The sequence below is a fragment of the Pedobacter deserti genome (genome assembly GCF_024436415.1).
Taxonomy (GTDB): Bacteria; Bacteroidota; Bacteroidia; order Sphingobacteriales; family Sphingobacteriaceae; genus Pedobacter; species Pedobacter faecalis.
In genome coordinates this window covers 1496036-1957408 of the sequence record NZ_JAFMZQ010000001.1, presented here as the reverse complement: position 1 = coordinate 1957408, position 461373 = coordinate 1496036, and the positions used below count along the sequence as shown (strand labels likewise).

Below are 461373 nucleotides of genomic sequence, written 5' to 3'. Positions count from 1 at the left end.
AAACATCTTCAGTTTATCCATAAAAGCACTTGCCGCTGCGGCACCACCGCTCACCACAAGGGTTACAATGCCACCGCCGAGCTTCATTTGCTTTTTCGCGATCTCGTATTGCGGATGCGATTTAAGGAAAGGGTACATCACCCGGTCAATTTTCGGATGCTCCTCCAGGAACTCAGCCACTTTCAAGGCGTTTTCGCAATGCCTGTCCATACGTACAGCCAATGTCTCCAAACTTTTAGAGAGTACCCAGGCGTTAAAAGGCGACATCGACGGTCCGCTATGCCGTGCAAAACCTTCAATCTCCTTAATCAAAGCCTTAGAACCAAGGATAATACCTCCAAGTGTACGGCCTTGTCCGTCAATAAACTTTGTTGCAGAATGTATGGAAATATCTGCCCCAAGCCTGATAGGCTGCTGCAGATAAGGGGTAGCGAAACAGTTATCCACTACCAGTAAAGCATTGTGCTTTTTAGCAAAGCCAGCCAGCCATTCGAGGTCAATAATATCTATGCCCGGATTGGATGGAGTTTCCACGAAAATAATCCGCGTATTGGGCTTTATGCCGCTTTCCCATTGTTCAGGCTTATCAAGATCGGCATAGGTATAGGTAACACCCCATTTCGAAAACACATTATTCAGCAGTTGATGCGTAGAACCAAACACCGAGCGACTGGAAAGCACATGATCGCCCGATTTCAGGAAGGCCGCAAAGGTTGTAAAGATCGCCGCCATACCACTTGCAGTAGCCCAGCCGGTCTCCGACCCTTCCAACGCTGCCATTTTTCCGATCAGTTCGTCGGTATTTGGATTGGCATAACGACTGTATACATTGCCCTCCTTCTCGTTTGCAAACAAAGCCCGCATATCTTCAGCATCGTCAAACTTATAGCTTGAGGTAAGATAGAGCGGAACAGAATGTTCTTTATACTGGCTTCTTTCGGCCTGTAAACGAATGGCAAGGGTTTCAAAGTTTTCTTCCTGCATGGGTATTACTGATGTATAGTGTATGTATATTTTAATTGTGCCGAGCGTTCCAGTATGTTGGCCACCGAGCAATATTTCTCAAAAGTCATGCTTAAGGCCCGCTCTACTTTCTGTGTGCTGAGCGACCCGTATAAGTCGAAGTGTATGTTGATCGTTTCAAATATAGAAGGGATTTCCTCTCGGCGCTCTGCGCGGATCGCAATCTTGATATCGTTAAGTTCCTCTTTCTGTTTCGCAAGGATGTTGACCATATCTATGCCGCTGCAGCCGCCCAGACCGATCAGCAGCATCTCCATGGGCCTGAAACCCTTGCCTTCGCCACCTATCTCCGCCTTGGCATCCAGTTCTACCGAAAAGCCGCCCGAATTTTGTGCTTCGAAATTAAACTTACCGCTTTTTCTTATCAGATTGATCTCCATATATGTCTTTTTAAACGTCGTAAAATACTTTGTAGCGGCTTTCCAGTTCCGACAGGGTTACCCGCTCATTGAACACCCCGAATACAGAAGAACCGCTTCCGCTCATGGATGCAAATGTAGCGCCCGCAGCGTAAAGTTTTGTCTTAATTTGTTCAATTTCAGGGTATCGTTCAAAAACACTGGCCTCAAAATCATTTTTGATATGCCCAGCCCAACTGCTCAGCGGCAGCTCAATAAGTTCCCGCAGCGCATGTGCTGGTTCCTGAGGGCGAACACCTGCATATGCCGTTGCCGTAGAAACATGTATTTCAGGCTGGATCAAAACGAGGTAACCTCCGGAAAGATCCAGTTCAACAGCACTGAACTCATCGCCTTTGCCAGTAGCGTACACAGGCTTATTTTCAATAAAAAAAGCACAATCTGCACCTAGCGGACGAACATATTCTACCAATTGCGCTGTAGTTAGACCAAGCTTGAATTTATCATTGATGAGCTTCATTAAAAAGGCGGCATCGGAAGATCCCCCGCCCAGTCCGGCACCAACCGGAATGTTTTTTAGCAAGGTAATGCGTTGAGGCGGAATCTCGAAATCAGTCTTAAAGCGCTCATAGGCTTTCAGACAGATATTTTCGCTTTGGCTGCCTGGTATTGCGATGCCGTGCGATTCGAAAGTAGTCTCAGGAGCATCGGTTATTTCTACCACATCATAGATCTTCACCGGATAGAATACCGTCTGAAGCTCGTGATAACCATCCGGTCGTTTACCGGTGACATTGAGCCCCAGATTAATCTTAGCATTGGCAAAAGCGAGCATAGGGCAAACATACCAAAAATTAAAACTACGGTACAAATGCGCGGTCAAAATAACTGAAGACCCGGTCAAAATAACTGAATTATTGAGAAGCGCATAGGCTAACTTTGGATTTGAAAACAACCCACGATGAGATATATAAGTACCCTCGGCCTTTTATTTGCCCTTCTCGCCCTGCCCTTTGGTATGCGTGCTCAAGTTAAAAACAAACTCCTCAAAGGTTCAGACCTGAAGTTGTGGGACAGTAAGCCGGCGGGCGACTGGATGACGGAGGCCTACCCCATGGGCAACGGCCGCATCGGGGGAATGGTGTTCGGCGGTATAACATCCGACCGTATCCAGTTCAATGAGATCAGTCTTTGGACCGGCGATGAGCAGGAAACTGGTGCCTACCAAGCATTCGGGGATATCCTGATCAATCTGAACACACAGCGGCAGGGCGAAGCACAAGGCTACCGCAGGGAACTGGATATACGCAATGCTGTGCAAACGGTTTCTTATACGCTTGGCGATACACACTTTAAACGGGAATACTTTTGCAGCTTTCCGGACAGCGTAATGGCCATATCGTTTACGGCCAGCAAGAAGCAGGCGTATAGCGGCACTATCACCTTAAAAGATGCACATGAAGCAACCACAATTGTAAGCGGCGGGCAACTCATCATTAAGGGAAAGCTGGAAAATGGCATGGCATACAGCGCACGGCTCCTGCTGAAAGCCGAAGGCGGATCGGTATCTGCGGACAAGGGCGCCAAAGGCAACGCTGAATTGCGTTTCGACAAGGTAAATAGCTTTACCATCCTGATGTCGGCGGCTACCGACTACAGCAATAAGCGCAGCAAGAACTGGAAGGGCGAGTTGCCGGAGGTAAAGCTCGACCGGATCTTTCGGAAAATTTCAGGAAAATCCTTCAGGCAGATAAAAGATCGTCATATCCGCGACTACCAGTCTCTGTTCTGCCGTTTTCGCCTCGACCTGGGTTCGAGTTCAGCGGACATCGTTGCCAAGCCTACCGTGCAGCGACTCAGCGACTACAAGAACAACCCTGATCCGCAACTGGAAGCGCTTATTGCGCAGTACGGCCGTTACCTGCTCATCAGTTCGTCGAGAAAAGGCGGATTGCCTGCAAACTTGCAGGGACTATGGAACCACAGCAACAACCCGCCCTGGCGCTCCGACTACCACTCCAACATCAATATACAGATGAATTACTGGCCGGCAGAGCCGACTAACCTTTCGGAATGCCATGTCCCCTATCTCGATTACATCAACAGCATGCGTGAGGTAAAGAAAGCAAATACCCAGCGACAATATCCTGGCGTTAGGGGCTGGACGGTAAAAACAGAGAACAACATTTTTGGCGGAGAAAGCTTTTCGTGGAATACGCCTGGAAGCGCCTGGTATGCACAGGCGATATGGGAACACTATGCCTTTACACGAGATACCGGTTACCTGAAAAACTTTGCCTACCCGATCATTAAAGAGATTGTGGAATTCTGGGACGACCACCTTAAACGTCGCGACAACGGGACACTGGTTGCCCCCATGGGCTGGTCGCCCGAACACGGCCCAACAGAAGATGGGGTCTCGCACGACCAGCAGATTGTTTGGGATTTGTTTACCAATTACATCGAGGCAGCTGATGTGCTTAGAGCCGATAAGCCCTATCGCGATCGTATTGCCGATATGCGAGAGCGACTGCTTAAGCCCAAAATCGGCAAATGGGGCCAGCTGCAGGAATGGGAAACCGACCGCGACGACCCGAACGATAAGCACCGACATGTATCGCACCTGTTTGGTCTGCACCCGGGCCGCCAGTTCAGCATTGCTCAGACGCCGGACCTGGCGAAAGCCGCCAAGGTGAGCCTACTGGCCAGAGGCGATGCTTCTACGGGCTGGTCGATGGCCTGGAAAATGAACTTCTGGGCACGCCTGCAAGACGGTGAGCATGCGCACCTGATCCTGAAGAACTTTATTACGCCTGTGGGCGGCGGCGGGGTCGACTACAACGAAGGCGGCGGTATATACGCCAACCTCTTCTGCGCGCATCCACCCTTTCAGATTGATGGCAACTTTGGCTATACCGCAGGCGTAGCCGAAATGCTTGTACAAAGTCAGACGGGCAGCATCGAAATACTTCCTGCCCTGCCCTCAGCCTGGAAGAACGGGCGGGTACAGGGGCTTCGCACACGGGGAAACTTCGAGATTACAGATATGGCGTGGAGAGACGGGCAAATTACCAGCCTTAAGATTAAGGCCGGTTCCGCAGGAGAATGCAGAATATCGGGTGGTGGACTAAACCTCAGCTTCCAGGCAAAGGCTGGAAAAACCTATACTTTTCGTCCTGAAAACAATCGCTGATTTTCTTTGTTGCTTGTAAAAAACACAAACACATGGAGGAATTTAGCATTGAGGTTGCGGATGGCGACCGCGAATTATTTTACGATGTAGTGGCCTTAGGCAGCAGTATGTACGACGTTTATCTGAACGGCACCAAGGTTGGCACCGTTCAGTTAGACGATAAAAATCATGATCATTGCGAATCAGTGAATTGCCAGATCGACCTGCCGCTGCTCCACAAAATACGCAATGGCATACAGCTCTATGAAACAATCAACGATTAAGCTTTTCCGGTCTTATAAAACTTAAACCCGAAAAGGAAGATGATCAGATAGCATATGATCGGCGTATAGTAGGCGTTGGCCACACCATAATGATCGGCCACGAAGCCCATAAGTAAAGGATAAAATGCACCGCCGACAACGCCCATAGAGAGGAACGATGAAGCGCGTTGGGTGTGGTGGCCCAGGTTTTTAAGTCCCAGACTAAATATGGTAGGGAACATAATACTGAAGAAGAAGTTGATCAGGATCAGAGCAATAAATGACACCATACCAAGGCTCTGCGCTACGATAATACACATCAATATATTACCGAGGGCAAAAGTGGCAAGAAGCCTGTTTGGTGCAACAAATCGCATCAGTGTGGTACCCACCACCCGGCCTAACAGCATAGCCCCCATGAACAGTCCGCCCATGAGATAAGAGGACTTAGAATGACTAAAGCCTACAATCTCCTCAGCGTAATTGATAAAAAAGGCCCAGGTGGCTGCCTGTGCGGCCACATTAAAAAACTGCGCTATGGCGGCCCACACAAAATGCCTGTGCTGAAATAGCTTTTTACCAGGCGCTATATCAACGTTTACCGCCGCAGGATCTACAGCCTCGGCAGCATGCGGATCGGTAAGTGGCGGCACCTTCACAAACGAGAAAGCAATGGCTACAAGCAGAATCACCGTACCGATTACCGCATAAAGTGTTTTTACAGAGGTCAGGTCAGAACTACCCTCCACATGGCTGGCCAGCAAAAAGTAGCCACCTATGGTTGGTCCGAGCATCGTTCCCACCGCATTAAAGGTCTGCGCAAAGTTAATCCGCAGGTCGCTCGTACGCTGGTCGCCCAAGGCCGCTACAAAGGGGTGCGCCACGGTTTCCAGGGTCGACAACCCGCAGCCTACGATAAATAAAGCGATCCCGAAAAACGGGAAAGAAAACAAATTGGCCGCCGGAATAAAAAGCAAAGCGCCCGCTGCAAAAAGCGAGAGGCCGAGCAACACGCCCTTCTTATAGCCAAAACGCTTCATGAATAGTCCGGCCGGAATACCCATCACACCATAGGCGCCGAAAACGGCAAACTGCACAAAGCCCGACTGCATACGCGAGAGACTCATCGTATTCTGGAAGTGCTTATTCAATACATCTGCCATAGAGATGGCAATACCCCAAAACAAAAAGAGTGAGGTTACAAAAACAATAATTACAAGGAATCTCTTTTCCGTGAATAGTGGTTTGTCGGTCATATCTGGTTAAATTGTAGGCTGAATATACATAACTTCTCGCTGTATATCTGTAACAATTTAATTTGAAAAATTGTACCGGAGCCCAAAGGCCTGCTGGTTATCAACAACACCCTCCACGAAATGAAATGAAAGGGCGAACATGCCCTCTATACCTTTATAGATTTTTGGCCGCCAGATCAAATCAGTGCGGTTATACTGTTTAGCCGTATAAAACTGGTCGCCATACCTGATATTATGACCCTCCCCGGTGTAAAAAGAGTTGATGATGCCGAACGACTTATACTCGGCCTGTGCCTCGAGCAACAGCCCTTTGGGCGTTTGCCAGCCGCCTATAGTTCGCACGCGCTCAAACGACATCAGCCCCCCAACGTTAAGTACAAGCGAGTCCAGGAAAGTTTTGCGCGACAAATCCACCCCCGCCTTTACGAGCAATGCGCCATTGTCTTCAATATGATCGCCAGGAATTTCCACGGCGGGACCTGCATCATGCAGCATCATCGCATAATGCGATATAAAGAAGACCCCGGTTTTGTATTGGCCCGACAAGCCAAAGATGAAATTCTCCCGGTCGGTAGCCGTTTGCCTGCTTGTCCAGTCTATCCAAAGCACTTGCCGCCACTTGCTGTTCTCGTACTTCAGGAGCATACCCTCCACATTTGGCCGATAGTAATTAAAGGTGTCTTTAAGCACCGCTCTGGGATAGTCAGACACCAACCCATGCCGGGGAAACATTCCCATATAAAAATTCCAGTCGCTCTTTTTAAATTCATAATAGGCTACCGGGTCTATTTTATCGGTAAACCTGGAAGAACCGAATTCGTGCAGGGCATTGAATCCGGCACGCAGACGGTGTACGCTGTCCAGCAAAACCCCAATCTCCGGCGAGAAACGAAGACCGAATATAGTTTGTGGGTAACGGCCGGATTTAGCATATTCCCGGTTGTCTGCAAACGTGTGCAGGTTTAAATCATATTCCAGCTTCTGGGCACTGGCAGCGTGCACCATAACTGTAAAAAAGAAAGCCAAAAGGCATCGTAGGCGGATGTACATAAATGTATCGTCAATAAGGCCGTAAAAATAGAAATAAAATGAACTAATGAGGTCCTGCGCTGTTATTATACTACCAATGCAACCCCTAAATTGATCAGACATGAACACCCAGCAAAAAACAAAGAAGGCTGAACAGAAGGAACAGAAAAACCCTAAAGGCCCTGAACCGGAAAATAACACCTCAGCTAAAGACGCTAAAAAAGTAACAACAAAAAAGGAGTCCAAATGATCGGGCTCCTTTTTTCTGATAATTCATTCAAGATTTCTTCTTCGGCACTTTGGCACCCTCCTTGCGTGCTTCCGATAAGCCGATAGCTACTGCCTGTTTTTTGGACGTGACCTTCTTACCACTGCCCGATTTCAGTTTGCCTTCTTTCATTTCATGCATCGTTTCTTCTACTTTTTCTGATGCTTTTTTAGAATACTTTGCCATAACCTGGTGTTTTAATGGCTTAACACGCAGGCAGACAGCTTTGTTTGGGATTACTTGGTACCGAACACCTTATCCCACAAATTGGAGGTTACACCGTACTTGGTGTTTGGATCGCTATAGTGATGCAGCATATGCTGCTGCTTCAGCTTCTTCCAGGCTCCGCTTTTGAACTGGGCATGGTGCAGCATATAATGCGTCATATCGTAAAAAAGATAACCTACTATAAAACCTGCAAAAAAACCATCCAGCATATCGTCGGGCAGCATCCATTTAAAGAGAAAGTAAAACAGCGTGGCTAGCGGAATACTTGCCGAAGGCGGCATCACGAGGCGCTTAGCATCGTTAGGGTAATCATGATGAACCCCGTGAAAGATAAAATGAATGCGTTTGCCCCACTCCGAGGCCGGATAAAAATGAAAGACGAACCTGTGCATAACATATTCCGTCAGCGTCCATACCAAAAGCCCGAGAATCAGATGAAACGCAAAAGCAGCAAAACCGCTCTCCGCAACCGAAAGCCAGGAAAAATAGAGGATCACCGGCACAAAAACGATGAGCGGCACGTAGAAAGGAACCTTCGAAAGACCTTCTAAGAGCGGACTCTTGAACATCCTGATAGACTCCCTCGAGTTGGAAATAAAATTCTTCTTCATTACTTATAATTTAAGCACCTGAAACGGGGAACTAAAATACGTGTTTTCTCAAACCTTTACACCGCCTGTAAAGCATTTCTTATCTTACATCAAGATTTTTAACATTCGGCCGACTTAATTTTGTATTAACAGTTTAGAAAACAACTATTAATCACAATGGCCATGGCACAATCAATCTTACATCTGGCATCAACAAGGGACAAATCTGACTTCGGATGGCTTAAAAGCGCCCACACCTTTAGCTTTGGTAAGCACTACAATCCTGAACGTATTAACTTTGGCGCCTTGCGCGTTCTTAATGACGATACCGTTAGCGGTGGCATGGGCTTTGGCGAACACCCGCACGACAATATGGAAATCATTTCCATCCCGCTGAGCGGCGCTCTCAAGCATGAAGACAGCATGGGCAATATAGCCATTATAGAGGAAGGCGAGATCCAGGTCATGAGCGCCGGGACAGGGATTTATCACAAGGAGTTCAATAAAAACCACCAGGAGACGGTTCAATTTCTGCAGATATGGCTGTTTCCAAATCAGCGGAACGTAACGCCAAGATATCAGCAGCTAAAATATAGTGAGCGTTTAACACCTAATACATTTACCCAGGTATTATCACCCGATGCAAATGATGAGGGGGTCTGGATACATCAGAACGCCTGGTTTAACATCGGAAAGTTCGATGCTGAAACGACGGTTAGTTACCCGCTAAAAAACAAAGACAATGGCTTATATGTATTTGTCATCAACGGGTCGACTATAGTTGAGGGCCAGGAACTTCATGCCAGAGACGGCTACGGTGTTTGGGAAACGGAAAACATCTCGATCACCGCAAGCGCAGGAGCTGAAATTCTTTTGATGGAAGTACCTATGAACTTTTAATGCTATATTTATAATGACTTAATTGTTTTTATAAGGTTATGCAAAAACAAATCCTTGTAGTATCTACCGAGCATGAAATACTCGAAACCATTATCAGACTGATCAACAGCAATCCGAACATGCATGGTACGGGCATTAATACGGTCGACCAGGCCCTTACCATGTTCCGTTCGGCAGCGTACGACCTGGTGCTGATCGGTGCCGGGCTCAGCAAAGAAGAAGAGCAGGAACTGGTTACCACCATTGAGCGCTCGCGCAATCGCGTTCCGGTTGTGTTTCACTATGGCGGCGGCAGCGGGCTGTTGTTTACGGAGATTTACGGGGCTTTGGGAAAGGTTTAGTATATTAGCTAAACAATCAATTTTCGCAATCATGATCAGGTTTATATTAACGCTCCTCCTGCTATCGTCAGCCATTTTTACGGGTATGGCACAGCAAACCTTTACCATTTCCGGATTTGTAAAAAACAGCAAAGGCGAACCGATAGAAGCTGCCACGGTTTTTATCGATGGCTCGCAAAGCATCACACGGTCGACTAAAGACGGCGGCTTTGCATTCAAAAACCTGTTGCCCGGCACTTATCAGGTGGTGGTTAATATGATGGGTTACCAGCCTGTGAAGCAAAACACCAACATTCAGGCGATTTCGCCTGTACTGGACATACGCATGGCCGATAAGGCAATAATCCTTAAAGAGGTCGTCATCGGAAATAACGCTGCCCGGGAAAAGTTTATGAAGATATTCATCAAGAACTTCATCGGAGAGTCGGGCAATGCCAAACAGTGTAAACTGGTTAATCCGCAGATCATCGATTTCAGCACGAATAAAAAAATTATTGAGGGCGTAACGGATGACTTTCTGATTATCGACAACCAGAGCTTAGGCTATCGAATCAAATATCTGTTGCGGAACTTCCGTTTTAACCAGGCTACGGGTACTACAAGCTACGACGGTCAGTGTATTTTTGAAGAACTGGAGGGCAGCGAAGCACAAAAGGCAGTCTGGCAGGAAAACAGGAAGCTAGCTTACGAGGGTTCGCTCATGCACTATTTCCGGGCTTTTTATAATAATCAACTCCGAGAAGAGGGCTTTCTCACCTACTCTATTAAGAACGGGGTTAATCCGATGCAGATTGACCCACGACCGGTTTCGCTTGACCAAATTGCTTACCGGGCTGACAGCACTTTCGTAACCATTGAACTGCCGAGTAGGATGTATACTGTTTTCGACCGTAAAAAAGCCGCATCCGCAGATCGGAACATGGATAAGGAAAGCCTTGAGCAATACATGGAAAAGACCGGGTCGATTATGAAACCCTATTTAAAACAGGCGAAGATCGATGCAAAAGGCAGCTATGTAGATTATCGGAGTTTTTTGATCAGCGGTTTTTGGGGACGCAAGCGTATTGGCGATCAGTTACCGTATGAGTATCAACCGCGGTAAAAACAAAAAATCCTCAAAGTGGTTCTTACACACACCTTGAGGACTAAATTATAAAATATCGCTAAACCAATCTGAGGAGCTACTTGAATAGAATCACCTCGCCGAACTGGATCGCACCGCTACCGAAGTTCTCGTTGATGTTTAAGCGATAGTATTTGTAAGATCCAGGGTTGCTAACCGCAAAGTAGAACTTCTTCCAGTCCAGACCGGCGTCCGTATTTGGAAATCCTCTTTCGAGCAACTGGTCTGTCCAGTGTTTTTCCATGGAACGCGAATCAAGGATTGTCCAGTTCTCGCCGTCGTTAGATCCTTCCATAGTCCAGATTTTCGGATCCCTATCTGGCGAATCGTTTCCGTTACCGATGCTATAGAATTTCAAGGTCTGAGCGCTCGAGAACTCCATGGTTACGTTCCAGACTTTGTCCGCCGCCCAACCGATCAGAAATTTGTTGTCATCTTTTCTGTCGAACAACTTCGTTGCGTTCTCGTTGGCGTTACCGGTATTGTCTTCTGTAACGGTATACCCTACCATCGCATCCATAAAATTGGTCACGATACCTTCAGTACTGGCATCTTTGGTAATGATTGCAACAGAACCCTTTTTGGTGGTCAGCTGGATTCTAGCCGGAACAATTACCCCGGTAGGCACCTTATATAGTGGCTCCAAATCGTCAGAAATAAACGTTTTAGTTGCTGGCGTCGAATTATCTGTGAACCTCCACTCAATAGATTCAATATCTAAATCCGTTTGCGCCTTGAAAGCCAGCTCATTCGGTGTACCGGTTTTCGTAGCACTGATGCCTAAGATCTCATTCGGGTCAATGGTGATCTCTCTCAAATACTGCGAAGTTTTTCCAGATTCGGAAGTAGCTGTGAGCGTAACCTGAAATGTACCGGTTGTCATGTAAACGTGTTCGGGGTCGTTACTGTAGGCAACACTGTCATCTCCAAAACGCCAGGTCACTTCCTTAAAGTCTGACGAGTTGTTGGTAAACTTCCAGGTAAAGGGGTCATCTCCTGGTTCTACTGCGAAGTCAACGACGGGCCGGGTCCCTTCGTCTTCGACGACTTCGACTGGTGTCTCTTTCGAACAGGCAATAACTGCTGTTGCAAGAAAGATGAACATCAATGGTTTAATTAATTTTTTCATGCGTTGTTTTTTAATGTTATAGCAAAAATAGCGCTAAAAAACTACGGATGTGCCAGTGTAATCAAAATGTGATAGAACGAAAAAGGGCGCCATTTGGGCGCCCTTCTTTGAAGTCATCAAGTTTAAGACAATTCAGACATATTACTTGAAAAGGATAATATTCCCGAACTGCAATAATCCGTCGCCAAAGTTGGAGGTGATCGTGAACCGATAGTATTTATAAGAACCCGGGTTATCTACGCCAAAATACATTTTAATCCACCTTGTTCCAGCATTGGTGTTCGGGAAACCCCGATCTACCAGTTGCTGGTGAAAATGCTTATCCATAGTCTTGGAATCAACCAGAGTCCATGTGGCCTTATCGTTTGAACCTTCCATAGTCCAGCTCTTAGGAGACCTGCCTGGTGAGTCATTTCCGTTCGATAAACTATAGTAGATCATCTTTTCCGGACCTGCGAATTCCATGATCACATTCCAGGTCTTTCCTGAAGACCATCCGAGTACAAACTTATCGTCAGTCGTTTTGTCGAACAGGCGATCTGATTTTTCGTTGTTAAATCCACCTTCTTCAGATACATTGTAGGCAACCAGACTCGTCATAAAATTGGTAACAATACCTTCAGTACCTGCATCTTTGGTAACAACGGCTACTGAACCCTTGTTTGTTGTCAACCGTACTTCAACCGGTGATATCGCACCCGCTGGCAGATCGAATTGCGGCGTAAGGGATTCACTCGTGCTGACTCTCGGGCTTGGTCTCGATTTATCAGTAAGCGTCCACTTCAAAGCCTTAACCTGCACGCTAGGATCGGTTTCAGCAGCAAAGGCCAGTTTGTTTGGGGTGGCTGTCTTCTGTGCGGTAACTCCAACAATTTTATTCGGATCAATAGTAATTTCCTTTAATACCTGGGCTGTTTTGCCCGACTCAGATGTGGCGGTTAAGGTAACCTGAAACTTTCCGGTTGTCATGTACACGTGCTCCGGAGCATTATCGTAGGCAACGCTGTCGTCCCCAAATCGCCAGGTTACCTCTTTAAAGTTCGAGGTTTTGTTGGTAAACTTCCAGGTAAACGGATCATCACCTGCAGTGATATCAAAGTCTACAACAGGCATAGTGCCTTCCGGTTCGAAAGTTAAACCCGGGTCGTCAGTTTTTGAACATGATGCAATGGCAGCGGCAAAGAACAAAAACAAAAGGGGCTTCAATAACTTATTCATATCAAATATCATTAAAAGTTAATACCTAATTATCTGAGACGTTTGAAAACAATACCTCTCCAGTCATGGTTACCAGCAGTCCAGGTCACCTTCATAATGTGTCTGCCTGCAGGTAAAGTCACTTCTGAATAGTGCGGTTGCTGGTTGTTATGACCTCCTGTATTTGTAGCAGCCTTATTTTCAGCTACCACAGTGCTGCCAAATTCAACCTTATAACGACCATCGGCATTATTAGCACCAGCGATCATGTTCATCTCATAAACACCAGCTTCTTCGACAATCACCGAATAAGTTAGCCATTCGCCTGCATTTGTCCAGCCGATAACTGATCGAGGATTGTAGTCAGCCGATACATCTACTCCGTCAGGATAACGGAAATTCGCGTCTCCGTCTTTACTATTGTTATCGTTATAAGAGATTCCCTGACCACCATAATCGTACTCCGCAGCAACAATCATTGGCGAGGTAGCACCTATAGCACCTAACACACGGAACGGTCCCGAATCATTGTATGGACGGAAAGTGTCTGGGTTAAATACGACAACTAATGAACTCTTGTTCTCATTGAGCACGTAACGGCTAGGGTTAGTTAGCTTTAAACCAACAGCCCACATTTTGCCGCCCTGAGCTACAGACGTAAGTTTGTTTCTGCGCGCACTAATTTCTAGAGTAGCAACATTTGAATTGGTTACAAAACGGATGTTGGTAGCTACGATGCTCCATTCGGCATCCGGAATGAGTTCATGCTGAGGGGTTATTTGGGCAACCACCTCAGGAGCCTCAGCAACATCAACCGTAAACGGAGAGCCAGCTTCACCTGTTAATACCAACGGTATCGAAACAGTGATATCCTGAGAACCTCTTGAAAAGGTCGACACAGTTGTAACATTGCTCTGTGTATTAAAACCAACCAAATGGACATCATCTGCTGTAAGTACCTCTCCTGTCTTAATGGTAAGCACAGTAGAGTTTTGTCCTGCTTTAATCGCATTACCTTTTGCTGCGTCTGTAACCTTTACAGCCAATGCTACATTTTTTCCATGATTTCGCTCCAGGAAAGACCTACCGATAACCAGATCAAAAGATGCACTGGTTACCCCGATTGGTACATTTAACACCGGTGGCAAAGAAAAATCACCCTCCCCAAGTGCAATGGTACCTGCCGGAAGCGTATTGTTATCAATCAGCGTTTGAATAGTATCAACATTTGAACTCAGGTTTACGACAAATGCCCTCGAAGTTGGCGCGTCAAAATTAATGGTAACCGGTAAGGTTAATGCATCAGAAGAAAGTGTTGCGTTGCTTCCTGTACCAACAACTACCTCTTTTGGCATCGAAACGCTAACGGACTTGAACTGCCCCTCTGCAAACACATCGTCCAACTTTTCTCGCTCACAAGAAGATGCCAGGAACGCAGCGGCCAAAAGGCCGATCTGCGTATATGTTAAAATTCTTTTCATTACTTTTCTAAATTAAAATTAGTTAGAGATCCAAACCCTGCCATCGATACCCCACTCTTCCTGACGGGCAATATTGAACCAACTAAGAATTTGAGCTGGAATATCCGCGTTTTTAGGTACCAGAGTATTCAGCGTTGTGTTGTTTGGTGTACACAACAACTCCGAGAACGTACTCCACGAGTAAGTACCTTGGAGTGTAAAATTATTCCCAAATATTTGATCCTTTAACACATTACCAGATCCCTCATCAAGTCTCCAGTAGCCAACTAAATCGTCATAATTCGGTGCGTTCTCATCCATTTCAGGCTCACAAGCAAGCTGTTTAATCACGGTTTCCGACAGCGCCACGCCCCATATTTTGTATTCTGCCAATTCTACGTCAATAATTCCGTATTGTCCATCAGTCTCGCCACTGGTCCAGCCTAAACGGAGCGGCGCATTGTTATCAAAGTTAACTTTTGTATTAGCAGGAAGCTTGAACTCACCGGCAACAGGATTTGCAGTACTTGCACCGGTAAGCTTATTGGTCATCCCGTTGACACCGTCTGTATATAGGCGCACATATGTTGCTTTGTCAGCTTTCCTCTCTACAACAAAAGTGAGATCATGCCATGCATTTCCACTAAAGTCTGCCCCGGCAACCTCTACACCATTCAACATATCGCCATCACCACCTGCAGCATAGAAACGCCATCCATTATAGAATAAACAAATATCCCAACCTGGGCGGCCGGAGGCTCCTCCCCATCCGGTATTATCACGCTTACCTAAGATAGAAGGCCACGCATAATAGTAATCACCACGACCTGTGTTCTTGGTTTTGTGCTTTTTAATCTTTACAGATACCGTAAAACTTCCCTGTTCGCCGAAGTTAAAATACTGAGCAGATTTAACTGGATCTAAGAGGGCCTGAGTCTTGTCCGGCTCGCCTTTAAAACGAACAGATTTAGCGTCGAAGATGTTACCCAGGAACGGCTTAGCTACGATTGTTTGGTTATAGCTTGCACTATGGAAAATCGTGAACGTATTTGCATTGGTGTTACTGAACAAGGTTTTGTCGTCCTGCGCAGGGGGTAATGCATAAGTACCGCCACGACTTGAAGTAATAATAACCAGCCAATTTTCTTTCGGGTAATTAGCGCGGCTCTTCAAGGTATTCAGGATCTCGCCAACTTGTGCGTCGAACTGCTCAATAGCTGTCTTGTAAGTAGCGAACTCGTTATCGAAACCAGAGGCTAGCCCCGCTTTCTGAATGTTAGAAAACTGTCCTACTACAACAGAAGCCGCCTCGCCCTTAAGGTAATCGATGATACCGGCTTTAACCTGATCATCATTACTGTACAACTGAGACACATCTGCATCTGCCATCAGGTTGTTCTTGAAAGCCGCTGTTGAAGCAAACGAAGCGACTTTAATATTCGCGTCGACTTCCTTTAAACGCTTGAAGATTACCGGATAATCGCTCAGCTTATTGTTTGCGAAATCCTCTGTTGTAATGTTATGCTTTTCTTTCATTACACCAGTCATCATATCTGCCCAGTTTGTAGAGTTCAACGCATTAACGTCTGCCAGCGAGTTCCATGTATAAATGGAGGTAGGCAATAATGACTTAATGTTAGGAACATTAGCGTCCCGTACCGACAGACCCCTGGCGCCGTCGGCAATGATATAAAGCACTTTAGGTGTTTTATAGGTAATGTCGGTGTTGTTATCGGGCGAACCAGGAATTACCTTGTCAAAATCCTTGTTACAGGATGAGGTGATCACTGCCAGGAACATGGCGGCCGCACCTAAACAGGCTTTCATCTTCAATGTTTTCATAATCTTTAGTTTATTATTCATCAGGTTTTCTGTTATATCTCTCATCACTAATCCAAAGTTACCCTTACTATTCTATTCGTTGGCACATTATCGAATGTGAAGAAACCTCCAACAATAAGCAGTGCACGTTTGCCTTCAGCAGATGTTGTCTCTAATACATCAGATACTCCTCCAAGGACGTTTCCAATATTGTTATATCCAGCTGCAAGACTACCTGTCTGATCCAAAATCATGAACCCATTTCTTATGGTACCGCCGTAAGACTTGAAAGATCCGCCGATTACGATTAGTCCATCACTCAAAATCTTTGCATATTCTGGCAGACCTCCGGTTATATTTTTAACCTGGAAAGATTGATCTAATGTGCCGTTATAATTAAGCATCGCCATAAAAGGTGCAGCAGCGCCGTTATAGTTTCTAAATGCCCCAACAATTAAATATTTGTTTAGTGTGGCGTTGTAACTAACAGACAGGATATCCTGATCTGCACCTGCTCCGCCCGGATTAAATGTTTGATCGATTGAACCGTCTGCGTTCAGACGTACGATACTGCCCACATTTGTATTATCGAACGTAGTAAACCTGCCAAATACCAGAATCTTTCCATCGTCGTGCATAATAGTACGGATAGGACCGTTAGCGCCTGGCAAGCCTTTACCTAGCTCACCCTTGTAACCCACTGCATTCGGATCAAATCTCCAGGTTTTGTCAAGTGTACCGTCAGTTGGATTTAACCGTGCAAGCTGGCGCATTTCAATACTATCCAAAATGGTACTGTCTTTATAGTCCCGCGTAGGCTGATCGTATCGTCTGGATACATAGTAACGGAAATTACCGGATATGATAACTTTTCCGTCCCTGGCGTAAGCATTATCAATACCGCCGTCTGTTCCTCCATTGAATGTGGGGACAAAACGCTCACGCTTTTCGTAAGTAATTACCTTCATGGTGTCAATTACACCGTTGTTAGCAATACGGGTGATGTTGCTGATCCCGCCACGTTGAGCAAATCCGCCGAAACCTCCTACAGGGAAAAATTGACTGCCAATAATGGCCATGTCATTCAACTGCCCGGTTGCGCCATTTCCAATCTGGAAAGTACGATCAAAAACTCCGTCTTTGGTCGTTCGTGCAATCTTGTTGATGCGTCGAACGTTACCTTTGTTGTCGAAATTGTCGAAATTGCCAAGGAAGATGAGGTTACCGTTAGCTACTTCCTTAATCTTGGTCACATAACCATTGGCACCGTTGATCGCTCTAAATGTAGGATCCTTAGTCACTTTACCAAGCACGCTGAAATCGGGTCCGAACACCAATTGCCCATCGACTACAAAAGAGGTAACCCCGGTGCTAGCAGTTGCTGGCACTTCAACCTCAATTTTACTGTCGGTAACATTTTTTATAGTCGCTTCCTCACCGTTGAAAAGAAATTTAAGTCTCTTTTCATCCCAGTACTTGACCAGTCCTTTTGCATTAATGGTAACCACAGTCCCTGCATTACCAGATGCTGGCGACGCGACCGACTGTGGGTCGACTATGATACCCAATGCAGGAACACCGCCTGCGTATGGATCTTCGAAAATTTCCTGCGACTTCTTACAACCTGTGAGCACAGCACCCGCAAGAAGCAAAGTCAATAGTGGTGTATATGTATATTTCATGATTCTTAATTTATCCGTTACAAATTCCTATTAACGATTTAGCAAAACATCGGTATTAAACTCGTAATTGAATCCAAAATTGTCTGATCCCACTGGGTCAACAAACAACTCACCAATTTGAATTGCACCTGCGAAAACTGCCAGTACATGTACCACGCCATTAGTCGGCTGCACATCAGACGTGGCTACAGCTGCGCTGTAATAAAGCTCCGGATTCGAAGGGTCTGGTAAAAATGAAAAACTAATCTGTCTCGCTCCGGCATAAGCAATATTGTTAGCCGAATTGAATACTACACCTATATTAGCAAGATCGCGCTCATAGGTGTAAAAATAACCTCCCGGATATAACTGCCTTAAGTTCGGATCTAACTGAGGATAGTCTCTCAACCTCATCTTTCCTTTGAACACATAACGCATCAGATATCTACGCCATATTTCCGCAGGCACATCTTCGAAATTTGCAATGGTATCAGTACCAGCCCTGAATAACTCCTGGTTCAACTTATTTACATAAGGATCACCGTTAAATTGCGAGGTACGGTTCACCTGGCCAATGGTCCTGCGAAAAACTTCGTCTGTCGGAGCGAAAAATGTTATTTCCTCGTTCGCAAACATATCTTCAAGACCAGCTATACGGATCACACGAACCAATGTATCGAATTTAGCCGGATTCGACTCCAGATACTGCAGAATATTACCGTTGAACTTAGGATCTGCCTTACCCCCATCCAAATAATAATCGTCCTGTTTACACGCGCCGATTAGCAAGATCAGCAATGCTGAACAAAGCGCTAGGGTTTTAAAATATTTATTGGTCATAATGTTTGTGCTAATTGTATCAGTTATTTCTTAAGTTTTGCCAGTACTGATTCAGAGTCATATACGGGTTATTATTCCTTGCAGATTTCTCAATAGGCCATGTCCAGGCACCCCTGTTGAACTTATCCGTTGTCAAGATGTTATCCGCATATTCACGGTTCATAATCCGACGGGTACGAACGAGGTCAAAATAACGGTGACCCTCACCCATAAGTTCCTTAGCACGCTCCCAAAAAATAGCGTCTTTCAATCCACGAGTATCGCCGGGCGCACCTGGGAAAGCTGGAACAGACGCTCGCTTACGCACTATCTGCAATTGAGCTATAGCATCATTGTCGTTCCCAAGGTTTGCATTAGCCTCGGCTGCCAGAAGAACTGCATCTGCATAACGCATAATCAGATAGCTGTTATCGGCCGCAAGCGCATCATCAGGACCCTGTCCGGTGTTAAGCGTGTTTCCTGCAAATTTTAGCAACTGGAAGGTGGTATTGTTCTGATCAAATGGTGCGACAAACCAAGTGTTAAGACGCAGGTCTGGCGATGTCTGATCTGGATACAACTTACGCATATATTCCTCTGTGAAGATATTATAGTTGAAACGGCTCACATACTCTGGTCTTCTGTACGGGAAGTGGGTAAAGCTATAACCAAAATCACGCGGATTGGCAGCAAAACCACCCCCAATATTATAGTTAATCGTATTAAACAACTCGAAAAGACTCTCCTCAGACCTTCCCTTTGTTACTGTACTCCACTCAGAAATATCTAATAATCTGAAATCCCCGTTTGTGATCAATTCTTGACCTAAAGCAGCCGTCTCACTCCAGTACGCGGGCCGGTTATTCAGGTCGAATCCAGCATTCCACATGTTCAAATGCATCATCAAACCAATGGCAGCGCCTTGTGTTGCGCGCACACCTCTAAGCGAAGGATCTGTAAATTTGCGTGGAAGATCTTTGTAATTCGCCTTCATATCGGCGATACATTTGTTTACCACGCTAACCATATTCTCCCTTGGAAGTGGGTCTTTCTGGAACGGTTTTGTATAATAAACCACGTCACCGTACAAACGGACAAGGGTCAGGTAACAAAAATTCCGGATAAACTTGGCTTCAGCAATATAACGCCTTGTCTGAGCATCATTCAAGGCAGGAATTCCTTCTTCAAGTTTTCCAACAAGGATATTCGCCGACTGAATAACCTGATAGTAAGGATTCCAGTTCATGATGGAACGAAAATTATATCGCGCCCAGTCCAAGCTACCATTACGGTTGTATGAATAAGGCCGGTCTGGATCTAATAAATCCTCTATCCCGGTATAGTCATTATAACTGCTTCCGGGGATGGTTTGAGGGGTCGTGTTTCCACTAGGGTTTGGTGCAATTCGCGTATGACCGCCTACACGGCCGGCCCAGCGGTCTATCTCACTTGCCTGGTTGGCAGGAATTACCTCTCCCGAACGGGCCTCACCGGTAATTGCTGCAGTAGCGGTCTGTGAATATTTGCTGTACAGCGAACCGTACATCTGATTGATGTTTGCTTCGACATCATCTACCGTTTGATAGAAATTATTCCCGGTAAGCTTATCAATAGGTGTAATGTCAAGGAACTTCTTACATCCGTATTGGCTGGCAGCTACCAGCAGCGATAAATAAATAACTAATTTTTTCATATCCTTTTATTCCCCTCTGTTAAAATTCTGCTGTTACACCAAATGTATAGATACGCGGTACAGGATAACCATTGGAAGCATCCCGGCCAATCGCGGTTACGTTTTCTGCGTTAGGTCCAGAATAGCCTGAAAAGGTTACCAGGTTTTGTGCGTTTACGTAAGGTCTGAAACTGTTCAGTCCAAAACGCTTTGCAAGCTTCTTATCAAAAGAATAAGAAAGGGTAACCTCATTGATCTTGAAGTATGAACCCTCTTCTTCCCACAACGTCTGATCGAAACGGAATGGATTCGTGAACGAATTATGCGCATAATCGTAAGCGTTCGCATATTTTGCAACCTGACCTGGCGTAGTCCACACATTAAGCTTGTCTAGCGGAACTACCGCATCATCGCCGAAAGGATTATTCATTAATCTTAATCGACGCGCTAATGCATTGTTAAGGATTGAACGCTGCGCCGTGTAAGAGGCATATACGTTTAATGAGAAATTCTTATAACCAATGGTATTTGACAAACCACCTGTCAGCGTTGGTTGAGTACTTCCTGATACCTGGTAATCGCGCTCATCCAAGACATAGTCGCTGTTGGCGTCGAAAAATTTCGCATCACCAGCCTGGAATGATGCCCGATGGTTTAAGGGATTGTCGTTACGATACCTTACTCCTGTTACCGGATCAATTGGCACGTCTGACGTATTCGCGTACACACCCTGATTTATAATCAAGTAGTTAGCAAGCGCATTTCTACCAACGCGTTTTGCCAAATGCTGCTGATTCTCGCCAGTATCCCAGTCAATGAACTGGCCGCCGTACTGAGACGGAAGCTGTGTCAGAATATCTGTGTTCCACGCACCATTAACCATTACCGTCCAGTTAACCTTGCTGTCTTTAGAAAGCGGTCTGCTGGTTAAGGATATTTCATAACCATAGTTAGCCAAGGCTGCGTCGTTACTCACAAAGCGTTCGAAAGCCAGGGTATTTGGCAGTCTAACATCAAATTTCTCATTGTCTACCTGTTTGTAATAAGTGTCAAAAATCAAATCCAGCTTACCATTCCACAAACCAAGGTCTAAACCAGCATTATACTGTGTTACCACCTTTGGCTTTAACAATGGGTTCGGAACGTTTTCGAATACAATACCAATACTTGGGCTGTTATTGTACAATCCTCTTGGCTCATAACGTCCGTAAATCTCTTGCAGACTACCAATCGGGAAGATGTTACGCCCTGCTGTTAAGCGGATATCTCCAAAAGTAAGCCAGTCTTTAGCAAAACCAAAGAAGCTCTCCTTGTTGAAGTTCCATTTGAAACCAATGGATGGGTTAATCGTATATGGGTCTTCATTACCCGCATCAGACGAACCATCGACGCGGTATGTCAAATCGACAACGTATTTCTTTTTGAAGTCATAACCAATCGCTGCAGCGAGCGAAACAGTCTTTTGATCCAGGAAACTTCCTTTTAACACACCGCCACCTCTGGATTCGAAACCGTCATAACCAAGCGGACCTTCAAACTGGTCATTCGGTAATCTGTCAAGACGTGTTTGAGTTGACTGTCCGTTTCTTATGAACATCTCGGTGAAAAGGTTAACGCTGAAGCTATGGCTGTCGTTGATAGCTCTTTGATATACAGCACTGTTCCTGTTATACAATACCGAGGTATAAGCATTATATGCATTTAACCGCGCAAACTGCTGATTCGCAATTGCAGGAGTAAAACGATCATCGTGATCCTGATTGTAGTCGTAACTACCGAAGGTCGTCAAGGTTAAACCTTCGATCAACTGATATGTCGCTTCCATATTCGCTTTAACGTATTTCGGTCCTGCATCGTTACGTACTCGAAGCGATGCCAACTGCTGGCTGCTTGCGGTAAAGAATGACGGGCCCGGCAGCAATGAAGATGTTTGTCCGTTGTCGGCAACACCAGTTTGAAGCAGACCAACACCATCGGCCTTTTGAATGTTTGTTAAAGCCCCCATCAAGGCACCAAAGAACCTTAAGCGCGTAGAAGGCTTGTATTCCATGTTCAAGTTCATGCTGTAACGGTCAAAGCCAGTATTCTTAATAACACCTGACTGAGAAAAATAACCTACGTTGGTTTTGTAATTGAATTGCTCAGTACCACCGTCGATCGCGACGTTATGTGTCATATTATATGTATCCTGATAATAGATCCCCTGCCAGTTGGTTGAGTTGTTATAATAAGCATTCAAACTGTCAGACAAATAAGGCGTACGGTTTATTCTCCAATAATCTTCAATCAAGGCATAGTCAAGAATCTGTTGAGTCTTAATATTACGCTCGGCAATCCCACCGTAGGTTTCCCTTAATTTTGGAGTTTTACTTAAAAATGCCCTTCCTGTGTAACGGACACGCGGCGTCTCAGATTTCCCCCGAACAGTTTGAATAAGGATAACACCATACGCACCCCTTGATCCGTAAAGCGCAGTGGCTGTCGCATCTTTCAATACCTCGATACTGGCAATATCCTCCTGGGGAATCATTGACATCGGGCTTACTCCGGATCCTTGTTGCTGGAAACCAAACTCAGAAGCACGATCCGCATCCATAGGTACGCCGTCAATTACATATAGAGGCGAAGTTGGCTGAAGAAATTTCTCATCACCGGAACCTGTTGTTGCAATTGTGGAAAGTCCTCTGATGGATACCGACCCACGCAAACCAGGAGCTCCTGTGTTATTCTGGATGTTCAAACCTGCAACTTTGCCTTGAAGCAACTGCTCAATGTTGGCTACCGGAACATCCTGGATTTCCTTACCACTGATGTTATAAGAAGCCCCTGTTGTTGTTTCACGGGTACGCTTTTGATAACCGCGGATTACAACCTCGTCCATCTGGTTCTTGTTCTCGCTCAATAGGATGGTCAAACGTGCGTTAGCCGCTGTAACGGTGACGGTTTTGCTTTCGTATCCTGTATAACTGAACATCAGTTTTGAGCCCTCATCTACAACAAACGAGAAAGCTCCGTTGGCATTAGTTGCCCCAAGCCCCTTAGGTGGAGTACCAATGTAAATGTTTGCGCTCGGTAATGTTTCCCGGGTGGCTGCGTCATACACAGTACCGGTCACGGTCACCTTTCTGGTTTGCGCCATCAAATCTTTGCATACGAATATGCAGCTGAAAAAAATTGATAGCAAAATAATATGTCTTTTCATTGTATTAATTTTTATCATTAAGATTCTAGTCGTTTGTAAACTTAGGGTTCACGTTCTCAAACTCAAATGTGATCCGCCAGTCACCTTTTTCGTAGATGCTGAAGTTCTCGGCGATCGTTCCGATTACCACTACGTTGCCAAAACCTATTCTTGAGAAGCTAAATTCCACATGAGCCCGGTCGCCAGATCCGTTAACACCACCCTGGGTAAACCGGGTAGGAATTCTGGCCAAAGGAATAGGGTAGGCAACATCATACTTAACATATTCTGGTGTCATCTGCATGTTAAAGCCATGAACAACCTGATCCCACTTGGTCATATTAAATCTTGCCGGATTAATCGGGTTTCCGTCCTTATCCAGAAAACGGAACGTTAATGAACTGCCGTCGCCAATTTTCTCGATTCTTGTAGTAACCCGATCCCTTACAGTCTCCATGTTCGCACGGTCAGTCTCTCTAACGATTCCACTTAACGAAGGATACATCAACACATAAGTGCTTCCACCAGGCGTAGTGGTGTTACGTCCGCCGGTGTACGGATTGATGTCGCTCACATCATCAGTCTCATAAGGCCGTTCCCTCCAGGGCCAGAATTTCAGGTCACGAATAACCTTACTCCCCCCAGAATTACTCACACGCACGTCAAAAAAGCGCTGCTTCTGAATAAAATCATACTGTGCCGAATCACGTGGCGTAATGATATCCCTTGTAGCTGCATTCCATACGATCAAATCACCATTTGTCCTAAGCTCAACAACCGGGCGGTTTTCTATCTTCCGCTTCGCCTCAATTTCAGCAAGGCTCTTTTCCTGCCCTGTATATTCCTGAGTCCACACAAGAACATCGCGCTTGGTAAGCATGTCCTCTGCAGGACGACCATCGCCAAACCGTGGGTTCAACAGCTCAAACTTCATCGGGAAAGTTGAGTTATCCTCTTCAAAAGAGCGGTTAAAGACAGTCGTACGACCGAGAATCGGCTCGAAAGTCCTGGTCGTATAATCAGCATTCTGACTAAAGTAATCCTTCTCATCGGGTATATCGAAGATCTTGCGACAACCGCTGAAAGCAACTACCGATAACATCAGAACCGCAGCTTTATGTTTTAATTGCATTTGCATAGTTATGTTTAGTTTATTCAAAGCCATTTAATTATAATTTCTCTCTGTAGTTAAATGTCCATTCAGAAAGCTGAAGCATGCTGCCAGCTGAAAAAGTCTGCAGGAAAGTTATCCGGTAATGCTTATATGGCACTGTATTCTCAAAATCGTATATCTTGCGCTGATAGTTTGTGGTGAACTCCTGATCCTGACGCGTATCGAGAATAACCCAGTTAATGTTGGTGTTATCCTTCAGATCATTCAGATTCGGTTGGTCATTTGTTCCCTCCACAACCCAAGCTTTCGGATCGCGATCCTGGTAAGTCTTGGAGTCGTTTGCAGAGGTAATGGTATACGAGTTAGCTATCAACGGATTTCCATCAACTACTTTCAGCGGATCAACCGGACTCCAGAGGAAGTACACTTTATTGTTTGCCTGGCTGAAAGATGCAACCATTTTGGTCAAATAATTACCATCGTACGACCAGATGAACTTCTCCCCCGGGTTTACAGAACCGTCAAAGCTACCATTGTCCTGCCAATCGATGAAGAGATTTGTCTTGCCACCTCTTGGATCAAGGAACAGGTTCGTTGGTGGAGGTATCAGCGTCAATCTTGTCACGAATTCATCAAATCCAAAAACGTGGTCAGGTTCAAGCAAATGAACGATACCATTGGTTGTTTTGATGTTAACTGAGGTTGTAGTCGTTTTTGCCCAATGAGGAACAAAAACACTCCTTTTTGTATTCGAGAATTCTATAACTTCAGAACCACCACCTTGCCATCCTTGGGCATCTGCAAATACACGCTTCCCGTGCATTGGATAATCAACTTTATTTGAAGTCAATGGCAGACCATCCCCCAAAGAAAAATTTGCCGCCGTGAACAAGCCTGGTATAATATACATGTTGATCATGCTGTCCAAATGCTCTTTGTCAGATCTTGCCTTCGGCCTCTCTCTTGGCAACATATCGTCTGTTGCTCCCGCAGCTATTGTTCCCAGGAACATTGCGGGCTTACTTTGCGCTTTACGTACATCGTTAAGGTTGCGGATTGCGATACGAAAACTCTCGTTTGAAGGCGCAAAAAGCGTGACCTCACCACTTTTCAACGTTTCCGCTAAACCCATTCTATCTATTACATATAACAAGGAATCGTACACGCCTGGCTTGCTCTTCAGGTAATCGTAAGTATTCATGTTTACTTCCATGCTGATATCCACGGCCCTGCTATAGGTGTCTTCCTTTTTACACCCAAATTGGATCAATAGGGCACCAAACAATAATGCCACTACATACCTTGATTTAAAATTTGATCTCTTCATGCCTATTAATGTTTAGTTTATTTCCAATAAGAATTTTGGGTCAGCAATGGATTCTGGGCCAGAAGCTTTCTGGAAACTGGCCAGTAAATACCACCACGGTTAATAAGATCCAACCACATAGGGTCCTTCCGCTTGATCTTATGATATCTTACCAGGTCATAGAAATGGTGGCCCTCACCCATAAATTCCTTCTGACGCTCCTTGAAAATTGCTTCAAACACCGATCCATGCAGAGGCTCACTATAACGAATGAACTGGTCAGCGTTATTATTCACCAAACCCATCTGATCCACGTTGTACCTGCGCTGCCTAACCGCATTAAGATCTTCGATCGCTCTTGTAGTTTCGCCAAGTACTGCAAATGCTTCAGCCCGCAATAACGTAACTTCCTCCAAACGTGTTAAGAGAATAGCACTCGAGAAAAGTCTAAAGTTTGCGTCGTTCGGCGAGTTTGATCCGTTTTGTACCACTTTTATTTTGCTGAAAACGGGATATCTGCCCTGGAAATTAACGAAATATTTGTCTGAACGTGTAATACCTGTCGTATCTATATTGAACCGGGCGTCGTTTGTTTCCTTGAAGATCGAAAGAATTGAATCTTTTGGAACAAAGATGTCGGGGATACTTTTGTTAACTACCGGCTCTGCCAGGGTTAAAGACTCAATGTTCCCAGCAAAACTAGCGTCCTGATGACCCCAGATAAAACCAAAGGCTAAAAGCTGGTTGATCTTTTTATCATAAAATATACCTTGAGGTCTGGTTAACTCATCTGTGGTGATATAGCTCAAACTAGCTTTGTTCATGTCGTTAATGACAAGCGTAGCAAATGTTGAAACATCAGCGTACTTGCCCTGCCATGCAGCAACTTCCGCCAGTATAGCCCAGGCTGATGCCTTTCTCACCAATGCCCCATCCCACCTTCCGGCACCTACACCGTAGTAAAGCCCTGGCTGCTGAATATCTTCAGCACTGTAGCGATAAGGAAGTACGGCTGCTGCTGCAGTCATTTCGTCCTGTACGAAATCAAGAATGGCCTTTTGATCGGTACGTGGCTGATTCTCGAAAGTCCCCTCTCTTGAACTTACAATGAAAGGAACATCTCCCCAAATTCTTACCATGTAGAAATAAGCAAAAGCACGCAGAAAACGGACCTGTGCTACGTCCACATTCATGTTATTTTCAGTGTATCTCGGGTCTTGCGCCCTGACTTCTGGAATCCGCTCCAAAAAGATATTGGCAGCATTTACAATGGCGTAAAACCTTCTCCAATTCGAAAGCTCCTCAACCACAGGATATTGCGCATTCAGGTCGTTCCTGATTATCGCTTTTAAATCCTGACGGATAGGTGCATCGAAATTGCCCATACGGACATCGCCATAGATCCAATGACCGTTATTATCGGCCAATGCTGCCCTGGTCAATCCGTATACCCCCATAATTCCGGCCCTGGCGTCTTCGATAGACCTCCAATAGTTGGTTTCATTCACGACACGCGTTGAATCAACGTCGAGTGTCTTATTACAACCTCCAGCAAGAAGTCCGAAAGAAACTAAGCTCAGTAAAATTATTCTCTTCATTTTCTCAATTTTAATTGATCGTTATTATTATATAGCTCAGTCCGATTAGAAATCCAATTTAACTCCAAGTAAATAAGTTCTTGGAAGCTGAATTCCGTAACCTGAATCATATCCAGTATAGTTCACAAGTTCAGGGTCCTGACCAGTATATTTGGTTAGTGTAAATACGTTATTCACACTACCATAAACATAGAATCTTGCTACGTTTGCAGATTTTCTCTTCATCACTTCAGTTAGATCGTAACCGAGCGACAAAGTGCGCAACTTCACAAACGAACCATTTTCAAGGAACAGATCCTGGTTAGCCTGGAACGGTGCTACAGAACTCCAAGGGTTGTACAATGGATACTTCGAGTATTCTCCTCTCTTTTCCCAGAAAGTGACTTCGCGAACAGAATTAATATTGTTCTGACCCTCACGGTTTACGAAATCAAAGCGGTTTGCCATATCCTGATTGATCAGGTCACGACCGAAGTTGTAGTAGAAATTTAAATCGAGCGACCACTTCTTGTATCCAAAGGTGTTGTTAAAACCACCTGCAAACAACGGAAGCGCATTTCCCTGGATTGTACGATCCTGGTTATCGATCAGATTATCGCCATTAACATCTCTCCAGTTCGGATCGCCGGCCTTCATATCTATACCGTTATAACGTCTCCTTACCCCCCCCACAGAAGGAACCTCTGCGTCTGTATTATAGATACCATCATTAGTTAACAACCAGTAGCTGCCAACACTCTCGCCAACACGAAGCATACGATCACCAATAACGATCTCATCTAAGCCTCCAGGAAGAGCCGTTAATTCGTTTCTGTTATAATTAACGTTTAGTGAGGTAGACCATGAAACGGTTTTACTTGCAGGCAAAACGGTAGCGCCGACCGATACATCAACGCCGCTATTGCGAATGTTCATGCCATTTTTAATTAAGGAAGTGTATCCGTATTCAGCAGCCGTAGGCAAGCCGAGGAGCATATTTTTGTCTTCTTTAACATATACATCAACCGAAGCCCTTACGCGATCGTTAGCAAAACCAGCGTCCACGCCCAGGCTAAACTGATCCTGATAAGCCCAGTCAACATCATAACCTACGTTTCCAGTGCTATAAGGCCTGGTCAGCGTAGCGAAACCATTGTAACCTGGGGTAATAACGTTTCCAGTATAACCAATGTATGCAGTGTATTGCGGACCTTGAGCGTAATTATCGAAATGCTCATAACGTGCTAAGCGACCGGCACTTGCCCGCAGGTTTAGGCTAGAGACAGCACTCTCCTGCTCGAAAAATTCCTTCTTCATATCCCATCCGGCAGATACTACGGACGACAGGAACCACCTGCTGGTAGGCTGCTGATTCGAGCTCCCGTCATTTCTTAACATGGCTGAAAGGGTGTATTTTTCCTTAAATTCGTAAGTCGCACGTGCGTTGAAAGAAATCAAATTATTTTTCGTTCTATCCAAAAACTTGTAAGTCAACTCTTTAGGAAACACCGTAGGAAGCAAGAAGATCGCATCGTTGTCACGTCTGTCTGCTTCCAGCAAGTTAATTTTTATATAGTCGTTAGCACCTCTGTAGGCGTAAGCATACTGATATTTATACGAATCGAACTGGAACGAGGCTCCCAACTGGAAGTTAAACTTATTGTTCTCATCCAAATCCCAATCGTACGACGCAACATTGTCAATCATCGCACGCTGGCTATATCCATAATAGTTAGATGCATAGTTAGAGTTCTGTAACAAGGTTCTTGCAAAGAAAATATCGCGGTACCCCTCGTTATAGTCCGCACCTAAAGTGGTGGTGATCTTCAACTTATCGAAGTCGAAAGCAAACTGGAAGTAACCTTGAACAGAGTTTGTCTTATTGTTGTCAAACCCTTTTTCAAATTCAGCCAGATATGCATTATACCTGTCTTTATTTGGTGCAATTGGAGAGCTCAAATCTGGCAGATAGTTAACCTGCGCAAACCTGTCTCTTAAATTTCTGTTGCGGTCGCGGTTTAATACGGATGCGTTCACCATTGCAGACATGGTCAGCCATTCTATAGGCTGCATATTAACCAGAAACCTTGTGTTATAACGCTCAATCCCTGTATCATCTGCAACACCTTGATTCTGAAGAGCTCCAAACGAGAAACGGAAATTCGCACGATTCGTACCACCTGAAATCGCAGCGTTTGCTCCGTAAGCAAGACCGCTATTATAATATTGCTCGTCCCAGTTCGCCGGACCGTAATAAGCATTATTTAATGAATCACTCAAGTACAACGGATATACGTCATTATCCGAATAGCTTCCATTACCGGTATATCTGTCGTAAAACTGTCTCCTGAACTGATTTTCGAAATTACCGTTAACTGTAGTTACAGCATTCGGAGTAGCCATACCAACATAAGAATCAAAAGTGATCTTTCTTTTCGTTGTAGCTGGCTTAGAGGTTAACAAGATAACGCCGTTAACCGCCTTCGGACCATAGATTGCGGTTGCCGAGATGTCTTTCAACACCTGAACCGACTCAATATTGTCCATATTAATGATCGAAAGCGGGTCGGTGCCCGGACCAATCCGCTCAAATTTGTATTGCTGTATATCTAACGCATAGGGATGCTCGGCAGTAAGCGGAATTCCGTCCAGGATTACCAGGGGCTGCGACTGGAATACCTCACGCTGAGAAAGAAGTGGCTGAGAAGTTCCGCGGATGAACATGGTTTGTGGTGCACCAGGTTCGCCGGTAGATTCCTGAACATAAAGACCTGCAGCCTCTCCTTTTAAATACTGCTGCAAAGTAACAGCAGGAAAAATAGCGAGCTTCTTTGGATCAAGGTTACCACTCTTAGACTCCAGTCTCTTTAAAAGAGATTTCTTAATGGGCGTAACGCCTACGGTACCGGTGTCCGTGCCACTGGTATCTTTTCCAGAAGCATCTGTCTGTTCTTGAAAGCTCCCCCTGAAAGAGAAGTTATTCGAAACACAGGCAGACCTAGCCGTATTGCCGAATGAGCATGTCGTTGTACACAACACACCCAAAAAAGTCATAGTTGCAATAATGCGCATAACAGGTAATTAAGTATTAACTGATTGAAAACTGATATTTATTTGTTTGTATTAGATTCTATTTGAAATCACCAGATAACAGAAAAATCCGCACCGGAAGCAGCAGACCAACTTATATCGAATAATTTGAAATATTTTAAAACGTTTTAGCTACGGTACAACCAGACCGACAGCCAATACCTCTTCCCTATATCATAAGGCAACGTCCTAAAAAAAAGTGAGTAGGAGTTAAACATGCACTCCCAAGTTTTTGAGTAAAAGTTTGGTTCATAGTTTGGCTTTTTAATTAGGTAATCTATTTGGTTTCTCCCGATAATCCTTTATGGTGCTAAATCGATTATCAGTAACAATATTACGAAAGAAAAACCATAATCCAAATTTTTGCAAAAAAATTATAAAAAATAAATATTAACAAAATCCGTCCAGATCAATCGATAATTTTGCATTGTTGCCTACCCGTCAAATATACCTTATATATATGCACTAAATACGACAACGGCACTAGATTAATGAAAGGAAATTTGTTATTTTGAATCATGAAACGAAACAGTAATAATGTTTTATCCATAGACGTTGGCGGAACGAGCGTCAAAGCCGGGGTGTTGAGCTCAAACGGAGAGTTGCTGTCAGCGTTCAATAAATTGCCCACACCAAAGAAGTCCACGCCAGAGGCCGTACTAAAAACGATTGCAGAGCTCGTCTCCGGACTTGAGCATCCCTTCGAGAAAGTGTCAATCGGCTTTCCGGGCTACGTCAAATCGGGGATGGTCTTTACTGCACCCAACCTGGCTAAGAACAAGTGGCAGGAAATCGACCTTGCCCAACAGGTAAGTGATCTTCTGGACAAACCAGTGCGGTTGGTAAACGATGCCGACCAGGCGGCTCTGGGTATTGTATCCGGAAAGGGGTTTGAAATTGTCGTTACGCTGGGCACAGGCTTTGGAACAGCGCTGGTATATGACGGCGACCTGCTCCCCCATTTGGAGCTCGCACACTTTCCGGTATCTAAGACCAAAGACTATGACGACTATATCGGCACCAAAGCACTCGAGAAAATCGGCAAGAAAGACTGGAACGACCGGCTCGAATTGATCATCAAAACATACAAGACCGTGTTTAACTACGATACCTTATATATAGGCGGCGGAAACGCAAAACACATTACGCTAGATCTGGATGATAATATCCGGATTGTAAACAACAGGGACGGCATCAAAGGGGGTGCAAAACTCTGGCAGGCCGACGAACGATACCTTATATATACTACATACCCTAAGAAGAGCGAAAACTAATATCATCCGCTACATACTGAACATGAACAACAAATATACTTTAGGAATGATCGGCCTTGGAACCATGGGCCGAAACCTTCTGCTCAACATGGCCGACAATGGTTTTCAGGTAACCGGCTACGACAAAGACGCCAGAATGCTGGCAAAGCTTGAAGAAGACGGAAAAGCACATAACCTTAAAGCCTACAGCTCATTGGAAGATTTTGTACAAAGCCTCGAACTCCCACGCAGGATTATGCTGCTGGTACCTGCAGGTAAAATAGTCGACAGTGTAATCGAAGAGCTGACGCCTCTGCTCGAAAAAGGCGATATGATCATAGACAGTGGCAACTCGCATTTTACAGATACCAGCCGTCGCGATCAGCAGCTTGCTGCACAGGGCATCCACTTCTTTGGCATGGGTATTTCCGGCGGCGAAGAAGGTGCGCGTTTCGGACCCAGCATGATGCCGGGTGGCGACAAAGAAGCTTACAACGCCGTAAAGCCTATTCTTGAAGCAGTTTCCGCTAAAGTAAATGGCGATCCTTGCGTAACATATATCGGGCCTGGTGCTTCGGGGCATTTCGTGAAGATGGTGCACAACGGGATCGAGTATGCCATGATGCAGATTCTGGCAGAAACTTACGACCTGCTAAGAAAGACGCTGAAGTACGATAACGACCAGATCTATGCTGTTTTCAAAAAATGGAACGAAGGCAGACTGCAATCCTTCCTGCTGGAAGTAACGCGCGACATCTTCAAGTTTAAGGATAAAAAAACCGGTGCGTTCCTTGTCGACATGATTCGCGATGTGGCCAAATCAAAAGGCACAGGAAAATGGACCTCTCAGGTATCTATGGACCTTCAGTTGCCCATACCAACCATAAACGAGTCTGTGAGCGCGCGCGATCTTTCGAAATACAAGTCGCTCCGCTCCGCGCTGAACGAAGTATTTCCTGAAGAATACACAGCAGTTGCTGATCCGAAGGCTTTTGAAGACCAACTCGAGCACGCGCTGTACTTTGCAATGGTAACCTCGTATGCTCAGGGGCTTCACCTTTTGGAGGCGGCGTCTGACGAGTTTAAGTACGAACTCAACCTCAAAGAAATATCACAGATCTGGCGAGGGGGATGTATCATTCGCGCTGGTTTACTGGAAGACATCTACCAGGCTTATAAAAAACAGCCTGAACTAACCCATCTTTATACCGACAGCAGCGTACAGCAGCAGCTCAAAGACATCCTCCCGGCCACGCGCAATGTGGTGATCACCGCGATGTCTATGGGTATAGCAGTGCCATGCTTCGCTTCGGCGCTGACTTATTTCGATTCGATGCGGACGGATAAGTCGCCGCTCAACCTGACTCAGGCGCAGCGCGACTTCTTCGGTGCACATACCTTTGAGCGTATCGACGAAGAGGGTATTTTCCATGCCGACTGGAACGAAGAGAACCTTTAAAATTGCAACACCAATATATAATACACGAATGAAAACCAGCCTCAACGTTAATCCAACCATTGTAGTCATCTTTGGTGGTACTGGCGACTTGAATATGCGCAAACTTGCGCCTGCACTGTATAATTTGTATGCCGACGGCTACATGCCTCAAAAATTTGCGATTATCGGCACCGCACGTCGCCCGCTCAACGACGATAAATTCAGAGATACCTTGATGGAGGGTGTCAACAGCTTCTCCAGATCTGGCAAGGTTAAGGCAGCCAAATGGGAGAAATTTGCGGGCAATGTGTATTATACACCGGTCGACGTAGAAGCGCCGGATACATTTGGCGACCTGAAATCGAGGATCGAACAGTTGCGCGAAGATTTCGGTGCACAGACCAAAGTCATTTATTACCTTGCGGTAGCACCAAACCTGTTTCCGCTCATCGCCAAGTGTCTGGACAAATACAAACTGGTGGGCGACGAAGAAAACTGCCGCATCGTTATCGAAAAACCTTTCGGCCGTGATCTCGAAACAGCCAGGGAACTGAACAATATCCTTACCAGCATCTTCACCGAGAAGCAGATCTACCGTATCGATCACTACCTGGGTAAGGAGACCGTACAAAACATCATGGCTTTCCGTTTCGCCAACTCCTTCCTGGAGCCACTATGGAACCGCACCTATATTGACCATATACAAATATCAGTCACAGAGCAACTTGGCGTGGGCGACCGGGGCGGATACTACGAAAGTGCCGGTGCCCTGCGCGACATGATCCAGAATCACCTGCTTCAATTGCTTTGCCTTATAGGTATGGAAACACCGGTCAACTTTGACGCCGACGAGATAAGGAATAAGAAAGTAGACGTACTTAAAGCCATGCGGCCTTTCGGTCCGGACGACATCCGCTTCAGCACCGTACGCGGACAGTACACCAAAGGTTGGGTAGAAGGCAAGGAAGTACCTGGTTACCGCCACGAACATGGTGTAGACCCGGATTCCAACACAGAAACCTTTGCAGCCATCAAGTTCTTTGTGGACAACTGGCGCTGGCAGGGCATTCCATTCTATGTACGTACCGGTAAGCGTCTGTTCCAGACTTCCTCGCTGATCACCATTCAGTTTAAAGATGTTCCGCATCACATATTTCCGGCTGCAGTTACAGAACACTGGCAACAAAACCGATTGATTATCAGTATACAACCAGAAATGAGCATTCGTTTGCAGGTTCAGGCCAAACGTCCGGGACTCGACATGGTGCTGAACCCGGTGGATATGGTGTTCGACTATAAAGGCACCTACACTTCGGAAGCGCCTGAGGCATACGAGACGCTGTTGCTCGACGTGATGACGGGCGATCAGACCCAGTTTATGCGGGCAGATCAGGTAGAAGCCGCATGGGAACTCCTCATGCCGGTCATCAACGCCTGGGAAAACAAAAAATCACTCAGCTTCCCGAATTACACGGCCGACTCCTGGGGCCCGGAAGACGCCGAGGCGCTGATTGCCCGCGATGGTTTCCATTGGTTTACCCTGCCGCTCAACAAAGACTAACGCGTATACCAAACATGAAGACATGAACATCCTCATATACAACACACCCTCAGAACTCTTTGAAGATCTGATCGATTACATTGCAGAAATCGCCAGCGACGCCATTGCAGAAAACGGGCGGTTCAATTTTGTGCTTACGGGCGGAAACTCTCCGAAAGCACTTTACGAACTGCTGGCTACCGAACATAAAGACCGGATTGACTGGACAAAAGTGTATTTCTTTTTCGGCGACGAACGGAATGTGATGCCCGATCATGAAAGTTACAACGGCCTCATGGCCAAAAGGGCGCTACTCGATCCGCTGCAAATACCTGAAGACCACATCTTTTACGTAAATACAAAACTGGCGCCTGAAAAGGCCGCGATAGAATATACCAAAGCAATAACCAACCACTTCGCGGGCGAAGACTTGGCGTTCGACCTGGTCTTGCTTGGCATGGGCGATGATGCACATACAGCCTCTCTCTTTCCGGAGACAACGATCCTCAAAAACCGGCAGGCAGAAGTCGATTCAGTATTCGTCGACAAACTTTCCACCTACCGTATCAGTTTTACGGCACCGCTCATCAACAAAGCAAAAAACATTGCATTCTTGGTCTTCGGCGAAGGGAAAGCCGAAGCCGTGAAAAAGGTTATAGAAGGCAAAAAGAACACCGAGCACTGTCCTGCTCAGCTTATCGACCCCATAGACGGCAGCACGACCTGGTTTCTGGACAGCGCCGCAGCAGGTCTGCTGGAAAATTAAACGCCCGGCCAATAAAATAACATTCGTATAGCAGAGCTCAGGTTCTGCTATACTTTTATGCGCTCAATTACCGCTGCCTTTGTGTTTGCATCTACCCCTTTCAGTTCCACGTATTTAACATCCGGAAGCCAGAAAGATCCACCCTGTATTCTCAGGAAAATACGCTCCAGGATAATTTTCTTTTTATTGACATTGATGTATACATGAAACTTGTTGTCCTCCGCCGAACGCTGAAGATATAAGGGCTGCTCCTTCCGCGATACAAACTTCAGCTCGTAATAATCCTTACCCAGCTCCCTTGTCTGAACGCCGTAGGCAAACTTGCGCTGTATATAATTCAGCTCAGCCTTCTTGCCGTCCTCACTATACCGGAGCCAGTACACATGCACCGGTTCTTTCCGGTTTACATTACCCGCGGCATCCACATTAAGTTCGCAGATGATGGTATTAATATTCGGATCCCTTTGCAGATAAAAAAGCTGATTGCTGATTCCCTTTGGAACCGGAAATTTGAGCGGAGAAGGATTGCTGTTGTCGGCCGTTTGCGCCAGCGCAGTTCCAACCGTGACATGGATGGCCATCAAAATGAGCCATATAAATTTACTATTCATAAAGATTCTGAACCGCAAAGATACACAGGAAAAATTTAAGCACAATGCAGGGGTATACAACGGACAGCTCAGGGCATTTGCGTTTGCAAATTAGACTGCTTTTAGACTGGTGTCAGACTGCTATTAGACTGGTATTAGTCTGCTTAAACCAGTGTAAAAGCTGTTTTATAGCTGTTTGACATCAGACTTTGAACAGTGTTTGAACTTGTACCAGAACGTGTTCTGTAAACTGAATAAACCAGAACAACTGTTTAACAAACAATGAACAGAACTTGAACGCAATGAACAACTCATTGGAATAAGTACTTCATAATTTTGCGGAAACAAACAACCAATTTTTCCTCCATCACGACCATCTGATATGCGCTACACATACGCTCATAACCGACTGTGGATTTTGCTGTGCTGTAAGATCGCGATAATGTCCCTCGCAACATACAATGCACTGGGCCAAATTCGGTTCCAACGTGTGTATGCGAATATACAAACGCATGGTGGCGGCGAAGGGGTATTTGTGTCGGACGGCGAAATATCGGATGCTGGTATGGCGGCGGATGCAAACCTGCAAACTGCGTCAAAACTAACCTGTTCGGGGATACTTGGTGGTTCGCAAAGTAAATGGCAACAGTTGCAATTCAGCAGGGCAGTCTTACGGAGCACTCCCGTACATATAAAATTTGCCACAACGATACCCGTAGGGCTGCTAAGCAGCACAACCATAACGCTTAGAGCGTACCAAGGCGTCACACCTGTTGGTCCAGACATAGTTCTTCAGTCGGGGATTTTAGGTCTTGCCGCGGGGAGGAACATGGTAGACTACGTTATGCCTGCACCCAGCGGTGGCGGCACCTATAACTCCGTCAGATTAACATTGCAGGTGGGTGGACTCGTGGCAACCAGTACTGTCGAGATTTACGATGCGTATTTTATGGATTCTCCACCGGCGCTGATCCAATGCGATGAGGTGACCGACTACCTCTACGGCGTTGCGGGAGCTGCTCTGCTTAGTGGTATTAACGAGGTATCCTCGCCGGAAAGAGCTATTGATGGCGATTTATCTACTGCGGCAACTCTCCGGGCGAACGTTTCCGTCCTGTCTTCAGTATACCAAACCGCCTTGTTCAACTCTTCTTCCAGAGCGGGCGATTCGGTGAGGATAACTTTTCACAATGGCGCGGGTGGACTGCTGGATGCGACATTGATATCAAGCAATTTCAATGTAACGACCTATTTAGGCAACACCCCGGCAAGCACAATGGCAGATCAGTCGTCTTTCCTGAAGCTCAGCCTGCTGCCGGGGTCAAGTGCTATACAGCAACTCACGTTTCCTGTAAACAGCAGTTTTGATCGGATCAGGGTATCGCTGGGCGACGGACTTGCAAATGCGCTGAGCAGTTTAAGCCTTTATGAAATAGAGCGCATTGCACCTGTTCCTGTGGTTACGTCGGCTGGCATATCAGGGCAGCACATATATCGTTGTTCCGGAGAAGCCATTGTCTTAAACGTGGCGAATCCGGAGGCTGGGGCAAGTTACCAGTGGTACAATTCGGCCACAGGCGGCAGCCCGATTAGCGCAGGTATAACGGCTTCGGGGACCTCCTACTCTCCGGTAGGTCTGCCCCCCGGCAACCATACATTTTACGTGTCTTTGGTAAGGCCTGGTTGTACCGATGAGGCCTCCGACCGCGCCAAGGTGAGCGTAACGGTAAATCCTCTTCCAAAAGCGTCTATATCGGGCGATACCGCCATCTGCGAGTCGACACTAACACCACCGTCCGTAACTTTCACTGGCGCTGGAGGTACTGCACCTTACACCTTCTCCTACCGGATTAACGGAGGCGCACCTCAAAGCATCACGACCGTGCATGGGAACGCTGTTACGCTTCATCTAGGACATGTTGTTCCGGGAGTATTGCAGTATGAACTTCTTAGCGTAAAAGACAGCAGCAGCACGCAATGCGCACAAGCGCAAGCCGGAACGGCCACAATTGTGGTCACGCCAAAACCACTCATACCAAGCTTCTCCATACGGGCAAACAACTAGTTTTTAGTCATAATCCATTACAAACACAATTAATAACAAAACCAAGCAACATGAAACAAAAATTTACTTTCAAACACATCTCGTTCTTAGCAATGCTTTTCTTCTTTTACAGCCCAGTAATGTCGGCAACCTATTACACCTGTATTGGAACAGCACTCGCGCTTAATGCCACAAACAATGCACCAGGCACTTCATTGTTGTGGGATGTGCGACAAGGAGCTTCCTCGATATCCGGCTATCCAAGTGCGACGGCTCCGACCTCGTTTAGTGCGGCAGGCACATATGAAGTGGTGCTAAACTCCGTTACCGATGCAAATTCAGGTGCATGTGCGTCTGACCCGGTTACTAATACCATTATCGTGTTGCCCCCGCTGGGTATCACCTTAGATGCACCCAGTGTGGCGGCTTATTGCGAGGCGAACGGATCAGTTAACAGCAGTGATGTAGCATCTAACATAACCAACACCGAAACCGATGCATTGAACGACAATTATCTGGCGCTAAACTACACTTACACGGTGACCAGAAATGGTGCGGCAGTCGACGTAACAACTGTTGGAACAGTAGGTAGTAACGGCGCATTCACTTTGAATACGACGGTGCCCGGAACATACGTCATTACAGCATCAGTGAGATATGTACAGGGTTCAAACACTGCCAACAGTTTGCTGGGCGATGGCTGCCCGGTTACATCAACCAATACACAACAAGTTATCGTAACCCCTAAACCAGCCGCTCCAACAATCACTATTGCAGCAAACTGATCAAAAACGCCACGAAAGTTCATCCATCTGGCATGTTAACACAAAAAACAGGTTTCGTAACCAGCCTGCTGTTGCTAAGCGCAACGGCAGGCTTTACGCAATCTGAACTTCCTGGTCCCGTTAAAATTAAAGCCGGCTCTTCCATCAGGTTAAGAGCCTCATCGAATGAAGCCGTAACGTTTCAGTGGCTTAGAAATGATAGCTATATCCCACAGGCCAACCGGGCCGACCTGAAGGTTAAGGAACCCGGAAGCTATACCGTCATATCCTTCAATGCTCAAGGGTGTGCCTCAGATATCTCAGAGCCGGTTCTTGTCGTCACAGATAATGACATTGCCGTGTCGGCCGACGTGATGATAGAAAAAACTTCTGAGCGGCGCGCCATAAGCATTAACGAGCCCTTTGAGTACCTAATAAAAGTTGCGAACATGGGGATAGGTGACGCTTCGGAGATACGTGTACTGGATACACTACCCGAAGAGCTAACCTTTGATGAGCTCGTCACACCATTGATGGGTCGGGCCCATTATAATGCGGGCACACGAACAGTATTGTGGCAGATCGATCGGCTTAATAACAGTGCGCATGCCGAATTGCGCGTAAGGGTTAAAGCTTTGAGGCCAGGAATAATAAAAAACACAGCTTCAGTGTCAGCCGTGGAGCCGGATCCTGATTCAGCGAATAACAGCTCGTCCGATAGTAAACCAATCATCGGGATCATCATACCAAACGTCTTTACGCCAAATGGCGACGGTAAGAACGACAGGTTTGAAATCCCCGGGATAGAAAATTACGAAAACGAAGTAACGATCGTAAACCGCTGGGGTGGAACGGTATATCAGAGCAAGTCTTACCGCAACGAATGGCAGGGCGACGGACTCAATGAGGGTACATATTTCTACGTCATCAAAGTACGGTCGCAGGGAGCAGAATGGGAAGTTTTTAAGGGCTATGTCACGTTGTTAAGAGAAAAGAAATGAAAAAGTTTTTAACTGCCGCGCTCATGATGCTGACGATGAGTACCTGTGCTCAACAGGACAGTCAGTACACCCAATATATATTCAACGGAATCCACATAAACCCGGCATACTCGGGTTATAAAGAGGAACTGTATGTGCAATCATTTTACCGTGCACAATGGGCCGGTGTAAAAGGTGCCCCAAAGAGTTTATCTGTGGCCGGAGACATGCCCTTGAATGACAATAATGTCGGGCTGGGACTGATCATCTCGTCTGACCAGGTGGGCGCGCAGAGTAACCTTTCGGGCTATGCAAACTATGCCTACAAAATCAGACTGGGTTACGACGGAGAGCGTCATCTGAGCTTTGGCATTGCTGCAGGATTTATGCAGTTGGGACTTAACACCGGAAAGCTCAATGCTATTGACAACAGCGACGATGCGATTAGCACGACCACCGAGACAAGGATACTGCCGGACGCCAGGTTTGGTGTGTATTATACTGCTGAACGCTATTTTGCGGGCTTCTCAGTCGCAAACATGCTGGCGCGTTACGCTGCCAGGAACAACAGTAGCAATCTGCTGGTGCCGGTTCCGCAACCGCACCTGTACTTTACCACCGGCGCACTGTTTCCATTAAACAACGGCATGACCTTTAAGCCGACCCTTCTCCTCAAAGACGACCTGAAAGGGCCTGCATCGTTAGACATTAATAGCTTTTTGCTTCTGGGCGATAAGGTCTGGCTCGGCGCCTTCTACCGCACCGCTATTTCATATTCCAGAAAACATCTTCCGGATAACCTTACAAAACGGACCGCCCTGGGCGGGCTCTTCGAACTGTTTGTTTCTCCCGCTTTTAGGGTAGGCTACTCGTACGATTATGCACTAAATGCGCTTCAGAACAATAATTTTGGAAGCCATGAAATTTCAGTGGGTTTGTACTTAAATACTGGTCACGCCAAACGACCGGGAGCGCTTAGGTGCTACAAATTCTGATTCCTGTTTATAACGGTACGCCATTTGTTTGCTTTCTGCCGCAGCATGCAGACGAATAACGACGTTATTATTGTGGGCGGCGGACTTGCCGGACTTACCTGTGCTATTCATTTAAGCAACATGGGCTTTTCTGTATTGCTTGTTGAAAAGAACACTTATCCTCATCACAAGGTTTGCGGAGAGTACGTATCGAACGAAGTCCTGCCCTATTTGCAGAGCTTGGGGGCCGACCCGCTATCCCTTGGTCCACAACAGCTTTCAAAACTGATGGTGACCACCTTAAGCGGCCGCTCTGTGAGCTGCGATTTACCACTGGGTGGCTTTGGGATAAGCCGGTACAAGCTGGATGATTTTCTTTACCAAAAGGCCAAGTTGGCCGGCGCAAGCATACTGACCGACACTGTTAGCACAGTTAGGTTTGAGAATGATGGCTTTGTGGTGTCGACCAAAGAACACGGTGAATTCGGGGGTCGACTAGCCATTGGGGCTTACGGAAAACGGGCAGCGCTCGATCAGCAATTGTCGCGCCCCTTCATCCGGCGCCCTTCGCCCTGGTTGGCTGTTAAGGCGCACTATTCGGGCAAATGCGATTCGGAAACGGTAGCGCTGCATCATTTTAGGGGTGGCTATTGCGGGGTTTCCAAAGTGGAAGACGGGCGGTTGAATATCTGTTACCTGGCCGACTATAATTCTTTCAAAAAATTCAAAAATATAGCCGCCTTTAACAGTGGCGTGCTGCACCAGAACCGGCATCTGAAGGATATATTTCAGCACGCAGAGCCCTTATTTGATCAGCCGTTGAGCATAAGCCAGATCAGTTTTGATCGGAAGGAACCTGTTTGGCAGCATATGCTGATGGTGGGCGACACAGCCGGACTTATCCATCCGCTTTGCGGTAATGGCATGGCGATGGCCATACACGGCGCCAAGATCTGTTCGGAGTTATGCACCTCGTTTTTTCGTGGGGAGCTGAGCAGACAGGAACTGGAGACTGCCTATGATACCGGGTGGAAGAGGCAGTTTGGCCGCCGGCTGCGCAACGGACACTTGCTATCGCGGCTGGCGCGCAAGGAGAAACTTTTCGATATGGCGATGAGCGCAGCGGTTAGCTTCCCTCCGCTGCTTCCCTACATTGTTAAACAAACGCACGGAAAACCTTTTTAACCTATGCTGGTAAACACAAAACACCGCAGTGATGCTGCCGAGATAATGGATGATTTTGCCATGGAAGGCGAGATACTGCGCGACGCGCTCGACAAGCTGGCCAGCATTAACCGCCTGCTGGGCGGCAATGCGGTAACCATAAGCGGATTGCGCTGGCTGCTAGACCGGTCTAACGTAAAGCAAGGAAAAGCTATACGTATACTTGATGTGGGTTGCGGCAACGGGGATATGCTCAGGGTGCTGGCTGATTATGGGCTTAAAAAGGGTCTGAACATGCATCTAACCGGGGTAGATGCCAATGCTTTTACGGTCGCCCATGCCGAGGCGCTTTCTTTAGGGTATCCCAGCATCAAGTACCGCTGTGCAGATATTTTCGAAGAAATTAAACAACAGCGGGAGTACGATGTTATCTTGTGTACCCTTACCCTGCATCACTTTAAGGACCCGGAGCTGCTGGAACTAATGGGGGGATTGAAAAAACAGGCTACCATGGGCGTGGTGGTAAACGATCTGCACCGAAGTAAACTGGCCTACTATCTTTTTATGCTGGTCTGCATCGTGTTCGGGTTAAACGCCATGTCGCGCGACGATGGCCTGATTTCGATACTGAGAGGCTTTAAAAAGAAGGATTTGCTATACTATACCAACAAACTCAATGTCAGGAATTATCTGCTCCGCTGGAAATGGGCTTTCCGCTACCAATGGGTCATCTCAACCGATAAGGAATAACTATGCATGTAAAGATCAGAACCGTTGCTAAAGCGCTGCCCGCTTTTTCGCGAAACACCGCAGATATTCTGCCTTTGCTCGACGGCTGGCTAGATGGACAGGACGAGCGCTTTATCCGGAAAGTAAAGAAGATTTTTGAGAACGCCGGGGTCGATAAACGCTATTCCATCATGTCGCCCGAAGAAGTATTTACCCGCAGCTCATTTGAAGAACGCAACGATATCTACACCAGGGAAGGCATCAAGCTGGCATCTTCCTGCCTGGAAAAGGCTTTGTCGCAGGCCGGCTGGCAGGCCAAAGACCTCGACTATATCATTACCGTAAGCTGCACAGGGATCATGATTCCCTCGCTGGATGCTTACCTGATCAACAGATTGGGTTTGAAACAGGATGTGATGCGCTTGCCGGTGACCGAAATGGGTTGTGCAGCGGGGGTCTCGGGGATGATCTATGCCCACAATTTTCTAAAGGCAAACCCGGGTAAACGGGCCGCTGTGGTGGCCTACGAATCGCCCACGGCGACCTTCCAGTTGGACGACTATTCTATGGCCAACATTGTGAGTGCGGCCATTTTTGGCGACGGGGCGGCTTGTGTACTCTTGTCTTCGCACCCCGATGACGAGGGGCCGCAGATACTGGCCGATGAGATGTATCATTTTTATGATGCCGAACATATGATGGGCTTTAAACTCACCAACAGCGGTCTGCAGATGGTACTTGACGTGGCCGTACCAGATACCATAGCCGAGCATTTTGACAGAATCATCCATCCTTTCCTGGAAAAAAACGGTCTGGCCATAAAAGATGTGGACCAGCTCGTCTTCCATCCCGGCGGGAAGAAGATCGTTCAGCTCGTTGAGGGCTTGTTTGGCGGGCTGGGCAAGAACATAGACCATACCAAAGAAGTATTGCGGCAGTACGGAAATATGTCGAGCGCCACGGTATTTTATGTTTTAGAAAAGTTTATGCAGGAACAGGTGCAGGCGGGAAGCTACGGACTGATGCTGAGTTTTGGCCCTGGTTTTTCCGCGCAGCGGATTTTACTGAAGTGGTAATTTATTGTATTATTGAAGCATGAATAAAGACACTATTTTAGCGCAGCTACCCTACTCCAGGCCGTTTCTGTTTGTAGACGAGATTCTGGAGATTGATGAGAACAAGGTGAGCGGCACGTATACGTTCGACCCTTCGCTCGATTTCTATAAGGGGCATTTTAAAGATAATCCGGTTACCCCAGGCGTTATCCTTACCGAAACGATGGCGCAGATTGGTCTCGTTTGCCTCGGTATATATCTTTCGGCAGGCAGTGGCGCAACCGAAGATGAGGACGAGACTATGGCCGGACATGTGATGCTGACCAGCACAGCGATCGACTTCCTTAAGCCTGTTTTTCCGGGCGAGAAGGTGACGGTGCATGCGGAAAAGGTGTACTTCCGTTTTAAAAAGCTGAACTGCAGCGTACAAATGCTCAACGCCTCGGGCGAGGTGGTTTGCAAGGGTACGATAGCCGGAATGGTAACCAAACGCATGAATGGCTAAACGGGTAGTGATAACGGGAATGGGCGTGGTGGCGCCAAACGCTGTGGGCTTGCAGGCCTTCAGTACGGCGCTCATGCAGGGCATTTCCGGTATACATCATGATCCTGAACTGGAGCGACTGGGCTTTTCCTGCCAGATTGCCGGCAAGCCGGAGGTTCCGGACCAAATGAAAGCAAAGTACTTCACGGAGCTGGAACTGAAGCAATTGAACAGCACAGGAATCTTATATGGCACCATCGCCGGAATGGATGCCTGGCAGGATGCTGGGCTTAAAATACTTGGCGCGGAGGAGCCGGACTGGGACAGCGGCGTAATCTTTGGCGCCGGAAACTCCGGGGTGGAGAAGTTCCGCGAGGCGATCTATAAGATTGATGAGGGGCAGTTACGTCGACTCGGCAGCACGGTGGTGTCGCAGACCATGGCTAGCGGCGTGAGCGCCACCCTCGGTGGCAAACTCGGACTTGGTAACCAGGTGAGCAGCAACTCTGCTGCATGCACCACAGGAAGCGAAAGCATTTTAAGCGCTTATGAGCGCATTAAATCTGGCGGGGCGATAAGAATGCTGTGCGGAAGCACAAGTGATGGGGGACCGTATATATGGGCCGGATTTGACGCAATGAAAGTCTGCACCTATAAGCACAACGACGAACCGCGGCGTGGGTCCCGGCCTATGAGCGCAACGGCAAGCGGCTTTGTACCCGCCTGCGGCGCGGGCGCTTTGGTGCTCGAATCGCTAGACGCGGCCCTTGAAAGAGGCGCAAGGATATACGCAGAGGTGCTGGGTGGACATATCAATTCTGGCGGACAACGCGGTGGCGGAAGCATGACGGCGCCTAATTCTGCAGCCGTGCAGCGATGCATCCGCATGGCGCTGGAACAGTCGGGTGTTGAAGCTGAAGAGATAGACCTCATCAACGGGCACCTCACAGCCACCACTAAAGACCCGGTAGAGCTCGCGAACTGGTCGGCCGCCCTGAACCTGAAAGCCGCCGATTTCCCTTTCATAAATTCCCTGAAATCGCACACCGGGCATTGCTTAAGTGCCGCAGGAAGTATTGAAAGCATCGCTACGGTTTTGCAGCTCAATCAAGACTTTGTATTTGCCAACCTGAACTGCGAAGACCTGCACCCCGATATTGCGGCGTTGATAGCACCAGATCGTATTCCGCAGCGCATGCTCAAACGCGAGCTTCAGATAGCAGCTAAAGCCAGCTTCGGCTTTGGTGATGTAAATGCCTGTATCCTGTTTAAAAAGTATTGAAACCTAACCGAATAAGATGGACAATCAAAGTATTATTTCTCGACTGAAACCGATTTTGGATACCTACGTGGAGGACAAGGCGCTGCTGCAGGACATCAACGAAGACACCGATTTCATCCGGGACCTGAAGATCAATTCGGCGAACCTGGTGGATATTGTTCTGGATGTGGAGGAAGCCTTTGGCATTGTGATCGACAATGCGGCAATGGAGCGGATGCTGACCATCGGCGCGGCAATTACGATCATCAAAGAACAGCTGAACCAATGATCGGAAACGATATTGTAGACCTCCGGAAGGCCGAAAAGGAAAGCAACTGGCGCAGACCAGGCTACCTGGAAAAGCTCTTCACGCCCGAAGAACAAGCTATGATCCAGTCGGCCGCCCTGCCCGACCAGATGGTATGGCTGCTCTGGAGCATGAAGGAATCGGCTTACAAGATCATGTCGAGACGCCGGAACCTGCGAAGTTTTGCTCCGCGGAAGTTGGTCTGCCGCCACCTGACCCTAACAGAGCAAAGCGCCGCGGGACAAGTCACATACGAGCAAAATCAATATTATACAAGCAGTATTGTCAATCCAGGCTACGTCTATACCATAGCCTGTGAACACAAAGATGATCTCGCAAAAGTCCACAGCATTATATCACCCCCGCACAGCAATTATGCTTACTCGCTGAGCGGATCGGTGAGCCACCATGGCAGATACCTGGCCCTGGCCGATCTAAGCCTGTAAGCGGCCCAGGTTTTCTTCAATCAGGAGATTGATCATACCATCGGCCAATCCCACACGGGGCACATAGATCTGTTTTACAGAAGTCCATTTCATCAGCGTCAGATAGATCTCCGCGGCGGGAATAATCACGTCTGCACGGTCGGGATTGAGCCCTAAAACGCCGATGCGTTCTTTCAGGGAATGACTGTTTAAAAAGTTATACACGCCGTTGAGTTTGATGAACGACAGTGGTGCGCCCTCTTTCTCGCCCGACATGCGGAAAAGCTTGTTGATATTGCCCCCGGTACCAATCCCCGCGAGGTTTTTAAGGTTGCGTGTATGCTCGCGCACCCAGTCTTTCATGACATCCCAGGTTTCACGCTTGTCCTGATTGTCCAGAATACGGATGGTACCGATATCAAACGAACGGGCTGCGACCAGTTCCTTGTTCACAAACACCGAAAGTTCTGTGCTTCCGCCGCCTACGTCGATGTACAGGTAGTTTTTGCTGGCATCGAGGTTTTCTTCGATGTGATTGGCATAAATGATATTCGCTTCACGCTGCCCGCCAATGATCTCCAGTTCCAGGCCTGCATGCTCCCGTACCCTCTTCACTACCTCCTCGCCGTTCAACGATTCGCGCATCGCTGAAGTGGCACAGGCCAGGTAGTGGCTCACCTGGTACACGTCCATCAGGTGCTTAAAAGCAGTCATGGTCTTCACCAGGTCTTCCGCTTTGCGGTCAGAGATCCGCTTGTCGAGAAAGGCATCATCGCCGAGTCTAAGCGGCACACGGATCAGGGTGTTTTTCTTGTAGCGGTAGCCTGTCTCCCCAGGCGTTATATCGGCAATCAGCAGGCGCACGGCATTAGAGCCGATGTCTACGGCAGCATATCTTAGCATCAGTGGTGTTTATTTTTCAGGTAATTATAGGTCTGAACCTGGGCTCTCACTTTACGATTGAGACGGTTCTTATGGTATTTATTATTGTTGAGACGGTTAATGTCGCGCGCCTTCACATTGTCCTGCAACTGGAACTCGATGATATCACGGATTTCCTGCTGCACCTCCTCATCGAGCACCGGGAAGCCCACTTCCACGCGGTGTTCAAAGTTCCTGCTCATCAGATCGGCTGAAGAAAGAAACATTTCTTCCTTCCCGTTATTCCCGAAAATGAATACCCGGGCATGCTCCAGGAACTTATCGATAATGCTGATGACGGTGATGTTTTCGCTGTAGCCCGCCACGCCCGGGACCAGCGTGCATATGCCCCGTACAATCAAGCGGATCTTAACGCCTGCATTGCTGGCGTCGTATAGTTTCTGGACAATACCTTCGTCGGCCAGACTGTTCACTTTCAGGATCATATAAGCCGGCTTGCCCAGCTTCGCCACCTTGATCTCCCGGTCTATAAGTCCATATATTTTGCTGCGCGACTCGAGCGGGGAAACGATAAGGTGCTTAAAACCCTTGGTTACCCTGCCCTCATTCAGGGCGGCAAAGAGCTTGATCAGATCGGCGGTAATTTCCCTTCGGCAGGTAAAGAGACTATGGTCGCAATACAGCTTCGCGGTCTTTTCGTTAAAGTTGCCCGTAGCGAGATTAGCGTAATAGACCGGCCTTCCTTTCTCCATGCGCTTAACCAGACAGATCTTGGAATGCACCTTATAGTCGGTAAGTCCGTAATGTACGTTAACACCCTCCTCTTGTAAGCGGCCGCTCCAGAAAATATTGGCCTGCTCGTCAAACCGTGCTTTCAGCTCTACAAGACAGTTCACTTTCTTCCCATTCTTAGCCGCGTTGATGAGCGCATTGATTACTTTCGAATTCTCGGCCAGGCGGTAAAGGGTAATGTTGATCTCCGTGACCTTAGGGTCAATGGCCGCCTCCCTCAGGAACAGGATGATATAGTCGTACGACTGATAAGGCAGGTGAATGACGTAGTCGCGCGCTTTCAGCTTATTGATGATACTTTCGGTACGCCGCAGCCCGCTCACTTTAAGCGCCGGCGTGGGTGGGTAATTCAGTTCTGCAGAGCCCACATTTGGAAAGGCGATAAAATCGCCAAAACGATGGTATCGGTTACCGGGGATCAAACTCTCGGCTTCTATTTTTAGTTTGGCTACCAATACATTTAGCATATCAAAAGGCATGTCGGTATCGTAGAGCAAACGCATGGGCTTGCCTTTCTTGCGTTTGTCGAGGCTCGACTTTAGTTCCTCAATGAATTTGTCGCTTATGCTTTTGTCGATATCAAGCTCCGCATCGCGGGTGAGTTGTATGGAATAGGCTTCGATAATGTCGTAATTGAAGACATAAAAGATGTCGTCCAGACAATACTTGATGATGTCTTCGACCAGGATAATAAACTTGAGTCCGTTTGTTTCGGGCAGCACGAGGAACCGGGGAAGATCGGGCGGAAATTCAATAAGTGCATAGCGAGGCGCCTTTTTGGATGACTGCCTGGACAGGCGCACAAAGAAATACAGAAACCTGTCTTTCAGCTCGGGAAAAGGTTTATCTTGATCGAGCATGATAGGCACCAAAGTAGACAGGATGCGGTCTCTGAAATGGTTGCGCACAAACTCCCCACGTGCCACGTTAAGCTGCGTTTCATTGACAATGAAGATCCTGTTCTGCGCCAGTTCGTTGATCAGCGTAGCTTGGAAAAGCTGCTCAAAATGCCGCTCCTGCTTTACCACAATGTTCTTGATCTCGTTGAGCACCTTTTTCGGATTGAATCCGAGCAAGGCTTTAGACTTATCGTTGAGATTGGCCAGGCGGCTCATGGTGGCTACGCGAACCCGGTAAAATTCTTCCAGGTTTGACGAGAAAATAGACAGGAACTTGATCCGCTCAATGAGCGGCACAGTCTCATCTGCGGCTTCCTGCAATACCCGCTCGTTGAAATACAGCCAACTGATTTCCCTGTTTAAAAACGGTGCCTTTTTTTTCGTCATAAATGCTTGCGGACAGCGCGCGCGGCGCTAAGGCCAAAGCTGCAAATTATTATGTTAATTAATTGTTAATTCTTAGGCAGGCGATAGAGCCTTACTTTTTTGTGCGGGGCGCGCGCGTTGCGGGCTTCCTGGCCGGCGCTTTAGGTTTAGGCTTAAGTGCTTCGGCGGCTTTTTCAGCTGTAGCTATAGGTTCAACCTTAACACTCTGTACCACGGGTTGGGGCGCCACCTTCGCTTCCTTATCCTGCTTGGCCTTTTTGGAAAGCTTTTTGGCGATAAACTTCCCTGCGATCTCTAATTCCTTCGTAAACTGCGCTGCGTCATGCCCCATACTTGTGACCACTTCGCTGAACCTGCCGATCACACTTTTCTCCAATTGCTTACGCTCCGCTTTTTTTGCATCTTTTTTTGCATCTTTTTTTTGCACCTTTGGCTTGCTTGTTTTCATACTCAAGAATATTATTGATTTTGATCTAAAATATAAATTTTTCACCAGTAAGCCAGAATTATGCCTAGTTTCGATATTGTCAGCAAAGTAGACGCACAAACTTTTGATAACGCCATAAACAATGCCAAAAAAGAGATCCTGAACCGTTATGACTTCAGCACGTCTAAAAGCACGATAGACCACGATAAAAAAACAAACGTGATTACGGTGGTGACCGAAGATGATATGCGCCTCAAAGCCATACAGGATGCTATTATTTCCAAAATGATTAAGCAGAACCTGGATTCCGCAAGCCTGGATTTCGGCAAGGAGCAGTATGCCTCCGGGAATATGATCCGCAAGGAGATCAAGGTGAAGGAAGGCATTGATAAGGAAACGGCCAAGAAGATCGTAGCGCGCATTAAGGACAGCAAACTGAAGGTACAGGCCTCCATTATGGAAGACCAGGTACGTGTGCAGGGAAAGAACATTGACGACCTGCAGGCCGTAATTGCGTTATGCAGAAAGGAAGATTTCGGTCAGCCGCTTCAGTACATCAATATGAGAAGCTAAGCTATACGGTTTTTACGTCACCCTCGCTGTAATCTTCAATATCGGTGATATAACCGTTGATGATCAGAAAGTCGAACAGCGGCCTGGCATCGGCGGTAACCGGCATATTGGCTGTGGTGATCACTTCTTTGGTCTTATTGTCGAGGAAAGGATATGCGAAAAGCTTTACATTTTTGTTGAACATATCGCTCACGTAGCTGAGCAGCTGACTGGTGTAATTCTCGCCAAAATTGGTAGAGTTGAATACAAACTTCAGGTTGTTGATGTTGGTGGAAATACCCACGCTTTTCGGGCGGCAGCGGTCGAGGTACTTCGCCAGCTTATTGTGACGCGTAAAGTTAGACACGATCACCTTATTGCCGGTACTGCACATCTCCTCCGCCCTTTGGGCCACTGCTTCAAGGTCCATTTCATCTGTTACAGCATCATTAGCTGAGAGTACGTTAGACATCAGTACTTCGATGAGCACGCTGAGGTTTTCCTCCTGCACGTTTTCGGTGCGTACAAACTGGTCGACCGCCTTATTAAGCATGCTGAAATTGGGCTTTGATTTCTGTGCATACTTCGTCCTCAAAATCATGATGTCTTTCTTGTAAAGGAGATCTTTCGGCAGGCGGGGGCGACCGGTAGCATCAAATATCGCCGCATCTGAAAAATCTTTAACGATCAGGTACAGGTTGAGCAGGATATTGTTGATGTTCCTGAACGAAGGACCACTTACGGAAATCAGGTCGATCTCAACAGAACCAACCGTGAGGTTGTCGGCCAGCGACTCGATCATGGTTTTGGGATCATGGTTGTACTTGAAAGCAGCATACACGAGATTAACACCAATGATACCCAGCACGTTTTGCTGAAGCGCAGCATCAGTATCCAGCAGTCTGACATGGAAAATGATCTCATTAGGATCGCCCTGCGGCTCAAGCTGAAACTTCAATCCTATCCACCCGTGGGGGTCGTTGGATTTATTGTAATTTAATGTGGTTACTGTATTGGCGAAGGCAAAGAAGGTGCGATCGTCGTACTTGGCTGTGTTCAGACGCTCGTTCAGCAGTCCATACTCATGATTAAGCATTTTCTGCAGGCGTGACTGGCTGACGTAGCGACCTGACTCTTCTACCCCGTAGATAGCGTCACTGAAGGTCATGTCGTAGGCCGACATGGTCTTAGCCACCGTGCCTGATGCAGCCCCGGCTGTAAAAAAATTACGGGCTACTTCCTGTCCGGCCCCTATCTCTGCAAAAGTTCCGTATATCTTCGGATTCAGGTTAATGTTCAGCGCCTTGCGTCTGGTGTCAAGAATTTCTCTTTCCATCCTGCAAAATTAAAGAAAGTAGCTGGTTTAGACGAGAAAATAACTACCTTGAGCATAGATTTGTCTTATCAAGATACGGTCTTAATAATGCTTATAGCCGACAACCTCAGCATCGTATTCCGCAATACCGAAGATGACACCCACCTCATCGCGGTAAACGGGATTGACTTTAAGGTCGGACGCGGCCAGACGCTAGGTATCGTTGGCGAGTCTGGCTCCGGGAAGTCGGTTACTGCTTTCTCTATCCTGCAACTGCTTGACCCTGGTAAAACGATCATAGGCGGCAGCCTGCAGTTCGATAACCAGTCGCTTCTGGATATGCCTGCGGATAGCATACGCAACATCAGGGGCAACAGGATCGCCATGATCTTCCAGGAGCCAATGACGGCGCTGAACCCGGTGTTTACCTGCGGACACCAGGTGCAGGAAGTCATAACCCTTCATCAGAAACTGGGCATACAGGCAGCGAAAGAGAAAACCCTGGCCTTGTTTGCCGAGGTACAACTCCCCCAGCCTGAGCGGATATTCAGCAGCTACCCGCACCAGTTGTCGGGCGGGCAAAAACAGCGGGTGATGATTGCCATGGCGCTGAGCTGCAACCCGGAACTTCTGATTGCCGATGAGCCGACCACAGCGCTCGACGTGACCGTGCAAAAGGCTATTCTGGAACTGCTTGCGCAACTGAAAAAGCAGCGAAATATGGCCATGATTTTCATCTCGCACGACCTGGCGGTGGTAAGTGAAGTGGCCGATGAAGTGGCGGTGATGTACCGGGGCAGCATCGTTGAGCAGCGGGCGGCGAGGGAATTGTTTGCCGATCCGCAGCATCCTTATACGAAACACCTTATTGCGAACCGGCCTTCCGCAAAGATCGACATAAAGGCAGAAACTGCCGCGAGGCGCCATGACTTATATCGGCAGACTCCTCTCCTCGAGATTAAAGCGCTGAATACCTGGCATGCCAGCGGACAGGGTTGGTCGGGCCCCGCAGCCTGCGTTAAGGCGGTAAATGACCTGAGCCTCGACATCTACCCGGGCGAAACGCTGGGGCTTGTGGGCGAGTCCGGATCGGGCAAGACCACACTGGGAAGAAGTATCCTCAGGCTGATAGAGCCTAAATCTGGCAGTATCCTGTTTGGGGGTGAAGACATCAGGCGGTTTCGCGGCAGGCAAATGCGGCAAATGCGCCGCGATATGCAGATCATCTTCCAGGATCCCTACTCCTCCCTCAACCCGAACCTAACCGTGGGCCGGGCACTCACCGAACCCCTTGAGGTTCACGGCCTGATAGGAAACCGCAAAGCGCGCAGAGCATATATCTTGTCCCTGCTGGAACGCGTAGGACTTCATGCCACACACTTCGACCGTTATCCGCACGAGTTCTCCGGCGGACAGCGCCAGCGTATCGTGATTGCCCGTGCGCTCGCCGTGCAGCCAAAGTTTATCATCTGCGATGAATCGGTTTCAGCCCTCGATGTATCGGTGCAGGCCCAGGTGTTAGACCTGCTGAAGGAGCTGCAGGCGGAAATGGGCCTGACCTATCTGTTCATCTCTCATGATCTTGCGGTAATAAGGCAGATCTCCGACCGCATTGTGGTGATGAAAGCTGGGAGAATTGAGGAGATCGGCTTTCCGGAGCAGATCTTCACAGACCCCAAGACCGAGTACACAAGAGGCCTTATTCAGGCTATTCCGGGCAAAGATGCGTTCTAAAAACCAACAAAGTATCGGTTGAAATTGTTACCTTCGAAAACATTCATTGTTTTTAAACTTTGAAAAATTCACATGTAAACTATGGCAAAGAGAAAATCGTCCCAGCTGGAACTGGTATTAACACAGTTAATCAGTGACGTGCTGGAGAAAAACAATAAGGAGCCACTTAATTATAAGCAAGTATCGGCCAAACTGAACATCACAGATCCGGCTGCAAGGGAAACCATACTTGAGGTACTTAGGGAACAGACCAAAAAGGGTGTATTTCTTGAACCTCAAAAGGGCAAATTCAAATTGAAAGACCTCAAAACCTTCGTGACCGGCACTATAGATATGACTACTGATGGCTCTGCTTTCGTGATTCCCGATGATGAGTTTGAAAAGGATATTTTTGTCTCAGCCCGTAAGCTTCATACGGCCTTGCATGGCGACAAGGTAAAGGTGTATATCTACGCCAAAAAGAGCGGGCGCAAGAATGAAGGGGAAGTTGTCGAGATTCTTGAGCGCTCACGACTCGACTTTATCGGCGTGATCCGGATATCGGAGCGGTTTGCTTTTGTAAACGCTGACGACAGGAAGATGCTCCACGATATTTTTGTGCCCCTGGCCGACCTGAACGGTGCCAGGAACGGGCAAAAAGTGCAAGTGACCATTACAGAGTGGCCTGAGAGCGCTAAAAACCCTATTGGGCGGGTAACTACCATTCTGGGTGACCAGGGTGAGAACAATACAGAAATGAACGCCATCCTCGCGCAGTATGGTTTTCCGCTGGAATTCCCACCAGAGGTGGAAAAGGAAGCCAACGCCATACCTGAAGAGGTGTCGCCTGCCGATCTGGAAGGCCGAAAGGACTTCCGGGATACGGTAACCTTCACGATCGACCCTGCCGATGCTAAGGATTTTGATGATGCTATTTCCTTTAAAAAACTGGACAATGGGCATTATGAGATTGGTGTACACATCGCTGACGTTTCGTACTACGTGAAGCCCAAGAGTGCGCTCGACAAAGAGGCGTATGCCCGGGCAACGTCGGTTTACCTGGTAGACCGAGTGATCCCGATGCTTCCTGAGCGGCTAAGTAACGGCGTTTGTTCGCTGCGCCCCAACGAGGATAAGCTATGCTTTGCAGCGGTATTCGAACTCGATGATCAGGCGAACATCATCAACGAATGGTTTGGTCGCACAGCCATCCACTCCAACCGGCGCTTTAGTTACGAAGAGGCACAGGAGATCATCGAAAATAAGTCGGGCGAGTTTTCTGAGGAGCTGCTTAAACTGAATGAGCTTGCCTATGTGCTGCGCGACCGCAAATTTAAGAACGGCGCAATCAGTTTTGAAAGTACAGAGGTAAAGTTTAAGCTCGACGACACGGGCAAGCCTATTGGCGTGTATGTAAAGGAACGTAAGGATGCGCATAAGCTGATCGAAGATTTTATGCTGCTGGCCAACAAACGTGTGGCCGAATTTATAGCTAAAAAGGGCAAGGGGAAAAAGAAATATACCTTCGTATACCGCTCGCACGATGCACCTAACCTTGAAAACCTGGGCAATTTTGCAGCCTTTGCATCCCGCTTCGGTTACAAGATCAATATGAAATCGGATAAGGAGATCGCCAAGTCGCTGAACTTCATGATGGAGGATGTGGAAGGCAAGAAGGAGCAGAATGTGCTGACCCATCTGGCTATACGTTCGATGGCCAAAGCGATCTACACCACCAAGAAGAGCAGTCATTACGGATTGGCCTTCGATTATTACACGCATTTTACATCCCCTATAAGGCGTTATCCGGACGTCATGGTACATCGACTACTGGCCGACTATTTAAACGACGGGAAATCGGCTAATATGGAAGAGTACGAAACTGCAGCTTCGCATTCCTCTGCTATGGAGAAAAGAGCAGCCGATGCTGAACGTGCGTCGATCAAATACAAGCAGGCGGAATATCTGGAGGAAAACATCGGGAATATCTACGCAGGCATTATTTCGGGCGTTACGGAATGGGGCATGTACGTGGAAATTGTGGAGAACAAGTGTGAAGGGATGGTGCGGCTGCGTGATATTGCAGACGACTTCTACGTACTGGATGAGAAGAATTATTGCATCGTTGGCCAGCGTAAAAAGAAAAAATATCAGCTGGGCGATGAGGTGAAAGTTAAAGTTAAAAAGGTAGATTTGGCGAAACGACAAATAGACTTTTCATTAATACAAGATTAGATCCTTGAGACAAGATAGTTTACACTCCCCTGCGGAGTTACTTATACACATTGAACAAGCAATAAAAGAAACAAAATATCCTTCACAGCCCGCCTCGCTGTACGAACCGATAAGCTATATCATGGAGCTTGGCGGCAAACGTTTGAGGCCCATTATGCTCCTCATGGCCTCAGAGTTGTTTAACGGAACGGTAAAGGCTGCCCTGCCAGCCGCGATGGCCATTGAGACATTCCATAATTTTACCCTGATCCACGACGACATCATGGACAATGCTCCGCTGAGAAGAGGCAAGCAAACTGTGCACAAAAAATGGGGCACCAATACAGCCATCCTGAGCGGCGACGTGATGATGGTAGAAGCAAATAAGCATATCACGGAGGTGCACGCAGACGTGCTTAAAGCCGCGCTGGACACCTTTAACGCAACCGCACAGGGTGTATGCGAAGGTCAGCAACTGGATATGGAATTTGAAAGCCGCGATGATGTGAGTATCGCCGAATACTTGAATATGATCAGACTTAAAACGGCTGTACTTGTTGGCGGAGCGATGAAATTAGGGGCCATCGTAGCGCATGCCTGTAAGGAGGAGGCCGATCTTATTTATCAGTTTGGCGAATCCCTGGGCATTGCTTTTCAGCTCCAGGACGATATCCTGGATGTGTACGGCGATCCCGAGAAATTCGGCAAGCAGGTTGGCGGGGATATTTTGTCGGACAAGAAGACGTATATGCGTTTAAAACTGCAGGAACTCGCCTCAGCAGACGACCTGAACCAACTAGACGGCTTAAAGCATGACGGTGATAAAGTAAACAAGGTTACCGCCTTGTATAACACCTACAACATCAGGGAAGAAGCTACGGCTATCATGAAAAAGTATCTGGATGATGCCTTTGCCGCGCTGGAAAAGATTAGTGTAGACAATTCCAATAAGGAACCGCTAACAATGCTGGCTAACCAGCTCATGTTCCGGGAAAGCTAAGATCGATATTTCGAAACGAAAAGCAGAGCGCAAAAAAAAGGGATCCGTTAAAACGAATCCCTCTTTCTTTGGATCTTTATACTTATTCTGCTGGTGCAGCTTCAGTTTCTGTAGACTCGGCAGCTGTTTCAGCTTTAGGAGCCTTTTTTGCAGGCGCTTTTTTCGCTGGTGCAGCTTCAGCAACCGGAGCGGCAGCCTTCGCTGATTGCTTAGCCGGAGCATTCTTTTCAACGACCTCTTTAACTACTGCAGTTGGCAATACAGAAACGTATGATTTGTTGTCTTTTTTCTTTTTGAAAACTACTGTTCCGTCAACCAGGGCAAACAAAGTATGGTCTTTACCAATACCTACGCCTTTATCTGGATGATGCTTTGTACCGCGCTGACGCACTAAGATGTTTCCAGCGATAGCTTCCTGACCACCAAAAACCTTGATACCTAAACGCTTGCTATGCGATTCACGTCCGTTCTTCGAACTACCGGCTCCTTTTTTATGTGCCATGTTGATTTATGTTTTATAATTACCTGCTAAAGCCGATAATCTTGTGTTAACAATTCTTATAAACTGATACCAGAGATCTGGATTTTGGTGAAATACTGACGGTGTCCGTTTTTCTTTTTGTAACCTTTTCTGCGTTTCTTTTTGAAAACGATTACTTTATCACCTTTTAAATGAGACACGATCTTAGCTGAAACAGTCGCACCTTTCAAAGCAGGAGCTCCTACAGAGATTTTACCACCATCTTCAACCAACAATACATTGTCAAATTCAATACTAGCGCCCTCATCTCCTTGTAAGCGGTGTACAAAAAGGTGCTGGTCTTTTGCAACTTTGAATTGCTGCCCTGCTATATTTACTATTGCGTACATTGTTAAATAATTTGTATTTTAAATTGTTTCTTTTTAACGAGGTGCAAATATAGATTTAATTTTCTAAAAGCACAACACGAACTTATTTATTATATCGTATCTCTGCATCGCTGATGCTTTGCCTAACCAACTTGATCATTTGTCCGGCCACATCACGCAGTTTAGGGATCTCGTTATAGTCGGCCATAAACGTCACCTGTTTGCTTTTTCTTTTGTAGTTAAACCTGATTTCGTGACGCAGTACACGCGGCGACTTCAGATCGGCACCGGTATTGGCGATCACCTCAGGAAAATTCCACAAACCCAGTTCATTTGCCTTATTGTGCAGATAGATAATATCATTCTGCCGCAACTTCACGTTGGTTCTAACCACAGAATCCCTTACGTTCACGTAGATATATTCCCCGGTAGCAGAATTATAGGAATTTTCCAGCTTATCCCCTACTCCCCATTTGTATTCGATTGATTCAAACTCGGCCGACTTGAATGGCGCGTTCCGCAGCATCGGCGTGTAATAGATCACACAATAGATCAGAAAAGGAACGACTATTGTGAACAGTATAAAAATCTTCTTTGCTCTTGAACTCATATGCTAAACCTCGTTATTCACCTCTGCATCCGGATTGTATTCCCCTTCCCACTTCGCGATGACCACCGTAGCCAGACAGTTGCCGATTACGTTTAAAGACGTACGCCCCATATCCATCAGTTCGTCGATTCCCAGAATTGCTGCAATAATGAAAGTAGGCAATCCGAACTGGTCGGCCGTAGCAATCAGGATAATCAGCGAAGCCCTTGGAATAGCGGCAACACCCTTGCTCGTAATCATCAGCGTAAATACAATCAGCAGTTGCTCGCCGAACGACAAATGCATTCCGGCAGCCTGGGCTACAAATATCGATGCCAGCGAGAGATACAGCGTGGTGCCATCGAGGTTGAAACTATATCCGGTGGGTATTACAAAAGAGACGATTTTACGCGGTACGCCAAACTTCTCCATAGCATTCATGGCCTTTGGCAATGCCGCATCAGAACTTGTGGTGGCAAAGGCTATGGAAACAGGTTCCTTTATAGCATTAATAAATTTGATCACGGGAATTCTGAGGTAAAGCGCGATTGGCAGAAGTACCAGCAGAAGGAAGGCCAGGAGTGCCACGTAGAGTGTAGCGACAAGCATGAACAGGTGCATCAGAATATCGACGCCCATATGCCCTACAGTATAGGCCATGGCCGCGCCCACGCCTATCGGCGCAAAGTACATGATTACATTGGTAAACTTGAACATGGTCTCCGAAAGGCTCTCACAGAAGTCCACCATCGGCTTGCGTTTTTTTTCATCCACCATGGCCAGTCCTATACCGAAGATGACCGAGAAGATCACGATCTGCAGGATCTGTGCATCATAGATGGACTTAGCGATATTCTCCGGAAATATATTCCGGAAAAATGCGAGCGTTTTATATAGCCAGTGCACATTCGACGGAAGGCTTTGAAGCATACTCTCATCGCCGGCATCTTTTACCGGTTTGGGCAGCTCATTGTGCGGCATGTTTTCGACTTGCACCCCTACCCCCGCCTGGGAGATGTTGATGGCCGCAAGTCCGATGAACAGCGCGATGGTCGTGGCGCAATAGAAATAAAGCATAGACTTCCAGGCCATGCGGCCAACCTGTTTAAGATCAGAATGCCCCGCTATGCCATATACCAGTGTCGCAAAAAGAATTGGGCCCACGATGGTCTTTACAAGCTTAATAAAGCCCTTGCTCAATGGCTGAAGCGCGATGGCTACACTGGGATAGTCTATGCCCACAAAAACGCCAAGCACCATACACACCAGGATCCAGGTGGTCAGGTTCTTCTTCAGAAAGGCAAAGAACAGCAGTTCCAGTCCGAGTATCCACCTGGTCGCCATCATCACATTTTCGGGCACGTACACGACATTAAATTCCTTAAGTACACCAAGGATAACTGCTATGGTAACAAAAAGGAAGGTAATTAGTCCGGCGCGACCTCGTTTCATAAATGAGCCATTTTTTAGCACGAACAAAAGTAATTAATTGCGGTAAGGGAACAAACATTTATTAATTTTGCTCACCAGCAGGTTTGTAACAATTAAAATATCCGCGCATCAAACAACTGCAGAGTAGCATTAATGGAGAGCAAAGACCACTTATTTAAACAGATTTTTGACACAAACTCAAAAAAGATCTTCCATTTGTGCTATGGCTACACGGGCGATAAAGATGCGGCCAATGATCTTCTACAGGAAACCTTCCTAAAAGTGTGGCAAAACCTCGAGAAGTTCAGAAACAAATCGCAGATCTCCACCTGGATATACCGGATAGCGGTTAACACCTGCCTAACCTACCTGAGGTCGGAGAAAAGGCAGGCGAAGGACGAACTGACAGATAACATCATAGAAACGCGCGCTGAGGAGCATTCAGAAAAAAACGAACAGATCGCCTTGCTGTATCAGTCGATAGCCAAACTGGAAGAGAACGACCGATTTATTATTACCATGGTGCTCGACGAGCTGCCATATGCCGAGATCGCTGAGATTTCCGGGATCAGTGAAGGCAACCTGCGTGTTAAGATTCACCGGATAAAACAAAAGCTAACAGAATTATACAATCAGCATGCAAGAATTTGATCACATACAGTCGCTTTGGCAATCACATTCTGTTGAAACAAACATTTCGTCTGATGAGATGCTTGCGCAGGCAAAAAAGGAAGTTTCGGCAATAAAGACCCGTTCGCTGCTTAATATAATCGGCATGCTTGTCTCCTTTGCTGCATTCCTGTCACTCTTCCTGTTTTTCAGCTTCGATTCCTGGACAACCCAGGCCGGACTGGCCATTATCGCCATGCTTACCGGTGTATACACCTTCATCTTGTATCTTGATTACCGCATCATATCCCGGACTGATTTTACGGCAGACCCGGCGAGCTTCCTGGCTTCCCTTAAAGCATACCAGCTCAACAAATTTACCCTGTACAATAAACTTTACTGGGTTTACCTGGTCGGACTCTGCCTCGGATTCGGACTGTACGCCTACGATATGCTAAACCACTTCAGCATCCTTTGGCAAGCCCTGATCATCGGCTTTATCGTACTCTGGGTTTCACTCAGCGCCACCATCCTGCGCAAGGCTTATCTTAACAGGGAGAAAGAACGACTGGATCAGCTTATGGACCTAATAAAAAAGTCACCCGGTGAAACCGAATGACTTTAATTATTAACTAACCCAAATCTAAATTTATCCAAACTTACTTTGAGTTTCCTGCTTCAAATATATATTAATTAAACGCAATTTACATAGGTGAAAATCACCATTAAAAGATCGCTATATGCGATTAATCTGAGTGACAGTCCATTTGCCACTCTTGGCTTTTTCGATGGTTAGATAGTTCTGCTGAACAAATTCAGGATATTTGAAATCGACCCGGACCATCATCATGCAGCCATTATCGGAGATCACCTCGTGTGAGGCTTCACAGTTGAGCTTCATACCCCCGGTTTTCTTATAAAAAGAAATCAGCGCATTTCTGGTGTGCTTGATGGTCTGGTCCTTTCTGTTCACGCTCATCACAGCATCATCGTGAAGGACACGTTTGAACAGATCGGCATCACCATTGGTATAGGCCGATACGAAGGCCTCTATTACGGTGCTGCAGCTTTCGTTTACGTTTTTTACAGGTTTTTCGGGGCCGGCAACCGCGGCAGTATACACGATGCCCAGCATCATAGTATACATCAAAATTCTTCTTTTCATATAGAGGGTTATTTAATTTGCACGATACTGTCCCGGTGTAATGTTGAAAGATGAACGGAACAGCCTGATAAATGAGCTGGGACATTCAAAGCCTACCACATCAACGATCTGCCCAACAGTGTAGTCGCTATGCTTCAAATAATACTTGGCATGCTGAAGCCGCAGGCTTCGCAGATACTGATAGGGCGAAGTATGGTATGCGCGTTTAAAGTTTCGGAGCAAATGGTTCACGGACAGGCAGGACGCTATGGCAATATCCTTCAGGCCGATGTTACGGTGGTAGTTCCTGGCCATGAAATCCCTTGCCAGATCCAGCCGCCGCTGAATCTCGGAGTCAAAATATGTCTTTTCCATACGCTTTCATTTTTGTACTATGCAAATTTACAGCGTGTTGAATATTTTATGCTCCCCCCTGAAGGGGTATATTTGCATCACCCTAAAGCGGTATATTTGCACAACGATGAAGAGAATACTGGTCCTTTTTACTGTGCTGCTGCTGTGCACCGAACTGTTTGCACAACGGTATAACTTCCAGCAATTCGATATCGAAGACGGACTTACGCAGTCGCAGATTACCTCAATCATTCAGGACAAGCAGCGCCGGCTCTGGGTTTCGACCTTCGGCGGCATCAGCTCTTTCGACGGCAGACACTTTGCAAACTACGGCCGGACCAATGGCCTGAACAGTAACTTTACCCTTTCGTTGACTGCCGGTGCGGACGGCAACATTTATATCGGAACTGCCCGTGGGATAAACCGCTTAAGCGGTAATCGCATTTACGACTTCAAAACGATCAGGGGCTGGACAAGCAGACTGGCGGCCGACCGCACAGGCAACGTTTACGCCATCAGGAACAAGCAGGTCTATGTGCTCAGGGGCGACAAAGACAGCCTGATCAATATTTCCGGATCGCCTTCGGAATCGGTCACAAGGATCCGCGCCGACCATAACGGCACGCTCTGGGCCAGCATATACCAGGAGGGCATTTTCAAGTTCGAGGCCGGAAAATGGCAATCTGTGCTGGGCAGGGAGCTGGTAAAGGACCTGATCGTGACCGATCTGCTGCCCGACCGCTTCGTGACCGGTAAGTTATGGATCCTGACGGGCGACAGGCTTTATATCTCCGAACCCCTGGTGCCACTGAAGGCACATCCGAATACCAGCATACGCGGCATGTCTATGGCTCAGGACGATAAGGGCGCCATCTGGATTGGTGCGCCGAACGGGGCATACTACATCTCCGGTGGGCGCAGCATACATTTCAACTCGTCGAACGGCTTCACCAGCAATATGGTGAACGACGTTTTTAAAGACGCTGAAAACAACATTTGGTTTGGCACCGATGGCTCAGGTCTGTTCAAGTATACCGACAATGGCTATGTGACTTTCGATGAAACCCAGGGCTTGAGCAACCGTATCATTATGTCGCTTTGCAACGGACCAGAAGCGGGTACGGTTTGGCTAGGCACGCCGACGGGCATCTTTGAATACAAAAGAGGGCGGCAGATTAAACCCATCCTGATGCCCGGTCCGGCCGAATCGCAGCGCATCAACTTCTTGTTTACCGACAGCAAGGGCAACATCTGGATAGGCACGCCGGGAGGAGGCCTGTGGGTTCGTAACAAATCTGGTCTGCGGCGGGTCGACAAACAAGGCCCGGGCCTTGCATATAATGCTATCATGGAAGATTCTTCCGGTACCATCTGGCTGTCTACCAACTACGGATGCCTTAAGCTTGACGCTAAAACAGGTAAAATCAAGCGCATTATTGAGCAGTTTGGCGGCAGCTTACTCGAACTGGGTAAGGACTCCGTTATCGCCGGAACACAGGACGGAGCATTTTTAGTAACGGACGGACAAAAAGTTAAGCCGCTAAAGTTGGGCCTGCTGCAAAGCGCCTCTGTGTTGTGCATGCTGCGCGACGGCGACCATGTGATCTTTGGAACGGCTGACTATGGACTCATCATCTGGAACACGAAAACAAATGCCTTGAAGATGATCAACACCAAGAGCGGCTTTCTTTCGGACCATATTTACAGCATCCTGAAAGACCGCAGAAACGTGATTTGGGTAGGTACAGGCAAGGGCATAGCGCGCTTGAACGGAGCTTTCGAAGTACTCAGAGACCATCCCGGTTCCGGGCCTATGGTAGAATGCAACCAGAATGCCATCCTGCAAACGGCTGATCACATCTGGATCGGGACGACAAAAGGCGCGGTGGTGTACCGCATTGATCCGGTAAGTACATCTCAGGTACCGCCCCATGTGTCGGTCGACTCCGTGGTGGTGATCCCGAATTACGAGCAGGGCGGCCCCGCTGGCGTCCAAAAGGCTGCCTACAAAGCCAATCATAGAAGAAGTGGCTTTCGTCTGCCCTTCAACCACAACCACATCAACATCAGCTATACGGGCATCTATCTTCGGAATCCGGACGCCCTGAGCTACCAGTATAGACTTGTCGGCTCAGACGCCAAATTCAGTCAGCCAACCAACAACAGCACCATTACCTTCAGCGCCCTGCCGCCCGGCGAATATACCTTTGAGGTAAAAGCCATCACGAAAGACGGGGAACTGGCGTCAAATACGGCAAGCTTCAGCTTTGTGATAGAAACACCCTATTACCAGACGGGCTCGTTTAAAGCACTGATCATACTGCTTATCCTGGGGCTGATCGTGGGGGCAGTTTATGTAATCATACAGTTGAACGAACGTCGTAGAAAATTGCGGCTTAAGATTAAACTGGAAGAGCAGTTTAAGGTGAGGAAACAGACCGCGGAAGACTTTCATGACGACCTTGGTAACAAACTGACGCGTATCAACGTCCTATCAGAAGTTTTATGCAGTATGATAGCGCCAGAAGACACCGAAAAAAGAACCGTAATTGCCAAAATCCGTAAAAATGTAGATGAATTGTACCTTGGTACACGGGATATATTATGGTCGCTCAACCCCAAAAACGACGACCTTAGTCAGCTCCTTAACCGTATCAGCGAATTTGGTCAGGAAATGTTCAACGATACACCGGTAAATTTCAGCTCAGCGATAAACCTTGATAAGCGCGATGAAAAGTTGTCGCTCCCTGTAAGCCGCAACCTGATGATGATCCTGAAAGAATCTATCAACAATATTCTTAAGCATGCTAAGGCCTCCGAAGTGGTCTTTACCGCGGTGGTAGAACAGGACACGCTGAAGATCATGCTGGAAAACGACGGACCAGGCTTTAATCTGGAACTCGCCAAAGAAGGTCACGGCATCAACAACATGTATGTACGCGCCAAACGTATCGAAGCCAGACTGCACATTAGCTCGGGTAGCGAAGGGACCAAAACCTGCCTCAGCATCCCTTTCACTAAGTTAAGCCGTTTGAAAAATGTATAAAGACAGCACAGCCAGGATTGTAATTATTGAAGATGATGAGACCATCCGCGAAGGATATACTTATCTCATCAATCACAATTCGCCCTACACGGTTGTCAACGCCTATCCCTCATTCGACAGCGCTAAGGCCAAGATCGTAAAAGATGCGCCCGATGTAATTATTCTCGACATACAATTGCCCGGGACCAGCGGGATAGAAGCCCTGCCTGCACTTAAGAAACTTCTGCCGCATACCTTCGTGATTATGCTGACGGTATACGATACAGAAAAAAGCATTTTGGATGCCCTGGCAAATGGCGCTTCAGGCTATTTCACGAAAAATACTCCGTCGGCCAAAATCATAGAGGCCATTAAAGATGTGCTTCAGGGCGGCGGTCCTATGAGTCCGGATGTATCAAAAACCGTGATCCTATCGCTGCAAAAGAACCAGAATTCACCACTTACCAAACGGGAAACCCAGATTATTGATCTGATAGCCCGGGGTAAAGACCGCTCGCAGATTTCTGCTGAGCTCTTTATTGATATAGAGACAGTGAAAACCCACATCAAAAACATTTACCTTAAGCTGGATGTCAATTCCAGAGCAGACGCCATCACCGTTGCCCGGAAAAACAAACTGATCTGAGCTGCGGCACTTACTGCTCTACCTCAGCGGTAGAAAAAGTGTTGCCCCGCAACCTGTACTGCATGGTTTTGGTACCGGCAGCTTTGCCCGTGGTATCGTCTGGATTTTTTACAGAGAATGTCCTGAACAAATCGCCAGCCTTTATCATAAAGCGATCATTTCCGGCATGCTGCTTTTTTAGACTGCTGCTTAAGCCCGGAAACCTGATCTTATTAAAACTTCCATTGCTGTATTCATAGACGTTGAGGTCGGCCACATTATGATCGCCGCGTACCTGAACGTAAATCTCCGGATCGCCGTCGGTATCCAGATCAAGGTTCCAGGCATCAGTGATTACTGTTTCGCGCTCATCAGAAAAAGAGCGGTAGCGGTTTTTGAGGGTGTCCGACATCAGTATGAGAAAACCACCCACACTGTCGGCCCCCTTACCCCAGCTCACCACCTCGAAATTTAATCCCGGTCTGATCTCGATGTCCTTATAAAAAGGAAATACCGACTTCGGTTCAGGTGCCTTTTCCTCGGCAACCTTGCTGTCCTGAACCTGTTCCGTATTGCTGTCGCCGCAAGATGCCAGCGTCAGTAAGCCGGCAAATAAGCATATATGTATAGTTAAAAACTTCATAAAGTGAACTATATAAGCACTTTCACTTCATCTTCTTTAGCCGCCAGATAACGCTCTGCATCAAGTGCAGCCATACAACCCGATCCGGCAGCAGTAACCGCCTGACGATAGTAGTGATCCTGAACATCACCACAGGCAAATACGCCTTCGACATTGGTTTTGGTAGTTCCCGGTACCGTTTTCAGATATCCGGTCTCATCCATATCCAGCCAGCCTTTAAAGATGTCTGTATTGGGTTGGTGACCAATCGCCACGAAGAATCCTTCTACAGGAATATCCGACTCAATACCGGTCTGATTGTTGTGTACACGGACAGCAGTTACATTTTTACCGTTACCCAAAATCTCTTTGGTTTCGGTATTGTACAGCACTTCAATATTAGGTGTGTTCATTACGCGGTGAATCATAGCCTTCGAAGCCCTGAATTCATCGCGACGCACCAGCATATACACCTTGCGGCAAAGCTTAGCCAGGTAAGTCGCCTCTTCAGCAGCCGTATCTCCGGCGCCTACTATCGCCACATCCTGCCCCTTAAAGAAAAATCCGTCGCACACCGCACAGGCCGAAACACCAAAGCCGTTGTACTGCTGCTCGCTTGGCAAACCAAGCCATTTAGCCGTAGCACCAGTCGAAATGATCACAGTGTCTGCGGTGATCGTTTTGATCTCATCGATGACCACTTTATGCGGCAGCGACGAGAAGTCGACCGAACTCACATAACCAAAGCGGATGTCTGTACCAAAACGCTCGGCCTGCTTGCGAAAATCGTCCATCATTTCCGGACCTGTAATGCCCTCGGGATACCCTGGAAAATTCTCTACTTCAGTGGTAGAAGTAAGCTGACCTCCAGGCTGCATACCTGTATACATAACCGGCTTTAGATCAGCGCGCGCAGCATAAATTGCTGCAGTATAACCTGCCGGACCTGAACCTATGATCAAACACTGAACGTGCTCTGTTTCTTGCTGTGACATCATTTTAGATTTCTATTATGATACAAAATTACACTTAATCCGCGTATCGAACAAACGCCACCCTGTAACAATTACGCAAAGGTGATAAATGTATATGGCGAGAAGTCAGGTCTGGATAACCCCTACGTTAAACGGCTTTTTTATGGGCGATTGATTTGCTGCCTCTATACCCATGGAAATGACCTTGCGGGTCTCCAGCGGATCAATAACGCCGTCGACCCACAACCTCGCCGCAGCATAGTATGGCGTGGTCTGCCCGTCGTACCGATCGGTGATTTCTTTAAGCAGTTCAGCCTCCTTTTCAGGCGTAATGGTCTCCCCCTTAGCCTTCAATGAAGCCTCCTGTATCTGTAGTAATACCTTTGCAGCCTGTGCTCCGCCCATTACCGCAATTTTCGCTGTAGGCCAGGCATAAATAAGTCGCGGATCGTAAGCCTTCCCGCACATCGCATAATTGCCCGCACCGTATGAGTTGCCTACCACTATGGTAAACTTAGGCACCACGGAGTTTGATACCGCGTTAACCATTTTAGCACCGTCTTTAATAATACCCCCATGCTCAGAGCGGCTACCCACCATAAAACCCGTCACATCCTGCAGAAACACCAGCGGAATCTTCTTTTGGTTGCAGTTCATAATAAAGCGCGTAGCCTTATCCGCACTGTCGGAATAGATCACCCCGCCAAACTGCATCTCACCCTTTTTTGACTTCACCACCTTACGCTGATTGGCCACAATACCCACTGCCCAACCGTCTATACGGCCTAGTCCGCATATAATGCTTTGTCCGTATAACTTCTTATACTCCTCAAAGTCAGAACCATCTACCAGACGATGTATAATATCGAGCATATCATAAGGCTTTTCCCGGTTTTCCGGAAGAACACCATAAATTTCCTCCTGCTCTAGCTTAGGTAAAGCCGGTTTGATACGGTCAAAACCCGCCGACTCCGGTGCGCCCATTTTACTGATGATATTCCGGATACTGTCCAGACAGGCTTGGTCATTAGGATGCTTATAATCGGTCACCCCCGAAATCTCGCAATGCGTGGTGGCGCCGCCGAGCGTCTCATTGTCGACCTCCTCGCCTATAGCCGATTTGACCAGATAAGAACCGGCTAAGAAGACGGAGCCAGTACCGTCAACGATCATCGCCTCATCGCTCATGATGGGCAGATAAGCGCCCCCGGCCACGCAGGAACCCATGATGGCCGCGATCTGCACGATACCCTCTGAAGACATGATCGCATTGTTCCTGAACATCCGGCCGAAATGCTCCTTATCCGGGAATATCTCGTCCTGCATAGGCAGGTACACGCCGGCACTGTCGACCAGATAAATGACCGGCAACCTGTTTTCCATAGCAATTTCCTGCGCACGCAGGTTCTTCTTGGCTGTCATAGGGAACCATGCGCCAGCCTTTACCGTGGCATCATTGGCCACGATCATGCATTGCCGACCGGCAACATAACCGATGCCGCAGATCACCCCCGCAGAAGCACAGCCGCCCTGCTCGGCATACATACCCTCGGCCGCAAATGCACCGACCTCCAGAAAGTTGCTGTCTTTATCGATCAGGTAGGCTATACGCTCCCGCGCCAGCAGCTTCCCCTTCTCCTTCTGCTTCGCCGCACTTTTTTCGCCGCCACCTTTATATATCTTCTTCAGGCGGGTCTTCATGTCGTAGACCAGCTGCTTGTTTACGTCCTCGTTTTTATTGAATGCTATATCCATGGGCGACCAAGTTAAACCTATTTTTCAGCATAACAAAAGTCCGAAACGGGCTTTGGTTCATCAAGATAATACCGACTTCTCTTCTATTTCGCCACCCTGACCCCGCTGCGTTTCGAAATAAAGAAATTTGGATGAAGTGATGAAAACATACTTTCTTTATAGTTGGCACCTATCTTTAAAAAGAATTTGTTTTCTAAGATTACATAATCGCCGTCCACAGCGTGGATTTTGGATTCGTTGACAAGATAGGATTTGTGAATGCGCAAAAAAGATGTGTTAGACAGCTTCTGCTCCAATTCCTTCATAGTTAAATAAGTAATATACTTACTTTTCTCTAAATGAATAGTCACATAGTTCTGGCAGGCCTCAACATAAAAAATATCATCATGACTTAGCCGAATCATTTTTCCTTTTGCTTCGCTTTGAATATAAAAGTGCTGGGATGCGCCATTCAATGAAAGCTGGGATTTACCTAATTTTACATTATTCAAAGCGCGTTCCAGCTGATTTAAATCCACTGGATTAATCAGAAAGCCGACTGCCTTATAGTGAAATGCCAACATTGCGTCTGCCGCGTTTCTTGATGTAATAATTAAGGACGTGTGATTGGTTATTAATTCTGGCAGATTGCTTTGATGGGCCGTGCACAGTTCGAGGTTTACGACCACCACATCAGGAAATCTTTCTTTTTTTAGTATTTCCTCAAGAGCAATATTCGGGTTTTCTTGATTGCCTAAAAGAATGAAATCGGTCTGATGAAGATGTAAGTAGTTGCATATGCTATTCACTGTAGCGCGCTCTTCAATAAGGTACAGTGAAAACGGTTCCGTTTTGCTCAAGGGATTGATCATGCTGGAATTTGGTTGAGACGTTCGTAATAGTTGTAAGTTAAGCTTTTATATGAACTATTCCAAAAAAAGGTAATTTGTTACAATATGTTGCCGACCTAGCCTTATCTACTTAAAAAGCTATTTCGTCATGACAATGCTGATGTTCGTGTAATAACAACAGCGAGCGTAAAAGCCGTTTCGTAAAATTGAGTAATCAATTATTTAAACCTAAAAAGTATGAAAAATTTAAACATCAACTCTGGTAATGTCAGGAAGCTAGGCTTTCACAGAATTGTTAACAAAAAATGGCTTTACAGCCTTTGCGCTGTAGCAGTACTGCTTACCTCTTCCCTAACTAGCATCGCTCAGACAGATGCATCTACTGCTGTCGATTTCGGAACGTTTTCGCTAAGTGGCAGAGACCGGGATGGTATGTCCGTGTACACGACTGACTATGCGTGTATTAACAATTATGGAATGGATGGGAATGACTATTGGATAAAGATCACTGTGACAGATCCATGTTACATTTTAGTACACCACGGCAGTACTTCTGGCTACGGAATATATGATTCTGTTATCCATCTACTAGATTCAAACGGGTACTTGATGACCTCGGGTGATGATGATAGGGTCCCACTGTCTGATTTTAGGGCCGTCATAATAAATTACTACGTGTACCCGGGCGATTATTACGTTGTAGTTGATGGAACTTCCAGCAAAGGCCATGACAAAGACGGCGGAATGGGTTTAGGAGTGCGTGTAAGTGCAGATCCAATTTAAAGTTTCAGAAGTGCCAGTCCCCATTTGCGGACTGGCATTGTTAATCTTTGTTGATTTAAAACCTCACCACTCCGGTCGCCGCCGCCCCTCTTTCTTTTGTGCCTGAATCTTTTTGTTTTCAAGCCTTTTCCTGATCACTGCCTTCGGCGTTTTCGTGGGTTTGCGAAGCTTGTCCACATGCAAACTCTTGCGCAGCAAGTCAATCAGTTTTAAGACCGTGCGCTCCTTATTCATCAGCTGACTGCGATCTTCCTGCGAGACGACATGTAAATAACCTTCGGCATCAATCCTGCCTGCCAGTCGCTCGCGCAACAACGATTTCTCTTCATCAGTTAGAAAAGGTGCGCTATCAGGATGAAACAGCAGCTCAACCTTACTCGAAACCTTGTTAACGTTTTGTCCACCTTTACCGCCACTGCGCGAAGTGCGGAAAACGGCCACTTTAAGAATATCTTCTTTTGCCGGTATCATGGTGCTAATGTACACTTATTCCCTGATCCAGCCAGTATCCTGCTCCTTGTCCCTAACCAGCAGATGCCCTTTGAACGTACCGATCACGCTGACTGCTTCACCTGCACTGGCCAAACGCTTTACTGCCGCAGCAGTATCCGGACGGTCGTATAAGGGCTGGGCCTCGCTGCGCAGGGTAAGGCGCCGGACAGGCGTTTCTACACTGCCGGTATGCCGGCTTTCTATATATCCAATGGTTTCATCGGGCAACTGCACCCTATACCAGCTACCGCTTGCACCGGTAATATGCAAAACGGTGTTTACCGGTAAAGCAGCTAGCTCCGTGGAGGCTCTGTCGGCCGCAATATACAAAGCTGCATTCCTCAGTGTCCGCCGAGTAGCGTTAAGGGGACTCAAAGATGCAGTAATCTCAGGCGGCGTTTTTACAACAGGATTAATGAAAGGGAAGGGGTCAACCGCCCCGTCGCCGGTATAAATTCCGAAATGCAAATGCGGTGCGGTGGTCCTGGCGTTGCCGGTATTGCCGATCAGTCCGAGGGTATCGCCGGTCTTTACCGATTGCCCTTCCCTCGCAATCTGCTCATCCAGATGGGCATAGTACACGCTGTAATCTTTACCTGCCGGACGCAGCCACACTACCCTGCCACCCAGATTATTTTCGTTAACACGTACCACCGTACCCTCTGCCACAGCCAGCGCAGGCGTACGCCGGGGCGCGAAAATATCCACCCCTTCATGCTTGCGGGTATTGGCATCCCTTCCATCGCCAAAAAAACTTTGTATACGGTGCGCCCGCGAAGAAGCGGTAGGGTAATCGAGCGAAGGACCGGCGGTGATCTGAAGCGTATACGAGCCACTGCGAAGCAGCTCAGGCTGAAGACGGAGCATATAGGTGGTGGCGCGACTGGCCTCCAGACTTATCGGGCTGCCCAGCGTATCGGCAGAGGCCACAAGCTTTGCCTCGCGGTCGTCGCGCAACTCCCATAGGTCCATATAGATCATAAAGCCCTCGGCGGGTGTTTTTGTGAGGCTCAACGTAAGTTTTTGCCCACGTGCCGCCTCAAAAGTGTAAGCAACAGCGGGCACCTTTTCTGCCGCAAAGTATCCGCTCTCCTTGTACGGAACACTGACGGGAAGCGCACGTGCACGACTCTGCTCTGCTGCCGAAATCCACTGCGCGCCCATGGCCGTGCCGTCGAGCCCCGAACTGACCAGCTTACGCTGATATGCCTCGTGCGGCGAAGCAGCTTTGAACAGATTGATCGGACCTGTTCGGCAGGCCTGTAAACCCAAGAGCAACACCGCTGCACACCAAAACGAGCGCACTTCACCTATACCGAAACCATTAACCTTATAAAACATAAATGCCAGGATTGTTCAAGAAAAACAATCCTGGCATGGTAGTGTTTGGTTTTTGTATCTTGAGCACCTTCAGGTGCAGCGATTTACAGTTCTCTGATCCAGATGTTGCGGAAGCTCAGCGGCTCACTCGGATCGCCGTGCGACTGCAGCTTGATGGGTGAAGCGCCGTGTGCACGTCTGTATGCAGCCTCACCAATGTATTGGGTCGGGCCTTTCAATGTGTAGTTATCCTGAACCAGTACCCCGTTAAAAAGCACAGTTACTCTTGCCGGCTCCTTCAAAGACTTGTCATCATTGAAAACAGGTGCATGCCAGATCACATCATATGAGTTCCACTCTCCCGGCTTAGCCGTAGGATTTGCCAATGGCACCGCCTGCTTGTAAACGCTGGCAGCTTGTCCGTTCGTATAAGTATCGTTCTGATAAGAATCAAGGATCTGCAATTCATAACCACCATCGCCTTTGCCAAGCGAAGCAAGGAAAAGTCCGCTGTTGCCCCTACCCTGACCTTTTCCGGTAATGTTGGCCGGAACCTGCCACTCCAGGTGAAGCTGGTAATTGGTAAAAGACTGCTTGGTTTCAATATTGCCACCAGCCTTCTTATCTACCGTAAACACGCCCTTTCCAAGCGTCCATTTGGCCGGCTGGTCGCGGTTTTCGGTCATTACCCATTTACTCAGGTCTTTTCCGTCAAAAAGCACAATCGCATCTGAAGGCGGCGGGGTAAACACGCCTTTTGCCTGCACCACTTTAGGTACCGGGGTATACACTTCTGTATCTTCAGGCTTAGCCTGGTTCTGTGCATTCGCCATCGTTATTCCTCCTATAACCAGGGAAACTGTGTAAAGTATTCTAGCTGATCTCATGCTATAATTGATTATATTTTTCATTTGTGGCTCTAATATAAAGGCTTTTATCTGGCATTCACATCGGTGACCCAAATATTTTTATTTTCCTGAGGCTCATCGGTAGCCACAATAACAAGCTTGCCGCCCGCTATGATCTCATCGTGACTGAGCCAGTTGCGCCCCAGCACCTTGCCGTTCAGCCGCACCTCGCGGATATACATATTGCGCTCCGAAAAGTTTTCTACCTCTATGTCGAGCGATTTGCCCTTAGGCCAGCTGAACTTCACCGAGCGGAACAAAGGCACATTGAGGTAGTAAACCGGATGCCCCACACAGGCAGGTGAAATACCCGTAGCGGTAAGCACAAACCAGGCCGACATAGCCCCAGCATCATCGTCCATCGTGCGCACATAAGCCTGCGGCTTGTTCTGATAAATACGGTCTACAAACGGATCTATGCCCCTGCTGTTGTCGTTAAAATAATACTGCACCACCGTGTCTACCGCATAATTGCGCATCAGTTTCTGCGATTTCCAGGCCTGCGGCGTAGCGTTGTACATCAGTGGCACCTGCAGGTCGGGTTCGTTGGCATGATTGTACAAATCGTTTTTAAAGAAGTAGTCCAACTGCTCGATATAGGTCTGTTCACCCCCAATCAGATCGATCAGTCCCTTTACATCAAAAGGCACAAACCAACGGTATTGCCAGATGGTGCCCTGGTACAGTTTGCGCGCCTGCATGCGGTCTACATCCGAACGTGTAATGTCTTTAAAGTCTTTATTCCAGTAATTTTTATACTCCATCGCTTTAGCGAGGTACTTGGCCGAAAGCTCTTTATTGCCTTGCAGTCTAAGGATTTCCGACAGCGCCCAGGCATCGTAAGAAGCCTCGAGTGCTTTGTCGGGCTGACCATAATCGAGTCCGTCAACTTCTTTAATTAGGGAATCGGTGATTTGTTTGGTGTTGATCTTATGTCCTTTACGCAACGCATCCAGGATCACAACCACCGCATGCTCTGTACGCACTGTAGGCGACGGTTCGTTCTTCGTGGCGTAGTCTTTTTTTCCGTATCTGTACAGGTTTGCGATAGACACTGCCACATCCTGAAACCTTTCGGGGTAAGCGAGCGACAGCAACGGCAGTTGTGTACGGTAGTTGTCCCATATGGCCCAGCCGTTGTACATCATGTTTGTCGCCTTTTGTGTCGACCCGTCTATAGCTTTATATGTACCATCGGCCTCCGAGATCTGGTAGGGCGACTGTATCGTACGGTACAGCAGCGAGTAGAACAATTTTTCCCTTTCGGCATCGCCCTTTACCTCGATCCGGCTCAGGTGTTTTTCCCAGCCCGCGTCACTCTGCTTTTTCAGCACATCAAAATCGACCGTACTCTGCGCGCGCTGTGCATAAGCCACACCAGTAGATGAGAAGCTGACCCTGATGCCAATCTCTTCATCCTCCGCACCAGCGAGAACCAGGAGTTTACGCTCACTCAGACTTTCAAATCTAACGGCTTTGGTAAATATCACTTCGTAGTAAACCCGGTACGCTCCAGCACCACAGGTAGTTTTGGAGTTGATAAATCCGGTGATTTTATTTCCCTCGATTTTGTGTTCCTCTGCCAGAAAGCCTCCGTTGAAGGCGTAACCAAGATCGATATAAAAACCTTTCTCGCCCTTTGGCATGGTATAGCGGTGCATGCCCTGATTGGCCAAGACAGTCATCTCTGCCTCGATGCCGTTGCTGAAACCCACACTGTAATAACCCGGGGAGCCACTTTCTTTCACTTTGATCAGTCGCTCGTCTTCCTGATATTTGCCCAGAAAAGGCTTAATAAACAGGTTGCCCCCGCTGCCCATACAGCCGACCCCCTCGAAGCGGTTGTGCGTAAAGCCCAAAAACTGTTTAGCATTGTGCTCATAGCCGGTGTGCGTATGCGGATAGGTTTGCGGACCGATGCTCAACATACTGAAAGGATAGCTTGCCGCAGGCGAAAGCTGTCCGTGGTCGCCCGAGCTGCCCAGGAATACATTGGCCGCCGAGGTGTATTTGCCGGTATGCTTCGCCGGCTCGGGCTGTTGCGAAAAAGCATTCAGCGTACAGATGCCCAGTATAAAAAGTAAAGAATATTTCATATGTTGTACGAAAAGGGCGCAATTTAGCAATTAATCGTTGATACCTCATTCCCTGTAACATTAAGGAATCTTAAATGAAAGAGCGTTGAAAAGCTCTGGCTCCATTACCCTTGGAATAGGTTTCGTAGAGGTTTGGAATAGGTTTGGTATACCCCAGGGGGTATATCAAACCCCTGTCAAACCTTTCGCAAGGGCTGGTCGACGAGCAACTTTGCCGCTTATTACAGCAGCCGATTGCCGTACTTATATGCTACATGAACCAAAGGAGGGTCATTCTGGCTAGCGGTAATAGACTAATTTTGTAGATTAATGTTCCTTAAGAGGATTTTTTCTGATATATTGGCATCTGGAAAAGCCAGTCCGGTTTTTTCAGCTTTGACACATCAAAAAACAACACATTAAATGAAAAAAATTGCACTTGCACTTTGTATGGCGGGTTTAAGTTTTTCACTTTCTGCCCAGCAGGCAGAGAAAAAAACTGCGGGAAACCCGGTATTTCCAGGATGGTATGCTGACCCTGAGGCGGCTATCTTTGGAAAACAATATTGGATCTACCCCACCTACTCGGCCCGCTACGAGGAACAGATCTTTATGGATGCTTACAGCTCTAAGGATCTGGTAAATTGGACTAAACACCCGAGAATTCTGGAAAAGGAAAACATAAAATGGGCCAACAAAGCCATGTGGGCGCCATCGATCACTAAAAAAGGCAGCAAATATTACCTCTTTTTTGGGGCAAACGACATTCAGAACAATAAGGAGCTGGGTGGTATCGGCGTAGCGGTGTCTAACAAACCAAATGGTCCGTTTAAGGACCATATCGGCAAACCGCTGATCGATGCTTTTCATAATGGCGCGCAGCCTATAGACCAGTATGTTTTTAAAGATAAGGATGGTCAGTATTACCTGTATTACGGCGGTTGGAGACACTGCAACGTAGTGAAGTTGAGCAAAGACTTTAAGAGCATTGTGCCGTTCCCTGACGGAACAATGTATAAAGAGATTACGCCAAAAGGCTATGTAGAAGGTCCGTTTATGTTTATCCGCGACGGAAAATACTACTTCATGTGGTCGGAAGGCGGCTGGACAGGACCTGATTATTCTGTGGCTTATGCGATTGCCGATTCGCCGTTCGGGCCTTTTAACCGCGTGGATAAAATCTTAAAGCAAGACCCTGCTATTGCCACAGGTGCTGGTCACCACTCGGTGATACAACATCCTAAGACTAAAGATTATTATATCGTTTATCACCGCAGACCGCTTGGCGAAACCAATGGTAATCATCGTGTTACTTGTATAGATAAAATGGAATTTGACGAAAACGGACTGATTAAACCGGTGAAGATCACCTTTGAGGGGGTTACGGCTAATCCGCTTTAACAATGCAACACGAAGGCGCCCATAACTTAGACGATGCGACACTTCTGCTTCAGCTAAGTGAGGGGGACAAGCATGCCTTCGACATATTGTACAACAGGTACTGGAAACAGGTTTTCAATGCGGCATACAAGCGCCTGAATGATATAGAGAAAGCGCAGGACATTGCTCAGGATGTATTTGTGCAGCTATGGATCAGAGCTTCGGCTTCGCCTATTGAAAACCTGTCTTCGTATCTGCATGTGGCTGCGCGAAACGGAGTGTTTAAACATTTCGAAAAGCAGTCGAGGTTGAAAATCGTGCCGGAAGAAGCAGGCGAAACGGCCGACCCGGTCTACAGCGACGGACTGATTATGCACAAGCAATTCCTTGAGGAGTTCCGTCTTTTGGTAGAGCGCCTGCCCGCACAGCAGCGCACCATTTTTAAAATGCGGTTCGAAGATGACCTTTCGAGCCTGCAAATCGCAGAACAATTACAGATATCTCCTAAAACAGTAAGAAACCAGCTAGGAAAAGCACTCGCAACGCTTCGTTCTTCTCTGTTTCTGGTCTTTTTCGTGCATTTTTTACGCTGATTTTTACTGGCAACCCAACAATTGAAAAAATATTTGCGATTGGCGTGGGCTATTCTCAAAAAAACGACTCTTTATAAGATATAGGGCATAATGAAAGATATTAACAAGCAGCATTTTCAGGACATGCTGGAAAGATACCGGCAAAACACCGCTAACAAAGCGGAAGTTGAGTTCCTCGAGCGCTATTATGAAGCGTTTGAGGAGGGGGCCGACCTGATTAACGACCACAACGAGTCGTCTTATGCCTTTGTACGCAACGAGATTAAGTCGACCGCCGACAAGCGCATCGCTGCCCTGCAATCTAAAGGACGTGTAAAACGTTTGTGGCTGGGCGGTGTTGCCGCAGCCGTTGCGGTGGCTATCGCGGTGTCTGTTTCCGCTTATTTTTTCGCGGATAAAAGCTCGGAAGATCTGATTGCGCAGGTGGACGAACTTGCCCTGCCTGGTGGCAATAAGGCTACTTTAACCTTGGCCAACGGCGCGCAGGTAGTGCTTACAGAGGCCGCCAATGGGGAGATTGCCCGGCAGGCTGGCATCAGCATTACGAAAACGGCCGACGGCAAGATCATTTATACCGTAGCGAAGGCTGGTGCGGATGCTGAAATGGATGAGGCAACTGCTCAACTTAAGAATACCATTACCACCCCCAACGGTGGTGAATATACGGTTGTGTTGCCCGACGGAACGATGGTGAAGCTCAACGCGGCAAGTTCCCTGGTCTTTCCGACGGCATTTCAGGGCGATGAAAGAATGGTTGAACTCAGTGGTGAAGCCTACTTTGAGGTTGCTAAAAACAGACAGATGCCTTTTCGTATCAAGTCGGGTATGCAGACGGTAGAGGTGCTGGGTACGCACTTCAACATCAGTGCGTACGATAACGAGGAAACTATGAAAACCACACTGGCTGAGGGTTCTGTAAAGGTTTCTTCAGGCAGTTATGAGAGCATCATTGTACCGGGACAGCAAACATTAGTGAACAGACAGGTAGCGGGACCGGTTAAGAAACAGGCTGTAAACCTGGATAAGGAACTGGCATGGACCAACAATCAGTTTGTTTTTGAAGATGATGATATCCGCTCGGTGATGCGTAAGATTTCGCGCTGGTACAATATTGATATACGCTATGAAGGCGATCTTTCTGACAACACATTTTCGGGCGGTATATTCCGCAGTATGAGGTTGTCGGAAGTACTCAAAATCCTTAAGCTTCAAGGCTTTGATTTTGATGTGCGCGGCCGGGAAATCACCATCCGGTATAAAGCAGAGGATAATAATGACAATAATTAATCATACCCACCTAAACCAACTAACGGATTATTTACCAACTAAACCAGGAGAATGAAAAGACAGCTACTAAACACCTAGAACCACAATTCAGACTAAAAAAGCCGAAGGTATCTCACCACCCTCGGCCCTAAAAGAGGTCGGCAGCCGGAAGTAGAAGGCCGGGCTGCTATTTATTAACCTAATTCTTATTCAAAAGTATGAAATTAACTTTTCTTTACAACCCTGTATCCCGGATACAGCGGGTAAAGTATAAAATCTTAATAGCGATGAAGTTAACTGCTATTTTGTTACTACTCGGCACCATGCACCTGTCGGCCGCCGTATACTCGCAGAACGTAACCCTTTCAAGGCGCAACGCCACGTTGGAGAGTTTGTTTAACGATGTAAAAAAGCAAACAGGTTATCTTTTCTTTTATAACGGTAAAATTAATACCAAGAACCGCCTGCTTAATGTGGAGCTAAAGAATGTTCCGCTTGAGGAGGCTTTACAGGCTTTCCTTGACAAACAGGACCTGACCTATAAGATCGTGGACCGCACCATCGTGATCATGAACGAGGCGCAGACAATGAACCAATCGCTCATGGACCAGATCAATGCCCGTAGACTGGAGATTACAGGTAAGGTACTTGATGGTGATACGCAAGAGGGTATGCCGGGGGTGAATATTAACCTGAAAGGATCAAAAACGGTGTTAGGCCAAACGAATGCTAAAGGCGAGTTTAAGATTAATGCACAACCTGGCGATATCATTGTTTTTACTTACGTAGGTTTTAAACCTTTTGAGGTAAAAATTGCGGACAACAAGCCGTTGACGATAACAATGGAGCCCCAGGTAAATACCATGCAAAATGTGGTGGTAACAGGCTATCAGACGATTAAAAAGGACAGCTATACCGGTAATGCCGTAGTAGTTTCGGGTACCGACCTGAAAAGAAGCAATCCGCAAAATGTATTGAAGGCTTTGCAGACTTTTGACCCCTCTTTCAGACTGCTCGACAATAACCTGGCGGGTTCTGACCCGAACGCTATGCCAAGGATCAATGTGCGTGGTGCTACTGCGCTTCCTGCAATTCCCGGCAACAAAGAAGACCTGGTAAATCGTGAGAACCTGGCTGCGCAGTTTAACCTGCCTGCTTTCATTTTAGATGGTTTTGAGGTGTCGCTTCAAAAGGTGGTCGACCTGGATATTAACCGCATTGAGTCGGTTACCCTCCTCAAAGACGCGGCTGCTACTGCGGTTTATGGTTCGCGTGCAGCGAACGGTGTTATGGTAATTACCACAAAAGCACCAGTGGCGGGAAAATTGCAGCTTGCGTATAACGCTGAACTACAATTTACAGCGCCTGACCTTACGGGATATGATATTCTCAATGCTCAAGAGAAAATCGCTTACGAGCAAATGGCTGGCTTATATGGCGGTCGCGGCGATTTAGGGGACGAATCAAGTGAGGAGCGTGATGCACAGCTATTTACTCGGTTAAGAAACGTAGCCAGCGGAGTTAATACCTATTGGCTATCGCAACCATTGCGCAACGCTTACGGACAGAAACATACGCTTAACGCCCAAGGTGGCGATCAGAGTTTCCGCTACGGGATTGACCTGAGGTATCAAACCATGCCTGGTGTTATGAAAGGTGCTACGAGGGACCGTTATAGCGGGGGTATGAACTTTACATATAACCCTTCCTCCAGGCTCGTTTTTCGCAATGACCTTTCCGTAAACCAGACAAAAGGTGTTAATTCAAATTATGGTGACTTCGCGACCTATGCGCTGATGAATCCCTACTTTCCGAAAACGGACGAGCTGGGCCGGACTATACAGGAACTTGCGAACTGGAGAATTAATACCTTCCGGAACCAAGATAATCAGTATGTTAACCGTTATGTATTTAACCCATTGCATGAAGCAAGTTTGAGCAATTTCAGCAAGGACAATTACTTTGAACTGATCGATGCTTTCTCTGCTGATTATCGTTTGTCTGAAAGCTTCCGCATTAAGGCGCTAATCAGTTTAAACAACACGATTTCCAAATTCGATCAATTCATCTCGCCAAACAGCCGTGAGTTTTATGATTATACAACCGACAGGTTAAACAGCCGCGGTACTTATGATTACCAGAATACGAATTACCTAGGCTTGGATGGTAACATGACCATCAGTTACAACAAACAGGTGAAAGACCATTTCTTTAACCTGGTACTTGGGGCAAACGTACTATCATCAAGGTCTGACTTTAAAGGCTTCTCCGCTCAGGGATTTTCTAACGACCGCTTTACGAACGTCGGTTTTGCCCGTATTTACCGAGAAAATCAAAACCCTGATGGAAACGTGATCATTAGCAGAACGGCCGGTGCCTTCTTTTCAGGAAACTATTCGTTTAAAAACAAATATCTGATGGATGCCTCGTTCAGGATGGACGGATCATCTGCGTTTGGGGCCGACAAGCGTTTTGCGCCTTTCTATGCGATCGGTTTAGGCTGGAACATCCACAATGAAGACTTCCTTAAAGGTTCATCTATCATCAGCCAGATGCGTCTAAAAACCAGCACCGGGGTGATCGGATCTATTGGCTTCCCGGCTTATCAATCACGCTCTATTTACACTTACTACAGCAACAACTGGTATTCCACCGGTATTGGCGCTTCTATGCTGGGTTATGGAAACAGCAACCTGGCCTGGCAAAAGACCAAAACATACGATGTGGGTATGGACATCGGACTGTTGAGCGATCGCTTTGTAGTGTCGCCAAGATACTATTACAAGCTTACTGAAGGCCTGATCACAGACATCAACCTGGCGCCATCGACTGGCTTCACCACTTACAAGGAAAACCTTGGTGATATGAACAACAAGGGCTATGAGGTTTACCTGAAAGCGAATGTATATACTGGTCCGAGTTTCAACGTTAACGTAACCGGTAACATTGCGCACAACACCAATACGCTTGTTAAACTATCGAACTCACTGAAGGCTTTTAACAGTCAGATTGATGATATACAGAATGATCCGGACAACCAGTTATATGCTATGCCTCTTCTTCGCTATGCAGAGGGACAGTCGCTAAATACGATATACGCTGTTAAGTCGATGGGCATAGATCCGGAAAATGGCAGGGAGATTTATGTGAAGCGTGACGGTTCGCTAACTTACGACTATGATATTCGTGATATGCAGCCTTCGGGCGACAGTACGCCGGATGCAGAAGGTAACCTTAGCGGTATGTTTGGTTACAAAGGTTTCTTGCTGAGCCTGAACTTCTGGTACCGTTTTGGCGGACAAATGTACAACCAGACTTTGGTTGACCGCATTGAAAATGCAGACCCTCGTTTTAACGTAGACCGCAGGGCTATGGAGCTGAGGTGGACTAAACCTGGCGACCAGGCATTGTATAAAAATATCCAGGACCTGTCGCTTACACGCACAAGTTCGCGGTTTATTCAGAAAGAGAACCTGATCGACCTTCAGTCCGTTTATATGTCTTACGACTTTAAACGTGACTTTATTCGCAAAGCCGGCTTCCAGTCGCTGCGTACGGCCATTACCATGAATGATATCTTCCGGGCTTCATCTATTCAGATTGAGCGCGGTATTAATTCGCCATTTGCGAGAAGTGTCACCTTTTCTATGCAGGCAACATTTTAATTTAAGAAAGACATGAAAAACCTATTATACTCAATAATCGTCCTGCTTGCATTTTCATCCTGCAAGAAGTTTCTTGATGTACAGCCTGAATCGGATGTATCTAAGGAGGACTTGTTTACTACAGAAGATGGCTTTAAAGAAGCACTGAATGGGGTATATAATCTTGCCTCAGAGATGTCATTATATGGAGGAAACCTTACGTTCAGTAACCACGACATCATGGCACAGAACTATGATTTTACTGATATTAATTATCGTAAGGTAGCTTCCTTCCAGTTTAACGACCCTTTTTTGATCGGTAAGAACGATCAGATCTGGGCTTCCATGTATAAGGCTATTGGTAACTGCAATGCTATTCTGGAAGTGGTGGACAGCAAAAGAGATATTCTGTTTAACGGCAACTATGAGATCGTTAAAGGAGAAGCATTGACGTTGCGTGCATATCTGCATTTCGACCTCCTGCGTATGTTTGCCCCCTCTTACGCCAGTCAGCCCAACGCACAGGCGATTCCTTATGTAACCGTCGTTTCTATTAAAAGCACGCCTTTTTCTACAGTAACTCAGGTGCTCGACAAGATTATTGCAGACCTTACAGAAGCGAAGGAATTGCTAAGAACTGCTGATCCTATCCGTTCGGCGGCTTATGTCGTAGGCTATCCGAATAAGACCTATCCTCAAACTTTCCCGGAAGCCAAAAAGTCGACCGAGCAGCAGAGCGGTTCACTGTTTTTACAGAACAGAAGACACCGAATGAATTATTTTACCGTTTGCGGTGAGCTGGCGCGGGTGCATCTTTATAAAGGAAACCACGCAGAAGCTTTAAGCAATGCACAGGAGGTGATCGATTCGAAAAAATTCCCCTGGACGCTGCAGTCGGACTTTTTTAGCGCAGACGTAGAGCAGAGAGACAGGATTTTTTATCCTGAGCTGATCTCGGCCTGGTATATCAATTACAACGACCAGATGGATCATGTAAACGACCTTTTCTCGAATAACGACGCTTTATATACGCCTAGCATTACACAAAAGAACATCATCTTTGAAGAAGGTGGTTCTGGTACTGTAGGTGCCTATGACTGGCGCTTGAGGCAGTGGTTTGTGGATGTGTCAGATAACAACTCTGCCGACAAAGCATTCCTTCAAAAATATCGCTGGAATGGCTTCCCTCAAAACAATATGCATCCGTTGGTGGCCCCTGCAATGCGTCTGTCAGAGATGTATTACATCGCTGCCGAAGCGAGCTTCGACGCCGATCCTGTTAAAGCAACGGCTTATATTGATACCGTTCGTGCCCACAGGGGTATTGGTAGCTTCCTTCCAAAAACGATTGCCAAGTCGGATTTTATAAGCGAAATCGTGAAAGACGCCAGAAAGGAATTTTACGGGGAGAGTCAGATTTTTTATATGCACAAACGTCTTAAAAGAGATATCATTAACCCGAACGGGATGATCTACCCGGCTACCGATAGAATATTTGTATTTCCTATACCGGTTGACGAGCTGGCTTACCGAAACTAAACTGAAACCAACATGAAAAAATATATCCATCTTATTCTTTTGCTGAGCACTGTGCTGTTTGCCTGCAAAAAAAACGATATCTATGACTATCAAAGTGAAACAGACAATATCTACCTGAACTTTCTTGATGGCGATAACAACCTGGATACCAGCTCCATCACCTATTCTTTCGCTGAAAGCTCGGGCCTGGCAAGTGATACCATTTGGGTACCTGTAGCCGTCTCCGGTAAACGTGTATCCAGGGAAAGAAAGTTTACGCTGGTCGTCGTAGATACCATGACTACAGCTCAGGCTACCTTGCATTACGAACCGCTAAAACCCTTCTATACAATACCGGCGGATTCAGGTAAAGTTTTGGTTCCTGTAATCATAAAAAATATCGATCCGGAACTTGCGAATAAGTCGGTAACCCTGGGAATACGCGTGGTTGGGAGCAGTGACTTTAACGAGTCTTTGCCCGCTCCTATCCGTTCCAAAAAAATCCTCTACTCCAATCGCCTTGAGCAACCGTCGTGGTGGGTATTATGGCAAGGTAATCTAGGGCCATACAGCCGTACCTCGCACAGGCTGTTCCTGATATCGGGCGGACAGGATTTGGTAGATACAAGGGAACCTGAAGCCTATATGGAAATTCCGAGGACGCTTTATTACCTGGATAACGTACGCAACTTTACCCGCGATCCATTTGCATGGGTAGGCCGTTTCCCAGAGAAGGGATATGTGCTGACGAAAAGAACAGATGGCACGGAAGATTATGATTTTTACAATGTAGATGCGCCATTGATCAAGCTTCATCTGAAGTTCTTCCCGCAGGTAAATGGCTACTTCTTCATCAATGAGAACGGGAATCAAATCATATTCAATTAATGAGAACGATCATGAAAATAAAATTCACATATATACTGGCTTGCCTCGCCATTCTTTATACATCCTGTAAAAAGGATTTGGGCAACTACACCTACAACCCACCTTCATCCCCGGTCGTAGAAAACATTGAGGGCGAAAATATCTCTGCCCTGATTGGTGATTCATTGATCATTAAGCCCGAGGTAAGTCTTGACGGGGCGGACCCTATGAAAGACCTCAATTTTGAATGGCGGATTATGCTTTTGGAAGAACTTCGGGAGCTTAGCTACACCGGATATCCGTTCAAAATGCTGTTCAACCTCGGAACGGGTCCCCGCGCGGCTACACTAGTCGTTACAGATAAAAGAAACGGGTTGATTTACAAATACAAGTTCACGATCACTGGCATCACACAATTCTCTGCCGGTACCATTGTTTTGAGCAGCGAGGGTGGTACGGCTAAACTATCGTTTGTAAAGCCTGACAACACCGTACTGGCTAATATTTATGAGAATCTGCAGGAGCGGTCACTTCCGAAAAACCCAGTTCAGTTGTATTATTCGAAGCCTCTTCCATACCAGTTATTGAGCAAAGAAGAGTATTGGGTTTTATGTAATGATCCGGCAAACGGCAGTGTTATTGTAAACCCTAGTACCTTTCTTTGGAAAGATAACTTTAAGTCGCAGTTCTTCCTCCCGCCGTCTACCATAGTGCCCGGGCGACTGGAAACGTTTCAGGGAACGATTTCCCAGGGCGTTCTGAACGGCAAGTTATATATAGGCGTACAGTCGACCGCCCCTTTTGCTCCAGACTACGGTAAGTTCTCCAACGAGCAGAAAGGCGACTACAATCTGTCTCCATTTTTTACCCATACGGGGGCGTTCTACTTCGGATATGATACGCAAGCAAAAGCTTTCGTGTATTTCGACGGGGGTGGTAACTATAATGGGACCAACTACGAGCCTGGGACCGCTGCTACACCTCCCTTCAACCCGAAAAACACGGGTCTATCGAACCTGGTTTACTTAAAAGCAAGCATATCCGGCACGACCTACGCCTTCTTCAGGGAAGCCGATGGCAATACCTACGAGCTGACGTTTGATAATCAACTGACGGCTGGTACCAAACGTATTATCGCCCAGCAAAAGCGCGTCTTTAAAGGCTCGGCGCAGGTACAGGCAGATTCTAAGTGGATACGGAGCAGCATCAATATCTTTTATTTCTCATCTAACGATAAGATCTACCGCTACAATCCGATCAACGAAGACCTGAGGGTACTGGAGGCAGATTTTGGCGGCAAAAAAGTTTCGATGCTTAAGATAAGTGGCGACGATAATACGCTGACTGTTGGTGTGGAAGGCGCTATGCATACGCTCGACGTGTCTGTAGGTAAGAACGGCAACATTACCAAATCGATCAACGGAATTCCCGGCGCACCGGTTGACTTCTTAACCAGAACTAATTAAAATCAATGAAACTGAAAGTTTTAATACTTGCAGCCCTGGCCCCTGTTGCGGCGGCTGCACAAGCGCCCAATTTTACCATCACCGGTAAAATTGGGAACTTAAACAAACCGGCTAAGATCTATCTGGACTATGGTTCGGACGGGGAAGGTAAGCAGGATTCCTGCGAGCTGGTGAACGGTACGTTTAAGTTTACCGGTTATATTGCAAACATCGCCTCCGGGCGTATGACCCTTTCGCGCGAGGGTATCCGCGATAAGGAGGTTTATGGCAGTGGTGGCTTGGGTGATGTGATCTATCCAAGCTTTGGGAAAGAAAAGATTCATATCACTTCGGCTGATTCACTGTACAATGCCAAATGGACTGGCTCGAAAGTGTACGAGGAGTCGCTGGCTTTTATCAAAGCTGTTGGCCCGCCGGTGATGACCATCCACCACAATGCTAACGTGGCACTGAGCCGCGCTACGCCTGAGCAGAAAAAGGATACTTTGTTTTTTAAGGCGCTGGATAAGAAGGTGAATGAAATGCAGGCTTCAAGGCGGACAAAGATCGTCGAGTTTGCACGTAAGAACCCGAACTCTTATTTCGCTATGCACAGTCTCTCGGAAGCCAGTTATAGCACCAAACCTGAGGTGATCCTTGAGGTTTTTAATAAGATGAGCGAGAAGCTCAGGCTGTCGTACGATGGTCAGACCCTCTACAAATTAATGACTGCCGATAAGGTGACTGCTTTGGGTGCTACCGCACCTAACTTTACCCAGAAGGACGTAGATGGCAAGCCGGTGTCTTTGTCGGACTACAGGGGTAAATACGTGCTTGTGGAATTCTGGGCAAGCTGGTGTTCTCCATGTCGCGCAGAAAGCCCTAACCTGATTAAGCAGTACGCCGCCTACAAGGACAAGGGGTTTGAGATACTGGGTGTTTCGGTAGACAGCGACAAAGCAAAGTGGGTAGAAGCGATCAAAAAGGATGGGCTGACCTGGACTCAGGTGTCTGACCTGAAAGGTTGGGAAAGTGAAGCGAGAAAAGTTTACGGTATTTCTGGTGTACCGGCCAACTTTCTGGTAGATCCTCAGGGCAAGATTGTTGGTGCTCACCTGGTAGGCGAAAAACTGAACAAGAAACTGGAAGAGTTGTTTACCAATTAATTTAAGTATTACGGTAACGTTTCTCAATAAAACAAAACCTCCGGCTATCTACCGGAGGTTTTTTTATGCTTTGAATTTAGAAAGCTAATTCCAGATGCCGTTGGCCGCAGTAAGGATGGTAGGCATACCGTCGGTTACGATAATGGTATGCTCGTGCTGGGCTACAAAGCCGCCCTTATTGCCCAGAAGGGTCCAGCCGTCCGACTGCTGCTCGGCAATAGTAGATGCGGTAGAGATGAAGGTTTCTACGGCTACGACGCTGTTCTTTCTGAAACGTCCGGTAACGTAGCGGTCATAATAATTGAGGATATCGTGCGGCTCTTCATGCAGACTACGGCCCACCCCATGTCCGGCCAGATTCTTAATAACCGTATAACCCCGCTTGCGGGCCTCGGTTTCAATCAGCTTGCCTATATCAGCAATTTTAACACCACCCTTGATCTGGGAGATGGCTTTCTGAAGTATTGTTTTAGAGGCATCCACCAGGGGCAAGTAATTGTTGATGTCCTCGCCCAATACGAATGATCCGCCATTGTCCGACCAGAATCCGTTGAGTTCGGCGGAGACATCTATGTTGATGAGATCGCCCTCCCGGAGTATTTTATCGGCTACGGGAATGCCATGAGCTACCACGTTATTTACACTGATGCAGGTCCAGCCCGGGAAATCGTAGGTTAGTCGCGGTGCCGACTTAGCGCCAAGCTTGTTGAGTATTTCGCCGCCAAAGTCGTCCAATTCCTTAGTACTCATGCCGGGCGCTGCGTGTTCACGCATCAGTTTCAGCGTATGCGCAACGGCTTCGCTGATCTCCTGCATACCCTTCAGTTCCTCTTCTGTTGATATAGACATATGATATTTTTTGCAAAGATACGATTTGCGTATTGAAGCAAATTTGTGATTCCCGTCACATTTTTATGGAATGCATGTCATTTAGCCCCTTAGGCTTTCTCCGCATTTTTGATGCAGATATTACCAGGGCATGGACAACAGTATACCGACCTCTGTTGAGGCAACAAAAACGGCAGCACAATGTTTTCATTGCGGCGAAACGCTGAGCGCAAAAACTTACCGGCTGGCCGACAAAACCTTTTGCTGTGAAGGATGCAGGATGGTGTACGAAATATTATCAGCCAACAACCTGGGCAACTATTATGCATATAACGACCGGCCCGGCTCAACGCGGATTAAACCCGTGGCGAACTTTGACTATCTGGACGTAGAGCAGGTGATTTCGGAACTGGTCGACTACCGCGATGAGCGGATCAGCATTATTACGCTTTACATTCCGGCTATACACTGCAGTTCCTGCATCTGGTTGCTCGAACACCTGTACCAGCTTGACGGAGGCATTGTAAAGTCGAGAATAGATTTCCTCAAGAAGACGGTCAGTATCACCTTCCGGAACGAAAACACTTCCTTGAAAAAGGTGGTAGAAATGCTGGCGACTATTGGCTATGAACCGCTGATCAGTCTGCAGGACATGGTAAAGGAAAAGCAGGCCGACCGCTCTGAACGGCGGTTGGTGACTAAAATAGCTGTGGCCGGGTTTTGCTTTGGTAACGTGATGCTGCTGAGTTTCCCGGATTACTTTGGGATGGCTGCGTTTGAGCGGGAGTATGCGAACTTCTTTGGCTGGCTTAACCTGGGCTTTTCATTGCCCGTGGTGCTTTTCAGCGGGCGCGACTACTTCAGTTCGGCATGGACCAACCTCAGGGCCAAACGGCTTAACCTTGATTTCCCGCTTGCGCTGGGCATCGCGGTAATGTTTATCCGTTCCATCTATGAGATTGTACTGCAAACCGGGGCCGGCTTTGTGGATACGCTATGTGGACTGGTCTTCTTCCTCCTGGTAGGAAGATGGATGCAGCAACGGACTTTTCATCATATCTCCTTTGAAAGGGACTACCGCTCCTATTTTCCGGTTGCCGTTACGACCTTAAACGAAGGTGTAGAATTATCGAAACCTTTGGCAGCGTTAAAGACAGGCGACCGCATTATGGTGCGAAGCATGGAGATCATTCCTGCTGATGCGATGCTGCTGAAAGGCGACGCGCAGGTGGATTTCAGTTTTGTAACAGGTGAATCAGAACCGGTAAGTAAAGTGCTCGGTGAAGTGATTTACGCAGGCGGAAGGCAGTTATCGGGCTCAATCGAACTGGAGGTGATCAAGCCGGTATCTCAAAGCTACCTAACCCAGCTCTGGAATAACGATGCTTTTGTGAAGACACGTGAGGGCATCCGGACATTCAGCGATACGGCAAGCAAATATTTTAGTGTGGTACTGCTCCTTGTTGCCTTTGGCTCTGCAGGCTTCTGGATATATTTTGGGGAGCCGGACAAGGCGCTTGCTGCATTTACGGCAGTGCTTATTATTGCCTGCCCTTGTGCGCTAGCGCTGAGTTCGCCTTTCACACTGGCAGCAGCGATCAGCATATTCGACAAGAACGGATTCTACCTCAAAAACACGGCTGTGGTAGAGGAACTGGCACGGATAGACACATTTGTATTCGACAAGACCGGTACAATTACCAGTCCCGATGCGGCTTCGCTGTCGTTCAGCGGACAGCTAAGCCCCTTGCAGCAGCAGATGGTGTGCGACCTGGCCCGTAACTCCGGCCACCCCCTAAGCAGGGAACTTACACGCCATTTAAATAAAGAAGCATTATATAATGCGGATCATTATACGGAAAAAATCGGCAGAGGTATCAGTGGAACGATCAATGGAAATCATGTAAAATTGGGAAGTTCTGCATTCCTTGGTCTTCCACTGAAAAACTCTCCGGCCGGCAGCAGCATCCATGTGATGATTAATGATGAATATCTGGGCCAGTTTACCATCAGACAGCAGTGGCGCCCTGGATTCAAAAGTCTGGTGCAGAACCTGGGCCGCTGGGCAGATCTACATTTGTTGTCGGGCGACAAAAGCCATGAAAAGAGCAGTCTGGTACCTTTTTTTGAAAGTGCGTCTAAACTACACTTCGATCAGAGTCCGCAAGACAAACTGGATTACATCGCTGCCTTGCAGGACAAAGGAAAAAAGGTGCTGATGTTTGGCGATGGACTAAACGATTCGGGTGCGCTGAAACAGAGTGATCTGGGCATAGCGGTAACCGACAACATCAACAACTTTAGTCCGGGTTGCGACGCAGTGCTCGACGGGGCTTCTTTTGAAAAAATACCTGCCTTTGTACAGCAGGCGAAAGACGCGGTCAAGGTGATCCATATGTCCTTCGCCATTTCGTTGGCCTATAATGTCGCAGGACTTTCGTTCGCAGTGCAAGGTACGCTCTCTCCGCTGATTGCGGCTATCCTGATGCCTGTGAGCACGGTAACGATTATCATATTTACTACGCTGTCTGTAAGAGCCTTTGCACGCAAAAACGCTTTGTTATGAGTATTCTCTACTTCCTTATCGGCTGCAGCATACTGCTGGCGCTGATTTTTCTGATCGCTTTTTTCTGGGCCAGCAAAACTGGTCAGCACGACGATACGTACACCCCTGCCCTGCGCATGCTGTTTGACGACGAACCGGCCGATAAGCCGGCTCCGGAAAAAGGTGATGAAGATCACGTTTAACACAAATAAGAGTCACGCAGCAGGCACACCAGCCATCCTAATTTTACCATCACAAACCATTCAGAATTTTAACATGACTGAAAAATTTTACTACGACAACAAGATCGTGAGAGACTTTGCCATCGCCACCATAGTGTGGGGAATTATCGGCATGACTGTGGGGTTGCTTATAGCATTGCAGCTCGTTAAGCCCGAACTCAATATGGGATCGCAGTACACTACCTTCGGACGGATAAGGCCGCTGCATACAAACGCGGTGATCTTCGCCTTTGTGGGGAACGCCATTTTTATGGGGGTATATTATTCGCTTCAGCGCTTGCTTAAAGCGCGGATGTTTAGTGATGTGCTCAGCAAGATTCACTTTTGGGGATGGCAGCTTATTATTGTATCTGCTGTAATTACCCTTCCGCTCGGTCTGAGTTCTTCGCACGAATATGCGGAACTGGAATGGCCTATAGATATCGCCATTACGCTGATCTGGGTGGCTTTTGGTATAAACATGTTCGGGACGATCATCAAACGCCGGGAGCAGCATATGTATGTGGCCATATGGTTTTACATCGCTACCTTCGTTACGGTTGCTGTTCTTCATATTGTCAATTCGTTCCAGTTGCCCATCTCAGCGTTCAAAAGCTATTACCTTTTTTCAGGGGTACAGGATGCGCTGGTGCAATGGTGGTACGGGCACAACGCAGTAGCTTTTTTCCTGACTACACCATACCTGGGTATGATGTATTATTTCTTGCCTAAAATGGCCAACAGGCCTGTGTACTCCTACAAACTGAGTATCCTGCACTTCTGGTCGCTCATTTTCATTTACATCTGGGCTGGTCCGCACCACCTGCTGTATACTTCGCTCCCATCCTGGGCGCAATCGCTCGGCGTGGCCTTTTCTATCATGCTTATTGCACCAAGCTGGGGTGGTATGATCAATGGTTTGCTTACGCTTCGCGGCGCATGGGATAAGGTAAGGGAAGATGCCACGCTGAAGTTTATGGTGGTGGGATTAACAGCATACGGCATGGCTACGTTTGAAGGCCCTATGCTTTCGTTGAAGCAGATCAACGCCATTGCCCACTTTACCGACTGGATTGTGGCCCACGTACACGTAGGCGCACTTGGATGGAACGGTTTCCTGACCTTCGGTATCCTGTACTGGCTGATACCAAGAATTTACAGAACGCAGCTGTACTCTAAGAAGCTGGCTTCTTTCCACTTCTGGATAGGTACGCTGGGAATTATATTTTACGCAGTGCCGCTGTACTTTGCGGGCTTTACCCAAGGCCTGATGTGGAAAGAATTTACCGAGGAAGGTATGCTGAGATATCCGAACTTCCTGGAGACTGTACTGCAGATCATCCCAATGTATATCCTCAGGGCTGTGGGCGGTGTCCTTTACCTGACCGGTGTTATTGTGATGACCTACAACCTGATCAAAACGGTGAAGGCTGGTAAACTGGTGGAAAATGAAGCTGCTGAAGCGCTTCCGCTTCCGGAGAAATACGAGCCGGTGGGCAGCGACCGCAAACCACATCGCTTGTTGGAACGTAAGCCTATGGTATTCCTGGTGCTGTCGCTGGTCGTGATCCTGATTGGCGGTATGATAGAGATGGTTCCGACGTTTACGATCAATTCCAATGTGGCCACCATCAGCAGTGTAAAACCATATTCACCGCTGGAACTCCAGGGTCGCGACCTGTATATCAAAGAAGGTTGTGTGAACTGCCATACGCAAATGATCCGCCCGTTCCGCTCGGAGACGGAACGTTACGGAGAATACAGCAAGGCCGGGGAGTTTGTCTATGATCACCCTTTCCTTTGGGGATCTAAACGCACAGGGCCCGATCTGGCCAGGGAAGGCGGCAAGTATTCGAATGCTTGGCACTATAATCACCTTGTAGACCCTCAAACCATGTCGCCAGGCAGCATTATGCCGCCATACGAATGGCTGGCAGAACAGCAACTGGACACCACGAACACCAGGTCCAAGATCAGTGCAATGAGAACCTTAGGCGTGCCGTACGAGGGGGGATACGAATCGAAGGCGAATGCTGAACTGGACAAGCAGGCGCAGAATATTGCGGCGGATCTGAAAGCGAATAAGATCGATGTAAAAAGCGACCGTGAGATCATTGCGATCATGGCATACCTGCAGCGGTTGGGAACTGATATTAAAGCCAAATAACTCAAATACAAGCACATGTTTAAGCAGTTTTTATCACAGGCAGACGGTCACCAGGCATACCTGATCACCTCATTGGCCATATTCTTTGTCTTCTTTGTCCTGGTAGCTATCCTGCTGCTGGTGATGAAGAAAGACACGATCAAATACATGAGTGAATTACCTATTAATGAAGGAGAAGAGTTATGATGACAGATATTTTTATCAGCATACTGCTGGTTACAGCGCTGATTCTGCTTATCGTGGCCATACTCCTGCTGAAGGTGGTCCGCGTGTATGTACAGGAGTCGCTTAACCCCTCGCCTTATATTTCTGCGGAAGAGCGGGAAAAACTTGACCTGCAAACCGCAGCGGAGCCCAAGCCTGAGGCTATTAAAGAGAAGCTGTCGATATGGTCAAAGATCATGGGCTTAAAGCCTTTGTCTGCCGAGAAAGACCTGGTGATGGAGCATAAGTTTGACGGCATTGAGGAATTGGACAACCCAACACCTGCATGGTTTATGGTGTTGTTTTACGGAACAATCTGCTTCGCAATTGTGTACATGCTCAGCTATCATGTATTTGAGTGGGGACCCTTGCAGGAGGAGGAGTATGTGATCGAGCTTAAGAAAGCCGAAGAGGAAAAGGCGGCATTGCTGCTGAAACCCGGCAATGCTGCGAATAAAATTAATGAAAATAATGTAGAGCAGTTGACAGACCCTGCGGCAATCCAAGCTGGTGCAGCAATATTTAAAACCGCTTGTGCCTCCTGCCATGGCGAGCATGCAGAAGGCCTGGTGGGGCCTAACCTGACCGACGAATACTGGCTGCACGGCGGAAGCATAAAGGACATCTTCAAGACCATTAAGTATGGCGTGCCCGACAAGGGGATGATTGCCTGGGAGAAGACCATGCGGCCAAAGCAGATCGCCGAAATAGCCAGCTATATTCTGTCCCTGCAGGGAACTAATCCGGCTGGTGCCAAAGCGCCGCAAGGCGAAAAGATGTAATGATGCAGCAAAAACGGATATATCCGAAGATCATAAAAGGGGCACTCTACAGATACCGCTCTGCACTGAGCTATCTGTTCCTGCTCCTTTTATTTGCCGCGCCTTTTATTACGCTGAACGGCGAACAGCTGGTCCTGCTCAATGTACTGGAGCGCAAGTTTGTCTTCTTCGGCATTATCTTCTGGCCGCAGGACTTCTATCTGTTTGTATTGGCCCTGCTCAGTTTTATTGTATTTATCGTCCTCTTTACCACTGTGTTTGGCCGCGTATTCTGCGGCTGGATTTGTCCGCAGACCATCTTCCTGGAAATGGTATACCGCAAGATCGAAAACTGGATAGGGGGCGACCATATAAAGCAACAGAAGCTGGACAATGCGCCCATGAGCACGAAGAAGTTCCTGAAGAAGGCCGCCAAGCATGGGATCTTCTTTGGGATCGCTTTTCTGATCTCAAACATCTTCCTCGCGTACATTATCGGCTCCGCACAGTTGCTGCGCATTATCACAGAGCCTGTGCACATGCATATCAGCGGTTTTATTGCCATATGGATCTTTGCCTTCGTCTTTTACCTGGTCTTTTCGAGAGTAAGGGAACTGGTATGCACGGTGGTGTGCCCGTATGGGCGACTTCAAAGTGTGCTGCTCGACGATCAGAGTATTGTAGTAGCCTATGACTACCAGCGCGGTGAGCCGCGCGGAAAATTGCGCCGGCATGAGGAAAAACCTTTGGGCGACTGCATTGACTGTAAACTTTGTGTGCAGGTTTGTCCGACGGGGATTGATATCCGCAATGGTACTCAACTGGAGTGTGTAAACTGTACGGCCTGTATAGATGCCTGCAATATGGTGATGGACAAGATAGATCGTCCGCGCCAGCTCATAGGCTTCAAATCGGAGGCTCAGATAAGGGACCGGACGGGATTCAGGCTGAGCAGGAAAATCTATGTATACGGCGTGCTTCTGGTTGGGCTTATTGGCTTGCTTACCACCCTGCTCGTTGGTCGGTCTGACGTGGAAACGACGATACTCCGCGCCAGTGGCACCTTGTATCAGCTAAGGGAACCGGATTCGGTAAGTAACCTCTACACGGCAGAGATGGTTAATAAGACGAGTCGCCCTGTTGGTTTTAGTATTGTGGCTCTGAAGCCATATATGCGTATACAGTATGTGCAGAAGCCTGATACCATAGGCTATGGCGGCAGTACTAAAGCGACCTTTTTTGTGGTGATGCCGACGAGCGAAGTAAAAAAATACAAAACGCAGATTGGATTTGAACTGAGGAGCGATACAACGGTGCTGGATCGCTTTAAGACAACGTTTATTGCACCGGTTAACGATTAATGCCTATGAACTGGGGAAGTAAAATAATCATCGGGATGGCACTCTTTATGTCTTTCATTATCCTGCTTGGAATAATGATGGTGAGAAGCACACCAGATCCGCTGGTAGACGAGGACTACTACGAAAAGGGCCTGAATTACGATCAGGAACTAAGGGTAAAACAGCATCGTCTGGACAGTATTCGCGCGCAGGGAGGAACCGCTAATGAGCAGTGACAGGCTTGCTTTTTTCATTGGCCTTCTCGGCTCGCTGCACTGCATATGTATGTGCGGCCCGCTGGCCTTTGCAGTACCGGTTGGCCGTCCTGGCTGGATCTACCTGGTTCTGAATAAGCTCATCTACCAGTTTGGACGAATCATCTCCTATTGCGTGCTCGGTGTACTGGCTGGCTTGCTTGGACAACAGCTATGGGCATCCGGCCTTCAACAGGGACTGAGTATTTTGACCGGTCTGCTGATTATTCTCGCTGCTTTATCACGCTTGTGGAAGCGCCGTGTATCGGCTGGCCCGGCGGGGAGGCTGACCAGGTCTTTTCAAAAAGCATTTAACTATGCATTCAGGCATAAAGCAAACCACTTGATCATCGGTATCATCAATGGTTTTTTGCCCTGTGGCTTTGTTTACCTCGCCCTGGCCGGGGCGATTAATACTCCGGACGTTAAGACGGCAGTATTGTATATGTTCTGGTTCGGGGTGGGTACTGTACCGCTCATGCTGGGGGCGACTGTCGCTGCTGGCTTTACAGGTCAAGCCCTACGCCATAAAATAACAAAAACCATCCCCTATATGATGCTGGTGCTCGGGGTATGGTTTGTGTTGAGGGGATTGGAGCTTAATATTCCTTATGTAAGTCCGCCCCCCGCCGCAGAAACTGCGGTTTGTAAATAATCCTTAATCGGCCATGCTAAACAACTGCGTTTGCGGCTGCTTTTCCCAGAGGCGGGCATCGAAAGCCATACAGATATTTCTCAGGAAACGCTTTCCGATCGGGGTAACACCGAGATGATTGGGCCGAAGATGTACCAGTCCGTCTGCCGCCAACTCATGCATTCGGAGTATTCCAGCCTCAAAGTCAGCATTCATGAGCTCTGCCAGGCTCCAACTGGTTTGTCCCTGACACATGATATTTAAGATGTGCCGGCGAATGAGCAGATCGGAGGCCGAAAGCAGGTGACCCTTGCTGAGCGGAAGTTTGTCCGCTGTGATCAGGGCCAGATATTCTTCTACGCTTTTTACGTTCTGCGCAAATGCAGACCAGCAATCGCTGATGGAAGAAACGCCAAGTCCGATCATCACCTTCCCATTTAATTCGGTATATCCCATAAAGTTGCGGTGCAGCTTACCGGTAAGACCTGCCTGATAAAGTGTGTCTGACTCGAGTGTAAAATGATCCATGCCGATCTCAACGTAACCTGCATGGCTTAGCTGAAGCCGACCGCTTTCATAAAGGGCTTTTTTTAGTTCGGCCGATGGCAGGTGCGCTTCTGTGTAGCGGCGTTGACCGGGCTTAACCCAGGGCACGTGGGCGTAACTGTAAAACGCGATACGGTCGGGCCTAAGCCTGATCACCTGATCAATGGTAGACTGAAGCCCGTCGAGGGTCTGAAGCGGCAAGCCGTAGATCAGATCGTAATTGACCGAATCAAAGCCGATCTCCCGGGCCAGGCGGGTGACTTTTTCTACATCTTCGTACGACTGTATGCGATTGATAATAAGCTGTACTTTAGGATCGAAATCCTGTATACCTAGGCTTAAGCGCCGGAAACCTAATGCATATAAGGTTCGCAGATGTTCCTCGGTAGTATTGTTTGGATGCCCTTCAATGCTGAATGCTGCATCACCAGACGTTTCCGCATCTTTAAGGATGCCCTCGATCAGCAGGCGAAGATTCTCGGCGCTAAAGAAAGTAGGCGTGCCACCGCCCAGGTGGATATCTTTGATCACCGGCTTTACATCGAGCTGAGCGAGGTAGAGTTGCCACTCCTTCAATACCGCAGCAATATAAGGTAACTCTACACCATGGTTCTTTGTAATGCGTGTATTGCAGCCGCAATAGGTGCAAAGGCTCTCACAGAACGGTAGATGGAGATAGAGGCTTATTTCGCCATCGGCATCACTTACGGCCTCACTAAGCCGGCCAATCCAGGCAGAATCACTGAACTCGGTTTCATCCCAGTAAGGTACAGTTGGGTAACTTGTGTACCTTGGCGCTGCAACACGGTATTTTTCCGTAAGTGTATCAATGTTCATGGCTGCTGTGTTTTGTGGCCACGGCGTTGTGCATCTGGTCGCAGGAGCGGGAGCAAATACAGGCATCGCCTAAGCATCTTTTCCCCTGCCACTTGTCGAGGTTATTGATCGTCTCCGTTGCCAGGGCCATAGACAGCTCGCTTTCGGCCAGACCGCTGATAGCCATCAGCGGTACGCTGGCGATCTTAATATTCCGAAGGGCTGCTGCAGCCTGATCGATATGATGGCTGTTGGCCGACCGCGTAGCGATATATTTAACACCCAGATCGGCAAGCTGGTTGATAACCCCCGCCGAGACATCATCGTCGGTGTATACCACAACAGCGTCCTTGCCCTCTGCGTAAAAAACCGTGTCTGCAGACAGGGAATTGGATATCAGGGTGATTTCATGTTTTTTTCGGTTGGCGATCGCAAGGGGTTCCTTTTCCGCCGATTTTATGCTGTAAGCTACAACTCTCATGCCTTCTAAGTTTTAAACTCAAAAGTAGGCGTGGAGGTGTGCCTAAATAATGAGGGCGGTCATTAGCAGAAAGTGATCTTGATCAGTTTTTCATCCCAGCCAGTTTCTGGCGGTTCAGGATAACAATTGATCCGGCTTTGCGCTCTATAAGTCCCTCCTCCTTGAAATCACTAAGTATACGACTTACTGTTTCGGTAGCCATACCTGCCATTGCAGCGAGGTTATCTCGTGAGATACTTATTGCAGGCGGCTCCTGCGCACCGGGTTTAACGAGACGAAGAAGGGCTTCCGACATCCTTTTACGGACGGAATGGTAGGCCAGCTGCAAAAGCTGCTCTTCCTTATTGAGCACATTGCTAGCCAGCAACCTGATAAACTGGCTGGCAACATCAGGGAATTTTACAAACAATTCTTCGAGATGCGCCCTTGGCAGCAGGCAGATGGAGGTATCTTCGGTTGCCTCCGCGGTATCCCGGTAGGTGTCGCTGGCCAGCAAGGCCGCTACGCCGAAGTATTCGTCGGGCCCATACATGCCTGTAAGCAGTTCACGGCCATCTTCGGCAATCTTGACCGTCTTTACGTTCCCGGAAACAACAAGGTAAATGCCGTTTGCCGTATCGTCTTCATAGTAGATGACCTGCTTCTTCTTAATATGCCTTATTTTGCGTCCTGAAATCAGTTTGTTCAGTTCTTCGTTGCCTTTATTGCTGTTGAGCAGGGCATTGAGCTTGTCGAGCGACTGGCTGTACATCTTCTTCTGATTGTCTGACTTGTTGAGCCTTGCTTCTATGGCGTTGAAAAGCTCCACTTCATCGAATGGCTTGGTCAGATAGTCGTCGGCCCCCATCTCCATGCCCTTACGCATATCGATGCGCTCGGTTTTTGCGGTAAGGAAGATAAAAGGGATTACGGAGGTTGCCGGGTTTTTGCCGAGCAGGTGCAGTACGCCGTAACCGTCGAGTTCCGGCATCATAATATCGCATAAGATCAGGTCGGGCAAGTGCTTTATAGCCATATCTACGCCAATGCGACCGTTTTCTGCGGTAATCGTTTCGTAATTGGCTAGTCCGAGAATTTCTGCGGTTCCCTCGCGGATATCCTCATTGTCTTCTATGATTAAAATGACTTTTTGTTTCATCCTGTTACCTGTTAAATAAAAGCATAAATTTAGCGCCTTTGTTTAGCTCGCTTTCAAATTGCAGCTCCCCGTTCATCAGGTGAGCGTAGCGGCGCACGATGTTCAACCCGAGCCCGGTACCGGGAATATTACCGGTGTTGTTTGCCCGGAAAAAGGGCTGAAACAGATTTTTTTGGTCGGCCTCGGGGATGCCAATGCCGTTATCGCGTATCATGACCATGCATTGCGTTGGTGTGATCTCGGTATTAAATTCGATGAAGGTGTGCTCTCCCGAATACTTTATAGCGTTAGAAATCAGGTTGATCATACAGTTCCTGAGCAGGTTCTGATCCAGGTTTACCATACTCTCGAGCCCTGTATGCTGATAAATAATATTCTGGTTTGCCTTGGCGATCATTTGCATTTCCTCGGTTACTTCCTCAGAGAGCTTCACGATGTCGAAAGGTGTAAACGCCGGCTCTACCTTTCCGGCTTCAAGCCGCTCAAGCGAAAGGAAGTCGTTCAGGATGGTGGTAAGATTGCCCACCGCATTTTTTATTTTGTTTACGTGCTTGGTAATATGTTCGTTCTGAAAGGGCTGTGCGTATTTCTCTATAAGTACAGAAGAAAGCTGTACGGAGCTTAATGGTGTGCGGAACTCGTGCGAAGCCATAGACACAAACCGGCTCTTCATTTGGTTGAGTTCCTTCTCCTTTTCGAGCGAGAGACTCACTTCTTCCTTGGCCTCGCTTAGTGCGTGTACCATTTTTTTGAGTGATTTGGTGCGCTCGTCGACAAGCTGCTCAAGTTCGGCAGCGTATTCCTTAAGTTTCAGCTCAGCCTCTTTTTCTTTAGAGAGATCATGTATAAAACCAGTATAAATGACCCGGTCGTCATACTGGACTTCGCTGACCGCCAACCTGAAAGGAAATGTACTTCCGTCTTTTCTAAGCCCCAGGACTTCCCTTCCCTTTCCTATAATGCGCTTTTCGCCTGTGCGCTGATAACGATCAATGTAGCCATCGTGGCTGCTCTTATCCGGCTCAGGCATTAAAATAGAAATATTTCTGCCCTGTACTTCTTCCAGGCTATAACCAAAAAGCCTTTGGGCAGCGGGGTTCAAACTCTCTATCATTCCACGGTTGTCGATTGTAATAATGCCATCGATAGCCGTTTCTATTATCGCTTTTAAAAGTTTAGCACTTTCCATAGTCTCAGTAGCCATATTACAAAAATATGCGGAGTCTATCCGCTCCGGATGATTGCTGTCACGCCCAAAGGTGACGACCGTCATGTTTCAGGTGAGCTAATATAGGCTACTTTGCCGAAAAAAACGTTATGCAGCATACTTTCCATATACCTGTGCTTGGTTTAGGTTATTCGATCGACACCCCCTTAAAGGTGGCGCGATTCGGCATTTCATCGGTCGTTTCTATAGTGGATGACGAACTGACGGAACGTATGCGAAAGCACTACTGCGGCCTGCACGGCCTGGAATACAAAGCCATAGGAAAAAAGGAGCATGACAGCAGAGCGAGGCGCATCACTGCCTACCTGAATTTGCTCAACAAACTGGTGGACGACCAGGTGCAGGCCATGCGGGAGGAGGACTTTCAGGACGGAACTGATCTGGGGCGATATTTTGAAATGCTTCCTGAAGGGTCGGAGCTTAAGAAGATGTTTAGTTCCATGCTTGAGATGGAAGCGTCGGATGAAAAACGCTTTATACAGAACGAACTAAAAGCCGCTGTTGCGGCCGGCCGGATTGATGTCAATATTATGTCGAAAGTGGATAAGGCCAATTATCTCGACGGGGTTTACCTTGGCGATGATCAGACGGACGCTCTTGCCGCCATTAGAGGCTTTGCGGAAAGTGACCTGCGCAGTTCGGTGGTGATTTCTGCTGGATTGAATCCGAGGCTATTCAGTTATATGGAGCAGTTGGAGGCCTTTTACCCTGCCGGCAACGAGGCTCCGCGAAAAGAGATTATATTGAAAGTGAGCGATTACCGTTCTGCCCTGATACAGGCTAAGATACTTGCCAAAAAAGGACTTTGGGTGTCAGAATTTCGGATTGAATCGGGCTTGAACTGTGGCGGTCATGCCTTCGCGACGGATGGACTATTGCTCGGACCGATCCTTCAGGAGTTTAAAGATAACCGTGCTGCACTTTACGCTGAGCTGTTTGATTTATATGCTTCGTGTCTGAGGGTGAAAGGTATTGAGGTGTCTCGCAATCCTGCCCAACGTGTATGTGTTCAGGGCGGCATAGGCACTGCGGAAGAACACACCTTTCTTCTGAAAGAATATGGGCTGGACGCAACGGGCTGGGGTAGTCCCTTCTTGCTGGTGCCGGAAGCCACAAGTGTAGATATGCAGACGCTGGCCGACCTTGGAGAGGCTACGGATGCTGATTTTTACCTGAGCAATTCCTCTCCGCTGGGCGTACTCTTCAACAATTTTAAGAAGAGCAGTGCGGAGGCTCAGCGGCAGCAGCGAATAGACAAGGGAAGACCGGGAAGCCCGTGCACGAAGAAATATCTTTGTACGAATACAGAATTTACGGAGGAGCCGATCTGTACGGCCTCCAGGGAATACCAGCACCTGAAGATTAAGCAACTGAACGGGCTGGGGCTGGCAAAAGAAGAACTTCAAAGAAAAATAGACCAGGTTACGGAAAAAGTGTGCCTCTGCGTGGGCTTATGTACATCCGCCTATCAGAAACACGAAATCCTAAAAGCCAGAGAGGATAAAGCTGTGAGCATCTGCCCTGGGCCCAATCTCGCCTACTTTTCAGGCACGTACAGTTTGAGAGAAATGGTAGGGCACATATATGGCCGCTGTAACCTGCTGGTTGGCGTGTTCAGGCCAAACCTTTTTATCAAGGAACTCAACCTGTATATCGATTATCTGAAAAAAGAGTTTGAACTGCTCGCTCAGGAAAGCCTTGGGCAGCCCGCCTTCGCTAAAAGAAGCAAACAGCTTGATAAGTTTTACGCTCAGCTTAATGAAGGTGCAGCTTACTACCGGTCGCTGCTGAGCAGGTCGGAAGCCACATTACAAATGTGGAATGCTGATCAGGTCCGAAGACTTGATCAGGCCATTTCACATTTGCGTAGTATGGTTACTTTTGAGGCGCTTCCAGCAGTTTAAAGAACTGGTCGAGCTGAGGCAGAATGACGATACGGGTTCTGCGGTTGGCCGCACGGCCCGAATCAGTTTCATTGCCTGATACGGGAACATACTCGCCCCTACCAGCAGCAGTCATCTTAACCGGTGGTATACCGTATTCGTTTTGCAGTATCCTGACTACGGACGTAGCGCGTTTAACGCTCAGGTCCCAGTTATCAAGTAGCACACCCTGGCGGTAAGGTACGTTGTCGGTATGTCCTTCTACCATAAATTCAATATCAGGCTGGTTCATCAGCACCTTGGCAACTTTACCCAGCACGGCTTTAGCCTGCTGGTTTACCTCGTACTTTCCGGTTACGAATAGCAGCTTATCTGAGATGTCGATGTACACAACGCCCTTATCGACTTTAATATTGATATCCTGGTCGTTCAGATTACCAATAGCCCCTTTCAGGTTCATCACCAGGTTCATGGTAAGGGAGTCCTTTCGGGCTATGGCCGACTGAAGGTTCTGAATGTAGGCGTCTTTAGAACTGAGACTTTCCAGTGATTTCTTAATACTCTCTGCCTGAGATCCTGAGATCACGGAAAGGTCTTTCAACTGATTCACCATCTGGTCGTTAGAACTCTTTTGCTGTGCGAGCTGGGACTGCAGGTTACGGCTGATGCCCTTGTATTTTGCTGTGGAATCTCTGCTGCTGGCCAGTTCTGCCTGGGCCTGGCGGTATGTACTGTCGAGACGTGAATACCGGGTGTTGGCTTCCTGAAGCTTCTTAGACGTTCCGCACGAAGCTAATACTGTTCCCAATGCTGCGCATGATATGATCATTATACGTTTCATCTTCATCTTTTTTTAAGTGAACAATCATTTGTCTGTGTCTTATAACACATACGGTATTAATCAATAGACATGCCAAATATCGCTGAGTTTAATTCTGTTACCCTTCGCTACATATTGTAGAGAAATTCCACAGCAATTATATGCGCACAAATAACTAACACACTGATTTTCAAGGCCGTGCCAAAAACCAGCATTTACGGCATCATTATGTATCCTATGCTATCCAGAAAACGATACGAGTACTTTAAACTTAAAAACAACTATTATGAAAAAGATCATTTTATCAGCAGCATTTTTAGCAGTAGCAGGATTAGCATCAGTAAAAGCGAACGACATCAAGAACCCCGTAATCGTTGCTGTACAAGATAGCACAACAAAAACTCCGGTTGAATTGAAAGACCTTCCGGAAGCGGTGCAGAAAACACTTCAATCGGATCCGGTTAAAGAATGGACACCAACTGAAGCGTTTCTGATTACCAACGCAGATAAGACCACTTACTATCTGATCAATGTTAAGAAAGAGGAAGAAACCGGATCTCTTAAGATTGACAAAGACGGAAAAGTGATCCAGTAAGCACAATTTGCTTAGTATCCCTATCATATAGCTAATACCCACAAAGGCCGGAGGATTCCGGTCTTTGTACTTTTTTGGGTATATATGCGTTATGATAAAGCGCTATGAAAATTTTTAACCTGATTTTGCTGGGCCTTATGTCGCTGGTGGTTAAGCCGGCAGCCGCTCAATCTTTCGTATATCCGACGTTACCGGTAAAAGGAAAAACAATCACCAACTTGATCCCGGCTCAATGGAAGGTGGTGGACTCGGTGCGGGGCGATCTGAATGCCGACGGTGCCGACGATCTTGCCCTGGTGTTGGAGTTTTATGCCGCCGTGAAGGAAAACAGAGCGTATGGCGACAGCAATATGGAACTGATTACCGAGCTACAGCGCCCCCGGATTTTGGCTATATATTTTCAAAAAGGCAGGAACTTCCTGCTCGCCGGACAGAACAATGATTTCCTGTTGCGTGCTCAGGAGGGCGGCAGCCTGGGCGACCCGCTTAGGAAGCTATATATCGCAAATAATACGCTGGCTCTTAATTTTGAGGGCGGCGGCAATTGGCGATGGACACTTCAATATGTTTTTGGGTACCGCGACAAGGATTGGGCTTTGGTAAGCGCCCGAAATTATGCGTATCATAGTTCGTCGGGCGAAATGCAGGACAAGCACTATGATTTCTTAACGGGTACAAAAACGTTGAGCACGGGTAATGTAGACAGCAGCGTTACTCCTACCCTTAAAAAAGAAATTCCGCTTCAGCCGATGGCTTTGCGGAATCTCCAAAGTTTTAAAAAGCCCTGGACCTGGCAAATCGGTCCGGATGAATTTCTATAACCTGCTTGAATAGTTTGGTGCTTCTTTAGTAATAGAGATATCGTGCGGATGACTCTCGCGCATACCGGCAGCGGTAATACGAACAAACTTCGCTTTTTGAAGATCGGCCACAGTAGCGGCGCCGCAATAGTGCATACCTGCACGCAGGCCACCTACATATTGATAAATAACTTCAGCAAGCGTTCCTTTATAAGGCACCCGTCCTACTATACCTTCAGGAACCAATTTTGTTACGACATCTGTCTCGTCCTGAAAATACCTATCCTTTGATCCCTGTTGCATAGCTTCCACAGAACCCATGCCCCGGTAAGATTTAAACTTACGCCCTTCATATATAATGGTCTCGCCTGGTGATTCCTCTACTCCCGCAAAAAGCGAACCCGCCATAATGGAGCTGGCTCCGGCTGCTATAGCTTTTACGATATCGCCGGTTTGTTTGATACCACCGTCGGCTATAACCGGAATACCTGTTCCTTCAAGTGCTTTCGCGCATTCGAAAACCGCATAAAGCTGTGGTACACCAACACCGGCGATGATACGGGTAGTACAAATAGAACCTGGTCCGATTCCCACTTTTACGGCGTCTGCTCCTGCATAAGCCAGTTCCCGGGCAGCGTCGGCCGTAGCAATGTTACCTGCGATCACCTGCAAATCAGGCCATCTCTCTTTAATTGCTTTAACCATATCGATCACCCCTTTGGAGTGTCCGTGTGCGGTGTCGACCGTCACGACGTCTACACCCGCCTTTACAAGGGCAGCAACGCGTTCAATGTTATCACCAGCAACACCAACAGCCGCACCAACCCGTAAGCGTCCGTGATCGTCTTTACAGGCCTTAGGAAAATTCTTATATTTTTGAATGTCTTTAAAGGTGATCAATCCGGCAAGTCTTCCTTCGGCATCCACTACCGGAAGTTTCTCGATCTTGTAGTCCTGCAGAATTTCCTCGGCCTGCAGCAAGGTTGTTCCTTCAGAAGCAGTGATCAGGTTTTCGCTGGTCATTACTTCTGAAATTTTACGCTGCATGTCTTTCTGGAAACGGAGATCCCTGTTGGTAATGATACCCACGAGCTTACGATCTGAATCGATTACAGGGATACCACCTATTTTAAACTCTTTCATGATCTGGAAGGCGTCGGCAACAAGCGCATTTGCATTCAGCGTTACCGGATCCTGGATCATGCCGCTTTCTGAGCGCTTCACTTTACGCACTTCTTCGGCCTGGCGCTCAATGCTCATGTTTTTATGAAGCATCCCTATACCTCCCGCCTGAGCGATCGCGATCGCCAATCCGGCCTCGGTAACCGTGTCCATCGCTGCAGAAACGATCGGTACATTTAACCGTATCTTTTTGGTAAGAAAAGTCCCGGTGTCTACATCTCTGGGTAACACTTCGGAATAGGCAGGAACTAACAATACGTCATCGTATGTTAAACCTTCGGCGATAAATTTATTGGGATCGAGTTGCATAGCAAATAATTTAAGAGTTACTATTTGCCGGGCAAAGATACTGTTTTTTTCAGCACTGCACAATAATTGCGAGGATATAGAACGGTGTTAGCGAAAGTTTACATTTTACAGATTAAATACCCGCTTTCGGTTGCCCGCACACTGGCAAAAACTAATTACGGCTTGCACTGTTAATACGGTATGCCTTTATCATTTAAACCACTATTTATCGTATTGACTTGCCTGATTGCGACCCTGTCGACACCCGCAGCCGCACAACTTTTACCGGAAACACCAGTTGAAAATAACGAAGCCGCCGCTCCCGAAATCCCTGAAGACTCTTTGGGTCGCGGAACACCCCGCGGCATGGTTTCAGGCTTTCTTAAAGCCATGTCTGACCAAAATTACATGCGGGCAAGTCAGTACCTGCAGTTGACCCGCCGACAGCAACGCGAGGCAGAACGGGAACGCATTGTACTGGCCTTCCAGCGCTTGCTGGATCAGGGTGGTAATATCATGCCCTCGTCCTGGATCAGCAATAAAGTTTCCGGTCGGCTAGATGATGACCTCGCGGCGGGCACTGATCTGGTAGGTACCATCACCGTAGAAGGTGAAGTGATTAACCTCATTGCGGCAAGCACGGAAAAAGCCGGGCAGCCAACGTTATGGCAATTTTCTTCGGAGACAGTAAATGAGATTGCGGCGATCAAGACAAATGAGGCGCTGCTCGTGAACAAAGCTCTTCCCGCCCCACTTAAAGAGCGGTTACTGGCGGGTGTTCCTATAGGACACTGGCTGGCCATGCTGCTGCTGGCCCTGTTATCGTATGGTATTGCATGGTGCATCACTTTTATTTTAAGATTCCTCATTTTGAAGATCTGGAACCGGAAACGTTACGAGCATATCTGCGATATCATTAGCGTGGTTGATGTTCCGTTCCGCTTGTACCTTGCGGTAGCGTTTTTTGTGGCCATTTCTCAGCAGGTCGGCATCTCTATCATTGTGCGCCAGAAATTTAGCGGCGTTACGCTGATCGTGGGGATCATAGCTATAATGATCTTCCTCTCCCGGCTGACAGACTTTATCGGCGAGTTCAGCAAGAATCGAATGAGCAAACGTGGCCGGGTGTCCGCTTTGTCGGTCATCCTTTTTCTTCGCAGGACTATTAAGGTAGCAATCATCATTATTGGAATCATCGCTGTACTGAGCGCCCTTGGCGTGGACGTTACGACCGGACTTGCGGCTTTGGGTATTGGTGGTATTGCGTTGGCCCTGGGTGCTCAAAAGACCGTCGAAAACTTTGTTGGAAGTGTAACGCTTATAGCCGATCAACCTATTCGGGTGGGCGATTTTGTGACCGTGGGCGCCACTTCTGGTACGGTTGAATCGATTGGTATGCGCTCTACCAAACTCCGCACAGGTGAACGCAGCGTGGTGACCATTCCAAACGGAGAATTTTCTTCAACCCGAATTGATAATTTTGCGCATCGGGACCGCTTCCTGTTTAATCCGGTACTTCGGTTAAGATATGAAACGACACCTGACCAGATACGTTACCTGCTGGTAGAGTTACGTGCGATTCTGTACAGCCATCCAATGGTCAACCCCGACCCGGCGCGCATTCGTTTCGCCGGATTTGGGGAAAGTTCATTGAACCTGGAGGTGTGGTCGTACATTGATGCGCCTGACTTTGATATTTTCCTTGAGGTAAAGGAAGATCTGCTTTTGCGCTTTATGGACAAAATCAAAGAAAGTGGCACAGGCCTGGCTTTCCCGTCGCAAACCGTTTATGTGGCTCAGGACGCAGGTATTTCTGAGGAACAGACAAAACTCGCCGCAGAAAAGGTTGGCGACTGGATAACTCGTAATGAAATGCAGCTGCCAAAGTTTGATCAGCAAAAAATAGATTCACTCAAAAACACTATTCCATACCCTCCTGAAGGTTCTGTGCTAAGCCAAAAGAAGCCTTAGCCTCTGTTTGCTATTCGGACATTGCTCAGACGTTGTTCAGACATTGCTCAGCTGTCGTCCACAAAAAGCTGGACAATGCGTGATGGAAGTCTGGGGACGACTTTGTTCGCATTTGCCGGGTATAGCCAGCCAAACCAGCGACTGTATATGGGTTTAAAGGTATTTTAGATCGAACTGACTGAATACGGCTTCATCAGACGCTGCGCCATTGAAATGCAAACCTGCGCGTGGACTTCTGTCCCATGGCGGAAGGAAGCTGACTGATACGGCATTGCTTGTTGGAAGCGCCTGCCACTCACCCGAGCCCTGTTTCCAATAAGCTTTGCAATCAAGCTGATCGCTAACCGTCAGTTTCAAACTAACAGGCACAGCTGCATTCTGCCTGATGTGCGCTGAAGGCTGACCAGCCATGGCTTTGCTTATGACCTTACGCTTGTTGTCTTTTACCATCCAGAACTGGATTTCGGTTCCGGCAATACTCACACCTATTGATGCGTTGGCATCGCCGTAAACGGCCAGACCTTTCTGCGAAGCATTTTGATTTGTAACGGTAGTACTGATCTCATATCCGAGTTGTGCCGGACGTACGGTGTAAACGATGCCGCTTGGGTTATCTGACTTTATTATACCGGATAAATGAAGCTGCTTTTTGTGCTGTTTAACCACAGGTGTGGAATTGCGGAAGTCCCACTGCCAATGCTTTGCCGGGCTGCTGCCAGCAAAACGATCAGAAATATGGAGTTCAGCATTTGGACGATCGGCTGACAACGTCTTGAACACTGGCCATTGGTTTTGTCCTTGCCACTGGAGTTCGGCCAGCATGCCCTGGCGACCCGTGTATACGTTGGTATGTTTATTATATGCATGATAAAGATAATAGTACTTACCATCCGTCGAATTCACGAACGTACCGTGACCAGAACATTTCCAGTCCGCATTTTCCTGCAAAGCAGGGTTTGCAGGATCATTCTCATAAGGCCCCATGAACGATTTTGAGCGCGCAATCCTAACATTGTAATCGCACTTTGCCCCGCAGCAGTTTCCTACTGAATAAAAGAGATAGTAATAATCGTCCTTTTTAAGGATACTCTGTCCCTCCAGGCCGATACCATTGTTGTCTTTCATCATCGTGAAGGTTTCGCCTTCAAGTTTCAGGCCGTCGTCCGATAACTTGCTGCCCAGGATCTCAATCGGCCGGCCGTCTAGACCGTAAGCCTTATATGTCATATATAACTGACCGTTATCATTGAAGATAAAGGCATCAATGGCTTCTTTTCCATGCGCCACGATGATTCCATGATCTTTAAATCCCCTGTCAGGGAATTTGGAAGTTGCCACACCTATACAGGAGACGTTGTCTGACTTTCGGCGGGCTGTATAGTAAACGTAATAGGTGCCCTTGTGGTAGTAGTACTCGGGCGCCCAAAATGATGAGGAAGTCCACTCGGGCTTTACATCAAATACAAAGCCCGTTTGCTTCCAGTCCTTCAGGTTTTTTGAAGTGTATATTGGAAAATGCGGTGCCCATTCGGACGAGGTGCCTATGGCATAGTATTGACTGCCTTTACGGATCACCGAGGGGTCGGCGAAATCGCCCGGTATTACGGCCTGTATACTATTTTGTGCGCCGGCATGCAAAACAGAAACGGCGAAAAGAACGATCAGAAAAATATGTTTTGTAATGGTTTTCATCGGAGTACTTGGCAGCAGGTGTTGTTAAGTTGTTAATAATTTGGTTTTAGGTTTGCAATATATAAAAATAAATTCGCTGGCTGATGCAACTTTTCGCGTCTGCAGTCGTCTAATGCATATGATTAAAAGATTATTTTTCTTCGCGGTGATTGTGTCTGCCCTGAATCAGGGTGTGCGTGCTTCTGAAAAAGACCAGCCTGTTCTCGTATCGCCTGCTTCTGGCGTTCAGACCAACCTTAAAAGCTTTAAAGGGATTGTCGCAACCGGGCCGATAACGGTGATTGTCACGATGGGTGACACGGAAAGCATCCGCTTTGAAGGCGATGCGGATGCGATTTCTTCGCTAAGCGGAGAAGTTCAGGGAAGTTTGCTTGTGGTAAGGCCAGACATCAGCATAAAAAGCTGGGCAAAAAAATACGAGGGCAAAAAGATCATTGCTCATGTGACGGCAAAAACCCTAACCAGCCTAACAGTGAGCGGAAATGGGAGTCTGACTGTGAAGGGCGCTGTGCACGCTGCTGAACTCGCGACTTCGTTAAGCGGGTCGGGCACCATAGAAGCCGAAGTTGATGCAGATAAGGTTACAGCTACGCTGAGCGGGTCAGGAACTATACGTCTGACTGGAAATGCATCAGATTTAAACGCACGCATTAGCGGATCTGGCTCGGTGTATGCGCATGTGAGCGACACGATCAAGGCGCTGATCAGTGGCTCGGGCATGGTTTATTATGCAGGAAACCCCAACATCGAGCAAAAAGTGTTTGGCAAAGGCAGCGTAGAAAAGATGTAATCAGTCGCGCAGACCATATTTGGCCGGCAGCTTCAGGCATTCTTCCTTGGAGATGATACCATCTGACGAAGTTGCGTGAAAAAGACTTGAAGCGGCTGCGCATACCCCTAATTTAAGGCAGTGCTCCATAGGCGAGCCTTCATGCACACCCATCAGTACACCCGCTGCAAAAGCGTCGCCCGCCCCTACTGCCCCAGCGATTTGTGAGGCGGGCAGGTTAACGGATGGCTGGAAAAGCTTTTCTCCCGAAGCGCTTACCGCAGTTACACCCTCTGGGAAATGAAGCAATACCCACTGCTTTACGCCCATGCCGATGATCTTTTCGGCAGCCTGAAAACATTGTGCTTTTATGGCCTGACCAGATTCATCAGTGGTTTGTATCCCCGTGATCTTACATGCTTCAAACTCATTGACGAAGAGATAATCGATATGTGGTAGTGCGGATGGCACCACACTTCTAAACCTGTCCGACCGCTCGCTCACGATATCGGCTGAGGTGACGAATCCTTTGCTGCGCGCCGCTTCGAAAACCTTTGAAGCACGGGTGACGCCGTTTTCCTCAATTTTATCGAGCTGATCGAGCAGAAGAAGGTATCCAAGATGGAAGATACGCGCGTTTGAAACTTCAAAGTTAAAGTGCTCAATATCAAGCTGTGCGTTGGCCCCGCGCTGATGGAAAAACGTTCTTTTTCCAGTACCGGCGACCGTCATTACGTCTGTGTAGGAGGTATGAGCCCCGGGCATTGTCCGGAGCTGGCGCGTATCGATCTGCAATCGCCGGCAATGCTCGACGATCTGTTCACCACGCGGGTCGGCGCCCACGAGTCCGAGCGCCGAAAGGGGAAAACTTGAACCTAGTTTAACAAGCGCCATTAAAACGTTGTACGCCGAACCGCCGTTGCTGTTATGTTCGGAAGATATATTGACCAGCTTTTCCTCTTCCGGATAGACATCGATAAGCTTAACCTTATCAATGATCCAGTTGCCGGCTACGAGAATGCCTTGCCTGATCATTTGTCGCTAAGTAATTTTAAGATCGCAGGTTCGTCTTCATCGATCTCCGAAAAACGCCCGATCCTGCTATCGGTGAAAAAATTGTCGTTAATATCATCATTTGCCGTAGAAACTTCCCCGATGATGCATTCATCTGATTCAGGGTAGAACTCATGCCATATGCCAGGCAAAATAGTGACCCGTTCGCCTGATCTCAGTGACAGCTTATCACCCGACTGAAGATCTCGCATTTGGCCGTTCACCTTAACCTGCATTACACCGGACCCACTGTCTTGTCGCGGATCATTACGCCAGAGCTGTACGATAAGAACTCCCGTGCGGCAGATAATGTCTTCCTTCTTCTTTAGGTGCGTATGGGCCGGGGTTACCTGATTCTTCTGTGCATACATCAACTTTTCACAGTATTCCTCCTCTTCGGCCAGGTTTACCAAAGCCAGTCCGCATTTCAGAAAATCGGCTAAACCAAAGTCGGTTACGTCCCATCTCGGTTGCGGCGGCAGCGCCCATCCGTGATGCTTAAAAAAAGCGGTAGCGTGCTTTATGGTGTTATTAATTTCTGATCTTTTCATACTTGTTGCATTTGCTGGTCATATGTCACGTGTTCTACCGTATTCTTCTTATGCGAACGAAGAGCGGCGAGAAACACCTGGTGACTGGCCACCGCCTCATCGGGCGTCACACATCCGAACCTGCCTTCCAGACGTCCCTCTCTTTCGGCTACATAGGCAGCGAGCATCTGCATAAAGCAATCCGAAAAACCCGGCTCGAATATCGCGCCGGTTACTGTTGGAAAGGGAATTCCCTTAAATCCAAGATCGGTTTGCTGCCATTGCTGGCCGCTTTTGTCGGCCCTAAAGGTCCATAAAGTCTTGGTATTTTTGGTGCTATACTTTACACCGCCTGCCGTACCAAGCACTTCGATATACCAGGTATTGGTCTCGCCAGGAGCAATACGTTTGGTTTCGAGGCTCATTGGCACCAGATTCCCGTCTATTTCTACGCTGGCAGAGAGTGTGGCATTGTTCCAGGTATCGCACGCTGCAACACCCCCCGCCCCATCAGGTCGCTCTGTAATGATACCCTGCAACTGCGCGTAGATGGTGACTGGTTTCCAGCCCAGACGCAAAGGCACATGTAAGACATGCATACCAAGATCGCCCATCACACCTATCTCGCCGCAATATTGCACCTGGCGTTTCCAGTTGATCGGTTTCGTTGGATCCAGATCACTGGAATGCAGAAAGCCAGCTTTGATTTCAATGATCTTTCCGAGGCGACCGGAGGTCACTTCTTCTATGACACGCTGTGGACCGGGCAAAAAGGGCATTTCAGAAGAGCAGCGCACAAACCGTCCGTATGATTCTGCTGCTTTCCTTATCTCGACTGCAGCTTCAAGATCTATTCCGAACGGTTTCTCGGCAAGAAGATCTTTGCCCGCCGCCAGCACATCGATGTATACCTGCCTGTGAAGGTGATGCGGAAGCGCCACATATACAACGTCGACACCTGGATGTTCGAGCAATTCCCGATAGTCTGTAGTAAGAAGTTCGACACCCGGAACAGCCTTATACCAGGCAAGCACCTGCTCATTCAAATCGCAGACGGCGGTAAGCGCAACCCGAACAGGAAAGTTATTGAGTGTGAACCAGCGTCCGAAAGCACCGGCGGCTTCTTTCCCCATAAGTCCGCCGCCAATAATAGCTATGTTAACTTGCTTCATGAAGGAACGATCAATTTTGAATTGTAATCAGACTGTATGCATCCTGTGGAAGTGCGCCATCATGTACGATGGCCATTAGCGCCTGGGTCATGCCCGCAGGGTTTGCATGCTGGATCACATTTCTTCCGTAAACAATACCCCTGACGCCCTGCTGCATAAGCTGGTAAGTTCGCTCCAGGATGTCCCGGTCGGCCGCCTTGCCGCCACCCCTCACGAGCACAGGAATTCTTCCGGCGGTCTCGACAACCCTAAAATACTCGTTTACGTCGTCGGTCGGATCGGCCTTAATGATATCGGCACCAAGTTCGACCCCTTGCCGCACCAGCGGCACGATTTTATTTGGGTCACCGTCGACCATATACCCGCCTGCTTCGCTGTTGGGCCGGAAAACAAGGGGCTCGATCATCAGGGGCATACCGTATTGTTCACAAAGAGGTTTAATCCTCAAAATGTTTGTAACGCACTGATCGGTAACCTCGGGCTGACCGGGTATTGCGAAAAGATTGACTACCACACAGGCTGCATCGAGCCGGAGAGCTTGCTCCACAGGCTGGTCGATCATGCGACTGAACAAGGCTCGTGGCAATTCCCTGCCATATACATTGGCCACGTCGGTACGCAATACCAAGGACGGCTTTTGCCTGCCTGCGATAGACTGAAGGTAGTGTGCCTGTCCGACAGTTAACTGGATGGCGTCGGGCCCTGCATCGACCAGGGTATTCACGGCTGAACTGATGTTTTCAATGCCCTGTAAAAATGCTGCCTCATTGAAAAATCCATGGTCGATGGCAACATCGAAGCAGTTGCCTGACTTACTATTGAATAATCTGTTTAATCGGTATTGTATCATTTTAATTTTAGATGATCGGAGACCTGAACTTGCAGCCATAAAGACCCCAATGCCCCGAAACGTTCATACGGTTAAAGCATAAGCAATATACAAAAAGAAAACAACTTGTATATACAAGATTCCATTTTTTAGAGAGATCCGTATTATTAAAGGATAATTGTAACTTTATGGGCAACCAGTATATCCCGTTTCATGGACAGAAAAGATTTAACGCCTTTATACCAAAAGATAATAGAAGAACTCAAGCAAGCTATAGAAAAAGGTGACTATAAAAAGGGTGACCTGATACCCTCAGAAAATGATCTCAGCAAGCACTATTCGACGACACGCCCCACCATCCGCCAAGCCTTAGCGGCGCTCACGGCGTCCGGTCACATTACGCGCAGGCACGGAAAAGGCAGTATTGTGTCTGAACCCAAAAACGGGCTCGGTATTTTATCGCTCCGGGGTGTAACAGCTAGTGTGGGCAACCGCTCACTTACTACGAATATTCTTCAGAAGCCTGTAAAACTCCCATGGCCTGCCGACTTCTTTTATGAACTGGATATTCAGGAAATCTCAACGGGCTGTATTTACTTTACACGGTTGCGTTTCCTTGATCAGAAACCGGTTCTTTACGAGGAGACTTACATCACAGATCATCATTTACCGAGGTTTACAAGCCGCAACCTGGAGAATCAATCATTATTTAAAACGCTGGAAGAATTCTATTTTATTAAGGTAAAGGAAGGTGATCAGAAAATATGGGCCATAAACGGCGATAAGCAAATCAGTCAGCTGCTACAGGTTAAAACCAGTCACCCTCTGGTACATATGAAAAGACGGCTGCAGACAAACGTGAACAGCTTAAATATATATTCTTCGCTATACTGCAATACGGAAACGTATTTTTTGCAGGATTACTTTTAACCTGTTCGCGATTGCACCCCTTATTTGTCGCCCCTCACCATTGGGCTGCAAAGTAGCGGCGTGTATATTTGCTGAATATAACAATTATTGTAGGATGGAATCTAAAGACAAAATTCAGGTTACTGTGCAAGCCACGGTGGCCGCGGCACTTGGTAGGGTATGGGATATGTGGACCAGTCCGACCCATATTATGCAATGGAATAACGCATCGGACGATTGGCATACGCCTTTCGCGGAAGCCGACTTACGTAAGGGCGGCAAATTCCGGTCGACCATGGCTGCAAAAGACGGCAGTATGAGTTTCGATTTTGAAGGCACTTATACAGATCTGGAAGAACACCGCCTCATAGGATATGAAATGCCTGATGGAAGAAAAGTTAGTGTAAGTTTTACTGAAAGCCCGGCCGGCGTCCAAATTGTGGAAACTTTTGACGCTGAAAACGAGCATCCGGTTGATATGCAACGCGCTGGATGGCAGGCGATTTTAGACAATTTCAAAAAGTACGCGGAAAATCATTAGGTGTAATGTAGTGTCTTGTCCCGAACTTTTTGGCCGGTAAAATAGTTTATAAGCTGTAAACTAGATTTAACGACGATGGAGAATGCAATTGTTACGGCCTGTACGGAACTACTAATTGACAAGGGACTTACCATTGCATTTGCGGAAAGTGCCACGGCTGGCAGGCTTACATCGGAATTCGCGCTTGCGGGAAATGCCGGCAAATTTTTAAAAGGCGGGCTTGCGTGTTACGACGCCTGCATCAAAGAAGAATTACTGAAGGTTCCGGATGAACTGGTACAGAAATTTACACCGGAGTCTGCCGAGGTAACGGAAGCCATAGCAAAAGGACTTGCTTCGCTAATTGAAGCCGACATTCATGTAGGCATCACCGGGTTAACGACATCGGGCGGCAGCGAAACCCTGGAAAAGCCGGTGGGCACGATGTTCATCCATGCGATGTTGAGATCGGAACATTTATTTCAGGAGCGCATTGTATTTACCGGCGATCCGGAGCAAATCGTCGTTTCTACGGTGATACGCACGGCAGAACTGCTGTATCAACATCTCAGTTCACGTTTTGCCTGATCTGTTGGCCAATCTCCTGTACAATATTACCTTCCAAAAGTATATTGGCATGCCCTGAGGTTTCGTCGAACTCATATATCGGGTATCCGGCTGCGTCTATATCATCGGCGGAGTAAGCCTTCCAGCTTTCTCCGTCGCTGCTCATATAAACCTCGCCAACAAGTGCACCATGATAGACAATTTTATAACTCCCCTCTTCCTGCGGATGGATGTTGAGGTCGATTTTCTTCCCGTCCAGTTCGACGATGATGTTAAATGGATCCATTATTTCTTTGCTTTTTTTTGTGTCAACTCGGTTTCATTAGTAAGATCGAGCCTCAGGGGGGTTATGGACACGAAACTATTTTCAACCGCCCAGCGGTCTGTTCCCTCTTCGGCAGCTTCGAGCGGTGTAACGGTAATCCAATAGTGTTTCCTGCCCATTGGATCCTGGCCAGGTTCAACGCGGCCGTCATATAACCTTACCGACTGCCTGGTCCATTTTAAGCCCTGCGGCTTTGGCGGATAATTGACGTTGTACAGCCCTAAAGCAGTATCTTTCAACAACAGGTCGAGCGACTGTTCGACGAAAGGCGCCAAAAGTTCAAAGTCAGGCTCTGTATTTTCTACAGGCGTACTTAGTGCAATAGCTTTGACACCTAAAAGTACCGCCTGCTTAGCCGCGGCGAGTGTACCTGAATGCCACATGGAATTTCCAAGATTTGGCCCCATATTGATTCCGGAGAGCACGACATCGGTGTCCGGAAATATGTGCAGGCCAAGGGCAGCACAATCTGCCGGAGTACCGTTGACCCGATACGCCTGGATTCCAGGAAAATTAACAGGCGATTTTTTGATTGTAAGTGGCCTGGAATGGGTTATAGCATGTCCCATGGATGACTGTTCTACATCGGGCGCTACAACGCGCACTTCTCCAAAGCCGAGCGCCACTTTTGCGAGCGCAGAAATACCCGGACTATATATACCGTCGTCGTTGGTGATAAGGATCTTCATAAGCTGTTTGTATACTTCAGTGCTATTTTAAATAACTTGTTTATGTTTAAAACCTTGATGACCTGATATTGTTCAGTGAATATGAAAAAAACAGCCAGGCTCGTCCATCTTATCCATAACCCTAATGCAGGAGAGGGTGAATATTCAAAAGATCACATTATATCGCTCATTGAGGAACATGGCTATAAGTGCGCCTACTCCACGTCAAAAGAACTAATGCTTGAGCGTATCGATCCGGCTACAGATTTCATTGCCATAGCCGGCGGTGATGGAACAATCAGGAGAACAATCATGAATCTGCTCGACCAAAAACTGAAATATAAACGCCCAATAGCCCTACTGCCTTTTGGGACGGCAAATAATATCGCAACCTCGCTCGGCATACCTCAGAACAATGTGAGCAATATATCTTCGTGGACGAATGGACATTTGAAGAAGTACGATGTGGGCCAGATTACGGGCAACGCAAAAACGGCCTATTTTATTGAAGCCTTTGGTTTCGGGATTTTTACCAGGTTGATGAACGATCTAAAGGAAACAGATACCAGCGGGATCAAAACTCCCGAGCAGGAATTTGCCTTCGCGCTCAAAGAGGCTTTAAGGATCGCTCAAACATATGAACCTGTCTCGTACAATTTGAATATGGACGGGCAGCAACTTACAGGAAGGGCACTGTGGATCGAGGTTATGAATATCTCCAGTTTGGGGCCACGGCTAACGCTGAGCCTAGATGCCGATCCTGGTGACGGATACTTTGACGTTGTTGTTGTCAATGAGGAGGAACGCCCTCAGCTTGAGAAATATATATCAGACAAATGCGCATCGAAAAACCCCGTTTTTCCTTTCAAATCTATACGGGCTAAGAAACTACAGGTAGAATGGGCAGGCAAAGATGTGCATATCGACGACGAGATATTTGAAGCTTCAGGTCCTGCAAAGTTTGATGTCTTTCTTCTTGACAGTCTGATAGAGATCGTAACTGCGCACTGACGAGTCGGCGAAATATCGGATTCTTGTGTGAGAATTAGCGCTTAATTCCTATTTTAGAGTTCTAACCACGCACAAATGATGAGAAAATTTTACTTTTTTATTTTTATTTTATTTAGTGGCGTTCTGACTAAAGCTCAGAAAACACGAGTATCCCTGGAGACGGAACTGGGCAAACTAGCCGCTATCGCCGACCTGCCTAAGTATGTGAGCAACACAACTGTTCATCAGTTCTCGTCGTACGACCGGACCGGCAACAATGATGACGGCTTTAGCGGAAAGTATTCATTCATCCGAAAAGAGAAAGACAGTTCGCTGGTCATTTTTGAGGCTAAGGGAAAAGGGGTAATTAATCGCATCTGGACTCCAACCCCAACAGATGATATCCTTGATTTTTATTTCGATGGGTCGACTAAGCCCTCTTATTCCATTAAGTTCTCTGATCTTTTTTCCGGAAAGGTTTTTCCCTTTGTAGCGCCGCTTACCGGAAATGAACTCGGGGGATTCTTTTGTTATCTGCCTATATCCTACAGAAATGGTTGTAAGATTGTCTTCCGTGGCAAGCAGCTTCAGTTCTATCAGATTCAATACAGGATTTATCCAAACAATGCCAACGTAGAAACCTTCAGTGCTCAGGCGGCCTTAAACGCCAAACCTGCTTTGGAGGCTTTGAAAAAATCGTGGGAAAATCCGAGGCCGATCGGAACAACACCCATACATGTTTCTACAGTCTTAATGCCAGGAAAATCGGTTACGCTGGCGGATCTGAATCATTCAGGTCGCATCACTGGTATGCGTATCGGCAACGCTGAAGCGTTCAGAGGTTTGAATAAGCTGGTCTCAATAAAAATGACCTGGGATGATGAGGCCCCGGCGGTGTATATGCCTCTTGCAGACTTCTTCGGCTACGCCTATGGCCGTGAGTCAATGCAAAGCCTCTTGCTCGGAACAGCCGCAAACGTCAATTATTGCTATTTCCCTATGCCGTTTGAAAATAAGGCAAAAATAGAGTTGATTTATCATGAGGACGGTGAGGCCAAACCAATACAGGTTGAAGCAGATATCTTCCTGAACAATGAGAAATACGACCCCAAGACCGAAGGTAAATTTTACAGTTTTTGGCATGCGGATAAGGTTACTGAACCTGGAAAACCTCACCTGTTTCTTGAAGGAAAAGGTAGAGGGCATTATGTTGGAACGCTACTGCAGGCGCAAGGTCTGGAGCCTGGTATGACCTTATTTTTTGAGGGCGATGACGTGATGACGGTTGATGGTGAACTCAGGATGCATGGTACCGGATCTGAGGACTATTTTAATGGTGGCTGGTATGCATTGCTCGACAGATGGGACACTAAGATGAGCCTTCCGCTACACGGTGCTCTCGATTATTCGCTGACGTTTGCAAGAACCGGCGGCTACAGACTGTTTATTGGTGATAAGGTTCCGTTCAATAAGCAAATACTGCATACAATAGAGCATGGCCCTGAAAACAACAATAAGCGGGGTGATTACACTTCTGTTGCTTTGTACTATGCCGACAAGATGATTACACAAAAGCAGGGGGAACCTGTTGGGGACCTTGTTAAGGTCTACATTCCTGATACGATGACGGTGTATCCTCAACTTACGAAATACAGTGTGTTAGGCGCTGTAAAGATAGATGGGGATGTATTGCACTCGACAACTGGCGGACAGGTAAAATTGGATTTGAGTGAGTTGCCAAAAGGGCATTACAAGTTGTACATGGATATAGTTAAATCGCCCGATGGCGCAACTGTTTCTGTTTGGCAAAGACAGAAACTGGCTGCTGAGGCTTTCTCGTTCTACTCAGATAAAAGAGAAGATCTGAAAAATGTCTACGTGTGTGACATTGATTTGGATGACTTTAAAAATGCGATCACACTGCACTTTAAACGTGATGATCGAAGATCAATAGTGAATTTAAACAGGCTGATATTGGTAAAAGAAAAGAAGTAGTCGGCGACTACTTCTTTCCCGCAATTACCTTCGTAAATTGTTGTGTATCAAGATATGTGTTCGCAAGCTGCCGAAGTTCGGCAGCTTCTATTGTTTTTATAGTGTTGATATAACGTTCGTAATAGTCGTAACCCAAGCCGGCGAAATAGATGTTTTTAAATTTATCTGCATGAGAAAAGGCATTTTCGAGGCTTCCTAACATTGATCCAAGCATGTAGTTACGCACAAGGTCGAGCTCTTGTACGGGTATAACGTCCTGCTGCAAAATCAATATCTCTTTCTCAATTTCATCCATGGCCGATGTGCATACCTCTGTACCTACCTCTGTAGCCAGAAAAAAGTATCCAGCATCTTTCATTGAGGCTACAGCAGACCCTATTCCGTAGGTGTAGCCTTTATCTTCGCGGATATTGGCCATGAGCCGCGACCCAAAATACCCACCCAGTACGCAATTGAGCACTTGCAGTCCCGGAAAATCCGGATGTTGACGGTTGATGGCTATCGTACCCATCCGGATGGCCGATTGCAAGGCATCGGGCCGATCGATAAGGACTTCTCGGCCTTGAGGCATATCAAAAGTGAACTTGTTAACAGTTGCCGGACCTTGATTAACCCAGGGCTTTCCAAAGATATTGTTCAACACGGCCAGTTCGCTGCCGGTAAACCTGCCCGCCGCTATCACAGTACAATTCCAGGGAGTATATGCGGCATGGAAATACTCAAGCAGTTGCGATCTGGTTAGCCGGTCGTAATCCTCTGGTTCGATACCTGCACCATATGCAGTTTGGCCGAACAATTCATTTGCGAATGCCTTCCGGGCAAGAAAGTCGTTCTTCTGAAGATTGACCTGTAATGATTGTTTTTGGTTTTGTGTGTATATGCTGAGCTCATGGTCGGAGAAATCACTTTCGTTTAAGATGGAAAAGATCACAGGTAACACATTTTGCAGGTGTTTGTTGAGCGTATACAGTTTTACACTGGAATGATCAGCTCCATATTCAGTTTGAAGGAAAGCGCCATAGTAGTCTACATGATCAGCGATTTCTTTAGCGCTAAGCTCGCGGGTACCATTATTGATCAACTGGCTGACCGCGGCAGCCTGAAGTGGCCTTGATGGATTCCAGTTTACATTGTTAAAGATGAACTCAATTCGCACCAGTTCCTGCTGACCAGCATTGATTATGAATACAGGGATGCCATTGTCAAGCTCATGCCTTACAGGTTCAAAAAATGTAATGTCGTCGACCATTTTCGACTCGGGTGCCAGCGTCCTGTTAAGCATGATCAGTAGTTAAGTAATATAGAATAGAACATTTTTCCTCTGTGAAGGTCGCATTTGCAGCTTCCTGTATGCGCTTGGACGTAACACCGAGATATCTTTCAATCTCCGTATTGAGGAGATCCGCATCGCCGAGCAGTTCGTAGTAAGCCAAATTCATGGCCTTGTCGAGCAAACTCATTTCCGCAAACATCATTATAGATTCTGATTTATTTTTTACTTTGGTGAGCTCTTGTTCGGATACCTCATGATGCCGGAGTTTTTTAAGTTCTGTCCATATAGCTTGTTCTGCTGTCCGGATCGGAACTCCCTTAACCAACTTCCCTTCTACGATAAACAGTCCCTCATCTATACTGCTGGTAATATATGCGTGTATATCGCTAAACAACTGTTGATCTTTGAGCAAACTGTTATATAACCTGGACGACTGACCCTGCGAAAGGATGTCGGACATCAGATCATAGGTCTGATACTCGGGGTGGCTGCGCGGGGGCATCTTAAAGGCCATATAAATAGCGTCAAGAGGCACTTCTGCATACGTCGTTTCCCGTCGAACCTCGGTCTGCGGCGCTTCCGAAGGCAGATTTCGCTCATAGCGCGTACCTGAGGGAATTGGCGCAAACCATTTCTCGGCCAAAGCTAATACCTCGTTGGTATTGACATTGCCCCCAACAACCATGATGGCATTGGCTGGGCTGTAATGCTTATTGAAAAAGGCCTTTACATCTTCCATTTTGGCGGTCTCTATCTGTTCAAGATCCTGACCAATTGTTGCCCAGCGGTATGGATGTGTTTTGTATGCTAATGGCCGGAGTTTAAGCCATACATCGCCGTAGGGCTGATTCAGATAACGTTGCTTAAATTCTTCGCATACCACATTTCTTTGTGTTTCGAGACTTTTCTCCGAAAAGGCCAGGCTAAGCATGCGATCGCTTTCCAGCCAGAAGGCTGTTTCGAGATTCGCGGCAGGAAGGGTAATGTAATAGTTGGTAATGTCGTTGCTTGTAAATGCGTTATTTTCTCCCCCAACACGTTGCAAAGGCTCATCATAAACCGGGATATTGACGGAGCCGCCGAACATAAGGTGTTCGAACAGATGCGCGAAACCCGTTTTACCTTCCTCCTCATCCCTGGCGCCGACATCGTACAAAATATTTAAAACAGCCATTGGGGTTGTGTTATCTTCGTGTACAAGAACGCGAAGCCCATTGGATAAAGTGAACCGGTTAAAATCTACCATAGAATAAGTTAATAGGTCCAAACATAGATAAAATAGTTCTCTTATGGTATATTTGTAATATGGAAACTGCCAATTTGCTGCAAAGGGCTCTCGATTTTGACTTCCTGACGATAGAGGAAGGTATGTACCTTTATCATCATGCGGCGACCGCTGAGCTTGCTTTCGTGGCCAATGAGCTCAGAAAGAAACAGGTACCGGATGGCAAAGTGACCTGGCAAATTGACCGGAATGTGAATACGACCAATGTCTGTATCGCAAACTGTAAATTTTGCAACTTCTTCCGAAGGCCTGGCCACGAGGAGAGTTATATCACGGATATTGACACGTATAAGGTTAAAATTGAAGAGACGTTCAGACTAGGCGGTGATCAGTTGCTTTTGCAGGGCGGTCACCACCCGGATCTTGGCCTTGACTTTTACGCTAACCTGTTCAGACAACTTAAGGAGCTTTATCCGGACCTGAAACTTCATGCATTAGGCCCGCCAGAGATTGCACACGTTGCCAAACTGGAGGGGAAGTCGCATACCGAGGTACTTCGCACGTTAAAAGAGGCAGGCTTGGATTCTCTGCCTGGTGCCGGAGCGGAGATTCTGAACGACAGGGTAAGGCGACTTATCTCTAAAGGCAAATGCGGCGGACAGGAATGGCTGGATGTCATGCGTGCAGCCCATCAGCTTGACATTACCACCTCAGCCACGATGATGTTTGGTCATGTGGAAACGATTGAGGAACGTTTTGAGCATCTGGTATGGATCAGGCAGGTGCAGCATGAAAAGCCAGCGGATGCAAACGGGTTCCTTGCGTTTATACCATGGCCATTTCAGGATGACGGAACCTTGCTGAAAAGACTAAGAGGGATCAGCAACAATGTGTCGGGGGATGAATATATCAGGATGCTGGCTTTAAGCAGGATTATGCTGCCTAACATAAAAAATATACAGGCTTCCTGGCTCACCGTTGGAAAAACAGTTGCCCAACTTTGCCTGCATGCAGGGGCTAACGACTTTGGGTCTATCATGATTGAAGAGAATGTGGTATCGGCTGCCGGTGCGCCCCATCGCTTTACAGCAAGCGGTATACAGACTGCAATCCGGGAAGCAGGATTTGAGCCGCAGCTACGGGGACAAAAATACAACTACCGGGATTTGCCGGAGCATCTGGAGGAGCAGGTTATCACTTATTAACAAATATTGATTTGAATGCCATTATCGTAGATGACGAGGAATTTGCAAGATCATCACTGTTTTTTTTGCTACAAGACAATTGTCCGCAAATACACATTTCGGGTATTGCCAAATCGGTAGCAGAGGCACGGATTTTACTTGCGCAAAACCAGGTAGATTTGATTTTCCTGGACATTGCGATGCCCGGAGAGAATGGCTTTGAACTGATTTCCACTGCCAACGAGCACAATGCTCATGTAATTTTTACGACTGCATACGATCAGTATGCCCTCAAAGCGATTAAGGCCAATGCCCTGGAGTACTTACTTAAGCCAATCGATATTGATGAGCTGAAGGAGGCGGTTGAAAAAGCGATGAGATATATTCCCGCGAATAAAACAGATTCCGACCGGGGCAAGCGACTTGGAAACCTCGCTGAAAACCTTGCTGACAGGAGCGGGATCACAAAAATCACCTTGCCGAATGGCCAGGGCTACAGCCTAATTGACGTCGATGACATCGTTTATATCGAAGCCGACAGTAATTACTCTGTTTTTCATTTAAGGAACGGGGATCAGATTACGGTTTCCAAGGTACTGAAGGAATACGAGGAAATTTTGCCAGACGACAGATTTCTGCGGATACACAAATCCACCATTATTAACCTCAACGACTTGAAGGAATTTAACTTCAAGCATGGTTACCAGGCAATTATGAAGTCTGGGGAGAAAATCACCGTATCGAGGCGGCGGGCAGCGGAGCTATCAGAGCGTTTAAGATCATATACTGACCTTCATGGCGAAAAGTAGCCGGCATGCATTAAAGGTCATCCCATTGTTTTGGCTGCTCGCGTTTTTCGCGGTCCCTGAGGCGACACATGCACAGACCGCCTACCTGCAGCATTTCACTACGAAGGAAGGACTGCCTAGCAATAATTGCTTTTTTACCCTTCAAGACCGCAACGGATACATTTGGGTGGCATCAGATGCAGGAGTAAGCCGCTTTGACGGACAGGTATTCGAGAATTTCTCGGTAGATGATGGACTACCAGATAACCAGATCTTACAATTGAGCGAGGACAATAAGGGGCGAATATGGTTTCTTGCATTGAACGGCCAACTGAGCTATTTTTTTAACGGAAGAATATTCAATGAAACTAGTGATCCACAACTTAAACTACTGAGGCTAAATGCAGTTATTGTGTCTTTCTTTCAGGATTCGAGAGGCCGGATATGGCTTGGCACGAATAAAAACATGTTGGTGATGTGGGATGGAAAACTTATAAGGAAGTTTATCTCTGCTAATCCCAAACGCCAATTCATAAATACTTTTGTCCACGAGGACGACCAGAACAGAATCTGGGCCTACAGCAACAACTGTGCTAGGCTACTTACAAGAGAGGGTTTTAAGGTTATACCGGGAAAATCGCGCCCGGTTTCTTATAAAGCTGCATTAAACATGCGCGATAAGAGCCTGGCTTACATCAATGATGATAGGCTGATTGTTGAGGGATCTCAAAATAGCCGAATTGTTATGCACCTGCAGAAAAAGTGGAAGGAGGCAGATCCGGGATATTTTCATTTCGATGGCAGCAATGTGTGGTTCAGTACCAATTCCGGCATTTTCCACCTGGATGACAAAGGAAATACGGTAAAATACCTGGATAAGATCTCCGTAAGTCAGGTAATTGAAGATGCGAGGCAAAATATGTGGTTTACCACCAACAACGGTGTTTACATGCTACCCCGTGTAGATGAGCGCCTGTTCATATTTAACGAGTCACACGGACTAGCTGGGGACGTGGTAAAAAGCCTCGAAAAAGACGATCGCGGGAACCTGTGGCTAGGCTTTGACAAACCTGCTATTGATGTAGTTAACGTTAAAAATTTCAAAGTGCAGCATCTGCCTGTTACGAATCCTTCCCGGTTCAAGCAGATTAAACAAATTAGCGTGGATTCAGCCAATCGATCCGTTTACTTTGCATCCGAATACGGACTTGGCAGGGTAGCCGATATGCATGGCATGCGTAAAATATCGTTGCTTCGGGAGACCAACGACGCTCTGTTCGTGCTTAAAAGTTTTTCTCTTGGCAGCAACCGTGAGCTCGCCATGGCACTTTCCTCAGGAACGGTAGTATTGAATGACAGGATCAACCATTTCGAATTCGATACGGGTTCTTTCAGCGAAAGCAAGGGGTTTTATAAAAACAGGGCATATTGCGTTTTCTATGACGCCTCGGGAGATTTATGGTTATCAAACATCAATGGGCTGTCGCACTTCTCTGGGGGACGGCTGCATGAATATTTCGAAAAAAGTCCGCTGCTAACAAGAAGGATCAATGACATCAAGGAGTTGCCAGACAGCACTCTGGTCCTGGCAACCGACGGTTACGGAATAATCTATCTCAAGAATAAGAAGGTAATTAAGGTCGTTACTCAGCGTGACGGATTAATGAATAATATCTGTAAGAAGCTGTTTGTACACGATAGAAGTGTTTGGGTTGTCACGAATTCCGGTATTAATAAAATCAAGCTTGACGGGCAGCGAGCAAGCGTGGAGACATTTGAACATACAAGTTCCTTACTAACTGACGGTGTGAACGGAATGTATATTGATGACAAGTACGCTTATTTCGCAACGGTCTGGGGGCTGGTCTATTTTTCTGCAAACAAGAGTGTCCCGGTTAATGAAGCACCAAAGGTATTCATCACATCGATAGTAAACGGTAAAGTAAAGCTGCAACTGAATAAGGCCCGCCATACAATCAGGCCAGTAAATAACACACTTACTTTTAACTACAGCGCTGTTGATTTCCAAAACAAAAATGTCACATACAGATACCGTTTACGCTCTAATGCTAGCTGGACAGAAACAAAAAACAGACGTTTGGAATTTTCATCTCTGGAACCTGGAGAATACACTTTTGAGTTAAGCGCCCGCTCGAACAATAGCGGATGGAGCAGTCCGGCGAGGATCAACTTCGTAATGGAAAAGTACTTTTGGCAGACTTGGTGGTTTTTCATGTGTATTACAGGAATTGTAGCATTAGCATTTTATAAGATTGCTCAGGTGGTTACAAAACAGCAGAAAAACAAGGTTCAGGAGCAGCTGCTCTTGAAAAACAAGATTCTGATGTTAGAACAGCGTGCGTTGCAGGCTATGATGAATCCGCATTTCGTTTTCAATGTAATGAATTCAATTCAGCACTACATTAACACAAAGGATCCGGCTTCGGCTAATAAAATTTTGACCGGGTTTGCACGTCTTATACGCAAGAATCTTGAGATATGTACGAAAAGTTTTATAACGCTTGACGAAGAACTTGAATACCTGAACTTATATCTCAGCCTGGAGAAAAAGCGATTTGGTGATAAGCTAAACTATCACATACATGTAGATGAGCGTATTGATAAGGAAGAAACGACAATTCCTTCCATGATACTTCAACCTTACGTTGAGAATGCCATTTGGCATGGCATCATGCCAAAAGAAAGCGGTGGCAATATTGATATAGATATCGCCCCTGATAAAGGACGGCTGATGATCAAGATTATCGATGATGGCATAGGAATAGAAAACTCTATAAGGGATAAAAAGCATGCTCAACATCAGAGCAAAGGGATGGAGCTTACAAAGGAGCGTATCAATTTGCTGAATGAGGTTGAAGCAAATCCGATACAGATCGATATTAAACAAGCGGGAAGCACAGGCACTTTTGTGTCTATTTCAATCCCCTTATCTAGTTAATTACCGTTTACTCAATTTTAACTACCATTAACTAAGTCACTATTCACACTTGTTATTTTTTGCATTAACATTGTCATAGATATTATAACAAACAGAGTTTGTAAATGCGTTCTTATAGAATTGATCAAAGATATTTTACCTAACCTAAATATATCTCAATTCAGGTTTCATTTGTGTGTTAAAAATGGTAAAGTCTAAAGCTTTACCATTTTTTTTTGCATATTCCAACTTCGGCATCTACCGCTATTTTGCAATAAATGTTACAGCCCATGGATTTTTGTTTTATTTTTGAAGTATTAAAAGATCCGAAAAAGACCGTTCTTTATTAATCAGGATTTTTGTAATTTTAAAAGAATAAACACAGGGAATAGTATTTTGTAATGAAAACTCCGAAGAAACCAATCAAGAAAAATCCATCAACCGATTCAGATGCAGAGATGGAAAATTCACATGAAGAACTCAGTCTTGGCCGGGCCTACGATGATGATGATGACGAAGATTTCGATATGCCTTTAGATGACCTTGACAGCTACGACAGCTTTGGCTCGGATGATGATGATGATGACTATTAATATTTATATCTAGATACCTGTAAAGCATCCCTCAAGGGATGCTTTTTATTTTACACCAATTGATGATGGAGCTCATACAAGTTACAGACCGGCACACAAAACAACAATTCCTTGACGTAGCCAGATGGATATATAGAAACGACGAAAACTGGATATGTCCGCTAGACAGGGATATAGAAGCAGTCTTTGACGAACAAAAGAATCCTTTTTTCGGCCATGGCAAATGTGAACGCTGGATACTGGCTGATAGTTCGGGCAAAATAATCGGCAGGATAGCCGCATTTATAAATGAAAAGAAAGCCTACCAGTACGATGTGCCGACGGGCGGTATGGGCTTTTTTGAATGTGTTGACGACAGGAAAGCTGCTTTTAAGCTTTTCGATCAAGCCAGGGACTGGCTACATAACCATGGCATGCAGGCCATGATCGGCCCTATCAATTTTGGGGAAAATGATTCTTTTTGGGGACTCCTGGTAGAAGGATTTACTCCCCCATCCTACGGAATGAATTACCACCTTCCCTACTATCACCAGTTTTTTATTGACTACGGTTTTGAAACCGAATATGAACAGATTACAAATCATCTTGCTGTAAGAACACCTTTTCCTGAGCGCTTCACGAAAATTGCGAATTGGGTAGCTGCCAAACCAGGATACAGATTTGAACATTTCTCCAAAAAGAATCCCTTAAAATATGTAAACGACCTGATGGAGATTTACAATGATGCTTGGCGCGACTTTGAGAACTTCGTGCCTATTAAGCGGGAGACATTGGAGGAATCTTTCGAAAAGATGAAGCTGATTATGGATGAAAAGCTAATCTGGTTTGCTTATGTAAACAATGAGCCCGCTTCATTTATCGTCATCATCCCCGATGCCAACCAAATGATACGTGGATTAAATGGAAAAATGGGTCTTGGGGGAATGTTGAAATTTATATACCGAAAAATAAGAGGTGTGAAGAGAATGAGAGCTGTTGTGATGGGCACAAAGCAAGCTTTCCAAAAGCACGGGCTTGAATCTGCACTCTTTATCAAGCTGAAGGAATACGTACTGCCAAAAAACCAGTACGATGAACTGGAATTATCGTGGGTGGGAGACTTTAATGACAAGATGCTCGCGATACATGAAGCGACAGGTGCCGTACTGGGAAAACGACACCTTACGCTGCGTAAACGTTTTCGCTAAGGACTATTTTTCCCGAATCTCTTCGTAAAGGTCAATAATTTTCTTTTGTAGCCTTATAATCTCTTCTTCCCGTTGCGTTAGTTTTGCCTTGAGCGTACCGATCTCCGCGGCATGTTCCGCGTGCGGATTTTCGTCTTCCTTTGAGATAATTTCCACGGTCGAGACCTCAAATAATTCAGCAATCTGAGCCAGTCTGGAAACGTTGATGTCCGTTATTCCGGTTTCTATCTTAGAAAAGGCGGGAATTGATATTTTCAATTGCCGGGCTACATCTCCCTGACTCCAACCCTTTCTTTGACGCAAGCGCCTAATGTTCTTACCAATAAAATTCATTGCTGTTATGTTTGTCAGTGTACTGCGAGCTAGGGATTCACGGTCAAGTCACGTGCCAACTCTTCCAGATTTATGCCCGAAAAATTCCCCGAACTCATCAAAAGGAGATTCGCTTGATAAAAATTTATACCAAGTAGGTAACTCATAAGGGCCTCTGCACGATCAAAAAATATAATCCTGTCACTATTAAAAGCCGTTTGCACATCTGTCTCGGTAAATGGCTCCATGTTTTTGTGCTTAAAGATTTCTCTATCAATAAATACAACTTGAATGTCGGCGCCAATCATACTATCAGCATATTGCTTGAGGAATGCTTTATTCAAACTACTATAGGTATGCAGTTCGATACAGGCAACCAATCTCCTTTCAGTAAATTGTGCTTTTACAGCTTCAATTGTTGCTTTAAGTTTCGAAGGCGAATGGGCAAAATCTTTGAAGACGGCGGTTCCCTCCTCATTACGCAACGGCTCAAGCCTCTTGGCCGCGCCGGTGAATGACTGGATTGCCGAATTGAAATCAGCTGCGTCAATTCCGAGCTGCTCACACACAATTCTGGCTGCATTCAGGTTCATGAGATTGTGGTTGCCGAAAATCTTCAATGGCGTACGTCCGGGCATTAAGTAGGTGATACCCCCGGTGATCTTGTGAGGAGGAACCTCGTATGGGATCTTTTTTATATGATACTGTGAATTTTCAGCGATACGCTTCAAATCGGTATCCGACTCACAGTAAATCAGTGTACCATCCGGCTCTATGGTCTCTATAAATATTTCAAACTGGCGAACATAATCCGCATACGTAGGGAACACATTAATGTGGTCCCATGCTATACCGCTAATAACAGCTATATTAGCCTTGTAGAGATGGAACTTAGGGCGCCTGTCTATCGGCGATGCCAGATATTCATCTCCTTCTATAATGACTATCGGCGCTGACTCAGTGAGCCCAACCATAGTATCAAATCCGGTAAGTTGGGCACCAACGAGGTAGTCAAATTCTCGCTTATAATAGTTTAGCACATGTAATATCATGGAAGTAATCGTAGTTTTACCATGACTACCTCCTACGACTACCCGCAGCTTATCCTTTGTCTGCTCATAGATATACGCTGGATAGGAATAGATATTTAAACCAAGTTCGCGCGCACGGACCAGCTCGGGATTGTCTTCCAGAGCATGCATACCAAGAATTATCGCATCGATATCGTTCGTGATAAGCGTCGGATCCCAGCCCAGCCTGTCCGGAAAAATTCCATGCCTTTCAAGGCGACTTGCTGAAGGTTCAAATATCATGTCATCAGAGCCTGTGACCTGATATCCCTTTTTATGAAGTGCTATCGCAAGGTTGTGCATGGCACTACCACCTATTGCAATGAAGTGTATCCGCATATTCTAGAGTTTACTGATGCTAAATTACGCCTTTTTAAAATGAGCAGCCACCCATTCCCCGTTCTTTTTATGATCTACGTAGGCTATGCCGGAAGCAGTACAAGCTTCTCTGATCATCTGCAGGTCCGGCAATTCATAAAAGCCACTGAAGAATATACTGCCTCCTGGTTTAAGAGCCCTTTCATAAGATGATATCTGATCGAGGAGAATATTGCGATTAATATTTGCCAGAATCACATCAAAAAACCGGTCGGGAATCTGCTCCTTACTTCCGCAGATCGCCTCAACGCCTCCTATATTATTCAAACCCGCATTTTCTATAGTGCTCAAATAGCAAATCTCATCGTTGTCAATAGCAACAAGAGAGCCCGCCCCTAACTTGGCAGACAAAATCGCCAAGATCCCTGTGCCACACCCCATATCAAGCACCGACTTGTCGCGCAGGTCTTGTGTGAGCAGGTATTCCATCATCATGGTCGTGGTCTGGTGATGGCCGGTTCCAAAAGCCATCTTGGGATCGATGACTATTTCATATTGATACTCCGGATGAGGCTCATGAAAAGTTGCACGCACATAACACTGGCCGGCTATGGTCAATGGCTCAAAATTCTTCTCCCAGGTTTCGTTCCAGTTTTCAGCCTCTACCTCCTGGACGGAATATGCATACTCGATGCCTTCATCTAATGTTTCCAGCACCTCTCTGAGTTGATCTTCCCGAAAATCCGATTTATTAATAAATCCAGAGAACCCTTCAGGAGTATCTTCAAAAGTATTAAACCCGGTGTCGGCGAGTTCCGCTATTAACAAGTCCTTCTGGTACTCTTCAATCCCACGGAAAGTGAAGTCGACTTGTATATATTGCATCAGCTGTTGAATGTTTTAACGATATCCACGAAGTCTCTGGATTTTAGTGAAGCACCACCAATTAAACCACCATCAATGTCGGGCTGTGCAAAAAGATCTGCAGCATTTTTCGGATTGCAACTGCCACCGTAAAGAATGGTCGTATTTTCTGCCACTGCTGCATCGTATTTTGCCGCGATTTGTTGCCTGATGAAGGCGTGAACTTCCTGCGCCTGTTCAGATGTAGCGGTAAGCCCTGTGCCTATTGCCCAAACCGGCTCATAAGCAATAACGAGTTTGGAAAATTGCCCAGTTGAAACATTAAAAATTCCCTCTTCAAGCTGAGTTTTCAGGACGTCAAAATAACTGCCGTTATTTCTCTCATCAAGCGTTTCCCCGATGCAGAAAATAGGCGTGAGACCGTTCTCAAGTGCTACTACAGTTTTTGCAGCCAGAAGCTGATTATCTTCCGAGAAGTACTGACGTCTTTCTGAGTGACCGACAATAACATATTCGGCGCCCACCGAACTGATCATTTTGGCAGATATTTCACCGGTATAAGCGCCACTCTCATTCTGATGGCAATTTTGGGCACCTATAGCAACAATGGAATTTCCGAGCTGAACAAGACTGTTCAGATGAATAAATGGTGCACAAATTACGGCCTGCTGATCTCCCTTTTTTTCATCTCTGACCATATTGACAATTTCGGAAAATAAAGATACACCTTCTTCATACCCAAGGTTCATTTTCCAGTTTCCAGCTACAATTTTCTTTCTCATAATTGATTGATTATATATTTCCTACCCAGATATTAGAACCTGCGGTATACATTTGTGTTCTCAAAAATCTCAGACAGAATATCCTTATCCATCTGACCAAAATCCATATTCCTGCGTGCATAAACCTTTTCAGCGGTCTCAAACATCTTGTTTAATGCATATACTTCAAAGCCATGCGCTCCGCCCCAAGCAAAATCTGCTACAAAATTTCTGGGGAATCCTGCACCAAATACGTTAGCACCAACACCAACCACAGTTCCTGTGTTAAACATGGTATTGATACCACACTTAGCATGATCTGCCATAATCAGACCGCAGAACTGCAGCCCCGTCTTTCGGAAGGATTGGCGTTCGTAGTCCCATAATCTTACCTCTGCATAATTGTTTTTCAAGTTTGAGTTATTGGTATCGGCGCCAATATTACACCATTCACCCATCACCGCATTACCCAAATACCCATCGTGTCCTTTTGAAGAATGCCCCCAGATAACAGCGTTATTTATTTCCCCGCCTACACGGCTGCCCGGACCAATAGTAGTTTGGCCGTAAATTTTGGCGCCCATCTTCACCTGGGAATTATCACACAAGGCAAAGGAACCTTTGATATTACTCCCTTCCCACACCTGAGCATTGTACCCAAGATAAACCGGGCCGCTTCTCGTATTGAATGTCGCACATTCTGCTTCAGCTCCCTCTTCTGCAAAAAAATCTTCGCCAATAATGGTGTTAGTAGCGCTAAGAGCAAAAGAAGTGCGTCCTGCAGTTAAAAGCGAGAAATCTTTTCTTAATTCTGTATCGTTATACTTGAAAATGTCCTCAGGAAACACGATCCTGATAAAGTCGCCTGCATAACTAATCCTTTTAAATCTACTTTCAAGATCAGCAATAGTCAACTCCCCGTCTGAACAATAAGCAAGGATGATATCGCCTTTAACAAGCATTTCCCCCGCTTCGAGTGCATGCACCGAGTCGACCAGCCGCACATCCGGGCAAACGGATCCATTGATAAACAACTTACCCTGGATTTTCTTAGGAAACTTCACTGAGAGATAGTTTTGGGAGATAAAACCAAACTCACGTGCTTTCAGATGCTTTTGCCACTTTTCAGCGATAGTCAGAATTCCGACTCTTAGGTCTGCCACCGGTCTGGTGAAGGTTAGCGGACGCAGGGATTGCCATGCGTTATCATCAAAAAGATTGATCGTCATAAGACGCAAAAATAAAAAAAGTCCCGTAGCAACAGCCACGGGACTTCAAAAACTTTAATAGAAATGTATTATTTCTTAGCGTAACGGGTCTTGAATTTGTCGATACGACCAGCTGTATCAACAAGCTTCATTTTACCAGTATAAAATGGGTGTGAAGTGTGAGAAATCTCCAATTTGTAAAGTGGATATTCATTTCCGTCTTCCCATTGAATCGTTTCTTTAGTATCTACACAAGACTTAGTTAAAAAAGCATAGTCGTTAGACATATCTTTGAATACAACAAATCTATAGTTTGATGGATGCAGATCTTTTTTCATATTATTGTTATGTACTTGTTAGTCGCTTATTTTAAGGTTGCAAATATCCTTTTTTTATTTTGAATTTACAAATACAAATACAAATAAGGCGAAACGCTATATGTCTGCCCTGATGTCCTGACATAGCTCTATTAACACACCGTTTGTATCTTTAGGATGCACGAAGCAGATCAGTTTCCCGTCGGCTCCTTTTTTTGGCTTGTTGTTAAGCAACACAAATCCTTCCTTATTAAGACGTTCCATTTCCAGCATTATATCGTCTACATCGAAAGCTATATGATGAATACCTTCACCACGCTTATCTAAAAATTTCTTGATTGCGCTATCCGCACTCGTGGCAGATAACAATTCTATCTTGTTTGCACCGACTTTAAAAAATGCGGTGTTAACTCCTTCACTATCTACGGTTTCCCGTTTATAGCATGACACACCCAGCAGCTTTTCATATACCATGCACGACGCTTCCATATCTTTTACAGCAATCCCTATGTGTTCAATCCTTTTCATAGCATTAGGTACGTTATTTAAATGTAAAAATGCAGTTTTCAGTTATACTCTCATAGCTATTATTTATAATTATTGGCATTCTTTTTTCGTACATTTGTATATCATTAAGCATATATAACACATGGAACTTCCTATTTACCTGGATAATAATGCTACGACACCTCTCGATCCGAGAGTTTTAGAAGCAATGTTACCCTACTTCACAAATAAATTTGGCAATGCGGCAAGCCGCAATCACGCTTTCGGCTGGGTTGCAGAAGAGGCAGTAGACTATGCCCGTGAGCAGGTTGCTAAACTGATTGGCTGTACAGAGAAAGAAATCATATTTACATCCGGCGCTACCGAAGCAGACAACCTTGGCATAAAGGGAGTGTTTGAAATGTACCAGGATAAGGGTAACCATATTATTACGGCGACCACAGAACATAAAGCGGTTCTAGATACCTGTAAACACCTCGAAAAAGTAGGTGCGCGGGTCACTTATCTTAAAGTTAAGGAAGATGGCCTTATTGATCTTCAGGAACTTGAGGCTGCAATGACCGAACAAACCATCCTGGTTACGATTATGTATGGAAATAACGAGATTGGCGTTATTCAACCAATTAAGGAAATCGCAGCTATCGCACACAGCCATGGCGCCCTTTTCATGACCGACGCTACACAGGCTGTTGGTAAAATTCCTGTAAACGTAAATGAAGATGGCATTGACCTTATGGCATTTTCGGCCCATAAAATGTACGGACCTAAAGGTGTGGGCGCATTATATGTACGCCGCAAAAACCCGAGGGTTAAGGTAACAGCACAAATGGATGGCGGCGGCCATGAACGTGGAATGCGCTCAGGGACATTAAATGTACCCGGCATTGTGGGATTAGGCAAAGCTTGTGAGCTGTGCCGGCTGGAAATGGATCAGGAAGCACAGCGTCTGTCAGCATTGCGCGACAAACTTGAGCGTTCCCTTACGGAGCTTGAAGAAAGCTATGTAAACGGAAATGTGCAGCATCGTTTGCCACATGTGTCTAACATATCGTTTAAATATGTCGAAGGAGAAGGTTTAATGATGGCGATGAAAGATCTGGCTGTTTCTTCGGGCTCAGCATGTACTTCAGCTTCCTTAGAACCGTCTTATGTATTAAAAAGCCTGGGCCTTTCAGACGATCTGGCACATTCTTCGATAAGATTCGGACTGGGGCGGTTTACTACAGAGGAGGAAATTGATTACGCAATAGAAAACACCAAAAACGCCGTTAACCATCTGAGAAACCTTTCACCGCTATGGGAAATGTTTAAGGAAGGAATTGATTTAAGTAAAATCGAGTGGGCAGAACACTAAAAAACTAATATTATGGCATACTCAGAAAAAGTAATGGAACATTATACCAACCCAAGAAACGTTGGTACTTTAAATAAAGACAGTAAATCTGTAGGGACCGGCCTGGTTGGGGCTCCTGAGTGCGGAGACGTTATGCGTTTACAAATTGAAGTGAACGAGAACAACGTTATTACTGACGCGAAGTTCAAGACATTTGGTTGCGGATCAGCGATTGCTTCTTCCTCGCTAGCCACAGAGTGGTTAAAGGGGAAAACGGTAGACGAAGCATTGGCTATCGACAATATGGATATTGTGGAAGAACTGGCTTTACCTCCTGTGAAGATTCACTGTTCGGTACTGGCAGAAGATGCGATCAAATCCGCCATTAACGACTATCGTGTAAAAAATGGCTTGGAGCCAATCGAACTTGCTAAATCTCACCATTAATCAATAAGTGGTTAGTCCAGCAAGGGTATAATTTTTAGATTTATGATTACGATCACCGATAAAGCGAAAAGTAAGATTGACCATCTGATGCAAGATTCAGCGCTGGATAACAGCTACTTTTTACGGGTCTCTGTTAAAGGCGGAGGCTGCTCGGGTTTGTCTTATAACCTGGATTTTGACAACGAAGAAAAAACGGGTGACCAGTTTTTTGAAGACAAGGGTATCAAGATTGCTTTAGATATGAAATCCTTCCTATATCTGGCGGGTACGGAACTTGATTTTTCGGACGGGCTGAATGGCAAAGGGTTTAATTTTAACAATCCGAATGCCAGCCGTTCTTGTGGCTGCGGAGAGAGTTTCTCTGTATAGCTTGAAAAAATGCGAAAGAAAAGGGTGCTGGAAGGCACCCTTTTTTTATGGCAAACAAATTGACCCGAATTGCATTTATTATTGTAAACTTTTATCATTGTGCCTCGCTAACTAACCAAAAACACTATGCTATCGTTTGACGAGCTTTCCACTATACCTAGTCTGCTTCGTAATGTTGTAAAAAATATTCACAACCCTTCAGCCACTTTTCTCCTCGAAAAAGAGGATGGCAAGTGGAATGAGATTACCTATGAGCAGACGCTTTCCAGAGCCGACGCGATATCGGCATACTTCCTCGAAAGTGGGATAAAAAAGGGAGATCGAATGGGTCTTATGATTGAAAACTCGCCGGAATATGTTTATTACGATCAAGGTATTCAGCAAATTGGAGCTATCAATGTATCGATCTATCCTACACTAGCAGCACAGGAAGTAGAATATATCATAAACGATTCGGGCATCAGGGCGATACTGATTGGCAATGCCTTTCTGTTCCGAAAGATCCTAAAGATAGCAGGAGGATGTAAACGCCTTCAATATATCATACCGGCTTTTGATGAGTATGACAAAGTAGCGGTTCCGGACGACTTATCTGCGGAGGTCACTCCGCTTAAGCACATACTTCAAACGAAGGAAGCGTTGCTGCCTTCCGAGAAAGCTGCGATTGAAAAGCTTCGGGAGACTATTCAGCCCGCCGATATCTCATCACTTATCTATACCTCTGGCACTACGGGTACACCAAAAGGTGTAATGCTTTCCCACTATAACTTTGTGGAGAACGTAAAGGTATGTCTGGAGCAGATCCCTGTCATAGATGAAACCGAGACGTTCCTTTCTTTCCTCCCTCTGTCGCACGTGTTTGAACGGACAGCAACTTATCACGTCTGCTGTGCTCAGGGATGCAAGATCGCCTTTGCAGAAAGCCTTGAGCTGCTTGCCCGTAATATGGCGGAGGTGAAGCCTACAGTGATGAATTGCGTCCCAAGACTACTGGAAAAGATCCATGACAAGGCCATTAAGAGCGGAACTGCCGGGGGCGGGTTTAAGGCCAAAATCTTTACCTGGGCACTGGAAACAGGGCAACAATACCGACAGTCCAGAGCAAATGGCAAGAGCACCGGCCCTATCTTGTCAGCAAAGAAAGCCTTAGCCGAGCGGTTGGTTTTCAGTAAAATAAAGGAAAAAACAGGAGGAAGATTAAAATTTATGATCTCCGGAGGCGCTGCACTTCCAAGAAACGTTGGAGAATTTTTCGGAAATCTGGGCATCAAGATCCTTGAGGGCTTTGGACTTACGGAGACATCACCCGTGATGGCCGTTACGGAATATCACCGCCAAGTATATGGCACCGTAGGACGCGTCATACCAGGTATAGAGGTAGGCATACAGGACGTTGAGTCAAAAAAGATAGTCAGCATTCAAACACATCATAATTTCAACGAAGGTTACGAGTGCGCGGAAGGGGAAATTATTGTTCGTGGACATTGTGTAATGCAAGGTTATTTTAATAAGCCCGCAGAAACGGCGCAGGCTATCGATAAGGACAATTGGTTTCATACAGGAGACATAGGCCGCTTTTATAAAGGCAACTTGCAAATCACCGATCGTCTAAAAAATATGATCGTGAACGCTTACGGGAAAAACGTATACCCCACTCCAGTGGAAAACATCTATTTAAAGAGTCTGAAAATAGACCAGTTATTTCTTATTGGCGACAAACGTGAGTATCTCACTGCGATAATAATTCCAAACAAGGAAAATCTGCAAGAGCAGTTCGGGCTGAGTGAGTCATTCTTTCAGCAGCCCGAGCAGTTTATCGAAGACCAGGAAATCATCAGCTGGATTGCTAAAGATATCAAAGCACTTTCTGCCGAGCTTGCAAAATTTGAACAGATCAAACGCTTCAAAATTAAACGTACGCCGTTCAGTATAGACGAGGGCGAAATCACCCCTACTCTGAAAGCCAAACGAAAAGTAATTGAAACACGCTATTCGGCGGTCATCAACCAGATGTATGCGGAAACCAGCGATCTGACCTGATCTTTGTTATCATGCATCGAAAATTCTGGCAAATGCGTATTTTCGCATAATTTTTATTATATACAAGTAGCTATAAGGCCTCGCCTTATATAAAAAATATGAGTACAGGATTGTCAGAACTTGAGCTTCTACGCAGAAGTTCATTGAGCCAGCTCCGTGAGCTAGGCATTAACCCCTACCCCGCCGAAGCATTTGAGATAAATGCGAACGCCGCAGATATACTTGCCAATTACGAACGGGACAAAACGGCCTATAAGAACATTACACTTGCTGGCAGGATCATGTCGCGCCGGATCATGGGAAATGCATCGTTCGTAGAACTTCAGGACTCCACTGGCCGGGTGCAACTTTATTTGCGACGCGACGACCTGTGCCCCGAAGAGGATAAGACTTTATACAATACCGTCTTTAAGAAACTCATGGATATCGGGGATTTTATCGGTATACAGGGCTTTGTGTTCACTACCCAAACTGGTGAGATATCGGTACATGTAACTTCTATGAAACTGTTGTCAAAGTCTCTGAAACCTTTGCCTGTCGTGAAAAGGGATGAGGAAGGACATGTTTACGACGGCTTTACAGATCCTGAGCTGCGGTACAGACAGCGGTATGTTGACCTTACTGTTAACCCCCATTTTAAACAAATCTTCATTAATCGCTCCAAGGTGATTAATACTATGCGTAATTTCTTCGACAGCCAGGGCTGGATGGAGGTTGAGACGCCGATTTTACAGCCCATACACGGGGGTGCAGCAGCCCGGCCTTTTGCTACACACCATAATACGCTGGACATGCCTCTATATCTGCGTATCGCTAATGAGCTGTATCTGAAACGCCTGATTGTGGCCGGATTTGACGGTGTATACGAATTCGGCAAAATGTTCCGTAACGAGGGCATGGACCGTACCCATAACCCGGAATTCACGGCTATGGAGATATATGTAGCCTATAAGGACTATATATGGATGATGGATATGGTAGAGACCTGCCTTGAAAAGGTGGCACTTGCTATACATGGCACGCCGGTAGTAAAAGTTGGTCAGCACGAGATCAACTTTGAAGGCCCCTACGAGAAGCTTACCATGTACGAATCCATCGAGAAATACGCTGGAATTGACGTCTCCGAGATGACGGAAGACGAACTGAAGGCTGTGTGCGGGAAACTTGGTGTTGAGATTGATGCAACGATGGGACGAGGCAAACTGATTGATGAGCTGTTTAGTGAAAAAGTGGAAGCAAACCTTATTCAGCCTACTTATATCACCGACTATCCGATTGAGATGACCCCATTGGCAAAGAAGCACAGAAGCAAGGAAGGCTTGGTAGAACGATTTGAACTTTTCGTAAACGGTAAGGAAATCGCTAATGCCTATTCGGAACTTAATGACGCCATTGATCAAAAGGAGCGCCTGGTGGAACAACTGAAACTCGCAGAACGGGGCGACGACGAGGCCATGGCCATGGACGAAGATTTTGTTCGTGCGCTTGAATATGGCATGCCACCAACATCAGGTCTTGGTATCGGTATAGACAGGTTAGTGATGTTAATGACCAATCAGTCGACCATTCAGGAAGTCTTGTTCTTCCCGCAGATGAGGCCGGAAAAGAAAGCCAAAGTAACTTCCGACCAGGATTTTGTTGAGGCCGGGATTCCGGCAGAATGGGTTGAGGCTATCCGCAAGATGGGTTTCAATACTATCGAAGACCTCAGGTCCGCAAACCCCAACAAAGTGTTTAATGATCTTGGAGGAATGCGAAAAAAACTAAAACTTGACCTCGTCATGCCAACTAAGGACGAAGTAACAGCCTGGTTCAGTTAACAAAAGTTTAACAATTACATAAAAGCCTGCTAGCAAAATTGTTAGCAGGCTTTTTTAGTTTTACTGCGAATAAACTATAACGACTATGTCCACACTTGAAATCAACGAAAGCGAATACTGCATAAAACTTAGCAAAGAAGAGTTTGATCTTACGCTAATACGCCAGCTGATCAAAAGAATTCAATCCGAAAGACTATTTTTCCAGAAGAAACAGGAACTTTACGATGAAGACATCGTAAGCCGGGTATCCGATTTTGACGGACCAGAAAATTACGACAGACTAAGCGAGAAATAACTCCATCAGCTTATCTGTACCTGATCTGCTGCTGTCTGTCCAACATACCCAGCTGATCTTTCATCTGCTTGATCTGATCTGCCAGGAGTTTATTTTTATCAGCTTTCTTGGCTTCACTCAGATACATCTGCGCCTCACGTTTATTGCGCTTTGCCATGGCAATCCCAGCCAGACTCAGCTTTGCCAATGCCACATTATGATCCATATGCAGTCCGAGCGAGAGGGACTTCTTGAAATACTTTTCCGACTGCATAGGTGCCTTTCTGGATTCGATAAGCCCAATCAGGAGATTATAATAACCATGCTGCACCCGTATCAGTTCTTTCTCGTAATTTTTAATGCGGCGAAGAAAACCTTCGGCTTTATCCAGATTATCCTTTCTAAGGAACCATTGTGCCAAAAGCATCTTTTCATTGAAGAAATATGTCACAAAAATGAGAATACTCAATAATATTCCTAGTATACCCCAACCCCAGAAACTAAGAACCATTAACGTCACAGAAGTCCCTAAGACTACAAACCCTAAAATCAGTCGAACTATGTTTGGCATATACTTAGTATTTTTTTGCAAATATCGCGTTTATATTACTAAAAGCAGATTTAATTTGTAATTTAAACATGCCGGAAAAACGCCGTATCTGCAATGAAATATGTCTTTACTTTATGCCTATTATTTACCTTTATGAGCCTGGGAGCACAAACCATTAACAAAACAGCCTACAATGAACCGCTCGGCAGACATATCCTTATCGACTTATGCACCAGAGACAGCGTCGCCAATTTTCCGGACATGAGAGAGCGATATGACGCAGAATACTCCGCTTACCTACCAGACTCGCTAGTTCTATCTGGATTACAGTCGCGGTTAAATGATACACATATTACCCTTGTTATGGGTACGTGGTGTGGAGACAGCAAGTCGCAGGTTCCCCGTTTCTTTAAGATTTTGGATCTGCTGGGATTTGATGAAAAACGTCTCACGATTATATGTGTAGACGGGTCTAAAAAAGCCAGCTCAGGTCTGCTAAACAACCTCGATATCAAACGTGTCCCTACATTCATTATCTACGACGATACAAAAAAGGAGCTCGGCAGAATTGTAGAAACACCACATGTCACCCTGGAAAAAGACTTGCTAAATTTGGTCTTAGAGAAATAACATGGCAGTAAACCTAGAAAGCAGCTGGCTGAATGTCCTCGAAGAGGAGTTCAGCAAGCCATATATGGCTGATCTTAAAACCTTCCTTGCGGAGGAAAAAGCGAGCGGAAAAACCATATATCCCAAAGGGAAAGATATTTTTAATGCGCTTAACCACACCCCCTTCCATGCGGTAAAGGTGGTTTTAATCGGACAGGACCCTTATCACGGACCGGGACAGGCTCATGGACTTTCATTCTCGGTTCAGAAAGGAGTAGCAACACCGCCGTCATTACGAAATATCTATAAAGAACTAAGCGAGGATATAGAGGGCTTCCAAATCCCCGCCCATGGAGAACTTACGAAGTGGGCGGATGAAGGCGTTCTTCTGCTAAATGCTACGCTGACCGTTAGAGCCCATGAACCGGGATCGCATCAGGGTAAGGGCTGGGAAATATTTACAGACACCGTCATTTCAAAACTTTCTGCCGGGCGCGAAGGCATCGTGTTTATGCTATGGGGCCGCTTTGCACAAAACAAAGCCGCGCTCATAGACCCAAGCAGACACAGCATTCTTACCGCTGCGCATCCCTCACCATTCTCGGCCCACAGCGGCTTTCTAGGATGCAGGCACTTTTCAAAAGCAAACAGCATTTTATCCGACAATGGAAAATCCCCTGTCGACTGGCAAATCACCTGAGCTTAATACGCCAAAGGAACAATAGGTTCCTTTTTCGTGGTAGACATGATCATCATGGTCTGGAAAGTCTTAACAACGGATATCTTACTGATCTTATCCATAATCAGTCGCTCATACGCTTTGATATCGTTTACGTAAACCTTTAGCAGGAAGTCAGCCTGTCCGGTGACATGATGACATTCCGTAATTTCTTTGATCTGATTCACCTCATCAAGAAAAATCTGGATCGTGTTGTTCTTATGAAAATCCAGCTGAATCTGGATGAACGTTTTGATACCCAGACCCAGCTTTTCCTCGTCTACCAAAGCATGATAGCTTTTGATATAGCCGGACTGCTCTAGTTTACGGACACGTTCCAAAGTTGGTGCGGGAGATAAGCCAATTTCCTGGGACAACAGCAAATTGGTAATTCGCCCATTTTCCTGAAGTAACTTAAGAATCTTAAAATCAGTCTTATCAAGTTCCACTGCCATAATTTTATTGTGATAGCTCAAAGATAGAACAACGTGATATTGAGACCAAATTTAATTCTAAAATGATTGTCATAATTTCCATGATATTTCATAGGATAATTTTTAGATTTGTCTAACAAAATAAGATAGCAACGCCTAATTACAATTTACTTGTGTCAGCACAAAACAATGAATCATTAAGTGAGGTGCACCAGAGTGTGGAGACGGGAAGACGCACCGGCTGGCGGCGGATTTTATCCTTTCTTGGCCCCGCTTACCTCGTCAGCGTAGGGTATATGGATCCGGGCAACTGGGCTACCGACATCGCAGGCGGCAGCAAGTTCGGCTACAGCCTGATTTGGGTGCTTTTAATGTCGAACCTGATTGCGCTTCTATTACAGTCACTCAGCGCCCGCCTGGGTATTGTGCGTGGTCTGGACCTCGCACAGGCCTCGCGGAAAGGCTATCCCCGCTGGATCAATACACCTTTATTCATTTTAGCCCAAACAGCCATCATCGCCTGCGATCTCGCCGAAATCATTGGCATGGCCATCGGCTTGAACCTTTTATTTGGCCTGCCGCTTATCTGGGGGATATCGATTACGATATTTGACACTGTCCTCCTCCTTTTCCTGATGAATAAAGGCATGAGAAAAATGGAAGCCTTTATCGTTTCCATGGTATTCATTGTAGGCATCTCGTTCCTGGCTGAGATGTTCATTGTAAGACCCGCGCTGGGTGATATCGCTAGAGGCTTTGAGCCCTCTATGCTGTCGGGCGACGCGCTATATATCGCCATAGGTATTATCGGAGCTACCGTTATGCCCCATAATCTTTATCTCCACTCTTCGCTGGTGCAGACAAGGAAATTTGAACGGGATACGAAAGGTATCAAAGAAGCACTCAAATTCAATTTCATTGATACTGCCGTAGCGCTCAACCTCGCCTTCTTTGTGAACGCAGCAATACTTATCCTTGCCGCCACCGCCTTTTTCAAAAATGGCATGCACGAAGTTGCCGAGATCCAGGATGCTCATAAACTACTGCAGAATATATTTGGAGACACTGCCCCGGCGTTGTTTGCAATTGCACTGATTGCCGCCGGGCAAAGTTCTACGGTAACCGGTACCCTTGCCGGACAAATTGTTATGGAGGGCCACCTGAAACTTCGCATTCAGCCTTGGATGCGCAGGCTCATCACCAGAATACTTGCCATTGCACCTGCATTTTTTACGATCCTATATTTCGGGGAAGACGCACTTGGAGGCCTGCTTATCCTGAGCCAGGTAGTCCTCAGTTTACAGTTAGGCTTTGCCGTTATACCGCTCATTCACTTTACGTCTGATAAGACCGCGATGAAAGGTTTCGCCATTAAGCCATGGGTTAAGGCACTCGCATGGATCAGTTCGGCCGTCATCGTAGCGCTGAACGTTAAACTGGTTGCCGAAGAAATCATCTCCTGGGCGGGCGAAGGCGAATGGTATGTTTATTGGATCGTCTTACCGGTTACTATAGCCATCGGTTTGCTCTTGCTTTTTATTTTTATCTATCCGCTGATAAATAAACGCAGTGTACCGTCAGGAACTGCCCCGCATGGCGACGCCATTGCTATAAAAGAAATTGAAAAAATCAACTATAAGCGCATTGGCGTAACTGTCGACTTTTCAAAATACGACAGGAACACGATAAGACATGCTTTAATGCAAGGCGGAAAAGATGCTCATTACCACTTCATCCACGTAGTGGAAACCGCAGCGGCGCGTTATCACGGCGACTCGGCGCTCGACAATGAGACACAAAGTGATGCAGAGAATCTTGAGAAATACAGGCTTGACGTGATGAAGCTCGGTTACCAGGCTAGCATTCACATCGGTTACGGGGCCGCAGTAAAGGAGATTGTTGACATCAGTAAGGCCAATAAACTGGAACTGCTCGTCATGGGGGCCCACGGTCACCGGGGAATAAAAGACATTATCCTTGGAACCACGCTTAACGCCGTACGTCATAAAGTCACCATTCCTGTACTCATTGTAAGATAAAATCAGGATATTTGATTGATCTTATGAAAACGAACGACATTCAGATAAAGAACAAGCGAGCATATTTTGATTACCACATTGTAGAGAATTACCAGGCTGGTATTGCCCTATTAGGGACAGAGATAAAGGCGATCAGACAAGGCAAAGCGAATATGTCTGACGCATTTTGTATGTTCATCGGCAACACCCTTTATGTCCGTAACCTGCACATCTCTGAATATAGCCACAGCTCCTTTCATCATCACGATATCAAGCGCGACCGCGTATTATTGCTGCATAAAAAAGAACTCAAAAAGTTGAAGCAAAAAAGCGAGGAAAAAGGATATACCATTGTACCGCTGCGCATATACACCAACGACAGGGGTTTTGCGAAAATTGAAATAGCGCTGGCGCAGGGTAAAAAAGAATATGACAAGCGCGACACCATTAAAGAACGTGAATCTAAACGCGAACTTGACCGTGCAATGAAGTTCTGATTACCAGGCCTGATCGCCAACGAGAGGCACAAACCGGAAGGTATCCAGTTCAATCCGGTCATATTCCGTCTCGCTCACCCGTATTACGGTCACCATCTTCTGCGCATGTTCATCGCCTACCGGTATCACCAGGATACCGCCCACCTTAAGTTGCTTCAGCATGATTTCCGGAACAAAGGGAGCGCCTGCAGTTACAATGATCTTATTATACGGAGCGTGTTCAGGAATACCCTTAGAACCATCGCCAAAGAAAAAGTTCGCTTTATATCCCATACCAGGCAGCACGCGTATGGTATGCTTAAAAATGTTTTCCTGCCGCTCAATCGTATAAACCTCAGCACCAAGTTCCATCAAGATACAGGTCTGATACCCTGAACCGGTTCCGATCTCAAGTACCTTATCGCCTTTTTTTATATGAAGAAGTTCGCTCTGATAAGCCACCGTATACGGCTGCGAAATGGTTTGCCCGTCACCTATCGGAAACGCAATATCCTTGTAAGCCTGGTTCCAGAAAGTCTCGTCAAAAAAGAAATGCCTGGGCACTTTTCCTATCGCTGCGAGTACTTTCTTATCGGTAATTCCTCTTGCCTCAAGGTGCGACACCAACTTTTTCCGGGCACCTCTTTCTCTGTAATTATCGACAAATTTATAAGCCATTGCACTCCAAAAATACCGATTTTTATCGACACCCCGAGGCCAATCTACCCCATACCTTAATACGGATCTACATCTGTCTGGAAGAGAATACCTTTAAATTTGCCGTCGACCTGAAATTCTGTTAAAACCTCTGTAAGCAGTGTCTTGGTTCTCGAGATAGAGGTTTGCTTATCGATCTTGATGATGACCTGTTTGATATAATAGTTCCTGACACGAGCCACAAGTGGCTGTTCCGGACCAAGCACCATATTACCCAGGCGCGCCCGTAGCATCACGGCAAAATGCTGCGAGGCGGCATTGAGCACATCCGCGTCTTTATGTCTCATGGTCACGAAAATCAACCTGCAAAATGGCGGATAGTTAAACTGAAACCGCTCAGCCATCTCATCCTCGTACATCTCCTCGTAGCGGTTTTCTCTCACCTGGTTCAGCACGCGATGCTTATCGTTATACGCCTGAATGATCACCTTACCCTGCTTATCCCTGCGGCCCGCTCGTCCGGCAACCTGGGCAAGCAACTGGTAACTTCGCTCAAAAGCCCTGAAATCAGGATAGTTCAGCAAGGTGTCGGCGTTGATTACGCCAATCAGCGTTACGCCGTCAAAGTCGAGCCCCTTTGCCACCATTTGTGTCCCGATCAGGATATCCGTTTTCTTTTCCTGAAAAGAAGAGATGATCTTTTGTAAACCATTCTTGGTACGCGCGGCGTCCACATCAAGCCTTGCAATGCGAGCCTCAGGAAAGATCAGACTCAGCTCCTCCTCAATACGCTCCGTCCCAAAACCTTTTTGCTCAATATGCACAGAGCCGCAGGCGGGACAAATATTTACGCTGCTCTGGTAATAGCCGCAATAGTGACAGTGCAGTTTACCACTCGTTTTATGAAAGGTGAGGGAGACATCACAGTTTACACACTTAGGCGCATATCCGCAGGTCGCACAAATCAGGATGGTGGCATAACCGCGCCTGTTTTGAAACAGGATCACTTGCTCCTTGCGTTCCAGTGCTTCGGCCATCTCGTCTACCAGTTTACTGGTAAAATAGGACACCATCTTTTTGCGCTTGGTTTCTTCAGAGATACTGATCACCTCCTGCAACGGTAGCTGTACCCCGCCAAAACGGCTCTTCAGTTTTACCAGCCCATACTTGCCCTCCAAAGCGTTGTAATAGCTTTCGATGGATGGCGTAGCCGAACCCAAAAGCACTTTGGCCTGGTGCAGGTGACCGAGGTAAATGGCTACATCCCTGGCCTGGTACCGAGGCGAAGGATCATGTTGCTTATAAGACGACTCATGTTCCTCGTCCACAATAATCAACTTCAGGTCCGTAAATGGAAGAAATACCGCAGAGCGCGCTCCGAGCACCACACGATACTGGCCATTCAGCACCTTATTCCATATCTCTACACGCTCGTTATTATTAAATTTAGAGTGGTAAACCCCTATCGCGTCGCCAAAGTAACGCTGGATTCGCTCTACAATCTGTGTTGTCAGCGCTATCTCGGGTAACAGGATCAAGGCCTGACCACCGCGCTCGATAGCATTTTCGATCAGCTTGATGTACACCTGAGTTTTTCCCGACGAAGTGATCCCGTGAAGCAACACCACTTCCTTCGTCAACATGGAGACTTCGACCGCCTCCAGGGCCTGCTTTTGCGCTTCGCTCAGCTCGAAATTCAACACAAAGTCGTCGCCCCCCTCCCTTAGCCTGCTTACAGCCCGCTTTTCAACAACGAAAATCTCCTTTTGCACCATAGTTTTCAGTGCAGCCTCCCCGCAGCCACTCTCCTCCAGCAACTGGTGCTTAGGTATCCCATCCTGGCTTCTGCTAAGTTTGATATAGGCCAGCAATGCATTTAATTGTTTAGGTGCCCGCTCCAGAATGGTAAAGAGTTCTTTCAGATGCGCCTCGTCTTTATAAAAAGGATTCAAAGTAACGAACGATCTGTAAAGCGGCTTATATTTTTCTAAAACCTCCTCAGCAATGTAAATGAGGTCTTTAGACAGCAGCGAATTGATGATGGGATAAACTTTTCTCTGACCAAGCAATGCAGAGATATCGTCGACCGTAAGCCGCGTCCGCCCCCGCAGGGCCTGCAAAAGTACCTGCTCCTTCTCGTTAAGCAGTTCATTCCCCCATTCAGCATCCTCTTTCAGTACGATAACGGTCTCGCTGGCAAGCTTCAGGCCTGTCGGCAAAGCGGCCGCCATCACGTCTCCCTCATTGCAGAGGTAATAGCCGGCTATCCAGTCCCACAGACGTAATTGTTCGGGAGTAATGATTGGATGCTGATCTACCACATCAATAATATACTTCGCTTCGTATACGTCCGGCGCCCTATGCCCTATGCGCTTAACCAATGCAGTATATATCCGGTTTTTGCCAAACTGCACCACCACCCGCTTACCCACCGCCACTTGATCATTTAAATCAAAGGGCACACGGTAGGTATAATTAATAGACAGTGAAAGCGGCAGTATAACCTCTATGAAAAGTGTTTCTTGCTCTTCAAAATCACTGTTAATGAGATCAAGCATCGGCCGACGTTTTCAACGCAGATAGAAAAAGCATCAACCAGCCGGCAATCAGCAGTACACCCCCGATCGGTGTAACGGGACCCAAATATGATGCGAACGCGAACCCGGTAGCACTGCGTGTGGCAAGCAGGTACAGCGATCCTGAAAAAAGTACGATACCAGATACAAAGCAACGGTAAGACCACCTCACAAGGGTACTCCGGTTGCCAGATTTCGAAAGAAACAATAATACCAGTGTGTGATAAAACTGATACTCAACAGCCTTTGCCCAGGTAGCTAATTCCGCTTCGCTGATCAAGCTTTTGAGTCCGTGAGCCCCAAAAGCACCAAGAACTACGCTCAATGCGCCTAATAAGGATGCGGCAACCAGGATTTGCTTATTCATTATAAAAGCTTTTGTCGAACAAAATTACTCAGTTTTAGCTAAGTTTGCGTATACAGCAAATGAAAAAGATTCTAATCCTGATATTACTGTTACTAACGGCCATTGTCGCAATGGCTTACTTCTATTTTTCCGCGTTAAATGCCGACAAGAAGAATAGTGACGGCAGCCTTTACGCCATATCGCAGCATGCCGCCTTGGTGTTATGTTTCCAGAACGATAAAAGCATTACCGACATCCTGGGCGACCAGCCCATCCTGCAGCAAGTGCTGGGGTCAGACAAATACAACGAGCTCAAGTCGATCGGAAACATGCTCATACAGTCGCAGGCAGCAGTTCAGGCTGTCGACAAACAGAATATCTATATCGGTCTGATTCCTGAGAAAAAAAACCTGACCTTCCTATATGTTACGCAGATAAACAGCGAAAGCAACCTGACTCAGGTAATAAGCGAACTAGGTGGCAAAATCAACGTTACCCTGGAAAAAGATCGGTACAAACTAAATCTGTCGGACACACTCACCTGTTACCTAACCCTGCGCGAAAACCTTCTGTTCCTTTCTCCCTCTTCCGCAGTACTGAACCAGGCGCTGAGTAGAACTCTGGAAAAAGACAACCCATTTGGGGCTTATATCAGGTCGACAAGCCGGATCTCAAAAAACAGCCTAGCCGAAGTGCATATCAATTTTAACCAGTTACCCGCTGTGCTTAAGTCGACCATGCCTGGAAACCTAAGCGGAGAACTTGCCGTACTCAACCATATGGACGCCTACACCTCGCTTATTTATAACTATAGCGCAGAGAAATTGTTGTTGAATGGCAGTACTCAGGTTAACGGACGCGATAGCTACTATGCCTTATACCGGCATGTACCACAAAAGGTGACGATCACAAACATACTACCGGAAAATACGGCCAATTACATTGTGTACACCATACTGCAATATGGCAGGTGGCGAGAGGAGCTAAACAAGTGGCTAACTGGCACGAGCAAAGGAAAAACTGCGCTCGACCTCACTGCGCAAATCAGCGAGAAATACCATCTCGACCTGGAACAGACCTTTCCGAGATATTTCACCAACCAACTGATCACCTTCCAGCTAAGTACTTCAGAGAAACTTGGCGCCATAGCATTGAGCAATGGGGAAAAACTGGGCCAGCTTTTACTCGATCTGAGTGCAGAACACAGCGACGATATCCGCATCTTCAAAGAGTCTGATCTGCTTTTTTCTTTTTTTGGCGAGCCCTTCAGAAATTTCAGGCGACCATACTATACGATAGTTGACAATTACCTGATTTTCGCGAACTACGCCAGTACGGTCCAGGTTTTCCTGAACAACTACAGGAACAACCGTTTGCTCATCAACCGCCCCAACTACCTGGCCGCGATAAATCAGTTGCCCAACAGCTCGTCTATCATGTTTTATTCCGATCTTGATAACTCTTCAAGGATTATACTGAGAAATATCTATCTTCCTTATTTTAAGCACTTGCGTCAGGAAAGCATGAAAGATTTCAACGCCTTTATATGGCAGATGAGCGGCGAAAACGGGAAATACCAAACGAACGTACTGATGACAAAAAAAGCTCCGGCAGACAGTCTTAGTCAAAATTCCTTAGCTTTAACACCATAGTATGTTTCGTATGACCAAGGTGTTCGTCCAAACCTCGCTTCTTCTTCTTTTATCCTGCTCTTTGCGCGCGCAGCAATATGGTCTGTTTGGCACCGGAACATTATTCGACGGCTTCGAGAACCCTGCACAAAAGACCTTTAAGCTTGATTCTTCCCGCAAGTTTGCATCCAATTTTTTCCTGCCTTATTTCGGTTTAAAGTTTCAGAACCGTGGTAACGAAACCTTCTTCAGGGAGCTGATCAACACCGGTCTGTATGATACCTCCAATATACCTCTTGGTACCGGAGAGATGAACACCGGCGTCCAGAGCAGCAATATCTATCTGGCCACCCTAAAAATATTTCATTCCTATAAATACCACAAAGAAATCGGCTTGTCCTGGCAAGTAAAAACCGACGGGCAACTAGACTACACAAACGAAACACTTGCTGTTCTTGAAAATTACAGGCGACTAAAAAACAGCGGAATTAAAAATTTCGATGATGCCTTTAACAACAAAGGCTGGTTGCAGTCGTACCACCAGTTTAGTCTCAGCTACCGCGAAAACTACACCAAACGATTGGCCTTTGGCATTAAACTAAGTCTTTTAAGCGGCATCTCGCATAATAAGCTGAACATTCAGGAATCGGGCTTTGCGACTTTGGGCGACAGCGATACCATTGCGGTCAGGCTGCGGGGAATCTATCAGGGAAGTTTCCTGTACTGGGACGAAGTAAGCAAAAAAACACTTGTACCAACCTTTAAGAGCCCTGGCGCGTCGATTAGTCTGGGAACAACCTATACCGCCAAAAACGGCGTTTTCATCATGGGCAACATCAAAGATCTCGGCCTGATCCGATGGTCGCGAAGCTCGGTTACCGCCAACTTCGATAAACTGCTGCTCATAGACACCGCAACGAACACTGCACGCGATATTGAAAACAAGATTACTGATGTTGTCATTGATGTGCACAAACGAAAACGACATTACACCCCTACCAACGCCCGGGCCGATTTTATGATTTCGAAGCCATTCTGGCTTGGCTATGGGCGATTTAGCTATACGCCCGGAATCATTGCATCTAAGAACCTTTTCTATAAAGGTGGTGATGCTGCCTGGGTCAACAAGTTCCAATACAACGACTTTGCCCTTTCACTGATACCGGCATACAACTTTAATAATTTTACGTCGCTTGGTATTCAAGGCCTTTATAAAACGGCAAACTTTGAAGCCTTTGTGGGATCCGATAACCTGTTTAAAACAAGTTCTGATATCCCGGGCGCCATCAAGGCTACGCTCAACGAAAACAGGGGTCCGTTAAACGCCTCCGTCTATATGGGATTGAGCATCAAGTTCGGTCGCACGGTAGAACACCCGCAAAACAGCAGCACCATGCCCGGTATAGAAAACATCAGAAGACGTTAGTCTATCTCTTTTTCGGCGCGGTTACCACGAAGTCCTTCAGATAGAAGGGTTCAAAATAAGCTACATCTTCAAATGCTCCAGCTAAAAAAGCCTCATTGGCTAGTCCGCTTATTCCGGCGGCCGAATTATAGTTACACAAATGAAAGGCAGCGTTCTGATGCTGGATGACGTCTGCACACTTGACGGCACCATCGCCTATAAAAGCAATGTTTTGTGTCTCCAATAGCACCCGGTAACTTTCCTCATCTATAATCCGCGCAAGCACCGGCTCTGCCTCCTGCAGGGAAGAATCAAACAAGGCCGTAAAAACCTCCATCCTGCGTGCGTCGATCATCGGGCAGATCAGTCCCTGGTAGTCTGGTTGTTCTGCCAAAAAACCAGCCGCCATCATTTTTAGGGTATCTATGCCAATAAGCGGCTTATCCAGCGCAAAGCACAGACCTTTGGCGGTAGACACGCCAATGCGTAAACCAGTGTAAGAACCTGGGCCCTTACTCACTGCCACTGCATCAAGATCGGCGAATGCCAGGCCTGCTGCGTCCATCGCTTCCTGTATGAATATTGTTAGACTGGAGGCGTGGATGTTATTTGCGGCCAGTTCCTTCAACGCAACTGTTTGTCCGTTTACGGATACCGCCGCCGAGCAAACCTGAGTAGCTGTTTCAATTTGTAGTATAGTAGGCATCAGATCGAAATTATAGTATAAAGTTTACCACTCATGGAACGGGATCGTGCCCGTGCTTTCCCCAGGGGTGACATCTGCCAATGCGTTTCAAAGTTAACCATCCGCCCTTAAAAGGCCCGTATTTTTTAATTGCCTCTATGCCATATTGTGAGCAGGTAGGTGTGAAGCGGCAGCTTGCACCTAAAAGTGGCGATAACAGCCATTGATAAAGCTTTATCAGCACCAGAAACAGCCAGCCTACAACGCTATTGATCAACTTTATCATGTAAACGTTTAAAAACCCCGATCATCTTTTTCTCGAACATCTCAAAGTCATATATGGCTTTGCCGATGTACTGAACCGATAGCAATAGTAATTTAGGCTGATCCTGAAGCTGTGGATAGAGCAGCTCAGCTTTATTGAGGCGATAGGCCTCGCGGCTTCGCCTTTTGATCAGGTTGCGGTCGACCGCCCGCTTATATCTTTTCTTGGAGACATTAATTAGAACCTGGCAAGGATATTTGCTTTCCTGATCTGCCAGCAGGTAAGAAACCCGAAAGGGATATAACAAAAAAGAAGAACCGCTTTTGAACAGTAAGTCAATTAACTTCTTACTGCACAACCGTTCTTCTTTTCTAAATGTGTTCATTTTGATCGCTTATTTGCAGACTATCCTGATCTGCTTACATCCTTTAAAGGATTGCCGCAATCAAAATTATGCTTTGTGACGACGCTCGTCAGAAACTGTCAATCTTTTTCTTCCTTTTGCACGACGAGAAGCCAATACCCTTCTCCCGTTTGCAGTAGCCATTCTTTCGCGGAAGCCATGTTTGTTTCTTCTCTTTCTTTGCGAAGGTTGGAATGTTCTTTTCATAACTGTATTATATGTTAGACTATTTTTTAAATAAGAGGTGCAAATATAGTTTGATTATTTTCCAATTGCAAATGGAATTGGATTTTTCTACATACCAAGTGCGGCCTTAAGTTTTATATAGCCGGTTTTACTCACGGGCAGCCAAATATCCGACTTTAAAAGGACAATATAGCTGTCTTTTTCCTTGAGCTCAATGCGGGTCACCTGACTCAAATTGATCATATACGAACGGTGGATCCGGATAAACATGCCAGGATCGAGCGTGCGCTCAAAAAAACTCATGGTCTTGTTCTTTTGAAATACGCCCTCCCCCGTACTCAGCTTCACGTAATCATCGTCGGCCTCCAGGTAATGGATATCCGAAACCGCAATAATTTTAATAACGCCGTTCTTTTTCACCACCACCCTGTTGTGCTGGGCCGGACTGAGCGCCGCAGCGTCAAGAAGCTGCTGAGCTGAGAGCGGATCCATACCCCCTAGCCTGCCTGGTATTTTCTGCATAGCCTGGTCAAACCTGGCCCTCTCAATAGGTTTCAACAGGTAGTCCACGGCATTCACCTCAAAAGCTTTAATGGCATACTCATCAAAAGCCGTCGTGAAAATCACGGCAGGCGGCTGCTCTACCAGTTCCAGCATTTCGAAACCATTTATTTTAGGCATCTGTATATCCAGGAAGATGAAATCAGGTTTGTGTTGCGCAATGGCCTTGATCCCTTCAAAGCCATCGCTGCATTCCGCCACCACCTCTATATCCGGGAAATCACTCAGATAATGTTTTACAATATCCCTGGCCAGCGATTCGTCGTCAATTAATAATGTCCTGATCATTTCTTTGAGGTATTTTAAGCGTTGTAATAAAAAGGTTGTCGGCAGTAGCCCGCGTACCAAGCAGATTCTCATCGGCAAAGAGCAAATAAAGCCTCCTCTTGATAGCCGAGAGTCCAAATCCGGTTCCTCCGGTAGCTTTCATTTCCGGGTCGAACGGATTGCTGGTCTCAATAATGAGTACATCATTTTCCATGTACACCCGCATAACTATGGTAATGGCCGCTGAGGTATTGTATAGTCCAAACTTGATCGCATTCTCTACGATCGGCTGCAGCAAAGTTCCAGGCAGTTTAAAGTCAAGCGTCTCTTCTGCCACAGAAATATCGAGGTTGAGACGGTGACTGAACCTGACCTTCTCAATATCCAGGTACAACTGGATATATTCCATTTCTTCCCGTACGGCAACCCAAACCTCGTCGTCGCGTTTCAATGTCCCGCGTAAAAAAGCTGCTAGACGTGTGATCATCGAGCCCGCCTCTTTAGGATTAACAATCGTAAGCGCATAAACTGAATTGAGACTGTTGAACAGGAAATGTGGCTGCAGCTGATGGCGAAGTTTGTTAAGTTCGGCCTCGCGGTACAGGTTCTGTGCGGCAAGCAGGCGCTCCTGGGTGGCCGACTGATCCTCGAGTCTGTACCACAAGATACTGGCCAGCGCACACCATGCCAGGAAAACAAATATGACGATAAACCTCACAGTGAGTGATAGTTTGAGGAAACTTACATAAGTTAAATCGGCGCCGAACAAAGCATGCAGCGCAACTTTGCTGATCACCGTGATGATTAGCGCCAGCACCACCGTGAGCCCCAGCACAAAAAGAATGGTTTCGTCTTTAGGCTGGTAATAGCCAAGCAAACTACTTAAACAGATACAGGCCGCCGCAAGCAAACCGCTCGTAATCATACTATCGGCTACTGATATCGCGATACTGAAATTGAGCGAATAATAAAAAAGCAGCGCAAATACAGACACCCATACCAGCAATATGGTTGTGGCTACTTTTTGTATTCCCCTAACCGATAGCGGACGTCTCGTCATTGCAATAAGAAAGCCTTTCGCTGATCCATTTCATTCAGAAAAGACTCCACATCGGCCGGTTCATGGACAATAGAAGCAACCTCAGCTCCGTCAGCCGGCTCGTCGATTTCATGTATACCGGCTACACCAATAAACCTCCACTCCATCAGCTGGCCCTGGCAGTTTAGAAATGGCTTGTGAAAACTGTGACCCTGTACAGAAGCCTTACTAAAAGCCTCTCCCGCGTCTTCAGCAATCATCAGCCTCAGCTGTTCGTCGAACTGCGTTTTATAGTTGCCCTCCGAGCAAACGATTTCATAGATGTACTTAACTAAAAACCATTTCATCGATTCTAAATTAAAAGTTCCTGATATCAATCCCGCCAAACAGCGCCACACCTTTAAGCACGAGTGTTTTACGAGGCTCCGTAATAATCACGCTTGCGCCCCGCTTGTCATCTATACCGCCGAAAATTGTCGTGACTTCCGATTTGATCTCCCATCCCGCAGGCACGATCAGCTTCATGCCTCCAAAAATAGCCACCACGTCGAGCTCCACGGTACCCGCAAAGTCTGCCTGCGTCAAATTTACGTCGGCCCCGCCAAAAACCGCCGTAACGTCTCCCCCTTTAAAGTTTTTCGAATAAACATTCTGATGGCTGCCTCCGAATACGCTGACCGAATCCAGCACATCCGGATCGCCTTTTTCAGACTGTACCGTTTGCTCGTCCACAGGACCCGGGCGTCCCCACCTTCTTCCCCATTTGGGATGGTGCTGACTTTTGGGCTTAACGATCAAAAACACGCCCAGACTGATAAAAATGGCCGCAAAGTAATATTTAGACAAATCGTACGCCGTAACCTCTTCAATAGTAAATACCGCACCTATCAACACCAGTATAAACCAAGCAAAACCCTGGAACCTGCGCTTGTAGCCAACCAGCAGTCCGACAAGTATCAGCAGGCTATGCCAGCTCACCACCCAGTGAGGGATATCAACACCCAGATTCTGAAGGAGAAACACCAGCCCGATACCGAGTATGATCAGTCCGGTCCATATGCGGCTGCTGCTGCTGTTTAAACTTTTATGACATCTTTCCATTTCTAATTATTTAATGCATCAAAATTAGGCAAGCGCGCAGCAGGCGGAAATAACTAATCAGCGCAGCAAGTATAAACATCGGTAAACCACCGCATATGTCCGGTGAAACAAATCTCCCGCCTGTATGGCCACATGCTATTGCTTTGCTTTGAGCAGATCGCGGATCTCTGCCAGTAACACTTCCTCTTTAGAGGGCGCAGGCGGCGCCACCGTGGGAGCAACCTCTTCTTTACGTTTCAGGGCATTGATGCCTTTGATCATTAAGAATACAGCAAGGGCAAGCAACAGGAAATTGATACCTACGGTAATAAAATTGCCATATGCGAAAACTACTACATCCTGAGCGTTTCGAGCGTCTGCAAGCGGCATTCCATCAGCCACGCTACCTTTGAGCACTACATACATATTGCTGAAGTCTACCGATCCGATCACGAGCGAGATAACCGGCATAATGATGTCCTTGACTAGGCTATCGATGATCTTACCAAACGCACCACCGATAATCACCCCCACTGCCAGGTCCATAACATTCCCTTTTATCGCAAACTCTTTAAATTCCTTAACAAAGCCCATAATGATATAAATTATTATCTTCGAAATTAAGAATTCCCGTGAACTAATAATAATCATTAATCAATATTCGCGTCGCTATAAGCCCCGGTAACAGACACAAAAAATACCCCATACTGTCGTAATTAAGGTATCGTTAGTAATCGCTCCAAAGATATTCCAATATCTTTAGCATTACGCCTTCTTCCCGTAGTTATCCCGACCTTATGCCGAACCGTAGGGAAGCCATTCTGTATTATTATTAAAATGGTGTTTGTACTGATAAAATATGTATTTTTGAGCGGGTATACAAGACCGTTTATTCGATTCTATGTTAAAACAACACTTACAACAAAAGTTACTTCAGAAGCTGTCTCCGCAGCAGATACAATTTATTAAACTGCTTCAGGTACCTACCGTTGCATTAGATACACGTATAAAAGAGGAACTTGAAGAGAATCCGGCCCTTGAAGACCCAAGCCTGATGATCGCTGAAGAGCCGAAAGGTGAGTATGACGATCTGAACGACAGTCCTGAAGAATATGAGGGCAGTGACGACTCAGCCGATGAGTTTAACGTAGACGACTATCTGCAGGACGATGACGTAAACGACTATAGTACTTCTTATAATAATAGTGATGATGACGAAGAGAAGAAGGAAACGCCTATCGCTATTGAAAGTACTTTTTTCGAAAGCCTGCAGGAGCAGTTGGACCTTGTGCCTCTGTCCGATCAGGACTTTATCATAGGCAAGCAGATTATCGGCAGTCTGGATGATGACGGCTACCTGCGTCGACCGGTCACTTCGATGATCGACGATCTTGCCTTTTCCCAGAATGTAATGGTGGAAGAGGAAGATGTGCTGGAAATGCTGAAAGTGATTCAAAGTTTCGATCCCCCGGGCATAGCGGCAAGGGATTTACAGGAGTGCCTCACATTGCAGCTCAAGCGTAAGGATATCAATAACCCGATCATTCAGAAAGCCATCGTGATCGTTGAAAACTATCTGGACGAATTTACCCGCAAGCACTACGATAAACTGGAGAAAGCCCTGGGCTTAAACAGTGAGGACCTGAAAGAAATTATTGCAGAGATACTGAGATTAAACCCAAAACCCGGAGATTCTAACCAGGTTACGACCAAGCAATTGCAGATCATACCTGATTTTCATATCACCAACAACGACGGTTCGCTGATCCTGACCCTTAACTCTAAGAACGCACCCGAACTGCGTGTAAGCCGTTCATATATTGACATGTTCGACCATTACGATAAGGCTGCCCAAAAGGATAAGAAGATGAAGGAGGCGGTACAGTTTGTAAAGCAAAAGCTCGACTCGGCGAAGTGGTTTATCGACGCAATTAAACAAAGGCAGCAAACCTTGCTCAAAACGATGAATGCCATTATGCAATACCAGTATGAGTATTTGCTGACGGGAGATGAACGCAAGATGCGGCCAATGATCCTTAAGGATATCGCAGACAAGATCGACATGGATATTTCTACGGTGTCGCGCGTGGCCAACTCTAAGTATGTGCAGACCGAGTTTGGTACTTTCTTATTGAAATCGTTCTTCTCCGAAGCTATTCAGACCGAGAGTGGCGAGGAGGTTTCAAACAAGGAGGTAAAGAAGATCCTGGAAGATTGTATCAGCAATGAGGATAAACGTAAGCCTTTGGCCGACGAAAAACTGACGGAAATTCTCAAAGAACGCGGTTATAATATTGCACGAAGGACCGTAGCCAAGTACCGCGAACAAATGAACATACCGGTGGCACGCCTGCGTAAGGAACTGTAGATTATCCAACCTAGCACAAAGGAATTACCACATTCTGGTCGTACTCAATACCTCATATACATTGTTGAGTTGTAAGCCCAAGACAATTTCGTGGCTCCCGTTGCTCACCGAATTCAGGGCTGACGTTGTAAAATCGTACGAGTAAGTGAGATTGATCAGTTTATTGAAGTTGACACCCAACAGGGCGGCAAAGGCGTCGTCTTTGCGATAACTCCCTCCCAGCCAGAAACGATCCTTAAATGCCAGCTTCAGGTTCAGGTCGTACGACGCTGGCGCCGGCTTTACCTTTTTTAGCATCATGGAAGGTGTAGCGGCTACATCCTCTAGTAAAAAGAACCTGTACCCTGCAGTGAAAAAATAATGGGCTACTTCTTTGCCGGGCACATAACCCGGGGCGTTCTGAAGATTGGGATTGTTGGTAAAGGTCATCTCCTGAGAGAGCAGTTGCTGGACTGACGCGCCGGCGAAGAACCGGGCGCCGTAGAGCCATACGCCCAAACCCAGATCTGGTTTAATCTGGCTGATGATGGCATTACGCACGGCCGGGTCCTGTGGATTGTCTTCACCAAAGTTGAGCGCAGCAACGTCTAGTCCGATGCGGGATATGCCCGCGGAGACGCCGACCGACAGATTCAGCTGGCCTGCCATCTGCATATGATAAGCGTAGGTAAGCGCTGCATCTAAGCGCGACAAAGGTCCGATATCGTCGAGCACAGCCATAACACCCATGCCATGGTGACTCGGCGAGGCGGTATAGTTCTGCATGTAGTTCCGGCTCATCGGATCGTCGCCATGATCGGGCAGCGAGAGCGGATTACGCCAAAGATAGTCATCACCAAATTTCCAGTGGGCCGACAAGAACGAAGTCTGAGGTGCATCGTTTATACCTGCCCATTGCTTGCGATGACCCACCTTCACGTCGGTATAATTTTCTATGCCACTGAGCGCAGGGTTAAGTAAAAAATTATTGAAAATGTACTGGGTATATTGAGGTCGTTGCTGAGCTATACCGTTATAGCAAAACAAGATGACAACGAGGGACGGAAGTATGTATCGTTTCACTATCGTATAATGGTTAGAGGGCCAGTTACCGGTCTGCGCCCGTTGTTAGGATTGATAATATAGTAGTAAGTCCCCGCAGGCAAGGCCTGTTTATTGGAATTCCCGTCGAAAGGGGCCTTGTAACCAGCGCTGTAGAATATACGTGTACCGTAACGGTTAAATACTTCAACAGTGACACGTGGGTAAGTTTCAATATACTTAAGTATCCAGGTATCGTTTACTCCATCGCCATTCGGACTAAAGCTGTTTGCCGGTTCTATGCGTGCCAGGACGTTGACCGTAACAGTTTCGGTGATAACACAGCCCCTGGCAGAAGTGATGGTTAAGGTGTATGTGCGATCGTCTGTACCGGTGACAACCGGGTTAAGTATGTCGTCACGACTAAGGCCCTGAGCAGGCGACCACTTGTAGGTCAGATCAGTACCGCTTGCGGTTGCCTCCATCTGCTTTTCGCCTCCTTCATAAACATTTATCGTTTTAGTGATGGTCAGTAAAGGAGTTGGGCTGACCAGGATTGTCTGCTGCTTGGTTTCGGTACAGCCATTGCTGATGTAGGTATACCGGATGGTATGCGTACCCGGACCAGCCGCCTGAGGATCAAACCTGCCATCGGCCGTTACGCCAGTGCCGGAATAACGGCCCCTGCCGGGCAACCCGCGTGTTTCCCGGGCCTGTGTCAGCACTACAATACCCGCTTCCTGGCAAACGCCCGGTATGGGATCAAATACGATCACCGGAGACGGGTTTATGGTCACCGTGATGGTCTTTTCAAAAACATCGGAAAGACAGCCATCCTGTAAGCCTGCCGACAGCTTTACGGTATAGTTATACGTACCGATCTGCGTATATCTGTGTACGGGGTTTTGCTCGGTGGATACGCCGCCGTCGCCAAAATCCCATATCCACTTGTTTACCGGCTGATCGGGCAGCAGCGAATTGCTGAGGTCGGTAAAAGCGATGCCCTGATTTTCGCAAGCTATCTGGGATGCACTGAAATCGGCCAGCGGGATCGGGTTTACGCCAAAGGAATAGTTATAGATTTGCTGTGTAGCCAGGCAATTGCCTTGATTGGGCCGTTCGGCCTTTACGACCACCTGATGCACTATGCCTGTGTCTGCAAAGGCGCTATCGATAGCATAGATATATTCATAGAGAATGATTCCGCTACCGCTGTTGACCACTGCATTAGGCGTGGTTTGTCCCTGCACCTCTGGTTCTGCATCGAGCTGCCAGCTGATCTCACTTACCAGATAAGGTAAAACGATCTTGAGGTTAGACTTCTGCCCTACGCAGGCGTCCTTGGCATCGAGTCCGGTAATGGTATTGTTTACCAACAGGTAATTATTCGCCGCCAGGTTGGTACCCGCCGAGTAAGCGTATGACTCGAACCGGCCGAATCCATAAGCTATCGCATTAAACCCATCGGAGGCCGATAGAGTTGAGCTCATCTCGGTAATGTTGAGCTGGATGTATGAGTATTCCGGATTGCTGGACATAACCGTCCAAGTCGCGGTGGGCTGGTTTCCGTTGATGCGAAAACTGGCCGTAGCGCTTGTCTTCATGCAAACGTTAATGTACTTCTCCAGAATACTCTGATCGTTTGAGGAGAACAAGGTGATCTCGCGTATATTAAACTCAATGGGATTGAGCAGTACCATTTCAGGATCGCCGGTTGCTTCGCCAAAAAGACCTGAACATTCCTGGGTAAGTGAATACTGCGCTACGCTGATATTTTTGTCGGCCGATACAAGCATAGCTTCGGTGTGTTCGGTGCTGGCATCATAAAACTGGCCGCTGTTGAGTGTAAATGACGTATTGTTGATCGTTACGGTGGTGTTGTCTTCGCCTGCCAGGACCCTGAAATAATATTCTCGGTCTTTAAAAGGAATAATGCTGTAGTTCTTTCCCCAACTGATGGTAGGATACAATTGCTGATAAAGTGGATCGAGCGAAGAAAAGCACCCTATATATAAGGCTGTGCTCCCTGAAAAAGCGGCAAAGCGTTTACTGCAGGAATTGGTCGACCCCGGGTCTATATCAACTTTAACCCCGGTAAGGTCTTCCTGCCCCGGCGGAAGGTACTCATAGACATCGCCAGCTGTTGGCAGGGTTACCGACTGCACCGAGCCATCTTTTAAATGTATGCGCAGGTGCGTATCGTCTTCGGTCGCGATAAGCGTGAGAAAATTTTTGTTGGTGAGCCCGTCTCCATTAGCCTGCGCATAGTTCATGGAATAATAGGTTTGTCCGAGTGCTTCCACCGGAAGGATCAACGAAGCGGCCGACCGTGCCCCTGCATAAATATGTGCATAGGCGGCAACTTTGGGCTGACCGGGGCTTACGGAGATGCGTATAGCTCTGTTGTTCAATACCTGGTTGCTCTCGGCGGAGTCGATATAAGCCTCATTTCTTGGAACGTGAAACGGAACAGCTGTGTTGGCCGGAATATTCTGAGTACTAGAAAAGCTTCCACAGGTAACGGTGGCTTCTGAATCAGACTTTGAGGTAAGGTATACAGTAATATTTGCCAGGCTGAAGCTTCCGCCAAGCCGCGAGGGATCATGCGTAGGGAACACCGCCCAGAATTCTGTGCCTTCGTTGGAGATATTCTGAGCCCGTACCGCCTGTATGAACAAGGAATTAATCAGTATTAAAAAGACTATATTCCATTGTTTCATACCCTTGGTTTTACATACCTATGAAAGCAGGTTTTGACGGAGCAGGAACTCTAACTGCTTATTGGCCAGCAATAGTTGTTCCGTAAGTTCTCGGTTCTCTTTGCGGAGCGCATATATTTCATATGCCTTTTCAATATTAATACGCAGGTCTTCGTCCATCCAGGGTTTTTGTATGTACTTATATACTTGCCCTTTATTAATAGCATCTATAACCGCATTAATATCAGCATAGCCGGTAAGCAAGATTCTTATCGGGTCTGGAAAATCTGGTATAATGGATTCCAGGAACTCAATTCCTGTCATGACCGGCATCCGCTGGTCGGTGATGATCACATGAATATTTTCAGACTCCAGTATCTTCCTTCCCTCTACTGCCGATTCTGCAGTAAAAACATTAAACAACCTCCTAAATCCGGCCTTAAAAGAGTTCAGGTTATGAACTTCATCGTCTACGTACAAAACACTTATTAATGTATCTGAACTCATATCCACAAAATATTTTTGTTAAATATATCACTTTCGGGTGTTTTTTTAAACACCTGTCTATAATTTCAGTATTTGATTCAGTAGCGGCAAACAAATAAACAAACACTGCTGCCAGCTAATAAAAAGTTAAACATACATTTTTATAATAACCTTTAAAACCCTAATTTTAGTAGATTTTAACGGGTACCGTAATACCTGCTAGGGCATAACTAATCGACACATGCATTTTCTTAAAGACAACAACAATTTTCTTAAAGAGGCTATTCTGACTACTGAACTTCAAAACGATGTTTATCTTCCGACATTTTTCCGTATTAATAAGGAGGAAGATGAAAAAGCATTGAAGGATCTGCTGCTCAGCGCACCTCATATCCAGGTGTTTGACACAATCTATCACCAGTTGAAAGACCTGATCAAGTCGATAAACCCTAACAGGGTCCTCGACGATCGGTCGATACGACAAGCTATTGAAGCGCATTTGAACGGAACGGACATATCTGTATATGGCGTTTGGGTGTATTACCCCTGGCTTGGCAAAGTGGTGCATATTCTGGATGAACAGGAGTATATTACGGTACGGACCAATCGCAATAAGCATAAAATAACGCAGGAAGAGCAGGACCGGCTTGCCGAGAAAAAAATCGGTGTCATCGGTCTTTCTGTTGGTCAGTCGGTTTCACTGACCCTGGCCATAGAACGCGGCTTTGGAGAGTTGCGGATTGCAGACTTCGATACCCTGGACCTGACAAACCTTAACCGCATCCGTTGTGGGGTACATAATGTAAACCTCAAAAAGACCGTGATCGTAGCTCGCGAGATCGCCGAGATTGATCCTTTCTTAAAAGTAGTTCCTTTTCATGAGGGCATTACGGAAAATAACCTGGAAGAGTTTCTTGCAGGAAACGGAAAACTGAACCTTCTTATTGACGAGTGTGACAGTATAGATATAAAGATCAATTGCCGGGTAAAGGCGCGGGAAATGGGCATACCCGTGGTTATGGAGGCGAGCGACAGGGGAACGATTGACATTGAACGGTTTGACCTTGAGCCTGAACGGCCAATTCTACATGGCTCTGTGGCACATTTGGACATTAGCCGCGTAAAAGACCTCAAAACGAGTGAAGAAAAGCTTCCTTATATGGTGCCCATCAGCGGACTCGAAACTTTATCGCCCCGCATGAAAGCTTCAGCTATTGAGATCATGCAAACCATTACCACATGGCCGCAGTTATCAAGCGCCGTAACTTACGGGGGCGGTATCACAGCTGATCTTTCGAGAAAGATATTACTTGACTCCCTGCATGTTTCCGGAAGGTTTTTTATTGATATAGACGAACTGATCAGCGATCCGCCCAAAGAAAGGGAACTGCAGCAGCAGGCTACACCTCCTTTAACGGTGGACGATATGGACAGAATGTCGGCTTCGAGCAGCGTTCCAGATGGCGAGCCGCTTGGCAGTGAAGAACTGGAACTGATGGTAACAGCAGCAGGCCTGGCACCTTCGGGTGGTAACAGTCAGCCCTGGAAATGGCACTATAAGAATAATATACTGCACTTATTTTTCGATAAGTCGTGTTCAGACGCATTTCTGGACTTCAATGATACTTCGTCGATGATTTCCCTGGGTGCAGCCATTGAGAACCTTTTGCTTACTGCCGAAAAAGAAAGGCTGGAGGTGATCTGGGAATACGCTTCATCTGGTTTCCCTACGCATGTGGCATCATTCAGGTTCAAAAAAAATAAGGAGGCGCCATCGGAATTATCGCTTAAACTTGCCGCCCAGATCGGAAACCGGCATACCAACAGAAAGAACAGTTCCAGGGTACTGATGGCACCCGAAGAAATGCACCATTTGTCGAAGGTCGTTACAGATGTACCTGGCGCTGAGATAGAATGGGTGTTTGATGTAAAACGCCAGCAGCAGATTGGCGAGATAGTGGCGGAGACCGATTTGATGCGGTTCTTTACGCCCGAGGCCCATTGGGATTTTATCCACAGGGAAATGCGCTGGACACCTGAGGAGGTTGAATCCAGAAAGGACGGGATCGGTGTGCATACGCTTGATCTCGGCATGAACGATTTGATTGGTCTCCGTCTGCTTAAGGATCCGCAGGCGATTGATTTCCTCAAAAAGATTAACGGTGGGACGGTGTTTAAGAAAGTATCCGTAACACAAATGGCTACGGCGTCGGCAATCGGCCTGGTGACGATGCCTACCATCGCCAATCAAAATTTTCTGGAAGGTGGCCGTGCTGTGGAGCGATTATGGCTGGCAGCCTCAGCTTATGGTTATCAAATGCACCCATTGTCTGTTCCTCTGGCCTTCTTTTACAGAAACATCCATGGCAAGGGTGCCGGACTAGATAGAGATACTTCTGCGCACCTGACTGAGTTAAGACGAAAATTCTGTCAGATTTTTGACACCAACGATGAAAAAGCTGAGATATTTTTGTTCAGGCTCTTCAAAGCTTCTGATTCGGAAATGAGAACGATCCGCAAACCCATTAAAGACACACTGAGTATTGGAAACTAACAAACCAAAAATAGATAAACTGCAGTTCCGGGCTTTCAGGGCTGTGGACGAAAGGCAGACCTGCCTTAAATTTGTAGAAGGGCATACTAAGGTTCTGGAGATATTCGGGATCACGCAGATCACATCTGCTAAGATTGACTGGATGCTGAATCCGAACGTTTATCTCGTGGTTGTAACAGCCGAAGATGACGACAGAATTCTGGCTGGCGGAAGAATACAGATCGCCGATGATAAATTTCCACTGCCCATTGAAGATGCAGTGGGCTATATCGATGATCGCATTTACAAGATGGTTATGGAGGAAAACACGCTGGTTACCGGAGAATGCTGCGGACTATGGAACTCATGGGAAGTGGCAGGATTGGGTATCGGGAGTATCTTTTTAGGCCGTACCTGTGTGGCCATTACCGAACAGTTAAAGATGAAATCGCTCTTTGCTTTGTGTGCGCCTGCCACATATCGGAACTGTATCCGGACGGGCTTCAGAGTGATAGACACGATTGGCAACAAAGGCAAGTTTTATTATCCAAAAGAAGACCTCACGGCGACAGCCCTTATTATAGACGATGTTATTACGTTGGACAACACATTCCCGGAAGAGCGGGGGGCCATTATGGAACTCAGGAACAACCTGGTTATGGATAAAACGGTAGAGACCAAGCATGGTCCTATTGATATACATTTTGACTTAAGAATCAAAGGCATCACATCTTGAAGAGGTTTACATTTTTGATCGGCATGCTGATCATGACCGTATGGTCGGTATGCAATGCTCATGACAACATCGCAGATTCTAACGTTCAACGCACTACCGACCTGGGCGAGCGCGCCTGGTTGCTCCCGCCCCGCGAAGGCAACGACCGGATCGAGGACATCCGAAAATCTGACTGGTTTTACCGGAGCGACAGCAAAGTCATTAATTTTGGCATCTCTAAAAATGCCGGCTGGGTAAAACTCCATATGACTGCGCCGAAGCAGGACAACGCCGTTCTGCTTATAGAGCAGTCGAGGTTGATGACCCCGGAATGCTATGTGGTTACTAATGATAACCTGATAAGGCGTGTGCCTGTTACGGCCATTAAAGACGTTCCTAACCGTCAATGGCCGGGAACCGGATTTATTGCGAACCTGCCAAAGATTCCGGGCACCGATTCTTATGAGGTTTTCGTAAAACTGATGAGCAATGAATTGCTCGTAACAACTTTAAAGGTCGGCACCCAGGAATCTCTCAGCGGCGATCTGATCTCGAAAGAAATGCTCTTCGGACTGTATTCCGGAATCATGTTTGTGATGCTGATCTACAACTCCTTCCTGTACATCTCGGTACGCGACAGAAGTTACATTTATTACGTGCTGTACATTTTGTCGATCTGGCTCACACAAATCTCCATTTCGGGCTTTGCCAGCAAGTATCTGTGGTTAAATAATGATTGGCTTGCGGCAAACTCGGTAAGTGTGTTCTCGTCGCTTTCGGGAATCACTGCCTTTATCTTTATTAAGGAATTCCTCAATATCGGCAAGTACGAGAAACTCCTCTCCCGACTGATTTATTTTAACCTGTCTACCTTTTCGCTTAGCCTCTGTTTTACCCTTTTCGGGGCCAAACATCTGGACTTTATTACGATGCAGCTGGCCACCTTCGTAGGATCATTGATTGCCTTGTATATCGGTTTCATAGTGTACAAGCAAGGATTTGCCCCAGCAAAATATTTCCTGATCGCCTGGTCGTTGCTGCTGGTAGGTGCGTGTTTGTTTATCATGAAAGATTACAACATTATTCCGTACAACAATGTGACGATATATATCCTGCAGATCGCTTCTGCAACCGAAGTCACTTTACTGTCGTTTGCCCTTGCCGATAAGATCAACATCTTTAAAAGAGAGAAAGAAGAGTCGCAAGCGCGTGCCCTTGAAGTTGTAACAGAGAACGAAAAGCTGGTAAGAGAACAAAACGTGCTCCTCGAAATCAAGGTAAAAGAACGTACAGAGGCTCTTGAAACCGCTAATGATACGTTGAATGCCACGCTCACCGACCTGAAAGAAGCTCAGTCGCAACTGGTGGATCAGGAGAAGATGGCCGGACTGGGGCAGTTAACGGCGGGTATCGCCCATGAGATCAATAACCCGATCAATTTTGTGACCTCCAATATAAAGCCTCTCGAACTGGATATCAACGACCTTAACGATGTTATCCAAATGTACGAAAAGCTGGATCCGGAAAAAGACCTCCAGTCTCAAATCAGTGCGATCGAATCTTTCAAGAAACGTATCGATTTGAATTTTGTAAGGGAAGAGATCAAATCCTTGCTTTCCGGTATCGGTGAAGGCGCTAAACGCACAGCTGAGATCATCAGAAGCCTGAAAAACTTTAGCCGGCTAGACGAGAACGATACCAAACCTGTTAATATTGCTGAAGGGCTCGACTCTACCCTGGTGCTGATCAGAAGTACCTTCCCGGGAAACCTTAAAATAGTTAAGGACTATCAGCCCGTTCCAGAAGTGGAATGCATGCCGGGTAAGATCAACCAGGTGTTCATGAACCTGATGTCTAACGCTGTTCACGCCATAAAGTCTAAACCGGTACAAAATGAAGAAGAGTTTATCTCGCTCAAAACATGGCAGGAAGGGGATCATGTAAAAATAAGCATCAAGGATTCGGGAACCGGTATGCCTGATTCCGTCAAACAAAAGATATTTGAGCCGTTTTTTACAACAAAGGACGTTGGTGAGGGAACAGGCCTCGGTTTATCCATCGTTTTCAGGATTATCGAAAACCACAGGGGCACAATTGATGTTGTAACAAAAGTTAATGAAGGTACCGAATTTATTATTAACTTGCCTATAAAACATTAATACTCCTTCTATGAGCACGCAGACCATACGTGTCCTGTACATCGACGACGAGGAAAGTAACCTGGTGGCTTTCCGGGCAGGTTTCCGAAGACAGTATGAGATATATACTGCGCTATCCGCGGTTGAGGGCATAGAACTGCTTGAAAATGTTGAAATCCATGTTATATTGGCCGACCAGAAAATGCCTGAAATCACCGGGGTTGAGTTTTTCAGACGCATTTCAGAAACTTTCCCTGACCCGGTTCGTATATTACTAACAGGCTATACAAATATAGAGGCTCTTGCGGATGCCATAAACCACGGCGACGTATACAGGTATGTAACCAAACCTTGGAACGATCTGGAACTTCACAATTCGATCAAAAATGCGTACGACGCTTATAAAGCCAAAATCGATCTGAGGAACAAGGTAGCTGAACTGGAAAAAACAAATGATGAGTTGAACCGGTTTATCTACAGTATATCGCACGAGCTTCGCGCACCTCTTGTTTCTACGATGGGCGTTGTTAATCTGGTAAAGATGGAAGGCTTGTACGACTCATGCGGCGAATACTGGGGTCTGATCGAGTCGTGTTCCAACAAACTGGATTATTATATCCAGAAAACACTGCAGTATTATAAAAACAATAAGGTAGCTTCCGAGAATTCGCTGGTAAGTTTCAATTCGCTCGTCAGTGAGCTCGTTGACCTTTATGCGTATACAGATACGGATACCAAGTTTGATTTAAACATCCGGCAAACAGGTCCATTTTACGGCGATGCATTTCGCATAGAGGTAATCCTTGGCAACCTGATTTCAAACGCCATCCGATACCAGAAAGAGGATGAACAAAACAAGAGGGTAAGCATCAGCGTCCTTGCTACGGAGGAGGCAGCGGAGATTATCATCAGCGACAACGGCGTGGGTATACTTAATGAGCATCTGGAAAAGATCTTCACGCAGTTTTTTAAAACGAAGACAAATCACGGAACAGGGCTCGGGCTCTTCATTGTGAAGGAGGCCCTGAACAAAATCAACGGCAGGATCTCTGTGACTTCAAGTGATCTGGAGGGTACAACTTTTAAAATATTTATTCCTAATGTCAAGTAAAGCAAGAAAGGTCATGCTGATAGATGACAATGAAATTGACTTAAAGATCAATTCTAAGGTCATTAATATCTCTAAGCTGTTTGACCAGATTATAACCTGTCAGTCGGGAGACGAAGCCTTATCCTATTTAAACAGGCACCTCGATGACGAAGATAACCTGCCCGACTTCATTCTACTGGATATCCAGATGCCGGAAATGGATGGCTTTGATTTTCTGGAGATTTTCAAAAACTTCCCGGATCGGGTAAAAAGTAAATGCCTTATTGCCATACTATCGTCTACACTGGACTTCGGCGATATTAAGCGCGCCGAGGCCAACCCTTACGTTATTAAACTCCTTAAAAAGCCGCTCTTCCCCACTGAACTTCAGAAAGTGCTGGATAAATATTTATAAGCACCGTTCTTAACTCCTTTGCGTAGGCTTCTCATTAGTCAAACAGATCCTTTCTGTGAAGGTTGTTTATTGAGGTTTTCTTTGCCCAAAGAAAGACCATAAAATGAATGACTACGATAGCACCCCAAACGATCTCCGTTGAGCGAATTGTTACGATCTGCTCATAGCTCGAATTGAGGCCGAAAGCAAACCATAGTTCCGCAACGACATGGTAAACGATATAGGTTGAAAAGTGGAATCTAACCCCTACATCGAAAATTGGTAGAAACTCCCCCTGTTTCCTCCCAAAATGCCAACCGGAAGCAAACATCGCTAGCGCATATCCGACTGCCGATAAAGCCACAACCACCGATGAGTTGCTATCGATTCCGTAGCTCATGCAATACCTCCAGGCAACAGTTAATACAATTGCGGTCAAAATAAATTTTAGGAGATAGATTGTAATTGTTTTCATAGCTTATTATTTAAAAGGTTTATAATTTCTTGAGAATAAAACAGGTCAATGTTCCTGCTAACAAATTGATCAAAGAGCTCCTTCCCGAGTGGCGTTAAATAATAGTATTTCCTATCCGGACCTTTATTGCCTTTTCTTAATTCATAATTTAACACCTGAATTTGTTCATACTTTCTTAAAGCCCTATATAGACTTTGCTCTTCGCAGGTTATAGTTCCTTGACTTCTAGTCTCCACGAATTCCCTGATTTCTTCAACATATTTTCTACTTTCCTGAAGAGACAGAAAAATCCATAATGTAAGCTGACCCTTCTTATAAGTTTCTTCCCAGGAAGATAAAAGCTCCTGCACTCTGTTATCGCGTTTCATATAACCATAATGTTCTATACAACTTGTACTATACAAAGATAGTATTTAACATGTCAACGCAAAATATTATTTGATAAAGCTAAAATGATCGTTCGGGAATATGGAATAGCTCAAAGTTTATTCGATTCTCTTGTAGCGAGTGATACATCCATAGCCGTCGTAACAGGCGAAACGACCGCCCTTCGGATTTATCAATAGTTCGCCCTTTTTCGTGAAAGAATAGGAAAAGCGCTGAATCTCTCCATCACCCAACACCGCTTCAATCATGCCGGCTGTGGCAAATCCACCGAAGCTAAGCATTTAGCAGGTTAATCCAAGGGTTAAGATGTAAAAAAAAGCCCCCTAATGTACTTAGGAGGCCAGTGCGCCCACCTGGGCTCGAACCAGGGACCAAAAGATTATGAGTCTTCTACTCTAACCGACTGAGCTATAGGCGCAGTGAAAATCTATAGTGATTTTGCGAGTGCAATGTTACATATTTGTATCCAATTATGGAAACGGATTTAGCACAAAAAATAAAAAACATCATTTTCGATTACGGCAATGTAATCTTCGAAATTGACTTCTTAAGAACCCAAAATGCCTTCTCTAAACTGGGTATCAGCAACGTGGAGGAGTTTTTCGCACATAAAGGACACAACCAAATCTTTAACGATCTGGAAACTGCAGCGATCAGTCCGGCGCAGTTCAGGGATGCGATAAGAACGGCGACCGGCAACCTAGATCTGACCGACGGCCAAATAAACGATGCCTGGAATAGTCTGCTGATCGGCGTCCCGTCTAAACATGTACACGACACGCTGCTGAGGGCCAAAGAACGATACCGGACATTTCTGCTGAGCAATACCAACGAAATCCATTACAACTGGATCACAGACCATCTGAAGAATAAGTATGAGATGACCGGAAACGAATCCCTGTTCGAGCGTGTCTATTACTCCCAGCAGATGTTCCTTCGTAAACCCGATATCGCTATATTTGAACGTGTACTGCAGGAAAACGGGCTCAAGCCAGAGGAAACATTATTCATAGACGACAGTCCCCAGCACCTGGAAGGCGCCCGAAAAGCAGGTTTGCGTACCCTGTTGATGGACCGGCATCCTTCGCAACTGCACACCTTCCTGTCTGATCACGGGCTATTATAACCGCCGTCTCTTCTTTTCTTTGATGATCAGGCTCAGCTCACGGCTGGTTTGTCCGGCTATAGAGGTATTCTCCTGAGCTCTTCTGAACAAATAAGGCATAACCGCCTTTACCGGTCCGTACGGAACATATTTAGCCACGTTATACCCGGCGTCAGATAAATTAAAGCTGAGGTTGTCACTCATACCCAGCAACTGGGCGAAATACACATGTGGGTGATTATGACTGATACCGTGTTCATTCAGCAGGTTTGAAAGCAACCGGCAACTTTCCTCGTTATGCGTACCGCAAACAAAGGCCAGGCTGTCAATATGCTCTACCGCATATCTTAGTGACGCATCAAAATCACGGTCGGACGACCCCTTGTCGGGCTGTATCGGTGAAGGATATCCCATCTCTTCCGCACGCTTGCGTTCCTTTTCCATATACGCACCTCTTACCATCTTAACGCCGAGAATAAAGCCCTCCTGCTGCGCCGTTTCATGATCGGTAATCATTCCGGAAAGCTTGTCATGGCGATACATCTGGTAGGTGTTATAAACGATAATCCTTTGTTTGTTGAACAATCGCATCATGTCCATCGTCAGCATATCGATGGTATCCTGAATCCAGGTTTCTTCAGCATCGATCATCACCGGGACACCCTTGTCGAACGCTGTACGGCATATCTTCTCACATCTCTGCTTTACCTTACCAAACTCCGCCTCTTCTGCTGTAGTTAGAGATTGCTTTGCATCAAGTTTTTCCAGCAGTGCAAAGCGCCCTATACCCGTAACCTTAAATACGGTTATAGGTATGCGCGGGTCGCCCGCCGCCCGTTCAATGGTACGTATGATCTCCGCACATGTAAAATCAAAAACCTGCTCATCCTCCTCCCCTTCTACCGAGTAATCAAGTATGGTACCCACTTTACCTGCGTAAAGCTGCGCTATGGTGTGCTCGCATTCGGCGATGGTTTCCCCCCCGCAAAAGTGCTTGAAAATCGTCTTCTTGATAAGTCCCTTAATTGGCAGTCCGATGTTGAGCATAAAGTTGGCAACCGGCGGCCCCGTACGTGTCAGAAAATTGCTGCTGATGATCTTAAACAGCCAGTAAGCCGCGTTTAATTCACCGTTGGATTTGTTGCGGAAAGCGATTTCGGTATCATCAAAATTAATTGATTTCTTGGGAGATAGTTCCATTTATGGATTGCAGTTAGTCGTTTTGCGACAAAAATATAAAATCCCCGCCACTGGGCGGTAAAACACTTTATAAATAGTTGTAAGTTTGTCCTGATGATAGAGTTTAAACTTGAGGGCGAATTTATTCCGCTGATACAACTGCTAAAGGCGACCGGACTTGTAATGAGCGGAGGCGAAGCGCAGACGATTGTTGAAGATGGCCTGGTAAGATATAACGGCACTGTAGATTACCGTAAACGGCTGAAGGTACGCCGCGGTGATGTAGTTGAATTTATGGAACAAAAGATCTTAGTAAGCTGATGGAAACGATTGAAAGCGCAGGCTACAATGTTTATTTTGAGACCGGCCTTGCGCCGCTCTCAGAACTGATTCAATCGGGCAAATACAGTCAGGTTTTCGTTTTTGTCGACTCCAATACGCTGGAATCCTGCTTACCTGTGTTTCAAAGTATGCTGGACGGTTTTTCAGCTTTCGATCTGATTGAAACAGATCCGGGAGAGGAAAACAAAAACATCGATTTTTGTATAGGCATCTGGAAAACCCTTCTGGATTTTGAAGCCGACCGCAAGTGCCTGATGATTAACCTGGGCGGCGGGGTGGTAACCGACATGGGCGGTTTTGTGGCGTCTACCTACAAGCGGGGTATCGACTTCGTCAACATTCCTACTACGTTGTTATCGCAGGTTGATGCTTCTGTGGGTGGTAAGACCGGCATAGATATCGACAACGTTAAAAATATGGTGGGCACTTTTGCCCTGCCTCAGGCAGTATTTATCGAGAGTGCTTTTCTCGGTAGCTTGCCCAAGCGTGAACTTCTTTCAGGCTTTGCGGAAATGGTGAAACACGGATTAATAGCGGATGCAGAATACTATAAGGCGCTTAAGGAAAGCGATTATGAAGCAGTTAACATTAAAGACATCCATCACTCCATTGCGATTAAAAACAAGGTGGTGACTACCGATCCGCAGGAGAAAGGGCTAAGGAAGATATTGAACTTCGGGCATACGATAGGACATGCCGTAGAGACCTATTCGCTAAAGCACGATAAAAATCCGCTTACGCACGGCGAAGCCATTGCCATAGGGATGGTATGCGAGGGATATCTTTCTAAGCTTAGCAATAACCTGACAGCGGCTGAACTGGAAGACATTTCTTCCTATATTACTGCCATATATCCGGCCTACAGGATAAAGCCGGAAAGTCACAGCGCGCTGCTCGACCTGATGAAAAGTGATAAGAAAAACGAGAATGGGCAGATCATGTTTTCTTTACTTCGTGAAATCGGGCAATGTGATTTCAACTGTCAAGTAAGTGAGGAACAGGTCAAAGAAAGCCTGGAGTATTATAACGGTCTGCCATCATAAATATTTTCACTTTGCTATTGACAAATTAAAATTACTTTGTACATTTGGCGGAACAAAAAAGAAATGAACAACATCACTACATATTGGTTTGGATACTTTTACTACTTTAGTAAGAGCCGGGACTAATATGCATTGATATCAGTAAGATAAAAGTATATAAAAGTCCCGGCCAAACGCCGGGACTTTTTGCGTTTAAAGGATAAGATTTAGAACAAAAAGTTAAATGAAAAAGGCACCAAGAGTAGCGATTCAAGGCATTAAGGCATCATTCCACGAAGAAGCTGCATTCAAGTTTTTTGGAAAGGACATCCAGACTGTTGAGTGCTCTTCCTTTAAGGAAACCTGCGATGTGCTGCGTGATGGCAAAGCCGACTACGTGGTAATGGCCATCGAGAATTCAATCGCAGGCAGCCTGCTTCCCAACTATACTCTGATCCGCGAGTACAACTTTGCCGTGGTGGGAGAAGTTTACCTGGCTATCCAGCTTCATCTGATGGCACTTCCGGGTGTTAAATTCGAAGACGTAAAGTTTGCGACCTCCCACCCCATTGCGATCCGTCAGTGTGTAGATTTTTTCTACGATTACCCACATATTCAGGTTATTGAGGGAAGTGATACCGCCGCCTGTGCCAAGAAAATTAAAGAGCAACAACTCACCGACACCGTAGCTATTGCCAATACGCTTGCTGCTGAACTGTACGGATTGAACATTATCGAAAGACGGATCGAGTCGAACAAAAAGAACTTCACCCGCTTTCTTATTCTCAAAAACGACCGCTCTGAAGAGGTTACCGATATCAATAAAGCATCTATATGCTTTCAGATCGGCAACCACGTTGGGGCACTGGCCAAGGTGTTAAATATTTTCGCCGAGCAGAGAGTCAACCTGACCAAAATACAGAGCATGCCGGTTTTAGGCAAGCGCAACGAGTATTACTTCTATATAGACATGGAATGGTCGGACATGGAAAAATACGACAAAGCCATACGCCAGTCACTGAAATACACCGTCGACTTTAACATTATGGGCGAATACCAGAAAAACGATAAAGTCTGATAAACACATAAACAATATTTAAATTTTTAAACCCCCAAACAATGAAACTACAATTAAACATTCAGCCACTTAACACCTGGCTAAACACGAACAACGAACCACTTATTATCTCTGGTCCATGCAGTGCCGAAACGGAAGAGCAGTTGCTCACCACAGCGCATTTGCTGGCAGACACAGGCAAGGTATCGGTATTAAGAGCCGGGATTTGGAAGCCGCGTACACGTCCGGGAGAGTTTGAAGGTATCGGCAGCATCGGTCTCGAATGGTTGAAGCGCGCTAAAGCAGAAACCGGCCTTCCGACAGCAGTAGAAGTGGCCAATGCCAAGCACGTAGAAGAGGCCCTGGCTGCAGGAGTTGATATCCTGTGGATCGGAGCGCGTTCAACCGTTAACCCATTCACCGTACAGGAAATTGCAGACGCGCTGAAAGGTGTTGACATTCCGGTACTGGTTAAGAACCCAGTAAACCCTGACCTGCAGCTTTGGGCTGGCGCCTTAGAAAGGATAAACCGTGCGGGCATCACCAAACTTGGTGCAATTCACCGCGGCTTCTCTTCTTTCGAAAAGAGCTCTTTCCGCAATGAACCTATGTGGGAGCTTGCGATTCAATTGAAGACCTTATTGCCGGATCTACCTATTATCAACGACCCTAGTCACATCTGCGGTAACCGCGAATTGATCCCTTACATCGCTCAGAAAGCGCTTGATCTTGACATGCAGGGATTAATGATCGAATCGCACGTGGATCCTTCTGTGGCATGGACCGACGCAAAGCAACAGGTTACCCCTGCAGCGCTTGCAGAACTTGCAAATAACCTGACCGTACGTGAACCAGAGTCTAAAAACGAGGCATTTACCGATCAACTGGCCGACCTCCGTAAGCAAATCGACAAAATCGACGACCTGCTGCTGCAAAAGCTTGGCGAGCGTATGGCAATCGTTGGAAAAATCGGGGAATTTAAGCGCGACAACCAGGTAACCATTTTGCAGGTAAACCGCTGGGATGCCATCATTAAAAAAGGTCTTTCTTTTGCAAAAGCACTTAAGCTGGATCAGAACTTTATCGAGAAATTCCTTGAATTGGTACACGGAGAATCTATCCGTAAACAAACTGAAATTATGAACGCCGGTAAAGCAGAAAAAGGAATTGCAGCGGAGGCTCATACAGAAGTTAAATCTTAATAATGGGCAAGAACGCGTTTGTTTCCTTTATTGGAGAAAAACATATTGACACAGAAATCTGCCTGACAGGTTCAAAAAGTGAATGCAACAGGGCACTGATCATCAGTGCCCTTAGCGAAGGCACAGTCGGAATCGAGAACATGTCGGACGCCGCTGATACTGTTACCCTGAAGCGTATACTGGACCAGCTATCTTCAGGCAACGCGCACCAGACTGTGGATGTTGGACCGGCGGGTACAGCCATGCGCTTTCTTACAGCTTTTTTGCCGACAAGAACGGGAGAATTTACGCTGACCGGCACAGAGCGCATGAAAAAGCGCCCGATTGGCATACTCAGTGAAGCGCTCCGCGATATCGGCGCAGATATAAGCTATGCAGAAGAACAGGGCTTCCCTCCTTTGCGCATTAAGGGACCGTTTCAGCAGCGCACAGATACTGTACGCATAAAAGGTGATGTAAGCAGTCAGTACATCTCTGCATTGCTTATGATTGCTCCAACCCTGCCGCTCGGCCTTACCCTGCAGATCGAAGGTGAACTTACTTCCCTGCCCTATGTAAATATGACGCTGGATATGCTGAAAGAGGCTGGCGTTTCGCATCACTGGAACGGTAACGAGATCAGCATCCCCAAACAGCAGTTCAAGGCCGCTACGCTGAGCGTTGAGCCCGACTGGAGTGCCGCTTCCTATTGGTATAGTATTGCAGCATTGGCACACAAGGCGAAGATCGCTCTGCCTTACCTGAAAGATAAGAGTTTGCAGGGCGACAGCCGGATCAGGTCTATTATGGAGGCTTTCGGTGTCAGCACACAAAGACAGCAGAACGGCATCGCACTTGAAAGCTGCCCTAAACAGTTCAGCAACGATCTGCTTGATCTGAAAGACTGTCCCGATCTGGCGCAAACCATCATTGTATGCGCTGCCGCATTGCGACAGAATCTTTCATTTACAGGTCTGGAAACATTGAAGATCAAAGAGACCGACCGCATAAAGGCCTTACAAACAGAACTGGCCAAACTTGGCGTTACACTGGCGGCCGACGGCCTGGTGTATACCCTGAACTGCGACAATCTGCATTTTCCTGAACGTGTCACTTTCAGCACCTACGAAGACCACAGGATGGCGATGGCATTTGCCCCTTTAAGTCTCTGTATTAAAGAAGTCGTGCTGGAAGAGATGGACGTGGTCGAAAAATCCTATCCTGCGTTCTGGAATGACTTACAGAAGGCTGGTTTTACTGTTACAGAAATTTAATTTAAGAAGATGGCTGGTAATACATTCGGACAACTTTTCCGTATCACGACCTTTGGCGAGTCGCACGGTGCCGCAATAGGGGTTATTATTGATGGCTGCCCTGCGCAACTGCCTGTCGACCTCGACTTTATACAGTCTGAACTTGATAAACGCAGACCGGGACAATCTAAAATAACCACACAACGCAAAGAGAGTGACACGGTACAGATTCTTTCGGGCACCTTTGAGGGTAAAACCACAGGTACGCCAATCATGATGCTGATTCCCAATGAGGATCAGCGCAGTAAAGACTATAATCATAACACCGACGTATACAGACCTTCTCATGCCGACTATACCTATGATGCGAAGTACGGCATACGCGACCATCGTGGCGGGGGTCGTTCCTCGGCCAGGGAAACGGCAGCACGTGTGGCAGCCGGAGCCATAGCAAAACTCCTGTTAAAGCATCATGAAGTTGAGATCTTTGCGCATGTCTCTGCGGTCGGTACTATTCAGGCACCAAACCTCACCACCGACAACATCGGCGAACTCTTACAAATACGGGAGGAAAACATTGCGAGATGTGCAGATCCGGCAACAGCCAACCAGATGATCACCTTTATCGATAGTGTAAGAAAAGATGGTGACACCGTAGGCGGAAAGGTCAGCTGCATCGTAAAAAACTGTCCGGTTGGCCTCGGGGAGCCGGTGTTCGACAAGCTCCATGCTGATCTCGGAAAAGCAATGCTCAGCATCAACGCTGTTCACGGCTTCGAATATGGGTCAGGTTTTGCCGGAAGTGAGATGAGAGGCTCGGAACACAATGATATATTTCTTGCTGCCGAAGGTGGCTTGCCTAAAACGCTGACCAATTTCTCGGGTGGCATACAGGGTGGCATATCTAACGGGATGGAGATCAATTTTACGGTGGCTTTTAAGCCCGTAGCTACCATCATGCACAATCAGCAAACCATTAATTCAGCTGGCCAGGCCGCTGAAATCACTGGCAAAGGCAGACACGATCCTTGTGTAGTCCCGCGCGCTGTAGTGATTGTAGAAGCTATGGCAGCATTGGTACTGGCAGACCATCTGCTAAGAAACAAAACGAGCAGATTAAATTAATCTGCTCGTTTCTGTATAATGATAATTAAGCACTTCTTTCCGCAACTCAGAATATAGCCGGGAATTTCGCAGCGTTATGCTCGTGCATCATCTGGTACACTGCCTCAACCACATCGTCCACAGACGGTTTACTAAAATAATCACCATCCGAACCATAAGGCGGCCTGTGCGCATGAGCAGTCAGGGTCCTCGGCTGACCGTCGAGATAAAAATAGCCCTTTTGCTCTTCCAGGATTTGCTGAAGTATAAAGGCAGCTCCACCTCCTGGTACATCCTCATCGACAACGAGCAACTTGTTGGTTTTAGACAATGATTTGGCGCAAAGCTGATCGGTATCAAATGGAAGCAGGGTCTGCGGATCAATGATTTCGACAGAGATGCCCATTTGTGCGAGCTCGGCGGCAGCCTCTTCTACAACGCGTAGTGTAGATCCATAGGAAACAACGGTAACGTCTGTACCAGACCTGATGATCTCAGCTTTGCCCAACGGCACAGTATATTCGCCCACATTTAATGGCAAACGCTCCTTCAAACGGTAGCCATTGAGGCATTCGATCAGCAGCGCCGGCTCGTCCGAACGGAACAGCGTATTGTACATCCCCGCTGCCTGGGTCATATTTCTGGGCACACAAATGTGCAAGCCTCTTAACGAGCCGAGTATCATTGAGGTAGGCGAACCCGAATGCCATACCCCCTCAAGACGATGCCCCCGCGTACGTATAATCACCGGAGCCTTCTGACCCGCTTTGGTGCGATAAGACAAGCTCGCCAGGTCATCGCTCAACACATTGAGCGCAAATACGAGGTAGTCGAGATATTGAATTTCTGCGATGGGCTTTAGACCACGCAGCGCAAGACCAATACCCTGCCCCACAATAGTCATTTCACGTATACCTGTATCCGTGATACGCAAATCGCCATATTTAGCCTGCAAACCTGCGAAGCCCTGGTTCACATCACCTATAGCGCCAAGATCTTCACCAAAGGCTACCAAACGAGGGTCGCGCGCGAAATTAGCATCAAAACAAGCGTTCAATATCTCCCGGCCATCAACCATCCGGCTGTCGTCCGCATATTCCGCATCTACCTGCTGCACGGCCAGAGGACTCTCCAGCCCGTCGGTAAACAACTTGGAATGATACTGGTCGTCGATCAGCTCAACCTGTTCATTATACCAATTTAAGAGGTCGGTACGCTGAGATGAAGGCTGATTTGCAGTTAACCGCAGCGCTTTACGCGCACTTGAAATCACTTCCTTCCTCAATGCATCCGGTGTGGCAGCAAGCTGAGAGGCAATTTTTTTAAGCTCACGGCTACCGGCGGGCAGCGCCTCGATCAGTGAAACGACAGCATCCTTCTGCACCTTTATGGTAGCCAGGAATTCTTCCCAGGCCTCTTTTTGGGTATCCCGTACAAACTTTTTGGCCGTTTGCTCCATCTCACTAAGTTCCTCCTCCGTAGCAATAGCCGATTCCAGAATCCATTTGCGCATCTGAACGATACAATCATATTCCTTCTCCCATTCCAGGCGGGCCTTCTCCTTATAGCGCTCGTGCGAACCAGAGGTCGAATGGCCTTGAGGCTGCGTAACTTCAGTAACGTGAATTAAGACAGGCACGTGCTCTTCACGGCATACCGCTACAGCACGCTGATAGATCTCGCAAAGTGCCGGATAATCCCATCCCCTAACCTTATATATCTCGTAACCCGCAGCCTGCTCATCGCGCTGGAAGCCTTTCAAAATCTCTGAAATATCTTCCTTTGTAGTCTGATATTTTGCCGGAACAGAAATTCCGTAAGCATCATCCCAAATAGACATGGCCATAGGGATTTGAAGTACCCCCGCAGCGTTGATCGCTTCAAAAAACACCCCTTCTGAAGTAGATGCATTTCCAATGGTACCAAAAGCTACCTCATTACCATCAATAGAAAAGTCTTTAAGGTAATTTAACTCAGGGTTCTGCCGGTACAATTTAGAAGCATAGGCCAGACCAACCAGCCGGGCCATCTGCCCGCCCGTAGGCGCTATATCGGAAGATGAATTCTTAATTTCCGTGATATTCTTCCAACTGCCGTCTTCGTTCAGCGAGCGGGTAGAAAAGTGACAATTCATTTGCCTTCCCGCAGAAGCCGGATCAGCTTCCACGCTAGGATTGGCATATAACTGTGCAAAAAACTCTTTAAGTGTACATATGCCTGCAGCGAAAGCGAAGGTCTGATCCCGGTAATAACCCGACCGCCAGTCGCCCTTTCTGAATGCCTTGGCCATAGCAATCTGGGGCACTTCTTTTCCATCGCCAAAAATGCCGAATTTCGCCTTACCGGTAAGCACCTCCTTACGGCCCAAAATACTGGCCTGTCTGCTTTCAAAGGCGATCTTGTAATCGTTCATCACAATAGCTTTGAAATCGTCAAAGCTTAGTTCAGAAGCATCAATCGGGTTTGTCGTCAGATTCATATTTGGCATCATAAGCAATTCGATTTGCGGCAAAGATACACAAAATCCGAGGTATGACTTAAACGCCCAGGCCATTTTATCCGTGGAACGGGTTTTGATATATATCTTTTAAATGATTAAATTTGTTAAACAAACATATTGAATATGAAAAAGCTAATCCTACTGTCTGCCTTGTTCTTTGGTCTTGTTATCGTAACAAACGCCCAGAGCAAGCAGGCGGAATTTAAGTTCGAGAAAGAAACGCACGACTTTGGTAAAATCGCTATAAACAAGCCTGCGGTAACGGTTTTTAACTTTGTAAACGTGGGCGATCAACCACTGATCATCACCAAAGTGGAAGCCACATGTGGGTGCACTGTTCCCGAATACACCAAAGTGCCGGTGAAAAAAGGAGAGACAGGTTCAATCAAGGTTACGTACAATCCAACCGGTCAGCCACTACCGTTTAGCAAAAATGTTACTATAACCTCCAATGCGAAAACACCGGTGAAGGTTCTTTATATTAAAGGTGAAACCGTGGCAGCCGGAGCTTCTACAACTGCTTCTGCTACCAAATAGGAATTCCAATATTTATGAATTAAAAAACCTCGTTAATCAACGAGGTTTTTTAATTTTGCCCCATGCCAACTATTTCAGATAAAGGGACACAAATGCCCGCCTCTCCGATAAGGAAACTGACACCATTTGCCGATAAAGCCAAAAAAGACGGAAAGAAAGTACACCATTTAAACATCGGACAGCCGGATATAGCCACGCCCGAAGGTATGCTTAACGCCATCAAAAACATAGATTTTAATGTCTGGGCCTATACCCCATCCGAAGGTACGCTTGCCTACCGGACCAAACTTGCCGAATATTATAACAAACTCGGTTACAACATCACGCCGGCAGATATCCTGGTGACCGTAGGTGGCTCAGAAGCCATCACCATAGCCATGCAGACCTGCGTTAACGAAGGTGATGAGATCATTATCCCAGAGCCTTTTTACGCCAACTATAACGGCTTTGCCTGCATGAGCAATGTAGTCGTGAAACCCATTCTTTCGTATATTGAAAATGGATTTGCCCTTCCTCCTATTGCAGAATTTGAGAAACTGATCACCGAGAAGACGAAGGCGATCATCATATGCAATCCGAATAACCCAACCGGCTACCTTTATTCCAAAGAGGAACTGGAGGCCTTAAAAGGACTTTGCCTGAAGTATGACCTCTTCCTGTTTTCAGACGAGGCTTACCGGGAGTTCTGTTACGACGGCAAGGAATTCATTTCACCGATGCACCTCGACGGACTGGAAGAGAACGTAGTCATCATGGACACCGTTTCAAAGAGATACAGCGCTTGCGGAGCCCGTTTAGGCTGCCTGATCACTAAAAACAAACAGATCATACAAGCGGGATTAAAATTTGCTCAGGCCAGGCTGAGCCCCGGAATGGTAGAGCAGATTGCAGGCACAGCTGCCGTTGATACACCCGACAGTTATTTCGAGGCGGTCAACAAAGAATATACCTCGCGCAGGGATACTCTGGTAAGTCGCCTCAATGCCATAGACGGCGTTTTTTGTCCGAACCCAGGCGGAGCCTTCTATGTTGTTGCCCAGCTTCCGATAGATGATGCCGACAACTTCTGCCAATGGATCCTCGAAAGCTTTGAATATAACGGAGCAACTGTCATGATGGCACCTGCAACGGGATTTTACTCTACACCCGGATCAGGTAAAAACGAGGTCAGAATGGCTTATGTCCTTAAAAACGAGGACTTAAACGAAGCTATGGATTGTTTGACCGAAGCACTTAAACAATACCCAGGCCGTACTCTGGCATAATTTTCGTATATTTGTATCTCGGAGTGGATACTCTCACTTACATGGGCTCGTTCTGGATTTGACAGGGTGGCGCTGAGTATGTAAGCATGCAGTGCGTTGTACGGAGAGCACTTAAAAGATAACGTTCAAACAATAATTGGCGAAAATAACTACGCCTTAGCTGCCTAATTTAGAATTAGCTAGCTTTTGTCCCTCTAACTGCTGCGTTGTTAGGTTAGAACCAGGGGCATCGAAATAACGACGCTGGCTACTGTGCGGTGCGAGACAGTAGTGAGAACAAAGCATCTAAGGTGAAAGGCAAGGTCGGTTTCCAGCCCGCCTGATCCCGACAACAGATTGGAAAATAAGCATGTAGAAGGCATAATTTATCACACAACTGGACAAGGGTTCGACTCCCTTCGGGTCCACCGCTAACTAATTAAGGAGTGGTTTAAAGTTTAACTTTACCGCTCCTTTGTTGTTTAAAGGCAGATTTTATAGTATGGGTTCACAATACACCACATATAGCATCATAGAAAACGAACACGACTATAAACACCGGCTCTAAAAATCATTTACATTATGCCTTAAAAATAAGACGGCATGCTCAATAAAAAGCTTAGTAGTGAAAGCGTCCTCGCCGCCTATAAATAGGTAATCTTTAGATAATAACTACAATATGAGTAGAGGGTTGGTATATCCTTGCTATATCCTTGATATATCCTTGGTGTATCCATTAGATATATCAACGATATGTGAAATATATGTCAACCATATGTTAATTATCTATTTATTATCTACTTATTTCGGAGTAAATATCTCTTCATAGGCCATGAAGTAGGAATGTTTATCAGACCATTACTGAAATTCCTGCCTTTATAAGAAACTTCTTTCGCTGATGTGCTGTCAGGAAACTTTAGATCTGCTCCACAGAATTTCTGAGCATCCAGCCTGCATTTCCATTGGCTAATTCTACATGAATCCAGTCGCCATCCTCCCCTTTAATCTTCACTTTTGTACCCTCATGGATCACGAACAAGGTCTTTTGAGATTCGGCCGGTGCGGCTTTGATGTTAACCACCCCTTTAAAAACGATGGCATGGCGACCAGCATTCAGGGCGGCCGACTGTGCACCGGCTAAGGAGAAGAAAATGATTCCGACCAGAACGAGTGCTATCCCACCATAAAAACCACCTTTCCTGAGCTCTATACGGCTGGCAAACAAATACACCAGCAGCAAAGCAAAGCCTGTAAGCACACATAGCACAGTCCAAACGGCAAAAGCATCTGCTGAGGCTGCAAATACCACACGCTTATACCACGTGTACAGGAAAAACTCAGGTACAGGTGTAATCCGGTCTTTCACCCTCGCATTGGCCAGATAAAGGTTATGCTCTATTTCGGCGTCGCCCGGAGAAAGCTTGTATGCTTTTTCATAATACAAAATCGCCTTAGGAATTTCATCAAGTTTGTAATACGCATTACCCAGGTTCATATAGAGGTCGGCCGACAAATACCCGGCATCTGCCAGTCGCTGGTACGACTGTGCCGCGGCTGAAAACTGCTGTTTGCCATATTGCTTATTTCCAGCCTTAAACAAGGAATCCGCATCAAGCTGCCCGTTTGAAAAAAAAGGGTATGCAAGCAGCAAAACCAAATACAACAACTTTATTTTCATGCCTTATGCTCTATTTCAGTAATTACGTCCTGTGCCTTGTCCAGCATTTCCTGATCGGTAACCGCTGTCACCGGCGCATATCTGGCCATCTCACATTGCTCAAGGGTAGCGTCTAACCGGGCTATGAGCGACTCGTCCAGTCCGCGGGCGCTTAGCGCCTGACTTATGTTTTCTCGGTTAAGTTCCGCGTACGGGATGTTCAGCTTATCACTCAGGTAACCGTACAGTCCGCGGTAGACAGCCTCATAGAAAGCTGAACGGTTGCCTTCCTGCATTTGCTTCCTGGCATTCGCTAAATGTTTGGCGGCCAATTTATTTGCTTTACGGCTTTTTACCAAAACCAAATCCTTGTTACGCTCCCGGTCGGCCCTTCGGTAAAAGATAGCGGCTATAAAAGCGAGAGGTCCGAGCGCAAGCAAAGCATAAAAACCAAACGATCCGTAAAACCCTTCATCGCCACGTTTAAGTTTCACATCACCGGTACGTATGTAAGCTATGTCTTTAGACAGCAGCCGCACGTCTTCCTTACCGTCAGGCCCGAAAGCCGTAATACCCGATCCCGGATCGCCTTTGGCGACCTTCACCGGAAAAGCCGTCCCCGTCAGCGTAACATACTTCCTGGTCTCAGGATTAAAATACGAGAACTGAGGGGCATCTATGGTAAAATCACCCTGGTGCCGTGGAATCAGGAGATAAGAAAATTCCCGCGCTCCAGAAACGCCGTTGGCACTGATATCGATATTGTCGGATACTTTAGGGTCATACTTCTCAATCTCCGGAGCCAAAGTCAATTCAGGCGCACGCAGCAGTTTCAGGTTGCCCGAACCTGTGACTTTGAAGGTGTAATTCAATGCCTCGTTGGCCTTCACCGCCTGCTTGTCGAGCACCGTATGTATGGTAAACTTGCCCACCGCCCCCTGAAAACCCTGAGGCTTCCCTGCTTCAGGCAGGGGCTTTACCTGTATGCTTACTGGTGGACTTTTCACTTTATATTTTACATCCCGGTGGGCACCGCCAAAGAACTGTTCGAAAGGATCGTTGGAGGGCACCTGCTGGCGTACAAGGAAATCCATTTCCATGGGGTCGAGGGTCAGCTTTCCGGAACGCTCGGGAAACAGAACGATCTGCCGGAGTACCGCCACATGATATCGACGGCCATTATGGTTTTCGACCACCCAGCGTACATTAGGGTCGTTGCTTTTTACCTCCTGGCTCCAGAAACCATTGAAATCCGGCATCTTACCGGGCTGATTATCCACCAGCTCTATATTGGTGTAGAGCTTATAACTTACCGTGATCTGCTCGCCCTGGTACACATTCGTCTTATCGGCCACGGCACGCATAAACAGCCGTTTAGATAAATCTTCGTCACTTGTCTCTCCAACTGGCTCCTGTGCCCGGCCTTGTGCACCTGGGGCAGGTTGCGGAACGGATTGGCCCTTCACCACCCTGACCTTGAGCGGGGAACTCTGATATTTCTTACCCTCAGATACCATCGTTGCCGCTCCAATCGTAAAGGCCCCAACCTGCCGGGCCATCAGCACGTAGCTGATTGACATACTTGAAGTCACACGCCCGTTGATGGAACTAAAGCTGGACGACTGATTGGGGCCTCCCAAAACCTCAAATCCGCGGAAATCAGGCGGACTGAAAGATTCAATGTTCCCGCTGGTCGAAAACACTACCTCAAACCGCTCGCCGGTACCTACCGGATTTGAGCTCACCGAAGCGGTAAGTCTGGCCGACTGCCCATAACCTGCCACATAAAGCGTCAGCAGCATCAAAACAGCGGTCAGCCTGAACATATACAATCTACATTGCCCTAAACAACCTCTCATGTCTACCAATCTTTTGTAATGCGCCCCTTCACTGGCTGAGCTTTCTTTTTCTTCAGCTTGTCCTGGGTATTTTTCTCTTCGTTCTTCAGAGCCTCCAGCATCCGCTCCGCATCTTCTTTCGACAACTGATCAGGTTTAGGCTGCCCGCCCTCTGGCTGATCCTGCTTATCCTTTTTATCTTGCTTGTCCTTGTCCTGATTCTTATCCTGGTCTTTGTTATCCTTGCCGTCTTTGTCCTTCTTATCCTTGTCCTGCTGATCCTTGTTCTGGTCCTTCTTGTCCTTATCCTTATTTTTGTCCTTGTCTTTGTTCTTATCCTTGTTCTGTTGCTGCTGCTTCAGCTTTTCCATGGCATACGCAAGGTTGTACCGGGTTTCGTCATCTTTCGGGTTGCTGAGCAGGGCCTTCTTATAAGCCGCTATACTTTCCTCAAGCTTGTTCGATTCCAGCAGAGCATTACCCAGGTTATGATAGGCCTTTGCACGCAAGGCCTTGTCGTCCGTTGAACCCGCAAGCTCGCTGAACTTCTGAGCCGCATCATCCAGTTTTTTCTGTTTGTACAGCGCATTGCCTAAATTGAAATTGCCCGCCGTCGAACCCTTTGAGCGCTCCACCGAAGTCCGGTACTGCGCCTCAGCCTCATCATAGCGCTTCTGCTCGTAAAGCTTGTTGCCCTCACGGATATATTTCTTCTCCTGCTGCGCAAAAGCAGACGTTCCGTAAGCCCATAATCCAAGTACCAATATCACTGTTCTCATCACCATCATTATTCAAATAAACTCCATCCAGCCAGTTTCAAATTCTTGCGCAGTGAGATGAAAAACTCCGCCATAAGCAAGACGAGCGCCGCCAGCAGAAAGATCTGGAAGCGGTCCTCATAATCGCGAAACACTTTAGTATCGTAACTCTTCTTCTCCATCTTATTTACCTGTTCCATGATCAGGGGCAGACCACTGTTCGCGTTAGACGCCCGCACATAAACGCCGTTGCCGGCCACGGCAATATCCCTGCACATCTCTTCATTAAGCTTCGTCATCACCGTCTGTCCCTGCTCATCTTTCCGGAAGCCCACCGGGTTGCCGTCGCGGTATACCGGTATAGGCGAACCCTCAGGCGTCCCCAGGCCAACCACATGAACAGTCACATCTTTGCTTCTTGCCCGCTCCGCAGCAGCCATGGCGTCATCCTCATGATTTTCCCCGTCCGTCATCACAATCATCGCCTTAGCCGTTCCACTCACAAAATTGAAAGATTTCATCGCCATATCTATGGCCGTTCCTATGGCCGTACCCTGGGTAGGCACCATATCTGTACTGATGTTGTTCAAAAACAATTTGGCTGCCGAATGATCCGTGGTGATGGGCAACTGAACATAGGCCTGCCCGGCGAACACAATAATACCGACCCGGTCGTTCTGCAGGTTATCGATCATCTGTGCGATCGCCCTTTTAGCGCTTTCCAGGCGACTAGGCGATAAGTCGCCCGCCAGCATACTGTTAGATACATCCAGCAGGATCATCACGTCAGCCCCGTTGCGTTTGCCCTCTTCCATCTTCGTACCCATCTGCGGATTTGCGAGCGCCACTACCAGCGCGGTAAAAGCCGCGATAAAGAACACGAATTTGATCACCGGCCTGCTGAACGACACCTCCGGAATCACCTTCCGTACCGTATCCCGATTGCCCAGTTTGTCGAGCGCCTTCCTTTTCCAGCGCATCATGAACAGGAAGATCAGAATGAGTACCGGCACAGCTGCCAAACCCCATAAAAATGCGATATGTTCAAAACGTACCATTGCTTAAGTCAACGCCCCCTTAAAAATTGTATTCCTTAATAAAAACTCAGCCAGCAGCAGCACCGCAGCAATCAACGCCCAGGGCAAAAAACGCTCGGTCTTCTGGTGATACTGCGTCACCGCGATCTTGGCACGCTCCAGCTTATCGATCTGCGCATAGATCGCCTTCAGCGCTTCATTGTTTGTTGCCCTGAAATACTGCCCACCAGTTGTACTCGCAATCTTTTTCATGGTAGGCTCATCAATGGTCACCGGAATACGCTGGTACTGGGTACCGAAAGCCGTTTTAAAAGGATATGGCGCGTAGCCCCTTGTTCCCACGCCAACCGTATACACACGCACACCCATTTTTTTAGCAATCTCCGCAGCCATCAGCGGTGGTATAGATCCGGTCGTATTAGAACCATCTGTCAGCAATATAACCACCTTGCTCTTTGCCTCACTCTCTTTCAAGCGGTTGACCGCCGTAGCGAGTCCCATACCGATCGCGGTCCCATCTTCGATCATCCCGTTGCTGACATCCTGAAACAGATTCACCAGTACCTCGTGGTCTATCGTCAGCGGACACTGCGTAAAACTCTCTCCGCTGAACACCACCAGACCGATACGGTCGCTGGGCCGGTCCTTTATAAAGTCAATCGCGATCTGCTTACCAGCCTCAAGGCGATTAGGCTTCAGGTCTTCCGACAGCATACTCCCCGAAATATCTGTAGCAATGACAATATCAATACCTTCCGTTACGGAGTCCTGCCAGCTCATGGGCGACTGCGGTCTGGCCAACGCCACCACCATAGCGGCCACAGCCAGCGCCCGCAGCACAATGCCATAATGCCTCAGGTACCGGTACGAACCCTGCCCGGCCTTAGCAAAACCTGAGAGGGCCGACATACGCAGGGTACCTTGCAACTGCCGGTTTTTCCATATATACCAGCCGATCATCAGCGGGACGAGCAGCAACAGCCAGAACATGACCGGGTCGGCAAACTCAATACCTTCAAACCAACTCATTGCACCTTTCCTCCTGTTTTATCTGCGGCTTCCGATCCGGTAGCACGTACAAAGGCGATGGCCTCAGCCAAACGCAGGTCGTTCTCTCCCGGTGCCGGGACAGCCTTGGCAAACTTCACCAGGTCGGCCTCTGAAAGGATCTGTCCGAGCGCTGCACGATCGGCAGCCGAAAGACCACCATCAACTTTTTCAAGTCCCTTCAGCGCATTCAGGATTTCATCTGTGGTATGCTCCTGTGCAGAAATCCGGAACCGTCTTTCCAGGTATATTTTCAATATTTCCGTCAGATCGCTGTAATAGGCTTTTACCTGCCCCTGCTGCCATAACTTCTTCGCATTCAGTTCATCGAGTTTTTGAAGAGCCTCTACATGAGCTGCGAGTACGGGTTCCTGCGGCACAGGCTTCTCTGCCGGTTTGCGTCGCCTGAAATAATACCATAGCAAGCCCAGCAGCAGAACAAGCAGCAATCCGGCACCAACTAAAACCTTGTTGTCCGACAACCAGTCGAGAAACGTGTATGATACCCCCAGCGGCTGCTTGATATCAAATATCGCCTTGGTTGTATCTACCTGCACCGACGTCACCTGCAATGGAAGCGGGTCGGTCGTGTACGTTTTACCATCTGCCTCAAAAGTAAAGCCCGGCACCTGATGCAGACCCGGCTCAAATGAGGTGATGGTATAGGCCTGTTCTATGCGGATAAGATCCTGGCCATTCTTTAGATCACTGGTATCTGCTTTGCCAGCAGCCGCAATCAGGATCTTACTGCTTATGGTATCGGTCAGCGCCGGAAGCGACACCCTTTTTCCCCGCACTACCTCGGCGCTCAGGCGCAGCACCGTCTGGTCGCCCAAGGCAATTACCCCGGTATCCAGCACAGCGGCCACCCTCACATCCTGGGCACTGGCGGCGAGGCCCAACACACAGCAAACTATGCTTAAAGTCAATCGGATAAATCTCTTCATACTACCTCTTAGCCCCCCGTTTTTTAAACAACGCCATCAGCGGCTTCACATACGACTCATGTGTGCCGATCCTGGCAAAATCAACCCCCGAACGCTTAAAAACATTTTCCAGGCGACCATTACGTTCCAGCGCTGCCGCCTTAAAGGCTTGTCTCACTTTTTTATCAGAGGTATTCACCCAGGCTACCTCACCCGTCTCCTCATCCTGCATCGGAATCAGTCCCAGGTCCGGAAAATTCTCCTCATGGAGGTCGAACAACCTCAACGCTACCAGATCGTGTTTCTTATTGGCGATCTTAAGTTCATTCTCAAAAGAAGCACTCATAAAATCAGAGATAAGGAACGCAGTACTGCGTTTCTTGATCGCCCCCGTAAAATACCTCAGGGCCATAGCCAGGTCCGTCCCCTTCGCCTCCGGCTTAAAATTGATCAGCTCGCGAATGATCATCAGAATATGCGTACGGCCTTTTTTAGGCGGAATAAACTTCTCGACACGGTCGCTGAAAAACAGCACGCCCACCTTATCATTATTCTGGATGGCGGAAAACGCCAGCACCGCACAAAGCTCTGTAGCCAGCTCCTGCTTCTGCTGGTTCTGGGTCCCGAAGTTCTTAGAACCGCTCACGTCCACCAGCAGCATCACGGTCATTTCCCGCTCTTCGTTAAACACCTTAACGTACGGATGGTTAAAACGTGCGGTCACGTTCCAGTCTATCGTCCTGATCTCGTCGCCGCTCTGGTATTCCCTCACTTCGTTGAAGGCCATACCGCGACCTTTAAACGCGGAATGGTATTCACCAGAAAAGATCTGGTTGCTTAGTCCGCGTGTTTTTATCTCTATTTTCCTGACCTTCTTTAAAAGCTCTTTGGTATCCATGCTTATGGAACTTCTATCGCATTCAGTATTCCGGTGATGATCTTCTCTGTCGTCATATCCTCGGCCTCCGCCTCGTAGGTCAGCCCGATACGGTGGCGTAACACGTCATGACACACTGCACGTACGTCTTCCGGGATCACATATCCACGCCTTTTAATAAAAGCATAAGCTTTGGCGGCCATGGCCAGATTGATCGAAGCGCGTGGCGATGCACCAAAGCTGATCAGGTTTTTATATTCCGTAAGTTTATATTGCTCAGGGAAACGTGTAGCGAACACAATATCTATGATGTATTGTTCAATCTTCTCGTCCATATACACATCCTTCACGACTTTTCTTGCACGCAGGATTTCATCCGGATGTACCACCTTATTGGGCACCGGCATACCCTGAGGCGCTATATTGGCACGCATAATGCGCTTTTCATCCTCCTTTTTCGGGTAGTCGATCACCACCTTGAGCATAAAGCGGTCTACCTGCGCCTCTGGAAGCGGATAAGTTCCCTCCTGCTCCACCGGGTTTTGCGTAGCCAGCACCAGGAAAGGCTCGGGCAGGCGGTATGTCTCATCGCCGATGGTTACCTGTCTCTCCTGCATAGCCTCCAGCAATGCACTCTGCACCTTGGCAGGCGCGCGGTTGATCTCATCTGCCAGCACGAAATTCGAGAACAGCGGTCCTTTGCGCACAATGAACTCCTCCTTCTTCTGATTATAGATCATCGTACCCAGCACGTCTGCAGGGAGCAGGTCGGGCGTAAATTGCACCCGGCTGAACCCGGCGTCTATAGTCTTAGCCAGCGTGTTGATGGCCAGTGTCTTAGCTAAACCGGGTACGCCTTCCAGCAAGATATGCCCGTTGGCCAGCAGGCCGATCAGCAAGCGTTCCACCATATAGCGCTGGCCAACAATTACCTTGTCCATTTCCATTAAGAGCAGATCAATGAATTCGCTTTCCTTGCGGATCATCTCATTAAGCATGCGGATGTCCGTTCCGTATGTCTGATCCGCTGGTGTTGTATTGATAACTTCTTCCATGTTGTGCCTTTAATTTTGGTGGCGAAAATTAGAAAATGTGCTTTTTTTTCGCAAACCGAATCCGGTTCACGAATGTTAAAATTTGTTAAAAAAGCGAGTCTATCGGATGTCCACCGGAATCATACTGCTGTTCCTTGGTCCGTTAAAAGGCTCCGTCCGCAACGAAAGTACGAGCTTATATTTACCCGGGCTCGCCGGTCCTTTAAGGATAACCACCAGCCTTTCGGATGCTCCCGAAGCCATGTCAAGTCCATCGATATGTCCAAATACCGGTTTGAAATCGCCCATCACTCCATCTTTTTTAAAACCATATTCCAGGTAACTATTCCACTTCTGCCCATCGTTGCTTAATGAAACAGCGTATGGATAAGGATTTGTGACGCTCAGTTCGACCACCTTATCGGCACCCGCCTTCCAATCGCCCGGCAAACTATCACATTGAATGGCTAGCTTCTGATAAGACCGGATAGTGTCGACCACCGAACCATAAAACACCCCCTTGCTTGTCTGAATGGTATCCTCAGCGCTTTCGCCCCTGCTGTATGGTGTTACCACGTAGGCCGACCGGCCCTGAAGGTTTTCCTCCATCGGCCACAGATCGTACTGATTCTTACGGTAGTTCCGTGAGTTATAAGCTGTGGCATTCGTACTGCGGTTATAATAATTATACCAGGAAGGTATCTGAAAAGAGTCAAAGAATATCACGGGGCTTGTACCCGCATGAGCCTGAACTTCCTTAGCCCAGCTAGCATTTCCAAAATAATATGCCAGGGGCTTAAACTTCATAAAACCCTCTACCGGGACGATCAGCGCAAGCCTCACCAATCCGATCAGCACAATATTCGCTATGGCCAGCTTTTCAAACCAGGCCGGAAGCTGTCGCCCCGCCAGCTGTATGTAGGCCAGCATAAACAGGCAGAGTAAAGCAGGAAGTGTCCAGTGCGCCTCAACCCGGCCTTTCAGGGTGCTGACCAAGAAGAACAGAAACAAGCCATAGCAATTAAACTGCAGCGCCCTGGTAAAGTCATCCGTACTTTTCAGTCGCACCGCCGCGGCGTAGATAAACCAGCCCACCAGCGGACCGGCCAGTGCAAGCTGCGCAAGAAGATACTCAGACGTGAAACTGAAACGATACACATCCGCTGAACGGTCGATGAAATGATAATAATAGGACGGGTAACCATGCTGCACCTGCCAAAGAATATGGGGTAGGTAACAAAGCAGGGCCACCAGCACGATTCCCCAGAACGAAGGTCTCCGTAATATCCGGTAATTGGCCAGAATGGTGAAAAACAAGACCAGGATCCCATGATATTTGCTGTAAAGCATCGCGGCCACAATAACTGCCAGAACCACGGCCAGCATCCAGCTGTCGCGCTTAAGATAGCGCTGGTACACGTAGAAGAACAGGATGGTAAAAAAGAAAAGCGGTGAATCTGGCGTCGTGATAAAGCCATAGACATGGAACAGCACCACAGAGGCAAAAAGACATACAAACAGCCTTGCATTGCTGCCATACTGCTTCAGGATCAGCCAAAGCAGGTATACAGAGAATGTGCTGCTGATCACCGTGAGTAATCGTAATCCCAGCTCCGAATGTATCAGCGCATCACCTGCTTTAATAAACACGGCCACCATCGGCGGATGGTCAAAATAACCCCAGTCCATAAACCTGGAATACATCCAATAATAGGCCTCATCTGCGTGCAGCTCCACAAAGGCCGCCTGCAGCAGGTTAACAATAGTCCATATCGCCAGAAAAGCAAACAGCAGCCGGTTAGTCCTGATCATCCGGTAAATGTATATAAATAGTTCGCAAAGAAGTTCCAGAAGGAAACTGCAACAACCGCACAGCCCTTAGCCATATAAAAGTTCCATTTCAGACGATCGTGAAGCAGGTAGATCAGGATATTCCCGAGTGCCAGTCCGACCAGCGAAATCAGGAAAAACTTTCCAAACTGGGCAATGTACGCCGGGTCCTGATTATGAAAAGTCCAGGATCGGTTCAGCAGGTAATTGGTGCCTGTGGCCACCAAAAACCCAAAGGAAGAGGAAACATACTTCTGGACCCGGAGTTTTTCTTTAAGCAGGTAAGTCACCCCAAAATCCACGATCAGCCCAGAAAACCCTACGATTCCGAACTTGAAGAACTTGAAGAAGAAAGTCTGGTTAAATTCCACAACAGAAAATGACAGGCATGGTGATTTACTTTCAACAAAACTAATATAAATAACAGGAAACTTAACGGCATTTTACTATTTTTACCCTAAAAACCAACATTGTTCAATCTCTTCCATTACCAGACGCCATCTCCCTATTATGACAGCTTCCGGAAGGCCTACGGGTATCGCAACGTGCGACAGATCAGAAATCTGTGCCTGTTCCTGATATGCGTGGCAGGATCTGCGCGGATCGCATCGTTTTTCTACCTGGAAGAACTGAGCAGCATGCCGAATTTCCATGAGTATAGCCTGAGCAACTGGGTGCAGATCTGCGGGTCGGCAATCTTTGCGGTTATATGCGGTCAAGCCCTGAAGCGCAGCACATGGACACCGATGAAAAGAGATTTTTTTACTTCGTTATATTGCCTCTTTCTGCTGAGCACAACCTTCAGTGTAAGCTATATTGTGTCCCTGCACAGCGTTAAAAACACCTTAACCGTCTTCCTGATCGGCATCGTACTTACCAGTGTCTTTTTTGCGCTCAGTCTGCGGCAAAGCATTTTTCTTACGCTTTACATTGTGCTGCTATTCATTGTCGCCAGCCCGCCGCATGATGTGCAGGAGGCATTCATGACCGTCATCGCCGGCATTATCCTGGCCTCGGTTTTCTTCGTATGCAGCCGCTACGGCTACTATTTTAAGTCGGTACACTATATACAACTCCGGCAACTCCGGGAAAAGAACAAGGAAATACAAAACTTAAGTCACCAGAAAGGGGAAATCCTGGCCTTTGTGGCGCACGACCTCCGCGCGCCGATCAATAACATCGAGGCGCTCAGCAGCATACTCATCAATGAGCAGAAAGAGGGCGGACGCACACCGGCACAAATGATCTTTAACTCCGCGGTGCATGCAAAAAATATCATTAACGACCTGGTGGAGGTAGCACAGAAGGTAAAGAAGCCCCTGGAACTTGAGCAGGTAGACCTTGTACCTTTTTTAACGAACCTGTGTACGGCCTGGCAGACCAACACCGACGGGCGCAATGAGATCCGGTTGCTTACTGCCAGCAAGCGCGTTTTTGCACAGATCAACCAATCCAAGTTTGCGAGGGTAATAGACAACCTTATCGGGAACGGGTTGAAGTTCTCACCGCTGAACAGTCCTATCCACGTTAAATTGGAAACTTCAGTCGACACCTGCACCATATGTGTTCAGGACTTCGGCATCGGCATCCCGGAACATCTCCATGATAACCTGTTCGACCAGTTTTCCAAGTCAGGGCGCACCGGACTGAAAGGGGAGAAATCTATCGGACTGGGCTTGCATATTTCCCGGTCAATCATAGAACAGCACGGCGGCAAAATAACTGTCGAGAGCAGGGAAAACGAGGGAAGCAAATTCATTATAAGCCTAAACCTGGCCCCGGCAGGCTAGTTCAGCCGGTACTTCTCATTGCTGATCTTCACCACGTTTGACGTAAAGATGATGCCGACGATCAGGATACCGATGACAATCGCCAGCGCGATCTGCAAAACCGAATACACCTTGGTGCCCGATACAATGAATTCCGAATCATGCATCAGCTCCAGACCCACCGCTTTCTGTATGCCCATTAAGGCCGATAAACGATTGAAGGTGAGATCGGCCGACGGCCGGCCCACGTGTTCATAAATATGTCGTGCACCCGCAAAATCGGCCCGGTTAACCAGCGTAAGCATATTGTTTTCCACCTGGCGGTTGGCATAAATCTGCTGCCGCAACTCCTGCAACAAACTTTTTTCCTGCTTCACCAGGTATGTTTTCTCATACTTTCTGATCAGCGAGTCGATAATCATATTATAACGCGCAAGTTCCTTCTTAAATCCCGCCTTGTCGAGCGCATTAACTTTATTATATAACGCCGCCTCAAACAGGGATTTCTTCGCATTGGCGTTTTCCGCCAGATAGAACAGATCGGCCGCCGGGATAAGTCTGTCGGAATACATAGACACGAACGCCTCGTTCATACTCCTGACACTCTTGTCTTCCAGTATCCTGATCAGAATGGTACAAGCCATCACGGCAAATAACAGCGTAGCCACCCGTATTTTCTTATTTATAGAAAAAGCAAAATTCATGTTGTTCCGTTTTACTTAACTCAATACGACTCCTCTTCTACCGACGTGAACAGGTGCGAGGCAAAATTTACGAAAAATAATTCGCTTTTAGCACGGGTAACGGCGGTATAAAGCCAGCGAAGGAATTCAGTATCGACCATATCGTCCGTCAGATAGCCCTGATCTACGAACACGGCCTCCCACTGACCGCCCTGCGCCTTGTGACACGTCACGGCATAAGAAAACTTAATCTGGAGCGCGTTGTAATACGGATCTTCTTTTATCGCCTTAAAACGCAGGCGCTTGTCGGCGATATGCCCGTAATCCTCATTCAGCTCTTCAAACATCCTGTTGCTTTGTTCGCGCGACAAATTCGGGGTCTCTGCCGTGAGGGTATCCAGTATCACCTTGCAGGTTATGCTTCCCGCAGCAGGGAAATCCGGGAATTCGAGCATTACCTCACAAAAGCGTAAACCATAGCGCTCCTCAGCCCCGCGCACACGGATCACCCTGGCCATGTCACCATTGGCAATAAAGGCAGCCGATTCATTGTCGGGCAGCCAGAAGTAATTGTTTTTGACCACCATGATCTGATCCCCGCCGGTCAGTTCCTCCTCACGGTAAAGCAGGCGGGCCCTGATCTGCTGGTTATAGGTGTTGGCCGACTTATTCGAGCGGCAAACGATCAGCGTATTTTCCAGTCCGAACTTGCTGTAGGCATATTCCAGTCCCTCCACCAGCTTCAGACCAGTCATCCGGAATACATCCTTATAGCCTTTGGTCACGAACTTCGGAAGCGGCGTAGCCGCCCCACCGCTTTCCGTATCGCTGTCTTTGATAATCATCTTGCGCAGCTTTGTCGCATTGGCCAGTATCCCCGAACGCTTTCCCTGTCGCACCACCTCTCTGAGCTCTACCATGTGGGCCTGCAGACCAAAGCCGTGGGCCAGGTGATCGGGATTCAAAGCCGGACTGTCGACGCTGCCTACCGGGGGCAACTGTGCCGTATCGCCCACCATAATCACCCCGCAGTTTTTCCCGTTGTACACAAACTCCATTAGGTCCTTCAGCAGCGAAGATCCCGTGTGTGCGTTCCAGTCGTCGGCTATCATGGAAGCTTCATCCACAATAAATACCGTATGTTCGGCCAGGTTGGGCGCCAGTTGAAAGGTCATCTCCGGCGACACCGCCGAGCGCTTCCGGTATATCTTCTTATGTATGGTAAGTGCGGTGCGGCCCGTATATGTGCCCATGACCTTGGCGGCGCGACCAGTCGGAGCCAGCAGCACCGGCCTGAGGGCAAACTGTCGCAGCACCTTCACCAGCGCGGCCACCGAAGTGGTCTTGCCCGTTCCGGCATAGCCGCGCAAAACGAAGCACTGCCGGTCTAGAGGACGCGAGAGGAACGCGGCCATTGCCCGGCAAAACTCCATTTGCTGGTCAGTAGGCTTGAATTCGTATGCCTGAGCAATGATACTGGCTTTGTCCATTTAGTTTTTGGATGGTAATCTTATAGAAAAAACGATTAGTTTTGTCTACATGAACAGCAAAAATAGCATATTATTACTTGATCCAGGTTTCGGTGAGCACCATGCTGAAAACTGCAGTCTGCTCATCAGGCTGACGGCCGACAGTCTATCTTATGCTATTGTTGACGAAGAGGCTGGCAGACTTATAGCGCTGTATGATGAGCAGGAGTGTCAGGAAACGGACCTCAGACTGGCAGATTTGCTGGAAAAAGACGAAAAACTTAAACTGGCCTTCAAAGAAACCCGTGTCTCCGTTCATACCCCAAATACCATCTCCGTGCCCGATGAGCTGTATAGCCAGCATGAGGCGGAGGCCTTTACGAAGTTCTTTCCGGAACAGCCTGGCAGGAGACTTTACACCCGGCCCGCGTCGGCATTTGGCTTTACCACCGTGTATGCTTTACCTCCACTGGCTGAACGTGTACTAGAACGTATTCCTGGTGGCAGCATGGCGTACGATCATTTGAGTCCGTTGCTGGCCCTGGTGCAAAAACAGCGCGATGAGCAGTTTATCATGCTCGATTTTACTGCCGGGTCCTTTTACGCCAGCTTTGTTAAGGGCGGCCAACTCATCTTCCAGGGCGGTTTTGAAATCGCGAACAGCGAAGAGTTCAATTACTATCTGCTGTTGCTCCGGCAGCAACTGGCTATCGACGCCAATGCCACCGTTTACCTTAGCGGTATCATTAATGACGACGACGCCAATCATCAGTGCTTAAAAAAATACTTTGACACGATCACATTCCAAGCGGCCGAGCATAGCGAGCTCAACCTGGAGCTACTGCTGGACATGCCTTTACATTATTATACCAGCCTGCTGGCGCTCCGGTTATGCGAATCATAGGTGGTAAATTAAAGGGACTGCGTTTCAATGCCCCGGGCAACCTGCCGGTAAGGCCAACGACCGATATGGCTAAAGAAGCGCTTTTCAACATCCTGTACAATGACTACGATTTTGAAGCATGCAAAGTGCTCGATCTGTTTTGCGGCACCGGCAATATCAGCATAGAATTCGCATCCAGAGGTGCGGCGCATGTCAGGGCGGTCGACAAACACCCGGGCTGTGTGAACTGGGTAAAGTCGGTCGCAACTCAGCACGAACTTCAACAAATCAGCGTGGAGAAGGCAGATGTGTTTAAGTTTATTCAAAACCATAGCGACAGCTATCAGATCATTTTTGCCGATCCGCCATACGACCTTCCCAGCATCCCTGATATTCCTGAACTGGTGTTACAGCGAGGCCTGCTGGCCGAAAACGGGACCTTAATTGTAGAACATCCCTCTTTCCTGAAGCTGGCAGGTAAACCCGGCTACAGTGAAACACGGAAATACGGCAACTCATCCTTCAGCTTCTTTACCTCAGAGATATGAAAACTGCACTTTTCCCTGGCTCCTTCGATCCGATCACCATCGCGCATGTCGACATCCTCAAGCGGGCTTTGCCTTTGTTCGACAAGATCGTGATCGGCATAGGGCTCAACAGTTCAAAACAGGGCTTTCTACCTGCCGCAACAAGAAAAGACATTGTGGACAGCGTTTTTTCCGCATATCCGGGCGTAGAGGTACAGCTTTATGAGGGGCTCACCGTCGATTTCTGCCGGAAGATTAAGGCGCAGTACATGGTCAGGGGCATCCGCTCGGTGGCCGACTTTGAGTATGAAAAAGCCATTGCCCACATCAATCAGACCATGATGCCTGAGGTGGAGACCATCCTGCTGTTAAGCAAACCGGAATATTCCTCCGTAAGCTCAACGATCGTCCGTGATATCCTGCGTAACAATGGCGACGTAAGCATGTTCCTCCCGCCAGAGGCCTTACCTTTCCTCTAAGCACCGTTACAAGCGGCTTATACCAGCAATCCAGCTTCGTCCAGAACCTGCTTTATAGAAGGATACGTATTCTTCAGCACCGGCTTCAGTTCAAGCCTGTCGAGCCACACCGCTTTGGTGATGTCTTCTTCCAGCTGAGGGGTAAGCTCCGGTTCGCCCTTTACGGTCATGGCGTACCAGTTTGTCTTTTTCAGCACCGGCTTGCCGTGCAACGAATACACATGATAGGTCTTACAGATCTTACCGTCGTTGCTGGCTATGGTTACGCCGCACTCCTCCTCCACTTCACGTACCGCAGCATGCTTCATTTTTTCCCCTTTTTCGGTCTTACCCTTAGGCAAATCCCACTTCTTGTGGCGGAAAATAAACAGATAATCATCGTTGCCATTTCTGACCAGTCCGCCCGCCGCCTTAATCAGCTCCATGCCTTTTCTGATCTTTTTAAACACGGCTTTCGGATCAGGGCTCAGCAAAACATATTCGGCCCCAGAGAGCTTGTTTACATTTTTATAGAATGTTGGGAAATCAAAATCCTGTATGTCAAGTTGTTGTATTTTCGCCGAATGCGCTGGCATCAAATCTGTTATAAACAGAGTATTATCGTTGATATAAATTCTGTAATTTTGGACCATGTATAATAAAAGTGATATTGAATTAAAGGTAGCTGAATTTTTATTACAAATTAAAGCAATAAAGTTACAACCTAATAATCCATTTACCTGGGCATCGGGTTGGAAATCGCCAATTTATTGTGACAACAGGATCACGCTTTCTCACCCCTCTGTAAGAACATACATCAGGCAGAAACTTAGCCAGCTTATACAGGAAGAGTTCGGTTCAGTAGATCTGATTGCGGGTGTAGCCACAGCGGGAATCCCTCAGGGCGCACTGGTAGCCCAGGAACTGGGATTGCCTTTTGCCTATGTAAGGGCTAAAGCCAAAGAACATGGTACCGGCAGCTTAATTGAAGGAGAGATCGTGGAAGGACAGCGTGTTGTGGTTATTGAAGACCTCATCTCTACCGGGAAGAGCAGTCTGCAGGCTGTTGAAGCACTGCGAAACGCCGGACTATCGGTAGCCGGACTGGTTGCCATCTTTACCTACGGCTTTGACCAGGCTGATGAGAACTTTAAAGAAGCGAAATGCCGCTACGCTACCTTGTCGAATTACAATGCACTGATTGAATACGCCGCAGAACATAGCTTCATTGGTACCAATGAAGTGGACCTGCTGACCAAATGGCGTCGTAACCCCGCAACCTGGGGCAAAGAAGAAGAACAACAATTAAGTTAATAAAGCCTATGACCATTATAGAAAGTACCACCGACATCAACAAGCCGGTTAGCACGGTTTACGCGTTCCTGTCCGACATGAATAACCACAAACAGCTGATGCCGGAAAATATTTACAATTGGTCATCCACGGAAGACGAGGCTAGTTTTACCATCCAAAACATGGCGAAGCTTGCCATCCGCATCACCAGCCGCATAGAAAACAAGGAACTGATCGCGCTGCCTACAGAGAAACCTCCCTTTGACGTGGAACTGAAATGGACGGTTACCGAAAATGGCAATGGCGGAACGCTGGCCAAGTTAACCATTGTCGCCGATCTGAACATGATGATGAAAATGCTTGCTTCAGGTCCACTGCAAAAGCTTACCGATCACCAGACAAGCCAGCTGAAAGCTACCCTCGACGCTCCATCTGCCTCATAACAAAGAAGAAACCCGGCGCCGCGATCAACAGCGTAATGGAAGTGCCCCACCACAGGACTTCAAAGCCATACGCGGCAGCGATACCGGTACCGATAAGCGGTGAGCCTATATGACCCAGCGAAAACGATAATGCGTTGAGCGCCATATAAGCTCCGCGCTTTTTTATGGACGACCGTTTTAAGGTCACCGTAGCCATAAAAGGCATTGCCAAAATCTCAGCGATACAAAGCACAAACATGGAGAAATAAAGCACAGGCACGCCCTGTACCAGGTTAAGAATAAGGAAAGACAGGGCACAGAGCACGGTTCCGGCAACAATAACTGTCCTGGCGCTGAACCTGCGCTCGGCAATGTGCACCATTAGCATTTCCAAAGAAAACACCACCACCCCGCTAAATGCCAGAATGATCCCGATCTCCTTTTCGGAAAGGCTATACACCTCGCGATAGTATAAGGGCAATGTATTGAGCAGCTGTAAAAAGCAGACGGCAAACACGCAGCACAGGAGACTAAACAACAGATAAGGTACATCTCGGTAAGGCGACCTGTCCGGCATCAAATCACCTTTGGCCTCCTCTGCTTCTCGCTTTTTTGAAGAAGCGCTACCCTTCAGGTTTCTGAAATAAACGAAGAACAGCAAGGCAGAACTGAAAGCCGCAATTGCATTGCCATAAAACAGAAAGCTGTACGAAATAGCCGCAAGGAAACCGCCCAGCGCCGGACCAATAGAAAAACCCAGGTTCATCGCCATCCTGTTGAGCGAAAAGGAGCGCACCACATTTTCCGGTCGCGAGTAATAAGCCACAGCCACCGAGTTGGCAGGCCGGAAAGTTTCGGAAAACAGACTTAGCGTAAAAATTCCCAAAGCAAGAGACAGAACGGTCTCCAGTTGAGGCAGCACGATGAACATCGGAACAGTGAGGCACAGGCTGATCAGTTGAACACGGAAGTGACCCGCCTTGTCGGTGAGCCAGCCACCAAAAAAATTCCCCGTAACCGCACCCAAACCAAAGCAACTCAATACAATACCCGTATCGCGTAAATTGAAATGGAGATGGTTTACCATGTACAAACCCAAAAATGGCACCACCATCGCGCCCGTCCTGTTGATCAGCATGACGAGTGTCAGCATCCAGGAAGCGGCAGAAAGCCCACGGTAGGCGTCCAGGTACAATTTCACAAGTTCTTTCATTGGGTTACATCGTCGGGCCTGCAAATATAGCTAAATAAAAAAGCACAGCGGCCACCCGGCCAGCTGTGCTTCATGCAGGCTTTATAGCCTGTACCCTACCTAACCGTATCTTGTTTTATCGCGGCATACTCTTGCGTGGCGATCATCATTTCCGGCGCTTTGCGGATGGTTTTTTGCGCTACAAGGTTGTCCAGTTTAACATTCTTCATATTGCCCGCTACCAGGGTGTGCTGACCGGCAGTACCGCTCATCTTCAACACTGCGTCTTCTTTCACTACAGTATACAGATCGCCGGTGATCGCGCTTACTTTAACCTTGGCATTCTGGCTTGCAAATACCTGCAAAAAGTCAACATTAATGTTATTGCTGCTCACTACCACCGCGCTTCCTGCAGCCTCAATGCGGTGCAGATCTTTTACCGCAACCCGGATCGTAACCTGCGAGCTCTCCATAGTGTTGATGTACAAGGTCTGTCCTTTGCTTAGCACCGATGTTTTATCCGGATTGAAAGTCTCGTCGACAAACACGCCTTCTTTTTCACTCTGGCTCAGGATGATCTTTACGTTTCCTGCTACCCATATTTTGTTAAAACTACGGGCAGTGTTGATGCTGTGTGTCGTGTTGGCCGCAAAAGTGGTAGCCATCGAAGAGGCACTTACCATCAGGGTGAATAATCCGGCGAATAATGTTTTAGTAATTGTTTTCATGTCTTTATTGTTTAAATGTTTTTCCGTTATTTTTGTAGTTAAGACGACGGGCACATCGAAACGTTTCAGCCATTTTTTGCGGAATATACCATTGCAATGGAGTTGCCGACCAACGCCCGGATTTTCTCGACCAACGCCCGTAACATGAATGCCCTTTAAACCTACCTGGGTGAATGCTGGCTCACACTTCGTTCACACCTTGTTCACAATTAAGCCACAATAGGGTACCTTTTTGTGAAGGAAATGTGTCTGATGTGTGTTTTATGTGAGGGAATGCCCCCCAATAGGGTACTACTTGGTAGCGGCGAGAACCAGCCATAAAGTCAGCCAAAATCAATCTAAACGGACATTTTTTCCGAAAACACACAGAAAACCTGCATGGCATTTCCTTTGTTTAACCCTTGCCATGAACTTCAATAATTTCACAATTAAAGCACAGGAAGCCGTTCAACAGGCTTCTGAAATAGCCCAGGGCAATCAGCAACAGGCTATTGAGACAGCGCACCTGTTAAAGGGTTTGCTTACTGTTGATGAGAACGTGGTTTCTTATGTATTGAAGAAACTTAACGTAAATCTTAATGTGGTCAACCAGCACCTGGACACACAGATCCAGAAATTCCCGAAAGTGACGGGCAGCGGCCCATACCTTACCTCGGGCAGCAACTCGGCTTTGCAGAAGGCGCAGACTTTCCTGAAAGAATTTAAAGACGAGTTCGTGTCGGTAGAACACCTCTTGCTGGGTTTGTTTGCCGTAAACGACAATACTTCCAAGATACTTAAAGACCAGGGCGTTAACGAAAAAGACCTGAAAGCGGCCATTACGGCGCTTCGGGGCGATAGCCGGGTGACCGACCAGAACGCTGAGGCGACCTATAACGCACTGAGTAAATATGCGCGCAACCTGAACGAATTTGCCGAGTCGGGTAAACTGGACCCGGTGATCGGTCGCGATGAGGAGATCAGGCGCGTGATCCAGATTCTTTCGAGACGTACCAAGAACAACCCGATCCTGATCGGTGAACCGGGTGTTGGTAAAACGGCCATTGCCGAGGGTATCGCCTTCAGAATCATCAAAGGCGATGTTCCGTCAAACCTGAAAAGCAAGGTAGTGTACTCGCTCGATATGGGTGCGCTGATTGCCGGGGCCAAATACAAAGGCGAGTTTGAAGAGCGATTGAAAGCCGTGGTGAAAGAGGTGACACAGAGCGACGGGGAGATCATCCTGTTTATCGACGAAATACATACCCTTGTTGGTGCCGGCGGTGGCGAGGGCGCTATGGATGCAGCCAATATCTTAAAGCCTGCCCTGGCGCGCGGCGAACTAAGGGCCATTGGTGCCACTACGCTCGATGAATATCAGAAATATCTGGAAAAAGACAAGGCGCTTGAACGCCGTTTCCAGAAAGTGATGGTAGACGAGCCGGATACCCAGGACGCGATCTCTATTTTAAGGGGACTGAAAGAGCGCTATGAAACCCACCATAAGGTACGTATAAAAGACGAGGCCATTATTGCCGCGGTAGAGATGTCGCAGCGCTATATAGCCGACCGCTTTTTGCCGGATAAGGCGATTGACCTGATGGATGAGGCGGCTTCTAAACTGCGCCTGGAAATGGACAGCGTGCCGGAAAAGGTAGATGAACTGAACCGCCGCATCATGCAGCTGGAGATTGAACGCGAGGCCATTAAGCGGGAAAACGATAAGAATAAGGTGCAATCGCTTACCGAAGAAATCGCTAACCTATCGGCCGAACGTGACGAGATCAAAGCGAAATGGCAGGGCGAAAAGGATATGGTCGACAACATCAATACCGAGCTGAAGCAGATCGAAAACTTTAAACTGGAAGCTGAACAGGCCGAGCGGGCGGGCGACTATGGTAAGGTTGCCGAACTTCGCTATGGCAAGATCAAGGCCTCGCAGGATAAGGTAGACCAGCTCAAAGCGGAACTGGAAGCCTTGCAGAAAGAAAGCCGCATGCTGAAAGAGGAAGTAACCGCCGATGATATTGCAGGTGTGGTTGGGCGGTGGACAGGCATTCCGGTGACCAAGCTTGTTTCCAGCGAACGCGAGAAACTGCTGAACCTCGAAAATGAACTGCACAAACGCGTGGCTGGTCAGCACGAAGCCATAGAGGCCATTTCTGATGCCATACGACGTTCGAGAGCGGGCTTGCAGGACAAGCGCAAGCCTATCGGCTCGTTTATTTTCCTCGGTACAACAGGTGTGGGTAAAACCGAGCTGGCGAAAGCACTGGCTGAGTTCCTGTTCAACGACGAGAATGCCATGACCAGGATAGATATGAGCGAGTACCAGGAGCGCCATGCGGTGTCGCGCTTAATTGGGGCGCCTCCGGGATATGTTGGCTACGACGAAGGTGGTCAGCTTACTGAGGCCGTACGCCGCAAGCCTTACTCAGTGGTGCTGCTCGATGAGATCGAAAAGGCACATCCGGATGTGTTCAACATCCTGCTGCAGGTGCTCGACGACGGGCGGCTTACGGATAACAAGGGCCGGGTGGTGAATTTCAAAAACACGATCATCATTATGACGTCCAACATTGGTTCGCACCTCATCCAGGAGAACTTTAAATCGCTCGACGAGGAAAATCACGATGCGGTGCTGGCCAAGACCAAGAATGAGCTCTTTGAGTTACTGAAACAGACCATCAGGCCGGAATTCCTGAACAGGATAGACGAGCTGATCATGTTTACGCCGCTCAACAGGACCGAGCTGCGCGACATTGTAGCGCTGCAGTTCAGGCAGGTACAGGATACCCTGGCAGAAATGGGCATAAGCCTGGAGGCTTCCAACGAGGCGCTCGACTGGCTGGCAGAACTGGGCTACGATCCGCAGTTTGGTGCACGTCCGCTGAAGCGGGTGATCCAGAAACGCATCCTGAACGAGCTTTCCAAGGAGATCCTTGCCGGGACGGTAAATAAGGACAGCAAGATCAAACTCGACATGTTCGATCACAAGTTTGTCTTCCTGAACACAGAAGAACCGGAGCACATGGCGTAATGCCATGGGCTTCGGCTCCTTTCATGCTTTTTGGAGAGAAAATATTCTGTTTAAGCTTTTAAAGAAATACCTAAATAAACTTGATTCGCTAAGAACTTTTTCCCGCTTCGTTTGTTATAGAGGCATATCACGTACTTTATCATGAAAATTGCTTATATATCGACCTACCCGCCGCGCGAATGTGGCATTGCAACCTTCAACAATAACCTCTTAAAAGCTATAGGCCAATATAAAAACACTGTTTCGGAAGACAGCTTTGTGGTCGCCATGAACGACAGCGACAACCTTAACGAATACGAATATCCATCTGAAGTTAAATATGTAATCCGTCAGGAAAACCAAAAGGATTACATCCGGGCGGCCGATTTCATCAATACCGGTCTGGCCGATGTATGTATACTTGAACATGAATACGGTATCTTCGGCGGTGAGAACGGGGTGTATATCCTGCCCTTTATTGCGCGCTTGCAAAAGCCGCTGATCACGATCTTCCATACTGTGTTGAAAGATCCGGATTATATGCAGCTGACCGTTCTCCGGGAAATTGCACGGCACTCTTCGCGCATCGTGGTGATGAGTCACAGAGCAGTGGGCTTCCTGACTAGCATTTACGGGATTCCTTTCGATAAAATACAGCTGATTGAGCATGGTGTGCCTGATCTTGAACCTAAGGCCAACAACCCGGTCAAAAACCTGATTGCCTTTAAAGACCGGAAAGTGCTGTTCACTTTTGGTCTGCTAAGCCGGAACAAGGGACTGGAAACGGTTATCGAGGCGCTACCAAAAATAGTGGAAAAGAACCCTGATGTGATGTATGTGGTTCTGGGCGCAACGCACCCCGGGGTTATCCGGAGTTCGGGTGAAGAGTATCGCGACAGCCTGAAACGTCTGGCCCGTAAATTAAATGTCGAAAACAACATCACCTTTATCAATAAGTTTGTCTCAGAGGAAGATCTGCACGACTACCTGACGGCATGCGACATGTACATCACGCCTTACCTGAATGAGGCGCAAATCACCAGCGGAACGCTTTCGTATGCCGTAGGTGCTGGTGCCGCTGTAGTGTCCACACCGTACTGGCATGCCCAGGAACTGCTGGCTGATCATCGCGGAAGGCTGTTCGACTTTAAAGATGCGGACGGGCTGGCCAATATTGTGAATGAGCTGTTTGCCGACCGGGAAAAACTGCAGCAGATGAAAGCGGATGCTTTTGAATATGGCCTGCATATCCGCTGGCCGCGCATCGGCGAAGTGTTTGTAGATGTGCTGGATGAGGCGATCGACAAATTCCTCTCGGAGCGTGAGAACGGCGGCAAGCCGATCATCGATCCGGATATGATGCCGGCGTTCAGTCTGGCGCATATTCAGCGGCTTACCGACGATACTGGTATTGTACAGCATGCGAAATACGGCATCCCCAACCTCAAGGAGGGGTATTGCCTCGACGATAACGCCCGGGCGCTGATCTTAACGATCCTGGCCTACCAGCAGAACAAGAGCCGGGCAGCGCTCGACCTGCTGCCGATCTACCTCAGCTACATTCAGTACATGCAGTGCGATGATGGCAACTTCAGGAACTTCCTGAGCTTTAAGCGGGAATACCTGGATGAGGTAGGTTCAGAAGATTCTTTTGGTCGTACGATATGGGCCCTGGGCTATCTGATCAATAATGCGCCCAACAATTCCTATCGTGAGTTTGCCTCAGAACTGTTCCTGAAATCGGTACCTCACTTTAAAAACCTGGTACACCTGCGCGGTATTGCCAATACCATGATCGGACTGATGCATTTCCTGAAATCCCACCCGTACGACGGCCATATCCGCGAGCAGATCGACCAGTTGGCGGTACCCTTAAAGAATGCTTATAAGAACAACAAACAGGGCCATTGGCACTGGTTTGAGGAGAAGCTGACCTACGATAATGCCATCCTGCCGCTTGCGCTGCTGTGCCATTATGAGGTTACGGAAGATAAGGAGTCGATGGACATTGCCCTGGAAAGTATGGAGTACCTGACTCAGAAAACGCTGATCAACGGTTACCTAAACCCTGTTGGCAACGATGGCTGGCTGTACAGGGACAATGGCGAAATGGCGATATACGACCAGCAGGCCATTGAAACCATGGCCATGGTGCTGATGTATTTCAAGGCCTACGAGATTACGCACGACCTGGCTTATATCAAGCAGATGTATCTGTCTTATCAGTGGTTCCTGGGTGAGAACAGTCTGCACCTGCCGCTGTACGACCATGAAACCAAGGGTTGCGGCGACGGTTTACAGCCGCACGGCATTAACCGGAATCAGGGTGCTGAAAGTACGCTGGCTTACTGGATATCGCACCTTACTGTGCTTAAGGCGCTGGAGTTCGAATACGAGTTTATTCAGAGCAGCGACCTGGTTGCTGCCCAGAAGCAGGCTTTTTAACCCAGCGGCACATGAAGATAGCTGTGCTGGCGCCGGTAGCGTGGCGCACTCCGCCACGCCACTATGGCCCATGGGAACAAATGGCCTCCAACCTCACTGAGGGACTTGCCGCAAAGGGAGTAGACGTTACCCTGTTTGCCACAGGAGATTCGCTTACCAAAGGTCGGCTTGAAGCTGTGGTACCTGCAGGATATGAAGAAGACCGGGAAACAGATGCAAAAGTGGCCGAATGCCTGCACATTAGCAACCTGATGGAGCAGGCTTCTGGGTTTGATCTGATCCATAATCATTTCGACTTCCTTCCCCTCACCTATTCGGGACTGATTAAGACGCCGCTCATCACGACGATCCATGGTTTCTCTTCGGAAAAGATCATTCCGGTGTACCAGAAGTATAACAGCAAAGGACATTATGTATCGATCAGCAATTCTGACCGGCATTCTTCGCTGCATTACCTGGCTACGGTGTATAACGGCCTGCAGTCGGAACAGTTTACCTTCCGGCCCGATCCGGATGAGTATCTGCTGTTCTTCGGACGTATTCATCCTGATAAGGGCACGGCCGAGGCGATTGAGATTGCGCGCAAAAGCGGTCGACAACTCATCATCGCGGGCATTGTTCAGGATGCGGGGTATTTTAAGGATAAGGTGGAACCGCAGCTCGACGATCAGATCGTTTTTATCGGTTCGGCCGGCCCGGAAAAGCGGAATGAACTGCTCGGCCATGCGGCTGCCCTGTTGCACCCTATAAACTTCGATGAGCCATTTGGACTCAGCGTAGCGGAGGCCATGTTTTGCGGAACGCCCGTTGTGGCCTTTAACCGGGGCTCTATGCCTGAGCTGATTCGCGACAGGGAGACCGGCTTCCTGGTACGGGATGCAGATGAGGCCGGGGCATGTATTGCCGACTTATCGCGAATCGACAGACAGGCTTGCCGCGACTGGGCTATGGACAATTTCTCGCAACAAAAAATGGTAGAAGACTATATCGCCCTCTACCATCAGATTCTTTAAATTTTATAAGCTTTCCCTGCCCGTATTATAATGCGGAGTGCTTTAACTTTTCGAGCAGCACGTCGAGTTTAACACCGGCAAATGATGAGCAGTAATCGGACAATCCGTAAGGGATGATCAATTCACCGTTGTGGATGATCGCCCCGCAGGAATATAATACGTTGGGTACATAGCCCTCACGCTCGTCATTGTTAGGAATAACCAAAGGCTCACGGAGGCGCCCGATTTCGATAGACGGATCGTTCAGGTCGAACAGACTTGCACCCAGACAATAGCGGCGCATTGGTCCGACGCCATGCGTAATCACAAGCCAGCCGGCTTCCGTTTCTATAGGCGAACCGCAGTTACCGATCTGGATAAATTCCCAGGAGAACTTAGGTTCCTGCAGTTTAACCGGGTTGTCCCACACAGTGAGCTTGTCGGAATACATGAGATAATTATTGCAGCCGTCGATACGCGACATCATAACATATTTACCATTGATCTTCCTCGGAAACAGTGCCAGGTTCTTGTTCTGCGCACCTACACCGTGCAGGGGACTGATCTTAAAATCGTAAAAGTCGGTCGTTTGCAGCAGCTTAGGCATAATCATCGCCCCGTCGAACGCCGTATAAGTGGCGTAGTAAATCACGGAACCATCATCCTTGATAAAGCGCACAAAGCGAGCATCTTCTATACCTTTGCGCTCAAATTCGGAGATCGGGAAGATGACACGGTCTGAGATATCGGTATCCCTTGAGAAGCTGATCTCATGATAGGTGTCCGACAGCCACAGGATCTTGTCGTATTCGAGCTTACGAACATCATTTTCATTCAGGTTCTTACCATCGAGGATAATCTTCCTAAGCGTGGCATAATCAAACTTGTCTTCCAGCTTCTGCCCTACCTCATCGAGTATTTCAATATCAATCTTGGAGTCGGCCGCCTTTTTAAGGAATAGCCGCTTATTGTAGACGGCATTTTTGATGACCTCCGCTTCGTCGATATAATTGCCCGCAGGGATCACCGTAATGTTGTGATTGCGGTCGATAAGCGCACGGCGGAAGATCACAGAAGAGATGTGCCCTTCCCCAACGGCACGGAAACTGATGATTACACGCTTTTCACCATCTACCAGGTCCGACTGATCGGGATCCTCCACCACAGAAGGGTTAAAGAAAGCGGCCGATTCGATCGAATATTCGTGCGTAAAATAGGAACCGAGAAGCAGCTTGCGGTCTTTGTCGATATCATCAAAATCGAAACCCGCCTCCGCAATAGCGTTCTTGACCCGCTTGCAGTGCCTGGTAAGGATCTTGGTAATGTTTCTATGCCGCTTGGAATACTCCTGGAGCAGGGGCGATATAAGCCCGAACACTTCCTGGTCGGTAAGCTGCATGACGCGTTTAACAACATCTATTGCACGTTCCTGTCCGTTAAAAAAGAACCGGGCAATAACGCGTTTGGGATCTGGATATACTTTTACTGGTTTACGTTCAATTTGAATTCTCATAGGGTATAAACGAATATGCTAACGTTTTTGTTCTATCTCCCGGTCCATCTCTGTAATATTCACCTGGCCGGCCGACGAGAAATCGCCTATCAGGTATTTGTTGAAATGATCGGCAAGTTTCCAGAAGGTATATTCGGTAAGATCGCCGAAGGCATGGCGCTGTCCGGGTACGATCACAAACTCAAAACGCTTGCCAGCCTTCATCAAAGCATTGGCTACCCTGATGGTATTGGCAGGGTGTACGTTATTGTCTATATCGCCGGTCATGAGCAGCAGGTGGCCCTTCAGGTTTTTGGCCAGGTCAGGGTTTTTGTCGATGCTGTATTTGAAGGTAGTATCGCCCTTGGCCGTAACAACCTCAGTGACGCCATGATGCTTTTCGCTCCACCATCTGTTATAAATACTGTTGTCGTGATTGCCCGCATTGGATACCGCAGCCTTGAAGAAGTCGGGGTACACCAGCATGGCGGCGGTAGACATGAACCCGCCTCCGGAATGCCCGGTAATGCCCACCCGAGTGCCGTCAATGAATTTATGGCGGTCGGCCAACTGCTCAACAGCCGCTTTCTTATCGGCCAAACCATAATCCCTCAGGTTGCCGTAGCCATAGGTGTGGTAACGCTTAGACCTGGCCGGGTTACCTCCCCTGTTGCCCACCGTGATCACGATATACCCAAACTGCGCAAGGCGGTCGGTACGATCCATACTCTTGCTGAATGACTTGTTCACAGCCTCGGTCTGCGGACCCGGGTATACATATTCAATGATGGGATATTTCTTATTCGGATCGAAATCGAAGGGCTTGTACATTACCCCGTATATATCCGTGATGCCGTCGTCGGCCTTCACTTTAAACGGCTCGGGAAACTTGTAACCCGTCTGCATCAGCAGGGATAGGTCGGCCGTTTCCAGGTCCATGATGCGGCGACCGTTATTGTCCATCAGGACGGTCTTAGGCACGGTATTGACCCTCGAGAAATTGTTGACGAAGAACCTGTTGCTATCGTCCATACTTACCGCATGATCGAAATCGCCCGGGTTAAGCAGTTTCATGCCTGAGCCATCGAAATTGATGCGGTACAGGTGGTAGTAGTAAGGGTCTTCGTTGGGTTCGCGACCGTTGGCCATGAAGTAAAGCACACGGTTTTTCTCATCGATATTGACGATGCTCTCGCAATGGAAAGCGCCTTTGGTGATCTGGTTTTTAAGTTTTCCGTTCCCGTCGTACAGGTAGAAATGCGCCCAGCCGTCGCGCTCCGACCAGTGGATGACTTCATTACCGCCGTTTACAAGACCCGGGCGGTTCACTTCCACATAGGTGTTAAACCGTTCTTCGATTAGCGGGGTTACGGTGCCTGTGTTGATGTCGACCGTGCAGATGTCGATCCGCTTCAAATCACGGCTTGTTCTTGAAAAGTAGATCTTCCTGTTTGTTCCCAGCCAGAGCGAAGGGCGAAACTCATTGTCGCGGTCCTTATTGAGCAAAGGCGCGCTCCAAACGCTTACGCTCTGATCCTTGAAGGCAGCAGTGTTCAGCATTTTACCGGTTTTGGCTGCAAAGTCGAACAACCAGATCTCATCTCTTGGTGCTTCGGCCTCGCCCGGCATCTGGTATTTGTAGGTTTCTAAGGTTGGCCTGCCTGGGGCAACGTTATTAATGACCCAAAGATCTTTTACCTTGCGGGAATCTGTGCGGTTCATCACAAAGTATTTGGCGTCGGGCGACCACAGCACGTAGGCCCTGCGGCGCTTCTTGTCGTTCTTTACAACCTCCTCGTTATTCTCGCCGTCGCCGTTACTGCCGTAGGAGTAAAATTTCAAACCGTCTTTGGTCAGCTGATGCTCCACAATGGTGCTGTCGTCTTCATTTTTAACTGCCTTTTTGTAGTTCTCCTTATCCATCCAGTAGAGGTTGTAGTTGCGGGTGAAGATAATCGCAGAAGAATCCGGCGCTACAGATCCCCAGGAGGGTTTTGCCTTAGGCTTGGTGTAATTGGGTATTTCGGTCAGCCTAGCAGTGGCGATATCGTAATTGAAATAGAAGATTTTCTTCTGCATGGAGTCGGCCGCCTTTTTATCTTTCCGGTCCTTTTTCAACTCATCAATGGTGCTCCTTACCTCAAAGCTGATCTGCTTCTCGTCTTCCGAGAACTTCAGGTTCTCCAGCGGGAGGTGCAGGGCATCAAACGGGTCGCGAATGATCGCAGTGATCTCGGCGGCCAGTTTGGCATTATCGAACAGTTTCTGCTTTCTGCGAGCTGCCGGGTCTACAATGTACCAGTGCTTGCCCGACGGTGTTTCGTACTCGTACCAGAAGCGCGTGCTCCGCTTCAACCAATGTGGGTCTACAGCGGTAGAATACACAAGTTTGCGGAGTTTGTTGGGTGAAAAACGGGAAGCAAGCTGGTAATTTGCCTTTGGAGCGGGTGCCTCCGTTTCGGTGATCGTAAAGGTTTTGGTTTGTGCGGCGGCAGTAAAGCCTATGCTCATACCCATTAAAATGAGCAGGTAGGATTTCTTCATTTGTTTAGTAAAAATTGATTGACTAAATTATCGAATATTACATTTCAAGCTAATCTTTATTTGTAATAAAAATGATAGTTTTGCGCGTAAACAATCATCGATGAAACACAAACTTTTAATGCTGCTTGCGGCAACTGCAATCTTAACTGCGGGGTGCCAGTCTAAATCTCAAACCAGCTCCGGGGCCACTCAGGAACAGACCGCTGAAGGGGAAGCAAAACAAGATTCTGTTGCGACGCCATCTGGTACAGATAAGCCGAACGCAGCCAATATTGATATAGAAAAAATTAAGGTTGCAGACCCGGCGACCATCCTGGCGCGCAAACAGGTGCCCATTTTATGTTACCACCAGGTACGTAACTGGCGGCCTACCGACGGCAAGGTTGGAAAGGATTATATCGTTGAGGTGCAGAACTTCAAAGATCAGATCAAGATGCTGGCCGACAGCGGGTACCAGTCTATCCTTCCCGATCAGTTGTATGCCTACCTGAATACTGGTGCGCCCCTGCCTGAAAAGCCGATCATGTTTACGTTTGATGATACCGACCTGGATCAGTTTACCGTGGCTGCACCAACACTAAAGAAATATGGCTTTAAGGCGGTGTATTTCATCATGACGGTTACCATAGGCAAGAAAGGGAAGTTTGTGCACTATATGGACAGCGATCAGATCAAACAATTGTCGGACGAGGGCAATGTGATCGGCAGCCATACCTACGACCATAAGAACTTCAAGAAATATGCGGGTAAGGACTGGGAGGAACAGTTGGACAAGCCAACCAAGCGCCTGGAAGAGATCACCGGCAAGAAAATTTACACCTTCGCCTATCCTTTCGGACTGTGGAATGCGGAAGGTATTCCGGAGCTGAAGAAACGTGGATTTAAGATGGCTTTCTCACTGGCTGATAAACGCGACCAGAAGGATCCGTTGTTCACCATCAGAAGGATCATCGCCAGCGGTTACTGGAGCCCTAAAACCCTGCACAACAGCATTAAGAACAGCTTTTAATTTCGTAGCTTCTGCCATTGAAAGCCAGGTGATCGCCTGGCTTTTTTTGCATCAGCGCGGCGCCAATGGGCGATACCGGTGACACGGCGAAGATGCTATGCCCCGCAGCGTTAAGCTGACCTGCACTGATGCTGATGTAAAACAGACCGTTACTGGTTTCTACCAAACTGCCATGCCTGACGGCCTCTGCTGCAGCCGGGCCCGGCGTTAGCGACGAAAGGATGCGCTGCTGTTCTTCTGCATCCATAAGCAGGCGCTTGTTGCGGTCAATTTCCTGCTGCATCATTTCGCGGCTGGTCTCATATTTATCGCCCGCGCTGCTCTTGGTATCGTCGTTGCTCGATTCACGGGCCTGGTTAAGCGCCGTTCGCGCAGTTTCGATCCTTTGCGCAACGAAATTCAGGCAGGCCTGATAAGCCGCTTGCTTTATGATCTCTGCCTGGTCCATTATTCCTCCACCCATGTGATTTTGTCGGCCATCGGTCTGCGCGCGGCTGTCCTTTCCGGTTCGTTATGATAGCCCAGGTAAAACAGACCGTAACACTTCTCATCGGTACCGAGGCTGAGGAAATCCCGCAGTTGTTCGATGGTGCCCGGCGAACTCCAATACCCCCCTACTTTCAGGGCTTCGGCGGTAAGCGCCATATTTTGTACCGCACAGGCAAGCGCTGCCAGCTCTTCCCACTCAGGTACTTTATCGGAATGCAGCTGCAGGTTGAGCGCGATGATGGCACTGGCCTGGTCTGCCTTCTCGGTGATGCTGTCGTACTTTTTCTGCAGAAACTGGTGTGCAGGTGTGGTTTCACGATAAAGCCGGGCCATCTCTTCGCCCAGACGGGCTTTCCCTTCTTTGCGGTAAACGGTGAACCGCCAGGGCTCTGTAAGTTTGTGTGTTGGCGCGTAATTGGCGCTTTCCAGGATCTGTTGAATTACCTCTGCGGGTACTTCTTCCCTGGTATAACTCACCGGAAAAATGCTTCTGCGACGTCTGATCACGTCGGAAACAACTTCTATTTCAGTTTTCATATGATCTTCTTTAGTTGGAGCCTCACTTGTTTGGCCCTTGCAAAGAACGCTATACTTTCGATGTCGGTCAAATAGTCTATTGTTTCCATAAGGTCATCTTTGATCCAGCGATAGCGTGGCGCCAGGTTGGCCAGCGCCTGCATGCAGTGTACTTTACTGGCAACGAGCACTTCCGGCGTAACGAACCTTGTGAAAAGCACATCGATGACGGGTTCAAAGTCGGTCGCTTCTACCAGCTCCAGGTAAAGAGGGTGTGCATTTTTGGCGGTCAGAAGCGCCACCATCTTGGTGTAATGCCGCATGGCGGAATGGTTTTGCTGCTCCGCAAGGTGTTCAAGCAGGGTTTTAACATGCGGGGCAAAGCGTTCAGGCTCATGGACCATGAGGTATTCCAGCATCCATGCCGCCCGAAAAGCAATCTCTTTCCGCTTGTGAAAACTGATGTCGAAGAGGTCTGGGATACTCACCTCCTGATCTTTGAGTACCGCCGTACAATGGGCCACCAAATGGGTCTTGTCGGCCGTATCCAGTAATGCTATTAAACTCTGCCTGTCCAAATCGGGAAACCTTAGACCCAAACTTAGTTATAAAATATGATTACCTTTGCAGCTTATTTTTTCAGCAATATGATTTCAGTATCCAATTTATCCCTCCGCTACGGAAAGCGAACTTTATTTGAAGATGTTAACGTTAAGTTTACCCAGGGCAACTGTTACGGCGTTATCGGTGCTAACGGTGCGGGTAAGTCGACCTTCCTGAAGATCCTTTCGGGCGAGGTAAGTCCGACTACCGGAAGCGTAGCCTTTACTCCCGGCGAACGTATGGCTGTATTGAAGCAGAACCACTACGAGTTTGATGAGTATCCGGTGATCGAAACCGTGATGATGGGCCATAAGGAACTGTACGACATCATGAAAGAAAAGGATGCGATCTATCTGAAAGAAGATTTTACCGACAAGGATGGCGAGCGCGCAGGCGAACTGGAGAACAGGTTTGCCGAGATGGACGGATGGAACATGGAGAGCAACGCGGCAACGATGCTGAGCAACCTGGGTATTAAGGAAGAACATCATTATAAGCAGTTAAAGGAACTTGATGGTAACCAGAAAGTGCGTGTGCTCCTGGCCCAGGCGCTATTTGGCGATCCGGATATCCTTTTGCTGGATGAGCCGACCAACGACCTTGACATTGAAACGATTGCATGGCTGGAAAACTTCCTAGCCGACTACCAGAATATCGTGCTTGTAGTATCGCACGACAGGCACTTCCTGGATGCGGTATGTACGCATATTGTGGATATCGATTTCAGCAAACTGAACATCTATTCGGGTAACTACAGCTTCTGGTATGAATCCAGTCAGCTTGCCCTGAAACAGCGCAGCGACCAGAACAAGAAACTGGAAGAAAAAGTAAAAGAACTTCAGGAGTTTATTCAGCGGTTCAGTGCGAATGCTTCTAAATCGCGGCAGGCGACTTCCCGTAAAAAGGCGCTGGATAAGATCGATATTTCAGAGATCAAGGCTTCGAGCCGTAAGTACCCGGCTATCCTGTTCAACAACACAGGCCGTGAGGCAGGTGATCAGATATTGCAGGTAGAAAAACTTTCCTGCACACTGAACGGCGAAGTGATGTTTAAGGATGTGACCTTCATGGTGAACAAGGGCGACAAGATCGCGATCCTGTCGCAAAACAGCCTGGCAACGACTGCTTTCTACAACGTACTTACCGGTCGCGAGCCCAACTACAGCGGGGAGTTTAAGTTTGGCGTTACCATCAACGTGGCCGACATCCCGAACGATAACTCACAGTACTTTGAAGGCAAGGATGAAAACCTGGTGGATTGGCTGCGTGAGTACTCTGGTACCGATCAGGATGAACAGTTTGTACGCAGTTTCCTTGGCCGGATGCTTTTCTCTGGCGAGGAGGTGCTGAAAAACGTGAAAGTACTTTCAGGAGGCGAGAAAATGCGCTGCATGTTCTCCCAGATGATGCTGAAGCAGGCCAACCTGCTGCTGTTTGATGAGCCGACCAACCACCTCGACCTGGAGTCGATCACGGCGCTGAACAATGGCATGAAAGACTTCCGTGGAACGATCCTGTTTACTTCCCGAGATCATGCACTTACGGAGTCGGTAGCTACACGCATAATTGAGATTACTCCAAAGGGAACGATCGACAAAATGATGTCTTACGACGAATACATCAGCAGCGAAGCGATAGCTGAACAACGCAGACAGATGTACAGCTAAGCTTAGGAGTTTGCTTATATAAGAAAGCGGGACATCTTTCAGGTGTCCCGCTTTTTTATTAATAACGCAGTGGCTTTGGGATCTAGTCGTGATCGTGACCATCTTCTTCTACAGGATGGCACTCGAACTTAAGGTCCAGATCGTTTGCGCCGGCAAATTTGGTTGCAAAGTTCGGATCGTTCCAATTGGCCGCCGTGATATTCGCCTTAACACCAGGGTTAAGATGACGAAGTACATAACGGAACACAAAAGATTTATCGGTGTGACTGTTTACCGTAAGGTATCCCGTTACCCCAACATTTAGATTTGGCTCGTGGTCTTTCCGGTCGCCGTATACATACGTAAACACACCTTCCGGCGCGCCTAATATGAAGGCCTGGTGAATATCCGGCTTATCCAGGAATTCCTGCTGCGTCTCCCTGCCTGCAAAGTCGTACGCTTTCAAGGTAACCTTATATGTAGCGCCTTCATGCAAATGAAGATGGGTTCCTACTGGCGGCAAACCGTTTGCATCGAAAGATATGGTTTCTTCCTCAGCGCCTGCGATCTCATTGTAGTGAAAATGATCGTCATGCGCTTCCCTTTCCACCTCCACAAAGGTTAGTTCCGCTTTACCGATCTCCTCTTCCGGGATCTCCGGCTTAGGATCTTTTTTACATGCCTGGAAAGAAATTGCAACGAGCGCAACCATTGCTGCTAATGTGTATTGACGTAACTTGTTCATAATATTGTTTTTAATAAGTAATTGATTCAATGTTTTGTTCTTTAAAATTTATACCCGATTCTCAGGGTAATGTTCCTGCCCATATCGTGGGTATAGTAACGATACCGGTTCATGTAATCTTTGTAAAGCGTGTTGAACAGATTCTCCGCACTTAGATGGATCCCCAATTCCTGCGCTCCCAGTTTGAAGACTGAACCCGCGCTGGCTTCAAACAAATGATAAGCAGCAGGCGGAGCGGCAAAGTCGCTTCCGGGCTCATAGCGCCTCTGGCGGTCCACAAAGGTATGTCCGATCTCAATATAAGGCTCCTGCAGCCTGCCGGTCGCCGGCTCAAAACGCAGCGACTGCGTTAACCTTCCCGAGGGGATATACGGCAGATAGCTGTCATTGCTCTGGTCTCTTGCATTCACTAAGGAAGCGTTCAACTGATAGCTGAGCTGTGGAAAAAACTGGTAGGTTCCCGAAAGATCGGCGCCCACAAAAGTTGCGTTTGTTTGACCGTACCTGAATATAGGATAAGTGCCGCTGACGGTCTGACGGAAACTGCCATCGGGACGGGAATAAATATAGTTCCGGATGTACTGGGCATACAGGTCGAGATTAAAATTCAGCTTCCCGCTGAAATGCCTGATGCCCGTTACCCACTTATATCCCTGCTCCGACTGTATATCTGCATCGCCGATTTCATAGATGCCCGCGCCATGGTGGAGGCCAGCGCTAAAGAGCTCATTGGCCGTTGGTGCCCTCCAGGCAAGCCCGGCATTGCTGCCCAGGTGCCAGGAGTTGCTGATCTTCCAGAGTGCCCCTACTGATCCGGTGACATTATGAAACTGGCTCAGTCCACCGTAATACTCTTCCTCCACCTCACCGTCTGGTCCGCCATAAGTATACCTGAAACCGGCCGCATCAAAACGCTTGTAGTCGTATCGCAGCCCGGCCTCCAGCTCATACCCGGGCCTCACCAATCGTTGTATGGCAAATAAGCCGCCGGTAAAGCTATCATAATTGGGAATAAAGGTATTGGCAAGTGTGCCCGGGATATTCGTATTTACCTGCGCAAGGCCGTTGAAGCCAAGGATACGGCGACTGCCGGTTTCTGATGCTTTTGTTTCCAGTACCGCATCAAAGGAATGGGTATTCAGCACCAGATCGGTAATCGGCAATGCTTCCCGGTTTCCTCTTCTAAAATCAAACTCCTGACGGGCGTTACGCTGAAATCCATAAGTAAGGTCGAGCGTATGCGTCTTACTCAGGTCATAATGCGCCTTGACTTTCAGCAGGTCGTGACCGATGTCCTGGCGCGGGGCCGAGATATCGTAGGTAAAATCATACAACTGCTGTGGTCTGCCTGCAGCAATACGGCCTTCAATATCGGCTACAGTACTTGCATGCGCCGCATAGAGGATGCCGAGGTCGGTGCTGAAACGGCTGTAATACAGCTCATACATGGAGTTGGCCGCACTGTAGCCCAGCGCCGCGGAAAAGTTATACTCCCTGACACCGGTATTGCCCATGATGTACTCGGCCGTACGCATGTTACCTGCCCGCTTTAATGTGCCCTGAAGCCGCCATCCAAAGCCTGGAAGACTCGCCAGTCCGCCTGATAGCATACCTGATGCTGTGCCCGACCGGCCGTTGGAAGCCCCGATAAGATCGGCATTACCCTGCAGGACATTGGATACGGGCAATGCCGGAGGGTCAACCAATACAACGCCTCCGATGGCCTCTGCGCCATAACGCACAGACTCTGCACCTTTGATCACATGGATCCGCTCCGCGATCAGCGGATCAATTTCGGGCGCATGTTCTGAACCCCATTGCTGACCTTCAAGCCTGATCCCGTTGTTGAGGATAAGGATCCGGTTGCTGTGCAATCCGTGAATAACCGGCTTGGATACCGTAGAGCCGCTTTTAAGCATGCTAACGCCGGCCACTTCCTTGAGTACCGTAGCAAGCGTACCTCCTTTGGTCTCCTCGAGCTTTTTGCCCGACAGGCTATTGGAAATGCTGGTACTGCTCACGGGGTTCTGCTGACCTTTGATGTGCACCTCGTGCAGGCGTACCGTGGTATCGCGTTCCTGCCCATAGAGCGTGGCAACGCATAATATAGTGGTGGTAATTGTAACAATTAGCCCTTTTAACATCCTGATGTTGATTTTAAGAAAAGATAATCCGAAGCGCAGCGCGCCATAACCCGGACCGCATCATTAGCCGATGCGTACAATGGGTATTCCGTATTTAAGATACAGCTACGGGAGGCCCCTTGTTGGACCAGCTTACACCCGGCAGCAGTACGAGTGTATTGTCGCTGGGTGTGTTGATCAGGGCAATCTGCCGGTCTGCATAAAGCAACTGCAGACTAGAAACCCTTGCCGTAAATATGGGGTGGTGATGAGCGACATGTTTACACACCTCGCACTTGGGATGGTACTGCCCTATCGCCGGGCCGCAGCCGCTATGACAAGCGGTATCATCCTGATGAGAGTGAAGCAGCTGAAAAACCGGGCTGCCGGCAAGAAGCAGCAGCATCAGCACTGCAACAAGTCGCAGGCAGTTCTTCCCGTTAAACATCCTCACATCATTCATTGCAACAAAATTGCTTTCTTTATTTCAATTATCAAAAAAACTTGTCTGTATTTATGTCATATTTTAGTCTAGCAAATAATTTACACGCCAGGCATGTGCAATTTTATTGCGTTTAGCTATGTTTGTGACAACACATAAACAGCAAAGGATGATCTCAGCAAAATCTGTAAAGCACGTGTATCCAGGCGGTCACCCAATCAGTTTTAAGGACTGGCTGGTGAAAGCGGGCGAACAATGGCTGCTTCTTGGTGCCTCGGGAAGCGGCAAGACCACACTCCTGCACATCATCAGCGGCCTGATGAAGCCGCAGCAGGGAGAGGTCAGGATCAAAGACACGGAGATATACAAACTGCCGGCTAAGGCGCAGGACCGGTTCAGGGGACAAAACATTGGCATTGTCTTCCAGCGGCCGCACCTCATTAAGAGCCTGACCGTTACGGAAAACCTTGAAATGGCTCAAAGTTTTGCGGGACTGGAAACGGACCGGGACCGCATCGCTCAGGTACTCCAATCACTCGGCATGGCCGATAAAAGCAAAAGCTACCCCAGCGAACTAAGTCAGGGTCAGTTACAGCGTGTATCTATAGCCAGGGCAGTGATCAATAAACCGGCCCTCCTGGTGGCCGATGAGCCCACCTCCAGTTTGGACGACAAAAATGCTTTTGCGGTCCTGCAATTGCTGCAGACGCAGTCGGAACTGAACCAGGCTACCCTGGTGGTGGCTACGCACGACAAACGGGTTAAAGAGGCCTTCACCAATACCTACGAATTATGATGAGTCCTTTAAAGATCAGCTGGAAGAACCTTTGGTCGAAGCCCCTGAACGCGGGCCTTAATATTTTGCTTATTGCTTTTGGCACCGCCATACTTACCATACTGTTACTTGCTTCCTCGCAGGTCAGCGAAAAGCTGGAGAACAATGCTAAGGATATCGACCTGGTGGTTGGCGCCAAGGGCAGTCCTCTGCAGCTTGTACTGAGCAGTATTTATTATATTGATTTTCCTACGGGCAACATTCCGCTTAAGGAGGCCCGGACCCTGATGAGCAGTCCATTTGTTAAGATGGCCGTGCCGCTTGCGCTGGGCGATAACTATAACGGCTTGCGTATTGTGGGTACCGACAGCAACTTTGTGAAGCTGTACAAACTGAACACCAGTGAGGGTAAGATGTGGGCTGGGGATTTCGAGGCAACGATAGGTGCCGACGTGGCCAAAACGCAGAACCTTAAGATTGGCGACACCTTCAATGGCGCGCATGGCCTGAGCGGAAGCCGGGATGTGCACGAGCATCATCCATATAAGGTAGTAGGTATACTGGCACCGCAGGGCAATGTAACGGACAACCTGATCCTGACCAACATCAGCAGTGTATGGAAAATGCACGATGAGGAACACGATCATGATGAACACGATCACGAAGAACACGAACATCATGAGCACGATCATGATGAGGATAAGGAGCTGACCTCGATATTGATCCAGTATCGTTCACCGATGTCGGTGGCCATCTTCCCGCGTATGGTAAACGAAACCACCAATATGCAGGCCGCCTCCCCTGCGCAGGAAAGCACCCGCTTGTTCTCACTCATCGGTGTTGGGGTAGATACGCTCCAATGGTTTGCCGTACTTATTATGCTCATCGCAGCCATCAGCGTATTTGTAAACCTGTACAATTCGTTAAAGGAACGTAGCTACGACCTGGCCATCATGCGCACGCTGGGTGCATCACGGACCAAATTGTTTGTAATTGTTATCGCCGAAGGCATCATGCTCACACTTGCCGGAACGCTTATCGGACTGGCGCTGGGGCATTTCGCCCTTGAACTTATAGGTAGTTACCAGGAAAGCGGACAGGCGCGGCTGAGTGGGATGGTTTTACTTTCTGATGAGATATATCTCTTTGCTGCCGGGCTGAGTATTGGTATATTTGCTTCGATAATACCTGCCATACAGGCTTACAGGTCAGATATTTCGCGCATCCTCTCCAAAAACTAGACACACATGAAGAAACTACTCATATTCGCTTTGTTAATTACCGGCCTGGCCGCGAAGGCGCAGCACAACCCGGACGATCAGATCATGTCGGATAACTGGGATATCGTTGGAAGTGTAGACTTTAAAATCGTTAAAGACACCGACATGTTCCCGGTATATAACGATAAGATAAAAAAGCTTGCCGGCAAACCCTTTGAACTGGAAGGCTATATTGTGCCCATTAAAGACGGCATGAAACAAAGCCGGTTTATGCTTTCAACCCTACCCATAAACCAGTGCTTTTATTGCGGAAAGAACGGCGTACCTATTATGGTGCTGGTAGAGATGGCCGATCCCATTAAGTTCACCTATCAAACGGTTACGGTAAAGGGCACGCTGAAGCTCAATACAGGCAACGCCATGGATAATCCACCCATTGTACTCACAGGCGCAAAACCCATCTGATACGAATGGACCCGATCTCTATATTAAAAACGCACGACCTGAAACAGACCAGGCAGCGTGTACGTGTACTGGAAGAACTTGCGCTCGATAAATCTGCCGTGTCGCAGCCTGATCTGGAAAAAAAACTGGGAAAGGAAATAGACCGGGTAACGCTGTACCGGATCTTAAATACGTATGAAGATAAGGGAATCCTGCACAGAGTGATGGATTTGAACGGGACGGCTAACTATGCGATCTGCAACGCCGCCTGTACGGAAGAACACCATCATGACGAGCATCTGCACTTCAACTGCACCAATTGCAAAAAGATTTATTGCCTGGATGTAACGATACCTGCCATTAAGATACCGAAGGGTTTTAAAACAAATACCATAAGCGCAACCGCCTATGGTATCTGTGATCAATGTTATCAGTAATCTCGCTTAGTGACCAGAATGGCCGTCGGCACCATGCGCATGGCCATGACTCAATTCTTCCTGAGTAGCCTCACGTACAGTTAATATTTTTCCTGAGAAGATCAGGTTCTTTCCAGCCATCGGGTGGTTAAGATCTACCGACACGCTATCGTCGTTAATTGCTGTCACACCAGCACGGAAATGATTTCCCTGATTATCCTGCAATGGGATCACATCACCTACAGCGGGCAGATCCACATCTTTAAACATATCTTTTGGCAGGTCTGCAAATGCTCCCGGATCTACTTCTCCGTAACCATCTGCCGCCGATAGTTCAAAGCTGTACTCATCGCCCACATTCAAACCACTCAGGTGCTCCTCAAATTTTGGCAGCATCATGCCTGTACCGTAAAGAAAGACCAGCGCATTGCTTTCATCAGCCTTTTCTACAAAAACTTGCTGCCCTTCTTCGTTAGTGGTATGCAATTCGTACGTTAATGCAACTACCTTGTTGGGTGTAATACTCATATGATGTTATTTAATGATGAATTTTAATGCTTCGCTGACCGTATTTACGGGCAACTGGCATACTTTATTTTGACAAATATAGATTTTTGTTTCAAAGCGGTCGGCGCTTTGCTTTTCTTTTAACAAAGGAAGCGTAGAATTTGTTCCTCCCAGCATGATTTTGTTGGGGATGTATTCCTTGCTGAGTTCAGCCTTAACTTCAGGTGTGCCCTCGCCGGTAATGGCAATTTCGTTCATACCTGTAACCTGTGCAAGGAGCTGTATAGCCCAGTTGGAATAGGCCGAGCCATAAGTTTTAATTTGCGGGTGAATGGCAGCTAACATCTCCGCAGCCTTATCGATATAGGCCGGTTCGTCGAAAAAGAGTCCAAGCCTGTACAGGTTTTGTGCCATAGCGGAGTTGGACGAAGGAATCACATTATCCATCAATTCGTGCTTACGCGCAATCAACGCTTCACTGGCAGCGGAAGTATAAAAAAGCATGGCGCCCTCGGCATCCGAGAAGTTTGCCAGCACATAGTCGGCCAGCGCTTTAGCTTCCATGAGCCATTGCTCGTTGAAGTCGGTTTCATAGAGCGCGATCAGCGCATCAATGAAAAAGGCATAATCGTCGAGGAAGCCTGCGATCGTTGCCCGGCCGTCTTTGTAATTCCGGCACAGTCCGCCATCTTCAGCCCGCAGGGTTTTTAGAATAAACGACGCCGCCTCGGCTGCCATGTTATAATGCGCGTCGTTGCCAAATACCTGTGCCGCCGTAGCGAGCCCCTTAATGGCCAGTCCGTTCCAGGCCGTCAGACATTTATCGTCGAGACCCGGGCGGATCCGGGCACTGCGTGCTTCAAGCAATTTAGCTTTGGCCTCAAGCACCTCTTTTTGAAAGGCGACCACCGTAAGCCCTTTTACAGGCGCATACTCTTCGTCGGTAAACCGCTTCCTGAGCACATTGGTCTCCTCTTCTTCCCAATTACCCTCTTCGGTTACATCGAAGTAATCGAAGAGCAGTTCTGCCTGCCGTTCGCCCAGCACCTTTGTAAATTCAGATTTGTCCCACACGTAAAACTTCCCTTCTACCCCTTCGCTGTCGGCATCAAGTGCCGAATAGAACAGGCCTTCCGGAGATCTCATCTCCCTGGCCAGCCATGCGATCGTCTCTTCCGCAACCTCTTTAAAAAGCGGGTCCCTGGCGTACTGGTAGGCTTCTGTGTACAAACTGATGAGCTGACCGTTATCATACAGCATCTTCTCAAAATGCGGCACATGCCACTCGCCGTCCACAGAATACCGGGCAAAACCACCGCCCACATGGTCGTATATACCACCCATAGCCATCTTCTCCAGGGTCATCAGCGTGGCGACATGCGTAGCATCGTCTTCCAAAAGTCGACTATAGCGCAGCATGAACACCCAGTTGTTGGGCAGCGGGAATTTCGGTGCGCGGTTATATCCGCCATGCGCCACATCAAAATAGCGTTTCCATGGATCCACCACGGCCTTCAGGTCGTCCGTCGTGTAATCGGCCTGCCCCACTTCACCCACGATACGTTCCGCAGTTCTGATGCCGTCGGTTAATCTGTCGGCATACTGGATCGCCTTTTCAGGTTCCTGCGCCCACATATTGGCCACACTCAGCAGCACATTGATCCAGTCTTTACGCTGAAAATAGGTACCTCCGTATACCGGGCGCTGGTCGGGCAAACAGATACAGTTGAGCGGCCAGCCCCCGCTTCCGGTCATGAGCTGTACGGCCATCATGTAGATCTGATCGATATCCGGGCGCTCTTCGCGGTCAACTTTGATGCATACATAGTGCTGGTTCATGACTTCGGCAACCTCATGGTTTTCGAAGCATTCACGCTCCATCACGTGGCACCAGTGGCAGGCGGAATACCCGATGCTTACCAGGATCAACTTGTTTTCAGCGCGGGCCTTAAACAGCGCTGCCTCGCCCCATTCGTACCAGTCGACCGGGTTATAGGCATGCTGCAGTAAATATGGCGACGAAGCCTTGATCAGGTTATTTGCATCAGCTTCGCTGCGTTCTGTATGGTGTGAGGACATATTCATGATAATGAGTTTCTAAATATAGGAGACTTTATCTGCACAAAGTCATTATTGCTTTGCTTTTCTCTGCAGGTGTAACACAGGTTAAACAAACGGGTCTTACCGTTGTTTTTTAGATGTAATCGATGAAAAGAAGATTTAACCCGTTCCCCCTCTTATTTGCTGCTTTAATCTTATTCCTGGTCAACTGGTACGTGCTGTCTGGCTTGCAAACGCTTATCGCCGCACCCTATGTTGCCGTGCTGTTCAGCGCATTCGTATTGCTGATCACTGGTATGATGGTTCTGGCCATATTGAGGGTAGGCAAACACGGCATGGGCTGGCTCTTTAAAATAAGCACGCATGCTTTTCTTATTCTGATTGCCGCCGAACTGGTATTTGTGATGTTCCTGATTCCCGGCGATTTCTACAGCTGGGCCACCCATCATCCCCGGAATGTATACTGGACCGGCTTTGCCTTGTTCATGTTTTTTATGGTGGTACTGCTGTTTCTTTATGGGATGCTGCGCGGCAAGTATGCCTACCGGGTCGTGAAACATACGTTATATTTTGACGACCTGCCATCAGCTTTCGACGGCTTTACCATTACCCAGATATCGGATGTTCATGCGGGCAGCTTTAACAGTAAAAAGTCTGTACAAAAGGGCATTGATCTGGTTAAAAAACAGGCGTCCGACCTGTTTGTGTTTACGGGCGACCTGGTCAACAATAAAGCGGAAGAGATCATTCCCTGGATGAATCACTTTAGTCAGATCAAGGCGCCATACGGCCAGTTTTCGGTGTTGGGAAACCATGACTATGGCGACTATGTAAAATGGCCTACACCGCAGCACAAACACGAGAACCTGGAGCTGCTCAAGTCGCTGCACAAGGAATTGGGATACCGGCTTTTGCTCGACGAGCATGTGGTGATCCATAAAGGCGGACAAAAAATTGTACTTGCCGGGGTGGAAAACTGGGGACTGGGCTTTGGCGAACGCGGCGACCTTCAGCAGGCTATGAACGGCGTAAACCCCTCCGATTTTAAGATCCTGCTGTCGCACGACCCTACCCACTGGGAAGCGGAGGTGCTCAAATATTCTTCCCCTATACATCTCACGCTGTCCGGGCACACGCATGGCATGCAGTTTGGTATTGAGGCCTTTGGTCTGCGCTGGAGCCCGGTAAAATACCGCTATCCGCACTGGGCAGGCATTAAGACCGATCAGGGACGCGTTCTGAACATCAACCGGGGTTTCGGATTCATAGGTTTCTCCGGCCGGGTAGGCATCTGGCCTGAAATTACAGTTCTTCAACTTAAAAAGAGCGTTTAATTACCTACTTTTGTAGCCGCAACAACTAAAAGCTTCTGCGAAACCTGAATGGAAGAAAGCAATACACAGAAAAGAATATTTCAAGACAGAAAAAGAACAAACGTTTTACGAAGCGCAGAACAGGCCACGATATCTTACCTGGTAAAGCGCGTACCGGCTTTCATCTCCTCCAATAACCTCACCTTTCTGGGAACCATTGGTTCGGGCATCGTTTTACTTGCTTTTATATTAGGCGCTTATGTTAGTCGCCATTACCTGCTGTTGGGTATAGCCGGCCTGGCCATCAACTGGCTGGGAGATTCGCTGGACGGACGCGTAGCGTACTACCGGAATATCCCCCGCAAATGGTACGGATTTTCGCTCGACATCATTATGGACTGGATCAGTACCGTTCTGATGGGACTCGGATATATCGTTTATGCACGCAATGAGTACGAACTGATTGCCTTCGTGTTTGTGGTGCTGTATGGCTGGGCCATGATCATCTCGCAGCTTCGCTATAAGATTACAGACATTTACAGCATCGATTCGGGTTTTGTAGGGCCAACGGAAGTACGTCTTATCATCGCGGTAATCCTCATCCTTGAAGCATCACTCGGACATCTCATTGAGTATTTTGTAGCTGTCATGTGTGTCATCCTGCTGATCGTCAATTTCATCGAAACCAAGAAACTGCTTCGCATGGGCGATATGCGCGACAATGCCGAAAGGGAAGAAAAGCTGCGCAAGATGGCAGCGGGCCAGAAATAAAGCCTATGAATAAACGGAAGTCGATATTGGTATTTGCCAAGGCCCAGTTCTCCGCCTTTGCAGGTGGTATTATCGACTACCTGGTCATGCTGGCCTGTACAGAACTCCTGCACATCCACTATACCATTTCCATTGCGATAGGTGGCATTGTCGGCGCGGTGTTCAATTTTTCGGTAAACCGGTACTGGACTTTCAACGCCAGTGAAGCAAGCAAGAATCCTGTGGGTGGACAGCTTCTCAGGTTCATTTTCGTAGTTACAGGAAGCATTTTACTTAAATCATCAGGCACCTGGCTGTTTACGACCTATCTGCATATCGATTATAAGATCAGCAGGATCATTGTTGACATCATCGTATCGCTCGGATTCAACTATGTACTGCAGAGCTACTGGGTGTTCAAAAAAAAGCCACCGACAGACCTGCCGGTGGTATAATGATTTCTCTCTAGGAGCGCTTACTTCTTTCCTTGTGTCGTATCAGTCCAGCTATCTGTTTTGAACGGTGAAGCTGGTAATCCCGAACCATTGGTGAGGTTACACTGCGGATTGTTTGCCCAGGCATAACGCACCGCAACCGGCGCAGGCACTTCGTCACTGCTCACCATAATCTTATTGCCTTTTACGACAGCCTTAGCCCAGTGAAAGTTCTGATCGGCCCCCGCAATAGAAAACCCGGTAAGTTCCTGACCATCGCTCGCCTTCAGCCCACCCTCCGCTGAGCTGAACGTAAGTTCTATTGCCTGACCAACCGGCTTTGCCGATTCATATACAGGTCCGGAAAAAGGCACCTTTAAGCCATAGGTTTTAGCTAAAGCCGCATAAGCCAGCCGCTTACCTACATCCTGCTTATTTTTAGGATGGATATCGTCTGCATCGCCTATATCAATACTTACAGCCATGCCCGTGTTCGGCAAGGAAAGCGTCTGCCGCTGCGCATCCCTTAGTTCGGCCCATGCAGAAGGGCCGGGTGCTGCGTTGCGCTTCATAAAATTAGCCAGTTGCACAAAATAAAAAGGCATATCCGGCTGGTTCCATTTCTGTCTCCAGTCGCCGATCATCGCCGGAAACAAGGTACGGTACTGATGTGCCCGGTCGGCATTGCTTTCTCCCTGGTACCAGATCGCCCCTTTCACAGGGAATTGTATATAAGGATGGATCATGGCATTATAAAGCACGGTTGTGCGGTTGGGCCCGTCGTTAGACTCTGGCACCGGCGGGAGGTCTGACATACTGATGCCTCTTTTATAAAGCCAATCACCCTCCAGCGAAATTTTGCCACCACTTTTCGAGGCTACATACATGCCTTCATTTCCACCACCATTAAAACCTCCGTCGCCCCCTGTATCAAATACCCGCACGGTAATAACACTCGAACCTGCTTTTACCTTATTGCCCCGTACGGTATATTTTCGCGGTATACCCACACCTCTGGTGGCACCGATCTTTTCACCGTTGAAATAGGTGATCTCGTCGTCGTCCACTCCGCCAATGTGCACGGTAATATCCTGTCCCGCCCAGTCGGCCGGAATAGTAATCTGCTTCCTGAACCACACCGTGCCGTTGTAATTGGGCATCACCGTCTTGTTCCACAGGACCGGCAGTTTCATGCTCTGCCAACTGCTAACGTTTGTTAACCGCGCCGCCCATGAGGGCAGCTGACCTTGAAAACCCGGATCTTTAGCATCTGCATCTTTCTGCCAGGCTGACAGACGTTCCTGGTAACTGGGACCGGCATTACCATTTGCGGCGGCTTTGATCTTCTCAACTTTCTCTGCAAAATCGGGCATTGCGCTCAGCGTTTCCGCACTTGTCCATGCCTCAGCAATGGTGCCACCCCATGACGTGTGTATAAGCCCTATGGGGATGCCTGTCTTTTGCTGCACTTCCCGTGCGAAAGCATAGGCTACCGCCGAGAACTCCGCCACATATTTCGGGTTACATTCCGTCCAGCCCCCATTGGTTACCTTGGCATCTGCCAGCGGGACATTGCTGGTAACATGCACACCCTGCAGTAAACGAATCTTCGGATAATTTGCCTGCGCGATCTCCTGTTCATAATTAATGATCTTTCCCCAGCCTGCCAGTGGCATCTCCATGTTCGACTGCCCCGAGCAAACCCATACATCGCCTACCAGCACATTGCTCAGCGTAAGTATTTCACCATCGGAAACCTTAACCGTGTAAGGACCGCCAAATTTCGGCGTCTGGATAAAGACCTTAAAGTTGCCCGAGGCATCTGCCTGGGCGGAGACAGCCTTGCCATTCCAGGAGGGGGTTACGGTGACGGTTTTTCCGGCGTCGGCTTTGCCCCAGATGGCAGCCTTGGTTTTTTGCTGGAACACCATATTGTCACTAAAAACAGAAGGTAGTATTACCTTTCCTTCTGCAGAAGAGGCCATCAGCAACACCGAAAGTGCTGCCGCAGCAGGCAGGAGTTTAACGTAGTTGAAGTTCATACATTTGTGTTATACAGATATAAACTTACTATTTTATTTCCTGGAATTGCAATACCACACTTGTTCTTCCGGAGTTTACCACCGGGTTAAAACCAATCTTCATCAGGAAATCACCGCTGTATGTGCGGCTTTGATCTACGCCCGCATTTGTACCCGGATAAAGGTTCAGTTCCTTCACACTGTAACGTTTGGCAGGATCAAGACCTTTCAGACGTATTGGTCCTTTGCTGCCTTCATCGTAGCGGTTGTTCACCAGGTAGCTGAACATCACACCGTTGCTCTTCTCTTTATTTACGTACAACACGGAGGCCACACTCCCTTCCCTCGGATTGGCCAGGCGGTACTGATCGCCCTGCCAGATGATGGACTTGATGTTGTTATAGGTTTTAATGGCATCCTGGCAATATTTTAGGTCGTTCTCCTTGAGGTGACTTACCACAATGTCGAAGCCCAGTTTGCCCATCATGGCCACATCCGTACGGAACTTGATCGGCTGCTTGCCCCAGTCGGTTACGTGATTGGATGAACTGATTGCCGGGTAGAAATAAGAATACTCCCATTGCATAAAGATGCGCTCAAGCGGATCGGTATTGTCGCTGGGCCAGAACTCCGTGAAGTATTTCAAGGCTGCATAGTCGACCCTGCCACCGCCACCAGAACAAAGCATCATGGGCACGGTAGGGTATTTTGCGCGAATACGGTCGAGCACCTTGTACAGTCCCCGCATATACTCAATATAAAAGTGATTCTGGTTTTTGAGATGGGCTGAGTAAGCATTGTAGATCACGGCATTGCAATCCCATTTGATATAAGCTAGTTCAGGGTTTTTGGTAAACAGGTCGTCGACCACCTTAAAGACAAACTCCTGCACCTGCGGATTGGCCAGGTCAAGCACTAGCTGGTTACGGAAGTAATGTTCCTCGCGCTTTGGCTGTTTAATTACCCAGTCGGGGTGCTTCTCATAAAGCTCACTTTTCGGGTTTACCATCTCCGGTTCTATCCAGATACCAAACTTAACCTGGTTGTTTTTAGCCTCCTTTACCAGGGATGAAATGCCATTAGGCAGTTTGGTCCGGTTCTCATCCCAGTCGCCCAAACCGGCCACATCCCCATTCCTCGGGTATTTGTTGGCAAACCAGCCATCATCAAGCAGGAACAGGTCTACCCCCAGTTTTTTAGTATCCTTAAGCAGTTCAAACAACTTGCTTTCGTTGAAGTCAAAATACGTGGCCTCCCAGTTGTTCAGCAGGGTAAGGCGCTCGCCTTTCCCATCCAGCAACTTATATTCCCGGGCCCAGTTGTGCATGTTCCGGCTTGCTTCGCCCTTACCGGCTGAAGAAAGCGTGTACAGGAAAGCCGGGGTGGTAAATTCTTCATTGGGTTTCAGCGTGTACACCGAAGCGTAGTTGTTGATGCCAGAGATAATTTTCAGGTTATTGTGGTAATCCAGTTCCAGGTCGGTACGAAAATTCCCGCTATACTCCAGTGCACCGTAAAGCACAGTACCTTCATCCTCTGTAGCAGGCTTGTCGAACGACACCATAAACACAGAAGGCTGGAACAGATTGGTACGTGTGCCAAGCTTACTGTCGAGCGTCTTGATGCCGTGCGTGATCCGCGTTTCTTCCGGCTGCATCTCTTTAGCCCAATCGCCATGATACTGGTTGAGCCAGAAACTTCCCGCTTTCAAATGAAGATTGGCCGATGCATATTTGTGCAGCTGAACACTGCCTTTTTCACGATGCCTGATCGTGCTCCATTGCTCCACCACGTTATCGCGGAAATAGGTTTTATAGTACAGCGTCACCTGGAAATCGTAGACCGGGTCTTTCAGGACTACGCTAGTGACCGACACATCATCACTGACGCGGCTGGTAGCGTGACTCACATAGCGCAGGTCGAGCGAATTGTTGCCGTCTGCGTGGGTAACCGCGATAGCTGGCTCCAGCAGGTTACGGGATCCTGCGGGGGTATACGCAGAAGCAAGGATGCCGGTGTACTCACTCCCTTGCCGGTACATCCGGGCAACGTTGAGGTACTCATCTTTAGAAGACAGCTTCTGCCCAAAATATAAGGTCGAAAGATGTTTAGCCGTATCGGTCTGCAGCACCAGCGCATTGTTCCTGGTTTCCATAGGTATGGTAACCTGCTGTGCCCGGGTGGAAGCAGCCGTAGTTATAAGACCGGCAAGTAATATGGATAGTCGTTTCATTTATGGTGTTTTAAATTAATGGCCAGGTTCCAAAATTAGATTTTCGTCTTATACATTGTTTTGCAGAATTGGCATATTGATATGGGTTTTTGCCCCCTGGTGCACCGCATCAAGTTCCATTACTCTTTGCAGGGATATACCAGCCTCTGTCATTTCCCCAAGCCCAATATAACCAAGACCCTGCATAAAGTAGCAATGAGCCTGGTTGCGGACATTCAGGTCGTCCTCAAAAATAAGCAGATTGGGCAGTGACACCGCAAAATAGTCTATTTTCACGTCGTCATTCATATGTGCAGCGGCATAGTCAATGAGCTTATTGAAAATCCTTTCGGCCTGTACATGCCTATTAAGCTTTTTCCAGGCAAGCCCCTGATAAAAGATCTTGTCCGGTTGCTGATCATTGTAAAACATCGCCGCCGAAGGCTCGTCCAGCCCGACAGTAGCCTTCTCAAAATAATACCTGGCCTGCTCCCGGTCGCCATAACCTTCCCAGGCGCAACCCAGCCAGTAAAATATATCGTTCTCCTGGGTACCGAATAGCTTGCCCTCGCCTAGGTTATGCGGATATTGCTGTGCAGCATTGAGCATACCAATGGCTTGCTCAAAAGCGCCCAGCGGGATTTGTTCTTTAGCCAGTTCCATCAGGCTGTACACGTACTGACCTGAAGCCTTGCCTTCTCCGCCCTCCCAGGGGTGAAACTTTCGCTTCGTCAGCAGGTCCAGCGCCTTGCGGTGCTCTCCCATGAAGTTCAGGAGACTCACATACTCGAGGTACATATCGTCCCTTTCAAAAACCACGTCGAGGTTTTTCTCCATAAAGATGCGGCGCTGCCCGGCAGACCTGTTGAGGCGCTTGTAGAGCTGATCGAGCTCCATCAATACCCGGGCATCTGAGGGATCGAGTGCAAAGGCCCGCTCAAAACATTGAAGTGCCCTCTCTGCATCATTGCGTTTATTGAAGTATGCAATACCGAGGTTTCTGTAAGTAGTTGGAAACGCCGCATCACGTTCTGCCGCAAGCTCCCAATACCTGATCGCCTCATCATATTGCCGTTTGTCGTAGAACAGGTTGCCCAGATAGTATGGCGCCCGACCGTCTGCTTCGTTTACGCGCAGCGCTAGTTCCAGTGCGGCAATGTCTTCTAACCGGTTGGGGAAACACAGGTATGCACTGGCAGCCGCTGCTGCCCCAAGCCATTTGTCGCGTTGGTCGGCCCTGCCCAGCGCATGGTTAAATGCCGCCAAATGATAGTACACCATGGGACTGGTTGTTTCTTTACCGGCTGCATGCGCCAGCAGGTCGGCCGCCTCCACATACAGGCCCGAAGCCGCATAATCGAGCGCATAGGTGATAAAATTCTGTGCCTCACCGCGGGAAAGGCGGATGAGCTCGTCCATCGCCGATTCGCATTCCTTGTGCTGCCCATTTGCGCCATAGACAGAAGTCAATTCATACAGAGCGCCGAGGTTGAAAGGATCGCGCTGTAGTGCTCCTTTGGTCACATCGAGCGCATCGTTAAGCCTGCTAAGCTTCCGCAAAGCCGCAGCTTTAATCACATAAGCCTTACTGCTGGCCGCATTATTTTCAAGAGATAAGCCGATATGCTCCAGGGCCGACTGATAATGACCCCTGGCCATATCGATTTGCGCTACGCCCAGGTAACCGCTATCTTTCCAGGCCCTGCCCCAGGTCGACTTATAAAAGGCGGCATAAGCCTCATCTCTTCTGCGCAAAAACTTCAGGCAAAGTCCGAGGTTATAGTAAGGCTCTGTATCGTACGGATTAGGATTCCGCTGTATGCTGGTCTCCACCGCCCTTCTCAAATACCCTTCGCTCCTGGCAAACTGCCCCCTCCGCAAATACCACAAGCCGAGGGCGTTGTTGCAGCGCAGGTCTTTAGGATCCCGCTTTATCGCCTCCTCGTAGTAGGGCACCGGGCTATAGGTCGCATGCCTGTACTGCTCCAGGTGCTGGGCGGTCAGAAACAGTTGCTCGTTGTTTTCCGTCTGCTCCGGACTCAAAGCCGGGCTAGCCGGCTCCGGTATTTCGTTCACCCTGTTCAGCGCAGGTTCATAGCGGATCAGTTCTTCGCCTCCGGCTGAGAGGATCTGCAGGACCAGCTCGTTCTCCTGTGTGCCGGCTGGCACGCTGACCTGTTTGGTATAGACCGTTTGCGGGGTCAGACTAAAGCTTTCGGTGAACAACACCTCTGCCTCCCGAGTGAGGCTGAGGGTAATATTTGCCTGCTCAGAGGTGACATACACTTTAAGGTCGACCACCCCACCCGCCAGGTTCATGGCCAGCAGGACATCTTTAGTGGCGTTTTTTACAACGCCTAGTTCCCGGTAGGGTAAAAAATACTGGGTAAATGATTTTTCTTCGTTCGGCATCAGCCAGGTAAAGTCGGGCTGGTTGTCGGTAAACATACCCGTCATCAGTTCTATATACGGGCCATCCTCGTCCGTCAGGTTCCTATCCCAGGCCTGCCCGAAATCGCTGTGCCCCCAGGTCCATTGCTTTTTGCCGGGCGACACATGGTGATTGGCCACATGGAGGAGTCCGCCACGCGAATCATGCTCATAGCCCCCTACAAAATCATAGTCTGAATTAATCGCCATGTACGACGTAGGCACCGGAATATTCTTGTACATGGAAATATCCGTACCCGGCGAATAGTCTACCTTGTAGTACGTACCGGTAGCTATCGGAAAGGTAGACACATCCCTTTTGCCATGGTCGAACACCGCGTTCACATCCGGAGGGAAAACAGACTGGTAGTGATCGTTGACTTTCACAGCGGGGTTTGCCCACCACAAAAAGGTCTGCGGCAGCAGCGAGCGGTTGAGCAACTTAGCTTTGATCTCAATATAAGCTTTGCCCGGATGCAGCGTAAAACCTGCCATACCTTTGGTGTGGAACATCTGCTCCACCTCATTGACCCATACCGTCTTACTGCCATCGGCATTCTCCTCAATTTTATAGTCGACCGGATCAAAGGTACTTGGCCTGTGATGCTGGGGCCAGTTAAACTCTATTCCGCCGGAGATCCAGGGACCAGTGAGGCCCACCAGGGCGGGTTTGATAACCTGGTTATAATAGATAAAATGACGCTCGCCTATCTTATCATAGGCCATTTGTATCCGGCCACCAAGTTCGGGCAGGATCATGACCTTCAGGTAGGCGTTCTCCAAAAACAGTCCCCTGTACGATTTATCCGCCTTCTCGTCATAGATCTTTTCGATCACCGGGTTTGGATATACCACCCCGCTGCTTCCCTGGTAGACGCGCTTTTCAAAGAACATCGGGTTCCTATCCGGCTTTCCTATACCGTAGGTCGGAATGCTTACAAGCTCTTCCCAAACATGCACTTGTGATGCTTTCATTGTATATTTTTTGATGTAGTAATGATTAAACTGTTGTTATTCTGGCAGAGCCTGTCAGTGGCGCACAAAATTGTCTTCCAGTTCTTCCAGGGTTTGTCCTTTGGTTTCCCGCACCCTGCTTTTAATGAACAGGAAGCCCAGGAAGCATATTCCGGCGTATAAGTAGAACGGCCCGAAGGTGCCAAGCTTTTCGGCCAGTACAGGAAAGGTGAAGACCAGGATAAAATAGGCAGCCCACAGGGATACGATGGCTACTGTAGAAGCCGCTCCCCTTACACGGTTCGGGAAGATTTCCGAGATCAGTACCCAGGTGACCGGCGCAATGGAGATGGCATACATGCTGATGGCCAGCAGTACAAAGACAGATACCGCAGCCGCGGGAAACTGGTTCTGCAGCAGGTAGGCCAGAATGAGGTATACGGCCGACAAGCCCAATGAACCGATAAGCATGAGCGGCTTTCTCCCCAGTTTGTCTACCTGCCACATCGCCAAGACGGTAAAAACCAGGTTTACAGCGCCTATAGAGATCGTCTCAAATAATTGCTGATCGAGATTTGCGCCTACTGATTCAAATATGGTTGAGGTATAATTAAACACCACGTTAATGCCGCACAACTGCTGGAACACGGCCAGCACGATACCGACGATCACAGCTGGCCGTACGCTTTTTTCGAAGACGGCTTTGAACGACATCTTCTTCGCGCCGCTGAGTGACTTTTCAATATCATTGAAGGTACTGTCGACGAAGCCTTCCGAGCCCAGTTTAAGGAGTACCTTTCTGGCCTCTTCCATTCGGCCCGCTTTCACCAGCCAGCGTGGACTTTCAGGCAGCCATAACACACCGATCAGGAAGATCACCGAGGGCACCACGCCCAGTCCGAACATCCAGCGCCAGGCGTCTTCGCCCGTGCCCGCTAGCAGGTAGTTGACCAGGTTCGTGACCAGGATACCTATAACCACGGTAAGCTGGTTGATCGCCACATTTCGTCCCCGTACCTTAGCCGGCGAAATCTCTGCGATATACATAGGACACAGCATAGAAGCCATACCAACCCCAATGCCGGCAGCGAAACGCATGATGACGAAGAAGCTGAGGCTGGGCGACACCGCGATGGCCAGCGACGACAGCGCGAAGATCAATGCCGCGATGAGCAGCCCGGGCCGCCTGCCATACCTATCGGCTATATTACCCGCAATAAGGCAGCCGACAATGCAGCCAAGGGCAAGTGATCCTGTCAGGAATCCCTCCCACCAGGCGTCGAGCATAAAGGCGGTCCGCAAGAAAGGCAGCGCACCGGAAATAACGGCAAAGTCGAAACCAAAGAGGTAACCCCCGAGGGCCGAAATAAAAGATATACCGATGATGTACCTGTGGTTAAAAGTGAGTTGTTCAGTCTGCATTCGATGTTTATATTGGTTGATTTAAAATTGCCTGTTTATCGTTTAAAACCAAATAGATAATTGCTGTTAAAAGATGGACTTTATTACCGCTGCCGCTCCGCCACCCGGAGCCAGTTTAAGGCTGATCTTCGTTTTACTGGTCACCCGCAGCGTTTTGCAGTCGTACAGCTCCGCATCCACCTCCGCGTTTTGTCCATCAGTATACAGCACCACTTCGTAAGTGCGGCCTGCAGGTAAAAAGCCAAAGTCGACCTCCAGCGTTCGGCCGGTCCAGTTGGTCATGGCCCCCAGGTACCAGTCGCGCCCCTTGCGTTTGGCCACCACCGCATATTCCGCAAGTTCAGCACTTAGCACCCTGGTTTCATCGCACACTGCGGGAACCTGAGAAAGATATTGCATAATATCAGGATACTGCATATACGCAGTGGGCGAATCGGCCAGCATACCGAAAGGCTGACGATAAACCACAAACATGGCCAGTTCATGGCACCTGGTGCCCTGGCCTGAGGGCAGACCGGGATCTATCGGTTTGAAATCGGCCTTAGTCTTATTGCGCATAGCTCCAGGGGTGTAGTCCATCGGCCCTGCCAGCATACGTATAAAAGGGATGATCAGGTGATGATCAGGCGTAATGGAATAGTCCCATTTGTGCGACTCCGCCCCCCGCACCGCCTCATAGTTAACGACATTCGGATAGGTTATTTCAAGGCCCGTGGGTTTTGGGCAGCCATGAAAATTAACCATCAGCTTCCGCTTGGCGCATTCCATAGCAATCGTCTCCATCAAGCGGATAGCCAACTGGTCGTCGCGGTCGAAGAAATCGACTTTGATGCCGACCGCTCCTGTCGAGGCGATAAAATCGAGACTTTTATCGAGGTCCTTCAGAATGGAACTAGCTACACACCATAGGAACACACCCACTTGCTTGTCGCGGGCGCGACTGATCACAGCCTTTACATCAAGCTTCGGGTTTACTTTGGTCACGTCGTAATTATCCGACCAGCCCGCATCAATCATGAGGTATTCCAGTTTGCCCGCCGTTGCAAAATCCACATAATAGTTATACAGCGCCGTATTCCTGTTGCCCATACCCGACGCCACTGGAGCGCCCGGAAGCAAGGCATCATGCCACCACTCCCAGGTGGCCTTTCCCGGCTTTATCCAGGAAATATCTTTGAGCACATTAGGCCTCGCAAGCTTTGCAATCAGCCTGTTGGTCAGCAAAGAGCGATCATCATCTGTCGCCATCACCACCCTCCATGGAAAACTCCTGCTGCCGCTGGTCCGCGCCAGGAAACCTGCACGTTCCTTCACTACCGAAACAAAATTGCCCCAGCTGCCCATTACCGTCTTAGCAGGGTACCCCGCCCACTCGCCCCGTAGCATCTCGCCCTGCTTCTGCAGGTACATACCCGGATAATCAAACACGTCCGACTCAGCCAGGATGATCCTGATGCGCTGCAATGTGTCGCTGAACAAAGCCGGTGTAGTGGCCCGTTTCAGGTCGACCACTTTAGAAAAGGCATCATGGCGGATATAAGAACCCTCCCAGGTGGTATAGTTGTCCGTTTCCTGCCAGATCACCGCGGGATCGCCTTCCAACCGGAAGTCGGCCTGCTCTGCCACGACGGTTACTGAATCCGAGATGCGGGTCACAAAGCGGTACGCCACCCCCTCGTTATATGCGCGCAACACCAGGTCAAAATCCTCCTTAAAGGAGATGACCAGTTCATTGTAGTCTTTGGCTCTTACAGCCGATGTACGTAATATATTTGCTGCCGGCCCCAAGGTGCGGTCGCCCAAACGCATCGATATTGCAGAAGGATGTAAAATCTCCTTCTCGTTATAGCGTACGCTGTACCGGAGACTGTCGCCCGCCGCAAGGGAAATAGACATTCTTTTATCCGGGGAGCTAAGTGCATAGCGGCCGTCGGCGGCATCTATGTTTTGGGCAGATAGCAGGCAAATCAGCAGTGCCACGCAGCTGCTTAGCGTGATCAATTTGTTCATAAGGAATATATTGGCTCGTTCAATAAAAGTAAATCTCGCCTAAAAAAGAGGTGTCATCAATGGACGATAAGGAGGAAAACATGGACTTTTTATTACATTTGATTAGATGGAAGAACCAAAGAAAATAAAGGAAGGCTTTCTGGGTCAGAAAATGATTGTCCTGACCCCCAACATCAGGAAGAGCATCAAGAATAACCCGTTGATCAGCCCATTTTACCTTACCGCGATCGGGTATTATCCGCATGCTACGGGGCACGACCGTGAACGGAAAACCGGCTCGGCAGAGTTCATCCTGCTATACTGCATAGACGGCGAAGGACGCATAGAGATGGACAATACCACCTATGAACTGAAAGCGAATACCTTTTTTATCATCCCCAAGAACGTGCCGCACCGGTATTACAGTTCGGTTAAAGCGCCATGGAGCATTTACTGGCTGCATTTTAGCGGCACCAATTCAAGAACCATTTATGAACGCTCGCTCAGCGATGGTCAGCACCAGGTCCACGCCATCCCTTTTGAAGAATACCGCATTCAGCTGTTCAACCAGATTTATACCATTCTGGAGCAGAGCTTTAATGCGCGCGACATGGAAATCATGAACTTCCGTGTGCTTCATTTTGTTACCTCACTGATTTATTACAGGGAGATCAACCCGATCGTAAACAGCCAGGATGCCATCAGCAATTCCATATTGTACATGAAGGCTAACCTCGATAAAAAGCTGTCCATCAACCAGCTTGCCGAACAGCAGAAAATATCCCTGTCGCATTACCTCCGGATCTTTAAACAGAAAACGGGCATTTCGCCCATTTCCTATTACAACCAATTAAAAATCCAGCATTCCTGTCAGTACCTCTACTTCACAGATAAAAGTATCAAGCAGATATGCAACCTGATCGGTATTGAAGACCAGTATTACTTTTCAAGGCTCTTTAGTAAACTGATGGGCACTTCGCCCTCAGAGTATCGCAAGAAGCATAAAAAATGATACCGGCCAAATTACAATTGCTTAAAGAAGGACAACTCCATCAGGTGCAGGTAATTGGCCCCGCCCCAGGTTTCCAGCACCTTAAACCTGACATAGCGGTATTCCGGCAAGCCTTCTACGGTAAACTTCTCGCCCGCGGCGGCAAAGTTGCGGTCGGCATCACTTACCTGGCCCTTGGGCAACCCTGACGGCTTGAAAGAGTTGAAAGTACCCAGCTTGGTCCAGCTATCAAAACTGCCATCGGACGACGGATCGTTACTGCCCCACAGCTCAAACTGTTTCAGGTTACCCACATCATAGAGCGCCGAAGTGCGCTGCCATACCCTGAAATGATCAAGCTTGGCTTTTACGCCCAGATCAACGGTAAACCACTGTGGCATAGACGTACCCGGCGTATGAAAGCCTGGCCCCGCATTTTCAGCCGTTTTTTTATCCCACAGATACTGCAGTTCCCAGCCGTATTCCGACCGGATGTCGGTAGGCAGGTTGCGCTTGGCAAACAGTGCCTTATCATACTCCACGATGGCCTTGATGACCGGGAAATCACTGTAAGCGCCTACCTCAAAAGCATCCGCGGCAGTTTTTTCGGGCTTGTAGGCCGACTTATACTGCACTGGCGTACCAAATTTATAATTGGTTAGCGTCACTGAGTTTTCATCCGGAGCGAGAGCCTTCTCCTCCACCACGTCCGAGGTGTTGGTGTATCGGATCTTTGTAGAGAAATTCGCAGAATCCGCCTTATTGAAATGAAGCACCACTGAGGCGGGGCTGTTAACGACATAAGGATTGGCTGCATCGTGCGAGCGGTTGATCAGGCTGGCGATATAAGCCGGGCCATATACCCTGACGTTGTTCAGTTCCTGACCCACGGATTTGTTGCCTTGCGCGTCGCGGGCTACAATCTTAAAGCTGTATACATATTCATTGAGGTTCGGAATAGAAACGCTCATCTTAACCGCGGGGTCGTTCGATGTGGCATTGACCACCAGAGAGTCGGCCCCGTTGTTCCAGGTTACCAGATAGCTTTTGATACTTGGATCGGGACTCGGGCTCCAGTACAGGACCGTACGGAGGTTGCCCGCCTGATAGCCCACATTGGTTGCCAGGCCCGGATAGGTGATCTCTTTATTTTCGAGAAATTCCTTATAATCGTCAGCGTACTTTTTACAGCTCGCCAGCGTAAGGGTCGCAACTGCAATTAACGCGATATGGAAAATGGTTTTCATTTTTGTCGTGTTTAGATTAACGATAGTTTGCTTACAACGGATTGCCATACAAAGTGATCTCCATAGCGTTCACATAATCTTGCCCGCCCCAGGTTTGGGTAACATGGAAGCGGATATACCTTACCGAAGGTGCGAGTCTTGGCATCGTAAAGTTCACACCCTTAGACACAAACTCCTTATCAGCCGCATTGGCCTGATTTGCTGGTAAGCCTGATGGCGGATTCGGGAAGGCAAAATTACCCATGTTTATCCAGTCGCCCACCACCGTGCCCGGCGCTGAACTGCCCGGCAATGAAGCGTCGGCAGGGTTTTGCTTCTCGGAGCCCCAAACGGTAAACTTCCGCGTATTCTGATAAGCATAATACTCAGACGGCCGCTGCCAAAGCATAAAACGGCTGATCTTGGCTTCTACACCCAGGCCAAACGTGCCGATCGTTTTAGGTGCGCTCAACGTATGCCAGCCCGGATCGCCCAGGTTACCATCAAAGAAATACCGGAACTCCCAGCCATAGCCGATCGGTGCGTCGCTAGGCAGGCGGTACACGAAGAACTTCGATTTGTCGAGCACCGACTCCGCCAGGGGCGTCAGCGTTTTAAACACCGTGTCTGACGCATTGCCAAACCTGTCCATCGTATATACCCCAACCTTTTGCGGGGTAGGCGGCAGATTCCTTACCGACACATCGATGGTGTCGCCATTGATGTATTCGGGCTCCTGCTCTTCGTAGGATTTTGTCCGCTCGTTGTACACCAGCATGTGCAGCGAAACCGGTACACGGTTGGTGTTCAACCCGAAGAAATTTGCCCCGCCAAAATCAGGGCTGATCTCCAGGTTCGAGTTGATCAGCAGGTAGTTCGGCTTCTTAGGGCTCACCTTTACCACTACCGGATCCGATTTCACGTTGGCCCGGCTTACTGCATACAGCGTAACCTCATATTCCTTTTCCCTGGCAAAGCCGTCGACCACAATCGTGTCGGTATAATAACTCGCCTTGGTTTCCCTCACCCGGTTATCGTTGATCGGGTATTGCGCCAGGACGTACAACAGGTTTTTCGAATCAGGAAGGCGGTACATGATCCTCGCACCACCATTAAAATTTTCCACCTTTACGTTGGTGACCACGCCTGGCTTGGTCATATCATCAGACACCACCTCCGCAACCGTGTCGGCTTTTTTACAAGCAGCCAGCGCACCCAGCAACATCGCGGGAAGCAGCATAAACCGGAAAGCTTTTTTGAAATCTATATTTTTCATCTCTCAGTCAATCAAAATTTATCTCAAATATTTGCACTACCAGAACGGATTCTGGACAAGATTTTCGTTGATCACCACATCCGTATTTCTGATCGGCCAGAGGTAATCCTTAACGCCAAACACGGGGATCAGCACGGTCTGCGGACGGTAGTAATCGACAGCATTGCCCTCCTGCACATTCCATCCCTGCAGCGGCCGGCTTAAGACACCCTGCAGTTCCTTCCAGCGGCGCAGGTCCCAGCCAATCTGTCCCTCAAAACACAGCTCAATACGGCGCTCCTGGTGAATGATGGCACGCAGCTTATTCTTATCGGCCGGGTCGTTCGGATTTTTAGCGTAAGCCGCCCAGGCCTCGCGCACACCCGGCAGCTTGGCACGCTGACGAACCTTGTCGATATACGTGTAAACTTCTTCGGATGGGGCTGATAAGCTCTCATTAAGGGCCTCGGCATACAGCAGGTACAGTCCGCTTAGCCTGATCAGCGGCATGCGGAAAGGCTGATACACCACACTCTCATCCAGTACCGACAAATAGTTGCCCAGCTTCTTCGGCCAGTAGCCGGTTACATTGGTGGCAAACACACTTTTTGGTCCCGCAAAGGCGAAAGGCCCCCGTGCCTGCACATAAAAAGCATCACTTTCATTCCGCTTTCCGTTTCCAAACCAAATACCCCCATCGAAACCCACGCTGGCATAAAAGCGCAGTTCGCGATCGAAATGCCCTTTTGCCGTTTCGTAGCCCGACTTGATATAAGACTTCGTCGCATCTGTACCTACCTGTGGTGTATTCCGGTTTGCATAATCCCAGGTTTTATCCTCGGTTATCGGCACGCCGTTCTTGGTATAGAAAAGCTCGGCAGTCGAGATCGGTACTGCAAAATTGGAAGGATGCTCATTACTGAAGGCAATAGCTTTTGAACTCAGCTTCGGAATTACGTAGCCCTGAAACTCAAAAGCATACTGCGAAGCCATGATCAGCTCCGGGTTCTCCTCCCAGCGCTGGGTAACCGCCGCCTGCAGCGTAAGTACGTTCTTCAGTTCATTCGACACGTTTTCTACCTGGTCGGAAGGCACCGCGGTATAAAGGCGGCCGCCGTGCGACTCAAATTCCAGGATCGCTTCCTTACATGCCGTAGCCGCCTTAACCCATTTCTGCTGATCATAAGTTGCCGGGAACAGTGCCTTGCCCGACTTGTCACGGAACGAAGCATAATCGGGATTGCCATTAAAAAGCGGACTTGCAGCCGTGGTAAGCACCTCGGCCTTTACGGCCATGCCGATAGATTTCGTTACCCGTCCAAATTCATTGATCCGGTTCTCGATGGTTGGCGGCAGATCAGGGATGGCTTCTGTAAGTAATTCTTCCACATAAGCGAAGCACTCGTCGACCGTAGAGCGGGCCACTTTAGTGTCCGCAATCGGGCCATCGACAGGCCTGTTTTGTTTGATCAGCACGATCGGGCCATACAACCTCATCAGATAATAGTGATAGTAAGCTTTCAGAAACTTCACCTCTGCAATCCAGCGCTTCTTCTCCGTCGCTGTCAGGTCGATCGGTTTGTCAATATTTTCAAGCATAATGTTGCAGCGACGGATCGCCACATAGATCGCCTGTCCGCCATTCGTACCGCTCCAGTAATCGAGCGCCGGCTGCGATACGTTCTGCACTCCCCTCACCAGCGAAAAGCCCGGTGAAGTGATCTTGTTGAACGGATTGCCCTCAAAATTAGGGTAAATTACCTCGGCCGACAAGGTAAAACCGGGGTTGCTCACCACATCACGGCAAAGGCTCTGGTAGGTATTGTAGCATCCGTACAGATAATTCTCGGCTTCGTTTCTGTTAGAAAAAGCATAGTCAAGTGTGCCCACATTGTTGGGCACCACATCCAGATATTTTTTGCATGACATGCCGGTTACGCAAAGCAGCACCAGGCAAATCAGTTTATGATAGAATCTCATGTCTTTCATCATTATGATTATAAGTTCACGTTTAAGCCAAAATTGAATACCTTCTGTACCGGGTAGGCAAAACCATTGCCGCCCAGCTCCGGATCCCACATTTTAAAAGGACTCCAGGTGATCAGGTTTAACCCGTTCAGGTAAAACCTGCAACCCGACAACTTAAGCGATTTGGATATCCGCGCAGGAAGCGTATAGCCCACCTCCACAGATTTCAGGCGCATAAAGCTACCGTCGCGCAGCCACCAGGTACTGTTCTGCAGGTTATTGGCCACCATTGCGTTGCTCATTCCCAGGCGGGGATGCAGCGCATACAGGTCCTGATTTTCTTCCGACCAGTGGCTGTCGGCAAATGCCTGCAGCACCTGCGTATTACCATCTATATATTGCACGTTGCGTTCAAGAAACGGGCTTACCTTTCTTGGGTCGATAAAGAAGGACACCCGGGCCTGACCCTGGAAGAAAGCTGATAGATCGAAGCCTTTAAAACCAGACGAGAAGCCGAAACCATACACAATCTCGGGTGTGGTAGGGTAACCCATAAACACCTGGTCGAGGTCGTCAATCTTACCATCGCCATTTACGTCACGGTACTTAATATCGCCACCCTGCGGCAAAATACCGTTGATCCGGTTGTTGTAGGCATCGGTGGTCGACATGATCTGGCTTGGCGAGTTGCGTGCCTCTTCGTCGTCGACAAACAGGCGTTCTGCAATATAGCCGTAGCCGCGACTGATGGGCTGACCGATAAACTTGCGCCAGCTCTCCGCATAATTGGGCTCCTCTATATAAGTATACTTGTTGGTAGAGTATGTAAAATTACCGCGTAAAGCAGCCCAGAGCGTATTGTCAAAAGTCTGCTTATAGTCGAGCGATAAATCAATACCTTCAGAATCCACCTCACCAAGATTGGTACTCACTGCCGCTTCAAATCCTTCGGTAGATGGAATAAACCGTTCACGCAAGATATCATAGCGGTGGTTTTTGTATACCTCAGCAATCATGCTGAAGTTTTTCAGGAAAGTGATCTCAGCCGCCAGGTTGGTCTGCCGCGATGTTTCCCAGGTGATGTTTGAGTTGGCATAACTGCGTATGGTTACCCCGTTCAGCTGGTTCTGGTTGTTGACCCCAAACTGCGCGAAATTGCCCCCGTTCAGGTTAACATCAGAAAGATAGAAGAAACGCTGACTTCCGATAGCGTCGTTGCCCACCAGACCATGACTCGCGCGGATCTTCAACCGGTTTATGAAACCATTGGTGTTCCAAAACTCTTCATTGGAAGCCACCCAGGATACCCCAAAGGTTGGGAAGAAACCAAAGCGGTGTTCCTCCGAAAAACGCTCGGAACCATTGTAACCAAAGTTAAACTCCGCAAAGTACCGGCTCTTGTAAGAGTAAGTAGCCCGGCCAGCAAGTCCCATGTTGCGGAATGGCAAGGAATAAGGCAGTGTTGTGGTATTCGTGCGCGGATCTCTGGCACTCGAATACAAGGTCTGCTGCATGGTACCGATCAGTGAAGTACTCACATTGTGGCTTCCAAACTGCCTGTTATAGTCGACCGCCCCCTGCAAATAATAGAAAGAATTGGCATTGGGCTCGTTCTTGCTATACACCAGATACTCGGTAGGCACATTGTTAGGCACATTGTTTCTCGGGTTAAGCCAGGTCAGTTTATAGCTGTTGTTTAGCTTGTCGTAATCGCTGTAACTGTAGAAGTATGGCGAATAGGCCAGTTGGGAATCAAAGTAAGAATACCTGTTCGTATTAAATATACCCCTGAACTTTAGGCCCTCGGTAATAAATTTAAAGTCCTGGTTCAGCTCCAGCTGGGCCGACATGCGTGACTCCGAAAAGTTCTTGTGCCCGCGCAGCAACTGTGCATAAGGATTGCCCGTAGGGAAACGGATACTGTTTGTCGCCGTACCATCGGGGCCGCCAATGTTGCCGAACAGAATATGATTTGCCCGTGCATTAGCCTCATCGGCAGGATAGTACGCGGGGAACAGCACCGGACTCGCATGCATCGCTACGCTGTACAAGTCGGACGCAAACGAACCATCGGCCGTGATCGGCCCGTTATAATCGCTGAACGTACCCGACAGCCTTACGATAGCCTCAGTGGTCTTGGTCAGGTTTACGTTCACGTTCGAGCGCAGCTGATAGTTCTGAAACTTCACATTATTGTCGTTGTTATTGCGTGCATCCGTTTTCAACACGCCATTATCACGATTGTATGAACCCGCTATATAATATCTCGCCACAGAACCACCGCCGTTTACACTCAGGTTGTTCCGCTGCGTGCTTGCATTTTTCTTGAACAACATATCGAGCCAGTCGACCGCCGGGTACACATATTCGTTACTCCCCGGCGCCCCCGCCATGGTTGCTTCCGTATTGCGGATCTTGGTCGGCGTAAAAGGCAAAGGCAACGTAGGATCACGCGTTAGCGAAGCCTCGTTATACATATGCATATACTGGATCGGATCAACCAGATCAAGCGTTTGCGTAGACTGCGACATGGAGTATTCCGACCTGAAATTGATCTTTGCAGGCCCTTCCTTACCCTCTTTGGTGCTCACCAGGATCACGCCGTTGGCACCCCTCGCGCCATAAAGGGCAGTTGCACTCGCATCTTTCAGGATCACAAAGCTGGCAATATCGTCTACCTGCAGCCTGGCCAGGTCATTGGTAGTCAACTCCACGTTGTCGATCAGGATCAACGGGTCCTGCTTATACCCGAACGTAGTAACGCCCCTGATGAAAAAAGATGCATTATCCTGCCCTGGCTGTCCGCTTCGCTGATAAGCGATAACCCCTGCCGCCTGGCCCGCCAGCGCATTGGTCAGGTTACTCGCCGGAATCTTCAGGTCGCCCGGCGTAATGCTCGTAACCGAGCCCACCAGAGCCTCCTTGCGTTCGCGTTTACCGAAGGCCGTAACTACAACCTCACCTACCTGTATCGCGTTTTCCTTAAGGATAATGGTAAGCGTTCTTGTATCGGCAGTAACCGGAACCAGCCTGTCGAGATACCCTACATAAGATACCTTGAGCACACTCCCCGGCACCACATCAATAACAAACTTACCGTTGGAGCCAGTCATGGCCCCGTTTTTCGATTCCTTCTCCACAACCACACTGGCACCGGGGATGGCTACACCCGCGGAATCTGTAACAGTACCAGTAATCGTAATCTTGGGCTGGGTCTGCGCAAAAGAATTATAACAGAACACCAAAAGCGCCGGAATCAGCAATGATAAAATTCTTCTCATACTTAGTCATATTTGGTTTAGTAAACTTAGACCAATACCACTGGTATAAAAATGGATAATGCAGAAAAAAACATGGACAATACAATCATTAGTATCGCAGCAACTGTTTATCCCTCAACTGAATCCTAATGCGTTTAAGCTGGTCGCGGCTAAGCAAAAGGTAGCTGGCGATGTCGCCGCTTTTAACAATACTCTTCCGCGGCGGCATGGAAATTTATGGTAATAAACGAACCCAACCATTGTCGCCTTCTTAAACTAGTGGGGAAGCTTTATTGACAAGGTCAAACAATATCTTTCATTAGTAATGAATAATATCTTTCATTAGTAATGAATAATAGTTACATTTGTAACAAACTAAGCAAATGTACAGACAGGAGCAGATCGCTTTAGTAATAGATGCCCAGCAAGAATCTTTTTTTAAAAAAGAAGATACCCTACCCAGGCAGGCACTTACAACCATACCTATTATAGATAGTTTTGCTACCATTATCAGTGGCGTCCGGCGATGCGGCAAAAGCACCCTGCTTTTGCAGATCATAAAACAGAAATACGAAAATGCCATCTATTTCAATTTTGAAGATCTGCGCCTGGTTGGCTTCGAAACTGCTGATCTGACCCGTTTGCAGCAGGAAGTTGTAAAAAGAGAAGTGAACGTGTTGTTTTTCGACGAGATACAACTCGTACCCAAATGGGAAATCTTTGTGCACCAATTGCTAAGGGAAGGTTACACGGTATTCATAACTGGGTCTAATGCCTCACTACTGAGTAAAGAACTGGGCACCCACTTAACAGGCAGGCACATCTCTATCGAAATGTTTCCCTTTTCTTATGCGGAATATCTAGGTTTTACCGGTAAGACAGCCAACGTTAGCTCGTTACAAGCCTACCTGACCACAGGCGGCTTTCCTGAATTTGTCAAAACCGGCCAGGAACTGATACTCCAGAGTTTGATGGAAGACATATTGGTACGCGACATAGCGGTAAGGCATGCATTAAGAGACGTAGAATCATTAAAGCAAATGGCGGTTTATCTGATTTCCAATGTAGGCAGTTTAATTTCCGCTAACAAATTAACAGATCTTTTTGGCATCAAATCCAGTGCAACGATACTGGAATATTTTGCCTGGTTAAAAAACGCATACCTCATAGAGTTTATGCCCATGTTTAGCTATTCTCTAAAAGTACAGGCACGCAATCCCAAAAAGGTGTATGCCATAGACACCGGTCTTATTACAGCTACCAGCACTGCATTTAGCGAAAATACGGGGCACAAGCTTGAAAACCTGATCTACCTGCACTTGCGTAGAAAAAGCGGAAAACTGTATTATTATAGAGATAACGGAGAATGCGATTTCATCAGATTTGAAAAAGGCAAAGCCCAGGAAGCCCTGCAGGTTTGTTTCCAGATAGACGATAATAACTTTAAACGCGAATACAACGGTCTAGTGGAAGCCATGAAGTTTTTTAACTTAACGGAAGGAGTTATAGTTACACTTGATGAGAAAGATCAGTTTAAGGAAGAAAACCTTACTATCAGGCTTGTGCCAGCTCATGAGTACCTGATGGCTTAACATGTTTTATGGAATTGCCAGCGGGGTATTCCCTTAAAACACTTGAAGCCTATATCGCTTTTATAGCGTATGATAGGCTTCAAGTGAGTAATAGTGTATGGGTTGAGCGCCCTTTTTAAGGCATCAGCGCATTGTTGCCTGTATAGAGCTTGTCGTTTACGCTTTTCAAACGCTGTACGGGTATTTTGATGACTTTACGATCGTAGGTCATGAAACCATTGGTTTCTACTTCTACGTCGGTGGTTTGTGTATAAACCGCAGCCGAAAGACCGTCGTCGATAAGTTTCTTCATGTCGTCTATGAAGGTGGAATAGCGTTTAAACATATCGTCGGCTGTCTTAAAGCTCTGGTAACCCCAGTTGTCTTTCTGCTGCCATACGTGGCCGTCTACCGGCAATCCTAAACCGCCGTACTCTCCGAGTACGAGGACACGCTCTTTACCGAACAGTTCGGGTGTAGGCATAGCCGGCTCTGGATAGTGGTGCAAGTCGATGATGTGACCGGTCAGGAAGAAGTTACCCCCGCTGGCGGCGTTAACCAGTCGCGATGGATCTTTCTTCATGGTCCACTCGGTAATCTCTACGGTTTTAAACTGCCCCCATGCTTCGTTGAAAGGCACCCAAACCACGATACTTGGTGAATTATGCAGCGCATCCATAATGGCGGTCCATTCCTTACGGTAATAACCTTCAGATTCTGGTGTGCGCTTCTTGTCTGTTGCCCTGCCGTATACACCTGGCCGACTGTCCCAGCGGTTTCCAAGGTCGCCGCTTGGCATATCCTGCCAAACCAGCATGCCCAGTTTGTCGCAGGCATGGTACCACCTTGCAGGCTCTACCTTAATGTGTTTACGGATCATGTTGAAGCCCATCTCCTTGGTCTTGATCACATCAAAAACCAATGCCTCATCACTCGGCGCGGTGTATAAACCATCTGGCCACCATCCCTGATCGAGAGGGCCAAACTGGAATACAAATTTATTGTTAAGCAGCATACGCTGAATACCATTCTTATCGGGCGCATGGGAGATTTTACGCATAGCGAAATAGCTTTTTACGCTATCGATGGCTTTGCCTCCTCTAACTACGGCAACCTTAAGGTCGTATAGGAATGGCGTTTTGGTATCCCAAAGTTTAGGGTTGCTGATTTTCAGGCTAGCTGTAGAAGAAGCATCTATAGTGGTTTCTGCTACCTTCCTGCCTCCATCCCATGCCGAGATACGCACCTGGTCGCCCGCCCTGGCATTGCTTACCTTAGGCTCTACGGTCAGCGTTTGCGCGTCGATATCCGGAGTTTGCTTTACGTTGGCCAGGTAAGTCGGCGCTACGCCTTCCAGCCATACGGTTTGCCAGATACCGGTTACAGGCGTGTACCAGATTCCTTCCGGTTTGCGCACCTGCTTACCACGCGGCTGCGGACCCTGATCGGTCGGATCCCATACCCTTACGGTAAGCTCCTGTTTGCCCGAGCCCTTTACCAGCTTGGTGATATCGAAGTTGAACGGATCGAAACCGCCTTCATGCGTACCGGCCTTTTTGCCGTTTACGTAAACTTCCGAGCGCCAGTCGACCGCCCCGAAGTGCAGTAACAAGGTCTTGCCTTTTAAATTGGCAGGCACGGTAAAAGTGGTATTGTACCAAAGCACACTGTCTTTGCCCACGGTTTTACCAACGCCAGAAAGCGCGCTCTCTACAGCGAAGGGAACCAGTATTTTACCCTGGAAGCTTTTAGGCTTGGCCGACACCTCTTTCGGGGTGATCGAGTAGTCCCAAAGCCCGTTCAGGTTTTTCCAGGCCGCACGCTCCATTTGCGGGCGCGGATATTCAGGAAGTACATTTGTTGGATCTACCTTTTCGGCCCAGGGCGACATGATTTTGCCGGGGACAGGCTTCCACTGATTCGTCTGCGCACTGGCATACAAAGCCATGCAGGAGAGTGCAGCAGATAATAACAGGTTTTTGTTCATTGTTTGTTTTATTCTTAAAAGTTAACCTCAAATATTGTCTTTTAAACAGGATGTTGGATTCAGATCCGTCTCATAGTTTTAATCTTTTGTCTCATTTGATGTGGAAGGTCTGACTGAAGGCACCGTTGGCAGCGATGTCCCAGGCTTCTACCCTAACCCATTTGCGGCCGGCCAGCTTGGCTTTGTGGTTAAACACCTGCTCGCCGTAGGCTCTGGTTTTCGATAAATCGATGCGTTCGCGGTACACTTTCTCGCCGTCACCTGAGATGATCTCAATAAAGTTCATCGGGAAGGTCCAGCGCAGCTTAAGCGTCATATCTGCCAGTCCGCCAGCGTTCAGCGAGAAGGTTTCACCCGAAATCTTGCCGTTGAAAGTAAGTTGTGGCATAAGCACTTCACCTGTTGACACGAAGAACTTACCTTTCTGCATGGCATCTACTACCGGCTGCCAGCCTTCGCTGTACTTGGGCAGCTTGTCTAGCATCATATAGTTCACATTCATGTGGGCATACATCTCGTTTTCGTGCGTAATGGTAAATAAGTCGGCCTCGGCAATTACCGTTTTCTTTTCGCCCCAGTTGTTCATATCGTCCATCAGGTCGAGCACTCTTTTACCCATACGAGGCTGCGAGAGATCGGCGGGCATCGCTTTCCAGGCAGCACCCATAAAGCGGTCTGATTTGAAGAAAGCTTCGTGGTTGTAGATATCCGGTGCGTTTACTGATCCTTTGGTACGGGCATGCGCGGTCCATGCCAGGCCATTCTCTTCTTCGAGCAGGCGAAGCATCTCTTCCTTGTTACCTACATGATATACTTTTCCGAAACCGGGCTTGTTCTCAACAAAGGGTACATCGCGGCGGCGCGACATCACCCAGTATACCGGCTTTGGAAATATCTGCAGCCAGTGTCCGCCAAAAAATTCGTTAGGCTCTTCGCCGGGTATCAGCAGAAACTGGTCGTCCGACAAACGCTCGCACTGCTCAAATAATGCTTTCAGTTCACGCAGACGCAGGGAATCTGGGCCCTTAGGGTTGGCCGTGTAATGGAACTCACCAAGGTGTACCATATCTACGCCGCCTCGCTTGAATACATCGACGAACTCCGGCTTTTCCGGGATTGGTTTGCCTGCCAGTACAACACTCATGATGAACTCGTTGTGGAAGTGGCTCGACATGGTTTTGAAGCCGGGCAGCTTGGCGTAAGTATCGTTATTGGTGAAGCGTTTGATCTGCGCAAAGGCGTCATCATTGCCCTGATCACTGATCAGACAGAAGAAATTGAGCCGCTGCTGTGTTTTAGGCGGGGCGTTAAACCATGGCACAAAACGGCGGTCGCCCTCCAGATCCTGCCGGATACCGATGCCGTAGCCGTTAAGCTGATCGCGGTATTTGTTGCCATACCAGGTAAACTTCAGGTTGAAAGCTTCGTCGAGCGGATAGAAGTACTGGTGCGGGGCCGGGAATACAGCGAGCGTTCCTTCTTTGCCCTGTGCGGCAATGCTGCGGTATCTTACTTTCAGATTGGTCGCATTATCGCTGGCCACAACCGCTGCAGTTTGCATCTTTTCGTCGGTGCTCGTCCACACCACGTTCTTCCAGCTGCCACTGCGGTCTATAAGACCTGCATCGTATACGATTGCCGTAGCATCTACATCGGTACTCATTACGGCAGCGATGTTAAACATTGGGCTTCCGTTGTAGAACGTCACTTCCAGGTCGCCCGAGAAACGATCGGCCTTAACCTTTCCGATGCGCACGACGGTGCGGCTTCCTACCGTTCTGACTGAGGCTGAGTTTTTCTTTAGCTCTACCGTATAGGTCTTATAGGGCCTCAGCGGAACCTTGTCGAAAAAGATGTTCCATCCGTTTTGCGACATGAGATCGCGCTTCCCAACACTGAGCAGGAACGCCGGATCTACCCCTTCTGATATGTTTTTCTGCGCGGCGCCTTTACCGATGCTGATGACTTTAAAAAGCGGCTTGCCATTTTGCAGGTCGAACTGCACTTTTCCGGTAGACCCGTTGCCGGCCGGCCAGCTTAAATTAAGGATGTGCCCTTGCTGACTAACAACGGCTTCATTTTTCTGATCAAGATTTTTGATGTCTGCTTTAATCTGCGCGGAAAGGGATGAACCCGCAGAAATACCGATTAGCAGCAATCCGAAGATACGCGCTAAATTTTTCTTCATATTGTGTAGTTAATTTGGTTACAAAAGCGGCCCGGGAGCCATTTGAAGGCTCAAGATAGAAAAATAATCTCAGTCGGCAACCGGAAGGGTGAAATAAAACGTTGAGCCTATGCCCTTCTCGCTCTCCAGCCAGATGCGGCCGCCGTGACGTTTAACGATCTCCGCACTTAAATATAAACCGATGCCAAAGCCCGAAATAGACCTGGTATGATCAGATTCTACGCGATAGTAACGGTCGAATATCTTTTCGACATCTTCCGGTTTTATGCCCATACCTTCGTCGGCGACGCTGGTGAGCAGCATATCGCCTGAACGCACACATTTCACTTCAATATTTTTACCACGCGGTGAGTACTTTACGGCGTTACTGAGCAGGTTTGAAATTACCGATCCGATCTTTTCATGGTCCGCATATACGGTAACCGGCTCGCAATCGGAATAAATAATGTCGTGATACGGGGAGGTCATCTGTATCTCCTCTACCATCTCCTTGATCAACTTGTTGATGGAGAAGCGCTCACTCTCGATGACTATGGTGCCCGACTCAAGCCTGGAGATATTCAGAAAGCTATGAATAAGGCTGATCATCTTCTTGATCTGGTTATTTGCGCGGATCATTGCCCCGGAGATAAATGGATCGGGACTGTCCTGCAGTTTTCTGTGAAGCAACTGTACGATGCCGGTTAGGGTAGTCAGCGGAGTTTTCAGTTCGTGACTGGCAATACCGATAAAATCGTCCTTCTGCTGGTCAATCTGCCTAAGTTCTTCCTGGCTCTTCTCGATCTTCTGCAACGCAGTTTGCAGGTCGGTGACGTCGGCAGCGGTGTTTATTACACCATAGATATGCCCGTTGGTATCATAGATCGGCGTGAAACTGTAGTTGAAGAAAAACGAACCCATCTGCCCGTCGACCACCAGGTCGATCTGCTGATTTCTGGCATGATAAGGTTCGCCGGTCATGTACACCCGGTCGAGCTGCTCATAGATCCCCTGACTTTCGAGTTCAGGCAATACCTCCCTGTAGCGTTTACCGACAATGTTACTACCCTTTCCCCATACTTCTATGATGCTCTTATTGGCCATCACGATCCGCATTTCGCGGCCTTCGTAAACGCCGATCGGGAAAGGAGCGCTCTCTACAATGGTGCGCAGCCGGTGCTCGCTTTCGGCCAGATCGAGTGTACGTTCGAGAATAGTTTCCTCCAGCTCATTGTTGAGCATAAACAATTCCTGTACATCCATACAGCTTACTGCATAGCCTAGAAAATCGCCCTCTTCATTAAACTGAGGCACACCATGGTGTACAACCCATCTGAATTCCTTGTCATGTTTTTCGATACGACAGCGTATCTTAAACTCCTGCCGGGACTTAAATGATAAGCTGTATTCGTTCAGGAAGCGATCGGCATCCTGGGGATGCATACCCTCAAACCAGCCGTTTCCAACCTCGTCCTGAAGGGTACGGCCCCTGAACGCGAGCCAGCCCTCGTTGAAATAAACAGGCACTTTATCTGGCCCAGAAACCCACACCATTGCAGGGGCCTGTGCGGCCATTGCAACGAACTGAGACTCTGAGGATATTAAAGGCTGTCTTTTCTTCATATCTGCATAATATCAATACACAAATATGGATTCGAACTATTTTGTTTTTAAAAATTATCTCAAACAATTAGCCGGTGTTCTGACTTTAGGATACATACGAAATAAAAACTATGCAAAATCCAAACACAAACTATCATGCAGACCTGCAGAAATTCATTGAAAAGTTTGAACCTAATAAATTCAAAATGCTTTCCAGAGGCATTGAAATAAGGGGAACGAATGATATCCACAGGAGCATCACTTTTGCCAAAGAACTTATCGAGCGCTTAAAACTCAAGCTAAAAGTCCTTCACACGGCCGATATGGCGATGTATGGTGGATTTGAAGTGGTATACGCTACAGCTGAGCCTAGGGCATAACCGGAATGTTGTAATAGTGACGCAGCTGCTTTGCAGCCATGATCATCTCCTCATCGCTTAAGGGGCGATCGTACACCATGAACCTGGCCATTTCGCCTACGAAAGACTCCCTGCCCGGGTGTTCAATAGCATCCCTCTCCTGTCCGACCGCCATTTTTGAGGAATTGGCTCTTGGATTTACGGGAAAGGGGTGCACTGCGATCGGGGCGGCCCCGTCGTTCAGGTAAAGCGAAAGCATCACGGTATCTGTACCTTTACCCATGCGGCCCATGATGAGGTAGTACCGGTTCTGACTAAGTATCTTTTTGGAGGCTACGTACGGGTTATTCTTATCCCAGCGGCCGAACGTTATGGCATTCCTGCTGCTCATCCAGAAGGTGTTGTCGTCGGCAAAGCCACCCCAGAAGCCTTCGTTGTTGGGCTTGTTCCTAAGGTTACCGAAGAAACAGTTGACGTCTTTCAGTTCGCCCGGCTGCTTTCCTGGCTTCAGAACCGCAAACCAGGTATAGCCTGTGCCCTGGATCAGGTGATCAAAAGCATCTTCGTCCATGTTGACCAGTTCCTGCTGTTTAAAGGCAATGCTGTTATGTCCGTTTAATTCAGGTACTTTTGCTAATAGCTTTGGACATCCCGACCCCGGAACCTTCCGCCCTTCATCGCGCTTCTCAAAATCTCTTGCCGGAAAGGTCTTTACCTGGTTTTGCCACTTGTGGACAAGATTCTGTTCATTGGCAAACACGCCTTTGTCGGCATTAAGATCGAGAATGAGCGACTTTTTGCTCATCTGCTGCGCGCCTGCCGAAACAGCTGCCAGGCAAAGCACTGAGAGGACGGTTATTTTCATAATCAGTCTTTATATTCTTCAATTTGGATATTGCGGTACCATATCTCCGCACCCTCCGACTGAAGCAGGATCCGGCCGTTGGAAACACTCAGATATTCTCCTTCATTTACAATAACGCCATTGACGATAAACCGGAACCGTCCGTTGCGGTAGATCAGTTCCAGTGAGTTCCACTCTCCGTTCTTCCGTTCAGCATCTTTGGTTTTCGCAACCCTGGCATAGTCTTTAGGCTCAGTCTGCAAGCCTTCAATAAAGGTAGTGACGCTGTCGATTAACCAAAGATCGCCTACGTCTCCTTCCTGTATCTGGAACTCGGCCGACTTCGGCCATATGCGGTTATCATTTTCGCCTACATGGAAGCAGATGCCGGCATCGCGCTTGTCGCGCTCCCTGGGCGGAAATTTCCTAGTACCCCACTTGAAGTCGAGCAGCAGACGGAAGTTATGATAAACTTTATCGGTCGCCACATATCCAATCTCTTCTCCGGTTACATAGATGCTGCCATCGGCTACCGAAATCACTTTCTTGGGATCGGTGTTGAGCCCCCGCTTTTGTATATATTTCGTCCAGCCGGTAAGGTCCTTGCCGTTGAACAGTGGTTTGACATTGCTTTGCTGGGCGCTTACCGAGAGGCCAAACAGCAACGACGTGAACAGGGTTATTGATTTGTACATTTAAGGTTTAAAATTATTTATTAATGCTCATCTCCATCGTCATTTCCATAGGAATGTTCATTTCTTCTCCGTCCGCACCGGCTTTGCTCATGGTTGTGGTTCCTTTCATTGAGGTGGTGATCTTCCCTTCGGAGATCCAGCCAGTTTTGCGGTCGAGTTTAAGATTGCCTGACAGACCACCGCTAAGGACGACCTGCGCCGTCCTGTCGCCACCTACTGATTGCTGTGTGTCGGTGTTGAGCGTGGAGTTTGCATTCAGTACATAATCGGTAGCGGTTAATTCGGAAAGTGTATACTTCGCGTCCATGCTCATTCCTATGTTGCCTGGTGCTTCGTGGTGTACCGTCCAGGTATCACCCTTAGCTACAGCCTGGGTCGGATATATGCCTGAAAACGATTCTAGATTTCTTTTAAAGGATTCTGTGCCGAACGCACCAGAGATCTGACCCCGCTGCTCTTCGCTGAGACCGGAGGATTCTTTAAACGCTGTTTCCAATATCTGCTGGAGGTTTGTCGCATCCGTAATTTTACCAAGTCTGGTCATTTTGATTTGAAACGGTTTTCCTACAATGTTATTCAGGAGACGGGATACCATATCATCGGCACCGGTCTGCCCCGAAGAAAAACTCATTGCAGCACCTGGAAAAGCCACCTTCATGGAAAGCTCCTTATAAGTGGCGTCAAACACATAACCTTCAGCCGTGACATTGTTAACCTTATATTCAACGGAACTGATCATATCAATAGTAATATCGATAGTCTGACCGGCAGCGGCCTGTTTCACGACGCTGTGCATGGTCATTTTCTGGGGATACACCTCGCCGTTTTTCAGATTGAGCTGCAGGGTATACTTTTGAGCCTGCGCTGAGAGGCACAAAAGCGGAATGGTGAGGATGTTTAAAACTGTTTTTCTCATATGATGTTGCGTTAATGCTGTTGCAAGATAGCAAAAGATTAATGCTGATTGTATTTGCAGGTTGCTTTATTTCGTTTATTTTAGGAAAAGAATTACTTAATCAATGACCTATTTACCAGTGAACGAAAAACAATACCCAGTTCCGGAAAACGAAATGGAACGCATCATTAGCTTGTCTGAGCTTGACCTGGATTATGCTAGTTTATCCGAAAATTTTAAAGATCTGACGCACCTGGCTGCAAAAGTTGCAGGCACAGACATTTCTTTAGTGAACCTGATCGACTCTTTTACGCAGTGGACCGTGGGCAGACATGGCCTGGAAATAGATCAAATGACCAGAGAGGAGTCGGCCTGCCAGTATACCATTATGGGAGACGATCATTTTGAGGTTAAAGATCTTTCGGCAGATGAGCGTTTTAAGGAGAATTTTTACGTAAAGGATCCGCTTTCCCTGAGGTACTACTTCGGCGTGCCGCTTAAAAATAATGATGGGGCAAACCTGGGCGCTCTTTGTGTGCTTGACACGCAGCTGAAATCGCTGACACCGGAAAAAGTCGAGCTGCTTAAAATCATTGCAAACGAGATCGTAAACCGTTTGAACGTCCATAAGGTGATCGATTCGTTGCGGACCAAGGTGAAGGATGCTAATGAGTCTAAAAAGAAAGTGGCGCATGACATTCGAGGCCCGCTGGCTGGGATTATTGGTTTATCGGAGATTATCGCGGAGCAAGGTTCAAGCGTTAAGCTGGAAGAGGTGCTCGAATTCATTAACCTTATCAACAGGAGCAGCAAATCGGTACTTGAGCTGGCTGATGAAATATTGACCGAGGAAAGTGCTGTTCGAAACTTAAAAGAGAATCAATTCAATCTGAACGTGTTTGCTGAAAAGCTACAGAAACTCTATGCACCGCAGGCTGTTAATAAAGGTGTTCAGCTGGACATTGAGCTGATGAAAGGTGCGGAACATATTCCGTTCTCGCGCAACAAGCTGCTGCAAATCGCGGGCAACCTGATATCTAACGCTATAAAGTTTACCGGTAAAAATGGACGTGTGCATGTGGTACTGAATTTGATTGTACAATCACATCAAAATATACTTAGTATCAGTGTTTCAGATTCAGGAACGGGCATGAACCAGGAAATGATAGACAATATTATGAGCGGCGGGGCTAAGTCGACCGCAGGCACTTCAGGAGAAAAGGGCTACGGTTTCGGGCTTTCGTTGGTTAGCCACCTCATCAATGGCCTGGGAGGAAGCCTAAGCATTAACTCAGCACCCGGACAGGGAACAACTTTTCTTGTACTTATCCCGCAAAACAATGTGTAGACCTTTCAGCTGTTTCTTTGTTGCAGTAATGCTGTGTTTTGCTGTAACTGCAAGGGCACAGTCCGGGCAAAGCTCCGACGAACTGTTTCAACAGGCTAGGAAGCTTGCTTTTGAGGAAAAAAACTATGCGGAAGCAATTCGTATAACAAAGTCTGCCCTAACTATGAGCCCGGACTATGCAGATATCAGGATATTTCTTGGAAGATTATACACCTGGAACGATGAACCTGACAGTGCACGCCGGGAGTTCCATCGTGTTCTGTCTGCCGAACCGGATCACCTGGATGCCTTGCTGGCAGTCGGAAGCCTTGAGTTTTGGGAAGATAATTCACTTAAGGCGCTTGAATATGCGAACAAGGGTCTTGGTGTTGATCCTAAGGCGCGGGATCTGCTCTTGCTTAGGGCAAAAATCCTTAACGATCTGAAAAGGTGGCCTGAAGCGAACGCTGATCTTGAAATTGTATTGAAAGCAACGTCGGGCGACACGGAGGCCCGCGCACTCGCAGCCAGGGTAAGGGAAAATTCTTCGAAAAACAGGATGGGTGTAACCTATGATTTTGTGTATTTCGATAAACAGTTTGATGACCCCTGGCATTTGGCAAGTCTTGATTACAGCAGACAAACTGGCTTGGGTTCGGTTACCGCCAGAATAAACTACGCGAACCGGTTCAGAAGTAACGGCCTGCAGTTTGAGCTGGATGCCTATCCCCGGATCTCAAAGACCTTCCAGGCCTATATCAGTGGTGGCTATTCCGACGACGTTGGGGTGTTTCCAAAGTATCGTGCAGGCTTTTCATTATACGCTAACCTGCCGGCCGCTTTTGAAGCAGAGGCTGGTTTTCGTTATCTTAACTTCGGTGAGGCAACATGGATATACACTGCTTCGGTAGGCAAGTACTATAAAAGCCTGTGGTTTAACCTGAGAACCTTCCTGACACCCGCCCATAAAAATATCTCAAGGTCTTTTGCGCTGACTACAAGATATTACTACGGCGGAGCGGATGATTATCTGAGTTTGCGCCTGGGTACCGGGGTTTCACCAGATAACCCCCAGAATAACGTGCTGATTGGAAACACCGATTTTAAACTGAGGTCGAACAATATTAATCTTGGATTCCGTAAGGCGGTTAAGACGCTTAATGTATTGACTTTAAACGTTGGGCTGGATAACCAGGAATATCTTGTGAACACGAAGGGCAATCAGATCGATGTTGGGATTGGTTATATGAGACGCTTCTGAAATGAGCAAAAAGAAAATCACTTGGATCGCTTTGTTACTGCTTCTGCTGCTACCCTTTTGGATGTGGCTTGCATGGGCCATGTCTTCTAAAACGAAGTTGGTCGCCGCAATTATAGACAAAACTGTACTCACCCGCCAGGGTCAGGAACATTTATCGCTCACATGGATATTAAACCATGAACGGTTTACGAAAACACGGACCAAACCTTACCAAATAGCTGAAGACTACTTCGGATTTTTCCCTTTGGACAACGAAAAGTACAGGCTGAAAGGGCTGGAACGCTTCAGTGAGGAGCAGCTGGCACAGTTGAGCAATGACGCGGATATAGCCTACTATACAGACACATACGGCATCTTTAACAATGAGTGGCGGCAGCACGGCGACGATAAAGAGCGATCTGGCCTTATATATGGGGGATTGAGTGAGCAGGATATGAACTTCCTGAGGTTAATGAAGGCGAAGCGAAAACTGATCATTACAGAATTTAATACCATAGGGTCGCCCACCAATACATCCGAGCGCCGTTCGTTCGAGAAATTGTTTGCAATGCGCTGGACAGGCTGGACAGGGCGTTTCTTCGAAAGTTTAGATACCAGCAGGAACAAGGAACTGCCCGGATGGCTGATCAGGAATTACAAAAGAGATAACAGCAACCGCTGGCCTTTCAAAAAATCCGGAATCGCGTTTGTAAGTGAATCTGACCAGGTAGTTATTCTGGAAGACAGCACACACATGACCATGCCGCTTCCCCATATCGTGAGCACTGAGGAGGGCGCGAACAAGCTCGGGCTGCCCCGGCGGGTCAAATATCCATTTTGGTTTGACGTGGTAGTCCCTGATCGGAAGATCAATAAGGAGATGGCCTCGTTCGAAATAGGACTTAACCACCATGGCCGTCGTGTGCTGGACCAGCACCATTTGCCGCACCGCTTTCCTGCTGTGCTTTCGCACGACGGTCCCGATTACCGCTTTTTTTACTTTTGCGGTGACTTCAGTGACAACCAGGTGAGCATCACTTCTTCCTACTTTAAGGGTATAGGCTTTTTTAAATGGCTGTTTTACAACAGCGACAACCCGATGGAGCGCTCAAGTTTCTTCTGGAACTTTTACAGGCCGATGGTCACAAACATACTTCAGGCCGAAAAAGATCGCTTAGGCAGGTAACTGGTTACTGGGGCGCAAATCGCTTGTAAATGGAGTCGGGCAACAAAGGAGATCCATTGCTCAGCTTGCTGTTACGCTGCTTAAACCGGTCAAACGCCCGCTTCAGCTGACTTTTCTTTTGTTCATCCTCAACGGCTTCCTCACTCATATTTGGCGAGAGCTTGTAAAGCTGGCTTCCGTTTAAATGGTATTCGTCCATAATGAAGTCGACGATTTCTGTCTTGGTTTGCATGAGCGGATAAGCGTGAATGTTCCTGAATGCCCGCGCCGTATCTAAGCCCAGCCCCATCCAGCTGCTCAAAGCTGGCGCCGGCAGCTGATAATTCTGTTCCAGGAAGCTGAAGAGGCTGGGTGCAATGTCGAAATGCGTGGAGACCGAGTTAAACGCCGCGGTTCTTTTCAGAAGCGGCGAATAGATCAGGAGCGGCACATGATACCGGTCTATTTTACTGCTCATCGGGATTTCCGGCATCCTGTGGTCGCCCGTAACAACAAAAATGGTTTGCTGGTAATCTGCACGCCTTTTATATTGCTCAAAAAACTCCTTCAGCGCCTGATCGGCGTACATAATGGTGGAATACTGTAAGGCATAGTGCCGGTAAGTGTCTTTTTTCGACTCGTCGAAGCCCAGGTCGGACATTCTTTTTTCGAACACCGCGGTATATCGCGCCTGCTCATTTATGATAAATGGATTATGCGTAGCAACGGTAAGTATCACATTAAGCTGAGGTGTGAGAGACGGCACCGCAGCGGTTTTTGAAAAGTAATGTCTGAAGAGTTCCTTATCGCTATAGCCCCAGGTGAAACCGTTGACAGCGGGCATTTTCCTGTATCCGGCCGGAAAGCTCTTTGCGTCGTTGACCTGGTCGACATCGTTCTTTTTCAAAAAGATATTCATATTATCGAATGCTGCATCTCCTCCATAGTAAAAGGCGGTATGATAACCTGCCTTCTTTAAAATGTTGTATAATGAAAGATGTTCAGGCATATCGTTGCCAAGCTCAAGAAAACCGTTTCTGGCAAATGGCAGTGAGGCCATTATGGAAGGGAGTACGGCAAATGTTCGCCCGCCCTGACTAAGGAAATTTTTCCAGTAAAGACTTTTTCCGGCGAGGGAGTCCAGAAAGGGCGTAAAGTTACCCAGATATGCGCCTTCGTTGGTGAAGGCTCTGCCCAGGCCTTCGACAAGGATAATAACTATATTTGGACGCTGCTTACCCGGTTGGAAAAACGGACCGAGTACATCGCGGCTGACCTCCTGGTGTAAAAAGGGGTATTTCTCTTCATCTGCATATTTAAAAGCAACGTTACCGGGAGCCGCGGTTATGTAATCGCCTATATAAGCATCGGCGTAAATATCGACGTCATCGTCGCCCGGAAAAAAATGATCGTAGCTGTCGGAGAAGAAATAATCAGCTTTGTTTGTCACCAGATTATTGTTGAAATCTGAAGTATATCTTGGTCCCTTCCAGGAAGCGTACGCAGAGGTTAGGTGGAGCAAAAGGGATAGTACCGGGAAGGCTACAGCCAACCAGAATGGCACCTGCAGTTTGCGGGGGATATACCTGAGGCTAAGCGCTATCGCAGCAATAAAGAATAAAAGAAATATCAGAGGCAGAAAGCCTATACCACCTGAAGCGCCGACTGTTTGCCTGATGTCGGCCAAAGAGTAACCGAAAAGGTCGGCCCCTAATGGCACCAGCGACACATTGAAATACTGGATAAGCAGCAGATGCGTTATGGTGATGAGCACGATAAAAACGCTGAAAACAAGTTTGGCCAGACCAGGCTTGGCGAAATAAAGTAAAACGAACAGGATATAAGCTGCAACCTGCCATTTCAACCAGAACAGAAAACCGGCCAGCCATGACCAAAGCACCATGGCAGGCCAACCTGCAGGAAACTCATGGGTGAGCCCATTTAATACAATTTCAAAAAGGCCGATGCATAAAACCGCCATCAGCCAGACCAATGAAAGCTTGATAAACAAATGTGACGCTGCTTTTATCCGGATCATCTTAGTTCGGCTTTTTTGTGAAACCCTGCCTGGTCATCTCGCCCCAGGCATTCTTTTTTCTCAGGAGGTCTATATTTCCCATAACGGCTGACCACACCACGAAGGGATGGAAAATAAATGGTTCAACGAATGCCGTTAAAACCAGCATAAGGATATCGCGACTACGTTTATATTGATTGTAGGTCAACACCTCCATAAGAATGGCAAAAACGGAATACAAAAAGCCGAAACTGAAAATAAAAAACAACAGGCCCAGGAAGAAAGTCCAATGAATAAGTCCGAGCAGTACGAATATAAGGAATGCCACCATCCCCAGAAACTCAACGATCGGTGCTAAAAACTCGAAAAAAAACCAGTAAGGATAACTAACCATACCTAAAAGGCGGTATTTGGGATTGAAGAACATGACCTTATGCATCTGCAAGGTCTCTATCGTACCGCGGGTCCAACGGTTACGCTGCCTGCCCAAAATCTTAAAGGAGGCAGGCGCTTCTGTCCAGCACAGCGGATCAGGAATAAAACTAACTTTGTAAGGCTCGTTTTGCTCTTCCATGTATCTTCTCATCCGAACAACCAGTTCCATATCTTCACCCACCGTATTATGGTTGTATCCGCCACATTTAATGACAATATCCCGATCGAAAGCACCAAAAGCCCCGGATATTAATAAAAGGCCGTTAAGCCTGCTCCATGCCATCCTTCCTAACAGGAAGGCCCTGATATATTCCAGCGTTTGCACCCTTGGCAGGAATTGCCTCGGCAAATTAACCTTAACAAGTCGACCGTTTTCGACCTCGCAGCTGTTGGCTATGCGGATAACACCACCCGTGGCAATGACGCGCTTCTCTGTCGTTTCCAGAAAAGGCTTGGCTAGTTTAAGCAGGGCATCCTGCTCAAGGATACAGTCCACGTCAATACATACGATGTAACTGTTTTGAGCAATATTAATCCCCACATTAAGAGCGTCTGCTTTACCGCCATTTTGTTTGTCGACCACAATAAGCTTCCTGTAAACAGCCTTATTGCTTTTATAAACACCCCGTACCGGTTTGGTGTGGATCTGCGGATTCACAAAAAAATCTGCCTTGTAAAGGTCGTAAGCATTAATAAGCTTTTCCAGTGAATCGTCTTTGCTGCCATCGTTAATAATAATCACTTCCAGGTTATTATAGTTAATCGACAGCAGCGACCTCACATTCTCGATGATGTTAGCACCCTCGTTGTAGGCCGGTGCCAGTATGCTGATGCTTGGCGATTCGTTGGAGCCGGCAAGTACCCGGTAATCGGTAAAACTATTCTTGCGGAGATAATTTCTTACCTCGCCGATGGAATACGCACCGATAAAAAGATAGCCCGACAAGAGCAGCACGGAATAGAGCAAAAGTCCGTAGGTAAAGATATCTAGTAATATAGTCTGCCAGCTCATTTCATTTCATTTTTTACTTGTGCTACCATCTCATTGATGGGATAGACATTCGTATCTACGTATTGTTCGAGGAGGTCGGTTCCTTCACCAATAATGAACAGTGTGCGTACAAGTGCAAGTTTTAGGCCGAGGTGAGATGTAGACAAAAAATTTATCAGGGCAGGTACGTCTTCCCTGTCGCCGATTTTGGCGAGAACCTTTGCAATGACCAGCTGGATATCGACGGGTTGACCGGGAAATATTTCAACAAGTCTATCGGAAGTGTTTTCCGTGTATATGTCGGATAGTGTCAGGACAGCCTGTGCGCGCACTTCGGCCTGGGGATGATCAAGGCATAGCATGATATCGTCGTACAGTTCGAAATGATGATAATTCCGGGCGAGCTTAAGTGCGAAAATGATCACACTGGCATTGTCGGATCGTAGCCAATGATCAACACCCTTAAGCTCTGTGTGCGGCAATTGGGAAAGTTCTTTCAGCAGGCGGATCTGCTGCCATTCGGAAATCTGGTAGGATACGTTGTCTAGAAACCGAAGACCTTCGAAACCAGATAGTTTAAGTACGGCAATCTGAGCTTCGACTCGAACCAGGTCATTTTTATCGTTGGTGAAGCGGGATACAAGATTCAGATGCTCGGTGAGTTCCATGGCGCCGATCTGCTGCAAACCATGCGATTTTTTATGCCATTGCGAGCTCTCCGCCATTTTAAGCGCGAACTTGTCGAGCCCAAGCTGTATGTATAGCCTCTGAAGGTTGCGGAACGATTGCCCCGAAAGGCTTCTTGAGGCTGAAACAATTTTTCTGGTCAGATGATGCCTGAATCGCTGGTTCGCCAACAGCTTATTTAATCTGGTGGTGATCGGTATAATATGATGCTTATCGTCTTCGTCAAAAAAGATCGCCTTGCGAACCAGAAGGTCGGACATGTGGTTCCATTTACCGTATTTCTGTCGCCGTTTCTTTCTGACAAGCAGATAAACGCTCATAAATACCGTCAATGTAACTGCAGTACCAAGCAGAAATATCAGGGAAACACCAAGATAGATCATTTGGGGACTTGTATGGCCAATCTTCTGATGCGGACGGAGAGCTCATTCGGACTGAATGGCTTGGTGATAAAATCATCTGCACCGAGCTTAAATGCCTCTAAGACGACATCTTCCTGCCCCATAGCAGACAGGATGATGATCGGTGTGTTGAGCTTTTCCTTAACTGCACCTACGATTTCGAGCCCGGAATTATAGGGCATCATGATATCTGAAATGACCAGATCCGGACTCATGGTGTCAATTTTGGAAAGGGCCTCCCGACCGTCCCTGGCAATGACAACGTCGTGTCCGTCCTTTTTTAAACGGAACTCTAGGGTCTTAAGCATTAATTCATCGTCTTCAGCAATCAAAATTCTCATACGGATATTAAGGGATGTTTTGTGTTTTGTATATGCTAATATAAATAAACTAAAAGACTATGTAAGTTGTTCTTTTTAAAAAAACATAACCCTATGAAAACGAATGAAACAACACAGCAGGACGTGGACAATGTATTGCTCATGTCGGCACAGCAGAACATCGGTGAACGACCGGAGCGACCGGTTGACGACGCGGACGAGATGAGCGACTATGACTCATCGGAAGATACCGGAAATACGGAGGAAGATCTGGACCTGGACTTAAGCGATGATCCGGATACTGATCTGTATGAAGATGATTTGGACGCATTAAACGGAGAAGACGATGAAGACTAACATATTAAACCTGCCGTTCGCTTTGATTGCTGCCTGTGCAATCGGCGCTTGTTCCGGAGCCCGGGAAACGGCAGTTACCACAACAGGTACTGCACCTGTAACCGGCGCTGAAGCTGTAACGGAAAATCTTAACACGCCGGATAAACCGACAGCCTTAACATCAGCAGGAAGCCAGATCACACTGGATACCCTTGCATTAAACTTTCCGACAGACCAAAACGGACAGATAAGCGCTGCCGATTTTGTTGCACACGCGGCGCTTGCGGGAAAGAAGGAAGTGGAACTGGGACGCATTGCCCAGCAAAAGGGACAGAGCGCCGAAGTTAGAAGTTTTGGTGCAATGATGGTGACAGATCATACTAAGGCGAACGCAGAACTGCAGGCCCTGGCTACATCGAAAAACATCAGCAAAATGCAGCCCGACTCTATTCCTGTGGATATGGACATCGCTATGGCATCCAAGCAGCTTAACGCACTAAGCGGCGAGCAGTTTGACCGCGTGTACCTGACGACCATGCTAAATGATCATCGTAAGGCGATTGCCCTGCATGAGCTTGGCGCTAAATCATCAGATGCGCAGGTAAAGGCCTATGCGGAAAAACACTTGCCTTCGCTTCGCAACCATATGGCTGCGGTAGAGAAACTGCAGTAGTGAAATACTAAGACATAACAAGGGCGCCCTCCCCGCGGAAGGCGCCCTTGTTATGTTTCAAACCTTATATTATTTAATGGAACCTTTTACGGATTTAGCCGAATCAAGGTGCATCTTCAAAATAGGAAGGGTTTTAGAAGCGAAGGCTTTAATATCGGCGTCTTTGGATGTCTTCGACGCATCTTCAAATAAATTGACATCATCTTTGTGGTCGTCGACCATCATGGCCATGTACTTCGTATCGAATTCTTTGCCTTTGAGAAATTTAATGTCATTGATATGATGCTGCATTTCTTCGGGCATGGTAGAGGGAAGACGGATGCCTTTAAGTTCTGCCAGGGTCATCAGTTCCTGATTTGCCTTGCTGTGATCTTTGACCATCATGGCACCAAAGGCCTTCACACGTGGATTGTCTGACACTTCCTGGGCAACGGTACCCAGTTCGACTTCCATCTTTCCGCCAGCGGCTGCTTTAAGGGCAAAGGTAACCAGCGGGTTAGATGCTGTATCGGCCGCATTGTGAACGGTTGTGGCCGAATCATAAGAAGACAGACTGTCGGTCCGCGTTTCTACCGCTACTGTATTTTTGTTGCTGTTGTTGGTACAGGCGTAGCATAAAGAGCCTATAGCCAGAACAAGTAGAGATTGATTTAATTTTTTCATAGCTGCTTTTTTTGTTCTAATAACAAAATGCACCGGGCTTGGTTTTATTTTACACAGGCATGTCTGACCGACGGGATGAGAAACTTTGCTAAACCGTAAATTTGCGCCCTCAAAAAGATCAGAACTTGCGTACTGCTAAAAGACTTAAGCCGGAAAACCAAGGCATATCAACCGTGCTTGCATTTGCACTTATTCCGATGTCGGGTTTCGCTACCGATGTATACATACCTTCGCTGCCCAGCATGGCGGCTTCACTTAAGGCCAGCGACATACAGGTGCAGCTGACGCTCAGCCTGTTCTTGATAAGCTATGGCGTTTCACAATTGTTTGTAGGCAGTTTGCTCGACAGCTTTGGGCGTTACCGGATCAACCTGGTAAGCCTGGCGGTATTCGCGCTAGCCAGCCTGACGATTGCCAACACTACCAGCATTTATATGATTTATGCGATGCGTATTGTACATGGCATTACGGTCGGCGCAGTAGTGGTGTCTAAGCGAGCTTATTTTGTGGACCTGTTTTCGGGCGACAAACTGAAGCATTATCTGAGCATGTTTTCCATTATCTGGGCTACTGCACCAATCATCGCGCCGTTTGCTGGCGGTTATTTGCAGACGTATTTTGGCTGGCAGGCAAACTTCTATTTTCTGACAGCTTTCGCCGTTGTTATTCTTCTGCTCGAACTGATTTTCAGTGGAGAGACGATCAGGCAGAAAATGAGCTTTAACCTGAAAACCATCTCCAGCGTGTATGGAGATATGCTGAAAACGCCAAGTTTTACGCTGGGCATCGTGATGCTGGGACTGGCATACAGCATGGTGATGATCTATAACATGACCGGTCCGTTCATTATTGAACACCAGTTGGGCATGACCCCTATTGTTGCGGGTTACAGTTCGCTGATCCTGGGCGCGGCGGTGATGACCGGCGGGATGGTTAGTAAATCGACGATAAACCGGCCTTTTAACAAAAAGCTGTTCGTAAACCTTGGCATACAATGCGCCGCCGGACTGCTGATGCTTGGGGTGATGGGTTCTGCGGAAAATCTGTATACGCTGATCATCTTTGCTTTTATTATCCACGCAGCTTCAGGGTACACGTTTAACAGCTTCTTTACCTACTGCCTGAGCCGCTTCCCAAAAAATGCAGGTATAGCCAGCGGGTTAACCGGCGGTATTAACTATGTAGTGGTTTCCTTCCTGAGTTATGGGATCATATACCTTATACCAGCCAGCGGCGGGGTAAACCTGAGCTTGAGTTACCTGCTGCTGATCTTACTTTCGGGCGCTTTAATGGTATTTATAGCCCGGATCTCCAGGACCAACCCGGAATAGCTACATAAAGAGCAGTAGTTTTTCGAAAAGATCTTCTTTGACAAAGGGTTTTGATATGTATTCGTTCATACCCGCGGCTTTACAGCGATCGCGTTCGTCTGAGAGAACCGAGGCGGTCATAGCTATGACCGGCACATCAAGGTTCAGTTCAGTCCTGATGCGTCTGGTGGTTTCCCGCCCATCTATCTCGGGCATCTGAATATCCATGATCACGGCATCGAAGCGCTGGGTTTTAAGTCGCTCGAGTGCGTCGAAACCGTTGTCACAAAGCGTTGTGGATATCCCGGAATTTTCCAGTGTTTTGACGATCACTTTCTGGTTGATGATATTATCTTCCACAATAAGTATGCTTTTGCCTTTAAGCAACTCAAATTTATTGGCCTCTGCTATGGTGCGCACGCCTACAGGTGCCGGCTGGAATGGGATTTCCACGACAAAACAACTTCCTTCGTTTAGTTTGCTGCTTACAGATATCTGGCCGTTATAAAGATTGACGAGTTGTTTTACAATGGCCAGACCCAGTCCGGTGCCACCGTATTTGCGACTGATGTCCAGACTGGTTTGGGCGAAACTCTGAAAAATATAGTCGATCCGGTCTTCCGGTATACCGATGCCTGTATCGGTAATCCTGAAAATAACCATGACCAGGCTGGAGTCGTGGCTCCTGGCTGTGACGTCGATGGTAACCGATCCTGATGGTGTGAACTTAATGGCGTTGGAAACGATATTGGAAAGAATCTGGTAAAGCCGCAGCGGATCGCCCAGAACGCCAAGGGGCACTTTATGATCTGCATGGAGCGACAGGTTGAGTTTGCGTTCGGCTGCCTTAAACCGCATGGCAGAGAGCACCTGATTGAGAACTTCTGATATCTTGAAGGAAATGCATTCCAGTTCAAGCCGCCCAGCCTCTATCTTGGCAAAATCGAGAACATCATTGATAAGCACCATGAGATTATTGGATGACTGGCTGATGATTCCGACATATTCAGCCTGTTCTTCGGTCAGCGGCGTCGCCTTGAGCAATTCGGCCATTCCCATCACCCCATTCATGGGCGTACGGATCTCGTGACTGATATTGGCCATAAACTGTTCCTGGGTAAGCCGTGCATGTTCCGCTTCCTCACGGGATTTCCGTAGCCCCTCCTCGCTCAGGATACGCTCTGTAATGTTCCTGCTGATGATTGCAAAAGCGTAGGTCTGACCGGTAGCATCTCGTAGCGGGAATTTCCGTGTAAAGAAGTAATTTTTCTCGCCATCTATATGAACCACTTCTTCAGTCTCAAAAGGCGAAAGATGGGGGTCGGCCCGCAAAGATGGGTTCTCAAAATTAAGGGACCTGCCTGGATGAAGTTCCTTGAACAATTTCCCCGTAATGTAATTTGCTTCGAGGCCTAAAAATTCACAAAAGGACTTGTTGACGTAAAGTATGCGCCCGGATTGGTCGGCTATATGCATGGCCGTGCTGGTGGTGTCGAGCAGCGACTGCATAAACAGTGCGTCGTTGGATAATTTAGCGGCGCTTCGCTTATTTTCTCTTTTACCCGAAATGAAAGCTGCTGTTAACAGCAGAGCAAGCAGGGCCAATACATATCCTGTGTTTCTTGAAGTCTCCGCAAGTCTGGAGATGTTATAGTTGGTATTTTGAAGCTGGCCTTTTACGATTTTCCGGTAATCGTACAACAATGTCCAGACCACGTCCATTCTCAATTCATGATTCACTACGGCCCTGAGTGCGCTGTCGGTGTCCCGAAGTCCGTCAACGTCGGCCGTCATCAAGGCCTCTTCTGTCATATAGGCTTCCTTGATCCTCTGGGAATATTTTTTCAGCACCGAACTTGTCGCTGAAAGACTCCTGAGGCTGTCGAGCGACTGCCGCACAATGAATTGATGGGCGAATATGGTTGCCCGCATCGCGGGAGACGGCTCTGAAAGATAAGATCGATAGTCTTGCTGTACTGAACCCAGGTTATCGTTCGCTTCTTCCGAAAGATTGAGCAGCACCTGGAGCTTGACAGCCGATCTCTGGTTCGAATGAATTGCGGAAAGGTTATACAATTGAAATACAACGACAATTGCTATGAAAAATAAGAGGCAATAAAATACACTTCCCCTGATATTCTTAGAATTCATTCCTGATATGAATATAGATCTCCCCTGATCGATTATTGTCGTAAAATAGATATTATAACATTTAAATTTGCATACTTTTTAAAAATCCTTACTTTTGCCCCACTCTGGTAACGTTTTGTTGCCGCAGCCACACGGGGGATTAGCTCAGCTGGCTAGAGCGCTTGCCTGGCAGGCAAGAGGTCAGCGGTTCGACTCCGCTATTCTCCACTAGAAGAAAGCCTTTCAGTTCGACTGAGAGGCTTTTTTATTTTAATCCAAGCGACGTTAATCAATCATTCTCCTACCACGCCCTTGTCGGCCAACTTTCGAAGGCAGGTTTTTGTACAAAATATACCATGTAAGAAGAAACATGATCGTCTGAATTACAAGTACATAAACTGTAGCGTCACGCTCTGCAAACATAACGGCAAAACTGAGCACTGTTACAGGTAATGTTAATACTAAACCAACTGAAACCCAGGTATTATACAGGGGCGGAACGAGACAGAACAAGCAAATTGTACCAATCAGGACATAAAGAAAAGCAAAAAGAAAGGAGAGCCATAAAGGTGATATCTTCATGAAAAGCAATTATGATTGAACCTGAGCAAAAATAAAACAAAAAAGCCCCTTATAAGTGGCTTTTTTTTTGGTTTGTGTTTGCCTTGCTACGCCTATCTGTCCAGCTACTGGCCAGGCGCTAAACAGCTACTGTTCAGTATCCAGTTAGCGCAGACTGATGAATAGCTGATCCAACTCTGCATAGTAGCTGATAAATATAGTCTGGCTGATGCCTCATCATACGGAGCCGGCCAGGGAGGTTTCGCAAGAATAGAAGTGCAAACATCATTAGCGGATTTTTGTTAATAGAATACAGACCATTATTATTATCTTTCATTCATCACCAATTTACGCATTTCGATGACGACAAAACCTTCCTTTTGGCAGCGCATAGGCATACAGGACTGGTTTCTGACCAATGACGGGACTACACCTGGCAATGCTAAGCCGCTTACGCCGAATATGGTATACAAGTACATTATCGACCGTTTTGAGCAGTCGATTTCCGAGCTTTCTTTCTCTGAACGGGTGATTTTTTATCATGAATTTATTATTTGTCTGAACGTGGAGGATTACCGCGAATTTATGGCACACAAGAAAGGGATTCTCGGACTTGTAGCGCATGAAACGGTGAAGAAATTTTATGAGATTTTGAATAAGATGGTTGAAAGCGGGAAACGGGTGGAACCTGCGAGTAACAAGTGGGTGTTTCGCTTTGTGTCGCACCCCGATTACCGCAAGGGGGATATCGGTTTTATCGGCAAGTTGCTGCCCGACAGCAATCAGCAGGAGGAAAACCTGAGGGTGACTTTCATTCCGCGGCAAACGGGTATGGCACAGACGTTTGATATCAATAATGATATATTGAAGGACTTCATCTATTATAGCGAAGGGTACTATGAAATTCCGTATGTGGATACGCTAAAACATGACGAGAAAAAGGTGACCCAGGCGGTTAGCGCTGTTCTTGCAAGGTTTGAGACGACGATACCTGATAAGGCTTACACGGGAAAAAAGCTGGAGTATATGATGAAAGCAGCCGAAATTACCGTGTCGGGCGATGAAGAGACCCGCGAGGAATCGAGCGTTTTCCGGATCCCTTCGGAATGGGTAAACACACCGCATCTCCGCATTCGTTATGCGGCTGATGAAGAGAAGTTCTATCTGGCTTCTTTCGGGGAGAAAACAATTGTAAACGAGGTATTGGTGGAGCGAAGCGATGTGGACGAGCCTAAGTGGCATGAACTGCCGGTAAACTCGAGAATCATATTGAACGGCATAATTGGTATGAATATATTTAAATCTTAGTATGTCGCAGATTTTAGCGGTTGCGCTTTTCGTCATTTGTGTGCTTTTGCTGATTGCACACTTCAGGAACATTAAAAATTCGCCAAAAAAGAATGGATAAGAGTTATTTTGGACTAACAGATCCCGGCCGGGTTAGGGACAACAATGAGGATACTTTCATTGCGGAGAAAACCAAAAACAATGATGTTGTTATTGCCTGCGTAATCGACGGCGTGGGGGGCTATGCCGGGGGCGAAATCGCTTCGGCTATTGCCAGAAAATCAATCATTCAATTCCTGAACCGTCCTAATGCGGATTATCCTGCGCTGATGCGGGATGCCATTATTGCCGCGGATGAGGATATACGCGCTGAAAAAATCAAGAACAACGGTCATGAACAAATGGCCTGTGTGCTTACCCTCGCGGTAGCTGATCTGGACAAAAATCAGTTTTGGTATGCCCATGTTGGGGATACGCGGCTGTATCTGCTGCGTGACCGCTCGCTGGTCAAGATCTCCAAAGATCAGTCGTTCGTTGGCTTTATGGAAGATAGTGGGCGGCTGACCGAAGAGGAGGCCATGCGCCACCCGAAGCGGAATGAAATTAATAAGGCGCTGGGTTTCGGCGTAAGTATTGCCGCTCAGCAAGATTATATTGAAACGGGTCATTCCCCCTTTTTGCCTGGTGATGTGTTGCTGGTGTGCAGTGACGGACTGAGTGATATGGTGAACCGGCAGCAGATGACGGACATTTTGAACAGTCCGGCTTCGCTGCAGCAAAAGGCGGAGGCCCTGGTTAAGGCAGCAAACCTGAACGGTGGTCTGGACAATATCACAGTAGTGCTTGTGAAGAATGATAAGCAGTCGGCCCAACACGAACCAGCCATGCCGGCAAGCAAAAGCCGAAAGCAGGGTCCTGTCCCTGCGCCGGTCGCAGGCAAAGCTGAGAACACTGAAACGAAGACGGTGCAGTGGGAAGGCGACAGGCTTTCGGCAACACAGGGTGCGGGGCATAAGACCGTGCGCAGCAATACCGGGTGGATCACTTTACTCTCCATACTTTGTGTTGCTATGGCCGGCGTGATTGCTTACTTGCTATGGCAGAACAATCGCGCAGAACTTCGCAGTATGCAACAGCGAAAACTGAGTGTTATAAAGCCACCGAGGAATGCACAGGAGAAAAAGTTGCAGGACACGATCAATAAGCTGAACCAGAATGTGCTGATCTTGACGGATTCTCTGTTTAAATCGCCGATACAGATCACAGAGCCCTTACAGATTGATCGCGATACGCTGTACCTGATTGCAGAAAAGAATATTACGTTGGTGGCAGATTCTACATTTAAAGGCATTCCGATCAATGTGAGGCCGGCCAACAAGCACCTGCGTCTGGAGAACTTTACCTTTCAGAACTTTTCGACGGCGATTGCCTCGGGCAGCAATGCGCTTGAATTCAGGAAGGTGCGGTTTATTAACACGCCCAACGCTGTGCAAAGCGTATTTCGCTTTCCATCGGGCAGCTCCGTTAGCGGAGCTGTTCCCGCCAGCACATTCACAACCGATTCCTTACCTGAAAAGATGAATTAACTATGCGCTTTCTGTTTTTGATCATATCTATTGTTTTAGGCGCACTGTTTTTTACGTTATATAACCACCTTCAGGATGGTTTTGACGAGGTGCCCTCGCGTTTAAGGAACGGCACCATGATAAACCTGAACGACAAGCAACCGGGAAAACGAATGCGCCAGTTGCTCGAGAAGGGTTATTATTTTGAGGACCCGCGCGATATGGCGCTGGTGGAGCGTGTGGTAGCAACGGCCAGTAAACCGGCCGGACTGGTACTCGACAATGTTGGCGAGATTAATAAGAGTCGGTATTTCGTAGATGCCGATATGGCTTTTGCAGAGGGTGGCAAAAGTTTTAAGCGCCGGGTACTGGATTCGAGGGCGCTACTGGGCTATACGGGCGAAGATTCGCTGCGTTTTACGCAGGAGCGTACAAATCCGCCTAAGCTTCCTGCTGTTGCGGATATGAAGAAGGGGGCATACAGCATTACCGGGAAGATTGTGGACTCGCTGGACCGACCGGTGGCGGGTGTATTGGTTAAGCTGCACATGGTGTTGCCTCAGGACAGCACCTACGCTGAAGATGAAGTGGGTGTGAAGACGCTGGGACTGACTGCTTATGTACGTACAGATGGGAATGGCAGCTATGCCTTTATGCACCTGCCTGATGGTAAGGCTTACCAGGTATTGCCTTTACAGCCGGGCTCGCAGTTTGGCCGTTCGCAGGGCGTACAGGTGCTCGACAGTGATGTGTCTTTTGTTTTCCGGCAAAGTCCGCATAGCATACGCTTGTTTTCGGCAAGGGATTTTAAAATTCTGAAAAAAGAACGCTCACTCATTGTACGGACGCCGGAAGAGTTTAATCAGTGGTTCCTCATTATTGCCGGATCCTTCTTCTTTGGTTTCTTCCTGCTCAAGGCTATCCTGGCATGGAAGTTTCCCCAGGCAGATCAGTTGCTCCTTCCGGTAATTATGCTCATGACGGGCTTATCGTTCATCTCTCTTCTCAGTTTGCAGGACCCATTGCGCGACCGCTTTCTGGCCAGAGATACACTGACGTTTTTTGGTATAGGTATAGGCGGCATTATTGTCATGCTGATGGTTAAGTTCAGGCGACTTACGGTCGACTCTGGCTTTTACCGGATGTTTATTCTTGGCCGGAGCAGCGGGAAGGCCAGCGGATGGCAATGGGCCATTGCCTCGCTCGTTCTTCTTGGCTTAACAGTCGCTTTCGGCAGCGGTCCGGAAGGTAGCGGGGTTAAGGTAAACCTGTTTGGTGTTCAACCCAGCGAACTGGTAAAATATGGCATTATTTTATTCCTTGCCGGCTTTTTCGCCAGCAATGAAAAGTTCATCACAGAATACAGCAGCTGGCACAAGCGCTGGTACTTCTTCTCTTTCGCGCTGGTGGCTATGGTGCTCGCCATTCTGCTGTATCTCACCCTGGGCGATTTGGGTCCGGCGATGGTGGTATGCTTTACATTTATTATTTTATTCTCCTTTTCAAGGGGCGATTTTGCGATGATGATGGTAGCCATCATCACCTATACTTTGTCGGTTTGGTTTCTGAACATCTGGCTGGGCAGTCTGCTTACAGCTGTGTTACTGACGCTTGCGATGATTTTCTATGAAAAGCGCACCAGTGAATCGGCCATTATGATTATTATGGTTATGGCTGGTTTCCTGCTTATCGATCAGATTCCGTATCTAAATAAACTGATACCGGGACCGGTGAACCGCCTGAATGAGAGAAAGTCGATCTGGCAGGATCCATGGAATAACGAGGTGTATGGGGGCGACCAGGTGGCGAACGGTATATGGGCTATGGCTGGCGGGGGCATCAGCGGACAGGGTGTTGGCGAGGGCTTCGCTAAGAATATACCTGAGGCGCATACGGACATGATCCTTCCGGCTATAGGTGAAGAGTTTGGTTGGGCAGGTGTGGTTAGTATTTTCATTTTGTTCCTTATTTTCCTGAACCGGGCTGTAGTGATTGGTCGGCAGACGGGTACGCCCTTCCTCTTCTATTTATGTTCGGGCATTGGCATCAGTATGTTTGTACAGTTCCTCTTGATCGCAGGGGGGTCAACAGGCGCCCTGCCTTTGTCGGGCGTTGCCCTACCCTTTATCAGTTACGGCGGCTCCTCGCTGGTGGCGAACATGCTGGCAACGGGTGCGTTGCTTTCCATCTCTGTGATCAGGGGAACTCCGGTGCAGATGGAGTTTATTACCCGGCAGCAGGACCGCAACCTCGTGCCCGCTTTGTTGTCGGCCAGTATTGCGATACTGCTGCTGACTTTCACGGTTTCGCGTTATATTATTGATAATAAAAGATGGGTGGTGCACCCGGCTCTGGTGGCCGACCGCAGCGGGCTTCGCATGTTTAGCTACAATCCGCGCATCTCTATCTTAATGAATAAACTGGAGGCGGGGCAGTTGTACGATCGCAAAGGGCGCATACTGGCTACAAGCAATCCTGATTTTGTGCGCAAGCAGCGTAAAACTTTGCAGGCAGCCGGCGTAAATTACAATCTGGACTCGGCAGAACATAAACGGGTAGACCGCTACTACCCTTTTGAAGAGCAGACGTTCTTCTGGACCGGCGACATGAATACCGGTGTGTTTACCGGCAGTACGAACGGCTATTTTGCCGAGTACGAACACGCTGCGGAACTCAGGGGTTTCCGGACACCAACGGCTTCGTTTAGCACTAAGGCTAGTAAATACCGCGAAAACCGCTTCCTGCCTCGAGGTGTTAAAGAGATGACGGTGAGTAAGCGCGACTACGCGGCTCTCGCCCCGCTCCTGCTGGCGGGCATTAACAGTGCCGATGTGGATGCCTTCAAAAAACGTAACCGCGATGTGAAACTGACGATTGATGCCAGGTTGCAGGCCACGATACAGCAGTCGATAGCCAAAGACGATTCGCTGCAGAACAACAGGGTATCGGTGGTGATTATGGAAGACAACACCGGCGATGTGCTTACCTCGGCGGTGTATCCGCTGCCACCAGTGAAGGATTGGGAGCTTCTGACCATGAGCGCCGCAGAACAAAACCGCTTGTCGGGATGGTATACCAACAGCGACCTTGGTTTTACTTACGCTACGCAGCCGGGGTCGACCGCCAAACTGGTGACCACCATGGCGGCGTTTAACAAGTTGGGTTTGGCGGCGGCCGAGCGAAAATTTCCGGTGGCTGCGCATGAAAGAATCCGGACTAAAGGTCTCGAACCTGATGAGACTGGCTTGATTAGTCTTGAACGGGCCTTAGTAAAGTCGAACAACGTTTACTATATCAAGCTGGCCAACGAGGAGCACCTGGAGCAGGATATGGCTCGTCTTTATCTGAAAACAGGTATGTTTCTTCACGGGGTTGGCGGTTATTATTATGAAAGGGGTGCAGTTAATGCTGAGCAGGAAAAGGAGTGGTTTTCGCTTTGGGAAAAGACAGAATTTAACACAAAGCCGCCTTACGATCCTGCAAGGATACGCCGGACGAGGGCCAAAGGGATATCTGGGATGTCGTGGGGACAGGGTGAGCTGATTGCCACGCCGGCGGCTGTGGCCCGGATGGCGATGGGCGTGGCCAATAACGGTACGCTGATTGACAATCGTTACGTATTAAAGGTGAGCGATTCGGCGACTTCGGTGAAACCGGGTATAAAACTTGCTGAAAACCCAAAGTATGCCGAGCTGATGAAAGATTATATGCTGAAGCAAAGTGCGGGCAAGGTTTGGACGCTGAAAATGAATGTTGCCGGAAAGACGGGTACGCCGGAACGGATATGGAAGCAGGAGCAGATTAACGACGGCTGGTACGTTTTCTTTGCGCCCAAGAAGGATGGCCGGGGTCATGTGGTAACCTGCATCCGGATCGAATCGACCAAAGGTTCCAGCAAAGCGGTGTTACTTGCTGGCCAGCATGTGATCCCTGCCCTGCTTAAGCTGGGATATATCAAGGATTTTAAAGAGGAATTGGAAAAAGGTAAGAAAAAGCAAACAGCAAATAAGATTAAAGCCGATGAGTATGTTCAATCTTTTTAATAAGAACACCCCGGATAAACCGAGGGATATAAAAGCGATCAGGGAAGCCATGCTGTTTTTCATAAAACAGGAGATGCAGAAGATGGAGGGCGGCGAAGGACGGTCGATAAAAGGCTTGCAGCTGTGCATCGCCTGTTTGCCGGAAGAGCGTTACCTATACGACGCTGCGGTTTTCTCAGCGGAAGAGAATCGCTTTAAACAGGAGCTGCAGCGGCTGGCGGATGATTTTGCTATTGACCTGCCCGAACGTTGGACGCTGGATATTGCCTTTCTGGATGAATTGCCAGAAGGCGCTGTGAAAATGGATCAGTTGGATGTGGCACTCTGCATTAAAATGCCGGAGATCACCATTACACAAAAGTCGGACACCGCTTTTCTGCGCGTTCTGAACGGCGAAGCGGAACAACAAGAATATACCATAAGTGCTGCCGACGGACGTATTAACATCGGCAGGGAACGGTTGGCGCAGGATCAGGATGGCTTTGTGCGTGAAAACCACATTGCCTTTCCGGACGGCAGCAGCAACCAGGCCAATAAGTATGTGAGCCGACAGCACGCACATATCATTTGGAATGAGGAGAGCGCTGCCTTCATGTTGTTTGCCGATGATGGTGGCGTACCGCCAAGGAACAAGGTAAAGGTAAAATCGCCCTCGGAGCATAACCCGGTGAAACTGACCTTTACTGAACTGGGACATGCGCTGCAGGAGGGTGATCAGATTATTCTGGGCGAGTCGGCCGTGCTGGAATTTAGTTATAGCTCACACCAATCTGCGACAGTCTGATGGCGAAAGTATTTACGATAACGGAAGGGCTCGAGAACATGGGAGCGCTGCGTACAGGCGGCCAGGGTTCTGTGTATAAAGGTAAACGAACGGGTGCCATTATTACCGCCGTAAAATTGTTGCCTACGCCCATCCATTCGGAGGATCATGAGGACAAACATTTCCGGGATTTCCAGAATGAGGTGGAAAAGCTTAAGAAGGTTAACGAAAACCCAAGTCCGAATGTCGTGAAAATCCTGAGCTCGGGCCTCACCGAGAGCGGTGCCCTCCCTTTTATAGAGATGGAGTATATCGAGGGCCCCGAGCTGGAGGAATTACTTAAACCGCCGCATCAGCCTGTGTTCAGCATCAGGGAAAGCTTGAAGCTTGCCCAGCAGTTGGCCGCTGCGCTGGCGCATTGTCACCGTGTGGGCGTGAAGCACGGTGATATAAAGAGCAATAACGTGAAGTTTAACGCGAGCACAGGCAACTATGTACTGCTGGATTTTGGTCTGGCCGTGATGTCGGACGAGCAGCGCAGAACGAGTTTGCGGAACGCTGGAGCCGTCGAATTTATGGCTCCTGAGCAACATGAAGGCGAAATGCTTTTCCAAAGCGATGTTTACAGCTATGGTATTATTTTATATGAGCTGCTTGCTGGTACTGTACCCTTCCCGCTGATTAACAGTCACGATACCTCGCGCAACATGGTGATGCTTGCGCATATAGAAAAAGAGATACCGGATCTGCTGGCTTTGAGAGAGGCGCGCTTGCCTGAAAGCTGGTCGGACGACAAGCGAAGTCACGAAATGCGGGTTCCACCCTGGTTGCTGCAGGTCATTTACAAATGCCTGGAAAAGCGCCCGGAGAACCGGTTCGCCAATGGCGCGGAACTTTATGAGACTATTTGCAGCTATATGGAAGCTGCCGATCGGAATGAGGATGCGGCCATCATGCTTGACGCTTACAAGGAGCAGAATGAAAAGCTTTTGGCTACGGTGAAACGGTATGAAAGGTTGGATAAAGCAAAATGGTGGATAGCCGCAACGGCCTTAATACTTGTCATGTTAAGCTTTTTAGGTGTGGCTGCATTGTTCGACGATCGGGCTGACTTGCCCCAAAATGGAGTTCTGCCTGACACCAGCACCCAGGCACAGCAATTGGCTGATACGGCAGCCGCGCCTAAAAGTGATACAGTGCGGAATACGGCTGTGCAGCCGCCACCTGTGAATAAAAAGCGTAAGGATCCGAAGAAAAATAGGCGGACAAAAGATGGATTAGTTGATGATGTACCTTATTTTTAGAAAATAATATTCAAACTATGAGCAAAGTATTTACCATAGCAGAGGGGCTTGAAAACCTGGGTGCGCTGCGTACGGGCGGACAAGGTTCTGTGTATAAGGGTAAGCGGTTGGGCGAAATCATTACTGCCGTAAAGATATTGCCTACGCCGATCCTATCGGAGGACATGTCGGACAGGAACTACCGCACGTTTAAAAATGAGGTGGAAAAGCTAAAGAAGGTAAATGAGGTTCCGAACCCGAACGTAGTTAAGATCATGAATTACGGGCTCACCGAAAGTGGCTCCTTCCCGTTCATAGAAATGGACTATATAGAGGGGCCAGATCTCGGTGATCTGCTGAAACCTCCTCATGAGCCCGTATTTACAATAAGGGAAACGATTAAGGTGGCCGAGCACCTGGCCAGCGCTTTAGCACATTGCCATAAAGTGGGTGTTAAACATGGCGATATCAAGAGCAATAACGTGAAGTTCAACACGGCAACGGGCAATTATATTTTATTTGACTTTGGCTTGTCGATCATGTCGGACGAGCAGCGGCGGAGTAGCATACGCTATGCCGGTGCGGTTGAGTTTATGGCGCCCGAACAGCATGATGGAGAAATGTTCTTTCAGACGGATGTGTATAGTTATGGTGTAATTCTGTATGAACTGCTTGCAGGCTCAGTACCCTTCCCACAGATCAACAACAGTGAGACACACCGGAATGCAGTGATGCTTTCCCATATGGAAAAGCCGGTGCCCGACCTGCTGGACCTGCGGCGGCAGAACATCCCCGAGGGCTGGTCGGCTGAAACAAAAGCTGAGGAGATGAACGTGCCGGCCCGGCTTCTTAATCTGATCAGGAAGTGCCTGGAAAAGCTTCCTGAAAAAAGGTATGCAGACGGCATGGCGCTTCAAAATGCGCTGATTCATCACAGAGAGCTTGTCGCACCACCTATGGAGACCCCTGGCATGGCTTTACCCGAACCTGAGGAGGCCTCGCCAGAGGCGGTGAGGGTTTCCAAGCCAATATTCTACGTGATGGTATTAGCGCTGGTTGCGCTCACGTTATTTGCGGCTTATTCTATCTATCTGAACGATATTAATCAGCGGCAGCTTGCATACTATACAGATAGTCTGAGCAATACGCCAGATACGACATCGCTTGTCGCGGAAACGATACCGGAAGACACGGTAAATACCATTAAGCCTATCATTACAGATACGGCAGCGCTACAGGGCAGCACGGATGTAGACAGTCTTAAACAAATCTATGAGGCGCAAATGGGTGCCGAGCAGCCAACGGAGCAGCAGTCTGCAATTCCAAAAGAAAACACGTCAAAAAACAAAGACATTGTACTGGTTAGTGAAGGTGTTCGTTATCAGCTGCCCAAAGGCACCCTGTTCTTTTACGATGCCCCTCAAACGGATGCGTCTAAGCGCGGGGTGTTCGGTTTATGGACCATGAATAAGTTTAGCGTAGTAGATGAACAGAATGGTTTTATTTATGTAACCCACACGAATAATGATGGCGAGGTTACAAAAGGCTGGCTTAATAAAGCCGACCTGAAAGAGGTTCCATAATTTTTTTTAGTTTTTTTAAAACTTTTTATAGTGCCTCACGTTATATATTCGGTTTGTTTGGTTTAGGTTGATCTGTGGTGGGTCAACCATCTTTAATAACAGGGATAGCTTTTAGCTTATCCCTGTTTCTCTTTTATTTCAGATTTTCTTAGGCACAATTCGGGGCAAATTCTATTTTTACAGAAAAACTAACCAATTAAAACACCATTAAAACAGTTATTCTGATGAAGAGAGTATTGTACCTGATCGGTTTATCGGCTATTTTGTATAGCTGTGGTAAAAGTGACACCAGCGCTACTTATGTGGCCCGGCCGCTGACAGTAAATGAGAAATTTAACAGCAGCGCTCCTGATAGTGTTCTGAAAATATATCCTTATAAGGGGGAAGATGCCGGCTCGGACGGCAAACCAGTGTATACGGTTAAGTTTAGGGATACACTTGTTAGAATCCAGATGGGCGAATCAGATACTGGGGCTATTGCTGAAAAATTTGGCTTTGCAGAGTTTATCAATACACAAAAAACGGCGATGCTGGTGCAGGTGGCGGATAACTCGGGACTTACCGCACCCTTTTTTATCGTTGCCTTTAACGACGGCAAGCTTGATGTGGCCAGCCTTTACAGGGCTTCAAACGGCAAGCGCGACAAAGATGTTACAAAGGGAATTAACCAGATTGGCCGCAATGGTTACGTAGTGAACAATGACTTCTTTGTAGCCAATGTAAATGCGAAAGTATATGTGCTTAAAAGACAAAATCCAGAAGAGCGCATACAAGGTGAATTTCTTACACACTCTCCTGACCGGACGACACTGGTTTTTTTAACGCCTAACTCGTTATATCAGGTGAATTATGTTGCGAATGAAACGTTAAACGTGCCTTATAGACCTGAACAGGCCAACAATATTATCAGGGAGGTGCAGCAGAACTATACCTGGCAGCAACAAGGCAATACCAGCGTGTATTTCTTCAAGCCTGGCCAGGACAGGGTTGTCGATATCTCAGAATTTAACTAGTCTTGGGGCCGGTTAAATAATAGACCGGAATTCCGATTAACATAATCACAACACCCCATCCGCATGTGCTTGTCTTAAATATCAGCAGGGCAATGCATAGTGCGGATGCGGTGATGATATAGAAGGCAGGAAAAAAGGGATAGCCAAACGCTTTATAGGGCCGCTCGGCCTCTGGCATTTTCCGCCTTAAGATAAAAATCCCATATATAGTCAGAATATAAAAGATGAGCACGATAATCACCACAAAATCGAGCAATGCACCGTATTTCCCGGTGAGACATAGTACGGAGGCCCAAACACTTTGTACCCACAGTGCGCGTCCGGGTACATCTGCTGAATTTAGACGTGCTGCCTGTTTGAAAAACAACCCGTCTTTGGCCATAGTATAATATACCCTAGCCCCTGCCATAATAAGTCCGTTGTTGCACGCAAAGGTGGATATCATAATCATGAGGGCAATAATGATGGTTCCTGCAGGCCCGAAAATTGACTGAGCGGCCACTACTGCAACCCGGTCAGATTTTGCTGTGGCTATTTCGTTCAGGGGAAGAACGGAGATATACATCAGGTTGGCCAGGATATAAATCACACTGACGATAAAAGTTCCAAGAAAGAGGCTTAATCCGACGTTGCGCTGGGGATTTTTGATTTCTCCGGCAATAAAAGTAACTCCGTTCCAGGCATCGCTGGAAAAGAGGGAACCTACCATGGCTGCAGCAATACCTGACACAAGGAGGGTACCGCTCACATCTGCCCAACTCAGGGAGCTGGTGTCGAAAGCACGTGGCTGCCAGGCGTCGGCCCAGTTGGCATTCCATACTTCGGAACTTGCTGCCAGGCTGAATCCAAAAACAATGAGACCAAATAGTGATAATATCTTAATGATGGTGAGGATAGTCTGCAGCATCTTACTGTTTTTAACTCCCCTGCTGTTCAAATAAGTAAGCAGCACAATGGTGATGATAGATACGATCTGGGCGGCATTGAGCTGGAAGGAGCCTGCTGTCCAGAGTATATTTTCATCGCTGAAAGGTTCGTAGAGGTATGCGGCAAACTTTGAAAATGCGACGCCGACAGCTGCAATGGTTCCGGTTTGTATGACAGCAAAGAGACTCCAACCATACAAGAAGGCTATGAGTTTGTTGTAAGCTTCTTTTAGGTAGATGTATTGTCCACCGGCTTTTGGAAACATTGCACTTAGCTCACCATAACTGACTGCGGCGATCATGGTAATAACCGCTGTGAGAACCCATACGAGTATCAGCCAGCCCGCCGAACCTACATTGCGTGCGATATCCGCACTGACAATAAAGATGCCCGACCCTATCATTGATCCGACTACAAGCATGGTTCCGTCGAGTAACCCAAGTTCTCTTTTAAACGTGCCGTCGTGCGACTGTGCTTCCATATGTTTGTTTGCTAAAACTACCTTTATTGAATATTTTCTGGGCTAATATATTTAAAAGTCAGTTAAGTTCAATGCGCTGTATGTGAATCATTTTTAGCATAAATCGGACGGATTGGACCGCCGAAATAAATATTTGCGGTCGCAGCCTCAAAAATTTGGTAATTACGCAAACACCGCTATTTTTGCAATAGCCCACCACCCCGTATTCGATTGATTTTCTTTTGAATAGAGGGTAGGGCTAAAACAACCAAATATCTAAAGACCTATCAGAAATTTAAACGAGAACATTTATGGAGTTTTTACAACAGAATTTAATTTATCTCATCCCTGTACTGGGGCTTGCGGGTATTGTGGTGATGGCGGTTAAAAGTGCCTGGGTAAACAAGCAGGATGCGGGCGACAAAAACATGCAGGAACTGGCCGGCTACATCGCCGACGGCGCAATGGCTTTTCTGAAAGCGGAATGGCGTGTCCTGAGCATTTTTGTACTTGTTACGGCTGCTCTCCTGGCCTATTCGGGCACAGTGCATGAGATAAACGGAGTAGAACTCCACTCTAGCTGGATTATTTCCATTGCCTTTATTATCGGTGCTGTTTTTTCAGCTACGGCTGGCTACATCGGCATGAAGGCTGCGACCAAAGCGAATGTACGAACCACGCAAGCTGCCCGTACAAGTTTAAAGCAGGCCTTGAAGGTATCGTTTACCGGCGGTGCTGTAATGGGACTTGGTGTAGCAGGACTGGCTATTTTTGGTTTGGGCGGTCTGTTTATTGTATTCCTGAACATTTTCGGCGTTGTTGAAGCAAACAGCACGCAAATGAAGACCGCTATTGAGGTGCTGACCGGCTTTTCACTTGGCGCAGAGTCGATAGCCTTGTTTGCCCGTGTGGGTGGTGGTATATACACCAAAGCCGCTGATGTGGGTGCCGATCTGGTGGGTAAGGTGGAAGCTGGTATCCCGGAAGACGATGTGAGAAACCCTGCAACCATTGCTGACAATGTGGGTGATAACGTAGGTGACGTGGCAGGTATGGGTGCCGACCTCTTCGGATCTTATGTGGCAACTATACTGGCGACGATGGTTTTGGGACAGGAAATTCAGGTAACTGACGATTACAATGGCATGTCGCCCGTTTTATTGCCAATGGTTATCTGCGGGCTCGGCATTATCTTTTCGATCATAGGTACATGGTTCGTCCGCATCAAGGGTGAGGAATCCAATGTTCAGAATGCATTGAACCTAGGCAACTGGGGTTCTATAGTGATTACGGCTATTGCTTCGTTTTTTGTTGTGAAAGGGATGTTACCTGAACAGCTTCACTTACGAGGTGTGGATTTTTCAAGTCTGGATGTGTTTTATTCCATTATCGTCGGTTTGGTTGTAGGCACGCTGATGAGTATTATCACGGAATATTACACCGCAATGGGTAAAGGACCTGTAAATTCTATCATTCAGCAGTCGGGCACCGGGCATGCTACGAATATTATCGGAGGCTTGTCTGTGGGTATGAAATCTACCGTGGCCCCTATCCTGGTGCTTGCGGGGGGAATAATTCTTTCCTATGCTTTCGCCGGACTTTACGGAGTGGCTATTGCAGCCGCTGGTATGATGGCCACTACGGCTATGCAGTTGGCGATTGATGCGTTCGGACCGATTGCCGATAACGCAGGCGGAATTGCAGAGATGAGCCAACTTCCCCCTGAGGTGCGCGAGCGCACCGATAATCTGGATGCGGTTGGCAATACCACTGCTGCAACAGGAAAGGGCTTTGCAATCGCCTCGGCAGCACTTACATCACTGGCATTGTTTGCCGCTTTTGTCGGTGTTGCGGGGATATCGGCCATCGATATTTATAAAGCACCGGTGCTGGCGGGCTTGTTTGTCGGCGCTATGATACCGTTTATATTCTCCGCCTTATGCATTGCAGCCGTAGGTAAAGCCGCTATGGATATGGTTAGGGAGGTTCGCAGACAGTTTCGTGATATCCCGGGTATTATGGAGTACAAAGCTAAACCGGAATATGAAAAATGTGTCGCCATATCGACTAATGCTTCTATCCGTGAGATGATGCTGCCGGGCGCTATCGCGATCCTGGTTCCGATTATCGTGGGATTCGGTTTCAAAGGTGTATTCCCGGAAGTAAGTTCGGCAGAAATCCTTGGCGGACTTTTAGCCGGAGTTACCGTATCGGGCGTATTGATGGGAATCTTCCAGAGCAATGCTGGTGGTGCATGGGATAACGCAAAAAAATCGTTCGAAAAGGGTGTTGAAATTAATGGGGAGATGCATTTCAAAAAATCTGAGCCACATAAAGCTTCCGTAACGGGCGACACTGTTGGTGATCCTTTTAAAGATACTTCTGGACCTTCAATGAATATCCTGATCAAACTTATGTCGATTGTCTCCCTGGTTATAGCACCTTATATTGCTGTATCTGCGAGTGAGCGGCTATCTATGCAAGCTCCAGTGATGCAACTTGAAAAAAGCATGCATTCGATGCAAAAACAGGTAGGAAAACAAATGGATTCGTTAGAAAGAGCTGTACAAGCTTCGTTGCCGGACGAAACGGACGCTCAATAGCGATAGTTTAAGAAAACAAAGGGGGTTTTGAGACAAAATCCCCTTTATTTTTAAACAGATTTTATTTACGTTTGAAACTTTATTCATTAACAAACTAGACAAACCTAAAATATGAGTTTATTTAAGAAAAAACCCATGCATCTGCTGCTTGCGGAAGCAGACGAAACGAGCAAGGGTTTGAAACGTACCTTAAGTGCGGGTGCTTTGGTGGCCTTGGGTATTGGGGCGATTATTGGTGCCGGCTTATTTGTACGCACCGCGGCCGCTGCGGCACAAAACGCGGGTCCTTCAGTTACGATTGGTTTTGTTATCGCTGCAATAGGCTGTGCGCTTGCTGGTTTGTGCTATGCGGAACTGTCTTCATCTATCCCGATTTCGGGAAGTGCCTATACCTACACTTACGCCACCATGGGTGAGGTTATGGCTTGGGTAATTGGCTGGGACCTTGTTCTTGAGTACGCTGTTGGGGCAGCTACTGTAGGTATTGCCTGGAGCGAATACCTAAATAAACTGCTGGTGGAGGTGTTGCATGTTGCGCCTATACCTTACGAATGGTGCCATTCCCCATTGCAGACCTCTGTTGACGGCACATCAGGTATCATGAACCTCCCTGCACTATTTATCGTTACATTGCTGAGCTTCCTGCTGATTAAAGGAACATCGGAATCTGCCTTCGTAAACGGGCTGATCGTGATTACCAAGGTGAGCATCGTGATATTGATCATCGTTTTAGGCTGGGGTTTTGTGAATGCGGCAAATCATACGCCTTATATCCCGCCTGCTGGTGAGTACGTTGACAGTGCCGGTATCAGTCACTCTTTTGGCGGCATCATGGGTATTCTTGGAGCGGCAGGAACAGTGTTCTTCGCCTTTATCGGTTTTGACGCGGTGAGTACTGCTGCTCAGGAGACAAAGAATCCAAAGACTGCTATGCCGATAGGTATCTTGGGCTCTCTTGCTGTATGTACATTGCTTTATATCCTGTTTGCTCATGTCCTTACAGGGATCGCACCAGTCGAGTTCTTTAGAACAAAAGGTGGTGAAGCATCCGTAGTAGCGGCGATAAGCGAATACATGACCGGTTACGGCTGGCTTGCGCAACTGGTAACAGTAGCGATACTTGCCGGGTTTTCTTCAGTTATCCTTGTTATGCTTCTTGGGCAGAGCCGGGTATTTTATTCAATGAGCCGTGATGGTTTGCTGCCAAAGATATTCAGCGACCTTCACAGTAAATATAAAACCCCGTACAAAGCAAACCTCTTTATATTGATCCTGGTGGGGCTTTTCGCTGCTTTTGTACCAGGCGATGTAGTTGGCGATATGACGAGCATTGGTACCTTGTTTGCGTTTATGCTGGTATGCGTAGCGGTGATCATTTTAAGGAAAACTGATCCTGATTTGCCACGCCAGTTTAAGACGCCATGGGTACCCGTAATTCCTATACTAGGCGTTCTGGTGTGTGGTGCAATGATATTTGGCCTTGGGTGGACCAACTGGTTAAGACTTTTCGGATGGCTTGCTCTGGGCTTTGTGATTTATTTTGGTTACAGCCGCAAGCACTCTGTGCTAAATAATACAGGTAAAACGGTAATACCTAAAGACCCACCTGCGCCGAAACTGGATTAATCGGGGATAAGGGTGAAAAAATTAAAGCCGTTTTTCAATTTGAAAAGCGGCTTTTTTTATCTGCAATACAATATCCTAAATGGTTATATTTACTCACTATATGCCGACATATGAATTTTAGTTTTAGTCAGATATTATCTACTTCAATGATCCTCTTTGCTATCATTGATATATTGGGCTCCATCCCTGTGGTTATTGAACTTAGGAAAAAAGCGGGGCATATACAGTCTGAGAAGGCGGCCATAGTGGCAACGATATTAATGATCATCTTCTTGTTTGCGGGCGAATCGTTACTTAAAGTGATTGGGCTCGACGTGGCTTCATTTGCGATTGCCGGTTCATTTGTCATCTTCTTTATTGCGATGGAAATGGTATTAGGTCTTACCATCTTCAAGGAAGGCGACGCACCTGAAACAGTATCTATCGTTCCGCTGGCCTTCCCTTTAATTGCCGGGGCAGGAACCATGACTACCCTGCTTTCACTTAAGACAGAGTATGCGACTCAAAACATCATTGTCGGAATTGTAGTAAATATGCTTTTTGTGTATTTTGTTCTTAAAAATACAAACCGTATTGAGCGGCTGCTTGGAAAATCTGGTTTGAACGTACTCAGAAAGGCCTTTGGCATCATACTGCTTGCCATAGCGATCAAACTGTTCAGGAATAACACCGGCCTGTAACTATGCCTCGGTTTTGATCAGTCGGGCAACAAACATGGTATCGGCTTTGTGGTCATAGCCTTTAATGACTTCTGCCTTTTCAAGGGAAAGCGGAAGGTTTTCAGTGAGCCACTTTACTGAAGTTTCATTTTCCTGCATGAATGCAGAACACGTGATATAAATCAACGGGGCGCCCGGTTTGAGGTATTTACAAACGTTGGTCGCGATCGCCCTTTGCAGCGCTGCAAATGCCTCGATCTTATTGGCATCGAAGTAATGGAGCATTTCGGGTGTACGCCCCCATGTTCCGGAGCCTGAACACGGCGCATCCAGGATGATGCCGTCAAATTCGTAATGATGAAGAACCTGCTCGTTATTTTGCAGGAGATCAAGTACCTTTTTCTGATACGTTTTGATACCTGCGGCGCGAAAGCGTTCTTCCAGGTTGTCAAGACTACTGGAACGCAGGTCGCTTACCAGTAATTGAACGGTAGGTTCTGAATCGTGCAGAAGAAGCGATTTGCCCCCCGATGCCGCACAGCAGTCCCACCAGTATTCCCACTTGCCAGGTTCGAAATATTTGCCCGTTTCCTGAGAAGATAGATCCTGCACCTCGAAGAGCGTCTGATCCGTCAATATCTGCTCTAGCTTGGTACCATTTGGCAAAGCCACTGTCGTTTCAGATAGCTCCCGGAAGGGCACCTCGTGTGCTAATAGTTCGTTGAGCACCTGTGGCATGTAGCTACGTTTAACGCGTATGAAAAGATCAGGCTGTATAAAATGCGACGCCGCAAAAGCCGCACGATCCACACCGGCACTTAAGTGTTCCTGAAAGCGGAAGACGTCTTGCAGATTGAAATCCGGGAAGGTTTCAGTGAGCAGATTGAGCTTATCATGGAGAGCAGACTTCATTTGGTCGACGTAAAAAGGCAGCTCGCTTTCAACGATCAGACTGGGTGTGTCATTGCACAGAAAATCGGCGACAGCCAGCCTTAGATTTTGACTTCGTGTGGCCATGGCATTACCCAATCTAAAATAGCTGTAAATATAGCGTGTGGCCCAACGTCTGTCGGAAGAGCCCATTTGCTTATTTTGCTTGTAATAACCAAAGAGAAAGCGATGCAAAGGGATGTCGCCCTTGTAGCGTTCTAAAATCTGCTGAAATGCCCGTAGCTGGTGATGGATTTTCATTCAAGCTCGCTTAACTGGTAGTTCTGATACCGTAAAAGCATCAGGCTTGTATTCATATATCCGAGTGCTTCATCAAAGTCAAATACGAACCGGTTGTGCAGTCCGGTATATTTTTCCGCAGACAAATGTTTTGCATAGTCGGTGCCGTATTTAGACAGCATCTTCCCAAAATAGAACCCGATGTCAAAACCTTTAAAAGCGAATTCATCTGGCTCAAACTGGTAAAGGGCACGATACTTCTTCACAAACTGGTTAACCCTCGGATCGGTGTAGTTGACCCGGTAAGATGAAGTAACAGCCGTGCGCAGGAGCTGGAGCTTATCGACAGTATAATTCTGTTTAACCCAATCGGGATGCCCGTACAAGTCGACGTTGAGCCCGACATTTTTCATTTTTACCAGCTTGTCGATTGTTGGAGCAACGAAGTCGCGTGCTGAAGAACTGACAATAACGACATATTTTTTTTGCTTGATAAGCTTGGTTTCCATGGTGAATACCGAAGCGTACTCCTGAAAAGAAAACTTACTACCTTTTGATAGGAAAAGCATCCTAAGCGGCGTAGCCATAATCTCGTCGTCAGGATCCTTCCGGCTAATCAATACCACAACCGTATTTGCCGGATCATACCGCTTAACGATATAATTGACGATTTTGGCTGCATGCTGATTTATGTTGTTCACAATTGAAATCAGGTTAGGGTTGTTGAACTCTGCCGGGTGCGTTGCCGCCAGCGGATTGACGATAGGAATGCCCCTGTCTACGCTGTAGTTCTTTAGATGCCTAAGCCCATCGGGAAACACCGGTCCGACGATCAGATTCGCAGACCTTAACTGACCCGTGGTGATTATGCGTTCAAGCTGGGCCTGACTGTCGCCCGTGTCATGTACATTCAGCGTGAAATTAAGCCCTGACGAGGCGGCTGAGTCGACCCCAAGTTTGAATCCCTGGTAAAAGTCGATAGCCATGGCAGATCTATCGACATCTGCTTTGGTAGCCGTCCGAAGATTCACAGATTCAAGCCTGAAAGGTACCAGCAAGGCGATCTTTGCCTGCGTAAATTTCTCTACTGGTTTGGCTTCAATTACCTTTTTTTGCGCGCCAACCTGTGCCGGTTTATTTTCTGCCTGCTGAACTTTTGGTGAACACGCAGATATTAAGAGGCACAATAAGACAAGAAACTGATATCTATTCCCACTCAATAGTAGCAGGTGGCTTTGAACTGATGTCATACACTACGCGATTGATTCCCTTTACCTTATTAATAATCTCATTAGAGATCTTTGCGAGTACGTTATAAGGAAGATGGCACCAGTCGGCCGTCATGCCATCTACAGACTCGACGGCACGCAGGCAAATGACATTTTCGTAAGTACGCTCGTCGCCCATCACACCCACGGATTGAACCGGCAGGAAGATGGCCCCCGCCTGCCAAACTTTGTCATATAGTCCGGCTTCTTTCAGATTATTGATGTAAATGGCGTCAGCCTCTTGCAGAATGGCTACTTTCTCAGCTGTTACTTCGCCCAATATTCTAATGGCCAGGCCCGGACCAGGGAAAGGATGACGTCCAATGATAAAGTCTTCCAATCCTAACGAACGTCCTACTCTTCTGACTTCGTCTTTGAAGAGTGTATTTAGGGGTTCTACCACCTTGAGTTTCATGAAATCAGGTAAGCCACCGACGTTGTGATGCGACTTGATCGTTGCAGACGGACCTTTAACAGAGACCGACTCAATTACATCCGGATAGATGGTTCCCTGCGCCAGCCAAATCACGTCTTTAACAAGGTGAGCCTCGTCATCAAATACCTCGATGAATACCCGGCCGATAGCCTTGCGCTTTAATTCGGGATCTGAAACGCCGGCAAGCTGCCCCAAGAAACGCTCTTTCGCATCGACACCTTTAATGTTCAATCCAAGATGCTTGTATTGCTCTAAAACCGCTTCATATTCGCCCTTACGGAGCAAACCGTTGTCGACGAAAATACAATGCAGGTTTTTACCGATCGCTTTGTGCAACAGGATAGCCGCCACACTGGAGTCTACCCCCCCGGACAATGCGAGCACTACCCTATCATCGCCCAGTTTCTGACGAAGTGATGCAATGGTTGTTTCCACGAATGCATCTGCTGTCCACTCCTGCTTACATCCGCAGATGTCGACAAGGAAATTTTGCAGAAGCTGCTTTCCATCTGTACTATGTGTAACTTCAGGGTGGAACTGTATGGCATAGGTATCGGAATCTTTGACCTGGTATGCTGCAACTCTTACACTGCTTGTGCTGGCGATCAGCTCAAAGTTATCAGGCACCTTGGTGATGGTGTCGCCGTGAGACATCCAAACCTGCGACTCTGCAGGGATATTCCTGAAGAGTTTGTTTTCTGATGCAACATAGTTTAAATGTGCACGACCATATTCCCTGGTTGATGAAGGCTGAACCTCGCCTCCGGAATGCTGAGCGATGTATTGCGCACCGTAACAAACGGCCAATACCGGAAACTTTTTATGGAACATTTCCAGACTGATCTGAGGTGCATCTTTCTGTCTTACCGAATATGGGCTACCGGACAGGATGACACCTTTAACATCGGCACCTATCTCTGGAACATTGTTGAATGGATGAATTTCGCAATAAACATTTAACTCGCGTACTCTCCTGGCTATTAACTGTGTATATTGGGAACCAAAATCGAGAATGATGATTTTTTCTAGCATGGCCAAAGTTAAGAAAATTTAATGACCTCGACGCCGAACCGCTCTAAAAAATCCACGCCTTCATCGCTTGGGAGCCCTTTATATTCTGCATAGGAATCCCGATAAAACACGGTTTTTATCCCGGAGGATAAAATTAACCTGGCACAGGCGATGCAGGGCGACAGTGTGGTATATAAAGTTGAGCCTGATATTTTTGAACCGTTTTTAACCGCATACAAAATGGCATTCTCCTCGGCATGAAGGGCCAGCGAGCAACTGCCTCTGGAATCACGCGCGCAGCCTGTTTTAGGCCACTCTTCATCGCAATTGTGCGTACCGGCAGGGGGCCCGTTATAACCGATCGATATGATTCTGGTATCCTTGGCCAAAACGGCACCTACATGGGCACGTACGCAATGTGAACGTAAGGCCAGCTCGGAGGCCAGGTTCATAAAAATATGATTGAAACTGGGTTTTTCTGTCATTTTATAATTAAAAAGCCCCGGAACGAGATATCCCGGGGCTAATATATATGATTAAAAAATTAATGTCCGCCTGAAACTTTCTTGTCAAAGCTGATACCCTGGCTACGCAAAATACCACTGACTTTCCATGCGTAAAACGCCAGGTATGCGAAACAGAGTATACCAACTATATAGCTGTACTGCAACCCTGTAAACTCGGATACGTATCCTTGTATGTAACTTACGATACCTCCACCCATGATCATCATGATCAGGAAGCTGCTTCCCTGGCTGGTGTGTTTACCTAAGCCGCTTACCGCCAGCGTAAATATACATGGCCAAAGGGTACTGCAAAATAAACCAACACTCGTAATTGCGTAGACGCTGACCATACCCGTGGTAAACATACCTATCAACAGGGCCGCGATCCCTACAAATGAGAATATTAAGAGCATCCTTGCGGGACTTCCTTTACTGGCTGTATCGGCGATGATCAGTATAAGGATTATCGCAGCGTAGATATAAAAAGGTGCCAGATCATGATTTGCGATGGCGTTGACTCCAAGGAAGATGCAAAATGCCAGATATGGAGCTACGAAACGAAGTACTTTTTGTATATTGACCTTGTCGGTAAACGCCTCTACTGCACCTGTCCATCTACCAATCATCATACTGGCCCAATAGAGTGAAATATACGGTGCAATGTCACTTATCTCGAAACCAAGTTCCCGCTCCATATAGGCAGGAAGATTACTAGCGGTAGAGACTTCGACGCCCACGTATACAAAGATCGCGATCATCCCAAGCACCAACTGTGGGTATTTAAGCGCAGATCCTTTGATTGACGATGCGTCTTCGATGGTGCTTTCTACAAGTGGCGGACGATCGGGAAGCGGTGACAATTTTAAGAAGATAGCAACCGCTATAAAGGCGGCGCCCAGTATAAGGTAAGGTACTTTTACGCTTTCGATACTGATTGAGCTCGTAGCATTTGTGCTGGCCCCGAAAATTGCGAAGCTTACAATTAGCGGACCTATCGTAGTACCAAAGTTGTTGATACCGCCGGCAAGCGTTAGACGTTGAGAACCGGTAGAGATAGGTCCCAGTGCAATAGCCAATGGGTTAGCGACGGTCTGCTGAAGCGAAAAACCGAGGGCCACGATAAATAGTCCTGAGAGCATCAAAGGGAATGAACCCGTATTCGCGGCCGGATAAAACAGGAGTGTTCCTACTGCAGATATTACCAGCCCGAGGGCTAATGAGTTTTTGTAACCGATGGTGTTAACGATATCTTTTTTAATAAGTATAGATATTCCGGCATAGATTAATGAACCTACTGTATAAGCGATATAAAAGGCCAGGGAAACCCATTGGCTTTGACTTTGGGTTAGATCAAAAGCTTTCTGAAATACGGGTATCAGGATATCGTTACTAGCTGCAACGAAGCCCCAAAAAAAGAAAACCGTGACCAAAGGAATAAACTGGCCCCACTTTGTTTGTAAATTTTCTGCACTCATGTTTAGATTGGTTATTTAAAAGGCTAAACTTAGTAAAAAAAACCAGAACATAAAGTGTAATAATAACACGACAGACGAGTTATAAATCGCATATTAGCACATTAATTATAAAGGAGCTGAATGTTTGAGGCAATATTACATGGAGTAGGCGCTGGAATATTATTTTCGTTTTTAACTGGCCCCGTATTCTTCTCTATGATCAAAACGAGCATTGAAAAGGGTTTTAAGGCCGGTTTCTCGCTTGCCGTAGGTGTGGTTTTGAGCGATATTATCTTTATCTCTCTGACCATTTTCAGCACCCAGTTTGTTGACTATAATGCTGCTTATAATCAATATGTATCGATCATTGGCGGCCTTTTCCTGTTTGCGATAGGATTGTATTATCTGATCAAAAAGGTGGAGGTTAATTACAGCTTAAGCGAAGTGACAAGGATTAGGAAACGTGGCTACTTGCTGAAGGGCTTTTTCATGTGCCTTTTATCCCCTACCACACTGATGTTCTGGATTATGGTGGGCGGAATAATATCGATGCAACTCCATTACGACTTCAACGAAAAAATACTCTTTTTTGCAGTAGCGATGGCTACACAATTGCTGGTTGACTGTGTGAAAACATATTATGCTGCGCGACTAAGACATAAAATCGAACCTCATACCATTCAGCTTTTGAACCGTATAGCCGGGAGCGTTATTCTTATCTTTGCTTTACGCCTTTTCTTCCAGGTAGTAATCAGGGGGTAAGAAAACACCTCGCTTCCTTACCCATTGACCGTCTTAATACGCCCGCTGGTTATTTCCTTCTTTCCAGTTGACAAAAGCTTTATTTACCACTTTATTTCCGCCTGGGGTTGGATAATTCCCTGAAAAATACCAGTCGCCGGAGTGTGCCGGACAAGCCACATGCAGATTTTCAAGAGTCTGGTAGATAACCTGAACTTCAGCGTCTATATTGTCAGGGGTTATGATTTTAGTGATTTGAGCAGAAATCTCTTCTTGAGTAAAGGACTCATAGATCTCTTTAACGTGGTTGACAATTTCCTCTTTTGGAAGAAGCAGGGAGGCTTTACATTTTTGATAAACATCCTCAATGATATGGCTTAGTCCCCGTTCATTTAACAATTGTATTGCTGCTTCGAAAGCAACAAACTGTCCCATTTTCGACATGTCAATCCCATAACAATCCGGATAGCGGATTTGAGGAGCCGAGGAAACAATAATGATCTTCTTTGGATGCAAGCGGTCGATAATTTTGATGATGCTTTGCTTTAAGGTGGTACCGCGAACAATAGAGTCGTCTATTGCAACCAACGTGTCTGTGTGATTCTTAATTACACCGTAAGTCGTATCATAAACATGCGCGACCATGTCCTGCCGATCTGCGTCCTGAGTAATAAATGTCCTCAATTTCACATCCTTTATGGCCAGTTTTTCGACGCGGGGAGTCATGGACAGCAATTCATCGAGTTCTGCGTCTGTAAGCTTATCCTTACGATGCAACAAAGCCTCTTTTTGAATCCGACGGATATGGGCATAAAGCCCCTCTACCATACCGTAAAATGAAACCTCAGCAGTATTAGGGATGAAAGAAAATACCGTATTTTTCAGATCGCTTTGCACGGCATCCAGAATCTGCCCACACAAAAGCGCACCCAGATGCTTTCTTTCCCGGTAAATCTCTGCGTCGCTGCCTCTTGAAAAATATATCCGCTCAAATGAACAGGCGCGCTTTTCCTGAGGTTCCCTGAAAACCTCCTGTGTTACTTTACCGCTCTTTTTAACGATAAGCGCATGGCCTGGTTGTATTTCTTTGACGGATTTAAACGGAATATTGAAGGCGGTCTGGATTGCCGGGCGTTCAGATGCCGCGATAACAATCTCGTCGTCGTGGTAATAGAACGCCGGTCTGATGCCGGAAGGGTCACGTAATACAAAGGCATCGCCGTTTCCTACTATACCACTTATGGCGTAGCCGCCATCCCAGTTCTTCGCCGAACGGCGTAATATGTTTGCGATGTCCAGATGCTCTGAAATCTTTTGTGTTATTTCAACGTTAGTCAAGCCTTCCTTCTTGTAAGAATCAAAAAGCTCTTGATTTTCATCGTCGAGAAAGTGGCCGATCTTTTCTAATACAGTGACCGTATCTGCCTTTTCCTTTGGATGCTGACCCAATTCGTATAGCTGCTCCAACAGTTCATCCACATTGGTCATGTTGAAGTTACCGGCAATGACAAGATTTCTGGTCATCCAGTTGTTCTGGCGAAGAAAGGGATGACAATTCTCTATACTGTTTTTACCATGCGTACCATACCGCAGGTGACCTAATAAAACTTCTCCAACAAAACTTACGTTAGCTTTTAGCCACTCCGCGTCAGCCATCAACTCCGGTGCCTCATTTTGAATAGGCACAAACTTGTTTTGAACGTACCCAAAAATATCGGCTACGGCATTTTGCGCCATAGACCGGTAACGGCTGATATAGCGGCTACCTGGCTTCATATCTAGCTTAATGGTAGCAATACCGGCACCATCCTGCCCGCGATTGTGTTGCTTCTCCATGAGCAGATATAGCTTGTTTAAGCCATAAAGCGCTGTTCCGTATTTTTGCTGGTAGTATGAGAGCGGTTTTAAAAGGCGGATAAAGGCAATTCCGCATTCATGTTTTATTGAATCACTCATTCGGTGGTTTATTGAGCCGCAAATTTACCGCTAATAATAATAAAAACCTAGAAGGAAATTGAACGTCACGAAGTATGATATTCACATGAAGATCATACCGGTACTAGACTTGATGCTTGGTTGTAACCATCCTAAAGCACTTTAGCTAATGACAGATGGCTGGACTTGACTGTCGACTCAAAGAATATTGAAGCCTGTCTATCGAAAGCTGCTGAATCACCAGTGGTCCTAAAATTAACCTCGCCGTTTGTACTTAAGCGATTGGCAATCTCCGGGTGCCTGCGCAGGTAGTCGCAAAGGCTGTCTGCCACAATCTCACCCTGACCAATAAGCTCAACCCCAACTGGTATATACTGTTTAATTTTAGGCACAAGCAAGGGGTAGTGAGTACAGGCCAATAATAAACAGTCGATCTTGTTGTCCTGTTCGAAGATGAGATCTATGTACTTCTGCACAAAGTAATCTGCTCCAGGCTCCAGGTGTTCGTTGTTCTCCACCAGCGGCACCCACATCGGACAACTTTGTTGGTATACTTCGATGTGGGGATAAAATTTACGGACTTCCAACAGGTAAGATTGCGAATTGATTGTTCCTCTGGTTCCTAATACACCGATTTTCCCTGAAGCCGTATAGGTCCCGATAACTTCCGCTGTTGGTCTGATGACCCCAAGAACCCGGCGTCCTGGGTATTTAAATGGAAGCACACGTTGCTGAATCGTCCGTAATGCTTTAGCTGAAGCGGTATTGCATGCGAGAATAACCAATTGACAGCCCTGGTTAAAGAACCACTCGACACATTCGAGGGTATACTGAAAGACTGTTTCAAATGAATGATCGCCATAAGGCGATCTCGCATTGTCTCCCAGATAAAGATAATCATATTTCGGCAACTTCCCCATAATCGATTTGAGTACGGTAAGCCCGCCATAACCAGAATCAAATACTCCTATAGGTGCTTCGTCAATTTTCATAAAAAAAGGGCTGAAAAAGTCAGCCCTGCAATTTAACGTTTTTATAGTTAACCTTATTTTTTTGGTGCAGTTGTATTTGCTGCCGTTGGAGCTACGCCCAGTTTTGTTTTTACTAAAGGTGTGATATCGTCACCTCCGTCGAAATAAACCAAAGCCGGATTTGTAGTGTCAAACACATATGCATAACCTTTCTCCTTAGAGACAGCTTTAATGGCGTTGTCTACCTTTACCTGAATCGGGTTAAACAATTCTGTGTTCTTCTGTTCAAGTTCCTGTTGTGCCTTCGTCCTAGCATCTTCGATTCTCTTTTCAAGGTCCTGCAGCTCTGTGCCCATCGTCTGTAGCTCCTTGCCCACAACCTCTTTGTTTGCCTCGCTTAGTGTCTTCTGCTTGTCTTGTGCTGCTTTCAATTTAGTCTGATACTCGGTATACATTTTTTCAATCACGGCAGTTTTCTCCTTTTGGAAAGCCTCAAGCGTAGTTCTGGCTGCCTTAACCTCGGCCATTCCATCAATCACCAATGCTGAATTTAAATGTGCGAACTTTTGTTGTGCATTAGCACTGCCGGCTACAAATAATCCTGCAGTTACCATCAATGCGGTCATTAATTTTCTCATCTCTCTTTTTGTTTTCTTAATTTTTACTGTGTGTTACCTACCAGAGAACCTGGCTTATAGCCTAATCTTACTATTACATCATTGCTTACGTCATAGCTACTGCTCGCATAGATCATCATCGTTGCTTCACTGCTCTTGTCAAAGATAAAGTCAAGAAGCTTTGCTTTCGCTACCTCCCCTACTGCCTTCGACACTTTTTCCTGAATAGGGTTTAATAGCTTTACGCGGGCCTGGAAAAGATCCCCTTCAGGCCCGAAAAATTTACGCTGCAAGTCTTTAGCTTCCTTTTCCTTTTCTATGATCTCGTTCTCTCTTCTTTTACGCATATCTTCTGTAAGAAGAACCTGGTCCGCCTGATAGGCTTTGTACATCTTATCGATCGCTACAAACTGCTGGTCAAGCTGCTTTTGCCATTGTTCTGACATTACGCTAAGTTGGTTTTGTGAAGACTTGTACTCCGGTAAATGTTTTAAGATATACTCGGTATCTACATAAGCAAACTTCTGTGCAAATGCACCAAACCCTGAAAAAAGCAGCAACGCCGCAAATAAAATCCTCTTCATCACTTTTCTCCTGTTAATTAAATCCTCCTAATTGTTGCGCTATACTAAAATGGAACTGACCCTTGTTGGCGTCAGGAATACCGGGAATCTTATCAAACCCATATCCATAATCGATTCCCAGCATGCCGAATATCGGTAAAAATATTTTTGCACCCAAACCTACCGAACGACGAATGTTGAAAGGGTTGAAGTCGCCAAACTTATCCCACGTGTTACCTCCCTCTGCAAAGCCGACAAGGAACGCTGTAGCCTGCTGACTGGCGATGACAGGATACCGAAGCTCCATGACATATTTGGTAAATATCGGACTGCCGGACTGCTGCGCGACCGTAGGATTAGATCCTACCGGTATCACAGAGTTGTTAGCATAACCGCGCATTGCGATTAGTTCAGACCCTTGTAAGAAATCAAATCCCTGCATTCCGTCTCCCCCTAACTTAAACCGCTCAAACGGCGACTGTCCAACAGCCTGGTTGTAAGAACCAAGAAAGCCGAACTGGGCCTGAGCCTTCACTACAAACTTACCCGCTAAGCGCTGAAACCATTGGGTTTCAAACTTCCACTTATGATATTCAGTAAACTTATAACGCTCTTTATCGGAAGCTGTTGCATAGTTAACATTATTTAACAACGAATATGGTGGAGTGGCTTGTATAGAAAATCTGAATATTGAACCTTCAGTAGGAAATATCGGCGAATTTCTGGAATCCCTGCTAAGTTCCTGAGTAAGGTTGAAATTGAAAGATGTTCCATTTCTAAACAGATAGCCTGGGTAGTTATTCAGAATATATTGTTGTGCATTTATCGCGTGAGTGAGTTGGAAATAATTGTCCGGGAAATTTAATCTTCTTCCTAAACTAACCGTTACACCGTTTAAACGGATCTTAGAATACTCTGGACTCTGTCTATTGCGAAAACCATTCGATTGTAAGGAAGTAAAAGCACTTATACCAAAGCTGATTGGCTTTTTACCACCAAGCCATGGCTCGGAAAACGAAAAACTGTATGACTGGTAATATTTACCATTCGTCTGCCCACGGAGACTCAACCTTTGCCCGTCGCCTTTTGGTAGCGGCTTATACGCGTCCAGGTTAAACAGGTTCTTCAACGAAAAATTATTGAATGTTAACCCAAGCGTTCCAATTATATTACCCCCGCCGAAACCACCTGAAAGTTCGATCTGGTCTGAAGGTTTCTCCTCTACAGTGTACTCAATATCGACAGTTCCGTCAGCAGGATTTGGTCGCGGAGTCGGTACAGTTTTACTCTCATCAAAATTACCTAGCTGGCCGATCTCACGTACAGTACGGATCAAAAGATCTTTTGAAAACTTCTCGCCTGGTTTTGTTCTGATCTCTCTAAGCACAACTCGATCATTTGTAATCGTGTTTCCCTTAACTGTAATACGGTTGTTTGTATACTGCGGACCCTCATAGATGCGCATTTCGATATCAACGGTATCATTATATATCCGTGTCTGAACTGGCTCCGCGCTAAAAGTCAGATAGCCATCATTCAGGTAAATACTCGAAACATCGTCCCCGTTTGCGCTTCCGCGCAATTTGGTTTCAAGCTTCTCCTCACTGAAAAGTTCGCCTTTCTCAATTCCCAGAGCTTTCTCGAGCATTTCGGTTGTATACTTTGCATTCCCCACCCATGTGATATTGCCGAAATAATACTTAGGTCCCTCAAAAAGATCGATGTTGATTCCGACCGACTTCTCATTATATGGATAGATGCTGTCTTTTAATAAAGCCGCATCACGGTAACCCCGTTTATGCATCTCAGCGATAAGCTTCAATTTGTCCTCTTCATATTTCTCTTTACTGAACTTTCCGGAACCAAATAGTTTGTAAAAGGCTTGTTGCTTGGTCTTCTTCAGGAACTTTCTCAATCTGGCATCTGAAAAATCCTTATTTCCCGTAAAGTTGATTTGCTTAACCTTCATCTTTCTGCCTCTGTCAATAGTTACCTGGAGTATCATCCCATTGTCTATGCTCGGATCTGGCTTGGTAGCATAGTCAACCGAGGTAAAGAAATACCCTTTCTCAGAAAGATATTTATTAATAACAGCCGTTGTGGTGTTGTATAGATTCTCGTTGATAATTGACTTACCGCTCTTATCTCCCAGCTTCTCGAGAATATCCGTTTTCTGGGATTTACTTACGCCTTCTATTTCGAACCCTCCGAGACGCGGGCGCTCGACGACTTTGATATCAAAATATACGGTATCCTCAACGATCCGTTCAATATCTAGCTGTATGTCTTCGAACAACCCCTGAGCCCAAAGATTCTTGATTGCGTTGGCAGTGGCATCTCCGGGTAAAAGAACTCTATCCCCTTTTGATAGCTTGGTAAGTGCTATAATCACGTCCTTATCCAGGTGTTCCGTGCCGGCAAGTGTAATGCCTCCGATAATATACTCCCTAGGATTAAAATAGTCTAGATCAGTACCTTTAACTTTAAGAGATGGTAATGTCGGGTTTATTTGCGGCCGTGTTATCTGCGCCAATGCTGGCAAACTCAGCAACAACAGTACTGTAAGCTGGTATATTATTTTTTTCATTTAGATTCTTAAAATCGATGCTAAGTTAATTTAAACACATGTTAAAAAGTGTTAAAAGTAAAATTAGTTGACTTGTTCACTAGTTTTACCGAAGCGTCGCTCACGTTTTTGATAATCGACGATGGCTTCAAACAAATCTTCGCGTCTGAAGTCTGGCCAAAGCTTATCTGTAAAATAAAGCTCGGTATATGCCATCTGCCAGAGTAGAAAGTTACTTACCCTGTGTTCTCCACTGGTCCTGATCATTAGTTCAGGATCCGGCATGTCCACTGTGGTCAACATAGCCGAGAAGTGATGTTCATTGATATCCTCAACTTTTAACTCGCCACGAACAGCTTTCTCGGCCAGTTTTTTTGCGGCATTAATGATTTCCCATTTTGCACTGTAACTAAGCGCCAGAGTCAGCGTGCATCTTTTATTAGAGGACGTTTTTTCCATAGCACTGGCGAGATCCTCTATACATTTTTGAGGCAATGAAGCAATATCACCTATAGCATTAAGCTTTATGTCGTTTTTTGTCAACGTAGGCGTCTCCTGATTGATTGTGGAAATGAGTAATTCCATCAGTGCATTTACTTCTTCGATAGGTCTGTTCCAGTTTTCGGTAGAAAAAGCGTAGACTGTAACGTACTTGATTCCGATGTCAGCGCAGCCTTCAACAATGTCTTTAACTGACAGGACACCGCTTTCATGTCCGAAATGCCTTATCTTTCCTTGATTTTTTGCCCAGCGACCATTGCCATCCATAATGATTGCAATATGCTCTGGTAACTTTGTTAGATCAATCTGTTCTCTGAAACCCATCAATTATTCTTCGATATACTTAAAATGTATAGCATTTTTGGGACACAAAGGTATAAGATATGCCAATACCAACAAACATATATGTATCTCTTTTTCTAAAATCGCCTCGTTGAGTATATTGCAGACTTTCAAAGTTTTGCAGGGAGGGGTTCGACAGGGATTTGGCTTCATTAATGCGTTCAGGCTTAAAACCGGCAACCTCCCAGTAGTTTTCTCCGGGATAGGTTTTGCTTACATCGTCTATGTAATCTGTAAAAGCCGTCCTGTATCCAATCTGGGTAAATAGTCCCCAGTTTTCCTTAAGTTGAAATTTCAGGCCTGCGCCATAAGGTACAGTGAACGCGTAATTGCGGTATACTACATTTTGACCCTCCGTCCTGTAATGTCTCAATACCACATCGTAAAGGTCGTACTTTGAATAATTGGCCTTGGGATTAAACAAGATACCACCCGCCCCCACGAAAAGATATGGTGTAAATTTTCTTCTCCCGCCCCCTGCAAAGTAGTCGAAAAAATTAAAATCAACCTGTAGACTTGCCTCATTGAGTGCTGTAGTAAAGTTAAGCCCTCGTTGTCTAAATTCAGGCTCATCAGATTTAAGGTCGTTTGCACGTATCTTTCCATAGGTATAGTTTGCGCTTAGAGACCAGTGGGCATCAAAATTCATCTTAACATACCCTCCTGCCGATATCCCGCTGATTTTGAGTAGCCTATTGACGTTCAGATCGCCTACATACCCGGAACCACCAATCCCAGCGCCTACTTCAAGTACCTGTGCTTTAAGGCCGAGGTTGAGAAAGAGTAATATTATGGTGACTGTCCACGCTGGCTTTCCCATCTTAGTAATTTCGGGTATCAATACCCCATAGTAATTTATTTCTTAAGGTAGTTAAGTAGCTTTCAGTATTTAGCCTAATAAGATTTATATTGAATTTTGCCCTGCTCAGAACAATTTTTGCGGATTTGTCTACTGTAACAGTCCTGGAATCGCAGGATACAAGGAATTTAGCGCTCCTCGCCTCAATCTCGAAAGTTAAAGATACGTCATCTGGAATTATTAATGGTCTGACGTTGAGGTTATGGGGAGCTATCGGTGTAATAACTAAATTTTGAGAGTTCGGATAAATGATGGGTCCGCCACAACTTAAAGAGTAGGCTGTAGAGCCCGTGGGGGTAGCCACAATGAGACCGTCTGCCCAGTATGAATTTACAAACTCATTGTTCATATAGGCATGGATAATCATCATGGCTGAATTATCTCTCCTATGAATCGTAACGTCATTCAACGCAAAGTTCTCCTCAGCAAACAGTTTTTCGCTAGACTCGAGCCTAAGCAATGTGCGTTGGTCGAGCGCATATTCCTGCCTTTGCAACGCCGCAATGGCGGCGCGTATGTCATTTTTGTTTATACTGGCTAAAAACCCGAGGCGGCCAAAATTTATTCCTATTACAGGTATGCCTGAATCACGGACAAGGGACAGCGTATCTAACAAAGTACCATCGCCCCCCAGACTTAAAAAAACGTCGGCCTGTCCTAATAGTTCCTGATGGTTTCTAAAAATTAAAATGTTATCTGGCAGCTTCACCTTGTTTCGAACAAACACTAAATAAGGGTGGTAAATAAGTGTCTGGATCTCATGGGCGTTTAATACGTCAAACACCTCCTGAACATACGGAAGCACGCTGTTATTAAATTCTCTGCCATAGATTGCTATCCTCATTAAAAAATATCCATTATTTATGACACTTAGACATTTAGATAATTCATCAAAGAATTATACCTATCAGCGGTACCATTATCCGATGTTGTTGTGTTAAACACAGCATTTACCTGATAATTGAAGCGTTCGAATGAGGCTATGATTGCAGAAAGATCGGTCCGGTTAATCTTCAATGTAACCTCTAGCTTTGTGGATTCAGGAAACGATTGTACGTATGAGGACAGTATCTGCGCGTTATCTGCCTCAACAATCTGGGCCATGTGCGCCAAAGAATTGTTTCTATTACTGATCTCGAGAACAATAATCCCTCCCTGCTCCTTTACGGCGTATAGGTTTGAGATGTATTCCAGTATATTATTACCCGAAATTAAACCCAGGTAGTTTTTCTTATAATCGAGAACTGGAACTACAGAGAGATGAAGCTGATTAAACAGCCTTATGATATCGTACATGTGGGCGTCCTCAAACACAAATGGATTGAGAATTGACAACGGTAATGCACCAATGGCGGTGTCTGGATCAGCTATTTCGATAAGTTCTTCTTCGGCAAGTAATCCGAGAAACTGTGTTTCGTTTACTATAGGCAGATGGGATAATTTGAACTCTGTCATCCGTTCCAGAGACTTCTGAACTGAATCGGACGTCCGAAGCGGCGGAATGGTGTTAGATATGAGTTCAGACGCAAACATTATTTTAGTAATACTCGGGTTAGAAATTTCTCCAAATACATATTAAACTCTGCAGGTCGCTCCATCATGGGTGCATGTCCACATAAATCTACCCAATTAAGTTCAGAATTAGGCAAGAGTTGATGGAATTCCTCCGCTACTTCGGGAGGCGTTACTTTATCCTGCCTGCCCCAAATCAGGGATACAGGTATTGTAATTCTGTGAAGTTCTTTAGCCATGTTGTGTCGGATTGCGGATTTAGCCAAGGTTAGTATGCGTATTACCCTTGACCGCTCATTTATGCTTCTGAAAACCTCATCAACAAGTTCCTTTGTAGCTGTAGCGGGGTCATAAAAAGTAAACTCAACTTTCTCTCTGACATAATCGTAACTCTCGCGCCTTGGAAAAGAACCTCCGAATGCATTTTCATACAAACCAGAACTTCCTGTCAAAACCAAAGCTTTAACATGCTCCTGATGCGCAACAGTAAAAACAAGCCCCACATGACCGCCCAAGGAATTTCCAATAAGAACTACCTGCGGTAACCTTTTATATTTAATAAACCTGTGCAAAAATTTGGAAAGGCTCTTCACCCCCAACGTGAGGATTGGCAATTCATATATAGGTAATATGGGAACAAGAATGTGATAGCGATCTTTAAAACGATCGATCACATCTTCCCAGTTACTTAATTCGCCCATCAAGCCATGAAGTAATACTAGGGTTTCTCCCTTCCCAGCCTCTATATATTTGAACCCGTCACTTTCTATTACTTCGTATTTCATATTTTGACCAATGTAGATAGTACGCTACTAAGTTAGTGCGCTGGAATCAATTTAATGCAATTTCGAACACTTATTTTAAGAATAGACTCCAGCAAAAACACACAATTTATGCCAATTCTTGTTTTACTATTTCGGCAATAAGCTTCCCATCCGCCTTTCCCGCGAGCTCCTTATTAGCAAGACCCATAATCCTCCCCATGTCTTTCATAGAGGAAGCACCGGAAGTTTCGATAAGCCTGGAGATGACTTTTCTGACAGCCTCTGCATCCAACTGGCTAGGCATGAAGTCACTTATAACGGCGATTTCTTCTTCTTCGATGGCACTCAAATCCTCTCTGCCCTGCTGCTTATAAATATCGGCTGACTCCCTGCGCTGTTTAACCAACTTCTGCAAAATTTTCAGTTCGCCTTCTTCTGAAATCTCGTCTGTAGATCCTTTTTCTGTTTTAGCAAGCAAAAAAGCTGCTTTAATTGCTCTCAATCCTCGTAACCTCGCCTGATCTTTAGCCAGCATGGCATTTTTTATTTCCTGATCTATATTTTTCCCTATCATATTATCGTATTTATCGTCTATCAACTATAGTTGCGCTAGCCTGGGCTGCAGGCATAATAAGCATTTCATTAATATTTACGTGAGCTGGCCTGCTAACTGCAAACCAAACCGCTTCTGCTACATCGCCCGCGGTGAGCGGATCCAAGCCTTCGTACACCTTCCTTGCCCGACCTTCATCACCCTTGAAACGAACTTTGGAAAATTCAGTCTCCACCATTCCCGGACTGATTGCGGTAACTTTGATGCCATAGGGCAATAAGTCTATACGCATTCCTTTGTTAAGTGCATCGACAGCAGCTTTCGTTGCACAGTAAACGTTACCATTGGGATAAACTTCGTGCCCGGCAATTGACCCTATGTTGACGATATGACCTTTTTTTTGCGCTACCATCCATGGTGAAACGAGCCTGGTAACGTATAAAAGTCCTTTTACATTAGTATCAATCATGGTATTCCAGTCGGCAATGTCTCCTTGGTGGATGGGATCTAAACCCTGGCTCAAGCCGGCGTTATTGATCAGAATATCTATTTTTTTCCATCCGGATGGAAGTGCCTCAAAACAAGCGGAGATTTCTTCCAGATTTCTTACATCTGCCACAACCTTCTTAACCTCTACCTCGTACCGCTTTGTTAGTTTAAGAGCGGCTTCATCTAGCTTATTTGCGCGCCGACCCACTAATATCAGGTGATAACTATTTGCCGCAAGCAAATCTGCGCATGCCGCGCCAATGCCGGAGGTGGCGCCCGTTATTAATGCAATTTTTGACATGATGAATAATTTAGAGACAAAGCTAAAAATTTTTGAACCTGCGCTATTCAAAAAACAAACTGAAGGTCAGATTTCTCAAATTCAGTTTATCAATTGGAGAAGCAAAACGATGATTTTCATGTTGTAAGACATCGCCAGCCGAGTATGATAATTTTATTTCTGGTGACATCTTAAAATACTCAAAATAAAGATCGAAGCCCACCCCGGTCTCATAGGAAAAATAGCCCCGTTTGGAATTTATGAATTTCTCTGCCGGATCGGTAACCAGACTATTGTTCGTTTTCTTTCTGGACGATATGTCTGCAGTAAACTTTACACCACCAAGCATGTAGGCCCTGAAGTTTGTCCGCCTGTCGGACTTAAGCTTAAAACTTAAGGGCAGCTCTACCAGCGTTCCGTTGACTTTCTTTTCCTGGTTCTGGTCAGCATTCACGTACTGATATCGCAATAGCTTATCACTAAATGCCAACACTGGCGTGAATCGCAGATCTGAATGACTGTTTACGCGTTTGTTCACCACAAAACCGATACCGAAACCGGGGGTACTTTCTGAATATAACGCCCTGAGCTCACCAGGTTGTACTCCTTGTCCGATGTTGTCCTCGTACACAGATCGCCAATCACTTTTTTTAGATATTTTGTACTCGGATGAAATATACTGGAATGTGAACCCAAAATGGATATCTGTGTCATCCACACCGCCTCCCCAGTTCTGCCCCAAGGCGCAGGGGCTGATGAAGATTAATAAAAAAAGGGGTACATACGCTAACTTCATTTAATACCAGTATAGATGGCACTGATACCGAAGGTGAGCCGCCTTTCTTCTGTTTGCATGAACCCTACTTTTTCTAACAGTGCTGTAAAGTCAGACCCATCGGGGAAAGCTGAAACAGACTCAGGAAGATATGAATATGCTCTTGAGTCGTTGGAAAAAATCCGCCCCAGCGATGGTGTAATACATTTAAAATAAAGATTATAAAGCTGTTTTACAGGAAATATCCGGGGCTTGGAAAATTCCAGAATAACAATTTTTCCGCCGGGTTTAAGTACTCTATACATGTCTAACAGCCCTTTTTGCAGATTTTCATAGTTCCTGACACCAAATGCAACAGTAACCGCATCAAAGTGGTTATCCTCGAAGCCTAAACTTTCAGAGTCCCCGGTCTGCACGGAGAAGACGTGCGCCATACCGCGGGCATTTATTTTGCTGCGTGCAATATTGAGCATACCTTCCGAAATGTCGACACCAATTATCTTTTCCGGATGCAAGGTCTTTATTGCTTGAAAAGCTAAATCACCAGTGCCGGTAGCTACATCTAAAATGACCCGCGGACGAGATGCCTTTAACGTATTTATTGCCTGTCTACGCCATATTATATCGATACCTAAAGACATGAAGTGATTTAAAAAATCATATGTCCTGGATATATTATTAAACATTGTCGCCACCTGCTCCTTTTTAGCAACGGTGTCTGATTGGTACGGTGTAATGTTTTCGTTCATGTATGAGGCAAAGATAAGTATTGTTGAAAACTAATTTTCTACCTTTGTATATGATTATAAAATCGGCAGCATTCGTTTGCAGTAACACGAAGGTTTCAGCCTTGCCCCCACCTAACCTCCCTGAATATGCTTTTATTGGCAGATCAAACGTAGGAAAATCATCGTTGATCAATACGCTCTTAAAACAAAACGGGTTAGCTAAAACCTCCCAGAAACCCGGGAAGACACAACTGATTAATCATTTTTTGGTCAACCAGGATTGGTATATCGTCGATCTGCCGGGATATGGTTATGCGAAAGCATCAAAAAGCAGCAGGGAACAATGGGAAAAATTTATTCGCCATTACATCACCAAGCGTGAAAGCCTGCAATGCGTTTTTGTTTTAATCGACAGCCGCCTTGAGCCGCAAAAGATTGATCTTGAATTTTGTTACTGGCTGGGAGAAATCCAGATACCCTTCTCTCTGATATTCACTAAAGCCGATAAACAGTCTGCATCGAAGACAGACAAACATGTATCTCTCTTTAAAAAGGCCCTTAGTGAATGGTTCGAAGTGATCCCATCTTACTTCATAACTTCTTCCGAAACCGGGCTGGGCAGGGAAAATATACTAGAATTTGTTTCAGCAGTCAACCTGGATTTTGTTATGCCACAACCGAGTAGCGCGAAAAAGGAACCACTGCCATGAAAAAATACTTTTCCCTGGTGCTCTTTGCCCATTCTGTTTTTGCACTGCCATTTGCATTGATCGGCTTTTTTCTTGGAGTCACCACTGTACAGACGTCATTCGAATGGGATCTGCTATTGAAGGTACTGTTCTGTATGGTTTTTGCGAGAAATTCGGCTATGGCATTTAACCGCTATCTCGACAGATATATTGATGCTAAAAATCCCCGGACAGCTATGCGCGACATCCCGGCGGGCAAGGTCTCGGCCAACGAGGCGCTGTTGTTCGTAATCATTAACGCTGTTTTATTTGTGGGAACTACCGCACTTATTAACCCCTTGTGCCTGTACTTGTCACCGATAGCGCTGTTTGTTGTACTGTTTTACAGCTTCACAAAACGATTTACGGTGTTTTGTCATCTTGTTTTGGGGGCGGGTCTAGCGTTGGCTCCCGTGGGTGCTTTTGTTGCTGTGACAGGCTTTTTTGAAGTCGTGCCTGTTCTTTATGCCTTTGCCGTGCTATTCTGGGTGAGTGGTTTTGACATCATTTATGCACTTCAGGACGAGGAGTTTGACCGCGGTGAAGGATTACGATCAATTCCTGTGGTCCTCGGAAGAAAAGGCGCATTAAGATTATCAATAGCGCTGCATATGTTATCGGCAGCGTGTGTTATTATTCCTGTGTTTTTTATAGCATTTGGTTATTTTTACTATGTAGGTGTTGCTTTCTTCTGTTTCATGCTGATCTATCAGCACAGTTTGGTAAAACCCTCAGATATAAGTAAGGTTAACAAGGCATTCGCAACTACTAACGGCTATGCATCCGTTATTTTTGCCATTTGCTTCCTTGTTGACATTTTCATTAGAACAACTCATTAATATTTACAATGGACTTGACTCTGACTAAAAAGAAAAGAAATTATGTTCCCGATGATCTTACTATGACATGGGATAGCCTGGAGCCGATCTTCAACGAACTTTTAACCCGGAATATTGATAATGTTCAACAGCTCGTAAAATGGCTTCAGGATAAGAGCGAGCTCGAAGCAGCACTTGAGGAGGATTTTGCATGGAGATATATAAGGATGACCTGCGATACGACCGACGAAGAGCTTGTTAAAGATTTTCAATACTTTGCGACCCAGATTGAGCCAAAGGTATCTCCGATAGCAAACCAGCTTAACCGTAAATTTAACGATAGTCCCTTCATAGATGAATTAGACCAAGCCAAATACTTTGTATATATCCGCGGAATAAGGAAGTCGATAGAAATATACCGGGATGAAAACGTCGATTTGCTGACCAAACTTCAGGTTACCCAACAAAAATATCAATCGGTGACAGGTAAGATGAGTGTAGTTATCAATGATCACGAATATACGCTTGAACAGGCTTCGAACTTTATAAAAGACACCGACCGAGCCGTACGCGAACACGCGTGGAGAGCGATACAACAGCGCCGGCTGGTCGACAGGGACGAGCTCAATATCCTTTTTGATGAGTTGGTGGCGACGCGGCATAGAGTTGCGCTTAACGCTGGCCTTGAAAATTATAGAGATTATATGTTCCAAGCTCTTGGCCGCTTCGACTATAGCCCTCAGGACTGTTATCAGTTTCATGAAGCGATAGAGAAGGAGATCGTTCCTATATTGCGGAGTCAGGCCGAAAAACGTGCCGAACGTCTAGGGATCAATAAATTGAGACCATGGGATTTGGATGTAAACACCTCCGGAAAACCAGCCTTAAAACCCTTCAGAGATGGCTCGGATCTGATCGACAAAACAATCAAGTGCTTCAATGCCATCGACCCGCAACTAGGACGAATGTTAACTGTCATGAAAGCGAATAATTTATTTGACGTGGATAGTCGAAAAGGTAAAGCACCGGGAGGGTATAATTATCCGCTGGCTGAAACCGGTGCCCCGTTTATATTCATGAACTCAGCAAATGCGTTACGCGATCTGACAACGATGGTTCACGAAGGCGGACACGCTGTGCACACCTTTCTCACGGCGGATCTGGAGCTTAATGACTTTAAACACTGCCCCGCAGAAGTAGCTGAATTAGCATCCATGAGTATGGAACTCTTGTCTATGGACAAATGGGATATCTACTTTGAGAATGAGGAGGAATTGCAGCGTGCCAAGCGCGAGCAACTTACTGATGTACTCAAAACTTTGCCTTGGGTCGCTGTAATCGACCAGTTTCAGCACTGGATATATACCAACCCAGGTCACAATGCAACCGATCGGGAAGAAGCATTTAAGCAGATCTATATGCGCTTTGGAGGCGGATTCGCGGATTGGAGTAGACTTGAATCTGAACTTGGAAATTTATGGCAAAAGCAATTACACCTCTTTGAGGTTCCGTTTTATTACATAGAGTATGCGATTGCGCAATTAGGTGCGATTGCTGTGTGGAAAAACTATAAAGAAAACCCAGATACTGCGCTGAAGCAATATTTACAAGCCTTATCTCTTGGTTACAGCGAGCCAATTGGCGATATATACAAAACTGCAGGGATACCTTTTGATTTCAGCCTATCATACATTACCGAATTGGCGACCTTTATTAAAGTAGAACTTGACAAGCTAGACTAATAAGATACATGCTTAAAAAACTGTTTAGAAAAAAGACTGTAGCTGAAATTCTCGAAGGTGCGGCTGACCGTCATGACGATCAAGGCACAGCCTTACACCGAACGCTTACTGTTAGAGACCTAACTTCTTTCGGTATCGCAGCGATAATTGGGGCGGGCATATTCAGTACTATTGGGAAGGCAAGTGCAGACGGCGGCCCGGCGGTGATTTTCCTTTTTATTTTTACGGCAGTCGCTTGCAGTTTTGCTGCGTTTGCATATGCGGAGTTTGCATCGATGGTACCTGTATCGGGCAGCGCGTATACGTATTCGTACGTGGCTTTTGGTGAAATTGTCGCCTGGATCATCGGTTGGTCATTAATTATGGAGTATGCGGTCGGAAACATTACCGTTGCTATTTCATGGTCCGATTATTTTACTGGACTTCTATCCTCCTTACGAATACCTTTTCTCGGGATTGACGGAATAAATCTGCCAGACTGGATGACAATGGATTATCTCACTGCTTTTAACGGGCATCTGCAAACTGAGAGCTTGCTTAAGGCAGGGAAAAGCTATGCAGATCTGGACGAAGCTACGCGACTTGCAAATAATGCCTGGTTAACTGCACCACAAATTTCGGGGTTCCATTTTGTGGCTGACTTGCCAGCCCTTGGTATCATTATATTTATTACGTGGCTGGTGTACCGTGGCATGCGCGAGTCCAGGAACGCTAGTAACGCAATGGTGGTTGTAAAGTTAGCCGTCATATTGCTCGTGCTGGCAGTCGGCATTTTTTATGTTGATGTAGACAATTGGAATCCCTTTGCTCCCAACGGCATATCGGGTGTCTTGAAAGGGGTGTCTGCGGTTTTCTTCGCCTACATCGGATTTGATGCAATTTCTACTACCGCAGAGGAATGTAAAAATCCACAACGCGACCTTCCAAGAGGTATGATGTGGGCTATCGTGATCTGCACGGTGATTTATATTGCTATTGCCCTGGTGTTGACAGGCATTGTCCGGTATGACCGTTTGGCCGTAGGGGATCCGCTCGCCTTTGTTTTTGAACAAATAGATTTACGTTTATTAAGCGGAGTTATCGCCGTGAGTGCGATATTTGCTATGGCCAGCGTATTGCTTGTTTTCCAAATGGGGCAACCAAGAATATGGATGAGCATGAGCAGAGACGGCCTTCTTCCGAAATCTTTCTCCAGGCTGCACCCCATCTATAAAACCCCTTCATTTTCAACTATCGTAGTTGGCTTTGTTGTTGCAGTACCCTCCTTGTTCTTAAACTTAACGACGGTTACAGATCTGTGTTCAATCGGGACATTATTCGCATTCGTTCTAGTTTGTGCCGGGGTGCTGGTTTTGCAAAACCGGACTGATGTACAGCGTGGGAAATTCAGGACGCCCTATATCAACTCGAGATATATAGCCCCTATTGGGTTCATAGCTGCCATAATTTCGGCCGGGATGTTCTTTAAGGCTGAGGCATCTTCCTTTTTATTCAACACACCAAAAATAAAGGATCCTACTACGTTGATCACTTCTCTAGATGGAAGCGAACTAGAGCTATTAGGGAGGGAAATTAGCAATAAGACGGCTGCCTCTTCAACCCCTATCACGGATCTTGAAGCTTATCTAAGTGCCCAATCCTTAGATCAGTACGAAAAATTTGTGGCTGGTTCCGCGCTGAGTTATGAAAAAAAATATGAATACGGCTGGACTTTGTTTAAACATAAAATACCTACCTGGATATTTTTGAGCATCTGCCTGATCGTATTATATTATTGCATTAAGGAGCAATTGTCTTTAATCCCAGTACTAGGATTACTCAGTTGCCTTTATATGATGTCCGAATTAGGTATTTCCAATTGGATTGGGTTCGGAGTATGGCTGGTCGTAGGTCTTGTCGTATATTTTCTCTACGGGTATAAGCATAGTAAATTACGACGTGCAGAAACGTAGAGGAAATTCCCCAAAAGCACCAAAGATTAATAACGTTTGAATTTATTTTCAAATATATTCTACATTCTGAGAATATATCTCTACATTAGATTTAAAATTCAACAATACTCAAAGGCATTGTTGAATTACCCCTCCTAATTATCCCTATAATTGTTGGTTTGAGTACCTTCAATAAGGCTCCGCCCGGAGCCTTTTTTTATGCCGGCAATCTATTCAGTTCGATGTCATCAGGCGTTACGAAGATCAACGGTACCTTTTCTACATCGACATAACTGGAATCAAGACCAAAACTTCTTTCTTCTGAAAGGCTTAACCTCTTCAAAATAAAATAATAATCCATCACCGTGCGTTCATAGAAAGATAGATTAGAAAACTTGGAAAGGTGCTTCTCCAATAGTACAAATCTGAAATCACCCGCAATTTTATGCCTGTTCAAAGAAGTATACTGACTTGTAATGTCGACTTCACCATTTTTAACAAGCTCTTCTACAACCTTTCGGTATAGGAGGTTGACCCTCTGCTCAACCCGGAACCCTAATTTAAAGTCTATACGAATCAGCTTTCCCGGGATTAAAAACTCCACCTTGTATTCTCTAGTAAACGGTTCGTCAACTACATCTACGTGTACGAGCCAGTAAATGTCCGCTCGCTTGGGTTCTTTCTGAATGATAGAATAGATAATCTTTGATTCAATCTCCGTTTTAAAGTTGGCACTGGTTAGATAAACAAGCTGAGAAGAATATTTCGGTACTGAAATGTCGGAACTTAGCTCACTTATGATTTGGTAATAGTCTTCGATTTCGACGTATTTAACAAAACGGTTTTTTATTTTTCTTGCGATATACCAACTCCACATTACCGTAAAGAGCGCCATCCCTATCATCACAGTAACCCAGCCGCCGTGCAGGAACTTTGCAAGATTACCGACCAAAAAAGTAACTTCAATTAAGCCATAGGTAACGAGAAAGGCGACAATAGCATAGGTTGGTACTTTTTTTCGTTTCATATAAGCGGCGACTAAAATTGTAGTGGCCAAAAACGTGATATTTATTGCCAATCCGTACGCTGCTTCCATATTTGTGGAGCTTCGGAAAACCAGCACGATACATATACAGCCTACCCACAAAATCCAATTGATAGAGGGCACATAGATCTGCCCTTTTTGATTACTTGGATAGTTTATCCTGACCTTGGGCCAGAGATTAAGCCTGACCGCTTCTGATATCAATGTAAAGGATCCGGTGATCATAGCCTGGCTCGCTATCACCGCGGCGCAGGTAGCCAAAGCCACCATGAATAGCAGGTAGCCTTGGGGAACGATCTCAAAAAACGGATTAATATCACTGTTGAAGCCCCCATGATGCAAAACCCAAACTCCCTGTCCGAGATAGTTAAGGATAAGCATCGCTTTAACGAAAATCCAGCTAATACGGATATTCTTGCGACCGCAATGGCCCATGTCAGAATATAGGGCTTCTGCCCCGGTAGTACATAAAAATACGCCTCCTAATATTAATAATGCAGTGGGGCTTACAGAAATAAGTTTGACGGCATAATAAGGGTTCAGTGCGCGTAGAATAGATATATCCTGAATAACAAACAAGAATCCGAGCAAGCCTAATACACTGAACCAAAATAACATAACAGGACCAAACAGCTTACCAACCAGGTTAGTCCCAAATTGCTGTATGATGAAAAGAACCGTGATAATTGCGAGAACGATTGGGATGACCTGAACCTCAGGAAACTTTAGCTGCAAACCTTCGATCGCCGAAGTAACTGTTATGCTTGGAGTTATAATCCCATCTGCTAACAAAGCACAACCGCCTACGACAGCGGGCACTACCAGCCATTTTGCATTCTTTCGAACTAAGGAATAAAGCGAAAATATACCGCCCTCACCTTTGTTGTCAGCTCGAAGCGTTATCAATACGTATTTGACGGTTGTTTGTAAGGTGAGCGTCCAAATGATACAGGAAAGCGCTCCAAGCACTAATTCCGTATCAATGATTTGACCACTGTCTATTACTGATTTGAAAATCGCCTTGAGTGTATAGAGCGGAGATGTACCGATATCTCCATAAACGATTCCTAAGCTTACCAGCAACCCGCCGGCGGTTAGCGCATTTAAATGCTTTTGACTTGACACTTTTGCATGAATTTAGGCGACAAAATTACAACAAATTCTAACCTCACCTCATTTTTATTAAAATGAGCCTAACGCCATTATGTGTTAAATATTGTTAAATGTTCTTCTGCCGAACAAAACGATTGAAGATTTTGTTTTTTTATTTATATTTTTGGACGCACCAAACATGAGCAAAAACAACCAAATAGCGCTTATAATGCATTTCATATGCTTACTATTTGTAGGTCAACTCGGCATGAACCAGAGTTTTGCTCAAAAGGCTGACAGCGCCTTAAACAGTATGCGTGCGAAGAAAATCAATAAAGTACCACAAATTAAAGTAGATCTTCCGAATTATAGGGCTAAGTATTATTTAGGGAAAATACCTTACGATGGTTTCTCCAACCTAAGAGGCTTGGATTACGTCCCCCAGAGGACTGAAAAAAACCTAACTGTTCTTAAAATTTATCCCAACCCGGTAAATGACAAGGTTAATCTCATTATTCGTCTTGACCAGGAAGCGAATTTTTCCGTCAGGATACTTGATATGCTTGGCAATGAAGTGGTGACTTTGGCTAACGAACGACTAAGAGAGGGCGAGCAGACTAAAAACTACGCTATTCCAAATCGATTAAACCCTGGTGTATACTTTTTGAGAATTTCGGCAGGAGCTGAAACAATAGTGAAACGGATATCTGTTTTGTAAGCACACTGATTGGATGCTCTTTATAGAATATGAAGATAATTGCTATAGGAAGGAACTACGCGGCACATGCGAAAGAATTAAGCAATCCGGTACCTGAAACACCTGTAATTTTTTTAAAACCTGATACTGCCCTTTTAAGGGATGGAAAACCTTTTTATATCCCCGATTTCTCGTCCGATATCCATTACGAACTTGAGGTAATATTAAAAATATGTAAAGAAGGTAAACATATTTCCGAAAAGTTCGCATCAAACTATTACGAAGAAATAGGACTCGGGATTGATTTCACCGCGAGGGATATCCAGGCAAAACATAAGGAAAAAGGGTTGCCATGGGAATTGGCCAAGGCATTTGATCATTCCGCGGCAATCAGCAATTTTTTACCAAAGTCAGACTTCCAAGACATCTACAATCTTGATTTTCGACTGGACGTAAACGGGGAAACGAAACAGCTTGGCAACACGCGCGATATGATCTTCTCATTTGATAACATCATATCATTCATATCAAAATATATTACATTAAAAAAAGGGGACCTAATTTTCACCGGTACGCCAGAAGGCGTAGGTCGCATAGTCCCGGGCGATAAGTTACAGGCTTGGCTATGCGGACAAGAGCTATTAAAATTTGACATCAGGTAGTATGATCAGAATTTTATCAGTTCTTATAATCTGGGCAATTGTGCCAATATTCGCGTATAGTCAACCAGTATGGAGTAACAACAAATATCCGTTGGTTGACTTCCGTCAGCCCCTGGACATCAAACCTCCAGCGCTTTCCGGCTCTTTTGGTGAATTGCGGTCTAATCACTTTCATTCCGGACTTGATTTCCGCACCAATCAACGCGAGGGCTATCCGGTTTTTGCTGTGGCTGATGGCTTCGTATCGCGCCTTAGAGTGCAGAATGGAGGCTTTGGACTTGCCTTATACGTTAACCACCCCAATGGATTCACTTCTGTATACGCGCATCTCCAGCGATTTGGCCCGGAGATAGCCGATCAGGTAAAACGCATTCAATACTATAAAAAGTCATTTGAGGTAGATGAACTTGTTGATAACTCGCTCTTACCAGTACGAAAGGGACAGGTGATCGCTTATTCGGGGAATACCGGTGGATCGGCCGGACCGCACCTCCATTTTGAGATAAGAGATTCTAAAACGGAGGCAACTATAAATCCTCAACTATTTGGCATAGAGATACCGGACAACGTTCCCCCCGTGATACATTCATTATATGTGTATCGATTGAATCATAAGGTTTTTAATGAATTGACTCCAAAACAGTACTTTCGGCTTACTGGTTCAGCTGGAAACTACCGGATACATCACGTAACTACCCTGCGCCTGGGCGGTGAGGTAGGGTTCGGAATCGTCACAAACGATCGCCATACCGGCGCTTCTGGCCTGAATGGCGTGTACGCGATTCAACTTGAACTTGATGGAACGGTGATATACAGTTCCTCTATGGAACGCTTTGAGTTCGTTAACAGCAGAGCCATCAATGCTCATATCGATTATCCGCATTACCTTAAAACCAAGATATCGATTCAAAAGAGTTTTGTTGATCCTGGCAACCCGCTTAAAATTTACAGTAATATTCTAAATTATGGCCGCGTAACATTTAATGACGGCAAACTTCACCGGATGAAATACACGGTAATAGATGGCCGCGGAAATAAGAGCACCTTAACGTTTAACGTTCAGTCGGACAACCAAGCGGTCATTAAAACGCCGGAGGTTAAGGCAGATACAATCTTTAAATTCACCGATAGAAATGAATACATTAAGGATGATGTGAGGGTGATTTTGACCAAGGGAACGCTTTATAACGATGTCTATTTCTCTGCCAAAAAGTTGCCGCGCCAGTCATATAATGTATACTCATCATCCTATCAGATTCATAACAACAAAGTTCCATTGCACACGGGGTTTGAGCTTTGGATAAAAGCTGACAGCACTTTGATCCCTTATCAGGAAAAGGCTGTGATCCTTAACGCATCCGGAATATCACAGGGCGGATCATTTGAAGACGGTTACGTTAAAGCAACGCCACGAACTTTTGGTAATTATTATATTTCTGTCGACACAATAGCCCCAACCATCACCCCGCTCAATATATCAGAAGGAAAACGGATGGGAAACGTGAGTAAGGTAACGTTTAAAATAAGGGATGACCTATCGGGTCTTAAAAGCTTCAACGGCTATATAGACGACAAATGGGTACTTATGGAATTTGACGCTAAGACCGCAACGCTCTGGCACACCTTTGATGATCTTACGTTATCTGGTAAACATACCTTTAAGCTTGTTGTTACAGATATGAAAAACAACGCCAAAACGTATAATGTAACCTTTTACAAATAGCAGCATGACACAACTAAAAGCAGGTCAAAAGGCCCCGGACTTCATTGAGAAGGACCAGAACGGTAATATGGTTTCCCTAAGCCAGTTTAAAGGAAAGATAGTTATCCTCTATTTTTATCCGAAGGATGATACGCCTGGCTGCACAGCGGAAGCATGTAATTTCAGAGACAACTATGAAAGTTTGATCGGGAAAGGGATAGTTGTATTGGGTGTAAGCATTGATGATGAGAAATCCCACCAGAAGTTTGTTACAAAACACAATTTACCTTTTCCCCTGCTTGCCGATCCGGACAAAAAGCTCGTTGAGCTATATGGTGTATGGGGAGAGAAAAATATGTATGGTAAGATTTATATGGGTACAAACAGAACAACATTTGTTATTGACGAAGAAGGATATATCTTACATATCATAACAAAAGTTGACACAAAGAATTCTTCGGGCCAGGTGCTTAGCCTGCTTAGTTGAAATTTCATTTTTTTTCGTTCGCTATGGTTAGTACCCTAGTTTTACATAAGTTTGCTATTATTTTATATAACCCCCAAATAAATGAAACATACAATTAATGAATTAACGGACATCGCTTCTCAGGTTCGAAGGGACATTGTAAGGATGGTCCATGCCTGCCAGTCAGGACACCCTGGGGGGTCACTTGGCTGTGCAGATTTTATGACGGCTCTTTATTTTGAGGTGATGAATCACTCATCGGATTTTCAGATGGATGGAAAAAACGAAGACTTGTTTTTCCTGTCTAACGGACACATATCACCTGTTTTTTATAGTGTCTTAGCAAGATCGGGATATTTTGCGCTTAGTGAGCTGGCTACTTTCAGAAAGCTTGATTCGCGACTACAAGGACATCCTACAACGCATGAAGGACTGCCCGGAGTGCGTGTAGCTTCGGGCTCATTGGGACAAGGTATGTCTGTGGCCATAGGTGCGGCTTTAGCTAAAAAGCTCAATAAAGACTCATCCATTGTATTTTCACTGCATGGTGACGGAGAACTGCAAGAGGGTCAAAACTGGGAGGCCATCATGTATGCGCCGTTTAATAAAGTAGATAATTTGATATCTACTGTTGATTACAATGGCCAGCAGATCGATGGTCCAACAGAAAAAGTCCTTTCCTTAGAAAATTTACGTGCTAAATTTGAAGCCTTCGGCTGGCATGTGATAGACTCCGACGGGAATGATATGGATAGCATTGTAAAGGCCCTCCATTACGCCAAATCGCTTACCGGAAAAGGTAAGCCAATATTGAACTTAATGAGCACCCAAATGGGTTATGGTGTTGACTTTATGATGGGGTCACACAAGTGGCACGGCGTAGCGCCGAATGACGAGCAATTAACGACAGCGCTTGCGCAACTTACCAGTACTCAAACTGATTACTAAGATGAAGAAATATACATACACGGAGAAGAAAGATACGCGCTCCGGATTTGGCGCAGGACTGTTGGAGGCCGGCAAAAAGAATCCAGAAGTTGTCGCCTTATGCGCTGACCTCGTCGGATCGTTAAAAATGGACGCGTTTATTAAAGAATTTCCCGAACGCTTTTTCCAGGTGGGAATTGCTGAAGCGAACATGATAGGAATCGCTGCAGGACTTACCATCGGCGGTAAAATACCGTTTACCGGAACGTTCGCCAACTTCTCAACCGGAAGGGTTTATGATCAAATTCGTCAGTCGGTTGCTTATTCTGATAAAAATGTCAAGATATGTGCCTCTCATGCCGGCCTTACGTTAGGAGAGGATGGTGCAACCCACCAGATTCTTGAAGACATAGGCCTGATGAAAATGCTCCCAGGCATGACCGTGATTAACCCTTGCGATTACAACCAGACTAAGGCTGCTACTATCGCCATTGCTGAACACCATGGACCAGTGTATTTGCGGTTTGGAAGACCAGTAATACCTGTGTTTACAGATCCGGACCAGAAGTTCGAGATCGGAAAAGCATGGATGGTGAATGAGGGTAAAGATGTAACTATTGTAGCTACAGGACATATGGTCTGGAAAGCAATTGAAGCGGGCGAAAAATTAGCTGAATTGGGAATCGATGCAGAAATCATTAACATCCATACAATAAAACCACTTGATGAAGAGGCCATTCTGAAGTCGGTTAAAAAGACAGGATGCGTCGTTACCTGTGAAGAGCATAATAAGTATGGCGGCCTGGGAGAGAGCATTTCGAGACTATTGGTAACCGAACTACCAACGCCTCAAGAATTTGTTGCTGTTAACGATAGCTTTGGAGAAAGTGGAACCCCGGATCAGTTGATGACAAAGTACGGACTGGATAGCGCCGATATAGTTGCAGCAACACAAAAAGTAATGAAGCGCGCAGGCAAGTAGAAAAGCCAATTTCGGAAACAGCAACAGACATAATGAAGCAGGTTGAAGACGCTGAGATCTTAAAGAAATTCTCCTCACCGGAGACGAGAGACGAAGCATTCAATCTGCTTATCCAGAAATACAAACAAAAACTATATTGGCATATCAGACGGCTGGTCATTGATCATGACGACACCGACGACCTGGTACAGGATGTCTTTGTTAAAGTTTGGAAAAACCTTGCCAATTTTCGCAGCGATTCGCAACTGTACACCTGGCTGTACAGGATTGCAACGAATGAGTCAATCACCTTTTTAAACAAAAAGAAGCAGCAAAACAACACCTCATTGGACGAGGTGTCAGGCGAACTGGAGAGAACGCTTTTAGCTTCACCGTATTTTGACGGCGACAAACTCCAGCTAAAGTTGCAGAAGGCGTTACTTACACTTCCCGAAAAACAACGCCTGATTTTTAACATGAAGTATTTCGATGAACTTAAATATGAAGAGATTTCTGAAATTACAGGAACGAGTGTTGGTGCACTTAAGGCATCCTTTCATATCGCCGTTAAAAAAATTGAGGCCTTTATGCTAAATGAGGACATTCGGTTTTAAACCTTTTGCCAATTATTCCATCAATATAATTCAATGGAAGAGAATTTAGAACACTTGGAATGGATGAAGGGCTTGAAGGATACTGGGTTCACGATTCCTTCAGACTACTTTGAAGAACTGGACGATCAAGTACGAGCCAGAATTTTTTTAGAAAAGTTTCCCCCAAGTACAAATAGCGGCTTTATTGTGCCGTCGAATTACTTTGAGCAATTAGCCGCAGAGATTATTTCTAAAACGTCTGCGAAGGTTGGAGAACCAGCTAAAATCACCAGATTGTGGCCTTCCGGCTTCATTAAATATGCGTCGGTGGCGTGTTTTGTTATTTTGCTGGCTGCCGGGTATATGGCAGGAAATAAATGGTTGAGTCAGTCTCAAAGCGCTCAAGAGGAGCGTTTCAATGATATTGTTAGCGAACAGGTTTTGTTTGACATCGACGAGCAAGTTATAATTGAACACATTGAGTCATTAAATCAGGGCGATCCTATAGCGTCGGCGGAAGATCAGGCACTCGAAAAGTATATTCTTGATAATTACTCACAAAGCGACTTGGCAAGCAATCTATAAATGAACAGAATGAAGAATTTAATCGCAGTTATTTTTCTATCGATACCTCTTGGTTTGTACGCTCAAGGTACCCGGGAATCGCGCCTTGTTGAGATTGAACGGTATAAAATCGCTTATCTAACAGAAAAATTAGACTTGTCTCCAAGTGATGCGAAGATTTTCTGGCCTATTTATAATCAGTGGCAAAACGAGCAGGAACTTCTGCGCAAGGAGCGTACGCAAAGGATGATCAGTTTTAGAAAGATTGACGAAATTGAACAACTGAATGACAATGAAGTGCAAGCGTTGATTCTCAACGATTTTACCATGAGACAAAAAGAGCTCAATCTAGACAAGAAATATTACTTCAAATTAAAATCAAACCTGCCTATTAAAACCGTCGGCAAGTTCTATCGGGCTCAGGAGGCATTTAAACGGGAGATTTTATCGAGATACCGAACTTCAAGACCGGGCCGCAACTAAAGTTCGTTTAACCCATTCTTTTTCTCTTGATTAAATACTTCTCTAAAACCTGATCAACATTTTGCTGTATATCCACATCAATCAGATCTATTTTATAACGAGCGCACTTTAGTTGAAGAGCCTTATAATAGTCGCGTATTCTTGAAGCGTATTGACGCTTGATGTCAGTTGTGAAGGTAGTTATGCGGCCACCAGTTTCTAAGTCGATAAACTCATAACGGTGGTTCCCAAAATTAAAGTCAATCTCCTTCTGTTTGTCTGACACATTAAATATTATCACTTCATGCTTGTTAAACTTCAGATGTTGCAGCGCAGTAAACATCCGATCGATCTCAGCCTCAGCGTTGTATGATTGAAGCATATCACTAAATAGTACGATCAATGATCGCTTGTGAACCAACTCTGCTATCTGATGAAGTATTTGAGTCAAATCTGTCTTCCGATTCTGCACCCTCTCTTTGAAAACCCGCTCAAGCTCAGCGAAGAGATACCTCTGATGAGATAATGTTGATTTAGTGTCTGTACTTACTAAAAGGTGATCTGTAAAAATGCTTAAGCCAAATGCATCTCTTTGGCGTCTTAACAATTTAATTAATGCTGCAATTGCCAATATCGAAAAGCGGAGCTTGTTATTGAGACCGTTCGGAAAATACATGGACGAAGAAACGTCCAAAACAAACTGACACCGAAGGTTTGTTTCTTCTTCATACCGCTTACTGAAAAGCTTTTCCGTTTTTGCATAAAGTTTCCAGTCAATGCTTTTCACACTTTCCCCAGCGTTATATAAGCGGTGCTCGGAAAACTCAACGGAAAAGCCGTGGAATGGACTTTGATGTAAACCTGTGATAAAACCCTCAACGACCTGCTGAGCGAGTAAGTCTAGATTCGAAAAACCGTCCTCCTGTTCATTGATGATTTGCATATAGTAAATATAAAAAAAGCGTCCATTGAATCATGAACGCTTTCCTTACATATTTTTTTGTCGACTACAACTGCTTATCAAGCTTTTGAGACAGCACAGACTTAGGAACAGCTCCAACCTGCTTATCGACAACCTCACCGTTCTTAAAATACAGTAGAGCCGGGATATTTCTGATACCAAACTGAGTAGATATCTGTGGATTATTATCGACGTTTACCTTTCCTACTATTGCTTTCCCTTCATACTCCTTAGATATTTCATCGACTGACGGGCCCACCATGCGACATGGACCACACCATTCTGCCCAAAAATCAACTAAAACGGGTTTATCTGATTTTAATACAACTTCCTCGAAGTTTGCATCCGTAATTTCCAAAGCCATAATTTCAAATTTTTATTTACAAATATATTATCAATTGTAATGCCATCAACCTGGCAGTGCCAATATGACATTAGTTCAACTTAGGATTAACATCGAGTTGAATCAATTGTTCTAGGAGCCGGTTATTTGGATTTATTTTCATTGTTTTAGATGGCATTTTAATATTTACACTTTGCTCACTGTCGTATATATCAAATAACAGCTGACAACTCTGGTGTTCGGTTTCTGCCCTATTAATTTCTAAAATGTCGTTTATCTGACGCATGAAGTCGTCTGTAACCCGCTCAAGAGGCACCTGAATAGTCACACATTTCGCGAGCTTGTCTCTTATTTCTGACAGCAGATTTATAGCGGTAATCTTGAATTCCCAGTCGCCCTCCTTTCTAAACCGCTCAGCGACCCTACCCCGTATCTGAAGAAAATACCCCTCTGTAAGAAATTGCTTGAACTTGATAAAATCGTCTCCAAAAAGAGCAAGTTCGCACGTGTCGTCGTAATCCTCAAACACGATTGTACCAAAAGGTTTACCAGTCTTTGTCATCCGCTGTGAAGAGGCCACGACAAGTCCACCCACTACAAGTTCCCGATTCTTGATCGAATCAAATTCTGCAACAAGTTCTTCGTTGCTGTCGCCGGATCTTATTTTACTGACCAGCGCCAGATGCTTAACTTTGTGCTGGCAAAACTCATTAAGTTCGAGCCTGTAATTATCAAGGGGGTGTCCACTCAAAAAGATCCCAATCGAATCCTTTTCATATTTCAGACGGTCAATTAAACTCCATTCCGGCGCTACAGGTAGAGAAGGTTCCAGAATAAGATTCGCTACGGAACCTCCAAAAAGCGACGATTGAGACGAAGACTCGTTGTTTTGGAAGTCATTGGCATATTTGATCATCTTTTCAATGCCGTTCATCTTGTCGTTGACACCGACAAAGAAGTACTGCGCACGATGATATCCGAAGCCGTCTAACGCACCACTATAAACAAAGCTTTCATAGGCTTTTTTATTGACAGTACGCGTGTTGGATCGTTTAGCGAAATCATAAACGCTCTTATACGGGCCATGAGCAACACGCTCTTCTATGATACTTTCTACCGCCTTTTCACCTACACCTTTTATCCCCGATAACCCGAACCGGACCTGGCCATTTGCATTCACTGAAAATTTAATATCCGATTCATTCACGTCAGGGCCCAACACAGATACTCCCATTTGTTTGCATTCCTCCATGAAGAATGCTACCTGCTTTATGTCGGTCATGTTGTTTGATAGCACTGCCGCCATGTACTCGGCGGGGTAGTGTGCCTTCAAGTAGGCAGTCTGGTAGGCAATCCAGGCATAACATGTGGAGTGCGACTTATTAAACGCATAGGAGGCGAAGGCTTCCCAGTCTTTCCAAATTTTCTCAAGGATCACAGCGTCATGCCCCTTCTCTGCCGCTTGTGAAATGAACTTGGGTTTCATTTTATCAAGGACATCCTTTTGCTTTTTACCCATCGCTTTCCGTAACACGTCTGCTTCACCTTTTGTAAAACCCGCGAGCTTTTGCGACAAAAGCATAACCTGTTCCTGGTAGACCGTAATTCCGTAAGTTTCCTTTAGGTATTCTTCACAAGCTTCAAGATCATACTTAATCTCTTCCTCACCATTCTTACGTCTTACAAAACTCGGTATGTATTCAAGCGGCCCTGGTCTGTAGAGCGCATTCATAGCGATCAGGTCGCCAAACACCGTGGGCTTTAGCTCCTTCATGTATTTCTGCATTCCACTGCTTTCATATTGAAATATGCCTATGGTTTCTCCGCGTTGAAACAACTCATATGTTTTTACATCATCAATAGGGAACCTATCCGGGTCAAGCTCTATCCCCTGGCCCTGTTTCACAAGCTTAACGGTGTCCTTAATGAGGGTAAGCGTTTTAAGCCCTAAAAAGTCCATTTTCAGGAGGCCGGCACTTTCTACTACCGAGTTATCAAACTGCGTCACATACAGGTCCGAGTCCTTGGCAGTTGCCACCGGTACAAAATTGGTAATATCATCTGGCGTTATGATAACACCGCAGGCATGTATCCCCGTATTCCGGAGCGAGCCTTCCAATACCTGAGCCTGAAGAATAGTCTCGGCGCTCAGATTTTTAGCGGAGGCCATACTCTTAAGCTCCGAAACCTTCTCATATTCGTCTGCACGCAATGCCTCCTTCAAAGCTTTTTCCTCCAAACTGAAGATCTTCGCCAACTTCATGTTCGGTATCAGCTTCGCAATTTTGTCAGCCTCATATAAGGGTAGATCAAGTACCCTGGCTGTATCCCGGATAGACGACTTCGCAGCCATAGTTCCGTAAGTAATGATCTGGGCAACCTGATTAGCTCCATATTTCCTAATCACATAATCCATTACCCTTCCGCGGCCCTCGTCGTCGAAGTCAATATCAATATCCGGCATTGACACCCGGTCGGGGTTGAGGAAACGCTCAAAAAGAAGATCGTACTTGATCGGATCTATGTTTGTAATCCCGAGACAATAGGCAACTACAGATCCTGCGGCAGAACCCCGCCCCGGCCCTACCGAAACATCAAGCTTCCTTGCCTCAGCGATAAAATCCTGAACAATCAGAAAATAGCCCGGATACCCCGTCTTCTCAATGGTATGCAACTCGAAATCCAGTCTTTCTATGATGTCTGGAGAAAGTTCTCCATATCTGCGCCTGGCACCTTCATAGGTCAGATGTTTGAGATACTTATTTTCACCCCTCTTACCACCATCTGTATCATCTTCTGCAACTACAAATTCCTGTGGGATATCGAACTTAGGTAACAACACCTCGCGGGCCAGCTTGTATGTCTCTATCTTATCAATTACCTCCTGAATATTTGTTATAGCTTCAGGAAGGTCAGAAAAGAGCACCTTCATTTCATCTGAAGACTTGAAATAATATTCCTGATTAGGTAGCCCGTAACGGAACCCCCGTCCCCTGCCTATCTGAGTTGCCTGCTTCTCTCCATCTTTAACACACAAAAGAATATCGTGTGCATTGGCGTCCTTTTTACTGATATAGTAGGTGTTGTTGGTAGCAATCAATTTAATTTCATGCTTTCTAGCCAGCGATATCAGTGATGCGTTCACAATATTTTCGTCATCCTGATTATGACGCATGATCTCTATATAGAAGTCTTCTCCAAACACAGACTTCCACCACAACAATGACTCCTCCGCCTGCCTCTCTCCTATATTCAGCAACTTACTCGATACTTCACCATAAAGACTACCGGAAAGGACAATAATGTCTTCTTTATACTGCTCAATAATATGTCGATCGATTCGAGGAACATAATAGAATCCCTTTGTGTAGGCGATTGAGGACATCTTGGCCAGATTATGGTAGCCATTTTTGTTTTTTGCTAAAAAGACAACCTGGTACCCGTCATCCTTCCTCTTCTTATCGGTATGATCGTCGCATACGAAAAATTCGCAGCCAACTATCGGCTTTATAATCGTTTCAGTCGCAGGCTCGCCGTTATCTACAGCGGCAGCATTTTTGGCCTCAGCAGCTTTGTTGTGGTTCAGTACCTGACTTACGAAATGAAAAGCACCCATCATATTCGCATGGTCTGTCATAGCTACTGCCGGCATCTTCATGGCAGCTGCAGCTTTTATTAAGGCGGGGATATTGGTTGTAGACTGCAACACAGAAAACTGTGTATGATTATGGAGGTGAGCAAAAACAGCCGTTTTAAGTCTCTCTTGAGCTTCTTTGTCTACTTGCCTGGAAACACCATCAGCCGATCTCCCTAAACGCTTCCTGATATCTTCAGAAGCCGCTTTAAGATTCACGTGCTTGAGGCCCACACAGTTAATTAGTCCAGGATTTTGCTCTTTAAACCTCCTCAGATATTCAACGTCCTTTCTTAGTTCTTCGGGCTTGAACGCCCCTATTGCGATTAATTGAAGAAAACATCTCGAAGTTGCCTCAACATCTGCAGTGGCATTGTGCGCTTCAGCAAACGGCTCACCAAAAAGGTACTGATGAAGTTCAGTAAGATTGGGTAGTTTGAACTTTCCCCCGCGCCCTCCTGGCAGCTTAATTAATTCAGCTGTAGATTCCGTACAGGTATCGAGAACCGGCAACTGTGAAAGCGGACTCTCCATGCCCAGCCTGAAAAACTCACAGCCCATGATATTTATATCAAAACCAATATTTTGACCAACCACGAAACTTGCTTTGGAAAGTGACTCATTAAATTTGATGAGTACCTCTTTTAAATCAGCACCCTGCTCTTGAGCGAGTTCTGTACATATACCATGGATACGCTCAGCATCGTACGGAATATTAAATCCGTCCGGCTTAACAAGAAAATCCTGATTCTCAATGAGCGCTCCAAAATCATCATGCAGCTGCCAGGCAATCTGTATACACCTCGGCCAGTTATCAGTATCAGTAATCGGCGCGTTCCAGTTCCTGGGCAAACCTGTCGTTTCCGTATCAAAAATCAAATACATACCCAAAAATACTGATTTTTTAACGCGTAAACCGGGCGGTTGAAAACTAATTAATGCTGCTGATCCACCAGCTTACCTGTATCGTATCCTTTCCGGCTGCACCTGTCGACAATCTCCTGTAATAGCACCTCATCAATTCCGGGCCTGCGTGACATGATAGAAAGATGTTTATACTCAGGATGCCCCACCACCGCATAAGAGTAATCTTCCGCCAGTTCAATAACCCAGTAATCCAGCTTGAATGGCCAAACAGCCTGAAGCTTAAAATGAGCATTGCCACTGCCGCGAACCACGTACAACTTAGAGCGAAAATATTTCTGATCGTCGCTACCGGGCACTTTATAGGTATTAAATACAGCATAGTATCCATCCGGGTGGATCACATAGGTTTCCGTAGTCTGCCTCCAGTTCCTGCTCATTAAAGTTGGTATCGAATATAGCGTATACCATTTTCCGGCATACATCAAAATATCGACTTTCTGTACAGGTGTGTTATCCATAAAGGCTTTGTAATTTTGCTGATGCAATTAAGCAAATGTAAATTCTTTATGATAAAACCAGCAATAAAGAATAAAGTTTTCAATAGCTTTTGTTATGGTAAATCCATAGTTTAGCGAAATATTAAGCAACCCAAAAAATTCAAACACCATGAAAATAACGGTCGTAGGTGCAGGAGCTGTAGGCGCAACATGTGCCGACAACATCACTAGAAAAGAACTGGCAGAAGAACTTGTTTTGATAGATATAAAAGACGGTTTGGCCGAGGGTAAAGCGATAGACATGATGCAGACGGCTGCTTTGTTGGGCTTTGACACCAAAATAACCGGCGTCACCGGAGATTATAGCATGACTGCGGGCTCATCGGTGGCAGTTATTACTTCCGGACTTCCCCGTAAGCCCGGGATGAGCCGTGAGGAACTCATCGGAATAAATGCCGGTATTGTGAAAAGTGTAGCGGAGAACATACTAAAATATTCTCCCGACGCCATCATCATTGTGATCAGCAATCCTATGGACACGATGACCTATCTCGCGCTTAAATCGTTAGGATTGCCTAAGCAGAGGATCATTGGTATGGGAGGCGCCCTGGACAGTGCCCGCTTTAAATATTACCTAAGTAAGGCGTTAGGATGCAGTCCGAACGACCTCCAGGGATTTGTAATCGGCGGCCATGGAGACACAACAATGATCCCGCTTATCCGGTATGCGACCTACCAAAGCATGCATGTTACGGAGTTACTGGACCAGGAAACCCTGGAGAAGGTTGCAGCTGATACCATGGTCGGCGGAGCTACGCTTACAGCGCTTATAGGAACTTCAGCATGGTATGCTCCCGGAGCAGCCGGCGCTGCATTGGTTGAAAGTATCGTAAGAGACGAGAAAAAGCTGTTTACCTGCTGTGTTTCACTCGAGGGTGAATATGGACAATCGGACATCTGCCTTGGCGTTCCTGTCATCATTGGAAGGAATGGCTGGGAGAAGATCATAGACTACAATTTAAACGAGCAGGAAACCGCTTTGTTTAATAGAAGCGCTCAGGCGGTCCGAAATATGAATAATGTTCTATCTGATATGAAACTGATCTAAATGGGTACCATTACGGTTCCATTAAATATTATCGAATTGGAAGATAGCGGCTTTCATCTTCTTGTTAAAATTACCGTTTTCAAAAAGCAATTCACAGCTGTAGTTGACACAGGTGCATCCAGATCGGTCTTTGATAAAGCTTTTATTGAGTCGCATTTATCAGACATGAACTATGTCAGCACCACGCAGGCAACCACCCTTTTTACAACCTCTGATACCGTCACCGCAGTCATACCTCAGTTCAGAATAGGCCGCCTGGTTATCAGCGACTACACTGCTGTGGCGCTAGACCTAAGCTCAGTAAACATCGCGTATGAGAGCTTAGGACATAACCCGATTGCAGCAATAATAGGCAGCGATATCTTGTACCGGCACCAAGCCGTGGTCAACTTCCGGAAGCTTAAACTCTACTTAAGCCATATCGCATTCGATAATGAGCTATTTTAAACTCTGATAAATCTCTGTGGCCAGCTTGTGATGCTCTCGCAATACAGGCAAAACTTTTTCTGCGTAATTCCGTACCGAGTTTTCCCGGGCTCTTGCGGCCGACCTAAACAAGTCCAACGTTTTACTATGGTCTTTCACCATCATCTCCATATAGTGTTTATCAAAGGAAGCACCCTTCATCGCCAATAGTTTGTCCATATGCGCCTTTTCCTCAGCAGGGAAGTCAGAGGGCAATAAAATAGATGCCTTTTCAGCCAGCTTCATCAGGTCACTATTCGCTAAAGTGTGGTCTGCCACCATTTTCGCCCCAAACTCTTTAACCCTTTCATCATTTCCCCTCTCCATCGCCACCTTTCCTAAAATAACCTCCATTTTCCCTCCCAGAGCCGCTCGCTTCATAAAAACAGCAGAATCATCGTTCACACCTGCTTCACTCGTTTCATTAACCTCATCAGGCAGACTGTCAGCGTTAGCTGCGGCATCTGCACGGTCACCAAGGCTTGTAGAATCAGCTAAGCGGTCTTCTCTGCCTCCCGCATTATCGCAGGAACTTAACGCGAAAATAAATATTGATACGATAAATGATAAAGCAATAGTCTTCATAGCAAGATTCTTAAATAGCATACTATAAAAACAATCAGCGAGCGCTTTAGTTTGCTGCCATATTATAAAAAAAGCCGCACGAAGCGGCTTTCTTAAAAAATAACATGGAAAACTATGCATCTATTTTGGCGTACTTTGCATTACGTTCTATGAAATCCCTTCTCGGCGCCACGTCATCACCCATCAACATCGAAAAAGTATGATCACATTCGGCAGCATTCTCAATTGTTGCCTGCATCAATGTTCGTGTAGCCGGATTCAGTGTCGTATCCCACAACTGCTCGGCATTCATCTCGCCCAGACCTTTGTAACGCTGCACATGAACGCTCTCCTCTTTACCCGCACCTTTCAAACGCTGTATCGCAGCATCGCGCTGCTGGTCGTTCCAGCAATATTCAAATTCCTTCCCCTTCTTAACCTGATAAAGCGGCGGCGCAGCGATATACACATAACCAGCTTCAATCAAAGCTTTCATATATCTGAAAAAGAAGGTTAAAATAAGCGTAGTGATGTGTGAACCGTCAATATCAGCATCGGTCATAATAATGATCTTGTGGTACCTCAGCTTGGTCAAATTAAGCGCTTTATCATCCTCCGGTGTACCGATACTTACACCAAGGGCAGTAAACATGTTTTTGATCTCGTCATTTTCATAGATCTTGTGCTCCATCGCCTTCTCCACATTCAGAATCTTACCTTTCAAAGGCAATATGGCTTGAAAATTACGGTCACGACCTTGCTTGGCGGTTCCTCCCGCCGAATCACCCTCTACCAGATAAATCTCGCACTTCGCCGGATCGTTATCTGAACAGTCAGCCAGCTTTCCAGGTAAACCGGAGCCCCCCATCACGCTCTTACGTTGAACCATCTCCCGTGCCTTACGTGCCGCAGCTCTGGCAGTAGCCGCCAGGATCACTTTATTTACAATCGCCCGGGCTTCCTTTGGATATTCCTCAAGGTAATTCCCTAAAGCTTCCCCTACAGCCACGTCAACTGCCCCCATTACCTCGGAGTTACCTAGTTTCGTCTTTGTCTGACCCTCGAACTGAGGCTCCTGAACCTTTACCGAAACCACAGCAGTCAAACCCTCTCTGAAGTCATCACCGGTTATCTCAAACTTGACATTCTTGAGCAATCCTGACTTATCTGCATAAGCCTTCAGGGTACGTGTCAGGCCGCGTCTGAAACCGGCAATATGTGTACCCCCCTCATGCGTATTGATGTTATTTACGTAGGAGTGAACATTTTCAGCATAACTGTCATTGTATTGCATAGCCAGCTCTACAGGGATTCCATTTTTTATCCCTTCCACATAGATAGGCGACTCAATTAATGACGGCCTGTTCCCGTCCAGGAACTGAACAAACTCCTTAAGTCCACCTTCTGAATAAAAAAGCTCGGTAAGAAAATTGCCATTTTCGTCAACTTCGCGTTCATCAGTCAGCGTCAGTTTAATGCCTTTGTTCAGAAACGAAAGTTCGCGTAATCTGGAAGCCAGCGTATCGTAGCGATATTCTAACGTCTGAGTAAAGATTTCCGGATCAGGCTGAAACGTCTGAATGGTACCTGTCCTGTCAGATGTACCGATTTCTTTTACATCAAAAAGAGGCTTACCACGCTCATACTCCTGGGTAAAGATTTTTCCCTCACGATGAACAACGGTTTTTACGTGTGTAGACAGTGCGTTAACACAACTTACCCCAACACCATGCAAACCACCTGAAACCTTGTAAGTATCCTTATCAAATTTACCGCCGGCATGAAGTACAGTCATAACGATCTCCAGAGCAGACTTTCCTTCCTTTTTATTGATTCCTGTCGGAATACCCCGTCCGTTATCTTCAACAGTGATGGAATTTCCCTGATGTATAGTAACAACAATATCAGTACAGTAGCCCGCCAAAGCTTCGTCAATTGAATTGTCCACCACCTCATAAACCAGGTGGTGCAACCCCTTTACTCCGGTGTCGCCTATATACATAGAAGGGCGCTTACGCACCGCTTCTAAACCTTCCAACACCTGTATATTGTCTGCCGAATAATTTGATTTTGAATCTAGTTCTTCGCTCATATTTTTTATAAAAAAATTAAACTCAAAAATAACGAAAATATGCCTCAATAAGGCAAATGTGGATAACTATTTAAGCTAAAAAGCGCGACGTATAAATCAAAAAACCGCACTTTATTAGGATACTAGATTTGAAATTTTATATTTGCTCCACTTATGCCTCATGGGAGAAATGAGTTGATTAATTTAACGAATAATGAAAATTACAAATCGAATTAGTAGTCTTGCCGCCGTCGCAATAGTTTCAGTGGTAGCGGCATGCGGAAGTAAGGAGCAAAAGGAAGCTTCCTCGAAACCAGTTGACGCAAAAACGGAAGTGTCTCAGCAAATTGTTTACGTAAATTCTGACACGCTACTAGCAAAATATCAGTACTTCAAAGACATGAAACTGAAGCTTGAAACCAAGGCTAAGGCAGCCCAGGGCGACATGGCAGCAAAGGGACAGGCATTTCAGCGTGAAGTAGCACAGTATCAGCAGCAGGCAAACACCATGGCTGCAGATCAACGCGCGGCAACTGAAGAACGTCTCAAACGCAAAGAGCAGGAACTTGGGGCTTATCAGCAAAACGCTGGTCAGGCTTTACAAAGGGAGCAGGCAGCAGAAAACGAAAAGCTTTACGACAAAATTGCGGATTACCTGAAAGAGTACGCCAGAAAAAAAGGATATAAAATGGTACTTACCTATTCCAAGGGAAACAGCGCTATTTTGTTCGCAGATGAAAGCCTCGACGTGACCAACGAAGTGATCAAAGGATTAAATGACGGATATAAAAAGTAATCTGACATTCTCTTTATAACGAAGCCGGCATCTACCCATGCCGGCTTCGTTGTTTACAGGATTATTGAGGAACAAATTTTGCTTGAACGCTGACGATGGAATATCTCGACAAGATCAGGATGGAACTGGATTTATGGCAACGGCAGCTATCCAGTCCCCCTTCAGCATTCGATCATTTGGCTGCACGCGTCCAGAAAAAGATAAACAACTACATACCCGAGAAGGTGCACAACGCCGTTACCGCCGCAATAAAGGGATTGGTCAAAACCGTTTTGTTCGGCGCCACACACCTGTCGGCAGCCCCACCGTACGGTACAACCAGTCTGATACACCGCGAAGCACTTATTAAAGACAGGATCGATAGTTATGCAAAAGGCAGCGCTGCTGAAGGTGGGCTCACCGGTGCTGGTGGTTTCGTAACGAGTATGGCCGACTTTCCGATACTCATCGGCATCAAAATTAAACTCTTATTCGAAATAGCCACACTTTACGGATTTGACATATCTGATTTCCGCGAACGCTTGTACATATTACACATATTTCAACTTGCATTTTCCAGCACAAAAGGTACACAGAATATTTACCAGAAGATGCAAAAATGGGACGAAAGAATTCTTGATATTCCTGATGCGGATAATTTCGACTGGAAAACCTTTCAGCAAGAATATCGTGACTACATAGATATAGCCAAATTGGCGCAGCTCCTTCCCGTTGTGGGTGCGGCGGTAGGTGCAATAGCGAACTTCAAACTGGTGAAAAAGCTAGGCAAAACTGCTATGCAGGCTTACCGGATGAGATTACTTGGCAATGCACATCATTCAGAATCGCCTTCTTCGAACATTCCCTGAATAAGATCGTCGGTCTCGCGGCGGTCTTTTTTTGTAGGTCGACCGGAACCACGGTCGCGGCGCAGCGCGGGCGGATGAAACACTGACTTAAACGCATGTGTTTCCTCTACCGGCGTTATATCTTTATATTTAGTTAAAGCGATCTTAGATTCCGCACGATTGTAAAGTAAATCAACCACCTCTATAACCTTTCGTTCGATACCCTTTGAAACCTGATAAACATCGCCGATCTTTACAATTGCGGATGGCTTCACGTTCTGTCCCTTTAGCTTTATTCTACCCGCTTTGCAGGCTTCTGTGGCCAGACTTCTTGTTTTAAAAAGTCTGATCGCCCATAAATATTTATCAATCCGTAGTTTTTCCTGCTCAGCCATAAAAAATCAAAAATACGATGTGCTCTACATAAAATTCGTTTATTTTGTCAAAAAAACAATCTTAGAAATGATAGCAGATTTAAAAAAGTTGGTTGAAGCGGCATGGGAAGACAGAACTTTACTAGAGTATAACGAATATTGTGAAGCGATCGAAACCGTCATTATGCAGTTAGATCAAGGCGAACTGCGTGTTGCCGAACCCGTTTTGAATTCATGGGGAATAAACGAATGGATTAAGAAAGCGGTAATCCTTTACTTCCCTATCAGAGAAATGAAGGTTACCGAAGTCGGACCCTTCGTTTTCCACGATAAGATGAAACTTAAAACCAATTACAAGGAACTTGGTGTACGCGTGGTTCCTGGAGCGAGCGCAAGATACGGCGCTTACTTGTCTAAAGGCGTAATTATGATGCCGTCATACGTTAACATCGGTGCCTATGTAGACGAAGGTACCATGGTGGATACCTGGGCTACCGTGGGCTCCTGCGCACAAATCGGCAAACACGTTCACTTGAGTGGCGGGGTTGGCATTGGCGGCGTTCTGGAGCCGGTACAGGCAGCACCCGTAATTATAGAAGACAATTGTTTCCTTGGGTCGAGAGCCATTGTTGTTGAAGGTGTTAAAGTTGAAAAGGAAGCTGTGTTGGGGGCAAATGTAGTGCTAACAGCGTCTACAAAGATCATCGACGTGACCGGCGCTGAACCCGTGGAATACAAAGGAGTTGTACCGGCCCGATCGGTAGTTATACCTGGATCGTACTCAAAAAAGTTCCCTGCCGGCGAATATCAGGTACCTTGCGCACTTATTATAGGGCAGCGTAAGGAATCGACCGACAAAAAGACGTCGCTTAACGATGCGTTAAGAGAAAACAACGTAGCGGTATAACATGATAAGTATTGGTTTTGATGGGAAAAGGGCGGCAAATAATTTAACCGGACTAGGAAACTACAGTCGCTCGTTAATCTCAGGTTTGATTGAGCATTTCCCTCAAAACCAGTACTTCCTGTATACCCCCAAAATTAAAGATCATCCGCAAATCGCTCGCTTCCTAAACGCTGACGGGCTCACGGTGGTCAACCCGCCATCCGCAGGGCCAATGTGGCGCTTACTTCACATTAAAAAAAATCTTGTTTCGGAGGGGGTATCCGTGTTCCACGGACTGAGCCACGAGCTGCCAATCGGACTGAACAAAGTGGGGATTGCATCGGTTGTTACCATCCACGACCTTATATTCCTGAAATTCCCGCAGTACTTCAATACCGTCGACCGATGGATATATACATGGAAATGTCGGTATGCCTGTCGTAACGCCGACCGTATTGTAGCAATTAGTGAATGTACGAAGCGGGATATAGTCAGCCACTTTAATGTACGACCCGAAAAAATTGACGTGGTTTACCAAAGTTGCGACGACTCTTTCAAGAGGGTTGCCACGGATGAATCAAAGCAAAATGCCCTTAGGAAGTATCGTTTACCCAAGCAGTTTATCCTTTGTGTAGGCACCATAGAAGAGCGAAAAAATTTAAAAATCTTGATAAAGGCATTGCCCTTGGTAGAACCGCCGATCAAACTCGTTGTGATAGGCAGGCAAACAGTTTACTATAAGGATGTGCTTAAAGAAATAGAACTTTTGGGTTTGCAAGACAGCGTGCTATTTCTTCAGGATGTGTCGTTTGCAGATCTTCCCTCCATTTACCAGCTTGCTGAATTATTTGTGTATCCCTCCCTGTACGAAGGGTTTGGAATTCCAATTATCGAAGCACTGTTCTCTGGCATACCTGTTATCGCAGCAAAAGGATCCTGCCTGGAAGAAGCAGGCGGACCAAACAGTATCTATGTCGACCCCCGGGACGAGAAAGCACTCTCGTCGGCAATAAACAACGTATTGCGTTCAGCTGAACTCCGTAAAGAGATGTCATCGAAAGGTTTGGATTTCGCCCAGCGATTTAACAATCAAATAATAGCTAACGATCTGATGAATATCTATGCCATTGCGGCGGCCAAATACAAACACCAGAGCCATGTTAAAATCTGAAATTGAAATAGCTTTAAATGTATTGAAAAGTGGAGGCGTACTCCTGTATCCCACTGATACGGTTTGGGGAATTGGTTGCGATGCAACGAATGCTGAAGCTGTTGCAAAAATCAATAAGATAAAGGGACGCCCTGAGGACAAAAGTTTTATCATTTTACTAGATACAGTCAACAAATTACAAAGCTATGTTTCTGAGGTACCTGAGGTTGCATACGATTTGATAGAATACGCTGAAAGACCGCTCACGGTAATATTTTCAGGAGCAAGAAACTTAGCCGAAAACGTGATAAACAAAGATGGAAGCGTCGGAATCCGGATTGTGAAACACGACTTTTGCACCCAGCTCATACAAAGATTTCGAAAACCTATCGTCTCTACATCAGCGAATTTAGCCGGGTTGCCTACTCCTGCTTTTTTTAACGAGATAGATGAGCAGATCAAATCGGCCGTTGATCATGTCGTAGACCGGGAGCAGGAATTGAGTGTTCATAAAAAGCCTTCTACCATAGTAAAATTGGGCGCCGGAGGGCAATTTTCCTTTATCAGAAGGTAAGTTTTGCTACTTTTGCTCCTCGTCATGAAATATCATCTAGAGAATCCGGTCTTTAAAATACTCGCATCAATAGCAGATCGTAAGTCTATTGAGGCATACGTAGTTGGAGGCTACGTCCGCGATATATTCCTGAAAAGACCGTCGAAGGATATTGATGTGGTTGTCTTGGGAAATGGAATTGAATTTGCGGAGCTTGTTGGCATTGAATTAAATACACGTGTATCCGTGTTTAAAAACTTTGGTACGGCAATGCTAAGATTTAACGACCTTGACATAGAATTCGTTGGGGCAAGAAAAGAGTCGTATCGCACTGATTCACGCAAGCCCATTGTTGAGAATGGTTCCATTGAAGACGATCAGTTACGACGTGATTTTACAATAAACGCGCTTGCATTCGCGCTTAACGGAGACAATTTCGGTAAGCTCGTCGACCCATTCAATGGAATTTCGGATTTAAAAAGCAAGCTGATCCGAACGCCTCAGGATCCTGAAATCACGTTTTCCGACGATCCGCTGCGTATGCTCCGTGCTATCCGATTCGCCAGCCAGTTAGGCTTCACAATTGATCAGACTGCCCTGGACGCAATCAAGCTCCATAAAGAACGGATAACGATCGTGTCAAAAGAACGAATCACCGACGAGCTGAATAAAATTATTCTCTCCGCAAAACCGTCTGTTGGCTTTAAGCATCTCTTCAACTCCGGCCTGCTGCACATTATATTCCCGCAAATGGCGAACTTGCATGGAGTAGATATCATTGATAATAAAGGTCACAAAGATAACTTTTATCACACACTGCAGGTTCTGGACAATATAGCCGCCACTACAGACGATTTATGGCTGCGCTGGGCTGCAATTCTTCATGACATCGCAAAGCCCGCCACTAAGCGGTTCGAGAAGGGCCAGGGCTGGACTTTCCACGGGCATGAAGACAAAGGTGCGCGAATGGTCCCGCACATATTTGCACAGTTGAAGCTTCCTCTTAATGAAAAGATGAAGTTCGTTCAAAAACTTGTTCAATTACATCTCCGGCCCATTGTCCTGGCGCAAGAGGTGGTTACCGACTCAGCTGTAAGGCGACTTCTGTTTGATGCAGGTGAAGATATTGAGAGTCTGATGAAGCTTTGCAACGCTGATATCACCACAAAGAATGAATATAAGATCAAGAAGTATCGCAAGAATTTCGAACTCGTTAAGCAAAAGCTGGTAGACGTCGAAGAAAGAGACAAAATTCGTAATTGGCAACCGCCCATAACGGGCAATGACATCATGCAGGTGTTCGGACTTAAGGAAGGCAGGGAAGTGGGAATCATAAAGAAAGCAATCAGGGAAGCAATTCTTGAGGGCGACATCACAAATACTTACGAGGATGCATTGCAATTCATGCTGCAGGAGGGCAAAAAAATAGGCTTGGTACCAGTATCTCGCACCAACAAATTGTAGAAAGTATAATTTTATTTTAATTTTACAGCTTGAAAACAACCACAAATGGCAATTTACAGATTCAGAGTTAGTTTCGAAGATTTCGATGAAGTAGTACGGGAAATAGATATTAAATCAAATCAAACATTTGAGGATCTTCACCGGGCAATCCACAGATCTACTGGATATGCTGCCGAAAAATCATCTTCCTTTTTTGTGAGTACAGACAATTGGATCAAGGGTGACGAGATTGCCTTTATGCCCAGCCAGCGGAAAATCGATCGTGGAGTGGCATCAATGGAGAAATCAAAACTGAGTAATTTCATTGAGGACCCGCATCAAAAGTTCTATTATATCTACGATTTTGACAGGCCTTTCGACTTTCATGTAGAACTCATTAAAATCATACTGGAGACTGACCCGAATATTGAATATCCGGTGCTTATCAAGAGCACAGGTGAAGCACCGAAGATCATTGATAAGAACAATCTTGGTACAGTTGCGATGTCTGCCAGCACAACCTCTTCGGATTTTGATTTCCTGAATGAGATGGATTTCATCCCGGAAGATACTGAGGAACTCGAAGCGATGGACGGAAGAGGGATCAATACTGAAGATAAATCTGACGAAAGCGACGAAGCTGAAGACGACGAGTTTTCAGATAATGAAAATTACGAAGAAGAGGACTACAACAACAGCGGGGAGGACGATTATTAGTCCTCCTATGGACACTAAAAAAACACTTGTTGTCGTTGTAGGGCCTACCGCAATTGGTAAAACTGCACTGGCCATTCAACTCGCAAATTTTTACGCCACCGAAATTGTTTCTGCAGATTCCCGGCAGTTTTACCGGGAAATGAGTATCGGTACGGCGAAGCCATCAAACGAAGAGCTAGCTGCAGCACCTCATCATTTTATCAATTCTCATAGCATTACAGAGCTGTTCAGTACTGGCGATTTTGAAGTATCGGCACTGGCGCTTATGGAGCGCTTATTTCTTACCAAAGATATTTTGATTATGGTGGGCGGGTCTGGCCTCTATATTGATTCGGTTACACGGGGCTTAGATGATCTTCCGGCGACAGATTTGGAAATCAGAGCTCAACTAAATCAGGAGCTAGCCGACCTTGGACTTGAAGGAATCAGGGAGAAACTGAGGGTTTGCGATCCGGAGTATCATCAGAAAGTTGATCAGTCAAACCCACAGCGCATCATCAGGGGGCTGGAATTCTTTTTATCAACAGGCAAAAAACTCTCCTCATTTCAAACGAATACGAAAAAGTCCAGACCCTTCAATATTGTAAAAATTGGTCTCGATATGGACCGTAATAAACTCTATGAGCGAATCAATAAAAGAGTGGATCTGATGATCTCTGCCGGCCTGCTCGAAGAAGTTAGAAACCTGGCGCATTATAGAGGATACAACGCTTTGAACACTGTAGGTTATACCGAGCTATTTGACTATCTAGACCACCAGATGTCATTCGAGGATGCGGTTGACAAGATCAAACAAAATACCAGGCGCTTCGCAAAACGGCAACTGACCTGGTTCAGAAAGGATCAGGAGATCATTTGGTTTAATCCCCATCAAACCGATCTCATCATCGACATGCTCAACACAAGGCTGCGTTAGGCTTGCGCTGTCGGACCGCTGAAGTTTAACGGGAAACCTGTTTGCTCTTCAGAGGCCTTTATGCGGCCGTTTATGGCCTCAAACTTCTTAATATTATCTTCCATTGCCGAGAGGAGACGCTTGGCATGCTCCGGTGTTAAAATTATTCTCGACTTAACCCGGGCTTTTGGCACTCCTGGCATCACCCTGATAAAATCAAGGACAAATTCAGTATTGGAATGTGTAATAATAGCTAGGTTGGAAAAGATACCTTCAGCTACCTCTTCGGACAGTTCAATATTCAACTGATTTTCGGGATTTTGTTCTTCCATATCGCAAACTTAGACAATTGGGCTGAATTAAAACACCCATATATTACAATACATAAAAAAAGCCCCCCAAACTCTTAAAGCAAGGGAGGCCTTCAATATTAATTTGGCTTAAGCCTCTTCTTCCTGTTTTGAAGCGAGCAACTTGTCGTATTCTTCCTGAGAACCTACGATTATTCTCTCGTAGCCGCGTACACCAGTACCTGATGGTATAAGGTGACCAACGATCACGTTCTCCTTTAAGCCAAGCATCTCATCGCGCTTACCAGCAATGGCTGCCTCATTCAGTACTTTAGTAGTTTCCTGGAAAGATGCTGCTGAAATAAACGATTTGGTACCTAAGGATGCCCTCGTGATACCCTGAAGCATAGAGCTTGCGGTTGCAGACCTTGCATCGCGCACTTCAATCTGCTTCAAGTCTTTACGCTTCAGTTGAGAGTTTTCATCTCTTAACTTCCGTAGAGACAAGATCTGACCTGGTTTTACCGTAGTTGAATCACCTGCGTCAACAACAACCTTCTTGTCATATATAGCGTCATTCTCATTCATAAAATCCCAACGGTCTACCGAGTTGTTTTCCAGGAAGCTTGTATCTCCCGGATCCTCGATATGTACCTTCTGCATCATCTGGTGAACAATCACCTCAAAATGCTTGTCGTTGATTTTTACACCCTGTAAGCGGTAAACTTCCTGAATACCGTTTACAAGATATTCCTGAACTGCCGCAGGGCCCTTAATTGCAAGAATATCTGCAGGAGAAATCGAACCGTCCGACAATGGCATACCTGCTTTCACAAAGTCATTGTCCTGAACCAGGATATGTTTTGAAAGCGGAACAAGATACTTCTTGATCTCGCCATCCTTAGACTCGATCGTGATTTCACGGTTACCCCGCTTCACACCACCAAGGCTTACTACACCGTCGATCTCTGTTACTACAGCAGGGTTTGAAGGATTACGGGCTTCGAAAAGTTCGGTTACACGTGGCAAACCACCTGTAATATCCCGTGTTTTTCCAGTTGCCCGAGGTATCTTCACCAAAATCTGTCCGGGCTGTACCATATCACCTTCATCAATGGCAATGTGCGCACCAACAGGGATGTTATAGTTACGGATCAGCTCACCCTTCTTATCTACCACACGAACTGACGGGTTCTTGGTTTTGTCTCTGGTATCGATAATCACCTTTTCACGGTGACCAGTCTGCTCGTCTGATTCTTCGCGGAAAGTAACACCTTCGACAATAGCGTCGAATTCAATCTTTCCGGCAAATTCAGAAATGATCACGGCGTTATAAGGATCCCATGAGCAGATCTTATCACCTTTAGACACTTTCGCTCCGTCCTCTACAAACAGGAATGAACCATAAGGAATATTATTGGTCATGATGACTTTTCCCGTACCTGGTTCAACGATCTTAAACTCACCTGAACGACCCAGAACAATCTGAACATCGCCTTCTTCAGTCTTCGTTTCAACTGTCCTTACGTTCTCGTACTCAACAATACCGTCAAACTTCGCTGTAAGCTGAGACTCTGCCGCAATGTTTGACGCGGTACCACCCACGTGGAAAGTACGAAGTGTAAGCTGAGTACCCGGTTCACCGATAGACTGCGCAGCAATTACGCCGACAGCCTCACCACGTTGCACCCGTTTACCAGTAGCAAGGTTACGTCCGTAGCAAAGTGCACAGACACCTCTCTCGTTTTCGCATGTTAATACCGACCGTATCTCGATACCTTCAAGCGGAGATTCCTCAATGGCCTTGGCAATATCCTCATCAATATCCTGACCGGCTGCTACCAGCAATGAACCATCTAAAGGATTGAATACATCATGAAGTGAAATACGACCCAATATCCTGTCATACAATGGTTCTACGATATCCTCATTATCCTTAAGCGCAGTGGTGTACATACCTCTTAAGGTGCCACAGTCCTCAGAATTCACGATCATATCCTGAGCAACATCGTGCAAACGACGTGTCAGATAACCCGCATCAGCAGTCTTCAACGCAGTATCCGCCAAACCTTTACGGGCACCGTGAGTAGAGATAAAGTACTCGAGTACCGACAAGCCTTCCTTAAAGTTAGACAAAATCGGGTTCTCAATAATCTCACCACCAGAACCGGATTTTTGTGGCTTCGCCATCAATCCCCTCATTCCGCAAAGCTGACGAATCTGCTCCTTAGAACCCCTCGCACCAGAATCAAGCATCATATACACAGAGTTGAAACCCTGGTTGTCGCTAGACAACTGATTCATTACATACGAAGTAAGACGGTTATTGATACGGGTCCAGATATCGATGATCTGATTATATCGCTCGTTATTGGTAATGAATCCCATGTTATAGTTATTCCTTACCTCTTCAACTTCAGCCGAAGCCTGCTCCAAAAGCGCATGCTTTTCAACCGGGATGTTTACATCCTGCAGGTTAAATGACAATCCACCTCTGAATGCCATCTGGAACCCAAGTTCTTTAATATCATCAAGGAACTTAGATGCACGGGCCATACCGGTAATTTTAACTACCTCACCAATAATGTCACGAAGTGACTTCTTAGTTAATAGTTCATTGATATAGCCGACCTCATCAGGCACCATCTGGTTAAATAAAACCCGGCCCACAGTAGTATCGATAAGTTTGTTTACGATACTTCCGTCCTGCTCCTTAACATTTACTTTTACTTTTATAAACGCATGAAGATCAACTTTCTTCTCATTGTAAGCGATAATAACCTCTTCCGGAGAATAGAAAATGGCGTCCTGACCTTTAACTACACGCTTTTCATCAGTTCTGCGGCCTTTAGTTATATAGTAAAGACCCAAAACCATATCCTGAGATGGTACGGTGATAGGTGTACCATTCGCAGGGTTAAGAATATTATGCGCAGCAAGCATCAGTACCTGTGCCTCTAATATAGCGGCGTGACCAAGCGGAAGGTGAACCGCCATCTGGTCACCGTCAAAATCCGCGTTAAACGCAGTACATACCAGCGGGTGCAACTGAATGGCCTTACCCTCCACAAGTTTTGGCTGGAACGACTGAATACCTAGTCTGTGCAACGTAGGTGCCCTGTTCAGTAATACAGGGTGTCCTTTAAGGACATTCTCCAATATATCCCAAACCAGTGGGTCTTTTCTGTCAACAATCTTCTTGGCTGATTTTACAGTTTTAACCACACCGCGTTCAATCATCTTACGAATGATAAACGGTTTGTAAAGTTCAGCAGCCATGTCTTTAGGCAAACCACACTCATGGAGTTTAAGATTAGGCCCAACAACAATAACCGAACGTGCAGAATAGTCGACACGCTTACCCAATAAGTTCTGACGGAAACGACCTTGCTTACCTTTCAGAATATCTGATAAAGATTTCAAAGCACGGTTACCTTCAGTTTTAACCGCATTAACTTTCCGTGAGTTATCAAATAATGAGTCAACCGCCTCTTGAAGCATACGCTTCTCGTTACGGAGAATCACCTCCGGCGCTTTGATTTCAATCAGACGCTTCAAGCGGTTATTACGAATAATAACACGACGGTAAAGATCATTTAAGTCTGATGTAGCAAAACGGCCGCCTTCCAAAGGAACAAGAGGACGCAATTCAGGCGGAATCACCGGAACAATCTTGATGATCATCCACTCAGGGTTATTCTCAATGCGTGTTTTTGAACCGCGGAACGCTTCTACAACCTGCAAACGCTTCAAAGCCTCGTTTTTACGTTGCTGAGAAGTTTCATTTGCAGCCTGGTGACGCAAATTATAAGACAAGGTATCCAGATCAATACGTTTAAGAAGGTCTTCAAGTGCTTCTGCACCCATCTTAGCGATGAATTTGTTTGGATCCTTATCATCAAGATACTGATTCTCCTTTGGCAACTTATCCAGTAAATCAAGATACTCTTCCTCAGTAAGGAAATCCATGTATTGGATTCCTTCATCAGCCATCAGACCCGGTTGTATTACCACATAACGCTCGTAATAAATGATCAGGTCCAGTCTCTTAGTCGGCAAACCAAGTAAGCAACCGATTTTGTTTGGCAATGAACGGAAATACCAGATATGTGCTACCGGAACAACCAGGTTGATATGCCCCATACGCTCACGACGTACCTTCTTCTCAGTTACCTCCACACCACAACGGTCGCAAACAATCCCCTTGTAACGGATGCGCTTATATTTACCGCAATGGCACTCGTAATCCTTCACCGGACCAAAAATACGCTCGCAAAACAAGCCATCACGCTCAGGCTTGTAGGTCCGGTAGTTAATCGTCTCTGGTTTCAGCACCTCACCACTTGAACGCTCCAGAATAGCTTCAGGCGAAGCCAGACTGATCGTAATCGAAGTAAAGTTGCTTTTTAATTTATTATCCTTTTTATAAGACATAGTTCTTTTATTTGAATACCGGATAAGGTTTGCTGCCGAAGAACAACCTCCAGCAGCAAACCCTACCGAATATTAGTCTAAAGTAATATCTAAACCTAAACCACGTAATTCGTGAACCAATACGTTGAAAGATTCCGGAACACCTGGAGTTGGCAGATTTTCGCCTTTTACGATCGCCTCGTAAGTCTTAGCCCTTCCGATAACATCATCAGACTTCACAGTCAAGATCTCCTGAAGGATGTTTGCCGCACCAAATGCTTCAAGTGCCCAAACCTCCATCTCACCGAAACGCTGACCACCGAACTGGGCTTTACCACCCAATGGTTGTTGTGTAATCAATGAGTATGGTCCGATAGACCTTGCGTGCATCTTGTCGTCAACCATGTGTCCAAGTTTCAGCATGTAGATGATCCCTACTGTGGTCGGCTGGTCAAACTTCTCACCCGTCAAACCATTGTTCAGGTAAGTTCTGCCCGACGCAGGTAAACCGGCTTTCGCAATCCACTCTTCCACCTCATCATGCTTAGCACCATCAAAAATCGGTGTTGCAAACTTCACGCCCAACTCTTTACCAGCCCAAGCCAATACAGTCTCGTAAATCTGACCAAGGTTCATACGCGAAGGTACACCAAGCGGGTTCAGTACAATGTCCACAGGAGTGCCGTCTTCAAGGAATGGCATATCTTCATCACGTACAATACGTGCCACAATACCCTTGTTTCCGTGACGTCCGGCCATCTTATCACCGACTTTCAATTTACGTTTCTTAGCCACATAAACCTTAGCCATCTGAACAATACCCGATGGAAGTTCGTCTCCAACGCTGATAGCAAACTTATCGCGTTTGTAAGCGCCAAGTTCTTCGTTTACACGAATACCATAGTTATGGAGAAGCATTTTTATCTGCTCATTTTTATCATCGTCAGTAGTCCACTTATATGGATTAATATGCGCGTATTCAAGCTCCGAAAGACTCTTTTGCGTAAACTTGGCACCCTTAGGGAACAACAGCTCTTTATAGACGTTGTACACACCCTGTGAAGTTTTGCCATTTACGATCACGAACAGCTTATCGACAAGCTCGTTCTTAAGATTCTGCATAGCCAGTTCATACTTCTTATCGAGTTTTTCGATGGCCGACTTCTCTTCTGCTTTAGTGGTTTTCTTAGCCCTTGAGAAAAGCTTGGTGTCAATAACCACACCTTTAATTGAAGGTGGCGTTTTTAACGAAGCATCCTTTACGTCACCAGCTTTGTCGCCAAAGATCGCACGCAACAATTTCTCTTCCGGCGACGGATCCGACTCACCCTTAGGTGTAATCTTACCGATCAGGATATCGCCCTCTTTTACTTCAGCACCAATACGGATAATACCAGTCTCATCCAGATCCTTAGTCGCTTCTTCAGAGACGTTCGGGATATCCGGTGTCAGCTCTTCTTCACCGCGTTTTGTATCACGGACTTCAAGTTCAAACTCCTCGATATGCAATGAAGTAAAGATATCCTCACGAACAATCCTTTCGTTAATTACAATCGCATCCTCGAAGTTGTAGCCCTGCCAAGGCATGAAAGCTACCTTCAGGTTCCGCCCTAAAGCAAGTTCGCCGTCCTGAGTAGCGTAACCCTCACAAAGTACCTGACCTTTAACAACCCGCTGACCCTTTTTAACAATCGGTTTCAGGTTGATACAAGTATTCTGGTTGGTCTTCTTAAATTTAATCAGCTTATATGTCTTGCTGTCACCCTCAAAAGATACCAGGCGATCGTTATCATCGCGCTCATATTTAATGACGATCTCGTTCGCATCAACATACTCAACTACACCATCTCCCTCAGCATTGATAAGTGTTCTGGAGTCACGTGCTACGCGTCCTTCCAGACCGGTACCTACAATAGGAGCCTCCGGGCGAAGCAACGGCACCGCCTGGCGTTGCATGTTCGATCCCATCAAAGCCCTGTTCGCATCATCATGCTCCAGAAAAGGAATCAAAGATGCCGCTATCGAAGTAATCTGGTTAGGAGCTACGTCCATCAGATCAAGCTTCTCCGGTTCGATAATCGGGAAGTCACCCTCATAACGTGCTTTTACACGCGGGGTAACAAAATTACCTTTGTCGTCATATTCGGCGTTAGCCTGAGCAATTGTCTTTCCGTCTTCATCTTCTGCCGACAGGTAAATAACAGGCTCATCAACAGCAACGATACCATTGTCTACGCGTTTGTACGGCGTCTCAATAAAACCAAGGTTATTGATCTTGGCATGCACGCACAGCGACGAGATCAAACCGATGTTTGGTCCCTCAGGAGTTTCAATAGTACACAAACGACCGTAGTGCGTATAGTGAACGTCACGAACCTCGAAACCTGCACGCTCCCTGGATAGACCACCCGGACCTAAAGCCGAAAGACGACGCTTATGCGTAATCTCCGCCAGCGGGTTAGTCTGATCCATAAACTGTGACAACTGGTTGGTTCCAAAGAACGAATTTATCACCGACGATAAAGTACGTGCGTTGATCAGATCAGTTGGGGTAAATACCTCATTGTCGCGGATGTTCATACGCTCACGGATGGTACGTGCCATACGGGCAAGACCTACGCCAAACTGCGCATATAACTGCTCGCCAACCGTACGAACACGACGGTTAGACAAGTGGTCGATATCATCCACCTCCTCTTTCGAGTTGATCAGCTTGATCAGGTATTTAACGATCGCAATAATATCCGCTTTTGTCAACACCTTAACATGATCAGGCGTATCCATTTTCAACTTGCGGTTGATCCTGTAACGTCCTACATCACCTAAATCATAACGCTTGTCAGAGAAAAACAAACGCTCAATGATACCTCTAGCAGTTTCCTCATCAGGTGGTTCTGCATTACGCAGTGCACGATAGATGTTTTCAACGGCTTCCTTTTCAGAGTTGGAAGTATCCTTTTGTAAAGTATTATATATAATCGTATAATCAGCTTGGCTGGCACCATCATCTTTAGATAAGATGATCGTCTTAACACCAGCGTCGATGATCATGTCAATATGGTCGTCTTCTAAGATAGTGTCCCTGTCCAGGATCACCTCATTACGATCAATAGATACAACTTCTCCGGTATCCTCATCTACAAAATCTTCAACCCACTTCCTTAACACCCTTGCAGCAAGCTTGCGACCGATAAACTTCTTCAATCCTGACTTGCTCACCTTAACCTCATCGGCCAGGTCAAACAATTCCAGAATGTCTTTATCTGAATCGTAACCGATGGCACGAAGCAGGGTGGTAACCGGGAACTTTTTCTTACGATCGATATAGGCATACATGACGTTGTTTACGTCTGTAGCAAATTCAATCCATGATCCTTTAAACGGAATTACACGGGCAGAGTAAAGTTTAGTCCCGTTAGTGTGACGGCTCTGGCCGAAAAACACACCTGGCGACCTGTGCAATTGAGATACAATTACACGCTCTGCACCGTTAATCACGAAAGTACCCTTAGGAGTCATATAAGGTATGGTTCCCAGGTATACGTCTTGAATAATGGTTTCAAAATCTTCGTGTTCCGCATCATTACATGAAAGCTTAAGCTTAGCCTTCAACGGAACACTGTAAGTCAATCCTCTGTCAATGCATTCTGCAATGTCATAACGTGGTGGATCGATAAAATAATCCAGAAACTCCAGAACAAAAATGTTCCTGGAATCTGTGATCGGAAAATTCTCAGCAAACACCTTAAATAACCCCTCAGTATGACGGTTATCAGAAGTAGTTTCAATCTGAAAAAATTCTCTGAATGATTGCAACTGCACATCTAGAAAATCGGGATAATCTATGACATGCTTACTACGTGCAAAATTTACTCTTTGGTCGACTTTATTTGCCAATGGACTAAAGTTAAATTACTTTAAGAATAAACTATTTGTTTGGTTAGCCGCAAAACGATTTCACCAACCAAACAAGATGAAATGTTTATAAACAGGTATAGACTCCGACTATTCAGTCGGAGTCTATGTTAAAGTGATCGTAAAATTAAGTGATTACTTAATTTCAACTACAGCTCCAGCTTCTTCTAATTGCTTTTTCAAAGCCTCAGCTTCGTCTTTAGCAACACCTGCTTTAAGCTCTTTAGGTGCACCGTCAACTAAGTCTTTTGCTTCTTTCAAACCAAGACCAGTTAAGTCTTTAACCAGTTTAACAACTGCTAACTTCTGACCACCAGCTTCTTTCAGGATAACATCAAAAGTTGATTTTTCTTCAGCTGCAGGAGCATCGCCACCAGCAGCAGGTCCTGCAACAGCAACTGCAGCAGCAGCTGGTTCAATACCATACTCGTCTTTCAAGATTTGAGCTAGCTCGTTAACTTCTTTAACTGTTAAGTTTACCAATTGCTCAGCAAACGCTTTTAAATCTGCCATTTTTATAGATTTTTAAAAATTTACGTATAAAATAATTATTCAATATGAACTTTTAAGGAGTTCTAACCTTCTCTTTCCTGAAGAGTTTTTACCAGGCCTGCAATCGTACTTCCACCAGATTTCAATGCTGAAACAACGTTTTTAGCAGGTGATTGCAACAAGCCAATAATGTCGCCAATAAGTTCCTCTCTTGATTTCAGGCTTACCAAGGTATCCAGCTGATTATCTCCGATGAACACCGTAGAATCAATGTACGCCGCTTTAAGCACTGGCTTATCTGATCCTTTTCTAAGCGCCTTGATCAATTTTGCAGGTCCGTTACCAACTGTTGAGAACAACAGTGCTGACTGACCTTTTAACGCAACGTAGATATCTGATGCATCGCCTTCCAATCCTTCAATCGCTTTTCTGATCAAAGTATTTTTAGCTACCTGCATTTCAATACCGCTTTCGAAACATTTGCGGCGGATGCTGTTTACTTTCTCAACGGTTAAGCTGGAAGTATCGGCAATGTAAAAATTACCATACTCCTGCATTTTACCTTGCAGAGCAGAAACAAGTTCGTGTTTTTCTTCTCTATTCATAATTAGATCCCCGCTACTGATTTAGTTTCGATTGCAATTCCAGGACTCATTGTAGAGGATACGTGAATGCTCTTGAAGTAAGTTCCCTTAGCAGCAGAAGGCTTTAACTTAGAAATTACCTGAAGTACTTCTAAAGCATTCTCATAAATCTTCTCAGCCGGAAACGATACTTTTCCTATCGAAGCGTGTATAATACCTGTTTTGTCAACCTTAAAATCGATCTTACCACCTTTTACATCAGTAACTGCTTTACCAACTTCATTGGTAACCGTCCCCGACTTAGGGTTTGGCATCAGGTTACGCGGACCTAAAACCCGCCCCAGTTTACCTACTTTTGCCATGCAAGACGGTGTAGTGATAATAATGTCAACATCGGTCCATCCACCTTCTATCTTACTCACATATTCATCTAAACCTACGAAATCCGCTCCAGCTGCTTTAGCCTCTTCCTCCTTATCAGGAGTACAAAGTACCAGTACACGTACAGTCTTACCTGTACCGTGTGGTAAAGTAGCGATACCACGTACCATTTGATTGGCTTTACGTGGATCTACACCAAGGCTCACGTCGATGTCTACAGAAGCATCGAACTTAGTCATGGTGATGTCTTTAACCAAAGCAGCAGCATCCTTTAAAGAATACAGCTTTCCGGATTCTAGTTTAGCATGTGCCTTTTTTTGATTTTTTGTTAATTTAGCCACTGTTGTAAACTATTTTTTGTTAATTAATTAGTCCAGGGCGCGTCACCGCTAACGGTGATTCCCATACTGCGTGCTGTACCGGCAACCATGCTCATTGCCGACTCGATAGTGAAAGCATTCAAATCAGTCATCTTATCTTCAGCAATTGCTTTAACCTGATCCCAAGTCACCGAACCAACTTTCTTACGGTTGGGCTCAGCAGAACCGCTCTGAATCTTAGTAGCGTCCTTTAACTGGATAGCCACCGGAGGGGTTTTGATGATGAATTCGAACGACTTGTCAGCATAAACAGTAATTACAACGGGTAATACTTTACCTGGCTTATCTTGGGTACGAGCATTGAATTGCTTGCAAAACTCCATGATGTTAACACCTTTAGCACCCAAAGCAGGTCCTACAGGTGGCGATGGATTTGCAGCTCCGCCCTTGATCTGTAATTTAACAAGTGCACTGACTTCTTTTGCCATTTTCTGTTTTTGTTAATTTGTAAAACTCAATGTTAATGTTGGAAGCAATGTAACAATTAAGGTTTTTATATGGGAGGTATTACTCCTTTTCTACTTGCATATAGTTAAGCTCAAGCGGCGTTTTACGGCCAAAGATCTTCACCATAACTTTCAATTTCTTTTTCTCTTCGTTTACCTCTTCGATAACTCCGGTAAAACCGTTGAACGGTCCGTCCATTACTTTAACGTTCTCACCAACATAATAAGCAATATTCATTGTCTCACTCTGCTGGCTCATCTCATCGACTTTACCTAATATGCGGTTAACTTCCGCCTGACGCATAGGAACCGGATTTCCCCCCTTATCGCCTAAGAACCCTATAACGCTATTTACATTCTTAATAACGTGCTCAAGTTCTCCGTCTAAAACAGCCTCAATTAAAACATAGCCAGGATAATAGTTACGCTCCTTAGCTATCTTTTTCCCATCCTTCATCTGGTAATATTTTTCCATAGGAATCAATACCTGAGGAACAAGATGAGAGACCCCAAGACGGCTTATCTCAGAATCAATATACTGCTTCACTTTCTTCTCTTTCCCGCTAACAGCTCTAACTACGTACCATTTCAACTGATCGTTCATTCAGCAATTTAATTAGAAAGTGATTTATAAAAAGTATCTAAAACAAAAGTAGAACCCTTATCCATCGCAAATATCAGGCAAGCAATAATAAGAGAGGCTATCAAAACAAGTATGGCAGAGCTCTGCAAATTTCCCCAGGTAGGCCAGGTGACCTTCTGAGTCATTTCCTCATACGATTCTTTTATAAATTCAACTACTTTAGCCATAATTAATTGTTTGCACGGGAACAAGGATTCGAACCCTGATCAAAGGTTTTGGAGACCTCTATTCTACCATTGAACTATTCCCGTGTTTAGAACAAAGTACTTAGGCTATAACACCCAAGTACCTTGATCTTTTTATCTCATCCCGGTTATTATACTAACCTGAGACTACTTTAAAATTTCAGTTACCTGACCAGCACCTACGGTTCTACCACCTTCACGGATAGCGAAACGAAGTCCTTTTTCCATTGCGATAGCGTTGATCAACTTAACAGTGATGGTAACGTTATCACCAGGCATAACCATTTCAGTTCCTTCAGCCAGTGAGATCTCACCAGTTACGTCTGTAGTACGGAAATAGAATTGCGGACGGTACTTGTTGAAGAATGGAGTGTGACGGCCACCTTCAGCTTTTGACAATACATAGATCTCAGCTTTGAAATCAGTGTGAGGAGTTACAGAACCTGGCTTGCAGATAACCATACCACGGCGGATATCAGTTTTCTCAATACCACGTAACAATAAACCTACGTTATCACCAGCCTCACCATAATCAAGGATCTTACGGAACATTTCCACACCTGTTACAGTCGACTTCAGGTTCTCAGCACCCATACCCAGGATCTCAACAGGATCTCCGGTGTTGATCTGACCACGCTCGATACGACCAGTTGCAACAGTACCACGACCAGTGATCGAGAATACGTCTTCAACAGGCATCAAGAATGGAAGGTCTGTCAAACGTGGAGGAATTGGAATGTAGCTGTCAACAGCATCCATCAGTTCCATGATCTTAGCAACCCATTTCGGATCACCATTCAAGCCACCAAGAGCAGAACCTTGGATAACAGGAATATCATCACCAGGGAATTCATAGAATGATAACAATTCACGAACTTCCATTTCAACCAGTTCTAACAACTCAGGGTCATCAACCATATCCACTTTGTTCATGAATACAACCAATGAAGGTACACCTACCTGACGAGCCAATAGAATGTGCTCACGAGTTTGTGGCATCGGACCATCTGTAGCAGCTACAACGATGATAGCTCCGTCCATTTGCGCAGCACCAGTAACCATGTTCTTCACGTAATCCGCGTGACCTGGACAGTCAACGTGTGCATAGTGACGGTTAGCAGTTGAATACTCAACGTGTGCAGTGTTAATGGTGATACCTCTTTCTTTTTCCTCAGGAGCTGAGTCAATCGAATCAAATGAACGCGCCTCAGATAAACCTGCATCAGATAACACTTTAGTGATAGCTGCTGTTAAGGTTGTTTTACCGTGGTCAACGTGACCGATTGTGCCGATGTTTAAGTGCGGCTTACTGCGGTCAAACTTTTCTTTTGCCATGTTTTTATACTTATTTGTAGGTTAACTTTTATTATTTGTTGTTTTGATACCTTCAATACAAAAAACCTTGTCCGCTCTGCTTTAACAGATCTAACAAAGCCTTTAATTTCATTTGAGCCAAAGATGGGACTTGAACCCACGACCTCTTCCTTACCAAGGAAGTGCTCTACCGCTGAGCTACTTCGGCTAATCTCAGCTTGCAATCCATCATACTCAATGCGCTGCGGACTGCCCACCTTTTTTTTTGTTAGAGCGGAAGACGAGGTTCGAACTCGCGACCTATAGCTTGGAAGGCTATCGCTCTACCAACTGAGCTACTTCCGCTTCTTTTTTGTGGGGAGAGAAGGATTCGAACCTTCGAAGTCTTGCGACAACAGAGTTACAGTCTGTCCCATTTGGCCACTCTGGTATCTCCCCAAAAAAAGAGCCTCCTATCGGGATCGAACCAATGACCTACTGATTACAAGTCAGTTGCTCTACCAGCTGAGCTAAGGAGGCTTATATATACTTTACACCTTAAAAAGCGTAAGCATATTATAATTTTAATCTTTCATAGAACATTCCATTTATCTTTAGCACCAACGCCCTCTCTGAAATGGAATGCAAATCTACAAGAATAAAGGAACTGCGCAAAATTATTTTCAAAAAAAATGGCGGAATTTTATCCGCCATTTCTCTATTTGCAAGGTTTTCGAAATATCTGGCTAATAATCAGACAGTTCATTTTCGACGATCAATGCTTTATGTTCGCTCAATTTTGCCCGGGTCTTATCCTTATGTTTGGTGATCTGCTTTCTTAAGGATTCAATGGCCAGATCTGTAGCTTCTTCGAACGACTTGCACTGCTCTTTGGCGAACATTGTCCCTCCAGGCACAATCAGTTTGATCTCACTTATCTTGTTCGCTTCATCTTCTACGTTTTCAAGCTTGAGATATACTTCCCCGCTGATGATCTGGTCGAAGAACTGATCAAGCTTATCTACCTTCCGTTGGATAAAGTCTAACAACTTCTTGTCTGCATTGAAATGGATCGACTGAACTGTAACTTTCATATTTTCCTCCTTTTTTATGCCTTTGGATGGGCGAGTTTATAAATTGATTTTAATCTTTCTATAGTATTATGCGTGTATACCTGAGTGGCAGCAAGACTTTCATGCCCCAGCAATTCCTTTATGGCATTCAAATCCGCCCCACGGTTCAGCAGGCTCGTCGCATAAGAATGCCGCAAAACATGCGGACCCTTCTTCTTCTGAGTTGAAATATATGTTAAATAACGGCGGACAATTCCATACACCTGACCTCGGCTCATAGGGAGACCTTTATTAGTAACGAACAAAGCATCCGCGTTAGTACTGAATTCATGTATTGATTTTAAAACAATAAAATCCCGTAGCTCATCAGAGAGTAATTTAGTAAGCGGCACCACGCGCTGCTTGTTGCGCTTACCAGTCACCGTGATGCTGCAATTATATTTATCGACATCCTGCTCCTTTAGCGCCAGAAGCTCAGAAACCCGTATTCCGGTGCCGAACAACACCTCCAGGATCATCCGGTCCCTCACCGAGGAAAAACTTTTGTCGAATATATCTTCAGAGTCGAGCAGCGTATTCATCTTCTGATCGTCTACAAAGACAGGTACCCTGGCTGGCACCTTCGGTGTCCTGATCTGTCTCACCGGGCTTACCTTCATTTCTCCTTGTCTGACCTGGTACTTATAAAAACTCCGCAATGTCGAAACCTTTCTGTTGACAGAACTTTCGGCTACACCATTCTCCATCAGCCAGGCTACATAAGCCCTGACATGCACAGGTTGAGCCAAACCCACCTCAAGTTCAAACTCACTGGTTAAAAAGCCAGCAAACTGGCCCAGGTCGTTCTGATACGCCCCGATAGTATTGGCAGAATATCGCTTTTCGTGCTGCAGGAACTTCAAAAAATGGTCAACAAGCATATTCATAAGCGCACAACTCAATAATGTCAATATCGTTAAATCTTAATAAAGAAACCAAATTAAAATGCAAAAAAAAGCCCCGCGGTAGTTCACTGCGGGGCTCTATATTTTAGCATCAAAAGAACTAAATCGTTCCTTCCATTTGCATATTCTGCTTATATATAGCGTGTTTAACCTCTGTACGACGAGTAACAGATTTTTTTTCGTATGCCTGACGACTGCGAAGCTCTCTTAACACACCAGTCTTTTCAAACTTCTTCTTGAAACGTTTCAACGCTTTATCTAATGATTCGCCGTCTTTAATATTGATAATGATCATAACGTAAAAATACCTCCTCTCGTTGTTTTTAGGATTGCAAAGATACAATTAATAACTCATAATCAAATAAAAACATTTAATCTTTCAGAACTTCGCGGGCAATCACAATCTTCTGTATCTCAGAAGTACCTTCCCCTATGGTACACAGCTTGCTGTCACGGTAAAATTTTTCTACCGGGAAATCTTTGGTATAGCCATAACCGCCAAAAATCTGTACCGCTTCCGTCGAAGCCCTTACCGCCACTTCCGATGCATAATATTTGGCCATGGCCGACTCTTTAGTCACCGGCATACGCCTGTTCTTCAAGTCTGCCGCCTGCCTGATCAGCAGTTCCGCTGCTTCAATCTCCGTGGCCATATCAGCCAGCTTAAAACTGATACCCTGAAAACTAGCTATCGGCTGACCAAACTGATGCCTTTCCTTTGCATAGGCAACCGCTGCCTCATAAGCACCTTTGGCAATGCCCAGGGAAAGCGCTGCTATAGAAATACGCCCGCCATCAAGCACCTTCATCGCCTGCTTAAAGCCTTCCCCCTCCGTTCCCAAAAGGTTAGCCTTCGGCACCCGGCAGTTATCAAAGATCATCTCCGTGGTTTCCGATGCCCGCATACCAAGCTTATTCTCCTTTTTACCAGCCATGAAACCAGGGGTATTCCGTTCCACTACGATAGCCGAGATACCTGCCGAACTACCTTTCTCACCCGTGCGAACCATAACCACGGCCACGTCGCCGCTCTTTCCGTGAGTGATCCAGTTCTTGGCACCATTAATCACATACTCATCCCCGTCAAGCACCGCTGTGGTCGTCATACGTAATGCATCAGAGCCTGTATTTGCCTCCGTGAGCCCCCATGCCCCAATCCATTCTCCAGTCGCCAGCCTGGGCAGCCAGCGCCTTTTCTGTTCCTCGTTTCCGAATGCCAGGATATGCCCGGTGCATAACGAGTTATGCGCAGCCAGGGAAAGTCCAACCGAACCACATACTTTCGCCACCTCCACAATCACATCCACATATTCCTGGTAGCCAAAACCCGAGCCGCCATATTCTTCAGGCACAAGCACCCCCATCAGGCCCAGTTCGCCAAACTGTTTAAAGAGTTCCACAGGGAAATGCTGACGCTCATCCCAGTCCATTACCTCAGGCCGAATATGGCGCTCGGCAAAATCACTTACCATACTCCGGATCATACGCTGATTCTCCGAAACAGCAAAACTATAACCTGATTGATTCTCTGTCATTTCTACCATATTTTTATACTTGATCCCGGCAATAATAATTAAATTAAACTACACCGGCACAGCGTAAAAGTTTGGCTAAAAACAGAATGAAACAGTATTTGGTTCAGAAACCTAACCCGGCCATTTTCCATCGCCGCTTAGGAGCCGCTAATTTTTTTAAAATTTATTTGCAGCGCCTGCGGGTCAAAACGATATCAACGCATGTATCTCATCTGCATACGGCTTCAGCTTATCCCGTCCGTTCAGGAAATCCAGCGCAATCACGAACGAATATCCCGCAACCACAGCTTGAAGCTTAGCTACCAATTGTGAGGCCGCGACCACAGTACCGCCAGTAGCGAGCAGGTCATCATGGATCAAAACTTTTTGTCCAGGTTCAAAGGCATCGGCATGGCACTCAATTGTCGCACTTCCATATTCCAGATCATAACTCTGCTCAACCGTGGTGTACGGCAACTTACCCGACTTCCTGATGGGCACAAACGGCACAGCCAGCGACTGGGCCAGTGCCGGCCCGAACAAAAAGCCCCGGCTTTCTATCCCGGCCACCACGTCAACGTCCAGTTTGCGGGCTTCGGAAAACAATGCCTCGTTTATCCTGGCGCATAACACAGGGTCTTTCAGAATCGGTGTAATATCTTTAAAAACAATACCCGGTTTGGGAAAATCGTGTACGTCTCTCAGCGCAGCTCTAATGGCATTTTCAATCATAACTCAAAAGGTTAAATACGGCACCACCCTTTCAATGATGTCGGGAGTCAAAATAGTTATTTTTGCTAAATCTGCAGCATGCCCGTAACTACCATGCTGATTGCGGTATTCAATCAGCGCATTTATCTGCTTATACCTCAGATATGGAAGCCTTTTCAGTGTGGCATGATCGGCCGTATTGATATTGATTTTTCTAAGCTGAGTAACATCTATACTCACCTGAGGGGCAATCTGATTGTAACGGACCGAGTCCAATCCAAACACTTCCAGCAGTTGTTCCTTTTTAAAAAAACCGCCCAAGCGCTGTCTGTACACAATAATCCGCCGGGCAAATGCCGGCCCTACCCCATCAATCTCGCAAAGGCGGGCACTGTCGGCCGTGTTCAGTTCAATGACTTCCCGTGTACGGACAGGCAGTCCTACGCCAGGCATTCTTTCGCCCAGCTTTACAATTACCTCCTGCTTTACAGGCGCATCAATCCGCACGAATGGCGCCAGGCGCTGATACTGAACTTTGCTGATCGTATACATCTTCTGCAAGTCCTCCGGTCTTTTAAAACTACCGCCAGCCGTTACATATTTAACAACGGCCGCAGCCTGCCTGGGACTAAGCCCCAGGCGCTCCCAGTCATCCACTTGCATTTTATTCGGATCAAAATAGAACAGCCGGGCAGCGGTTGGCCGCGAAGCGGTCGCTAAAACACTTCCCATGTCACTGGTCCTATTATGGTAGCCAACACGTTCAGAAGCTACAAGCGCTTCAATCTCCGCCCGGAAGGTCTCGCGCTCCTTAGCGGAAATTTCTGCTGATGGCGAAACAAGGTAAGCGCACAAAGCGAGGGCCGCAATCAGGGCAATCAGAAAAAGAACAGCATTAAACTCCCGCTTAGATAAACTAAAATATTGATTAATCCACTGTCTCATGTCGACTAAATTATATCTAAATTAGCTTATACGGTGAGCGAACTCATAAATCTTCGTATTTTTGAAAACAATACCAAACACCACCAATCAATGAAAATCATTACCACCCAGGAGTTCGCCAAAGCCACCAAAATAGACAAACTCGGCGTACCCGGCTTAGCCGCCCTGCTCATGGAGATCATGAAGCTCAACGATATCAATAAAGTTTTCTCACAAAACAAAGATTTCAGCGGTCTGGAGTTCGTGGACAAAATATTAGAAACGATTGGTGTTTCCATCGACTTCGATGAAGATGACCTGAAGAACATCCCTAAGACCGGCGGTTTCATCGCCATCGCCAATCACCCTTACGGCGGAATTGAGGGACTGGCGCTGGTAAAACTGCTTTGCACGGTCAGACCTGAAGCTAAAGTCATGGTCAACTTCATCCTGAAGAAGATCCCCAACCTCAGCGAATTCTTTGTAGCCGTAAACCCCTTTGAGAACGTTCAGCATTCCTCAAGCATAAGCGGATTGAAGGCTACGTTCGACTTACTGCAATCGGGCGTACCAATAGGTATCTTTCCGGCGGGTGAAGTCTCCACCTTCAGCCTGGACAAACAGGAGATCACAGACCGCTTATGGCATCCTGTAGTCGGGAAACTGATCGCCAGGGCCAAAGTACCCGTGGTGCCCATCTATTTCCATGGCAACAACGGCGTATTGTTCAATATCCTAAGTTTCATTCACCCTACGCTCCGTACGGCCAAACTACCTTCCGAGTTCCTGAATAAGCAAGGCCTTAAAATCAGGGTACGGATCGGTAAGCCCATCAATATAGAAGATATCTCCTATCGCAATAACACCAATAAGCTGCTCGACTTTTTACGCGCCCGCACCTATGCACTGGGTACGGGGCTCGAAGAAGAAAGAAAGCTCTTCAACCCGATCAGCCTATTCAAGATCAAGAAAAAACCCGAACCTGTTGTAGAAGAGACCGAGCGGCATATCATCAGTGCCGAAGTGCAAACGCTTGAAAATTTCCGCGTCTGGACCGAAAAGAACTACGAAGTATATATCACACCTACCTCCAACATCCCCAATATACTCAAGGAAATCGGCCGACTAAGAGAGATCACTTTCCGCGAGGTAGGGGAAGGGACAAACAAGAAGATCGACCTGGATAATTACGACATTTATTACAATCACCTTTTCATCTGGGACAAAGAGCAGGAAAACATTGTCGGCGCCTACCGCATCGGCCGTGGCGACGAAATCCTGAACACCATGGGCCGGCGGGGCTTCTATCTTTCTGAGCTCTTCAAAATCAAGGAACCCTTTTACCCTATTTTGCGTAAAGGCATAGAACTGGGCAGGTCATGGATCAGAAAGGAATATCAGCAAAAGCCCCTTCCCCTGTTCCTGTTATGGAAAGGCATATTAAAGTACCTGCTCGACAATCCGCAGTACCGATATATGTTCGGACCGGTCAGCATCAGTAACAGCTTCTCCAAGTTCTCCAAGTCGCTCATCGTAGATTACATCACCAAAAACCATTTCGACTATGAGCTGGCACATTATGTGAAGCCAAAGAATAAGTTTAAGGCCGACCTCTCAGCCATCGATAAAGACCTGCTCATTGAAAGCAGTGAGTCACTGAAAGATCTCGACAGCCTCATATCAGATATCGAAAACTCACACATCAAGATTCCCGTACTGCTCAGGCAATACATGAACCTGAACGCCAAGATCATCTGCTTTAATATCGATCCGAAATTTTCTGATTGCCTGGACGGTTTCCTGCTCGTGGACACTCAAAACATCCCGGCCGAAATGCTGGAGAAAATAGGCAAGAATATTTAAGCGGGTACCCAGACAGATACAGATCCGCCATTCACCTTAAAGTCGCCCCAGCCTTCCTCGTTGATCAGCACCTCGCCTTCCACGTGGCCGAGAATGTCTTTAAACGTCTTGCCAGCGAAAGCCTTTCCCATTTCCATCGCCTTTACCCTTTCAGCTCCATTCGTAAGAAGCACGGCGCAGCCAGAACCCTCATGTTCCTCGTCGCCCTCACGCGTCCAGCCTAAACACTGCGGATCATCCATATAATCGCGCTGCATGCCATAAGCTAGCTTTTTTCGTACATGCAGCATTTCCTCCAGTCCGGCCATTCTTTGCATGGTCACTTCATGTGCATTGCCGTCGCCTCCTGTATCCTCATATTTCGAACCGTATAAATCGGCGTAGAAAACGCAGGGATATCCTGCCTCCCGCAGCAGGATCAAGGCGTAAGCCAAAGGCCGGAACCAGGGCTCAACAGTTTGTTCCAGCGACTGAAGCGGCTGTGTATCATGATTCTCTACAAGCGTTACAGCCAGTTCAGGCCTGGCCTGCAGCAGCGTATTGTCAAAAATAGTCCGCAGGTCGTAACCATCGCCCGCTTTAGAAGCGGCATGAAAATTAGCCTGCAAAGGAGCATCAAACAAAGACATCCGGCCTTCCGTAACCTCAATGTATCGCAGCAATCCAGCCAGATCGCCTGGCGCCCAATATTCGCCCACCGTATAAAACTCTTCCTGGTATTCAGAACGCATAAAATCAAGCCATTCATTGAAGAACTGCGGATCCATATGCTTTATCGCGTCTAAACGGAACCCGTTGAAACCAACTGTCTCATAAAACCACTTTCCCCAACGCTTCAGTTCCTCCCGCACATGCGGATTACGATATTCGATATCCGAAAGCATTAAATAATCGTAGTTACCAAACTCATCAGAGAGCACCTCCTGCCATCCATCCCCATATTGGTTCTGTATCCGGTATATAGCCGTCTCATCATTTCTCGCATCATAATCAACCCCTGCGAAGCATTGATGGTCCCAGATAAACTCAGAATACCTGCCTTTTCTTCCGGGAAAGGTAAAACGAGTGAACGCCTCGATCACATAAGGCTCGCTGATAAATTCATTCCGGTTGTCCGGGTTAACCTTCCGCACCGTTACCTCTTCAGTCTCATCAGCACCACCCATATGGTTCAGCACAATATCCGCATAAACCTGTAGACCAGCTTCCCGCCCTGCTTTAACTGCAGCCAAGAATTCATCCTTCGTACCATATTTGGTACTCACACTTCCTTTCTGATCGAACTCACCGAGGTCATAAATATCATAAACATCGTAGCCCGTTGACTCGCTTCCATCCATACCTTTATGAGCCGGAGGCAGCCAAACACTATCTATCCCAATGCCTTTTAACCGTTTCGCTTCGCTTTTAAAGAAATTCCAGAGACTGCCGTCGGCCGGATAATACCATTCAAAAAACTGAAGCATCGTGAAGTTTTCCATATCGAAACGTAATTCAGGTGTGGTAGCCAACGTGCACAAACTGTACCAAAACATAAAGCCACGACATCCATCGTGGCTTTATGTTATCAACTAAACCTAAACGTATAAATACTAACCAAATATTTACAACACAAAAGTAGAGTTGATGTATTAAGTCATTGTTAACCTCTAGTTACGATTACACTAAAAATATAACAAACCGATCGTAGCAACATATGTTAAATTTATGTATATTTAGTGTAACCAAATCATTAACTAAAACATTATGGGCAGGTTAAAATTGTTTTATATAGCAGCTATACTGACGATAATAACAGTTCACGCCCAGAGCCAGACCAGGAAGCTGACGATTAGTTATGAATTTTCCGACAAAACTTTCAACGTAGCGTTGGATTCGTCTATCCTTGTACCTCAACCGGATTCGCTTTCTACAGAGTACATTGGGTCTTGCTATGAAAAGCTCGTGACTGAAGCCGCAATTGCTCCTATCATAGATACATTACTAAACTATAAAGAAGCGAATCAACTAAACGACTGGCTTTATTATCAGCTAGTCCGTCGGACCGCACAAGCAATCAGTCCCAAGCAAAATTCCTATGAGCGTTACACCTTCTATAAATGGTTTCTGATGGTTAAATCGGGATTCGATGCAAGACTAACGATCAGTGACAAACGATTGGTTTTTTTTGTGTACAACAATGAAAACATCTCGGATATTCCTTCTATTAATATAGGCGGCAGAAAATACATGTGCCTAAATTATCACGATTACTCAAATACAGACTTTACGCGAGTATCTTCGGATTATATGATTGGTCTTCCCACAGCCAAGGGGGCATTTTCTTATAAAGTCACTTGTATGCCCAATTTCAAGCCCTCAGCCTATACCGACAAGCGGCTTTCCTTTCAATACGGACAAAAGTCTTATCATTTTGACATCAAGGTCAACCAGGAATTAGAGGCCATCTTTAAGAACTATCCAGGGGTCGATTTTGAGTATTATTTTAATATACCCTTGACAAAAGAAACATATAGTTCCCTTATACCAATGCTTAAGAGCAACGTTAAGGGTATGTCACAAAAAAAAGGTGTGGACTATCTGATGAAGTTTACACGACATGCGCTTTTGTATGAAGATGACACCAGGCAGTTTGGAAAAGAAAAACGTTTATCTCCTGAACAAACACTATTTTCCAGTGCCAGTGATTGCGATGATCGGGTCGCGCTGTTTTTCTACCTTGTTAAGGAGATCTACGACCTGCCCATGATTGCCATGTTGTATCCTACACATATTACAATGGCTGTACAGTTCGATAAACCTCAGGGGCAGCCCGTCATTTACAAAGACAAACTTTACACGGTTTGTGAACCAACTCCTCAACGCAAGGAGCTTAAGCTAGGAAAACTGGCAGCGAAATACAGAAATACCCCTTTCCAGGTTGTATATGCTTATGAGCCATCAAATAAAAAAGCGGGTGCCATGTAAGTACCCGCTTTTTTGTTCGCAAAGTGAAAAGACTATCTTTTATCTGTTCTCACCCATGCTGCGTTGGTCCAGTCATTACCTGCTTCAACTGCACCTTTATAGTTAGCTGCCGTAAAGAAAGTTCCAAGCGTAGTAGGATTTACGGCGCCAGTTGCAGTAGAACCAACAAATACTCCTGTGATATATGCTGGCTTCGCATTAGCTTCGTTCACAGTGTTTGCATAAGCTGCATTCAGAAACATATTCACACCGTTAAACACCGGACGGGTTCCACCTGTAGGTGTAGTATGTTTAAATACGAAAGCTTTAACATTTGAAATATCAGAGTTTTTGATTGCCAGTGAACCATCCGCCATGTTAGCTAAAGTTCCATCATGCTCTACATCTATTCCGTTGTTGAAATTGTACACAACGAAATTGTGAAGTTTTCCTTTAGTACCTTCGCGGAGCTTAAGTCCCAGCGTCTTTCCAGTTTCTGTTGCTGAAGTCGGGTCATCACCAGTTTTTGCAGTTGTAGAACCAACTAATGTCACATTCGAAATAGTGGGATTTGAGTATGGGTTAGCTGCATTATTTTTATTGCTGTTGTCAGCCTCCATCCCTCTGTCGGCCACACCATCTGCCTGTACACCCACAAGGAATTGAGCATTTCCGCTCCATCCGAATGTCCAGTCAAATGTATCATCTTGTGCACCGTATGCGAAAAGATATTTCACGTTAACAGTACCGCCAAACCATTCAAAAGCATCGTCTCCTCCTCTGTAAACAGCCAGGTGCTCAACAACAGTACCGCGGCCAACGCCTTCGAAGGTAAAACCGTTATGTTCCTTATCAGCCGTTTGCTTTTTACCAGTAAATTCCACACGAACATACTTAAGAACACCGGAGTTATCATCCGCATTTTGACCGCCATAAGTTACGCCTGCACCCATTTCAGAAGCAATCCTGCCACCTTCGCCGTTCACCGGAGCATTACCGCAGATAATGATTCCGCCCCAATCCTGTTCTTTCGGAGCAGCGGCACCGGATGTAAAAATGATAGGACTTGAAGCCGTGCCTTCAGCCATAATCTTAGCTCCTGGCTCAATAAGTAAATAAGCTGTTGTTGGCTCCGTTGCGTCAGACTTCACAACCACGCCCTCCTGTATGGTAAGTGTTTTGTTACTCTTAACGTGTACTCCTCCTTTTAAGGTATAGGTATTCCCTTTACCCAACGTCACATTTTCCGTGATGTTGCCAGTGATTACAGAACCATTTGGAAGAACTCCGGTTAAATCACCACCGTTCTCGACCTTGTCTTTTTTACATGAAGTAAAAACTGAAGCTCCGGCTAATGCAGCGAAGAAAAAGACCTTTGAAATTTTTGATGTATTCATTGTGTTTTATTTGCTTTAATTTTATGTTACAAAATAACCGGTCTACTATTAAGCGATAATTAACGTAATGTTATTAGACCGGTATTTTTGTGTTAATGAATTGTTAAAGACTAGAAGGTGTAGTTCAGATTGATTCCCACGTTAGTACCTTTCTTATACTCATTATAAGATAGATTATTGTCATTAAACTCCTGCTGGAACTTCACTGTAGGGTTTAGTATATTACCAACACTTAAGTCTAGCCCTATCCTGCTATTGATCTTAGTGTTAACGATGAAATCCAGCGTATTTACCGGCATCTCGTATATGTCGCCTGCCTGCTGCGCGCCAGCAACGAACAACCGCTTTCCGAAAACATTGTATGTTACCGTAAAAGTGGTATTTGATTTTGCCGACCATTCTTGACGGTAACTGTAGTCCAGATTTACCAGATAAGGAGATGCCCCAAAAAGTGGCCTTGATCTGTTCGTCGGTGCTATAGGTTTCGCCGAAGTATTGATCGTCTCATCAGACACTTTGATCTGACTATAAATATACGAAGCATTAATTCCGGCCGACATAGCCTTCAGAACTTTGGATCCTGAGCCGAAAATGTTTCCGACGTTTCTGTTATACTCAAATTCGAGCCCGGCCACTATTGCCTGATCGGTGTTAATATAAGTAAACAGAGGATCGGCAGAATTCACCTGGCTAAGTTCGATCGGTTTATCAATATATTTCCCAAAAGCACTTAGCGCGACAAGCTCACTGTTGCTTGGGTACCATTCATACTTTAGATCTGCATTATAGTTCGAACTATTTACCAGATCTGGGTTACCCTCGCCCTCTGCGATACCAAATCCAACGTTATATCGGAAAGGCGCAGCTTCCACAAACTGGGGCCTGGATATGGTCCGACTTGCTGCAAATAATATGTTGGAGCTTTCCGTGAAATTGTATTTAAGTGTTGCTGCTGGAAGGATATCTATATTATCAAGCGTATTCACCTGATAAGGGGAATCATAGGTTTGGTTACCCGTTTTGAAGTAAGTATTCTGATTTGAATACTCGCCACGCACTCCGGCGATTAACTTCAACTTGTTATTGAACTGAAAATTAAAGTTGACATAAGATGCTGCAACAGAAAGATCGGCCTCATAGTTATTTGGTGCAAAGTAACTTTCCTGATAACGGAATGTCGCATTATCCTCGCCGCTACCTAAATTACCGTCATTGAGATACTGATCTACCTGATTTACCATGAGTGTTGGACTCAGACCGATCTTTGTATCAATCTGCCTTGACCCGAATACCCTGTTCTTATGTCTTCCCTGAAAACCAAATTGTAGCGTTTTAAAGATCGCGTCCTCATTTTTAGAGACCAGTTCAAAGGATACATTTCCTGAGAAATCATCCTCTTCCAGGTCAGCAAAAAACCTGTGATTATCGCTGGTATTAAACTTCAGGAAAGAATATGTTCCGTTTTCATTGTCTATAAAGCTATTCTGTACCCTATCCGGTGTACTGCCTTTGATGTTGGCGTATCCAAACGCAAACTTTAGCTTCAGACGATCGCTCAGGCTGTTATTTCCGGAGAATTGCGTGTTCAGCAAAGAGTTCTGGACATAAGCGTCTCGTCGGGCATATATATTGCCGCTCAAATCATTCTTGAAACCGTTCTGATCAAAAATATCGTTGCTTGAATCGTTCACATAGACACCAGTGATCGAGTAGCTATTATTATTTTTAGTCTTATAGTACAGGTTCAGCAAGCTGGAGGTATTTGTCGTGAAACTATAGCGCCTCGTGTTATAAAAATAATCCGGAGCCTGTTGCGCATTGTAAATAGCGCTAACGCCATCATTGAAGCGATAATCATTTTTATAAGTGACATTTGCCAAAAAACCAACTTGTGATCCGCTCTCTAACGTGTACAGATCACCGCCAGAAAAGTTAAAGCCAGTACTTACCGGAGCAGTCCTTTCTTCAGGTGACCACGCTGTATTGAAACCGGGCGCGTTGGCCGGACTGGTAGATTCAAATACCCTTGTACGTGCTACACGGGCCGGTAACTCACGGTCACCTCTAGCAAAGCCTAGATAATTAAGGGCACTTCCTTTAGTCGATAAAAAATCTTTTCCTGTGGTAATCGAGTTGTAACCTGAAGAGATACCAACTTTAAAGAATCCCTTTTCAGGATAGTCTTTAGTCACTATATCTATCGATCCTCCTGAAAAATCACCGTACAACTCAGGTGAATATGATTTTGTTACACCAATATTTTTAACAAGGGAAGATGGAAAGATATCCAGAGGAATAAGTTTAAGATCAGGATTGGTGGAAGGGATAGGCAGGCCATTCAGTGTGGTATTATTATACCTGTCGCCCAGCCCTCTGACAAACACATTTTTATTACCTACTACAGAAATACCAGCAATTTTGGTTACGCCCTCGCTAACATTCGACAAACCTTTTAATGCTAGTTCCTGCGCCCCTATCTTTTGTATAACAAGTGTAGAATTTTTACGCTCAACATTCAAAGCCGCCGCATTTTCGCGATTAACTTTAGCGGTGATTTGTACACTTTGCAGCGATTGTCCTGCTTCTTCTTCAAGCATTACGTTTACCGTGACGAGCTTGCCGCCGGAAAGAGTGATATCTGTTATTTCGGTGGGCAGGTAGCCGACATAACTCACCTGAATAGTGTAAGTACCGTCAGATAAACCAGACAGGATGTATTTCCCGTTAGCATCTGTAGCCATTCCCCGGTTCGTGCCTTTTAACTTTACAGAAGCACCGACGACCGTTTCGCCTGTTTTTTTGTCTGAAACTGTACCGGATATTCTGCCGGAATCCTGTGAAAAGACAGTAGTACTGAAGATAATGCCTGCAATCAGCATTATCAGGGCTTTAAGATTTAGTTGTGATTTCAATTTGCTGTATATTAATTTCCAGCAAAGCTATTACCACAATGTTAGGCCTATGTTAGGTGTAAATTACCTTTTGTTTACCTAAGTGTTAAGCCAATGTTAACTGCCTTTAGCTTCAATATCTTAGGCCTGCTTTTTTGCAAAGAAAGTGCAAAAGCCATATTGGTCCTATTAATAAGAATTTAATGTCTGTGAGAAAAGAGGGCTTTTTACCCTCTATTTTATGACCAATGAACTGCCCCACCCAGGACACGACAAAAATGCCCAGACAAACCTGCCACACAGCCGGTCCGCCCGCAGCCTCCAGTTTCTCCAATTGCACTATCCCCATGCTCATCACAAAGATCAGGATCAGCATGAGGTAAGACATCACCGGAGAAAGACGATAGTAATAATATACGGAAAATGCGATCAGGAATGAAGCCCAGTTCACATAGCCGTTGTACCTGCCCAGAAATTCGAGATGCGGAAAGGGTATCGACCAAACCAGACCGAGCAGACTGAAAACGATAAGCGGAACGCATATCCAGTGCAATAGCTCGTTCGTATGGTTTTGATGGCTTTCCGAATACTGTTCGAAAAGCCGGTCAATCTCACGTTTTGCTGGAGCCGCCATAGTTGAGTGCTTACTTCGCAAAAGCAACAGAACGGGTTTCCCGGATCACCGTTACCTTAATCTGGCCGGGATAAGTCATCTCGGTCTGTATACGGTTAGAGATATCAGCAGCAAGCAGTTCCGCCTGCTGATCGGTAACACGCTCACTCTCTACCACTACGCGCAGTTCGCGACCAGCCTGAATGGCAAAGGTCTTCTCAACGCCAGGGTATGATAAAGCCAGCTCTTCCAGTTCTTTCAATCTCTTGATATAACTTTCAACCACCTCACGGCGTGCACCCGGACGTGCGCCTGAAATCGCATCGCAAGCCTGAACGATCGGTGAGATCATCGAAGTCATCTCTATCTCGTCATGGTGTGCGCCAATAGCGTTACAGATCTCCGGATGCTCCTTATATTTTTCGGCCAGTTGCATACCAAGAATAGCGTGTGGAAGTTCCGGATTGTCATCAGGCACTTTACCTATATCGTGCAGTAAGCCGGCACGTTTAGCCATTTTCGCATTCAGCCCAAGTTCAGCAGCCATGGTTGCGCAGAAATTCGCCACCTCGCGGGAGTGATGCAGCAGGTTCTGACCATAAGACGAGCGGTAACGCATACGTCCCACCATACGGATCAGTTCAGGGTGCAGACCATGGATGCCCAGATCAATCACCGTGCGCTCACCGATCTCCACGATCTCATCTTCGATTTGTTTCTTCGTTTTGGCCACAACCTCCTCAATACGCGCCGGGTGTATCCTGCCGTCTGTTACGAGGCGGTGCAGGGCAAGTCTGGCAATCTCCCTCCTTACCGGGTCAAATCCTGAAAGAATAATTGCCTCCGGTGTATCGTCAACAATGATCTCAATACCGGTGGCAGCCTCAAGCGCCCTGATGTTACGACCTTCGCGACCAATAACGCGACCCTTGATCTCATCACTTTCAATATGGAATATAGATACCGTATTCTCAATAGCAGCTTCTACAGCTGTACGCTGAATGGTTTGAATAACTACCTTTTTTGCTTCCTTAGTTGCCGTAAGCTTAGCATCGTCTACGATGTCTTTAACCTGGATCATGGCCTGAGTACGTGCCTCCTGCTTCATCGTTTCCACCAACTGGCTCCTGGCCTCCTCAGCAGTAAGGCCTGCTATGGTCTCCAGTTGTTTCACATGCTGGTTTTTAAGTACATCAACCTCTTCCTGCTTCTTAACCGCTATTTCCGTTTGTCGCTCCAGGTTTTTGCGCTGATTATCAAGTTCCTGCTCTTTGCGGTTTGCGTTTTCCAGCTTCTGGTTAAGCGACTGCTCCTTTTGCTTCAGCGAGTTCTCACGCTGATTAAGCTGGTTGTTCCTGGAATTCACTTCCTGCTCATGTTCAGATTTCAGCTGGAGAAATTTCTCTTTGGCTTCCAGCAAGCGGTCCTTTTTCAAGATTTCCGCATTGGTTTCCGCATCCTTTAATATCTTTTTTACTTTGTTCTGAGCAGCAACTTCCTGGTTTTTCAGCAGGCTGCGCAGCAGGTACCTGCCTATAAAGACTCCGATAATTAAACCGAGAAGTACATATCCTATAATTCCTAATATTTCCATTTTTTATTTACGTTAATGCCCTGTTGCGGATGGGTCCATCCGTTTATCGTTAAAAAAAAACCGCAACTAAATTTTACAAGTCCCAAATTTTAAAAACCTCAACGTTAGCATAATTAGGATTTAAGTCATTTTCAGATGCTATGAAATGAAATACACTCTCTCAATCCTATAAATATTGAAGTGTTAAGCTTTAAAAATAGTGAAACTCAAAAACTAGCTGCGGCTAATATTTTTTGTCAATTACTAATATAAAGAACGTACTATTTAGAGAAAAAATCATTCAATAAACCATCCAGCTCGCCAACCTTTGATGCCACTTCAGTGTCCTGAGTCTGAATCTTACTTTCTACCCTCAATACTGCAGTTGCATAATGCAATACTGCCATCGAAAGCAAATCCTGCTTATCCCTGACCGCATAATTTTCCTGATAGTCCTTTATACGTTCATTGATAATTTTGGCCGCCCGCCTCACAATTTCCTCCTCCTCAGTATTCACCTTTAGAGGGTAAATACGATCGGCGATGGTTATTTTTATCGAGATTTCTCCCATTTCTTAGTTTTGTTTCACTCTATCACTACTGCTATTTTTTAAGCAGCAAAACGCACTTATCTATTTCACGCACAAAATCGTTAATTTTTTGCTTTATATCAAGAGTCTTTTCACTTGTACCCTCAATGCTTTTCGCCAGTTTCAACACCCGCATCTTCTCTTCAAGCTCGGCCTGCTTATTCCTGTAAACATCATTGGCCGTCTTTACCGACTGGTTTTCAAGCTTCAAGAGATCATTTTCCTCCTGCAGCGCGTTGCACAACTCAATCAGCCTGGCTGTTTTATGCATCACTGCGGTTAACTGATCTGCAACTGAAGACATCTCTTTATTTCTAAAATCTACTTAAATTTCTTAAAACAGGCCTATTTTCTAATCTCGGCATTCGCTGTTTGCGCTAAGTTATGCATAATCTTTTGCATAACGGAATCAATTTGTTTATCCGTTAACGTTTGCTCCTCGTCCTGCAAAGTAAAGTTCAGCGCATAAGATTTCTTACCGGCGGGTAGCTTATCGCCCATATACACATCAAAGACCTGCACGTTCTTCACCAGCTTGCGGTCCGATTTATAGGCGATGGTACTCAATGCCTCGAAGGTTACCGTAGTATCCACCAGCATGGAGAGATCCCGTCTTACCGCAGGATATTTCGGCACGTCTTTATTGATGATCTTATTTTTCCTCACCATATCAAGCAGCAGCGCCCAATCAAAATCTGCATAATAAACGTCTTTGTCTACGTCAGCCTTTTTCTTATCCGAAGCCGTGGCTGCCCCAAAACTCACGATCACCTTCTCGCCCCGGAAATATTTCAGTCCGTACGCAAAATTTGCATCCTGGGTTTCGGCCAACTGATAATTGCCTACGCCCAGGCGATTCATCACCGCATCTACCGCTGCCTTAAGGTGGTAAAAACTCACCGGAGTGTCTTTGTGGTTCCATTGTTCGGGCAAAGTAGCACCCGACATCAGCAGCAGCAGGCGCGGACGCTCCACATATTTTCCGTCGATCAGGTGATAAGTTTTGCCGAACTCATAAAACTTCAGGTCGGCCGCCTTTCTTTTCTGGTTATAAGCCACACTCTCCATCGCCGGAAGCAGCAACTCCTGACGCATAACATTCAGGTCGGAGCTCAGCGGATTCAGTATCTGCACCGCTTCTTCAGGCACTTTCGAATACGCACCTTTGGTAAGCGAATTGCACCATATCTCCAAAAACCCGTTGGCCGTAAGCATATCTGCTATCACATGCTTTGTTTGTTCCCTATCCGGCTTAGCACTGTACGACAGTGAAGCGTTGATCTTACTTGGTATTTCAATGTTATTGTATCCGTATATACGAAGTACTTCTTCGGTAACGTCGCATTCGCGGGTTACGTCTACCTTAAAGGCTGGCACTTTCAGTGACAATGTACCTCCCTGCTCCTGCGCTATCTCAATACCCAGCGCCGAAATGATCCCGCGGATTTCCGCCTCAGGAATACTGGCGCCGATCAGCCTGTTGATGTTCGCATAACTTACTTCCACATCAAAAGGCTGTACCGGGTTAGGATAAATATCAGAAACAGCAGAACTGATCTGTCCGCCTCCGAGTTCCTGAATCAATAAAGCCGCACGTTTTAACGCCGTAACGGTCATTTCCGGATCCGTCCCTCTTTCAAAGCGGAAAGAAGCATCCGTTTTAAGGCCATGTGCCTTGGAAGTCTTGCGCACCGACACTGCATCAAAATATGCGCTTTCCAGAAACACATTTACCGTTTCTTCAGAAACACCTGAGCTTTTGCCGCCAAAAACACCTGCAATACACATAGGGCCCTCCGCATCACAGATCATCAGGTCAGACGCCCCAAGTTTACGCTCCACACCATCGAGCGTTACAAAGGGTGTTCCCTCGGCACATTTGCGGACAATCACTTTCCCGCCCCTGATCTGATCGGCATCAAAAGCATGTAAAGGCTGACCCAGCTCGTGCAATACATAATTGGTAATGTCTACAATATTATTAATGGGCCGAATGCCGATAACTTTTAGTTTATCCTGCAGCCAGTCGGGCGAAGGCTTAACCGTTACACCTGTGATGGTCAGACTGCTGTAGCGCTTACAAGCTTCTGCATCCTCTACACTTACCTCAATCCCGGCTGTGCTGCCTTCCTTAAATCCGGACAGATCGGGCATCTGAATATTTGTACGCAGATAAGCCGCCAGATCCCTGGCCACACCAAGGTGCGACGCAGCATCTGCCCGGTTAGGGGTCAGACCGATCTCAAACATATAATCGTCTTCCAGCTTAAAATAGCTCTTTGCAGGAGTACCCGGCAGCACTTCGTCGGGCAGTACCATAATGCCTGCATGAGAATTGCCCAGGCCAATTTCATCCTCCGCACAGATCATCCCTTCAGACACCTCGCCCCGTATTTTAGATTTATTGATTTTAAACGGCTCGCCCTCGTTGGGATAAACCGTAGTACCTACCGTAGCTACAACAACCTTCTGACCCTCTGCTACGTTTGGCGCACCGCAGACAATCTGCAATGGTTCCGCGCCACCAACGTCCACGGTAGTCACCCGCAGCCGGTCGGCATTAGGATGCTGCGCGCAGGTTAACACATGGCCCGTCACCAAACCTTCCAGACCTCCTGGTACCGGTTGCACAGTCTCCAGACTTTCTACTTCCAGACCAATATTGGTCAGGATCAGGGAGAGTTCCTCAGGTGTTTTTTCGGTTTGAATAAACTGTTTAAGCCAATTATATGATATTTTCATCTTGTAATTTCGGTGTAAAGCGCAAAGATATAAAATAAAGCTATCTGCGTAAACCTTAAATCAGTCCCGCATCAGCGAAACTGAAATACTGCCGGTTGGTGATGATGAGATGGTCCAGGACTGGCATATCCAGCATACGTCCGGCCGCCACAAGCTTTTTGGTGATATGAAGATCCGCTTCACTTGGTTTAAGATTTCCGGAGGGATGATTATGCGCCAGGATTACGTTGGCCGCATTGTGTTCCAGACCGGTTTTAAAGATCACTTTCGGATCTGCCACCGTTCCTGCAAGTCCGCCCTTGCTGATCAGATGTTTGCCAATAACCACATTGGCCTGGTTGAGCAGCAGCACCCAGAATTCTTCATGATTCAGATCGGCAAATACCGGCAAAAGTACATCAAAAGCATCTTTAGCTCCGCTCATTTTGCGAATAGACGGTACTGCCGTCTCTTTACGCCGCCTGCCCAGCTCAAGAGCAGCTACAATCGCCAGCGCCTTAGCCTCGCCTATGCCTTTAAACTTAGAGAGGTCTTTTACAGATACCCGGCCAAGCTCAGCCAGATCATTGCTATAAAATGCGAGAATACGTTTGCTGAGGTCGACCGCCGTTTCGTTTCTGCTGCCCGAGCCGATCAGGATGGCGATAAGCTCAGCATCTGTAAGTTGCCTGCGCCCCTGCAGCAAAAGTTTCTCCCTCGGCCTGTCGGCCTCTGCCCACAGCTTTATACCTAATTTTTGTTCATATGCCTTCATCATTTAAAAAATGCTTAAAAACAAAAAACGGGGTACGTTTTCACATACCCCGTTTTATTATGCTGTAAAGCTAATGCTATTTTAAGCCATTAACAAACTTAGTCAGCTTAGATTTATTGTTCGCCGCTTTGTTTTTGTGAATAACGTTCTTTTTGGCCAAACGATCCAACATAGATACTACTTTAGGAAGCAGCTCTAATCCTGTTTTTTTATCTTCAGCAGCACGCAACCTTTTGATAAAAGTACGGGTGGTTTTTGCCTGGTACCTGTTACGTAAACGTTTTGCTGCGTTTGCTCTAATTCTTTTTATTGAAGACTTATGATTTGCCATTTTTTGTTGTTAAATATTTTTTCTCAGAGCCAAGCTCCTTATTTTCGTTTTTTCGGACTGCAAATATAGAACTAATGTTTTTAATTTACAAAGTGACAAGACTTTTTTTTTATTTGTTTAAAAGCAGGCCGCAAGCTCTTTTGTACCATACAAGTTCGGGATAACGAAACGGAACTAAAGATCTGAGTCTGGGCAAACTACCACTGTGCAGCATGTCTGCTACAGGTTTGAGATAGGTTTGGTATACCCCCTTGGGTATAGCAAAGGTCATGCAAACCTATTGCAAACATCACCCTGTGGTATACCAATAAGACACTTTCCCAGGGCTTAGTCCGCTTTTTTCTGCGCTTTACTGAGAGCGAGGTGCGAATTTGCATAAAACATTTTGCGCCCACGCTTAAAATCCTATTTTTGATGCATCCAGGATAATATATGAAAAAACGCATTGCCATATTTGCTTCAGGCTCGGGTTCAAACGCCCAGAAACTGATGGAACATTTCAAAAACAGTACTGAGGTAGAGATCGCGCTTGTGCTGACCAACAACCCGGATGCTTACGTGCTGCAGCGTGCAGATAATTTTGAAATCCCCTCGCATGTATTTGACCGCCGCGGGTTCTATGAAACCGACGAAGTAATTGATCTGCTCAGGAACTTGGATATTGACCTGATTGTGCTTGCCGGATTTCTCTGGCTTGTGCCCATCAGGCTGATCAATGAGTACGCAGGGCGGATTGTAAATATCCATCCGGCCATACTCCCTAAGTATGGTGGAAAAGGCATGTATGGCGACCATGTACACAATGCGGTAATCGCCGCGGGCGATGCTGAGGGCGGCATTACGATCCATTATGTGAACGAGAATTATGATGAGGGCGAATACATTCACCAGGCCCGTTACAAAATAGAGCCGGGAGATACTTTGGAGATGATCAAGTTTAAGGGCCAGCAGCTTGAGCACCAGCACTATCCAAGAATCATAGAGGGGATCGTTAAAAAGTTGAAAAAATAGCTGCACTTTATCCTTCAGCCTATTCAATTATCGGTTTAAAAATCTTATTTTTGCGGCTCAAAATTTTTCGCTGATGAGTCAATCGATAAGGATCAAAAACGCTTTAATTTCAGTTTATTATAAAGATGGCCTCGAACCGCTGGTTCGCTTACTGGCCAGCCAGGGTGTACAGTTGTTTTCTACAGGTGGTACCGAACAGTTCATTAAGGACCTGGGGCTGCCTGTTACAGCTGTTGAGGACCTTACAGGTTATCCTTCTATCCTGGGCGGACGTGTTAAGACCCTGCATCCTAAGGTTTTCGGCGGGATTCTTAACCGCAGGGACCTGACTTCCGATCAGGAGCAGATTGCACAGTACGAGATTCCGGAAATTGACCTGGTGATTGTAGATCTTTATCCTTTTGAAGAAACGCTTAAAGCGGGCGGCTCTGAAGCTGAGATTATTGAGAAGATTGACATTGGTGGTATCTCCCTGATTCGGGCTGCCGCCAAGAACTTTAACGACGTGGTGATCCTGGCCTCTAAAGATGATTACGGCGTGTTACAGCAACAGCTGGAAACACAAAACGGCGAAACCACCCTCGAGCAGCGTAAAGCTTATGCAAAGAAGGCCTTCCATACTTCATCAAATTACGACACGGCTATATTTAACTACTTCAACAGCGAAGATCCGCTGACGGTATTTAAGCATAGTATTGGGCAGTCTCAAACCCTCAGGTATGGCGAAAACCCGCACCAGCAGGGGGTTTATTATGGCGACCTTGATGCGATGTTTACCAAACTGAACGGCAAGGAGCTTTCTTATAACAACCTGGTTGACGTAGATGCGGCGGTTGCCCTGATCGATGAATTTGAGGCGCCTACCTTTGCTATCCTTAAACATACCAATGCTTGTGGTGTAGCTTCTAAGCCAACCATTCTGGAGGCCTGGAATATAGCGCTGGCCTGCGATCCGGTTTCGGCTTTTGGCGGGGTACTAATTGCCAACCGTGAAATAGACCTGGATACGGCAACAGAGATCAACAAGCTGTTTTTTGAAGTGCTTATTGCTCCTTCCTATGCACCTGAAGCAGTTGAGCTTTTCCGCGGTAAGAAAAACCGTGTTATTTTGCAGCGTAATGAAGTGGAACTGAGCAAAAGGCAGTTCAAGACTTTACTTAATGGTGTCATTGAACAGGATAAGGACCTGATTATTGAAGGCCCTGAGCAGATGACTGCGGTAACGGAAAAAAAGCCTACGGAACAGGAACTGAAAGACCTGCACTTTGCCAATAAAATTGTAAAACATACCAAGTCTAACACCATCGTTTTTGTTAAAAATGATCAGCTGATCTCGAGCGGTGTGGGGCAGACTTCGCGTGTTGACGCATTAAAACAGGCGGTTGTGAAGGCTGAGTCCTTTAACTTTAGTCTGCAGGGTGCTGTAATGGCTTCGGATGCGTTTTTCCCGTTCCCAGACTGCGTGGAACTTGCTGCTGAAGCAGGAATTACTGCTGTTTTACAGCCAGGTGGATCTATAAAAGACGCTGATTCTGTTAAGATGGCAAACGATAAGGGAATTGCCATGGTAACGACCGGAATCAGGCACTTTAAACACTAATTATTTGTCTGCGAATACAATAAAAAGATGTAGTTTTACATTAATATAGTACTCGAAATATTAATATTTTAAAACGTTACCTGATAAATGGGTTTATTCAATTGGTTCACACAGGAGGTTGCTATTGATCTTGGCACGGCAAACACCCTGATTATACATAATGACAAGGTAGTGGTTGATGAACCTTCAATCGTTGCTTTCGACAGACAAACAAATAAAATTATTGCCATTGGCAGGCAGGCCATGCAAATGGAGGGTAAAACCCACGATAATATTCGTACCGTCAGACCGCTTAAGGATGGTGTAATTGCCGACTTTAATGCTGCTGAGGCCATGATTAAAGGAATGATCCGCATGCTGAACGGTGGGAAGGGCTGGATGTTCCCTTCGCTAAGGATGGTGATCTGTATCCCTTCCGGCATTACGGAAGTGGAGAAACGTGCGGTGCGCGATTCGGCGGAGATTGCCGGAGCAAAAGAAGTTTACCTGATCCATGAGCCGATGGCGGCAGCGGTAGGTATCGGGATCGATGTGGAAGAGCCAATGGGTAACATGATCATCGATATAGGCGGTGGTACTACAGAAATTGCGGTTATTGCGTTATCTGGTATTGTGTGCGACCAGTCGATACGTGTGGCGGGTGATAATTTTGACTCGGATATCGTTAACTACATCCGCCGTCAGCATAATATCATGATCGGCGACCGTACGGCAGAGAAGATCAAAATTGAAGTTGGTGCGGCTTTGCCGGAGCTTCAGGATCCGCCTTCTGATTTTGCGGTGCAGGGCAGGGACCTGATGACAGGTGTGCCTAAGCAGATCACGGTATCTTATACAGAGATTGCCCATTGCCTGGATAAATCCATTTCGAAGATCGAAGAAGCGATATTGAAGGCGCTTGAAATTACACCGCCGGAGCTTTCGGCGGATATTTACCAGACGGGTATTTACCTGACCGGCGGTGGTGCTTTGCTTCGCGGTTTGGATAAGCGGGTTGCGGCTAAGACTAAACTTCCTGTTCACGTGGCGGAAGATCCGCTTCGTGCCGTAGTAAGAGGTACTGGTATAGCCCTTAAAAATATTGGCGGTTATAAGTTTTTGATGCAATAAGCAAATAACGGTGACGGATGCGTAACCTTTGGATTTTCATCAGCAGATACAACGCATTCTTCCTGTTTATTATTTTTTTTGTCATCGGTCTTATTCTTACGGTTAAAAACAACGCTTATCAGCGTGGCGTAACGATCAATTCTACCAACGAGATTGTCGGGAAAACCTACGAGAATCTGAATGTACTCAGAAAGTATCTTAATCTGGGCGCTGTAAATGATAGTCTGGCGGCAGAAAATGCGAAGCTGAAAACGGAAATCCTTGCGTTAAAACTGGTGGATACCGCTAAGGCAGTGACCGTAAAAGACACGGCTGGCGTACCTCAGTACACCTATCTGGCTGCGCGGGTCATCAAAAACTCTATCACGCTTCGGAATAATATGATCACGATAAACCGGGGGCGTGCAGATGGCATTGCAGAGGGTATGCCAGTGGCTTCGCCCACTACGGGGGTGGTTGGATATATCCGTGATGTGTCGGAACACCTGGCCACCATTCAATCGCTGCTGCATCAGAAAACTTTTATCAGTGTAAGCGTTAAAAGAAACAAGGCGGTGGGCTCGCTGGTGTGGGGCGACCGGAACTTTGACTATCGGACGGCTGTTATCAGGGATATCCCGAACCACTTCAAACTGACGCTGAAGGATACGATCGTGACTTCGAGTTATTCTGCTTTTCCGGCAGGTATACCGGTGGGACAGGTGATTAACACGGGAATTGCCAGTGGGGGTAATTTTATGACCATCGGCATCAGGCTGTTTAACGATTTCAGCACGCTGCAATATGTGTATGTGATTACGGATAAGTATGCCGCTGAACAAAAGGAACTAGAAGCTAAAACACCGGATGAACAGTAAGCTTATATTGGTAAATATAGTAAGGTGGGTTGTGCTTATACTGGTACAGATCCTGTTTTTGCGCAACATGGGTTTTTATAACCTGGCCAACCCTTTTCTATATATTCTGATTCTGCTGCTTCTGCCTTTCGGTATTCCCAATTTGCTTTTGTACCTTCTGGCCTTTCTGACGGGTCTCACGCTGGATGCTTTCTATGACACCCTGGGCGTGCATGCCGCGGCCTGTGTGATGCTGGCTTTTGTACGCATCCTGTTTATTTCTGTGACAGTGAGCCGGGACGGTTTTGACGAGCCTGAGCCTACGCTGGGCAACATGGGCTTTAAGTGGTTTATACTGTACGCATTCTTTTGTGTATTTTCACACCATCTGGTTTTTTTTATACTGGAAACCTTCAGGTTTACGGAGTTTTCGTACACGCTGTTCAGGTGCCTGCTGAGTGGCCTGCTTACGTTGTTCCTGGTGGTGTTGGTAGAGTTTCTATTTTATAACAGGAAAGCACGCTGATGAACAATCAGAATCTGTTTAACCGAAAATATGTTGTTCAGGGCCTCTTCATATTGATGGGCCTGATTCTGCTGAGCACGCTTTTCTATATGCAGGTATATAGTGATAAGTATTTCCTCTCGGCCGAGAGCAACGTGCTTCGGAAGATTTATACTTTCCCGGCCAGGGGGGTTATTCTGGACCGCAATGAGAAGATCCTGGTGCAGAATGAGCCGGTATACGATCTTATGGCTATACCTAATGACGTCAAGCCTTTTGATACCCTGTCGCTTTGCCGCATTATTGGTGTGGATACGGCCAGGTTTGGCCGGAACTTCAGGAAGGCCAGGCGCCTGTCAAGATACCAGCCGGGAAGTATTGAAAAGCAGCTTTCGGTGGAAATATATCAGGCTTTGTCTGAACAGCTCTCCAGGTTTCCGGGCTTCTTTGTGCAGAGCCGAACCATCCGGCAGTACCCGGACAGCATTGCCAGCCACTTCCTGGGTTATACGAAAGAGGTAACGCCTAAGGAGATTGAGACCTCGCAGGGCTATTACCGCTCGGGCGATTACATCGGTAAGTCGGGCGTCGAAAAATCTTACGAGCATGTGCTCCGGGGCGAACGCGGGGTGGTGAACATGCTCTACGATGTACACAATGTTCCGCAGGGAAGCTATGCGGAGGGTAAGTTTGACACCGCAGCGGTATCTGGTGAGCAACTGATCTCTTCGCTGGACAAGAGTCTGCAAAAACTTGGTGAAGAGCTGATGCAAAATAAAATTGGCAGCATTGTAGCCATTGAACCGGCTACAGGGGAGATTTTGGCCTTTGTAAGCAGTCCCGGTTACGACCCGAACCTAATGGTAGGCAGGCAATCGGGCAACAACTACATGGAGCTATTAAAGAATCCGCACCGGGTGTTCAACAACAGGCCAATCAGGGGTTATTACTCACCCGGATCGGCGTTTAAGCCGCTGAATGCGTTAATTGGTCTGCAGGAAGGCGTTATGGACCCGAATACCACGTTTTTTTGTCCGCACTATTTTCAAGCCGGGAGTCACCGGCTTAAATGTGAGCACTATGACGGTCCTGTGGCCCTGCGCATGGCGCTGGCCCGCTCGTGCAACACCTATGCCTGCTATGTTTTCCAGAGACAGCTGACGCAGCGGAAATATAAGAACCAGCGGATTGCTTATGACGATTGGCGCAAGAAAGTCATGTTATGGGGACTGGGCGATAGCTTGGGGGTCGACTTGCCCGGGGAGCGCACCGGACGCTTGTACGATGCGGCTTATTATTCGGGTAAGTACAGCAAGTACTGGGGCTATTCTACAGTTATTTCGCTGGCGGTTGGACAGGGGGAGATGGACGCCACGCCACTGCAAATGGCAAATATTATGGCAGCAATTGCCAATCGGGGGTACTTTATCAAGCCCCACCTGATCAAGGGTATCGGTAAGAACAGGGTGATCAATAAAGAATACGTAAAGAAAAACTACGTCGGCGTAGATGCTCGGCATTTTGAGCCGGTGATAGACGGTATGCAGGATGCGGTGAATGCGCCATGGGGTACGGCTATCGGATCCAGAATTGACGACATCGTGATGTGCGGAAAGACGGGAACAGTACAAAACCCAAGAGGTAAAAACCACTCGGTATTTATCGGCTTTGCGCCGAGAGACAATCCTAAAATTGCCATTGCCGTAATTGTAGAAAATGCGGGCTACGGGAGCAAGTACGCCGCTCCTATTGCCAGTTATATCACAGAAAAATATATTAAAGGTACCATTGCGGGCAGGCGTGCCGCGGAAGTTGAGTGGATGAAGAAGGAAGTAGTCATGCCGGATCCGCCGAAACCTAAAGTTAAAAAGGTAGCCCCCGCCCCGGATACACTGAAACAGCAAATAGCATCTAACCAGCGATGAGTTATAATCAGGGAAACAGGTTCTTTTTTAATGTGGACTGGGTAGCGATCCTGATCTACATAGCGCTGTGCAGCATCGGCTTTGTAAATATCTATGCCTCCATTTTTACCGCGACTGACGACCCGGGGATTTTTAACTTCAGTACAAATTATGGCAAGCAGCTTATTTTTATCATAAGCGGCCTGCTTATAGGCTTTTCGATATTGCTTCTGGATGCAAAATTCTTCAGCATATTCTCGCCCATCATATATGGCGTAACCTTACTGTTGCTTGTGGTGGTGTTGCTGATCGGGCGTAATGTTGGTGGCAACCAAGCCTGGATCGCTCTGGGAAGCTTCAGACTGCAGCCTTCGGAGCTGGCCAAGTTTGGCACGGCACTATTGCTGGCCCGTTACGTGAGTACGTTTAATCCTAAATTTTCCGACTTTAAGTCGATATTTTTTGCCGGCTTGATCATCCTGCTGCCTTTGATACTCATACTGCTGCAGCCCGACGCCGGATCGGCCCTGGTGTTTCTGTCTTTTATGTTTCCGCTTTACCGCGAGGGCTTATCTGGCTACTTTTTGCTCATCTTCCTGGGTATGATTGTGTTGTTTGTGGCAGACTTCCTTGTCCCGATGAATGTGTTGATCCCGATTATACTGGTGGTGGGAAGCCTTTTTGTATATACTTACCGGAGAAAACAGAAGGCCATGTTTTCGGCTATCATCGTGACGGTGGTTGCGATAGCCTACCTGTTTGTGGTAAAACTGGCCTATGAAAAGGTTCTTAAACAGCATCAGCGTACACGGATTGAGATCATGCTGGGCTTAAAAACAGACCCGAAGGGGGTTGGCTACAATGTGATTCAATCTAAGATTGCAATTGGGTCGGGACAACTCACTGGCCGTGGTTTTACACAAGGCACGCAAACCAAGTACGGCTACGTACCGGAGCAAAGCACCGACTTTATTTTCTCTACCATTGGGGAAGAATGGGGTTTTGCAGGATGCTTTGTCGTGATCGGGCTGTTTACTTTCCTGCTGCTCCGGATCATTAACCTGGCAGAACGTCAGCGCTCGAGCTTTTCGCGGGTATACGGTTATTGTGTGGCAAGCATACTCTTTTTCCACGTATTCATCAATATTGGCATGACGATAGGGATAGTGCCCGTAATAGGCATTCCTCTACCATTCATCAGCTACGGCGGATCATCGCTTTGGAGCTTCACCGTGTTGTTGTTTATTTTCCTTAAGCTTGACGCGAACCGGATGGGCTTTATTTAATCACACTTATCCTTTGGGAAAACGCTGATTCAGGAGCTCATAAAATTTATCGACAGTTGATTGCTTGGCCTGCCAGTTGTTCTTTTCAGCGTAGTTTTTCCGGAGAAAGGTGTCGGCCGTTTCAAAGTCGGGCATTTTGTTGATCAGGTCTATGGCCTCAGAGTACGCGAGATTGTAGCCGTTGAAGAGATCCTTAATGTACAGCAGCTTCTCGTTAAGTGTAATAGCCTTTTTCAGATCCTGCACAGCAGGTTTAGCCAGTTCATCGCGCTCGTTCTCTGCCTTTGCAGATCTTGCCGACAACAGGTCGTTCAAAGTAGGTGCAGGAGTAACGATCTTTTCTTCCGGCTTATCTGGAACAAGGTGTGTTACGGGTTCAGGTATCTGCTTTTCTTCAGGCTTATCGGCTACGAGCGGGGCACGATACTCCTGTATGGGCGCAACTTCCTCATGATGTTCTGGTTTTGGTTGCTCAGTAACTTCGCTTTCGGCCGGTTCTCGTCTGTCGGTCATCACAAACTCAAAGGTTGCGGCCGGCTCTTCAGCTACAAATTTAACAAGCTCTTCCGGGCGCTCAAAAAAAGCATAGTCTTTCGGCGCTTCGGTGGGGTGACCAGGCTCCAGCGGCTCGTCAATAACCGGTATACGCTCCGGCTCCGGTATTACTTCCGCGATTTCAGGCTCTGCCCTTTGGGCAAGTTGCTTTACTGGTTTATTCTGATTAAGCTTCCTGACGATCTGCACATGATCCGACAAAAAATCCGCGTTGGCCAGAAATAGTTCCAGTTCGAGTTCATTGAGCTGTTCGGGATTTTGTGCTAAAAACTCATATTGATCCTGGAGTTCATTCAGTATTCCTCCTATTTTCCTGAAGATATCGGTCTGGTTCATCATATTCAAAAGTACTACAAAATTATGATATTCACCTTTGCCCGCAGCAAAAGCAATACCATAACAGAAGGCCGGAAGTGATATGCTCAGGCTAAGGGACAGTTATCGCACCGCTTGCCTCTAAGATACTTTTCGCAGCATACTTTTTTCTTCTTCTTTTTCTTATCCTTCTTGTCTTTTTTGTCCTTTTTATCCTTATGCTTTTTTGACATAGCCGCTATTGAACATACGAAAAAAAGGCACATACATTGTGTCGTATGTGCCTTTATTAATTTAAGGGACAGGAGGCTAATTAATCTTCGCTGTCGTATTTTATCTGACCAACATGCTTGTCTATCTGCCATCTTCCGGTGCCTTCTTCTCCGATCACATCGAAAAGCTCCAGGGCACGGCGGGCCTTGTATTCTTCTTCACGCTGTTCTTTAAAGAACCAGTTAAGGAATTCCAGAGTCACATAGTCCTGCTCTTTATGGCAGCGCGCAGCTATATTTTTGATAGATTGTGTTACGCTGATCTCCTGATCAAGCGCTTCTTCGAACACTTCACGGAATGAATTATATTCTATTCTGATGTTGGTGATTTCCGGCGAAATAGCCGTTCCGCCCATATCAAGTACATATTTATAAAACTTAAGCTGATGCATGCGCTCCTCTTCGGCCTGCTTAAAGAAGTAGTCGGCCGAATAGTCGTAGCCGTTGCGGTTGCACCACGATGCCATAGAGAGGTAAATCGCCGATGAATGCGCTTCCTTTTTTATTTGCTGGTTGATAAGTGCTTCTACATCTGATGAAATTAAGCACTTTGCGCGGATTATATCTTTCATGTTCTTTCTACTTTGTGGTATTACTACATCAAAAGTAATGCTATAATACGACCAGAAAGAATATTAACGCAATATGGAAAGATTCTAATTCTAAGCTAATCAGGCAACTATCCTGTGCAGCCTGTCGAAGATGATGTGATTAAGCTCCAGCATAGCGAAGGTTCCCTGAAGAAGGTCTTTCAGATTAATGATCTGGATTAAGGACAGTACATAGCAGTGGTCGCACGCGCAAATAAAAATGATCTCAAGATCAGGGGTTTTATCTGTGGTTAATAACAGGTGCTCTATATCAATCTGATAAACAGCTTTCTTTAATTTCAACAGATTACGGTAATCAAACCGGGCCAGCTTTCCACCAAAATCAATATACCAGCAACGCTCTGCGTCCGACTGATACACAGCTCCTGCGGGTGTAGAGAATACTTCTGTAAAATTGAATCCTTGTGGTAAGTCTAGTTCCTGCATATTGTACACGCTAACGCGGTATGCAAAGATTGAAATTATTTAGAATTAATCCAAATCGCCAATTATATTTTTTTCGCAGCCTCTTCATGCTTGCCGGCATACTTTTAGAAAATAACAGTCTATGGTGAACTTATTCGGCTTTCATTTCGTATATTGAGGCAATGTGGAATTCGGCAATTAATAGGTTGAGGCGGCTTCATGACCGGTTGATTGGTAGTCCTGATCAGACCATCCTCCAGGCAAGGATTTTCCATGAGGTGAGCATTATTGCGCTACTGCTCATCCCCGCAGCCATATTTTTTAATCTTTTTATAGGCGTTCCCTATGCCGGCTATGTACTCTCGGCAGCGTTTATTTTAGTGGCCTTACTGTTCGTTAATTCGCGGTACTTCGGAAACCTGAAGGCCAGCGTTGCCATTTTTACCTTTTCTATGGCCAGCGTTCTGGCGATGAACTATTATATCAATTCGGGGGCACAGGGCCCTACCCTGCTCCTTTTTGTCGTGCTGATGGTCTTCACGATCTCGCTGATGCCTTCCGGTCAGTATAAGTTCTGGGTGGTTTTTAACGCTGCTGTGGTTTCTGCCCTGGTGATATCGGAGTACTCAAATCCGCAGCTGATCAGCGAAAGTTACGAGGGACGGGCAAGCTATTTCATCGACATTTTAACAACATACATTGCCGTAATTGTCTGCATCGGCGTAGTGATGGCTTACCTCATCAGAAGCCACGAAACAGAGAAGGCTAAAGTGCTCAAGGCCTCCAAGGCATTGAAACAAGCAAACGACGCCAAGACGAGGCTTTTGTCCATTTTGTCGCACGACTTACGATCTCCCCTGAATTCGATACAAAGTTTTCTGGAAATACTGATCGATTATAATCTGTCGGAACAAGAAGAGAAAGCAATTAAGAAGAGTCTGCTGCGGGAAACGAAAAATACTCAGGTAATGTTGTTTAACCTGCTTAACTGGACAAAATCGCAAATGGAGGGAGGCGTTACGGTAAATCTGCAGGAACTAAACCTCAACGAATCTGTGGAGGGATGTTTAAAAGTGCAGCGTGCGGCTGCTCTGGAAAAGATGATTACCATCCGTAACCTGACAGCACCAGACGCGAGTATCGTTGCAGACCCGGATATGTTTAGCCTTATTATACGCAATCTGGTGAACAACGCGATAAAATTTACACATACCGGCGGTGACATCAGCATTTTTAGTGAGGTTGGAGAGGGGTTCACCAAGTTGATGGTTAGGGACAACGGAATAGGCATTTCGGAGGATAAGCAGGAAAAGTTGTTTTCGCTGGAAACGCAGTCGGCCTATGGCACAAATAAGGAGAAGGGTGTGGGACTGGGGCTCTTGTTATGCTGGGAATTTACGGAAATGCAAGGCGGCAAAATTAGCTTCAGCAGTCGGCCGGGTGAAGGCACCTGTTTTACGCTGAAATTTCCTTCAGGTCAAAGTTCCGTAATATCAGCAGCTTACGCCTCTGGTGAAGGCAAGACCGTATATTAATTTCAAAAAACATTTTGACATTCAAAAAAAGAAGCTACATTTGCACTCCCCAACCGAGGGAATGTGATACTTCTTGAAGTTCACAGATGGTGCGGTAGCTCAGTCGGTAGAGCAATGGACTGAAAATCCATGTGTCGCCGGTTCGATCCCGGCCCACACCACAAAAAAGCCTTAGATTTCTCTAAGGCTTTTTTGCATTCAAACGCTAAGGAATATATACTCTGGCTCTGAAGCGCCCACTGATGTGGGTCGTCTGAATCAGCATAGGCCCGATTCCAGCATTTGGAACGGTAAAATTACCTTCCACCCATTTATTGTCCATTTTTGTAATGTTGATACTTCCCCCACTTGGAACGAGGTCTGCCAGCAAAGGATCTACATAGGCACTGGTATACCCTCCGTGACCCATCAGAAAATGAAACTTGTTTCCGGTAGCAGTTAGATCATAAGCATAAGTACCTACGCCACCATTCCAGGTCAGTAAAAACTGACCACCACCCTCGGCTTCAGGATTTGATAAAAGATACCGCTGCCCCGATTTTACGGCAGGTGTGACCGGGAATTTAGTATAGGCAGAACCGCCTATAGTCAGCTCCGCCCATCCATCGCCCATAATTTCGATGTTGGACAACAATAAAAATGTACCTGTCATAGGTGCGCTCAGGGCCAGACTTACCGTCGCATTGGAAAAGCCGTTCACCGATGCGGGTGCCTGGTAAGTAATCGTATTGCCGTTCGAGCTAATGATGTTTCCAGGTCCAGTCAGATTCCAGGATTTAATGTATCTGGAAGGAAGTGGAACGGGTGTGCCGACCGGATAGCCAGGCTCAGTTCCCGGTTTACCCGTAAGCGGTTCCAGCAGGTCTTCGTATTTCGATTCTGTATAAATGAACGCCTTAATGACCTGTCTATCTCCAGGTTCCAGACTGGCATTCAGTGGAGAAAGAGAAACCCGGTTCATTACAGACCAGTCGCTGAAATGCTTGGTTTTAAAAGTTACTGTGCCCAATTGGACGTCATAACTGCTGGTGCCTACAAACTTCCACACCCCACTGGCCATCTGATAGGCAAACCCGAAGGTCTCAACCATGGCCACAGAATCCGCATCATATGCATAAGTCACCGAAACAGGTTTTTCAAACTGTACGTCATGCGGTGTCAACCTGAATGACTGGCCCACGCCAGCGATATTGGTTGTTGTAATGGGCTCAATCCCGATGGTCACATACTCTTTCAAGGCACCAGCGGGAATATTAATGGCCACATTGCATGCTGGAGAAGCGAGTGCTCCTCCTTCCGGGCCTACACGCCCCGTCACTGCCGTACCCATCGAGCTCCCTTTGGGGCGGACTAATGCCGCCACCACGGGATTTTCTTCATCTCCTCGTTTCTCTTTGTCCTTTTTGCAAGCCGGCAGGCTGGCCATACACAAAACACCTATCAGGTATGCACTTAATTTTTTCATGTAATCGTCTATTGCTATGGTTTTTATTAAATCATCGATTGGGTCAAAAGTACAAGGAGCCCCTTCACAGATAAATAAGCGACATCAATCATATTTATGGGTACTACTACCCATTTTCAGTACATTAATCTTATCTATATTTGAATATGATTGTCAGGCAGATTCTCTGTGTATTATTCTTGCTGGCTGCAAACTTGAACGCTGCCCCCAAAGAGCTTGTACTGAATTACGAACACCAGGTACCGGTACATTCTGGCACGCTGGAAGCGATATACGAAGACGAGCATGTCAAAAATATCGTTAATGGCTTCATGTTCGGGGCTTTACTTGCCCTGATGATTTACAGCCTGTATACTTATATCGCCACCGCGGACAAAACGCATTTATATTACTCAGGTTATCTGTGTTTCAGCATTCTGTTTTTACTGATCCGGAACGGCTATCTTACCCAAGGGATACCAGTTTGGAGTTTAAGTGGGCTCACCATAAGCTCGACGATCGCCTTGATTTTCAGCATACCCTTCAGTAATGGCTACTTGCGGTTGAAAGCCTATTATCCCAAGATTTACCGTCTTGGTAGATGGCTGATACCAATCTTACTGATTCCAATGCTCATTGATCTTTCCGGTCATCCGGTTATGGCCTTTAGAGTCCTGCAGGCATGCCTGGCTCTCGCAGCTGGCTATTGGCTGTCCGCTGCCTGCTTAAGCTTGATACAGGGCTACAAACCAGCATATCATTATTTGGCCGCGTTGACTTTCCTTCTAGTCTGTTACGGCGTTTATGAGGGCTTCCACTCCTCTATGAGCCTGCAAATGGGACTTTGCCTGCAAGCCCTGGTACTATCTTACGCGCTAGCTGTAAAACTGAACGATTCTAAAAAGCAGACGATGCGCCTGCAAACTGAAATGCTGCAACAAACCGCCGGGTTCTCCAGGGAGCTCCTGATTGCGCAGGAAAATGAAAAGGAAAGTATCGCCGCTGAACTGAGCAACCAAGTCGGACAGCTACTGGTATTGCTTAAGAATGAAATGCATGCGCTGGAAAAACTTAGCGAGGGAACCAATACCGAACTTTTTGAAAATATCACTCGTGACATTGGAAAAGCCATAGAGGAGGTTAGCAATGTTTCATTTTCCCTTAGACCATATCAAATGGACACACTTGGACTAAAACGCTCCATGGAACGACTGGCTGAGGACATGGCTCATGAAATATCAACAACCCTTCTAATAAAAATAGCGGAAATCGATCAGTTGCTGACAAGGGAGGCCCAGATGAACCTCTACAGAATCGTCCAGGAGCTGCTCAGCAATCTGGCCAAACATGCCGATGCCACCACTTGCAGCATCAACATCCAGATCTCCGAAAATTATATCGTCCTGAAGTACAGGGACAATGGGAAAGGTTATGATACCGGCTACCCTTCATCAGGACTGGGTCTGTCTGGCATCCGCGAACGCTGCAAACTTTTGGAGGCCGATCTTAAAATGAGCAGTAAACGCAACTCAGGCACCGAAGTTTATATCAATATACCTATGCAAATACTATCGACATGAACGAAAAAACTACTATACTCATCGCAGATGATCATCCGATTTTCCTCAAGGGACTCAAAGAAGTCATAGAAACGGAACCGGGCTACGAAGTCATTTTTGAAGCAAAAAATGGGCTGGAAGCACTCGCCGTTGCCAAAACGCGTCGTCCTATGGTAACCATTCTAGACATAGACATGCCTGAAATGAACGGACTGGTTGCAGCCGAAGAGCTGATTAAACTCGTTCCTGATGCAAATGTCATACTGCTCACCATGCATAAGGCGAAAGACACCTTCCTGCGCGCCCTGGATATTGGCGTGGCCGGCTATGTATTGAAAGAAAATGCCGTGGTAGATATCATCCAGGCCATAGAAGCAGTCTTGACCGGAAATTCCTATATCAGTCCAGAAATGAGCTCCTTTCTGCTCAGCCAGCGCCGAACCGGAGCCAATAATCCCACGGCTATTGAGCTGCTGCATATCCTTACCCCCTCAGAAAGGAAAATTCTGAGGCTGGTCGGAAGCTACAAAAGTACCAAGGCGATTGCTGATGAATTATTCATTAGTGAAAAAACGGTCTCTAACCATCGGATGAACATCCTGAAAAAGTTAAATCTGAATGGTAAGAACAGCCTCCTGCGTTTTGCCATTGAACATCGGTAACCGTATGACCCAAGGCTTCATCAAAGCTTTTTTAACAGTGATACTGGTCGTCTTTTTCAGTGCAAGACCAGGCTATTCCCAGGATATTAGACTCAGAAGCATTGAAAAAAGCTATGTCCTAAGGCACCCGATGTTTGTGGTCGACGAGGACAATAATTTGCCAACTGAGCAGATACCTTACGAAAACTTCAAGGCATCAGAATTCGCGACGCTGTCACTTGGATCCACAAAAGCCTCCGTATGGGTAAAAGTCCGCATACTTAATCAAAGCGATAAAGAGGACTGGCACATTCAAATCGATAGTCCCCCGGTTCTCCAGTCGGTCAGCGTTTATCAGAAAAACGGGGACCGACTGATAAAGATATTTACCAAAAAATCCACGACAACTAAAGCGACAGGCGAAGTGAGCGTAAACAATTTGTTGATCCCGGTTTCGATTCCAATCGATACAGAGGCAGAGCTCTACATTAAAGCCAGCAGTAATAATATACTCAGGCTACCCATTAAATTCATCACCTTGCAGAAGGCTTTCGAAGAAAGTTACCTGACTGATCTATTGAATGGGGTTGTTTTTGGTATGCTAATCGCTTTTGCTATTTATAACCTGTTTGTATATATACTAACAAAAGAACAGCCCTATCTATACTATTTGGGAGCAATCTTCTTCTGGAGCCTAAACGTGTTTTTTTATAACGGTTTTCTGCCCGAAATGCTGGGGGCACTCGACTGGTTAAACAGCGCAGGAACAATCATCGCCCTGGCAAGTTTAATGAGCATACTATTTACCAATTCGTTTCTTCAGACAAAAAAGAACAGCCCTCTTTTTAATAAAATCAAGGGATTGATGTTTTTCTTCTCCTTGATCATACTGCTGACTGATATTTTCTGCAAAGGACCCTACTCCTTCATGCTTGTACAATATCTAATGTACCCCTATTTCTTATATTGGTTTGGAGCAGGTGTGCAAAGTTTGAAAAATGGGTATAAGCCAGCGATTTATTTTTTATTAGGATTCGGATCGCTAATGCTAGGCAATGCAATATACAATTTGAAAGACCTGAATATTCTTCCGGATAACCTCATAACTCGCACGAGCATGCATTGGGGTACGCTACTGGAGGCTTTGATCCTATCTTACGCCCTTGCGAACAGGCTTAACTTTTACCGTAAGCAGCAGGAGCATATCCAGCGGAAAACTATTGCAGAAAAGAGCGCATTTCTTAAAGAGCTCCTTAAGCGCCAGGAGCAGGAAAAGAAACGTGTAGCCATGGAACTGCACGACAATATCGGCCAGCAACTGATCCTGATCAAAAACCGGTCCTGGCGCCTGCAGCAAATCAGCGAAGAACCCCTAAAAAATCTGATTACCACTTCCATTGAACATATTGCAGCGATCATGGCTGAAGTTCGAAGCATACTTCATCGCCTCAGACCATACCAAATGGACCTTTTGGGATTGACACAAAGCATCAACGGATTAATTAACGATACATTTAACGACTACGAGATCAAACAGGGTAATACCGATGAGGTCAATCAGCATTTTGATGCAGACGAATCCATGCACATTTTCCGAATTCTCCAGTTGCTGTCCCAGGACATTCTAGCTTGTACCCCCGATAAACAGATCCGCTACGCCATCACCCGCAAAGCTTTCGCCGTAGATTTCTCATTTGAATTTCAAACTACAGGCCAGTTGGAGAACAGTTCACCCGATATTCAAAACAGACTTGAACTGCTTAAAGGTGATATCAACATTCAATCTAGCCATAATACCACCAAAATAACGGTTAACATACCCTTTAACCATTAAAATAAGCAATACTACCCAGGTACTTGAACAGTACTGCCCATTCCCGGGCGTCCATTCCGAGCTTATTTTTGAATCGTAATTTCAAACCTGTCGCCTAGCGGCAGCGTAACAAACAAAACGAACTAAGCTATACCATGGAAGAGATCAGATTTAACCTGTTTAGGAATGTACACAAAGGATTAAGGGCGCTACTGGCCGATACGCTTATTCTGCTTCAGCAAACAGACTTTCTAATTCAAACCGAAGCTAATACCGCCTTCGAAAGAATCAAACTGGTCTTGTTGCTGATGCACCAGCACACCAAGTGGGAAGTTGACTTCGTATTTCAAAAATTGGGCGCCAACGCACTAAGTATGACTGGGTATTTTGCCAATCAACATTACCACGCAGACGCCCTAACCATGAATATGGATGTTCTTATCTGCGGACTCGAGGATGCAAAAAGCCAGACAGAAAAAGAAGCAATCTCTTATAGTCTGCTAGACGCCTTTGTGGAATTTACAGCCTATAATTTTACCCACATGACCATGGAGGAGCAATTAATCAATCCCCTCCTGTGGCACACTTTCAGCGACCAGGAACTACAGGCGATGCAAATGCAGCATTTAAACACTGCTAACAGCCAAAGTCAGCAGGCTTTCCTGCAATGGATGCTTATTCACAACAGCAACAGAGAACTTGCCAACTGGCTGAATAGCATGAATTGTAGCGCAACGGCACCGCAGTTTAGGCGAGTCTTTGACCTCGCTCAGGAAGTACTGTCGCCGGAGAGACTGGAATTCCTTAATCTAAATGTGTATGCCAGAGAAAATTAGTAGTCGATTTATTCACAACAGTAAATGCACGTAAAATAAGATCAAAATAACATGAAAAAATTAATCTTAGTCTCAGCCCTTCTGCTGGCCGGCACCAATTCAAACGCTCAGAGCTTTTTAAACAAGTTGAAACAAAAGGCAGAAGACATTGCCTCCAAAACTGTGGATAAAGCACTGGAAGGAAAGAGCAGCAAAACTGCAGAAGCCAGCAAAACGGCCCAACCTCCAGCGAAAGCCGAAAGCGGCCATACCACAACAAACCCGGCACTCACCAGTACTACCACGTACGACTTCGTTCCTGGATCTAAAGTATTGCTGGCAGATGATTTCTCCCAGGACGCGCCTGGCTCTTTTCCTCTGAAATGGTACACCAGAAGTAAAGCTGAGGTCGTCACCTTGAACACCGCCAAAGGAAACTGGTTGCGCGTTTATCCTGGAACATTCGTAAGTCCGGTCGTAAACGTTGCGGAGAATACAACGATTGAATTTGACCTGATCATGAACTGGCCGAAGGCGGGTGGCTATTTGGTGCCAGCAATTGGCTTTGCCCTTTACGACCGGGGGAATAAAGGAGAGATTCTATCGTATGACTACCGCCTTAAGAATTGCTTGAAATTCAATATCGCACCCTACCGATCGGAAGCTGCGGTACAACTGACCTCCTATGAAAACGGAGCCAAGAAACTGGAAAGTGATAAATACCGTGTTGCAAATTTCGAAAGCAAGGTAGGCAGCGTAATTCATGTTGCCATCAGCATCCAAAAAGAGAGAGTCAGGATCTGGATAGATAAGGAAAAAGTATTTGACCTGCCTCAAGCTGCCCCGCTCGACGGAAATTTAAATCAGCTAAAAATTGACATGTCCGGCTCCAATTACACCAATGATCAGCTTGGCTATTATGTATCCAACTTCCGTTTCGCGGAAGGCAGTTCAGACAATCGCTCTAAACTACTGACCACAGGGAGACTGGAAACTAGCGGAATCCTGTTCGCTACCAATTCCGCTGAAGTAAAATCAGACAATGAAGGGACGATTAAGGAAGTAGCGGCTGCTATGATGGAAAACCCCGATCTGAAAATCAAAATTATAGGCCATACCGACGCAGTAGGGAAACCTGAAGCCAACCTGATCCTGTCTGCAAAGCGAGCAGAAGCGGTTCGCGACGCGCTCGTTAAAATTTACAAAATCAGTCCCGATCGAGTCGAAACCGAAGGAAAAGGATCCAATGCACCTGTTAGCGATGATATTAGCGAAGCTGGTAACGCCAAGAACAGAAGAGTCGAGTTCATAAGACAAAGTGGCAAGTGAGTCCGGGGTGAGTCGCCTTTTTCCAGCAAAAAGGCGGACTCACTGCTGTTTCATCGTGGTAGAAAACGCCTGGTCATACTCTGTGAGAGCCCTACCTAAATTAGGGATTAGAAGGTGTCACTCCAAGGTAACAGCGACATCTCAATGCTGTGCAGCGCTAAACAAAAAGTCCGTGCGTGTGTTTAATTCAAAACACTACTTAACTTAAATCTGCTGTAATGAAAAACAAAGATCAAGCACGCGACAGTTCAAACAACACTCAATCTACCAACGATCACATTGAATCGCTAGAGGGGAAAGAAGCCCTGGAAAAGCTGAAGCATATCGCTAAGAGCGCGGAAAACTGCTTTTTTTGCACCAATATTAAAACAGGCTTGCCATTGTCGGTAAGGCCGATGTCTGTCCTGGAGGTTGACGATGAGGGAAACCTCTGGTTTATGAGCATGAAGGAAAGCCATAAGAATCACGAAATAGAGTCTGACCCCTTCACACACCTGTTTTTTCAGGAGAACAAAAACTCGGGTTTCCTTAACATCTACGGCATAACCGAGGTAGTGAGAGACAGAAAAAAGATCGAGGAACTATGGAATCCGCTTTTGAAGGTTTGGTTTCAGGACGGTAAAGACGATGAAAATATTAGCTTGCTGAAGGTTGTACCTACCAACGTTTACTATTGGGATACGCGCCATGGCGAGGCTGTGGCTTTTATCAAGATGGCAGCATCGGTAATTACCGGTAAAACGATGGATGACTCTGTAGAAGGAAAACTTGAGTTTTAGCAGGATTTTTCCTGTCGACAAATTAATTTATGCTAGCATAAGATCGGCTTTTTGGGGTATTTATCCTAACTTAGCATACGATAATCATGATCTGAATGTTGGCACAAATAATCTTTATAATCATTACGCTGGCGGCCTTTGGCTTATTTGCATTTAACCTAAAAAAAGTAATCCGCAATATTAGGCTGGGCAGGCCGGCAGACCGGTTTGACCAGCCTCAGCTCCGGCTGATGACCATGCTGAAAGTAGCATTTGGCCAGACTAAAATGTTTTTCAGGCCAATACCGGCGATTCTGCATGTGGTGGTATACGCGGGCTTTGTAATCATCAACATTGAGGTCCTGGAGATCATGATCGATGGTGTATTTGGTACGCACCGGATCTTTGGCGGACTGGGTTCCTTTTACAATGCATTGATTGGATCTTTTGAACTCCTGGCCATTGGTGTCTGGATCGCCTGTGCGATTTTCCTTGTCAGACGGAACGTACTTAAGCTTAGACGATTCCGTGGTGTGGAGATGAAAAGCTGGCCGCGGTCCGACGCCAACTATATTCTTATTACCGAAATATTGCTAATGACTGCCTTCCTGCTAATGAATGCAGCCGACGCAAAGCTGCAGTCGATAGGTTCAGCGCATTATATCACCGCAGGGTCCTTCCCGGTGAGTCAGTACCTCGTTCCATTTTTGCCAGGGAGTGAAAGTACGCTAATTTTGATTGAGCGCGCGTGCTGGTGGTTCCATATCATCGGTATCCTGGTTTTCCTTAACTACCTGCCCTACTCCAAACATTTCCATATTCTTTTTGCTTTCCCGAACACTTATTTTTCCAACCTGGAACCAAAGGGTGAATTCAACAATATGAGCAGCGTTACCAACGAAGTTAAGGCCATGCTGGACCCCTCTTTTACGCCGCTTCCTGCAGAGGAAGGAAGATTTGGCGCGAAGGATGTGAACGACCTTACCTGGGTAAATCTGATGAACGCGTATACCTGCACGGAATGCGGCCGCTGTACTGCGGTATGCCCGGCCAATATGACCGGAAAATTGCTGTCGCCAAGAAAAATCATGATGGACACGCGCGACAGAATGGAGGAAGTCGGCAGAAACATTGACAAAAACGGTGCTGGTTTCGAGGACGGAAAGTCTTTGATCGACGATTACATCAGCAGAGAAGAAATATGGGCCTGTACAAGTTGCAATGCCTGTACAAATGCGTGCCCGGTAAACATTGACCCCCTGGCAATCATTATGGACCTGCGCAGATATGCTGTAATGGAAGAGTCTAAAGTGCCAGGCAGTTTGAATGCGATGCTTGGTAACATAGAGAATAACGGTGCGCCATGGAAATATGCACCGGCCGACCGTTTTAATTGGGCGGAGCAAAATTAATTTAATCTGTTAGTAGAAATACGCTGTGGAATGAGCGAACAACTGAATTTTAAGGTGCCAACAATGGCCGAACTGATTGCCAAGGGTGAAGAGCCGGAGATCTTGTTTTGGGTTGGTTGTGCGGGCAGCTATGACGAGCGGGCACAAAAGATTACCCGGGATATATGCAAGATACTGCATCACGTTGGCTTAAAGTATGCTGTTCTTGGAACAGAAGAGAGCTGTACCGGCGACCCGGCAAAACGTGCGGGCAATGAATTCTTGTTTCAAATGCAGGCAATGGCCAATATTGAATTGTTAAATGGCTATAACGTTAAAAAGATCGTTACCGGATGCCCGCATTGTTTCAACACGATCAGAAATGAGTATCCGGGACTGGGCGGGAGTTATGAAGTTATCCATCATTCTCAGTTAATTCAGCAGTTGATTAACGAGGGCAAGCTGAAAGCAGAAGGCGGGGCGCAGTTTAAAGGAAAAAAAATCACCTTTCACGACCCCTGTTATCTTGGTCGGGGCAACAATATATATGAAGCACCGCGCGCTGCCCTTGAGGCATTGGATGCCGATCTGGTTGAGATGAAACGCTGCAAGTCGGGAGGCCTATGCTGCGGAGCAGGCGGAGCTCAGATGTTCAAAGAACCCGAACCAGGGAGAAAAGATATCAATATCGAAAGAACGGAGGAAGCGCTTGCTTTACAGCCGGATATTATAGCGGCAGGCTGCCCGTTTTGCATGACCATGCTGAGGGATGGCGTGAAGCTGAAAGAAAAGGATCAGGATGTCCAGGTTTTGGATATTGCTGAAATCACCGCACGGGCAAATGGATTGTAGTCAATTGAATATTGCTTCTTTGAACTCAGGCAGTAACGGCAACTGTTACTTTGTGGGCAATAAGCAAGATGCTGTCTTAATTGATGCCGGCATTTCTTGTCGGCTCACTGAAACAAGAATGCGCAGGCTGGGCTTGCCTATGCAGCATATTCGTGCAATATTTATATCTCACGAACATACAGATCATATAAAAGGTGTGTGCGGGCTGGCTAGCAAGTATCAGGTTCCGGTCTACATTTCTAACAAGACCTTGCTTAAGTGTCGTTTCGAACTTCCGTCCTACCTTTTACGCTCGCTGTCCGACCAGCAGAGCGTTCAGATTGGTGAGCTGACAATCTTCACTTTTGCCAAGCATCACGACGCCGCAGAGCCTTACAGCTTTGTGGTTTCATGCGGAGAAACGAATGTGGGAGTATTTACAGACATCGGCCGCGTATGCGATCAGCTAACCAATCAATTCAAGCGTTGTCACGCCGCCTTTCTTGAAGCCAATTACGACGATGAGCTTCTAATGAAAAGCAACTATCCATATTTCCTGAAACGCAGGATCAGCGGCGGCTCTGGTCACTTATCGAATCAAAAAGCACTGGAGCTATTTATGAACCACAAGCCGGCTTTTATGACCCATCTTATCCTGGCGCACTTATCGGCTCAAAACAACTGTGCGGATCTGGTGCAGGGCATGTTTGAACGCCATGCTATAGACACGAGAATTATTGTTGCATCAAGGCATGAGGAAACTGAAGTTTACCACATCAACGGACCGGTGACCCGGTTCAAACAGCATACTATTTTTGAGCAAGCTGCCTTGAACTCATTCTGATAAGCCTTGTCCGAAGATCGGCTAACATCTCTGGCTCTATAGTCCTGATTGGGATGCTCATGTAGGTCGACACACTGTCTATATCGCCACCTTTGTCGTGGTAGGTTTGCACAATAACATCTTCAGCTTTGGTACGCAGGTACAATGTACCCTCTTTGTCTGACCCGTAATAGTCCATATCCACGAATTTGGCTACATTAAAAGAAAAATACTCAATCTTTCCTGCTGCTAAGAAACGCTTGTACCGGCAAAAGCCTGTGTTGGTAACATGGAGTTCAAACCGTTTTAACCTATGACTTGGTGCGTTGTCGTTATGATGATTCTTTAATAGTTCCTGCACATTTGTCGCGTCTTCCTCAGGCGAGGCAACAAATGCAAATGACAGACAGAATGCTGCTGATGCCAAGAACAATCCACTTTTTACAGAAAATATGGATTTAGCGATGAACATACTTTTTAGAAGCTTCACTACGTTATTAAATCGTAGCTGAAGTTAATTAATTTCGTATTTTTGAGACATGAGTTTTTCTCCACAATCTAAGGTCTGGGTATACCAGAGCAATCGGAAATTTACTTCAGACGAGGTGCAGGCCATACGGAAACGGTTGGACACCTTCTTGAGTCAGTGGACTGCTCACGGACAGGCATTAAAAGCTAAAGCAGAGATTGTTCATGATTTCTTTATCGTACTGGTTGTAGATGAAGCTTCGGCTTCTGCAACGGGTTGTTCTATTGACGCGTCGGTACGTGTCATCAAGGAAATTGAGCAGGAATATCAGGTTGATCTTTTCGACCGCTTTAATATGGCGTACAAGGTAAATGACGCAGTCGTCGTTGCCACCAAAGAAGATTTCCAGACTTTAGTAGATATTAAAGCCGTAGGACCTGAAACTATCGTATTTAATAACCTGGTAACAACGCTGGAGGAATTTGAGTCAAAATGGGAAGTCCCTTTTGGACAAAGCTGGCACGCCAAGGTGTTCGCCTAAGCATATTATATACTTTTCGGGATTCCAAGTCTGCGCATATTTTTCATGATCAGGTATTGTCTGCGGAGAATATAAGAAGTGGGCTTTTTAGGACTCCAGCGCCGGGGATTTGGCAAACACGCGGCGATGAGTGCTGCCTGTGCTCTGGTTAATTTATTACTGGATTTGTCGAAGTAGCTCTGCGAGGCCGCCTCAGCACCATAAATGCCATCGCCCATCTCTATTACATTGAGATAGACCTCAAGAATTCTTTTTTTACTCCAAAGCACTTCTATAAGTACGGAGAAGTAGGCCTCAAAGCCTTTTCGTATCCAGGACCGACCAGGCCACAGAAAGACATTTTTAGCTGTTTGCTGGGTTATCGTACTGCCGCCTTTAAGCCTTTTGCCTTTTTTATTTGTGGTGTAAGCGTTCTCTATGGCTTTAAGATCGAAGCCCCAATGGGTTAAAAACCGCTGATCTTCGGCCGCGATGACGGCATTTCTCATGTGGACGCTGATGTCTTCTAAGTCGCGCCACTTCTTTTGCATTTTGACTGGCTTACTTTGACTGTCCCGCTCAGCATTGCGCTGAATCATTAAAATAGTAATTGGCGGATTCACGAACCGATACGCAAATACCCAGAGAACTGTAATTGTGACAAACCAAAGCAAGATTTTAAGCGCAATATGAACGACTTTTGTTGCACCCGTAGATTTCGATTTACTCTTGGAACGCTTCACGATTGGTTTGTCTTTGATTTTCTGTCTAAAAAAAAAGCGCCCTGAGAAACAGGACGCTTTTATAAATTCAATCAGCAATTATTCTGCTACTACTTCAAAAGGAACTTTAACTTTCACCTCTTTGTGTAAGTTTAAGTTTGCTACGTATTCCCCAACAAACTTAGGTTCAGTTTCAAAAGTAATACGGCGACGATCTACATCAAAACCTTTTTGCTTCAAAGCATCAGCAATCATGATGGTATTCACAGCACCGAAGATCTTTCCTGTTTCACCAGCTTTAGCGCCTATGCTCAATTTAACATCTGCAAGCTTAGCAGCAACACCTTCCGCATCTTTCTTAATCTTATCCTGCTTAAAGGCAGCCTGCTTAAGATTCTCAGCAAGAACTTTCTTTGCAGAAGCGGTAGCCAACTGCGCGTAACCCTGAGGAATCAGGTAATTACGGCCATACCCAGGCTTAACAGTTACGATATCATCTTTTTCCCCTAGGGATTTGATATCTTGTTTTAAAATAACTTCCATCTCAACTCCTATTTTAACTGGTCAGCAACAAACGGTAATAAACCAATATGACGCGCACGCTTAACTGCTTGTGCTACTTTACGTTGAAACTTCAATGAAGTACCAGTTAAACGGCGGGGTAAAAGCTTGCCCTGATCGTTGATAAACTTCAAAAGAAAGTTTGCGTCTTTATAATCGATATACTTGATTCCGTTCTTTTTGAAACGGCAGTATTTCTTTCTGTTATCGTCCACTTTTGGAGCGGTAACATATTGTATCTGATCCTTTGCCATTATACTGCAGCCTCCTGTTTTGGTTTTTTGTTAAAAGCTCCGCTACGTTTCTTCTCGTTGTAAGCTACCGCATGACGGTCAAGCTTAACAGTAAGGAAACGCATAACACGCTCGTCGCGCTTAAGCTCCAATTCCAGTTTACTAATCAATTCGCCTGAAGACTTATACTCTGTCAGGTGAAAAAATCCACTTGCTTTTTTTGCAATAGGATACGCTAATTTTCTCAAACCCCAATTGTCCGCTTGGACAATTTCGGCTCCGCCATCAGTAAGAATCTTGGTAAATTTAGCAATCGCTTCTTTAGCAACTTCTTCTGACAACAACGGGGTTAGAACGATAACAGTTTCGTACTGATTCATTGTTATTTAAATATTTATGTTTTTTCCGCTTTATAACGGGACGCAAAAATATGGAATATTTTATAATAATCCAAAGCGACTGCTAACCAATTACTTGCTAAAGCGATAATTAATGCCAACACTTATACCAGACAGGGAAATACCATAGGCACGATAATCAGTGAGTGAAGTTGAAATGAAATATGTGCCGCTAATCTCAAAACGCTTATGAACGACCATGCCAAAGCAACCGTTTGGCATAAATTGAAATTTCTTCAGTTCTACACCATTTTCCTGTACGTAAACCCGATCTGGTATAGCAGTAGATATTCTGTGAACATTTGTCGACACATTTTCATGATAAAAAGAGAAATTGAGGCCGGCCCCAAGTCCACCGAAAAACTTTATTTTGTGTGTATTATAGAAATGATATATGAATTGAGGATTAATATGCAAGGTTGACATTTTAAAAACATGCTCACCCGACCAACCATGAATGTCGGGCTTGGTAGAATATACCTTATATCCAGATCGGGAAAACAATGCTTCAAGCCTGAAAACTGATTGCCCGATCTCTGGATTTGCCAAGAAGTCGACCCCGACCTGGATAACAGGTGAAAACTGAGCTTCCTTGAGCGCTTCTGGTCCGGCCAGGATATGATCTCCTGAATACTCAGCAGCGCTGAAATTTATTCCTGCGCCAGCAAATAGTCTATATGACAATCCACGTTTATCCCTGGCTTCATAGGCAGGATCAAGCATAGCGAATGTTGAAAAGAGGTCCTGTTCGCGGTATGCCACTTTTGTTAAGTGATCTTCTGCCTTTGCCGAATTACTGTACGTTTTAAACAGAAGAGACAACTGATTCAGATAACGGTTTGCTTTTATGATCTTACCGGGCTGGTTCGGATCGTAATAAAATCGTCGGATCAATTCGACAGGCTGACCGGCTGTCTCCTGATAGTAAAACCGCTTTTTGCGGTCGTCCCGATAGCTGAACAATTTGAATTTACTTCCTCTAAAAAGCCGCTGAAGATAGACGGTATCAGCTTTGCTTGTGGTATCCGGACCGGTAGACAACTGGTGATAGCTCTCCCTGCTTAAACTGATCCGGACTGACCATCTTTCAAAATCAGCAAGACCGTCAATGCCGAAAGCAGGACACTCATTCATATTAATGAGCTCCGGACTATCATCTTTCGACTGTTTGAAAACGAGTTTTCTGGGATTAATCCCACGCTCTCGGTAATCTACCAGCCCCTTAATGGTATCGCCGGAATTGGTAAGCCGGTAGCCTGCCCTAAAGTTTGCCTGGCCATAAGCTGTTAAAATGGATAGCACGAGCGTTGTGATAAGATAAAAGCGTTTCATGAAATGCGTTCGGGCATTTAGATTAACCCGGGACCAAAATAATAAAAATTCCATGTCAGACTGCTTAGCCTCCGCAAAATTTCTTAATTTCGTTGCGATGGATAATTTCATAGTTTCTGCCCGGAAATACCGTCCTGCAACCTTCGAAACGGTTGTTGGACAACACCACATTACCGGCACACTTAAAAATGCCATCAAAAACAATCAGTTAGCCCAGGCGTTCCTTTTTTGCGGTCCGCGTGGCGTCGGTAAAACTACCTGTGCAAGGATTCTCGCGAAGACCATTAACTGCACATCCCTTACTGCTGATCAGGAGGCGTGCGGTGAATGTGAATCCTGTATTTCTTTTCAAACCGGCCATTCGTTTAATTTTCATGAATTGGATGCTGCCTCCAATAACTCGGTAGACGACATTCGGAGCCTTATTGAACAGGTACGCATACCTCCACAAGGGGGGAAGTACAAAACTTATATTATTGATGAGGTTCACATGCTGTCGGCAAGCGCATTTAATGCTTTTTTGAAAACGCTCGAGGAACCTCCATCTTATGCTATATTTATCTTAGCGACCACCGAAAAACATAAGATTTTACCGACAATTTTATCCAGGTGCCAGATTTTTGACTTCAACAGAATACATGTTGAAGATATTTCGGAACATCTGGGCAGGATTGCCAAGCGGGAAAACATTATTGCGGAACCTGACGGGCTCCATATTATTGCGCAAAAAGCTGACGGTGGATTACGGGATGCCCTGTCCATGTTCGATCAGATTGTTAGTTACACCAATCGGAATCTTACTTATAAATCTGTAATTGAGAACCTGAATATTCTTGATTACGATTACTATTTTAAACTGACGCAATCGCTGGTTTCTTCCGATATAAGCGGTGCATTGGTGCTTTTCGATGAAATATTAAATAACGGCTTCGACGGAAATAATTTTATCAACGGCCTGGCAAGTCATCTTCGCAACCTCTTGGTATCTAAAGATCCACAGACAACCAAATTGCTGGAAGTAAGTGAGAACATCAAACAAAAATATATCAGTCAGGGTCAAGCTCTGTCAGCATCGTTTATACTAACGGCACTCAATCTTGCCAATCAGTGTGATCTTAACTATAAAAACAGCAAGAATCAGCGCCTTCAGGTGGAGCTTACGCTCATAAAAATGTGTCATATAGAATCAGTGGTCAGGTTGTCTCAACCTCTTGCAGCACACACAGACACTGACAATGCTCAGATTAAAAAAAAAACGAATTTAGTCACTGAGGAAATAAAAAAAGTCGAGTCAGTTCTGGAAAAAACATCAGTAGTACCCGACTCAGCGGTTTCAAAGAATGTACCTGGCCCCGCCACTCCTGCGCCGCCCCAGAATAAAATTGCGCTAAAACCATCAGCCGGAACTTCTAAGGCTTCCATGCTCATCCCTTCTTTAACAGATCTTGAAAGTATCGCCAGTGGTGATAACGATAAAGAACCTAAATATCTGACCGGGAACGATGCTGAGCCCTTCACTTTCGATCAATTGCTTGTTCATTGGAAAGAATATGCATCGCTTGTGAAAGAGAAGGGTAAGATAAATGTATATACTCTGCTTACCAGTGACGATCCGGTTTTAGATCGGCCTGAAGAAATAACCGTGCATGTAGAACATAAAATTCAGGAGGGTCTGCTGCATGATGAAATGATCGACCTGCTAAACTTCTTACGGCCACGCTTAAAAAACTTTAATGTTACCGTTAAAGCAAAGCAGATCGTCAGGCCCGTGGTTAACAGGCTTTACACCAGCACAGAGCGCTATCAGTACCTGGTAGAAAAGAACCCGAAACTGGAAGACCTGCGCCGGATGTTCAACCTCGACATCAACAGTTAACTGACCGGCCGGTCATTTATCGGATAGCCCTCTTCATCGAGGTCGTCGCGCTCATCCTCTGGCGTCCGCGCAAGGAACTCATCTTCAGGATCTAAAACAACGCTTTCACCTTCGTCTACATGCATCCCAAGTTGCTCCAGAGTTTTCTCAGCCTGAGTTTCCTTATCAGCATATTCATCACCTATATAGGGATTGGCCTCATCAAAGGTCGAGTCAAAATCTGCCCCATTATCAGACGGCACTTCATATCCAAAAGGATGATCGTAATCCTTGTCATCTCCTTTAACATCAACTTCAAATGTGTTTTTGTCCTTGTCGAAAGAAAGGTTCTCGAAATCCCGGGTTTCTCCCAGATCGTCACGATGGATGAGATCGCGCGCAGGCTCCTTAAAATGTTCTTTATTGTTTTCTGTGTTCATAGTTGTCTGTTTTGAATAGATAACGCCCGACCAGACCACTTTGTTTGCCGCAAAAAAGCCCGCCTATGGTACAGATAGGCGGGCTTCAAACTTTAATAATGAAGGGAATTACACCTTTATTGTTTCAAGTGCTGAGTTCAGCGTAGCACTTGGACGCATTGCTTTAAAGGCCAACTCATCGTTGGGATGATAATACCCGCCTATATCCTGAGGTTTACCCTGTGCAGCGATCAGCTCCTCAGATATTACGCTTTCATTTTCTGACAGGAGCTTTGCCAGCGGAGCAAATGTATGCTGTAGTTCCGCATCTTTAGTCTGGGCTGCTAAGGCTTCAGCCCAATACGTTGCCAGATAGAAGTGAGATCCGCGGTTGTCGATCTGTCCGACTCTCCGGGCGGGCGACTTGTCATTAGCAAGAAACTTCTCCGTGGCGGTGTCAAGCGCTTCAGCTAAAACAAGTGCCTTCGCATTATTCTGGGTCTGACCAAGGTGTTCAAGTGAAACTGCGAGCGCTAGAAATTCTCCTAAAGAATCCCAACGTAAATATCCTTCCTGCAGAAATTGCTCCACATGCTTGGGAGCAGACCCTCCTGCACCTGTTTCAAACAGGCCACCACCATTCATCAACGGTACAATAGAGAGCATCTTAGCTGAAGTTCCCAATTCAAGTATCGGGAACAAATCTGTCAGATAATCACGGAGCACATTACCAGTTACGGATATGGTATCCTCTCCTTTTCTTATGCGCTCAAGTGTAAATCTTGTAGCCTCCACAGGAGCCAGGATGCGGATATCCAGGCCAGAAGTATCGTGATCATTCAGGTAAGTCTTTACCTTGGCAATAATCTCACGGTCGTGAGCCCTGTTTTCATCGAGCCAAAACACAGCCGGTGTGGCCGACAAGCGAGCCCGGTTTACCGCAAGCTTAACCCAGTCCTGGATCGGCGCGTCTTTGGTCTGGCACATACGGAATATATCACCTTCTTCTACAGCCTGCTCAAAAAAGACGTTCCCCGCGGCATCCATAACCCGGATAACACCTGTACCCGTTGCCTGGAACGTTTTGTCGTGCGAACCATACTCCTCAGCTTTCTGAGCCATCAGACCGACGTTAGGGACCGAACCCATGGTTTTCACATCGAAAGTTCCGTTGGCCTTACAATCGTCGATTGTAGCTGTATATACTCCGGCGTAACTCCGGTCTGGGATTATAGCTATAGTATCCTGCTGCTTGTTATCTTTATTCCACATCTGACCTGAAGTACGGATCATCGCAGGCATAGAAGCGTCGACAATGACATCTGAAGGCACATGCAGGTTGGTGATGCCTTTATCAGAATTTACCATCGCGAGCGCGGGTCCGTTGGCAATGGCAGCATCAATGGCGGCTTTCACCTCAGCCTCGAGTGCGTTTCCGGAGATTTTTGCATATACATCGCCAAGACCATTCCGGGTGTCAACGTTCAGTTCCGTAAACAAGTCTGCATATTTTTCAAAGACGTCAGCGAAATAAACCTCAACGATAGCCCCGAAGATGATTGGATCAGACACTTTCATCATCGTCGCTTTCAAATGCGCAGATAACAACACTCCTGCGTCCTTTGCCTCTGAAATCGTTCTGGCGACAAAAGACTTCAGCTTTGAAATACTCATTGCCGAACTATCAATCACCTCACCGGCCTTCAAAGGAGAAAGTCCTTTCAGCTCGGTTACTGCACCATCGGCACCTACAAAATCAATTCTGAATTGCGTGTCCTCAGTTACGGTAACAGACTTCTCAGATCCATAAAAGTCTCCCTCGTTCATGCTTGCAACACGGGTTTTCGAATCCGGCGACCAGGCACCCATACTGTGAGGATTTGCCTTTGCATAATTCTTCACTGCTTTAGGAGCTCTGCGGTCGGAATTACCCTCACGTAGAACCGGGTTCACAGCCGATCCCAACACCTTGGCGTATTTCGCTTTGATCGTCTTTTCCTCATCGGTCTGCGGATCTTCCGGATAATCAGGAAGCGCATAACCCTGAGCCTGAAGTTCAGCTATTGCACCCTTCAACTGCGGGATGGAAGCAGAAATATTAGGCAGCTTTATGATATTTGCCTCAGGTTGGGTGGCAAGCTTACCCAGCTCAGTTAAAGCATCCTCAATCCTCTGGCCTTCGTTCAAAAACTCCGGAAAATTCGCTAATATTCTTCCTGCCAGGGAAATATCCCTTATCTCTACATCAATACCTGCTGATGCGGTGAAAGCCTGAACTATCGGTAAAAAAGAATAGGTTGCCAAAAGCGGCGCTTCGTCTGTTTTAGTATAAATAATCTTTGACGTGTCTGACATTTTTAAAACGATTAGGTGAAAGAGAAAAAAAAGCGGTTATTTATCAAACTCCTTTGATAAAAACCGGTTAAAGATATAAATAAACAGATGAAAAGAATAACAAGTGTATGGCTTTTTGCCTTTTGGGCGACTTCCACCAGCGCGCAGTCAGACACAAGTAAAACCCTGAGGGAAATCGTAGTACGGCCCTACTTTTCCGAGCAGACACTCCAGAGAAGCACAGGATCGATAAGCTTAATTGATTCGACCGCATTGAGCAGGCAGCCCTCCAGCTCGCTGGTGTCGGCCATGAACACTTTGCCTGGGATCCGGATGGACGAGCGTTCTCCTGGTAGTTACCGGCTCTCCATCCGCGGAAGTCTACTGCGTTCGCCGTTTGGTGTTAGAAATGTAAAAATCTATTTAGACGAGTTCCCATTGACTGATGCGGGCGGCAACAGTTACCTTAACGCGATCGACGCGGCGGCAATATCGGGAATCCAAATACTGAAAGGGCCCCAAAGCAGTGTATATGGCGCTAATTCAGGCGGCGTGATCCTTGTTGACCCAGGTAACAATTCAGAAGGCCCTTCGGTTAGTATTGAAGCTGGGTCGTTCGGGCTTTTCAGGCAATCGGCTGGCTATAGCCTGACCTCCGATCGTTATAAACTGAGGCTGACTCAGGCTTACCAGCGGAGTGACGGGTACCGGGATCATAGTGCCATGGAACGAAAGTACATTCAGGCTCTGCATGAGTTCCGTTATAGTACCGACGCAGTTCTAAAAGTTTTCGCCTTCTATTCTGACCTGGAGTACCAGACGCCGGGCGGACTAACTGCCCAGCAATTTACTTTAAATCCGAGAGCGTCGAGACCAGCAACAGGCACCACCCCTGGTGCGGCAGAACAGAAGGCAGGAATTTATAGCCGGACATTTTACGGAGGCGTATCCAACAATTGGCTGATCGGTAAAGACCTAAGATATTTGATCAGTGTTTATGGGTCACATACCGATTTCAAAAATCCTTTCATCACCAACTTTGAAACACGCAAGGAACAAAGCCTTGGTTTGCGTACTTACCTGGAATATACAAGGGAATTATCCGAAGTCAGCATCAACGCTAATCTCGGAATAGAAGGAACGCGCACACGCTCGGACGTCGACAATTACGATAATTACGGAGGTCTGCGAGGACCGCAGCAGTCGGCCGATGATCTGACAGCACATTCGAATTTTGCTTTCGCTCAGGTTAGTTTCGACCTACATAACAAGGTGCTTGTCGAACTTTCAACAAGTCTAAATCTTTTCAACTACCATTTCCAAACGCTGATGCCCACGCCCTCGGGTCGTGAAAAAATAAGTTTTGATAAGCAGATAATGCCGCGTCTGGCTGTTTCCTACCGTAGAAATGACAACCTTACCCTCAGAGCTTCCGCCAGCCGGGGCTACTCCCCACCCACCCTGGCAGAAGTTCGCGCCTCAAACCAGCTGGTGAATACCGGACTGGAAGCTGAGCATGGCTGGAATACGGAAGGAGGGATTAACTACAGGTCGGCAAACCGAAAATTGGAAATTGACTTGAATTATTTCTTTTATCAGCTTAGAGCGGCAATCGTAAGACGTGTGGACGCCGCGGACACTGAGTATTTTATAAATTCCGGCGGTACAAGGCAAGAAGGCCTTGAAACAAGTATGTCATTATGGCTTTTGCCACCCCGTTCCTCTGGCTTGCTGCTATCTCTTCAGGTACGAAATTCGTGGACGCTTAGTCACTTCTGTTTCCGTGGGTACTCAAATGCTGGAAACGATTATTCGGGTAACATGCTTACCGGTGTACCTAAAACTGTTTCTTCAGCAAGCGCCGATCTGGTATTATCTGGTCAGTACAGTTTGTTCTTACAGCATCTGTACACATCTTCCATCCCGCTAAACGACGCAAATACCATCTTTGGCGCCAAATATCATCTTGTACAAGCCAAAGCTGCAAAAACCTTTCGGGCCGGTAGTACACCAATTGTTCTGTACGTTGGGGCAGATAACCTTCTTAATCAGCAGTACAGTTTGGGAAATGACCTGAACGCTTTCGGAGGCAGATATTTCAACGCCGCTGCAAAAAGAAACTTCTATGCCGGTTTATCTGTTAAACTTTAAATGGATAAGCAATCTGTGATAATAGTCGGCGGCGGTATATCTGGGCTATATGCTGCCAGTCTGCTTGGTGAATTGTATGAAGTAACTATCCTTGAAGCTTCCGATCGTTTCGGTGGTCGCATTTTGGATTTGAAAAGGGAAGGGTTTAGTTCGATCCTTAAATATGGTGCTGAATTTATACATGGCGAAGCTGATCTTACATTCTCTTTATTGAAGGAGGCTGGAATATCTTACAGGGAGGTGAACGGCACAACCTATCGGGCAAGGAAAGGTGAACTGCTTCGATCTGAAATGATGATAGAGGGTTGGGATGGATTGCTTGAAGCCATGAGCCAGATAGAAAGAGACATGACGCTGGTGGAGTTCCTAAACACCCACTTCAAGCATCCTGAATGTAAAGAACTAAGGGCTGAAACGATACGGTATGCAGAAGGTTATGATACAGCCGACCCAGACAGAATAAGTGTTAAAGCTTTGTACAAGGAGTGGTCGGAAGAAGACCGTACCTACCAGATCAGCCCCGGATATGGTGTGCTGGCAGCATACCTTATAGAGCGATGCGTTAAGCTTGGCGTGCAGCTTCATGCAGATTGTTGTGTCAGGAATATTAACTGGGACGGAGAACTTTGCGAGGTACGTACTGCCATGCAAACGTATTCTGCCCACAAGGTTCTTGTGACTGTTCCGCTTGCCCGACTGACGGACACCGACGAGAACACGAAACTCTCCTTTTTCCCGCCGTTAAATGATTACAAAAAAGCAGCCGGGGATATTGGCTTTGGAGCGGCTATAAAAATATTTGCCTCCTTCTCCACGCCCATTTGGCCAAAAGATGCGGCATTCCTTTTTAGTGACCAAGCGATACAAACCTGGTGGACCCAACTTCCCTACACCAGCAATATACTTACCGGATGGGCCGGAGGCAATTATGCAAAAGAATTAAGTAAACTGCCCGAACAGGAGTTGAAGCAGGTCGCACTGAGATCGCTGGCCGGAACTCTCGGCATGTCGGAGGCAAGGGTGAAAAGCCATCTCCAGGCTATGGCGATCGCAAACTGGGAGCAACATAAATGGATCTATGGCGCGTACAGCTACCCGACACCACGCACCACCAGCGCAAGAAGGCTGCTCAACACACCTGTTGCAGACAAAATTTATTTCGCCGGCGAAGCGCTTTCAAATGAATTTTCGGGCACTGTGGAAGCAGCCCTGCTCAGTGCCAAAGCAATGGTAACACAGATGATCACTTCCTTACGTAGCGCGTAATCATTGAAAGCAAGATTTCAGGGAGGAAGGGTTTTACCACCACATCATTAATTCCCGACATCACAATCTGGTCTTTAATCTCATCTGGCAAATTAGCGGTTAATGCGATAATTGGGATATTTACACCTCTGCTTCGCATTTCGCGGGCCGATTGATACCCATCCATAACGGGCATATGTAAATCCATAAGAACCACCTTGTGCTTGCCTGGGTCTACAAGATCGAGCGCTTCCTTTCCGTTTACTGCCAGGTCTACATGAGCGCCCCAGCTGCTTAAAAATCCCTGAGCCACTTTCACATTGAGTGGATTGTCCTCTACCAGTAAAATCTCCACGCCAGCCAGCGACCTCTCTTTTCTGAGTTCAACTGCAGGAGGCTGAGCCGCCGCATTAGAACCACGATCAAAGCGCTGGCGGAAATAAAACACCGATCCTCTTCCTTCTTCACTGGAAACCTCAAGCTTTGCACCTTGCAACTCCAGAATTCTTTTACAAATGGAGAGGCCCAAACCGGTACCGCCGAAACTTCTTGATGTTGAGGAGTCAGCCTGTGTAAAACGGTCGAAGATAATGTGCTGGTGATCGGGAGATATGCCAATACCTGTATCTGCAACACTGACGCGGAGCCAGACCGCCGTCTCGGTTTCTTCTTCAAGATCAACACGAAGTTCTACACCGCCCTCCTTGGTAAATTTAATTGCGTTATGCACCAGATTAGTGATAACCTGTGAAGTTCGGGTTGGATCACCGATCAACTTAAAGCTGATGCGGCTATCTAACTTGGCGGTCAGGCTTATTCCCTTGCGCTGAGCCTGAATTTGCAACCCGGAGAGTACGTTTTCTGCCAGGGAAATAATATCCATTTCCACGTACTCGAACTTAGCCATTCCGGCTTCAATCTTGTTGTAATCCAAAATGTCGTTAACTATCGAAAGCAGATGATTAGCAGAAAACAGCAATACGTCCAACTGCTTTACCTGATCTTCGCGAGGATTATTTTTAAGCATAAGATGGCTCATTCCGATAACAGAGTTGAGCGGCGTACGTATTTCATGGCTCATCGTACTTAGAAAATCTGTTTTCACTTTCAGTCCTGTTTCAGCCTGTTGCCGTGCCTCTTTCAGAATGTATGACACACGATGCGATAATACAAGCGATTGCAGGAAAAAGAAACTGATATAGCCGGCGAAACTAACGAGTTGCAACTGAGGAATGATCGTCCAGTAATGAAGGAGCGATATGGTAAATATCGACATTAATGCCACCGAACTTGCCAAGGCATAGGCCGCGCCAGGCCTGCGTGCACGGTAGGCGGCTATATACACATAGGGTATATAAACGATGCAAAAGACCATCACAAGCAAAAAGGGGTTAATCAGTCTCGTGAAAATCAACGGCGGTGTTACGAGAGAGATGATAGCAAATCCAAAACATATGGTAATAATGATGGCTGCGAGGTATTTGTTCATCTGGTTTGGATACAAGAACTTCGTATACAAGCCAAATAGTCCAATGCCAAAAAATAAGGTACAGTACTCTAGTCTTACAGTAAGATACCAGCTGATATCAGGAAACACAGAATGCAGAACATAATTGTCAATGCCAGCGATTCTGTAGCTGTAAACTATTGAGTAAAGCGAAAACAACAGAATGGCATTATCACGGTTACTGAGCACGTAAAGCCCCAGAAAAAACAGGCCGCCCATGAACAAACACCCCGTCAGCACAAGATCTATTGCTTCTGCCTGTTGCCGCTCACTTTCCAGATGCATTTTTTGTCCGAGCAGTATTGGCTTTTTAACCCCACCCTTACTATGCACAAAATTGGCAATATAGAGTACGAGGTCGAGCGTATCGGTTCCCTGCTCAATGTCTACCGCTTTATACTGCCAGTGAGGAATAAATTTGGCGGGGTTATCACTTACCTGACCATTCGACAGCACTTCTTCCCCGTTGATGAAAAGTGTATACGCAGAATAAACATCGGGCATGGCCAATTGCAACTGCTCAGTCGTTTCAGGCAGCAACACCCTAAGTCTGTATGATGCGTAACCAAAGCTTGGGAGCTTCACCCCATTCATATTGTACCCATCCCATCGAAAAGGGAAGCGCGCTTTTACGCCGGTTTCCGCTGCTGTTTTAGGATTAACAAGCTTCAGCCAATAAAATTTCCATTCCCCATTCAGCGCGATCTCTTGATTGAAAGAATACTTTCGAAGATCCAGGATACCGTCTTTTGCCTCAGGAATGCCGACACGATCTGATGTATGTGCGGTCAGTGGCTGACAGCATACTGTTATCAGCAGCAAAAATATACGGAATACCTTCTTTATGTCCATTAAAAGTCATTCATTTTTAGAACAATAAGGAACCATGAAGGGCGATGATTATGCTAAGATATCTAAAAAGACGCACAAGCCAATGGCTGTGCGACATATATAAATGATTTGGCAGACCAATTGCTGTGAAAACAGTATCAAAACTATTACGCGATGAATAAATCTTTGATTCTCCCGGCCTCTGTAAGCCTGCTGTTCTTTTCTTGCACCAGCGACAAATCAAGTCAGCATACCGACGACACAATCACAAATAACACCGATACGGCTTGCTACATGTGGGTAAGCGATCGGGATACCGTAGAAATGAAGTTAAACATGTCAGATGATGATGTCAATGGTGAACTTAACTACAAGTGGTATGAAAAGGATAAAAATCTCGGCAGCTTTACGGGCAAGATGAATGGTGACACCCTAGTGGGCGACTACACTTTTCAGTCAGAAGGCATGCAATCGGTACGGGAAATCGTTTTCCTCCGAAAAGCTGAACAACTACTTCAAGGCACAGGAGAGATGACGGAACAGGGAGGTAAAGTTATATTTAAGGATAAATCTAAGCTAAGCTTTAGCAAAGATATTGTGCTTGATAAAACAGATTGCCACTAACTGTCAAAACCTTCAAAGCGATCCCAGAAACCATCTTCAGGAAGCTTCGCAAATATCTCTACCGGCTCTTTCTTTACAGGATGGGTAAATTGAAGGCGCCGGGCATGTAGGCAGATACTCCCTTTTCGGCTGCCCCGCGGATAGCCGTATTTGTTATCGCCAACAATTGGACAGCCCATGGTAGACAATTGAACCCTGATCTGATGGGATCTGCCGGTAAGGGGGTCAATCTCTAAAAGGTAATAACCATTGAGTTCACCAATAAGTCGGTAGCTCAGCTCAGCGCGCTGACTGCCGCTTACTTCGCTTTGATAAGCACTCACTACATTTTTTTTGGGATTTTTTACCAGCCAGTGAACCAGCGTACCAGACAATTTGGCCGGCTTATTTCTTACAACGGCCCAATAAGTCTTTTTTACCTGCCTGTTTTTGAACACAGCATTCATCCGTTCAAGCGCTTTACTTGTCTTGGAAAAGAGAATTACGCCACTAACCGGTCTGTCCAGTCGATGTACAACACCAAGAAATGCACTGTTAGGTTTATTATATTTGACAGCGAGGTATTTTTTGACTTGCTCGTCCAGCGGCTCGTCGCCCGTTTCATCAACCTGGACAATGTCGCCCGACCTCTTGTTTATGGCAATAAGATGGTTGTCTTCATAAAGAACATCGCGCTCAGCAACAGCCATTAGTACTGCTCCTTTTCATTGGGGAAGTCAGCCGACTTAACATCTTTAATATAGCTCTGTGCAGCACCAAGTATGTTTTCGTACAAATCAAGGTATTGTCTCAGGAAACGCGGACGGAAACCCTTAGTAAGTCCGATCATATCATTTACAACAAGTACTTGCCCATCGCAGTACGGTCCGGCACCAATACCTATAGTAGGAATCACAAGGCTTTTGGAGACTGTCTCAGCGAGCTTGGCGGGAATCTTTTCAAGGACTACAGCGAAGCAGCCTGCATCTTGTAAAGCAAGGGCATCCGACTTGAGCTTATCTGCTTCTGCCTCATTTTTTGCACGTACGGTATAGGTTCCAAACTTGTAGATCGACTGTGGTGTAAGACCAAGATGGCCCATAACCGGAATACCTGCCGTGATAATACGGGAAATCGACTCTGCAATCTCCGCCCCGCCTTCCAACTTCACTCCATGTGCGCCGGATTCTTTCATAATCCTGATGGCAGAGTTCAGCGCCTCCTTAGAGTTACCCTGGTAACTTCCAAAAGGCAGATCAACTACCACGAATGCACGCTTGGCGCCACGTACAACGGCCTGCGCATGATAGATCATCTGATCAAGGGTAATGGGCAACGTAGTTTCGTGTCCTGCCATAACGTTTGAAGCAGAATCACCAACAAGCAGCACATCCAGTCCGGCATCATCAAGAATAGTAGCCATAGAATAGTCATAAGCTGTAAGCATAGCTATCTTCTCCCTTTGTTGCTTCATCTCCTGAAGGATATGGGTGGTAATGCGCTTAACTTCCTTGTGTACCGACATGCGTGTTTATTTTGTGCCGACAAATTTAGCAAAAACACTTGATAAGATACTGTAAAAACGTATCTTTGTACTCCGAAATGAAGGAGTTATATCGCGATACATTTTCGAATGGCAAAAACGACACCTGCGTCGCACCGATCGCTTCTTTTCCTCTCTTTTTCAAAACGATAACCTCTGAAAATAATTACGATGACTAACTACACGAAGTTGCCTGCAATCTTGTTACTGGCTGATGGAACGGTTTACTATGGTAAGGCTGCCGGAAAAATAGGTACTACAACTGGCGAAATCTGCTTTAACACGGGCATGACAGGATACCAGGAAATATTCACAGATCCTTCATACTTCGCTCAAATTATGGTTACCACAAATGCCCATATCGGAAACTATGGTATACATAAGGAGGAAACTGAATCGGAGAGCATAAAGATCGCGGGTTTGGTTTGTAAAAATTATAACATTGGCTATAGCCGGAAAGAAGCCTCTGAGTCTATTCAGGATTACTTCCAAAACGAAAACATTGTCGGCATTTCAGACATTGATACACGTGCGCTTGTTCGTCACATCAGAAATAAAGGCGCCATGAACGCGATCATTTCTTCTGAAATCACTGATCTGGACGAACTAAAAGCAAAACTTGCCGAAGTGCCTTCTATGGACGGTCTTGAACTGTCCTCAAAGGTATCTACGAAAGAACCGTATTACATCGGTTCACCGGATGCGCCTTATAAAGTTGCAGCACTGGATTTGGGAATTAAGAAAAATATTCTGCGGAATTTTGATGACAGGGACCTGTACGTAAAAGTATTCCCTGCCAAGACCACTTTTGAAGAGATGAACGAATGGGGTGCAGATGGTTACTTTATATCAAATGGCCCCGGCGATCCTTCTGCAATGCCTTATGCTATCGAAACTGTCCAGAAGGTACTGGAAGCTAATAAACCAATGTTTGGTATCTGTCTCGGACATCAGCTACTTGCCGAAGCAAACGGTATCGGAACGATGAAAATGTTCAACGGCCACCGTGGATTAAATCACCCGGTAAAAAATATTATCAAAAACCATTGCGAGGTAACGTCGCAAAACCATGGTTTTGGAGTTATACCTGAAGAGGTAAGGGCATCTGACAAGGTAGAGATCACACATGTGAACCTGAACGACAATTCCATTGAAGGTATCCGGGTGAAAGGCAAGAAGGCCTTCTCTGTACAATATCACCCCGAATCATCACCGGGCCCGCATGATTCGCGTTACCTTTTCGATGACTTTATCGGAATGATAAAAGGCGAAGTCACCTGGTAGTCAGTACTAGCTTTTACATGGAGCAAAAAAAAGCGATTATCAGTGTCAAAGACCTGGTAAAAAAGTATGGCGATTTTACAGCCGTTAAAGGCATCAGCTTTGAGGTGTTTGAAAACGAAATATTTGGCTTACTTGGTCCGAACGGTGCTGGTAAGACCACCACGCTCGAGATTATCGAAACCTTGCGAAAGAAAAGCTCCGGTTCCGTTCATGTAGATGGGCTGGATGTTGACAAGGACCCTACGCTCATAAAACGCGTTATTGGGGTGCAGCTCCAGGCTGCGGGTTATTACCCAAACCTCAATCTTATAGAGCTTATAGAACTTTTCTCAGGACTGTATGATGTTGATGTGCAGCCTATGCACATGCTGGAAAAGGTCAACCTGCAGGACAAAGCCAAAGCTAAGTATAAGGCGCTTTCAGGGGGGCAGAAGCAGCGTTTCTCGATTGCTACCACCCTGATCAATAATCCTAAAATTATCTTCCTTGACGAGCCCACAACGGGCCTGGACCCACAGGCCAGACGCAACCTTTGGGACCTTATCACCAATATTCGCAATCAAGGCACTACGGTTGTACTCACTACACATTACATGGATGAAGCTGAACAACTGTGTGATCGTGTTGCTTTTGTGGAAAATGGCGAGATCTTGGTGTTGGACACCCCCGATAATCTCATAGATAACCTCGTCAACAGTGGTTTCGAACGTAAAAAGGAAGTAAAACGGGCTAACCTTGAAGACGTATTTATTAACCTCACGGGTAAAGCCTGGCGGGAAGATCATTAAGAACATATGAGGAAGAACTACAGCGATACGCTTGCCACCCTAGCCCTGGCTAAAGCTAGTTTCAGATCCATTATGCGCAGCCCCTCGGCGGTAATATTCACCCTGGCTTTTCCACTCATTTTTATTCTTGTTTTTGGTTTCCTGAGTGGCGGAGGTATACATGTTCGCGTAGCTGTACAACCGGGATCTGACTTACAAAACCCGGTGATTAAAGCACTTGAATCCAATACCGTTGTTCAACTTGTAAAAAACAAAGATACCTCAGAGATTCGAAGCGCCCTGGAGAAAGGCACTTACGATGCGTTGATCGCGGTTGCTTCTAATCCAGCAGGGTATCCCGCGTATACCGTCTCGGTTCAATACACATCAGCGGCTGTAGATAAAGGCAGCATTTTCAAATCTGTTTTAAACAATTTGTTGTTTAATCTTAATAGCAAAGGCGTTATGCCAACCGTAGCAGAACTGAAAGAGAGTACTGTGACCGGACGTATATACCGCACCATCGATTTCATCCTTCCCGGTCAGCTGGGTTTTTCACTGTTAAGTACCGGGGTTTTTGGTACCGCATTTGTTTTTTTTAGTCTGAGGCAAAATCTCGTAATCAAGCGCTTCTTTGCAACCCCGGTGAAGAGGTCGAGCATTGTTTTCGGAGAAGGCCTTGCGCGCATTGGTTTTGCGCTGCTCGGAGCACTCTTTATTATTCTGCTCGGACATTTCTTTTTTCATTTTACGTTGATACACGGTGCAGTCACAGTGATTAACATGCTTCTTCTGGCCTTAATCGGACTAGTCGTGTTTATGGGTTTCGGGTTTGTGGTTTCAGGTGTAGCCAAAAGCGAAAGCACCATACCACCTATCTCCAACATCATAACGCTTCCACAGTTCCTCCTCTCAGGAACATTCTTTTCCATTGATGCATTCCCTTCCTGGCTGCAGCCTGTAAGCCGGGCCCTGCCGCTTACTTACCTGAATGACGCTATGCGAAAAGTAGCTTTTGAGGGTGCCGGTTTATGGGATGTTCGATACCAGATTTTGATCATGGTGATCTGGGGGACTGCTATTTACGCCCTTGCAGTCAAAGTTTTTAAATGGGAATAGCATCATAATTAAAATTTATTCTAACTTTGGATATTGCCTTAGTAATTGTAATTTGTACACTAAGGTGTTTAACTAATAAAAACCAATAAAAATGAGTTTAATAATAGATGTTCATGCACGGCAAATACTCGACTCCCGTGGCAATCCTACTATTGAGGTAGATGTAATTACAGAAAATGGCGTACTTGGTCGCGCAGCAGTTCCTTCTGGTGCTTCAACAGGTGTCCATGAAGCTGTAGAGCTAAGGGATGGTGACAAAAAAGTTTATCTTGGTAAAGGCGTACTTAAAGCCGTTGCTAACGTAAATGATAAGATTGCTGCTGAGTTGAAAGGTATCGACGTATTTGAGCAAAATGCTATTGACAGCTTACTGATCAAATTGGACGGAACGGAAAACAAAGGTAACCTCGGTGCCAATGCAATCCTGGGTGTTTCGCTGGCCGTGGCAAAAGCTGCAGCTCAGGAAAGCCGTCAGCCCTTATATCGCTATATCGGAGGAGTAAACGCAAACACACTTCCTATCCCGATGATGAACATCGTAAACGGAGGTTCTCACTCCGATGCGCCTATCGCATTCCAGGAGTTTATGATTATGCCAGTAGGAGCTTCTTCTTTCTCGGAAGCACTTCGCTGGGGCACAGAGGTTTTCCACAACCTTAAAGCAATCCTGCACGATCGTGGTCTGTCTACAGCTGTGGGCGATGAAGGCGGTTTTGCTCCGACCTTCGACGGTACGGAGGACGCTGTTGAAACGATCCTTAAAGCGATTGAAAAGGCAGGTTACACTCCAGGTGAACAAATATGCCTGGCTTTCGATTGTGCCGCTTCAGAGTTTTACAAAGACGGTAAATACGACTATACTAAATTTGAAGGCGAGAAAGGCGCGATCCGCACTAGCGCTGAACAGGCTGAATATCTGGCTTCCCTGACAGAAAAATATCCGATTATTTCGATAGAAGACGGTATGGGCGAAGATGACTGGGCTGGATGGAAGTTACTGACCGACCGCGTTGGCGACCGTGTGCAACTGGTAGGCGACGACTTATTCGTAACCAATGTTAAGAGATTACAAAAAGGTATTGACGAGGCTACAGCTAACTCCATTCTTGTTAAAGTAAATCAAATCGGATCATTAACAGAGACCATTAATGCAGTCTCTCTTGCTCAAAACAGCGGATATACATCAGTGATGTCGCACCGCTCAGGTGAGACCGAGGATGTTACGATTGCTGACCTTGCTGTCGCTTTAAACTGCGGACAAATTAAAACCGGGTCTGCTTCCCGTTCCGATAGGATTGCTAAATACAACCAGTTACTTCGCATTGAAGAAGAACTTGGAGCTGCCGCCCGTTTCATCGGAAAAGATTTTAAATATGCTATAAGGAAGTAATTTCACTTCTCACATTTCAAATCCCCGTTGCTTGCTGCAACGGGGATTTTTATTTGCCGACCAAGTCAAACAACACCTGCAAGCTCATATAGGTCATTACCGCAACAATGACTCCTCCGATGGCGGTCAGCCATTTCGGATGGACATAATCCCCGATGATCTTCTCTTTATGGGCAGCGATCAGAATGATCAAAAGGGTGAGCGGCAATATAAAACCGTTGATGGCACCTGCCATAATCAGAAGTTTTACCGGTTTACCGATTGTTACGAATACAAGTGCAGAGATAATGATGAACGCGATGATTACCCTATTTTCATTGTCATTTATCTTGGCATGAAACGTTTTGATAAAAGAAACGGAAGTATACGCCGAGCCGATAATCGACGTAATCGCCGCTGAGAACATCACCAAACCAAACAATTTATAGCCAAGAGGTCCGGCAGCGAGTTGAAAAACTGAGCCGGTGGGATTCTCTGCATCAATACTTAATCCCTGACTAACCACACCAAGCGATGCCAGGAAAAGCAGCGCGCGTATAAGTGATGCTACAGAAATGCCAGTCACCGCACTGCGGTCGACCTGCTTTAAAGACGCAGCACCTTTTATGCCCGCGTCCAGCAGCCGATGCCCGCCCGAAAAGGTTATATAACCGCCTACCGTGCCCCCCACTAGCGTTATAATCGTTATCAGGTCGACCTTTTCAGGCATTACCGTATGGAAAACCGCTTCTCCAACAGGCGGCGCTGACGTTACTGCGATATAGATTATAGTCAGGATCATGACAAAACCCATTGCCTGCGCAAACAAATCCATAGCCTTTCTAGCCTCTCTCACGATGAATATAGCGATGGCTAGACCGGCCGACAAAACCGCACCGCTGAGCACAGGAATGCCTAAAAGAGCATTAAGCCCGAGACCGGCACCGGCCACATTGCCAATATTAAACGCAAGTCCTCCCAGCACGATGAGCAGCGATACAAAGGCACCCAGGCCTGGCACCAACTGGTTTGCGATCTGCTGCGCCCGCATTTCTGATACTGTAATTACCCGCCAGATATTGAGTTGCACACCAATGTCGATAATTACCGACACCAGGATTACAAATCCAAAACTTGCTCCAAGCGATTGTGTAAATACGGTGGTTTGTGTCAGAAAACCAGGGCCGATAGCAGACGTAGCCATCAGGAAAGCAGCCCCCAGGAGCGCGCCTTTCTTTTTATTTTCCATCATATGAATCCGGACCTTGTTTGTAAGCGCTCAGCGTGACCCCCGCACCCTGTAGCCCATGGTATATTTTCTTTGTAAACTCAAGTGCACGGGGGCTATCTCCATGGATACATATGGTGTCTGCCTGTATCTCTATGCTATTTCCACCCAGTGTTTGCACAACGCCGGTCTTAACCATAGACAATACCTGCTGCAAGGCCTCGTCCTCATCAGCGATCACAGCACTAGGCTGAGTCCGCGGTACAAGCGTTCTGTCCGATTGGTATCTGCGATCGGCAAATACCTCACTAGCCACAGGAAGCCCGAGTTTACGTCCGGCAACAAGCAGTTCACTTCCCGATAGGCCATATAGGATAAGCTCGGATGCTACTCTCGCAACTGCTTCGGCGATAGCTTCGGATAGTCGCCGGTTTACGGCGGCCATATTGTATAACGCTCCATGAGGCTTTACATGATGCAAAATGCCGCCTTCGCTTTTCACGAACGCCGCAAGCGCACCCACTTGATAAACAGTAATATCGTAGGCTTCCTCAGGCGAAATAGACATCTCCCTCCTGCCGAAGCCTTTCAGGTCCTGCAAGCCCGGGTGAGCGCCAACAGCCAGCCCATGCTCGAGCGCCAGGCGCACAGTACGCTTCATCACCGAGGCATCTCCAGCATGAAACCCGCAGGCGATATTCACAGAAGTTACATAGGGCATAAGCTCCACGTCCTTGCCTGCACTATAAACATCAAAGCCCTCACCCATGTCGCAATTCAGGTCAACACTCATATCGCTCTTCATAGTCCTCCAAATTTAAATGATAAAGTCTGCCGCAACTGGCGAAGCTTACCCTCGGTATCCTTCAACGCCGCATGGGCTTCTGCTAAACTAACCATTTTAAATAAAATAAACTGTCCACTTTGCTTCTGTGCCAAAATGGATTGGTCGGCCGTGATCACCTGTGCAATCCTTGGATAGCCGCCTGTGGTCTGATGATCGGCCATCAAAATAATGGGGTCGCCATCGGGCGGCACCTGAATCGTGCCAAAGGCAACGGCTTCTGAAAGCATATCAGTATGCCGGTTAAGCAGTAGCTTCTCTCCCCACATCCGATAACCCATGCGGTCGGCCAGACTGCTGATCTGGAAGCGTCGGCTGGTAAACACGCTGAGACTCTCTGTCCTGAACAAGGAATACTCAGGCCCTTCGGTCACGCGTACAGTCTCGGTTGTTATGTCTGGATAGATCCCATGATGGAGCGACCAGTTTCCACCTTGCAAGGTCGGGCCCGCGGTCGATCGAAATGGTAAGCAATCGCCCACCTGAAGTGCCCTTCCCTGCCAGCCGCCAATTCGTGCCTTTAAGTATGTGGAGCGGCTGCTCAATATTTTCGGCAGGTTAAGTCCTCCGGAAATGCAAACATAGGCTCTGCATCCACTATTCGGTTTGCCGAACGAAAGCGTAGCACCCTTTTGCACTAAGACGGGCCGCCACGTTGCTAAAGGTCTACCGTCAACACTGGCTGAAAGATCGCCACCTGTGATTGCTATAAGCGTGCTTTCTTCAAAATATAAGGATGGGCCTAAAACACTGCACTCGATAGCGGCTTCGTCCTCGTTATTGCCCACCAGCATGTTACCGATACGTAAAGCCAGGCTATCCATGGCTCCCGACACTATGATACCTTGCCTCCTGTAACCGTGCCGGCCTGTATCCTGAATCGTCGTGAGCAACCCGCTTTTTAAAACCCTAATTCCCATGACTTACATAATGAGCAAACTCGTCTTCATCTATTGCGAAAAACCTGATTCTGTCGCCTGCTTTGAGCAAAACAGGATCTTTTGATTCCGGATCGAAAAGCCGTAAGGGCGTACGACCAATAATCTGCCATCCTCCCGGCGTGTCCATAGAATAAATTCCCGTTTGCTTTCCGGCAATGCCTACAGAGCCTGCCTTAACCAAAGTTCTTGGTTTATCCTTTCTTGGCGTTGCCAAACACGTATCTAAACCTCCCAAATAAGGAAATCCTGGTGCGAAACCAATCATATACACTTGGTATTCTGACGTCTGGTGCAAATGCACAACCTCCCCCTCACTCAAGCCCGCGTGGGAAGCGACTATGCCCAGATCCGGACCGTAAAGCCCTCCGTAGCAGACAGGTATTTCCACCACTCTCACACCAGTCGCCGTACCCGGACCTCCAATAGAGCTTAGCGCAGATCGCAAATTGTACTCCGCCTGGTCGTAGTTAATGACCAAAGGGTTATAAAAAATCGTAACGGAAGTAAAGGCAGGTACAAACTCTGCGAAACCTTCCTGCTGGTTCTTCTCCAGGTAAGCAGACAATCTGCCAATCAGTTCGTACGTCTGCGAATCAATGGTATTGCCAAGCGATAAAACAATTGCCTGGTCACCCAAAGGGTAGAATCTCGCCGTTTTTAAAATATCAGCCATCAGTTATAACGCCAAGGGCTCAAGATAACAAAAATAGCAGTGGTCAGGCAGAATAAATCAAGGCGATTAGAGATATTGCAGCATATAACTTAATTGCTTATGCTCTCTAAGCATGTTCAGCCCGTCGTTCTTGCTCTTCCGTATCGTTTCCTTGCTCATTCCAAACACATCGGCGATATCATCCAGTTGCATCTGCTGACCCTGAAGCCCGAATGACATTTCCAGCACCTTCCTATTCCTCACAGGTAGTGTTGCCAGTATCTTCGATACCTCACTACTGAAATCACTTGAGATCATTCCTCCATCCGGAGATGGCCCTTCCTTGTCATGCAAAACCGGGCGAACATTTGGAAAGTCATCGTCCTCAGGAACATCATACGACACAGTCGACAAGTTTTCGGAACGATAGTGCATAAGCTTTTCCAGGGGGATACCTGTATGCTCCGCGATTTCCTCGATAGAGGGGCTTCTCTCCAGCTTCTGTTCCAAATCTGTTTCGGCCTTTCGTATATCCGCTAAATCTGTTATCTGATTCATCGGCAGGCGAATCATGCGTTTTTGGGTGGAAATAGCTATCATGATGGATTGTCTGATCCACCAAACGGCAAAACTGATAAACTTAAAGCCCTTAGTGTGGTCGAATTTTTCTGCCGCTTTGATGAGGCCCATATTACCTTCAGATATAAGATCAGGTAATGGAAGCCCTTGCCCCTCATATTTCTTAGCCACGGAGATGACAAACCGTAAGTTAGCATTGACCAGCCTGTCCAACGCCGCCGTGTCACCACCTTTCACTTTAATGGCAAGTCTCACCTCCTCATCCGGACTTAAAACCGGATATCTTCCGATGTCGTGCAGGTAACGTGATAAAGAATCATGATCGCGTCTTGTAAATGACTTATTTATCTTAAGCTCTCTCATGCAGATTGTATTTGGTTGACAGCTAAGGTCGATAGTAATGCCGTTATTTCCTTGAATACCGGAAAGTTCAAGAAATTATACAGCGAAGCAGCCGCCCCGCAGAACATAATTCGTCAGAAAATGTCCCCAAGACCTATAGTGCAGAATATTGTTCCAATACCGCGAATTACTTTTATGGAAACCATTGTGAATAATCAATCTTTTCAATAAGTTTGTATATGAACCGTATGTTTCAGCTTGTCAGCAATAAATACTTCTTAGCCGTAGCCGCTTTTGTGGTCTGGATGTTATTCTTCGATAGAAACGACATCATTGCGCAATACGAATACAAAACAGCGCTAAATAAGCTCGAAGAGGAAAAAGCCTTCTATATAAAAGAGATTGCGCAAGTGAAAAAGGACCTGAACGAGCTCAATACGAATCTCAATACCGCTGAAAAATTTGCGCGCGAGAAATACTTCATGAAAAAAGATAATGAAGATGTTTTCGTAATTATCAGGGAAGCGAAGAAAGATTAGAATCCAGGCTATATTGCAGCATTTCTCTTTCTCATCAACCACTCCAGGCCAAGCAGCGATACGATCAGCCAGAATAACCATTTATAGTTTACCAGTTCAGTATACCTGCGGTCCTCATAGCTTACACTGCGTATTTGCTCATTCGCCCTGATGCGTTCTAAAATATGGTTAACGCTATCCGGTTCAAACCATTCCCCATTCGTCTGCGCGGCCAGGCTCTTTAACAATTCATGATTTGCAGTAGTTTCCTGAAATTCGGTACGCAGCTCAGTCACATGGAACGTGCCGCTGTCAGCAAGCTTTCTTCCGGCAGAGACCGCAGCGGCGGAATAGGTGTATTCGCCAGGCGGTAAAAATCCGGCGTCAAGAGTATATCCGGCTTCGGTTCTTGAGAATAGAAAATTGAAGCGCCTGCCATCCAATTTATTACGAAGTTCCAGACTAACATCTGGCGTATTTAGCTGCTGGTAGTTATCGTCATATAAAACGGCGTTGAATACCACATTATCCTGCTCACCATAGCCATTCTTCAAAGTGTACACGTCGAACTTCCGTTTGTCATCATTTACGGTAAGATACTGAGCTACATTCGGCAGCAACTGATCCAGCAGACCTGGCTGCCCCTCGTCAGACAAATCAGAGAGCCTCCATCGCCACAACCCTTCGCCCATCAGGTATGCCGAACGCTTTGTGCCCTCACTGGTCAAAAATAACAGCGGCTCTCCGGTACCAGTCTTTCCGCTTCTGCTTTTTAAGACTATGCTTGCGTCGCCCGGAATGCTAAGGCCGACAGGCGGGCTAAGCAACGGAGCAAAATTCCCCAGCTTACGCGCATCGCTAACGTCCACACGGAAAGCACCGAAGCGCTCGTCGACAAATGCGTACTTCTCCTGCAGGCCGACGCCTTCCTGCTGAAGATTGACCCGGTTCTGTAAACGATTAAAACCTGCAATATTCGTCTGCGCCCCTGTAACATACCATCTGGCAGCCTTACTTTTCCCGACCAGATTCAAAAAGGCGGTCTCCGTTAAAAGATTTGAAGGCAACTGGTATAAGACAATCAGATTATAGTCTGAGGGATCTGTCCTGCTCAAATCATCACCGAGCACCACCTTTACATCAAAATGTGTATTAGAAGTAAGCGACTGCTTATAAGCGGAGATATCAGGATGCGGACCGGCAGCAGCGATGAGAATTTTTCTCCGGGCATCTGAAACCTCGATAAAAACCTCGGCCTGGTTGTTCAACCGCGAAATCTCATGCTCAAGTTCACCTACTTTAAGTCGAAATTTCTGAATGCCCGTTTTAGTCGCTTTTAGCCGGACCAGCATTTCTTTCGCGAAGGCATCGCCGGCAATAACCAGGCGGTTACGATAAACCTCCTTTCCATCCTGCTCAACGCTGAAGAAGGTGGTTTCCCCATCACTTTTAACTGCCTGCACCTGTACCGAGATCACAAACTCATCACCCAGAAATGCAATCTGATTATGATGTACATTAGTAATCCGAACATCCCTTTTTGGAACCGTATCTCCCAGCATCACCGTGTAAAACGGAGCATTCAGCTTTTTAAATGCATTAACCGGATTTCCACCGCGGTTAAAAATACCATCCGATGCAAGCACAACAGCGCCAATATTGCGGCCGGACAACTGATTGGCAATACGATTTGCTAGGGCAGTTCCGTTTGTTACTTTCCCGGCATAATTGAAATCCAAAGCGCTTTTTACGCTGTCACTAAAACTAAACAGCTTCACCTCATAATCTTTCGAAAGCGTGTTTGCGATCCGGTTCATTTGGCTTTCGAACCTTCCTGCATTAAAGCTAACGGGCTCGATTGCCCGCACCGATTCCGAGTTATCTATAGCTATGGCGATAACCGGCTTTTCCACCAGAAAAGAAATGCTCCTGATGAGCGGAGCCAGGATCAGAAACGCAATGGCTGTAATGACTAAAGCCCGGATTGTGGCCAACCCGAGCTTTAGTCTCCTATCAAGAAAGGTATTATGGCGATACAACATCCAGGCGACACTAATCCCCAGAATCAGGCATCCGAATAAACTTAGTAAGGTAACTACAATCGAATCGCCCATACCAAACACATGGCTACAACATTCCGCCGCAAACAGAAAGTACCTGACCAGTTACATAAGCACTCATGTCTGAAGCCAGGAACAGACATACGTTCGCTACATCCTCTGTCTCACCTGCGCGTTTCAAAGGAATGCCTTCTTCCCAACCTTTAACTACTTTCGGATCAAGAACATCTGTCATCTCTGTGCGAATGAAACCTGGGGCTACCACATTGGTCCGTATATTACGGGAACCAAGCTCTTTTGCTACCGACTTAGAGAACCCGATTATTCCCGCCTTGGAAGCAGCATAATTGGCCTGACCAGCATTTCCCTGCACGCCCACTACAGAACTCATATTGATGATAGAACCGCTTCTCGCCTTCATCATTACCTTAGACACTGCTTTGGTGACGTTAAAAACAGACTTTAAATTCACATCTATCACGTCATCCCAATTTTCTTCAGTCATCCTCATCAACAGGCCATCTTTAGTAATACCAGCATTATTCACCACAATATCTACCCCTCCAAAATCAGCCACAATATCATTGATCAGTTTCTCCGCTTCGTCGAACTTTGAGGCGTCGGAGCGATAGCCTTTCACCTTTGTACCAAACTGCTGCAGTTCATTTTCCAGCGCCATGCCTTTTTCGACCGACGAGAGGTAGGTAAAAGCAACATTCGCTCCCTGCTCAGCAAACTTTTCAGCAATTCTTCTTCCTATCCCTTTTGATGCGCCCGTAACAAGCGCAGTTTTTCCTTCTAATAACTTCATTTTATCTATGGTTTGTTGAAAATAGTAATTATAATATTAACGGGTAGCCGGCTCTTGCTGACTCAAACAATGAAAGCTGCCCAGGCCCCAGATAATATCTGTAGAGTCGATGCCTACAACCTTGCGGTCGGGGAATACGCTTTTTATGATCTTCAACGCCTTCTCATCGTTCACGTCCCTAAACGTCGGCACAATCACTGCAGCGTTGGCAATGTAAAAATTGGCATAAGAGGCCGGTAAACGCGTGTCTTCGTAAATAACGGGCGAAGGCATCGGCAGTTCCACGATATTCAGCGGCCGACCATCTGGCAAACGCATCGATTTCAACTGCTGCAGATTCTCCTGCAACAACAAATAGTTCTCGTCGAGCGGATTGCTTTCCACAACGGTGAGCACCGTGTCTTCATTCACAAAACGTGTGATATCATCAATATGACCATCCGTATCATCTCCAACGATACCATCGCCTAGCCAGAGTATATGCTCCACCCCATAAAATTCACGCAGGTAACGTTCAATCTGATCCCGAGTCAAATCAGGGTTCCTGTTCTCGTTAAGCAAACAGGCCGTCGTGGTTAAAACCACGCCTGCACCATTAAACTCGACTGAACCTCCCTCCATAACGATGCCCGGGTGATATACCGGAAGGTTGAAATGCTGCCCAATTTTTGTGGGTATAACATCATCCAGATCATATGGCGGATACTTGTCGCCCCAGGCATTATAACCCCAGTCTACAATTACCTTCTGGTCGCCCGCCCGATTCAACAAAAATGCCGGACCATGATCCCTGCACCATGCATCATTACTTCCGTTGAAATAAAATTCAATCTGGACAAGATCAGCTCCAACGCTTTCCAACTGAGCAATCGCAAAGCGTTTGGTTTCCTCGTCGTTCACGTTTATGCGAACTTTCTCCCCCTCAGCTACAATCTTGATAAATTGGCAGTAAGGCTTGTAGATCGTGTCAATCTTGCCGGGCCAAGAGGCTTCCTTATGCGGCCAGGTAAGCCAGGTTGCCTCATGTTTTTCCCACTCTGCCGGGAAACGGTAACCTAGCCGGCCGGGACTGTTCTCAAAAATAACTTCGTTAAAAGATGACATGCAGTTCCTTAATCTTGATCAATATATCTCTTGGTAATCGGCTGGTAAGAGTCGATCCTACGGTCTCTCAGGAACGGCCAATGCTTACGGAAAAAGTCCGACTCTGTCAGATCAAGCTCAACTACCGCGGTTTCCTCTTCCTCATGCGATCCTAAATATAAAATCCGTCCCTGTGCATTGGTTGCGAAACTTCCGCCCCAGAATTTCATCGCCCCGTCCTGTTCAAAGCCAACCCGGTTTACACTAACCACAGGTACGCCATTGGCAACCGCGTGCGAACGCTGGATTGTTTGCCAGGCATTATACTGATCCTTGTTCGTTTCATCATCCTGGTCAGTTGCCCAGCCGATAGCCGTCGGGTAAAACAAAATATCTGCCCCCATCAGCGCTGTAATACGGGATGCTTCAGGATACCATTGGTCCCAGCAGATCAAAACACCGATTTTGGCAAACTTTGTTTCGAACACCTTATACCCAAGGTCGCCAGGCGTAAAATAAAACTTCTCATAGTAAGCCGGATCATCCGGGATATGCATCTTTCTGTACTTACCCAAATAAGCACCATCAGCATCCAGAACAGCCGTAGTATTGTGATATAAACCCTGCGCCCGCTTTTCAAATAGCGACGCGATCACCACCACACCCAGCTCTTTTGCAACAACCTGCAGGGCGTCGGTAGACGGCCCTGGGATAGGCTCCGCTAAATCAAAATTACTATAGTCTTCAACGTCACAGAAATACAGCGACGTAAATAGTTCCTGAAGACATACAATTTGGGCGCCCTTTGCAGCGGCCTCCCTGATCTTAGAAATCGCCTTATCAAGGTTCTCCTGCTTATTACCTGTACAGCTCATCTGCACCAATCCAACTTGTACTTTAGCCATGCTTTACCAATTTTAAACTGCAAAGTTACCATTTTTTTATCGCATTCTTCTGAAGAGCAATCTTCCCAAGGAAATGGAAATACAAATGCCTGCGGGCATTTTTCGCATGGTATTTGCTTTGCCATACCAGATAACAACTAAAAATTCCTAACCATGAAAAAACTCATCCCTTTTTTCGGTTTGGTTTTCTTAATTGTATCCGTTGTAGCTTGCAAGAAAGACAAGTCGAGCAGCCCGGATCCAGAAAACGAAACCCTCATTCCAAACTCATTCAGCTATGCCACCACGAAAAGCATTGCTGTCTCGGTCCAGTTACTCACCAACAACAACCAGCCCATTGCAGGAGCAGTGCTTAGTGTAACCGACCCTGCAGATCAGGACCGAATTTTCCTGAGAGCCGTGAGCGATCAGAATGGCTATGTAAGAGGTAATGTCACGATACCCTCCTTTTTAGATACACTGGCCGTCACCCCGAATTATATAGGCCTTATCAATGATGCCTTGCTGTATATAGGCGGAAGATCCTCTGTAAGCGCCATTATCGGGGGCAGTAATACAGCCAGCGGCGACATCGCTGCACGCATGCCTGCAACACCCTCAGATATTGATCCCGGAGCACTGCTTAGTAAGAAATCGGCAATAGGCACAATGGCACTTACCGTTAGCTACGGATATCCTTCTCCCTACACCAATACAGCTTCTGCTGTATTGAATACCTCCACCTATCCACTTAGTCTGGGAAGGCCAAAGTATTTAGAAACAACCAGCGACGTCATAAGTACAGGACTGTTGAATTACGTAAACGCATCTCTGCCCGAAGGGAAGCCGCTCAACACCACGCACCCCCAATACCTAACCAACAACATTGAATCAAATATTGTCGTTAAGGAGACCAGTGACGTATGGATTACATTTGTTTCTGAGGGCGCTGGCTATTATAACTCGTTGGCATATTATACTTACGAGACCGGAAATCCGCCAAATTCAGTTAACGTTGGGGCCACGCTGGGCGGCATCGATAAAGTAACGTTGATTTTCCCTAACGCCTCTGCCTACCAAAGCGGTGGCGGCCTCCATTCCGGAAACAAAGTCAAGCTCGGACGATTCAATGCGGGTACAACGATAGCATTTGTACTGCTGCAAAACGCCTGGACGTCAAGCGGTGTCAATACTAACTCAGCAAAGTTCTATTCTGATTCAAGATTCAACCCGGAGATAAGCAGCCTGAAAAAGCACTCGGTACTTTTGCACGACAACACACATAACCTGTTCTTAATGGGCTTTGAAGATGTAAACCGGTCACAAAATTCCGACAACGATTTTAATGATCTGGTTATATATGCCACATCCAATCCGGTTACAGGAATTTCGAACGAAAATGTAGCGCCGGTGGACAAAGGCGGAGATACCGATGGAGACACCGTCCAGGACAAACTCGACGAATTCCCCAACGATCCAAATCGGGCATTTACGAGCTATTTTCCTTCAGCCACTGGCTGGGCTACGCTGGCTTTCGAAGACAACTGGCCACGCAAGGGCGATTATGATATTAACGACCTCGTGATCAATTATCGTTATGCGTTCGTTGCCAATGCAAAAAACCAGGTTGTTGACATGACCGGTACCTACATGCCTGTTGCCGCCGGTGCAAGCTATAAAAACGGCTTTGGTGTACAATTCCCTTTTGCTCCCGGAAAAATAGCCTCTGTTGACGGCCAGTTGCTCAACCATAACTACATCCAGCTCGCAGGAAACAAGGTAGAGGCCGGGCAGTCCCAGGCGGTTATTATACCGTTCGACAGCCATGAAAATCTATTGCGAAACCCCAACAACTCCATTTTTGTAAATACGGATCCTGCCAAGGAAAAGGTGAACCCCGCGAGCGTATCCGTTCAAGTCAGATTTGTAAGCCCGATTTCAATGGCCGAGCTGGGGACAGCACCATTTAATCCATTTCTGATCAGCGACATGCGCAGGGAATATGAAGTGCACCTACCTAACTATGCACCAACGGCCAAGGCCAACACTTCTCTGTTTGGTACCTATGAAGACCGGAGTAATGCAGCCTCAAATAAGTATTATCTGGACAACACAGGATATCCCTGGGCCTTAAGCTTTCAGAGCACCTTCAGCTACCCTGTTGAAGGCCGCTCGATTACACAAGCGTACCCACATTTCCTGGCCTGGGCGCAGTCGGGCGGCACAACGTATCGCGACTGGTATACGAGTACCGCCAACGGCTATCGAAACACAAACTACATATACAGCAAATAAAAAAAGGGGGCGGTTATAAGAACCGTCCCCCTTTTTTATTCATTAAAGTTAATCCTAACCTGAGCAGCTTATACAACCTTCTTCCATTGTACAAACCGGCCCTTCAATAATCTCCTCAGCATGCTGCTCGATACGCTCTGGAATTACCGGCTCCATATTTTTACCTGCCTGATTTTCTACGGTGAATTTAACCGCTTGCGATGCAGCCTGCGTACGCAGGTAGTACATCCCGGTTTTCAATCCCTTCTTCCAGGCATAAAAATGCATTGACGTTAATTTCGAAGTATTCGGTGCACTGATAAACAAGTTGAGCGACTGTGACTGGCAAATGTAAGCGCCCCTATCGGCAGCCATATCAATAATGCTACGCATCTTAATTTCCCAAACCGTCTTATAGAGCTCCTTAATGTAATCAGGGATCTCAGGGATATCTTGTATAGAGCCATTTGCAAGTATAATCCTGTCTTTCATTGCCGGGCTCCATAAACCAAGAGCCACCAGGTCCTTAAGCAAATGCTTGTTCACTACAATAAACTCTCCGCTCAGTACCCTTCTTGTATAAATATTCGAAGTGTAAGGTTCGAAGCATTCGTTGTTACCCAAGATCTGCGAAGTTGAAGCCGTAGGCATCGGCGCCACAAGCAGTGAATTGTAAACCCCATCCTTCACAACCTTCTCTCTCAACGAATCCCAGTCCCAACGGTTACTCTCAGGTTTCACATTCCATAGATCGAACTGGAATTTGCCCTGCGACAAAGGAGAACCTTTAAAAGTCTGGTACGGACCATGCTTCACTGCCAGATCATGAGAAGCTGTCATTGCCGCAAAATAAATGGTCTCAAAAATTTCTTTATTTAAGATCCTTGCACCTTCGCTCTCAAAAGGCAACCGCATCAAGATAAACGCATCAGCAAGTCCCTGAACACCAAGCCCGACAGGTCTGTGACGCATATTGGAGTTTCTTGCCTCCTCTACCGGATAATAGTTATAGTCAATAATTTTATTCAGGTTTAACGTAGCCTGATAGGTCACCTCGTATAACTTTTGATGATCAAATTCACCGTTGATCACAAATCTCGGCAGGGCCAGAGAAGCCAGGTTACATACTGCAACTTCATCCTTAGAAGTGTACTCAATAATTTCAGTACATAAGTTAGAACTTTTGATCGTACCTAAATTCTGCTGATTAGATTTACTGTTTGCCGCATCTTTATATAAAAGATAAGGCGTACCCGTCTCAATCTGCGAATCTAAAATGGCAAACCAAAGTTCCTGTGCCTTCACCGTTTTTCTTGCCCTTCCTTCTTTTTCGTAACGCTCATAAAGCGCGTCAAATTCCTCACCGAAGCAATCAGCCAGACCAGGTGCCTCATCAGGAGAGAAAAGGCTCCAGTCACCATTTTCCTCTACCCTTCTCATAAACATGTCGCATACCCATAGCGCATAAAATAAGTCTCTTGCGCGCAGTTCCTCTTTTCCGTGGTTTTTACGTAAATCCAGGAAACTGAACACATCAGCGTGCCATGGTTCCAGGTATATGGCAAAAGCACCTTTACGTTTACCACCACCCTGGTCTACATACCGTGCAGTATCATTAAACACCTTCAGCATAGGCACTATACCATTACTGGTTCCGTTAGTACCGCCAATATAAGCCCCAGTAGCCCTAATGTTATGAATGCTTAAGCCAATACCACCGGCACTTTGCGAAATCTTAGCCGTTTGCTTCAATGTATCATAAATACCTTCAATACTGTCGTCCTGCATGGTCAGCAAAAAGCACGACGACATTTGCGGTTTAGGCGTTGCCGCATTAAATAAGGTTGGTGTAGCATGGGTAAACCAGCGCTCACTCATCAGATTATAGGTAGCAATCGCACTTTCGACATCTTCCTTGTGAATTCCCACCGCTACGCGCATAAACAAATGCTGCGGCCGCTCCACGATCTGACCTTCTACCTTCAGCAGATAAGACTTTTCCAGCGTCTTAAAGCCAAAGTAATCAAACCCAAAGTCCCTGTCATAAATGATGGTACTATCCAGCAGGTCGGCGTTATTTTTAATGACTTCCCACACGTCATCTGCGATAAGGGAAGACTGCTTACCTGTCTTCTGATCAATATAAGTATACAGCATCTCCATCGTCTTAGAGAACGACTTCGTTGTATTTTTATGCAAGTTCGAAACAGCTATTCGAGATGCCAGCAAAGCATAATCCGGATGTTTAGTGGTTAAAGAAGCAGCGGTCTCAGCAGCAAGATTATCCAGCTCCGAAGTGGTCACACCATCATACAAACCTTCAATAACCTTTTTCGCCACATCAATCGGATCTACAAGTTCAGCATTGAACCCATAACAAAGTTTTTCAATCCGCGCTGTGATCTTATCAAACCTCACCGCTTCCTTGCGGCCATCTCTTTTAATTACAAACATATTTCTAGGTATTTATGATTAGTTGTTATTGTTCATCTGTTGTTAAAGCAGACTAAAAATCGTCATCAAGTGAAAAGGCCTGTGCCTTGTCGTCCGAAGCAGTCAGGACACCGCTCTTCTGGTAATCTCCCACACGCTTCTCAAAGAAGTTGGTTTTTCCCTGCAGGGAGATCATCTCCATAAAATCAAACGGATTTGTTGCCCCATATATTTTCTTGTAACCAAGTTCCTGAACCCATCTGTCGGCCACAAATTCAATATACTGCGACATCAGTTTGGCATTCATACCAATCAATGCCACAGGTAAAGCATCCGTAATAAATTCCTTCTCTATCTCCACAGCATCTTTAATGATACCATGTACCTGCTCCTCGCTCAATTTATTCTGCAGCATGCTGTAAAGCAGGCAGGCAAACTCACAATGCATACCTTCATCCCTTGATATCAACTCATTACTAAAAGTCAAACCAGGCATAAGGCCTCGCTTTTTCAACCAGAAGATCGAGCAAAAACTTCCGCTGAAGAATATACCTTCCACCGCAGCAAACGCAACCAGTCGCTCCGCAAACGTTCCGTTCTCAATCCACCTCAATGCCCATTCTGCTTTCTTTCCTACACATGGAACTGTTTCTACCGCATGGAACAAACGGTCCTTCTCTTCCGGATCTTTGATATAGGTGTCGATCAGCAACGCATAGGTTTCCGAATGGATATTTTCCATCATGATCTGAAAGCCGTAGAAACAACGGGCTTCAGGAAGCTGCACTTCACTCATGAAATTAACAGCCAGGTTCTCATTTACAATACCGTCACTCGCTGCAAAAAAAGCTAAAATATGAGAAATAAAGTGGCGCTCCCCACTATTCAGACTCTCCCAATGCTTCAGGTCATCCGAAAGATCAATTTCTTCCGCTGTCCAGAAGCTGGCTTCACTTTTCTTATACATCTCCCAAATAGCCGGATATTTAATCGGTAACAGAACGAAGCGGTCCTTGTTTTCTTTCAATAATAGTTCTTCTTCTTGCATAAGTATTTGTTTAAGGTGAATGATATCTGCCGACCCTCTAAAAAAACCCGGAAGTCGGTGAACTGGCCATTCAGCGCTGAAGATCAGAAAACATGAAATTTACGACCTAACTTAAGCTACTAAATACTAAACCCTTAACTAAAAACCGACGTGTGATTTACTAAAGAATCTTACTTAAACAAATATAAAGACGAGTGATTTTTTTGGCGAAAGAAGTTGTTAACAAGTTGTGAGTTTATCCCCCGGATCCGATCAGAATTTTGTCAGAATCAACCAGCGAAAAAGCTAAATATTTCTTTTTAAGCGGATAGGAAAAATTCAAGATTGTTAATAAATCAGAAAAAACTGACTTTGATTCTAAAAAAGTTAAAGCCTAATCTTCTTCAGGAACATAGCTGATTTCCAGCTCAGCTACACCCTTACCGTAAAAGCCCAATGCCTTTGCGGCACCGGCCGACACATCAATACTGAATTTCTTGGAATGCGGACCACGGTCATTGATCTCAACTTCGACCGACTTCCCATTCGCCGGGTTAGTCACGGTAACTATTGTTCCAAACGGAAGTGTAAGATGCGCCGCAGTCATTTTAGCAGCACGATAACGCGCCCCGCTTGAAGTTCTGCGCCCCTCAAATTTCCGGGCGTAATAAGTAGCTAAAACCGTCTTGGAAACAACATTTGAAGAACTTACTGATTCGCTCTCTGCTTTAGGCTTTACACTACCGCTAACAAACTCATCCAGGACTTGATTTGCAGGCATATTCTGAGAAAAACCTTTGAGAGACATCAACAGACAGCATAAGAATAAGTAATACTTCATTCGTTATTGAGTTTGGTGAACCCTGCAAACATAAGAAAACTAAATCCGTAAAAACAAACAATGCCAGACAAATTATCGTCTGGCATTGAAAATTATCTTAAAATAAACTGACTATTTCTTATCCGGAACAAACTGCATGGAAATAGAGTTCACACAGTGCCGGGTATCCTTTGCAGTGAACCCTTCACCAAGAAAAACATGTCCGAGGTGACCTTTACAATTCGCGCAGATGATCTCCGTCCGCGAACCATCCGCGTCTGGCACCCTCAATACAGCCCCGTCTATCTCATCATCAAAACTCGGCCATCCACAGTGCGATTCAAACTTGGTTTCAGACCTGTACAAAGGCGCATTACAACGCCTGCATATATAGGTCCCTTTTTCCTTATTATTGAGCAACTTCCCGGTGCCGGGATATTCCGTGCCTTTTCGGACAATAACGTCCTCCTCTTCTTTTGTCAATTTATTCCACTCCATTTTTGATGCTTTTTTACCTGAAACTTCAGTGCCTGTAGACTTTTTCGGTTGCTGACCACAGGCTACCATACCTGCTACCATGAACAAGCCAGCCAACACAACTGTTTTATACTGCAATACCTTCATCATTTGTTTACCCTAAAATACGAATTTAACAGCCCCAATAGTTTCCATCAGAAGTAATACTTATGTCAATTAAAAACACAAAGCCCCGATCAACCAGGTCGACCGGGGCTTATTAAGCAAGAAGCTCTTTATTTTTTCAGCAGTTCGGCCATGGCAGCGCCGATTTCAGCCGGGCTCTCCACAACGCGGATACCGCATTCAGCCATAATTTTCATTTTTGCAGCGGCGGTATCGTCAGCACCACCAACAATTGCACCTGCATGGCCCATACGGCGTCCCGGAGGAGCAGTCTGACCCGCGATAAAACCAACTACCGGCTTGGTACCATGTTCTTTAATCCAGCGCGCAGCCTCGGCTTCCATGCCACCACCAATCTCACCGATCATGATGATGCCTTCTGTCTCCGGATCGTTCATTAAAAGCTCAACAGCCTCCTTGGTCGTTGTCCCGATAATCGGATCACCACCAATACCGATAGCAGTAGTGATACCCAACCCGGCTTTCACCACCTGATCTACCGCCTCGTAAGTCAGCGTACCCGACTTAGAAACCACGCCTACTGTACCTCTTTTGAAGATAAAGCCCGGCATAATACCAATCTTAGCCTCATCGGCAGTAATAATACCAGGACAGTTCGGCCCAATTAAACGGCAGTCTTTGTCAGCTATGTAAGACTTAACCTGAATCATATCCTTAGTAGGAATACCTTCAGTAATACAGACGATCACTTTAATACCGGCTTCAGCAGCTTCCATAATGGCATCGGCAGCAAAAGCAGGCGGCACAAAAATAATAGACACATTAGCACCAGCCTGATCAACAGCATCCTTCACAGTGTTAAATACCGGTCTGTCCAGATGGGTCTGACCGCCTTTTCCTGGCGTAACACCACCGACTACGTTCGTTCCATACTCAATCATCTGAGAAGCATGGTAAGTACCTTCATTTCCGGTAAAGCCCTGAACTATGACTTTTGAATCTTTATTTACTAAAACACTCATGTATCTATAATTTTTGCTGCAAACTTAGATAAAACTGAGCAGCAATCACGAAACAAATCAAAAAAAATACATTCGCTGGATACCAGCCAATATTACTTACCCTGTTTAGTTAAACGACGTATTTTTATATTGCGGAAATCAATGGGCTGCCCCTCGCTTTGAAGCGCAATAAAACCACTGCTCAGCAACTTGCCGTCCACCTTATATTTCGGATCATACCGGTTTGCAATACCGCCACCAATCTGAGGTTTAGAATACTCGAGCACCGTATCCCCGTTAATCACATGCCTGATCAGCGAATCGCCCAACACGATAAGTTCGCCGCTTACCCATTCATCACGGCCATATGTTTTCGACGTTGAATTGATACAATGATCCGCAGCGATCCTGCCTTTATACACTACATTAGTACCCGGCGAACACATATTACCAGTCGGGCGCGGCCTGCCATCCCCAAGTCCGGCCAGGAGCTGCATCTCAATAGAGATTGGCCAGTCTTGTTCCTTCAGCATCGTGCGCGGGTCCTGAGAATGAAACATCACCCCGCTGTTAAGTAATGTATAATCGGGCGCACCACGCTGCAGTTCCCCTGCAAAGCGATATTCAAATTTCAAATGGTAATAAGAAAATGGTGTCTTGTAGTACAGGTGTCCGAACTGATCGTTGAAGTCGCCATACTGATCATACCGGATCTTGATCAGACCGTCCTCCACCCTGAAAGTATTCCCAAAGTTTACACCAGTCTCATGATGGTGTATTTTGACGCGCCAGTCCTTAATATCCCTGCCGTTAAAGAGCGACTCCCAGCCGCGTTCTTCGGCAACCGCGTTAGCACCCTTTTTTACACCACTGCAGCCCCATATACACGCGGCTATACCCACCGCAGCTATCCAGTTAAATTTCATACAATATCTTCTTCAGTTCTTTCTATAGCGTCCGGATTCGTCGCCCGGAGGTACTTCTTCTCGTCAAAATCGTTTTCACTTTTCGCGATCACAATGGCAGCAATACCATTGCCTATCATATTGGTAATCGCGCGGGCTTCCGACATGAAACGGTCGACCCCCAGCAATATCGCAATATGTTCAACCGGCATGATCTTTAGCGCTGTCAGCGTCGAGGCCAGCACAATAAATCCACTTCCGGTAACACCCGCGGCGCCCTTGGAGGTCACCATCAGCACTGCAAGTATACTCAACTGCTGGCCTACCGACAAATCCACATGGAACACCTGACACAGAAAAATGACCGCCATCGAGAGGTAGATCGCCGTACCATCCAGGTTAAACGAGTAGCCCGTCGGGATTACCAAACCTACAACAGATTTTTTGCAGCCAATAGCCTCCATTTTCTGCATCATACTCGGAAGAACAGACTCCGAGGAAGATGTACCGAGCACAATCAGGATCTCCTGCCTGATGTACCTCAGGTAAGTCCACAAGCTAAACTTATAATACCGGCAAATGCCATTTAGTACAACAAAAATAAAAAGCGCGCATGTCAGGTATACAGAAGCCATTAGTTTTGCCATAGGTAAAAGCGTATGCAGGCCATAAGTACCCACACTGTAAGCCATTCCGCCAAATGCCCCAATCGGGGCCAGACGCATCACAATCTTCATAATGTTGAAAAAGACCTTCGACAACTTATCGAAAGTACTCAGCAAAGAAGCGCCCTGCTCTCCCATCTTACTTAACCCATAACCGAAAAGTATAGCAAAGAACAATATCTGCAGGATGTCGCCCGTACTAAAGGCTTCAAAAATATTATGTGGAATGATGTGCGCAAAGAACTCCGCCCAATTGATCTCGCCGGCTCTATCAGCATAATCCTTCACCTTGTTCACGTCCCCCGATGCTGTCTGAACGCCCTCACCGGGCTTTACCACATTCGCCACGAGCATCCCGATCATAATAGCCAGCGTAGTCACAATCTCAAAGTACAGCAAAGCTTTACCACCTACCCGGCCAACTTTCTTCATGTCGCCCATATGCGCAATACCCAGCACGATCGTCAAGAAGATGATCGGTGCAATGAGCATGCTGATCATATTGATAAAGCTCTGGCTGATCAGTTTCGCATGTGGCGCAAACTCCGGGATAAAAGCCCCGACCAAAATGCCGAACGTAATAGCTATGAGCACCTGAAAAGTCAGGTTAGAAAAAACTTTCTTCATAGCATCCAATATAGAAAATTCCGGTTAGTTTCCAGCCACGCAACGGAAACCAGTATTTTCCAGTCCCGTATCGGGTGAAGACTTCATCCGCGAGGTCACTTTATAGCCCTCACAATAAGATGCATTGCACATAAACGAACCACCCCGGGTTACTTTTTTCGGCACAAAAGGCTCATCCGGATCATAGCCCTTGGCCGGCCCCTTGGGGTTCACAGTTCCCTTCACAGGTAAAGTCGCATAATAATCCGGTGTATACCAATCCGACACCCATTCCCACACATTCCCGGCCATATCGTACAAACCATATTTGTTCGGAGCGAACGAACCAGTCGGCGCCAGACCAGAAAATCCGTCCCAGGAAGTATCCCTATCGGGGAAGCTGCCCTGCCAGGTATTCGCTTTTGGTTTGCCCTGTTCAACCGGATCATTTCCCCATGGATATATCGCATTTTCCGCACTACCGCGCGCGGCATATTCCCACTCCGCTTCGGTTGGCAAACGTTTACCTGCCCATTTCGCGTAAGCGGTGGCATCCTCCCACGAAACCTGTGTAACCGGGTAATCGTCTTTGCCATCAATACTACTACCGGGTCCCTGCGGATGCCGCCAGTTTGCTCCCGGAGTCCAGCGCCACCATTGCGCGGCATTGTTTAGCGGTACAGGATGATTTGGCGGATTGAACGTTAGACCAGCCGGCACAAGCAAATCATCAGGCGGCTTTGGCGTGCCGGGAGGCAACTGCTTCTTAAGTTCTTCCCAATCGGGCTTACGCTCTGCCACAGTTTTATAGCCTGTAGCCTTTACAAAGGCTGCAAACTGTGCATTAGTAACTTCCTTCTCGTCCATCCAGAAACCATCCACTTTTACCTGATGCGCAGGATATTCATCGGCCCGTCCGCCAGCCGTCGCAGCCCCCATAGAAAAGGATCCGCCTTCAATCCACTTCATGCCACGCTTAGACCCGGCTTTCGATGCTGTGCCGGCTCCCAAATCCGGTGCTGCCGCAGCACCAAATCTGCTCGGCATATGACTATGGCAGGATGCATCATCAGCGGTTCTCTTTTCCGGATTTTCTTCACCTGCCTTCTGCTGGCAAGAGCCGCAAAACAATGCCACGATAAGCATCAAACCACAACTTCCAAACAAGCGCCTGCTAACCCTCTTTTTCATATCTATCTACTTCCTTCTCGAAGCTAAAATCTTTCTGATCTCATTCCAGGGCTTAACGCCAGTATGTAACGCCCATTCATCATAAGCTGCCGATAACCTGCGAACCTGCTCTGGATTTTTTTCTGCCAGATCATCCAGTTCAGATCTGTCTTTGCTAATATCATATAGCTGCCACTTCCGTGGCTTCCCTTCCTCATATTCGCACACCAGTTTCATATTGCCCAGCCTAACCGCCGAATTGCCTTCATGCTCCCAAAAAATCGGCTGAGCATGCACTGGCTTTTCAACACCCCGGATAACAGGCAGCAGGCTTTTGCCAGCCATAGGCAGAATATCCTGCCCCTTGTACCTTGCCGGGTATTTCGACCCCGAAACCTCTACTACTGTCGCCATAAGATCCGGGAGAAACCCATACTGGTCAGTAAATTTACCTTTTTTATTTTTAGGGATTGCTTTAGGCCAATGAACAATAAGCGGTGTGCTGATACCACCCTCGTTCACCCAATGTTTGTACTTTTTAAACGGCGTGTTCGAGGCGTTGGCCCATGACTGGCCGTAACTTAGCATATAACCCCGCTTCGAACCTAAATTCTCTTTAAGACCTCCACCCAGATCCCCGCCTTCTGCGCATGCGCCATTATCAGATAAAAAGAAGATCAGCGTATTCTCAAGTTGGCCCGATTCTTCAAGTGCTTTGACCACCCGCCCGATATTCTGGTCCATCCGGTCAATCTGGGCCGCATACAATGCCATTCGGAAATCCATTTCATCCTGTTTTTCGGCAGAAAGCTTGTCCCAGTCGGCCGCGTCATCCGGACTTAACCCCGTCTCTGCTGTCAATACGCCCGACTTTATCATCCGGGCATACCGTTCTTTCCGTAGTGCTTTCCAGCCCGATTTATATTTGTTCCGGTATTTATCAACGTCGTCTTTCAGTGCATTAAGAGGCCAGTGCGGACTTGTATACGCCAGGTACATAAAAAAAGGCGATTTGCCTTCCCTGCGGTTTTCATCCAAAAACTTTACAGCGTGATCCGTCAGCGCATCTGTCAGATAAAAATCATCGCCCTCTGGTTGCACCTGTTCATTCATCAATGTCAGCCCCCTCGGACCTGTCGGATTAAAGTAATTGGCCGCACCCGCGAGTATCCCATAGTACTTATCAAAACCACGCTGAAGCGGCCATCTTTGCTGACCATGATAGCCAACATGCCATTTACCAGACATCAGCGTCTGATATCCGGAACCCTTCAATACCTCGGCTATCGTAACGCAATTATTATTTAATGCACCTTGGTAACCTTTCAGATTATAGTTGTAGGCCACACTGTCTTCCGGATCATTGGTCATGTGTCCGATTCCTGCCTGATGCGGGTATAGGCCAGTTAATAAAGAAGCACGAGTCGGACAGCATCGGGCATTGTTATAAAACTGCCGGAAGCGGATGCCATTTGCCGCCAGCCGGTCCAGATTGGGGGTCGACACTTCACTCCCGTAACTTCCAATATCGGCATAGCCCATATCGTCGGCCATAATAATCATAATATTCGGACGGCTGTCCGCAGCCTTGCCCGGCTTGATCTCATCAACCGTCTTAAAGGCGTAAGCACCGGCCAACAGCGCAATAGTAACAGCGCTTCCAATGATGTATCTCATATTATGGCTTAGGTAACACATGATGATTCTTTGCCCATTCATCCCACATGGCCGACATGGCTTTGACTTTGTCGGGATGCTGACTGGCAAGATTGTTCAGTTCGGTCGGGTCGTCCGTCATATTGTACAGCTGCCACTTCCGGTCGGGACCGGCAACCACCAGTTTCCAGTTGTTATACCTCACATACTTGCTGCCCTCATGCTCATTACACAATACGGTATGACCTTCAACTTTTTTACCTTTAAACAGTGGCGCCAAACTCTTACCTGCCAGCGGCGTAATCATATTTCCGTTATATTCCTTCGGATAAGCCGCCCCTGTAACATCAATAAAAGTCGCCATAAAATCCATTACATGGCCAACCTGCGCAGATTTACTCCCTTTCTTTTTAATGCCGTCAGGCCAGGAAACGATCATAGGCGTGTGAACGCCGCCCTCCAGCGATTGCGACTTCCATAGCCGGAAAGGCGTATTGGCTACATTGGCCCAGCTCGGCCCAATCGAGAAGAAGGTTGTCTGCGGACCAGGCATTACCGATTTGTCTGTCGCATACGAGATCTTTCTCCCGTCCCGCGTTTCGCCCGGTCGGTCAAAACCCGGTCCGTACCTTTCCGAAAGCTCGGCACTGGCACCATTATCACTTAAAAAGACGATGATGGTATTGTCCAGTTCACCCGTATCCTCAAGCGTTTTCAACACACGTCCAATCCCTTGATCCATCCTGTCTATCATCGCCGCATGCACCGCCATTGCCCGGGCATCCCATTCTTTATGCGGGTTATTCTCCCAGGTCATTTGAGCAGGGTTGCGCGGTGACAGCTTCACCTTGGTTGAATCGATCAAACCAAGCTTAACCATCCGCTGATAGCGGTTGCGTCTGATGGCCTCCCAGCCGACTTTATAGGTATCCTTATACTTTTCAATATCTTCAGGAAGCGCCTGGATTGGCCAGTGTGGCGCATTGTGCGCCATATATAGAAAGAACGGCTCACCTTTTTTTGCAAATTCACGGATATAACCGGAAGCCTTATCGTTAATTGCATCGGTATGGTAATAATTTGCAGGCACCTGCTTAACAGGCGTAGTGCCCTCTACCAGGCTAAAGGGATCATAAAAATCAATCACACCCCATATAGTCCCGTAAAACTTATCAAACCCTCTTTTCGTGGGATATTGCTCCAGCGGCGAAAAGAGCGGATATTCTGCGCGGTGACTAAGCCATTTGATTTGTTCCTCTTTTTCCTGTGTAATTGTGTTAGAAACATGCCACTTACCCACCATCGCCGTGCTATAGCCGGCCTGCTTCAGTACTTCGGCAATCGTAACGGTATTTTTCCCAAGGTGACCGCGATAACCACTGTCATTTTCTGCGGTAGTCATATGCCCTATCCCCGCATCGTGGTTATAGAGACCAGTCAGCAGCGAGGCTCTGGTCGGGCAGCACCTCGACACGTTGTAAAACTGGGTAAACTGCATCCCCTGCTTTGCTATACGGTCCAGATTTGGCGTATTAATCTCACCGCCATAACAGCCCAGATCGGAGTAACCCAGATCATCGGCCAAAATCAAAATGATATTAGGCTTTTTTGGTTTTTTAGGGAGTGCTCGCGACATAGACGCGAGTGGTGCACCCAGAAATACAGCGAGCAAAACATATACAGCAGTTCTTTTTTTCATACCTCTCAGAAGCTTAAAATTTGGTTATACAACAAGTCCGGCACTCCGGCTGTCTGCAAATTAAATGATTAGCTTTTGATTAACCTGATCAATCTTAGGTTCTTTTGTATCATTTTAGAAATATAACATCCAATATAATGCCTTGGGAAACAACAAATATTGATGCGCTTTGTTAATACCAGGTATTACAAATGCACCCGCTATGCCTAAGAATAAAAAAGAATCGGACCCATGTTGGAAAAACTACGAGCAGGTGGGAATGAAAACCAAGGAAGGGAAAAAAGTTCCGAACTGTGTTCCGAAAAAATCCGGAAAGAAAGACAATAAGTGACCGAGATCATTCCGGTCAGCTTATCACTCGCTATCTTTGCACTATGGCAGCATCAAAAGATATCAGTACGGATGAGGATATTGTTTTATTGGTCGACACCTTTTACACCAATATCCGGGAAAACGAATTACTCGGACCTATCTTCGGCGCCATAATCAACGACCGCTGGCCCGAACATCTTGAAAAGATGTACCGTTTCTGGCAAACGGTGTTGTTAGAAAAACACAATTACAGCGGAAGCCCCTTCCCACCGCATGCAAACATGGCCATTGGCAAGCACCATTTCGATACCTGGCTGACTTTGTGGCGCACTGCGCTGAACAGTCTCTTCGCAGGGCCGCTTACCGAAGAAGCAAAGTGGCGTGCAGAAAAGATGGCGACAATGTTCCTGTCCAAAATCGAATATTACCGAAACCACCCCGGCTTCCCATTAATGTAACGCAGCATTGCCGAATCCGGCAGCGAATATTAACTTTGCTCCGAATGAGGCGAAAGATCAGAAAACATGTACGTGCCGCAAGGTATATCCTGTATAAAGAAACGCTGGTCGACCGGAAAGAACACTTCTGGACTTTCCTTGGTTCTTTTACCGGCATCGCCCTTATCGGTCTGCTGCACAGTCCGTATTTTGAAGCGCACGACAATCTTTTCCTGATCGGCTCTTTTGGTGCCTCCGCCGTACTTATCTACGGCGTTATCAATAGTCCCCTCGCACAGCCACGGAACCTAATTGGCGGACACGTCATTTCGGCTATCATCGGCGTTACCATCCATAAACTGATACCCGGCGAACTCTGGCTTGCCGCAGCGCTGTCTGTGTCGCTATCCATAGTCTGCATGCAGATCACTAAAACCCTGCATCCTCCCGGAGGCGCAACCGCCCTGATCGCTAATATCGGATCGGAAAAAATCTTATCGCTCGGGTACCTTTACGTGATCAGTCCCGTACTGTCGGGATGTATTATCCTTCTGGCCGTTGCCATATTTTTCAATAACAGAACCTCGCATAGAAGTTATCCGAGAAACAAACGCTGGTATCTTTTCTGGAAACGCTACCGCCGTCCCTAAGACTTAGCCTTTAAAGCCACACCCTCGAAGGCAACGCCCTCCCAGCCCCGGGCCATAAACTGCCTGATGTTCTGATGATCTGTACCTTCCGGGGTCGCAAGCACTGCTTCGTAATGCTCGGCAAACAACTGTAAAGTGTCTTCTTCCGAGAGCCCGTTAAGCTTTGCAAAAGTCAGCACCTTCGCGCTACCCTGATTTTGCGAAGCCTCGTTGTAAACCTCTCCATTCCTGAAGGCCGTCGGGGTATGATCATAACGTTCCTCTATAAAGGCAATCAGGCCCGAAAAATTCATGTTCTTCGACTGAATAAGGTTCAGCAAACCGGCAATATCTTCTTTCATAATCTTCTTAAGCGAGCTGCAAACATATACTTTTGTACAATTAGCACCAAACCCATATATTACATTCAAAAAATATCATAGGTTATGACAATATCTAAGAGACTGCTTTTCATCATTTTAGTGATCGCAACAGCGATCATGGTGCACACAGCATCCGGCCAGAAGCCCAAACTACCCACAAAATGGACACAGGCTGCCATGAACACAGATATGCCGTTTCCAGATTATCCAAGACCGCAGTTACAGCGGGCCGACTGGCTTTCTCTTAACGGAAAATGGGATTATCTTGGCGGAAAGCAGGTTGCAAACGCTTTAAAGCCAATCAAGCCCATAAACTTCGAAGGCAAAAAAGAAACTATCCTTGTGCCCTACTGTCCGGAATCGGTGCTCTCGGGTATAGAGCGTAACCAGGAAATCAATATGTGGTACCGGAGAAACTTTGAGATCCCGGCATCCTGGAAAGATAAGCAGGTGATCATCCACTTCGATGCGGTTGACCACGACGCGACCGTGTTTGTAAACGGACAAAAGGCTGGCACCCATGCCGGCGGATACGATGCTTTTAGCCTAAACATTACGCCTTTCCTGAAGAAAGGAAGCAACGTTTTGGTGGTTGCAGCGCACGATCCTAACGATGGCAAGACACCCTCCGGCAAAAACGGTCCGCGCGGCGACTACACCTTTACCTCCGGCATCTGGCAAAGTGTGTGGCTGGAACCAGTCGGCAAAAACTACATCAAAAACCTAAAGCTAACGCCCGATGTGGCTAACAGTCGCCTGCAAATTACAGTAAGCGCTGATGTCGCACAGATTACAGCAGCGGCCCTCGACGGTAAAAAAGTTATTTCAGAGACAAAGGCCCAGGCCGGGACCACATTCTACCTTGCGGTGCCAAACCCTAAGCTATGGTCGCCAGACGACCCGTTCTTATATGACCTCAAACTCACGCTATACGATAAAAGCGGAAAGGTCACCGACGAGGTCACCAGCTATTTCGGCATGCGTGATGTGCGCCTTGGCAAGGTAAATGGCGTGGTAAGACCCCTGCTCAACAATCAATTTGTGATGCAGGTAGGCTTGCTAGATCAGGGTTACTGGCCCGATGGTATTCTGACGGCGCCGACAGACGAAGCACTTAAATACGATGTGGAATTCACAAAACGAGCTGGTTTCAACCTGATCAGGAAACATATGAAAACCGAACCTAAGCGCTTCTATTACTGGGCCGACAAGCTTGGCCTGCTTGTGTGGCAGGATATGCCTGCCATCTGGTATCAGCATGAAGACACGGCAAAAACCAGAACCGCTTTCCGTAAGGAGCTCAAGGCAATGATGGACGATCTGCATAACCCTCCGTCAATCATAGCGTGGGTGCCTTTCAATGAAAACTGGGGAGCTTTCGACGTCAAAGAGATTACCGACTGGGTAAAAAAGTATGATCCCTCGAGGCTGGTCAACGGAAACTCGGGATTCAATAACAACCCTGGCTATCAGAAAGCGGCCGGAGATCCGGGAAATGGCGACTTCGTCGACACGCACATTTACATAGGCCCGAACGACGCCTCAAAGCCGGACGATAAGCGGGCAGCCTCTCTGGGTGAATATGGCGGCGTCGGACTGTTTGTGAGGGGACACATGTGGCCGGTTGAAAACAATGCCTACGGTTACGAACCAACAAAGGAAAGGCTTACCGACAAATATATCCTGCTCATGAACCAGGTAGAGCAACTCATGAAGTATAAGGGATTAAGCGTCGCTATTTATACGCAGACCACCGATGTAGAGCATGAGATAAACGGGCTGCTCACGTATGACCGCGCCTTTGAAAAAATGGAGGTTGAACGGGTGCGCGAGGTAAATCAGGCAGTAATCAATGAAAGTAAAAAGATCAACTAGTTGAATGGAATACAACTTCAGAGAAGCCAGTCCGAACGAAATTGACCAGATATGGGCTATTTTGGATAAGGCGATAGAAAGAAGAAAGGCAGAGGGCAGCGAGCAATGGCAAGATGGCTACCCCAATATGGAAGTGGTCCGAAACGACATCAGCAAACAGGCAGGATATGTTCTGACGGAAAAAGACCAGATTGTGGGATATGTAGCAGTACTAGTAAACGACGAGCCCGCGTACGACAATATCGAAGGAAAATGGCTTAGTACGGGCGACTTCGTTGTCATACACCGGGTAGGCATAGCTGAAAGTCATCTGGGAAGAGGTCTGGCAAGACAAATGCTTGAACATATCGCCCGCTTTGCGGCAGAACGAAACATACACAGCATCAAGGCCGATACCAACTTCGACAACCCCGCCATGATCCGGACTTTTGAAAACGCGGGGTATGTGTACTGCGGGGAAGTACTTTTAAGAGGAAAATCGCGGCGGGCATACGAAAAGGTTTTGCATAATTAACACCTATAAAAGATGGCAAAAAAGAAGAAAATCGGTTGGTTCGAAAACGTAGCGAACCTGATCACCTGTTGGGTTGGAAGCGGGCCTGCCTTTGGCATCGCAACGCTGGTTGTGATAGTCTGGGCCATTAGCGGTCCCCTCTTTCATTTTTCAGAAACCTGGCAGTTGGTTATTAACACCGGCACAACGATCGTTACCTTTTTAATGGTTTTCCTGATCCAAAAATCACAGAACAAAGACAACAAGGCTATCCAGTTAAAGCTCAATGAACTTATTGCAGCCTCCCGTCACTCCAGCAACCGAATGGTCGACATCGAAGATCTGAGCGAAGAAGAGTTGGACCAACTGCATAAATACTATAAACGCTTGTCAGACATGGCTGAAGAGGATGACGATATTCATACGTCTCATTCCATAGATGAAGCTGAAAAAATACAAGCAGCTAAAAGGTCAATAAGACAGCATAACACCAATCGTAAATAATGAAATCCAGCATCCGAATCTTATTACTGATCAGCGCCTTTTGTATGTCAGTCAAACCTGTCGGCGCTCAGACGAAGCAGAACGTTCGCATCATGAGCTTTAACCTATGGCATGGCGGCGATGGCTGCAAACTGCCCAGAGACACGAGCATCAAATACGAATTGGCGGCAATCAAGACTTCAGGAGCAGACGTCGTAGGCCTGCAGGAGCAGACCAGTGGTATGGGCGACAAAACATCAAGAGCAATTATTCTTGCGGAAAAGCTGGGCTGGAACCACTATATTATAAGCGGAAGCAGGGCGGTCATCTCACGTTATAAGATAAAGCCTGTACCACCGGTAAAGCCACAACCCGCTAACCACCAAAACACCGCGGGTAAAAATTCGCAGATCGTCCTTATAGAACTGCCGGGCACCAAAACCGTTGCCTTCGGCGTGATGCACCTCATGTATACGCCGTACGAATCTTACGATATTGCCGACAAAAAATTCAGTACCGGGGCAGAGGTGATTCAATCGGCCACCAAAGCCAGAATGCACGAAGTAAAAAGCATGATGGACGAGGCGGCACCACTTATGGCCAAAGGAATTCCCGTGGTGCTGGTGGGCGACTTTAATGAACCAAGCTGTCTCGACTGGACGCCAAAAGCGATCAGGGAACGTAACGACCCCTTGCTCCCTTTCGCCGTAAACTGGCCCTGCACCGACTACATCCTTAAATCAGGATTTGTTGACGCATACCGGCAAATCCATCCAAACGTTAAAAAGAAGCCCGGCTATACCTGGACCACCATGCCAGGCTTATGGCATGACCCCGAAATCCACGACCGGATCGATCTCATTCATGTTTCAAAAAAAGGCATCCGTGTGAAAGACGCCTTCCTGATGGGCGATCAATCTGAGCTTTCCGACATCGTAGTTACACCATGGACATCCGATCACCGGGCGGTAGTCACAGAACTGAAAATACTTTGAACGAAATCCCGGAACCAACTGTTAAGAACTCATGAAAACGCCGCCTATAAATCTGATTGATGTATTCCAGGAAATGGTATCTGCTTGTTATGCCAGCGAAAAGAAATATGAAAAACTCTTTGAGCAGCTCTCAGAAAATGCCGCTACCGACGAACTGAAGTCCTGCTTGTCGCCCACCCGAAATGAGCTGGCACAGCATGTCGACCGCCTGGCCCAAATTTTAAAATGGCTTAAGCTGCGCCCTTCCAGGATCATGTCAAATACCGACGAAACCTTAATGGCTATGGCCAAAGAAGCATGCGGCTACAAAAAGCAGCAGTCGCCCCATAAAGACGTCCAGATCCTGCAGGCAGCAAAGCTGATCACCTTTCATAAAATCTCCCTTTACGGCTCTATGGAAAAGATGGCAGAGGCTCTAAAAATGGAGAACGCCGCAACGCTGCTTGCCCAGTCGGCCGAAGACAACAGAAATGCCGGCGCGTACTTCACGCAGATTGAGCAAAACATTCTTTATCCGGCAGTAGCCTCAGCCTGAGCTGACCTCTTAACTCAAAAACCGCTGTCTGAATGCCAGCGGCGTCTGCTCTGTCTTGGTCTTAAACAGTTTACTGAAAGATTGCGGATGCTCGAAACCAAGTTCATAGGCAATCTGGCTTACCGACAAAGTACTGGTAGATAACCGTTCTTTGGCCTCTTCAATCAAGCGATGATGAATGTGCTGCTGGGCGCTCTGGCCTGTCAACGAGCGCAGCATATCGCTCAGGTAGCTCGGGGACACATTCAATTGGTCTGCCAGATACTGGACACTTGGCAAGCCGCTGCTCAGCGACCTGTTATTGATAAAATAGTCGTCCAGCACCTCCTCCAGTTTCTCCAGCAGATCGCTATGCACTGCCTTACGGGTAATGAACTGGCGTCTGTAAAAACGGTTTGCGTAGTTGAGGAGCAACTCAATCTGCGATATAACCACATCCTGACTGAAGTCATCTATCCGGCTGTTCAGCTCCCCCTCAATCATATGGAAGATCGAAATGATGGTCGTCTTCTCCTCCTCCGACAGATGGAGCGCCTCATTCGTTGAATACGAAAAGAAGCCATACTGCTTTATCTTCTTTGCCAGTGGATAGTTCAGAAAAAAGTCGGGGTGTATCAACAGGGTATATTCAGAACAAATACCTTCGTCGTCACTTTGATTGCCTATAATCTGGTTTGGAGCAGCAAAAAACAAGCCGCCTTCAGCAAAATCGTAATAGTGCTGTCCGTATTTCAACCTTCTGGCGATGCCAGGTTTATATGCAATTTTATAGAAGGTCAGCACGTGCGAACCGGGCAAGGCATTCATCGGAATCTGATTATCGCTATTAAGCATACTAATCAGCGGATGTTTTGGATTGGGGAGGCCAAATTGCCGGTGGGCGTCGGTGAGCGACTTAAACCTAAGCAGCGCGGGCTCTTCTTTTTTCATAACTTAATATCTTATACAATAATAACCGATATTCAAATGAATACCGGTTATCGGCTTTTATTTTGACATTTATTTGCTTTGTGCCGCGTTGGAAACCTCTTCCCAGGCCTCCCAGGTGGCTAACCGCTCTGCATAAGTTTCACGAACCCATGGCAGGGCCTGACTGCCCAGGAAAAACCGCAACGGAGGGTTATCCGAGTCTACCACCTTAAATACCGCTTCAGGAGTTGCTTCCGGATCTCCGCGCTCCATTGTTCTCAAGCTTTCGGCAAACTGTTGCTTAAAGTCGCCATAAATTTCCATGCCTTCAACGGCTTTTAAAGATTGCTGACTGCCGAATTCTGTAGCATAGGCACCCGGTTCAATAATCGTTACCTTCACCCCAAACGAAGCAACTTCAGCAGCAAGACTTTCATGAATCGCCTCAAATGCCCATTTAGAAGAGCAGTAGTAACCGATGACCGGCAAGGTTACATGGCCCAGATTACTCGAAGTGCCTACAATGTGGCCGCCGCCCTGTTTGCGCAGCAATGGTAAGGCAGCCTGTATTACATACAGCGCACCAAAAACATTCGTTTCGTAGAGCGCCCGCACATCGTCGGCATCAGTCTCTTCAATGGTACCCACCAACGCATAACCCGCGTTGTTAAGCACAATGTCAAGTCGGCCGAAATGATCATGCGCCGCCTGCACTACTTCCTTCACCTGCGCTTTGTTCGTCACGTCCAATTCCAGCGTCAGAACATTGTCGCCGTACAGCTCGTTCAATTCCGCAATGCTGGCCAGCGACCTCGCGGTGGCTACTACCTTATCGCCCCTCTTAAGCGCCGCCTCGGTCCAAATGCGTCCAAATCCACGGGAAGCACCCGTAATAAACCAAATTTTCATATTTTCTCTCTCTTGTGTCATATCAATTTTTTTGATACACAAAGATTGCCGGTATGCAGTTCCCGATTGTAGCCTATTTGCGGAAATACTTAATCAAAATGAGAATCATCCAATCATAGTCGCACACCGTTACCTATCTTAGTATTATGAAATACAGGGCAGCCACTTTCCGCAAATTACCCGCAAGTGCGATGGCGCTGTATCCCTTCATACTCTTCAAGGATCAGCAGGCGCGTAACAATCAGCAGATTATCCGGCACGAACTCATCCACTTCAGGCAACAACTGGAATTGTTAATTCTGCCCTTTTACCTGCTATACCTCCTGCACTACTTGCTAAACCTGGTGATATACCGCAACCACCATCGTGCCTATATGCACATCTGTTTCGAGCAGGAAGCTTACGAGCACGATAGCAATCCCCAGTATTTAACCACCAGAAAACCCTACGCATGGTTAAAAAAATTTGTATTATGAAACGCAGAAAATTCCTCCAGCTTGGCATGTCCTTGGCCGCATTTAGTTTAGTCGGCCCCAACTTAATTATGGGCGCTCAGTCGGCAACCAATAAACTTCCCCGGTGGCGCGGCTTTAATCTGCTGGAGAAGTTCAACGGCGATCACAATCAACCCTTCAAGGAAAGTGATTTCAGGATGATGGCCGACTGGGGCTTCGACTTCGCCCGCCTGCCTATGTCGTACCGGTGCTGGTCTGAGCCCGGCGACTGGTTTACCATGAACGAAGCGGTATTGAAGGAGATTGACGAGGCCATCGCCTATGGCACGAAATACAAAATCCATGTAAACCTGAACCTTCACCGGATACCTGGATACTGCGTTAACCCACCCGCAGAGCCGCTAAACCTTTGGAAAGATGAGAAGGCACTGGAAGCAGCTGCCTTTCATTGGCAAACCCTTGCCAAGCGATATAAAAAGATAGGCAGCGACAAACTGAGTTTCGATCTGATCAACGAACCGGCAAACGTAAGCGAAGCGGATTATCTGAAAGTCATTACCCCGATCGTGGAGACCATCCGTAAGGAAGATCCGAAACGACTTATTATCATCGACGGCCTGCAATGGGGCACTAAACCTTTATTTGGCGCTGCCAAACTGAATGTGGGGCAAAGCACACGCGGATACGGCCCAATGCAGGTAAGCCATTACAAAGCATCATGGGTAAACATGGATTGGAGTAAAACACCTACATGGCCGTTGGTGCTTGGTAATAACGACCGATGGGACCAGAACCGCTTGCGACAAGAATTTGCACCATGGAAAAAACTTTCAGATCAGGGCGTGGGCGTGCATGTTGGTGAATGGGGCGCATTTAGTCACACCCCGCACGATACAGCCCTGGCCTGGATGGAAGACAACCTGAAGATCTGGAAAGAGAACGGCTGGGGCTGGTCGCTCTGGAACCTCCGCGGCGGATTTGGCATATTAGACAGTGGGCGTACGGACGTTGCATACGAAGATTATCAGGGACACAAGCTCGACCGGAAGATGCTCGATTTGTTACAGAGATATTAATATGTCCTGGTCCAACATTTCTTCGGGACTAGTCTGGGGCTTGTTCGCAAAAAAGGTACTATTTGTGGACTATTCCCGAACAAAACCCAGATTAATCCCAGATTTCGTGGACACTTGGTAGCATCTTGCCTTTGACTTTTCCGGATAAATCACTTAGATTGCATAATAAGATTTAATCATTCGGATTATGAAAACAGCGCCGCTCTTAGCCCTGCTCTTTTTAACTAACCTAGTACTCGGACAAGGCAAATTTCAATTGACCCTGCACACGACAGATGATGTAATAAAGTCGGTGACTATAAATTTACTTGATAACGGACAGCTTCAAGAAACGGAAACTTACAAGGCGACGGTGAACGATCGAAAGGTCAGCATCTCAGGAAATTTAACCCAACCATGTCATTTCGCTAAAATGACGATCCATAACGGCGAATTCCAACGGTACAAATATTTCTCTATCGACACCGGGATCAATGACTTCAATGTATCTTTAAAGGGAAACTGGTTAATGCTAGCAGACACAAGAGGAACAAGCGCTACGCATCGGCTGTCTGACGTTTTCGATAGCATAGCTAACAGCTTTATTTCACGTAACACGAAGACAACCATTAATACGCCCACAGCTGATCAGGCGAGCAAGATAAATTCTGATATGCTCAGTGTCATCAAGCAAAACCCGGATGAATACAGAAGCCTGTTACAGCTAAATTACGTAAATGCGTTTGATAATAGTGAAAAACATCTACGCACCATACTTGAAACGTACAAAGTTTTACGTAGCGACTTGCAGCAATCGGCACTGGGTTTGGACCTGCGTGAACGTGTTACTAACAAACTCAAGGCGCTGGAAGACAGCGCCAAAGGCAAACCCGTCCCCATTTTCACGGTTAAAGATCTGCAAGGGAAACCGTTTACGAACGCGTCGCTTAAGGGCGAGGTTTACCTTATCGTATTTTGTGCCGTATGGTGCGTGCCTTGCCAGGAAGACCTACCGAAATTTCAGGCTCTTTATAACCGCTACAAGAACAAGGGACTAAAGGTTGTCTATTTCAATGACGACGATAATTTAGCCCGCTGGAAGGCCCATGTACAGAACAAACGGCTCGACTGGATTAACGTATCAGAACGATTGAAGCCGCAAAAAGGACTTATTCCCAAGCGTTTCGGCGTTTACGCTATACCAAACTATTTTTTAGTTAACCGCCAGGGCAGAATTGTCTACAACTCTGTTGCCAGTAATAATCGGCTCCCTGAATTGGAAACAGCATTAAGCTCCCTCTATCAAACCAGTGATCAGCAACCTCAAAAAATATGATGAACACCAGGATTTATAAAATGTCTTTTGCCGGCGTGTACCCACATTACGTTCAGAAAGCAGAAAAGAAAGGACGCACCAAAGCCGAGGTAGATGAAATCATACTTTGGCTCACGGGATACGATCAGCAGAGCCTGCAAAAACACATTGACGAGAAAACGGACTTCGAAACTTTCTTTGCCAAAGCCCCGCAGCTAAACCCCAATGCATCCAAGATAACTGGCGTTATTTGCGGATATCGCATAGAAGAAATTGAAGATGAACTGATGAAGAAAATCCGTTATCTCGACAAGATGATCGATGAGCTGGCGAAAGGCAGAGCCATGGAGAAGATACTTAGGAAATAACTTACATCTATAAATCTGAATGAAACGCTTGATAATATTTTGCCTCTTAGGCGTGCTTGCTTATGGTACGTCGGCCCAAGAATCAGACCCAAGCATTTGGGAGACGAAATTGGGAGCGATCCGGATCATACTGAAAATATCCACGGACAAAACCACAGAATTAAACACAGCGCTATTTGACAGTCCCGACCAGAATGCCTTTGACATTCCGGTATCTCGCCTGGTCATCGGCACGGATAGCCTAATAGCTTTTTCTGAAGCTATGAAACAGGGCTTTAGCGGTGTATTTAATAGCGACCGTTCTAAGATTCAAGGCTTTTGGAATCACAGTTCTGGGAAAGTACCTGTTACCTTTATTAAGGTAGTGAACTTTGAGGTTAAGCGCCCCCAGACGCCCAAACCACCGTTTCCATATATCATACAAGATGTTACCTTTTACAACAAGGAGAAATCAATTCGGTTTGGCGCTACACTTACACTGCCTGACCTGAAAAGCGATTATCCGGCTGTTATTATGATTACAGGATCCGGGGCACAAGATCGGGATGAGACCGCCTTTGGACACAAACCGTTTTGGGTTATTGCTGACTACTTAAGTCGTCGTGGTATAGCCGTGTTAAGGGTAGATGACCGTGGAGTGGGCAAGAGTACAGGTGTTTTGGCAGGAGCAACTTCAGCTGATTTTGCGGATGACGTGCTTGCGGCGGTGGAATATCTAAAGAAGCAGGTAGGAATCAACACAAAACAAATTGGACTGATAGGACACAGCGAAGGCGGTGTTATCGGCCCGATTGCAGCGACCCGATCCAAAGATATTGCCTTTCTGATAAGTCTTGCTGGAGTTGGTATTAAGGGCTCTGAGTTGATGCTTGCCCAAGGCAGATGGGCGTATCGAAACATGGGGTTCACAGACGAAGAACTATCAAGAATCGACACATTAAATCGCTTGATATATGGTTTAAGCGAGCGAACCGGCGATATCCAAACACTCGCACCATTGTTAAAAAAGGAAATGGCCGGTTGGATGCAACGTCAACCGGAAAGCTTCCTGTGGAAATCTGGCTTAAAGGGCCCCAATTCTGATAAGGCCATGGCTTCAATGACTTCTGTGGTGCTCAATCCGTGGATGCGATATTTCATTGCGTACGACCCCGGAATATACTTATCCAAGTTAACTATCCCAGTCTTGGCCATAAATGGAGAAAAGGATGTCCAAGTATCCGCTATCGAAAATCTGGAGGGCTTTGGAAAACACCTTAAAGAGGCCGGAAATAAAAATTTCACGACCATCGCCTTCCCCGGACTAAATCACTTTTTCCAGCACGCTGAAACTGGCGACCTTAATGAATATGCAAAAATAGAAGAGACCATTGCACCCGAAGTGCTGGAAACAATCTCGAAATGGATTAACAGTCAGTACAAGAAATAAGCAGGCTATTGTCCCTTATTATCAGCATCTATCCATATCTCAGGGTAGAAATCATCTTTCGTGTTAGGAATCCCGTCCTGCCCCATAGACGAAAGCTTATAAACATCACCTACTTTTTGATAATTGTAAAGTGTGTTTTTCCTCAGCTGAACTCCCTGGACGGCATCATGTATTGGTGCAAACTTATTATCAGTCAGCAATTGAGGCAAACTGTCCGGATATTTGCCATGCTTAATTTTGTAGGCTTCCAGGTGGCCAACCAAGCTGGTCAACTGGTTTTTCGATATTTCAGCGAAACCTTCTTTAGATAAATCACTGTGTGTCATAAAGTAAAACATTGATCCATAAACCGCAATGGTAAACACTATGCCCGAAATACCTATCGCGGCCAACCACTTATTCTTGTAAACAAATATGGCATATAACAATAGTCCGAGCCCCACAAAAGCCCCAATCAAAGGGATTATACAAAGCAATCCCAAAAGATAAGGCGGCTTTGACTGCCGAACGGGCAAGTTCTGTAATTGTGTTCCGTGTTCCATATTACAAATCCTTTAAAGCAAAAGAAAGTATCCTCGGCGTCATCATCGCATTGTCTTTCACAGCGTACAAAATCTTATGATTTGTATCGGCCAATACAAGCACCGGCCGGCCGTTTGTTTCAAATTCCCTGGCAAGCTGCGGAGCCGCTACAATGTGCTTGGTGTTAATGATAGGATTTTTTTTAAGCGCGGCGAAAGAATGCTCAATAGAATGATGTGTTACCGTAATAATGGCAAGCTTATCAGGATTATAGAATCTGCTCAGCACTTCGTTTACCGGCTTGTACGCGTCAGGCTGACTACCACCATAACATCCGTCGCACCAAAACACCAGCACAATAGCTTTACCCTGCAATGCCTTCACGTCAACATGGCTTTTAAAAGGTCGCAGGTCAAGTGTCACCCCCTCCTGCAGTTTCGCGCTGGCGGGCTTAAGCATGAGCTTTGTATTACGGTCGACGGCCGCCTGTCTTACGGTATCGATTTTTGTGATCAGGTGCCTGTACTCGCCGTTGACCTGAGTCCAGCCTTTTTGATATTCATATGTAGCCAGTCTGCGTACAACCTCCGCAGAGTCGACAACGTTCCCCTCCCTGTCATATACCTTTGGGTCGGTAATTTTAACATTTCCGATCATGCGTTTAATTTCAGCGCCAGATGCCGTGCGAGTTTCCACCTTGGTTACCGTAGCGCCATTGGATTGTGCCATAGCAAATACCCCACTAAGGGCTATGGCAACGGTTAAAAACAACTTTTTCATGGGCGAGTCAGAGCTTATTCGATATGAGGTTAATTTTATTCCATTAAGATAGTGAAAAAATCTTTGACTCCAATTTTTTGATATGGAAGCTTCGTTAGCTAAAATGAGCTACGAGCTTGAACGCCAGAACCTGATCCGCGAATTTAAAAGCGAAACATTTGACAGCGCTAAAGAAAAGCGCCAAGCACGTCGCGAGCTTAAAGAAGACCTCAGAGAG

The 461373-nt window shown here is 46.6% G+C and carries 415 protein-coding genes, 8 tRNA genes and 1 other RNA gene (2 of these 424 only partly in view); 196 read left to right on the top strand and 228 right to left on the bottom strand.

Going from position 1 to position 461373, the window contains the following annotated elements; all coding sequences use genetic code 11:
- The 3 genes in view from J3P40_RS08870 to ispE are tightly spaced (at most 10 nt apart) and all read right to left on the bottom strand, a layout consistent with a single transcriptional unit that may run on beyond the window.
- Positions 1–984, bottom strand: the 5' portion of a protein-coding gene (locus tag J3P40_RS08870; protein WP_256004782.1) for an O-succinylhomoserine sulfhydrylase. Its footprint begins 186 nt before the window's first position; only the first 984 of its 1170 coding nucleotides appear in the window; its start codon is at positions 982–984; its stop codon lies off the left edge, out of view.
- 5 nt (positions 985–989) lie between these two features.
- On the bottom strand, positions 990–1403 hold the full coding sequence (locus tag J3P40_RS08865; protein WP_256004781.1) for an OsmC family protein: 414 nt from the start codon (positions 1401–1403) through the stop codon (positions 990–992).
- A 10-nt stretch (positions 1404–1413) separates the two neighbouring features.
- Entirely contained in the window at positions 1414–2217 is an 804-nt protein-coding gene (gene ispE, locus J3P40_RS08860) for a 4-(cytidine 5'-diphospho)-2-C-methyl-D-erythritol kinase (RefSeq protein WP_256004780.1), read from the bottom strand.
- A 126-nt stretch (positions 2218–2343) separates the two neighbouring features.
- Between ispE and J3P40_RS08855 the strand changes: the two genes are divergently transcribed.
- Together J3P40_RS08855 and J3P40_RS08850 are read left to right on the top strand one after the other, a co-directional pair.
- Positions 2344–4575, top strand: a complete 2232-nt coding sequence (locus J3P40_RS08855; RefSeq protein WP_256004779.1) for a glycoside hydrolase family 95 protein — start codon at positions 2344–2346, stop codon at positions 4573–4575.
- Between the two features lie 32 nt (positions 4576–4607).
- On the top strand, positions 4608–4838 hold the full coding sequence (locus tag J3P40_RS08850) for a hypothetical protein (protein WP_256004778.1): 231 nt from the start codon (positions 4608–4610) through the stop codon (positions 4836–4838).
- Here J3P40_RS08850 and fucP read toward each other — a convergent pair.
- Positions 4835–6073: an L-fucose:H+ symporter permease gene (gene fucP, locus J3P40_RS08845; protein WP_256004777.1), complete on the bottom strand. Its 1239-nt coding sequence runs from the start codon at positions 6071–6073 to the stop codon at positions 4835–4837. The two genes, J3P40_RS08850 and fucP, sit on opposite strands and share 4 nt — an antisense overlap.
- A gap of 57 nt (positions 6074–6130) precedes the next feature.
- Positions 6131–7078 (bottom strand): lipid A deacylase, encoded by a 948-nt coding sequence (locus J3P40_RS08840; protein ID WP_256004776.1) that lies wholly within the window; start codon positions 7076–7078, stop codon positions 6131–6133.
- A gap of 145 nt (positions 7079–7223) precedes the next feature.
- Here J3P40_RS08840 and J3P40_RS08835 point away from each other — a divergent pair, with 145 nt between their 5' ends.
- On the top strand, positions 7224–7352 hold the full coding sequence (locus J3P40_RS08835) for a hypothetical protein (RefSeq protein WP_256004775.1): 129 nt from the start codon (positions 7224–7226) through the stop codon (positions 7350–7352).
- A 27-nt stretch (positions 7353–7379) separates the two neighbouring features.
- On the opposite strand, the gene J3P40_RS08830 is transcribed toward J3P40_RS08835, so the two are convergent.
- Positions 7380–7556 carry a DUF6496 domain-containing protein gene (locus J3P40_RS08830; RefSeq protein ID WP_162835072.1) on the bottom strand — a complete coding sequence of 59 codons (177 nt, stop codon included), beginning with the start codon at positions 7554–7556 and terminating at the stop codon, positions 7380–7382.
- 50 nt (positions 7557–7606) lie between these two features.
- On the bottom strand, positions 7607–8209 hold the full coding sequence (locus J3P40_RS08825) for a sterol desaturase family protein (protein ID WP_256004774.1): 603 nt from the start codon (positions 8207–8209) through the stop codon (positions 7607–7609).
- 162 nt (positions 8210–8371) lie between these two features.
- On the opposite strand from J3P40_RS08825, the gene J3P40_RS08820 reads away from it, so the two are divergent.
- From J3P40_RS08820 to J3P40_RS08810, 3 genes are read left to right on the top strand one after another with little or no spacing between them, the layout of a single operon-like run.
- Complete coding sequence (locus J3P40_RS08820; protein WP_256004773.1) at positions 8372–9088, top strand: pirin family protein; 717 nt, start codon at positions 8372–8374, stop codon at positions 9086–9088.
- A gap of 38 nt (positions 9089–9126) precedes the next feature.
- The gene (locus J3P40_RS08815; RefSeq protein ID WP_256004772.1) at positions 9127–9429 is read left to right on the top strand and encodes a response regulator; all 303 of its coding nucleotides are present in this window, start codon (positions 9127–9129) and stop codon (positions 9427–9429) included.
- Between the two features lie 31 nt (positions 9430–9460).
- Positions 9461–10531 carry a carboxypeptidase-like regulatory domain-containing protein gene (locus J3P40_RS08810; protein WP_256004771.1) on the top strand — a complete coding sequence of 357 codons (1071 nt, stop codon included), beginning with the start codon at positions 9461–9463 and terminating at the stop codon, positions 10529–10531.
- 79 nt (positions 10532–10610) lie between these two features.
- Here J3P40_RS08810 and J3P40_RS08805 read toward each other — a convergent pair whose 3' ends face one another.
- The 12 genes from J3P40_RS08805 to J3P40_RS08750 form a co-directional block, all read right to left on the bottom strand.
- On the bottom strand, positions 10611–11681 hold the full coding sequence (locus tag J3P40_RS08805) for a PKD domain-containing protein (RefSeq protein WP_256004769.1): 1071 nt from the start codon (positions 11679–11681) through the stop codon (positions 10611–10613).
- A 141-nt stretch (positions 11682–11822) separates the two neighbouring features.
- The gene (locus tag J3P40_RS08800) at positions 11823–12899 is read right to left on the bottom strand and encodes a PKD domain-containing protein (RefSeq protein WP_256004768.1); all 1077 of its coding nucleotides are present in this window, start codon (positions 12897–12899) and stop codon (positions 11823–11825) included.
- Between the two features lie 29 nt (positions 12900–12928).
- The gene (locus J3P40_RS08795; RefSeq protein ID WP_256004767.1) at positions 12929–14359 is read right to left on the bottom strand and encodes a carbohydrate-binding protein; all 1431 of its coding nucleotides are present in this window, start codon (positions 14357–14359) and stop codon (positions 12929–12931) included.
- Positions 14360–14377: 18 nt separating this feature from the next.
- A complete protein-coding gene (locus J3P40_RS08790) occupies positions 14378–16180 on the bottom strand; it encodes a DUF4983 domain-containing protein (protein ID WP_256004766.1) in 1803 nt (600 codons plus the stop codon).
- 47 nt (positions 16181–16227) lie between these two features.
- Positions 16228–17841, bottom strand: a complete 1614-nt coding sequence (locus J3P40_RS08785; RefSeq protein WP_256004765.1) for a DUF5008 domain-containing protein — start codon at positions 17839–17841, stop codon at positions 16228–16230.
- 30 nt (positions 17842–17871) lie between these two features.
- The gene (locus tag J3P40_RS08780) at positions 17872–18660 is read right to left on the bottom strand and encodes a fasciclin domain-containing protein (protein ID WP_256004764.1); all 789 of its coding nucleotides are present in this window, start codon (positions 18658–18660) and stop codon (positions 17872–17874) included.
- Between the two features lie 19 nt (positions 18661–18679).
- A complete protein-coding gene (locus tag J3P40_RS08775; protein WP_256004763.1) occupies positions 18680–20332 on the bottom strand; it encodes a RagB/SusD family nutrient uptake outer membrane protein in 1653 nt (550 codons plus the stop codon).
- A gap of 19 nt (positions 20333–20351) precedes the next feature.
- Positions 20352–23450: a SusC/RagA family TonB-linked outer membrane protein gene (locus J3P40_RS08770; protein ID WP_256004762.1), complete on the bottom strand. Its 3099-nt coding sequence runs from the start codon at positions 23448–23450 to the stop codon at positions 20352–20354.
- An 88-nt stretch (positions 23451–23538) separates the two neighbouring features.
- Positions 23539–24624, bottom strand: a complete 1086-nt coding sequence (locus J3P40_RS08765) for a DUF5007 domain-containing protein (RefSeq protein ID WP_256004761.1) — start codon at positions 24622–24624, stop codon at positions 23539–23541.
- Positions 24625–24661: 37 nt separating this feature from the next.
- Positions 24662–25933, bottom strand: coding sequence for a fasciclin domain-containing protein (locus J3P40_RS08760; protein WP_256004759.1), 1272 nt, complete (start codon positions 25931–25933; stop codon positions 24662–24664).
- Positions 25934–25950: 17 nt separating this feature from the next.
- Positions 25951–27510 (bottom strand): RagB/SusD family nutrient uptake outer membrane protein, encoded by a 1560-nt coding sequence (locus tag J3P40_RS08755; protein ID WP_256004758.1) that lies wholly within the window; start codon positions 27508–27510, stop codon positions 25951–25953.
- Between the two features lie 45 nt (positions 27511–27555).
- Positions 27556–30561: a SusC/RagA family TonB-linked outer membrane protein gene (locus tag J3P40_RS08750; protein ID WP_256004757.1), complete on the bottom strand. Its 3006-nt coding sequence runs from the start codon at positions 30559–30561 to the stop codon at positions 27556–27558.
- Between the two features lie 536 nt (positions 30562–31097).
- Between J3P40_RS08750 and J3P40_RS08745 the strand changes: the two genes are divergently transcribed.
- Genes J3P40_RS08745 through pgl form a run of 4 tightly spaced genes read left to right on the top strand, consistent with a single transcriptional unit; the run spans position 31098 to position 35576 of the window.
- On the top strand, positions 31098–31853 hold the full coding sequence (locus J3P40_RS08745; protein WP_256004756.1) for an ROK family protein: 756 nt from the start codon (positions 31098–31100) through the stop codon (positions 31851–31853).
- Between the two features lie 22 nt (positions 31854–31875).
- A complete protein-coding gene (gnd, locus tag J3P40_RS08740; protein ID WP_256004754.1) occupies positions 31876–33291 on the top strand; it encodes an NADP-dependent phosphogluconate dehydrogenase in 1416 nt (471 codons plus the stop codon).
- A gap of 28 nt (positions 33292–33319) precedes the next feature.
- Positions 33320–34831, top strand: a complete 1512-nt coding sequence (gene zwf / locus J3P40_RS08735; protein WP_256004753.1) for a glucose-6-phosphate dehydrogenase — start codon at positions 33320–33322, stop codon at positions 34829–34831.
- Positions 34832–34853: 22 nt separating this feature from the next.
- Positions 34854–35576, top strand: a complete 723-nt coding sequence (gene pgl / locus J3P40_RS08730; protein ID WP_256004751.1) for a 6-phosphogluconolactonase — start codon at positions 34854–34856, stop codon at positions 35574–35576.
- 47 nt (positions 35577–35623) lie between these two features.
- Here pgl and J3P40_RS08725 read toward each other — a convergent pair whose 3' ends face one another.
- Positions 35624–36187 carry a DUF4833 domain-containing protein gene (locus J3P40_RS08725; protein WP_256004749.1) on the bottom strand — a complete coding sequence of 188 codons (564 nt, stop codon included), beginning with the start codon at positions 36185–36187 and terminating at the stop codon, positions 35624–35626.
- A 421-nt stretch (positions 36188–36608) separates the two neighbouring features.
- Here J3P40_RS08725 and J3P40_RS08720 point away from each other — a divergent pair, with 421 nt between their 5' ends.
- Genes J3P40_RS08720 through J3P40_RS08670 form a run of 11 tightly spaced genes read left to right on the top strand, consistent with a single transcriptional unit; the run spans position 36609 to position 46374 of the window.
- The gene (locus J3P40_RS08720) at positions 36609–38231 is read left to right on the top strand and encodes an immunoglobulin domain-containing protein (protein ID WP_256004747.1); all 1623 of its coding nucleotides are present in this window, start codon (positions 36609–36611) and stop codon (positions 38229–38231) included.
- Between the two features lie 50 nt (positions 38232–38281).
- Positions 38282–38995 carry a hypothetical protein gene (locus J3P40_RS08715; RefSeq protein WP_256004746.1) on the top strand — a complete coding sequence of 238 codons (714 nt, stop codon included), beginning with the start codon at positions 38282–38284 and terminating at the stop codon, positions 38993–38995.
- A gap of 32 nt (positions 38996–39027) precedes the next feature.
- The gene (locus tag J3P40_RS08710; RefSeq protein WP_256004745.1) at positions 39028–39975 is read left to right on the top strand and encodes a T9SS type B sorting domain-containing protein; all 948 of its coding nucleotides are present in this window, start codon (positions 39028–39030) and stop codon (positions 39973–39975) included.
- Entirely contained in the window at positions 39972–40949 is a 978-nt protein-coding gene (locus tag J3P40_RS08705) for a PorP/SprF family type IX secretion system membrane protein (protein WP_256004744.1), read from the top strand. The genes J3P40_RS08710 and J3P40_RS08705 overlap by 4 nt, the downstream gene beginning before the upstream one ends.
- A 45-nt stretch (positions 40950–40994) precedes the next feature.
- Positions 40995–42113, top strand: coding sequence for an NAD(P)/FAD-dependent oxidoreductase (locus J3P40_RS08700; protein ID WP_256004742.1), 1119 nt, complete (start codon positions 40995–40997; stop codon positions 42111–42113).
- Positions 42114–42116: 3 nt separating this feature from the next.
- Complete coding sequence (locus tag J3P40_RS08695) at positions 42117–42842, top strand: methyltransferase domain-containing protein (RefSeq protein WP_256004740.1); 726 nt, start codon at positions 42117–42119, stop codon at positions 42840–42842.
- 2 nt (positions 42843–42844) lie between these two features.
- Positions 42845–43897 (top strand): type III polyketide synthase, encoded by a 1053-nt coding sequence (locus J3P40_RS08690; RefSeq protein WP_256004738.1) that lies wholly within the window; start codon positions 42845–42847, stop codon positions 43895–43897.
- A 19-nt stretch (positions 43898–43916) separates the two neighbouring features.
- Entirely contained in the window at positions 43917–44381 is a 465-nt protein-coding gene (locus J3P40_RS08685; protein ID WP_256004736.1) for a 3-hydroxyacyl-ACP dehydratase FabZ family protein, read from the top strand.
- Positions 44374–45642, top strand: coding sequence for a beta-ketoacyl-[acyl-carrier-protein] synthase family protein (locus J3P40_RS08680; RefSeq protein WP_256004734.1), 1269 nt, complete (start codon positions 44374–44376; stop codon positions 45640–45642). The genes J3P40_RS08685 and J3P40_RS08680 overlap by 8 nt, the downstream gene beginning before the upstream one ends.
- A gap of 16 nt (positions 45643–45658) precedes the next feature.
- Complete coding sequence (locus tag J3P40_RS08675) at positions 45659–45910, top strand: acyl carrier protein (RefSeq protein WP_256004732.1); 252 nt, start codon at positions 45659–45661, stop codon at positions 45908–45910.
- Positions 45907–46374: a 4'-phosphopantetheinyl transferase family protein gene (locus J3P40_RS08670; protein WP_256004730.1), complete on the top strand. Its 468-nt coding sequence runs from the start codon at positions 45907–45909 to the stop codon at positions 46372–46374. The genes J3P40_RS08675 and J3P40_RS08670 overlap by 4 nt, the downstream gene beginning before the upstream one ends.
- Here the strand turns inward: J3P40_RS08670 and J3P40_RS08665 are convergent.
- The 3 genes from J3P40_RS08665 to J3P40_RS08655 all read right to left on the bottom strand — a co-directional run bounded on the left by J3P40_RS08665 (position 46363) and on the right by J3P40_RS08655 (position 49761).
- Positions 46363–47256 carry a Ppx/GppA phosphatase family protein gene (locus J3P40_RS08665; protein WP_256004728.1) on the bottom strand — a complete coding sequence of 298 codons (894 nt, stop codon included), beginning with the start codon at positions 47254–47256 and terminating at the stop codon, positions 46363–46365. The two genes, J3P40_RS08670 and J3P40_RS08665, sit on opposite strands and share 12 nt — an antisense overlap.
- Positions 47256–49313 (bottom strand): polyphosphate kinase 1, encoded by a 2058-nt coding sequence (gene ppk1, locus J3P40_RS08660; RefSeq protein WP_256004726.1) that lies wholly within the window; start codon positions 49311–49313, stop codon positions 47256–47258. The genes J3P40_RS08665 and ppk1 overlap by 1 nt, the downstream gene beginning before the upstream one ends.
- Before the next feature lie 91 nt (positions 49314–49404).
- On the bottom strand, positions 49405–49761 hold the full coding sequence (locus tag J3P40_RS08655; protein ID WP_256004724.1) for a hypothetical protein: 357 nt from the start codon (positions 49759–49761) through the stop codon (positions 49405–49407).
- A 60-nt stretch (positions 49762–49821) separates the two neighbouring features.
- Here J3P40_RS08655 and J3P40_RS08650 point away from each other — a divergent pair, with 60 nt between their 5' ends.
- A complete protein-coding gene (locus J3P40_RS08650) occupies positions 49822–50313 on the top strand; it encodes a YajQ family cyclic di-GMP-binding protein (protein ID WP_256004721.1) in 492 nt (163 codons plus the stop codon).
- Position 50314: 1 nt separating this feature from the next.
- On the opposite strand, the gene J3P40_RS08645 is transcribed toward J3P40_RS08650, so the two are convergent.
- The gene (locus J3P40_RS08645) at positions 50315–51628 is read right to left on the bottom strand and encodes a nicotinamide mononucleotide adenylyltransferase (RefSeq protein WP_256004719.1); all 1314 of its coding nucleotides are present in this window, start codon (positions 51626–51628) and stop codon (positions 50315–50317) included.
- An 87-nt stretch (positions 51629–51715) separates the two neighbouring features.
- On the opposite strand from J3P40_RS08645, the gene J3P40_RS08640 reads away from it, so the two are divergent.
- The 3 genes from J3P40_RS08640 (at position 51716) to J3P40_RS08630 (ending at position 56534) form a co-directional block, all read left to right on the top strand.
- Positions 51716–53341 (top strand): ABC transporter ATP-binding protein, encoded by a 1626-nt coding sequence (locus tag J3P40_RS08640; RefSeq protein WP_256004716.1) that lies wholly within the window; start codon positions 51716–51718, stop codon positions 53339–53341.
- Between the two features lie 81 nt (positions 53342–53422).
- Complete coding sequence (gene rnr / locus J3P40_RS08635) at positions 53423–55555, top strand: ribonuclease R (RefSeq protein WP_256004713.1); 2133 nt, start codon at positions 53423–53425, stop codon at positions 55553–55555.
- Between the two features lie 4 nt (positions 55556–55559).
- Entirely contained in the window at positions 55560–56534 is a 975-nt protein-coding gene (locus J3P40_RS08630; RefSeq protein WP_256004711.1) for a polyprenyl synthetase family protein, read from the top strand.
- An 82-nt stretch (positions 56535–56616) separates the two neighbouring features.
- Here the strand turns inward: J3P40_RS08630 and rpmA are convergent, their stop codons facing one another.
- From rpmA to J3P40_RS08610, 4 genes are all read right to left on the bottom strand, one after another.
- Positions 56617–57036 (bottom strand): 50S ribosomal protein L27, encoded by a 420-nt coding sequence (rpmA, locus tag J3P40_RS08625; protein ID WP_256004709.1) that lies wholly within the window; start codon positions 57034–57036, stop codon positions 56617–56619.
- Between the two features lie 56 nt (positions 57037–57092).
- Positions 57093–57404, bottom strand: coding sequence for a 50S ribosomal protein L21 (rplU, locus tag J3P40_RS08620; RefSeq protein ID WP_008241463.1), 312 nt, complete (start codon positions 57402–57404; stop codon positions 57093–57095).
- 82 nt (positions 57405–57486) lie between these two features.
- Positions 57487–57993 (bottom strand): hypothetical protein, encoded by a 507-nt coding sequence (locus J3P40_RS08615; protein WP_256004705.1) that lies wholly within the window; start codon positions 57991–57993, stop codon positions 57487–57489.
- A gap of 3 nt (positions 57994–57996) precedes the next feature.
- Positions 57997–59424 (bottom strand): dicarboxylate/amino acid:cation symporter, encoded by a 1428-nt coding sequence (locus J3P40_RS08610; RefSeq protein ID WP_256004702.1) that lies wholly within the window; start codon positions 59422–59424, stop codon positions 57997–57999.
- Positions 59425–59556: 132 nt separating this feature from the next.
- Between J3P40_RS08610 and J3P40_RS08605 the strand changes: the two genes are divergently transcribed.
- Positions 59557–60054 carry an RNA polymerase sigma factor gene (locus J3P40_RS08605; RefSeq protein ID WP_256004698.1) on the top strand — a complete coding sequence of 166 codons (498 nt, stop codon included), beginning with the start codon at positions 59557–59559 and terminating at the stop codon, positions 60052–60054.
- Entirely contained in the window at positions 60041–60631 is a 591-nt protein-coding gene (locus J3P40_RS08600; RefSeq protein WP_256004694.1) for a hypothetical protein, read from the top strand. The genes J3P40_RS08605 and J3P40_RS08600 overlap by 14 nt, the downstream gene beginning before the upstream one ends.
- Positions 60632–60748: 117 nt before the next feature.
- On the opposite strand, the gene J3P40_RS08595 is transcribed toward J3P40_RS08600, so the two are convergent.
- Positions 60749–61177 (bottom strand): nuclear transport factor 2 family protein, encoded by a 429-nt coding sequence (locus J3P40_RS08595; RefSeq protein ID WP_256004690.1) that lies wholly within the window; start codon positions 61175–61177, stop codon positions 60749–60751.
- A 12-nt stretch (positions 61178–61189) separates the two neighbouring features.
- Complete coding sequence (locus tag J3P40_RS08590; protein ID WP_256004686.1) at positions 61190–61531, bottom strand: helix-turn-helix transcriptional regulator; 342 nt, start codon at positions 61529–61531, stop codon at positions 61190–61192.
- A gap of 106 nt (positions 61532–61637) precedes the next feature.
- Between J3P40_RS08590 and J3P40_RS08585 the strand changes: the two genes are divergently transcribed.
- Both J3P40_RS08585 and J3P40_RS08580 read left to right on the top strand, forming a co-directional pair.
- On the top strand, positions 61638–64556 hold the full coding sequence (locus tag J3P40_RS08585; RefSeq protein ID WP_256004683.1) for a sensor histidine kinase: 2919 nt from the start codon (positions 61638–61640) through the stop codon (positions 64554–64556).
- A complete protein-coding gene (locus J3P40_RS08580; RefSeq protein WP_256004680.1) occupies positions 64549–65181 on the top strand; it encodes a response regulator transcription factor in 633 nt (210 codons plus the stop codon). Before J3P40_RS08585 ends, J3P40_RS08580 begins: the two co-directional genes overlap by 8 nt.
- A gap of 10 nt (positions 65182–65191) precedes the next feature.
- Here J3P40_RS08580 and J3P40_RS08575 read toward each other — a convergent pair whose 3' ends face one another.
- The 4 genes from J3P40_RS08575 to J3P40_RS08560 all read right to left on the bottom strand — a co-directional run bounded on the left by J3P40_RS08575 (position 65192) and on the right by J3P40_RS08560 (position 69362).
- Positions 65192–65803 carry a hypothetical protein gene (locus J3P40_RS08575; protein ID WP_256004677.1) on the bottom strand — a complete coding sequence of 204 codons (612 nt, stop codon included), beginning with the start codon at positions 65801–65803 and terminating at the stop codon, positions 65192–65194.
- 8 nt (positions 65804–65811) lie between these two features.
- Positions 65812–66780 (bottom strand): thioredoxin-disulfide reductase, encoded by a 969-nt coding sequence (gene trxB, locus J3P40_RS08570; protein ID WP_256004674.1) that lies wholly within the window; start codon positions 66778–66780, stop codon positions 65812–65814.
- A gap of 102 nt (positions 66781–66882) precedes the next feature.
- A complete protein-coding gene (locus J3P40_RS08565; protein WP_256004671.1) occupies positions 66883–68511 on the bottom strand; it encodes an acyl-CoA carboxylase subunit beta in 1629 nt (542 codons plus the stop codon).
- Positions 68512–68594: 83 nt separating this feature from the next.
- Positions 68595–69362, bottom strand: a complete 768-nt coding sequence (locus J3P40_RS08560; RefSeq protein WP_256004669.1) for a LytR/AlgR family response regulator transcription factor — start codon at positions 69360–69362, stop codon at positions 68595–68597.
- 216 nt (positions 69363–69578) lie between these two features.
- On the opposite strand from J3P40_RS08560, the gene J3P40_RS08555 reads away from it, so the two are divergent.
- The gene (locus J3P40_RS08555) at positions 69579–70124 is read left to right on the top strand and encodes a hypothetical protein (protein WP_256004666.1); all 546 of its coding nucleotides are present in this window, start codon (positions 69579–69581) and stop codon (positions 70122–70124) included.
- A 63-nt stretch (positions 70125–70187) separates the two neighbouring features.
- On the opposite strand, the gene arfB is transcribed toward J3P40_RS08555, so the two are convergent.
- The 4 genes from arfB to J3P40_RS08535 all read right to left on the bottom strand — a co-directional run bounded on the left by arfB (position 70188) and on the right by J3P40_RS08535 (position 74940).
- Complete coding sequence (arfB, locus tag J3P40_RS08550) at positions 70188–70595, bottom strand: alternative ribosome rescue aminoacyl-tRNA hydrolase ArfB (RefSeq protein ID WP_256004663.1); 408 nt, start codon at positions 70593–70595, stop codon at positions 70188–70190.
- Positions 70596–70610: 15 nt separating this feature from the next.
- Positions 70611–71957 (bottom strand): peptidoglycan DD-metalloendopeptidase family protein, encoded by a 1347-nt coding sequence (locus J3P40_RS08545; protein WP_256004661.1) that lies wholly within the window; start codon positions 71955–71957, stop codon positions 70611–70613.
- A gap of 83 nt (positions 71958–72040) precedes the next feature.
- Positions 72041–72823, bottom strand: a complete 783-nt coding sequence (locus J3P40_RS08540) for a 3-keto-disaccharide hydrolase (protein ID WP_256004658.1) — start codon at positions 72821–72823, stop codon at positions 72041–72043.
- Positions 72824–72870: 47 nt separating this feature from the next.
- A complete protein-coding gene (locus J3P40_RS08535; protein ID WP_256004655.1) occupies positions 72871–74940 on the bottom strand; it encodes a glycoside hydrolase domain-containing protein in 2070 nt (689 codons plus the stop codon).
- Between the two features lie 402 nt (positions 74941–75342).
- Between J3P40_RS08535 and J3P40_RS08530 the strand changes: the two genes are divergently transcribed.
- The 8 genes from J3P40_RS08530 to J3P40_RS08495 all read left to right on the top strand — a co-directional run bounded on the left by J3P40_RS08530 (position 75343) and on the right by J3P40_RS08495 (position 86798).
- Positions 75343–76320 carry a glycoside hydrolase family 43 protein gene (locus J3P40_RS08530; RefSeq protein WP_256004652.1) on the top strand — a complete coding sequence of 326 codons (978 nt, stop codon included), beginning with the start codon at positions 75343–75345 and terminating at the stop codon, positions 76318–76320.
- A gap of 2 nt (positions 76321–76322) precedes the next feature.
- Entirely contained in the window at positions 76323–76892 is a 570-nt protein-coding gene (locus J3P40_RS08525) for an RNA polymerase sigma factor (RefSeq protein WP_256004649.1), read from the top strand.
- 90 nt (positions 76893–76982) lie between these two features.
- Entirely contained in the window at positions 76983–78179 is a 1197-nt protein-coding gene (locus J3P40_RS08520) for a FecR family protein (RefSeq protein ID WP_256004646.1), read from the top strand.
- Between the two features lie 197 nt (positions 78180–78376).
- Positions 78377–81823 carry a SusC/RagA family TonB-linked outer membrane protein gene (locus J3P40_RS08515; protein ID WP_256004643.1) on the top strand — a complete coding sequence of 1149 codons (3447 nt, stop codon included), beginning with the start codon at positions 78377–78379 and terminating at the stop codon, positions 81821–81823.
- 12 nt (positions 81824–81835) lie between these two features.
- Positions 81836–83341 carry a RagB/SusD family nutrient uptake outer membrane protein gene (locus J3P40_RS08510; protein ID WP_256004640.1) on the top strand — a complete coding sequence of 502 codons (1506 nt, stop codon included), beginning with the start codon at positions 81836–81838 and terminating at the stop codon, positions 83339–83341.
- Between the two features lie 12 nt (positions 83342–83353).
- On the top strand, positions 83354–84208 hold the full coding sequence (locus J3P40_RS08505; RefSeq protein ID WP_256004637.1) for a DUF4843 domain-containing protein: 855 nt from the start codon (positions 83354–83356) through the stop codon (positions 84206–84208).
- Between the two features lie 11 nt (positions 84209–84219).
- Complete coding sequence (locus J3P40_RS08500) at positions 84220–85653, top strand: PKD-like family lipoprotein (RefSeq protein WP_256004635.1); 1434 nt, start codon at positions 84220–84222, stop codon at positions 85651–85653.
- Between the two features lie 5 nt (positions 85654–85658).
- Entirely contained in the window at positions 85659–86798 is a 1140-nt protein-coding gene (locus J3P40_RS08495; RefSeq protein ID WP_256004633.1) for a TlpA disulfide reductase family protein, read from the top strand.
- Between the two features lie 84 nt (positions 86799–86882).
- On the opposite strand, the gene map is transcribed toward J3P40_RS08495, so the two are convergent.
- Positions 86883–87647: a type I methionyl aminopeptidase gene (gene map, locus J3P40_RS08490; RefSeq protein ID WP_256004631.1), complete on the bottom strand. Its 765-nt coding sequence runs from the start codon at positions 87645–87647 to the stop codon at positions 86883–86885.
- A 130-nt stretch (positions 87648–87777) separates the two neighbouring features.
- Between map and J3P40_RS08485 the strand changes: the two genes are divergently transcribed.
- From J3P40_RS08485 to J3P40_RS08450, 8 genes are all read left to right on the top strand, one after another.
- Positions 87778–90192 carry a heavy metal translocating P-type ATPase gene (locus J3P40_RS08485; protein WP_256004629.1) on the top strand — a complete coding sequence of 805 codons (2415 nt, stop codon included), beginning with the start codon at positions 87778–87780 and terminating at the stop codon, positions 90190–90192.
- Entirely contained in the window at positions 90189–90374 is a 186-nt protein-coding gene (ccoS, locus tag J3P40_RS08480; protein ID WP_256004627.1) for a cbb3-type cytochrome oxidase assembly protein CcoS, read from the top strand. The genes J3P40_RS08485 and ccoS overlap by 4 nt, the downstream gene beginning before the upstream one ends.
- Before the next feature lie 73 nt (positions 90375–90447).
- Positions 90448–92559, top strand: coding sequence for a cytochrome-c oxidase, cbb3-type subunit I (ccoN, locus tag J3P40_RS08475; protein WP_256004625.1), 2112 nt, complete (start codon positions 90448–90450; stop codon positions 92557–92559).
- Positions 92560–92574: 15 nt separating this feature from the next.
- Positions 92575–92745, top strand: a complete 171-nt coding sequence (locus tag J3P40_RS08470) for a hypothetical protein (protein ID WP_256004623.1) — start codon at positions 92575–92577, stop codon at positions 92743–92745.
- Positions 92742–93545, top strand: coding sequence for a cbb3-type cytochrome c oxidase N-terminal domain-containing protein (locus J3P40_RS08465; protein ID WP_256004621.1), 804 nt, complete (start codon positions 92742–92744; stop codon positions 93543–93545). Before J3P40_RS08470 ends, J3P40_RS08465 begins: the two co-directional genes overlap by 4 nt.
- Complete coding sequence (ccoG, locus tag J3P40_RS08460) at positions 93545–94885, top strand: cytochrome c oxidase accessory protein CcoG (RefSeq protein ID WP_256004619.1); 1341 nt, start codon at positions 93545–93547, stop codon at positions 94883–94885. Before J3P40_RS08465 ends, ccoG begins: the two co-directional genes overlap by 1 nt.
- 5 nt (positions 94886–94890) lie before the next feature.
- Positions 94891–95100 carry a FixH family protein gene (locus tag J3P40_RS08455; RefSeq protein ID WP_256004617.1) on the top strand — a complete coding sequence of 70 codons (210 nt, stop codon included), beginning with the start codon at positions 94891–94893 and terminating at the stop codon, positions 95098–95100.
- Complete coding sequence (locus J3P40_RS08450) at positions 95090–95773, top strand: sulfite exporter TauE/SafE family protein (RefSeq protein WP_256004616.1); 684 nt, start codon at positions 95090–95092, stop codon at positions 95771–95773. The genes J3P40_RS08455 and J3P40_RS08450 overlap by 11 nt, the downstream gene beginning before the upstream one ends.
- A 3-nt stretch (positions 95774–95776) precedes the next feature.
- Here J3P40_RS08450 and hemN read toward each other — a convergent pair whose 3' ends face one another.
- The 4 genes from hemN to J3P40_RS08430 form a co-directional block, all read right to left on the bottom strand.
- Positions 95777–97135 carry an oxygen-independent coproporphyrinogen III oxidase gene (gene hemN / locus J3P40_RS08445; protein ID WP_256004614.1) on the bottom strand — a complete coding sequence of 453 codons (1359 nt, stop codon included), beginning with the start codon at positions 97133–97135 and terminating at the stop codon, positions 95777–95779.
- The gene (locus J3P40_RS08440) at positions 97125–97595 is read right to left on the bottom strand and encodes a Rossmann-fold NAD(P)-binding domain-containing protein (protein WP_256004612.1); all 471 of its coding nucleotides are present in this window, start codon (positions 97593–97595) and stop codon (positions 97125–97127) included. Before J3P40_RS08440 ends, hemN begins: the two co-directional genes overlap by 11 nt.
- 82 nt (positions 97596–97677) lie before the next feature.
- A complete protein-coding gene (locus J3P40_RS08435; protein WP_256004610.1) occupies positions 97678–98733 on the bottom strand; it encodes a response regulator in 1056 nt (351 codons plus the stop codon).
- A gap of 4 nt (positions 98734–98737) precedes the next feature.
- Complete coding sequence (locus tag J3P40_RS08430; RefSeq protein ID WP_256007064.1) at positions 98738–99922, bottom strand: PAS domain-containing sensor histidine kinase; 1185 nt, start codon at positions 99920–99922, stop codon at positions 98738–98740.
- 128 nt (positions 99923–100050) lie between these two features.
- Between J3P40_RS08430 and J3P40_RS08425 the strand changes: the two genes are divergently transcribed.
- On the top strand, positions 100051–101865 hold the full coding sequence (locus tag J3P40_RS08425; protein ID WP_256004608.1) for a hypothetical protein: 1815 nt from the start codon (positions 100051–100053) through the stop codon (positions 101863–101865).
- Here J3P40_RS08425 and J3P40_RS08420 read toward each other — a convergent pair.
- The gene (locus J3P40_RS08420) at positions 101837–102685 is read right to left on the bottom strand and encodes an OmpA/MotB family protein (protein WP_256004606.1); all 849 of its coding nucleotides are present in this window, start codon (positions 102683–102685) and stop codon (positions 101837–101839) included. The genes J3P40_RS08425 and J3P40_RS08420 overlap by 29 nt on opposite strands.
- Positions 102686–102950: 265 nt before the next feature.
- Here J3P40_RS08420 and J3P40_RS08415 point away from each other — a divergent pair, with 265 nt between their 5' ends.
- Complete coding sequence (locus tag J3P40_RS08415; protein WP_256004604.1) at positions 102951–103259, top strand: hypothetical protein; 309 nt, start codon at positions 102951–102953, stop codon at positions 103257–103259.
- A 104-nt stretch (positions 103260–103363) separates the two neighbouring features.
- Positions 103364–104080 (top strand): hypothetical protein, encoded by a 717-nt coding sequence (locus tag J3P40_RS08410; RefSeq protein ID WP_256004602.1) that lies wholly within the window; start codon positions 103364–103366, stop codon positions 104078–104080.
- Here J3P40_RS08410 and guaB read toward each other — a convergent pair.
- Positions 104075–105550, bottom strand: a complete 1476-nt coding sequence (gene guaB, locus J3P40_RS08405) for an IMP dehydrogenase (protein WP_256004599.1) — start codon at positions 105548–105550, stop codon at positions 104075–104077. The genes J3P40_RS08410 and guaB overlap by 6 nt on opposite strands.
- Positions 105551–105730: 180 nt before the next feature.
- Between guaB and J3P40_RS08400 the strand changes: the two genes are divergently transcribed.
- Positions 105731–107500: a mechanosensitive ion channel family protein gene (locus J3P40_RS08400; RefSeq protein ID WP_256004597.1), complete on the top strand. Its 1770-nt coding sequence runs from the start codon at positions 105731–105733 to the stop codon at positions 107498–107500.
- Positions 107501–107653: 153 nt separating this feature from the next.
- Here J3P40_RS08400 and J3P40_RS08395 read toward each other — a convergent pair whose 3' ends face one another.
- Positions 107654–109192 (bottom strand): glycoside hydrolase family 43 protein, encoded by a 1539-nt coding sequence (locus tag J3P40_RS08395; protein WP_256004595.1) that lies wholly within the window; start codon positions 109190–109192, stop codon positions 107654–107656.
- 118 nt (positions 109193–109310) lie between these two features.
- On the opposite strand from J3P40_RS08395, the gene J3P40_RS08390 reads away from it, so the two are divergent.
- On the top strand, positions 109311–109982 hold the full coding sequence (locus tag J3P40_RS08390; protein WP_256004593.1) for a head GIN domain-containing protein: 672 nt from the start codon (positions 109311–109313) through the stop codon (positions 109980–109982).
- On the opposite strand, the gene J3P40_RS08385 is transcribed toward J3P40_RS08390, so the two are convergent.
- Genes J3P40_RS08385 through J3P40_RS08370 form a run of 4 tightly spaced genes read right to left on the bottom strand, consistent with a single transcriptional unit; the run spans position 109983 to position 113566 of the window.
- Positions 109983–110996 carry a carbohydrate kinase family protein gene (locus J3P40_RS08385; protein ID WP_256004590.1) on the bottom strand — a complete coding sequence of 338 codons (1014 nt, stop codon included), beginning with the start codon at positions 110994–110996 and terminating at the stop codon, positions 109983–109985.
- Positions 110993–111565, bottom strand: a complete 573-nt coding sequence (locus J3P40_RS08380) for a D-lyxose/D-mannose family sugar isomerase (protein ID WP_256004587.1) — start codon at positions 111563–111565, stop codon at positions 110993–110995. The genes J3P40_RS08385 and J3P40_RS08380 overlap by 4 nt, the downstream gene beginning before the upstream one ends.
- Positions 111562–112716, bottom strand: a complete 1155-nt coding sequence (locus J3P40_RS08375; RefSeq protein ID WP_256004585.1) for a Gfo/Idh/MocA family protein — start codon at positions 112714–112716, stop codon at positions 111562–111564. Before J3P40_RS08375 ends, J3P40_RS08380 begins: the two co-directional genes overlap by 4 nt.
- 10 nt (positions 112717–112726) lie before the next feature.
- On the bottom strand, positions 112727–113566 hold the full coding sequence (locus J3P40_RS08370) for a class I fructose-bisphosphate aldolase (protein ID WP_256004582.1): 840 nt from the start codon (positions 113564–113566) through the stop codon (positions 112727–112729).
- A gap of 192 nt (positions 113567–113758) precedes the next feature.
- Between J3P40_RS08370 and J3P40_RS08365 the strand changes: the two genes are divergently transcribed.
- From J3P40_RS08365 to J3P40_RS08355, 3 genes are all read left to right on the top strand, one after another.
- Complete coding sequence (locus J3P40_RS08365; RefSeq protein WP_256004579.1) at positions 113759–114475, top strand: GntR family transcriptional regulator; 717 nt, start codon at positions 113759–113761, stop codon at positions 114473–114475.
- A 94-nt stretch (positions 114476–114569) separates the two neighbouring features.
- Complete coding sequence (locus J3P40_RS08360; RefSeq protein ID WP_256004576.1) at positions 114570–114995, top strand: SRPBCC family protein; 426 nt, start codon at positions 114570–114572, stop codon at positions 114993–114995.
- 75 nt (positions 114996–115070) lie between these two features.
- Positions 115071–115562: a CinA family protein gene (locus tag J3P40_RS08355; RefSeq protein ID WP_256004574.1), complete on the top strand. Its 492-nt coding sequence runs from the start codon at positions 115071–115073 to the stop codon at positions 115560–115562.
- On the opposite strand, the gene J3P40_RS08350 is transcribed toward J3P40_RS08355, so the two are convergent.
- Both J3P40_RS08350 and surE read right to left on the bottom strand, forming a co-directional pair.
- Positions 115543–115827, bottom strand: coding sequence for a hypothetical protein (locus J3P40_RS08350; RefSeq protein ID WP_256004571.1), 285 nt, complete (start codon positions 115825–115827; stop codon positions 115543–115545). The two genes, J3P40_RS08355 and J3P40_RS08350, sit on opposite strands and share 20 nt — an antisense overlap.
- On the bottom strand, positions 115827–116555 hold the full coding sequence (gene surE / locus J3P40_RS08345; RefSeq protein ID WP_256004568.1) for a 5'/3'-nucleotidase SurE: 729 nt from the start codon (positions 116553–116555) through the stop codon (positions 115827–115829). Before surE ends, J3P40_RS08350 begins: the two co-directional genes overlap by 1 nt.
- An 81-nt stretch (positions 116556–116636) precedes the next feature.
- Here surE and J3P40_RS08340 point away from each other — a divergent pair, with 81 nt between their 5' ends.
- Positions 116637–117545, top strand: coding sequence for a diacylglycerol/lipid kinase family protein (locus J3P40_RS08340; protein WP_256004565.1), 909 nt, complete (start codon positions 116637–116639; stop codon positions 117543–117545).
- A gap of 75 nt (positions 117546–117620) precedes the next feature.
- Positions 117621–119519, top strand: a complete 1899-nt coding sequence (locus tag J3P40_RS08335) for a glycoside hydrolase family 172 protein (protein WP_256004563.1) — start codon at positions 117621–117623, stop codon at positions 119517–119519.
- Positions 119520–119526: 7 nt separating this feature from the next.
- Here J3P40_RS08335 and J3P40_RS08330 read toward each other — a convergent pair whose 3' ends face one another.
- On the bottom strand, positions 119527–120801 hold the full coding sequence (locus J3P40_RS08330; RefSeq protein WP_256004560.1) for a M16 family metallopeptidase: 1275 nt from the start codon (positions 120799–120801) through the stop codon (positions 119527–119529).
- The gene (locus J3P40_RS08325; protein ID WP_256004557.1) at positions 120794–122038 is read right to left on the bottom strand and encodes a M16 family metallopeptidase; all 1245 of its coding nucleotides are present in this window, start codon (positions 122036–122038) and stop codon (positions 120794–120796) included. The genes J3P40_RS08330 and J3P40_RS08325 overlap by 8 nt, the downstream gene beginning before the upstream one ends.
- A 59-nt stretch (positions 122039–122097) precedes the next feature.
- Between J3P40_RS08325 and mqnC the strand changes: the two genes are divergently transcribed.
- The 5 genes from mqnC to J3P40_RS08300 all read left to right on the top strand — a co-directional run bounded on the left by mqnC (position 122098) and on the right by J3P40_RS08300 (position 128707).
- Positions 122098–123222, top strand: coding sequence for a cyclic dehypoxanthinyl futalosine synthase (gene mqnC, locus J3P40_RS08320; protein ID WP_256004554.1), 1125 nt, complete (start codon positions 122098–122100; stop codon positions 123220–123222).
- Positions 123223–123233: 11 nt separating this feature from the next.
- Positions 123234–124010, top strand: a complete 777-nt coding sequence (locus J3P40_RS08315) for a LytR/AlgR family response regulator transcription factor (RefSeq protein ID WP_256004552.1) — start codon at positions 123234–123236, stop codon at positions 124008–124010.
- Positions 123997–126948, top strand: a complete 2952-nt coding sequence (locus J3P40_RS08310) for a sensor histidine kinase (protein WP_256004549.1) — start codon at positions 123997–123999, stop codon at positions 126946–126948. Before J3P40_RS08315 ends, J3P40_RS08310 begins: the two co-directional genes overlap by 14 nt.
- 437 nt (positions 126949–127385) lie before the next feature.
- Positions 127386–127520 (top strand): hypothetical protein, encoded by a 135-nt coding sequence (locus tag J3P40_RS08305; protein ID WP_256004547.1) that lies wholly within the window; start codon positions 127386–127388, stop codon positions 127518–127520.
- Positions 127521–127585: 65 nt separating this feature from the next.
- Complete coding sequence (locus tag J3P40_RS08300; protein WP_256007063.1) at positions 127586–128707, top strand: GNAT family N-acetyltransferase; 1122 nt, start codon at positions 127586–127588, stop codon at positions 128705–128707.
- A gap of 3 nt (positions 128708–128710) precedes the next feature.
- Here J3P40_RS08300 and J3P40_RS08295 read toward each other — a convergent pair whose 3' ends face one another.
- From J3P40_RS08295 to mce, 7 genes are all read right to left on the bottom strand, one after another.
- Positions 128711–129040 (bottom strand): helix-turn-helix domain-containing protein, encoded by a 330-nt coding sequence (locus tag J3P40_RS08295; RefSeq protein ID WP_256004544.1) that lies wholly within the window; start codon positions 129038–129040, stop codon positions 128711–128713.
- A gap of 29 nt (positions 129041–129069) precedes the next feature.
- A complete protein-coding gene (locus tag J3P40_RS08290) occupies positions 129070–130428 on the bottom strand; it encodes a UDP-N-acetylmuramate--L-alanine ligase (protein WP_256004540.1) in 1359 nt (452 codons plus the stop codon).
- 24 nt (positions 130429–130452) lie between these two features.
- Positions 130453–131292 (bottom strand): 50S ribosomal protein L11 methyltransferase, encoded by an 840-nt coding sequence (prmA, locus tag J3P40_RS08285; RefSeq protein WP_256004537.1) that lies wholly within the window; start codon positions 131290–131292, stop codon positions 130453–130455.
- Positions 131292–132053 (bottom strand): triose-phosphate isomerase, encoded by a 762-nt coding sequence (gene tpiA / locus J3P40_RS08280; protein WP_256004534.1) that lies wholly within the window; start codon positions 132051–132053, stop codon positions 131292–131294. The genes prmA and tpiA overlap by 1 nt, the downstream gene beginning before the upstream one ends.
- Positions 132054–132085: 32 nt before the next feature.
- The gene (locus J3P40_RS08275; protein ID WP_256004531.1) at positions 132086–133261 is read right to left on the bottom strand and encodes a putative sugar nucleotidyl transferase; all 1176 of its coding nucleotides are present in this window, start codon (positions 133259–133261) and stop codon (positions 132086–132088) included.
- A gap of 68 nt (positions 133262–133329) precedes the next feature.
- Positions 133330–133578 (bottom strand): type B 50S ribosomal protein L31, encoded by a 249-nt coding sequence (locus J3P40_RS08270; RefSeq protein ID WP_256004529.1) that lies wholly within the window; start codon positions 133576–133578, stop codon positions 133330–133332.
- A 96-nt stretch (positions 133579–133674) separates the two neighbouring features.
- Positions 133675–134085 (bottom strand): methylmalonyl-CoA epimerase, encoded by a 411-nt coding sequence (mce, locus tag J3P40_RS08265; RefSeq protein WP_256004526.1) that lies wholly within the window; start codon positions 134083–134085, stop codon positions 133675–133677.
- 121 nt (positions 134086–134206) lie between these two features.
- Between mce and J3P40_RS08260 the strand changes: the two genes are divergently transcribed.
- From J3P40_RS08260 to J3P40_RS08235, 6 genes are all read left to right on the top strand, one after another.
- On the top strand, positions 134207–135418 hold the full coding sequence (locus J3P40_RS08260) for an IscS subfamily cysteine desulfurase (RefSeq protein ID WP_256004523.1): 1212 nt from the start codon (positions 134207–134209) through the stop codon (positions 135416–135418).
- Between the two features lie 12 nt (positions 135419–135430).
- Positions 135431–135844, top strand: a complete 414-nt coding sequence (iscU, locus tag J3P40_RS08255) for a Fe-S cluster assembly scaffold IscU (protein ID WP_256004520.1) — start codon at positions 135431–135433, stop codon at positions 135842–135844.
- A gap of 42 nt (positions 135845–135886) precedes the next feature.
- Positions 135887–136213, top strand: coding sequence for a HesB/IscA family protein (locus J3P40_RS08250; RefSeq protein WP_256004518.1), 327 nt, complete (start codon positions 135887–135889; stop codon positions 136211–136213).
- A 126-nt stretch (positions 136214–136339) separates the two neighbouring features.
- On the top strand, positions 136340–138253 hold the full coding sequence (locus tag J3P40_RS08245) for an AMP-dependent synthetase/ligase (RefSeq protein ID WP_256004516.1): 1914 nt from the start codon (positions 136340–136342) through the stop codon (positions 138251–138253).
- A gap of 98 nt (positions 138254–138351) precedes the next feature.
- Positions 138352–140073, top strand: a complete 1722-nt coding sequence (lysS, locus tag J3P40_RS08240; RefSeq protein ID WP_256004514.1) for a lysine--tRNA ligase — start codon at positions 138352–138354, stop codon at positions 140071–140073.
- An 85-nt stretch (positions 140074–140158) separates the two neighbouring features.
- Entirely contained in the window at positions 140159–140368 is a 210-nt protein-coding gene (locus J3P40_RS08235) for a hypothetical protein (protein WP_256004512.1), read from the top strand.
- 10 nt (positions 140369–140378) lie between these two features.
- On the opposite strand, the gene J3P40_RS08230 is transcribed toward J3P40_RS08235, so the two are convergent.
- Positions 140379–140918: a DUF2892 domain-containing protein gene (locus J3P40_RS08230; protein WP_256004510.1), complete on the bottom strand. Its 540-nt coding sequence runs from the start codon at positions 140916–140918 to the stop codon at positions 140379–140381.
- Positions 140919–141050: 132 nt separating this feature from the next.
- On the opposite strand from J3P40_RS08230, the gene J3P40_RS08225 reads away from it, so the two are divergent.
- Together J3P40_RS08225 and ung are read left to right on the top strand one after the other, a co-directional pair.
- Positions 141051–141527, top strand: coding sequence for a thioredoxin family protein (locus J3P40_RS08225; protein ID WP_256004507.1), 477 nt, complete (start codon positions 141051–141053; stop codon positions 141525–141527).
- 1 nt (position 141528) lies between these two features.
- Complete coding sequence (gene ung / locus J3P40_RS08220; RefSeq protein WP_256004504.1) at positions 141529–142206, top strand: uracil-DNA glycosylase; 678 nt, start codon at positions 141529–141531, stop codon at positions 142204–142206.
- Positions 142207–142208: 2 nt separating this feature from the next.
- Here ung and J3P40_RS08215 read toward each other — a convergent pair whose 3' ends face one another.
- On the bottom strand, positions 142209–142679 hold the full coding sequence (locus tag J3P40_RS08215) for an Lrp/AsnC family transcriptional regulator (RefSeq protein WP_256004501.1): 471 nt from the start codon (positions 142677–142679) through the stop codon (positions 142209–142211).
- A gap of 152 nt (positions 142680–142831) precedes the next feature.
- On the opposite strand from J3P40_RS08215, the gene J3P40_RS08210 reads away from it, so the two are divergent.
- Entirely contained in the window at positions 142832–144697 is a 1866-nt protein-coding gene (locus J3P40_RS08210) for an Nramp family divalent metal transporter (protein WP_256004498.1), read from the top strand.
- A gap of 23 nt (positions 144698–144720) precedes the next feature.
- Positions 144721–145173 (top strand): SsrA-binding protein SmpB, encoded by a 453-nt coding sequence (gene smpB / locus J3P40_RS08205; protein ID WP_256004495.1) that lies wholly within the window; start codon positions 144721–144723, stop codon positions 145171–145173.
- Here smpB and J3P40_RS08200 read toward each other — a convergent pair whose 3' ends face one another.
- Genes J3P40_RS08200 through J3P40_RS08190 form a run of 3 tightly spaced genes read right to left on the bottom strand, consistent with a single transcriptional unit; the run spans position 145174 to position 148752 of the window.
- Positions 145174–145830 carry a protein-L-isoaspartate(D-aspartate) O-methyltransferase gene (locus tag J3P40_RS08200; protein ID WP_256004492.1) on the bottom strand — a complete coding sequence of 219 codons (657 nt, stop codon included), beginning with the start codon at positions 145828–145830 and terminating at the stop codon, positions 145174–145176. It abuts the gene before it with no gap.
- A gap of 56 nt (positions 145831–145886) precedes the next feature.
- On the bottom strand, positions 145887–148367 hold the full coding sequence (gene priA / locus J3P40_RS08195; RefSeq protein ID WP_256004489.1) for a replication restart helicase PriA: 2481 nt from the start codon (positions 148365–148367) through the stop codon (positions 145887–145889).
- Positions 148360–148752 (bottom strand): DUF423 domain-containing protein, encoded by a 393-nt coding sequence (locus tag J3P40_RS08190; protein ID WP_256004487.1) that lies wholly within the window; start codon positions 148750–148752, stop codon positions 148360–148362. Before J3P40_RS08190 ends, priA begins: the two co-directional genes overlap by 8 nt.
- A 59-nt stretch (positions 148753–148811) precedes the next feature.
- Between J3P40_RS08190 and J3P40_RS08185 the strand changes: the two genes are divergently transcribed.
- Both J3P40_RS08185 and J3P40_RS08180 read left to right on the top strand, forming a co-directional pair.
- Positions 148812–150383, top strand: coding sequence for a hypothetical protein (locus J3P40_RS08185; protein WP_256004484.1), 1572 nt, complete (start codon positions 148812–148814; stop codon positions 150381–150383).
- 10 nt (positions 150384–150393) lie between these two features.
- The gene (locus J3P40_RS08180) at positions 150394–151788 is read left to right on the top strand and encodes a DUF5723 family protein (RefSeq protein ID WP_256004481.1); all 1395 of its coding nucleotides are present in this window, start codon (positions 150394–150396) and stop codon (positions 151786–151788) included.
- A gap of 1 nt (position 151789) precedes the next feature.
- Here J3P40_RS08180 and tsaB read toward each other — a convergent pair whose 3' ends face one another.
- The 9 genes from tsaB to mscL all read right to left on the bottom strand — a co-directional run bounded on the left by tsaB (position 151790) and on the right by mscL (position 156847).
- The gene (gene tsaB, locus J3P40_RS08175) at positions 151790–152473 is read right to left on the bottom strand and encodes a tRNA (adenosine(37)-N6)-threonylcarbamoyltransferase complex dimerization subunit type 1 TsaB (protein ID WP_256004478.1); all 684 of its coding nucleotides are present in this window, start codon (positions 152471–152473) and stop codon (positions 151790–151792) included.
- Positions 152474–152504: 31 nt separating this feature from the next.
- Positions 152505–152738, bottom strand: a complete 234-nt coding sequence (gene yidD / locus J3P40_RS08170) for a membrane protein insertion efficiency factor YidD (RefSeq protein ID WP_256004476.1) — start codon at positions 152736–152738, stop codon at positions 152505–152507.
- A complete protein-coding gene (gene rnpA / locus J3P40_RS08165; RefSeq protein WP_256004474.1) occupies positions 152719–153102 on the bottom strand; it encodes a ribonuclease P protein component in 384 nt (127 codons plus the stop codon). The genes yidD and rnpA overlap by 20 nt, the downstream gene beginning before the upstream one ends.
- A gap of 66 nt (positions 153103–153168) precedes the next feature.
- A complete protein-coding gene (gene rpmH / locus J3P40_RS08160; protein WP_013632808.1) occupies positions 153169–153327 on the bottom strand; it encodes a 50S ribosomal protein L34 in 159 nt (52 codons plus the stop codon).
- Positions 153328–153414: 87 nt separating this feature from the next.
- Positions 153415–154155: a LytR/AlgR family response regulator transcription factor gene (locus J3P40_RS08155; protein WP_256004471.1), complete on the bottom strand. Its 741-nt coding sequence runs from the start codon at positions 154153–154155 to the stop codon at positions 153415–153417.
- Positions 154133–155194: a sensor histidine kinase gene (locus tag J3P40_RS08150; RefSeq protein ID WP_256004469.1), complete on the bottom strand. Its 1062-nt coding sequence runs from the start codon at positions 155192–155194 to the stop codon at positions 154133–154135. Before J3P40_RS08150 ends, J3P40_RS08155 begins: the two co-directional genes overlap by 23 nt.
- Entirely contained in the window at positions 155191–155520 is a 330-nt protein-coding gene (locus J3P40_RS08145; protein WP_256004467.1) for a DUF4288 domain-containing protein, read from the bottom strand. Before J3P40_RS08145 ends, J3P40_RS08150 begins: the two co-directional genes overlap by 4 nt.
- A 10-nt stretch (positions 155521–155530) precedes the next feature.
- Positions 155531–156274 (bottom strand): LiaF transmembrane domain-containing protein, encoded by a 744-nt coding sequence (locus J3P40_RS08140; protein WP_256004465.1) that lies wholly within the window; start codon positions 156272–156274, stop codon positions 155531–155533.
- 135 nt (positions 156275–156409) lie between these two features.
- Complete coding sequence (gene mscL, locus J3P40_RS08135) at positions 156410–156847, bottom strand: large conductance mechanosensitive channel protein MscL (protein WP_256004463.1); 438 nt, start codon at positions 156845–156847, stop codon at positions 156410–156412.
- A gap of 307 nt (positions 156848–157154) precedes the next feature.
- Here mscL and rpoN point away from each other — a divergent pair, with 307 nt between their 5' ends.
- Positions 157155–158621, top strand: a complete 1467-nt coding sequence (gene rpoN, locus J3P40_RS08130) for an RNA polymerase factor sigma-54 (RefSeq protein WP_256004461.1) — start codon at positions 157155–157157, stop codon at positions 158619–158621.
- A gap of 24 nt (positions 158622–158645) precedes the next feature.
- On the opposite strand, the gene J3P40_RS08125 is transcribed toward rpoN, so the two are convergent.
- The 3 genes from J3P40_RS08125 to J3P40_RS08115 are packed head-to-tail and all read right to left on the bottom strand — an operon-like array spanning position 158646 to position 162847.
- Positions 158646–159683: a PorP/SprF family type IX secretion system membrane protein gene (locus J3P40_RS08125; protein WP_256004459.1), complete on the bottom strand. Its 1038-nt coding sequence runs from the start codon at positions 159681–159683 to the stop codon at positions 158646–158648.
- Positions 159683–162361 carry a T9SS type B sorting domain-containing protein gene (locus J3P40_RS08120; RefSeq protein ID WP_256004458.1) on the bottom strand — a complete coding sequence of 893 codons (2679 nt, stop codon included), beginning with the start codon at positions 162359–162361 and terminating at the stop codon, positions 159683–159685. Before J3P40_RS08120 ends, J3P40_RS08125 begins: the two co-directional genes overlap by 1 nt.
- An 18-nt stretch (positions 162362–162379) precedes the next feature.
- Entirely contained in the window at positions 162380–162847 is a 468-nt protein-coding gene (locus tag J3P40_RS08115; RefSeq protein ID WP_256004456.1) for a response regulator, read from the bottom strand.
- 220 nt (positions 162848–163067) lie between these two features.
- On the opposite strand from J3P40_RS08115, the gene J3P40_RS08110 reads away from it, so the two are divergent.
- The 5 genes from J3P40_RS08110 to J3P40_RS08090 are packed head-to-tail and all read left to right on the top strand — an operon-like array spanning position 163068 to position 169717.
- Positions 163068–165380, top strand: a complete 2313-nt coding sequence (locus J3P40_RS08110) for an Rv1355c family protein (RefSeq protein WP_256004454.1) — start codon at positions 163068–163070, stop codon at positions 165378–165380.
- On the top strand, positions 165370–166095 hold the full coding sequence (locus J3P40_RS08105; RefSeq protein WP_256004451.1) for a hypothetical protein: 726 nt from the start codon (positions 165370–165372) through the stop codon (positions 166093–166095). Before J3P40_RS08110 ends, J3P40_RS08105 begins: the two co-directional genes overlap by 11 nt.
- The gene (locus tag J3P40_RS08100; protein ID WP_256004449.1) at positions 166092–168233 is read left to right on the top strand and encodes a sensor histidine kinase; all 2142 of its coding nucleotides are present in this window, start codon (positions 166092–166094) and stop codon (positions 168231–168233) included. Before J3P40_RS08105 ends, J3P40_RS08100 begins: the two co-directional genes overlap by 4 nt.
- Before the next feature lie 10 nt (positions 168234–168243).
- A complete protein-coding gene (locus J3P40_RS08095; protein ID WP_256004446.1) occupies positions 168244–169323 on the top strand; it encodes a hybrid sensor histidine kinase/response regulator in 1080 nt (359 codons plus the stop codon).
- Positions 169313–169717, top strand: coding sequence for a response regulator (locus J3P40_RS08090; RefSeq protein ID WP_256004443.1), 405 nt, complete (start codon positions 169313–169315; stop codon positions 169715–169717). The genes J3P40_RS08095 and J3P40_RS08090 overlap by 11 nt, the downstream gene beginning before the upstream one ends.
- Positions 169718–169751: 34 nt before the next feature.
- Here J3P40_RS08090 and J3P40_RS08085 read toward each other — a convergent pair whose 3' ends face one another.
- The 4 genes from J3P40_RS08085 to J3P40_RS08070 form a co-directional block, all read right to left on the bottom strand.
- Entirely contained in the window at positions 169752–170171 is a 420-nt protein-coding gene (locus tag J3P40_RS08085) for a hypothetical protein (RefSeq protein WP_256004441.1), read from the bottom strand.
- Positions 170168–170539: a PadR family transcriptional regulator gene (locus J3P40_RS08080; protein ID WP_256004438.1), complete on the bottom strand. Its 372-nt coding sequence runs from the start codon at positions 170537–170539 to the stop codon at positions 170168–170170. The genes J3P40_RS08085 and J3P40_RS08080 overlap by 4 nt, the downstream gene beginning before the upstream one ends.
- Before the next feature lie 117 nt (positions 170540–170656).
- Positions 170657–170839, bottom strand: coding sequence for a hypothetical protein (locus J3P40_RS08075; protein WP_256004435.1), 183 nt, complete (start codon positions 170837–170839; stop codon positions 170657–170659).
- Positions 170840–170902: 63 nt separating this feature from the next.
- Positions 170903–170976, bottom strand: a tRNA-Ile gene (locus tag J3P40_RS08070).
- Positions 170977–171030: 54 nt separating this feature from the next.
- Here J3P40_RS08070 and J3P40_RS08065 point away from each other — a divergent pair.
- The gene (locus tag J3P40_RS08065; protein WP_256004432.1) at positions 171031–171684 is read left to right on the top strand and encodes an HAD family hydrolase; all 654 of its coding nucleotides are present in this window, start codon (positions 171031–171033) and stop codon (positions 171682–171684) included.
- Here J3P40_RS08065 and J3P40_RS08060 read toward each other — a convergent pair.
- The gene (locus J3P40_RS08060; protein WP_256004430.1) at positions 171679–172863 is read right to left on the bottom strand and encodes a proline dehydrogenase family protein; all 1185 of its coding nucleotides are present in this window, start codon (positions 172861–172863) and stop codon (positions 171679–171681) included. The two genes, J3P40_RS08065 and J3P40_RS08060, sit on opposite strands and share 6 nt — an antisense overlap.
- A 93-nt stretch (positions 172864–172956) precedes the next feature.
- On the opposite strand from J3P40_RS08060, the gene J3P40_RS08055 reads away from it, so the two are divergent.
- From J3P40_RS08055 to aroC, 6 genes are all read left to right on the top strand, one after another.
- On the top strand, positions 172957–173163 hold the full coding sequence (locus J3P40_RS08055) for an RNA-binding S4 domain-containing protein (protein ID WP_256004427.1): 207 nt from the start codon (positions 172957–172959) through the stop codon (positions 173161–173163).
- On the top strand, positions 173163–174227 hold the full coding sequence (gene aroB, locus J3P40_RS08050; protein WP_256004424.1) for a 3-dehydroquinate synthase: 1065 nt from the start codon (positions 173163–173165) through the stop codon (positions 174225–174227). The genes J3P40_RS08055 and aroB overlap by 1 nt, the downstream gene beginning before the upstream one ends.
- A 223-nt stretch (positions 174228–174450) precedes the next feature.
- Positions 174451–175284, top strand: coding sequence for a prephenate dehydratase (locus J3P40_RS08045; RefSeq protein ID WP_256004421.1), 834 nt, complete (start codon positions 174451–174453; stop codon positions 175282–175284).
- Positions 175285–175325: 41 nt separating this feature from the next.
- Entirely contained in the window at positions 175326–176465 is a 1140-nt protein-coding gene (locus J3P40_RS08040) for a chorismate mutase (RefSeq protein WP_256004419.1), read from the top strand.
- A 2-nt stretch (positions 176466–176467) separates the two neighbouring features.
- Entirely contained in the window at positions 176468–177718 is a 1251-nt protein-coding gene (aroA, locus tag J3P40_RS08035) for a 3-phosphoshikimate 1-carboxyvinyltransferase (RefSeq protein ID WP_256004416.1), read from the top strand.
- A 9-nt stretch (positions 177719–177727) separates the two neighbouring features.
- Positions 177728–178822, top strand: coding sequence for a chorismate synthase (aroC, locus tag J3P40_RS08030; protein ID WP_256004414.1), 1095 nt, complete (start codon positions 177728–177730; stop codon positions 178820–178822).
- A 46-nt stretch (positions 178823–178868) separates the two neighbouring features.
- Here aroC and J3P40_RS08025 read toward each other — a convergent pair whose 3' ends face one another.
- Positions 178869–181289 carry an alpha-ketoacid dehydrogenase subunit alpha/beta gene (locus J3P40_RS08025; protein ID WP_256007062.1) on the bottom strand — a complete coding sequence of 807 codons (2421 nt, stop codon included), beginning with the start codon at positions 181287–181289 and terminating at the stop codon, positions 178869–178871.
- Between the two features lie 135 nt (positions 181290–181424).
- Between J3P40_RS08025 and J3P40_RS08020 the strand changes: the two genes are divergently transcribed.
- The 3 genes from J3P40_RS08020 to ssrA all read left to right on the top strand — a co-directional run bounded on the left by J3P40_RS08020 (position 181425) and on the right by ssrA (position 183513).
- Positions 181425–181838: a DUF1573 domain-containing protein gene (locus tag J3P40_RS08020; protein ID WP_256004411.1), complete on the top strand. Its 414-nt coding sequence runs from the start codon at positions 181425–181427 to the stop codon at positions 181836–181838.
- A 62-nt stretch (positions 181839–181900) separates the two neighbouring features.
- Positions 181901–183103, top strand: a complete 1203-nt coding sequence (locus J3P40_RS08015; RefSeq protein ID WP_256004408.1) for a pyridoxal phosphate-dependent aminotransferase — start codon at positions 181901–181903, stop codon at positions 183101–183103.
- Positions 183104–183146: 43 nt separating this feature from the next.
- Positions 183147–183513, top strand: a transfer-messenger RNA (tmRNA) gene (ssrA, locus tag J3P40_RS08010).
- A gap of 485 nt (positions 183514–183998) precedes the next feature.
- Here the strand turns inward: ssrA and J3P40_RS08005 are convergent.
- The 10 genes from J3P40_RS08005 to J3P40_RS07960 form a co-directional block, all read right to left on the bottom strand.
- On the bottom strand, positions 183999–184760 hold the full coding sequence (locus J3P40_RS08005) for an SH3 domain-containing protein (RefSeq protein WP_256004397.1): 762 nt from the start codon (positions 184758–184760) through the stop codon (positions 183999–184001).
- Positions 184757–186565: a BatD family protein gene (locus J3P40_RS08000; RefSeq protein ID WP_256004396.1), complete on the bottom strand. Its 1809-nt coding sequence runs from the start codon at positions 186563–186565 to the stop codon at positions 184757–184759. Before J3P40_RS08000 ends, J3P40_RS08005 begins: the two co-directional genes overlap by 4 nt.
- 35 nt (positions 186566–186600) lie before the next feature.
- Positions 186601–187356 (bottom strand): tetratricopeptide repeat protein, encoded by a 756-nt coding sequence (locus J3P40_RS07995; RefSeq protein WP_256004395.1) that lies wholly within the window; start codon positions 187354–187356, stop codon positions 186601–186603.
- 8 nt (positions 187357–187364) lie between these two features.
- Positions 187365–188393 (bottom strand): vWA domain-containing protein, encoded by a 1029-nt coding sequence (locus J3P40_RS07990; protein WP_256004394.1) that lies wholly within the window; start codon positions 188391–188393, stop codon positions 187365–187367.
- A 3-nt stretch (positions 188394–188396) separates the two neighbouring features.
- Positions 188397–189401: a vWA domain-containing protein gene (locus J3P40_RS07985; RefSeq protein WP_256004393.1), complete on the bottom strand. Its 1005-nt coding sequence runs from the start codon at positions 189399–189401 to the stop codon at positions 188397–188399.
- A complete protein-coding gene (locus J3P40_RS07980) occupies positions 189398–190366 on the bottom strand; it encodes a BatD family protein (protein WP_256004392.1) in 969 nt (322 codons plus the stop codon). Before J3P40_RS07980 ends, J3P40_RS07985 begins: the two co-directional genes overlap by 4 nt.
- Before the next feature lies 1 nt (position 190367).
- Positions 190368–191243: a DUF58 domain-containing protein gene (locus J3P40_RS07975; protein WP_256004391.1), complete on the bottom strand. Its 876-nt coding sequence runs from the start codon at positions 191241–191243 to the stop codon at positions 190368–190370.
- Positions 191244–191245: 2 nt separating this feature from the next.
- Positions 191246–192277 (bottom strand): AAA family ATPase, encoded by a 1032-nt coding sequence (locus J3P40_RS07970; protein ID WP_256004390.1) that lies wholly within the window; start codon positions 192275–192277, stop codon positions 191246–191248.
- Between the two features lie 99 nt (positions 192278–192376).
- Positions 192377–194068, bottom strand: a complete 1692-nt coding sequence (locus tag J3P40_RS07965; RefSeq protein ID WP_256004389.1) for an ArnT family glycosyltransferase — start codon at positions 194066–194068, stop codon at positions 192377–192379.
- Positions 194065–194457, bottom strand: a complete 393-nt coding sequence (locus J3P40_RS07960) for a GtrA family protein (protein WP_256004388.1) — start codon at positions 194455–194457, stop codon at positions 194065–194067. The genes J3P40_RS07965 and J3P40_RS07960 overlap by 4 nt, the downstream gene beginning before the upstream one ends.
- Positions 194458–194556: 99 nt before the next feature.
- Here J3P40_RS07960 and J3P40_RS07955 point away from each other — a divergent pair, with 99 nt between their 5' ends.
- On the top strand, positions 194557–195876 hold the full coding sequence (locus J3P40_RS07955; protein ID WP_256004387.1) for a sensor histidine kinase: 1320 nt from the start codon (positions 194557–194559) through the stop codon (positions 195874–195876).
- On the opposite strand, the gene J3P40_RS07950 is transcribed toward J3P40_RS07955, so the two are convergent.
- Complete coding sequence (locus tag J3P40_RS07950) at positions 195873–196559, bottom strand: MCP four helix bundle domain-containing protein (protein WP_256004386.1); 687 nt, start codon at positions 196557–196559, stop codon at positions 195873–195875. The two genes, J3P40_RS07955 and J3P40_RS07950, sit on opposite strands and share 4 nt — an antisense overlap.
- A 20-nt stretch (positions 196560–196579) precedes the next feature.
- Positions 196580–198028 (bottom strand): ATP-dependent DNA helicase, encoded by a 1449-nt coding sequence (locus J3P40_RS07945; protein ID WP_256004385.1) that lies wholly within the window; start codon positions 198026–198028, stop codon positions 196580–196582.
- Between the two features lie 49 nt (positions 198029–198077).
- Here J3P40_RS07945 and J3P40_RS07940 point away from each other — a divergent pair, with 49 nt between their 5' ends.
- The 3 genes from J3P40_RS07940 to coaD are packed head-to-tail and all read left to right on the top strand — an operon-like array spanning position 198078 to position 199896.
- Positions 198078–198911, top strand: coding sequence for a DUF3822 family protein (locus J3P40_RS07940; protein WP_256004384.1), 834 nt, complete (start codon positions 198078–198080; stop codon positions 198909–198911).
- Complete coding sequence (locus J3P40_RS07935) at positions 198899–199438, top strand: RsmD family RNA methyltransferase (RefSeq protein ID WP_256004383.1); 540 nt, start codon at positions 198899–198901, stop codon at positions 199436–199438. Before J3P40_RS07940 ends, J3P40_RS07935 begins: the two co-directional genes overlap by 13 nt.
- Complete coding sequence (gene coaD, locus J3P40_RS07930) at positions 199435–199896, top strand: pantetheine-phosphate adenylyltransferase (protein WP_256004382.1); 462 nt, start codon at positions 199435–199437, stop codon at positions 199894–199896. The genes J3P40_RS07935 and coaD overlap by 4 nt, the downstream gene beginning before the upstream one ends.
- 17 nt (positions 199897–199913) lie before the next feature.
- Here the strand turns inward: coaD and J3P40_RS07925 are convergent, their stop codons facing one another.
- Positions 199914–200471, bottom strand: coding sequence for an NUDIX hydrolase (locus J3P40_RS07925; protein WP_256004381.1), 558 nt, complete (start codon positions 200469–200471; stop codon positions 199914–199916).
- Between the two features lie 55 nt (positions 200472–200526).
- On the opposite strand from J3P40_RS07925, the gene pyrE reads away from it, so the two are divergent.
- Positions 200527–201189, top strand: coding sequence for an orotate phosphoribosyltransferase (gene pyrE / locus J3P40_RS07920; RefSeq protein ID WP_256004380.1), 663 nt, complete (start codon positions 200527–200529; stop codon positions 201187–201189).
- Positions 201190–201197: 8 nt separating this feature from the next.
- Positions 201198–201611, top strand: a complete 414-nt coding sequence (locus tag J3P40_RS07915) for an SRPBCC family protein (RefSeq protein ID WP_256004379.1) — start codon at positions 201198–201200, stop codon at positions 201609–201611.
- On the opposite strand, the gene J3P40_RS07910 is transcribed toward J3P40_RS07915, so the two are convergent.
- Complete coding sequence (locus tag J3P40_RS07910) at positions 201583–202803, bottom strand: MFS transporter (protein ID WP_256004377.1); 1221 nt, start codon at positions 202801–202803, stop codon at positions 201583–201585. The genes J3P40_RS07915 and J3P40_RS07910 overlap by 29 nt on opposite strands.
- Before the next feature lie 95 nt (positions 202804–202898).
- Positions 202899–203510 (bottom strand): GIN domain-containing protein, encoded by a 612-nt coding sequence (locus tag J3P40_RS07905; protein ID WP_256004376.1) that lies wholly within the window; start codon positions 203508–203510, stop codon positions 202899–202901.
- Positions 203511–203916: 406 nt separating this feature from the next.
- On the opposite strand from J3P40_RS07905, the gene clpB reads away from it, so the two are divergent.
- From clpB to J3P40_RS07890, 3 genes are all read left to right on the top strand, one after another.
- Positions 203917–206529 carry an ATP-dependent chaperone ClpB gene (gene clpB / locus J3P40_RS07900; protein WP_256004375.1) on the top strand — a complete coding sequence of 871 codons (2613 nt, stop codon included), beginning with the start codon at positions 203917–203919 and terminating at the stop codon, positions 206527–206529.
- A 141-nt stretch (positions 206530–206670) separates the two neighbouring features.
- Complete coding sequence (locus tag J3P40_RS07895) at positions 206671–208953, top strand: glycosyltransferase family 4 protein (RefSeq protein WP_256004374.1); 2283 nt, start codon at positions 206671–206673, stop codon at positions 208951–208953.
- A gap of 11 nt (positions 208954–208964) precedes the next feature.
- Positions 208965–209966: a glycosyltransferase family 4 protein gene (locus tag J3P40_RS07890; RefSeq protein ID WP_256004373.1), complete on the top strand. Its 1002-nt coding sequence runs from the start codon at positions 208965–208967 to the stop codon at positions 209964–209966.
- Positions 209967–209991: 25 nt separating this feature from the next.
- On the opposite strand, the gene J3P40_RS07885 is transcribed toward J3P40_RS07890, so the two are convergent.
- Both J3P40_RS07885 and J3P40_RS07880 read right to left on the bottom strand, forming a co-directional pair.
- Positions 209992–211458, bottom strand: coding sequence for a glycoside hydrolase family 130 protein (locus J3P40_RS07885; RefSeq protein ID WP_256004372.1), 1467 nt, complete (start codon positions 211456–211458; stop codon positions 209992–209994).
- An 18-nt stretch (positions 211459–211476) separates the two neighbouring features.
- Positions 211477–213981, bottom strand: coding sequence for a S9 family peptidase (locus J3P40_RS07880; protein WP_256004371.1), 2505 nt, complete (start codon positions 213979–213981; stop codon positions 211477–211479).
- Positions 213982–214081: 100 nt separating this feature from the next.
- Between J3P40_RS07880 and J3P40_RS07875 the strand changes: the two genes are divergently transcribed.
- Complete coding sequence (locus J3P40_RS07875) at positions 214082–214990, top strand: polysaccharide deacetylase family protein (protein WP_256004370.1); 909 nt, start codon at positions 214082–214084, stop codon at positions 214988–214990.
- Here the strand turns inward: J3P40_RS07875 and J3P40_RS07870 are convergent.
- Genes J3P40_RS07870 through J3P40_RS07860 form a run of 3 tightly spaced genes read right to left on the bottom strand, consistent with a single transcriptional unit; the run spans position 214974 to position 216573 of the window.
- Positions 214974–215453, bottom strand: coding sequence for a GreA/GreB family elongation factor (locus J3P40_RS07870; RefSeq protein ID WP_256004367.1), 480 nt, complete (start codon positions 215451–215453; stop codon positions 214974–214976). The genes J3P40_RS07875 and J3P40_RS07870 overlap by 17 nt on opposite strands.
- Positions 215438–216016: a nitroreductase family protein gene (locus tag J3P40_RS07865; RefSeq protein ID WP_256004364.1), complete on the bottom strand. Its 579-nt coding sequence runs from the start codon at positions 216014–216016 to the stop codon at positions 215438–215440. The genes J3P40_RS07870 and J3P40_RS07865 overlap by 16 nt, the downstream gene beginning before the upstream one ends.
- Positions 216013–216573 (bottom strand): HEAT-like fold family protein, encoded by a 561-nt coding sequence (locus J3P40_RS07860; RefSeq protein ID WP_256004362.1) that lies wholly within the window; start codon positions 216571–216573, stop codon positions 216013–216015. Before J3P40_RS07860 ends, J3P40_RS07865 begins: the two co-directional genes overlap by 4 nt.
- A 69-nt stretch (positions 216574–216642) precedes the next feature.
- On the opposite strand from J3P40_RS07860, the gene J3P40_RS07855 reads away from it, so the two are divergent.
- Positions 216643–218265 carry an ABC-F family ATP-binding cassette domain-containing protein gene (locus J3P40_RS07855; RefSeq protein ID WP_256007061.1) on the top strand — a complete coding sequence of 541 codons (1623 nt, stop codon included), beginning with the start codon at positions 216643–216645 and terminating at the stop codon, positions 218263–218265.
- A gap of 82 nt (positions 218266–218347) precedes the next feature.
- Here J3P40_RS07855 and J3P40_RS07850 read toward each other — a convergent pair whose 3' ends face one another.
- From J3P40_RS07850 to J3P40_RS07840, 3 genes are all read right to left on the bottom strand, one after another.
- Positions 218348–218989: a hypothetical protein gene (locus J3P40_RS07850; protein ID WP_256004360.1), complete on the bottom strand. Its 642-nt coding sequence runs from the start codon at positions 218987–218989 to the stop codon at positions 218348–218350.
- Between the two features lie 41 nt (positions 218990–219030).
- Positions 219031–221133 (bottom strand): TonB-dependent receptor, encoded by a 2103-nt coding sequence (locus tag J3P40_RS07845; protein ID WP_256004357.1) that lies wholly within the window; start codon positions 221131–221133, stop codon positions 219031–219033.
- A 94-nt stretch (positions 221134–221227) separates the two neighbouring features.
- Positions 221228–221575 (bottom strand): hypothetical protein, encoded by a 348-nt coding sequence (locus J3P40_RS07840; RefSeq protein WP_256004355.1) that lies wholly within the window; start codon positions 221573–221575, stop codon positions 221228–221230.
- Between the two features lie 148 nt (positions 221576–221723).
- Between J3P40_RS07840 and J3P40_RS07835 the strand changes: the two genes are divergently transcribed.
- From J3P40_RS07835 to J3P40_RS07820, 4 genes are read left to right on the top strand one after another with little or no spacing between them, the layout of a single operon-like run.
- The gene (locus J3P40_RS07835; protein ID WP_256004353.1) at positions 221724–222350 is read left to right on the top strand and encodes an ABC transporter ATP-binding protein; all 627 of its coding nucleotides are present in this window, start codon (positions 221724–221726) and stop codon (positions 222348–222350) included.
- Positions 222350–223570 carry an ABC transporter permease gene (locus tag J3P40_RS07830; protein WP_256007060.1) on the top strand — a complete coding sequence of 407 codons (1221 nt, stop codon included), beginning with the start codon at positions 222350–222352 and terminating at the stop codon, positions 223568–223570. The genes J3P40_RS07835 and J3P40_RS07830 overlap by 1 nt, the downstream gene beginning before the upstream one ends.
- A 6-nt stretch (positions 223571–223576) precedes the next feature.
- Positions 223577–224014 carry a DUF3299 domain-containing protein gene (locus J3P40_RS07825; protein WP_256004351.1) on the top strand — a complete coding sequence of 146 codons (438 nt, stop codon included), beginning with the start codon at positions 223577–223579 and terminating at the stop codon, positions 224012–224014.
- A gap of 5 nt (positions 224015–224019) precedes the next feature.
- Complete coding sequence (locus J3P40_RS07820) at positions 224020–224430, top strand: Fur family transcriptional regulator (protein WP_256004349.1); 411 nt, start codon at positions 224020–224022, stop codon at positions 224428–224430.
- A 6-nt stretch (positions 224431–224436) separates the two neighbouring features.
- Here J3P40_RS07820 and J3P40_RS07815 read toward each other — a convergent pair whose 3' ends face one another.
- Both J3P40_RS07815 and J3P40_RS07810 read right to left on the bottom strand, forming a co-directional pair.
- Positions 224437–224937, bottom strand: a complete 501-nt coding sequence (locus J3P40_RS07815) for an FKBP-type peptidyl-prolyl cis-trans isomerase (RefSeq protein WP_256004348.1) — start codon at positions 224935–224937, stop codon at positions 224437–224439.
- A gap of 6 nt (positions 224938–224943) precedes the next feature.
- Positions 224944–227001: a thioredoxin domain-containing protein gene (locus tag J3P40_RS07810; protein ID WP_370687712.1), complete on the bottom strand. Its 2058-nt coding sequence runs from the start codon at positions 226999–227001 to the stop codon at positions 224944–224946.
- A 122-nt stretch (positions 227002–227123) separates the two neighbouring features.
- Between J3P40_RS07810 and J3P40_RS07805 the strand changes: the two genes are divergently transcribed.
- From J3P40_RS07805 to J3P40_RS07795, 3 genes are read left to right on the top strand one after another with little or no spacing between them, the layout of a single operon-like run.
- Positions 227124–228311: a metallophosphoesterase gene (locus J3P40_RS07805; protein ID WP_256004347.1), complete on the top strand. Its 1188-nt coding sequence runs from the start codon at positions 227124–227126 to the stop codon at positions 228309–228311.
- Between the two features lie 48 nt (positions 228312–228359).
- Positions 228360–229061, top strand: coding sequence for a CDP-alcohol phosphatidyltransferase family protein (locus J3P40_RS07800; RefSeq protein WP_256004346.1), 702 nt, complete (start codon positions 228360–228362; stop codon positions 229059–229061).
- Between the two features lie 5 nt (positions 229062–229066).
- Entirely contained in the window at positions 229067–229495 is a 429-nt protein-coding gene (locus J3P40_RS07795; protein WP_256004345.1) for a GtrA family protein, read from the top strand.
- Positions 229496–229515: 20 nt separating this feature from the next.
- On the opposite strand, the gene J3P40_RS07790 is transcribed toward J3P40_RS07795, so the two are convergent.
- The 5 genes from J3P40_RS07790 to J3P40_RS07770 form a co-directional block, all read right to left on the bottom strand.
- Complete coding sequence (locus J3P40_RS07790) at positions 229516–231516, bottom strand: sialate O-acetylesterase (protein ID WP_256004344.1); 2001 nt, start codon at positions 231514–231516, stop codon at positions 229516–229518.
- Positions 231517–231544: 28 nt separating this feature from the next.
- Positions 231545–233728, bottom strand: coding sequence for an alpha-galactosidase (locus J3P40_RS07785; protein WP_256004343.1), 2184 nt, complete (start codon positions 233726–233728; stop codon positions 231545–231547).
- Between the two features lie 48 nt (positions 233729–233776).
- Positions 233777–237112 (bottom strand): DUF5107 domain-containing protein, encoded by a 3336-nt coding sequence (locus J3P40_RS07780; protein ID WP_256004342.1) that lies wholly within the window; start codon positions 237110–237112, stop codon positions 233777–233779.
- 54 nt (positions 237113–237166) lie between these two features.
- Complete coding sequence (locus J3P40_RS07775) at positions 237167–238513, bottom strand: sugar porter family MFS transporter (protein WP_256004340.1); 1347 nt, start codon at positions 238511–238513, stop codon at positions 237167–237169.
- 66 nt (positions 238514–238579) lie between these two features.
- Positions 238580–240523, bottom strand: coding sequence for a glycoside hydrolase family 97 protein (locus J3P40_RS07770; RefSeq protein WP_256004337.1), 1944 nt, complete (start codon positions 240521–240523; stop codon positions 238580–238582).
- A gap of 106 nt (positions 240524–240629) precedes the next feature.
- Between J3P40_RS07770 and J3P40_RS07765 the strand changes: the two genes are divergently transcribed.
- Positions 240630–241514 carry an AraC family transcriptional regulator gene (locus tag J3P40_RS07765; RefSeq protein ID WP_256004335.1) on the top strand — a complete coding sequence of 295 codons (885 nt, stop codon included), beginning with the start codon at positions 240630–240632 and terminating at the stop codon, positions 241512–241514.
- An 11-nt stretch (positions 241515–241525) separates the two neighbouring features.
- On the opposite strand, the gene J3P40_RS07760 is transcribed toward J3P40_RS07765, so the two are convergent.
- From J3P40_RS07760 to J3P40_RS07745, 4 genes are read right to left on the bottom strand one after another with little or no spacing between them, the layout of a single operon-like run.
- Positions 241526–242740 carry a DUF5000 domain-containing lipoprotein gene (locus J3P40_RS07760; protein ID WP_256004333.1) on the bottom strand — a complete coding sequence of 405 codons (1215 nt, stop codon included), beginning with the start codon at positions 242738–242740 and terminating at the stop codon, positions 241526–241528.
- A 31-nt stretch (positions 242741–242771) separates the two neighbouring features.
- Entirely contained in the window at positions 242772–243995 is a 1224-nt protein-coding gene (locus tag J3P40_RS07755) for a DUF5000 domain-containing lipoprotein (RefSeq protein ID WP_256004331.1), read from the bottom strand.
- Positions 243996–244031: 36 nt separating this feature from the next.
- Positions 244032–245954, bottom strand: a complete 1923-nt coding sequence (locus tag J3P40_RS07750) for a RagB/SusD family nutrient uptake outer membrane protein (RefSeq protein WP_256004330.1) — start codon at positions 245952–245954, stop codon at positions 244032–244034.
- Between the two features lie 17 nt (positions 245955–245971).
- Positions 245972–249223 (bottom strand): SusC/RagA family TonB-linked outer membrane protein, encoded by a 3252-nt coding sequence (locus tag J3P40_RS07745; RefSeq protein ID WP_256004329.1) that lies wholly within the window; start codon positions 249221–249223, stop codon positions 245972–245974.
- Positions 249224–249281: 58 nt separating this feature from the next.
- On the opposite strand from J3P40_RS07745, the gene J3P40_RS07740 reads away from it, so the two are divergent.
- Both J3P40_RS07740 and J3P40_RS07735 read left to right on the top strand, forming a co-directional pair.
- Complete coding sequence (locus J3P40_RS07740) at positions 249282–249446, top strand: hypothetical protein (protein WP_256004328.1); 165 nt, start codon at positions 249282–249284, stop codon at positions 249444–249446.
- Between the two features lie 139 nt (positions 249447–249585).
- A complete protein-coding gene (locus J3P40_RS07735; RefSeq protein WP_256004326.1) occupies positions 249586–250794 on the top strand; it encodes an ATP-binding protein in 1209 nt (402 codons plus the stop codon).
- A gap of 115 nt (positions 250795–250909) precedes the next feature.
- Here J3P40_RS07735 and J3P40_RS07730 read toward each other — a convergent pair whose 3' ends face one another.
- The 3 genes from J3P40_RS07730 to J3P40_RS07720 all read right to left on the bottom strand — a co-directional run bounded on the left by J3P40_RS07730 (position 250910) and on the right by J3P40_RS07720 (position 256550).
- Positions 250910–252760: a glycoside hydrolase family 2 protein gene (locus tag J3P40_RS07730; protein WP_256004324.1), complete on the bottom strand. Its 1851-nt coding sequence runs from the start codon at positions 252758–252760 to the stop codon at positions 250910–250912.
- 91 nt (positions 252761–252851) lie between these two features.
- Positions 252852–254948 carry a CehA/McbA family metallohydrolase domain-containing protein gene (locus J3P40_RS07725; RefSeq protein WP_256004323.1) on the bottom strand — a complete coding sequence of 699 codons (2097 nt, stop codon included), beginning with the start codon at positions 254946–254948 and terminating at the stop codon, positions 252852–252854.
- 69 nt (positions 254949–255017) lie between these two features.
- Positions 255018–256550, bottom strand: a complete 1533-nt coding sequence (locus tag J3P40_RS07720) for a PAS domain-containing sensor histidine kinase (RefSeq protein ID WP_256004322.1) — start codon at positions 256548–256550, stop codon at positions 255018–255020.
- Positions 256551–256660: 110 nt separating this feature from the next.
- Between J3P40_RS07720 and J3P40_RS07715 the strand changes: the two genes are divergently transcribed.
- Positions 256661–256909, top strand: a complete 249-nt coding sequence (locus tag J3P40_RS07715; RefSeq protein WP_256004321.1) for a hypothetical protein — start codon at positions 256661–256663, stop codon at positions 256907–256909.
- Here J3P40_RS07715 and J3P40_RS07710 read toward each other — a convergent pair.
- Genes J3P40_RS07710 through J3P40_RS07700 form a run of 3 tightly spaced genes read right to left on the bottom strand, consistent with a single transcriptional unit; the run spans position 256899 to position 259343 of the window.
- A complete protein-coding gene (locus J3P40_RS07710) occupies positions 256899–257753 on the bottom strand; it encodes a LamG-like jellyroll fold domain-containing protein (protein WP_256004320.1) in 855 nt (284 codons plus the stop codon). The genes J3P40_RS07715 and J3P40_RS07710 overlap by 11 nt on opposite strands.
- 2 nt (positions 257754–257755) lie before the next feature.
- Positions 257756–258427, bottom strand: coding sequence for a 3-keto-disaccharide hydrolase (locus J3P40_RS07705; RefSeq protein ID WP_256004319.1), 672 nt, complete (start codon positions 258425–258427; stop codon positions 257756–257758).
- 13 nt (positions 258428–258440) lie between these two features.
- Positions 258441–259343 carry a DUF6263 family protein gene (locus J3P40_RS07700; protein WP_256004318.1) on the bottom strand — a complete coding sequence of 301 codons (903 nt, stop codon included), beginning with the start codon at positions 259341–259343 and terminating at the stop codon, positions 258441–258443.
- Between the two features lie 103 nt (positions 259344–259446).
- On the opposite strand from J3P40_RS07700, the gene J3P40_RS07695 reads away from it, so the two are divergent.
- Genes J3P40_RS07695 through J3P40_RS07685 form a run of 3 tightly spaced genes read left to right on the top strand, consistent with a single transcriptional unit; the run spans position 259447 to position 263075 of the window.
- Positions 259447–260670 carry a GAF domain-containing sensor histidine kinase gene (locus J3P40_RS07695; RefSeq protein WP_256004317.1) on the top strand — a complete coding sequence of 408 codons (1224 nt, stop codon included), beginning with the start codon at positions 259447–259449 and terminating at the stop codon, positions 260668–260670.
- Between the two features lie 28 nt (positions 260671–260698).
- Positions 260699–261910, top strand: a complete 1212-nt coding sequence (locus J3P40_RS07690; RefSeq protein WP_256004316.1) for a YaiO family outer membrane beta-barrel protein — start codon at positions 260699–260701, stop codon at positions 261908–261910.
- A 1-nt stretch (position 261911) separates the two neighbouring features.
- Positions 261912–263075, top strand: a complete 1164-nt coding sequence (locus tag J3P40_RS07685) for a hypothetical protein (protein WP_256004315.1) — start codon at positions 261912–261914, stop codon at positions 263073–263075.
- Between the two features lie 4 nt (positions 263076–263079).
- Here the strand turns inward: J3P40_RS07685 and J3P40_RS07680 are convergent, their stop codons facing one another.
- From J3P40_RS07680 to J3P40_RS07665, 4 genes are read right to left on the bottom strand one after another with little or no spacing between them, the layout of a single operon-like run.
- Positions 263080–265092 (bottom strand): LTA synthase family protein, encoded by a 2013-nt coding sequence (locus J3P40_RS07680; RefSeq protein ID WP_256004313.1) that lies wholly within the window; start codon positions 265090–265092, stop codon positions 263080–263082.
- A 1-nt stretch (position 265093) separates the two neighbouring features.
- On the bottom strand, positions 265094–266518 hold the full coding sequence (locus J3P40_RS07675; RefSeq protein ID WP_256004311.1) for a glycosyltransferase family 2 protein: 1425 nt from the start codon (positions 266516–266518) through the stop codon (positions 265094–265096).
- Positions 266515–267567 (bottom strand): HEAT repeat domain-containing protein, encoded by a 1053-nt coding sequence (locus tag J3P40_RS07670; protein WP_256004309.1) that lies wholly within the window; start codon positions 267565–267567, stop codon positions 266515–266517. Before J3P40_RS07670 ends, J3P40_RS07675 begins: the two co-directional genes overlap by 4 nt.
- Complete coding sequence (locus J3P40_RS07665; RefSeq protein WP_256004307.1) at positions 267564–267926, bottom strand: response regulator transcription factor; 363 nt, start codon at positions 267924–267926, stop codon at positions 267564–267566. Before J3P40_RS07665 ends, J3P40_RS07670 begins: the two co-directional genes overlap by 4 nt.
- Positions 267927–268019: 93 nt before the next feature.
- On the opposite strand from J3P40_RS07665, the gene J3P40_RS07660 reads away from it, so the two are divergent.
- Both J3P40_RS07660 and J3P40_RS07655 read left to right on the top strand, forming a co-directional pair.
- Entirely contained in the window at positions 268020–268262 is a 243-nt protein-coding gene (locus J3P40_RS07660; protein ID WP_256004306.1) for a hypothetical protein, read from the top strand.
- Positions 268252–268914, top strand: a complete 663-nt coding sequence (locus J3P40_RS07655; RefSeq protein ID WP_256004305.1) for a DUF4142 domain-containing protein — start codon at positions 268252–268254, stop codon at positions 268912–268914. Before J3P40_RS07660 ends, J3P40_RS07655 begins: the two co-directional genes overlap by 11 nt.
- Before the next feature lie 69 nt (positions 268915–268983).
- Here the strand turns inward: J3P40_RS07655 and J3P40_RS07650 are convergent, their stop codons facing one another.
- On the bottom strand, positions 268984–269577 hold the full coding sequence (locus J3P40_RS07650) for a DUF4142 domain-containing protein (protein ID WP_256004304.1): 594 nt from the start codon (positions 269575–269577) through the stop codon (positions 268984–268986).
- Positions 269578–269678: 101 nt separating this feature from the next.
- Between J3P40_RS07650 and J3P40_RS07645 the strand changes: the two genes are divergently transcribed.
- Positions 269679–270908: an MFS transporter gene (locus J3P40_RS07645; RefSeq protein WP_256004303.1), complete on the top strand. Its 1230-nt coding sequence runs from the start codon at positions 269679–269681 to the stop codon at positions 270906–270908.
- Here J3P40_RS07645 and J3P40_RS07640 read toward each other — a convergent pair whose 3' ends face one another.
- Positions 270909–273038 carry a hybrid sensor histidine kinase/response regulator gene (locus J3P40_RS07640; protein ID WP_256004302.1) on the bottom strand — a complete coding sequence of 710 codons (2130 nt, stop codon included), beginning with the start codon at positions 273036–273038 and terminating at the stop codon, positions 270909–270911.
- A 133-nt stretch (positions 273039–273171) separates the two neighbouring features.
- Between J3P40_RS07640 and J3P40_RS07635 the strand changes: the two genes are divergently transcribed.
- The 8 genes from J3P40_RS07635 to J3P40_RS07600 all read left to right on the top strand — a co-directional run bounded on the left by J3P40_RS07635 (position 273172) and on the right by J3P40_RS07600 (position 285115).
- Positions 273172–273245 (top strand) — tRNA-Ala (locus tag J3P40_RS07635).
- 693 nt (positions 273246–273938) lie between these two features.
- Entirely contained in the window at positions 273939–274886 is a 948-nt protein-coding gene (locus J3P40_RS07630) for an FHA domain-containing protein (protein WP_256004301.1), read from the top strand.
- 92 nt (positions 274887–274978) lie between these two features.
- Positions 274979–276451, top strand: coding sequence for a PP2C family protein-serine/threonine phosphatase (locus J3P40_RS07625; RefSeq protein ID WP_256004300.1), 1473 nt, complete (start codon positions 274979–274981; stop codon positions 276449–276451).
- 2 nt (positions 276452–276453) lie between these two features.
- Positions 276454–280473, top strand: coding sequence for an FtsW/RodA/SpoVE family cell cycle protein (locus J3P40_RS07620; RefSeq protein WP_256004299.1), 4020 nt, complete (start codon positions 276454–276456; stop codon positions 280471–280473).
- Positions 280457–281257, top strand: coding sequence for an FHA domain-containing protein (locus tag J3P40_RS07615; RefSeq protein WP_256004298.1), 801 nt, complete (start codon positions 280457–280459; stop codon positions 281255–281257). Before J3P40_RS07620 ends, J3P40_RS07615 begins: the two co-directional genes overlap by 17 nt.
- A complete protein-coding gene (locus tag J3P40_RS07610) occupies positions 281257–282540 on the top strand; it encodes a serine/threonine protein kinase (RefSeq protein ID WP_256004296.1) in 1284 nt (427 codons plus the stop codon). The genes J3P40_RS07615 and J3P40_RS07610 overlap by 1 nt, the downstream gene beginning before the upstream one ends.
- Positions 282541–282557: 17 nt before the next feature.
- Complete coding sequence (locus tag J3P40_RS07605; protein ID WP_256004294.1) at positions 282558–284102, top strand: serine/threonine protein kinase; 1545 nt, start codon at positions 282558–282560, stop codon at positions 284100–284102.
- A gap of 224 nt (positions 284103–284326) precedes the next feature.
- Positions 284327–285115: a hypothetical protein gene (locus J3P40_RS07600; RefSeq protein WP_256004292.1), complete on the top strand. Its 789-nt coding sequence runs from the start codon at positions 284327–284329 to the stop codon at positions 285113–285115.
- On the opposite strand, the gene J3P40_RS07595 is transcribed toward J3P40_RS07600, so the two are convergent.
- Positions 285108–286523, bottom strand: coding sequence for an APC family permease (locus J3P40_RS07595; RefSeq protein ID WP_256004290.1), 1416 nt, complete (start codon positions 286521–286523; stop codon positions 285108–285110). The genes J3P40_RS07600 and J3P40_RS07595 overlap by 8 nt on opposite strands.
- Positions 286524–286813: 290 nt before the next feature.
- Between J3P40_RS07595 and J3P40_RS07590 the strand changes: the two genes are divergently transcribed.
- The 3 genes from J3P40_RS07590 to J3P40_RS07580 all read left to right on the top strand — a co-directional run bounded on the left by J3P40_RS07590 (position 286814) and on the right by J3P40_RS07580 (position 291411).
- Positions 286814–289105 (top strand): sodium-translocating pyrophosphatase, encoded by a 2292-nt coding sequence (locus J3P40_RS07590; RefSeq protein WP_256004289.1) that lies wholly within the window; start codon positions 286814–286816, stop codon positions 289103–289105.
- A 111-nt stretch (positions 289106–289216) separates the two neighbouring features.
- Entirely contained in the window at positions 289217–290731 is a 1515-nt protein-coding gene (locus J3P40_RS07585; protein WP_256004288.1) for an amino acid permease, read from the top strand.
- A 110-nt stretch (positions 290732–290841) separates the two neighbouring features.
- Complete coding sequence (locus J3P40_RS07580) at positions 290842–291411, top strand: MarC family protein (RefSeq protein ID WP_256004287.1); 570 nt, start codon at positions 290842–290844, stop codon at positions 291409–291411.
- Here J3P40_RS07580 and J3P40_RS07575 read toward each other — a convergent pair whose 3' ends face one another.
- The 5 genes from J3P40_RS07575 to J3P40_RS07555 are packed head-to-tail and all read right to left on the bottom strand — an operon-like array spanning position 291412 to position 297256.
- Entirely contained in the window at positions 291412–292581 is a 1170-nt protein-coding gene (locus J3P40_RS07575; RefSeq protein WP_256004286.1) for an RsmB/NOP family class I SAM-dependent RNA methyltransferase, read from the bottom strand.
- Positions 292578–293810 carry an ABC transporter substrate-binding protein gene (locus J3P40_RS07570; RefSeq protein WP_256004285.1) on the bottom strand — a complete coding sequence of 411 codons (1233 nt, stop codon included), beginning with the start codon at positions 293808–293810 and terminating at the stop codon, positions 292578–292580. Before J3P40_RS07570 ends, J3P40_RS07575 begins: the two co-directional genes overlap by 4 nt.
- Positions 293767–295296 carry a glutamine-hydrolyzing GMP synthase gene (gene guaA, locus J3P40_RS07565; protein WP_256004284.1) on the bottom strand — a complete coding sequence of 510 codons (1530 nt, stop codon included), beginning with the start codon at positions 295294–295296 and terminating at the stop codon, positions 293767–293769. Before guaA ends, J3P40_RS07570 begins: the two co-directional genes overlap by 44 nt.
- Positions 295297–295304: 8 nt before the next feature.
- Positions 295305–295760: a deoxycytidylate deaminase gene (locus J3P40_RS07560; protein ID WP_256004283.1), complete on the bottom strand. Its 456-nt coding sequence runs from the start codon at positions 295758–295760 to the stop codon at positions 295305–295307.
- Positions 295761–295819: 59 nt separating this feature from the next.
- Complete coding sequence (locus J3P40_RS07555; RefSeq protein WP_256004282.1) at positions 295820–297256, bottom strand: MFS transporter; 1437 nt, start codon at positions 297254–297256, stop codon at positions 295820–295822.
- A 120-nt stretch (positions 297257–297376) separates the two neighbouring features.
- Between J3P40_RS07555 and J3P40_RS07550 the strand changes: the two genes are divergently transcribed.
- Positions 297377–297997: a LysE family translocator gene (locus tag J3P40_RS07550; protein ID WP_256004281.1), complete on the top strand. Its 621-nt coding sequence runs from the start codon at positions 297377–297379 to the stop codon at positions 297995–297997.
- 33 nt (positions 297998–298030) lie between these two features.
- Here the strand turns inward: J3P40_RS07550 and J3P40_RS07545 are convergent, their stop codons facing one another.
- The 14 genes from J3P40_RS07545 to ubiE all read right to left on the bottom strand — a co-directional run bounded on the left by J3P40_RS07545 (position 298031) and on the right by ubiE (position 311452).
- Positions 298031–299932 (bottom strand): amidophosphoribosyltransferase, encoded by a 1902-nt coding sequence (locus J3P40_RS07545; protein WP_256004280.1) that lies wholly within the window; start codon positions 299930–299932, stop codon positions 298031–298033.
- Positions 299933–300063: 131 nt separating this feature from the next.
- Entirely contained in the window at positions 300064–300903 is an 840-nt protein-coding gene (gene murI, locus J3P40_RS07540) for a glutamate racemase (protein ID WP_256004279.1), read from the bottom strand.
- Between the two features lie 53 nt (positions 300904–300956).
- Complete coding sequence (locus J3P40_RS07535) at positions 300957–301520, bottom strand: OmpH/Skp family outer membrane protein (RefSeq protein WP_256004278.1); 564 nt, start codon at positions 301518–301520, stop codon at positions 300957–300959.
- A 23-nt stretch (positions 301521–301543) separates the two neighbouring features.
- Positions 301544–302083 carry an OmpH/Skp family outer membrane protein gene (locus J3P40_RS07530; protein WP_256004277.1) on the bottom strand — a complete coding sequence of 180 codons (540 nt, stop codon included), beginning with the start codon at positions 302081–302083 and terminating at the stop codon, positions 301544–301546.
- 13 nt (positions 302084–302096) lie between these two features.
- Positions 302097–304649, bottom strand: coding sequence for an outer membrane protein assembly factor BamA (bamA, locus tag J3P40_RS07525; RefSeq protein WP_256004276.1), 2553 nt, complete (start codon positions 304647–304649; stop codon positions 302097–302099).
- A 63-nt stretch (positions 304650–304712) separates the two neighbouring features.
- Positions 304713–305453 (bottom strand): undecaprenyl pyrophosphate synthase, encoded by a 741-nt coding sequence (gene uppS, locus J3P40_RS07520; RefSeq protein ID WP_256007058.1) that lies wholly within the window; start codon positions 305451–305453, stop codon positions 304713–304715.
- A 19-nt stretch (positions 305454–305472) separates the two neighbouring features.
- Entirely contained in the window at positions 305473–306291 is an 819-nt protein-coding gene (porG, locus tag J3P40_RS07515; protein WP_256004275.1) for a type IX secretion system protein PorG, read from the bottom strand.
- A gap of 1 nt (position 306292) precedes the next feature.
- On the bottom strand, positions 306293–307174 hold the full coding sequence (locus tag J3P40_RS07510; RefSeq protein WP_256004274.1) for an NAD kinase: 882 nt from the start codon (positions 307172–307174) through the stop codon (positions 306293–306295).
- A 26-nt stretch (positions 307175–307200) separates the two neighbouring features.
- Entirely contained in the window at positions 307201–307863 is a 663-nt protein-coding gene (locus tag J3P40_RS07505; protein ID WP_256004272.1) for a CBS domain-containing protein, read from the bottom strand.
- A complete protein-coding gene (locus J3P40_RS07500) occupies positions 307863–308627 on the bottom strand; it encodes an alpha/beta fold hydrolase (RefSeq protein WP_256004271.1) in 765 nt (254 codons plus the stop codon). The genes J3P40_RS07505 and J3P40_RS07500 overlap by 1 nt, the downstream gene beginning before the upstream one ends.
- A gap of 106 nt (positions 308628–308733) precedes the next feature.
- Complete coding sequence (locus tag J3P40_RS07495; protein ID WP_256004270.1) at positions 308734–309180, bottom strand: GatB/YqeY domain-containing protein; 447 nt, start codon at positions 309178–309180, stop codon at positions 308734–308736.
- A 10-nt stretch (positions 309181–309190) separates the two neighbouring features.
- Positions 309191–309949 carry an SDR family NAD(P)-dependent oxidoreductase gene (locus J3P40_RS07490; protein ID WP_256004269.1) on the bottom strand — a complete coding sequence of 253 codons (759 nt, stop codon included), beginning with the start codon at positions 309947–309949 and terminating at the stop codon, positions 309191–309193.
- Between the two features lie 43 nt (positions 309950–309992).
- Complete coding sequence (gene porT, locus J3P40_RS07485; RefSeq protein WP_256004268.1) at positions 309993–310724, bottom strand: type IX secretion/gliding motility protein PorT/SprT; 732 nt, start codon at positions 310722–310724, stop codon at positions 309993–309995.
- Positions 310721–311452 (bottom strand): bifunctional demethylmenaquinone methyltransferase/2-methoxy-6-polyprenyl-1,4-benzoquinol methylase UbiE, encoded by a 732-nt coding sequence (gene ubiE / locus J3P40_RS07480; RefSeq protein WP_256004267.1) that lies wholly within the window; start codon positions 311450–311452, stop codon positions 310721–310723. Before ubiE ends, porT begins: the two co-directional genes overlap by 4 nt.
- 50 nt (positions 311453–311502) lie before the next feature.
- On the opposite strand from ubiE, the gene yihA reads away from it, so the two are divergent.
- The 4 genes from yihA to J3P40_RS07460 are packed head-to-tail and all read left to right on the top strand — an operon-like array spanning position 311503 to position 316671.
- Entirely contained in the window at positions 311503–312141 is a 639-nt protein-coding gene (yihA, locus tag J3P40_RS07475) for a ribosome biogenesis GTP-binding protein YihA/YsxC (RefSeq protein WP_256004266.1), read from the top strand.
- Entirely contained in the window at positions 312138–312998 is an 861-nt protein-coding gene (locus tag J3P40_RS07470; protein ID WP_256004265.1) for a UbiA-like polyprenyltransferase, read from the top strand. The genes yihA and J3P40_RS07470 overlap by 4 nt, the downstream gene beginning before the upstream one ends.
- Positions 312999–313006: 8 nt before the next feature.
- Positions 313007–314719: a M3 family oligoendopeptidase gene (locus J3P40_RS07465; protein ID WP_256004264.1), complete on the top strand. Its 1713-nt coding sequence runs from the start codon at positions 313007–313009 to the stop codon at positions 314717–314719.
- Between the two features lie 8 nt (positions 314720–314727).
- On the top strand, positions 314728–316671 hold the full coding sequence (locus tag J3P40_RS07460; RefSeq protein ID WP_256004262.1) for an amino acid permease: 1944 nt from the start codon (positions 314728–314730) through the stop codon (positions 316669–316671).
- Positions 316672–316867: 196 nt separating this feature from the next.
- Here J3P40_RS07460 and J3P40_RS07455 read toward each other — a convergent pair whose 3' ends face one another.
- Positions 316868–318820 carry a KUP/HAK/KT family potassium transporter gene (locus J3P40_RS07455; protein WP_256004258.1) on the bottom strand — a complete coding sequence of 651 codons (1953 nt, stop codon included), beginning with the start codon at positions 318818–318820 and terminating at the stop codon, positions 316868–316870.
- 166 nt (positions 318821–318986) lie between these two features.
- Here J3P40_RS07455 and J3P40_RS07450 point away from each other — a divergent pair, with 166 nt between their 5' ends.
- The 9 genes from J3P40_RS07450 (at position 318987) to J3P40_RS07410 (ending at position 325842) form a co-directional block, all read left to right on the top strand.
- On the top strand, positions 318987–319505 hold the full coding sequence (locus J3P40_RS07450; RefSeq protein ID WP_256004255.1) for a T9SS type A sorting domain-containing protein: 519 nt from the start codon (positions 318987–318989) through the stop codon (positions 319503–319505).
- 29 nt (positions 319506–319534) lie between these two features.
- Complete coding sequence (locus J3P40_RS07445) at positions 319535–320146, top strand: fumarylacetoacetate hydrolase family protein (RefSeq protein ID WP_256004252.1); 612 nt, start codon at positions 319535–319537, stop codon at positions 320144–320146.
- A 1-nt stretch (position 320147) separates the two neighbouring features.
- Positions 320148–321869, top strand: coding sequence for a peptidoglycan DD-metalloendopeptidase family protein (locus J3P40_RS07440; protein WP_256004249.1), 1722 nt, complete (start codon positions 320148–320150; stop codon positions 321867–321869).
- A 4-nt stretch (positions 321870–321873) separates the two neighbouring features.
- The gene (bcp, locus tag J3P40_RS07435) at positions 321874–322335 is read left to right on the top strand and encodes a thioredoxin-dependent thiol peroxidase (RefSeq protein WP_256004247.1); all 462 of its coding nucleotides are present in this window, start codon (positions 321874–321876) and stop codon (positions 322333–322335) included.
- 81 nt (positions 322336–322416) lie between these two features.
- Positions 322417–323262 carry a transketolase gene (locus J3P40_RS07430; RefSeq protein ID WP_256004246.1) on the top strand — a complete coding sequence of 282 codons (846 nt, stop codon included), beginning with the start codon at positions 322417–322419 and terminating at the stop codon, positions 323260–323262.
- Between the two features lies 1 nt (position 323263).
- On the top strand, positions 323264–324223 hold the full coding sequence (locus J3P40_RS07425; protein ID WP_256004245.1) for a transketolase family protein: 960 nt from the start codon (positions 323264–323266) through the stop codon (positions 324221–324223).
- A 32-nt stretch (positions 324224–324255) separates the two neighbouring features.
- Positions 324256–324816, top strand: a complete 561-nt coding sequence (locus tag J3P40_RS07420; RefSeq protein ID WP_256004244.1) for an RNA polymerase sigma factor — start codon at positions 324256–324258, stop codon at positions 324814–324816.
- Between the two features lie 33 nt (positions 324817–324849).
- A complete protein-coding gene (locus J3P40_RS07415; protein WP_256004243.1) occupies positions 324850–325380 on the top strand; it encodes a hypothetical protein in 531 nt (176 codons plus the stop codon).
- Between the two features lie 9 nt (positions 325381–325389).
- Positions 325390–325842, top strand: coding sequence for a hypothetical protein (locus tag J3P40_RS07410; RefSeq protein ID WP_256004242.1), 453 nt, complete (start codon positions 325390–325392; stop codon positions 325840–325842).
- Positions 325843–325849: 7 nt separating this feature from the next.
- Here the strand turns inward: J3P40_RS07410 and J3P40_RS07405 are convergent, their stop codons facing one another.
- From J3P40_RS07405 to J3P40_RS07390, 4 genes are all read right to left on the bottom strand, one after another.
- Positions 325850–326764, bottom strand: a complete 915-nt coding sequence (locus J3P40_RS07405) for a DUF58 domain-containing protein (protein ID WP_256004240.1) — start codon at positions 326762–326764, stop codon at positions 325850–325852.
- A 64-nt stretch (positions 326765–326828) separates the two neighbouring features.
- On the bottom strand, positions 326829–327146 hold the full coding sequence (gene trxA, locus J3P40_RS07400) for a thioredoxin (RefSeq protein WP_256004239.1): 318 nt from the start codon (positions 327144–327146) through the stop codon (positions 326829–326831).
- 70 nt (positions 327147–327216) lie between these two features.
- A complete protein-coding gene (gene dnaE / locus J3P40_RS07395; protein ID WP_256004238.1) occupies positions 327217–331644 on the bottom strand; it encodes a DNA polymerase III subunit alpha in 4428 nt (1475 codons plus the stop codon).
- 50 nt (positions 331645–331694) lie between these two features.
- Positions 331695–332144 carry a lipocalin family protein gene (locus tag J3P40_RS07390; RefSeq protein ID WP_256004237.1) on the bottom strand — a complete coding sequence of 150 codons (450 nt, stop codon included), beginning with the start codon at positions 332142–332144 and terminating at the stop codon, positions 331695–331697.
- Positions 332145–332292: 148 nt separating this feature from the next.
- On the opposite strand from J3P40_RS07390, the gene mdh reads away from it, so the two are divergent.
- Together mdh and J3P40_RS07380 are read left to right on the top strand one after the other, a co-directional pair.
- Positions 332293–333231, top strand: coding sequence for a malate dehydrogenase (gene mdh / locus J3P40_RS07385; protein ID WP_256004236.1), 939 nt, complete (start codon positions 332293–332295; stop codon positions 333229–333231).
- Positions 333232–333678, top strand: coding sequence for an aspartyl protease family protein (locus tag J3P40_RS07380; protein WP_256004235.1), 447 nt, complete (start codon positions 333232–333234; stop codon positions 333676–333678). It begins immediately after the preceding gene.
- Here the strand turns inward: J3P40_RS07380 and J3P40_RS07375 are convergent.
- Both J3P40_RS07375 and gyrB read right to left on the bottom strand, forming a co-directional pair.
- Positions 333670–334281: a DUF4142 domain-containing protein gene (locus J3P40_RS07375; protein ID WP_256004232.1), complete on the bottom strand. Its 612-nt coding sequence runs from the start codon at positions 334279–334281 to the stop codon at positions 333670–333672. The genes J3P40_RS07380 and J3P40_RS07375 overlap by 9 nt on opposite strands.
- 112 nt (positions 334282–334393) lie before the next feature.
- On the bottom strand, positions 334394–336352 hold the full coding sequence (gene gyrB / locus J3P40_RS07370) for a DNA topoisomerase (ATP-hydrolyzing) subunit B (protein ID WP_256004230.1): 1959 nt from the start codon (positions 336350–336352) through the stop codon (positions 334394–334396).
- Between the two features lie 193 nt (positions 336353–336545).
- Between gyrB and J3P40_RS07365 the strand changes: the two genes are divergently transcribed.
- A complete protein-coding gene (locus tag J3P40_RS07365; protein WP_256004229.1) occupies positions 336546–337127 on the top strand; it encodes an OmpH/Skp family outer membrane protein in 582 nt (193 codons plus the stop codon).
- A 95-nt stretch (positions 337128–337222) separates the two neighbouring features.
- Entirely contained in the window at positions 337223–337975 is a 753-nt protein-coding gene (locus J3P40_RS07360; RefSeq protein WP_256004228.1) for an EcsC family protein, read from the top strand.
- On the opposite strand, the gene J3P40_RS07355 is transcribed toward J3P40_RS07360, so the two are convergent.
- Positions 337942–338349 carry an RNA-binding S4 domain-containing protein gene (locus J3P40_RS07355; protein WP_256004227.1) on the bottom strand — a complete coding sequence of 136 codons (408 nt, stop codon included), beginning with the start codon at positions 338347–338349 and terminating at the stop codon, positions 337942–337944. The two genes, J3P40_RS07360 and J3P40_RS07355, sit on opposite strands and share 34 nt — an antisense overlap.
- A gap of 67 nt (positions 338350–338416) precedes the next feature.
- On the opposite strand from J3P40_RS07355, the gene J3P40_RS07350 reads away from it, so the two are divergent.
- From J3P40_RS07350 to miaA, 6 genes are read left to right on the top strand one after another with little or no spacing between them, the layout of a single operon-like run.
- The gene (locus J3P40_RS07350; protein ID WP_256004226.1) at positions 338417–339235 is read left to right on the top strand and encodes a 2,3,4,5-tetrahydropyridine-2,6-dicarboxylate N-succinyltransferase; all 819 of its coding nucleotides are present in this window, start codon (positions 338417–338419) and stop codon (positions 339233–339235) included.
- Between the two features lies 1 nt (position 339236).
- Positions 339237–340385 carry a glycosyltransferase family 4 protein gene (locus J3P40_RS07345; RefSeq protein ID WP_256004225.1) on the top strand — a complete coding sequence of 383 codons (1149 nt, stop codon included), beginning with the start codon at positions 339237–339239 and terminating at the stop codon, positions 340383–340385.
- On the top strand, positions 340372–340938 hold the full coding sequence (locus J3P40_RS07340) for an L-threonylcarbamoyladenylate synthase (protein WP_256004224.1): 567 nt from the start codon (positions 340372–340374) through the stop codon (positions 340936–340938). The genes J3P40_RS07345 and J3P40_RS07340 overlap by 14 nt, the downstream gene beginning before the upstream one ends.
- A gap of 24 nt (positions 340939–340962) precedes the next feature.
- On the top strand, positions 340963–342381 hold the full coding sequence (locus tag J3P40_RS07335) for a CCA tRNA nucleotidyltransferase (RefSeq protein ID WP_256004223.1): 1419 nt from the start codon (positions 340963–340965) through the stop codon (positions 342379–342381).
- A gap of 45 nt (positions 342382–342426) precedes the next feature.
- Positions 342427–343077: an IS1096 element passenger TnpR family protein gene (locus tag J3P40_RS07330; protein ID WP_256004222.1), complete on the top strand. Its 651-nt coding sequence runs from the start codon at positions 342427–342429 to the stop codon at positions 343075–343077.
- A gap of 7 nt (positions 343078–343084) precedes the next feature.
- On the top strand, positions 343085–343993 hold the full coding sequence (gene miaA, locus J3P40_RS07325) for a tRNA (adenosine(37)-N6)-dimethylallyltransferase MiaA (protein ID WP_256004220.1): 909 nt from the start codon (positions 343085–343087) through the stop codon (positions 343991–343993).
- Here the strand turns inward: miaA and J3P40_RS07320 are convergent.
- From J3P40_RS07320 to J3P40_RS07220, 21 genes are all read right to left on the bottom strand, one after another.
- Positions 343990–344304 carry a DUF3467 domain-containing protein gene (locus J3P40_RS07320; protein ID WP_256004218.1) on the bottom strand — a complete coding sequence of 105 codons (315 nt, stop codon included), beginning with the start codon at positions 344302–344304 and terminating at the stop codon, positions 343990–343992. The genes miaA and J3P40_RS07320 overlap by 4 nt on opposite strands.
- Positions 344305–344412: 108 nt before the next feature.
- Positions 344413–348696, bottom strand: coding sequence for a DNA-directed RNA polymerase subunit beta' (gene rpoC / locus J3P40_RS07315; RefSeq protein ID WP_256004216.1), 4284 nt, complete (start codon positions 348694–348696; stop codon positions 344413–344415).
- A gap of 72 nt (positions 348697–348768) precedes the next feature.
- Entirely contained in the window at positions 348769–352572 is a 3804-nt protein-coding gene (gene rpoB, locus J3P40_RS07310) for a DNA-directed RNA polymerase subunit beta (protein WP_256004214.1), read from the bottom strand.
- Positions 352573–352725: 153 nt separating this feature from the next.
- Positions 352726–353103: a 50S ribosomal protein L7/L12 gene (gene rplL / locus J3P40_RS07305; protein WP_256004212.1), complete on the bottom strand. Its 378-nt coding sequence runs from the start codon at positions 353101–353103 to the stop codon at positions 352726–352728.
- A 62-nt stretch (positions 353104–353165) separates the two neighbouring features.
- A complete protein-coding gene (rplJ, locus tag J3P40_RS07300) occupies positions 353166–353687 on the bottom strand; it encodes a 50S ribosomal protein L10 (protein WP_256004211.1) in 522 nt (173 codons plus the stop codon).
- A gap of 2 nt (positions 353688–353689) precedes the next feature.
- Positions 353690–354388, bottom strand: a complete 699-nt coding sequence (gene rplA, locus J3P40_RS07295; protein WP_256004210.1) for a 50S ribosomal protein L1 — start codon at positions 354386–354388, stop codon at positions 353690–353692.
- A gap of 23 nt (positions 354389–354411) precedes the next feature.
- Positions 354412–354855, bottom strand: coding sequence for a 50S ribosomal protein L11 (gene rplK, locus J3P40_RS07290; RefSeq protein ID WP_256004209.1), 444 nt, complete (start codon positions 354853–354855; stop codon positions 354412–354414).
- Positions 354856–354934: 79 nt separating this feature from the next.
- On the bottom strand, positions 354935–355477 hold the full coding sequence (nusG, locus tag J3P40_RS07285; protein WP_256004208.1) for a transcription termination/antitermination protein NusG: 543 nt from the start codon (positions 355475–355477) through the stop codon (positions 354935–354937).
- A gap of 8 nt (positions 355478–355485) precedes the next feature.
- The gene (gene secE / locus J3P40_RS07280) at positions 355486–355683 is read right to left on the bottom strand and encodes a preprotein translocase subunit SecE (RefSeq protein WP_256004207.1); all 198 of its coding nucleotides are present in this window, start codon (positions 355681–355683) and stop codon (positions 355486–355488) included.
- 13 nt (positions 355684–355696) lie between these two features.
- Positions 355697–355767 (bottom strand) — tRNA-Trp (locus J3P40_RS07275).
- Between the two features lie 81 nt (positions 355768–355848).
- Positions 355849–357036, bottom strand: a complete 1188-nt coding sequence (gene tuf, locus J3P40_RS07270) for an elongation factor Tu (protein WP_256004205.1) — start codon at positions 357034–357036, stop codon at positions 355849–355851.
- A 115-nt stretch (positions 357037–357151) separates the two neighbouring features.
- Positions 357152–357223: transfer RNA gene (locus tag J3P40_RS07265), tRNA-Thr, on the bottom strand.
- 64 nt (positions 357224–357287) lie between these two features.
- Positions 357288–357360 (bottom strand) — tRNA-Gly (locus J3P40_RS07260).
- Between the two features lie 10 nt (positions 357361–357370).
- Positions 357371–357453, bottom strand: a tRNA-Tyr gene (locus J3P40_RS07255).
- An 8-nt stretch (positions 357454–357461) separates the two neighbouring features.
- Positions 357462–357534, bottom strand: a tRNA-Thr gene (locus J3P40_RS07250).
- 206 nt (positions 357535–357740) lie between these two features.
- Complete coding sequence (gene hpf, locus J3P40_RS07245) at positions 357741–358088, bottom strand: ribosome hibernation-promoting factor, HPF/YfiA family (protein ID WP_256004204.1); 348 nt, start codon at positions 358086–358088, stop codon at positions 357741–357743.
- 14 nt (positions 358089–358102) lie between these two features.
- Positions 358103–358993: a tyrosine-type recombinase/integrase gene (locus J3P40_RS07240; protein WP_256004203.1), complete on the bottom strand. Its 891-nt coding sequence runs from the start codon at positions 358991–358993 to the stop codon at positions 358103–358105.
- Positions 358994–359111: 118 nt separating this feature from the next.
- Entirely contained in the window at positions 359112–359306 is a 195-nt protein-coding gene (gene rpsU / locus J3P40_RS07235; RefSeq protein ID WP_256004201.1) for a 30S ribosomal protein S21, read from the bottom strand.
- A 76-nt stretch (positions 359307–359382) separates the two neighbouring features.
- The gene (locus tag J3P40_RS07230) at positions 359383–360546 is read right to left on the bottom strand and encodes an acyl-CoA dehydrogenase (protein ID WP_256004200.1); all 1164 of its coding nucleotides are present in this window, start codon (positions 360544–360546) and stop codon (positions 359383–359385) included.
- A gap of 183 nt (positions 360547–360729) precedes the next feature.
- Positions 360730–361257, bottom strand: a complete 528-nt coding sequence (locus tag J3P40_RS07225) for an adenine phosphoribosyltransferase (RefSeq protein WP_256004198.1) — start codon at positions 361255–361257, stop codon at positions 360730–360732.
- Positions 361258–361260: 3 nt separating this feature from the next.
- Complete coding sequence (locus J3P40_RS07220) at positions 361261–362181, bottom strand: ComEA family DNA-binding protein (RefSeq protein ID WP_256004196.1); 921 nt, start codon at positions 362179–362181, stop codon at positions 361261–361263.
- Between the two features lie 90 nt (positions 362182–362271).
- On the opposite strand from J3P40_RS07220, the gene J3P40_RS07215 reads away from it, so the two are divergent.
- Entirely contained in the window at positions 362272–364023 is a 1752-nt protein-coding gene (locus tag J3P40_RS07215; protein ID WP_256004194.1) for a bifunctional lysophospholipid acyltransferase family protein/GNAT family N-acetyltransferase, read from the top strand.
- Here the strand turns inward: J3P40_RS07215 and J3P40_RS07210 are convergent.
- Positions 364020–365504, bottom strand: coding sequence for an alpha-amylase (locus J3P40_RS07210; protein WP_256004192.1), 1485 nt, complete (start codon positions 365502–365504; stop codon positions 364020–364022). The two genes, J3P40_RS07215 and J3P40_RS07210, sit on opposite strands and share 4 nt — an antisense overlap.
- Before the next feature lie 265 nt (positions 365505–365769).
- On the opposite strand from J3P40_RS07210, the gene J3P40_RS07205 reads away from it, so the two are divergent.
- Positions 365770–366990, top strand: a complete 1221-nt coding sequence (locus J3P40_RS07205; protein ID WP_256004189.1) for a hypothetical protein — start codon at positions 365770–365772, stop codon at positions 366988–366990.
- Between the two features lie 32 nt (positions 366991–367022).
- On the opposite strand, the gene J3P40_RS07200 is transcribed toward J3P40_RS07205, so the two are convergent.
- The 9 genes from J3P40_RS07200 to rpsT all read right to left on the bottom strand — a co-directional run bounded on the left by J3P40_RS07200 (position 367023) and on the right by rpsT (position 377860).
- Positions 367023–368366: a beta-helix domain-containing protein gene (locus J3P40_RS07200; RefSeq protein ID WP_256004187.1), complete on the bottom strand. Its 1344-nt coding sequence runs from the start codon at positions 368364–368366 to the stop codon at positions 367023–367025.
- A 110-nt stretch (positions 368367–368476) separates the two neighbouring features.
- The gene (locus tag J3P40_RS07195) at positions 368477–371278 is read right to left on the bottom strand and encodes a TonB-dependent receptor (protein WP_256004186.1); all 2802 of its coding nucleotides are present in this window, start codon (positions 371276–371278) and stop codon (positions 368477–368479) included.
- A gap of 112 nt (positions 371279–371390) precedes the next feature.
- Positions 371391–371891: an Mpo1 family 2-hydroxy fatty acid dioxygenase gene (locus J3P40_RS07190; RefSeq protein ID WP_256004185.1), complete on the bottom strand. Its 501-nt coding sequence runs from the start codon at positions 371889–371891 to the stop codon at positions 371391–371393.
- Positions 371892–371901: 10 nt separating this feature from the next.
- Positions 371902–373464 carry a ribonuclease Y gene (gene rny / locus J3P40_RS07185; protein WP_256004184.1) on the bottom strand — a complete coding sequence of 521 codons (1563 nt, stop codon included), beginning with the start codon at positions 373462–373464 and terminating at the stop codon, positions 371902–371904.
- A 260-nt stretch (positions 373465–373724) separates the two neighbouring features.
- Positions 373725–374015 carry a cell division protein ZapA gene (locus J3P40_RS07180; protein ID WP_256004183.1) on the bottom strand — a complete coding sequence of 97 codons (291 nt, stop codon included), beginning with the start codon at positions 374013–374015 and terminating at the stop codon, positions 373725–373727.
- A gap of 31 nt (positions 374016–374046) precedes the next feature.
- Positions 374047–374337 carry a hypothetical protein gene (locus tag J3P40_RS07175; RefSeq protein ID WP_256004181.1) on the bottom strand — a complete coding sequence of 97 codons (291 nt, stop codon included), beginning with the start codon at positions 374335–374337 and terminating at the stop codon, positions 374047–374049.
- A 41-nt stretch (positions 374338–374378) separates the two neighbouring features.
- Positions 374379–376775 carry a phenylalanine--tRNA ligase subunit beta gene (pheT, locus tag J3P40_RS07170; protein ID WP_256004179.1) on the bottom strand — a complete coding sequence of 799 codons (2397 nt, stop codon included), beginning with the start codon at positions 376773–376775 and terminating at the stop codon, positions 374379–374381.
- Positions 376776–376830: 55 nt separating this feature from the next.
- Positions 376831–377529, bottom strand: coding sequence for a RadC family protein (radC, locus tag J3P40_RS07165; RefSeq protein WP_256007057.1), 699 nt, complete (start codon positions 377527–377529; stop codon positions 376831–376833).
- Positions 377530–377605: 76 nt separating this feature from the next.
- The gene (rpsT, locus tag J3P40_RS07160) at positions 377606–377860 is read right to left on the bottom strand and encodes a 30S ribosomal protein S20 (protein WP_256004177.1); all 255 of its coding nucleotides are present in this window, start codon (positions 377858–377860) and stop codon (positions 377606–377608) included.
- Between the two features lie 432 nt (positions 377861–378292).
- Here rpsT and purN point away from each other — a divergent pair, with 432 nt between their 5' ends.
- From purN to rodA, 7 genes are all read left to right on the top strand, one after another.
- Positions 378293–378871: a phosphoribosylglycinamide formyltransferase gene (gene purN / locus J3P40_RS07155; RefSeq protein WP_256004176.1), complete on the top strand. Its 579-nt coding sequence runs from the start codon at positions 378293–378295 to the stop codon at positions 378869–378871.
- Between the two features lie 73 nt (positions 378872–378944).
- Positions 378945–380471: a bifunctional phosphoribosylaminoimidazolecarboxamide formyltransferase/IMP cyclohydrolase gene (purH, locus tag J3P40_RS07150; protein WP_256004174.1), complete on the top strand. Its 1527-nt coding sequence runs from the start codon at positions 378945–378947 to the stop codon at positions 380469–380471.
- Positions 380472–380558: 87 nt separating this feature from the next.
- Complete coding sequence (locus J3P40_RS07145) at positions 380559–381581, top strand: rod shape-determining protein (RefSeq protein ID WP_084241394.1); 1023 nt, start codon at positions 380559–380561, stop codon at positions 381579–381581.
- Positions 381582–381598: 17 nt separating this feature from the next.
- On the top strand, positions 381599–382438 hold the full coding sequence (gene mreC / locus J3P40_RS07140) for a rod shape-determining protein MreC (protein WP_256004168.1): 840 nt from the start codon (positions 381599–381601) through the stop codon (positions 382436–382438).
- On the top strand, positions 382428–382943 hold the full coding sequence (locus tag J3P40_RS07135) for a rod shape-determining protein MreD (RefSeq protein ID WP_256004167.1): 516 nt from the start codon (positions 382428–382430) through the stop codon (positions 382941–382943). The genes mreC and J3P40_RS07135 overlap by 11 nt, the downstream gene beginning before the upstream one ends.
- Positions 382943–384847 carry a penicillin-binding protein 2 gene (mrdA, locus tag J3P40_RS07130; RefSeq protein WP_256004166.1) on the top strand — a complete coding sequence of 635 codons (1905 nt, stop codon included), beginning with the start codon at positions 382943–382945 and terminating at the stop codon, positions 384845–384847. Before J3P40_RS07135 ends, mrdA begins: the two co-directional genes overlap by 1 nt.
- Positions 384844–386112: a rod shape-determining protein RodA gene (rodA, locus tag J3P40_RS07125; RefSeq protein ID WP_256004165.1), complete on the top strand. Its 1269-nt coding sequence runs from the start codon at positions 384844–384846 to the stop codon at positions 386110–386112. The genes mrdA and rodA overlap by 4 nt, the downstream gene beginning before the upstream one ends.
- A gap of 6 nt (positions 386113–386118) precedes the next feature.
- Here rodA and J3P40_RS07120 read toward each other — a convergent pair whose 3' ends face one another.
- The 3 genes from J3P40_RS07120 to J3P40_RS07110 form a co-directional block, all read right to left on the bottom strand.
- Positions 386119–387006: a DUF8457 domain-containing protein gene (locus tag J3P40_RS07120; protein WP_256004164.1), complete on the bottom strand. Its 888-nt coding sequence runs from the start codon at positions 387004–387006 to the stop codon at positions 386119–386121.
- 289 nt (positions 387007–387295) lie between these two features.
- Complete coding sequence (locus tag J3P40_RS07115; RefSeq protein WP_256004161.1) at positions 387296–387826, bottom strand: ferritin; 531 nt, start codon at positions 387824–387826, stop codon at positions 387296–387298.
- Between the two features lie 99 nt (positions 387827–387925).
- Entirely contained in the window at positions 387926–388291 is a 366-nt protein-coding gene (locus J3P40_RS07110; protein ID WP_256004159.1) for a hypothetical protein, read from the bottom strand.
- Positions 388292–388452: 161 nt separating this feature from the next.
- Here J3P40_RS07110 and J3P40_RS07105 point away from each other — a divergent pair, with 161 nt between their 5' ends.
- The gene (locus tag J3P40_RS07105; protein ID WP_256004158.1) at positions 388453–389805 is read left to right on the top strand and encodes a sensor histidine kinase; all 1353 of its coding nucleotides are present in this window, start codon (positions 388453–388455) and stop codon (positions 389803–389805) included.
- 88 nt (positions 389806–389893) lie between these two features.
- Positions 389894–389966: transfer RNA gene (locus J3P40_RS07100), tRNA-Phe, on the top strand.
- A 44-nt stretch (positions 389967–390010) separates the two neighbouring features.
- On the opposite strand, the gene J3P40_RS07095 is transcribed toward J3P40_RS07100, so the two are convergent.
- Positions 390011–391270 carry a hypothetical protein gene (locus J3P40_RS07095; RefSeq protein WP_256004157.1) on the bottom strand — a complete coding sequence of 420 codons (1260 nt, stop codon included), beginning with the start codon at positions 391268–391270 and terminating at the stop codon, positions 390011–390013.
- Between the two features lie 146 nt (positions 391271–391416).
- Here J3P40_RS07095 and J3P40_RS07090 point away from each other — a divergent pair, with 146 nt between their 5' ends.
- The 9 genes from J3P40_RS07090 (at position 391417) to J3P40_RS07050 (ending at position 401230) form a co-directional block, all read left to right on the top strand.
- Complete coding sequence (locus J3P40_RS07090; protein WP_256004156.1) at positions 391417–392829, top strand: sensor histidine kinase; 1413 nt, start codon at positions 391417–391419, stop codon at positions 392827–392829.
- A complete protein-coding gene (locus J3P40_RS07085; protein WP_256004155.1) occupies positions 392826–393470 on the top strand; it encodes a response regulator in 645 nt (214 codons plus the stop codon). Before J3P40_RS07090 ends, J3P40_RS07085 begins: the two co-directional genes overlap by 4 nt.
- Complete coding sequence (locus J3P40_RS07080) at positions 393427–395283, top strand: sensor histidine kinase (RefSeq protein ID WP_256004154.1); 1857 nt, start codon at positions 393427–393429, stop codon at positions 395281–395283. The genes J3P40_RS07085 and J3P40_RS07080 overlap by 44 nt, the downstream gene beginning before the upstream one ends.
- Before the next feature lie 134 nt (positions 395284–395417).
- Positions 395418–396098 carry a hemerythrin domain-containing protein gene (locus tag J3P40_RS07075; RefSeq protein WP_256004153.1) on the top strand — a complete coding sequence of 227 codons (681 nt, stop codon included), beginning with the start codon at positions 395418–395420 and terminating at the stop codon, positions 396096–396098.
- Between the two features lie 51 nt (positions 396099–396149).
- Positions 396150–397406: an OmpA family protein gene (locus J3P40_RS07070; protein ID WP_256004152.1), complete on the top strand. Its 1257-nt coding sequence runs from the start codon at positions 396150–396152 to the stop codon at positions 397404–397406.
- Between the two features lie 218 nt (positions 397407–397624).
- Positions 397625–398185, top strand: coding sequence for a pyridoxamine 5'-phosphate oxidase family protein (locus tag J3P40_RS07065; RefSeq protein ID WP_256004151.1), 561 nt, complete (start codon positions 397625–397627; stop codon positions 398183–398185).
- A 95-nt stretch (positions 398186–398280) separates the two neighbouring features.
- The gene (locus tag J3P40_RS07060) at positions 398281–399576 is read left to right on the top strand and encodes a 4Fe-4S dicluster domain-containing protein (protein WP_256004150.1); all 1296 of its coding nucleotides are present in this window, start codon (positions 398281–398283) and stop codon (positions 399574–399576) included.
- A gap of 30 nt (positions 399577–399606) precedes the next feature.
- Positions 399607–400407 (top strand): (Fe-S)-binding protein, encoded by an 801-nt coding sequence (locus J3P40_RS07055; protein ID WP_256004148.1) that lies wholly within the window; start codon positions 399607–399609, stop codon positions 400405–400407.
- Positions 400397–401230 carry an MBL fold metallo-hydrolase gene (locus J3P40_RS07050; protein WP_256004146.1) on the top strand — a complete coding sequence of 278 codons (834 nt, stop codon included), beginning with the start codon at positions 400397–400399 and terminating at the stop codon, positions 401228–401230. The genes J3P40_RS07055 and J3P40_RS07050 overlap by 11 nt, the downstream gene beginning before the upstream one ends.
- Here J3P40_RS07050 and J3P40_RS07045 read toward each other — a convergent pair.
- Positions 401196–401681 (bottom strand): hypothetical protein, encoded by a 486-nt coding sequence (locus J3P40_RS07045; RefSeq protein ID WP_256004145.1) that lies wholly within the window; start codon positions 401679–401681, stop codon positions 401196–401198. The two genes, J3P40_RS07050 and J3P40_RS07045, sit on opposite strands and share 35 nt — an antisense overlap.
- Before the next feature lie 67 nt (positions 401682–401748).
- On the opposite strand from J3P40_RS07045, the gene J3P40_RS07040 reads away from it, so the two are divergent.
- Entirely contained in the window at positions 401749–402219 is a 471-nt protein-coding gene (locus tag J3P40_RS07040; protein WP_256004144.1) for a glycosyltransferase family 47 protein, read from the top strand.
- Positions 402220–402224: 5 nt separating this feature from the next.
- Here the strand turns inward: J3P40_RS07040 and mtgA are convergent, their stop codons facing one another.
- The 5 genes from mtgA to J3P40_RS07015 form a co-directional block, all read right to left on the bottom strand.
- Positions 402225–402941, bottom strand: a complete 717-nt coding sequence (gene mtgA, locus J3P40_RS07035; RefSeq protein ID WP_370687711.1) for a monofunctional biosynthetic peptidoglycan transglycosylase — start codon at positions 402939–402941, stop codon at positions 402225–402227.
- A 78-nt stretch (positions 402942–403019) separates the two neighbouring features.
- Entirely contained in the window at positions 403020–403463 is a 444-nt protein-coding gene (gene rplI / locus J3P40_RS07030; RefSeq protein ID WP_256004143.1) for a 50S ribosomal protein L9, read from the bottom strand.
- Positions 403464–403471: 8 nt separating this feature from the next.
- On the bottom strand, positions 403472–403735 hold the full coding sequence (gene rpsR, locus J3P40_RS07025; protein WP_131594648.1) for a 30S ribosomal protein S18: 264 nt from the start codon (positions 403733–403735) through the stop codon (positions 403472–403474).
- A complete protein-coding gene (gene rpsF, locus J3P40_RS07020; protein WP_256004142.1) occupies positions 403735–404094 on the bottom strand; it encodes a 30S ribosomal protein S6 in 360 nt (119 codons plus the stop codon). The genes rpsR and rpsF overlap by 1 nt, the downstream gene beginning before the upstream one ends.
- Before the next feature lie 90 nt (positions 404095–404184).
- Entirely contained in the window at positions 404185–405444 is a 1260-nt protein-coding gene (locus J3P40_RS07015) for a hypothetical protein (RefSeq protein WP_256004141.1), read from the bottom strand.
- Positions 405445–405541: 97 nt separating this feature from the next.
- Between J3P40_RS07015 and J3P40_RS07010 the strand changes: the two genes are divergently transcribed.
- Positions 405542–407320, top strand: a complete 1779-nt coding sequence (locus J3P40_RS07010; RefSeq protein ID WP_256004139.1) for a DNA polymerase III subunit gamma/tau — start codon at positions 405542–405544, stop codon at positions 407318–407320.
- Here J3P40_RS07010 and J3P40_RS07005 read toward each other — a convergent pair.
- Both J3P40_RS07005 and J3P40_RS07000 read right to left on the bottom strand, forming a co-directional pair.
- Complete coding sequence (locus tag J3P40_RS07005; RefSeq protein ID WP_256004136.1) at positions 407317–407739, bottom strand: hypothetical protein; 423 nt, start codon at positions 407737–407739, stop codon at positions 407317–407319. The two genes, J3P40_RS07010 and J3P40_RS07005, sit on opposite strands and share 4 nt — an antisense overlap.
- Positions 407740–407847: 108 nt before the next feature.
- Complete coding sequence (locus J3P40_RS07000) at positions 407848–410073, bottom strand: NADP-dependent isocitrate dehydrogenase (RefSeq protein WP_256004134.1); 2226 nt, start codon at positions 410071–410073, stop codon at positions 407848–407850.
- Between the two features lie 87 nt (positions 410074–410160).
- Here J3P40_RS07000 and J3P40_RS06995 point away from each other — a divergent pair, with 87 nt between their 5' ends.
- Both J3P40_RS06995 and J3P40_RS06990 read left to right on the top strand, forming a co-directional pair.
- Positions 410161–412203 carry a TonB-dependent receptor gene (locus J3P40_RS06995; protein WP_256004132.1) on the top strand — a complete coding sequence of 681 codons (2043 nt, stop codon included), beginning with the start codon at positions 410161–410163 and terminating at the stop codon, positions 412201–412203.
- Positions 412204–413469 carry a flavin monoamine oxidase family protein gene (locus J3P40_RS06990; protein ID WP_256004130.1) on the top strand — a complete coding sequence of 422 codons (1266 nt, stop codon included), beginning with the start codon at positions 412204–412206 and terminating at the stop codon, positions 413467–413469. It begins immediately after the preceding gene.
- Here the strand turns inward: J3P40_RS06990 and J3P40_RS06985 are convergent.
- A complete protein-coding gene (locus J3P40_RS06985) occupies positions 413447–415807 on the bottom strand; it encodes an ATP-binding protein (RefSeq protein WP_256004128.1) in 2361 nt (786 codons plus the stop codon). The genes J3P40_RS06990 and J3P40_RS06985 overlap by 23 nt on opposite strands.
- A gap of 153 nt (positions 415808–415960) precedes the next feature.
- Between J3P40_RS06985 and J3P40_RS06980 the strand changes: the two genes are divergently transcribed.
- A complete protein-coding gene (locus tag J3P40_RS06980; protein ID WP_256004127.1) occupies positions 415961–416410 on the top strand; it encodes a hypothetical protein in 450 nt (149 codons plus the stop codon).
- On the opposite strand, the gene J3P40_RS06975 is transcribed toward J3P40_RS06980, so the two are convergent.
- Together J3P40_RS06975 and panB are read right to left on the bottom strand one after the other, a co-directional pair.
- Complete coding sequence (locus tag J3P40_RS06975) at positions 416407–417099, bottom strand: RluA family pseudouridine synthase (protein ID WP_256004126.1); 693 nt, start codon at positions 417097–417099, stop codon at positions 416407–416409. The two genes, J3P40_RS06980 and J3P40_RS06975, sit on opposite strands and share 4 nt — an antisense overlap.
- A complete protein-coding gene (gene panB / locus J3P40_RS06970) occupies positions 417099–417914 on the bottom strand; it encodes a 3-methyl-2-oxobutanoate hydroxymethyltransferase (RefSeq protein ID WP_256004124.1) in 816 nt (271 codons plus the stop codon). Before panB ends, J3P40_RS06975 begins: the two co-directional genes overlap by 1 nt.
- A gap of 189 nt (positions 417915–418103) precedes the next feature.
- Between panB and carA the strand changes: the two genes are divergently transcribed.
- The 4 genes from carA to eno all read left to right on the top strand — a co-directional run bounded on the left by carA (position 418104) and on the right by eno (position 422492).
- Positions 418104–419216: a glutamine-hydrolyzing carbamoyl-phosphate synthase small subunit gene (gene carA / locus J3P40_RS06965; RefSeq protein WP_256004123.1), complete on the top strand. Its 1113-nt coding sequence runs from the start codon at positions 418104–418106 to the stop codon at positions 419214–419216.
- 17 nt (positions 419217–419233) lie between these two features.
- Positions 419234–420004 (top strand): ABC transporter ATP-binding protein, encoded by a 771-nt coding sequence (locus tag J3P40_RS06960; RefSeq protein WP_256004122.1) that lies wholly within the window; start codon positions 419234–419236, stop codon positions 420002–420004.
- Between the two features lie 6 nt (positions 420005–420010).
- The gene (locus tag J3P40_RS06955; protein ID WP_256004121.1) at positions 420011–421102 is read left to right on the top strand and encodes an ABC transporter permease; all 1092 of its coding nucleotides are present in this window, start codon (positions 420011–420013) and stop codon (positions 421100–421102) included.
- Positions 421103–421193: 91 nt separating this feature from the next.
- A complete protein-coding gene (eno, locus tag J3P40_RS06950; RefSeq protein WP_256004120.1) occupies positions 421194–422492 on the top strand; it encodes a phosphopyruvate hydratase in 1299 nt (432 codons plus the stop codon).
- Between the two features lie 49 nt (positions 422493–422541).
- Here eno and J3P40_RS06945 read toward each other — a convergent pair whose 3' ends face one another.
- From J3P40_RS06945 to J3P40_RS06925, 5 genes are all read right to left on the bottom strand, one after another.
- Positions 422542–423723, bottom strand: a complete 1182-nt coding sequence (locus J3P40_RS06945) for an NRAMP family divalent metal transporter (RefSeq protein WP_256004118.1) — start codon at positions 423721–423723, stop codon at positions 422542–422544.
- Positions 423710–424504 carry a LamB/YcsF family protein gene (locus J3P40_RS06940; RefSeq protein ID WP_256004115.1) on the bottom strand — a complete coding sequence of 265 codons (795 nt, stop codon included), beginning with the start codon at positions 424502–424504 and terminating at the stop codon, positions 423710–423712. Before J3P40_RS06940 ends, J3P40_RS06945 begins: the two co-directional genes overlap by 14 nt.
- Entirely contained in the window at positions 424501–425463 is a 963-nt protein-coding gene (locus tag J3P40_RS06935) for a 5-oxoprolinase subunit C family protein (protein WP_256004113.1), read from the bottom strand. The genes J3P40_RS06940 and J3P40_RS06935 overlap by 4 nt, the downstream gene beginning before the upstream one ends.
- Positions 425453–426157 (bottom strand): 5-oxoprolinase subunit PxpB, encoded by a 705-nt coding sequence (pxpB, locus tag J3P40_RS06930; protein ID WP_256004111.1) that lies wholly within the window; start codon positions 426155–426157, stop codon positions 425453–425455. The genes J3P40_RS06935 and pxpB overlap by 11 nt, the downstream gene beginning before the upstream one ends.
- Positions 426158–426223: 66 nt before the next feature.
- Positions 426224–427078, bottom strand: coding sequence for a sigma-70 family RNA polymerase sigma factor (locus J3P40_RS06925; RefSeq protein ID WP_256004108.1), 855 nt, complete (start codon positions 427076–427078; stop codon positions 426224–426226).
- 218 nt (positions 427079–427296) lie between these two features.
- Here J3P40_RS06925 and J3P40_RS06920 point away from each other — a divergent pair, with 218 nt between their 5' ends.
- Entirely contained in the window at positions 427297–427596 is a 300-nt protein-coding gene (locus J3P40_RS06920) for an FtsB family cell division protein (RefSeq protein ID WP_256004105.1), read from the top strand.
- An 8-nt stretch (positions 427597–427604) separates the two neighbouring features.
- Here the strand turns inward: J3P40_RS06920 and J3P40_RS06915 are convergent, their stop codons facing one another.
- Genes J3P40_RS06915 through J3P40_RS06900 form a run of 4 tightly spaced genes read right to left on the bottom strand, consistent with a single transcriptional unit; the run spans position 427605 to position 432434 of the window.
- Positions 427605–429689: a hypothetical protein gene (locus tag J3P40_RS06915; protein ID WP_256004102.1), complete on the bottom strand. Its 2085-nt coding sequence runs from the start codon at positions 429687–429689 to the stop codon at positions 427605–427607.
- Positions 429690–429702: 13 nt separating this feature from the next.
- The gene (gene fabG, locus J3P40_RS06910) at positions 429703–430446 is read right to left on the bottom strand and encodes a 3-oxoacyl-[acyl-carrier-protein] reductase (protein WP_256004099.1); all 744 of its coding nucleotides are present in this window, start codon (positions 430444–430446) and stop codon (positions 429703–429705) included.
- A 36-nt stretch (positions 430447–430482) separates the two neighbouring features.
- Positions 430483–431550 carry an agmatine deiminase family protein gene (locus tag J3P40_RS06905; protein WP_256004096.1) on the bottom strand — a complete coding sequence of 356 codons (1068 nt, stop codon included), beginning with the start codon at positions 431548–431550 and terminating at the stop codon, positions 430483–430485.
- 8 nt (positions 431551–431558) lie between these two features.
- Positions 431559–432434 carry a carbon-nitrogen hydrolase gene (locus tag J3P40_RS06900; protein WP_256004094.1) on the bottom strand — a complete coding sequence of 292 codons (876 nt, stop codon included), beginning with the start codon at positions 432432–432434 and terminating at the stop codon, positions 431559–431561.
- 153 nt (positions 432435–432587) lie between these two features.
- Between J3P40_RS06900 and J3P40_RS06895 the strand changes: the two genes are divergently transcribed.
- Positions 432588–434708, top strand: a complete 2121-nt coding sequence (locus tag J3P40_RS06895; protein WP_256004091.1) for an LruC domain-containing protein — start codon at positions 432588–432590, stop codon at positions 434706–434708.
- A 54-nt stretch (positions 434709–434762) separates the two neighbouring features.
- Here J3P40_RS06895 and J3P40_RS06890 read toward each other — a convergent pair whose 3' ends face one another.
- The 10 genes from J3P40_RS06890 to J3P40_RS06845 form a co-directional block, all read right to left on the bottom strand.
- On the bottom strand, positions 434763–437141 hold the full coding sequence (locus tag J3P40_RS06890) for a ribonucleoside-diphosphate reductase subunit alpha (protein ID WP_256004087.1): 2379 nt from the start codon (positions 437139–437141) through the stop codon (positions 434763–434765).
- Positions 437142–437193: 52 nt separating this feature from the next.
- Positions 437194–438168, bottom strand: coding sequence for a ribonucleoside-diphosphate reductase small subunit (locus tag J3P40_RS06885; protein ID WP_256004084.1), 975 nt, complete (start codon positions 438166–438168; stop codon positions 437194–437196).
- A gap of 373 nt (positions 438169–438541) precedes the next feature.
- On the bottom strand, positions 438542–438928 hold the full coding sequence (locus J3P40_RS06880; protein WP_256004081.1) for a septal ring lytic transglycosylase RlpA family protein: 387 nt from the start codon (positions 438926–438928) through the stop codon (positions 438542–438544).
- A gap of 171 nt (positions 438929–439099) precedes the next feature.
- Entirely contained in the window at positions 439100–439591 is a 492-nt protein-coding gene (locus J3P40_RS06875) for a methionine-R-sulfoxide reductase (protein ID WP_256007055.1), read from the bottom strand.
- A 128-nt stretch (positions 439592–439719) separates the two neighbouring features.
- Entirely contained in the window at positions 439720–440592 is an 873-nt protein-coding gene (gene sucD / locus J3P40_RS06870; RefSeq protein WP_256004078.1) for a succinate--CoA ligase subunit alpha, read from the bottom strand.
- 92 nt (positions 440593–440684) lie between these two features.
- Positions 440685–441497 carry a 3-keto-disaccharide hydrolase gene (locus J3P40_RS06865; protein ID WP_256004077.1) on the bottom strand — a complete coding sequence of 271 codons (813 nt, stop codon included), beginning with the start codon at positions 441495–441497 and terminating at the stop codon, positions 440685–440687.
- Entirely contained in the window at positions 441494–442768 is a 1275-nt protein-coding gene (locus J3P40_RS06860) for a dicarboxylate/amino acid:cation symporter (RefSeq protein WP_256004076.1), read from the bottom strand. Before J3P40_RS06860 ends, J3P40_RS06865 begins: the two co-directional genes overlap by 4 nt.
- 24 nt (positions 442769–442792) lie before the next feature.
- Positions 442793–443938 (bottom strand): formylglycine-generating enzyme family protein, encoded by a 1146-nt coding sequence (locus J3P40_RS06855; protein WP_256004075.1) that lies wholly within the window; start codon positions 443936–443938, stop codon positions 442793–442795.
- A 6-nt stretch (positions 443939–443944) separates the two neighbouring features.
- Positions 443945–445594 (bottom strand): arylsulfatase, encoded by a 1650-nt coding sequence (locus J3P40_RS06850; RefSeq protein ID WP_256004074.1) that lies wholly within the window; start codon positions 445592–445594, stop codon positions 443945–443947.
- Position 445595: 1 nt separating this feature from the next.
- Positions 445596–447272, bottom strand: coding sequence for an arylsulfatase (locus tag J3P40_RS06845; protein WP_256004073.1), 1677 nt, complete (start codon positions 447270–447272; stop codon positions 445596–445598).
- Positions 447273–447646: 374 nt separating this feature from the next.
- Between J3P40_RS06845 and J3P40_RS06840 the strand changes: the two genes are divergently transcribed.
- Positions 447647–448042: a group III truncated hemoglobin gene (locus J3P40_RS06840; RefSeq protein WP_256004072.1), complete on the top strand. Its 396-nt coding sequence runs from the start codon at positions 447647–447649 to the stop codon at positions 448040–448042.
- 44 nt (positions 448043–448086) lie between these two features.
- Positions 448087–448671, top strand: a complete 585-nt coding sequence (locus tag J3P40_RS06835) for an HPP family protein (protein ID WP_256004070.1) — start codon at positions 448087–448089, stop codon at positions 448669–448671.
- Here J3P40_RS06835 and J3P40_RS06830 read toward each other — a convergent pair.
- Positions 448668–449012: a HopJ type III effector protein gene (locus J3P40_RS06830; RefSeq protein WP_256004069.1), complete on the bottom strand. Its 345-nt coding sequence runs from the start codon at positions 449010–449012 to the stop codon at positions 448668–448670. The genes J3P40_RS06835 and J3P40_RS06830 overlap by 4 nt on opposite strands.
- A gap of 84 nt (positions 449013–449096) precedes the next feature.
- On the opposite strand from J3P40_RS06830, the gene J3P40_RS06825 reads away from it, so the two are divergent.
- From J3P40_RS06825 to J3P40_RS06805, 5 genes are read left to right on the top strand one after another with little or no spacing between them, the layout of a single operon-like run.
- The gene (locus tag J3P40_RS06825; protein WP_256004068.1) at positions 449097–450908 is read left to right on the top strand and encodes a glycoside hydrolase family 2 protein; all 1812 of its coding nucleotides are present in this window, start codon (positions 449097–449099) and stop codon (positions 450906–450908) included.
- A 4-nt stretch (positions 450909–450912) separates the two neighbouring features.
- Complete coding sequence (locus J3P40_RS06820) at positions 450913–451422, top strand: GNAT family N-acetyltransferase (protein WP_256004067.1); 510 nt, start codon at positions 450913–450915, stop codon at positions 451420–451422.
- A gap of 12 nt (positions 451423–451434) precedes the next feature.
- A complete protein-coding gene (locus J3P40_RS06815; protein WP_256004066.1) occupies positions 451435–451905 on the top strand; it encodes a low affinity iron permease family protein in 471 nt (156 codons plus the stop codon).
- 44 nt (positions 451906–451949) lie between these two features.
- Positions 451950–452879 carry an endonuclease/exonuclease/phosphatase family protein gene (locus J3P40_RS06810; protein WP_256004065.1) on the top strand — a complete coding sequence of 310 codons (930 nt, stop codon included), beginning with the start codon at positions 451950–451952 and terminating at the stop codon, positions 452877–452879.
- A 31-nt stretch (positions 452880–452910) separates the two neighbouring features.
- Positions 452911–453414, top strand: coding sequence for a DUF892 family protein (locus tag J3P40_RS06805; RefSeq protein WP_256004063.1), 504 nt, complete (start codon positions 452911–452913; stop codon positions 453412–453414).
- Positions 453415–453423: 9 nt separating this feature from the next.
- Here J3P40_RS06805 and J3P40_RS06800 read toward each other — a convergent pair whose 3' ends face one another.
- Both J3P40_RS06800 and J3P40_RS06795 read right to left on the bottom strand, forming a co-directional pair.
- Entirely contained in the window at positions 453424–454344 is a 921-nt protein-coding gene (locus J3P40_RS06800) for a helix-turn-helix domain-containing protein (protein ID WP_256004061.1), read from the bottom strand.
- A gap of 69 nt (positions 454345–454413) precedes the next feature.
- Complete coding sequence (locus J3P40_RS06795) at positions 454414–455253, bottom strand: SDR family NAD(P)-dependent oxidoreductase (protein WP_256004059.1); 840 nt, start codon at positions 455251–455253, stop codon at positions 454414–454416.
- Positions 455254–455378: 125 nt separating this feature from the next.
- Between J3P40_RS06795 and J3P40_RS06790 the strand changes: the two genes are divergently transcribed.
- The 5 genes from J3P40_RS06790 to J3P40_RS06770 all read left to right on the top strand — a co-directional run bounded on the left by J3P40_RS06790 (position 455379) and on the right by J3P40_RS06770 (position 459854).
- The gene (locus J3P40_RS06790) at positions 455379–455708 is read left to right on the top strand and encodes a hypothetical protein (protein WP_256004057.1); all 330 of its coding nucleotides are present in this window, start codon (positions 455379–455381) and stop codon (positions 455706–455708) included.
- A complete protein-coding gene (locus J3P40_RS06785; RefSeq protein ID WP_256004056.1) occupies positions 455705–456763 on the top strand; it encodes a glycoside hydrolase family 5 protein in 1059 nt (352 codons plus the stop codon). Before J3P40_RS06790 ends, J3P40_RS06785 begins: the two co-directional genes overlap by 4 nt.
- Before the next feature lie 187 nt (positions 456764–456950).
- Positions 456951–458078, top strand: a complete 1128-nt coding sequence (locus tag J3P40_RS06780) for a TlpA family protein disulfide reductase (RefSeq protein ID WP_256004054.1) — start codon at positions 456951–456953, stop codon at positions 458076–458078.
- Positions 458075–458425 (top strand): DUF2200 domain-containing protein, encoded by a 351-nt coding sequence (locus tag J3P40_RS06775; protein WP_256004052.1) that lies wholly within the window; start codon positions 458075–458077, stop codon positions 458423–458425. The genes J3P40_RS06780 and J3P40_RS06775 overlap by 4 nt, the downstream gene beginning before the upstream one ends.
- A gap of 19 nt (positions 458426–458444) precedes the next feature.
- Entirely contained in the window at positions 458445–459854 is a 1410-nt protein-coding gene (locus J3P40_RS06770; protein WP_256004050.1) for an alpha/beta hydrolase family protein, read from the top strand.
- Positions 459855–459859: 5 nt separating this feature from the next.
- On the opposite strand, the gene J3P40_RS06765 is transcribed toward J3P40_RS06770, so the two are convergent.
- Together J3P40_RS06765 and J3P40_RS06760 are read right to left on the bottom strand one after the other, a co-directional pair.
- Positions 459860–460396, bottom strand: coding sequence for a type II secretion system protein GspG (locus J3P40_RS06765; RefSeq protein WP_256004048.1), 537 nt, complete (start codon positions 460394–460396; stop codon positions 459860–459862).
- 1 nt (position 460397) lies between these two features.
- Entirely contained in the window at positions 460398–461156 is a 759-nt protein-coding gene (locus J3P40_RS06760) for a peroxiredoxin family protein (protein WP_256004045.1), read from the bottom strand.
- An 82-nt stretch (positions 461157–461238) separates the two neighbouring features.
- On the opposite strand from J3P40_RS06760, the gene J3P40_RS06755 reads away from it, so the two are divergent.
- Positions 461239–461373: the 5' portion of a hypothetical protein gene (locus J3P40_RS06755; protein WP_256004042.1), read on the top strand. 36 nt of this gene lie beyond the right edge of the window; only the first 135 of its 171 coding nucleotides appear in the window; its start codon is at positions 461239–461241; the stop codon falls past the right edge of the window.

Bases quoted from the DNA above. Each gene is read 5' to 3' on its own strand.
- J3P40_RS07620 (WP_256004299.1), top strand. From the start codon at position 276,454: ATGCGCTTTCTGTTTTTGATCATATCTATTGTTTTAGGCGCACTGTTT.
- J3P40_RS07950 (WP_256004386.1), bottom strand. From the start codon at position 196,559: ATGAATTTTGCTTTTTCTATAAATAAGAAAATACGGGTGGCTACGCTG.
- secE (WP_256004207.1), bottom strand. From the start codon at position 355,683: ATGGCTAAAGTAGTTGAATTTATAAAAGAATCGTATGAGGAAATGACT.
- J3P40_RS07350 (WP_256004226.1), top strand. From the start codon at position 338,417: ATGATAGCAGATTTAAAAAAGTTGGTTGAAGCGGCATGGGAAGACAGA.
- J3P40_RS07850 (WP_256004360.1), bottom strand. From the start codon at position 218,989: ATGAACAAGTTACGTCAATACACATTAGCAGCAATGGTTGCGCTCGTT.
- J3P40_RS08360 (WP_256004576.1), top strand. From the start codon at position 114,570: ATGGAATCTAAAGACAAAATTCAGGTTACTGTGCAAGCCACGGTGGCC.
- J3P40_RS08435 (WP_256004610.1), bottom strand. From the start codon at position 98,733: ATGAAACAAAAAGTCATTTTAATCATAGAAGACAATGAGGATATCCGC.
- J3P40_RS07060 (WP_256004150.1), top strand. From the start codon at position 398,281: ATGTTGGCACAAATAATCTTTATAATCATTACGCTGGCGGCCTTTGGC.
- eno (WP_256004120.1), top strand. From the start codon at position 421,194: ATGAGTTTAATAATAGATGTTCATGCACGGCAAATACTCGACTCCCGT.
- J3P40_RS08615 (WP_256004705.1), bottom strand. From the start codon at position 57,993: ATGAGTTCAAGAGCAAAGAAGATTTTTATACTGTTCACAATAGTCGTT.
- J3P40_RS06805 (WP_256004063.1), top strand. From the start codon at position 452,911: ATGAAAACGCCGCCTATAAATCTGATTGATGTATTCCAGGAAATGGTA.
- J3P40_RS06880 (WP_256004081.1), bottom strand. From the start codon at position 438,928: ATGCCTGCAAATCAAGTCCTGGATGAGTTTGTTAGCGGTAGTGTAAAG.
- J3P40_RS07840 (WP_256004355.1), bottom strand. From the start codon at position 221,575: ATGAATGATGTGAGGATGTTTAACGGGAAGAACTGCCTGCGACTTGTT.
- J3P40_RS07650 (WP_256004304.1), bottom strand. From the start codon at position 269,577: ATGAAAAAATTAAATCAATCTCTACTTGTTCTGGCTATAGGCTCTTTA.
- J3P40_RS07490 (WP_256004269.1), bottom strand. From the start codon at position 309,949: ATGTCAAAAATTGCATTAATAACGGGCGCCACCTCCGGCATTGGCGCG.
- J3P40_RS07845 (WP_256004357.1), bottom strand. From the start codon at position 221,133: ATGTTAAAAGGGCTAATTGTTACAATTACCACCACTATATTATGCGTT.
- surE (WP_256004568.1), bottom strand. From the start codon at position 116,555: ATGAAGATCCTTATCACCAACGACGACGGTATATATAGTCCGGGTATT.
- J3P40_RS07785 (WP_256004343.1), bottom strand. From the start codon at position 233,728: ATGAAACGACTATCCATATTACTTGCCGGTCTTATAACTACGGCTGCT.
- J3P40_RS06790 (WP_256004057.1), top strand. From the start codon at position 455,379: ATGAAATACAGGGCAGCCACTTTCCGCAAATTACCCGCAAGTGCGATG.
- J3P40_RS08640 (WP_256004716.1), top strand. From the start codon at position 51,716: ATGCTTATAGCCGACAACCTCAGCATCGTATTCCGCAATACCGAAGAT.
- J3P40_RS08400 (WP_256004597.1), top strand. From the start codon at position 105,731: ATGCCTTTATCATTTAAACCACTATTTATCGTATTGACTTGCCTGATT.
- J3P40_RS07980 (WP_256004392.1), bottom strand. From the start codon at position 190,366: ATGAAGAGATTTATCCGATTGACTTTAAGCATAGTTTGCTGTGTGTTG.
- J3P40_RS08110 (WP_256004454.1), top strand. From the start codon at position 163,068: ATGCATTTTCTTAAAGACAACAACAATTTTCTTAAAGAGGCTATTCTG.
- J3P40_RS07825 (WP_256004351.1), top strand. From the start codon at position 223,577: ATGAAGAAACTACTCATATTCGCTTTGTTAATTACCGGCCTGGCCGCG.
- J3P40_RS08560 (WP_256004669.1), bottom strand. From the start codon at position 69,362: ATGATCAATCCCTTGAGCAAAACGGAACCGTTTTCACTGTACCTTATT.
- J3P40_RS06840 (WP_256004072.1), top strand. From the start codon at position 447,647: ATGGCAGCATCAAAAGATATCAGTACGGATGAGGATATTGTTTTATTG.
- J3P40_RS08075 (WP_256004435.1), bottom strand. From the start codon at position 170,839: ATGCTTAGCTTCGGTGGATTTGCCACAGCCGGCATGATTGAAGCGGTG.
- yidD (WP_256004476.1), bottom strand. From the start codon at position 152,738: ATGATAAAGTTGATCAATAGCGTTGTAGGCTGGCTGTTTCTGGTGCTG.
- J3P40_RS06920 (WP_256004105.1), top strand. From the start codon at position 427,297: ATGAACCGTATGTTTCAGCTTGTCAGCAATAAATACTTCTTAGCCGTA.
- ppk1 (WP_256004726.1), bottom strand. From the start codon at position 49,313: ATGACGAAAAAAAAGGCACCGTTTTTAAACAGGGAAATCAGTTGGCTG.
- J3P40_RS08410 (WP_256004602.1), top strand. From the start codon at position 103,364: ATGAAAATTTTTAACCTGATTTTGCTGGGCCTTATGTCGCTGGTGGTT.
- J3P40_RS08590 (WP_256004686.1), bottom strand. From the start codon at position 61,531: ATGGAAAAGACATATTTTGACTCCGAGATTCAGCGGCGGCTGGATCTG.
- J3P40_RS06900 (WP_256004094.1), bottom strand. From the start codon at position 432,434: ATGGCTAAAGTACAAGTTGGATTGGTGCAGATGAGCTGTACAGGTAAT.
- J3P40_RS08300 (WP_256007063.1), top strand. From the start codon at position 127,586: ATGGAGCTCATACAAGTTACAGACCGGCACACAAAACAACAATTCCTT.
- J3P40_RS08085 (WP_256004441.1), bottom strand. From the start codon at position 170,171: ATGAAAACAATTACAATCTATCTCCTAAAATTTATTTTGACCGCAATT.
- J3P40_RS08440 (WP_256004612.1), bottom strand. From the start codon at position 97,595: ATGAGAGTTGTAGCTTACAGCATAAAATCGGCGGAAAAGGAACCCCTT.
- ubiE (WP_256004267.1), bottom strand. From the start codon at position 311,452: ATGAACGAAAACATTACACCGTACCAATCAGACACCGTTGCTAAAAAG.
- J3P40_RS07570 (WP_256004285.1), bottom strand. From the start codon at position 293,810: ATGACATCAGTTCAAAGCCACCTGCTACTATTGAGTGGGAATAGATAT.
- J3P40_RS07445 (WP_256004252.1), top strand. From the start codon at position 319,535: ATGAAGATAATTGCTATAGGAAGGAACTACGCGGCACATGCGAAAGAA.
- J3P40_RS07335 (WP_256004223.1), top strand. From the start codon at position 340,963: ATGAAATATCATCTAGAGAATCCGGTCTTTAAAATACTCGCATCAATA.
- tuf (WP_256004205.1), bottom strand. From the start codon at position 357,036: ATGGCAAAAGAAAAGTTTGACCGCAGTAAGCCGCACTTAAACATCGGC.
- J3P40_RS07225 (WP_256004198.1), bottom strand. From the start codon at position 361,257: ATGATTGAAAATGCCATTAGAGCTGCGCTGAGAGACGTACACGATTTT.
- rpmH (WP_013632808.1), bottom strand. From the start codon at position 153,327: ATGAAAAGAACATTCCAACCTTCGCAAAGAAAGAGAAGAAACAAACAT.
- J3P40_RS08430 (WP_256007064.1), bottom strand. From the start codon at position 99,922: ATGGAAAGTGCTAAACTTTTAAAAGCGATAATAGAAACGGCTATCGAT.
- purN (WP_256004176.1), top strand. From the start codon at position 378,293: ATGAAAAAACGCATTGCCATATTTGCTTCAGGCTCGGGTTCAAACGCC.
- J3P40_RS07580 (WP_256004287.1), top strand. From the start codon at position 290,842: ATGAATTTTAGTTTTAGTCAGATATTATCTACTTCAATGATCCTCTTT.
- J3P40_RS06860 (WP_256004076.1), bottom strand. From the start codon at position 442,768: ATGAAGAAAGTTTTTTCTAACCTGACTTTTCAGGTGCTCATAGCTATT.
- J3P40_RS08090 (WP_256004443.1), top strand. From the start codon at position 169,313: ATGTCAAGTAAAGCAAGAAAGGTCATGCTGATAGATGACAATGAAATT.
- rpsU (WP_256004201.1), bottom strand. From the start codon at position 359,306: ATGATCATTATCAATATTAAAGACGGCGAATCATTAGATAAAGCGTTG.
- J3P40_RS08525 (WP_256004649.1), top strand. From the start codon at position 76,323: ATGCAACACGAAGGCGCCCATAACTTAGACGATGCGACACTTCTGCTT.
- J3P40_RS07360 (WP_256004228.1), top strand. From the start codon at position 337,223: ATGGAATATCTCGACAAGATCAGGATGGAACTGGATTTATGGCAACGG.
- J3P40_RS07815 (WP_256004348.1), bottom strand. From the start codon at position 224,937: ATGAGTATTACACCCAACAAGGTAGTTGCATTAACGTACGAATTGCAT.
- J3P40_RS08725 (WP_256004749.1), bottom strand. From the start codon at position 36,187: ATGAATAGTAAATTTATATGGCTCATTTTGATGGCCATCCATGTCACG.
- J3P40_RS08695 (WP_256004740.1), top strand. From the start codon at position 42,117: ATGCTGGTAAACACAAAACACCGCAGTGATGCTGCCGAGATAATGGAT.
- J3P40_RS08680 (WP_256004734.1), top strand. From the start codon at position 44,374: ATGGCTAAACGGGTAGTGATAACGGGAATGGGCGTGGTGGCGCCAAAC.
- J3P40_RS06985 (WP_256004128.1), bottom strand. From the start codon at position 415,807: ATGGACATAAAGAAGGTATTCCGTATATTTTTGCTGCTGATAACAGTA.
- J3P40_RS08140 (WP_256004465.1), bottom strand. From the start codon at position 156,274: ATGGAAAGATGTCATAAAAGTTTAAACAGCAGCAGCAGCCGCATATGG.
- J3P40_RS07985 (WP_256004393.1), bottom strand. From the start codon at position 189,401: ATGAGTTGGTTTGAAGGTATTGAGTTTGCCGACCCGGTCATGTTCTGG.
- priA (WP_256004489.1), bottom strand. From the start codon at position 148,367: ATGCTTGATCTCATTAACAGTGATTTTGAAGAGCAAGAAACACTTTTC.
- J3P40_RS08355 (WP_256004574.1), top strand. From the start codon at position 115,071: ATGGAGAATGCAATTGTTACGGCCTGTACGGAACTACTAATTGACAAG.
- J3P40_RS07695 (WP_256004317.1), top strand. From the start codon at position 259,447: ATGACCTATTTACCAGTGAACGAAAAACAATACCCAGTTCCGGAAAAC.
- miaA (WP_256004220.1), top strand. From the start codon at position 343,085: ATGGACACTAAAAAAACACTTGTTGTCGTTGTAGGGCCTACCGCAATT.
- J3P40_RS07890 (WP_256004373.1), top strand. From the start codon at position 208,965: ATGAAGATAGCTGTGCTGGCGCCGGTAGCGTGGCGCACTCCGCCACGC.
- J3P40_RS07670 (WP_256004309.1), bottom strand. From the start codon at position 267,567: ATGATCTATCTTGGTGTTTCCCTGATATTTCTGCTTGGTACTGCAGTT.
- J3P40_RS07470 (WP_256004265.1), top strand. From the start codon at position 312,138: ATGAAAAAATACTTTTCCCTGGTGCTCTTTGCCCATTCTGTTTTTGCA.
- J3P40_RS08335 (WP_256004563.1), top strand. From the start codon at position 117,621: ATGATGAGAAAATTTTACTTTTTTATTTTTATTTTATTTAGTGGCGTT.
- J3P40_RS07680 (WP_256004313.1), bottom strand. From the start codon at position 265,092: ATGATCCGGATAAAAGCAGCGTCACATTTGTTTATCAAGCTTTCATTG.
- J3P40_RS08155 (WP_256004471.1), bottom strand. From the start codon at position 154,155: ATGATCAGGACATTATTAATTGACGACGAATCGCTGGCCAGGGATATT.
- panB (WP_256004124.1), bottom strand. From the start codon at position 417,914: ATGTCGGTACACAAGGAAGTTAAGCGCATTACCACCCATATCCTTCAG.
- J3P40_RS07535 (WP_256004278.1), bottom strand. From the start codon at position 301,520: ATGAGAAAATTAATGACCGCATTGATGGTAACTGCAGGATTATTTGTA.
- J3P40_RS07610 (WP_256004296.1), top strand. From the start codon at position 281,257: ATGGCGAAAGTATTTACGATAACGGAAGGGCTCGAGAACATGGGAGCG.
- J3P40_RS08785 (WP_256004765.1), bottom strand. From the start codon at position 17,841: ATGAAATATACATATACACCACTATTGACTTTGCTTCTTGCGGGTGCT.
- J3P40_RS08665 (WP_256004728.1), bottom strand. From the start codon at position 47,256: ATGCTAAGATATGCTGCCGTAGACATCGGCTCTAATGCCGTGCGCCTG.
- dnaE (WP_256004238.1), bottom strand. From the start codon at position 331,644: ATGTATTTGATTTTTGATACGGAAACGACAGGTTTGCCCAGGAACTGG.
- J3P40_RS07010 (WP_256004139.1), top strand. From the start codon at position 405,542: ATGGATAATTTCATAGTTTCTGCCCGGAAATACCGTCCTGCAACCTTC.
- J3P40_RS07550 (WP_256004281.1), top strand. From the start codon at position 297,377: ATGTTTGAGGCAATATTACATGGAGTAGGCGCTGGAATATTATTTTCG.
- J3P40_RS07200 (WP_256004187.1), bottom strand. From the start codon at position 368,366: ATGAATACATCAAAAATTTCAAAGGTCTTTTTCTTCGCTGCATTAGCC.
- J3P40_RS08420 (WP_256004606.1), bottom strand. From the start codon at position 102,685: ATGAAACGTATAATGATCATATCATGCGCAGCATTGGGAACAGTATTA.
- J3P40_RS06785 (WP_256004056.1), top strand. From the start codon at position 455,705: ATGAAACGCAGAAAATTCCTCCAGCTTGGCATGTCCTTGGCCGCATTT.
- rpsT (WP_256004177.1), bottom strand. From the start codon at position 377,860: ATGGCAAATCATAAGTCTTCAATAAAAAGAATTAGAGCAAACGCAGCA.
- J3P40_RS07910 (WP_256004377.1), bottom strand. From the start codon at position 202,803: ATGAAAGAACTTGTGAAATTGTACCTGGACGCCTACCGTGGGCTTTCT.
- J3P40_RS08825 (WP_256004774.1), bottom strand. From the start codon at position 8,209: ATGAAGAAGAATTTTATTTCCAACTCGAGGGAGTCTATCAGGATGTTC.
- J3P40_RS06835 (WP_256004070.1), top strand. From the start codon at position 448,087: ATGAGGCGAAAGATCAGAAAACATGTACGTGCCGCAAGGTATATCCTG.
- J3P40_RS07755 (WP_256004331.1), bottom strand. From the start codon at position 243,995: ATGAAAAATATAGATTTCAAAAAAGCTTTCCGGTTTATGCTGCTTCCC.
- J3P40_RS07705 (WP_256004319.1), bottom strand. From the start codon at position 258,427: ATGTACAAATCAATAACCCTGTTCACGTCGTTGCTGTTTGGCCTCTCG.
- J3P40_RS07215 (WP_256004194.1), top strand. From the start codon at position 362,272: ATGAAAATCATTACCACCCAGGAGTTCGCCAAAGCCACCAAAATAGAC.
- J3P40_RS07865 (WP_256004364.1), bottom strand. From the start codon at position 216,016: ATGAAAACTGAAATAGAAGTTGTTTCCGACGTGATCAGACGTCGCAGA.
- J3P40_RS07425 (WP_256004245.1), top strand. From the start codon at position 323,264: ATGAAGAAATATACATACACGGAGAAGAAAGATACGCGCTCCGGATTT.
- J3P40_RS07460 (WP_256004262.1), top strand. From the start codon at position 314,728: ATGCTTAAAAAACTGTTTAGAAAAAAGACTGTAGCTGAAATTCTCGAA.
- J3P40_RS07830 (WP_256007060.1), top strand. From the start codon at position 222,350: ATGAGTCCTTTAAAGATCAGCTGGAAGAACCTTTGGTCGAAGCCCCTG.
- rplU (WP_008241463.1), bottom strand. From the start codon at position 57,404: ATGTACGCAATAGTAAATATAGCAGGGCAGCAATTCAAAGTTGCAAAA.
- J3P40_RS06935 (WP_256004113.1), bottom strand. From the start codon at position 425,463: ATGGGAATTAGGGTTTTAAAAAGCGGGTTGCTCACGACGATTCAGGAT.
- J3P40_RS08705 (WP_256004744.1), top strand. From the start codon at position 39,972: ATGAAAAAGTTTTTAACTGCCGCGCTCATGATGCTGACGATGAGTACC.
- J3P40_RS06890 (WP_256004087.1), bottom strand. From the start codon at position 437,141: ATGTTTGTAATTAAAAGAGATGGCCGCAAGGAAGCGGTGAGGTTTGAT.
- J3P40_RS08685 (WP_256004736.1), top strand. From the start codon at position 43,917: ATGAATAAAGACACTATTTTAGCGCAGCTACCCTACTCCAGGCCGTTT.
- J3P40_RS08365 (WP_256004579.1), top strand. From the start codon at position 113,759: ATGGACAGAAAAGATTTAACGCCTTTATACCAAAAGATAATAGAAGAA.
- J3P40_RS08515 (WP_256004643.1), top strand. From the start codon at position 78,377: ATGAAATTAACTTTTCTTTACAACCCTGTATCCCGGATACAGCGGGTA.
- J3P40_RS06990 (WP_256004130.1), top strand. From the start codon at position 412,204: ATGGATAAGCAATCTGTGATAATAGTCGGCGGCGGTATATCTGGGCTA.
- mreC (WP_256004168.1), top strand. From the start codon at position 381,599: ATGCGTAACCTTTGGATTTTCATCAGCAGATACAACGCATTCTTCCTG.
- J3P40_RS07510 (WP_256004274.1), bottom strand. From the start codon at position 307,174: ATGAGGATAGCAATCTATGGCAGAGAATTTAATAACAGCGTGCTTCCG.
- J3P40_RS06925 (WP_256004108.1), bottom strand. From the start codon at position 427,078: ATGAGAGAGCTTAAGATAAATAAGTCATTTACAAGACGCGATCATGAT.
- J3P40_RS07710 (WP_256004320.1), bottom strand. From the start codon at position 257,753: ATGAAAATAACCGTCCTCTCAGTGCTTTGCCTGGCAGCTGTTTCGGCA.
- J3P40_RS07975 (WP_256004391.1), bottom strand. From the start codon at position 191,243: ATGGATACCAAAGAGCTTTTAAAGAAGGTCAGGAAAATAGAGATAAAA.
- rpoC (WP_256004216.1), bottom strand. From the start codon at position 348,696: ATGTCTTATAAAAAGGATAATAAATTAAAAAGCAACTTTACTTCGATT.
- J3P40_RS07070 (WP_256004152.1), top strand. From the start codon at position 396,150: ATGAAAAAATTAATCTTAGTCTCAGCCCTTCTGCTGGCCGGCACCAAT.
- smpB (WP_256004495.1), top strand. From the start codon at position 144,721: ATGAAAACGAACGACATTCAGATAAAGAACAAGCGAGCATATTTTGAT.
- pxpB (WP_256004111.1), bottom strand. From the start codon at position 426,157: ATGGCTGATATTTTAAAAACGGCGAGATTCTACCCTTTGGGTGACCAG.
- bamA (WP_256004276.1), bottom strand. From the start codon at position 304,649: ATGAAAAAAATAATATACCAGCTTACAGTACTGTTGTTGCTGAGTTTG.
- J3P40_RS08310 (WP_256004549.1), top strand. From the start codon at position 123,997: ATGGCGAAAAGTAGCCGGCATGCATTAAAGGTCATCCCATTGTTTTGG.
- J3P40_RS07405 (WP_256004240.1), bottom strand. From the start codon at position 326,764: ATGCAAATCATCAATGAACAGGAGGACGGTTTTTCGAATCTAGACTTA.
- J3P40_RS07005 (WP_256004136.1), bottom strand. From the start codon at position 407,739: ATGAACACAGAAAACAATAAAGAACATTTTAAGGAGCCTGCGCGCGAT.
- J3P40_RS08745 (WP_256004756.1), top strand. From the start codon at position 31,098: ATGAAACGAAACAGTAATAATGTTTTATCCATAGACGTTGGCGGAACG.
- J3P40_RS08655 (WP_256004724.1), bottom strand. From the start codon at position 49,761: ATGAAAACAAGCAAGCCAAAGGTGCAAAAAAAAGATGCAAAAAAAGAT.
- mscL (WP_256004463.1), bottom strand. From the start codon at position 156,847: ATGGGCTTTGTTAAGGAATTTAAAGAGTTTGCGATAAAAGGGAATGTT.
- ispE (WP_256004780.1), bottom strand. From the start codon at position 2,217: ATGCTCGCTTTTGCCAATGCTAAGATTAATCTGGGGCTCAATGTCACC.
- J3P40_RS08815 (WP_256004772.1), top strand. From the start codon at position 9,127: ATGCAAAAACAAATCCTTGTAGTATCTACCGAGCATGAAATACTCGAA.
- J3P40_RS08540 (WP_256004658.1), bottom strand. From the start codon at position 72,823: ATGAGATCAGCTAGAATACTTTACACAGTTTCCCTGGTTATAGGAGGA.
- J3P40_RS07365 (WP_256004229.1), top strand. From the start codon at position 336,546: ATGAAAATTACAAATCGAATTAGTAGTCTTGCCGCCGTCGCAATAGTT.
- fabG (WP_256004099.1), bottom strand. From the start codon at position 430,446: ATGAAGTTATTAGAAGGAAAAACTGCGCTTGTTACGGGCGCATCAAAA.
- J3P40_RS07340 (WP_256004224.1), top strand. From the start codon at position 340,372: ATGTTAAAATCTGAAATTGAAATAGCTTTAAATGTATTGAAAAGTGGA.
- J3P40_RS07765 (WP_256004335.1), top strand. From the start codon at position 240,630: ATGGAAGAACCAAAGAAAATAAAGGAAGGCTTTCTGGGTCAGAAAATG.
- J3P40_RS07970 (WP_256004390.1), bottom strand. From the start codon at position 192,277: ATGGAAGAAGTTATCAATACAACACCAGCGGATCAGACATACGGAACG.
- J3P40_RS07995 (WP_256004395.1), bottom strand. From the start codon at position 187,356: ATGAGAACAGTGATATTGGTACTTGGATTATGGGCTTACGGAACGTCT.
- J3P40_RS07790 (WP_256004344.1), bottom strand. From the start codon at position 231,516: ATGAACTTCAACTACGTTAAACTCCTGCCTGCTGCGGCAGCACTTTCG.
- J3P40_RS08765 (WP_256004761.1), bottom strand. From the start codon at position 24,624: ATGCAATTAAAACATAAAGCTGCGGTTCTGATGTTATCGGTAGTTGCT.
- J3P40_RS08190 (WP_256004487.1), bottom strand. From the start codon at position 148,752: ATGAATAAGCAAATCCTGGTTGCCGCATCCTTATTAGGCGCATTGAGC.
- J3P40_RS08380 (WP_256004587.1), bottom strand. From the start codon at position 111,565: ATGAAAAGATCAGAAATTAATAACACCATAAAGCACGCTACCGCTTTT.
- J3P40_RS08230 (WP_256004510.1), bottom strand. From the start codon at position 140,918: ATGCCAAACATAGTTCGACTGATTTTAGGGTTTGTAGTCTTAGGGACT.
- J3P40_RS07095 (WP_256004157.1), bottom strand. From the start codon at position 391,270: ATGAAAAAATTAAGTGCATACCTGATAGGTGTTTTGTGTATGGCCAGC.
- J3P40_RS08120 (WP_256004458.1), bottom strand. From the start codon at position 162,361: ATGAAACAATGGAATATAGTCTTTTTAATACTGATTAATTCCTTGTTC.
- J3P40_RS08675 (WP_256004732.1), top strand. From the start codon at position 45,659: ATGGACAATCAAAGTATTATTTCTCGACTGAAACCGATTTTGGATACC.
- J3P40_RS08610 (WP_256004702.1), bottom strand. From the start codon at position 59,424: ATGAAACGAGGTCGCGCCGGACTAATTACCTTCCTTTTTGTTACCATA.
- J3P40_RS07730 (WP_256004324.1), bottom strand. From the start codon at position 252,760: ATGAACAAAAACCTGTTATTATCTGCTGCACTCTCCTGCATGGCTTTG.
- J3P40_RS08080 (WP_256004438.1), bottom strand. From the start codon at position 170,539: ATGAAACGCGATAACAGAGTGCAGGAGCTTTTATCTTCCTGGGAAGAA.
- tsaB (WP_256004478.1), bottom strand. From the start codon at position 152,473: ATGCCTACTATACTACAAATTGAAACAGCTACTCAGGTTTGCTCGGCG.
- J3P40_RS07940 (WP_256004384.1), top strand. From the start codon at position 198,078: ATGAACAGCAAAAATAGCATATTATTACTTGATCCAGGTTTCGGTGAG.
- bcp (WP_256004247.1), top strand. From the start codon at position 321,874: ATGACACAACTAAAAGCAGGTCAAAAGGCCCCGGACTTCATTGAGAAG.
- J3P40_RS08800 (WP_256004768.1), bottom strand. From the start codon at position 12,899: ATGAATAAGTTATTGAAGCCCCTTTTGTTTTTGTTCTTTGCCGCTGCC.
- J3P40_RS07015 (WP_256004141.1), bottom strand. From the start codon at position 405,444: ATGAAACGCTTTTATCTTATCACAACGCTCGTGCTATCCATTTTAACA.
- J3P40_RS08830 (WP_162835072.1), bottom strand. From the start codon at position 7,556: ATGGCAAAGTATTCTAAAAAAGCATCAGAAAAAGTAGAAGAAACGATG.
- J3P40_RS08715 (WP_256004746.1), top strand. From the start codon at position 38,282: ATGAAACAAAAATTTACTTTCAAACACATCTCGTTCTTAGCAATGCTT.
- J3P40_RS06960 (WP_256004122.1), top strand. From the start codon at position 419,234: ATGGAGCAAAAAAAAGCGATTATCAGTGTCAAAGACCTGGTAAAAAAG.
- zwf (WP_256004753.1), top strand. From the start codon at position 33,320: ATGAAAACCAGCCTCAACGTTAATCCAACCATTGTAGTCATCTTTGGT.
- J3P40_RS08835 (WP_256004775.1), top strand. From the start codon at position 7,224: ATGAACACCCAGCAAAAAACAAAGAAGGCTGAACAGAAGGAACAGAAA.
- uppS (WP_256007058.1), bottom strand. From the start codon at position 305,453: ATGGGTTTCAGAGAACAGATTGATCTAACAAAGTTACCAGAGCATATT.
- J3P40_RS08495 (WP_256004633.1), top strand. From the start codon at position 85,659: ATGAAACTGAAAGTTTTAATACTTGCAGCCCTGGCCCCTGTTGCGGCG.
- J3P40_RS08295 (WP_256004544.1), bottom strand. From the start codon at position 129,040: ATGAATTTTATTGGTAAGAACATTAGGCGCTTGCGTCAAAGAAAGGGT.
- J3P40_RS06810 (WP_256004065.1), top strand. From the start codon at position 451,950: ATGTCAGTCAAACCTGTCGGCGCTCAGACGAAGCAGAACGTTCGCATC.
- J3P40_RS07560 (WP_256004283.1), bottom strand. From the start codon at position 295,760: ATGACAGAAAAACCCAGTTTCAATCATATTTTTATGAACCTGGCCTCC.
- J3P40_RS06915 (WP_256004102.1), bottom strand. From the start codon at position 429,689: ATGGGCGATTCGATTGTAGTTACCTTACTAAGTTTATTCGGATGCCTG.
- pgl (WP_256004751.1), top strand. From the start codon at position 34,854: ATGAACATCCTCATATACAACACACCCTCAGAACTCTTTGAAGATCTG.
- trxA (WP_256004239.1), bottom strand. From the start codon at position 327,146: ATGGCTTTGGAAATTACGGATGCAAACTTCGAGGAAGTTGTATTAAAA.
- J3P40_RS07555 (WP_256004282.1), bottom strand. From the start codon at position 297,256: ATGAGTGCAGAAAATTTACAAACAAAGTGGGGCCAGTTTATTCCTTTG.
- J3P40_RS07085 (WP_256004155.1), top strand. From the start codon at position 392,826: ATGAACGAAAAAACTACTATACTCATCGCAGATGATCATCCGATTTTC.
- J3P40_RS08545 (WP_256004661.1), bottom strand. From the start codon at position 71,957: ATGTTTTATAAGGTTAATGGTTTCGGTATAGGTGAAGTGCGCTCGTTT.
- J3P40_RS07855 (WP_256007061.1), top strand. From the start codon at position 216,643: ATGATTTCAGTATCCAATTTATCCCTCCGCTACGGAAAGCGAACTTTA.
- J3P40_RS07835 (WP_256004353.1), top strand. From the start codon at position 221,724: ATGATCTCAGCAAAATCTGTAAAGCACGTGTATCCAGGCGGTCACCCA.
- hpf (WP_256004204.1), bottom strand. From the start codon at position 358,088: ATGAAAGTTACAGTTCAGTCGATCCATTTCAATGCAGACAAGAAGTTG.
- J3P40_RS07720 (WP_256004322.1), bottom strand. From the start codon at position 256,550: ATGAAGAAAAGACAGCCTTTAATATCCTCAGAGTCTCAGTTCGTTGCA.
- rplK (WP_256004209.1), bottom strand. From the start codon at position 354,855: ATGGCAAAAGAAGTCAGTGCACTTGTTAAATTACAGATCAAGGGCGGA.
- J3P40_RS07045 (WP_256004145.1), bottom strand. From the start codon at position 401,681: ATGTTCATCGCTAAATCCATATTTTCTGTAAAAAGTGGATTGTTCTTG.
- J3P40_RS07380 (WP_256004235.1), top strand. From the start codon at position 333,232: ATGGGTACCATTACGGTTCCATTAAATATTATCGAATTGGAAGATAGC.
- J3P40_RS07345 (WP_256004225.1), top strand. From the start codon at position 339,237: ATGATAAGTATTGGTTTTGATGGGAAAAGGGCGGCAAATAATTTAACC.
- rplJ (WP_256004211.1), bottom strand. From the start codon at position 353,687: ATGAATAGAGAAGAAAAACACGAACTTGTTTCTGCTCTGCAAGGTAAA.
- J3P40_RS06945 (WP_256004118.1), bottom strand. From the start codon at position 423,723: ATGATGGAAAATAAAAAGAAAGGCGCGCTCCTGGGGGCTGCTTTCCTG.
- J3P40_RS08595 (WP_256004690.1), bottom strand. From the start codon at position 61,177: ATGAAAAGAAGAATTTTGATGTATACTATGATGCTGGGCATCGTGTAT.
- J3P40_RS08535 (WP_256004655.1), bottom strand. From the start codon at position 74,940: ATGAAATATTCTTTACTTTTTATACTGGGCATCTGTACGCTGAATGCT.
- J3P40_RS08575 (WP_256004677.1), bottom strand. From the start codon at position 65,803: ATGAAGTTTTTAACTATACATATATGCTTATTTGCCGGCTTACTGACG.
- J3P40_RS08755 (WP_256004758.1), bottom strand. From the start codon at position 27,510: ATGAAGAGAATAATTTTACTGAGCTTAGTTTCTTTCGGACTTCTTGCT.
- J3P40_RS07740 (WP_256004328.1), top strand. From the start codon at position 249,282: ATGCAGAAAAAAACATGGACAATACAATCATTAGTATCGCAGCAACTG.
- rpsR (WP_131594648.1), bottom strand. From the start codon at position 403,735: ATGGCAAAGGATCAGATACAATATGTTACCGCTCCAAAAGTGGACGAT.
- J3P40_RS08185 (WP_256004484.1), top strand. From the start codon at position 148,812: ATGAAAAAGATTCTAATCCTGATATTACTGTTACTAACGGCCATTGTC.
- aroB (WP_256004424.1), top strand. From the start codon at position 173,163: ATGGAAACGATTGAAAGCGCAGGCTACAATGTTTATTTTGAGACCGGC.
- J3P40_RS07530 (WP_256004277.1), bottom strand. From the start codon at position 302,083: ATGAAGAGGATTTTATTTGCGGCGTTGCTGCTTTTTTCAGGGTTTGGT.
- tpiA (WP_256004534.1), bottom strand. From the start codon at position 132,053: ATGAGAAAGAAAATTGTAGCTGGAAACTGGAAAATGAACCTTGGGTAT.
- J3P40_RS07230 (WP_256004200.1), bottom strand. From the start codon at position 360,546: ATGACAGAGAATCAATCAGGTTATAGTTTTGCTGTTTCGGAGAATCAG.
- J3P40_RS07885 (WP_256004372.1), bottom strand. From the start codon at position 211,458: ATGAGAATTCAAATTGAACGTAAACCAGTAAAAGTATATCCAGATCCC.
- J3P40_RS08775 (WP_256004763.1), bottom strand. From the start codon at position 20,332: ATGAAAAAATTAGTTATTTATTTATCGCTGCTGGTAGCTGCCAGCCAA.
- J3P40_RS06775 (WP_256004052.1), top strand. From the start codon at position 458,075: ATGATGAACACCAGGATTTATAAAATGTCTTTTGCCGGCGTGTACCCA.
- J3P40_RS07495 (WP_256004270.1), bottom strand. From the start codon at position 309,180: ATGATAGGGAAAAATATAGATCAGGAAATAAAAAATGCCATGCTGGCT.
- J3P40_RS06955 (WP_256004121.1), top strand. From the start codon at position 420,011: ATGAGGAAGAACTACAGCGATACGCTTGCCACCCTAGCCCTGGCTAAA.
- J3P40_RS08250 (WP_256004518.1), top strand. From the start codon at position 135,887: ATGATTACGATCACCGATAAAGCGAAAAGTAAGATTGACCATCTGATG.
- J3P40_RS07715 (WP_256004321.1), top strand. From the start codon at position 256,661: ATGCAAAATCCAAACACAAACTATCATGCAGACCTGCAGAAATTCATT.
- ccoS (WP_256004627.1), top strand. From the start codon at position 90,189: ATGAGTATTCTCTACTTCCTTATCGGCTGCAGCATACTGCTGGCGCTG.
- J3P40_RS06875 (WP_256007055.1), bottom strand. From the start codon at position 439,591: ATGAAGGTATTGCAGTATAAAACAGTTGTGTTGGCTGGCTTGTTCATG.
- J3P40_RS07625 (WP_256004300.1), top strand. From the start codon at position 274,979: ATGGATAAGAGTTATTTTGGACTAACAGATCCCGGCCGGGTTAGGGAC.
- J3P40_RS08260 (WP_256004523.1), top strand. From the start codon at position 134,207: ATGGAACTTCCTATTTACCTGGATAATAATGCTACGACACCTCTCGAT.
- J3P40_RS07115 (WP_256004161.1), bottom strand. From the start codon at position 387,826: ATGAAAGATATAATCCGCGCAAAGTGCTTAATTTCATCAGATGTAGAA.
- J3P40_RS08820 (WP_256004773.1), top strand. From the start codon at position 8,372: ATGGCACAATCAATCTTACATCTGGCATCAACAAGGGACAAATCTGAC.
- J3P40_RS07465 (WP_256004264.1), top strand. From the start codon at position 313,007: ATGGACTTGACTCTGACTAAAAAGAAAAGAAATTATGTTCCCGATGAT.
- J3P40_RS08565 (WP_256004671.1), bottom strand. From the start codon at position 68,511: ATGGATATAGCATTCAATAAAAACGAGGACGTAAACAAGCAGCTGGTC.
- J3P40_RS06980 (WP_256004127.1), top strand. From the start codon at position 415,961: ATGAATAAATCTTTGATTCTCCCGGCCTCTGTAAGCCTGCTGTTCTTT.
- J3P40_RS08390 (WP_256004593.1), top strand. From the start codon at position 109,311: ATGATTAAAAGATTATTTTTCTTCGCGGTGATTGTGTCTGCCCTGAAT.
- J3P40_RS07320 (WP_256004218.1), bottom strand. From the start codon at position 344,304: ATGGAAGAACAAAATCCCGAAAATCAGTTGAATATTGAACTGTCCGAA.
- mrdA (WP_256004166.1), top strand. From the start codon at position 382,943: ATGAACAATCAGAATCTGTTTAACCGAAAATATGTTGTTCAGGGCCTC.
- J3P40_RS08585 (WP_256004683.1), top strand. From the start codon at position 61,638: ATGAAGAGAATACTGGTCCTTTTTACTGTGCTGCTGCTGTGCACCGAA.
- J3P40_RS08720 (WP_256004747.1), top strand. From the start codon at position 36,609: ATGTCCCTCGCAACATACAATGCACTGGGCCAAATTCGGTTCCAACGT.
- J3P40_RS07795 (WP_256004345.1), top strand. From the start codon at position 229,067: ATGAATAAACGGAAGTCGATATTGGTATTTGCCAAGGCCCAGTTCTCC.
- J3P40_RS07210 (WP_256004192.1), bottom strand. From the start codon at position 365,504: ATGGAAAACTTCACGATGCTTCAGTTTTTTGAATGGTATTATCCGGCC.
- J3P40_RS06780 (WP_256004054.1), top strand. From the start codon at position 456,951: ATGAAAACAGCGCCGCTCTTAGCCCTGCTCTTTTTAACTAACCTAGTA.
- J3P40_RS08245 (WP_256004516.1), top strand. From the start codon at position 136,340: ATGCTATCGTTTGACGAGCTTTCCACTATACCTAGTCTGCTTCGTAAT.
- J3P40_RS08225 (WP_256004507.1), top strand. From the start codon at position 141,051: ATGAGCCTGGGAGCACAAACCATTAACAAAACAGCCTACAATGAACCG.
- J3P40_RS08710 (WP_256004745.1), top strand. From the start codon at position 39,028: ATGTTAACACAAAAAACAGGTTTCGTAACCAGCCTGCTGTTGCTAAGC.
- J3P40_RS08520 (WP_256004646.1), top strand. From the start codon at position 76,983: ATGAAAGATATTAACAAGCAGCATTTTCAGGACATGCTGGAAAGATAC.
- J3P40_RS07810 (WP_370687712.1), bottom strand. From the start codon at position 227,001: ATGAATATGTCCTCACACCATACAGAACGCAGCGAAGCTGATGCAAAT.
- J3P40_RS07770 (WP_256004337.1), bottom strand. From the start codon at position 240,523: ATGAACAAATTGATCACGCTAAGCAGCTGCGTGGCACTGCTGATTTGC.
- sucD (WP_256004078.1), bottom strand. From the start codon at position 440,592: ATGAGTGTTTTAGTAAATAAAGATTCAAAAGTCATAGTTCAGGGCTTT.
- hemN (WP_256004614.1), bottom strand. From the start codon at position 97,135: ATGAACATTGATACACTTACGGAAAAATACCGTGTTGCAGCGCCAAGG.
- J3P40_RS07805 (WP_256004347.1), top strand. From the start codon at position 227,124: ATGAAAAGAAGATTTAACCCGTTCCCCCTCTTATTTGCTGCTTTAATC.
- J3P40_RS08865 (WP_256004781.1), bottom strand. From the start codon at position 1,403: ATGGAGATCAATCTGATAAGAAAAAGCGGTAAGTTTAATTTCGAAGCA.
- J3P40_RS07640 (WP_256004302.1), bottom strand. From the start codon at position 273,038: ATGAATTCTAAGAATATCAGGGGAAGTGTATTTTATTGCCTCTTATTT.
- J3P40_RS07735 (WP_256004326.1), top strand. From the start codon at position 249,586: ATGTACAGACAGGAGCAGATCGCTTTAGTAATAGATGCCCAGCAAGAA.
- J3P40_RS08325 (WP_256004557.1), bottom strand. From the start codon at position 122,038: ATGGTAGATTTTAACCGGTTCACTTTATCCAATGGGCTTCGCGTTCTT.
- J3P40_RS07925 (WP_256004381.1), bottom strand. From the start codon at position 200,471: ATGCCAGCGCATTCGGCGAAAATACAACAACTTGACATACAGGATTTT.
- J3P40_RS06845 (WP_256004073.1), bottom strand. From the start codon at position 447,272: ATGAAAAAAAGAACTGCTGTATATGTTTTGCTCGCTGTATTTCTGGGT.
- map (WP_256004631.1), bottom strand. From the start codon at position 87,647: ATGTCTATATCAACAGAAGAGGAACTGAAGGGTATGCAGGAGATCAGC.
- J3P40_RS06975 (WP_256004126.1), bottom strand. From the start codon at position 417,099: ATGGCTGTTGCTGAGCGCGATGTTCTTTATGAAGACAACCATCTTATT.
- porG (WP_256004275.1), bottom strand. From the start codon at position 306,291: ATGGGAAAGCCAGCGTGGACAGTCACCATAATATTACTCTTTCTCAAC.
- J3P40_RS06855 (WP_256004075.1), bottom strand. From the start codon at position 443,938: ATGAAAAAGAGGGTTAGCAGGCGCTTGTTTGGAAGTTGTGGTTTGATG.
- J3P40_RS08060 (WP_256004430.1), bottom strand. From the start codon at position 172,863: ATGGAACTATCTCCCAAGAAATCAATTAATTTTGATGATACCGAAATC.
- J3P40_RS08855 (WP_256004779.1), top strand. From the start codon at position 2,344: ATGAGATATATAAGTACCCTCGGCCTTTTATTTGCCCTTCTCGCCCTG.
- J3P40_RS07895 (WP_256004374.1), top strand. From the start codon at position 206,671: ATGAAAATTGCTTATATATCGACCTACCCGCCGCGCGAATGTGGCATT.
- J3P40_RS07175 (WP_256004181.1), bottom strand. From the start codon at position 374,337: ATGTCTTCAGTTGCAGATCAGTTAACCGCAGTGATGCATAAAACAGCC.
- J3P40_RS07415 (WP_256004243.1), top strand. From the start codon at position 324,850: ATGGAAGAGAATTTAGAACACTTGGAATGGATGAAGGGCTTGAAGGAT.
- trxB (WP_256004674.1), bottom strand. From the start codon at position 66,780: ATGATGTCACAGCAAGAAACAGAGCACGTTCAGTGTTTGATCATAGGT.
- J3P40_RS06825 (WP_256004068.1), top strand. From the start codon at position 449,097: ATGACAATATCTAAGAGACTGCTTTTCATCATTTTAGTGATCGCAACA.
- J3P40_RS07055 (WP_256004148.1), top strand. From the start codon at position 399,607: ATGAGCGAACAACTGAATTTTAAGGTGCCAACAATGGCCGAACTGATT.
- J3P40_RS06895 (WP_256004091.1), top strand. From the start codon at position 432,588: ATGAAAAAACTCATCCCTTTTTTCGGTTTGGTTTTCTTAATTGTATCC.
- J3P40_RS07205 (WP_256004189.1), top strand. From the start codon at position 365,770: ATGGGCAGGTTAAAATTGTTTTATATAGCAGCTATACTGACGATAATA.
- J3P40_RS06905 (WP_256004096.1), bottom strand. From the start codon at position 431,550: ATGTCATCTTTTAACGAAGTTATTTTTGAGAACAGTCCCGGCCGGCTA.
- J3P40_RS07375 (WP_256004232.1), bottom strand. From the start codon at position 334,281: ATGAAGACTATTGCTTTATCATTTATCGTATCAATATTTATTTTCGCG.
- J3P40_RS07000 (WP_256004134.1), bottom strand. From the start codon at position 410,073: ATGTCAGACACGTCAAAGATTATTTATACTAAAACAGACGAAGCGCCG.
- pyrE (WP_256004380.1), top strand. From the start codon at position 200,527: ATGTATAATAAAAGTGATATTGAATTAAAGGTAGCTGAATTTTTATTA.
- J3P40_RS07410 (WP_256004242.1), top strand. From the start codon at position 325,390: ATGAAGAATTTAATCGCAGTTATTTTTCTATCGATACCTCTTGGTTTG.
- J3P40_RS07500 (WP_256004271.1), bottom strand. From the start codon at position 308,627: ATGAAATACGAAGTAATAGAAAGTGACGGGTTCAAATATATAGAGGCT.
- J3P40_RS07075 (WP_256004153.1), top strand. From the start codon at position 395,418: ATGGAAGAGATCAGATTTAACCTGTTTAGGAATGTACACAAAGGATTA.
- J3P40_RS07190 (WP_256004185.1), bottom strand. From the start codon at position 371,891: ATGGCGGCTCCAGCAAAACGTGAGATTGACCGGCTTTTCGAACAGTAT.
- mce (WP_256004526.1), bottom strand. From the start codon at position 134,085: ATGAAAAGGATTGAACACATAGGGATTGCTGTAAAAGATATGGAAGCG.
- gnd (WP_256004754.1), top strand. From the start codon at position 31,876: ATGAACAACAAATATACTTTAGGAATGATCGGCCTTGGAACCATGGGC.
- J3P40_RS08840 (WP_256004776.1), bottom strand. From the start codon at position 7,078: ATGGTGCACGCTGCCAGTGCCCAGAAGCTGGAATATGATTTAAACCTG.
- J3P40_RS06815 (WP_256004066.1), top strand. From the start codon at position 451,435: ATGGCAAAAAAGAAGAAAATCGGTTGGTTCGAAAACGTAGCGAACCTG.
- lysS (WP_256004514.1), top strand. From the start codon at position 138,352: ATGAGTACAGGATTGTCAGAACTTGAGCTTCTACGCAGAAGTTCATTG.
- J3P40_RS08450 (WP_256004616.1), top strand. From the start codon at position 95,090: ATGAGCAGTGACAGGCTTGCTTTTTTCATTGGCCTTCTCGGCTCGCTG.
- gyrB (WP_256004230.1), bottom strand. From the start codon at position 336,352: ATGAGCGAAGAACTAGATTCAAAATCAAATTATTCGGCAGACAATATA.
- J3P40_RS07655 (WP_256004305.1), top strand. From the start codon at position 268,252: ATGAAGACTAACATATTAAACCTGCCGTTCGCTTTGATTGCTGCCTGT.
- J3P40_RS07820 (WP_256004349.1), top strand. From the start codon at position 224,020: ATGGACCCGATCTCTATATTAAAAACGCACGACCTGAAACAGACCAGG.
- ung (WP_256004504.1), top strand. From the start codon at position 141,529: ATGGCAGTAAACCTAGAAAGCAGCTGGCTGAATGTCCTCGAAGAGGAG.
- J3P40_RS07440 (WP_256004249.1), top strand. From the start codon at position 320,148: ATGATCAGAATTTTATCAGTTCTTATAATCTGGGCAATTGTGCCAATA.
- J3P40_RS07575 (WP_256004286.1), bottom strand. From the start codon at position 292,581: ATGAAAATCCATCACCAGCTACGGGCATTTCAGCAGATTTTAGAACGC.
- porT (WP_256004268.1), bottom strand. From the start codon at position 310,724: ATGAAGTTAGCGTATGTACCCCTTTTTTTATTAATCTTCATCAGCCCC.
- J3P40_RS07090 (WP_256004156.1), top strand. From the start codon at position 391,417: ATGATTGTCAGGCAGATTCTCTGTGTATTATTCTTGCTGGCTGCAAAC.
- J3P40_RS08005 (WP_256004397.1), bottom strand. From the start codon at position 184,760: ATGAAAATAAAGTTGTTGTATTTGGTTTTGCTGCTTGCATACCCTTTT.
- carA (WP_256004123.1), top strand. From the start codon at position 418,104: ATGACTAACTACACGAAGTTGCCTGCAATCTTGTTACTGGCTGATGGA.
- mdh (WP_256004236.1), top strand. From the start codon at position 332,293: ATGAAAATAACGGTCGTAGGTGCAGGAGCTGTAGGCGCAACATGTGCC.
- J3P40_RS06830 (WP_256004069.1), bottom strand. From the start codon at position 449,012: ATGAAAGAAGATATTGCCGGTTTGCTGAACCTTATTCAGTCGAAGAAC.
- J3P40_RS08465 (WP_256004621.1), top strand. From the start codon at position 92,742: ATGATGACAGATATTTTTATCAGCATACTGCTGGTTACAGCGCTGATT.
- J3P40_RS07545 (WP_256004280.1), bottom strand. From the start codon at position 299,932: ATGAGTGATTCAATAAAACATGAATGCGGAATTGCCTTTATCCGCCTT.
- J3P40_RS08505 (WP_256004637.1), top strand. From the start codon at position 83,354: ATGAAAAAATATATCCATCTTATTCTTTTGCTGAGCACTGTGCTGTTT.
- J3P40_RS08485 (WP_256004629.1), top strand. From the start codon at position 87,778: ATGGACAACAGTATACCGACCTCTGTTGAGGCAACAAAAACGGCAGCA.
- J3P40_RS07725 (WP_256004323.1), bottom strand. From the start codon at position 254,948: ATGAAGAAAAATTTAGCGCGTATCTTCGGATTGCTGCTAATCGGTATT.
- J3P40_RS08200 (WP_256004492.1), bottom strand. From the start codon at position 145,830: ATGGCTTATAAATTTGTCGATAATTACAGAGAAAGAGGTGCCCGGAAA.
- arfB (WP_256004663.1), bottom strand. From the start codon at position 70,595: ATGATACCGGCAAAAGAAGATATTCTTAAAGTGGCCGTTTTCCGCACT.
- J3P40_RS08275 (WP_256004531.1), bottom strand. From the start codon at position 133,261: ATGACGATCAATCTTTTTGATGATAACGCATGGCAATCCCTGCGTCCG.
- clpB (WP_256004375.1), top strand. From the start codon at position 203,917: ATGAACTTCAATAATTTCACAATTAAAGCACAGGAAGCCGTTCAACAG.
- J3P40_RS08395 (WP_256004595.1), bottom strand. From the start codon at position 109,192: ATGAAAACCATTACAAAACATATTTTTCTGATCGTTCTTTTCGCCGTT.
- J3P40_RS08095 (WP_256004446.1), top strand. From the start codon at position 168,244: ATGAGCACGCAGACCATACGTGTCCTGTACATCGACGACGAGGAAAGT.
- J3P40_RS07505 (WP_256004272.1), bottom strand. From the start codon at position 307,863: ATGTTTGCGTCTGAACTCATATCTAACACCATTCCGCCGCTTCGGACG.
- J3P40_RS08455 (WP_256004617.1), top strand. From the start codon at position 94,891: ATGAACTGGGGAAGTAAAATAATCATCGGGATGGCACTCTTTATGTCT.
- J3P40_RS07615 (WP_256004298.1), top strand. From the start codon at position 280,457: ATGTTCAATCTTTTTAATAAGAACACCCCGGATAAACCGAGGGATATA.
- J3P40_RS08555 (WP_256004666.1), top strand. From the start codon at position 69,579: ATGAAAAATTTAAACATCAACTCTGGTAATGTCAGGAAGCTAGGCTTT.
- J3P40_RS06765 (WP_256004048.1), bottom strand. From the start codon at position 460,396: ATGGAACACGGAACACAATTACAGAACTTGCCCGTTCGGCAGTCAAAG.
- J3P40_RS07875 (WP_256004370.1), top strand. From the start codon at position 214,082: ATGAAACACAAACTTTTAATGCTGCTTGCGGCAACTGCAATCTTAACT.
- rpsF (WP_256004142.1), bottom strand. From the start codon at position 404,094: ATGAATCAGTACGAAACTGTTATCGTTCTAACCCCGTTGTTGTCAGAA.
- J3P40_RS08425 (WP_256004608.1), top strand. From the start codon at position 100,051: ATGCAGCATACTTTCCATATACCTGTGCTTGGTTTAGGTTATTCGATC.
- J3P40_RS07330 (WP_256004222.1), top strand. From the start codon at position 342,427: ATGGCAATTTACAGATTCAGAGTTAGTTTCGAAGATTTCGATGAAGTA.
- rnr (WP_256004713.1), top strand. From the start codon at position 53,423: ATGGCAAAGAGAAAATCGTCCCAGCTGGAACTGGTATTAACACAGTTA.
- murI (WP_256004279.1), bottom strand. From the start codon at position 300,903: ATGAAAATTGACGAAGCACCTATAGGAGTATTTGATTCTGGTTATGGC.
- J3P40_RS08180 (WP_256004481.1), top strand. From the start codon at position 150,394: ATGACCAAGGTGTTCGTCCAAACCTCGCTTCTTCTTCTTTTATCCTGC.
- J3P40_RS08650 (WP_256004721.1), top strand. From the start codon at position 49,822: ATGCCTAGTTTCGATATTGTCAGCAAAGTAGACGCACAAACTTTTGAT.
- J3P40_RS08470 (WP_256004623.1), top strand. From the start codon at position 92,575: ATGTTTAAGCAGTTTTTATCACAGGCAGACGGTCACCAGGCATACCTG.
- J3P40_RS07665 (WP_256004307.1), bottom strand. From the start codon at position 267,926: ATGAGAATTTTGATTGCTGAAGACGATGAATTAATGCTTAAGACCCTA.
- prmA (WP_256004537.1), bottom strand. From the start codon at position 131,292: ATGCAATATATACAAGTCGACTTCACTTTCCGTGGGATTGAAGAGTAC.
- rny (WP_256004184.1), bottom strand. From the start codon at position 373,464: ATGGAAATATTAGGAATTATAGGATATGTACTTCTCGGTTTAATTATC.
- J3P40_RS08750 (WP_256004757.1), bottom strand. From the start codon at position 30,561: ATGCGCATTATTGCAACTATGACTTTTTTGGGTGTGTTGTGTACAACG.
- J3P40_RS08145 (WP_256004467.1), bottom strand. From the start codon at position 155,520: ATGAAATGGTTTTTAGTTAAGTACATCTATGAAATCGTTTGCTCGGAG.
- yihA (WP_256004266.1), top strand. From the start codon at position 311,503: ATGATTATAAAATCGGCAGCATTCGTTTGCAGTAACACGAAGGTTTCA.
- J3P40_RS08290 (WP_256004540.1), bottom strand. From the start codon at position 130,428: ATGCGGATACACTTCATTGCAATAGGTGGTAGTGCCATGCACAACCTT.
- J3P40_RS07105 (WP_256004158.1), top strand. From the start codon at position 388,453: ATGTGGAATTCGGCAATTAATAGGTTGAGGCGGCTTCATGACCGGTTG.
- J3P40_RS07065 (WP_256004151.1), top strand. From the start codon at position 397,625: ATGAAAAACAAAGATCAAGCACGCGACAGTTCAAACAACACTCAATCT.
- J3P40_RS07390 (WP_256004237.1), bottom strand. From the start codon at position 332,144: ATGGATAACACACCTGTACAGAAAGTCGATATTTTGATGTATGCCGGA.
- aroA (WP_256004416.1), top strand. From the start codon at position 176,468: ATGGGCAAGAACGCGTTTGTTTCCTTTATTGGAGAAAAACATATTGAC.
- J3P40_RS07145 (WP_084241394.1), top strand. From the start codon at position 380,559: ATGGGTTTATTCAATTGGTTCACACAGGAGGTTGCTATTGATCTTGGC.
- J3P40_RS08020 (WP_256004411.1), top strand. From the start codon at position 181,425: ATGAAAAAGCTAATCCTACTGTCTGCCTTGTTCTTTGGTCTTGTTATC.
- aroC (WP_256004414.1), top strand. From the start codon at position 177,728: ATGGCTGGTAATACATTCGGACAACTTTTCCGTATCACGACCTTTGGC.
- J3P40_RS08760 (WP_256004759.1), bottom strand. From the start codon at position 25,933: ATGAAGAGATCAAATTTTAAATCAAGGTATGTAGTGGCATTATTGTTT.
- ccoN (WP_256004625.1), top strand. From the start codon at position 90,448: ATGACTGAAAAATTTTACTACGACAACAAGATCGTGAGAGACTTTGCC.
- J3P40_RS07595 (WP_256004290.1), bottom strand. From the start codon at position 286,523: ATGGAAGCACAGTCGCACGACGGCACGTTTAAAAGAGAACTTGGGTTA.
- J3P40_RS08370 (WP_256004582.1), bottom strand. From the start codon at position 113,566: ATGATACAATACCGATTAAACAGATTATTCAATAGTAAGTCAGGCAAC.
- J3P40_RS08000 (WP_256004396.1), bottom strand. From the start codon at position 186,565: ATGTTCAGGCTGACCGCTGTTTTGATGCTGCTGACGCTTTATGTGGCA.
- J3P40_RS08600 (WP_256004694.1), top strand. From the start codon at position 60,041: ATGCAAGAATTTGATCACATACAGTCGCTTTGGCAATCACATTCTGTT.
- J3P40_RS07420 (WP_256004244.1), top strand. From the start codon at position 324,256: ATGAAGCAGGTTGAAGACGCTGAGATCTTAAAGAAATTCTCCTCACCG.
- rplL (WP_256004212.1), bottom strand. From the start codon at position 353,103: ATGGCAGATTTAAAAGCGTTTGCTGAGCAATTGGTAAACTTAACAGTT.
- J3P40_RS08065 (WP_256004432.1), top strand. From the start codon at position 171,031: ATGGAAACGGATTTAGCACAAAAAATAAAAAACATCATTTTCGATTAC.
- J3P40_RS07605 (WP_256004294.1), top strand. From the start codon at position 282,558: ATGAGCAAAGTATTTACCATAGCAGAGGGGCTTGAAAACCTGGGTGCG.
- J3P40_RS08215 (WP_256004501.1), bottom strand. From the start codon at position 142,679: ATGGCAGTGGAACTTGATAAGACTGATTTTAAGATTCTTAAGTTACTT.
- J3P40_RS07135 (WP_256004167.1), top strand. From the start codon at position 382,428: ATGAACAGTAAGCTTATATTGGTAAATATAGTAAGGTGGGTTGTGCTT.
- J3P40_RS08350 (WP_256004571.1), bottom strand. From the start codon at position 115,827: ATGGATCCATTTAACATCATCGTCGAACTGGACGGGAAGAAAATCGAC.
- J3P40_RS06885 (WP_256004084.1), bottom strand. From the start codon at position 438,168: ATGCAAGAAGAAGAACTATTATTGAAAGAAAACAAGGACCGCTTCGTT.
- J3P40_RS07760 (WP_256004333.1), bottom strand. From the start codon at position 242,740: ATGAAAACCATTTTCCATATCGCGTTAATTGCAGTTGCGACCCTTACG.
- J3P40_RS08700 (WP_256004742.1), top strand. From the start codon at position 40,995: ATGCAGACGAATAACGACGTTATTATTGTGGGCGGCGGACTTGCCGGA.
- J3P40_RS08780 (WP_256004764.1), bottom strand. From the start codon at position 18,660: ATGACCAATAAATATTTTAAAACCCTAGCGCTTTGTTCAGCATTGCTG.
- J3P40_RS08790 (WP_256004766.1), bottom strand. From the start codon at position 16,180: ATGAAAACATTGAAGATGAAAGCCTGTTTAGGTGCGGCCGCCATGTTC.
- J3P40_RS07945 (WP_256004385.1), bottom strand. From the start codon at position 198,028: ATGGACAAAGCCAGTATCATTGCTCAGGCATACGAATTCAAGCCTACT.
- J3P40_RS07355 (WP_256004227.1), bottom strand. From the start codon at position 338,349: ATGGCTGAGCAGGAAAAACTACGGATTGATAAATATTTATGGGCGATC.
- ccoG (WP_256004619.1), top strand. From the start codon at position 93,545: ATGATGCAGCAAAAACGGATATATCCGAAGATCATAAAAGGGGCACTC.
- J3P40_RS07220 (WP_256004196.1), bottom strand. From the start codon at position 362,181: ATGAGACAGTGGATTAATCAATATTTTAGTTTATCTAAGCGGGAGTTT.
- J3P40_RS08810 (WP_256004771.1), top strand. From the start codon at position 9,461: ATGATCAGGTTTATATTAACGCTCCTCCTGCTATCGTCAGCCATTTTT.
- J3P40_RS08330 (WP_256004560.1), bottom strand. From the start codon at position 120,801: ATGCTTAACAGGACGCTGGCACCCGAGTCGAAAATGGTCGACGACATT.
- iscU (WP_256004520.1), top strand. From the start codon at position 135,431: ATGGCATACTCAGAAAAAGTAATGGAACATTATACCAACCCAAGAAAC.
- J3P40_RS08510 (WP_256004640.1), top strand. From the start codon at position 81,836: ATGAAAAACCTATTATACTCAATAATCGTCCTGCTTGCATTTTCATCC.
- purH (WP_256004174.1), top strand. From the start codon at position 378,945: ATGAGTCAATCGATAAGGATCAAAAACGCTTTAATTTCAGTTTATTAT.
- J3P40_RS07180 (WP_256004183.1), bottom strand. From the start codon at position 374,015: ATGGGAGAAATCTCGATAAAAATAACCATCGCCGATCGTATTTACCCT.
- J3P40_RS08045 (WP_256004421.1), top strand. From the start codon at position 174,451: ATGAAAAAGGCACCAAGAGTAGCGATTCAAGGCATTAAGGCATCATTC.
- J3P40_RS06760 (WP_256004045.1), bottom strand. From the start codon at position 461,156: ATGAAAAAGTTGTTTTTAACCGTTGCCATAGCCCTTAGTGGGGTATTT.
- J3P40_RS07700 (WP_256004318.1), bottom strand. From the start codon at position 259,343: ATGAGAAAAACAGTTTTAAACATCCTCACCATTCCGCTTTTGTGCCTC.
- J3P40_RS07040 (WP_256004144.1), top strand. From the start codon at position 401,749: ATGAGTTTTTCTCCACAATCTAAGGTCTGGGTATACCAGAGCAATCGG.
- J3P40_RS07965 (WP_256004389.1), bottom strand. From the start codon at position 194,068: ATGATCAGGACTAACCGGCTGCTGTTTGCTTTTCTGGCGATATGGACT.
- J3P40_RS08580 (WP_256004680.1), top strand. From the start codon at position 64,549: ATGTATAAAGACAGCACAGCCAGGATTGTAATTATTGAAGATGATGAG.
- J3P40_RS08415 (WP_256004604.1), top strand. From the start codon at position 102,951: ATGAAAAAGATCATTTTATCAGCAGCATTTTTAGCAGTAGCAGGATTA.
- J3P40_RS07120 (WP_256004164.1), bottom strand. From the start codon at position 387,006: ATGATGAACCAGACCGATATCTTCAGGAAAATAGGAGGAATACTGAAT.
- J3P40_RS08115 (WP_256004456.1), bottom strand. From the start codon at position 162,847: ATGAGTTCAGATACATTAATAAGTGTTTTGTACGTAGACGATGAAGTT.
- J3P40_RS08375 (WP_256004585.1), bottom strand. From the start codon at position 112,716: ATGAAGCAAGTTAACATAGCTATTATTGGCGGCGGACTTATGGGGAAA.
- J3P40_RS08385 (WP_256004590.1), bottom strand. From the start codon at position 110,996: ATGATCAGGCAAGGCATTCTCGTAGCCGGCAACTGGATCATTGATAAG.
- J3P40_RS06995 (WP_256004132.1), top strand. From the start codon at position 410,161: ATGAAAAGAATAACAAGTGTATGGCTTTTTGCCTTTTGGGCGACTTCC.
- J3P40_RS06940 (WP_256004115.1), bottom strand. From the start codon at position 424,504: ATGAAGAGCGATATGAGTGTTGACCTGAATTGCGACATGGGTGAGGGC.
- J3P40_RS07080 (WP_256004154.1), top strand. From the start codon at position 393,427: ATGGTAAGAACAGCCTCCTGCGTTTTGCCATTGAACATCGGTAACCGT.
- J3P40_RS08500 (WP_256004635.1), top strand. From the start codon at position 84,220: ATGAAAATAAAATTCACATATATACTGGCTTGCCTCGCCATTCTTTAT.
- J3P40_RS08645 (WP_256004719.1), bottom strand. From the start codon at position 51,628: ATGGAAAGAGAAATTCTTGACACCAGACGCAAGGCGCTGAACATTAAC.
- J3P40_RS07630 (WP_256004301.1), top strand. From the start codon at position 273,939: ATGACGACAAAACCTTCCTTTTGGCAGCGCATAGGCATACAGGACTGG.
- J3P40_RS08235 (WP_256004512.1), top strand. From the start codon at position 140,159: ATGTCCACACTTGAAATCAACGAAAGCGAATACTGCATAAAACTTAGC.
- J3P40_RS08055 (WP_256004427.1), top strand. From the start codon at position 172,957: ATGATAGAGTTTAAACTTGAGGGCGAATTTATTCCGCTGATACAACTG.
- rpoN (WP_256004461.1), top strand. From the start codon at position 157,155: ATGTTAAAACAACACTTACAACAAAAGTTACTTCAGAAGCTGTCTCCG.
- J3P40_RS06800 (WP_256004061.1), bottom strand. From the start codon at position 454,344: ATGAAAAAAGAAGAGCCCGCGCTGCTTAGGTTTAAGTCGCTCACCGAC.
- J3P40_RS07675 (WP_256004311.1), bottom strand. From the start codon at position 266,518: ATGAGCTGGCAGACTATATTACTAGATATCTTTACCTACGGACTTTTG.
- J3P40_RS07915 (WP_256004379.1), top strand. From the start codon at position 201,198: ATGACCATTATAGAAAGTACCACCGACATCAACAAGCCGGTTAGCACG.
- J3P40_RS07905 (WP_256004376.1), bottom strand. From the start codon at position 203,510: ATGAAAACAATTACTAAAACATTATTCGCCGGATTATTCACCCTGATG.
- J3P40_RS07870 (WP_256004367.1), bottom strand. From the start codon at position 215,453: ATGGGTGGAGGAATAATGGACCAGGCAGAGATCATAAAGCAAGCGGCT.
- J3P40_RS07745 (WP_256004329.1), bottom strand. From the start codon at position 249,223: ATGAGAAGAATTTTATCATTGCTGATTCCGGCGCTTTTGGTGTTCTGT.
- J3P40_RS08690 (WP_256004738.1), top strand. From the start codon at position 42,845: ATGCATGTAAAGATCAGAACCGTTGCTAAAGCGCTGCCCGCTTTTTCG.
- J3P40_RS07750 (WP_256004330.1), bottom strand. From the start codon at position 245,954: ATGAGATTCTATCATAAACTGATTTGCCTGGTGCTGCTTTGCGTAACC.
- J3P40_RS07775 (WP_256004340.1), bottom strand. From the start codon at position 238,513: ATGCAGACTGAACAACTCACTTTTAACCACAGGTACATCATCGGTATA.
- J3P40_RS08340 (WP_256004565.1), top strand. From the start codon at position 116,637: ATGAAAAAAACAGCCAGGCTCGTCCATCTTATCCATAACCCTAATGCA.
- guaA (WP_256004284.1), bottom strand. From the start codon at position 295,296: ATGCTAGAAAAAATCATCATTCTCGATTTTGGTTCCCAATATACACAG.
- J3P40_RS08770 (WP_256004762.1), bottom strand. From the start codon at position 23,450: ATGGCGCAAACCAGAAAGGTGACCGTGACCGGTACTGTGTATGACGCA.
- J3P40_RS07880 (WP_256004371.1), bottom strand. From the start codon at position 213,981: ATGAAGAAATCCTACCTGCTCATTTTAATGGGTATGAGCATAGGCTTT.
- J3P40_RS06770 (WP_256004050.1), top strand. From the start codon at position 458,445: ATGAAACGCTTGATAATATTTTGCCTCTTAGGCGTGCTTGCTTATGGT.
- J3P40_RS07240 (WP_256004203.1), bottom strand. From the start codon at position 358,993: ATGAATATGCTTGTTGACCATTTTTTGAAGTTCCTGCAGCACGAAAAG.
- J3P40_RS08015 (WP_256004408.1), top strand. From the start codon at position 181,901: ATGCCAACTATTTCAGATAAAGGGACACAAATGCCCGCCTCTCCGATA.
- J3P40_RS07110 (WP_256004159.1), bottom strand. From the start codon at position 388,291: ATGCAGGAACTAGACTTACCACAAGGATTCAATTTTACAGAAGTATTC.
- rpmA (WP_256004709.1), bottom strand. From the start codon at position 57,036: ATGGCACATAAAAAAGGAGCCGGTAGTTCGAAGAACGGACGTGAATCG.
- pheT (WP_256004179.1), bottom strand. From the start codon at position 376,775: ATGAAAATATCATATAATTGGCTTAAACAGTTTATTCAAACCGAAAAA.
- nusG (WP_256004208.1), bottom strand. From the start codon at position 355,477: ATGAACGATCAGTTGAAATGGTACGTAGTTAGAGCTGTTAGCGGGAAA.
- J3P40_RS07590 (WP_256004289.1), top strand. From the start codon at position 286,814: ATGGAGTTTTTACAACAGAATTTAATTTATCTCATCCCTGTACTGGGG.
- J3P40_RS07050 (WP_256004146.1), top strand. From the start codon at position 400,397: ATGGATTGTAGTCAATTGAATATTGCTTCTTTGAACTCAGGCAGTAAC.
- J3P40_RS08025 (WP_256007062.1), bottom strand. From the start codon at position 181,289: ATGCCAAATATGAATCTGACGACAAACCCGATTGATGCTTCTGAACTA.
- J3P40_RS07585 (WP_256004288.1), top strand. From the start codon at position 289,217: ATGAGTTTATTTAAGAAAAAACCCATGCATCTGCTGCTTGCGGAAGCA.
- J3P40_RS07685 (WP_256004315.1), top strand. From the start codon at position 261,912: ATGAGCAAAAAGAAAATCACTTGGATCGCTTTGTTACTGCTTCTGCTG.
- J3P40_RS08670 (WP_256004730.1), top strand. From the start codon at position 45,907: ATGATCGGAAACGATATTGTAGACCTCCGGAAGGCCGAAAAGGAAAGC.
- mqnC (WP_256004554.1), top strand. From the start codon at position 122,098: ATGGAAACTGCCAATTTGCTGCAAAGGGCTCTCGATTTTGACTTCCTG.
- J3P40_RS08850 (WP_256004778.1), top strand. From the start codon at position 4,608: ATGGAGGAATTTAGCATTGAGGTTGCGGATGGCGACCGCGAATTATTT.
- J3P40_RS08305 (WP_256004547.1), top strand. From the start codon at position 127,386: ATGGAAAATTCACATGAAGAACTCAGTCTTGGCCGGGCCTACGATGAT.
- J3P40_RS07935 (WP_256004383.1), top strand. From the start codon at position 198,899: ATGCGAATCATAGGTGGTAAATTAAAGGGACTGCGTTTCAATGCCCCG.
- J3P40_RS06850 (WP_256004074.1), bottom strand. From the start codon at position 445,594: ATGAGATACATCATTGGAAGCGCTGTTACTATTGCGCTGTTGGCCGGT.
- J3P40_RS08270 (WP_256004529.1), bottom strand. From the start codon at position 133,578: ATGAAAAAAGATCTGCATCCATCAAACTATAGATTTGTTGTATTCAAA.
- coaD (WP_256004382.1), top strand. From the start codon at position 199,435: ATGAAAACTGCACTTTTCCCTGGCTCCTTCGATCCGATCACCATCGCG.
- J3P40_RS07430 (WP_256004246.1), top strand. From the start codon at position 322,417: ATGAAACATACAATTAATGAATTAACGGACATCGCTTCTCAGGTTCGA.
- J3P40_RS08530 (WP_256004652.1), top strand. From the start codon at position 75,343: ATGAAAAAAATTGCACTTGCACTTTGTATGGCGGGTTTAAGTTTTTCA.
- J3P40_RS07600 (WP_256004292.1), top strand. From the start codon at position 284,327: ATGAAGAGAGTATTGTACCTGATCGGTTTATCGGCTATTTTGTATAGC.
- rnpA (WP_256004474.1), bottom strand. From the start codon at position 153,102: ATGAACACATTTAGAAAAGAAGAACGGTTGTGCAGTAAGAAGTTAATT.
- J3P40_RS08795 (WP_256004767.1), bottom strand. From the start codon at position 14,359: ATGAAAAGAATTTTAACATATACGCAGATCGGCCTTTTGGCCGCTGCG.
- J3P40_RS08805 (WP_256004769.1), bottom strand. From the start codon at position 11,681: ATGAAAAAATTAATTAAACCATTGATGTTCATCTTTCTTGCAACAGCA.
- J3P40_RS08150 (WP_256004469.1), bottom strand. From the start codon at position 155,194: ATGACGAGACGTCCGCTATCGGTTAGGGGAATACAAAAAGTAGCCACA.
- J3P40_RS07450 (WP_256004255.1), top strand. From the start codon at position 318,987: ATGAGCAAAAACAACCAAATAGCGCTTATAATGCATTTCATATGCTTA.
- J3P40_RS07780 (WP_256004342.1), bottom strand. From the start codon at position 237,112: ATGAAAGCATCACAAGTGCATGTTTGGGAAGAGCTTGTAAGCATTCCG.
- J3P40_RS06865 (WP_256004077.1), bottom strand. From the start codon at position 441,497: ATGAAATTTAACTGGATAGCTGCGGTGGGTATAGCCGCGTGTATATGG.
- guaB (WP_256004599.1), bottom strand. From the start codon at position 105,550: ATGCAACTCGATCCCAATAAATTTATCGCCGAAGGTTTAACATACGAT.
- rodA (WP_256004165.1), top strand. From the start codon at position 384,844: ATGAGTTATAATCAGGGAAACAGGTTCTTTTTTAATGTGGACTGGGTA.
- J3P40_RS08040 (WP_256004419.1), top strand. From the start codon at position 175,326: ATGAAACTACAATTAAACATTCAGCCACTTAACACCTGGCTAAACACG.
- J3P40_RS07660 (WP_256004306.1), top strand. From the start codon at position 268,020: ATGAAAACGAATGAAACAACACAGCAGGACGTGGACAATGTATTGCTC.
- fucP (WP_256004777.1), bottom strand. From the start codon at position 6,073: ATGACCGACAAACCACTATTCACGGAAAAGAGATTCCTTGTAATTATT.
- J3P40_RS07990 (WP_256004394.1), bottom strand. From the start codon at position 188,393: ATGGTACGTTTTGAACATATCGCATTTTTATGGGGTTTGGCAGCTGTG.
- J3P40_RS07690 (WP_256004316.1), top strand. From the start codon at position 260,699: ATGCTGTGTTTTGCTGTAACTGCAAGGGCACAGTCCGGGCAAAGCTCC.
- J3P40_RS07800 (WP_256004346.1), top strand. From the start codon at position 228,360: ATGGAAGAAAGCAATACACAGAAAAGAATATTTCAAGACAGAAAAAGA.
- J3P40_RS06795 (WP_256004059.1), bottom strand. From the start codon at position 455,253: ATGACACAAGAGAGAGAAAATATGAAAATTTGGTTTATTACGGGTGCT.
- J3P40_RS06820 (WP_256004067.1), top strand. From the start codon at position 450,913: ATGGAATACAACTTCAGAGAAGCCAGTCCGAACGAAATTGACCAGATA.
- radC (WP_256007057.1), bottom strand. From the start codon at position 377,529: ATGAAGGCATATGAACAAAAATTAGGTATAAAGCTGTGGGCAGAGGCC.
- rplI (WP_256004143.1), bottom strand. From the start codon at position 403,463: ATGGAAGTTATTTTAAAACAAGATATCAAATCCCTAGGGGAAAAAGAT.
- J3P40_RS08605 (WP_256004698.1), top strand. From the start codon at position 59,557: ATGGAGAGCAAAGACCACTTATTTAAACAGATTTTTGACACAAACTCA.